The organism is Cronobacter sakazakii (genome assembly GCF_000982825.1).
Lineage (GTDB): Bacteria > Pseudomonadota > Gammaproteobacteria > Enterobacterales > Enterobacteriaceae > Cronobacter > Cronobacter sakazakii.
On the sequence record NZ_CP011047.1, the window covers coordinates 3,244,575 to 3,699,563 of the forward strand.

Annotated in this window: 433 protein-coding genes, 3 tRNA genes, 1 other RNA gene, 9 pseudogenes and 1 other annotated feature (1 of these 447 cut by a window edge); of the genes and pseudogenes, 189 read left to right on the plus strand and 257 right to left on the minus strand. The window is 56.6% G+C overall.

Annotated features, from left to right (window positions below):
• Positions 1–325: 325 nt before the first annotated feature.
• Positions 326–1,090, plus strand: a complete 765-nt coding sequence (gene budC / locus CSK29544_RS15485; RefSeq protein ID WP_014728900.1) for a meso-2,3-butanediol dehydrogenase — start codon at positions 326–328, stop codon at positions 1,088–1,090.
• Positions 1,091–1,143: 53 nt separating this feature from the next.
• Here budC and CSK29544_RS15490 read toward each other — a convergent pair whose 3' ends face one another.
• Entirely contained in the window at positions 1,144–2,229 is a 1,086-nt protein-coding gene (locus CSK29544_RS15490; protein WP_007888745.1) for an NAD(P)-dependent alcohol dehydrogenase, read from the minus strand.
• Between the two features lie 161 nt (positions 2,230–2,390).
• Positions 2,391–2,927 (minus strand): carboxymuconolactone decarboxylase family protein, encoded by a 537-nt coding sequence (locus CSK29544_RS15495; RefSeq protein WP_007888747.1) that lies wholly within the window; start codon positions 2,925–2,927, stop codon positions 2,391–2,393.
• A gap of 115 nt (positions 2,928–3,042) precedes the next feature.
• Here CSK29544_RS15495 and CSK29544_RS15500 point away from each other — a divergent pair.
• Positions 3,043–3,956 (plus strand): annotated as a pseudogene (locus CSK29544_RS15500) (AraC family transcriptional regulator).
• On the opposite strand, the gene CSK29544_RS15505 reads toward CSK29544_RS15500, so the two are convergent.
• Positions 3,953–4,774 carry an arylamine N-acetyltransferase family protein gene (locus CSK29544_RS15505; protein WP_007888756.1) on the minus strand — a complete coding sequence of 274 codons (822 nt, stop codon included), beginning with the start codon at positions 4,772–4,774 and terminating at the stop codon, positions 3,953–3,955. The pseudogene CSK29544_RS15500 and the gene CSK29544_RS15505 sit on opposite strands and share 4 nt — an antisense overlap.
• Before the next feature lie 474 nt (positions 4,775–5,248).
• Between CSK29544_RS15505 and CSK29544_RS15510 the strand changes: the two genes are divergently transcribed.
• Both CSK29544_RS15510 and CSK29544_RS15515 read left to right on the plus strand, forming a co-directional pair.
• A complete protein-coding gene (locus tag CSK29544_RS15510) occupies positions 5,249–5,758 on the plus strand; it encodes a ferritin-like domain-containing protein (RefSeq protein ID WP_004384953.1) in 510 nt (169 codons plus the stop codon).
• Positions 5,759–5,831: 73 nt separating this feature from the next.
• Positions 5,832–6,737, plus strand: a complete 906-nt coding sequence (locus CSK29544_RS15515; protein ID WP_004384954.1) for a manganese catalase family protein — start codon at positions 5,832–5,834, stop codon at positions 6,735–6,737.
• A gap of 45 nt (positions 6,738–6,782) precedes the next feature.
• On the opposite strand, the gene pptA is transcribed toward CSK29544_RS15515, so the two are convergent.
• Entirely contained in the window at positions 6,783–7,013 is a 231-nt protein-coding gene (gene pptA, locus CSK29544_RS15520; protein ID WP_007888759.1) for a tautomerase PptA, read from the minus strand.
• Positions 7,014–7,275: 262 nt separating this feature from the next.
• Between pptA and nfsB the strand changes: the two genes are divergently transcribed.
• Complete coding sequence (nfsB, locus tag CSK29544_RS15525) at positions 7,276–7,920, plus strand: oxygen-insensitive NAD(P)H nitroreductase (RefSeq protein ID WP_004384956.1); 645 nt, start codon at positions 7,276–7,278, stop codon at positions 7,918–7,920.
• 52 nt (positions 7,921–7,972) lie between these two features.
• Here nfsB and CSK29544_RS15530 read toward each other — a convergent pair whose 3' ends face one another.
• Positions 7,973–9,100: a class C beta-lactamase CSA-1 gene (locus tag CSK29544_RS15530; RefSeq protein ID WP_007888761.1), complete on the minus strand. Its 1,128-nt coding sequence runs from the start codon at positions 9,098–9,100 to the stop codon at positions 7,973–7,975.
• 361 nt (positions 9,101–9,461) lie between these two features.
• Between CSK29544_RS15530 and ansP the strand changes: the two genes are divergently transcribed.
• The 6 genes from ansP (at position 9,462) to CSK29544_RS15560 (ending at position 15,851) form a co-directional block, all read left to right on the plus strand.
• Positions 9,462–10,919, plus strand: coding sequence for an L-asparagine permease (ansP, locus tag CSK29544_RS15535; RefSeq protein ID WP_007848558.1), 1,458 nt, complete (start codon positions 9,462–9,464; stop codon positions 10,917–10,919).
• Positions 10,920–11,041: 122 nt separating this feature from the next.
• Complete coding sequence (locus CSK29544_RS15540) at positions 11,042–12,088, plus strand: DUF1176 domain-containing protein (protein ID WP_007888768.1); 1,047 nt, start codon at positions 11,042–11,044, stop codon at positions 12,086–12,088.
• 174 nt (positions 12,089–12,262) lie between these two features.
• A complete protein-coding gene (locus CSK29544_RS15545) occupies positions 12,263–13,261 on the plus strand; it encodes an ABC transporter substrate-binding protein (protein WP_029039108.1) in 999 nt (332 codons plus the stop codon).
• A gap of 28 nt (positions 13,262–13,289) precedes the next feature.
• On the plus strand, positions 13,290–14,174 hold the full coding sequence (locus CSK29544_RS15550; protein ID WP_029039107.1) for a TauD/TfdA dioxygenase family protein: 885 nt from the start codon (positions 13,290–13,292) through the stop codon (positions 14,172–14,174).
• Positions 14,175–14,185: 11 nt separating this feature from the next.
• On the plus strand, positions 14,186–15,025 hold the full coding sequence (locus CSK29544_RS15555; RefSeq protein ID WP_007888775.1) for an ABC transporter ATP-binding protein: 840 nt from the start codon (positions 14,186–14,188) through the stop codon (positions 15,023–15,025).
• Positions 14,985–15,851, plus strand: coding sequence for an ABC transporter permease (locus CSK29544_RS15560; RefSeq protein ID WP_007888776.1), 867 nt, complete (start codon positions 14,985–14,987; stop codon positions 15,849–15,851). Before CSK29544_RS15555 ends, CSK29544_RS15560 begins: the two co-directional genes overlap by 41 nt.
• Before the next feature lie 29 nt (positions 15,852–15,880).
• Here CSK29544_RS15560 and yncE read toward each other — a convergent pair whose 3' ends face one another.
• Positions 15,881–16,939 (minus strand): 7-bladed beta-propeller protein YncE, encoded by a 1,059-nt coding sequence (gene yncE / locus CSK29544_RS15565; protein ID WP_007888777.1) that lies wholly within the window; start codon positions 16,937–16,939, stop codon positions 15,881–15,883.
• 277 nt (positions 16,940–17,216) lie between these two features.
• Here yncE and pqqU point away from each other — a divergent pair, with 277 nt between their 5' ends.
• Positions 17,217–19,334 (plus strand): TonB-dependent receptor PqqU, encoded by a 2,118-nt coding sequence (gene pqqU, locus CSK29544_RS15570; RefSeq protein ID WP_029039106.1) that lies wholly within the window; start codon positions 17,217–17,219, stop codon positions 19,332–19,334.
• 54 nt (positions 19,335–19,388) lie between these two features.
• On the opposite strand, the gene CSK29544_RS15575 is transcribed toward pqqU, so the two are convergent.
• A complete protein-coding gene (locus CSK29544_RS15575) occupies positions 19,389–19,676 on the minus strand; it encodes a HigA family addiction module antitoxin (protein WP_004388462.1) in 288 nt (95 codons plus the stop codon).
• A complete protein-coding gene (locus CSK29544_RS15580; RefSeq protein ID WP_029039105.1) occupies positions 19,676–19,954 on the minus strand; it encodes a type II toxin-antitoxin system RelE/ParE family toxin in 279 nt (92 codons plus the stop codon). The genes CSK29544_RS15575 and CSK29544_RS15580 overlap by 1 nt, the downstream gene beginning before the upstream one ends.
• 299 nt (positions 19,955–20,253) lie before the next feature.
• On the opposite strand from CSK29544_RS15580, the gene CSK29544_RS15585 reads away from it, so the two are divergent.
• Complete coding sequence (locus tag CSK29544_RS15585; RefSeq protein WP_007888783.1) at positions 20,254–21,858, plus strand: alpha-amylase family protein; 1,605 nt, start codon at positions 20,254–20,256, stop codon at positions 21,856–21,858.
• Position 21,859: 1 nt separating this feature from the next.
• Here CSK29544_RS15585 and CSK29544_RS15590 read toward each other — a convergent pair whose 3' ends face one another.
• From CSK29544_RS15590 to CSK29544_RS15605, 4 genes are all read right to left on the minus strand, one after another.
• Positions 21,860–22,846, minus strand: coding sequence for an SDR family oxidoreductase (locus CSK29544_RS15590; protein ID WP_007888785.1), 987 nt, complete (start codon positions 22,844–22,846; stop codon positions 21,860–21,862).
• Between the two features lie 107 nt (positions 22,847–22,953).
• Positions 22,954–24,891, minus strand: a complete 1,938-nt coding sequence (locus CSK29544_RS15595; RefSeq protein WP_007888791.1) for a methyl-accepting chemotaxis protein — start codon at positions 24,889–24,891, stop codon at positions 22,954–22,956.
• A gap of 213 nt (positions 24,892–25,104) precedes the next feature.
• Positions 25,105–25,284 (minus strand): hypothetical protein, encoded by a 180-nt coding sequence (locus CSK29544_RS15600; protein ID WP_004387071.1) that lies wholly within the window; start codon positions 25,282–25,284, stop codon positions 25,105–25,107.
• Positions 25,285–25,393: 109 nt separating this feature from the next.
• Positions 25,394–26,053, minus strand: coding sequence for a GntR family transcriptional regulator (locus tag CSK29544_RS15605; protein ID WP_007888792.1), 660 nt, complete (start codon positions 26,051–26,053; stop codon positions 25,394–25,396).
• Between the two features lie 177 nt (positions 26,054–26,230).
• Between CSK29544_RS15605 and CSK29544_RS15610 the strand changes: the two genes are divergently transcribed.
• Genes CSK29544_RS15610 through CSK29544_RS15630 form a run of 5 tightly spaced genes read left to right on the plus strand, consistent with a single transcriptional unit; the run spans position 26,231 to position 31,819 of the window.
• Positions 26,231–27,724, plus strand: coding sequence for an ABC transporter substrate-binding protein (locus CSK29544_RS15610; RefSeq protein ID WP_007888794.1), 1,494 nt, complete (start codon positions 26,231–26,233; stop codon positions 27,722–27,724).
• Positions 27,721–28,566 (plus strand): ABC transporter permease, encoded by an 846-nt coding sequence (locus CSK29544_RS15615; protein ID WP_007888795.1) that lies wholly within the window; start codon positions 27,721–27,723, stop codon positions 28,564–28,566. Before CSK29544_RS15610 ends, CSK29544_RS15615 begins: the two co-directional genes overlap by 4 nt.
• The gene (locus tag CSK29544_RS15620; protein ID WP_007888796.1) at positions 28,566–29,480 is read left to right on the plus strand and encodes an ABC transporter permease; all 915 of its coding nucleotides are present in this window, start codon (positions 28,566–28,568) and stop codon (positions 29,478–29,480) included. Before CSK29544_RS15615 ends, CSK29544_RS15620 begins: the two co-directional genes overlap by 1 nt.
• A complete protein-coding gene (locus CSK29544_RS15625) occupies positions 29,477–30,823 on the plus strand; it encodes a M20 family metallopeptidase (protein ID WP_007888797.1) in 1,347 nt (448 codons plus the stop codon). The genes CSK29544_RS15620 and CSK29544_RS15625 overlap by 4 nt, the downstream gene beginning before the upstream one ends.
• 18 nt (positions 30,824–30,841) lie before the next feature.
• Entirely contained in the window at positions 30,842–31,819 is a 978-nt protein-coding gene (locus CSK29544_RS15630; protein WP_007888798.1) for an ornithine cyclodeaminase family protein, read from the plus strand.
• Here CSK29544_RS15630 and CSK29544_RS23180 read toward each other — a convergent pair.
• From CSK29544_RS23180 to CSK29544_RS15645, 3 genes are all read right to left on the minus strand, one after another.
• Positions 31,816–33,429, minus strand: a complete 1,614-nt coding sequence (locus CSK29544_RS23180) for a dipeptide ABC transporter ATP-binding protein (protein WP_007888802.1) — start codon at positions 33,427–33,429, stop codon at positions 31,816–31,818. The two genes, CSK29544_RS15630 and CSK29544_RS23180, sit on opposite strands and share 4 nt — an antisense overlap.
• Before the next feature lie 75 nt (positions 33,430–33,504).
• A complete protein-coding gene (gene curA, locus CSK29544_RS15640) occupies positions 33,505–34,545 on the minus strand; it encodes an NADPH-dependent curcumin/dihydrocurcumin reductase (RefSeq protein WP_004387850.1) in 1,041 nt (346 codons plus the stop codon).
• A 48-nt stretch (positions 34,546–34,593) separates the two neighbouring features.
• On the minus strand, positions 34,594–35,169 hold the full coding sequence (locus tag CSK29544_RS15645; RefSeq protein ID WP_007888803.1) for a helix-turn-helix domain-containing protein: 576 nt from the start codon (positions 35,167–35,169) through the stop codon (positions 34,594–34,596).
• A 38-nt stretch (positions 35,170–35,207) separates the two neighbouring features.
• Here CSK29544_RS15645 and CSK29544_RS15650 point away from each other — a divergent pair, with 38 nt between their 5' ends.
• Positions 35,208–35,726 (plus strand): GNAT family N-acetyltransferase, encoded by a 519-nt coding sequence (locus tag CSK29544_RS15650; RefSeq protein ID WP_007888804.1) that lies wholly within the window; start codon positions 35,208–35,210, stop codon positions 35,724–35,726.
• Positions 35,723–36,172, plus strand: a complete 450-nt coding sequence (locus CSK29544_RS15655) for a DMT family transporter (protein WP_007888805.1) — start codon at positions 35,723–35,725, stop codon at positions 36,170–36,172. The genes CSK29544_RS15650 and CSK29544_RS15655 overlap by 4 nt, the downstream gene beginning before the upstream one ends.
• A gap of 3 nt (positions 36,173–36,175) precedes the next feature.
• On the opposite strand, the gene CSK29544_RS15660 is transcribed toward CSK29544_RS15655, so the two are convergent.
• The 3 genes from CSK29544_RS15660 to CSK29544_RS15670 are packed head-to-tail and all read right to left on the minus strand — an operon-like array spanning position 36,176 to position 38,965.
• The gene (locus CSK29544_RS15660) at positions 36,176–37,060 is read right to left on the minus strand and encodes an NAD(P)-dependent oxidoreductase (RefSeq protein WP_007888806.1); all 885 of its coding nucleotides are present in this window, start codon (positions 37,058–37,060) and stop codon (positions 36,176–36,178) included.
• A gap of 16 nt (positions 37,061–37,076) precedes the next feature.
• On the minus strand, positions 37,077–37,322 hold the full coding sequence (locus CSK29544_RS15665) for a DUF2526 family protein (RefSeq protein WP_007888808.1): 246 nt from the start codon (positions 37,320–37,322) through the stop codon (positions 37,077–37,079).
• Positions 37,323–37,369: 47 nt separating this feature from the next.
• Positions 37,370–38,965 carry an ABC transporter substrate-binding protein gene (locus tag CSK29544_RS15670; RefSeq protein ID WP_029039104.1) on the minus strand — a complete coding sequence of 532 codons (1,596 nt, stop codon included), beginning with the start codon at positions 38,963–38,965 and terminating at the stop codon, positions 37,370–37,372.
• A gap of 313 nt (positions 38,966–39,278) precedes the next feature.
• Between CSK29544_RS15670 and CSK29544_RS15675 the strand changes: the two genes are divergently transcribed.
• The 4 genes from CSK29544_RS15675 (at position 39,279) to CSK29544_RS15690 (ending at position 46,670) form a co-directional block, all read left to right on the plus strand.
• A complete protein-coding gene (locus CSK29544_RS15675; protein WP_029039103.1) occupies positions 39,279–40,691 on the plus strand; it encodes an SrfA family protein in 1,413 nt (470 codons plus the stop codon).
• Positions 40,692–40,694: 3 nt separating this feature from the next.
• Positions 40,695–43,682, plus strand: coding sequence for a virulence factor SrfB (locus CSK29544_RS15680; RefSeq protein WP_007888816.1), 2,988 nt, complete (start codon positions 40,695–40,697; stop codon positions 43,680–43,682).
• Entirely contained in the window at positions 43,679–45,877 is a 2,199-nt protein-coding gene (locus CSK29544_RS15685) for a virulence factor SrfC family protein (RefSeq protein WP_007888817.1), read from the plus strand. The genes CSK29544_RS15680 and CSK29544_RS15685 overlap by 4 nt, the downstream gene beginning before the upstream one ends.
• Before the next feature lie 301 nt (positions 45,878–46,178).
• Positions 46,179–46,670: an anti-virulence regulator CigR family protein gene (locus CSK29544_RS15690; RefSeq protein WP_007888819.1), complete on the plus strand. Its 492-nt coding sequence runs from the start codon at positions 46,179–46,181 to the stop codon at positions 46,668–46,670.
• Between the two features lie 46 nt (positions 46,671–46,716).
• Here CSK29544_RS15690 and CSK29544_RS15695 read toward each other — a convergent pair whose 3' ends face one another.
• Positions 46,717–47,778: a sugar phosphate isomerase/epimerase family protein gene (locus CSK29544_RS15695; protein ID WP_029039102.1), complete on the minus strand. Its 1,062-nt coding sequence runs from the start codon at positions 47,776–47,778 to the stop codon at positions 46,717–46,719.
• Positions 47,779–48,005: 227 nt separating this feature from the next.
• Here CSK29544_RS15695 and CSK29544_RS15700 point away from each other — a divergent pair, with 227 nt between their 5' ends.
• Positions 48,006–49,544 carry a methyl-accepting chemotaxis protein gene (locus CSK29544_RS15700; RefSeq protein ID WP_007888828.1) on the plus strand — a complete coding sequence of 513 codons (1,539 nt, stop codon included), beginning with the start codon at positions 48,006–48,008 and terminating at the stop codon, positions 49,542–49,544.
• 51 nt (positions 49,545–49,595) lie between these two features.
• On the opposite strand, the gene CSK29544_RS15705 is transcribed toward CSK29544_RS15700, so the two are convergent.
• The 11 genes from CSK29544_RS15705 to CSK29544_RS15755 all read right to left on the minus strand — a co-directional run bounded on the left by CSK29544_RS15705 (position 49,596) and on the right by CSK29544_RS15755 (position 60,626).
• Positions 49,596–50,951, minus strand: coding sequence for an esterase-like activity of phytase family protein (locus CSK29544_RS15705; RefSeq protein ID WP_007888831.1), 1,356 nt, complete (start codon positions 50,949–50,951; stop codon positions 49,596–49,598).
• A 100-nt stretch (positions 50,952–51,051) separates the two neighbouring features.
• A complete protein-coding gene (locus CSK29544_RS15710; protein WP_007888832.1) occupies positions 51,052–51,906 on the minus strand; it encodes a 4Fe-4S binding protein in 855 nt (284 codons plus the stop codon).
• Positions 51,906–52,742, minus strand: a complete 837-nt coding sequence (locus CSK29544_RS15715) for a dimethyl sulfoxide reductase anchor subunit family protein (RefSeq protein WP_029039101.1) — start codon at positions 52,740–52,742, stop codon at positions 51,906–51,908. Before CSK29544_RS15715 ends, CSK29544_RS15710 begins: the two co-directional genes overlap by 1 nt.
• A complete protein-coding gene (locus CSK29544_RS15720; protein WP_007888834.1) occupies positions 52,735–53,364 on the minus strand; it encodes a DMSO/selenate family reductase complex B subunit in 630 nt (209 codons plus the stop codon). Before CSK29544_RS15720 ends, CSK29544_RS15715 begins: the two co-directional genes overlap by 8 nt.
• Positions 53,351–55,735, minus strand: a complete 2,385-nt coding sequence (locus tag CSK29544_RS15725; protein WP_029039100.1) for a DMSO/selenate family reductase complex A subunit — start codon at positions 55,733–55,735, stop codon at positions 53,351–53,353. The genes CSK29544_RS15720 and CSK29544_RS15725 overlap by 14 nt, the downstream gene beginning before the upstream one ends.
• A 172-nt stretch (positions 55,736–55,907) precedes the next feature.
• Positions 55,908–57,104 carry a c-type cytochrome gene (locus CSK29544_RS15730; RefSeq protein WP_007888837.1) on the minus strand — a complete coding sequence of 399 codons (1,197 nt, stop codon included), beginning with the start codon at positions 57,102–57,104 and terminating at the stop codon, positions 55,908–55,910.
• On the minus strand, positions 57,101–58,999 hold the full coding sequence (locus CSK29544_RS15735; RefSeq protein ID WP_007888838.1) for an NAD(P)-binding protein: 1,899 nt from the start codon (positions 58,997–58,999) through the stop codon (positions 57,101–57,103). Before CSK29544_RS15735 ends, CSK29544_RS15730 begins: the two co-directional genes overlap by 4 nt.
• A 102-nt stretch (positions 59,000–59,101) precedes the next feature.
• A complete protein-coding gene (locus tag CSK29544_RS15740; protein WP_004388074.1) occupies positions 59,102–59,302 on the minus strand; it encodes a hypothetical protein in 201 nt (66 codons plus the stop codon).
• A gap of 55 nt (positions 59,303–59,357) precedes the next feature.
• Complete coding sequence (locus tag CSK29544_RS15745) at positions 59,358–59,696, minus strand: FxLYD domain-containing protein (protein WP_007888839.1); 339 nt, start codon at positions 59,694–59,696, stop codon at positions 59,358–59,360.
• Positions 59,697–59,847: 151 nt separating this feature from the next.
• Positions 59,848–60,174, minus strand: coding sequence for a GNAT family N-acetyltransferase (locus CSK29544_RS15750; protein ID WP_007888840.1), 327 nt, complete (start codon positions 60,172–60,174; stop codon positions 59,848–59,850).
• Entirely contained in the window at positions 60,171–60,626 is a 456-nt protein-coding gene (locus CSK29544_RS15755; RefSeq protein ID WP_007888841.1) for a GNAT family N-acetyltransferase, read from the minus strand. The genes CSK29544_RS15750 and CSK29544_RS15755 overlap by 4 nt, the downstream gene beginning before the upstream one ends.
• 433 nt (positions 60,627–61,059) lie before the next feature.
• On the opposite strand from CSK29544_RS15755, the gene CSK29544_RS15760 reads away from it, so the two are divergent.
• The 4 genes from CSK29544_RS15760 (at position 61,060) to CSK29544_RS15775 (ending at position 64,500) form a co-directional block, all read left to right on the plus strand.
• Positions 61,060–62,238: an acyltransferase family protein gene (locus CSK29544_RS15760; protein ID WP_007888842.1), complete on the plus strand. Its 1,179-nt coding sequence runs from the start codon at positions 61,060–61,062 to the stop codon at positions 62,236–62,238.
• Between the two features lie 492 nt (positions 62,239–62,730).
• A complete protein-coding gene (locus tag CSK29544_RS15765; protein ID WP_050555647.1) occupies positions 62,731–63,285 on the plus strand; it encodes an acyltransferase family protein in 555 nt (184 codons plus the stop codon).
• 28 nt (positions 63,286–63,313) lie between these two features.
• Positions 63,314–64,011 (plus strand): IS1-like element IS1B family transposase gene (locus CSK29544_RS15770; protein ID WP_095033700.1). Its coding sequence is split into 2 segments (ribosomal slippage): positions 63,314–63,563 and positions 63,563–64,011, totalling 699 coding nucleotides; the frame shifts between segments, so codons are not numbered across the junction.
• Between the two features lie 36 nt (positions 64,012–64,047).
• Positions 64,048–64,500: an acyltransferase family protein gene (locus CSK29544_RS15775; protein WP_046623063.1), complete on the plus strand. Its 453-nt coding sequence runs from the start codon at positions 64,048–64,050 to the stop codon at positions 64,498–64,500.
• Positions 64,501–64,591: 91 nt separating this feature from the next.
• Here the strand turns inward: CSK29544_RS15775 and patD are convergent, their stop codons facing one another.
• The 5 genes from patD to ydcS are packed head-to-tail and all read right to left on the minus strand — an operon-like array spanning position 64,592 to position 69,948.
• Positions 64,592–66,016 carry an aminobutyraldehyde dehydrogenase gene (gene patD / locus CSK29544_RS15780; protein ID WP_007893553.1) on the minus strand — a complete coding sequence of 475 codons (1,425 nt, stop codon included), beginning with the start codon at positions 66,014–66,016 and terminating at the stop codon, positions 64,592–64,594.
• A 17-nt stretch (positions 66,017–66,033) separates the two neighbouring features.
• Positions 66,034–66,840 carry an ABC transporter permease gene (locus tag CSK29544_RS15785; protein ID WP_007893551.1) on the minus strand — a complete coding sequence of 269 codons (807 nt, stop codon included), beginning with the start codon at positions 66,838–66,840 and terminating at the stop codon, positions 66,034–66,036.
• Entirely contained in the window at positions 66,830–67,774 is a 945-nt protein-coding gene (locus CSK29544_RS15790) for an ABC transporter permease (protein ID WP_029039732.1), read from the minus strand. The genes CSK29544_RS15785 and CSK29544_RS15790 overlap by 11 nt, the downstream gene beginning before the upstream one ends.
• Before the next feature lies 1 nt (position 67,775).
• A complete protein-coding gene (locus CSK29544_RS15795) occupies positions 67,776–68,789 on the minus strand; it encodes an ABC transporter ATP-binding protein (protein ID WP_029039733.1) in 1,014 nt (337 codons plus the stop codon).
• 13 nt (positions 68,790–68,802) lie between these two features.
• Positions 68,803–69,948, minus strand: coding sequence for a putative ABC transporter substrate-binding protein YdcS (ydcS, locus tag CSK29544_RS15800; RefSeq protein ID WP_007893545.1), 1,146 nt, complete (start codon positions 69,946–69,948; stop codon positions 68,803–68,805).
• Between the two features lie 441 nt (positions 69,949–70,389).
• Here ydcS and CSK29544_RS15805 point away from each other — a divergent pair.
• A protein-coding gene (locus tag CSK29544_RS15805) for an IS1-like element IS1B family transposase (RefSeq protein ID WP_095033700.1) occupies positions 70,390–71,087 on the plus strand; the annotation gives its coding sequence in 2 pieces (ribosomal slippage) (positions 70,390–70,639 and positions 70,639–71,087; 699 coding nt in all).
• A gap of 26 nt (positions 71,088–71,113) precedes the next feature.
• Here CSK29544_RS15805 and CSK29544_RS15810 read toward each other — a convergent pair.
• Positions 71,114–72,535 carry an aminotransferase-like domain-containing protein gene (locus CSK29544_RS15810; protein WP_029039407.1) on the minus strand — a complete coding sequence of 474 codons (1,422 nt, stop codon included), beginning with the start codon at positions 72,533–72,535 and terminating at the stop codon, positions 71,114–71,116.
• A gap of 197 nt (positions 72,536–72,732) precedes the next feature.
• On the opposite strand from CSK29544_RS15810, the gene CSK29544_RS15815 reads away from it, so the two are divergent.
• From CSK29544_RS15815 to CSK29544_RS15875, 14 genes and pseudogenes are all read left to right on the plus strand, one after another.
• Positions 72,733–74,142, plus strand: a complete 1,410-nt coding sequence (locus CSK29544_RS15815; RefSeq protein ID WP_004387119.1) for a cytochrome ubiquinol oxidase subunit I — start codon at positions 72,733–72,735, stop codon at positions 74,140–74,142.
• Positions 74,142–75,152 carry a cytochrome d ubiquinol oxidase subunit II gene (gene cydB / locus CSK29544_RS15820; RefSeq protein ID WP_007891513.1) on the plus strand — a complete coding sequence of 337 codons (1,011 nt, stop codon included), beginning with the start codon at positions 74,142–74,144 and terminating at the stop codon, positions 75,150–75,152. The genes CSK29544_RS15815 and cydB overlap by 1 nt, the downstream gene beginning before the upstream one ends.
• Positions 75,152–75,289 (plus strand): DUF2474 domain-containing protein, encoded by a 138-nt coding sequence (locus CSK29544_RS23200; protein ID WP_004387121.1) that lies wholly within the window; start codon positions 75,152–75,154, stop codon positions 75,287–75,289. Before cydB ends, CSK29544_RS23200 begins: the two co-directional genes overlap by 1 nt.
• A gap of 122 nt (positions 75,290–75,411) precedes the next feature.
• Entirely contained in the window at positions 75,412–75,981 is a 570-nt protein-coding gene (locus CSK29544_RS15825) for a TetR/AcrR family transcriptional regulator (RefSeq protein WP_007891516.1), read from the plus strand.
• 1 nt (position 75,982) lies between these two features.
• Positions 75,983–76,315, plus strand: a complete 333-nt coding sequence (locus CSK29544_RS15830) for an SMR family transporter (RefSeq protein WP_171965389.1) — start codon at positions 75,983–75,985, stop codon at positions 76,313–76,315.
• A gap of 407 nt (positions 76,316–76,722) precedes the next feature.
• A complete protein-coding gene (locus tag CSK29544_RS15835) occupies positions 76,723–78,126 on the plus strand; it encodes a glycoside-pentoside-hexuronide (GPH):cation symporter (RefSeq protein WP_007891520.1) in 1,404 nt (467 codons plus the stop codon).
• Between the two features lie 12 nt (positions 78,127–78,138).
• A complete protein-coding gene (gene arfA, locus CSK29544_RS15840; RefSeq protein ID WP_007891521.1) occupies positions 78,139–79,659 on the plus strand; it encodes an arabinosylfuranosidase ArfA in 1,521 nt (506 codons plus the stop codon).
• Positions 79,660–79,772: 113 nt separating this feature from the next.
• Positions 79,773–80,960 (plus strand): annotated as a pseudogene (locus tag CSK29544_RS15845) (carbohydrate porin).
• 146 nt (positions 80,961–81,106) lie between these two features.
• A complete protein-coding gene (locus tag CSK29544_RS15850; protein WP_029039406.1) occupies positions 81,107–82,723 on the plus strand; it encodes a TIGR04028 family ABC transporter substrate-binding protein in 1,617 nt (538 codons plus the stop codon).
• The gene (locus CSK29544_RS15855) at positions 82,723–83,667 is read left to right on the plus strand and encodes an ABC transporter permease (RefSeq protein WP_029039405.1); all 945 of its coding nucleotides are present in this window, start codon (positions 82,723–82,725) and stop codon (positions 83,665–83,667) included. The genes CSK29544_RS15850 and CSK29544_RS15855 overlap by 1 nt, the downstream gene beginning before the upstream one ends.
• The gene (locus CSK29544_RS15860) at positions 83,667–84,515 is read left to right on the plus strand and encodes an ABC transporter permease (RefSeq protein WP_007891528.1); all 849 of its coding nucleotides are present in this window, start codon (positions 83,667–83,669) and stop codon (positions 84,513–84,515) included. The genes CSK29544_RS15855 and CSK29544_RS15860 overlap by 1 nt, the downstream gene beginning before the upstream one ends.
• On the plus strand, positions 84,515–86,125 hold the full coding sequence (locus CSK29544_RS15865; RefSeq protein WP_029039404.1) for a dipeptide ABC transporter ATP-binding protein: 1,611 nt from the start codon (positions 84,515–84,517) through the stop codon (positions 86,123–86,125). The genes CSK29544_RS15860 and CSK29544_RS15865 overlap by 1 nt, the downstream gene beginning before the upstream one ends.
• A complete protein-coding gene (locus tag CSK29544_RS15870; RefSeq protein WP_007890919.1) occupies positions 86,122–87,171 on the plus strand; it encodes a putative FMN-dependent luciferase-like monooxygenase in 1,050 nt (349 codons plus the stop codon). Before CSK29544_RS15865 ends, CSK29544_RS15870 begins: the two co-directional genes overlap by 4 nt.
• Entirely contained in the window at positions 87,168–88,262 is a 1,095-nt protein-coding gene (locus CSK29544_RS15875) for an alkylhydroperoxidase domain protein (RefSeq protein ID WP_007890917.1), read from the plus strand. The genes CSK29544_RS15870 and CSK29544_RS15875 overlap by 4 nt, the downstream gene beginning before the upstream one ends.
• 27 nt (positions 88,263–88,289) lie before the next feature.
• On the opposite strand, the gene CSK29544_RS15880 is transcribed toward CSK29544_RS15875, so the two are convergent.
• Both CSK29544_RS15880 and smrA read right to left on the minus strand, forming a co-directional pair.
• The gene (locus tag CSK29544_RS15880; protein WP_004385861.1) at positions 88,290–89,108 is read right to left on the minus strand and encodes a Cof-type HAD-IIB family hydrolase; all 819 of its coding nucleotides are present in this window, start codon (positions 89,106–89,108) and stop codon (positions 88,290–88,292) included.
• A 200-nt stretch (positions 89,109–89,308) separates the two neighbouring features.
• Positions 89,309–89,872, minus strand: coding sequence for a DNA endonuclease SmrA (gene smrA / locus CSK29544_RS15885; RefSeq protein WP_004385862.1), 564 nt, complete (start codon positions 89,870–89,872; stop codon positions 89,309–89,311).
• Positions 89,873–90,471: 599 nt separating this feature from the next.
• Here smrA and ogt point away from each other — a divergent pair.
• The 3 genes from ogt (at position 90,472) to uspE (ending at position 93,010) form a co-directional block, all read left to right on the plus strand.
• The gene (gene ogt, locus CSK29544_RS15890) at positions 90,472–90,987 is read left to right on the plus strand and encodes a methylated-DNA--[protein]-cysteine S-methyltransferase (protein ID WP_007890909.1); all 516 of its coding nucleotides are present in this window, start codon (positions 90,472–90,474) and stop codon (positions 90,985–90,987) included.
• 177 nt (positions 90,988–91,164) lie between these two features.
• The gene (gene fnr / locus CSK29544_RS15895; protein WP_004385865.1) at positions 91,165–91,917 is read left to right on the plus strand and encodes a fumarate/nitrate reduction transcriptional regulator Fnr; all 753 of its coding nucleotides are present in this window, start codon (positions 91,165–91,167) and stop codon (positions 91,915–91,917) included.
• 136 nt (positions 91,918–92,053) lie between these two features.
• On the plus strand, positions 92,054–93,010 hold the full coding sequence (uspE, locus tag CSK29544_RS15900; RefSeq protein ID WP_007793150.1) for a universal stress protein UspE: 957 nt from the start codon (positions 92,054–92,056) through the stop codon (positions 93,008–93,010).
• A 115-nt stretch (positions 93,011–93,125) separates the two neighbouring features.
• On the opposite strand, the gene pntB is transcribed toward uspE, so the two are convergent.
• Positions 93,126–94,514, minus strand: coding sequence for a Re/Si-specific NAD(P)(+) transhydrogenase subunit beta (pntB, locus tag CSK29544_RS15905; RefSeq protein WP_004385867.1), 1,389 nt, complete (start codon positions 94,512–94,514; stop codon positions 93,126–93,128).
• A 10-nt stretch (positions 94,515–94,524) separates the two neighbouring features.
• On the minus strand, positions 94,525–96,060 hold the full coding sequence (gene pntA / locus CSK29544_RS15910; protein WP_007890902.1) for a Re/Si-specific NAD(P)(+) transhydrogenase subunit alpha: 1,536 nt from the start codon (positions 96,058–96,060) through the stop codon (positions 94,525–94,527).
• Between the two features lie 525 nt (positions 96,061–96,585).
• On the opposite strand from pntA, the gene ydgH reads away from it, so the two are divergent.
• The 4 genes from ydgH (at position 96,586) to rstA (ending at position 100,656) form a co-directional block, all read left to right on the plus strand.
• A complete protein-coding gene (gene ydgH, locus CSK29544_RS15915) occupies positions 96,586–97,530 on the plus strand; it encodes a DUF1471 family protein YdgH (RefSeq protein WP_029039403.1) in 945 nt (314 codons plus the stop codon).
• 184 nt (positions 97,531–97,714) lie between these two features.
• On the plus strand, positions 97,715–99,097 hold the full coding sequence (locus tag CSK29544_RS15920) for an amino acid permease (RefSeq protein WP_007890896.1): 1,383 nt from the start codon (positions 97,715–97,717) through the stop codon (positions 99,095–99,097).
• 29 nt (positions 99,098–99,126) lie between these two features.
• Positions 99,127–99,849 (plus strand): dihydromonapterin reductase, encoded by a 723-nt coding sequence (gene folM / locus CSK29544_RS15925; protein ID WP_007890893.1) that lies wholly within the window; start codon positions 99,127–99,129, stop codon positions 99,847–99,849.
• Positions 99,850–99,924: 75 nt separating this feature from the next.
• Entirely contained in the window at positions 99,925–100,656 is a 732-nt protein-coding gene (rstA, locus tag CSK29544_RS15930; RefSeq protein WP_007867540.1) for a two-component system response regulator RstA, read from the plus strand.
• A gap of 35 nt (positions 100,657–100,691) precedes the next feature.
• On the opposite strand, the gene CSK29544_RS15935 is transcribed toward rstA, so the two are convergent.
• Positions 100,692–101,444 carry an SDR family NAD(P)-dependent oxidoreductase gene (locus CSK29544_RS15935; protein ID WP_007890890.1) on the minus strand — a complete coding sequence of 251 codons (753 nt, stop codon included), beginning with the start codon at positions 101,442–101,444 and terminating at the stop codon, positions 100,692–100,694.
• Between the two features lie 110 nt (positions 101,445–101,554).
• Between CSK29544_RS15935 and CSK29544_RS15940 the strand changes: the two genes are divergently transcribed.
• The 3 genes from CSK29544_RS15940 to tus all read left to right on the plus strand — a co-directional run bounded on the left by CSK29544_RS15940 (position 101,555) and on the right by tus (position 105,208).
• Positions 101,555–102,460, plus strand: coding sequence for a LysR family transcriptional regulator (locus tag CSK29544_RS15940; protein WP_007890888.1), 906 nt, complete (start codon positions 101,555–101,557; stop codon positions 102,458–102,460).
• A gap of 26 nt (positions 102,461–102,486) precedes the next feature.
• Positions 102,487–103,779: a two-component system sensor histidine kinase RstB gene (gene rstB / locus CSK29544_RS15945; RefSeq protein WP_007890884.1), complete on the plus strand. Its 1,293-nt coding sequence runs from the start codon at positions 102,487–102,489 to the stop codon at positions 103,777–103,779.
• A gap of 499 nt (positions 103,780–104,278) precedes the next feature.
• Entirely contained in the window at positions 104,279–105,208 is a 930-nt protein-coding gene (gene tus / locus CSK29544_RS15955) for a DNA replication terminus site-binding protein (RefSeq protein WP_014728968.1), read from the plus strand.
• Here tus and fumC read toward each other — a convergent pair whose 3' ends face one another.
• Entirely contained in the window at positions 105,209–106,606 is a 1,398-nt protein-coding gene (gene fumC, locus CSK29544_RS15960) for a class II fumarate hydratase (RefSeq protein ID WP_007890877.1), read from the minus strand. It abuts the gene before it with no gap.
• Between the two features lie 155 nt (positions 106,607–106,761).
• Entirely contained in the window at positions 106,762–108,408 is a 1,647-nt protein-coding gene (gene fumA / locus CSK29544_RS15965; protein ID WP_004388284.1) for a class I fumarate hydratase FumA, read from the minus strand.
• Between the two features lie 205 nt (positions 108,409–108,613).
• On the opposite strand from fumA, the gene manA reads away from it, so the two are divergent.
• Together manA and CSK29544_RS15975 are read left to right on the plus strand one after the other, a co-directional pair.
• Positions 108,614–109,792, plus strand: coding sequence for a mannose-6-phosphate isomerase (gene manA, locus CSK29544_RS15970; RefSeq protein ID WP_007890874.1), 1,179 nt, complete (start codon positions 108,614–108,616; stop codon positions 109,790–109,792).
• Between the two features lie 99 nt (positions 109,793–109,891).
• Positions 109,892–111,445 (plus strand): YdgA family protein, encoded by a 1,554-nt coding sequence (locus tag CSK29544_RS15975; protein ID WP_007890872.1) that lies wholly within the window; start codon positions 109,892–109,894, stop codon positions 111,443–111,445.
• 42 nt (positions 111,446–111,487) lie between these two features.
• On the opposite strand, the gene CSK29544_RS15980 is transcribed toward CSK29544_RS15975, so the two are convergent.
• Positions 111,488–112,516 (minus strand): Mal regulon transcriptional regulator MalI, encoded by a 1,029-nt coding sequence (locus tag CSK29544_RS15980; protein WP_007890869.1) that lies wholly within the window; start codon positions 112,514–112,516, stop codon positions 111,488–111,490.
• Positions 112,517–112,690: 174 nt separating this feature from the next.
• Between CSK29544_RS15980 and malX the strand changes: the two are divergent.
• The 5 genes and pseudogenes from malX to CSK29544_RS16005 all read left to right on the plus strand — a co-directional run.
• Positions 112,691–113,821: pseudogene (malX, locus tag CSK29544_RS15985) on the plus strand (PTS maltose transporter subunit IICB); the annotation flags it as partial.
• Between the two features lie 85 nt (positions 113,822–113,906).
• Complete coding sequence (locus tag CSK29544_RS15990; RefSeq protein ID WP_013096884.1) at positions 113,907–115,676, plus strand: recombinase family protein; 1,770 nt, start codon at positions 113,907–113,909, stop codon at positions 115,674–115,676.
• 558 nt (positions 115,677–116,234) lie between these two features.
• Positions 116,235–116,996: a lysozyme inhibitor LprI family protein gene (locus CSK29544_RS15995; RefSeq protein WP_023280005.1), complete on the plus strand. Its 762-nt coding sequence runs from the start codon at positions 116,235–116,237 to the stop codon at positions 116,994–116,996.
• Positions 116,986–117,354, plus strand: coding sequence for a hypothetical protein (locus CSK29544_RS16000; protein WP_023280004.1), 369 nt, complete (start codon positions 116,986–116,988; stop codon positions 117,352–117,354). Before CSK29544_RS15995 ends, CSK29544_RS16000 begins: the two co-directional genes overlap by 11 nt.
• Positions 117,338–117,934, plus strand: a complete 597-nt coding sequence (locus CSK29544_RS16005) for a hypothetical protein (protein WP_016537359.1) — start codon at positions 117,338–117,340, stop codon at positions 117,932–117,934. The genes CSK29544_RS16000 and CSK29544_RS16005 overlap by 17 nt, the downstream gene beginning before the upstream one ends.
• A gap of 157 nt (positions 117,935–118,091) precedes the next feature.
• On the opposite strand, the gene CSK29544_RS16010 is transcribed toward CSK29544_RS16005, so the two are convergent.
• The 5 genes and pseudogenes from CSK29544_RS16010 to CSK29544_RS16025 form a co-directional block, all read right to left on the minus strand.
• A complete protein-coding gene (locus CSK29544_RS16010; protein ID WP_000549951.1) occupies positions 118,092–118,781 on the minus strand; it encodes a VIT1/CCC1 transporter family protein in 690 nt (229 codons plus the stop codon).
• A 134-nt stretch (positions 118,782–118,915) separates the two neighbouring features.
• Complete coding sequence (locus tag CSK29544_RS16015) at positions 118,916–119,497, minus strand: cytochrome b/b6 domain-containing protein (RefSeq protein WP_001004932.1); 582 nt, start codon at positions 119,495–119,497, stop codon at positions 118,916–118,918.
• Between the two features lie 93 nt (positions 119,498–119,590).
• A pseudogene (locus tag CSK29544_RS23940) lies at positions 119,591–119,821 on the minus strand (IS3 family transposase); the annotation flags it as partial.
• A gap of 463 nt (positions 119,822–120,284) precedes the next feature.
• On the minus strand, positions 120,285–120,659 hold the full coding sequence (locus tag CSK29544_RS16020) for a cytochrome b562 (RefSeq protein WP_013096889.1): 375 nt from the start codon (positions 120,657–120,659) through the stop codon (positions 120,285–120,287).
• A gap of 117 nt (positions 120,660–120,776) precedes the next feature.
• On the minus strand, positions 120,777–121,715 hold the full coding sequence (locus tag CSK29544_RS16025) for a cation diffusion facilitator family transporter (RefSeq protein ID WP_001198019.1): 939 nt from the start codon (positions 121,713–121,715) through the stop codon (positions 120,777–120,779).
• Between the two features lie 695 nt (positions 121,716–122,410).
• Here CSK29544_RS16025 and CSK29544_RS16030 point away from each other — a divergent pair.
• Together CSK29544_RS16030 and CSK29544_RS24355 are read left to right on the plus strand one after the other, a co-directional pair.
• The gene (locus tag CSK29544_RS16030; RefSeq protein ID WP_007890845.1) at positions 122,411–123,025 is read left to right on the plus strand and encodes a recombinase family protein; all 615 of its coding nucleotides are present in this window, start codon (positions 122,411–122,413) and stop codon (positions 123,023–123,025) included.
• A 76-nt stretch (positions 123,026–123,101) separates the two neighbouring features.
• On the plus strand, positions 123,102–123,548 hold the full coding sequence (locus CSK29544_RS24355) for a hypothetical protein (RefSeq protein ID WP_049027946.1): 447 nt from the start codon (positions 123,102–123,104) through the stop codon (positions 123,546–123,548).
• Between the two features lie 221 nt (positions 123,549–123,769).
• Here CSK29544_RS24355 and CSK29544_RS16035 read toward each other — a convergent pair whose 3' ends face one another.
• The 3 genes from CSK29544_RS16035 to CSK29544_RS23210 all read right to left on the minus strand — a co-directional run bounded on the left by CSK29544_RS16035 (position 123,770) and on the right by CSK29544_RS23210 (position 127,241).
• Positions 123,770–124,357 (minus strand): SLATT domain-containing protein, encoded by a 588-nt coding sequence (locus CSK29544_RS16035; protein ID WP_007890843.1) that lies wholly within the window; start codon positions 124,355–124,357, stop codon positions 123,770–123,772.
• A gap of 5 nt (positions 124,358–124,362) precedes the next feature.
• The gene (locus CSK29544_RS16040) at positions 124,363–125,721 is read right to left on the minus strand and encodes a nucleotide-binding domain-containing protein (protein ID WP_016537366.1); all 1,359 of its coding nucleotides are present in this window, start codon (positions 125,719–125,721) and stop codon (positions 124,363–124,365) included.
• Between the two features lie 797 nt (positions 125,722–126,518).
• Entirely contained in the window at positions 126,519–127,241 is a 723-nt protein-coding gene (locus CSK29544_RS23210) for a YagK/YfjJ domain-containing protein (protein ID WP_023280002.1), read from the minus strand.
• Positions 127,242–127,658: 417 nt separating this feature from the next.
• Here CSK29544_RS23210 and CSK29544_RS16045 point away from each other — a divergent pair.
• The 3 genes and pseudogenes from CSK29544_RS16045 to add form a co-directional block, all read left to right on the plus strand.
• A pseudogene (locus tag CSK29544_RS16045) lies at positions 127,659–128,123 on the plus strand (glucose PTS transporter subunit EIIB); the annotation flags it as partial.
• Positions 128,124–128,136: 13 nt separating this feature from the next.
• On the plus strand, positions 128,137–129,306 hold the full coding sequence (locus CSK29544_RS16050; protein WP_007891776.1) for a MalY/PatB family protein: 1,170 nt from the start codon (positions 128,137–128,139) through the stop codon (positions 129,304–129,306).
• Positions 129,307–129,411: 105 nt separating this feature from the next.
• The gene (gene add, locus CSK29544_RS16055) at positions 129,412–130,413 is read left to right on the plus strand and encodes an adenosine deaminase (RefSeq protein WP_004384907.1); all 1,002 of its coding nucleotides are present in this window, start codon (positions 129,412–129,414) and stop codon (positions 130,411–130,413) included.
• 14 nt (positions 130,414–130,427) lie between these two features.
• Here add and CSK29544_RS16060 read toward each other — a convergent pair whose 3' ends face one another.
• From CSK29544_RS16060 to CSK29544_RS24610, 3 genes are all read right to left on the minus strand, one after another.
• On the minus strand, positions 130,428–131,426 hold the full coding sequence (locus tag CSK29544_RS16060; protein ID WP_007891779.1) for a bile acid:sodium symporter family protein: 999 nt from the start codon (positions 131,424–131,426) through the stop codon (positions 130,428–130,430).
• Positions 131,427–131,576: 150 nt separating this feature from the next.
• Positions 131,577–132,620 (minus strand): oxidoreductase, encoded by a 1,044-nt coding sequence (locus tag CSK29544_RS16065; RefSeq protein ID WP_007891783.1) that lies wholly within the window; start codon positions 132,618–132,620, stop codon positions 131,577–131,579.
• A gap of 2 nt (positions 132,621–132,622) precedes the next feature.
• A complete protein-coding gene (locus CSK29544_RS24610; RefSeq protein ID WP_007891784.1) occupies positions 132,623–132,793 on the minus strand; it encodes a hypothetical protein in 171 nt (56 codons plus the stop codon).
• Positions 132,794–133,253: 460 nt separating this feature from the next.
• Here CSK29544_RS24610 and ydgT point away from each other — a divergent pair, with 460 nt between their 5' ends.
• The 11 genes from ydgT (at position 133,254) to gstA (ending at position 143,484) form a co-directional block, all read left to right on the plus strand.
• Entirely contained in the window at positions 133,254–133,469 is a 216-nt protein-coding gene (gene ydgT, locus CSK29544_RS16070) for a transcription modulator YdgT (RefSeq protein ID WP_004384910.1), read from the plus strand.
• Positions 133,470–133,563: 94 nt separating this feature from the next.
• On the plus strand, positions 133,564–134,007 hold the full coding sequence (locus CSK29544_RS16075) for a DUF2569 domain-containing protein (RefSeq protein WP_004384911.1): 444 nt from the start codon (positions 133,564–133,566) through the stop codon (positions 134,005–134,007).
• A gap of 74 nt (positions 134,008–134,081) precedes the next feature.
• Positions 134,082–134,663 carry an electron transport complex subunit RsxA gene (gene rsxA, locus CSK29544_RS16080; RefSeq protein ID WP_004384912.1) on the plus strand — a complete coding sequence of 194 codons (582 nt, stop codon included), beginning with the start codon at positions 134,082–134,084 and terminating at the stop codon, positions 134,661–134,663.
• Entirely contained in the window at positions 134,663–135,241 is a 579-nt protein-coding gene (gene rsxB / locus CSK29544_RS16085; RefSeq protein ID WP_004384913.1) for an electron transport complex subunit RsxB, read from the plus strand. Before rsxA ends, rsxB begins: the two co-directional genes overlap by 1 nt.
• A complete protein-coding gene (gene rsxC / locus CSK29544_RS16090) occupies positions 135,234–137,672 on the plus strand; it encodes an electron transport complex subunit RsxC (RefSeq protein WP_046623076.1) in 2,439 nt (812 codons plus the stop codon). Before rsxB ends, rsxC begins: the two co-directional genes overlap by 8 nt.
• The gene (rsxD, locus tag CSK29544_RS16095; protein ID WP_007891790.1) at positions 137,673–138,725 is read left to right on the plus strand and encodes an electron transport complex subunit RsxD; all 1,053 of its coding nucleotides are present in this window, start codon (positions 137,673–137,675) and stop codon (positions 138,723–138,725) included.
• A 9-nt stretch (positions 138,726–138,734) separates the two neighbouring features.
• Complete coding sequence (rsxG, locus tag CSK29544_RS16100) at positions 138,735–139,361, plus strand: electron transport complex subunit RsxG (RefSeq protein ID WP_007849689.1); 627 nt, start codon at positions 138,735–138,737, stop codon at positions 139,359–139,361.
• Entirely contained in the window at positions 139,358–140,044 is a 687-nt protein-coding gene (locus tag CSK29544_RS16105; RefSeq protein ID WP_004386086.1) for an electron transport complex subunit E, read from the plus strand. The genes rsxG and CSK29544_RS16105 overlap by 4 nt, the downstream gene beginning before the upstream one ends.
• Positions 140,041–140,676: an endonuclease III gene (nth, locus tag CSK29544_RS16110; RefSeq protein ID WP_007867501.1), complete on the plus strand. Its 636-nt coding sequence runs from the start codon at positions 140,041–140,043 to the stop codon at positions 140,674–140,676. Before CSK29544_RS16105 ends, nth begins: the two co-directional genes overlap by 4 nt.
• A gap of 591 nt (positions 140,677–141,267) precedes the next feature.
• Entirely contained in the window at positions 141,268–142,767 is a 1,500-nt protein-coding gene (gene dtpA, locus CSK29544_RS16115) for a dipeptide/tripeptide permease DtpA (protein ID WP_029038937.1), read from the plus strand.
• Positions 142,768–142,875: 108 nt separating this feature from the next.
• On the plus strand, positions 142,876–143,484 hold the full coding sequence (gene gstA, locus CSK29544_RS16120) for a glutathione transferase GstA (RefSeq protein ID WP_004386089.1): 609 nt from the start codon (positions 142,876–142,878) through the stop codon (positions 143,482–143,484).
• A 40-nt stretch (positions 143,485–143,524) separates the two neighbouring features.
• On the opposite strand, the gene pdxY is transcribed toward gstA, so the two are convergent.
• From pdxY to anmK, 5 genes are all read right to left on the minus strand, one after another.
• Entirely contained in the window at positions 143,525–144,385 is an 861-nt protein-coding gene (pdxY, locus tag CSK29544_RS16125) for a pyridoxal kinase PdxY (protein WP_007891793.1), read from the minus strand.
• A 74-nt stretch (positions 144,386–144,459) separates the two neighbouring features.
• On the minus strand, positions 144,460–145,734 hold the full coding sequence (gene tyrS / locus CSK29544_RS16130) for a tyrosine--tRNA ligase (protein ID WP_004386091.1): 1,275 nt from the start codon (positions 145,732–145,734) through the stop codon (positions 144,460–144,462).
• Positions 145,735–145,872: 138 nt separating this feature from the next.
• A complete protein-coding gene (gene pdxH / locus CSK29544_RS16135; protein ID WP_004386092.1) occupies positions 145,873–146,529 on the minus strand; it encodes a pyridoxamine 5'-phosphate oxidase in 657 nt (218 codons plus the stop codon).
• A 56-nt stretch (positions 146,530–146,585) separates the two neighbouring features.
• Entirely contained in the window at positions 146,586–146,909 is a 324-nt protein-coding gene (gene mliC, locus CSK29544_RS16140) for a C-type lysozyme inhibitor (protein ID WP_004386093.1), read from the minus strand.
• A 58-nt stretch (positions 146,910–146,967) separates the two neighbouring features.
• Positions 146,968–148,122: an anhydro-N-acetylmuramic acid kinase gene (gene anmK, locus CSK29544_RS16145; protein WP_007891805.1), complete on the minus strand. Its 1,155-nt coding sequence runs from the start codon at positions 148,120–148,122 to the stop codon at positions 146,968–146,970.
• Between the two features lie 258 nt (positions 148,123–148,380).
• On the opposite strand from anmK, the gene slyB reads away from it, so the two are divergent.
• Positions 148,381–148,848, plus strand: coding sequence for an outer membrane lipoprotein SlyB (slyB, locus tag CSK29544_RS16150; RefSeq protein WP_004386095.1), 468 nt, complete (start codon positions 148,381–148,383; stop codon positions 148,846–148,848).
• 118 nt (positions 148,849–148,966) lie between these two features.
• Here slyB and slyA read toward each other — a convergent pair whose 3' ends face one another.
• On the minus strand, positions 148,967–149,407 hold the full coding sequence (gene slyA / locus CSK29544_RS16155; RefSeq protein WP_029038938.1) for a transcriptional regulator SlyA: 441 nt from the start codon (positions 149,405–149,407) through the stop codon (positions 148,967–148,969).
• A 174-nt stretch (positions 149,408–149,581) separates the two neighbouring features.
• On the opposite strand from slyA, the gene CSK29544_RS16160 reads away from it, so the two are divergent.
• The 3 genes from CSK29544_RS16160 to CSK29544_RS16170 are packed head-to-tail and all read left to right on the plus strand — an operon-like array spanning position 149,582 to position 152,723.
• Positions 149,582–149,818 carry a DUF1656 domain-containing protein gene (locus CSK29544_RS16160; protein WP_007867474.1) on the plus strand — a complete coding sequence of 79 codons (237 nt, stop codon included), beginning with the start codon at positions 149,582–149,584 and terminating at the stop codon, positions 149,816–149,818.
• A 4-nt stretch (positions 149,819–149,822) separates the two neighbouring features.
• Entirely contained in the window at positions 149,823–150,680 is an 858-nt protein-coding gene (locus CSK29544_RS16165) for an efflux RND transporter periplasmic adaptor subunit (RefSeq protein ID WP_007891808.1), read from the plus strand.
• 9 nt (positions 150,681–150,689) lie between these two features.
• Entirely contained in the window at positions 150,690–152,723 is a 2,034-nt protein-coding gene (locus CSK29544_RS16170; protein WP_007891810.1) for an FUSC family protein, read from the plus strand.
• On the opposite strand, the gene sodC is transcribed toward CSK29544_RS16170, so the two are convergent.
• From sodC to CSK29544_RS16185, 3 genes are all read right to left on the minus strand, one after another.
• Positions 152,716–153,234 (minus strand): superoxide dismutase [Cu-Zn] SodC, encoded by a 519-nt coding sequence (gene sodC / locus CSK29544_RS16175; RefSeq protein ID WP_004386100.1) that lies wholly within the window; start codon positions 153,232–153,234, stop codon positions 152,716–152,718. The genes CSK29544_RS16170 and sodC overlap by 8 nt on opposite strands.
• A 79-nt stretch (positions 153,235–153,313) precedes the next feature.
• The gene (locus CSK29544_RS16180) at positions 153,314–154,210 is read right to left on the minus strand and encodes an aldo/keto reductase (protein WP_007891813.1); all 897 of its coding nucleotides are present in this window, start codon (positions 154,208–154,210) and stop codon (positions 153,314–153,316) included.
• A 52-nt stretch (positions 154,211–154,262) separates the two neighbouring features.
• A complete protein-coding gene (locus tag CSK29544_RS16185) occupies positions 154,263–154,502 on the minus strand; it encodes a DUF1289 domain-containing protein (RefSeq protein ID WP_007891815.1) in 240 nt (79 codons plus the stop codon).
• A 204-nt stretch (positions 154,503–154,706) separates the two neighbouring features.
• Here CSK29544_RS16185 and eptA point away from each other — a divergent pair, with 204 nt between their 5' ends.
• From eptA to rnt, 5 genes are all read left to right on the plus strand, one after another.
• Entirely contained in the window at positions 154,707–156,335 is a 1,629-nt protein-coding gene (gene eptA, locus CSK29544_RS16190) for a phosphoethanolamine transferase EptA (RefSeq protein ID WP_007891817.1), read from the plus strand.
• A 64-nt stretch (positions 156,336–156,399) separates the two neighbouring features.
• Positions 156,400–156,981, plus strand: coding sequence for a TetR/AcrR family transcriptional regulator (locus CSK29544_RS16195; RefSeq protein ID WP_007891818.1), 582 nt, complete (start codon positions 156,400–156,402; stop codon positions 156,979–156,981).
• A 74-nt stretch (positions 156,982–157,055) separates the two neighbouring features.
• The gene (locus CSK29544_RS16200) at positions 157,056–158,153 is read left to right on the plus strand and encodes an alkene reductase (RefSeq protein WP_029038939.1); all 1,098 of its coding nucleotides are present in this window, start codon (positions 157,056–157,058) and stop codon (positions 158,151–158,153) included.
• Between the two features lie 92 nt (positions 158,154–158,245).
• Complete coding sequence (gene gloA / locus CSK29544_RS16205; protein WP_004385022.1) at positions 158,246–158,653, plus strand: lactoylglutathione lyase; 408 nt, start codon at positions 158,246–158,248, stop codon at positions 158,651–158,653.
• Between the two features lie 95 nt (positions 158,654–158,748).
• Positions 158,749–159,420, plus strand: a complete 672-nt coding sequence (rnt, locus tag CSK29544_RS16210) for a ribonuclease T (protein ID WP_007891820.1) — start codon at positions 158,749–158,751, stop codon at positions 159,418–159,420.
• Positions 159,421–159,490: 70 nt separating this feature from the next.
• Here rnt and grxD read toward each other — a convergent pair whose 3' ends face one another.
• Positions 159,491–159,838 (minus strand): monothiol glutaredoxin 4, encoded by a 348-nt coding sequence (grxD, locus tag CSK29544_RS16215; RefSeq protein WP_004385024.1) that lies wholly within the window; start codon positions 159,836–159,838, stop codon positions 159,491–159,493.
• Between the two features lie 345 nt (positions 159,839–160,183).
• Here grxD and CSK29544_RS16220 point away from each other — a divergent pair, with 345 nt between their 5' ends.
• Positions 160,184–161,002: a C40 family peptidase gene (locus CSK29544_RS16220; protein ID WP_029038940.1), complete on the plus strand. Its 819-nt coding sequence runs from the start codon at positions 160,184–160,186 to the stop codon at positions 161,000–161,002.
• Between the two features lie 68 nt (positions 161,003–161,070).
• Here the strand turns inward: CSK29544_RS16220 and CSK29544_RS16225 are convergent, their stop codons facing one another.
• Together CSK29544_RS16225 and cydH are read right to left on the minus strand one after the other, a co-directional pair.
• Positions 161,071–162,237, minus strand: coding sequence for an MFS transporter (locus CSK29544_RS16225; protein ID WP_012124921.1), 1,167 nt, complete (start codon positions 162,235–162,237; stop codon positions 161,071–161,073).
• 262 nt (positions 162,238–162,499) lie between these two features.
• Positions 162,500–162,589 carry a cytochrome bd-I oxidase subunit CydH gene (cydH, locus tag CSK29544_RS24360; RefSeq protein ID WP_015386754.1) on the minus strand — a complete coding sequence of 30 codons (90 nt, stop codon included), beginning with the start codon at positions 162,587–162,589 and terminating at the stop codon, positions 162,500–162,502.
• Positions 162,590–162,880: 291 nt separating this feature from the next.
• Between cydH and purR the strand changes: the two genes are divergently transcribed.
• A complete protein-coding gene (gene purR, locus CSK29544_RS16235; protein ID WP_007891823.1) occupies positions 162,881–163,906 on the plus strand; it encodes an HTH-type transcriptional repressor PurR in 1,026 nt (341 codons plus the stop codon).
• 17 nt (positions 163,907–163,923) lie between these two features.
• Here purR and punR read toward each other — a convergent pair whose 3' ends face one another.
• Positions 163,924–164,835: a DNA-binding transcriptional activator PunR gene (punR, locus tag CSK29544_RS16240; protein WP_007849630.1), complete on the minus strand. Its 912-nt coding sequence runs from the start codon at positions 164,833–164,835 to the stop codon at positions 163,924–163,926.
• 111 nt (positions 164,836–164,946) lie between these two features.
• Between punR and punC the strand changes: the two genes are divergently transcribed.
• The 5 genes from punC to CSK29544_RS16265 all read left to right on the plus strand — a co-directional run bounded on the left by punC (position 164,947) and on the right by CSK29544_RS16265 (position 171,477).
• Positions 164,947–166,122, plus strand: coding sequence for a purine nucleoside transporter PunC (gene punC, locus CSK29544_RS16245; protein ID WP_012124924.1), 1,176 nt, complete (start codon positions 164,947–164,949; stop codon positions 166,120–166,122).
• 288 nt (positions 166,123–166,410) lie between these two features.
• Positions 166,411–167,559, plus strand: a complete 1,149-nt coding sequence (gene cfa / locus CSK29544_RS16250; RefSeq protein WP_007891825.1) for a cyclopropane fatty acyl phospholipid synthase — start codon at positions 166,411–166,413, stop codon at positions 167,557–167,559.
• 194 nt (positions 167,560–167,753) lie between these two features.
• Entirely contained in the window at positions 167,754–169,073 is a 1,320-nt protein-coding gene (locus tag CSK29544_RS16255) for a PTS sugar transporter subunit IIC (RefSeq protein ID WP_007891828.1), read from the plus strand.
• Positions 169,074–169,126: 53 nt separating this feature from the next.
• On the plus strand, positions 169,127–170,512 hold the full coding sequence (gmuD, locus tag CSK29544_RS16260; protein WP_007891831.1) for a 6-phospho-beta-glucosidase GmuD: 1,386 nt from the start codon (positions 169,127–169,129) through the stop codon (positions 170,510–170,512).
• Between the two features lie 44 nt (positions 170,513–170,556).
• Entirely contained in the window at positions 170,557–171,477 is a 921-nt protein-coding gene (locus tag CSK29544_RS16265) for a LacI family DNA-binding transcriptional regulator (RefSeq protein ID WP_029038941.1), read from the plus strand.
• Between the two features lie 16 nt (positions 171,478–171,493).
• Here the strand turns inward: CSK29544_RS16265 and CSK29544_RS16270 are convergent, their stop codons facing one another.
• The gene (locus CSK29544_RS16270) at positions 171,494–172,144 is read right to left on the minus strand and encodes a riboflavin synthase (RefSeq protein WP_007891842.1); all 651 of its coding nucleotides are present in this window, start codon (positions 172,142–172,144) and stop codon (positions 171,494–171,496) included.
• A 236-nt stretch (positions 172,145–172,380) separates the two neighbouring features.
• Between CSK29544_RS16270 and mdtK the strand changes: the two genes are divergently transcribed.
• The 4 genes from mdtK (at position 172,381) to CSK29544_RS16290 (ending at position 174,469) form a co-directional block, all read left to right on the plus strand.
• Complete coding sequence (mdtK, locus tag CSK29544_RS16275; protein WP_014729006.1) at positions 172,381–173,754, plus strand: MdtK family multidrug efflux MATE transporter; 1,374 nt, start codon at positions 172,381–172,383, stop codon at positions 173,752–173,754.
• A gap of 189 nt (positions 173,755–173,943) precedes the next feature.
• A tRNA-Val gene (locus tag CSK29544_RS16280) sits at positions 173,944–174,020 on the plus strand.
• A gap of 9 nt (positions 174,021–174,029) precedes the next feature.
• Positions 174,030–174,106 (plus strand) — tRNA-Val (locus tag CSK29544_RS16285).
• A 138-nt stretch (positions 174,107–174,244) separates the two neighbouring features.
• On the plus strand, positions 174,245–174,469 hold the full coding sequence (locus tag CSK29544_RS16290) for a hypothetical protein (protein WP_007891844.1): 225 nt from the start codon (positions 174,245–174,247) through the stop codon (positions 174,467–174,469).
• 63 nt (positions 174,470–174,532) lie between these two features.
• Here CSK29544_RS16290 and CSK29544_RS16295 read toward each other — a convergent pair whose 3' ends face one another.
• The 25 genes and pseudogenes from CSK29544_RS16295 to CSK29544_RS16400 form a co-directional block, all read right to left on the minus strand.
• Complete coding sequence (locus CSK29544_RS16295; protein ID WP_029038942.1) at positions 174,533–175,252, minus strand: Imm52 family immunity protein; 720 nt, start codon at positions 175,250–175,252, stop codon at positions 174,533–174,535.
• The gene (locus CSK29544_RS16300; protein WP_029038943.1) at positions 175,249–176,001 is read right to left on the minus strand and encodes a Tox-REase-5 domain-containing protein; all 753 of its coding nucleotides are present in this window, start codon (positions 175,999–176,001) and stop codon (positions 175,249–175,251) included. The genes CSK29544_RS16295 and CSK29544_RS16300 overlap by 4 nt, the downstream gene beginning before the upstream one ends.
• Positions 176,002–176,343, minus strand: coding sequence for a hypothetical protein (locus tag CSK29544_RS16305; protein ID WP_029038944.1), 342 nt, complete (start codon positions 176,341–176,343; stop codon positions 176,002–176,004). It abuts the gene before it with no gap.
• Positions 176,340–176,837 carry a DUF4123 domain-containing protein gene (locus CSK29544_RS16310; protein WP_042390100.1) on the minus strand — a complete coding sequence of 166 codons (498 nt, stop codon included), beginning with the start codon at positions 176,835–176,837 and terminating at the stop codon, positions 176,340–176,342. Before CSK29544_RS16310 ends, CSK29544_RS16305 begins: the two co-directional genes overlap by 4 nt.
• A 2-nt stretch (positions 176,838–176,839) precedes the next feature.
• Positions 176,840–179,167: a type VI secretion system Vgr family protein gene (locus CSK29544_RS16315; protein WP_029038945.1), complete on the minus strand. Its 2,328-nt coding sequence runs from the start codon at positions 179,165–179,167 to the stop codon at positions 176,840–176,842.
• A gap of 3 nt (positions 179,168–179,170) precedes the next feature.
• Positions 179,171–179,692: a type VI secretion system lipoprotein TssJ gene (gene tssJ / locus CSK29544_RS16320; protein ID WP_007891847.1), complete on the minus strand. Its 522-nt coding sequence runs from the start codon at positions 179,690–179,692 to the stop codon at positions 179,171–179,173.
• A 25-nt stretch (positions 179,693–179,717) separates the two neighbouring features.
• Positions 179,718–180,800: a type VI secretion system baseplate subunit TssG gene (gene tssG, locus CSK29544_RS16325; RefSeq protein WP_029038946.1), complete on the minus strand. Its 1,083-nt coding sequence runs from the start codon at positions 180,798–180,800 to the stop codon at positions 179,718–179,720.
• Positions 180,764–182,533 carry a type VI secretion system baseplate subunit TssF gene (gene tssF / locus CSK29544_RS16330; RefSeq protein ID WP_029038947.1) on the minus strand — a complete coding sequence of 590 codons (1,770 nt, stop codon included), beginning with the start codon at positions 182,531–182,533 and terminating at the stop codon, positions 180,764–180,766. The genes tssG and tssF overlap by 37 nt, the downstream gene beginning before the upstream one ends.
• Positions 182,534–182,714: 181 nt before the next feature.
• Positions 182,715–186,112 (minus strand): annotated as a pseudogene (locus CSK29544_RS16335) (ImcF-related family protein).
• Positions 186,105–187,313 (minus strand): KPHS_23130 family T6SS system protein, encoded by a 1,209-nt coding sequence (locus CSK29544_RS16340; protein ID WP_007891852.1) that lies wholly within the window; start codon positions 187,311–187,313, stop codon positions 186,105–186,107. Before CSK29544_RS16340 ends, CSK29544_RS16335 begins: the two are co-directional and overlap by 8 nt.
• A 2-nt stretch (positions 187,314–187,315) precedes the next feature.
• On the minus strand, positions 187,316–187,579 hold the full coding sequence (locus CSK29544_RS23215) for a PAAR domain-containing protein (RefSeq protein WP_071844254.1): 264 nt from the start codon (positions 187,577–187,579) through the stop codon (positions 187,316–187,318).
• 243 nt (positions 187,580–187,822) lie between these two features.
• Positions 187,823–188,446 (minus strand): annotated as a pseudogene (gene vgrG, locus CSK29544_RS16345) (type VI secretion system tip protein VgrG); the annotation flags it as partial.
• Between the two features lie 105 nt (positions 188,447–188,551).
• A complete protein-coding gene (locus CSK29544_RS16350) occupies positions 188,552–188,917 on the minus strand; it encodes a hypothetical protein (protein ID WP_050555656.1) in 366 nt (121 codons plus the stop codon).
• A complete protein-coding gene (locus CSK29544_RS25175; RefSeq protein ID WP_080602525.1) occupies positions 188,917–189,210 on the minus strand; it encodes a glycoside hydrolase family 73 protein in 294 nt (97 codons plus the stop codon). Before CSK29544_RS25175 ends, CSK29544_RS16350 begins: the two co-directional genes overlap by 1 nt.
• 429 nt (positions 189,211–189,639) lie before the next feature.
• Complete coding sequence (locus CSK29544_RS22100) at positions 189,640–189,900, minus strand: hypothetical protein (RefSeq protein WP_029038949.1); 261 nt, start codon at positions 189,898–189,900, stop codon at positions 189,640–189,642.
• Between the two features lie 6 nt (positions 189,901–189,906).
• Positions 189,907–190,086 carry a hypothetical protein gene (locus CSK29544_RS24370; protein WP_131824823.1) on the minus strand — a complete coding sequence of 60 codons (180 nt, stop codon included), beginning with the start codon at positions 190,084–190,086 and terminating at the stop codon, positions 189,907–189,909.
• 123 nt (positions 190,087–190,209) lie between these two features.
• Complete coding sequence (locus tag CSK29544_RS16360) at positions 190,210–192,285, minus strand: hypothetical protein (protein WP_234006881.1); 2,076 nt, start codon at positions 192,283–192,285, stop codon at positions 190,210–190,212.
• A 13-nt stretch (positions 192,286–192,298) separates the two neighbouring features.
• Positions 192,299–194,659: a type VI secretion system Vgr family protein gene (locus CSK29544_RS16365; RefSeq protein ID WP_029038950.1), complete on the minus strand. Its 2,361-nt coding sequence runs from the start codon at positions 194,657–194,659 to the stop codon at positions 192,299–192,301.
• Between the two features lie 226 nt (positions 194,660–194,885).
• Complete coding sequence (locus CSK29544_RS16370) at positions 194,886–195,377, minus strand: Hcp family type VI secretion system effector (protein WP_007796459.1); 492 nt, start codon at positions 195,375–195,377, stop codon at positions 194,886–194,888.
• 14 nt (positions 195,378–195,391) lie between these two features.
• Positions 195,392–197,053 carry an OmpA family protein gene (locus CSK29544_RS16375; protein WP_007891863.1) on the minus strand — a complete coding sequence of 554 codons (1,662 nt, stop codon included), beginning with the start codon at positions 197,051–197,053 and terminating at the stop codon, positions 195,392–195,394.
• Between the two features lies 1 nt (position 197,054).
• Complete coding sequence (gene tssL, locus CSK29544_RS16380) at positions 197,055–197,741, minus strand: type VI secretion system protein TssL, short form (protein WP_007891865.1); 687 nt, start codon at positions 197,739–197,741, stop codon at positions 197,055–197,057.
• Positions 197,738–199,087: a type VI secretion system baseplate subunit TssK gene (tssK, locus tag CSK29544_RS16385; RefSeq protein ID WP_007891866.1), complete on the minus strand. Its 1,350-nt coding sequence runs from the start codon at positions 199,085–199,087 to the stop codon at positions 197,738–197,740. The genes tssL and tssK overlap by 4 nt, the downstream gene beginning before the upstream one ends.
• Positions 199,088–199,101: 14 nt before the next feature.
• Positions 199,102–200,643 carry a type VI secretion system contractile sheath large subunit gene (gene tssC / locus CSK29544_RS16390; protein ID WP_007891867.1) on the minus strand — a complete coding sequence of 514 codons (1,542 nt, stop codon included), beginning with the start codon at positions 200,641–200,643 and terminating at the stop codon, positions 199,102–199,104.
• Positions 200,644–200,677: 34 nt separating this feature from the next.
• Complete coding sequence (gene tssB / locus CSK29544_RS16395; protein WP_007849582.1) at positions 200,678–201,175, minus strand: type VI secretion system contractile sheath small subunit; 498 nt, start codon at positions 201,173–201,175, stop codon at positions 200,678–200,680.
• Between the two features lie 541 nt (positions 201,176–201,716).
• Positions 201,717–202,010 (minus strand): hypothetical protein, encoded by a 294-nt coding sequence (locus CSK29544_RS16400; protein ID WP_007891868.1) that lies wholly within the window; start codon positions 202,008–202,010, stop codon positions 201,717–201,719.
• A gap of 88 nt (positions 202,011–202,098) precedes the next feature.
• Here CSK29544_RS16400 and CSK29544_RS16405 point away from each other — a divergent pair, with 88 nt between their 5' ends.
• A complete protein-coding gene (locus CSK29544_RS16405; protein ID WP_007891869.1) occupies positions 202,099–202,659 on the plus strand; it encodes an AAA family ATPase in 561 nt (186 codons plus the stop codon).
• Between the two features lie 93 nt (positions 202,660–202,752).
• Here CSK29544_RS16405 and CSK29544_RS16410 read toward each other — a convergent pair whose 3' ends face one another.
• Positions 202,753–204,783 (minus strand): choline transporter, encoded by a 2,031-nt coding sequence (locus tag CSK29544_RS16410; protein WP_029038951.1) that lies wholly within the window; start codon positions 204,781–204,783, stop codon positions 202,753–202,755.
• Between the two features lie 252 nt (positions 204,784–205,035).
• Between CSK29544_RS16410 and betI the strand changes: the two genes are divergently transcribed.
• Genes betI through betA form a run of 3 tightly spaced genes read left to right on the plus strand, consistent with a single transcriptional unit; the run spans position 205,036 to position 208,823 of the window.
• Positions 205,036–205,644 (plus strand): transcriptional regulator BetI, encoded by a 609-nt coding sequence (gene betI / locus CSK29544_RS16415; protein WP_007894242.1) that lies wholly within the window; start codon positions 205,036–205,038, stop codon positions 205,642–205,644.
• Positions 205,644–207,116: a betaine-aldehyde dehydrogenase gene (gene betB / locus CSK29544_RS16420; RefSeq protein ID WP_029038952.1), complete on the plus strand. Its 1,473-nt coding sequence runs from the start codon at positions 205,644–205,646 to the stop codon at positions 207,114–207,116. The genes betI and betB overlap by 1 nt, the downstream gene beginning before the upstream one ends.
• 27 nt (positions 207,117–207,143) lie before the next feature.
• Complete coding sequence (gene betA, locus CSK29544_RS16425; protein ID WP_007894239.1) at positions 207,144–208,823, plus strand: choline dehydrogenase; 1,680 nt, start codon at positions 207,144–207,146, stop codon at positions 208,821–208,823.
• A 169-nt stretch (positions 208,824–208,992) separates the two neighbouring features.
• On the opposite strand, the gene CSK29544_RS16430 is transcribed toward betA, so the two are convergent.
• Positions 208,993–209,394, minus strand: a complete 402-nt coding sequence (locus CSK29544_RS16430; protein WP_198248867.1) for a GFA family protein — start codon at positions 209,392–209,394, stop codon at positions 208,993–208,995.
• A 322-nt stretch (positions 209,395–209,716) separates the two neighbouring features.
• On the opposite strand from CSK29544_RS16430, the gene iraP reads away from it, so the two are divergent.
• Positions 209,717–210,061: an anti-adapter protein IraP gene (gene iraP, locus CSK29544_RS16435; RefSeq protein WP_004385463.1), complete on the plus strand. Its 345-nt coding sequence runs from the start codon at positions 209,717–209,719 to the stop codon at positions 210,059–210,061.
• A 45-nt stretch (positions 210,062–210,106) separates the two neighbouring features.
• Here iraP and CSK29544_RS16440 read toward each other — a convergent pair whose 3' ends face one another.
• Both CSK29544_RS16440 and CSK29544_RS16445 read right to left on the minus strand, forming a co-directional pair.
• Entirely contained in the window at positions 210,107–210,325 is a 219-nt protein-coding gene (locus CSK29544_RS16440) for a hypothetical protein (protein ID WP_007849565.1), read from the minus strand.
• A 114-nt stretch (positions 210,326–210,439) separates the two neighbouring features.
• Complete coding sequence (locus CSK29544_RS16445) at positions 210,440–211,822, minus strand: MFS transporter (RefSeq protein WP_029038954.1); 1,383 nt, start codon at positions 211,820–211,822, stop codon at positions 210,440–210,442.
• A gap of 125 nt (positions 211,823–211,947) precedes the next feature.
• On the opposite strand from CSK29544_RS16445, the gene CSK29544_RS16450 reads away from it, so the two are divergent.
• On the plus strand, positions 211,948–212,859 hold the full coding sequence (locus CSK29544_RS16450; protein ID WP_029038955.1) for a LysR family transcriptional regulator: 912 nt from the start codon (positions 211,948–211,950) through the stop codon (positions 212,857–212,859).
• 40 nt (positions 212,860–212,899) lie between these two features.
• On the opposite strand, the gene fdhF (CSK29544_RS16455) is transcribed toward CSK29544_RS16450, so the two are convergent.
• The 5 genes from fdhF (CSK29544_RS16455) to hydN form a co-directional block, all read right to left on the minus strand.
• The gene (fdhF, locus tag CSK29544_RS16455) at positions 212,900–215,047 is read right to left on the minus strand and encodes a formate dehydrogenase subunit alpha (RefSeq protein ID WP_080602532.1); all 2,148 of its coding nucleotides are present in this window, start codon (positions 215,045–215,047) and stop codon (positions 212,900–212,902) included.
• Between the two features lie 158 nt (positions 215,048–215,205).
• Positions 215,206–216,228: a HoxN/HupN/NixA family nickel/cobalt transporter gene (locus CSK29544_RS16465; protein WP_007894231.1), complete on the minus strand. Its 1,023-nt coding sequence runs from the start codon at positions 216,226–216,228 to the stop codon at positions 215,206–215,208.
• Positions 216,222–218,468, minus strand: a complete 2,247-nt coding sequence (gene hypF / locus CSK29544_RS16470) for a carbamoyltransferase HypF (protein WP_029038956.1) — start codon at positions 218,466–218,468, stop codon at positions 216,222–216,224. Before hypF ends, CSK29544_RS16465 begins: the two co-directional genes overlap by 7 nt.
• Positions 218,469–218,512: 44 nt before the next feature.
• Positions 218,513–220,663, minus strand: a complete 2,151-nt coding sequence (gene fdhF, locus CSK29544_RS16475) for a formate dehydrogenase subunit alpha (RefSeq protein WP_032975724.1) — start codon at positions 220,661–220,663, stop codon at positions 218,513–218,515.
• Between the two features lie 34 nt (positions 220,664–220,697).
• Positions 220,698–221,243, minus strand: coding sequence for an electron transport protein HydN (gene hydN / locus CSK29544_RS16480; RefSeq protein ID WP_007894228.1), 546 nt, complete (start codon positions 221,241–221,243; stop codon positions 220,698–220,700).
• On the opposite strand from hydN, the gene CSK29544_RS24615 reads away from it, so the two are divergent.
• Positions 221,227–221,412, plus strand: coding sequence for a hypothetical protein (locus CSK29544_RS24615; RefSeq protein ID WP_029038958.1), 186 nt, complete (start codon positions 221,227–221,229; stop codon positions 221,410–221,412). The two genes, hydN and CSK29544_RS24615, sit on opposite strands and share 17 nt — an antisense overlap.
• Before the next feature lie 33 nt (positions 221,413–221,445).
• Here the strand turns inward: CSK29544_RS24615 and glgS are convergent, their stop codons facing one another.
• From glgS to hycA, 10 genes are all read right to left on the minus strand, one after another.
• Positions 221,446–221,667: a cell surface composition regulator GlgS gene (gene glgS, locus CSK29544_RS16490; protein ID WP_007894222.1), complete on the minus strand. Its 222-nt coding sequence runs from the start codon at positions 221,665–221,667 to the stop codon at positions 221,446–221,448.
• Between the two features lie 703 nt (positions 221,668–222,370).
• Positions 222,371–222,844: a hydrogenase maturation peptidase HycI gene (hycI, locus tag CSK29544_RS16495; protein ID WP_007867342.1), complete on the minus strand. Its 474-nt coding sequence runs from the start codon at positions 222,842–222,844 to the stop codon at positions 222,371–222,373.
• Positions 222,837–223,244, minus strand: coding sequence for a formate hydrogenlyase maturation HycH family protein (locus CSK29544_RS16500; protein WP_007867339.1), 408 nt, complete (start codon positions 223,242–223,244; stop codon positions 222,837–222,839). The genes hycI and CSK29544_RS16500 overlap by 8 nt, the downstream gene beginning before the upstream one ends.
• Positions 223,241–224,008, minus strand: a complete 768-nt coding sequence (locus CSK29544_RS16505) for an NADH-quinone oxidoreductase subunit B family protein (RefSeq protein WP_029038959.1) — start codon at positions 224,006–224,008, stop codon at positions 223,241–223,243. The genes CSK29544_RS16500 and CSK29544_RS16505 overlap by 4 nt, the downstream gene beginning before the upstream one ends.
• Positions 224,005–224,547 carry a formate hydrogenlyase complex iron-sulfur subunit gene (locus tag CSK29544_RS16510; protein ID WP_007899472.1) on the minus strand — a complete coding sequence of 181 codons (543 nt, stop codon included), beginning with the start codon at positions 224,545–224,547 and terminating at the stop codon, positions 224,005–224,007. Before CSK29544_RS16510 ends, CSK29544_RS16505 begins: the two co-directional genes overlap by 4 nt.
• 337 nt (positions 224,548–224,884) lie before the next feature.
• Positions 224,885–226,594 (minus strand): formate hydrogenlyase subunit HycE, encoded by a 1,710-nt coding sequence (gene hycE / locus CSK29544_RS16515; protein WP_007899480.1) that lies wholly within the window; start codon positions 226,592–226,594, stop codon positions 224,885–224,887.
• A gap of 15 nt (positions 226,595–226,609) precedes the next feature.
• Complete coding sequence (locus tag CSK29544_RS16520; RefSeq protein ID WP_007899481.1) at positions 226,610–227,536, minus strand: respiratory chain complex I subunit 1 family protein; 927 nt, start codon at positions 227,534–227,536, stop codon at positions 226,610–226,612.
• A 1-nt stretch (position 227,537) separates the two neighbouring features.
• Positions 227,538–229,364 carry a formate hydrogenlyase subunit 3 gene (hycC, locus tag CSK29544_RS16525; RefSeq protein WP_007899482.1) on the minus strand — a complete coding sequence of 609 codons (1,827 nt, stop codon included), beginning with the start codon at positions 229,362–229,364 and terminating at the stop codon, positions 227,538–227,540.
• Positions 229,364–229,969 (minus strand): 4Fe-4S dicluster domain-containing protein, encoded by a 606-nt coding sequence (locus tag CSK29544_RS16530; protein WP_007899483.1) that lies wholly within the window; start codon positions 229,967–229,969, stop codon positions 229,364–229,366. The genes hycC and CSK29544_RS16530 overlap by 1 nt, the downstream gene beginning before the upstream one ends.
• Positions 229,970–230,051: 82 nt before the next feature.
• Complete coding sequence (gene hycA, locus CSK29544_RS16535; protein ID WP_004385378.1) at positions 230,052–230,516, minus strand: formate hydrogenlyase regulator HycA; 465 nt, start codon at positions 230,514–230,516, stop codon at positions 230,052–230,054.
• A gap of 233 nt (positions 230,517–230,749) precedes the next feature.
• Here hycA and hypA point away from each other — a divergent pair, with 233 nt between their 5' ends.
• The 6 genes from hypA to flhA all read left to right on the plus strand — a co-directional run bounded on the left by hypA (position 230,750) and on the right by flhA (position 236,541).
• Positions 230,750–231,100, plus strand: coding sequence for a hydrogenase maturation nickel metallochaperone HypA (gene hypA / locus CSK29544_RS16540; RefSeq protein WP_007899484.1), 351 nt, complete (start codon positions 230,750–230,752; stop codon positions 231,098–231,100).
• 3 nt (positions 231,101–231,103) lie between these two features.
• Positions 231,104–231,976 (plus strand): hydrogenase nickel incorporation protein HypB, encoded by an 873-nt coding sequence (gene hypB, locus CSK29544_RS16545; protein ID WP_007899487.1) that lies wholly within the window; start codon positions 231,104–231,106, stop codon positions 231,974–231,976.
• Complete coding sequence (locus tag CSK29544_RS16550; RefSeq protein ID WP_007899489.1) at positions 231,967–232,245, plus strand: HypC/HybG/HupF family hydrogenase formation chaperone; 279 nt, start codon at positions 231,967–231,969, stop codon at positions 232,243–232,245. The genes hypB and CSK29544_RS16550 overlap by 10 nt, the downstream gene beginning before the upstream one ends.
• Positions 232,245–233,366, plus strand: coding sequence for a hydrogenase formation protein HypD (gene hypD / locus CSK29544_RS16555; protein ID WP_007899493.1), 1,122 nt, complete (start codon positions 232,245–232,247; stop codon positions 233,364–233,366). Before CSK29544_RS16550 ends, hypD begins: the two co-directional genes overlap by 1 nt.
• The gene (hypE, locus tag CSK29544_RS16560; protein ID WP_007899496.1) at positions 233,363–234,373 is read left to right on the plus strand and encodes a hydrogenase expression/formation protein HypE; all 1,011 of its coding nucleotides are present in this window, start codon (positions 233,363–233,365) and stop codon (positions 234,371–234,373) included. The genes hypD and hypE overlap by 4 nt, the downstream gene beginning before the upstream one ends.
• A gap of 92 nt (positions 234,374–234,465) precedes the next feature.
• A complete protein-coding gene (flhA, locus tag CSK29544_RS16565) occupies positions 234,466–236,541 on the plus strand; it encodes a formate hydrogenlyase transcriptional activator FlhA (RefSeq protein ID WP_029038960.1) in 2,076 nt (691 codons plus the stop codon).
• A gap of 501 nt (positions 236,542–237,042) precedes the next feature.
• Here the strand turns inward: flhA and CSK29544_RS16570 are convergent.
• Together CSK29544_RS16570 and CSK29544_RS16575 are read right to left on the minus strand one after the other, a co-directional pair.
• Positions 237,043–238,404 carry an APC family permease gene (locus CSK29544_RS16570; RefSeq protein WP_004386883.1) on the minus strand — a complete coding sequence of 454 codons (1,362 nt, stop codon included), beginning with the start codon at positions 238,402–238,404 and terminating at the stop codon, positions 237,043–237,045.
• Positions 238,405–238,796: 392 nt separating this feature from the next.
• Complete coding sequence (locus tag CSK29544_RS16575; RefSeq protein ID WP_012124971.1) at positions 238,797–240,215, minus strand: glutamine synthetase family protein; 1,419 nt, start codon at positions 240,213–240,215, stop codon at positions 238,797–238,799.
• A 211-nt stretch (positions 240,216–240,426) separates the two neighbouring features.
• Here CSK29544_RS16575 and puuD point away from each other — a divergent pair, with 211 nt between their 5' ends.
• The 4 genes from puuD to CSK29544_RS16595 all read left to right on the plus strand — a co-directional run bounded on the left by puuD (position 240,427) and on the right by CSK29544_RS16595 (position 244,715).
• Positions 240,427–241,194 carry a gamma-glutamyl-gamma-aminobutyrate hydrolase gene (gene puuD / locus CSK29544_RS16580; protein ID WP_007902563.1) on the plus strand — a complete coding sequence of 256 codons (768 nt, stop codon included), beginning with the start codon at positions 240,427–240,429 and terminating at the stop codon, positions 241,192–241,194.
• 24 nt (positions 241,195–241,218) lie between these two features.
• On the plus strand, positions 241,219–241,776 hold the full coding sequence (gene puuR, locus CSK29544_RS16585) for an HTH-type transcriptional regulator PuuR (protein WP_004386885.1): 558 nt from the start codon (positions 241,219–241,221) through the stop codon (positions 241,774–241,776).
• 166 nt (positions 241,777–241,942) lie between these two features.
• A complete protein-coding gene (gene puuC / locus CSK29544_RS16590; RefSeq protein WP_007902561.1) occupies positions 241,943–243,442 on the plus strand; it encodes an aldehyde dehydrogenase PuuC in 1,500 nt (499 codons plus the stop codon).
• Positions 243,435–244,715, plus strand: a complete 1,281-nt coding sequence (locus tag CSK29544_RS16595; RefSeq protein ID WP_007902557.1) for an NAD(P)/FAD-dependent oxidoreductase — start codon at positions 243,435–243,437, stop codon at positions 244,713–244,715. Before puuC ends, CSK29544_RS16595 begins: the two co-directional genes overlap by 8 nt.
• Positions 244,716–245,298: 583 nt before the next feature.
• Here the strand turns inward: CSK29544_RS16595 and CSK29544_RS16600 are convergent.
• Positions 245,299–252,369, minus strand: a complete 7,071-nt coding sequence (locus CSK29544_RS16600; RefSeq protein ID WP_029038961.1) for an AIDA repeat-containing protein — start codon at positions 252,367–252,369, stop codon at positions 245,299–245,301.
• 31 nt (positions 252,370–252,400) lie between these two features.
• Entirely contained in the window at positions 252,401–253,663 is a 1,263-nt protein-coding gene (locus CSK29544_RS16605) for an autotransporter strand-loop-strand O-heptosyltransferase (protein ID WP_007894118.1), read from the minus strand.
• An 805-nt stretch (positions 253,664–254,468) separates the two neighbouring features.
• Here CSK29544_RS16605 and ynhH point away from each other — a divergent pair.
• The 3 genes from ynhH to lpp all read left to right on the plus strand — a co-directional run bounded on the left by ynhH (position 254,469) and on the right by lpp (position 256,630).
• Complete coding sequence (gene ynhH / locus CSK29544_RS25230; protein WP_272891165.1) at positions 254,469–254,654, plus strand: protein YnhH; 186 nt, start codon at positions 254,469–254,471, stop codon at positions 254,652–254,654.
• A 14-nt stretch (positions 254,655–254,668) separates the two neighbouring features.
• Positions 254,669–256,081: a pyruvate kinase PykF gene (gene pykF, locus CSK29544_RS16610; RefSeq protein ID WP_007696856.1), complete on the plus strand. Its 1,413-nt coding sequence runs from the start codon at positions 254,669–254,671 to the stop codon at positions 256,079–256,081.
• A 312-nt stretch (positions 256,082–256,393) separates the two neighbouring features.
• Positions 256,394–256,630 carry a murein lipoprotein Lpp gene (lpp, locus tag CSK29544_RS16615; RefSeq protein WP_002443218.1) on the plus strand — a complete coding sequence of 79 codons (237 nt, stop codon included), beginning with the start codon at positions 256,394–256,396 and terminating at the stop codon, positions 256,628–256,630.
• Positions 256,631–256,781: 151 nt separating this feature from the next.
• Here the strand turns inward: lpp and ldtE are convergent, their stop codons facing one another.
• The 10 genes from ldtE to ydiJ all read right to left on the minus strand — a co-directional run bounded on the left by ldtE (position 256,782) and on the right by ydiJ (position 269,167).
• Positions 256,782–257,816, minus strand: a complete 1,035-nt coding sequence (gene ldtE, locus CSK29544_RS16620) for a L,D-transpeptidase LdtE (protein WP_007894112.1) — start codon at positions 257,814–257,816, stop codon at positions 256,782–256,784.
• A gap of 93 nt (positions 257,817–257,909) precedes the next feature.
• Entirely contained in the window at positions 257,910–258,326 is a 417-nt protein-coding gene (gene sufE, locus CSK29544_RS16625; RefSeq protein WP_007783745.1) for a cysteine desulfuration protein SufE, read from the minus strand.
• Positions 258,327–258,337: 11 nt separating this feature from the next.
• Positions 258,338–259,558 (minus strand): cysteine desulfurase SufS, encoded by a 1,221-nt coding sequence (sufS, locus tag CSK29544_RS16630; RefSeq protein WP_004386230.1) that lies wholly within the window; start codon positions 259,556–259,558, stop codon positions 258,338–258,340.
• Positions 259,555–260,829, minus strand: a complete 1,275-nt coding sequence (gene sufD, locus CSK29544_RS16635; protein ID WP_029038962.1) for a Fe-S cluster assembly protein SufD — start codon at positions 260,827–260,829, stop codon at positions 259,555–259,557. Before sufD ends, sufS begins: the two co-directional genes overlap by 4 nt.
• Positions 260,804–261,550, minus strand: coding sequence for a Fe-S cluster assembly ATPase SufC (gene sufC, locus CSK29544_RS16640; RefSeq protein WP_004386232.1), 747 nt, complete (start codon positions 261,548–261,550; stop codon positions 260,804–260,806). The genes sufD and sufC overlap by 26 nt, the downstream gene beginning before the upstream one ends.
• A 20-nt stretch (positions 261,551–261,570) precedes the next feature.
• Positions 261,571–263,061, minus strand: coding sequence for a Fe-S cluster assembly protein SufB (sufB, locus tag CSK29544_RS16645; RefSeq protein ID WP_004386233.1), 1,491 nt, complete (start codon positions 263,059–263,061; stop codon positions 261,571–261,573).
• Between the two features lie 2 nt (positions 263,062–263,063).
• Positions 263,064–263,441 carry a Fe-S cluster assembly scaffold SufA gene (sufA, locus tag CSK29544_RS16650; protein WP_004386234.1) on the minus strand — a complete coding sequence of 126 codons (378 nt, stop codon included), beginning with the start codon at positions 263,439–263,441 and terminating at the stop codon, positions 263,064–263,066.
• 510 nt (positions 263,442–263,951) lie between these two features.
• Positions 263,952–265,268 (minus strand): AppA family phytase/histidine-type acid phosphatase, encoded by a 1,317-nt coding sequence (locus CSK29544_RS16655; protein WP_029038963.1) that lies wholly within the window; start codon positions 265,266–265,268, stop codon positions 263,952–263,954.
• Between the two features lie 435 nt (positions 265,269–265,703).
• Positions 265,704–266,114: a 1,4-dihydroxy-2-naphthoyl-CoA hydrolase gene (gene menI / locus CSK29544_RS16660; RefSeq protein ID WP_007894097.1), complete on the minus strand. Its 411-nt coding sequence runs from the start codon at positions 266,112–266,114 to the stop codon at positions 265,704–265,706.
• Complete coding sequence (gene ydiJ, locus CSK29544_RS16665) at positions 266,111–269,167, minus strand: D-2-hydroxyglutarate dehydrogenase YdiJ (protein ID WP_007894095.1); 3,057 nt, start codon at positions 269,165–269,167, stop codon at positions 266,111–266,113. The genes menI and ydiJ overlap by 4 nt, the downstream gene beginning before the upstream one ends.
• Positions 269,168–269,381: 214 nt before the next feature.
• Between ydiJ and ydiK the strand changes: the two genes are divergently transcribed.
• Complete coding sequence (ydiK, locus tag CSK29544_RS16670; protein ID WP_032975707.1) at positions 269,382–270,500, plus strand: AI-2E family transporter YdiK; 1,119 nt, start codon at positions 269,382–269,384, stop codon at positions 270,498–270,500.
• Positions 270,501–270,683: 183 nt separating this feature from the next.
• Positions 270,684–270,791: antisense sRNA RprA (gene rprA, locus CSK29544_RS23225), an RNA gene on the plus strand.
• 15 nt (positions 270,792–270,806) lie between these two features.
• On the opposite strand, the gene CSK29544_RS16675 is transcribed toward rprA, so the two are convergent.
• The 3 genes from CSK29544_RS16675 to ppsA all read right to left on the minus strand — a co-directional run bounded on the left by CSK29544_RS16675 (position 270,807) and on the right by ppsA (position 277,165).
• Positions 270,807–273,176, minus strand: coding sequence for a glycoside hydrolase family 3 N-terminal domain-containing protein (locus CSK29544_RS16675; RefSeq protein ID WP_029038964.1), 2,370 nt, complete (start codon positions 273,174–273,176; stop codon positions 270,807–270,809).
• Positions 273,177–273,179: 3 nt separating this feature from the next.
• Positions 273,180–274,568, minus strand: coding sequence for an MFS transporter (locus CSK29544_RS16680; RefSeq protein ID WP_004387808.1), 1,389 nt, complete (start codon positions 274,566–274,568; stop codon positions 273,180–273,182).
• A 218-nt stretch (positions 274,569–274,786) separates the two neighbouring features.
• Positions 274,787–277,165 carry a phosphoenolpyruvate synthase gene (ppsA, locus tag CSK29544_RS16685; RefSeq protein ID WP_029038965.1) on the minus strand — a complete coding sequence of 793 codons (2,379 nt, stop codon included), beginning with the start codon at positions 277,163–277,165 and terminating at the stop codon, positions 274,787–274,789.
• Positions 277,166–277,497: 332 nt separating this feature from the next.
• On the opposite strand from ppsA, the gene ppsR reads away from it, so the two are divergent.
• Together ppsR and CSK29544_RS16695 are read left to right on the plus strand one after the other, a co-directional pair.
• Positions 277,498–278,331: a posphoenolpyruvate synthetase regulatory kinase/phosphorylase PpsR gene (gene ppsR / locus CSK29544_RS16690; protein WP_004387810.1), complete on the plus strand. Its 834-nt coding sequence runs from the start codon at positions 277,498–277,500 to the stop codon at positions 278,329–278,331.
• Between the two features lie 154 nt (positions 278,332–278,485).
• A complete protein-coding gene (locus tag CSK29544_RS16695) occupies positions 278,486–279,532 on the plus strand; it encodes a 3-deoxy-7-phosphoheptulonate synthase (protein ID WP_029038966.1) in 1,047 nt (348 codons plus the stop codon).
• A gap of 71 nt (positions 279,533–279,603) precedes the next feature.
• On the opposite strand, the gene selO is transcribed toward CSK29544_RS16695, so the two are convergent.
• From selO to CSK29544_RS16780, 18 genes are all read right to left on the minus strand, one after another.
• Positions 279,604–281,052, minus strand: coding sequence for a protein adenylyltransferase SelO (gene selO, locus CSK29544_RS16700; RefSeq protein WP_007894069.1), 1,449 nt, complete (start codon positions 281,050–281,052; stop codon positions 279,604–279,606).
• Positions 281,053–281,113: 61 nt separating this feature from the next.
• Complete coding sequence (locus CSK29544_RS16705; protein ID WP_007894065.1) at positions 281,114–281,833, minus strand: EAL domain-containing protein; 720 nt, start codon at positions 281,831–281,833, stop codon at positions 281,114–281,116.
• 151 nt (positions 281,834–281,984) lie between these two features.
• Positions 281,985–282,977: a LacI family DNA-binding transcriptional regulator gene (locus CSK29544_RS16710; protein ID WP_255212327.1), complete on the minus strand. Its 993-nt coding sequence runs from the start codon at positions 282,975–282,977 to the stop codon at positions 281,985–281,987.
• A gap of 60 nt (positions 282,978–283,037) precedes the next feature.
• Positions 283,038–284,354: a 6-phospho-beta-glucosidase gene (locus CSK29544_RS16715; RefSeq protein ID WP_007894061.1), complete on the minus strand. Its 1,317-nt coding sequence runs from the start codon at positions 284,352–284,354 to the stop codon at positions 283,038–283,040.
• Positions 284,351–285,688 (minus strand): PTS sugar transporter subunit IIC, encoded by a 1,338-nt coding sequence (locus CSK29544_RS16720; protein WP_007894059.1) that lies wholly within the window; start codon positions 285,686–285,688, stop codon positions 284,351–284,353. Before CSK29544_RS16720 ends, CSK29544_RS16715 begins: the two co-directional genes overlap by 4 nt.
• A 192-nt stretch (positions 285,689–285,880) precedes the next feature.
• Positions 285,881–286,345 (minus strand): NlpC/P60 family protein, encoded by a 465-nt coding sequence (locus tag CSK29544_RS16725; RefSeq protein WP_004387814.1) that lies wholly within the window; start codon positions 286,343–286,345, stop codon positions 285,881–285,883.
• 77 nt (positions 286,346–286,422) lie between these two features.
• Positions 286,423–287,166 carry a vitamin B12 ABC transporter ATP-binding protein BtuD gene (btuD, locus tag CSK29544_RS16730; RefSeq protein ID WP_007894056.1) on the minus strand — a complete coding sequence of 248 codons (744 nt, stop codon included), beginning with the start codon at positions 287,164–287,166 and terminating at the stop codon, positions 286,423–286,425.
• Positions 287,167–287,168: 2 nt separating this feature from the next.
• Positions 287,169–287,720: a glutathione peroxidase gene (locus CSK29544_RS16735; RefSeq protein WP_007894053.1), complete on the minus strand. Its 552-nt coding sequence runs from the start codon at positions 287,718–287,720 to the stop codon at positions 287,169–287,171.
• Positions 287,721–287,749: 29 nt separating this feature from the next.
• Positions 287,750–288,751: a vitamin B12 ABC transporter permease BtuC gene (btuC, locus tag CSK29544_RS16740; protein WP_029038968.1), complete on the minus strand. Its 1,002-nt coding sequence runs from the start codon at positions 288,749–288,751 to the stop codon at positions 287,750–287,752.
• Positions 288,752–288,828: 77 nt separating this feature from the next.
• On the minus strand, positions 288,829–289,128 hold the full coding sequence (ihfA, locus tag CSK29544_RS16745; RefSeq protein ID WP_004387086.1) for an integration host factor subunit alpha: 300 nt from the start codon (positions 289,126–289,128) through the stop codon (positions 288,829–288,831).
• A gap of 4 nt (positions 289,129–289,132) precedes the next feature.
• Positions 289,133–291,520 (minus strand): phenylalanine--tRNA ligase subunit beta, encoded by a 2,388-nt coding sequence (gene pheT, locus CSK29544_RS16750; protein ID WP_007894049.1) that lies wholly within the window; start codon positions 291,518–291,520, stop codon positions 289,133–289,135.
• 15 nt (positions 291,521–291,535) lie between these two features.
• Positions 291,536–292,519 (minus strand): phenylalanine--tRNA ligase subunit alpha, encoded by a 984-nt coding sequence (pheS, locus tag CSK29544_RS16755; RefSeq protein WP_007867262.1) that lies wholly within the window; start codon positions 292,517–292,519, stop codon positions 291,536–291,538.
• 144 nt (positions 292,520–292,663) lie between these two features.
• Positions 292,664–292,788 (minus strand) — a sequence feature (Phe leader region).
• Positions 292,739–292,783 carry a pheST operon leader peptide PheM gene (pheM, locus tag CSK29544_RS24770; RefSeq protein WP_106120997.1) on the minus strand — a complete coding sequence of 15 codons (45 nt, stop codon included), beginning with the start codon at positions 292,781–292,783 and terminating at the stop codon, positions 292,739–292,741. (Overlaps the previous feature by 45 nt.)
• A gap of 116 nt (positions 292,789–292,904) precedes the next feature.
• Positions 292,905–293,261 carry a 50S ribosomal protein L20 gene (rplT, locus tag CSK29544_RS16760; protein WP_000124849.1) on the minus strand — a complete coding sequence of 119 codons (357 nt, stop codon included), beginning with the start codon at positions 293,259–293,261 and terminating at the stop codon, positions 292,905–292,907.
• A gap of 47 nt (positions 293,262–293,308) precedes the next feature.
• The gene (gene rpmI, locus CSK29544_RS16765) at positions 293,309–293,506 is read right to left on the minus strand and encodes a 50S ribosomal protein L35 (RefSeq protein ID WP_001124225.1); all 198 of its coding nucleotides are present in this window, start codon (positions 293,504–293,506) and stop codon (positions 293,309–293,311) included.
• Between the two features lie 97 nt (positions 293,507–293,603).
• Positions 293,604–294,146, minus strand: coding sequence for a translation initiation factor IF-3 (infC, locus tag CSK29544_RS16770; protein WP_012905609.1), 543 nt, complete (start codon positions 294,144–294,146; stop codon positions 293,604–293,606).
• A 3-nt stretch (positions 294,147–294,149) separates the two neighbouring features.
• Positions 294,150–296,078, minus strand: a complete 1,929-nt coding sequence (thrS, locus tag CSK29544_RS16775) for a threonine--tRNA ligase (RefSeq protein WP_004387090.1) — start codon at positions 296,076–296,078, stop codon at positions 294,150–294,152.
• A 328-nt stretch (positions 296,079–296,406) separates the two neighbouring features.
• The gene (locus CSK29544_RS16780) at positions 296,407–296,883 is read right to left on the minus strand and encodes a GNAT family N-acetyltransferase (RefSeq protein WP_007894044.1); all 477 of its coding nucleotides are present in this window, start codon (positions 296,881–296,883) and stop codon (positions 296,407–296,409) included.
• A gap of 91 nt (positions 296,884–296,974) precedes the next feature.
• Here CSK29544_RS16780 and CSK29544_RS16785 point away from each other — a divergent pair.
• Positions 296,975–297,906, plus strand: a pseudogene (locus tag CSK29544_RS16785) (LysR family transcriptional regulator).
• A 221-nt stretch (positions 297,907–298,127) separates the two neighbouring features.
• Positions 298,128–299,048: an alpha/beta hydrolase gene (locus CSK29544_RS16790; protein WP_007894036.1), complete on the plus strand. Its 921-nt coding sequence runs from the start codon at positions 298,128–298,130 to the stop codon at positions 299,046–299,048.
• A 10-nt stretch (positions 299,049–299,058) separates the two neighbouring features.
• Here the strand turns inward: CSK29544_RS16790 and CSK29544_RS16795 are convergent, their stop codons facing one another.
• The 6 genes from CSK29544_RS16795 to CSK29544_RS16820 form a co-directional block, all read right to left on the minus strand.
• Entirely contained in the window at positions 299,059–299,505 is a 447-nt protein-coding gene (locus tag CSK29544_RS16795) for a GNAT family N-acetyltransferase (protein ID WP_004386554.1), read from the minus strand.
• Between the two features lie 171 nt (positions 299,506–299,676).
• Positions 299,677–300,186, minus strand: a complete 510-nt coding sequence (gene eco / locus CSK29544_RS16800) for a serine protease inhibitor ecotin (protein WP_007894034.1) — start codon at positions 300,184–300,186, stop codon at positions 299,677–299,679.
• A 206-nt stretch (positions 300,187–300,392) separates the two neighbouring features.
• Entirely contained in the window at positions 300,393–300,842 is a 450-nt protein-coding gene (locus tag CSK29544_RS16805) for a hypothetical protein (RefSeq protein WP_029038969.1), read from the minus strand.
• 158 nt (positions 300,843–301,000) lie between these two features.
• Positions 301,001–302,506 carry a glycine betaine/L-proline transporter ProP gene (gene proP, locus CSK29544_RS16810; RefSeq protein WP_007894028.1) on the minus strand — a complete coding sequence of 502 codons (1,506 nt, stop codon included), beginning with the start codon at positions 302,504–302,506 and terminating at the stop codon, positions 301,001–301,003.
• 523 nt (positions 302,507–303,029) lie between these two features.
• The gene (locus tag CSK29544_RS16815; protein WP_029038970.1) at positions 303,030–303,257 is read right to left on the minus strand and encodes a hypothetical protein; all 228 of its coding nucleotides are present in this window, start codon (positions 303,255–303,257) and stop codon (positions 303,030–303,032) included.
• 270 nt (positions 303,258–303,527) lie between these two features.
• Positions 303,528–304,286 carry a DUF481 domain-containing protein gene (locus tag CSK29544_RS16820; RefSeq protein ID WP_004386559.1) on the minus strand — a complete coding sequence of 253 codons (759 nt, stop codon included), beginning with the start codon at positions 304,284–304,286 and terminating at the stop codon, positions 303,528–303,530.
• Positions 304,287–304,579: 293 nt separating this feature from the next.
• Between CSK29544_RS16820 and pfkB the strand changes: the two genes are divergently transcribed.
• The 3 genes from pfkB (at position 304,580) to CSK29544_RS16835 (ending at position 306,812) form a co-directional block, all read left to right on the plus strand.
• The gene (pfkB, locus tag CSK29544_RS16825) at positions 304,580–305,509 is read left to right on the plus strand and encodes a 6-phosphofructokinase II (RefSeq protein WP_007894023.1); all 930 of its coding nucleotides are present in this window, start codon (positions 304,580–304,582) and stop codon (positions 305,507–305,509) included.
• A gap of 54 nt (positions 305,510–305,563) precedes the next feature.
• Entirely contained in the window at positions 305,564–305,854 is a 291-nt protein-coding gene (gene ghoS / locus CSK29544_RS16830) for a type V toxin-antitoxin system endoribonuclease antitoxin GhoS (RefSeq protein WP_007894019.1), read from the plus strand.
• Positions 305,855–305,951: 97 nt separating this feature from the next.
• The gene (locus CSK29544_RS16835; protein WP_007894017.1) at positions 305,952–306,812 is read left to right on the plus strand and encodes a fructosamine kinase family protein; all 861 of its coding nucleotides are present in this window, start codon (positions 305,952–305,954) and stop codon (positions 306,810–306,812) included.
• A gap of 25 nt (positions 306,813–306,837) precedes the next feature.
• On the opposite strand, the gene CSK29544_RS16840 is transcribed toward CSK29544_RS16835, so the two are convergent.
• The gene (locus tag CSK29544_RS16840) at positions 306,838–307,374 is read right to left on the minus strand and encodes a YniB family protein (RefSeq protein WP_007894014.1); all 537 of its coding nucleotides are present in this window, start codon (positions 307,372–307,374) and stop codon (positions 306,838–306,840) included.
• 158 nt (positions 307,375–307,532) lie between these two features.
• Here CSK29544_RS16840 and hxpB point away from each other — a divergent pair, with 158 nt between their 5' ends.
• The 4 genes from hxpB to CSK29544_RS16860 all read left to right on the plus strand — a co-directional run bounded on the left by hxpB (position 307,533) and on the right by CSK29544_RS16860 (position 311,375).
• Positions 307,533–308,201: a hexitol phosphatase HxpB gene (gene hxpB, locus CSK29544_RS16845; RefSeq protein WP_029038971.1), complete on the plus strand. Its 669-nt coding sequence runs from the start codon at positions 307,533–307,535 to the stop codon at positions 308,199–308,201.
• A 187-nt stretch (positions 308,202–308,388) separates the two neighbouring features.
• Positions 308,389–309,144: a 2-dehydro-3-deoxy-D-gluconate 5-dehydrogenase KduD gene (gene kduD / locus CSK29544_RS16850; RefSeq protein WP_029038972.1), complete on the plus strand. Its 756-nt coding sequence runs from the start codon at positions 308,389–308,391 to the stop codon at positions 309,142–309,144.
• A gap of 113 nt (positions 309,145–309,257) precedes the next feature.
• Entirely contained in the window at positions 309,258–309,848 is a 591-nt protein-coding gene (locus CSK29544_RS16855) for a metal-dependent hydrolase (protein WP_007696709.1), read from the plus strand.
• A gap of 135 nt (positions 309,849–309,983) precedes the next feature.
• Positions 309,984–311,375: an L-cystine transporter gene (locus tag CSK29544_RS16860; protein ID WP_007894003.1), complete on the plus strand. Its 1,392-nt coding sequence runs from the start codon at positions 309,984–309,986 to the stop codon at positions 311,373–311,375.
• A 111-nt stretch (positions 311,376–311,486) separates the two neighbouring features.
• On the opposite strand, the gene CSK29544_RS16865 is transcribed toward CSK29544_RS16860, so the two are convergent.
• The 3 genes from CSK29544_RS16865 to cedA form a co-directional block, all read right to left on the minus strand.
• On the minus strand, positions 311,487–311,828 hold the full coding sequence (locus CSK29544_RS16865; protein WP_007894000.1) for a HigA family addiction module antitoxin: 342 nt from the start codon (positions 311,826–311,828) through the stop codon (positions 311,487–311,489).
• Between the two features lie 26 nt (positions 311,829–311,854).
• On the minus strand, positions 311,855–312,157 hold the full coding sequence (locus tag CSK29544_RS16870) for a type II toxin-antitoxin system RelE/ParE family toxin (RefSeq protein WP_007893996.1): 303 nt from the start codon (positions 312,155–312,157) through the stop codon (positions 311,855–311,857).
• A gap of 162 nt (positions 312,158–312,319) precedes the next feature.
• The gene (cedA, locus tag CSK29544_RS16875) at positions 312,320–312,565 is read right to left on the minus strand and encodes a cell division activator CedA (protein ID WP_255212326.1); all 246 of its coding nucleotides are present in this window, start codon (positions 312,563–312,565) and stop codon (positions 312,320–312,322) included.
• A gap of 196 nt (positions 312,566–312,761) precedes the next feature.
• On the opposite strand from cedA, the gene katE reads away from it, so the two are divergent.
• A complete protein-coding gene (gene katE, locus CSK29544_RS16880) occupies positions 312,762–315,017 on the plus strand; it encodes a catalase HPII (protein ID WP_007893990.1) in 2,256 nt (751 codons plus the stop codon).
• 118 nt (positions 315,018–315,135) lie between these two features.
• Here the strand turns inward: katE and osmE are convergent, their stop codons facing one another.
• Positions 315,136–315,477 carry an osmotically-inducible lipoprotein OsmE gene (osmE, locus tag CSK29544_RS16885; protein WP_004387341.1) on the minus strand — a complete coding sequence of 114 codons (342 nt, stop codon included), beginning with the start codon at positions 315,475–315,477 and terminating at the stop codon, positions 315,136–315,138.
• 231 nt (positions 315,478–315,708) lie between these two features.
• Between osmE and nadE the strand changes: the two genes are divergently transcribed.
• From nadE to cho, 3 genes are all read left to right on the plus strand, one after another.
• The gene (gene nadE / locus CSK29544_RS16890) at positions 315,709–316,536 is read left to right on the plus strand and encodes an NAD(+) synthase (RefSeq protein ID WP_004387342.1); all 828 of its coding nucleotides are present in this window, start codon (positions 315,709–315,711) and stop codon (positions 316,534–316,536) included.
• Between the two features lie 92 nt (positions 316,537–316,628).
• Positions 316,629–317,519 carry an aromatic amino acid DMT transporter YddG gene (gene yddG / locus CSK29544_RS16895; RefSeq protein WP_007893987.1) on the plus strand — a complete coding sequence of 297 codons (891 nt, stop codon included), beginning with the start codon at positions 316,629–316,631 and terminating at the stop codon, positions 317,517–317,519.
• Between the two features lie 67 nt (positions 317,520–317,586).
• A complete protein-coding gene (gene cho, locus CSK29544_RS16900) occupies positions 317,587–318,468 on the plus strand; it encodes an excinuclease Cho (protein WP_004388214.1) in 882 nt (293 codons plus the stop codon).
• On the opposite strand, the gene ves is transcribed toward cho, so the two are convergent.
• From ves to astC, 7 genes are all read right to left on the minus strand, one after another.
• Positions 318,459–319,004, minus strand: a complete 546-nt coding sequence (gene ves, locus CSK29544_RS16905) for an environmental stress-induced protein Ves (protein WP_015386779.1) — start codon at positions 319,002–319,004, stop codon at positions 318,459–318,461. The two genes, cho and ves, sit on opposite strands and share 10 nt — an antisense overlap.
• 276 nt (positions 319,005–319,280) lie before the next feature.
• A complete protein-coding gene (gene spy, locus CSK29544_RS16910) occupies positions 319,281–319,763 on the minus strand; it encodes an ATP-independent periplasmic protein-refolding chaperone Spy (RefSeq protein WP_007893980.1) in 483 nt (160 codons plus the stop codon).
• A 294-nt stretch (positions 319,764–320,057) separates the two neighbouring features.
• Entirely contained in the window at positions 320,058–321,023 is a 966-nt protein-coding gene (gene astE, locus CSK29544_RS16915) for a succinylglutamate desuccinylase (protein ID WP_007893978.1), read from the minus strand.
• Between the two features lie 9 nt (positions 321,024–321,032).
• Positions 321,033–322,358 carry an N-succinylarginine dihydrolase gene (gene astB, locus CSK29544_RS16920; protein WP_007893971.1) on the minus strand — a complete coding sequence of 442 codons (1,326 nt, stop codon included), beginning with the start codon at positions 322,356–322,358 and terminating at the stop codon, positions 321,033–321,035.
• Entirely contained in the window at positions 322,355–323,833 is a 1,479-nt protein-coding gene (astD, locus tag CSK29544_RS16925) for a succinylglutamate-semialdehyde dehydrogenase (RefSeq protein ID WP_007893968.1), read from the minus strand. Before astD ends, astB begins: the two co-directional genes overlap by 4 nt.
• Positions 323,830–324,867, minus strand: a complete 1,038-nt coding sequence (gene astA, locus CSK29544_RS16930; protein WP_007893966.1) for an arginine N-succinyltransferase — start codon at positions 324,865–324,867, stop codon at positions 323,830–323,832. Before astA ends, astD begins: the two co-directional genes overlap by 4 nt.
• The gene (gene astC, locus CSK29544_RS16935) at positions 324,864–326,084 is read right to left on the minus strand and encodes a succinylornithine/acetylornithine transaminase (RefSeq protein WP_007893964.1); all 1,221 of its coding nucleotides are present in this window, start codon (positions 326,082–326,084) and stop codon (positions 324,864–324,866) included. Before astC ends, astA begins: the two co-directional genes overlap by 4 nt.
• A 441-nt stretch (positions 326,085–326,525) precedes the next feature.
• On the opposite strand from astC, the gene xthA reads away from it, so the two are divergent.
• Positions 326,526–327,332 carry an exodeoxyribonuclease III gene (gene xthA / locus CSK29544_RS16940; RefSeq protein WP_007893961.1) on the plus strand — a complete coding sequence of 269 codons (807 nt, stop codon included), beginning with the start codon at positions 326,526–326,528 and terminating at the stop codon, positions 327,330–327,332.
• A gap of 48 nt (positions 327,333–327,380) precedes the next feature.
• On the plus strand, positions 327,381–327,794 hold the full coding sequence (locus CSK29544_RS16945; RefSeq protein WP_007893957.1) for a pyrimidine (deoxy)nucleoside triphosphate diphosphatase: 414 nt from the start codon (positions 327,381–327,383) through the stop codon (positions 327,792–327,794).
• On the opposite strand, the gene CSK29544_RS16950 is transcribed toward CSK29544_RS16945, so the two are convergent.
• From CSK29544_RS16950 to CSK29544_RS16965, 4 genes are all read right to left on the minus strand, one after another.
• Complete coding sequence (locus CSK29544_RS16950; RefSeq protein WP_007893954.1) at positions 327,754–328,035, minus strand: DUF1496 domain-containing protein; 282 nt, start codon at positions 328,033–328,035, stop codon at positions 327,754–327,756. The genes CSK29544_RS16945 and CSK29544_RS16950 overlap by 41 nt on opposite strands.
• Before the next feature lie 101 nt (positions 328,036–328,136).
• Positions 328,137–330,083: a DNA topoisomerase III gene (locus tag CSK29544_RS16955; protein ID WP_007893951.1), complete on the minus strand. Its 1,947-nt coding sequence runs from the start codon at positions 330,081–330,083 to the stop codon at positions 328,137–328,139.
• 3 nt (positions 330,084–330,086) lie between these two features.
• Entirely contained in the window at positions 330,087–331,130 is a 1,044-nt protein-coding gene (gene selD, locus CSK29544_RS16960; protein ID WP_007893948.1) for a selenide, water dikinase SelD, read from the minus strand.
• Positions 331,131–331,277: 147 nt separating this feature from the next.
• The gene (locus tag CSK29544_RS16965) at positions 331,278–331,829 is read right to left on the minus strand and encodes an NAD(P)H nitroreductase (protein WP_004386619.1); all 552 of its coding nucleotides are present in this window, start codon (positions 331,827–331,829) and stop codon (positions 331,278–331,280) included.
• Positions 331,830–332,003: 174 nt separating this feature from the next.
• Between CSK29544_RS16965 and sppA the strand changes: the two genes are divergently transcribed.
• The 3 genes from sppA (at position 332,004) to pncA (ending at position 335,626) form a co-directional block, all read left to right on the plus strand.
• A complete protein-coding gene (gene sppA, locus CSK29544_RS16970; RefSeq protein WP_007893945.1) occupies positions 332,004–333,854 on the plus strand; it encodes a signal peptide peptidase SppA in 1,851 nt (616 codons plus the stop codon).
• A 101-nt stretch (positions 333,855–333,955) separates the two neighbouring features.
• Positions 333,956–334,972: an asparaginase gene (gene ansA / locus CSK29544_RS16975; protein ID WP_007866971.1), complete on the plus strand. Its 1,017-nt coding sequence runs from the start codon at positions 333,956–333,958 to the stop codon at positions 334,970–334,972.
• A 12-nt stretch (positions 334,973–334,984) separates the two neighbouring features.
• The gene (gene pncA / locus CSK29544_RS16980) at positions 334,985–335,626 is read left to right on the plus strand and encodes a bifunctional nicotinamidase/pyrazinamidase (RefSeq protein WP_007893943.1); all 642 of its coding nucleotides are present in this window, start codon (positions 334,985–334,987) and stop codon (positions 335,624–335,626) included.
• Positions 335,627–335,707: 81 nt separating this feature from the next.
• On the opposite strand, the gene CSK29544_RS16985 is transcribed toward pncA, so the two are convergent.
• Entirely contained in the window at positions 335,708–335,986 is a 279-nt protein-coding gene (locus CSK29544_RS16985; protein WP_004386623.1) for a YeaC family protein, read from the minus strand.
• A gap of 40 nt (positions 335,987–336,026) precedes the next feature.
• Entirely contained in the window at positions 336,027–336,440 is a 414-nt protein-coding gene (gene msrB, locus CSK29544_RS16990) for a peptide-methionine (R)-S-oxide reductase MsrB (protein ID WP_004386624.1), read from the minus strand.
• A 345-nt stretch (positions 336,441–336,785) separates the two neighbouring features.
• Here msrB and gapA point away from each other — a divergent pair, with 345 nt between their 5' ends.
• Positions 336,786–337,781, plus strand: coding sequence for a glyceraldehyde-3-phosphate dehydrogenase (gene gapA / locus CSK29544_RS16995; RefSeq protein WP_004386625.1), 996 nt, complete (start codon positions 336,786–336,788; stop codon positions 337,779–337,781).
• 76 nt (positions 337,782–337,857) lie between these two features.
• Positions 337,858–338,745 carry a D-hexose-6-phosphate mutarotase gene (locus tag CSK29544_RS17000; protein ID WP_007893940.1) on the plus strand — a complete coding sequence of 296 codons (888 nt, stop codon included), beginning with the start codon at positions 337,858–337,860 and terminating at the stop codon, positions 338,743–338,745.
• A gap of 112 nt (positions 338,746–338,857) precedes the next feature.
• Here CSK29544_RS17000 and CSK29544_RS17005 read toward each other — a convergent pair whose 3' ends face one another.
• On the minus strand, positions 338,858–339,568 hold the full coding sequence (locus tag CSK29544_RS17005) for a MipA/OmpV family protein (protein WP_216668559.1): 711 nt from the start codon (positions 339,566–339,568) through the stop codon (positions 338,858–338,860).
• 470 nt (positions 339,569–340,038) lie between these two features.
• Here CSK29544_RS17005 and yeaG point away from each other — a divergent pair, with 470 nt between their 5' ends.
• The 3 genes from yeaG (at position 340,039) to CSK29544_RS17025 (ending at position 345,185) form a co-directional block, all read left to right on the plus strand.
• Positions 340,039–341,973, plus strand: a complete 1,935-nt coding sequence (gene yeaG / locus CSK29544_RS17010; protein ID WP_004386628.1) for a protein kinase YeaG — start codon at positions 340,039–340,041, stop codon at positions 341,971–341,973.
• Between the two features lie 122 nt (positions 341,974–342,095).
• Entirely contained in the window at positions 342,096–343,379 is a 1,284-nt protein-coding gene (locus tag CSK29544_RS17015; protein ID WP_007893937.1) for a YeaH/YhbH family protein, read from the plus strand.
• Positions 343,380–343,664: 285 nt separating this feature from the next.
• Positions 343,665–345,185: an EAL domain-containing protein gene (locus tag CSK29544_RS17025; protein WP_029038975.1), complete on the plus strand. Its 1,521-nt coding sequence runs from the start codon at positions 343,665–343,667 to the stop codon at positions 345,183–345,185.
• A 50-nt stretch (positions 345,186–345,235) separates the two neighbouring features.
• Here the strand turns inward: CSK29544_RS17025 and CSK29544_RS17030 are convergent, their stop codons facing one another.
• Entirely contained in the window at positions 345,236–345,409 is a 174-nt protein-coding gene (locus tag CSK29544_RS17030; RefSeq protein ID WP_004386632.1) for a con-10 family general stress protein, read from the minus strand.
• A 436-nt stretch (positions 345,410–345,845) separates the two neighbouring features.
• Here CSK29544_RS17030 and CSK29544_RS17035 point away from each other — a divergent pair, with 436 nt between their 5' ends.
• Positions 345,846–346,370 carry a YbaK/prolyl-tRNA synthetase associated domain-containing protein gene (locus CSK29544_RS17035; RefSeq protein WP_007893931.1) on the plus strand — a complete coding sequence of 175 codons (525 nt, stop codon included), beginning with the start codon at positions 345,846–345,848 and terminating at the stop codon, positions 346,368–346,370.
• Here the strand turns inward: CSK29544_RS17035 and CSK29544_RS25265 are convergent.
• Positions 346,336–346,440, minus strand: a complete 105-nt coding sequence (locus CSK29544_RS25265) for a hypothetical protein (protein ID WP_487277357.1) — start codon at positions 346,438–346,440, stop codon at positions 346,336–346,338. The genes CSK29544_RS17035 and CSK29544_RS25265 overlap by 35 nt on opposite strands.
• Before the next feature lie 117 nt (positions 346,441–346,557).
• Between CSK29544_RS25265 and CSK29544_RS17045 the strand changes: the two genes are divergently transcribed.
• Complete coding sequence (locus CSK29544_RS17045; protein WP_007866964.1) at positions 346,558–347,004, plus strand: DUF441 domain-containing protein; 447 nt, start codon at positions 346,558–346,560, stop codon at positions 347,002–347,004.
• Between the two features lie 72 nt (positions 347,005–347,076).
• The gene (locus CSK29544_RS17050) at positions 347,077–348,261 is read left to right on the plus strand and encodes a CynX/NimT family MFS transporter (RefSeq protein ID WP_029038976.1); all 1,185 of its coding nucleotides are present in this window, start codon (positions 347,077–347,079) and stop codon (positions 348,259–348,261) included.
• 1 nt (position 348,262) lies between these two features.
• Here the strand turns inward: CSK29544_RS17050 and CSK29544_RS17055 are convergent, their stop codons facing one another.
• Positions 348,263–348,970 carry a CTP synthase C-terminal region-related (seleno)protein gene (locus tag CSK29544_RS17055; protein WP_004386635.1) on the minus strand — a complete coding sequence of 236 codons (708 nt, stop codon included), beginning with the start codon at positions 348,968–348,970 and terminating at the stop codon, positions 348,263–348,265.
• A gap of 203 nt (positions 348,971–349,173) precedes the next feature.
• Between CSK29544_RS17055 and CSK29544_RS17060 the strand changes: the two genes are divergently transcribed.
• Entirely contained in the window at positions 349,174–349,530 is a 357-nt protein-coding gene (locus CSK29544_RS17060) for a DUF488 domain-containing protein (RefSeq protein WP_007893923.1), read from the plus strand.
• Here CSK29544_RS17060 and CSK29544_RS17065 read toward each other — a convergent pair.
• The gene (locus CSK29544_RS17065; protein WP_004386637.1) at positions 349,527–349,832 is read right to left on the minus strand and encodes a hypothetical protein; all 306 of its coding nucleotides are present in this window, start codon (positions 349,830–349,832) and stop codon (positions 349,527–349,529) included. The two genes, CSK29544_RS17060 and CSK29544_RS17065, sit on opposite strands and share 4 nt — an antisense overlap.
• A 436-nt stretch (positions 349,833–350,268) precedes the next feature.
• Here CSK29544_RS17065 and CSK29544_RS17075 point away from each other — a divergent pair, with 436 nt between their 5' ends.
• Entirely contained in the window at positions 350,269–351,210 is a 942-nt protein-coding gene (locus CSK29544_RS17075; RefSeq protein ID WP_029038977.1) for a VirK/YbjX family protein, read from the plus strand.
• Positions 351,211–351,344: 134 nt separating this feature from the next.
• Here the strand turns inward: CSK29544_RS17075 and CSK29544_RS24620 are convergent, their stop codons facing one another.
• From CSK29544_RS24620 to CSK29544_RS24625, 3 genes are all read right to left on the minus strand, one after another.
• Positions 351,345–351,518 carry a hypothetical protein gene (locus CSK29544_RS24620; RefSeq protein ID WP_007670864.1) on the minus strand — a complete coding sequence of 58 codons (174 nt, stop codon included), beginning with the start codon at positions 351,516–351,518 and terminating at the stop codon, positions 351,345–351,347.
• A 124-nt stretch (positions 351,519–351,642) separates the two neighbouring features.
• Positions 351,643–352,611 carry a chemotaxis protein gene (locus CSK29544_RS17080; protein ID WP_007893919.1) on the minus strand — a complete coding sequence of 323 codons (969 nt, stop codon included), beginning with the start codon at positions 352,609–352,611 and terminating at the stop codon, positions 351,643–351,645.
• A 226-nt stretch (positions 352,612–352,837) separates the two neighbouring features.
• Positions 352,838–353,008: a hypothetical protein gene (locus CSK29544_RS24625; protein WP_004385762.1), complete on the minus strand. Its 171-nt coding sequence runs from the start codon at positions 353,006–353,008 to the stop codon at positions 352,838–352,840.
• A 147-nt stretch (positions 353,009–353,155) separates the two neighbouring features.
• Between CSK29544_RS24625 and CSK29544_RS17085 the strand changes: the two genes are divergently transcribed.
• Positions 353,156–353,392, plus strand: coding sequence for a hypothetical protein (locus tag CSK29544_RS17085; RefSeq protein ID WP_004385763.1), 237 nt, complete (start codon positions 353,156–353,158; stop codon positions 353,390–353,392).
• Between the two features lie 116 nt (positions 353,393–353,508).
• Here CSK29544_RS17085 and ymcF read toward each other — a convergent pair whose 3' ends face one another.
• Together ymcF and cspE are read right to left on the minus strand one after the other, a co-directional pair.
• Positions 353,509–353,733 (minus strand): cold shock small protein YmcF, encoded by a 225-nt coding sequence (gene ymcF, locus CSK29544_RS17090; protein WP_004385764.1) that lies wholly within the window; start codon positions 353,731–353,733, stop codon positions 353,509–353,511.
• Complete coding sequence (gene cspE, locus CSK29544_RS17095; RefSeq protein ID WP_004385765.1) at positions 353,717–353,929, minus strand: transcription antiterminator/RNA stability regulator CspE; 213 nt, start codon at positions 353,927–353,929, stop codon at positions 353,717–353,719. The genes ymcF and cspE overlap by 17 nt, the downstream gene beginning before the upstream one ends.
• Before the next feature lie 533 nt (positions 353,930–354,462).
• On the opposite strand from cspE, the gene CSK29544_RS17100 reads away from it, so the two are divergent.
• Entirely contained in the window at positions 354,463–355,116 is a 654-nt protein-coding gene (locus CSK29544_RS17100) for an epoxyqueuosine reductase QueH (RefSeq protein ID WP_004385766.1), read from the plus strand.
• A 66-nt stretch (positions 355,117–355,182) separates the two neighbouring features.
• Here CSK29544_RS17100 and CSK29544_RS17105 read toward each other — a convergent pair whose 3' ends face one another.
• Positions 355,183–355,644: a hypothetical protein gene (locus tag CSK29544_RS17105; RefSeq protein ID WP_007866942.1), complete on the minus strand. Its 462-nt coding sequence runs from the start codon at positions 355,642–355,644 to the stop codon at positions 355,183–355,185.
• Positions 355,645–355,821: 177 nt separating this feature from the next.
• On the opposite strand from CSK29544_RS17105, the gene CSK29544_RS24630 reads away from it, so the two are divergent.
• From CSK29544_RS24630 to CSK29544_RS17125, 5 genes are all read left to right on the plus strand, one after another.
• On the plus strand, positions 355,822–355,995 hold the full coding sequence (locus CSK29544_RS24630) for a YnfU family zinc-binding protein (protein ID WP_004385768.1): 174 nt from the start codon (positions 355,822–355,824) through the stop codon (positions 355,993–355,995).
• A 547-nt stretch (positions 355,996–356,542) separates the two neighbouring features.
• Positions 356,543–357,240, plus strand: a protein-coding gene (locus CSK29544_RS17110; protein WP_095033700.1) for an IS1-like element IS1B family transposase whose coding sequence is annotated in 2 segments (ribosomal slippage) — positions 356,543–356,792 and positions 356,792–357,240 — 699 coding nt in all. Because the reading frame shifts where the segments join, the coding sequence is not laid out codon by codon here.
• Complete coding sequence (locus CSK29544_RS17115) at positions 357,233–358,699, plus strand: methyl-accepting chemotaxis protein (RefSeq protein ID WP_085959011.1); 1,467 nt, start codon at positions 357,233–357,235, stop codon at positions 358,697–358,699. The genes CSK29544_RS17110 and CSK29544_RS17115 overlap by 8 nt, the downstream gene beginning before the upstream one ends.
• A 203-nt stretch (positions 358,700–358,902) precedes the next feature.
• On the plus strand, positions 358,903–359,709 hold the full coding sequence (locus tag CSK29544_RS17120; protein ID WP_007900322.1) for a phosphotransferase family protein: 807 nt from the start codon (positions 358,903–358,905) through the stop codon (positions 359,707–359,709).
• 318 nt (positions 359,710–360,027) lie between these two features.
• On the plus strand, positions 360,028–360,630 hold the full coding sequence (locus CSK29544_RS17125) for a hypothetical protein (RefSeq protein WP_007900325.1): 603 nt from the start codon (positions 360,028–360,030) through the stop codon (positions 360,628–360,630).
• 163 nt (positions 360,631–360,793) lie between these two features.
• Here CSK29544_RS17125 and CSK29544_RS17130 read toward each other — a convergent pair whose 3' ends face one another.
• Entirely contained in the window at positions 360,794–361,732 is a 939-nt protein-coding gene (locus CSK29544_RS17130) for an alpha/beta hydrolase (RefSeq protein WP_029039687.1), read from the minus strand.
• A 70-nt stretch (positions 361,733–361,802) separates the two neighbouring features.
• On the opposite strand from CSK29544_RS17130, the gene CSK29544_RS17135 reads away from it, so the two are divergent.
• Positions 361,803–362,738, plus strand: a complete 936-nt coding sequence (locus CSK29544_RS17135) for a LysR family transcriptional regulator (protein ID WP_007900330.1) — start codon at positions 361,803–361,805, stop codon at positions 362,736–362,738.
• A gap of 123 nt (positions 362,739–362,861) precedes the next feature.
• On the opposite strand, the gene CSK29544_RS17140 is transcribed toward CSK29544_RS17135, so the two are convergent.
• The 4 genes and pseudogenes from CSK29544_RS17140 to CSK29544_RS23235 form a co-directional block, all read right to left on the minus strand.
• A complete protein-coding gene (locus tag CSK29544_RS17140; protein WP_029039688.1) occupies positions 362,862–363,278 on the minus strand; it encodes a VOC family protein in 417 nt (138 codons plus the stop codon).
• 338 nt (positions 363,279–363,616) lie between these two features.
• Positions 363,617–363,964, minus strand: a complete 348-nt coding sequence (bamE, locus tag CSK29544_RS17145; RefSeq protein ID WP_007900334.1) for an outer membrane protein assembly factor BamE domain-containing protein — start codon at positions 363,962–363,964, stop codon at positions 363,617–363,619.
• Complete coding sequence (locus CSK29544_RS17150) at positions 363,961–364,482, minus strand: hypothetical protein (protein WP_225805783.1); 522 nt, start codon at positions 364,480–364,482, stop codon at positions 363,961–363,963. Before CSK29544_RS17150 ends, bamE begins: the two co-directional genes overlap by 4 nt.
• A 220-nt stretch (positions 364,483–364,702) precedes the next feature.
• Positions 364,703–364,873, minus strand: a pseudogene (locus CSK29544_RS23235) (isocitrate/isopropylmalate family dehydrogenase); the annotation flags it as partial.
• A 569-nt stretch (positions 364,874–365,442) separates the two neighbouring features.
• Here CSK29544_RS23235 and CSK29544_RS17155 point away from each other — a divergent pair.
• From CSK29544_RS17155 to CSK29544_RS17165, 3 genes are all read left to right on the plus strand, one after another.
• Positions 365,443–365,793, plus strand: coding sequence for a helix-turn-helix transcriptional regulator (locus tag CSK29544_RS17155; protein WP_024558003.1), 351 nt, complete (start codon positions 365,443–365,445; stop codon positions 365,791–365,793).
• A 3-nt stretch (positions 365,794–365,796) separates the two neighbouring features.
• Entirely contained in the window at positions 365,797–366,333 is a 537-nt protein-coding gene (locus CSK29544_RS17160) for an ImmA/IrrE family metallo-endopeptidase (protein ID WP_029039689.1), read from the plus strand.
• A 353-nt stretch (positions 366,334–366,686) separates the two neighbouring features.
• Positions 366,687–366,763, plus strand: a tRNA-Pro gene (locus CSK29544_RS17165).
• Positions 366,764–367,123: 360 nt separating this feature from the next.
• Here CSK29544_RS17165 and CSK29544_RS17170 read toward each other — a convergent pair.
• From CSK29544_RS17170 to CSK29544_RS17285, 26 genes are all read right to left on the minus strand, one after another.
• Positions 367,124–367,705 (minus strand): tail fiber assembly protein, encoded by a 582-nt coding sequence (locus tag CSK29544_RS17170; protein ID WP_046623083.1) that lies wholly within the window; start codon positions 367,703–367,705, stop codon positions 367,124–367,126.
• The gene (locus CSK29544_RS25180; RefSeq protein ID WP_129088559.1) at positions 367,705–368,595 is read right to left on the minus strand and encodes a tail fiber protein; all 891 of its coding nucleotides are present in this window, start codon (positions 368,593–368,595) and stop codon (positions 367,705–367,707) included. The genes CSK29544_RS17170 and CSK29544_RS25180 overlap by 1 nt, the downstream gene beginning before the upstream one ends.
• A 36-nt stretch (positions 368,596–368,631) precedes the next feature.
• Positions 368,632–369,588 (minus strand): DUF6453 family protein, encoded by a 957-nt coding sequence (locus CSK29544_RS17180; RefSeq protein ID WP_007898651.1) that lies wholly within the window; start codon positions 369,586–369,588, stop codon positions 368,632–368,634.
• A 2-nt stretch (positions 369,589–369,590) separates the two neighbouring features.
• Positions 369,591–372,797 (minus strand): TipJ family phage tail tip protein, encoded by a 3,207-nt coding sequence (locus CSK29544_RS17185; RefSeq protein ID WP_046623084.1) that lies wholly within the window; start codon positions 372,795–372,797, stop codon positions 369,591–369,593.
• A 49-nt stretch (positions 372,798–372,846) separates the two neighbouring features.
• Entirely contained in the window at positions 372,847–373,443 is a 597-nt protein-coding gene (locus CSK29544_RS17190; protein ID WP_007895145.1) for a tail assembly protein, read from the minus strand.
• Positions 373,440–374,144 (minus strand): C40 family peptidase, encoded by a 705-nt coding sequence (locus CSK29544_RS17195; RefSeq protein ID WP_029039764.1) that lies wholly within the window; start codon positions 374,142–374,144, stop codon positions 373,440–373,442. The genes CSK29544_RS17190 and CSK29544_RS17195 overlap by 4 nt, the downstream gene beginning before the upstream one ends.
• Before the next feature lie 2 nt (positions 374,145–374,146).
• Complete coding sequence (locus CSK29544_RS17200; RefSeq protein ID WP_046623085.1) at positions 374,147–374,899, minus strand: phage minor tail protein L; 753 nt, start codon at positions 374,897–374,899, stop codon at positions 374,147–374,149.
• A gap of 6 nt (positions 374,900–374,905) precedes the next feature.
• Complete coding sequence (locus CSK29544_RS17205; protein ID WP_007898321.1) at positions 374,906–375,244, minus strand: phage tail protein; 339 nt, start codon at positions 375,242–375,244, stop codon at positions 374,906–374,908.
• Between the two features lie 46 nt (positions 375,245–375,290).
• On the minus strand, positions 375,291–377,717 hold the full coding sequence (locus tag CSK29544_RS17210) for a phage tail tape measure protein (RefSeq protein ID WP_046623086.1): 2,427 nt from the start codon (positions 377,715–377,717) through the stop codon (positions 375,291–375,293).
• Positions 377,718–377,785: 68 nt separating this feature from the next.
• Positions 377,786–378,133, minus strand: a complete 348-nt coding sequence (locus tag CSK29544_RS17215; RefSeq protein ID WP_151451219.1) for a hypothetical protein — start codon at positions 378,131–378,133, stop codon at positions 377,786–377,788.
• A 275-nt stretch (positions 378,134–378,408) separates the two neighbouring features.
• A complete protein-coding gene (locus CSK29544_RS24635) occupies positions 378,409–378,564 on the minus strand; it encodes a phage tail assembly protein T (protein WP_007898331.1) in 156 nt (51 codons plus the stop codon).
• Between the two features lie 5 nt (positions 378,565–378,569).
• Positions 378,570–379,052, minus strand: a complete 483-nt coding sequence (locus CSK29544_RS17220; protein ID WP_007898335.1) for a phage tail assembly chaperone family protein, TAC — start codon at positions 379,050–379,052, stop codon at positions 378,570–378,572.
• Between the two features lie 48 nt (positions 379,053–379,100).
• On the minus strand, positions 379,101–379,604 hold the full coding sequence (locus tag CSK29544_RS17225; RefSeq protein WP_007898337.1) for a phage tail tube protein: 504 nt from the start codon (positions 379,602–379,604) through the stop codon (positions 379,101–379,103).
• A gap of 51 nt (positions 379,605–379,655) precedes the next feature.
• Entirely contained in the window at positions 379,656–380,021 is a 366-nt protein-coding gene (gp17, locus tag CSK29544_RS17230; RefSeq protein ID WP_007898339.1) for a tail completion protein gp17, read from the minus strand.
• Positions 380,018–380,503, minus strand: coding sequence for an HK97-gp10 family putative phage morphogenesis protein (locus tag CSK29544_RS17235; protein WP_007898348.1), 486 nt, complete (start codon positions 380,501–380,503; stop codon positions 380,018–380,020). Before CSK29544_RS17235 ends, gp17 begins: the two co-directional genes overlap by 4 nt.
• Positions 380,496–380,828, minus strand: coding sequence for a phage head closure protein (locus CSK29544_RS17240; protein WP_007898351.1), 333 nt, complete (start codon positions 380,826–380,828; stop codon positions 380,496–380,498). The genes CSK29544_RS17235 and CSK29544_RS17240 overlap by 8 nt, the downstream gene beginning before the upstream one ends.
• Before the next feature lie 2 nt (positions 380,829–380,830).
• On the minus strand, positions 380,831–381,010 hold the full coding sequence (locus CSK29544_RS17245) for a hypothetical protein (RefSeq protein ID WP_007898353.1): 180 nt from the start codon (positions 381,008–381,010) through the stop codon (positions 380,831–380,833).
• Between the two features lie 70 nt (positions 381,011–381,080).
• Positions 381,081–381,407: a head-tail connector protein gene (locus tag CSK29544_RS17250; RefSeq protein WP_007898361.1), complete on the minus strand. Its 327-nt coding sequence runs from the start codon at positions 381,405–381,407 to the stop codon at positions 381,081–381,083.
• Entirely contained in the window at positions 381,404–382,447 is a 1,044-nt protein-coding gene (locus CSK29544_RS24390; protein WP_007898363.1) for a hypothetical protein, read from the minus strand. The genes CSK29544_RS17250 and CSK29544_RS24390 overlap by 4 nt, the downstream gene beginning before the upstream one ends.
• Positions 382,444–383,784, minus strand: a complete 1,341-nt coding sequence (locus CSK29544_RS24395) for a phage portal protein (protein ID WP_046623087.1) — start codon at positions 383,782–383,784, stop codon at positions 382,444–382,446. Before CSK29544_RS24395 ends, CSK29544_RS24390 begins: the two co-directional genes overlap by 4 nt.
• The gene (locus CSK29544_RS24640) at positions 383,784–383,951 is read right to left on the minus strand and encodes a hypothetical protein (protein ID WP_007889812.1); all 168 of its coding nucleotides are present in this window, start codon (positions 383,949–383,951) and stop codon (positions 383,784–383,786) included. The genes CSK29544_RS24395 and CSK29544_RS24640 overlap by 1 nt, the downstream gene beginning before the upstream one ends.
• Before the next feature lie 37 nt (positions 383,952–383,988).
• A complete protein-coding gene (locus CSK29544_RS17265) occupies positions 383,989–385,929 on the minus strand; it encodes a phage major capsid protein (protein ID WP_029039747.1) in 1,941 nt (646 codons plus the stop codon).
• Between the two features lie 58 nt (positions 385,930–385,987).
• Positions 385,988–387,646, minus strand: coding sequence for a terminase large subunit (locus CSK29544_RS17270; protein ID WP_029039748.1), 1,659 nt, complete (start codon positions 387,644–387,646; stop codon positions 385,988–385,990).
• A gap of 3 nt (positions 387,647–387,649) precedes the next feature.
• Positions 387,650–388,147, minus strand: coding sequence for a terminase small subunit (locus CSK29544_RS17275; RefSeq protein WP_032988378.1), 498 nt, complete (start codon positions 388,145–388,147; stop codon positions 387,650–387,652).
• 397 nt (positions 388,148–388,544) lie between these two features.
• Complete coding sequence (locus CSK29544_RS17280; protein WP_029039468.1) at positions 388,545–388,910, minus strand: HNH endonuclease; 366 nt, start codon at positions 388,908–388,910, stop codon at positions 388,545–388,547.
• Positions 388,903–389,496: a hypothetical protein gene (locus CSK29544_RS17285; protein ID WP_029039467.1), complete on the minus strand. Its 594-nt coding sequence runs from the start codon at positions 389,494–389,496 to the stop codon at positions 388,903–388,905. Before CSK29544_RS17285 ends, CSK29544_RS17280 begins: the two co-directional genes overlap by 8 nt.
• 88 nt (positions 389,497–389,584) lie before the next feature.
• Here CSK29544_RS17285 and CSK29544_RS17290 point away from each other — a divergent pair, with 88 nt between their 5' ends.
• Positions 389,585–389,755 carry a hypothetical protein gene (locus CSK29544_RS17290; RefSeq protein WP_029039466.1) on the plus strand — a complete coding sequence of 57 codons (171 nt, stop codon included), beginning with the start codon at positions 389,585–389,587 and terminating at the stop codon, positions 389,753–389,755.
• 137 nt (positions 389,756–389,892) lie between these two features.
• Here CSK29544_RS17290 and CSK29544_RS17295 read toward each other — a convergent pair whose 3' ends face one another.
• The 20 genes from CSK29544_RS17295 to CSK29544_RS17390 all read right to left on the minus strand — a co-directional run bounded on the left by CSK29544_RS17295 (position 389,893) and on the right by CSK29544_RS17390 (position 403,337).
• Positions 389,893–391,350, minus strand: a complete 1,458-nt coding sequence (locus CSK29544_RS17295; RefSeq protein WP_029039465.1) for a glycosyltransferase family 2 protein — start codon at positions 391,348–391,350, stop codon at positions 389,893–389,895.
• Positions 391,351–391,456: 106 nt separating this feature from the next.
• Positions 391,457–391,945: a hypothetical protein gene (locus CSK29544_RS17300; protein ID WP_133051736.1), complete on the minus strand. Its 489-nt coding sequence runs from the start codon at positions 391,943–391,945 to the stop codon at positions 391,457–391,459.
• 243 nt (positions 391,946–392,188) lie between these two features.
• The gene (locus tag CSK29544_RS17305) at positions 392,189–393,034 is read right to left on the minus strand and encodes an SDH family Clp fold serine proteinase (protein WP_231692272.1); all 846 of its coding nucleotides are present in this window, start codon (positions 393,032–393,034) and stop codon (positions 392,189–392,191) included.
• Positions 393,035–393,789: 755 nt separating this feature from the next.
• Positions 393,790–394,254, minus strand: coding sequence for a lysis protein (locus tag CSK29544_RS17315; protein WP_029039461.1), 465 nt, complete (start codon positions 394,252–394,254; stop codon positions 393,790–393,792).
• Positions 394,254–394,877: a glycoside hydrolase family 19 protein gene (locus CSK29544_RS17320; protein ID WP_007900994.1), complete on the minus strand. Its 624-nt coding sequence runs from the start codon at positions 394,875–394,877 to the stop codon at positions 394,254–394,256. The genes CSK29544_RS17315 and CSK29544_RS17320 overlap by 1 nt, the downstream gene beginning before the upstream one ends.
• Positions 394,874–395,158, minus strand: coding sequence for a phage holin family protein (locus CSK29544_RS17325; RefSeq protein ID WP_007900995.1), 285 nt, complete (start codon positions 395,156–395,158; stop codon positions 394,874–394,876). The genes CSK29544_RS17320 and CSK29544_RS17325 overlap by 4 nt, the downstream gene beginning before the upstream one ends.
• Positions 395,145–395,522: a phage holin family protein gene (locus tag CSK29544_RS17330; RefSeq protein WP_007900996.1), complete on the minus strand. Its 378-nt coding sequence runs from the start codon at positions 395,520–395,522 to the stop codon at positions 395,145–395,147. The genes CSK29544_RS17325 and CSK29544_RS17330 overlap by 14 nt, the downstream gene beginning before the upstream one ends.
• 111 nt (positions 395,523–395,633) lie before the next feature.
• Complete coding sequence (locus CSK29544_RS23960; RefSeq protein ID WP_007900997.1) at positions 395,634–395,789, minus strand: DUF3927 family protein; 156 nt, start codon at positions 395,787–395,789, stop codon at positions 395,634–395,636.
• Positions 395,786–396,211 carry a tellurite resistance TerB family protein gene (locus CSK29544_RS17340; RefSeq protein WP_007901009.1) on the minus strand — a complete coding sequence of 142 codons (426 nt, stop codon included), beginning with the start codon at positions 396,209–396,211 and terminating at the stop codon, positions 395,786–395,788. Before CSK29544_RS17340 ends, CSK29544_RS23960 begins: the two co-directional genes overlap by 4 nt.
• 322 nt (positions 396,212–396,533) lie before the next feature.
• On the minus strand, positions 396,534–397,364 hold the full coding sequence (locus CSK29544_RS17345) for an antitermination protein Q (protein WP_007901011.1): 831 nt from the start codon (positions 397,362–397,364) through the stop codon (positions 396,534–396,536).
• A gap of 18 nt (positions 397,365–397,382) precedes the next feature.
• Positions 397,383–398,432 (minus strand): DUF968 domain-containing protein, encoded by a 1,050-nt coding sequence (locus CSK29544_RS17350; RefSeq protein WP_007901015.1) that lies wholly within the window; start codon positions 398,430–398,432, stop codon positions 397,383–397,385.
• Positions 398,429–399,154, minus strand: a complete 726-nt coding sequence (locus tag CSK29544_RS17355) for a phage antirepressor KilAC domain-containing protein (protein WP_042391472.1) — start codon at positions 399,152–399,154, stop codon at positions 398,429–398,431. Before CSK29544_RS17355 ends, CSK29544_RS17350 begins: the two co-directional genes overlap by 4 nt.
• 15 nt (positions 399,155–399,169) lie before the next feature.
• The gene (locus CSK29544_RS17360) at positions 399,170–399,553 is read right to left on the minus strand and encodes a RusA family crossover junction endodeoxyribonuclease (RefSeq protein ID WP_004388343.1); all 384 of its coding nucleotides are present in this window, start codon (positions 399,551–399,553) and stop codon (positions 399,170–399,172) included.
• Positions 399,550–399,879: a LexA family protein gene (locus tag CSK29544_RS17365; protein ID WP_007901019.1), complete on the minus strand. Its 330-nt coding sequence runs from the start codon at positions 399,877–399,879 to the stop codon at positions 399,550–399,552. Before CSK29544_RS17365 ends, CSK29544_RS17360 begins: the two co-directional genes overlap by 4 nt.
• Positions 399,876–401,054, minus strand: coding sequence for a phage N-6-adenine-methyltransferase (locus CSK29544_RS17370; RefSeq protein WP_007901027.1), 1,179 nt, complete (start codon positions 401,052–401,054; stop codon positions 399,876–399,878). Before CSK29544_RS17370 ends, CSK29544_RS17365 begins: the two co-directional genes overlap by 4 nt.
• Positions 401,054–401,290 carry a PerC family transcriptional regulator gene (locus CSK29544_RS17375; protein ID WP_007725982.1) on the minus strand — a complete coding sequence of 79 codons (237 nt, stop codon included), beginning with the start codon at positions 401,288–401,290 and terminating at the stop codon, positions 401,054–401,056. The genes CSK29544_RS17370 and CSK29544_RS17375 overlap by 1 nt, the downstream gene beginning before the upstream one ends.
• On the minus strand, positions 401,287–402,183 hold the full coding sequence (locus tag CSK29544_RS17380; RefSeq protein WP_029039460.1) for a conserved phage C-terminal domain-containing protein: 897 nt from the start codon (positions 402,181–402,183) through the stop codon (positions 401,287–401,289). The genes CSK29544_RS17375 and CSK29544_RS17380 overlap by 4 nt, the downstream gene beginning before the upstream one ends.
• On the minus strand, positions 402,180–402,347 hold the full coding sequence (locus CSK29544_RS23265; RefSeq protein WP_012124209.1) for a DUF4222 domain-containing protein: 168 nt from the start codon (positions 402,345–402,347) through the stop codon (positions 402,180–402,182). Before CSK29544_RS23265 ends, CSK29544_RS17380 begins: the two co-directional genes overlap by 4 nt.
• A 166-nt stretch (positions 402,348–402,513) precedes the next feature.
• On the minus strand, positions 402,514–403,065 hold the full coding sequence (locus tag CSK29544_RS17385) for a YmfL family putative regulatory protein (protein WP_007901034.1): 552 nt from the start codon (positions 403,063–403,065) through the stop codon (positions 402,514–402,516).
• Positions 403,066–403,115: 50 nt separating this feature from the next.
• A complete protein-coding gene (locus CSK29544_RS17390; RefSeq protein WP_012124208.1) occupies positions 403,116–403,337 on the minus strand; it encodes a transcriptional regulator in 222 nt (73 codons plus the stop codon).
• A gap of 135 nt (positions 403,338–403,472) precedes the next feature.
• Here CSK29544_RS17390 and CSK29544_RS17395 point away from each other — a divergent pair, with 135 nt between their 5' ends.
• Positions 403,473–404,162 (plus strand): XRE family transcriptional regulator, encoded by a 690-nt coding sequence (locus tag CSK29544_RS17395; protein ID WP_012124207.1) that lies wholly within the window; start codon positions 403,473–403,475, stop codon positions 404,160–404,162.
• On the opposite strand, the gene CSK29544_RS17400 is transcribed toward CSK29544_RS17395, so the two are convergent.
• Positions 404,154–405,032, minus strand: coding sequence for a BRCT domain-containing protein (locus CSK29544_RS17400; RefSeq protein WP_007901036.1), 879 nt, complete (start codon positions 405,030–405,032; stop codon positions 404,154–404,156). The genes CSK29544_RS17395 and CSK29544_RS17400 overlap by 9 nt on opposite strands.
• A gap of 161 nt (positions 405,033–405,193) precedes the next feature.
• On the opposite strand from CSK29544_RS17400, the gene CSK29544_RS17405 reads away from it, so the two are divergent.
• From CSK29544_RS17405 to CSK29544_RS17455, 9 genes are all read left to right on the plus strand, one after another.
• Positions 405,194–405,520, plus strand: a complete 327-nt coding sequence (locus tag CSK29544_RS17405) for a hypothetical protein (RefSeq protein WP_029590694.1) — start codon at positions 405,194–405,196, stop codon at positions 405,518–405,520.
• Between the two features lie 799 nt (positions 405,521–406,319).
• Positions 406,320–407,249, plus strand: a complete 930-nt coding sequence (rdgC, locus tag CSK29544_RS17420; RefSeq protein ID WP_007901038.1) for a recombination-associated protein RdgC — start codon at positions 406,320–406,322, stop codon at positions 407,247–407,249.
• A gap of 96 nt (positions 407,250–407,345) precedes the next feature.
• Positions 407,346–407,636 (plus strand): hypothetical protein, encoded by a 291-nt coding sequence (locus CSK29544_RS17425; RefSeq protein ID WP_007901050.1) that lies wholly within the window; start codon positions 407,346–407,348, stop codon positions 407,634–407,636.
• Positions 407,633–407,989 carry a hypothetical protein gene (locus CSK29544_RS17430; RefSeq protein WP_007901052.1) on the plus strand — a complete coding sequence of 119 codons (357 nt, stop codon included), beginning with the start codon at positions 407,633–407,635 and terminating at the stop codon, positions 407,987–407,989. The genes CSK29544_RS17425 and CSK29544_RS17430 overlap by 4 nt, the downstream gene beginning before the upstream one ends.
• The gene (locus tag CSK29544_RS17435) at positions 407,982–408,713 is read left to right on the plus strand and encodes a hypothetical protein (RefSeq protein WP_029039458.1); all 732 of its coding nucleotides are present in this window, start codon (positions 407,982–407,984) and stop codon (positions 408,711–408,713) included. Before CSK29544_RS17430 ends, CSK29544_RS17435 begins: the two co-directional genes overlap by 8 nt.
• A complete protein-coding gene (locus CSK29544_RS17440) occupies positions 408,710–408,949 on the plus strand; it encodes a hypothetical protein (protein ID WP_007901056.1) in 240 nt (79 codons plus the stop codon). Before CSK29544_RS17435 ends, CSK29544_RS17440 begins: the two co-directional genes overlap by 4 nt.
• Complete coding sequence (locus CSK29544_RS17445; protein ID WP_029039457.1) at positions 408,949–409,230, plus strand: hypothetical protein; 282 nt, start codon at positions 408,949–408,951, stop codon at positions 409,228–409,230. Before CSK29544_RS17440 ends, CSK29544_RS17445 begins: the two co-directional genes overlap by 1 nt.
• Before the next feature lie 33 nt (positions 409,231–409,263).
• Positions 409,264–409,509, plus strand: a complete 246-nt coding sequence (locus CSK29544_RS17450; RefSeq protein ID WP_029039456.1) for an excisionase — start codon at positions 409,264–409,266, stop codon at positions 409,507–409,509.
• Positions 409,490–410,617, plus strand: coding sequence for a site-specific integrase (locus CSK29544_RS17455; protein ID WP_007901058.1), 1,128 nt, complete (start codon positions 409,490–409,492; stop codon positions 410,615–410,617). Before CSK29544_RS17450 ends, CSK29544_RS17455 begins: the two co-directional genes overlap by 20 nt.
• 116 nt (positions 410,618–410,733) lie before the next feature.
• Here CSK29544_RS17455 and icd read toward each other — a convergent pair whose 3' ends face one another.
• Positions 410,734–411,984 carry an NADP-dependent isocitrate dehydrogenase gene (icd, locus tag CSK29544_RS17460; protein ID WP_007849342.1) on the minus strand — a complete coding sequence of 417 codons (1,251 nt, stop codon included), beginning with the start codon at positions 411,982–411,984 and terminating at the stop codon, positions 410,734–410,736.
• Between the two features lie 145 nt (positions 411,985–412,129).
• On the opposite strand from icd, the gene rluE reads away from it, so the two are divergent.
• From rluE to CSK29544_RS17505, 9 genes are all read left to right on the plus strand, one after another.
• Positions 412,130–412,756 (plus strand): 23S rRNA pseudouridine(2457) synthase RluE, encoded by a 627-nt coding sequence (rluE, locus tag CSK29544_RS17465; RefSeq protein ID WP_029039455.1) that lies wholly within the window; start codon positions 412,130–412,132, stop codon positions 412,754–412,756.
• A 10-nt stretch (positions 412,757–412,766) separates the two neighbouring features.
• The gene (locus tag CSK29544_RS17470; RefSeq protein WP_004387964.1) at positions 412,767–413,216 is read left to right on the plus strand and encodes an NUDIX hydrolase; all 450 of its coding nucleotides are present in this window, start codon (positions 412,767–412,769) and stop codon (positions 413,214–413,216) included.
• A gap of 268 nt (positions 413,217–413,484) precedes the next feature.
• On the plus strand, positions 413,485–415,434 hold the full coding sequence (locus CSK29544_RS17475; RefSeq protein ID WP_007901065.1) for a methyl-accepting chemotaxis protein: 1,950 nt from the start codon (positions 413,485–413,487) through the stop codon (positions 415,432–415,434).
• Between the two features lie 189 nt (positions 415,435–415,623).
• Positions 415,624–416,733: a tRNA 2-thiouridine(34) synthase MnmA gene (gene mnmA, locus CSK29544_RS17480; protein WP_007849335.1), complete on the plus strand. Its 1,110-nt coding sequence runs from the start codon at positions 415,624–415,626 to the stop codon at positions 416,731–416,733.
• A gap of 55 nt (positions 416,734–416,788) precedes the next feature.
• A complete protein-coding gene (hflD, locus tag CSK29544_RS17485; RefSeq protein WP_004387966.1) occupies positions 416,789–417,418 on the plus strand; it encodes a high frequency lysogenization protein HflD in 630 nt (209 codons plus the stop codon).
• A 17-nt stretch (positions 417,419–417,435) separates the two neighbouring features.
• The gene (gene purB / locus CSK29544_RS17490) at positions 417,436–418,806 is read left to right on the plus strand and encodes an adenylosuccinate lyase (RefSeq protein WP_007901069.1); all 1,371 of its coding nucleotides are present in this window, start codon (positions 417,436–417,438) and stop codon (positions 418,804–418,806) included.
• A gap of 154 nt (positions 418,807–418,960) precedes the next feature.
• The gene (gene phoP / locus CSK29544_RS17495; RefSeq protein ID WP_004387968.1) at positions 418,961–419,632 is read left to right on the plus strand and encodes a two-component system response regulator PhoP; all 672 of its coding nucleotides are present in this window, start codon (positions 418,961–418,963) and stop codon (positions 419,630–419,632) included.
• Positions 419,633–421,138 (plus strand): two-component system sensor histidine kinase PhoQ, encoded by a 1,506-nt coding sequence (gene phoQ / locus CSK29544_RS17500; RefSeq protein ID WP_029039454.1) that lies wholly within the window; start codon positions 419,633–419,635, stop codon positions 421,136–421,138.
• Positions 421,139–421,187: 49 nt separating this feature from the next.
• Complete coding sequence (locus CSK29544_RS17505; RefSeq protein ID WP_007889845.1) at positions 421,188–422,309, plus strand: ribosomal protein uL16 3-hydroxylase; 1,122 nt, start codon at positions 421,188–421,190, stop codon at positions 422,307–422,309.
• Positions 422,310–422,602: 293 nt separating this feature from the next.
• On the opposite strand, the gene pepT is transcribed toward CSK29544_RS17505, so the two are convergent.
• Positions 422,603–423,832, minus strand: a complete 1,230-nt coding sequence (gene pepT, locus CSK29544_RS17510; RefSeq protein ID WP_029039453.1) for a peptidase T — start codon at positions 423,830–423,832, stop codon at positions 422,603–422,605.
• 287 nt (positions 423,833–424,119) lie between these two features.
• Here pepT and potA point away from each other — a divergent pair, with 287 nt between their 5' ends.
• The 4 genes from potA to potD are packed head-to-tail and all read left to right on the plus strand — an operon-like array spanning position 424,120 to position 427,961.
• A complete protein-coding gene (gene potA, locus CSK29544_RS17515) occupies positions 424,120–425,268 on the plus strand; it encodes a spermidine/putrescine ABC transporter ATP-binding protein PotA (protein WP_029039452.1) in 1,149 nt (382 codons plus the stop codon).
• Positions 425,252–426,109, plus strand: a complete 858-nt coding sequence (potB, locus tag CSK29544_RS17520) for a spermidine/putrescine ABC transporter permease PotB (protein WP_007889853.1) — start codon at positions 425,252–425,254, stop codon at positions 426,107–426,109. The genes potA and potB overlap by 17 nt, the downstream gene beginning before the upstream one ends.
• Positions 426,106–426,918, plus strand: a complete 813-nt coding sequence (gene potC, locus CSK29544_RS17525) for a spermidine/putrescine ABC transporter permease PotC (RefSeq protein WP_007866860.1) — start codon at positions 426,106–426,108, stop codon at positions 426,916–426,918. Before potB ends, potC begins: the two co-directional genes overlap by 4 nt.
• Positions 426,915–427,961, plus strand: a complete 1,047-nt coding sequence (gene potD / locus CSK29544_RS17530; RefSeq protein WP_007889855.1) for a spermidine/putrescine ABC transporter substrate-binding protein PotD — start codon at positions 426,915–426,917, stop codon at positions 427,959–427,961. Before potC ends, potD begins: the two co-directional genes overlap by 4 nt.
• 120 nt (positions 427,962–428,081) lie before the next feature.
• Here the strand turns inward: potD and cobB are convergent, their stop codons facing one another.
• The 5 genes from cobB to lolC are packed head-to-tail and all read right to left on the minus strand — an operon-like array spanning position 428,082 to position 432,984.
• Complete coding sequence (cobB, locus tag CSK29544_RS17535) at positions 428,082–428,906, minus strand: Sir2 family NAD+-dependent deacetylase (protein ID WP_007866857.1); 825 nt, start codon at positions 428,904–428,906, stop codon at positions 428,082–428,084.
• 1 nt (position 428,907) lies between these two features.
• A complete protein-coding gene (gene nagK / locus CSK29544_RS17540) occupies positions 428,908–429,828 on the minus strand; it encodes an N-acetylglucosamine kinase (protein ID WP_007898421.1) in 921 nt (306 codons plus the stop codon).
• 15 nt (positions 429,829–429,843) lie between these two features.
• Positions 429,844–431,088 carry a lipoprotein-releasing ABC transporter permease subunit LolE gene (lolE, locus tag CSK29544_RS17545; protein ID WP_007898419.1) on the minus strand — a complete coding sequence of 415 codons (1,245 nt, stop codon included), beginning with the start codon at positions 431,086–431,088 and terminating at the stop codon, positions 429,844–429,846.
• Positions 431,088–431,792 (minus strand): lipoprotein-releasing ABC transporter ATP-binding protein LolD, encoded by a 705-nt coding sequence (lolD, locus tag CSK29544_RS17550; RefSeq protein ID WP_004385171.1) that lies wholly within the window; start codon positions 431,790–431,792, stop codon positions 431,088–431,090. The genes lolE and lolD overlap by 1 nt, the downstream gene beginning before the upstream one ends.
• On the minus strand, positions 431,785–432,984 hold the full coding sequence (gene lolC, locus CSK29544_RS17555; RefSeq protein WP_007898417.1) for a lipoprotein-releasing ABC transporter permease subunit LolC: 1,200 nt from the start codon (positions 432,982–432,984) through the stop codon (positions 431,785–431,787). The genes lolD and lolC overlap by 8 nt, the downstream gene beginning before the upstream one ends.
• Positions 432,985–433,124: 140 nt before the next feature.
• On the opposite strand from lolC, the gene mfd reads away from it, so the two are divergent.
• Complete coding sequence (gene mfd, locus CSK29544_RS17560) at positions 433,125–436,571, plus strand: transcription-repair coupling factor (protein ID WP_007898414.1); 3,447 nt, start codon at positions 433,125–433,127, stop codon at positions 436,569–436,571.
• Between the two features lie 135 nt (positions 436,572–436,706).
• Positions 436,707–437,681, plus strand: a complete 975-nt coding sequence (gene ldtC / locus CSK29544_RS17565) for a L,D-transpeptidase LdtC (RefSeq protein ID WP_007898410.1) — start codon at positions 436,707–436,709, stop codon at positions 437,679–437,681.
• Between the two features lie 54 nt (positions 437,682–437,735).
• Here ldtC and bhsA read toward each other — a convergent pair whose 3' ends face one another.
• Positions 437,736–437,993, minus strand: a complete 258-nt coding sequence (gene bhsA, locus CSK29544_RS17570; protein ID WP_007866836.1) for a multiple stress resistance protein BhsA — start codon at positions 437,991–437,993, stop codon at positions 437,736–437,738.
• A gap of 251 nt (positions 437,994–438,244) precedes the next feature.
• Between bhsA and CSK29544_RS17575 the strand changes: the two genes are divergently transcribed.
• Complete coding sequence (locus tag CSK29544_RS17575; RefSeq protein ID WP_029039451.1) at positions 438,245–438,874, plus strand: TetR/AcrR family transcriptional regulator; 630 nt, start codon at positions 438,245–438,247, stop codon at positions 438,872–438,874.
• Positions 438,875–439,260: 386 nt separating this feature from the next.
• A protein-coding gene (locus tag CSK29544_RS17580) for an IS1-like element IS1B family transposase (RefSeq protein ID WP_095033700.1) occupies positions 439,261–439,958 on the plus strand; the annotation gives its coding sequence in 2 pieces (ribosomal slippage) (positions 439,261–439,510 and positions 439,510–439,958; 699 coding nt in all).
• A 336-nt stretch (positions 439,959–440,294) separates the two neighbouring features.
• On the opposite strand, the gene CSK29544_RS17585 is transcribed toward CSK29544_RS17580, so the two are convergent.
• From CSK29544_RS17585 to hinT, 8 genes are all read right to left on the minus strand, one after another.
• A complete protein-coding gene (locus tag CSK29544_RS17585) occupies positions 440,295–440,834 on the minus strand; it encodes a glycine zipper 2TM domain-containing protein (protein ID WP_007866833.1) in 540 nt (179 codons plus the stop codon).
• Between the two features lie 184 nt (positions 440,835–441,018).
• The gene (locus tag CSK29544_RS17590) at positions 441,019–442,323 is read right to left on the minus strand and encodes an NAD(P)/FAD-dependent oxidoreductase (RefSeq protein ID WP_007888909.1); all 1,305 of its coding nucleotides are present in this window, start codon (positions 442,321–442,323) and stop codon (positions 441,019–441,021) included.
• 236 nt (positions 442,324–442,559) lie between these two features.
• Positions 442,560–443,102 carry an alpha/beta hydrolase YcfP gene (gene ycfP, locus CSK29544_RS17595; RefSeq protein WP_004385179.1) on the minus strand — a complete coding sequence of 181 codons (543 nt, stop codon included), beginning with the start codon at positions 443,100–443,102 and terminating at the stop codon, positions 442,560–442,562.
• A 37-nt stretch (positions 443,103–443,139) separates the two neighbouring features.
• Positions 443,140–444,165: a beta-N-acetylhexosaminidase gene (nagZ, locus tag CSK29544_RS17600; protein WP_007888910.1), complete on the minus strand. Its 1,026-nt coding sequence runs from the start codon at positions 444,163–444,165 to the stop codon at positions 443,140–443,142.
• A gap of 17 nt (positions 444,166–444,182) precedes the next feature.
• Positions 444,183–445,001, minus strand: a complete 819-nt coding sequence (gene thiK / locus CSK29544_RS17605) for a thiamine kinase (RefSeq protein ID WP_007888911.1) — start codon at positions 444,999–445,001, stop codon at positions 444,183–444,185.
• Positions 444,979–445,644: a penicillin-binding protein activator LpoB gene (lpoB, locus tag CSK29544_RS17610; RefSeq protein WP_007888915.1), complete on the minus strand. Its 666-nt coding sequence runs from the start codon at positions 445,642–445,644 to the stop codon at positions 444,979–444,981. The genes thiK and lpoB overlap by 23 nt, the downstream gene beginning before the upstream one ends.
• Before the next feature lie 8 nt (positions 445,645–445,652).
• Positions 445,653–446,027 carry a YcfL family putative periplasmic lipoprotein gene (locus tag CSK29544_RS17615; protein ID WP_007866820.1) on the minus strand — a complete coding sequence of 125 codons (375 nt, stop codon included), beginning with the start codon at positions 446,025–446,027 and terminating at the stop codon, positions 445,653–445,655.
• A gap of 1 nt (position 446,028) precedes the next feature.
• Positions 446,029–446,388 (minus strand): purine nucleoside phosphoramidase, encoded by a 360-nt coding sequence (gene hinT, locus CSK29544_RS17620; RefSeq protein ID WP_007888917.1) that lies wholly within the window; start codon positions 446,386–446,388, stop codon positions 446,029–446,031.
• A 346-nt stretch (positions 446,389–446,734) separates the two neighbouring features.
• Here hinT and fhuE point away from each other — a divergent pair, with 346 nt between their 5' ends.
• Entirely contained in the window at positions 446,735–448,936 is a 2,202-nt protein-coding gene (fhuE, locus tag CSK29544_RS17625) for a ferric-rhodotorulic acid/ferric-coprogen receptor FhuE (protein WP_029039370.1), read from the plus strand.
• Between the two features lie 177 nt (positions 448,937–449,113).
• Here the strand turns inward: fhuE and ptsG are convergent, their stop codons facing one another.
• The 6 genes from ptsG to pabC all read right to left on the minus strand — a co-directional run.
• Positions 449,114–450,547, minus strand: coding sequence for a PTS glucose transporter subunit IIBC (ptsG, locus tag CSK29544_RS17630; protein ID WP_004385186.1), 1,434 nt, complete (start codon positions 450,545–450,547; stop codon positions 449,114–449,116).
• A 298-nt stretch (positions 450,548–450,845) separates the two neighbouring features.
• Positions 450,846–451,640, minus strand: coding sequence for a metal-dependent hydrolase (locus CSK29544_RS17635; RefSeq protein WP_007866811.1), 795 nt, complete (start codon positions 451,638–451,640; stop codon positions 450,846–450,848).
• A gap of 10 nt (positions 451,641–451,650) precedes the next feature.
• Positions 451,651–452,658, minus strand: coding sequence for a DNA polymerase III subunit delta' (gene holB, locus CSK29544_RS17640; RefSeq protein ID WP_007888921.1), 1,008 nt, complete (start codon positions 452,656–452,658; stop codon positions 451,651–451,653).
• On the minus strand, positions 452,658–453,296 hold the full coding sequence (gene tmk / locus CSK29544_RS17645; RefSeq protein ID WP_007888922.1) for a dTMP kinase: 639 nt from the start codon (positions 453,294–453,296) through the stop codon (positions 452,658–452,660). Before tmk ends, holB begins: the two co-directional genes overlap by 1 nt.
• Positions 453,286–454,308: a cell division protein YceG gene (gene yceG, locus CSK29544_RS17650; RefSeq protein WP_007888924.1), complete on the minus strand. Its 1,023-nt coding sequence runs from the start codon at positions 454,306–454,308 to the stop codon at positions 453,286–453,288. The genes tmk and yceG overlap by 11 nt, the downstream gene beginning before the upstream one ends.
• 10 nt (positions 454,309–454,318) lie before the next feature.
• Positions 454,319–454,989: the 3' portion of an aminodeoxychorismate lyase gene (gene pabC, locus CSK29544_RS17655; protein WP_007888933.1), read on the minus strand. It continues 130 nt past the right edge of the window; 671 of the gene's 801 nt are visible here — the last part of the coding sequence; its start codon lies off the right edge, out of view; its stop codon occupies positions 454,319–454,321.

Consider the following 454,989-nt stretch of genomic DNA (forward strand, 5'->3'; position numbering starts at 1 on the left):
TCAAATGCGATCGTCTATCAGGATATTTTTTGTTCACTTTGCACATGTTATCCACAAGAAAGCGAACCCGCGCAAGAATATCTTTATGATAAATCACTAACCCGTTGATAAGCAAAGTTAAACCCACCCTCTCTGCGGCCCCCTTTATTTGCGGCGCGAAATTTTGGTTTGCGTCACATTTTTTAATGACTTTTTATTCGAACGAAAACAGAGGCTTATAAGGAATAGTCAACCTGAGACTTGCGAAGCGTGCAATGAATGCCAGAGTTAACAAGGACTTGATGATTGAGCACAGCATTGTGTCAGACACTGGAAAGGAGGATGTATGAACCGTTTTCAAGAGAAAGTCGTGGTCGTGACGGGTGCAGGATCAGGCATTGGTGCCGCCGCGGCGCGTCGTTTTGCGCATGAAGGCGCAAGCGTTGTGCTGGTTGGGCGCACAAAAGAAAAACTCGATAAAGTGGCCGCGACGCTTACGCAAGGCAAGCACCTGGTCGTGCCCTGCGACGTTTCTGACGCGCAACAGGTACAGGCGCTCGCGCAGCGCGTTGCGGATGAATTTGGTCGCGTCGATGTGTTAGTGAATAACGCTGGCGTGATTGTACAGGGCAAAATTCATGAGATTACGCTTGAGGACTGGGAAACGCTGATGGGCACCGATCTCAACGGCGTTTTCTACTGCCTGCACGCGTTTATGCCGGGCCTGCTGAAAACCAAAGGCAACGTGATTAATATTTCATCGGTCTCCGGGCTGGGTGGCGACTGGGGCATGAGCGTTTATAACGCGGCAAAAGGCGCGGTCACGAACTTTACCCGATCGCTTGCGATGGATTACGGTGCCGATGGCGTACGCGTGAATGCTATCTGCCCGGGCTTTACGTTTACCGATCTCACAGAAGATATGAAGCAGGATGAAGCGCTGCTGCAAAAATTCTATGAGCGAATCCCGCTGCAACGTGCGGGTGAGCCGGAAGATATCGCCGATGCGATTGCGTTTCTCGCGAGCGACGACGCGCGGTATATCACAGGCGCGAACTTGCCGGTGGATGGCGGCCTGACGGCCTCAAATGGTCAGCCGAAACAGGCGTAAAAAAAGCGGGCTTCATGCCCGCTTTTGCTTTTTGCATCAAAAATAAGAGCGTTTTAAGCCGCCGTCACGGGTTCCAGACGCGCGCCCTGCTGCAGTGACGCCATATCGATTACGAAGCGATATTTCACATCGCTTTTCAGCATCCTTTCCCACGCCTCATTGATTTCCTGAATGTTGATCACTTCCACGTCGGCAGAGATGTTGTGCTTCGCACAGAAGTCGAGCATCTCTTGCGTCTCGGCGATCCCGCCAATACACGAGCCCGCCACGCTACGCCGCCCCATAATCATGGGGACCGTATTGACCGCAGGCTGAACCTCTCCAAGGAGGCCGACAAAAACCAGCGTGCCGTCAATTTTGAGCGTCGACAGATACGGGTTGATGTCATGCGCGTAAGGCACGGTGTCGATAATTAAATCGAAATGTCCGGCGACCTGCTGCATCTGGCCTGGCTCTTCAGAGAGCACTACGTGATGCGCGCCAAGGCGGCGGGCGTCTTCCTCTTTCCCTGGCGAGCGGGTGAACAGCGTCACGTCGGCACCGAGCGCATGGGCAAGCTTGATAGCCATATGCCCGAGACCGCCAAGCCCAACCACCGCGACACGGCTGCCTTTGCCGACGTTCCAGTGGCGCAGCGGCGACCAGGTAGTAATCCCGGCGCAGAGCAGCGGCGCGGCGCCTTTGAGATCTAACCCTTCGGGGATGCGCAGCACGAAGTCCTGCGAGGCGAGAATAATCTGTGAGTAGCCGCCAAACGTCAGTTCGCAATCGTGACGATCGATACCGTTATAGGTCTGAATGCAGCCTTCAAGACAGTATTGTTCCAGCCCCTCGCGACACGGAGGACAACTGCGACACGAATCGACCATACAGCCGATGCCCGCGAGATCGCCCGGTTTGAATTTTTTCACGTCGCTGCCGACCGCCGTGACGCGGCCAATGATTTCATGGCCCGGCACAATGGGATACTGACTGAAACCCCAGTCGTCACGAGCCTGATGAAGATCGGAATGGCAGACGCCGCAGTAGAGAATTTCGAGGACGACATCGTCGGGGCGCGGCGCGCGGCGGGTAAACTCAAAAGGCGCGAGCGGCGCTTCGGGGCTCTGCGCGGCATAGCCCAGCACTTTCATGGTCATTATTGTCTCCGGTTACGCGTATCAGCGGTGTTTACTTCTTATACTGCGCATCGGTGACTTTTGCCAGGCACCGGGCGGTGCCGGTTATGGTGGGTTGTAAGGAGCGGAGCGCTAACGTCTTGATATCGTTAGTACCGCTCCCCTCCCCCGCCAGGTGCGGATTATTCTGCTTTAGGAAAATCCACCACGGTGTCGTTCACCCGATTCACCATGTTGGTAAACAGAATGGCGCTGATGGCGCTTAAGATCTCAATAACCTGACGGTCATCGAAACCGGCGGCGCGCAGCGCGGTCACGTCGCTTTCCGGCAGCGTGCCGCGCGTCGTTATCATGGTTTTCACAAAGCGCAGCAGCGCGTCGATATGGGCATCCTGCGCAAACCGCCCGGCACGCAGCGCGCGGGTATCGTCGGCGCTGTATCCCGCCTTTTTCGCCATCAGGGTATGGGCGGCGAGGCAGTAATCACAGCCGGTCGTCTCGCTCACCACCAGATTGATGGCTTCCAGCTCGCGGGCGCTCAGCGCGCCTTTTTTCAGGGTCATATTGTGTTGCAGCGCCTGGGAGAGAATATCCGGCGCGTTGCTGCCGATGGTGGCATTCGCGTTAGGGACTTTACCCATCGCGCTTTTCAGCGTATCAAACAGCTGGGCGGTTTTACCGGTGGCGGTTTCTGTCGCAATGGTCTGTAAACGGCTCATGATGCACTCCTTCGTCAATGAATGCCCGTCTGCGGGCGTTGTGTGCATACTACGCGTGACGCTTTAAGCCATCTGCCGCCGGGCGTCGCGGATGTCTTATCGTCTCAGGAGCTTTATGGACAGCCTAAGTCAGCTCATCGCCCTTCTCGCGCCGGAAAGTTCTGTCGATTTACACTGCCGCTTCGCCGGACGCTGGCAGTCGGATCATGCGCAAAGCCCGGTCGGCCATATTCCCTGGCATGCCATCCTCTCTGGCAGCGCGCGACTGGTGCTCAATGGTGAAGTCATTCATGCACGGGCGGGCGATATCTTTCTGCTGCCTCACGGCGCGGCGCACCGTCTGGAAAGCCATAAGCAGGACGGTGCCGCCGCCCGCGTGCAGCGGCACGACAATGCGGTGGTTACGGAAGTCGTGACGGAAGGCGACGATACGCCGCTGGTGATGCTGTGCGGTGAGTTTCGCACCGGCGTCAGCGGCGCACTGCTTTTTAGCGGTCAGCCTGCGTTGCAGCGTATCGCCACAGGCGCGCGGGAAGACTGCCGCTCGCTCGCGGCGCTTTTGACCATGCTGTCGGATGAGAGCCTGAGCGGGCGACCGGGTGCCGCGGCGATTGTACGCGAGCTTTCTTCTACCCTACTCACGCTGGTCTTACGCGCCCTGCTGGCCGATGAGAACGGCGCGCCAGGCATGTTGCCATTGCTGGCGGATAAACGCCTGGCACCGGCTGTCAGCGCGGTGCTGACGAATCCGGAACAGCCGTGGACGCTGGAAAGCATGGCGGCGCGCTGTTTTCTCTCCCGCGCTACCTTTGCAAGACACTTTGCCAGCCGTTACCCGCTACCCCACAGGCCTGGCTGAATCAGGTGCGGATGGCGCGCGCGGCAAGGCTCCTTGAGCGCGAACAGGACGCTATCGGCCGCGTGGCGGAGGCGTGTGGCTATCTGACCCAGGCCGCGTTCAGCAAAGCGTTCAAAAACGCCTGGGGCGTTACGCCGGGCCAGTTCCGCCAGGAGCACGCCCGCCCTTAGGGGTTATCGCGAGCAAGCTGCGCCATCATCGCGCAAAACGTCTCGCGTGAAACGCCATGTACCGGATGAGTAAAGCGCATCCCGAAATCCTTTTGCAGGCAGTCATAGACCGCGCCGTCGTCGGCAAGCGTGCGGCGCTCGCCATTCATGGTGAGATGGCGGTTAAGCAGTTTTAAGGGCGTTTGTCCGGGAGGGTGCAGCGCCGACAGCAGGTGATGGCGGAAATGAGAATCCGGCCAGTGGGCAATAAAATGGTTGGCCATCAGGTAATCTGCCGGATACTGACGCGCCTGGTCAAAGCGGTAAAGTGCGTGCCAGTCGTCGCCCTCTTCTTTTAAGAGCAAAAACTCGCTTTGTCGGCTCTCAATACGAAAGCGCCCTTCCGGGCCGGTTATCTCCGCGCCATGTGCAAGCGGGATCGGCGCACACAGCGTCGCCCCGCCAAAACCGACATCGGCTATCCACGGCGCATCGTCAATCATCACCTGCACCAGGCGGTGCGTGCGCGGCGGCATAGCGTCAGGATCGGCGATTAATACTCTTGCGGCGAGCGCTTCCACGGCAAAGCCGCATTCCGCGAGCGCGCGGGAGAACAACGCGTTTTGCTCAAAGCAGTAGCCGCCGCGCCCGGCTTCCACCAGCTTGACGAAAATCGCGTCATCATCAAGCAGGATCTCGCGCCCTAACAGCACATCGAGATTTTCAAAAGGAATGGTCGCGGTGTGGCACTTGTGCAGCGCGGTAAGCGTCTCAAGCGTTGGGCGCGGTTCACCGGTGTAGCCAATTCGGGAGAAGTAATCCTGTCGTTTGAATGCCATGCGAAGTCCTTAATCTGCGTCCTTTGTCTGTCTGATGATAGCGCTTTTCCCGTAAAGCATGTGGCAGGGCGTGTTCAGGCTATTGAATTGTCACCGCATAACGAAAAAGCGCCATGCATCAGGCGATATATTAATGAAAATCGTAGTCGCTCCTTTTTACCGCTTCGCTTAAAACTGCTCTCTGCATTTATTTCCTTTTATGTAAAGCGAATGTAAAAATAAAATTCACATGCAATTATTTGCTTCCTGAAGTTATACAGAAAAGGAGTTTTCGTACATATTTCGCCGCAAGCGGATAATAATCATCCAGTTAATTTGAGTTAAGATTGCTCTCAAAAACCAGAATATCCGCGATTCCGTCTCCCGTTTAAAAATATCTGCTACGCTTTTTAGGGCGTATCAAATTTATAAATTCTGTAGAGGACGCATAAATATTTCTTTACAGGTAACTGTATATTTCGGAAGAGGTGATTTATGACGACATACGAAGAAAATTATCATGACTGGCTGCGTGACGCTCATGCGATGGAGAAACAAGCGGAACAGATGCTGGAGTCAATGGCCTCCCGTATTGAGCACTATCCTGACCTCAAATCCCGTCTTGAGCAGCATCTGGAAGAGACGCGCCACCAGCAGCAGCTGATTAATTCCGTTATTGAAAGAAATAACGTTTCAACCTCTGTTGTCAAAGACACCATGAGCAAAATGACGGCGATGGGCCAGGCCGTGGGCGGTATGTTTGCTTCTGATGAAGTGGTGAAAGGCGCTATCAGCGGCTATGTCTTCGAACAGTTTGAAATTGCCTGCTACACCTCGCTGATTGCGGCGGCAAAAGCCGTGGGCGATGAACAGGGTGTGGTGATTTTTAAACAGATCCTGGAACAGGAAATTGCGATGGCGGAGTGGTGTCTGAACCATTTACCGGATGTTACTCAGCAATTCCTTAATCGCGCAGCCGCGCCAGGCGTTGAAGCGAAAAAATAATTTCTGAATAAATTCGCCTGTCATTTATATGGCAGGCAAAAAATGAGTGTTGTCGTGTAAACAGGAGAACCTGATGTTCCGACATGTAAAACAATTGCAATATACGGTCCGCGTCGCGGAACCGAACCCGGGGCTGGCAAATTTACTGCTGGAACAATTTGGCGGCCCGCAGGGCGAACTCGCCGCGGCTACCCGCTATTTCACCCAGGGGCTGGGTGATGAAGATCCGGCGCGTAAAGAGATGCTGATGGACATCGCCACAGAAGAACTGAGCCATCTGGAAATTATCGGTTCCCTTGTGGGGATGCTCAACAAAGGTGCTAAAGGCGATTTGGCGGAAGCCACTGAAACCGAAGGCGAGCTTTACCGCTCCATTACGGGTGCGGGTAACGACAGCCATCTGACCCAGGTGCTTTACGGAGGCGGGCCGCCGCTGACTAACTCCGCAGGCGTACCGTGGACGGCGGCGTACATCGATACCATCGGTGAAATCACCGCGGATCTGCGCTCGAACATCGCGGCGGAAGCGCGCGCCAAAATTATCTATGAGCGACTGATCAACCTGACGGACGATCCGGGCGTTAAAGATGCCCTCGGCTTCCTGATGACCCGTGAAGTCGCGCATATGCTCTCGTTTGAGAAAGCGCTCTACTCTATTCGTAATAACTTCCCGCCGGGCAAACTGCCGCCGGTGGAACAGTACACGAATGTTTACTACAACATGTCCAAAGGTGACGACCTGCGCGGCAGCTGGAACAGCGACGAAAACTTCGAGTACGTCGCCGATCCGCAGCCGGCAGTTAATGGAGGCGACGGTATGATTGATATCCAGCTTTCGCCGGAACAGCAGGCGAGCGTACTGACCATGGCGCAGCGTCTGCAGTCCGATCCGGGCATCAACCCGGTGACCGGCGCGGAAATGGGCGCATCAGTGCCCCCGGTAGAGCGTCAGTCGAAAAAGCCGGTTGAGAAAAAATAACCGGCATGAAAAGAAAACCCTGCTCCGGCAGGGTTTTTTTATGGCTTACATCTCATAGCCTGGCTTGCGGGCCAGCGTATCGAGCTGCGGCGCTATCTCGGTATCCCACACCTCGCTTTTCCACTGCTCCGGCTGGACTTCTTTGAGCGCCACTGAAACGGAACTCTCTTTGCTTTGCAGATGTTTAACGATGACCTCAGTGAGTTCATCGGCCAGCGCCTGCTGTTGCGCGTCGCTCAGATCGCGCGGGAAGAATTTCACATCGATATGCGGCATAACGGTTCCTTGAAACGTGAACGGTTCATCATCATGCCTCAGACCAGACTGTTCATTCACGCTTTTTTACGTGCAACACCATCCCTCCTTAGTGACGTTGTCACGCATTTTGGCATTTTTTGCCGTCAAGCGGGCTTACCCGTGGCGACAGGTGTTGCTGCCGTCAGGTTTAGGCTACTATCGTTTCCCTTAACGAAGATAATAATGGTGTAACCTGCTCGCGGCCTTTGATAAAGGCGCGGCATTCAACCGGGAAACATTTATGAACCTTAATGAGATCATTCGCACTCGCCATACCAGCAAAGCCTACGATAACAGCCGTAAACTGACGGCCGAACAGCAGCAGGAGCTGCTGGATCTGCTGCGTTTTAGCCCCTCTTCCGTCAACTCACAGCCGTGGCACTTTTTTGCCGTGACTACTGAAGAAGGCAAAGCGCAGATCCTGCCAGCGCTGATGGACGCTAATCAGGTAAAAGCGAAAAACGCCGCCATGACCGTCGTGTTCACCATTAAAGAAGAGCTGAACGAAGCGCACCTGCTGCAACTGCTGGAAAAAGAGCAGCAGGATGGTCGCTACGACAGCGAGGAAGCGCGCGCCGCGAACGATAAAGGCCGCCGCTTTTTTGTGGGTCTGAACAGCGAAACGCCGGAGCAGCAGCGCGAATGGATGACCCGTCAGGCCTATCTGGCGCTCGGTTTCCTGCTGCTGGGCGCAGCCGCGATGGGCCTCGACGCGACGCCTATCGAAGGTTTCCATCCGGAGAAAATGGATGAAGTGCTGGGCCTGAAAGAAAAAGGTCTACGCAGCGTGGTGGTAGCGACCATCGGTTATCGCAGCGATGCCGACTTCAACGCCACACTGCCGAAATCCCGTCTGGATCAGGATGTGGTGATAACGCAGCTCTGAGCGCGTTAATTCACAACAAGGCCGCCCCACGGGCGGCCTTTTTTATGACGGGTTACTTATCAAGCTCCTGAATAATCGTATACGCCGCTTTAACACGGTCGTCATTCGGGAACCACTTGTTGGCGAGCATAATCAGCGCGATACGCTTCTCAGGGATAAACACTGCGTAAGTGGAAAAGCCGTTGGTCGAGCCGGTTTTGTTATACCACGCGGCCTGCGGCGCAGGCTGCGGCGGAACGATCGCGGTGGCCGCAAGCCCTTTCATGATGCGCTGGCTGCTGTTGCCTTCAACAAGGCGCGAGAGCGGCGACGGCCACGGATAGTATTCCCACATCAACCCCTGTGTGAACTCACCGCTGCGGTAGTAGCCGTTGTGCGTGGCGTTAATCGCCTGACGCCAGCCTGGCGCGACCTCCTGCTCGCCAAGCTGGATTTGCAGATAACGCAGCAGATCCGCGCTGCCGGATTTCAGCCCATACGATTCGGCGTCAAGCGGGCCGGGCGTCACCCGCACCGGTTTGTCGTCCTTGTTATAGCCCTGGGCGTAGTTGTCCATCGCGGCCTCCGGCACGTTGATAAAGGTGTGCGTCATGCCGAAATCCCTGAGAAGCCCCTGCTCCATCGCCTCGCTGAACGGCTTATCGAGCGCCTTCGCGGTAATCATCCCGAGCAGCCCGATCCCGAGATTCGAGTAAACGCGCTCGGTGCCGACCGGCTTTTCAGGCTGCCAGGCGCGATACCAGTCCATCAGCTGTGTGGTGTTTTTCACCGCATCCGGCACAAAGAGCGGCGTTCCCGCGGTGTGCGTGGCGAGGTTCAGCAGCGTCACGTTATCGAATGCGCTGCCTTTCAGTGCAGGAAGATACTGGCTGGCGGGCGCGCTGAAATCCAGTTTGCCGTCTTGCTGCGCCTTGCTTGCGAGCGTCGCGGTAAAGGTTTTACTGAGCGAGCCGATTTCGAAAAGCGTGTTTTCATCCACCGGCTTACGGGTCGCTTTTGACGCCACGCCGTAATGCCAGAAATGCGTTTCGCCGTTAACCGACACCGCCACCGCCATGCCCGGGATCTGGTAGCGCGCCATCAATGGCTTAACGACCGCATCCGGCGGCGCAACGGGCGCGGCCTGCGCATGGCCCGCAAGAACTATCATCATTAACAGCGCACTGACTTTGCTTTTCATCGGCTCTCCTCGCCTCTTTCACCGCACACAAACCGCCATTATCTCCGCTTACTGTGACAAAACTCCATTATTTTCCCTAACAAAGGACGTTTTCTCGCCGGATTTGGGTTATCGCGCATACAACAACCCTGACACTTTTACGGGCTAATCCGTTCTGGCTCACACCCTTACTGGTAGGCTTTGCGAAGCCCCCGGTTTGCGGTTAGGATGCTGCGCCATGTTTTGTCTTATCCGCACAACATAATCACAGGAAAGACGAACATTTGCCGTACAAAAAACCAGCACAGGCAAACGTTTGGTTGGTATACGGCGGTCGGTTATTTTGGCTCGTTCAGGTTCAGACAGGACTACAGGAAAACCAATGAAAACAACGAAGCAAAACGCGGCTGAGCATCGCGCCGCGAAACGACGCTGGTTGAACTCTCATGAAGAGGGTTATCACAAAGCGATGGGCAACCGTCAGGTGCAGATGATAGCCATCGGCGGCGCTATCGGTACCGGTCTGTTTTTAGGTGCGGGCGCGCGTCTCCAGGCGGCCGGACCGTCGCTGGCGCTGGTCTATCTGGTGTGCGGCATCTTCTCTTTCTTCATTCTTCGCGCACTGGGCGAGCTGGTGCTCCACCGCCCGTCCAGCGGCAGTTTTGTCTCTTACGCCCGTGAGTTTCTCGGCGAGAAAGCCTCTTACGTGGCGGGCTGGATGTATTTCGTTAACTGGGCGATGACCGGTATCGTCGATATCACCGCCGTGGCGCTCTATATGCACTACTGGGGCGCATTCGGCGATGTGCCGCAGTGGGTGTTTGCACTCGGCGCGCTGGCGATTGTCGGCACCATGAACCTGATTGGCGTGAAATGGTTCGCCGAAATGGAGTTCTGGTTCGCGCTCATTAAAGTGCTGGCTATCGTCGTGTTCCTGATTGTCGGCGTGGTGTTTCTCGGCACCGGTAAACCGCTCGACGGCAACGCTACCGGCTTCCATCTGATAACCGACAACGGCGGCCTCTTCCCGCACGGCCTGCTGCCTGCGCTGGTGCTGATTCAGGGCGTGGTATTCGCCTTCGCGTCTATCGAGCTGGTCGGTACCGCCGCGGGCGAATGTAAAGATCCGCAGACCATGGTGCCGAAGGCGATTAACAGCGTTATCTGGCGTATCGGCCTGTTCTACGTCGGCTCCGTCGTCCTGCTGGTGCTGCTGCTGCCGTGGAACGCCTACCAGGCGGGTCAGAGCCCGTTCGTCACCTTCTTCTCGAAGCTTGGCGTGCCTTATATCGGCGATATCATGAATATGGTGGTACTGACCGCGGCGCTCTCCAGCCTCAACTCCGGGCTCTATTCCACTGGCCGTATCCTGCGCTCGATGTCGATGGGCGGCTCCGCGCCGAAGTTTATGTCGAAGATGAGCAAATCCCAGGTGCCGTTCGCGGGCATTCTGGTGACGGTTTGCGTCTATATCGTCGGCGTCTTCCTGAACTATCTCGTGCCGTCGCAGGTGTTTGAGATCGTCCTGAACGTGGCATCCATCGGCATCATCTCCTCCTGGGCGTTTATCATGGTTTGCCAGATGCGTCTGCGCAAAGCCATCAAAGAAGGCAAAGCGGACGATGTCTCCTTCAAGCTGCCGGGCGCGCCGTTCACCTCCTGGCTGACGCTGCTGTTCCTGGCCGCCGTCGTCGTGCTGATGGCGTTTGACTACCCGAACGGCACCTTTACCGTGGCCTCCATTCCGGTTCTCGCTATTCTGCTGATTGCGGGCTGGTTTGGCGTGCGTAAGCGCGTGGCGGAGATCCACAGCACCGCGCCGCAACCGCATCAGGATTAAATAGCATGTTGTGAAAAGGAGCCGTAAGGCTCCTTTTTTTATGCGTACTATTACTGGTAGCTTGTCCGAAACTCTGCAGCGCTTCACGCTATGGCGCTGCACTACGTCTACAAGGAACCGTTATGAAACCTGCAATCCTTCGCGCACTGGCCCTGACGCCGCTCTGTGTGGCGCTCAGCGCCGCCGCCGTCACGCCGAAGCCGCCTTACTTCAACCATAAAGACTGGAGCATGGTCTGCGATAACACCGGCACCTGCCGTGTGGATGCCTACGAGGCCGATGAAGGCACCGGCGGCTCACTGCTGCTGACCCGCAAAGCCGGGCCTGACGCGCCGGTTACCGCCATGATCCGCCTGGGCGAAATGGATGACGACGCAAAACCCTCAAAGGGGCCGATGCGCCTTGAGATCGACGGTAAAGACACCGGCATGCTGAAAGAAAATAAGCAGGACGAAACCTGGGAATTGAACGACGCGCAGACCGCCGCCGTGATTAACGCCGTGAAAGGCCGCGGCAACGTGGTGTTTGCCTCAGATAACCGCCGTTTCACGCTCTCCGCGGCCGGTGCCAGCGCCGTGCTGCTGAAGATGGATGACGTGCAGGGCCGCATCGGCACGCCCGGCGCGCTCATGAAAAAAGGCAACAAGCCGGAAAGCGCGGTGCCTGCGCCAATGGCCGCCCCGGTGATCCACGCCGCCGCCGTGAGCGACGCCAAACCCTCTACGCTTACCGGCGCGGCGCTCGCCACGCTGCTGCCGCGTCTTGAAGCCACCAAACTCGACGGCGACAGCTGCGACGGGCTCACCGATGAAACGCTGCGTAACGAGCCGGTGACCGTCACGCCATTAAGCAATGGCAAAGCGCTGGTCTCGGCGACCTGCTGGCGCGCGGCCTATAACGAAGGCGAAGGCTACTGGGTCATTGACGAGGCGCTGAAAGGCAAGCCAACGCTGATAACGCTTATCGGCAACGATTATCACAATGGCGTTATCACGTCCGTACAGCGCGGGCGCGGCATCGGCGACTGTATGGGCGGCGCGAACTGGACGTGGAATGGTGAAACGTTCATTCAGAGCGAAGACTACTCCACCGGCGAATGCCGTCTCATCCGCGCAGGCGGTACCTGGGAGATGCCGACGCTGGTCACACAGGTCATTCCGGCGAAATAATCACAGCGGGCGATGGCCCGCTTTTTTTATTTCCGGCAAAGCTTCGCTAAAAAAAGCATTTATTTATTCGCGCTAAGTTATTCCAATAAACACTTTTCATTTTTATTCCCGCCCCTGCACGATAAAAGCCAGAACGATATATCACCCTTCACTTTTATTATTAGCGGGATAGCCATGAAAAAATTCACGGGGCGCGCCTGGCTCGGGCTGGCGTTAATGTCGGCGGCCGGACTGGCGCAGGCGGAAGGTAATATCAGCATCGCGCAACAGTTCGGCATTGGTTATTTACTGCTGGATGTAGTGCGCGACCAACAGCTTATCGAAAAAGAAGGCAAAAAAGAGGGGCTCGATATTAAGGTGGAGTGGCGCACGCTCTCCGGTGCCACCGCCATGAACGAGGCGCTGCTCTCCGGCGCGCTGGACGTCGCCTCGGCGGGCGTGCCGCCGCTCCTCACGCTCTGGGATCGCACCAAAGGCCGCCAGAACGTTAAAGCCATCGCGTCGCTTGGCTCGATGCCCAATTATCTGCTGAGCAACAATCCGGCGGTCAAAAGCGTTCGCGATTTAACTGATAAAGACCGCATCGCCGTACCGGCAGCGGGCGTGGGCTTTCAGTCCCGCACGCTGCAAATCGAAACCGCCCGGCTTTATGGCAACGGCGACTATAAACGCTTTGATAAGATCAGCGTGAGCCTGCCGCACCCGGACGCCAGCGCGGCGCTTGTCGCCGGGAAGTCAGAAATCACCGCGCACTTTTCCAGCCCGCCGTTTCAGTATCAGGCGCTGGAGCACAGCAACGTGCATAAGATCTTAAGCTCCTACGACGTGCTGGGCGGCCCGGCCACTTTCAACGTGCTTTACACCACCCAGAAATTCCACGATGACAACCAGAAAACGTACCGCGCGTTTTACCGGGCTTTAAGCGAAGCGGCGAAAATTATTAACGCCGATAAAAAGGCGGCGGCTGCGGCGTATATCCGCACAGAGAAATCGCGCCTGCCGCAAGCGTTAGTCGAAAAAATTGTGAATGACCCGGAAATTGATTTTACCGTCTCACCGCAACGCACTTTTGTTTATGCCGAAAAGCTGCATGAGCTTGGCGTATTAAAAAATAAAGCCGACAGCTGGAAAGATTATTTCTTTAACGAAGCCTGGGAAAACCCCGGCAGTTAATTCACCTGCGACGATAAAGGAAAAACCGATGACCACAACGCTCAACGCCACGCCGGTTGCCGCGCAGCCGTTTACCATTACGCCCTTTGCGCGCCTCGGCGCGGAAATTACCGGGCTGGATCTGCGCCTGCCGGTCAATAACGCCGACTTTGCGCGCATTCATCAGGCGCATCTCGACCATCACGTGGTGGTGTTCCGCGACCAGAAAATCACGCCGCGTCAGCAGATCGATTTCAGCCGCCGCTTCGGGCCGCTGCAAATCCATGTGCTGAAGCAGTTTCTGTTGCCTGACCACCCGGAAATCCTGATCGTCTCGAACATTATTGAGAACGGTCAGCCGATTGGTCTTGGCGACGCCGGTAAATTCTGGCACTCGGATCTGTCGTATAAAACGCTGCCAAGCCTGGGCTCCATGCTCTATGCGCAGGAGTTGCCGGAAGAAGGCGGCGACACGCTGTTTGCCGATATGGAGCTGGCGTATGAAACGCTGCCCGCCGACCTGAAACGCGCGATAGAAGGCAAAAAGGCGGTGCACTCCTATACCGCGACTTACAGCCGCCCGAAATTCGGCAGCCACTGGCGACCGCAACTGACGGAACAGCAGCTTGCCGAAGTACAGGCGGTGTCGCATCCGGTGGTGCGCACCCACCCGGAAACCGGGCGCAAGGCGCTGTTTGTCAGCGAAGGGTTCACCACGCATATCGAAGGGCTGCCGGAGGCGGAGAGCCGCGACATTCTGGAGGCGCTTTGGGCGCATAGCGTGCGCCCGGAGCATCTCTACCGTCACCAGTGGCAACCGGGCGATATGGTGTTCTGGGATAACCGCTCGCTGATCCATCTCGCGACCGGCTGCCCGGCGCACCTGCGCCGCAAACTCTATCGCACCACTATCGAAGGCGACGCGCCATTTTAACGGAGGCAGCCATGCAGACACAGACCCACGGCCCGCTGCTGCGTCTCGACGCGCTGAGCCTGGAATACCGCACCCGGGAAAGCCGCGTACGCGCGGCGCATGAGGTCTCTTTTGACGTCTGGCCCGGCGACCGGTTTATCCTGCTCGGCCCGTCCGGCTGCGGCAAGTCGAGCCTGCTCAAGGCCATCGGCGGGTTTCTTGCGCCCGTGAGCGGCACCATTCGCCTTGACGGTGACGTTGTCACAAAACCCGGCCCGGAGCGCATGATGGTATTTCAGGAATTTGACCAGCTTCCGCCCTGGAAAACGGTGCTGGAGAACGTCATGTTCCCGCTGGTGGCGAGCCGTCAGGCCAGCAAAGCCGAGGCGCGCGAGCGCGCGCTGCACTTTCTGAATAAAGTGGGGCTAGCCGCCTTTGCCGACGCGCTGCCGCATATGCTTTCCGGCGGCATGAAGCAGCGCGTGGCCATCGCCCGCGCGCTGGCAATGAAGCCGAAAATCCTGCTGATGGATGAGCCGTTCGCCGCGCTGGATGCCCTGACGCGCCGCCATATGCAGGAGGAGCTGCTGGAACTCTGGGAGGATGCCGGGTTTACGCTGCTGTTCGTGACCCACTCCATTGAAGAAGCGTTGATGGTTGGCAGCCGTATTCTGGTGCTCTCACCGCATCCGGGCCAGGTGCGCGCCGAGATCAACTGCCACCAGTTTGGCATGAATGACACCGCAAGCCCGGCCTTTGCGCAGGCTGCTAGCCACATTCACGACCTGCTGTTCCCTGTTAATGCCACGCAACCGGCGAAGGAGACCCGCTATGGCGCAACTGCCCCCCGTCCGTCCCGAGTATCAGCGTGAAACCGCGCTGCCCGGCGCACTGCCGCTGGACACGCCATTGCCGCTCACCACCCGGCTGTGGAACCAGGCATGGGTACGCAAAACGCTGCTGGTCATTGTGCTCCTTGCCCTCTGGGAAGGCGTGGCGCGTATTCAGAATAACGATCTGATGCTGCCGGGGTTCTGGCAAACGCTGCGCGCCTTTAGCGAAGACATGCACAGCGGCGAGCTGCCAGCGAAAATCCTCAACTCGCTCGGCACGCTATTAAAAGGCTATGCCATTGGCAGCGTGCTGGCGCTGGTGTTCAGCGCGCTGGCGATTTCCACACGGCTGGGGCGCGACTTGCTCAGTACGCTGACCGCCATGCTTAACCCGCTGCCCGCGATTGCCCTGCTGCCGCTGGCGCTGCTCTGGTTCGGGCTTGGTCAGGGGAGCCTGATTTTTGTGCTGGTCCACTCGGTGATGTGGCCGATTGCGCTCAACACGTGGTCGGGCTTTCAGAGTGTGCCGGAAACACTACGGATGGCCGGGCGAAACTACGGGCTGAACGGCCCGCGGCTGGTGCTCAACATTTTGATCCCGGCGGCGCTGCCGTCGATTATCTCCGGGCTGAAAATTGGCTGGGCGTTCGCCTGGCGCACGCTTATCGCCGCCGAACTGGTGTTTGGCGCCTCAAGCGGCGACGGCGGGCTCGGCTGGTATATTTTCCAGAACCGCAACGAGCTGTTTACCGACCGGGTCTTCGCCGGGCTGGCGACCGTCATCATCATCGGGCTGCTGGTGGAAGGACTGGTGTTCGCCACGCTCGAAAAAGCGACCGTGCGGCGCTGGGGCATGCAGCGTTAAAAAAAGCCCCGCCAGTGCGGGGCTTTTTTTTACAGCGCGATGCGGATAACGTCATCCGGGCTGGTGGCTTCCTGCTGACGGCTGGAGGCCTGCTTCACCGTAACATACAGCGTTTTACCATCCGGCGAGAGCGCCAGGCTGTTCGGGTGTACCGGCGTTTTAAAGGTTTTGGTGACAGTGTAACCTTTAGCGTCAATCACGCTGACGCTGCCCGCCTCGCGGTGCGTCAGATAAACCTCGTTACGCGCCGGGTTGAACAGCACCGCCAGCGCGTTCGGTGCCTCGACGGTTTTGATGAAGTTGCCGGTGCGGGTATCCACCACGAGCAGTTGCGGCTGCTTCGAATCCGCCACAAACGCGCGGTGGTTAGCGGTATCCAGGCTCAGGTTGATAAAGAAGTGCTCTTTACCGTCTTCGGCGAGCTTTTTGCGCGACAGGATTTTATTGGTCGCGGTGTCGATGGTAATAAATTCGCCATCGGCGTTGGTGGTATACAGGCGCTTCGCCGCGGCGTCGAGCGCGAGCCCGGCGCTGTATTTACCAAGGCCCGTAATGCTTGCGCGGTGTTTTACCGTCTCGCCATCCACCACCCAGATCTCGCTCTCGTTACCGATGCCGCCGATATAAACGGTATTGGTAGTCTCATCGACCACCAGCTCGCGCGGCTGCAATGGCTTCACGCTTTCTGAACGCGCGCGCCCGTCAAGCACCAGACGCCCTTTCACGTCGCCGGTTTTCGCATCCACCGCCGTTACCGCGCCATTGACCGTATTGCCGAACCACAGCGTATTGGTTTTGGTGTTAATCGCGGCACCGAACGGTTTGAGATCGTTATGAATGGTCTGGGTAATATCCAGCGTCGTCGGGTCGAGACGGTAAATCACGCCGCCTTTATCGAGCTTACGGCTCTGGGACGTGGCGACGAACAGCGCCTGCTCCGCCGGGCTGTAGGCCATTTCATACGCGCCTTTGCCGACCGGCTTGCGCAGCAGCTCGTCGGCCGCCTGCGAGGTGAACGACGCGAACGTACCGGCGATAAATAGCGCGCCAAGCAGCGCGCGCGGCGTGGAGAGGTGACGTAACGGCATAAGAACTCCCTTTTAAACAAACAGAATGGGTTGCATCACACTGGAACCAAAAGGAAAAACATGGCCCGGTCTGGCCGGAACCTTTTATTATGGATGAGAATAATAATCATTATTCACGTGAAAGGAAGCCTTTTTATGGCTCGCGAAATGACAAAAGGCCGCTACACTTGCCTGAGTTAACGCAACGTGCCGTTAAGTTTTTCAAAAATTTACATAACGTTTAAGATTACGTCACAGATTTTATTGATTTTGTTACTTCCGGGACTCCGTAAACCGCATGAAAATCTCCCGCGCTGTCTATGCGCCCTTCGCTTTTCTGCTGCCTGTCGCTCTCACCCACGCGCAGGCCGCCGCTACAGATGAACAAACCATGATCGTGACCGCCGCGCCCGGCGGGATCTCCGAGCTTGATACGCCCGCGTCCGTCAGCGTCGTCAACGGCGACGATCTGCGCCACGCCGCGCCGCAGGTGAACCTCTCTGAAAACCTGGGCAGCGTGCCGGGCCTGCAAATTCAGAACCGGCAAAACTTCGCCCAGGATTTACAGCTCTCGATGCGCGGTTTCGGTTCCCGCTCCACCTACGGCGTGCGCGGCATTCGCATGTATGTCGACGGTATTCCGGCAACGATGCCGGACGGCCAGGGTTATACGTCGAATTTCGATCTCAACAGCATTGAGAGCGTGGATGTGCTGCGCGGGCCGTTTTCGGCGCTTTACGGCAACGCCTCCGGCGGCGTGATCAATGTGAAAACCGAAACCGGCGAGCAGCCGCCGAAAATCGAAGCGGGCACCTGGTACGGCAGCTACGGCAGCGTGCGTTACGGCCTGAAAGCGTCCGGCGCGACCGGCGACGGCACTCAGGCGGGCGATGTCGATTACACGGTTTCCACGACCCGTTTCACCACCCACGGCTATCGCGACCACAGCGGCGCGCGTAAAAACCTCGCGAACGCGAAGCTCGGCGTGCGGCTTGACGAGGCCAGTAAGCTGACGTTGCTCTTTAACAGCGTCGATATCAAAGCCAACGATCCGGGCGGCCTGACTCGCAACGAGTGGCGTGAAAACCCGCGCCAGTCGCCACGCGGCGATGAATTCAACACCCGTAAAACCACGAAACAGACCCAGGCGGGCCTGCGCTACGAGCGCGCGCTGACAGAGAATGACGATATCAGCGTAATGGCGTACGCAGGTGAGCGCGAAACCACGCAGTTTCAGTCGTTCAACCAGGGCTTCCAGGCGGAGCCCTCCAACCCCGGCGGCGTTATCGACCTCACCCGCCACTATCAGGGCATCGACAGCCGCTGGACGCACCGCGACGCGCTGCTCAGCCTGCCGGTGAGCTTCACGCTCGGTCTCGATTACGAAAATATGAGCGAAGACCGCAAAGGCTATAAAAACTTCCGCCTGGTCAACGGCGCGCCGCAATTTGGTGAGAAAGGTGAGCTACGCCGCAACGAGCGCAACCTGATGTGGAACGTCGATCCGTATCTGCAAACCACCTGGCAGCTGACCGACAAACTGAGCCTCGACGCGGGCGTGCGCTACAGCAATATCTGGTTCGACTCGAACGATTTTTACGTGGTGCCGCGCAACAGCGACGACAGCGGCGAGGCCAATTATCACAAGTGGCTGCCGGCGGGCTCGCTGAAATATGCCCTGACCGACGCCTGGAACGTCTATGCCTCTTATGGCCGCGGGTTTGAAACGCCGACCATCAACGAACTTTCTTATCGCTCAAATGGCCAGAGCGGCCTGAACTTCGCGCTTAAGCCGTCAACCAGCGATACGGTGGAGATCGGCAGCAAAACGCGCATCAACAATGGCCTGTTGACCGCCGCGCTGTTCCGGACCGATACGGACAACGAAATCGTCGTGGATGAGAGTGTGGGCAGCGGGCGCAGCAGCTATAAAAACGCCGGGAAAACCCGCCGTCAGGGCGTTGAGCTGGCGCTTGACCAGCAGTTCGGCGATGCGTGGAAGCTGAAAGCGGCATGGACCTACCTTGACGCCACCTACCGCACCTATGTCTGCCAGAAAGGCGACTGTAACGGCAACCGCATGCCGGGCATCGCGCGCAATATGCTCTACACCTCGTTCGGTTACGAGCCGGAAACCGGCTGGTACGCGGGCGGCAACGTGCGCTATATGAGCAGCATCATGGCTAATGACGCCAATACCGACAAAGCGTCGTCTTACACCACGGTTGGCCTCAACACCGGCTATAAATTCCAGCGCGGCAACTGGCTGCTGGATGTGTTTGGTCGTGTCGATAACCTGTTTGATAAATCGTATGTCGGCTCGGTTATCGTTAACGAATCCAAAGGCCGCTACTACGAGCCTGCGCCGGGCCGCAATTATGGCGTTGGCGCAAGCGTCAGCTACCGCTTCGAGTAACGCTTTCGCGAGCTTTTAGCGGCACACAAAAAACGGGCTTCACCGCCCGTTTTTTTATGCCCTCTGCAACCGTTGCAGGTGCGAGAAATCAACAGACTGGCGCGCCTGAAAGAGATCGTATTCATTCTGCATACCCAGCCAGACATGCGGCGAGCTGCCAAGGACTGCCGAGAGACGCAGCGCCATTTCCGGGGAGACGTCAGATTTGCCGACCAGCAGACGCTGCACCGTCGACGGCGCGACGTCCAGCGCTTTGGCCAGCGCACGGGCGCTGAGGCCGAGCGCTTCCATTGACTCCTGCACCAGCCTGCCCGGGTGCGGTGGGTTAAACATCGTTGCCATCAGTGGTAATCCTCATAGTTGACGATAAAGACATCGCCATCCCGAAACTCAAACGTGATGCGCCAGTTTCCGCTGACGGTCACAGCCCATAGACCTTTACGATCCCCCGTCAGGGGATGCAGGAAAAATCCCGGTAAGTCGACGTCAGCGGGTCTTATCGCCTGATTCAGCACCGCCAGCCGCAGAGAAATCTTTCTGGCATGGCGGGCATGAATGCCTGCGGTGGAACCCGTTTCGAAATAGCGTTGCAGGCCTTTATGCCTGAAGCTTCTGATCATCCCTGCCACCTCGCTCCTGATGAAGATCGTAAATCAGTGTTGCGCAATGCGCAACACTTTTAATAAGCGTTAAGTTACGGCTTACGCTTTCCACTGCGCAGCACCTTATCAGCGATGCGCATACGCCAGAAGCCTGATGCTGAACGACGGTTAAACCGTTCGGCACGGCTCGCATTTGTGATGAAACCTCTCTGTGCGTTTTACGACACAGAGACACGTCGTTCCCCATGCAGGCCGTGCCGTCGGGCCTATACTTAACATTCGTCGAATTCCGTTTAACCGCCAAAAGGAATCCGCTTATGAGCCGTCTGTGGCACCAGAACGCCGTCATTTACCAGATAGATCCCACCCGCTTTTTTGACAGCAACGCCGACGGCTGGGGAGACCTGCGCGGCATTGTCGAAAAGCTCGACTATGTTGAATCGCTTGGCGCAACCGCCATCTGGCTGACCCCGTTTTATCTCTCGCCGCGTCGGGATAACGGCTATGACGTGGAAAACCACACCGAGCCAGACCCGCGTATCGGCTCGCTGGACGATGTCGAGTGGCTGATAGCCGAGGCGGAGAAGCGGGGAATTCGTGTGATTATCGAACTGGTGGCGCAGCACACCTCAGATGCCCACGACTGGTTTCAGGAGGCGCGCAAAGGCCGCGACAACCCGTTTCATGACTACTATCTGTGGCGCGACACGCCAGGCCCGGATGAACCCGCGCCGATGTTTCCGACAATCGAGCCGCATATCTGGCGCTGGGATGAGCAGGCACAGCGCTACTACCGCCATCTCTTTTACCATCATGAGCCGGATCTCAACCTGCGCCACCCGGACGTGATTCAGGCTGTCGATCACGTGCTGCGCTTCTGGGCCGAAAAAGGCGTGGCGGGCTTTCGCGTCGATGCCGCTTCGCACATGGTGGAACAGGCCAGCCTGCCGGGTGATAAAGAGAGCGGCTACCGGCTGTTTAACCACTTCTACGACCTGCTGACGGAAGAACATCCGGATATGATCCTGCTTGGCGAAGTGGACGTGAACGTCTCGGAATTTGAAGATTTCTTCGGCGGCGGCGAACGCCTGACCACGCTGCTTAATTTCTGGATCAACAAAAACACCATTCTGGCGCTGGCCCGCGAAGAGGCGGCACCGCTGGTCAAAGCGCTTAACGAGCTGCCGATGCCGCCCGCCAACGGCGGTTATTGCTTCTGGCTGCGCAACCATGACGAGCTGGATCTTGAAGATCTGGAGCCGGAAGATTACGACTTCGTAATGGAGAAATACGCCCCCGATCCTGACATGCGCATTTACGGGCGCGGCATTCGCCGCCGTCTGGCCCCGATGCTTGACGGCAACGAACGCCAGCAGGCGATGGCGAATGCCCTGCTCTTTTCGCTGCCCGGCACGCCGGTGGTGCGCTATGGCGCGGAAATCGGCATGGGCGATCTGCTTTCACAGCCGGAGCGTGAATCGGTGCGCACGCCGATGCAGTGGAATGCGGGGCCGGGTGCCGGGTTTTCCGCCTGCGATCCGGCGCGCTTTGTGGAGCCGTTAATTACCGACGGCCCCTTTCGCTATCAGGCGATAAATGTGGAAGAGCAAGAAGCGCGCGACGGCTCGCTGCTGCACCGTATCCGGCAGATTATCGCCGTCTGGCGCACGCTGCCTGAGATCTGCTATCAGCATTTCCACCCGTTCACGGTGCAAGAAAAGAGCGTGTTTGCGGTGCGCTATCAAAACCATAACGTCGCCACGCTGATGCTGACGAACCTGAGCCATGAGGCGGTGACGGTGGATTTGGGCGAGTTAAATCTGGAAGGCGCTGGCGAGATACTGGCGGATGATGAGTATCCGCCAGTCGCCTGCTCACTTCGCATCAACGGCTATGGCTACCGCTGGCTGCGGGTAAAGTAAATTAACGGCGGCGGAACAGGGCTTTAACCAGCAGCCCTGCTACCGCTACGGCTGCCACGCCCATCACGCGGGAATCCACGGCAATGGCCTTGTTCTTTGCGTGGCTGTCAAAGCGTCCGTGCGCCTGATGACCGTTCTCCAGCGGCTGAAACAGGTAATCAGGGCGCTGCGTCGGTTCGGCTTCGTCGGTGAGTTGCCCTTCCCAGGTTTTCGCCACATAACGGTCGAGTAATCCCGGAAAGAACATATTGCCGACAATCGACATTACCGTGTTTTTCCCGAGCCACACTTCGCGCGGCGGACGGCGCGCCACGGCGGCGTCGTAAATCGCCTTGGCGGCCACTTCCGGCTGGTAAATGGGCTCTATCGGCTGCATCCGGTGATGAAACTTATTGCGCGCCCAGTTGAACTGCGTGGTGTTAATGGCAGGCAACTGCACCATCGAGACCCGCACCCCGCTTTTCTGATGCAGCAGTTCACAGCGCAGGGAATCGGTAAACGCGCGGATCGCCGCTTTCGCGCCGCAATAGGCGGACTGCAACGGAATCGAGCGCCACGCGAGCGCCGAACCCACCTGAATGATGGTGCCGCTGTCACGCAACTGCATATAGCGCAGCGCGCTACGGGTGCCGTTCACCGCGCCGAGGTAAGTCACCTCGGTGACGCGCCGGAACTCGTCAAAGCTGATATCCTCCACTGGTGCGAGCACGGTTGTCATCGCGCAGTTCACCCACACCGCCATTGGCCCCAGTTCTTCTTCGATTCGCTGTGCCGCGTTGCTTACCTGCTGCGGGTCCGCCACGTCAGCGCAGATGCCAAGCACCCGGCCGCCGTAACGCTTTAAGTCTTCTGTGGCCTCCGCCACGCCCTGCTCTCCACGGGCAATGATCGCCACATCATAGCCAGAGGCCGCAAAGTAACTGGCTGTCGCGCGCCCGACTCCTGAACTGCCGCCGGTCACGACAGCAACAAAGGCGTTTTTTGTCATGTCGTTATCCTGATTTGCGTTAAGGGTAACGAAAGCTTAGTACAGCGCGAGAAAAGTGGGCGCCCGGCGAACCGGGCGCGAGAGAAGAAAGTGCGGGAAACGCGGCGTCAGAACGTAGTCCAGCCCTCTTCTGTGACGGGTTTGCGCGCGGTCACGGTGACAGGCGCTGCCGAACGGATGGGCGCGGTGGCTTCCGGTCGCGGCGAAGCCGGTTGCATATTCAGGCGGAACGCGCCCGCAAGCTGGCGCAGACGCGCCGCCTCGGTGCCGAGCTCGCCTGCGGCCGCCGAGGACGCGCTGACAAGCGTCGCGTTCTGCTGCGTGGTGGCGTCCAGCTCGCCAACCGCGCGGGCGATCTGCTCAATACCGCGGCTCTGCTCCTGCGAGGCTGACGAAATCTCTTCCATAATATCGTTCACCCGGGTGACGGAACTCACCACCTCATTCATCGTTTCACCGGCGCGGGTCGCCAGCGTGCTGCCGGTTTTGATGCGGTTGACCGATTCATCAATCAGTAGCGCGATATCTTTCGCCGCCTGCGCGCTGCGCTGGGAGAGACTGCGCACTTCAGACGCCACCACCGCGAAGCCGCGACCATGTTCTCCCGCACGCGCGGCTTCCACCGCGGCGTTGAGCGCCAGAATATTGGTCTGGAAAGAAATACTGTTGATGACCTCGGTAATGTCGGCGATTTTGCGCGAACTGGCGGAGATATCCTGCATCGTCTGCACCACATCACGCACCACGTCACCGCCGCGACCAGCGGTCTGTGATGCCTGCGACGCTATCTGGCTGGCATGGCGGGCGTTGTCGGCATTATTTTTCACGGTCGCCGTGAGCTGCTCCATGCTGGCGGCCGTCTGCACCACTGCCGTAGTTTGCTGTTCGGTACGCGCCGCGAGCGCATGGTTGCCAGAGGCAATCTCCTGCGCCGTGTGAGTGAGACGCCCGACGCTTGCGCGCAGCTCGCCAGTCATACTGCGAAGCCTCTCGTTCACGCGAGCCATCGCGCCGGTGAGTTTGCCAAATTCGTCATGGCGATCGATCTCAATCTGCGCGCTCAAATCCCCCCCGGCGATGCGCTCGGCCAGCGCCAGGTTCAGCTTCAGCGGGCGAATTATCTGGCGGCTGATGGCCCACGCGACGATAACGCCGAGCAGAATCACAAACGCGCCCAGGATCAGGGCTAGCGTTGAGGAGCCGGACGACAGTTCGTCATTCTCAGCTTTAGTGAGCGCCACCATCTGTTTAATCGCGCCACTACTTTGATCCCCTGCCGTTTTCACCGCGCTTTCCGCGCCTTTCAGCGATTCCCGGGCGGCGTAATAATCACGACTCAGCGTCTGATAGCGCACTGTGTCCTGCCAGAGCCCTGCGAACGGCGGCAGCAGTTCCGGCGAGAGACGGCTCACGAGCGCCTGATACTGGCTTTCTACCGCGCTGAAACGGCGCTGGAGTGCCTCGCTTGCCTCCTCTGTGCCGGTAAAGCGCAGCGCGTAAGCGTAATCCCGCAGGTTACTGATGGCGAACAGGAGATCGTAAATCGCGTAAGAGAGTTCGGGGTCGGCCACCGGCGTGCGGATAAGCTGGGTATACCGCGCGGTTTCATCCTGGCCTGCCAGCGCGTCAAGCGCGCTTCGGATCTGGCTGAGCTTCGCCGTGGCGTCGCTCATGTTGGTGACGCTGCCCTGAAAGCTTTCCAGATAACGCCTGATATCGGCGACGATGGCGCGCTCGTTTGCGGGCCAGTCGAGGGCGCTGGCCTCAGCGGTTTTCGCGAGCGCCTCGTCAACATAGCGACTCATCAACGCGCGGGCGTCGTCATCGCCGGTATAGAAATAGTTAAGACGGTTAATTTTGGCCTGTAAGACGTCGATATTAATGTCGTCGATAAGATTACTTTTGAGGTTAGCGTCGCGGATGGCCATAAAACGCGCCACAGAGAGCGCTGTCGCCAGCGCCACCAGCAGCAGCACCACGCCAAAGCCGGCGGCGAGCTTGCGGGTTATGCGAACGTTGCGTAATCGGTTTACCAGTACAGCCATCCTGCCTCCTGTTTTACGATAGTCGGGCCTCGTCAGAGCGCCACAGGAGGTTATCGGCTAAGCCGCCGATTTTTTTAGCAAAATGTGGAAAAAAGCGGCAATAAAAATGGCCTTTTACCCGACAGCCTCGCGGGAAGCTGTCGTGACAAAGGCCATCTGAAGCGCGTGCACAGTTCATTCCAGTAACGCAGCCGGATACCGCGGCGATACCGGTTAGCGCGGGCGGTGCAGGCCCGGATCGATATTGCCGAAATCAAGACCATAGAGATGTCCGTAAGGGATAAAGGATTCCAGCATCAGCGCACGCGTTTCGGGCGGGTGCGGCGTGAGCCAGGCGCGGAGAATGCGACGAATACGTGAGCGCGACGCGTGACGACGTACGGAGATATGCATGATGATCGCCTCCTCGGCGGTGCGCAGGCGTTGTGCTGCCCTGTCAGTAAAGCGCCGCGGAGACGAAAAGGGAAATACGCATTCCGGCAATGTTTTGCCGGTGTGCGGATTAGCCGAAATACTGTTTTTTCAGGATAAGCGCGCCGTCGTTAATCGCTTTATGCACCGCGCGTGCCGCCGCTTCGCCATCGCCCGCCTCAAGCGCTTCCAGCAAATCATCATAATTATGATGACCGCGCACAAAATCGTCGGACTGCGGATAGAGATAGTTAAAGCACGGGCCGATGCGCATCCAGAGCTGCTCAATCAGCGACACCAGCGTTGGCATTTCAGCCCAATTGTAGAGCTGAAAACGAAACGCGCGGTTGGCCTGCAAAGCCTGCTCGACACTGTCGGACATTTTGGCTTCGCGAAACGCGTCACAGAGTTCACGCAGGTGAGCCATACGCGCTGGCGTCATATTTTTCGCCGCCGCTTCCGCCGCCATTCCTTCAAGGTTTTTACGGATCTTCGTCACTTCGTCGTAACGCGCCTGGCTGATTTCCGGCACCAGAAACGCCTGCGCCGGGGTCGCGTTGAGCGCGCCGGAGGAGACCAGTCGCAGCAGCGCTTCGCGTACCGGCGTGATGCTGATCCCCAGTTGATCGGCGATTTCTTTCGTGACCAGACGGGCACCCGGACGCAGGCTGCCAACGATAAGGGCGTTTTTCAATCTCACTTCCACTTGCATGGTTAAACTCAGGCGTTGCGCTTTTTCCAGATCCAACATGTTTATTTCCTGTCGTAAAAAATTTACTTTGTATTAGCAGGCGCTTAACTAACGTCTCGTCATCCTGACCAGAGGATATATTCTATATCTTTGATAACACGGTTTTTATGGTCAGGAAAACCAAAAATAACCAAAACGTTCACTGACCAGTACGACAACCATTAAGGTATTGACCTAATGAAACGACTGTCCCGTAAGCTTCTCTCACTTTCTGTGGCGCTTTCTTTATTCGCTCCGCTCAGTCAGGCCAGTTCGCTGACGATTGCGCAGCCTACTTCCGCTACTGCCATGGATCCCGGCTTCCTGAAAGAAGCCGCGACCTTGGTGGATAACGTTTTCGATACTCTGGTGCTGCGCGATGCGCAGATGCAACTGAAACCCGGCCTCGCCACCCAGTGGGAAGCCATCAACGACACCACATGGCAGTTCGATTTACGTAAGGATGTCAAATTTACCAACGGCGAGCCAGTCAATGCCGCGGCGGTGAAATTCTCCATCGACCGTATTCTCGACCCGGCCAACCACGCCCCCACCATTTCTTATATTCGTACGATTAAATCGGTAGAGGTCACCGGCGACTATCAGGTGCGTATTCACACCAACGGCCCCGATCCGCTCCTGCCCACGCGCATGAGTCGTTATCCGGCCTATATCGTGCCGCCTGGTTATGTAAGTAAAGCCGGTGCTGCGGAATTTGCACGAAAACCTGTCGGAAGTGGCGCTTATATCGTCAAAACGTTCATTCCCGATGAGCGTGTTGTGATGGAGGCCAACCCGAACTACTGGCGCGGCAAGCCGTCAATCGATGAAGTGACCTGGCGCCCTATCCCGGAAGCAACCGCGCGCATTACGGCGCTGCTGACCGGCGAGGCGCAGCTGGTGGAAGGCGTTCCGGCGGATCTCGCACCGCTGGTGAAAAGCAAACCCGGCGTGAAGCTTGAGCAGGTCAAAGGCGGCGGGCTGACGATTTATCTCGGCATTAAAAACAGTGAGCCGCCGCTGAACGACGTGCGCGTGCGCCAGGCGCTGTCGCTGGCGCTGAACCGCGACGCCTATACGCAGTCGCTGCTGCACGGCTTCGGCACGCCGACCGGCACGCTGGCAGGCCCGAAAGACTATGGCTATAAAGCCATTGCCGCGCCGAAACAGGACAGGGAAAAAGCCAAAGCGCTGCTGAAAGAGGCAGGCTACCCGCAGGGCTTTACCGTTAAATTCCAGGCACCGCGCCGTTATATCGCCAGCGCTGACGTAGGCCAGGCCATTGTGGCCGATCTCGCCGCTATCGGCGTAAAAGCGCAGCTCGAAGTGCCGGAGTGGTCGGTCTACACCCAGCAGGTGGCGTCCGGCAAACAGGCACCGCTCTATATGCTGGGCTGGGGCTCCACCCAGACGCTGGACGCCGACGCCGCGCTCTACCCGGTGCTGCACGGGGGCGAGCCGTACTCAACGGTGAGCGATCCGGCACTGGATAAGCTCCTGAACGACAGTCGTGCCACGGTGGATGCCGCGAAGCGTAAAGCTCTGCTGGAGCAGATTCAGGAGCGCGTCGCGACCGAACAGCCGCTGATCCCGCTCTACCGCGAAGACGCGATTTACGCCTCCAGTGACAACGTCACGTTTAAAGGCCGTGAAGACGCCCGCGTGTCGTTGTTCGATATGAGGGTGAAATGATCTTCCCTGGCCGTTACGCATCCCGTTCACGTCGCCGTCCCCTGCCGGGGGACGGCCTTCTCGGCGGCGCGCTGCTGGCTGTCCTTATCCTAGCAGCGCTGCTCTCTCCCTGGCTGCCGTTACCCGATCCGCTGCAAAGCGATCTCGCGGCGGTCTTTCAGGCTCCCGGCCCGCAGCACTGGCTGGGTGCCGATCAACTGGGCCGCGACGTGCTCTCGCGCATTCTCGCCGGTGCCCGTCTTTCGCTGTTCGTGGTGATTATCGCCGCCCTCATCGCCGCCACCATGGGCACGCTGATGGGCATGGTGGCCGGTTACTTCGGCGGCTGGGTCGATGCGCTCATCATGCGGCTTATCGACATTCAGCTGGCGGTGCCGTTTATTCTGCTGATCCTGCTGGTGATGGCGCTGTTTGGCACCTCGCTTGCTAACATTATTGTGATTATGGGCGTGACCAGCTGGGCGATTTACGCCCGCGTGGCGCGCGCCAGAACGCTGGAAATCCGCGAGCTGGAGTACATTGAAGCCGCGAGAACCATGGGTTTTTCGCACCTGCGTATTATGCTGCGCCATATTTTACCGGCGCTCGCGACGCCGCTGCTGGTACTGCTGACGCTCGATATTCCGCGCCTGATTGTGCTGGAAGCCTCCGTCGGCTTTCTCGGCATGGGCATCCAGCCGCCGACGCCGACGCTTGGCAATCTTATCGGCGAAGGCCGGGCCTATATGCTGCTCGCGCCGTGGCTGGTGGTCTGGCCCGGCTGCGCCATCGCGATGCTGGTGGTGGGCTGTAACCTGCTCGGCGACTACTGGCTACGCACTACCCAGGCGAGGGTCGAATAATGGCGCGCTATCTGATTTCCCGTTTTTTCCAGGCGCTGCTGGTGATGTTCGGCGTCTCGCTGCTGATATTTTTCAGCCTGCATCTGACAGGCGATCCGGCGGCCGTGATGATGCCGCCGGGTGCCACCACGCAGGAGATTGCCGATTTTCGTCACGCGATGGGCTTTGACAGGCCGCTGCTCACCCAATACGCCGATTACGCGGGACACCTTCTGCGCGGCGATCTGGGGGATTCCCTGCGCTTTGGCCAGCCGGTCTCCGCGCTCATTGCCGAGCGTCTGCCCGCCACCGCGCTGCTGGCACTGACGGCGCTCGCCTGGAGCACGCTCGCGGGGCTGGCGCTGGGGCTGGTGAGCGCGCTGTGGCGCGACACTATCTGGGACCTGCTGGCGCGTCTGGTGGCCTTCAGCGGCCAGGCGGTGCCGGTTTTCTGGCTGGGGCTGCTGATGATTTTGTTCTTCAGCCTGCAGCTGCGCCTGCTGCCCTCCGGCGGCTACGGCGAGCCGTTACAGCTCGTCATGCCTGCTGTCTGTCTTGGCGCATACTATATGAGCGCGATGGCGCGTCTGGTGCGTGCCAGCCTGATTGACGTGCTGGACCAGGATTACATCCGCACCGCGCGCGCCAAAGGGCTCAGCGCCTGGCGGGTGCTGGTGCGTCACGGGCTTCGCAACGCGCTAATCCCAGTTGTGACCGTACAGGGCATTTCGCTCGCCGCGCTGCTTGGCGGCGCGCTGGTGACAGAGATTATTTTCGCCTGGCCGGGCATTGGCCGCCTGGCGGTGCAGGCTATCCAGAACCGCGATTTTCCGCTGGTGCAGGGCGTGGTATTGCTCGCCGCACTGACGTTCGTGGTGGTGAACCTGCTGATTGATTTGCTTTACCTGGTACTGAATCCAAGGATACGTTTATGACCGTTCAGCCGCATGCCAGCCTGGATGCGACCCTGGAGCTGCTCTCTTCTCTTACCGCCTGGCAAAGCGTGGCGGACCAGCCGGATGAGCAGCGATCTCTCGCCGCCTGGCTCGAAGCCTGGCTTATCGACGCACTGGACGCCGAGGTGATATTGCCGGTGGCGCAACAGCCCACCGGCAGCCCGCCGCTGGTGCATGTCCGCGTGGACATCGGCGCGCCCGACACGCTGGTGCTCTACAACATGTATGACGTCATGCCCGCCGATGCAGAGGGCTGGCAGGTTGATCCGTTCTCCGGCGGCATTCGCCACTGGGCCGATAAAGGCGATGTGTTTATTTCGCGCGGCGCGGAGAACAACAAAGGCCCGCTCGCCGGCATGCTCACCGTCGTGCGCGATTTGTGGGAGAGCGGCAGGCTCACCACCAATCTGGAGATCCTGCTGGAGGGCGAAGAAGAATGTGGCAGCGGTACGCTCCGGCGCTATCTCGCCCGCACACCCTGCCCGGTTTCGCCCGCGCTCGCCGTGCTATTTCCGTCGCTGTGCGAATATGGCGGCGGCGCGCCGCGGCTCTATCTTGGCTTTACCGGCATGACCGCAGGCCGTCTGCGCGTCGCGGGCGGCGACTGGGGCGGCCCGCAGGCCGCCATTCATGCGAGCAACGCGGCGTGGATAGCCAACCCCGCGTGGCGGCTGGTGCAGGCGCTCGCCGCCATCGCGCCCGCCGGGCGCAACGGCGTGCTGGAAACGCTGCCGCTGGATGACGCCGCGCTGAGTATCCTGGACGAGCTGGCCCCGCAGTTCAGCATTGCCGATGAACTGACGATGCGCAAAAGCCAGCGGCTGACGATTTCAGGCGACACCCGCGAGGCGCTGGCGTTTTTACTTGGCAGCGCGGTGCTGAACTTAAGCGAGATCCGCACTACGCCCCTGCCGGGCCGCGGCATTATCCCCCCGCTCGCCTGCGCCGAATTCGCGCTGCGCACGCCGCCGGGCAGTTCACCGGATATATTGCTCGACGCCATGCGCGCGTCGCTCTCTCATCTGGAGATAACAGGCGTGGAGCTGGTTGTTGATGACAGCTACCCCGGCAGGCGCTTTTCGGCTGACGACGCAGGCGTGATGGAACTTATCAATAGCTATCACCAGCAGCAGACGCGCCCGCAGATCTGGCCCTGGGCGCCCGGTTGCGCGCCAGCTTACGCCTTTGCGCCCGTCGCGCCCGCGTTTCTTATCGGCGGGCTCGGCTATGGCGGCAACGCGCACGGCGTGAATGAGTTTGTCACCCTGCGCGGGCTTACGCGCTATACCCGGTCGCTGCGCGACTGGCTGCTCTCATTCTGACGGATTCAGGAGATAACCATGCGATTTCTCACCGGCCAGCAGGTGGCGGCGCTCGGCGGGCTTGACCCGCACGCCGCACTCAGTGACGTCACCGACGCGACGCTGCTGATGGCGGCAGGCGATGCCGTGATGCCCGCCGAAACGCACGTGCCGCTCGATACCGCGCCGGGTAAGGTTTACGCCCTGCCCGCGCGCGTGGGCGGGCGGTTTAACGCCACCGGCGTGAAGTGGACGGCGCACCGCCCGCAGCCGCAGGACGCGCTTCCGATGGCGCTGACGGTGACGCTCATCAATCGCGCGGACACCGGCGTGCCGGTGGGGCTGGTGGAGAGCGGCGGCCTGACGGCGGTGCGTACCGCCGCGGTCTCGGCGCTCGCCCTGCGCCACGCCGCGCCGCGCGAGGTGAAACGCGTCCTGCTGCTCGGCGCGGGCGTACAGGCGCGCGCGCACCTGGAGATGTTACGCGCGCACTTTCCGGCGCTCTCATGTTTAGGGTTGTGGAACCGCACGCCCGCGCGGCTGGAAAGTATGCCCGTCGCGGCGTTGCCGTTCCCGTGTGAAATCTACGGCGATCTTCGTGAGGCGCAGAAACAGCCGTGGGACGCCGTTATCACCTGCACCGGCGCGCAAAAGCCGTTTCTCGGCCCGGAATGGTGCCAGCCGGGGCGGCTTATCATGCAGATTGGCTATCACGAAGTGCGTTTTGCGGCGATTAAACGCGCCACCCAGGTGGTGGTGGACGCCTGGGGGGAGTTTCGCCACACCAGCGCCAAAAGCCTGTTCCAGATGTACCGCGCGGGCGAATTTGCCGATGACGGCTGGTCAGCGGATCTCGCGGCACTGTTAACGGGCGCATGGCGCGCAGCGCCGGACGACTGCGTTTACTTTTCGTCGTTCGGGCTGAACGTGTTTGATATCGCGCTCGCCGCCCGCGTGTTGCAGCGCGCGGCGCAGGAGAATGTCGGCACCGCGTTGCCGCTCTTTGGCGTCGCTTAAGCGCTTTCGCGCAGGCGCAACGCCTGGTGAATATCCGGCGCGCTGTCGATAAGCCGCCGGGTATACGCATGGGCAGGCGTTTGCAGTACCTGACGCGTCGGCCCTTCCTCCACCACGTTCCCGAGATAGAGCACTAAAACGCGATCGCAGAGCTGACGCACCGCCTGGAGATCGTGGCTGATAAAGAGCACCGACAGCCCAAGCTTATCGCGAAGCTCCGCCAGCAGGCGCAGGATCTGGCCTCTCACCGGCAAATCGAGCGCCGCCACCGCTTCATCCGCCACCAGCAGTTCCGGCTCCAGCGCCAGTGCGCGGGCAATGGCGATTCGCTGGCGCTGTCCGCCGGAGAACGCCGCCGGACGCCGCTGCGCCCATTCAGGCTTAAGCCCGACCAGCGTCATCAGTTCGCTCACCCGTTCGGCAATCGCCGCGCCGTGGCGCAGGCCGTGCACCCGCAGCGGCTCGGCGAGCTGATCGCCGACACTCATGCGCGGATCGAGGCTCGCGTAAGGATCCTGAAAAATCATCTGCGCGCGGCGGCGCACGCGTTTTTGCTCCGTTCGGCTCGCCTGCGCCATATCGACGCCGTCAAAAAGGATCTGGCCGCTGTCGGCCTCGATAAGCCCGATAGCCGCGCGCCCGAGCGTCGTTTTGCCGGAGCCGGATTCGCCAATAAGCCCAACGATTTCGCCTCGCGCCACGCTAAAGGTAGTCGGGTGCAGTACACGCTGGCGCTCTGAGGGCATAAACGGCAGCCGTGCGCGGCGTGCAAAGCTTTTCACGATACCCGTCACCTGCAACAGCGGCGTGTCATTATGCGCCACCACACGTGCAGGCGGCTCCTGCGGTGTTGAAGCCGCAATCAGCCGCCGCGTCCAGTCGGCCTGTGGCGAAGTAAAGAGCGGCTCCACCGGCCCCTGCTCGACAATTTCGCCGCCGTTCATCACGCAGGCGCGATCGGCATAGCGCGCCACCACGCTAAGATCGTGTGTCACCAGCAGCACGCCCATGCCCATCTCCTGCTGGAGATCTTTCAGCAGGCCGAGGATTTGCGCCTGAAGCGTGACGTCCAGCGCGGTGGTCGGCTCATCGGCAATCAGCAGATCCGGTTTGCCGCTGATGGCGCTGGCTATCATCACCCGCTGGCGCATCCCGCCGGAGAGCTGGTGAATATACTGGCGCGCCCGTTTTTCCGGCTCGCCGATGCCGACATGGCCCAGCAGCGCCACCGCCTCGCGGGAGGCCGCTTTCCAGCCCAGCCCGCGATGGCGCACCAGCACTTCGGCAATCTGCTCGCCCACTTTCAGCACCGGGTTCATGCTGCTCATCGGCTCCTGGAAAATCATGGCGATGTGGCGACCGCGCAGGCCCGCCGGGTATGGCGCATCAGGGAGAATGGGCGTGGTATCGTCAAAGCAAATCTCGCCGCCGCTCTGCCAGACGCCACGTGGCAAAAGGCCGGTGACGGCAAGGGAAGTGAGCGTTTTGCCACAGCCGGATTCGCCGACCAGCGCCACCATTTCGCGGCGTTCGACGGTCAGACTGACATCACGCAACAGGGTGGCCTGGCGACTTTGCAGGCTAAGATGAGAGAGGGTTAACAGCGGCACAGGCGGCTCCCGACAACAGGCTTTGGTCGAGCATATCGGCAGCCGCCGTGGTTAACAAGTTGTTATTCAGCTGGTTTATGCATCGTCCTGGCCGACGCGGATAACTAGCTTGCCGAAGTTTTTCCCTTCCAGCAGGCCGATGAACGCCTCCGGCGCGTTCTCAAGGCCATCCACAATGTGCTCGCGGTAGTGAATGCGCCCTTCGGAAACCCACTGGCCCATTTCGCGCTGGAACTCTTCGATGCGGTGACCATAATCCTGGTTGATGATAAAGCCCTGCATACGGATGCGTTTTTTCAAAAGCGTGCCCATGAGCAGCGGCAGGCGATCCGGGCCAGGCGGCAGGTCGGTAGCGTTATAGCCTGAGACCAGACCGCATAGCGGCACGCGCGCGCCGGTGTTGAGCAGCGGCATCACGGCATCGAAAACTTTCCCGCCGACGTTCTCGTAGTAAACGTCAATGCCCTGCGGGCAGGCAGCGGCGAGTTTATCGGCGAAATCCGCCGCGCGGTGATCGATACACTCGTCAAAGCCCAGGTGTTCCACCGCGTAACGGCACTTCTCTTCACCGCCCGCCACGCCGACCACGCGACAGCCTTTGATTTTGCCTATTTGCCCGACGCTTGCGCCGACCGGGCCGGTCGCAGCGGCGACCACCAGCGTTTCACCCGCTTTCGGCGCGCCGATATCCAGCAGGCCCATATAGGCGGTAAATCCTGGCATGCCCAGCACGCCGAGGAACCACGACGGATGCTCAGGCGATTTTCCAAGCGGCGTCAGTTGTTTTGGATCGCAGATGGCGTAATCCTGCCAGCCGCTGTAGCCGACCACCCAGTCGCCGGGGTGGAAATCCGGATGACTCGATTTTTCCACCACGCCAACGGTGCCGCCGACCATCACTTCACCGATTTGCACCGGCGGCGAATAGGACGGCTCATCGCTCATGCGCCCGCGCATATACGGGTCGAGCGACAAATACACTGTGCGCACCAGCACCTGGCCTTCGCCCGGCTCGGCGATGGAATCTTCCTCAAGGCGAAAATTCTCCGCCACCGGTTTGCCATGCGGACGCGAAGCCAGCACCCAGCGGCGATTACGGGACGATGATTGAGTCATGTTGTTCTCCTTGTTTTCAGGGCGTCCAAAAAGCGTAGTGCATTCACGTCAACTGGCGACGTTATTCAGACGCACAATCAGATAGATGCACGGCGCGTCGCTCTGGTTGATGAAATGGCATTCATTCGGCGGGCCGAGTTCGAGGCAGTCGCCCTCATGCATCTGGTGGCGGATATTGCCTTCCTGAAACACCAGTTCACCCTGCTGAACCCAGATGAGCTGGCGGGCAAAGGCATAGGCCGAGGCTGGCATCGGGATGTCGCTGCCGGCGGGCAGTTCCACCTGAACCATATCCAGCGGCAGATCAGATTTCGGCGAGACGTGGCGGCGCAGATAGTGGCTCTGCGGATCGTGCCAGACCGGCTGATCGGCAAAGCGCAGCAGACGCCCTTCGTTCATCTCCGCGCGGGCGATAAGCGTGGACATGCTCAGCCCCAGCGCGCCGGAGAGCCGCCCTAACAGCGTCGCCGTCGGGCTACTTTCGCCGCGCTCAATTTTGTGGATCATGGCGCGGGAAACCCCGGCGCGCTCAGCGAGTTCGCTCAGCGACCAGCCGCGGGTTTCGCGCTCAACGCGAATGCGCTCACCAATCCGTTGATTTAATGTGTCGATTATATTATTCATAACGTAACATTATAGTGAACGACTGCCGGGGTTCAACCATGCTGATTCGCCATGCCACTGCGGACGACTGCGCCGCTATCGCTGAGATTTATAACTATGCGGTGTTACATACCGCCGCCATCTGGAATGACGCCACGGTCGATACTGAAAACCGCCTCGCCTGGTTTTATCAGCGCGGCAACGCGGGGTATCCGGTACTGGTGGCGGTTGAAGGCGAACTGGTCGTCGGTTACGCCTCGTTCGGCGACTGGCGCGCCTTTGACGGCTTTCGCCATACCGTTGAGCACTCGGTCTATGTGCACCCGGAGCACCACGGCAAAGGCATCGGCAAAGCGCTGATGACGCGGCTGATCGTCGAGGCGCGGGCTATCGGCAAGCATGTCATGGTGGCGGGCATTGAATCGCGCAACGCCGCCTCTATCGCGCTGCATGAAAAGCTCGGCTTTACCCTCACCGCGCAGATGCCGCAGGTAGGCACCAAATTTGGTCGCTGGCTGGATCTGACGTTTATGCAATTGCAGCTTGATAATCGCACCGAACCGGACGCCATTGGATGAACTCGTCATTAAGCCTGCTGTTCCTGACCGCCGCCGGTGTGGGGCTGGTGGTACAGAATATGCTGATGGTGCGGATCACGCAGTCGGCCTCCACGATCCTCATCGCCATGCTGCTCAATTCACTGGTAGGGATTGTGCTGTTCTGCGCCATTCTACTGCTGCGTAACGGCACGGCAGGGTTCAGCGAGCTTATCGCCACCGTACGCTGGTGGACGCTGCTGCCGGGGCTGCTCGGGTCGTTTTTCGTCTTCGCGAGCATTAACGGCTATCAGCATCTTGGTGCGGCCACGACGATTGCCGTGCTGGTCGCAAGCCAGCTGATTGGCGGGTTACTGTTTGATATTGCGCGCACCAGCGGCCTGACGCTGCGTATGCTCGCCGGGCCGGTGGCGGGCGCGGTGCTGCTGGTGATTGGCGCCTGGCTGGTCGCCAGGCGCACGTTCTGAAGGTTACGCTTTCGGTTTCTGCCCGCTGCGGCGCGCGCTGACGGTCGCCAGCGCCGCCCAGTCGAGTTGCTCATCACCGTGCGCCAGCGCGTCAAGGTAGTTATCGCGAAGCACCCCTGCAATTCCCATCGGTACGTTTTTACTCTCGGCCGCCTGCTGCGCGAGACGCACATCTTTAAGCCCCAGCTTCATGGTGAACCCTGCGGGCGTATAACGGTCTTCGGCAATCATCGCGCCATAGTTTTTATACGCAGGCGCGGAAAACAGCGTGCTGGTCAGCATACCGAGAAAATCGCCTTTGCCAACGTTATAGGCCTCGACCAGCGCCGACGCCTCGCCCATGGTCTCAATGGCGCTCGCCAGCATAAAGTTTGCCGCCAGTTTCACCGCCGCGGCCTGCGCCGGGTTGTCGCCGAAGGTCCAGGTTTTCTGGCCCAGCACGTCGAAAATCGGCTGCGCTTTCGCAAGCCACTGCGGCTCGCCCGCCGCGAGAATATTCAGATTGCCTGCGGCGGCAACATCCACGCGCCCGAGCACCGGAGCGGCGAGATAGCCGATGTTCCGCTGACGGGTCAGCGCGTCCATCGCTTCAGTCAGCGCCACGGAAACCGTCGCCATGTTGATCCACAGCGCCCCCGGCGCGAGCGACGCCAGCGCGCCCTGCTCCACCACGACGTTTTCAGTAACCGCGTCATCCGCCAGAATGGTGATGAGCACATCAGCGCCGTGAATATCTTTCGGGCTTGCCGCTACCTGCGCGCCGGATGCGCGCAATGCCTCTGCGGGCGCTGGCGAGCGGTTCCAGACCGTCACCGTAAAGCCCGCTTTAACCAGATTTTCCGCCATCGGCTGGCCCATGCCGCCAAGACCGAGAAAAGCAATATGCATAAAAATTCCTTAAAGTTTATAAAATGGTGCCGCCGCGGGTCAGCTCCGCCAGGCGTTCCTCCGCCTCGCGCTCGCGATCTTCTTTATGCTGACGGCCATGATGGGCAATCGCGGTGCGCAACTGCTGCTGCAGGTCGTAACGCTCCTCGCGGCTGAGCTGCACGTCATCGCTGAGCGCAATCAGCAGTTCATTCATCGGCGCTATCACGTGTTGTGCAATCACCGCGTCAACGCGGCGCTGCATGTCATCACGATGTGACATAAAACCTCCTTAAACGCATCGCCGCGGCAGGGGCCGCGGCGCAGTGCTTAATTGATTTTCGCTTTCGAGAAGTCGCTGCCCATCAGGCTTACGCTGTACCCCGTCACGTTACTGCGGGTCGCGTAGAAGGTGCGGCCATTGGCGAGCGGCACCCACGGTGCCTGCTGGTAGAAGATCTCCTGCGCCTGTACATACAGTTTAGCGCGTTCCGCAGGCGTGCTGACGCGCTTCGCCTGATCGATAAGCGCAGTGTATTTCTTATCGCACCAGCGCGCGGCGTTCGAGCCGCTCTGGATGCTGTCGCAGCTCAGCAGGACATCGGCAAAGTTATCCGGGTCGCCGTTGTCTGACATCCAGCCATATAGCGCGGTGTCGTGCTCACCTTTACGAATGCCGGAGAGGTATTCACCCCACTCATAGCTGACGATTTTCGCCTTCACGCCCACTTTCGCCCAGTCGCTCTGGATCATCTCGGCGATGCGGCGGGAGTTCGGGTTATACGGACGCTGCACCGGCATCGACCACAGCGTCGCTTCAAAGCCCTTCTCCAGCCCCGCCTGCTTCAGCAGCGCTTTCGCTTTTTCGGGATCGTAATCGTAGGTTTTCAGGTCTTTATCGTAACCGAGCATATTCGGCGGGATCGGCGATTTCGCCACCGTGCCGCTGCCCATAAAGACCGCGTTGATGATCGATTTTTTATCAACGGCGTAATTCAGCGCCTGGCGCACCAGCACGTTATCGAACGGTTTTTTCTCGGTGTTAAACGCGAGATAACCGACGTTCAGCGCCTCAACGCTGTGCAGCGTCAGGTTTTTATCGGCTTTAATCGCTTCGAACTGTACCGGGCTGGGGGCCGGGATAATCTGGCACTCGTTCGTTTTAAGCTTCGCGAGGCGCGTCTCGACGTTCGGAGTAATGGAGAAAATTAAATGCTTAGTCGGCACTTCGCCATCCCAGTAGTTCGGGTTGGCGATGTAGCGGATAAGCGAATCGACTTTGTACTGTTGCAGCGCGTAGGGGCCGGTGCCGATGGGCCAGTTATCGACGTTCTCCGGCGTGCCTTTTTTCATCATCGCATCAGCGTATTCCGCTGAGAGAATAGACGCGAAATCCATCCCCCAGTCGGCCAGGAACGCGGCGTTCGGCTCGCTCAGCGTGAACTGGACGTGGTAATCGTCGAGCTTTTTCACCTCCGTGATGAGCTTATCAAGACCCACATCCTGGAAATATTCGTAGTTGCCCTGTGACACCTTGTGGTACGGATGATTCGGGTCTTTCTGGCGCATCACCGAGAAGATAACGTCGTCGGCGTTGAAATCGCGCGTCGGTTTGAAGAATTTATTGCTGTTAAATTTCACGCCCTGACGCAGCGTGAACGTCCAGGTTTTGCCGTCCGGGCTCACCTTCCACTCGGTCGCCAGCGACGGCACCGGCGTATTGGTTTTCGGATCGAAATTCACCAGACGGTTATAAAGCACCTGAGAGCTTGCCACAAAGCTCGGCCCTGAACTCGCGATCTGCGGGTTGAAGGACTCGGGTGATGCCTCAGAGCAGTAAATCAGGGTATCGCTGTTCGCCGCGATCGCGCTTGCCGGTAACAGGGCGCTTAACAGCAGCCCGATCAATGTTTTTCCTGTCTTCATCTTGCGCCTTTTATTTTACTTTTCAGGAGGAAAGCCATCTCATCACAGCACGCTCTGAGTGGCAAATAACAAAAAACTGTAGCTTTATGCCTTTCCGGCATTTTTCGCCTGAATATCAGTCAATTTCAGATAAAAATGATTTACGCTCCGGTTAAGTCGCGTTAACACCGCGAATTTTTGCTTAAGTCAAGAAAATTCCTAAGATTCAATGACCCGAGAATTTACGCTTTTTCGCGTTTCTTTCGCCCTTTGCTTGACCGGTCTATCGTTCAAAGTAGAGTCGTGAAAAAGTTTTCCCAGCAGAGAGAATGACGTGGCAAAAATTTTATTGCGCAGTGGCGACCTTGACGACTTCCAGTCGGTAGGCGAAAACGGTCAGGCGGTTTTCGAGTCGGCACTGCAAATCCGTGAAACGCTTCGCCTGCGCAAACAGCCGCTGGTGGAGTTGCTTGCTATCCCTCAGCTTAATGAAGAAGGTGACCGCGTGGACTGGTATTCGCCGGTCAGCGGCAAAGTCATGGGCTGGGCGTCCGCCAGCCGCGAGGAGCGCGAGCGCGCCCTGCGCTTTCTGGAAAGCGCGCTCTCCAGCGCCCGCGCGCTGAGCAAGCGCTGCCTGGAATCGGAAAAGACCGCCCAGCAACTTTTTGGCGCGCTGCTCGCCAAAGCCGTGCAGTTCCCCGGCGCGAATTTCCTCTATCTGGTGGACGGCAAACCGGTTATCACCTTCTGGGGCTTCGTGAATTTGAACCAGGGCGCGCGCGATGACGTGCTGGAATGTCTGCGTGAAGCCGAGCCCATTGAGCCGGAAATCATCATGACGCCGCAGGAAGAGCCGGAGCCGGAACCCACGCCGTTGATGATGACCGAGCCGGACGCGCCGCTGCTGGCAACGCCGCCTGTCACGCCTGCGCCCGTAGCGCCAGCGCCTGCCGCCCCCGTACACGCGTCTGCCGCCGCGCTGGCGGCCTATGCCGCGGAAGCCGAGGCGACCGCACCCCCTGAAGAGACCGCGCCAGCCCCGGTAAAAGCGCCAACGCCAGCCCGCCGCTCGCGCGTACCGCTCTGGACATGGCCGCTTGCCGCCGCCGTCGTGATGGGGGCCGTGGCCGCATCTGTGACCTGGTATCTGTTGCAGCAGAAAGAAACCGCCGCGCCAACCGTTTCGGTCGCGCAGATCAAAGCGCAGGAAATCGCGCCCGCGCCGGTGAAATCGGTCGACGCGCCTGCTGCTCCTGTCGTCCCGGTGGCACCGACAACCTCTCTGCCGCTGGCTGAAGCGAAAGTCACTCCGCCTGCGCCGGTTGTGGAAGAGAAGCCTGTCGCTGCCCCCGCACCGGTTGATAAAAACGCACTGGTCATGGACGCCAACCAGGTAAAAGCCGGGACCACTCGCTTCCTGAACGGCACCTGGCGGCTCAGCATCGGCAGCCCGGACCCGATCACCGGTAAAGCCACCTCGATGCGTGTTGAGATGAAAAACAACAAAGGCACCGCCCGCGTGACGCTTGGCGATAACGTCGTCTGCAAAGCCGAGCTGTTCTCGGGCCTGCACCAGACTGGCGAGCTGATGATCAAGACGCGCGGTAAAGCCCGCTGCAGCGACGGCTCCCGCTACCCGATGCCGGAAATCGCCTGTAAAGCTGGCCCGAACGATGTTGCCGAATGTACCGGTCGCTATGATGAAAAGACCGTGCTGCCCCTGACCATGAAGAAAGTGAGCGCCTGATTTATGCTGGCAAACCTGTGTGATTACAAACAGAGCGTCACCCTGATTGAAAACAGCGGGGTGCAATTTCTTGATTTTGGCCTGACGCCCGTTGAAGCGCCTCACGACGGGCGCTTTGTGCGCAAAACGGCCAACGGGCCGCTGCTGCGCCTCGATTACGATATCACCTCCGGCAAATTCACCCTGCCCGCCCGCCACGGCGGCCAGCCTGAAGTGGTGAAACCGGAAAGCAGCGTCGCGCTGAGCCAGTCGCTCGCCATTCTGGATGGCGTCTGGCTGCCGCTGCCGGTGCTGCGTTTTAACCCACCGCGTACCTTTGTGCAGGGCCCGGACAACTGGGCGCGCGTGCAGATCCGCAAACTCAGCGAGCCGGACGGCGCGGGCAACACCCACCGCGTGACGCTGGCGTTCGACACGCAAATTCAGGCCGATGAAGGCGCGACCTCCCAGCTCGCGCCCGTCGAGAATGACGTGCGCAACGGCACGCGTTTCGCACTTGCCTGGCGCGACGACGAAGTGGCTGATTTCCTTGACCAGACCTGGGTTGACGGCTGGCTGCGTGAAGCCTTCACCCAGTTTGTCGGCGCGAATGAGGGCCGCAGCGAGCAGGAGATCCAGCGCGCGCTGAAAGTGTTTGAATATCAGGCTCACTGGCTCAACCTGATGTCGCTCCTCGGCAACCAGCTCAATGTACCTGAGCTGAAAATCGTGACCGGCACGCTGAGCTCGCAGCCGGTGGCGGTGGATCTCATCCTGGATGTCGGCAACACCCACACCTGCGGCGTGATTATTGAAGATCACGGTGAAGCGAATGACGGCCTGCGCCAGACGATGGAGTTGCAGGTACGATCGCTTAGCGAGCCGCAGTTTATGAATGCGCTGATGTTCACCAGCCGTCTGGCCTTCGCCGAGGCGCGCTTTGGCAAACAGCATTTTTCGGTGGAGAGCGGGCGCGACGAGGCGTTTGTCTGGCCTTCTATCGTGCGTGTCGGTGACGAAGCGCGCAAACTCGCGATGCAGCGTCTTGGCACCGAGGGCAACAGCGGTATTTCCAGCCCACGCCGCTATCTGTGGGATGAAACCCCGGCGGCCCAGGAGTGGCGCTTTAACCTGATGACCCCGAAAACCCAGCGCGAGCCGCTGGCGACCGCGGGCCCGCTGATGAACCTGATGAATGACGACGGCGAGCCGCTCTGGCAGCTGCCGCCGGAAGAGCGCCTGCCGGTTTTTTCGCCGCAATACAGCCGCAGCTCTCTGATGACGCACATGTTGTGCGAGCTGCTCGCCCAGGCGGTCTGCCAGATTAACAGCGTTGCCAGCCGTCTGCGCATGGGCAACGCCAGTTCGCCGCGCCAGTTGCGCCAGCTTATTCTGACGCTCCCGTCGGCGATGCCGAAACAGGAGCGCGAGATTTTTCGCCGCCGCATGCAGGAGGCTATCGCGCTGGTCTGGAAAGCGCTGGGCTGGCACCCGCACGATGACGATTTCAGCGCCGAAAAAGGCCAGCGCAAGAGCCGCGTGCCGGTGCCAGAGATCCAGATGGAGTGGGATGAAGCGAGCTGCGGCCAGCTGGTGTGGCTTTATAACGAAGCGATGGTGCATTTCGCCGGGCAGACCGAGCGATTTTTCGCAAGCCTCGCCCGCCCGGACCGCGAAACGCCGCCAGGCGCGACACCGGGCCGTCAGCTGCGCGTCGCCTCGATTGATATCGGCGGCGGCACGACGGATATGGCGATCGCCGAATATCAGCTTGATGACGGCGTTGGCAGCAATGTGAAAATCAGCCCCACGCTGCTGTTCCGCGAAGGCTTTAAAGTGGCGGGCGATGACATTCTGCTGGATGTCATTCAGCGCTGCGTACTGCCTGCGCTTCAGGAACATCTGCAAAAAGCGGGCGTGGCTGACGCTGCGACGCTGATGTCCACGTTGTTCGGCGATTCCGGGCGTATGGACACCCAGGCGATTCTGCGCCAGCAGACTGCGCTGCAGCTCTTTATGCCACTCGGCCACGCCATTCTCTCGGCGTGGGAAAATAGCGACCCGACTGACTCCCAAAGCGGCCTTTACACCACGTTCGGTGAAATGCTGAAACAGCCGCCGACCCGCAACGTGCATAACTATCTCCACCAGGCGATTGAACATGCGCTGCCCGCCGGCAGCCCGGCGTTTAACGTGCTGGACGTACCGCTGCAGGTGAGCTTCAGCGAGCTTGAAGAAGCGCTGCATAGCGGGAAGTTCAGCATCTGCGCGCCCATTCAGGCGCTGTGCGAAGCTATCTCTTACTACTGCTGTGACGTGCTGCTTATCACTGGTCGTCCGGGCTGCCTGCCGGGCCTGCAGTCGCTGATCCGTCTGCTGCAGCCGGTGCCGGTCAGCCGTATGGTCTGGCTCGATAACTATGAAGTGCATGAATGGTATCCTTTCAGTCAGCACCGCCGCGTGGGCAATCCAAAATCCACCGCCGCCGTTGGCGCGATGCTCTGCAGCCTGGCGCTGGATCTGCGCCTGCCGCGCTTTAACTTTAAAGCGGCGGATATTGGCGCGTATTCCACCGTGCGTTACCTGGGCGTGCTGGATAATGTCGTCAACACGCTGCGCGACGAAAACGTCTGGTATCGCGATATCGATCTTGACGCGCCGGGTGCGAAGCTCGACGCCCGCTTACACTTCCCGCTGCGCGGCAATGTGACGCTCGGCTTCCGCCAGCTCGATAACGCCCGCTGGCCCGCCACGCCGCTCTATACGCTCTCGGTCAACTCACCAGAGCTCGCGAAAGCCATTGCCGGCGACGGCGTACTGAACGTGCGCCTGCAGCTGACCGGTGGCAGCAAGCATGAAGCACCGGAAGGCTTTACGCTCAGCGAAGCCTGGCTCTCAGACGGCACCCGCGTGCCGCCGGAGCAGGTCACTTTTAAACTGAATACGCTGGCTGACCGTCGCAGTTCCGGCAGCCATTACTGGATCGACAGCGGGAGCGTTTATCTGAAATGACAGTCTCTACCCTCATTAACCAGACACTCACTACGCCTGTCGCCCTGACCCGGTGGGTCGAAACCACCCGCGCGCACGCGCCGCTGCTGGATGAGGACGCAGGCCCGTTGCTGGCGCGTCTGAACGCGCTGCGCGCCAGCGCACAGACGCTTAACGCGCTCGCCAGTGAGCCGCGCACGCTCGGCCTTTATGGTCATTCCCAGGCGGGCAAAGCGCACCTGCTGGCGACGCTTGCCAACGGTTCGCAGGGCCAGGTGTCCGTGGCACCTGGCGATAAGCACCTCGACTGGCTGACCCATATCAACCCCGGTCACAGCGCGACCGCGATGGCGGTGCGCTTTACCCGCACGCCGCCAACGCTTCCGGAGGAGTTTCCGCTGCGCCTGCGCCTTTTCAGCGAAGCGGAACTGGTGCAGATTTTCCTCGCGCACTACCAGACCAGCGGTCAGTCGCGCGCCGTCAGCGAAGAAGAGCTGCGCCAGCGTTTAGCCCAGTTGCAAAGCCTCGGCCAGCCACAGAGCCACCCGGCCATTAGCGCGCCGGATATCATGACGCTTGCCGCCCGCTGGCGTGAACTGACGCCCGCGCGCCAGCGCACGCTGAGCGACGACGCCTGGTATCAGCTCGCAGAGCTGCTGCCAGCGCTGAATCTCCCAGAACGCGTGCGGCTGTACGCGCTGCTGTGGGGCGATATCGCAGAGCTGACGCAGCAGTTTATGACGCTCGCCGAAGGCCTGTTGCTGCTCGGCCATGCCCGTGAAGTGGCCGCGCCGTTGAGCCTGCTCGTCGATAACTTCTCGCTCCCGGTGGAAGGCTTTCTGCTCCCTGCTGGCTCCGGTGAAGACGCGCTGCCGGATGAAGTCCTGGTGCGCGCCCTCGAACAACAACAGTTGCAGGGTATGGTCAGCCTGCCGCTCACGACGCTGACGCTGCTGTGTGCCGAGCTGACGCTGCCGCTCGCCACACCTTCTGTACCGGAAGGCGTCGATCTGCTGGATATTCCCGGCGCGACGTTTGACCAGAATGACAGCCTGAACGCCAGTAAAATCGCGTTTCTGCTCGACTATTATCGTCAGCACCAGCAGCCGGACGTGCTGATGGTGTGTAACGCCGTACAGCGCCGCGCCGATATCGCGCCAGTCGCGCGCGCGCTGCTGCGCTGGGTGAACGCCACGCAACCGGCCTCTCCGGACGCGCTGCCGGGGCTCGTGTGGGCCATTACGCCGCACGACGCCCGCTTCCTTGACGGCCAGCATCTGGACGAAGGCGTTCAGCGCTTACTCGGCAAGCCGGGCCACACCTGGGGCACATTGCAGGCGCTCGACGGGCGTAATCTGCAACGTCTGACCGAATGGCTCTCGCAGGCGCTGAGCCAGAGCAGCCGCGAGCATCGCCTTGCGTTACTCATCGAGCAGGCACAGGCGCAGCCCGCGCTGCTGTTCAGCCGTTATCTGGCCCCGCTGACCACTGACGCGGCGACGCTGCGGTCCACGGCGGAAAACGGCGTGCGCACATTGCAGCGCCAGGCCGCGCGCCACGGCGATCTGCTCCAGGCGCTGCTGCCTGACCCGGCCGCATTGCAGGCGCTCTGTGAAACCGAAGAGCGCCACGAAGAGACGCCACAGGGGCTATTCAGCGCCGAGATCGATCTTTTCGGCGAATCCACTTCCGTGCGTCCTGTTGATACCGCCTCCGGCGCGTCGCTCGCCCGTCGCGCACATCGCCTGTGGGTGAACCACGTTCGCCAGTGGATGCAGAGCGAAGAACATGCCGCGCAGCTCGGCATTGACCCCGCCACGCTGCACTGGCTCGGCGACACGCTGATTATCGCGAGCTATAGGCTGGATCTCGCGGCGCGTCTGGAAACGCTGGCAGCGCATGAAGGGCTTTCCGGCGCACAATTACGCGCTGAGCTTGGCAACTTCGTAAGCTGGCTGGGCTTTGAGCGTGTGCCCCAGGCCGAGCGCCCGGCGAGCCGCGTTAATCCGAACGAGCGCCTGTTCGCCTCTGCCGTTGCGCAGGATAAGCGTCTGACGCGCCTTGGCGAAAAACCGGTGCATGCCGCCACGCGTTATGTCTACGACTGGCTGGTCGCGCTTTACACCCGCGCGATTGAAAATATCGGCTACGAACATCCGCTCGATATCAAACCCGCCGACCGTCAGGCGCTGGCGAAAATCATCGGCTTGCGTTAACGCCTCCCGCCGGTGCGCCCGCACCGGCGTTTCTATCCTGCGATTCTCTGTTGCGGTGTGTTAAACGCGCTGCCCACTTTTAATAAGCTGTTCCCGAAACGCTGTTCGTTTCTGCGGCGCTTTTGCGCCCTGCTTTACTGTTTATTTGTACAGCCATATTGCCGCTACGAACGGGCGCAGGCAAACTGACGTTACGTTTTAGCGAGGCAGATTCCGAAGTGTGAAATCCAGGAAAAAGCGCCATCGATTTTTGTTGCCGTTGTGCTGAAATAACGCTGCACCACCTGAATGAGGAAGGGTTATGAAAACGAAACGTTTGAGTGCGCTGGCGCTTCTGCTGGCAGCGTTTACCGTATGCGCCACGCCTGCGCTGGCGAATCCCGGCAACGGGAACGGCCACGGAAATGGTAACGGTCATGGTAACAGCGGCAATCACGGCAACAATGGTCATCATGGCGCCCACGACCAGAATGACAGCGGCAACGCGTCGGGCCGTAAAAACTACGGCAAACCCGACCACGTTGAGGCGGATATCAGTTACAGCCGCGCGCGCAGCCTCGCTGTGAACTACGGCCTCACCGGGTATGAGTCGCTGCCGCCAGGTATCGCGAAAAATCTCGCACGCGGTAAGCCGCTGCCGCCAGGCATCGCGAAAAAATCGGTACCGGCCAGCATGCTGAACGAACTGCCCTATTATCCGGGTTATGAGTGGAAAATGGTGGGTGACGATCTGGTGCTGATTGCGCTCAGCACGGCGCTGGTGACGGCCGTTATCAACAACGTATTTGACTGATCAACGCTTTCTCAGAGAGTAATGCCGGGCGCTGCGCCCGGCGTTTTTATTGAGGTTCCAAACCGAGCATCCCGCGCACCGCCTCGCGCTCATGGCTTCCGGGCGCGTAATTCTCAAAGTTTTGCGAAGATACTTTGATGATATGTTCGGCGATAAATTTGGCCCCTTCCCGCGCGCCGGTTTCGCCGTCTTTAAGGCAGCACTCCCACTCAAGCGTCGCCCAGCCGGGATAGTCATAGCGCGCAAGCTTACTGAAAATAGCCCTGAAATCTATCTGCCCGTCGCCCGGCGAGCGGAAACGGCCTGGCCGGTCTATCCAGGGCTGATAACCGCCATAGACGCCGCTGTCGGCTGACTGCCTGAACTCGGCGTCTTTCACGTGAAACGCCCGGATGCGCGAATGCCAGCGATCGATAAACCCGAGATAATCCATGTGCTGAAGCAGCATATGGCTCGGATCGTAGAGGATATGGCAACGCGGATGGTGGCCGGTGAGTTCCAGAAAACGCCCGAACGTCACGCCATCATGCAAATCTTCACCGGGGTGCAGCTCAAAGCAGAGATCCACGCCTGCCTCGTCAAAACGGTTAAGAATCGGCAGCCAGCGGCTGGCCAGCTCGTTAAACGCCTCTTCCACCAGCAGCGGATTGTGCGGCGGCCACGGATAGAAAAACGGCCAGGCGAGGGAGCCTGAAAAGGTGGCGTGCGCCGTGAGATTGAGGTTTTGCGAGGCGCGCGCCGCAAGCTTCAGCGTGCTGACCGCCCACTGCTGGCGCGCAACCGGATCGTGGCGCAGCGCCTCGGGTGCGAAACCGGCAAACGCCTGGTCATACGCCGGGTGTACCGCCACCAGTTGTCCCTGAAAATGCGTCGAGAGCTCGCTGATTTGCAGGCCCATATTGCCGAGCGTCTCGCGCACCTGCGCGCAGTAATCCAGGCTTTCCGCCGCTTTGGCCAGATCAAAAATATGCGGCAAATGGGTCGGCAGCTGCACCGCTTTATAGCCGAGCCCGGCAGCCCAGGCCGCCAGCGTATCGAGCTGGTTAAACGGCGGACGGTCGCTGATAAATTGCGAAAGAAAAAGAGATGGCCCCTGTAGCGTTTTCAATCTCACTCCTATGGCGCACGTGCGCGGATCGCTGATGCCAGCGTTAAGCATAGCCTGGCGAAACATAAGCCTCGCTTATTGTACCTGATATAGATATAACCCTTTGTTTTGTTGGGAAAAACCCATTTAACCTAAATTTTTTGGCTGACATTCCGATAACCGTCTGGTGGCACTCCTCTTTTTGAGTGGCCGGGTCGCTGTGTTACAACCTCACGCAAGGGAACAACATGTCAGTAAGGCGTTTTTCATTTCTCGTTTTCAGTCTTTTACTTTTCATCTTTCTCGTCAGTACCGTCTCTAACCTCTGGTCGCTCACGCGCAGTAACCAGTCGCTGGATAACGTGAATAAAGAAATTCGCGTGGTGCTTTCGGTAATTGATCCGATTAACCACAGCCGTACGCTGCGCGTGCGCCTGATGGAGGCGATGATTAACGCCTCTCTTGGCGATACCCAGAAAACGCAGGCGTCGCTTGAAACCGCCAACAAGGTGATGCAAAAAGCCATCGCGGCGTTCAATAACTACAAAGCAGCCCCTGCGGTTGAAGGCGAAGAAGCGCTGGCGGCCCCGTACCGTCAGGCCTGGCAGGCGTATGTTGATGACGGCCTGCGTCCGCTGATGGATGCGGCGAGTCGCAACGATACCGCGCGGTTTAACCAGCTCGTAAGCACCACAATTCCGCAACTGGATCGTCAGTTTGAAATTACGCTCGATCAGCTGCTGGCGTTTCGTGAGAAATATGCCCAGCGTCTGAACCAGGAGGCGCAGGCGCGTTTTGTAAACAGCATCGTTACCATCGCGGTGTTCGCCCTGCTGTTTACGCTGCTGATTGGCGCGATGTTTATTCTGCTGAAACGCCGCGTACTGTCGCCGCTGGATGCCGCGCGTCGCCACTGCCAGCAGATGGCGGAAGGCGAGCTGCACACGCCGGTGCTCTCCGGCTCGAAAGATGAGATTGGCGATATGCTTGGCTCGCTTGAGCAGATGCGTCTGTCGCTGGTCAATATCATTGCCCAGGTGCGCGACTCCAGCCAGAGCGTGGCCCACGCCGCGGAAGAGATCGCCGCCGGTAACGTCGATCTCTCGGCGCGTACCGAAGAGCAGGCCGCGTCGCTTGGCGAAACCGCCGCCAGCATGGAACAGCTGACCTCGACCGTGAAGCACACCTCGGAGAACACCGCCGAGGCGAATAAGCTCGCGGGCAATATGCGCAGCGCCGCCCAGGAAGGCAACGCGATTGTCGAAGAAGTTGTCGTCTCCATGCAGGAGATCGAATCAAGCTCTAGCAAAATCGACAACATTATCGGCATTATCGAAGATATCGCCTTCCAGACTAACATCCTGGCGCTCAACGCCGCGGTGGAAGCCGCCCGTGCGGGTGAGCAGGGTCGAGGTTTTGCGGTGGTGGCAAGCGAAGTGCGTAATCTGGCGCAGCGCTCGTCGGTGGCCGCGAAGGAGATCAAAGAGCTTATCGAGCAGTCCGGCGAGCAGGTGGTGCTGGGCAGTGACCGCGTGGCGCGTGCGGGCGAGAGCATGAAGCGCATCATCGGCTCGATTAAACAGGTTTCTGAGTTGATGTCAGAAATCACGCTCTCCACCGGCGAGCAGAGCCGTGGAATTGAGCAGATTAACCAGGCCGTCGCGCAGATGGATTCCGTTACCCAGCAGAACGCCGCGCTGGTGGAAGAAGCCTCTGCCGCCGCCCACTCGCTGAAAGAGCAGTCACAGCTGCTCAATCAGGCGGTCGCGGTGTTTAAATTGAGCTAACGGTTGTAAAACGAGTCAGGGCAGGTGTCGGCCTGCCCTTTTTTATTGCCTTTACAGCGGTTTATCGAGCTTTATCACCCACAGTTCATTCTGCGAGGCGGGTTTTCCCAGCGGCTTAATGCCGATTTTGCTGGCAACCGGCTTGCCGTCCAGCGTCAGATGCCCCTGCCCGTCGACGTTGTAGTCATCCATCTCTTTTTTATCGCCCTGCGGCTCCAGCAGCTCTGACTGTAAACCGAAGTCGTTATCATTGATGACCGCGAGGGTTTGCGGGTCGATAAGCGCCAGCCCTTCCGCTTTCTCCTGCTGCCAGCCCAGTTCCCGCAAATCCACCGCCAGCTGCTTTGTGGCGAGCTTCACGCCGCGCGCGTTGAGTTTTTCCGCATCGTCGAATTCCGGCGGCTCGGTCTTATCCAGCGTGCTCAGATCGGTGGCGTTACTGAGATCGACCACATAGACGCGGTTACGCATGGTTTTGTTCTTATCGCCACCCTGTTCGATAAGCAAAATGCGGTGGTCGTCCAGCGCCACGATATCGCCGATTTTGGCATCTTTGGCTTTTTTATAGACGTCGATGTCGATCGGATAACCGTACATCGCGGTTTTGCCGGTCGCCGGGTCAAAACTCACCAGCCGCGTAAAGCGCGCGGTGTTTTTGGTTTTGCCGTCGATATCCAGCGTGCTCTGCACCGCCGCGATAATGCGCCCGTCCGGCATCCGGGTCAGCCCTTCGAAGCCGCGGTTAGGCTGACGCCACTTAATGATATTCGGCAGACCGCCGGCCACGCCCTCTTCGCCCTTGCCCGCCTGCGGGCCATGTTTAGCAAGGATTGCGCCGCTGGCATCCACATGAATAATAAACGGGCCATATTCGTCACACAGCCAGTAGCCGCCCTTGCCGTCCGGCGTGATCCCTTCGGTATCCAGCCCGCGTTTATCACCGGTGAGCGTTTGCAGCGCGTCGTTAAGCGCCAGCTCGTTGGTGGCGCCGATGAGCCCGGCGGGCAGCGGCAGACCGCTGATATTGCCTTTATCGTCATGCAGCGGCATCGGATCGCTCGCCTGCGCCTGGTCTTTACTGACGCGAATGGTCATCATCAGCGGCGTGTACTCCGGGCTTGCGAAGATTTTCGACTCCTGCTTGCCCATTTTCGGCGAGTCGGCGTTGGGGCCGCGGTCGGTGACGGTCGCGAAAATCAGGTCATCGCCCTCTTTGCGTAAAAAAAGCAGGCCGGAGCCCACACCCACCGGCAGGCCGTCGGGAAATGCGCTGGCATAATTGCCGGAATAGACCACATGATCTTCCTGCGGAAACGTCACGATATAGCGTTCCACCTGCGGCGCGGCGGCAAGGGAACAGAGCGGGAAAAGCGCCGCGAAAGCGAGCGTAAGCGGTTTGAATTTCATGGTTCTCAGATCCAGAGTCGGGGTGACACTGTTATAAGACGCAGGCGTGACAGATTAATGACAGCGCCCTTTTCTCCTGTGGATTCAGCGAGTCACCGCGTTAACCGCTGCGCATGCTGAAGCCGTGACGCTGACAAACCGGGCACACTTTCTCGCCCGGATGCCAGGCGCGCCACGGCTCGCCGCAGAGCTCGCAGCGGGCGTGATGCAACGCCCGGCGAATCAACGGCCCGGCGTCGCCCTCCGTTATCGTTATAGCATCAACCGGGCACACCGCCGCGCAGTCGCCACAGCCATCGCAACGTCCTGTATTGAGCGTGAAATCCTGTTCACCAAAGCGAATCGCGCCGCTGGCGCATGCCCGGCCACAGGCACCGCATAACAGGCAGCGCGTGGTATCCAGCATGACGGCGTATGCGCATAAAAATGCCCCTGCCGCGTGCCGGGTGGCAACGTCGTGCGCTACGCGTGCGCGTTCACCGTCCGGGCGCAGCAGACGGCGCTTCGCCTCACCTGCCGCCGGTGAAACTGCAACACACTGCCAGCCCGGCTCGCCGCGCTTTTTCAGCCACAGGTTAAGTTCAGCCAGTGGCCGCAGCCAGAGCGGGTAACGCGTGAGATCCACCGCGACCGCGCGAATGCGGTAAAGCGTGTGCCAGAGCATCAACTCCTCTGCCGCGACAGGCTGGGTAAACGGCCCGAGCAGCACGCCCTCGCGGTGAATTCGCGCCAGCGGTACGAGATCCTCCAGCGCGTCCGCCGGGCAGACAAACAGGCAGATCCCGCAGCCGGTACAGCGCTCCGACGTGAGAATAACCTCATGATGGTGGATAGCCAGCGCGCCTGACGGGCAACGTGTCACGCAATAATCGCAGCGGCTGCGGGCCAGCCGTTTCCTGGCGCAGCGCGCGCCCACACAGGGCTGTGCGGGCGCGAAGGTGTCAAAGAGATCCATCAGCCATCAATGGAGAAAAACGCCAGACGCAGCAGCAGTTCGCCGATGAGTATCAGCGCGCTGCCGGTCATTTGCGACGAGCGCGAGCCATAAGGGCGCGTCAGCCCCGTCATCAGCAGCATCGCGCCCGCGGCTGAGCAGCACCAGCCGGTAAGACGCAGCCCGGCGCAGGCGTTGAAGGCCGACAGCGGTTGCAGCGGAAACGTCACCGGTACGATAGCCTGCGCTAAAAAGTGATAGTACGCAGGCTGAATGAGAAGCCGGATCAATACTACCGCCAGCGCCAGCAGCGAGAGACGCCGGCTGGCGGCGAGCTCTGCCTGCGCGTTGAAGGCCGGACGCAACGCGAGGCGCAGTTGTAACAACGACGCGCCGATGAGCACGACTGAACCCAGGAACATGGCCCAGGTGTTGACGTGCTGCCAGGTGACGACAGACGCGTGGCAGTAAATGGACGCCATGGCCACCATATCCGCAAGCCCCGCCAGCACCGTCAGCCACAGCAGCGGCCACGGCACGGTGCGTTTCATTATCAGCAGCAAAATACTGATAGCCAGCAGCGCCATAAACACGCCCGCGAGCGCAATCTCCCGGCTGAGCCAGGAGCTGGAGAGATGGCGCAGCGCATTAAAGGCGTTGAGCGGATAACCCAGATGCAGCGTAGAGGCGAGCAAACCGATCGCCGCCGCAACGCCCACACAAACCAGCGCAGGCAGCGTCGCGAGCGTGTGTCGCCCCGCGCGCGGCATCTGCCCGGCGGTGAAGCAGAGCATCAGCGTAAAGCCCACTGCGCCCTGCATGAACAGCGTAAAAATCACTAACGGAAACTCATGCATCGTGCTGTTCCTCCTGCTGCGCGCCCTGATGCGACTTAATGACCAGATTGGGTCTGGTGACAGATGACGGCGGCAGCCCTTTTACGTCACAGAGCGCGCCGAAGCGTTCGCGCAGCGCGCTAATCGGGCCGAACTGAATCGCCCCGAGCGGGCACGTGGCGACGCACATCGGCGGCTCGCCCTGCGCCAGGCGATCGACGCAGAAATCGCATTTCGACATCTGCCCGGTCTGCGTATTACGCTGCGGCGCGCCGTAAGGGCACGACCAGGCGCAGTAACCGCAGCCGACGCATTTGTCGGTGTTTACACGCACGATGCCGTCGCCGTCGCGCTTGTGCATGGCGGTCGTCGGACAGTTGCGCGTGCAGATGGGATCGGCGCAGTGGTTGCACGAAATCGATAAGGTATAAGCGAAGACGTTTTGCATTAGTCCGCCTGCGCCGGTCGGCGTGAAGCCGCCGCCGTGAACTTCATAGACGCGCCGAAAGCGCCGCCCCGGTTCGAGATTATTTTTGTCTTTGCACGCCACCTGGCACGCTTTACAGCCGGAGCAGCGCGACGAATCGATAAAAAAGCCCAGCTGCTCGCCGCTGACCGGGGGATAATCCTTAAACTGGCTCATGTCTGGTTACCTCAACGAGCAGGGTTTGATGGGCGTTGCCTTTGGCAAGCGGAGTGATGCGCGCGCTGGTGAGCACATTCGGACAGCCGCCGTTATCGACGCCTTCCGCGTCCGGCTGCCACCAGGCGCCTGCCTGCATCGCCACCACGCCGGGAATAATGCGCGGCGTCACGTCGGCGGGAATGCGTACCACGCCACGATCGTTATAAATCCGCACCAGATCGCCCTGCTGAATGCCGCGCGCGTCGGCGTCCTGCGGGTTGATCCAGAGCTGCTGGCGCTGTACCTCCTGAAGCCACGGATTGGCGTATTGCGTCGAATTGGCGCGGTTTTTCCCCTTCCACGTGATGAGCTGTAGCGGGTATTTGTCGCGCAGCGCGTCTTGTGGCCCTTCTTTCGCGGGCACATAGTGCGACAGCGCCGGGATCTCCGGGTGGTTCATCTCCCACAGCCGTTTTGAGAAGATTTCGATTTTGCCGGAGGGCGTCGGGAACGGATGGTTATCGGGGTCAAGAATGTTCTCTTCAAACGCGACATACGGCGGCGATTTCAGGTAGACGTGCGGTTTTTTGCAAAGCCCGGCAAAATCCGGCAGGTCGTGATCCGCCAGCGCCTCGCGGGTTTTCTCCCAGATATGTTCCACCCACTGTTTTTCACTGCGCCCTTCGCTAAAACGCGCCTCGATGCCGAGCTTGCGCGCGACCTCGCGCAGCCAGTCGTAGTCCGAGCGGCGCTCAAACTCCGGCTCCACCAGCTTTTGCGACAGCAGCAGATAGTTGCCAGTGCCCCAGGTTTCGCCGATGTTCCAGCGCTCCATAAAGCTGGTTTCTGGCAGCAGCAGATCGGCGTAGCGGGCACTTGGAGTGAGGAAGAGATCGCTTACCACGATAAACTCAACCTTGCTTTCATCTTCCAGCACTTTCACAGTCTGGTTGATGTCCGGGTTCTGGTTCGCCAGATAATTGCCCGCGAGATTAAAGATGAATTTGATGTTGCTGGTGAGCGTTTCAGCGCCTTTTAAGCCGTTTGCCGGCGTGACTTTCGCCGCGTCGTCACAGGCCTGCACCCAGTTCATGATGGAGATTTTTTCCGCCACCGGGTTCGGCACGCTGTAGGGATCGGCACAGAACAATCGGTTGCCGATGCCGCCGTAGCCGGCGGCCCAGCCGCCCTTCACGCCGACATTGCCGGTGATGGTGGCAAGCAGCGTGGAGCCGCGCGCGGTGCGCTCGCCGCAGATATGGCGCTGCGGTCCCCAGCCCTGGATCAGCGCCGCCGGTCTGGTGGTGGCGTAGTCGCGGGCAAGCTGGCGGATGGTTTGCGCGGGTACATGGGTGATGCGCTCCGCCCACTCCGGCGTTTTTTTCACGCCATCTTTTTCTCCAGAGAGATACGCCATCAGCGATTCGCCCGCCGGTACGCCTTCCGGCATCGTATTTTCATCAAAACCAATGGCGTGACGCACGATAAACGCGCTGTCGTGCAGGTTCTCGCTGATGATGACGTACATCATCGCGTCCATCAGCGCGTTATCGGTGGTGGGCAGCAGCGGCACCCACTGATCGGCGAGCGACGCCACGGTGTCGGAGTAGCGCGGATCGACCACGATAAACCGCGTACCGTTGCGCTTCATCTGCTGAAAGTAGTGGTTAGTGTGACCAAAAACGGTTTCGTTCGGGTTATGGCCCCAGAGGATCACAAGCTTTGTGTCTTTGAGCGTATCGAGCGTGCTGCCGCTGGCGGCGGTGCCATAGGTATAGGGCGTGGCTGCGGCGGTGTTTCCCATACTCACTGAGTGATAGGACTCCAGATAACCGCCGGTCAGGTTCAGTAAACGCCGCGCCATTTTATCGCCGGAGAACGCGCCGCCGGAGACCGCCGTGTCGGTGTGCATAAAGCGCGATGCCGGGCCATATTTCGCGGTAATACGCCGCAGGTTATCGGCGATAAGGGTGGTCGCCTCATCCCAGCTGATGCGCTCGAACTTCCCTTCGCCGCGCTTGCCGACGCGCTTCATCGGGTATTTCAGCCGGTCCGGGTGGTAGACAAACTGACGATACCCGCGCCCGCGCACGCAGGCGCGCATCAGCGGCATATCAGGATCCACCTCGTTATCCGGGCAGGTGGAGATACGCGTCACTACGCCTTCTTTAACGTGCGCGCGGATATCGCATTTGCCGCCGCAGTCAAAGGTGCTGCACGTCGGCACGATGTTTTCAGCGGCCTCTGCCTCTGCTACAGGCGCATCAGCGTTAGCCTTGCCGGCCTTCACAAAAAGCGGCGCGGCCGCCAGCGCCGAGGTGGCGCGCAGAAAGTCGCGGCGCGACAGCCCGCCCTCGTCTGGCCCATCCTTTTGGGTTAGTGGTTTCATTCTGTTCCCTCATCAAAAGGGCGTATTCTGCAAAGCCCCGAAACGGGAAAGCTTGATGGTTATCAATGGGAAAAAATTGAATGTCGCGTAGCGGAAAGTTTCAGAAAAACGGGCGGGAAGAAAGACGAAAAGGAGAAAAATGGCGCCGCCTGAGCCAGCGGCGCCGTGTGACTTACTCGTTGTGCTGTTGCTCGCGGGCCTCTTTCACCTGCGCGGGCGAGACGGGTGCGGCATGGTTGCCGAAACTGCCGCGAATGTAGTTGGTGACATCCGCCGCGTCCTGATCGCTGAGCGCCCAGCCGTAACCCGGCATACTGTACGGCAGATGATTTTGCGTCACCGCCGTTTTACCGCCCTCCAGCACCACGCGCAGTAGCGTCAGCGGGTTCCCGGCGTTCACGGTGAGATTGTCCTTCAGCGCCGGAATCGCGTACTCCGCGCCCTCGCCGTTGCTGGCGTGACAGGTGGCGCAGTAGCGGGCATAGAGCTGATGACCGTTCTCCATTTCCGCTTTCGCCACCTTCGGCGCGTCGCCTTTCACCGGCTCGCTGCCCGGCAGGCTTAACAGATAATTCGCGATGGCGCGGTTATCGTCATCCGTCAGGTACTGCGTGCTGTTGGTGACGACCTCATCCATAGGCCCGCTCAGCGCCGCGTGCTTGCTGCGCCCGTCGCGCAGCAGCACGGCGAGATCCTCTTCGGACATTTTCAGCCCGCGCAGCGACGGCGCGTACCAGCCGTTAAGTTCCTCGCCCGCGAGGAACTGCTCATCACGCTCGTCGAAAGCTTTCTCCTGCATCCCCACGCCGCGCGGCGTATGGCATGCGCCGCAGTGGCCCGGCCCCTGCACCAGATACGCGCCGCGGTTCCAGGCCGCGCTTTTATCCGCGCGCGGCGTAAACGGTTTATCGTCCACAAACAGGCTATTCCAGATGCCAAGCGGCCAGCGTATCGAGAGCGGCCACGGAATGTCGCTCTCGCGGTTGGCTGTGGCCTGCGGTTTGACCTCTTTCATCAGATAGTCATAGAGCGCGCGCAGGTCGTCATCGCTCATTTTCGCATAGGACGGATACGGCATCGCCGGGTAGAGATGATGGCCATCTTTCGCGATACCTTCGCGCATGGCGCGAGCGAACTCGTCGTAGCTGTAGCTGCCGATTCCGTGGGTTTTATCCGGCGTGATGTTGGTGGAGTAAATATCGCCAAGCGGTGTGGCGAATTTCAGCCCGCCCGCGAGCGGCGCGCCGTCCGCGGCCGTATGGCAGGCCATGCAGTCGCCCGCGCGCGCCACATATTCGCCGCGTGACATCGCCTGCGCGCCCGCGTGCGCCGCCCACAGGCTTAACGCCAGTAACGTGATACGTTTCATGCGCCCTCCTTCGCCATCTCGTGCAGCTCTTTCACCGCGCGGTAGCCCTGATCGATGGCCGAGTTGGCATACGGGCTCCAGTCGGCGTCTGAGTTGGCGATGGTGATGCGCCCGACCGGCTGGCGGGCTTTTTCGATGATTTTCTGCGAGCCCTCTTCGTCGTCAAACAGGCCGCTGAAGAAATAGGAGTAGCCGTGGGACCAGCGGTTAACCGTGATCGCCGCGATATCCCGCTCGTGATCGAACCCGGCCGCGCCAAACATGCCCTGGAGCTGGTCGCGGATCATCTTCTCATGCACCTCGAACGGCGTACCGAGCAGAAACGCGCGCCCTTTGCGGAACTGCTCGCGGGCGCTGAGCCCGCTGCCGGGAAACGTCGGCACATAAACCATGTGCAGACCGATGGGCGCGTTCGGATCGCGTGGGTGCTGGTAGCCGCCCATATCCACCGGGTAGTCGAGCTTGACCCGGCTGTAGGGTGCTGCGGGCGAGTAGATCTCATGTACGCCGAGCTTCATAAACGGCTGCCAGTTGCGAATAACCACTTTGCTGTAGACCAGCGGCGCTTTGACGTTCTGCTTCAGCGCCTCCTGCTGGTCATGCGGAATTTCCGGCACCAGATACGGGATCATCATGTTGTAGCCCGCCATTACGGTCTGCCCGGCTTTTACCTTGTGCAGTTTCCCGTCGCGCAGGTACGTCACTTCTACACCGCCCGCCACATTGGCGGCATGTACGCCAGTGCTGTTGAGGCGCAGACGCACCGGATGCTCGGGTTTATCCAGCTGGCTGTAGTCGAAGGTCGCCAGCACGATATCATCCATGCTGTTGCCCGGCGCCACGGCCGGAATAAGATGCCGCACCATCAGGCGCGCCAGCCCGGCGTTGCCGTCCGGGAAATGATAAATGTACGGCTCTTCGAGATCCGCCAGCGATTCAGCGTCAAGCGGCGGCAGATCCATGCCATCAAGCCCCGGCAGCGCGCAGTTACGCGCATCGCTCGCCGACGTGCCGTCGATGCCAATCGCCTGAAAATCGTTGGTGCGCTGCTGGAAATAGCGGATGGCGCTGTCACTGAGCCCCACCTTGTCGCGCAGGAACTGGCTGTAGCTGTGGGAATCGAGCCACGCGACTTTTTCCTCAACACGCATCCCGGCGAGATAATCTTTTTTCTCAGTGTGCAGCGCGATGAGCGCGTCGCGGTCCGCCTGCGGCAGCGGGAAATCGTTAATAAAGGCGCGAATGTCGCGGGCGTTCATGCGATCGGGCGGAATATCGTCCGCCACCGCGCGCCCCGGATCGCCGCTCACGATTTTATCGACGCCAAAGTTGGTTTTATCGAAATAGACGCCGCGGCTTAAGTTGAGATCCGGGTAGAAGGTTTGATCGAAGCTTTTCGCCATACGCTCAATGCTGACGTTCAGCGTTTTCAGCAGCCCCATCGCGGTTTCGCTGAAGTTATTCGCAGGCGACTGGAAAGATTCGCTGCCGCCGTAGCCGAGCACGGTATTCCCGTCGACGTGAAATTCGTTGCGCTTGGCATGTCCGCCGAAGTCGTCATGGTTATCGAGCAGCAGAATGCGCTGCTGCTTGCCGCGCAGCTCCTGCCAGAAACAGGCGGCGGCAAGGCCACTAATGCCCGCGCCGACAATCACCAGATCGTACTCCTCCTCCACCGGGACGCTGGCCGGGTCGAAGTGCTTACCATCACGCCCCAGCGCGTGCGCCTGTTCGAACGAGCCCGGATGGTTACCGCGAAGCCCCGTAAGGGTCGGCGGATAATAGAGCGACTGCGCTGCCGTCTGTGGCGAGGCGCGCAGAATTTGCCACGGCGTCATTCCGGCGGCCACGGTGATGGCGACGCCATTAAGAAAATCACGTCGGGTGATTGCCATAGAACTTCCTTAAAGGACAAAAATTATTGTTTTCAGTTTGTTATATAATGGTACAGAATTTTTGCCTGCCAGACACCCCGGCAGGCGTGGATTGCGGAAGGTTTATGCAGAAAGTTTGCCGGTTTGCGCGACTTCATCGAGCCGCTGCTGCATCTCTTTCAGGTTATCAAGCAGATTGGTATCTGCCTCGGTCGCCGTTTCGCCTTTGCCGGTAATGACAAAGTGGTAATTTTCCTCGCGACAGGTGGCGGTATATTCATACGCCCCGCCCGGCTGCTGTTTTTTGTCGATAGACAGTGACATACATCCTCCTTTCAGTCGTTATCTCTTAAAAGGTAGAGTATTTTCGCGCACTGCGTCAGGGGATCGCCGAAAGCTCAGCCAGCCGAAAGTGATCGGGTTTGAATATGCGCGTGCGGCATGGCGCTTCAAAATGCCAGGTATCATCCGGCGCGAGGTTGAAGGTGATGGCGGTGGTATAACCCACCACCATGCCGTTGCGCAGGAGATTAAAGGCCACGTAAACCTGCCGTAAGGAACGGTCGGTAAGGTTTTTGACCATCCCTTCAAGGCGCAGTTTCCCCGCCTCGGTTTTTACAAAATGGACATCAGTGAGCGCCACCGTCGCGATATCCGCCCGCGCGCACTGGATAAACAGCGCGCACGCGAGCGCAAACAGGGTTAACAGTCGTTTCATGGGTTCTCTGGGTTATGCGGGTGTAATGCTTGTTCAGAATGTTAACCGATTCATAACGTCGATTTAACCAACAAAACCGCTAAAGGGTAAAGGGATGTGAATGTTAAGAGGTAGCGGAATTGGTGTTTATACCGGGCGCTTCACAAACCGCTTACGGACTTCGCGATAACCCTGCGCGCGCCTCGTCGTGAGCGGCTTCAGGCAGCCTCGCGCCAGTTCCCGCGCCGCGTAATGTTTCATCAACTATCAGCGCGGAAATGAGCCCACATTTTCCGGTTTCATGCAGCGGCTGAATAACGTGCAGCACTATTGCGCCACAAGGCTTCCCGGCGGTCTCGGCCACCAGCACACGTGAACCATTAGCCTCGCTGTGCGCAAGCATTGCGGTCACATCTGACAAGGCAATCATATAGCCGAGCTGTTCAAACAGCCGGCAAAGCGCGGGCACATCGTCAATGGTTGCATGGCGAATTATCACTGCTCGCCTCCTTCGCGCCCGGCAGCAGCCAGCGATTTACACAGATATTTCGGCGATTCGGTGTAGCCCTGACGGTAATAGAAGCGGTGCGCGTCGCTGCGACGGCTGTGGCAGTGAACCTCAATGCGATCGCAACCACGCGTGCGGGCGAGCGCCTCGCCTTCGCTTTCCAGCAGCCTGCCGATCCCTTTGCTGCGGGCGTTGCTGCTCACGCAGAAATAGCTGATACGGCAGAAATCCCCTTTAAGCGCCAGCTGGGGAATAAAATGCAGTGACAGAACGCCCAGCAGCACGCCATCCTCTTCCGCCACCAGCACTCTTTCATCCGGGTGCGCCAGCAGCTCAGCGAGGCGTTGGTCGATAAAGTGCGCCGTATCCAGGTAATCCAGTTCGGTTAATAAAGCGCTGATGGCCGTTGCATCAGCAGGCGTCGCGGTTCGGGTCGTTATCATCGTTATCTGTCTCTTTACGCTGGCAAGGTACGAGTGGTGATGGAGTGACATTAGCCTGTGCCGCGATAAGTGGCTGTGTCAACTGCGGTTTCTGGGGGGAGAGATATTAAACCTATCTTGCAACATACGAATCGCTACGTTGGGATATAGAGGACGGTTTTTGTGAATTTTATCTTGTGCGTAACCTTTAAGGCGTGTTAAACAAAGCGCCGAAAAAGGGCTATTTAACAACGGTATTCTGGACTTTACAGTATTTGAATTTTGGTAGGTTGTTCTGAGGCTCATAGTTTTACCCTGATTAGACTTTACACACTACATATCATAAAAAGGCAATGAAATTGATGTATTAACTTTCCAAAAAAACTATAAATATCAATAATTTATTGAAATTCAAATCTTCATTATTGATGACAATGGTTGTCATGGAGAAACAATGAGTTCTATGAACAAGATATCCTCAGTTGAGGGCATTCGTGGGCTAGCATGCCTGATGGTGTTAATATCCCATTTAACGCTTATATTTTTTCCTTATCTTCACGGACAGCAAGATCATCTGATCAAAACGCATTTAGACAAAGTAATATTCCAGTTACCGTTTGGATTTTTATATTCAGGTTCTACTGCGGTATACATATTTTTTGCATTAAGCGGATTTATCCTGACTTATGCTTGTGCAAACAAGGGAAACGAATTAATAAATGCGGGGAAAATGTTTTCTGCGAGATTTTTCAGGCTCGCTATACCGGCTTCGATTTCTATTGTACTGAGCGCGCTGGTATTAAAACTGCTCCCAAATAATGCAAATGGTCTCGATTGGATATCCGGATGGGGTAACTCACTTGATTTAAGCTTTTCAGCCATACTCTATAATGCATTTTTTTCTTCAATTCTGTTGGGGGACGCCACGTATAACTGGGTAGTATGGACGATGAAGATTGAGCTCTATGGTTCATTTCTTATATTTTTCTCAGTCCCTGTCATAAACCAGCTTCGCTTCAGGCCCTTGATTTATGTAATCATGGCTCTCCTTTTCTGCTGTAACTTACCTGAAAAGCATGGTTTTGGATATGCTGCTTTTTTCCTGGGGGCGAGTATTTACTATACTCCACCAATTAAAAGTAAAATACTAATCTCTTTTTTATTATTGTTAGGTTTATACCTTACAGGATATCACTATAAACAAGATATTTATTCATTCTTATCACATATTGAAACGCATGAGATGAGAAGCATGGGAGTGGATGGCTCGTTCTTCTACTCTATGATTGGAGGTTGTCTCATTGTTCTGATAGGGATAAAGTCAAACATTCTCTCTAAATTAACGGATAATATAATATCGGTCTGGCTGGGAAAGGTTTCCTTTTCCGCTTACCTTGTGCAAATGCCAATATTTTATCTAATCACCCCATTTTCATTCAGGTTAAGAGAGATTGGCCTTGGATACATTTCATCTTCTGTTTTTACATCGGTATTATGCTTAATAGCTATATATGGAGTTGCTATTTTTTACCAAAAATATATCGACTCCATGAGTATAAAGTTCTCAAGAAACTGGACAACTATCTTCGGATCCAGAGCCATTTCCTTCTCTGAGATTTCCCTGAAAAAATAAAGCATGGAGAGAGCTCCTTTTTATAAGGTAACAGAATAATTATCCAGAACGAAACATAACCGTTACTACGATTGATCGGTCTATAGGTTAACAATATCATTACTGACCATATAGCATCTTGTTTTACCTGTTGATCGATATTATCGTATGACAATAATCCAGAGCTTTTTTGTGAACGATTTGTCACCGGGGCTGATATTTCTTAGCTATTAGCCTCTTCACCAAACTCAGTGATTTTTCGTTGAGCGAATTTTACTTCAGAACTGCGTTGATGTGGTAGAAAACCATGCTTCAGACAATAAATCAAGCAATTAAAACAATGAATTAAAGGGTACCAGTTATTTTGCGCTACTTTCTTATCCAGTTCCGTCCCCTTGGTGAAATCGTGTTCAACATTGCCTCCATAGCAACTTAAGATGATGATGACGCCGATTTTTTGTTAATCAGGATTTTGATAAGATGTGGTAAAAATCTAAAACATGGACTACTTACATGAAAAATGAACTGCATACCCTCCAGATTGTAAGAGGTGTTGCTGCAATGATGGTTGTGACCAATCATCTTCTGGGCGGAGCCTTCCCCACTCTGTGGGGAAGTTTTTTTAGATCAAATGGAGGTTTCGGTGTTGATATATTCTTCGTTCTGAGCGGTTTTCTGATGGTTTACACTCAGCATGAAGGCAAAGGACCATGGTTATTCTTAAAAGGAAGAATCGTAAGAATTTATCCTTTATACATCCTTCTTTCCACTCCTCTTATATTGATGTATGTGCCAATAAATAATTACTTTACCCTGTTCGGGAATTTTCTTCTCTTACCCGGATTCAATATGCCAAATTACCATCTTGCAAACCACCCGTCATGGACACTGGTTTATGAGATGGTTTTTTATGTTTTATTTAGCATCTCACTTCTTGTGAGTAGAAAGAAGACCTGCTCAGCCATTATAGTTGTTTTGTTTATAATTGCAGTGCTGGTTATAACAAGGATAATAGGGCAGCAACCAAGGGTGGGAAGCGTAGGTGATGCTGCCAACTTACTGATTTAGTGTATGATGGTGTTTTTGAGGTGCTCCAGTGGCTTCTGTTTCTATCAGCTGTCCCTCCTGTTCAGCTACTGACGGGGTGGTGCGTAACGGCAAAAGCACCGCCGGACATCAGCGCTATCTCTGCTCTCACTGCCGTAAAACATGGCAACTGCAGTTCACTTACACCGCTTCTCAACCCGGTACGCACCAGAAAATCATTGATATGGCCATGAATGGCGTTGGATGCCGGGCAACCGCCCGCATTATGGGCGTTGGCCTCAACACGATTTTCCGCCATTTAAAAAACTCAGGCCGCAGTCGGTAACCTCGCGCATACAGCCGGGCAGTGACGTCATCGTCTGCGCGGAAATGGACGAACAGTGGGGATACGTCGGGGCTAAATCGCGCCAGCGCTGGCTGTTTTACGCGTATGACAGGCTCCGGAAGACGGTTGTTGCGCACGTATTCGGTGAACGCACTATGGCGACGCTGGGGCGTCTTATGAGCCTGCTGTCACCCTTTGACGTGGTGATATGGATGACGGATGGCTGGCCGCTGTATGAATCCCGCCTGAAGGGAAAGCTGCACGTAATCAGCAAGCGATATACGCAGCGAATTGAGCGGCATAACCTGAATCTGAGGCAGCACCTGGCACGGCTGGGACGGAAGTCGCTGTCGTTCTCAAAATCGGTGGAGCTGCATGACAAAGTCATCGGGCATTATCTGAACATAAAACACTATCAATAAGTTGGAGTCATTACCGGAAGCGTAAATGCCGGCTACATGCTTGGTGACAAGTTGATGTTAAATTTTGCGGCTGGATGTATTTTGGCATTGATGCATAACAGGTTAAAAAATGTTAACTTGATACCTTTCTGGTTTTTTTCGCTTATCGTAATATCGATATTTATCGTAGTTTTCAACTTTATAAAAGCAGAAAGGATATTTTTGTTCGGTGTTCCAGCAATGCTTATTATTGCTGTCGCATCAGTTACACAAAACTCTGATAGCTTTATATTCAAGCTTCTTCACAAAATAGGTGATGCTTCATATATCATCTATCTTTTTCATATCTACTTTGCCCTTGCATTACAGCAAAGCGTGAGAGCTAATTACGGAAATATTGAAGCTGTACAGTTAATAGCCATTACCTGTGTTGTTCTTGCTATTGTATCCGGTGTTTTTTTAAATAAAACACTCGAAAAACCGATATTACAGTATTATAAAAATAAATAGCCATACTGAACCAGAACTTGGGCATAAATACCCCACTAATTCCCAAGGGCAAAGTGGCTGATACCTGAAATATCAGCCACTTCACTACTTCCTAGTGTTTTATCATTACATGCCGCACGACGGTGTAATCCTCAAGCCCGTACATCGACATATCCTTTCCGTAGCCGGAGAGTTTCTGGCCGCCGTGGGGCATTTCGCTCACCAGCATGAAGTGCGTATTCACCCAGGTGCAGCCATATTGCAGGCGGGCGCTGAGGCGGTGCGCGCGGCCCACGTCGCGGGTCCATACGGATGACGCCAGGCCATATTGCGAATCGTTGGCGTAGGTCAGCGCCTGGGCTTCATCCTCAAACGGCGTCACGCTGATAACCGGGCCAAACACCTCGCGCTGCACGATAGCGTCCTCCTGCTTCGCGCCGGCGAGAACGGTCGGCTGAAAGTAATAGCCCGGCCCGTCGATTTTCGCGCCGCCAGTCACCACGCGAATATGCGGCAGCGCTTTCGCCGCCTCCACCGCCTGGCTCACGCGCTCCAGGTGCGCTTGTGAACTGAGCGGCCCGAGTTCGGTGGTTTCATCCTCCGGCGCGCCTGTTTTCAGGCTGCCGACTGCGGTGCCGAGTTTTTCAACGAGCGTGTCGTACATCCCTTTTTGGGCGTAGATGCGGCACGCCGCCGTACAGTCCTGGCCCGCGTTATAGAACCCAAAGGTGCGGATGCCTTCGACGACGGCGTCGAGATCGGCGTCGTCAAACACCAGCACCGGCGCTTTGCCGCCAAGCTCCATATGGGTGCGCTTGATGGACGACGCGGTGCGGCTGATGATGTGCTCGCCGGTGGCGATAGAGCCGGTGAGCGACACCATGCGCACTTTCTCATGGCTGGTGAGCGGGTCGCCCACCGTCTGGCCACGGCCAAACAGCACATTAAGCACACCCGCCGGGAAGATATCTTTGGCAAGCTCCGCGAGCTTAAGCGCGGTCAGCGGCGTAATTTCAGAGGGCTTAAGCACCACGCAGTTGCCCGCCGCCAGCGCGGGGGCCAGCTTCCAGGCGGCCATCATCAGCGGGTAGTTCCACGGCGCGATGGACGCGACCACGCCCACCGGGTCACGGCGGATCATCGAGGTGTGATCCGCCAGGTATTCCCCGGCGGCAAGCCCGTTTAAGCAGCGCGCGGCGCCGGCAAAGAAGCGGAACACATCCGCCACCGCCGGGATTTCGTCACCCGCCACGCAGTGCAGCGGCTTGCCGCAGTTTTTAGATTCAAGCTGCGCAAAGGTCTGCGCGTTGGCCTCAATCACATCTGCAAGCTTGAGCAGCGCCTCGGCGCGCTCTTTAGGCGTGGTGAGACGCCACTGTTCAAACGCCGCGTCGGCACTCTTCACCGCCGCATCCACCTGTTCCGGGCTGGCTTCGGCAATCTCCAGCAGCACCTCGCCCGTCGCGGGGTTATAGACTGGCAGGCGCTCGCCCTTGCCTTCCACCAGCGCGCCGTTAATCAGTAATTGACTCTGCATAGCGTGTTCCTTTGAGGTTATTTGCCGCTACCGGCGACAGTTTCATCATCGCGCGTCAGCCACCATGCGCCCAGAATGGGGATCATGGTGAGGAGCATGACGCACAGCGCCACCACGTTGGTCACCGGCACGTCGCGCGGACGGCCAAGCTGGTTCAGCAGCCACAGCGGCAGCGTGCGCTCGTGGCCTGCGGTAAACGTGGTGACAATAATTTCATCAAACGAGAGCGCGAAGGCGAGCATGCCGCCCGCCAGCAGCGCGGTGCCAAGGTTCGGCATCACGATATAGCGAAAGGTCTGCCAGCCATCGGCACCGAGATCCATCGACGCCTCAATCTGGCTGTATGCGGTGCGCCGAAGTCTCGCAATCACATTATTAAAGACCACCACCACGCAAAAGGTGGCGTGGCCCACTACCATCGTGAGAAAGCCCGGTTCGATGTCGAGCTGTTTAAAGGCGGTGAGCAGCGCGATACCGGTGATAATCCCCGGCAGCGCGATGGGCAGCAGCAACAGCAGCGACACCGCGCTTTTGCCGAAAAACTCGCGTCGCCAGAGCGCGGCGGCGGCCAGCGTGCCAAGCACGAGCGCCAGCACTGTTGCAAGCGTCGCCACTTTAAGTGACAACGTCACGGATTCGAGAATATCCGCACGCTGCGCCGCCACCTCAAACCAGCGCAGCGTGAAGCCCTGCGGCGGAAAGCTGAAGGCGGATTCTTCAGTGTTAAACGCGTAAAGCGCGATAATCGCCAGCGGGAAGTGCAGGAAAATCACCCCACCCCAGGCGGCGATTTTGAGCGGCCACGGCGCGCGGTCAGAGTGCATCGAACGCTCCCAGGCGCTTCACGAACGCCAGATAAACGGCAATCAGAACAATCGGCACCAGCGTAAACGCCGCCGCCATCGGCATATTGCCAATCGCCCCCTGCTGGGAATAGACCATATTGCCGATGAAAAAGCCCGGCGGGCCGACGAGCTGCGGCACGATGAAATCGCCGAGCGTTAATGAAAACGTGAAAATCGAACCGGCGGCAATGCCCGGCACCGCCAGCGGCAGCACCACGTGGCGAAACGTCTGAGAAGGTTTCGCGCCGAGATCGGCGGACGCCTGCAACAGCGACGGCGGCAGACGCTCCAGCGCCGCCTGCACCGGCAGGATCATAAACGGCAGCCAGATATAGACGAAGACCAGAAACCGCCCGAGCCCCGAGGTAGAGAGCGTGTTGCCGCCAATGCCCGGCAGCGTCAGCAGCGCGTTAAGCGCCCCTTCCAGCTCCAGATGTTGCAGGAACCACTGCGCCACGCCGTCGCGCGCCAGCAGAAGCGTCCAGGCGTAGGCTTTCACGATATAGCTCACCCACATCGGCAGCATGACGGCGATATAGAAAAACGCCTTCAGCGAGCCGCGCGTGTAGCGCGCCATATACCACGCCATCGGAAACGCGAGAATGGCGCAGGCGATGGAAACAGCAACCGCCATCACCAGCGTGCGCACAATGATGTCGTAATTGGCGGGATTAAACAGCGCGCTCAGGTTGGCGAGCGTGAAATCCGGCGTCACCGACATCGTAAAGTCATCGAAGGTATAAAACCCCTGCCAGAGCAGCGTCAGCAGCGAGCCGAGATAGATAATGCCGAACCACATCAGCGGCGGCAGCAACAGCAAAAACAGCCAGAGCGTCGGACGCCGCCACAGCAGCGCCGCCGCGCGTCGCAACGGGCCGCTGGCGCGTGAGGGAGGTGAAAGCGTCATGTCCATCTCACCCCTCTCCCTGCAGCCGAATCATGGCGGCGCGCGCCCAGGAGGCGGTGACCGCCTGCCCCGCGCGCGGCAGCGACGCATCGGCCACTGGCGACGGGTTCGCCTGGCTTACCAGCAGCTTTTCGCCGCCCTCAAGCGCCAGCTCCACGCGCGTGGCCGCGCCCTGAAACTGCACCGTCTGCACCGTGCCGCGCACCTGGATGTCGCCAGGCTCGTTAAGCCGGATATGCTCAGGACGCAGCGAAAAGGTGCCCGGCTCGCCGCCGAGGTGTCGCATCATGGATTCGCTCAGCACATTGGCGGTGCCGACAAAGCCCGCGACAAACGGCGTGCGCGGGCGCATGTAGAGTTCGCGCGGCGCGTCAATCTGCTCAATACGCCCGTTGTTAAACACCGCCACCCGGTCGGACATCGACAGCGCTTCGCCCTGATCGTGCGTAACGAACACAAACGTAATGCCGAGCGAGCGTTGCAGATTTTTCAGCTCCACCTGCATCTGTTCGCGCAGTTTGAGATCGAGCGCGCCGAGCGGTTCGTCGAGCAGCAGCACGCGCGGCTGGTTGACCAGCGCGCGGGCGATGGCGACGCGCTGGCGCTGCCCGCCGGAGAGCTGCGAGGGCTTGCGCGCATGGGTAAAGCCGAGCGCCACCCGCTCCAGCGCCTCGCGTGCGCGGGCCAGCCGCGTTTTTTTATCGACGCCTTTGACCATCAGCCCGTAGGCGACATTCTCCAGCACCGACATATGCGGAAACAGCGCGTAATCCTGAAACACCGTGTTAACGTCGCGCTCCCACGGCGGCAGCTCGCTGGCTTCTCGCCCGAACAGGCGAATCGCGCCGTCGCTCAGTTGCTCAAAGCCCGCAATCATCCGCAGGCAGGTGGTTTTGCCGGAGCCGGACGGCCCCAGCATCGAGAAAAACTCCCCGTCTTCAATCGTCATGCTGACGTTATCAACCGCGCGCACGTCGCTGTAGCGCCTGGAAACCTGCTGAAACTCCACTGCGTAAGCCATACGTCCCCCGCGCTTAGCGCCCGCCCATGATGGCGATGTAATCCTGCGTCCAGCGGCTGTAGGGCACATATTTCCCGCCCTGCGACACCGGGGTTTTCCAGAAAGCGATTTTGTCGAAGAAGGTAAAGCCGTTGGTTTCGCAGCCTTTCTCGCCAAGCAGCGTGCTGGCCTTACAGCCTTCCGGCACCGCCGGGAGCGAGCCGAACCAGGCGGCAACATCGCCCTGCACTTTCGGCGTCAGCGACCAGTTCATCCATTGATAGGCGCAGTTAGGGTGTTTCGCGTCGGCGTGCAGCATGGTGGTATCGGCCCAGCCGGTCACGCCCTCTTTCGGGAAAACGGTGGCGATGGGCTGGCCTTCGTTTTTCAGCGCGTTCGCCTGGTATGGCCAGGCGCTGGCGGCCACGACGCCCTCGTTTTTGAAATCGCTCATCTGCACCGTGGTGTCGTGCCAGTAACGATGGATCAGCTGATGCTGATCGCGCAGCACTTTCAGTACCGCGCCATACTGCGCCTCGGTCAGCTGATAAGGATCGGTGATGCTGAGCTCAGGCTGAGTGGCTTTAACGTAGAGCGCCGCATCGGCGATATAAATCGGCCCGTCGTAGGCCTGCACGCGGCCCTGATTCGATTTGCCATCCGCCAGCGTTTGTTTCACAAACAGCACCGCCCAGCTGTCCGGCGGCGTCGGGAACGCTTTGGTGTTATACATCAGCAGGTTTGGCCCCCACTGGTACGGCGTGCCGTAGACTTTACCGTCGAGGTTGAACCATTCGCCTTTGACGAGGCGCGGGTCGACATTTTTCCAGTTCGGGATGAGCGCAGTGTTAATCGGCTGTACGCGTTTGCCCATGATGAGGCGCAGCGAGGCGTCGCCGGAGGCCGTGACCAAATCGTAACCGCCTTTCGCCATCAGACTGACCATTTCATCGGACGTGGCGGCGGTTTTGACATTCACCGCGCAGCCGGTCGATTTTTCAAACTCCGTCACCCAGTCATAAGCTTTGTCGGTCTGGCCGCGTTCGATATAGCCCGGCCACGCGATGATATCGAGGCGGCCTTCCCCCTGGCCGAGTTGGGAAGGCGGCTCGGCGGCGCTGGCGATACTGGTCGTCAGGCACAGCGCGGCGGCCGCGCTAAGCGCGAAGGATTTGGTCATGGTCGTTGCTCCTGTCTGAATGATGAGTCGGCCGCCGTGCCGTAAAAATATCTCCCAAAATAACCATATACAGGCACAGATAAACGCGCCTGCGGGCGCTGGCGGAATTTATTCAGGTTGTGACAAACCGCGCACTCTTTATTGTTTCAGCGCTGTCGTTGCATAAATCAGGTGGTGGTTTTTCACAGTGTAGACAGGCGCTTAGCGATGTGAAGCCTTTTCCGTTAACTATTATGATTTCATATGCCCGAGCGGAAAGACGATTAACAGAAATAATCGCTGTGGAATAAGCCTGAATCAGGCATGGTTTTTTATTTCGGCAATAACCTTTTCTTTATTTGAGAATATAAACGCGCATTACCGAAAGGTTATTTCGCGCGTTTATCGGTGATGCTGCCAACTTACTGATTTAGTGTATGATGGTGTTTTTGAGGTGCTCCAGTGGCTTCTGTTTCTATCAGCTGTCCCTCCTGTTCAGCTACTGACGGGGTGGTGCGTAACGGCAAAAGCACCGCCGGACATCAGCGCTATCTCTGCTCTCACTGCCGTAAAACATGGCAACTGCAGTTCACTTACACCGCTTCTCAACCCGGTACGCACCAGAAAATCATTGATATGGCCATGAATGGCGTTGGATGCCGGGCAACCGCCCGCATTATGGGCGTTGGCCTCAACACGATTTTCCGCCATTTAAAAAACTCAGGCCGCAGTCGGTAACCTCGCGCATACAGCCGGGCAGTGACGTCATCGTCTGCGCGGAAATGGACGAACAGTGGGGATACGTCGGGGCTAAATCGCGCCAGCGCTGGCTGTTTTACGCGTATGACAGGCTCCGGAAGACGGTTGTTGCGCACGTATTCGGTGAACGCACTATGGCGACGCTGGGGCGTCTTATGAGCCTGCTGTCACCCTTTGACGTGGTGATATGGATGACGGATGGCTGGCCGCTGTATGAATCCCGCCTGAAGGGAAAGCTGCACGTAATCAGCAAGCGATATACGCAGCGAATTGAGCGGCATAACCTGAATCTGAGGCAGCACCTGGCACGGCTGGGACGGAAGTCGCTGTCGTTCTCAAAATCGGTGGAGCTGCATGACAAAGTCATCGGGCATTATCTGAACATAAAACACTATCAATAAGTTGGAGTCATTACCCGTTTATCGCTTCATTGCGGCGCTTTCGCCATTGCTTCGCGGATGAGCCGCGCGAGCGTCTTCACCGCCTGCTCTTCGCGCTCGCCCCACGCCCAGGAGGCGTTGAAGCGAAAATAGTTATGCCAGCGCGCGCTGGTGGTGAACATTTTGCCGGGCGCAATGCTTATCTGGTGCGCCAGCGCCTGCTCGTGAAGCCTTCCTGCATCAAGCGCCGCGGGCAATTCTACCCAGAGGAAATAGCCGCTCTCGCTGCGGTGAATTTTAACCGCCTGCGGAAAGTGGCGGCGCAGCGACTGCCACGCCGCCTGTTTACGCTCCGCCAGCACGCGGCGCAGACGCCGCAGGTGGGTGTCGTAGCGCCGCGTGGCGAGATAATCCACCAGCGCCATCTGCATCGGCGAGCTGGTAGAGAGCGTGCTCATCAACTGAAGCTGCTGGATGCGCTGCGCATGGCGCCCCGCCGCCACCCAGCCGATGCGAAACCCGGCCACCAGACATTTGGAAAATGACGAACAGTGCAGCGTCAGCCCCTGGTCATCCCAGGCTTTCACCGGCAACGGTTTCTCGCGCCCGTAGTAAAGCTCGCTGTAGACATCATCTTCAATCAGCACCACGTTGTAGCGCGAAAGCAGCGCCATCAGCTGCTGCTTTTTCTGCGCGCTCAGCGTAAAGCCGAGCGGGTTCTGGGCGTTGCTCATCAGCCAGCAGGCTTTCACCGGGTACTCCTGCAGCGCCTTTTCGAGCGCCGCGAGATCGATGCCGTTGACCGCGTCGGTCGCCACAGAGAGCGCCTTCAGCCGTAAACGCTCCAGCGCCTGAAGCGCGCCGTAAAAACAGGGGTTTTCGACAATCACCCAGTCGCCGGGCTCGGTCACCGCCTGGAGGCTCAGATTTAAGGCTTCGAGCGCCCCTGCGGTAATGACAATTTCATCGGGCGAGACGTTCATGCCTTGCATCGCGTATCGCCGGGCGATAGCGTGGCGCAGCGCCTCGTTGCCCGGCGGCAGGTTCTCAATCACGCTCATGGCGTTGGCCGAGCGGCTGACGCTTGAGAGCGAGCGGTTAAGCTGCGCCAGTGGAAAGAGGCGCGGATCGGGAAACGCCGAGCCGAACGGCACCACGGCGGCGTCGGTGCTCGCCTGGAGCACGTCAAAAATATAGGTGTTGATGTCGACCTGCTCGTCGCGGGTCACCTGTTCGAGCGCCTGCGGCGCGCGGGGCGTGGGTTTCGGGGCGACGTAGTAACCGGACTGCGGGCGCGCCACGATGATCCCCTGACTTTCCAGCGTCTGATAGGCGTGGCTCACGGTCATAAAGCTCATGCCGCTGCTGACCACCTGCTCGCGCAGGGACGGCAGCCGGTCGCCAGGGTGCCACACCCCGAGGGCAATCTGATCGGTTATCTGCTGAGCCAGCCGCTGGTATTTTTTCATCGCACCTCGCGGCATCCGGCCGCATTCACAAGGGGTTAACGCAGAGCGCGTATCATCGTGCCGTCTGGTTAGATCAGGCAAGCAAAATCGCAACTTTTTATTTAACTGTTATAGTCAAATAACGTTTTTCTGTTTCTGCACGTTCGTGCTGCCCCGGATTACCATGATCGCGGACAACATTATGTCATGAGGTTTGCATGTTTGGTTTAGATGCGTTTCATCTGGCAAGGATTCAGTTCGCCTTTACTGTTTCTTTCCACATTATTTTCCCCGCTATAACTATCGGTCTCGCCAGCTATCTGGCGGTGCTGGAAGGGCTGTGGGTGAAAACAAAAAATCCGGTATGGCGCTCGCTGTACCATTTCTGGTCGAAAATTTTCGCCGTTAACTTCGGGATGGGCGTGGTCTCAGGCCTGGTGATGGCCTATCAGTTCGGTACGAACTGGAGCGGCTTTTCACAGTTTGCGGGCAGTATTACCGGCCCGCTGCTGACCTACGAAGTGCTGACCGCCTTCTTCCTGGAAGCCGGTTTCCTCGGCGTGATGCTGTTTGGCTGGAATAAAGTCGGCCCCGGCCTGCACTTTTTCTCCACCTGCATGGTGGCGCTCGGCACGCTGATTTCGACCTTCTGGATCCTCGCCTCCAACAGCTGGATGCACACGCCGCAGGGCTTTGAGATCCACAACGGCCAGGTGGTGCCGGTGGACTGGGTGGCGGTAATTTTCAACCCCTCCTTCCCGTACCGCCTGCTGCATATGTCGATAGCGGCGTTTTTAAGCAGCGCGTTTTTTGTTGGCGCGTCTGCCGCCTGGCATCTGCTGCGCGGCAACGATACGCCCGCGATTCGCCGTATGTTCTCTATGGCGCTGTGGATGGCGCTGATAGTCGCCCCCATTCAGGCAATGATTGGCGATATGCACGGGCTGAATACGCTTAAGCATCAGCCCGCCAAAATCGCGGCCATTGAAGGCCACTGGGAGAACCCGCCGGGCGAGGCGACGCCGCTGACGCTCTTTGGCATCCCGGATATGGACGAAGAACGTACCAAATACGCGCTGGAAGTACCAAAACTCGGCAGCATTATCCTGACCCACAGCCTTGATAAACAGGTGCCGGCGCTTAAGGAGTTCCCGAAAGAAGATCGGCCGAACTCCACCATCGTGTTCTGGTCGTTTCGCATTATGGTGGCGATGGGGCTTTTAATGATCCTGCTTGGCGTAATCAGCGTCTGGCTGCGCTACAAGAACCGCCTCTACACGTCTCGCCCCTTCCACCACTTCGCGCTCTGGATGGGCCCGGCCGGGCTGATTGCCATTCTCGCAGGTTGGGTAACGACCGAAGTGGGCCGCCAGCCGTGGGTCGTGTACGGGCTGCAACGCACCCGCGACGCGGTCTCCGGCCACGGCGACCTGCAGATGAGCCTGAGCCTTATCGCCTTTATCGTGGTTTATACCTCCGTCTTCGGCGTCGGCTACAGCTACATGGTACGACTGATTAAAAAAGGGCCGCAGCCGCTGGATGATATCCCTTCCAGCACCGACGGCAGACCCGCGCGTCCGCTGTCGGCGGCAGGCGAATCTCTGGATAGCGCAGAGGAGAAAGCGTAATGGGTATCGATCTCTCCATTATCTGGTTCGTGATTATCGTCTTCGCCACGCTGATGTATATCGTGATGGACGGCTTTGATCTCGGCATCGGCATTCTGTTCCCGTTTGTGCGTGACGGTCACGACCGCGATGTGATGGTTAACAGCGTGGCCCCGGTGTGGGACGGCAACGAAACCTGGCTGGTGCTGGGCGGCGCGGGCCTGTTCGGCGCGTTTCCGCTGGCCTATGCCGTTATCATCGACGCGCTGACCATTCCGCTGACGCTGATGCTGATTGGCCTTATCTTTCGCGGCGTGGCGTTTGAGTTCCGCTTTAAAGCGACGCCCGCCCACCGGCCCTTCTGGGATAAGGCGTTTCTGAGCGGCTCGATCCTGGCGACCTTCTGCCAGGGCGTGGTGGTGGGCGCGGTGATTAACGGCTTTAAAGTCACAGGCCGCACCTTCAGCGGTTCCGCGCTCGACTGGCTGACGCCGTTTAACCTCTTCTGCGGCGTGGGGCTGGTGGTCGCCTATGCGCTGCTCGGCGCAAGCTGGATAGTCATGAAGAGTGAAAACCAGCTGCACCACAATATGCGTCGCCTCGCGCGTTCGCTACTGCTGGCGCTGCTGGCGGTGATCGTTATTATCAGCGCCTGGACGCCGCTCGCCCATCAGGCGGTTTCCGATCGCTGGTTCACGCTGCCTAATCTCTGGTTCCTGCTGCCGGTGCCGGTACTGGTGGCGCTGTTCAGCCTCTGGCTGTGGCGCAAGCTTGCGGACTCTGAGAGCCACACGCTGCCGTTCGTGCTGACGCTGGGGCTGATTTTCTTAGGCTTCAGCGGGCTTGGCATCAGCATCTGGCCTCACATCATTCCGCCTGATATCACGCTTTGGGAGGCCGCCGCGCCGCCGGCAAGCCAGGGCTTTATGCTGGTGGGCGCGCTGCTGATTATCCCGATAATTCTGGTCTACACCTTCTGGAGCTACTACGTGTTCCGCGGCAAAGTTCAGCATGGGGAGGGCTATCACTGATGGAACATCACGATTCGCCGCGCTGGAAAAAGCTGCTGTGGCTGGTGGTCATCTGGTCCGCGAGCGTTCTGGCGCTCGGCGCGGTCAGCATGGTGTTGCGCTTGCTGATGAGCGCCGCCGGGTTAAAAACCCACTAATCTTCTTTCAGGCCAGCCTTCGCGCTGGCCTTTCTTTCCCCCGTCGCGTTTAACTCCCGTTTATTGAAAGTTGTCTGCACGGGCGATACGATTAAACAATCCATCCAGACGGATTGTTTATTATGAGCAAAGCACATCATCGTTCAAAATCACCCGAGGCGCTGCGCCAGACGCTGCTGGAATGCGCCGCCGGGGTTATCGCCGAGCAAGGTCTGACGGGCCTTACGCAGGAAAAAGTCATTCGCCGCGCCGGGATCAGCAAAGGCGGTTTACAGCACCACTTCCCGACCCGCCAGGCGCTGGTGGACGGCGTGATGCACCACCTTGAACAGGCGCTGTTGGAAGAGATCCAGACGCTGATGGCTCAGGATCCGAACCCGAACGGTCGCGCCACACGCGCTTATATTCATGCCTGTGTCAGAAAAATGCCGGACAGTGAACAGGCCATGCAACGCGCGCTGATGACGGCGATTTTCGCCGACCCGGCCCTTCAGCAGCGCTGGGGCGTCTTTCTGCGGGACGCCCTGCCGCGCGACGACGACGAACACGCCTCGCCTGAGAAAACACGGCGTCGGCTGCTCTGCCGCATGACGGCAGATGGATTCTGGTTTGCCGCGCTCTGCGGCGACCACACGGTGCCGCCTGACGATCGGGCGGCGTTAATCGAAACTCTACTGGCAATGACGGAGTAACATCATGACCTGGCTGCTGCTCTCTGTGGCGATTGTGTGTGAAGTAATTGGCACGACGTTTTTAAAGCTCTCTGAAGGCTTTACCCGTCTGCTGCCGACGCTGGTGACAGCGCTGTGTTACGGTATCGCGTTCTGGTGTTTAAGCATCACCATGCGCACCATTCCGACCGGCATTATTTACGCTATCTGGTCTGGCGTCGGTGTTGTGCTGATTGGCGTGGTGGGCTGGATTTTTCTCGGCCAGAAGCTCGATCTGCCCGCCATGCTCGGCATGGGGCTGATTATCGCGGGCGTACTCGTGATAAACCTGTTCTCCCACGCCGTCGCGCATTGATTTTCCGCCGGGCACAGTTGCCCGGCCATCGCGTTTTCTTATTATTACCCCCTGCCTGACCTGAATTTATCGCCCTTTCAACCTAAGGATAATCCTAAGCCGGGGAATAGTTATTTATTACGCATAAAAATAAAGGCTCAGTATTATTAAGCCTATAAGCGCAGCGGCAAATAAATATATCATTTGAAATTTCCGCGACTATTCCGTGAAATGATAATCACCATAAGAAACCAATTATCTCGCCGCGCTTATTTTCATTCGAAATAGCGGTATGTATTTTTTTGTCATTTATATGGATGGGAAGCGGTATTTATAAAATATAAAAAGCGCGCCACATCGCACCGGGTATTCCTCCGCTACCTTATGCTCACCCTGGCTTTCAGGTATTTCATTCAACGAGGTTTATCATGGTGCAGCAATCAGCAGTGCTGGATAAAGTGACGCCTGCCCAGGACCGACTGACGGTCCGGGAGAAATTAGGTTTCGGATTTGGTGATGCGGCCTGCAATATGAGCTGGGGGCCGGTAACCATGTTTTTAACCTGGTTTTATACCGATATATTTGGCTTGAACGCCGCCCTTATCGCCACAATGTTTTTAGTGGTGCGGCTGCTCGATGCGTTTATTGATCCGGTCATTGGCGCGCTGGCGGACCGTTACCCGACCCGCCACGGCCGTTTTCGCCCGTGGATCCTCTACGGCTGCGTGCCTTTTTGCGCCATCTGTATTTTTGCGTTTTATACGCCGGATTTAAGCACTGGCGCGAAAGAGATATACGCTTTCGTCACCTATTTGCTGCTCTCCATTCTCTACAGCACCGTGAATATTCCTTACTGCTCGCTTGGCAGCGTGATCACCGCGAACCCGGTAGACCGCGTGGCCTGCCAGTCCTATCGCTTCACCATGGCTAACAGCGCCGTGCTGCTCTGCTCTCTGACGCTGCTGCCGCTGGTGGATTATCTTGGCGGCGGCAACCAGCAAAAAGGCTTTTTTATTACCAACGCGATGTTCTCGGTTATCGGCCTGTGCCTGTTTTTACTCTGCTTTTTTAATACCCGCGAACGCATTATGCCGCAGCGCGAAAAGCAGGAAAATATCGTGCGTAATTTCCGCTCGGCCTTTAAAAATGACCAGTGGCTGATGGTCGTCGCCGGGATGTTTATTGGCTGTATTCCGGCGTTCGTCTGTGGCGGCGCGACTATCTATTTCACCAAATATTTAATGCATCTCGATAACACCATGACGACGCTGTTTATCAGTATTGGCGTGGTCGCCTGCGTGCTCGGTAATCTCGCGACGAGTTTCGTCACCCGTTATATTTGCAAAGTGAAACTGTATATCGCGGTGGGTTTTATTACGGCCGCCATTTCCGTCGTGATTTATTTTATCGACCCGCAAAATGTGATGCTGATCTTTATTCTGAATACGCTGCGCGCGTGGATTGGCGCGATTACCGTTCCGGTATTCTGGTCGTTTATCGCCGATGCCGACGATTATGGCGAATGGAAACTCAAAAAACGCATGTCCGGTATTTATGCCTCCGGCAACCTGTTTGCGCTGAAAGTGAGCCTCGCCATCGGCGGTGCCATTACCGCGCTGGTGCTTTCCGCCACGCATTATGTTCCTGAAGCCGCCGTGCAGGCACCCGCGACACAGCAGGCCATTATGATGCTGATTACTTTTATTCCGGCCATCGGCGGCGTACTGACCTCCACCATTTTCCTGTTTTATAAGCTCGACAAAAAGACGATGCAGAAAATTCAGGATGACCTGAGCGTCGGCAAATATGCCAGCGATGCCGCCCTTCGTTAATAAGGAGACGTTATGACCACGCTTTCATTTACGCTCGACCCGCAGAACGTGATTTCCGCCATCGACCCGCGCCTGTTTGGCTCGTTCATTGAACATCTGGGCCGCGCGGTCTATACCGGCGTCTATGAGCCTGAGCATCCGCTCGCGGATGAGGACGGGTTTCGTAAGGACGTGATTGATCTCGTCAAAGGGCTGCACGTCACCACGGTGCGCTACCCCGGCGGCAATTATGTCTCCGGCTTTAACTGGCGCGACAGCATCGGCCCGAAAGCAGAGCGCCCGGTGCGCCTCGATTACGCCTGGATAAGTAAAGAGACCAACCAGTTTGGCATTGATGAGTTTGCCCGCTGGTGCGAAAAAACCGGCGTCGAGCCGATGATCGCCGTGAACCTTGGCACCGGCACGCCGCAGGAGGCGGGCTATTTCGCCGAGTACTGCAACCACCCCGGCGGCACCACGCTCAGCGATTTGCGCATTCAGCACGGACGCCGCGAACCGTATAACTTCCGCCTGTGGTGTCTTGGCAATGAGATGGACGGGCCGTGGCAGACCGGGCAAATGAACGCCCGCGAGTATGCGCATAAGGCGCGCGAAACCGCGAAAATCCTGCGCTGTATCGACCCTAAGGCGCAGCTGGTGGCGTGCGGCAGCTCCAGCTCGGCGATGACGACCTTCCCGGAGTGGGACCGCATCGTGCTGGAGGAGCTGTACGATTACGTCGATTTTATCTCCTGTCACCAGTATTACGAGAACGAAGGCAGCGAGACCGATTTTCTCGCCTCGTTCGTCAATATGGATAATTTCATCGAAACCATCGTCAGCACCGCCAATTATGCCAAAGCGGTGCGGCGCAGTAATAAAGAGATGATGATTTCCTTTGACGAGTGGAACGTCTGGTATCTGCGCGGCGATCCGTGGGACGCGCCGATGAAAGATCCGGCGAACCGCTTCCGTGAGGCCCCACCGCTGCTGGAAGACCGCTACTCGTTCCTCGACGCGCTGGTGATGGGCGGCCTGCTCTGCTCGCTGCTGAACCACGCCGACCGGGTGAAAATGGCGAGCCTGGCGCAGCTGGTGAACGTCATCGCGCCGATTTTCACCGAGCCTGGCAAAGGCGCGCTCTGCCAGACGCTTTACTGGCCGTTTGAGATGGTCGCGAGCGTCAGCGAGGGCGTGGTGCTGCGCCACCAGCTGCCGGTGCCAACGTTTGCGAGCAAATATGGCGACGCCCGCAGCGTTCAGTCGTCAGTGGTGTATAACGAGGCGCGCGGCGAAATTTATATTTTCGCCGTGAACTGCGATTTCACTACCGCTTATGAGCTTGATATCAACCTGCCCGCCTTCAGCGACTGCCGTCTGAAAGAGCACAGCGTGCTGCGCAGCGACGATCTGTACGCGAAAAACACTTTCGACGATCCGAACCGCGTGCGCCCGGAGATTATCGATTACCCGCACGGCAGCCTGCGTGAGAACACGCTCACGCTCGCGCCGCTGACCTGGAACCGTATCACGCTGTCGGTCCCCCGCGCGTAAAGGAGAACGCCCCGCGCGTACGGAATAAAACCTCTGACAGGCCCACACCGCCGTTTACGAACGGCGGTAAGGCCGCCTTATGCCCAAAAACTGACAACAATAAGAGAGACACGATGAAAAAGATGATGGTACTGCCCTGTGTGTTCAGCCTGCTTGCGCCCTGCGCGATGGCGGAAATGAAAGTGAATACGCCGCAGGGCGATCTGAAATTCTAAGGCGACGTGGAGTTTAACGTCGATGCGGCGAGCCGCACCGGGCAGCTTACGTCGCTGCGCACCTCTGACGATAAAGACTGGAAACCGGGCGACCATGAAAAATGGGATGTCAACGGCCGTATTCTTTTGGGCGTGGATGGTTACCGCGAGAAAAACGGCAATTTCGCAGGCTTCACGGTGCAGCCGCTCGCGGATCTGTCGGGGCATACCAATCTTGATGACGCGGCGTTTTACTTCGGTCAGCCGCAGGCCTGGAAAATCAAGGTCGGTCGTTTTGAAGCTTACGATATGTTCCCGCTCAATCAGGACACCTTTATTCAGTATTCCGGCAACACCGCGAACGATATTTACGGCGACGGCTTCGGCTACGTCTACATGATGAAAGAGGGCCGCGGGCGCAGCAGCAACGGCGGCGCGGTGCAGTTCAGCGGCGAATACGGCAACTGGTATTTCGAGCTGAACAATATGGTGAAAGACGGCACCACGCTGTTTGCCGACGACACCTATCACGGCAACGCGCTGGAGAATAAAAAGAACGTTATCTATATGCGCCCGGTGGTTGCGTGGCGCGACGACCACTTCTCCGCCGCCGTGGCGATGGAAACCAACGTGGTGAGCAACGCTTACGGCTATAACGACGCCCAGGGGCGTTTTCAGGATCAGTCAGACCGCACCGGCTATGGCGCGACCTTCACCTGGAACAGCCTGAAGAACGATCCGGACGACGGTACGGTGATTAACATCAATACCGCGTATATGGACGCCGATGACGAAACCGACTTCAGCGCCGGGGCCAACGTGCTGTGGCGTCATCTGGAGCTTGGTTATATCTACGCGCACAACAATATTGATGACTTCAATATGTCGAGCGTCGGTGAAGAAGACGGCCAGCTGAAATACCCCGGCAAATATGACATTCACACCGTGCATCTCTCCTACGGCTTCACCAACGTGATGGATATGGACAACTTCAATATCTACCTCGGCGCTTACTGGTCGCAGCTGTCTCTCAAAGAGAGCGACTACGATAACGAGGGCGATAAAGACCGCTACGGCGCACGCGTGCGCTTTAAATATTTCTTCTGACGCCCTCGCCCCTTCGCGCCCGCGGAGGGGCCAAATATATTTTCCGCATTTAGATAGCGATTTTTGTTGGTTCTCATCCCCGACGCCCTGCGTTTTTATAACGTCGACAGACAGTTAATAACAACGGACGATAAGGGACATTCACCATGCACTTTTCCATTACCGCGCGCGGCGTGGCGCTCGGCCTCGCGTTTGGTCTGATCAATACGGCAAGCGCCGCGCCGGTGAAAGGCGGCACGCTGATTTATCTGGAGCAGCAGGCGCACACCACGCTCTACCCGCCCGCAGGGGGTTTTTACCCCAACGGCGGCATCCTGAACCAGATAACCGATAAGCTCACCTGGCAGAACCCGAAAACGCTGGAAATAGAGCCGTGGATAGCGCAGTCCTGGAGCAGCAACGCGGATAAAACCGAATACACCTTTAAAATCCGCCCCGGCGTGACGTTTTCTGACGGCACGCCGCTTGACGCCACTGCCGTGGCCAAAAACTTTGATACTTACGGGCTTGGCAATAAGGCACAGCGCCTGCCGGTTTCCGAGGTGATTAACAACTATCAGCGCAGCGAAGTCGTCGATCCGCTGACCGTGAAGTTTTATTTCAGCAAACCCTCGCCCGGTTTTTTACAGGGCACCTCGGCGATTGGCTCCGGGCTGGTGTCGCTCAGTACGCTCGCGCGCAATCTTGATGAGCTTGGCGACGCGCGCCATATCATCGGCTCCGGCCCGTTTGTAGTACAGAGCGAGACGCTGGGCCGCGAGGTGAATCTTATCGCGCGTAAGGATTACCGGTGGGGGCCGCAGAACAGCGCGCAGCAAGGCCCGGCGAATCTCGACGGCATTAAGATCGTGGTGACGCCCGAAGACAGCGTGCGCATCGGCGCGCTGCTGGCAGGCCAGGCAGACGCCATTCGCCAGGTGCAGGCGTATGATGAAAAACAGGCGGCGGATCAGCAGTTCCCCATCTATGCCGCGCCGACCCGCGGCGTCAATGACAGCATCGCCTTTCGCCCCGCCAACCCGCTGGTGGCTGACCTGAAAGTGCGCCAGGCGTTGCTTCACGCGACCAACGCGCGCCAGATTGTCGATACTCTCTTTTCACCGAACTATCCGGTCGCTACTTCTGTGGTGGCGAAAAGCGCGCCTGGCTATCGCGATTTAAGCGCCAGACTGACCTTTGACCCGGCGCTTGCGAACCGTCTGCTGGACGAAGCGGGCTGGCAAAAAGGCGCGAACGGGATTCGAACCAAAGCGGGACAGCCGCTGAGCCTGACCGTCTATGAATCGCTGCCGCAGCCGCAGAATAAAGAGGTGCTGCAACTGGTGGCGCAGCAGTGGAAACAAGTGGGCGTGCAGCTCAACGTGCGCGCGGGCGACGCGGGCACCAAAGCGCAGGACAGCCTCGATCCGGCCAAAACGCCGGTTAACGTGGTGGAAGTGGGCCGCGCCGATCCGGACGTCATCAAAAGCCAGTTTCACCCGTTAAACCGCGACGCGCTGCTGCAAAAAGGCGGCCTGAGCCAGAAAACCGATTTTATTGACGACAAGCTTAATACGCTTCTCACCACCATCGCCTCGGAGGTTGACCCGCAAAAACGTCTCGCGGCAGCGGGCGACGCGCAGGCGTATCTCATTGATAACGCCTACATCATTCCGATTTTCGAAGAGCCGCAGGTCTACGCCGCCGCGCCGTGGGTAAAAAACCTCACGTTTGAAGCGGTGGGCCGTCCGAGCTTTTACGGCGTCTGGCTGGAGAAACACTGATGGACGGGCGTTATCTCGGCGCGCGCGTCGGTCAGGCGCTGCTGGTGCTGTGGGCGAGCTTTACCGTCTCGTTTGTGCTGCTGCAACTGCTGCCGGGCGATGCGATCGCCATTAAGTTTCAGAACCCGGAACTGGGGTTAAACGCCGCCCAGATAGCGCAGATGCGCACCGCCTACGGCGCGGACGCGCCGCTGTGGCGGCAATATCTGGAAAGCCTCGGCGGCGCGCTGCGCGGCGATTTCGGCTTTTCCCTTCAGGCGGGCGTCCCGGTGAGCGCCCTGCTCGCCGCCAGCCTCCCCGCCACGCTGCGCCTTGCCGCGCTCGGGTTTACGCTGGCGCTGGTGATCGCCGTCCTGCTCGCCGCGCTCTCCACGCTGAGTTACGGGCGCGCGCTGCGCCGGACGTTCGCAGCGCTGCCGTCGCTGTTTGTCGCGGTGCCGACGTTCTGGCTTGGGATCACGCTTATTCAGCTTTTTTCTTTCCAGTGGCGGCTGATCCCGGTGATTAATCCGGGCTTCTGGGAGGGGCTGATACTGCCGGTGATGACGCTTGCAGTACCCATCAGCGCCCCGCTGGCGCAACTGTTGATTCGCAATATTGACGTGGTGATGCACCAGCCGTTTGTCACCGTCGCGCGCGCCAAAGGCACCAGCCACCGCGGCGTGCTGTGGCGTCACGTGGCGCGCAACGCCCTGCTGCCGGTGCTGACCGTCGCGGGCCTGCTGCTGGGTGAACTTATTGCCGGCGCGCTGGTGACTGAAACCGTGTTTGGCTTAAACGGGCTCGGACAACTGACCCGCGACGCGGTGAATAATCAGGATCTGGCGGTGTTACAGGCTATTGTGCTGGTGGCGGCGCTCGGGTTTGTACTCATCAATCTGCTGGTGGATCTGCTCTATCCGCTGCTCGATCCCCGGCTGTCACTGTCGCGGAGGGCCGCCTGATGACCACACTTGATCTCTCGCATGTCCGGGCGCGCCGCACGCGCTTTCTGCGTCGCCCGCCTCTGCCGCCAGGGCTGGCGCTCGCCTGGCTTACGCTGTTGCTGGCCGCGCTGTGGGCGCTCTTTCCGTCCCTTTTCACCGCGTATGATCCACTTACCGGCACGCCGGGCGCGCAGCGTCTGCCGCCAGGGGCCGAACACTGGCTCGGCACCGATCAACTGGGGCGCGATCTTTACGCCCGGCTGGTCTGGGGCGCGTCGCATACGCTCAGCGGCGCGCTGGTGGCTGTCGCGCTGGGGCTTGGCGCCGGCACGCTCTATGGCGTCGTCGCCGGTGCCGCGGGCGGGCGCACCGAGCAATGGCTGATGCGACTGGTGGATGTGCTGCTCGCGATCCCCGGCCTGCTGCTGGCGCTGTGCGTCATTATCCTGCTCGGTTTTGGCACGGTCAACGCCGCGCTGGCGGTGGGCGTCACCTCGGTGGCGAGCTTTGCGCGTCTTGCCCGCGCCGAAGTCGTCCGCGTGCGGCATACCGATTATGTCGAGGCGGCGATCGCCTGCGGCGGCACGTTCTTCAGCACGCTGTGGCGACATATCCTGCCCAATTCGCTGACCTCGGTGCTGGCCTACGCCGCGCTCCAGTTCGGCAACGCCATTCTTGCGCTTTCCACGCTGAGCTTTCTCGGTTACGGCACGCCGCCGCCCACGCCGGAATGGGGGCTGCTCATTGCCGAAGGGCGCAACTATCTCTCAACCGCCTGGTGGCTCACCACCTTCCCCGGCCTTGCGGCGATCGCCGTGGTGCTGGCCGCCAATACCCTCAGCCACTATTACACCCGGAGAGCATGATGAGCGAACCTGTACTGGACGTGCGCAATCTGAGCCTCGGCTGGCGTCACGGGCGCGACGTGCGCCGCGTGGTTCATAACGTCTCTTTTTCCGTCGCTCCCGGCGAAGTGCTGGCGATTGTCGGTGAATCCGGCTCCGGCAAGACCACGCTCGCGCAGACGATTATCGGGCTTGCGGGCGAAAACGGCGTCTGGCTGGGCGGGGATATTCACCTGAACGGCGAAACGATAACCCACGCGAGCGAGCGGCGGATGAACGCGCTGCGCGGCAAAGTTATCAGCCTGGTGCCGCAGGACCCCGGCAGTTCGCTGAACCCAGTGAAAACCATCGGCGATCAGGTCGCGGAGGTGTTAGCGCTTCACACCGGGCTTAGCCGTCGCGCGCGTGACGCGGAAGTGGTGGCGCTGCTTGCGCGTGTCGGGCTGAGCGAACCGGCGCTGCGGGCGAGGCAGTATCCGCACCAGCTCTCCGGCGGTATGAAACAGCGGGTGCTGATCGCCATTGCGCTGGCGCTGAAGCCTGCGCTTATCATCGCCGATGAGCCCACCAGCGCTCTGGATGTGACGGTGCAGGCGCGCATTCTCGATCTGCTGGATGAACTGCGTCGCGACGCCGGTACCGCCGTGCTGTTTATCACGCACGATCTGGCGCTCGCCGCCTCGCGTGCCGACCGGCTGCTGGTGTTTCGTCATGGCGAGATCCAGGAAATTGGGAGTGCGGCGCAAATCACCCACGCGCCGCGCGCGGCCTATACCCGGCAGCTCTTTGCCGACGCCCCGGCGTTCGCCGACGGTTTTCGGACGCGCCCGGCGCGAAATGGCCCGCCGGCTGCGGAGATCCGCGCGCTGACACAGCGTTTTACGCTCGGCGGCGGCCATACGCTGACCGCGCTGGATGCGGTAAACCTGACGCTGGAGCGCGGCATGACCCATGCGCTGGTAGGCGAATCCGGCAGCGGCAAAACCACGCTGGCGCGCATTTTGCTCGGCTTTCAGACGCCTGTCAGCGGCACGGTGACGGTTAATGGCAACGATTACGCCACGCTCAGCCGCGAGGCGCGCCGCCCGCTGCGCCAGACGATTCAGATGGTGTGGCAGAACCCGTTCTCGTCCCTCGACCCGCGCCAGAGTCTGTTTTCCATTATTGAGGAGCCGCTTCGCAACTTTACCCGCCTCTCCCGCGCCGAGCGGCGCGAGAAGGTGTATGACATGGCCGCGCGCGTGGCGCTGCCTACTGCGCTGCTGGCGCATAAGCCGCATCAGCTCTCCGGCGGCCAGCGTCAGCGCGTCGCGATTGCGCGGGCGCTCATCCCTGGCCCGCAAATCGTCATTCTTGATGAGGCGACGTCAGCGCTGGATGTCACCGTACAGGCGCAGATCCTGTCGCTGCTTGAAACCCTGCAGGATGAGCTCGGCCTCACCTATCTATTTATCTCCCACGATCTGGCGACCGTGCGCCGCTTCGCGCATCAGGTCTCGGTGCTGCGCGCCGGAAAGCTTGTGGAGCATGGCGATGTCGCCACGGTCTTCCGCGCGCCGCAAAACGACTACACGCGCCAGTTGCTTAACGCCATTCCGGCGCCCCGCCCGTTGAATAAGGATGTCGCATGACCCAAAAACGCTTAGGTTTTTTCACCCGCCTGCTGGACCGCGTCAGCGCGGCCGAGCGCTACCGCCTCGCCACCGAGCAGATCCTGCACGCCGAGCGCAGCGGTTTTGACACCGCCTGGGTGGCGCAGCATCACTTTCATGAAGCGGAAGGCGGGCTGCCCTCGCCGCTGCTGTTTTTAGCGCACGTGGCGGCGCAGACCCGGCGCATCCGGCTCGGTACGGGGATCATTACGCTGCCGATGGAATCGCCGCTGCGCGTGGCGGAAGACGCCGCCGTGCTGGATCTGCTTAGCGGCGGGCGCGTGGAGCTGGGGCTGGGCTCCGGCGGCACGCCCTCCTCGTTTCCGCCGTTCGGGCTGCAAAGCGAAGAACGTGGCGAGGCGTATGGGCGTCATCTGGCGTTGTTGCGCGCGGCGCTGAACGATGAGCCGCTGGCGGGCACCGATAATCATCTCTACCCGGCGGCGCGCGGGTTGCGCCTGCGGCTCTGGCAGGCGACGTTTTCAGTGGACGGCGGCGCGCGTGCCGGACGCGCCGGTGACGGCCTGATGCTGTCACGCACCCAGCCACGCCCGGCGGGCGAGCCGGATATGCCGCTGGACGCGCTGCAAAACCCGATTATCGACGCTTATCTCGATGCGCTGCCCGCAGGCGTTGCGCCGCGCATTATGGCCTCGCGCACCGCGTTTGTGACGGATAACAGTGACGACGCCCGCCGCTTCGCGCAAACCGGGCTGGCGGCCCAGGCCGCCCAGTTCCGCGCGCAGGGCCACCGGCTTACGGGCGAGACGCTGGAAGATTATATCGCCGCGTTCGATGTGCATCTCGGCACGCCGCGGGAAACGCTCGCCACGCTGTCGCACGATACGGCGCTCGCACGCGCCACCGATCTGTCGTTCCAGGTGCATTCCATCGATCCGCCGCACCCGTTTATCTTGCGCTCCATCTCACTGCTGGCGCAGCAGGTGGCCCCCGCGCTTGGCTGGAAACAGGCCGCACCTGGCGCTGATGTCTCCACCCTTAACCCGATCAAGGAAACCTTATGACCCGCTCGTCCGATCTTCTCGATACCCTCGCGGATATCACGCCCGGCTCCCCGCTGGCGCTGGCGCGCGCCACCCGCGACGCCGCGACGCTAAATATTGCCCGCAGCCGCGAGGCGCTGTTTAACGGCGCAAGCGATCTCACCCGTGCCGAGCGCCTGCATCTCGCCCGCGAGGTGGCGCGCTGGCATGAGGATGAGGCGCTGTCTGCGCATTATTCGGCGGCACTGCAAGACGAACCGGCACCGCCCGCGCGTCTCTCCGTCGCGCTCGGCCATGCGGAGATCCTCACGTTTCATCCGGTGCAGGCGACCGCGCAGGAAATCGCGGCGCTGACGGAAGCCGGATTCAGCGAAGAAGCCATTGTGACGCTCGCGCAGGTGGTGGCGTTTGTGAGCTTCGAGAGCCGACTGCTGCGCGGCTACCGGCTGATTAACGGCGGGCGCGTGGCGGGCGAAACCGCCATTCCGCCCGCAGGCCGCTGGCATACCGCGCCCACCACGCAGAGCGGACAATCTGCACCCACCGCCTTCACGCAGGATGAACTGGGCTGGGAGCCGTGGCTTGCACCGAAACCGTTCGCCGCCTTCAGCCCGGATGAGCAGGAGACGCTGCGCCGATTCGGGCATCAGGATTCCGGGTATTTCCGCCTGCTGGCACGTAACCTGCCCGCACTGGAGGCACGGACGCTCACGGACAAAGGCATTTTCTACACCCCAGGCGGGCTGGCGCGGGCGGAGCGCGAGCTGGCGGCGGCGGTCGCGAGCAAAGTGAATGGCTGCATTTACTGCGCCTCGGTCCATGCCCGTAAGGCGAGTCAGCTGTCGAAAGATAACGACGCGGTGCAGCGTTTGCTGGAGGTGGCGCCGGGCGGGAGCCTGAGCGCGGGGCAATCGGCGCGCTGGCAGGCGATTATCGATTTCAGCGCGGCGCTGTCGGCCACCCCCGCCACGGCAGGTGCTGCGCACGTGGCCGCGCTGCGTGAGCAGGCGTTGACCGACCTGGAACTGCTGGATCTGGTGCAGGCCACGGCGTTTTTCGCCTGGGCCAACCGGCTGATGCTGACGCTCGGCGAGCCTTTTATTCCGGCCTGATCTGCCGCCGGGCGCGTGTGTGCCCAGCTACGGCGCGTTAAACGGGCTGTGGTGGTTCAGCACAGCGTCAATCACCTGCAGCGCGCCGCTCTGGTTGTTGGAGCCGGTCGCATAACGCGCGGTCTCTTTCACTTCGGCCGCCGCGTTATCCATCGCAAAGGAATACTTCACCAGACGCAGCATTTCGAGGTCGTTGGCGCTGTCGCCCACCGCCACGCAGGCGTCTGGCGTAATATTCCAGCGCGCCATCAGACGCTCAAGGCCGCTCGCTTTGTGCGATCCGGGGATAATCAGATCCACAAAACCGTAGCCGCTGGTGACCGGCTTAACGACACCTTCCAGCTCGTTATGCAGGTTTTCAATCAGCGCCGGGATCTGGTCATCCGGCAGGTTAAGCGAGAATTTGAAAATGACGTCGTCGATATCGAGCAGGTTCTCCACCGGCTTCAGGCGGTGATAGTGCTTTGACATCAGGCTGATGAACGCCTCCGGCGCGCCCGCCTGGTAATACGCGCTCGCAAGCCCGCAGACCACATAGTTGAAATCGCCCTGTTCCGAGAGCGTTTTCACCACCTGGTGATACTGCTCGCGGGTCAGCTCGCCGTGATGAATGCGTTCGCCGTGGTCATAGACCAGCGCGCCGTTTTCGGCCACAAACGCTATCTCGTCTTTGATCTCCGGGAAGAATGAGATGAGCTGGTAATACTGGTTACCGCTCGCCACCACGAATTTAATGCCTTGCTGCTTCAGCGCCGCATACTGCGTTGTAAATCTTTCTTTATCGTACTGTTTGTTATCGTTAAGAAAGGTGCCGTCCATATCTACTGCGATGAGCTGAATTTTCATACTGCCTCATTGAGTCATTACCACATAAGCGGCTCATGCTATCACTGTTTCATGCAGATTCCATATGAGTAAAGGCCTAATCATTTTCATATGAAACCTTCAGGGTACAGCGATGCGTCTCTGTTTAAAGATAGCGGAACCGCAGCGCGGCAGGTGGAAGGTGTGATGAAGAGCAACCGGGCGACTTCGCCCGGTGCGGATTAGCGGCTGCGTTTGGCGTGGCGCTCCCAGTTCTCCTGCTTCGCCTCAGCGGATTTTTTCAGCGCCACATAGCAGGCTCCACCGCCGCCGTGGTGGGCGAGCGCGGTGCAAAACGCCTGCACGTCATCAAGCTCGGTCAGCCAGCGCGCCAGATAGCTGCGAATGACATTGGCGTGGGAGTTATCTTCACGGCCCTTGCCGTGGATGATAAGCAGATTACGCAACCCGTCGCGTTTCGCCTGGTGGATGAACGCAAAGAGCCTCTGGCGGCACTGCTCCACCGGCTGGCGAAGGAGGTTGAGGCTCGCCTGCTGGGGATATTTACCGAGCCGCAGTTTGTCCAGCACGCCCTGCTGGAGCCCCTCGCGGCGAAACTCCAGCGGCTCATCGCGCGGAATGAGATCCAGAAAACCGGTGGTTAGCGGGTTGTCGAGTTGTAAGGTGTCGACTCGCGGCACGAGACGTGGCGCTTTCGGTTTCAGGCACGGCGCGACGTTGGCGTTTTTCAGGGGTTTGACATCTTCCATGGCGTCAAGAAAGAGTGATTTGTCGTCAGGGTTCACGGTCAATCCTCCGGGACTTCGTCAGGGCGCACACTATAGCCTCCCTTTCAGAATGGCTCAATGTGTGGCGCTGTGCGCACTATTTTCTGTCGTGATTTTTCATCCAGAGATAGCGAAACGATAAACGACAAAGAATACGGCAGGCTTTTCGCGCTGCGGTGATGAACATTGCCTGGCGGGATCACATTATTCAGTTTCGCTAATCGTTGGTGTTAAACATATGTGAATGAAATCACCCCTTCGCTGTGACAATATGCGTTTCAATTGCTATAAATTCTTTATCCGCATGTTAAGGAATAATAATCGCGGTAACAAAGCCTGGACGCGCTGCTGTGTGTACTGTGGGGCCTGAATATGATGTCTTCAGGCTCTATTTTTTTATTTTCCAGAAAAAAGAGAGGCCGCTTTCTTTTTTCCGGAAATGTGGCGGCTTAGCGAAAAGGTTTTTTACTTTCCGGTCCAGAATGACATCAGCACGCCGTTTACCGGCTGCTTCGGGCAAGGGAATGCCCGCTATTCCCCCTTCTCCGCTCCCCCTGTGGCGGTATGGCGAGCCGCTGAGCGCCATGCTATGTTGACGCCTCAAAAGGAGACCGCGAATGCTGACATTACTGGAAGATAAAATCGAGACGCCGTTAGGCCCGCTGTGGGTTATCGCTGATGAACAGTCGCGCCTGCGCGCGGTGGAATGGGAAGAACACAGCGATCGTATGGAGCAATTGCTTGCCATTCATTACCGTCAGGAAGGCTTTCGCCGCGTGGGTTGCCTCAACCCCGGCGGGCTTTCAGACGCGCTTCGCGCGTGGTTTGCAGGCGATCTCGCGGTGATTGATTCACTGCCGACCGCCACGGCTGGCACGCCGTTTCAGCGTGAAGTCTGGCAGATGCTGCGCACCATTCCATGCGGCCAGGTGATGCATTATGGCGAGATGGCAGAGCGCTTAGGACGTCCGGGCGCGGCACGCGCGGTGGGTGCCGCGAACGGCTCGAACCCCATTAGCATTGTGGTGCCATGCCATCGCGTTATCGGCCGTAACGGCACATTAACCGGCTATGCGGGTGGCGTGGCGCGCAAGGAGTGGTTATTGCGTCATGAAGGTTATTTGCTGATTTAATTCACACTGTAAAATAATATTTTCTGGAATTTATTAAATACGCCGTAATTCAGATGGATGGCAGTAAACGTCAGATTTAGACCAAGATCTTTTCTTTGTTTGCGCATTAGCCGGATTTACCTGTACGGTCAAAATATGTTAAAATTGACTAATATCAATTAAGGCTTGAGCGAACTTATGATCCCGGAAAAGCGAATTATACGACGCATTCAGTCTGGCGGTTGTGCCATCCATTGCCAGGATTGCAGTATCAGCCAGTTGTGTATCCCTTTTACCCTGAATGAGCATGAGCTTGATCAGCTCGATAATATTATCGAGCGCAAAAAGCCCATCCAGAAAGGGCAAACGCTCTTTAAAGCGGGCGATGAATTAAAATCGCTGTACGCTATCCGCTCCGGCACGATCAAGAGCTACACCATCACCGAACAGGGCGACGAGCAGATCACCGGCTTTCACCTGGCAGGCGATCTGGTGGGTTTTGATGCTATCGGCACCGCGCATCACCCAAGCTTCGCTCAGGCGCTGGAAACCTCTATGGTCTGCGAAATCCCGTTCGAGACGTTAGACGATCTCTCCGGCAAAATGCCGAGCCTGCGCCAGCAGATGATGCGCCTGATGAGCGGCGAGATCAAAGGCGACCAGGATATGATCCTGTTGCTGTCGAAAAAGAACGCCGAGGAGCGCCTCGCGGCCTTTATCTATAACCTGTCGCGCCGTTTCGCCGAACGTGGTTTCTCCCCGCGCGAATTCCGTCTGACGATGACCCGTGGCGATATCGGCAACTATCTCGGTCTGACCGTGGAAACCATTAGTCGTCTGCTCGGTCGTTTCCAGAAGAGCGGCATGCTGGCGGTAAAAGGCAAATATATCACTATCGAAAACCATGAAATCCTGGCAGAACTGGCCGGACAATCCCGCAACGTGGCATAAGTTTTTCCTCTCCCGCCGGATCGTTAAATTTTCGTGATTTATTGATCCGGCTGGGAATTCTCTCCTGTTTCATTCACACCATATGGGTTACTCTTAAATGACAAACTGTGGGTAAGCAGTTGTAAGGAGACCCTGTATGGCAAGGTATCAAAACATGCTGGTGGCCATCGACCCCAATCAGGATGACCAACCGGCTTTACGGCGAGCAGTTTATCTACATCAGCGAATCGGCGGGCGCATTAAAGCCTTTCTCCCGATTTATGACTTTTCCTACGAAATGACCACTCTGCTCTCTCCTGATGAGCGCACCGCCATGCGTCAGGGCGTTATCAGCCAGCGCACCGCGTGGATACGCGAGCAGGCTAAATATTATTTAGAAGCGGGCGTGCCCATTGATATTAAAGTGGTCTGGCATAACCGCCCCTTCGAAGCCATCATTCAGGAAGTGATCAGCGGCGGTCACGATCTGCTGCTGAAAATGGCGCACCAGCACGACCGTCTGGAATCGGTGATTTTCACGCCGACCGACTGGCACCTGCTGCGTAAATGCCCCTGCCCGGTCTGGATGGTGAAAGACCAGCCATGGCCGGAAGGCGGTAAAGCCGTGGTGGCGGTCAATCTCGCGAGCGAAGAACCTTACCACACGGGCCTGAACGAAAAGCTGGTGCGTGAAACGCTGCACCTGGCCGAACAGGTTAACCATACCGAAGTGCATCTGGTGGGCGCTTATCCGGCAACGCCGATTAACATCGCCATTGAACTCCCCGATTTTGACCCGAGCGTTTACAACGACGCCATTCGCGGCCAGCATCTGCTGGCGATGAAAGCTCTGCGCCAGAAATTCGGCATCGGCGAGCGCGTCACGCATGTTGAAAAAGGGCTGCCGGAAGAAGTGATCCCGGATTTGGCTGAGCATTTACAGGCCGGGATTGTGGTGCTGGGCACCATCGGGCGCACCGGGATTTCTGCGGCGTTTCTCGGCAACACTGCCGAGCAGGTGATTGATCATCTGCGCTGCGATCTGCTGGTGATTAAGCCGGACGATTTCCAGAGCACCGTGGAGCTCGATGATGAAGAGGACGATGACGACTGAGGTCTCATCTTGCCAGAAGAAAACCCGCCGCCCGGCGGGTTTTTTATTGCCACAACGCACCCAACAGGCGAAAAAAAACCGCCAGCGGGCTGGCGGCTTTAGAGATACACGCGAATTACAGCGCTTTCAGAATGGCGTCGACGCTCGCTTTGGCATCGCCAAACAGCATCTGCGTGTTCTCTTTAAAGAACAGCGGATTCTGCACGCCGGCATAACCGGTGTTCATGGAGCGTTTGAAGACCACCACGTTCTGCGCCTTCCACACTTCCAGCACCGGCATACCCGCGATGGGGCTTTTTGGATCGTCCTGCGCCGCCGGGTTGACGGTGTCGTTCGCGCCAATCACCAGCACCGTGTCCGTATCGCTGAAATCATCGTTGATCTCATCCATCTCCAGCACGATGTCATAAGGCACTTTCGCCTCGGCCAGCAGCACGTTCATATGACCTGGCAGACGCCCCGCCACCGGGTGAATACCGAAACGCACCTTGATGCCGCGCGCGCGCAGTTTCTCGGTGATTTCCGCCACCGGATACTGCGCCTGCGCTACCGCCATACCGTAGCCCGGCGTGATAATGACGGACGTCGAGTTTTTCAGCATTTCTGCCGTCTCTTCCGCCGTGATTTCGCGGTGCTCGCCCACTTCGTCGCTCTCACCGGTCGAGGAGCCGTCGGTGCCGAAGCCTCCGGCAATCACGCTGATAAACGAACGGTTCATCGCCTTACACATAATGTACGAGAGAATCGCACCCGAAGAACCCACCAGCGCGCCGGTAACGATCAGCAGATCGTTACTTAGCATAAAACCCGCCGCGGCCGCCGCCCAGCCGGAGTAGGAGTTCAGCATGGAAACCACCACCGGCATATCCGCGCCGCCGATAGACGCCACAAGATGCCAGCCAAACGCCAGCGCGATAATCGTCATGACAAACAGCGCAAAGCCCTGCGTGCCGGCGCTCTCTGTCTGCACGAAAATCAGCAGCAGAATGAAGGAGACCACCAGCGCCGCCAGGTTCAGCTTGTGGCGGTTCGGCAGCATCAGCGGTTTAGAGGAGATCTTGCCGCGCAGCTTGCCAAACGCCACCACCGAGCCGGTGAACGTTACCGCACCGATGAAAATGCCGAGAAACACTTCGGTCAGATGAATATTGACCAGCACCGGCGCGAGGCCCGGCTCGTGGTGCAGGTAGCTGTTAAAGCCCACCAGCACCGCCGCGAGGCCGACAAAGCTGTGCAGAATAGCGACCAGCTCCGGCATTTCGGTCATTTCGACACGTTTAGCAAGGCGAATACCGATAGCCCCACCGATCGCCATCGCGATGATTATCCAGCCCACGTTACTGGCGTATGGCCCAAAAATGGTGGCGATCAGCGCAATCGCCATCCCCGCGATGCCGAACAGGTTGCCCTGCCGTGACGTCTCGTGCTTTGAAAGCCCCGCCAGGCTGAAAATAAAGAGAATTGCGGCGACGATGTACGCAGCCGTAACTAATCCTCCAGACATAACTTACCCCTTAGTTCTTCCGGAACATTTTCAGCATGCGCTGAGTGACGGTGAAACCACCAAAAATATTGATGCTGGCGATGAGGATAGCGATAAAGCTGAAGAAGCTAATCCAGCCGCCATCGCCAATCTGCAACAGCGCGCCGACGACGATAATTCCTGAAATTGCATTCGTTACCGACATCAGTGGCGTATGCAGCGCATGGGAGACGTTCCAGACGACGTAATAGCCGACCACGCAGGCGAGTGCGAAGACGGTGAAGTGGCCGAGGAACTCTTTCGGGGCGACATTCGCCAGCCAGCCGAACAGAATAATGGCGAGCGCAATCAGCGCATATTTACGCCACGGCGAGGCAGGCGCAGGCGGTTCGACCGGCGCGGCCTGCGGTTTTGCGCTGGCAGCGGCCTGCGGCTGTGCGGAAACCTGAATCGGCGGTGCAGGCCATGTGACTTCCCCTTCGCGGATCACCGTCACGCCGCGCACCACAACATCGTCAAAATCAACGGTCACCGCGCCGTCTTTCTCCTTGCACAGCAACTTCAGGAGGTTAACCAGGTTGGTGCCGTAGAGCTGTGACGACTGCGTCGGCAGGCGGCCCGGCAGATCGGTATAACCAATCACTTTCACGCCGTTGGCGGTGACGAAAATCTCATTCGGCACGGTGTATTCACAGTTGCCGCCGTTTTGCGCCGCGAGATCGACAATCACGCTGCCCGGCTGCATGGAATCGACCATTTCACGGGTAATGAGCTTTGGTGCCGGTTTGCCCGGGATCAGCGCCGTGGTGACGATGATATCCACCTCTTTCGCCTGCGCGGCGAATAGCGCCATTTCGGCTTTGATAAAAGCGTCAGACATCACTTTGGCGTAGCCGTCGCCGCTGCCCGCTTCTTCTTTGAAATCGAGCTCCAGGAATTCGGCGCCCATGCTCTGCACCTGCTCTTTCACTTCCGGGCGGGTGTCGAACGCACGCACGATAGCGCCGAGGCTGTTGGCGGCACCGATAGCGGCGAGGCCCGCGACGCCTGCGCCAATCACCATCACTTTCGCAGGCGGCACTTTACCGGCGGCGGTGATCTGCCCGGTAAAGAAGCGGCCAAACTCATGGGCGGCTTCGACAATCGCGCGGTAACCGGCGATGTTCGCCATCGAGCTTAAGGCATCCAGAGACTGCGCGCGGGAGATACGCGGCACGGAATCCATCGCCATGACAGTGACATTTTTCGCAGCCAGTTTTTCCAGCAGTTGCGGATTCTGGGCAGGCCAGATAAAGCTAATCAGCGTCGTGCCGGGACGCAGCCGCTCGATTTCATCGTCCTGCGGCGCGTTGACCTTAAGAATAACCTCTGATTCCCAGACCCCGGCGGTATCCACCACGCTTGCGCCTGCGGCGATAAACGCCTCGTCATCGAAACTCGCCAGTTTGCCGGCATCGCGCTCCACCGCGACGCTGAAACCGAGCTTCAGCAGCTGTTCCACCGTTTTTGGGGTCGCCGCGACGCGGGTTTCCAGCGCGACCCGCTCTTTTGGTACACCAATACGCATAGTATTCCCTTCCATCGATTTTTAAGATGGTCTGTCACTCGCTTAGCAGACGAAAACGCCCGGCGAAAAAGCGCGGTGCCGTGGTGTTCGCCATCCATATCGTTGTCACAAACTTTCTATAACCTACTGAATTACACGTCTTCGATCCACCGTCCGGGACAACTATTTAACGGTTAATGGGTGAAAGTGTAGCGTCGTTGCGGTCTGACAGGGATTTTTGCTTAAAAACCGCGTTCAGCCGCTACGTTTACGCGCTTTAAGAGGCAGAAAAAACGATTCTGCGCCACAGAAGCAGGCCGGTTTAACAAGGATTTAACTTAAAAAGTCATAAGCTTTATCAATTTTAATGGTCAGAGGAGGATTTTCACCATTCATAACCTGAAGTTATTTTTAATCCGCAAGCGGTAGCATAAGGTGTGAAAAATGGCGCAGACATCCGGCACCTTTCAATGCAATAATCAACGACTAACCATTTCACACAGGCTGTATCAGTACCTGTTTTGCGCAAGGCGAAGGACTATTTTTATGAAGCTCAAGCATACCCTTCTGGCGACCGCCCTGTTTTCCGCGGCCTCGCTGTCAGCTCAGGCGGCGACAGAGTTAACGCCGGAACAAGCCGCGGCGCTGAAACCATTTGACCGTATTGTGATTACGGGTCGTTTCAATGCCATTAACGAAGCGGCCACCGCCGTTTCCCGTCGCGCAGACGCTATGGGCGCGGCGTCATATTACATTCAGGACACCAGCGACACCGGTAACAGCGGCAACTGGCGTGTGGTGGCCGATGTCTACCGTGAAAACGCGCCGAAAGCCGATGCGCCGAAAAACCGCGTTATTAACGGTGTGGTTGAGCTGCCAAAAGATCAGGCTATCGCGCTTGAGCCTTATGACACCGTGACCGTGCAGGGCTTCTATCGCAGCCAGCCGGAAGTGAACGACGCCATCACCAAAGCGGCGAAAGCCAAAGGCGCGGCCTCTTTCTGGATTGTGCGCCAGGTCGACACCAACCAGGGCGGCAACCAGCGTATTACCGCGTTTATCTATAAAGAAGATGCTAAAAAACGCGTACTGCAAAGCCCTGACGCTATCCCGGCAGATTCCGAAGCAGGCCGCGCGGCGCTCGCCAAAGGCGGCGAAGAAGCCAAAAAAGTGGAAATTCCGGGTGTCGCCACGACCGCCTCACCAAGCAGTGATGTTGGCCGTTTCTTTGAAACCCAGGAATCGAAAGGCGGACGTTACACTGTCACCCTGCCGGACGGAACTAAAGTGGAAGAAGTAAACAAAATCACCGCCGCTCAGATGGTGCCTTTCGACAGCGTGAAGTTTACCGGCCACTACAGCAGTATGACCGATATCTCTTACAACGTGGCGAAACGTGCCGCGAAGAAAGGGGCTAAGTACTATCACATCACCCGTCAGTGGGAAGAGCGCGGCGGCAACATGACCATCAGCGCCGACCTCTACAAGTAAGACAGATTCTCAAAACCAAGCGGCTACGGCCGCTTTTTTTGTTTTTCCGCTACATTTTGTGTACGCCGCATTGCAAGCGAGCTTCGCACTCCGTAAAATCCCGCGCCTTAGTGCGATCCACCATTTTTATGCGCTCTGGCACAATAATTATTCTGGATCTTTCCTTTTGCTAAACAGGTTGTCTATGGAAAAGAAGCTGGGCCTCGCCGCGTTAACCGCGCTTGTTTTAAGTTCCATGCTGGGTGCCGGGGTTTTTAGTCTGCCGCAGAATATGGCCGAGGTGGCGAGTCCCGCGGCGTTGCTGATTGGCTGGGGAATTACCGGTGCCGGGATCCTGCTTTTAGCGCTGGCGATGCTGTTTTTAACGCGGCTGCGCCCTGACCTCGACGGCGGCATCTTCACTTACGCCCGCGAAGGGTTCGGTGAACTGATTGGCTTCTGCTCCGCCTGGGGTTACTGGCTGTGCGCCGTGATCGCCAACGTCTCGTATCTCGTTATCGTCTTCTCCGCGCTGAGCTTCTTTACCGACACGCCGCAGCTGCGCCTGTTTGGCGACGGCAACACCTGGCAGGCGATCGTCGGCGCGTCGGTGCTGCTGTGGGTGGTGCATTTTCTGGTGCTGCGCGGCGTGCAGACCGCCGCGAGCATTAATCTCGCCGCGACGCTCGCCAAACTCCTGCCGCTCGGCCTGTTTGTGGTGCTGGCGATTATCGCGTTCCGCCTGCCGACCTTTACGCTGGATTTCACCGGCGTCGATCTCGGCGTACCCGTCTGGGAGCAGGTGAAAAACACCATGCTGATTACGCTGTGGGTGTTTATCGGCGTTGAAGGCGCGGTGGTCGTCTCGGCCCGCGCGCGGCAGAAAAAAGATGTCGGCCTGGCTACGCTTCTCGCCGTGCTCGCGGCGCTCGCGGTCTATCTGCTGGTCACACTACTGTCGCTCGGCGTGCTGGCACGCCCGGAACTGGCGCAGATGCGTAACCCATCAATGGCGGGCCTGATGGTGCAAATGATGGGGCCATGGGGCGAAGTGATCATCGCCGCCGGGCTGATTGTCTCGGTGTGCGGCGCGTACCTGAGCTGGACCATTATGGCGGCCGAAGTGCCGCTGCTGGCCGCGCAGTATAAAGCGTTCCCGCGCCTCTTCGCCCGCCAGAATGCGCGTAACGCGCCGTCGGCCTCGCTGTGGCTGACAAACGCCAGCGTGCAAATCTGTCTGGTGCTTATTTGGGCGACCGGCTCGGATTACAACACCCTGCTGACCATCGCCTCAGAGATGATTCTGGTGCCCTATTTCCTGGTCGGCGCTTACCTGCTCAAAATCGCAAAGCGTCCTTTACATCAGGCGATTGCTGTCGGGGCGTGCATTTATGGCCTATGGTTGCTGTATGCCTCAGGCCCGATGCATCTGCTGTTGTCCGTTGTCCTGTACGCGCCTGGGGTGGTGTTTTTCCTCTATGCGCGCCGTACCCATGTGGATAACGTTGCGCTGAAAGGTCAGGAGAAAATCGTCATCGGCCTGTTGCTGATTGCCGCCCTGCCGGCGACCTGGATGCTGGTGCGCTAATCTCCTGCCGCTAACGCTTAAGGAGAGTTGTGGTGAAAAAACTGGATAAACCCATTGTTATCACCGGCGCGGGCCGCCGTATCGGCCTTGCGCTGGCGCACCATTTCCTGGCGCAGCATCATGATGTGATTGTCAGTTACCGCACCCGTTACCCGGCGATTGACGTGCTGGAAGAGGCAGGCGCGGTGTGCATCGAAGCCGATTTCTGCCATGACGAGGGCATTCTGGCGTTTGCCGACGCCGTAAAATCGCGCACCACGCATATTCGCGCGCTGTTACATAACGCCAGCACCTGGCAGGATGAAAGCCCGCCTGTGCCGCCCGCTGATGTGCTGAACGCCATGCTGCAAATTCACGTTCACGCGCCCTATCTCCTGAACTTTGCCCTGGAGCCGTTGATGCGCGGCCAGGGCCACGCCGCCTGCGATATTATTCACTTTACCGATTATGTCGTGGAGCGCGGCAGCGCGAAGTATATCGCCTATGCCGCCAGCAAAGCGGCGCTCGATAATCTCACCCGTTCGTTTGCCCGTAAGCTTGCGCCGGAGGTGAAAGTTAACGCCATTGCCCCGTCGCAAATCCTCTTTAACGAACATGACGACCCGGAATACCGGCAGAAGGCGCTGAACAAATCGCTGATGAAAATCGCGCCCGGCGAAAAAGAGATTATCGACCTGGTGGATTATCTCCTCACCAGCCGCTATGTGACGGGCCACAGCTATCCGGTGAACGGCGGCCGCCCGTTGCGTTAATCGGTTGAGCTGCCGTTGCTGGCGCGTTGCGTCTGCCCGGTGTATCTTGGTGTTTTTACCGCAACGCAGAAGCCTATGAGCAAGATCGTTTTTGTTGAAGATGACCCGGAAGTCGGCGAGCTTATCGCCGCCTATCTGGGCCGCCATGATATTGATGTGATTGTCGAAAGCCGCGGCGATCGCGCTGAGGCGGTCATTGAGCGCGAGAACCCGGATCTGGTGCTGCTGGATATTATGCTGCCAGGCAAAGACGGCATGACGCTGTGCCGCGATTTGCGCGCCCGCTGGCAGGGGCCGGTGGTGCTGTTGACCTCACTCGACAGCGATATGAACCATATTCTGTCGCTTGAAATGGGTGCCAGCGATTACATTCTCAAAACCACGCCGCCTGCGGTGCTGCTGGCGCGTCTGCGTCTGCACCTGCGCCAGCATATGGCTGCCGCGCCCGTGACCGCAGCGGATAACACGCCAACGCGGCAACCGCACAAGGCGCTGCGTTTCGGTACGCTATGCATCGACCCGCTCAACCGCCAGGTCACGCTGCTGGGTGAGCAGATAGCGCTCTCAACCGCGGATTTTGACTTACTCTGGGAGCTTGCGACCCACGCCGGGCAGATTATGGATCGCGACGCGCTGTTAAAAAACCTGCGCGGCGTAACCTACGACGGGCTGGATCGCAGCGTAGACGTGGCAATTTCAAGACTGCGCAAAAAGCTCAACGACAGCGCGACCGAGCCTTATCGCATCAAGACGGTGCGCAACAAAGGGTATCTGTTTGCGCCGCACGCCTGGGAAAGCGAGGCGTAATGTATCGCGCCGCGCAATACGCGCGGCGCTGCCCCTTATATCTGCACCATCCCTCCATCAACAAACAGCTCGACGCCATTCACAAAACTCGCCTCGTCAGACGCCAGGAACAGCACCGCGCGGGCGATCTCCTCCGGTTTGCCGACGCGCCCGAGCGGGATCTGCGCGGTGAGTTCGTTTTTAACGTCTTCCGCCTGCTCGCCTCCGCCAAAGAGTTCATTGAGCCCTGCCGTGTTGACCGGCCCGGGGCTGATGGCGTTCACGCGAATATGACGGTCTTTTAAATCGAGGATCCAGTTGCGCGCAAAACTGCGCACCGCCGCTTTGCTTGCCGCGTAAACGCTGAACGCTGGCGTGCCGCTGGAGCCAGCGGTAGAGGCGTTCAGCACCACGGCGGCACCGTCACGCAGCAGCGGCAGCGCCTTCTGCACCGTAAACAGTACGCCTTTCACGTTAGTGTCGAAGGTATCGTGATAATGCGCTTCGGAAATCGCGCCGAGAGGGGCAAGCTCCCCGCCGCCTGCGTTGGCGAAGAGCACATCGATATGGCTGTGGCGCTGCTGCACCGCTTCATACAGACGATCGATATCCGCAAGCTGGCTTATGTCGCCACGCACACCAGTGACGTTGTCACCTATTTGTTGTAATGCCGCATCCAGCGCCGCCTGCCGACGCCCGGTAATAAACACATGCGCGCCTTCGTCGGCAAACGCTTTAGCGGTAGCAAGGCCAATGCCGCTGGTGCCGCCGGTCACGATAACCACTTTATTGCTGAAACGTGCGTTCATAGTTTTATCCTCATGAATGTGACTGTTTGTCATGGGCTGAGAATAAGCGCTTCCCATCGGGCTGTGGACCAGGACAAAATGGCACCCTGCGTTCTGTCTGAGGAACGATAATGCAACACGATCTAAACGACTATTTTTACTATGCCGAAGTGGTGAGCCACGGCGGTTTCGCTGCCGCCAGCCGGGCGCTGAAACAGCCAAAATCGAAGCTCAGCCGCCGCGTGGCCGGGCTTGAGGCGCAGCTCGGCGTGCGGCTCATTGAGCGCTCCAGCCGCCGTTTTCGCGTCACCGATATCGGCCAGGCGTTTTATGACCAGTGCCGCGCGATGCTGCTGGAGGCGGAAAAAGCGCAGGCGGTGATTGCCCAGGCGCGCAAGGAGCCGCAGGGCATGGTGCGTTTTAGTTGTCCGACGGGTATGGTCGAAATTATCCAGGCCATGCTGCCTGCGTTTATGCACCGCTACCCGCAGGTGAATTTGCAAATTATCGCCATTGACCGCCCTGTCGATTTAATCGAAGAGCGCGTGGATGTGGCGCTGCGGGTGCGTACCGAGCTTACCAGCGACGCCGAGTTGATTATGCGCACACTGGGCACGTCAAACCGCATCCTGGTCGCGAGCCCGCAGCTTGCCAGTAAACTTAACGGGGCTATTGATACCCTCGCCTGCCATCCGACGCTTGGCACCAGCGACGAGCCCGGCGAAATCAGCTGGGCACTGGAACATGAACAGGGAAAGCGCTGTCTTATCCGCCATCAGCCGCGGTTCAGCTGTAGCGATTTTACGGCTGTCCGCATGGCCGCTATCGCGGGGCTGGGGATTGCGCTGCTGCCGGATCATGTCTGCGCGAAAGCGCTGAAAACCGGCGATCTGGTGCATGTTTATCGCGGCTGGCAGGGCCAGCGCGGAATTGTGCATCTGGTGTTTACCACGCGTCGCGGTCTGCCGCCCGCGGTCAGAGCGTTTATCGATCATCTGGCCGCGCACTTTCCGCGTACCACTTCGGCTATCCAGTAACCGCGCCGCGGGCGTGAGAGATTTTCATGAAAAAACTCTTTATACAGTTCTATTTGCTGCTGTTTGTCTGCTTTCTGGTGATGACGATGCTGGTCGGGCTGGTCTATAAGTTCACCGCCGAGCGCGCCGGTCGGCAGTCGCTCGATGATCTGATGAAAAGCTCGCTCTATCTTATGCGTAGCGAACTGCGTGAAATCCCACCGCATGAGTGGAATAAAACCATCAAAGAGCTGGATTTAAATCTGTCGTTTAAGCTGCGTATTCAGCCGATGAATCAGTATCACCTTAACGACATCAACAGCCGCCGCCTGCGCGAAGGTGAAATTGTGGCGCTCGACGATGAATATACGTTTATCCAGCGTATTCCGCGCAGCCACTATGTGCTGGCGGTCGGCCCGGTGCCCTATCTCTATTTCCTGCATCAGATGCGGCTGCTGGATATCGCGCTGATTGCGCTGATCGCGATTTCGCTGGCGCTGCCGGTGTTTATCTGGATACGTCCCCACTGGCAGGAGATGCTGCGGCTGGAAACCGCGGCGCAGCGCCTGGGCGAAGGCCATCTCGATGAGCGCATCCATTTTGATAAGGCGTCGAGTTTCTCGCGCCTCGGCGTGGCGTTTAACCAGATGGCAAATAACATTAACACCCTGATTGCCAGTAAAAAGCAGCTGATTGACGGCATCGCCCACGAGCTTCGAACGCCGCTGGTGCGCCTGCGTTACCGGCTGGAGATGAGCGATAACCTGAGTACCGCAGAATCGCAGGCGCTGAACCGCGATATCGGCCAGCTGGAAGCGCTTATCGAGGAGTTGCTGACTTACGCGCGGCTGGACCGCCCGCAAACCGAGCTGCATCTGACGCACCCGGAACTGCCGCGCTGGCTGCATGACTATGTGGACGACGCGTGCCTGCTGCACCCGGAGCGAGAGTTGATTCTCGCGCGCATTGACGAAGGCGATTACGGCGCGCTGGATATGCGTCTTATGGAGCGCGTGCTGGATAATCTGGTGAATAACGCGCTGCGTTACAGCGAGCAGCGGCTGCGAATCGGGCTGTCGCTTGAGGGCGCGCAGGCGACGCTTGAAGTGGAAGATGACGGTTCAGGTATTCCCGAAGAGGAGCGCAGCCGGGTGTTTGAGCCGTTCGTGCGTCTCGACCCGAGCCGCGACCGCGCCACCGGCGGGTGCGGGCTGGGGCTTGCGATTGTGCATTCGATTGCGACCGCCATGAGCGGTGAAGTGAGCGTGACGCAAAGCGAACTCGGCGGCGCGCATTTTCGTTTTCGCTGGCCGGTGGTGTTGCCATCAGAAGGCGTGTAGTGGTTATGGCGCATGGCGGGTGCGCGAAGCTTACCCGCCCTACGGTTAACTGTATTAGCGTTGTCTTCTGTTTTGTGGCGGGTGCGCTGCGCTTACCCGCCCTACGGTGAGCTGCATTGGCATTGTCTTCTGTTCTGTGGCGGGTGCGCTGCGCTTACCCGCCCTACGGTTAACTGCATTGGCGCTGTCTTCTGTTCTGTGGCGGGTGCGCTGCGCTTACCCGCCCTACGGTGAGCTGCATTGGCGTTATCTTCTGTTCCGCGACGGGTGCGCTTTGCTTACCCGCCCTACAAAACACTACGCATAAGACTCGTAGGGTGGGTAAGCGCAGCGCACCCGCCATTTCCTTCATATGAACCTCTTCCTGCCACACTATTTTCATCTCACCATCATGCCCGTCTCGCCCGCCAATTTTCCTGCCAGACATTAAACTCCCTATGGTCAAACCCGGCGAAACTGTGCTAAACATAAAGTATGTTGTAACTAATGCGAGAACATCATGGCCCGTTACGATCTGGTTGAACGCCTTAACGTCACTTTTCGCGAATTAGAACATGCATTAATGGAGATGCGAGATGGCCTCGCGGCCTGTCGTCTGCTGGCGGCGCGGGTGTTCAGCCTGCCTGAAGTGGAAAAAGGCAAAGAGCACGATCCGCTGCTCACCATTTCGGTGACGCAAAAAATCGGCAAAGAGGCGCAGGAGGCGGCGCTGCGTCACTTTACGCATCTGTTCATCCAGCAGCAGTCGGAAAAGCGCAGCAGCAAGGCGGCGGTACGTCTGCCTGGCGCGGTCTGTTTCAGCGTCGATGATGCACAGCACGAGGCGCTGCACGCGCTGGCCGATAAAATCAACGCGTTGAAAACGCAGCTGGAAGAGATTATCACTGTAGAATCGGGCCTGCCCTCCACCCAGCGTTTTGAATGGGTGCACCGCTACCTGCCTGGGCTGATTACGCTCAACGCGTACCGTCGTCTCACGGTGCTGGATAACCCCGCCACGCTGCGTTTCGGCTGGGCGAATAAACATATTATTAAAAATCTGACGCGCGACGACGTGCTGGCGATGCTGGAGCGCGGGCTGAAAGCGCCTCGCGCGGTGGGCGGGTTAACTAAAGAGCAGTGGCACGCGCGCCTCACGCAGGAGTACAACGATATCGCCGCCCTCCCGCAGAAGGCGCGGCTGAAGATTAAACGCCCGGTGAAAGTGCAGCCGGTGGCGCGCGTCTGGTACGCGCAAAACCAGCGGCAGGTGCAGTATGCGTGCCCGTCGCCGCTGATTGTGTTGTGTCACGAAACGCGCGGCGGCGCGGTGCCAGATATTGGCGAACTGCTGAACTATGACGCCGAAAACGTGCAGCACCGCTATAAGCCGCAGGCGGAAGAACTGGTGATGATGATCCCCCGCCTGCATCTTTACCTCGCGCCCTGATCAGGGCTTCATGCTGCCCACCATCTCTTCCGGGCGTACCCAGGCGTCAAACTCCTCCTCGCTGAGATACCCAAGTTTCAGCGCGGAGGCTTTCAGCGTCAGCCCCTCTTTATGCGCTTTCTTGGCGATCTCGGCGGCTTTGTCGTAGCCGATATGCGTATTGAGCGCCGTTACCAGCATCAGCGATTCGTTAAGCAACTGGCTGATGCGGTCGCGATTCGGCTCAATACCGATAGCGCAGTGATGGTTAAAGCTCTCCATGCCGTCCGCCAGCAGGCGCACCGATTGCAGGAAGTTATGAATGACCATCGGGCGGAACACGTTGAGTTCAAAGTTGCCCATCGCCCCGCCCATATTGACGGCGACGTCATTACCCATCACCTGACAGCACAGCATGGTCAGCGCTTCGCACTGCGTCGGGTTCACTTTGCCCGGCATGATGGATGAGCCCGGCTCGTTTTCAGGAATCGAGATTTCGCCAATGCCGCAACGCGGGCCGCTCGCGAGCCATCGCACGTCGTTGGCGATTTTCATCAGCGAGGCCGCCAGCCCTTTCAGCGCGCCGTGGGCATGCACCAGCGCGTCGCAGGTGGCGAGCGCCTCAAATTTGTTGGGCGCGGTGACGAACGGCTGGCCGGTAAACGCGGCGAGCTCTTTCGCCACGCGCTCCGCGTACTCGGGGTGCGTATTCAGCCCGGTGCCAACCGCCGTACCGCCAAGCGCCAGCTCCGCCAGATGCGGCAGGCTGTTATCAATATGCTTAAGGTTATGCTCAAGCATCGCCACCCAGCCGGAGATCTCCTGGCCGAGCGTCAGCGGCGTGGCGTCCTGCAGATGGGTACGGCCAATTTTCACGATATCGCTGAACGCGCTCGACTTATCGCTGAGGGTTTTATGCAGCACTTTTAGCTGCGGGATCAGCTGTTCGCGCAGCGCGATCACCGCCGCGACATGCATCGCCGTCGGGAAGACATCGTTTGAGCTCTGGCTCTTGTTCACGTCATCGTTCGGGTGCACCTTGCGCGCCATGCCGCGTTCGCCGCCGAGGATTTCGCTCGCGCGGTTCGCAAGCACCTCATTCATGTTCATGTTGGTCTGGGTGCCGGATCCGGTTTGCCAGATAGCAAGCGGGAACTCCTGCGGATGCGCGCCTTCCAGCACTTCATCGGCGGCTTTAATGATGGCCTCGCCGCGCTCTGCGGGCAGTAAGCCGAGATCCATATTGACCTTCGCGGCGGCGCGTTTGGTCAGCGCCAGCGCCGCAATCAGCGCGGTCGGCATTTTCTCGGTGGAGATGCGGAAGTGCTCCAGCGAACGCTGCGTCTGCGCGCCCCAGAGTTTATCGGCCGGCACGTCGATTGCGCCCATGGAATCTTTTTCACTGCGGTAGGCGGTCATTACTTTCTCCTTGATAACAAAGATGGGATTGCTCGCATGCTTCAGGAATAAGTATTGATGGCTTCAGCGAATCTGTATGGCGCTTTGTGCGCTCTTTTTGGTGTTGAAAGGCCGGGCGGCTGCGCCTTACCCGGCCTGCATCAGGGTCTGTTACGTTACTTCAGGCACGCCGAGCACTGTCCGGCCTGGATTTGCTGGAAGAAGTCGTTGCCTTTGTCATCCACCAGGATAAACGCCGGGAAATCTTCAACTTCGATTTTCCAGATAGCTTCCATGCCGAGCTCCGGGTACTCAACGCACTCCAGATGCCGGATGCTGTTCTGCGCCAGCACCGCCGCCGGGCCGCCGATACTCCCGAGATAAAAACCGCCATGTTTCTTACAGGCGTCCGTCACCTGCTGGCTGCGGTTGCCTTTGGCGAGCATGATCATGCTGCCGCCATTGGCCTGAAGCAGATCCACGTAGGAGTCCATGCGTCCGGCCGTCGTCGGGCCGAGCGAGCCGGAGGCGTACCCTTCCGGGGTTTTGGCCGGGCCTGCGTAGTAGATCGGGTGATCTTTCACGTACTGCGGCAGCCCTGCGCCGCTGTCGATGCGCTCTTTCAGTTTCGCATGGGCGATATCGCGCGCCACAATGATAGTGCCGGAGAGCGACAGCCGCGTGGAGACCGGATACTGCGACAGTTGCGCGAGGATTTCGCTCATCGGACGGTTGAGATCGACGCGCACCGCTTCGCCCTCGCCTGCGCGACGCAGCGCTTCGGGAATGTATTTGCCGGGGTTGCTTTCGAGCTTCTCGATCCAGATACCGTCGCGGTTGATTTTGGCTTTGATATTGCGGTCTGCCGAACAGGAGACGCCCATCCCCACCGGACAGGACGCGCCGTGGCGCGGCAGGCGGATAACACGGATATCGTGCGCGAAATATTTACCGCCGAACTGCGCGCCAAGGCCTAAATTGCGCGCCTCCTGCAGCAGCTCTTCTTCCAGCTGAACATCGCGGAACGCCTGGCCGTGTTCGTTACCTTCGGTCGGCAGGCCGTCGTAATATTTGGTCGAGGCGAGTTTAACGGTTTTCAGCGTCGCTTCCGCCGACGTGCCGCCAATCACAAACGCCACGTGGTATGGCGGGCAGGCCGCGGTGCCGAGCGTGCGCATTTTCTCCACCAGGTACGCTTTGAGCTTGCCGGGCGTGAGCAGCGCTTTGGTTTCCTGGTACAAGTAGGTTTTGTTCGCGGAGCCGCCGCCTTTGGCGATACACAGGAACTTATACTCATCGCCATCAACGCTGTAGAGATCGATCTGCGCCGGCAGGTTGGTGCCGGTGTTAACCTCTTTGTACATATCGAGCGCCGCGTTTTGCGAATAGCGCAGGTTATCCTGAGTATAGGTCTCGTAGACGCCCTGCGCCAGCGCGGCTTCATCGCCGCCGCCGGTCCAGACGCGCTGGCCTTTTTTGCCCATGATGATGGCGGTGCCGGTGTCCTGGCAGGTCGGCAGAATGCCTTTGGCGGCAATCTCCGAGTTGCGAAGGAATTGCAGCGCGACATATTTGTCGTTTTCGCTGGCTTCCGGGTCGCTCAGGATATCCGCCACCTGCTGCTGATGCGCCGGGCGCAGCATAAACGAGGCGTCATGGAAGGCGTGGCGGGCCAGCAGGGTCAGCGCCTGCGGCTCGACTTTCAGGATTTCCTGACCTTCAAATTCGGAAACGGAGACGTGATCGCGGGTTAACAGGTAATACTCGGTCTCGTCCTTTTTCAGTGGAAAAGGCTCTTGCCAGAAGAAGGGTTTGCCAGACATTGCACTCTCACTTACAGCTACAGTTAAGAAATTTGTCGTTCCGCCACTGAGTCCGTGTGCGGCATGAAAAAGCGAGTCGCTACATCGTACACAATTTTTTAACAAAAACTGAGACTAAACCGACTTTTTACCCAGCCGGGTTACTTCGGGGCACTTTATTGGTTTAATACCGAAAAATGTTTTCCTTCGAATACAGGGACTGATCATGCAGAAACTCATTAACTCGGTGCAAAACTACGCCTGGGGCAGCAAAACGGCGTTAACGGAACTTTATGGCGTGGCGAACCCGGAAGGCCTGCCGATGGCGGAGCTGTGGATGGGCGCTCACCCGAAAAGCAGCTCGAAAATTCAGGATGCGCAGGGCCAGACCCGCGCCCTTCGCGAGGTGATCGACGTGGATAAAACCGCCCTGCTCGGCGCGCCGGTGGCGGAGCGCTTCGGAGAACTGCCGTTCCTGTTTAAAGTGCTGTGTGCCGACCAGCCGCTCTCCATTCAGGTACACCCGCACAAGCAGGCGTCTGAAGAAGGCTTTGCACGCGAAAACGCGGCGGGCATTCCGCTCAGCGCCGCCGAGCGTAACTACAAAGATCCGAACCACAAGCCGGAGCTGGTTTTTGCACTGACCCCGTTCCTCGCCATGAACGCGTTTCGTGAGTTCTCAGAGATTGTCTCGCTGCTGCAACCGGTCGCGGGCGCGCATACCGCTATCGCGCATTTCCTAGCGGAGCCAAATGCCGACCGCCTGCGTGAGCTTTTCGCCGGGCTGCTGAATATGCAGGGCGAGGAGAAATCCCGCGCGCTGGCGGTGCTGAAAACGACCGTCGCAAGCCAGCAGGGCGAGCCGTGGGAGACTATTCGGTTTATCGCGCAGTTCTACCCGGACGACAGCGGCCTCTTCTCCCCGCTGCTGCTGAACGTGGTAAAACTGAACCCTGGCGAGGCGATGTTCCTGTTTGCCGAAACGCCGCACGCCTATTTGCAGGGCGTGGCGCTGGAGGTCATGGCCAACTCCGACAACGTGCTGCGCGCGGGTCTCACCCCAAAATATATCGATATTCCTGAGCTGGTCGCCAACGTGAAGTTTGTCGCCAAACCGGCGGGCGAACTGCTGACGCAGCCGGTGAAGCAGGAAAACGCGCTGGAGTTCCCGATTCCGGTCGAGGATTTCGCCTTCTCGCTGCACGATCTCCATTCACAGCCGCAAAGCCTCGCGCAGGAGAGCGCCGCGATCCTGTTCTGCGTTGAGGGCGAAGCGGTGCTCAGCAAAGGGGACGAGCGCTTGGCCTTAAAACCGGGCGAATCAGCTTTCGTCGCGGCCAGTGAATCGCCGGTCAGCGCAAGCGGCGTGGGCCGTCTCGCGCGCGTCTATAATAAGCTCAACTAAGTTACTGATCTTTTAAGCAAGGATTGCTAAGCTTGGTAACATCTTTACCAGTCATGCCAGACGGACCGCCGTCTGGCTTCGTTTTAAGGGAACTGAACTATGAAAAAATCACTGGTTGCCGTGGGCGTGATTGTCGCTCTCGGGGTCGTCTGGACAGGTGGTGCGTGGTACACCGGTAAGCAATTTGAAAAACATGTCGGCGAAATGGTGGCAGAAGCCAACGCGCAATTTAAGCGTAGCGCGCCGCAGGCGGGGCTTGAGCTGAGCTACCAGGATTACCAGCGCGGCCTGTTCAGCAGCCATCTGCAACTGGTGGTGAAACCGGCGGCGGGTCAGCAGGAAGCGCTGCTGAAGCCGGGCCAGAGCGTCGTACTGGAGCAGGTCGTAAGCCACGGTCCGTTCCCGCTCGCCGATCTGAAAAAACTGAATATTCTGCCGGCAATGGCGTCTGTGCACACTACGCTTGTGAACAATGACACCACCAAAGCGCTGTTCGATATGGCGAAAGGCAAATCGTTTGCCGATGTGCAGACCCGCATCGGCTATGGTGGCGCGACCTCCAGCGATATTCAGCTCCAGCCGCTCAATTACGAAGCCGCGGACGAAAAAGTTTCCTTTAGCGGCGGCGAATTCCAGCTTGATGCGGACAAAGACGGCAACGACGTGAGCCTGAAAGGCGAAGCGTCCAGCGGCCTGGTGAGCGCGGTAAATGAGTATGGTCAGCATGTGCAGTTGACTTTCAACGGCCTGAAAGCTGACGGCAACACCAAAATGACCCGCTTTAACGAGCGCGTCGGCGAGCAAAAACTGGATCTTGAAAAACTGGCGATTGCCATTGAAGGTCAGGAAATGGCGCTGCTGGAAGGCATTAGCCTGAACGGCAAATCCGACGTGGCGAAAGATGGCAAGAGCATCGACAGCCAGATGGATTACGTCATGAACAGCCTGAAAGTGCAGAATCAGGATCTGGGCAGCGGCAAGATGACGCTGAAAATCGGCAACATCGACGGCCAGGCGTGGCATCAGTTCAGCCAGCAGTATAACGAGCGCAGCCGCGCGCTGATGGCGCAGCCGGGCATTATGGATAATCCGGAGCAGTACCAGCAGCAGGCGACCGAAATCCTGCTCTCTTCCCTGCCGCTGCTGCTGAAAGGCAACCCGGTTATCACTATCGCGCCGCTGAGCTGGAAAAACGCTAAAGGCGAAAGCACCTTTAACCTGTCGCTGTTCCTGAAAGATCCGGGCCAGGCACCGGTGAGCGCGACCCAGGCCGCGCCTGCCGAACAGCTCGATCGCGTGGTGAAAAGCCTCGACAGCAAGCTGGTTATCCCGGTGGATATGGCGACCGAGATGATGACGCAGGTGGCGAAACTGGAAGGCTACCAGCAGGCCGATGCCGAGAAGCTGGCGAGCCAGCAGGTGAAAGGCCTTGCGGCGATGGGCCAGATGTTCCGTATCACCACGATGCAGGACAACAGCATCGTTACCAGCCTGCAGTACGCTAACGGCCAGGTGAATCTGAACGGGCAGAAAATGCCGCTCGCGGAATTTGTCGGCATGTTCGGCCTGCCGGGCATCACCGCGCCAGAGCCACAGACGATGCCAGCGCCCGCTGCGCCGGGTGTGACGCCGCCAGTCGCGCCGCAGCAGTAAAAAGAAAACGGCCTCTCAGGAGGCCGTTTTTTATTGCACGTTTCATCGCCGCGCCACCAGCCGCGGGCCGAGGATCAGGCTGCCGGTGGACTCATCGCCGTGCTGAATACGCTGCATCATGCGCTCGGCCACGCAGTGCCCCATTTCACGCGCGGGCGTCGTGACCCAGGTCAGGGGCACGTCATCGAGTCTCGCCTCCGGCACTTCCGCGAATGCCGCCAGCGTCACGCTGTTCTCAAAATAGCTCTCATAACCCCCTTCGCCACTCTGCCGCCCGGCACGCATCAGGCCGAACCATGCGCCCATCGCCACGGTACTGTTATGGCACAACACGGCGGTAATGGTCGGGTTAACGCGCAGCAGTTCGTTAATGGCCTCCGCCGCCTGTTTCTGCCCGGCCGGACACTCAACAATCCACTCGCTGTGAAACGGCAGGCCGTACTGTAAAAGCGTGGCGCAGTAGCCGCCGAGCCGTTCGGCGCGGGTCAGCGACGAGCTCGCCCCGCCAAGCCAGGCGATACGCTGATGGCCGCGATGAATGAGATGCTCGGTCACCAGCCGCGCCGCCTGCTGGTTGTCCGGGCGAACCGTGTCCACTTCATCGTGATGGCTGGCGCGTGAGGCGAAAAGCAGCGGTATATTGCGCGCGCGGGCCTGCGCCTGCCACGCGGTGACCTGCCCCGTGCCGCCAGCCACCACCACGCCGTCAACGCCCTGGTCGAGCAGCGTATCGAAACAGCGCTGCATTTGGGCTTCATCACGCCCGCCCTGGAGCAGAAAAAGCATTCGCCCCTGCGCTTCCAGCGCCTCGGAGAGGCCCGCGGTGAGCTCGGCGTAAAACGGCGTGGTGAGATCGCGCACGATAAGCCCAATCACCCCGCTTGGCCCGCCGCGCAGCGCCGACGCCTGCCGGTTACGCACAAATCCTAACTGCTCAATGGCCTCGTTCACCCGCTGGCCGGTGGCGCTGGAGATCCGTCCCTTACCGCTCAGCACCAACGAAACGGTAGCGACCGACACCCCCGCCGCCTGTGCGACATCATTAATAGTGATTCTTTTCGCCTGACTCATTGGCTACGCTTTTTGCTCCACAAGTGGCAGATAAAACCTTTTACCTGTCCTTCTATTATAACTGCGAGGCCTGGGTAATGTTCTGTGATTCACCGCGCATTAAACTTTGATAAAACGTTTTATCTTGCAATCCTTCGTTCAGGGGCTGGGATCATTTAATGCGAGGTGTCGTTTATGACGGCGAATACAGGTCAAAAAAATACGCTTTGGGGATTTATGCAGCAGCTCGGCAAGACGTTTATGTTGCCGGTGGCGCTGCTGTCGTTTTGCGGCATTCTGATGGGCATTGGCAGTTCGCTCAGCAGTCATGACGTCATCACGCTGATGCCGTTACTCGGTAATAGCGTGTTACAGCTCATCTTTACGTGGATGAGCAAAATGGGCTCTTTCGCCTTCAGTTTTCTGCCGGTGATGTTCTGTATCGCGATTCCGCTGGGGCTGGCGCGTGAAAACAAAGGTGTTGCGGCGTTTGCCGGTTTCGTCGGCTACGCGGTAATGAACCTGGCGGTTAACTTCTGGCTCACCGCCAAAGGCATTCTGCCAACGCAGGACGCGGCGCTGCTGAAAGCCAACAACGTCCAGTCGGTGCTCGGCATTCAGTCTATCGATACCGGCATTCTGGGCGCGGTGATTGCAGGCGTGATCATCTGGCTTTTGCATGAGCGTTTTCATAAAGTGCGGCTGCCGGACGCGCTGGCGTTTTTCGGTGGTACCCGTTTTGTGCCTATCGTTACCACCGTGGTGATGGGCCTGGTCGGGCTGACGATTCCGCTCATCTGGCCGTTCTTCGCCAAAGGCATTAATGCGCTGGGCTGGCTGATTAACAGCACCGGCAGCTTCGCACCGATGATTTTCGGCACCGGCGAGCGCCTGCTGCTACCGTTTGGCCTGCAACATATTCTGGTGGCGCTGATCCGCTTTACCGAGGCGGGCGGCACGATGGATGTCTGCGGGCACAGCGTCTCCGGCGCGCTGACCATCTTCCAGGCGCAGCTTAACTGCCCTACCTCGCACGGCTTCGCCGAAAGCGCCACTCGCTTCCTGTCGCAGGGGAAAATGCCGGCGTTTCTGGGCGGCTTGCCGGGTGCTGCGCTTGCCATGTACCACTGCGCAAAACCAGAGAATCGTCATAAGATCAAAGGGCTGCTGATTTCCGGCGTGATCGCCTGCGTGGTGGGCGGCACCACCGAACCGCTGGAGTTTCTGTTCCTGTTTGTGGCCCCTGCGCTCTATCTCATCCACGCGCTGCTGACCGGGCTCGGCTTTACCATGATGGCGCTGCTTGGCGTGACCATTGGCAACACTAAAGTAAAATACACCTCATTAAGAATTGAGGCGTAAAAACAGCTATACCTGTCGCCCCAATGGATTACCAAGGAGGTGATGACCAATGTCTGCACATGTTACAATCTTAAGAAATACAGTACTTCCAGTGAAATTCAATACCATGAATCGTCCACGCTTATATTCATATATCCGTTACTCCAGCGAACGACAAGGTAAAGGTAGTTCGATTGAGCGTCAGAAGAGCTACATTGCTGAAATGGCAAAACAGATTGCTACTGAGTACGATCTGGAGATTTTCGAGGAATACCAAGATTTAGGGGTATCCGCGTACAAGGGTAAAAACGTTCAGGAAGGAGCTTTATCGGATTTCATAGACCAAGTTGAATCCGGTTTGATCCCAAAGGGGTCTTTCCTCTTGATTGAATCCCTTGATCGCTTCTCACGCCAGAACGCCATGCAAGCGGTTAACCTTTTCACCAGCTTATTACTTAATGGCATCACGGTAATTACCGGGATTGATAAACAGGTTTACAGACAGACTGAAGTAAACACCGAGACATTGCAGCAACTGATGTTTAGCGTGATGTTGTTCAGCCGTGCAAACGAAGAAAGTTCAACCAAATCACACCGCACCATTGCAAGTGCTCTGTCCAAGATCAGACGTCACCAGGAACGGAAACCAGGTGATCCTGTAGTCGCAATTAAAGAGTTAGGCTCGGATAAATGGTGGACAGATTCAAGTACTGGATATGTCAATCCGCATCCAGTCCTGTTCCCCATAGCAAAAAAAATTATCCAGTTAAAACAAGACGGTTGGTCAAATCGGATGATCCTTCAACATCTGAAAAACAACTACGATGGACCGGTTATTGGCAACAAAAAATCAAAAGGTATATGGAATATGCAGCATTGTTCCAGAATCCTTGAACCTGCCATTTATGGACGAAAAGTAATCACTGTAAACAATGCAGAATACGTTCTGGATGATTATTACCCTGCGATCATCAGCAAAGATGAATATGAAGCGTTAAAGCTCCAAGTTGGAAACAAAGGATTTGCCCCGAATCGCGAGAGTAATCCAGAAATACCATTACTTTCCGGTATTGGTATTTTGCACTGTGCGCACTGCTCATGTTACATGGTTAAGGCTAAATCAACCCTTAAAAACCATCCACATGCTTACCGTTACCAATGTGCATCCAGAGATTTACATCAAGATTGTAATAAGTGGGGATTCAGGGCAAGCACCCTTGAAAGGACGATTTTACAACTAATAGCCGATAGAATATTCTTACAGACGAAATATCAACCATCTGGTTTAGAAGGGAAAATAGCGGACATACAATCGCAAATTGAGAACTATGTATTGGCTATAGGTTCAGCTAAAAGCCCTGAGATCATTAATAGCCTCACTTCGCAAATTGATCAACTAGAACAAGAAAAACAAAGTCTGATAGTGGAAAAAAGACTATACGATGAATCAATCGTGCAAATGAACACTGAAGGTTGGGACAAGTTCAGGAAGTTTGACATTGATGACGCACTTAACCCTTTACGCACAAAAATAAGAGCAAACATTAAGACCGTTATTATGCGCGTAGATTGCTCCAGAATAGATAAGAAACACAACTTGTTTACCATCACATACCGCGATCAGCATAAACAGCGTATCGTTATCGAAAACAACTCAGGCTGGAAGAAGGGTAAGATTTATGTTGAAGCGCAGACTATCAACGATATTCAAATTCTTGAATCTGAAGGTTTGATACTGCATGACCATATTGACATATTGATCAACCGAGACAAGTTCATGACGGAAGCGAAAAAACGACTAGATCATCCCCGAACACTGATCGATGAACTGACGGAATAAAGGTAAGTGTTAGTGCCATTGTAAAATTGCCCCACAGAAATGTTAGCGTAATCCATCGCTATATAGCCATGAATCGCTCTGTATCTTGTCAGAGCGATTAAAGCAGACTTCAGGCATCGTTCAATATAAAACCCCCGTAAAACTTGATACAGAGCGTTGTAGAGCAAGGGTTCAAAATTACATCGTATTCATTCTGTCTACGAACTGTACTTATTGCACCGCTCCTTATCGAAACACCTCTATGGTTGCCGGAAACCCGGCACAAAGTAGATTGTTATGTCTTTCAATCGCAGTATTCAAGACTAACCGCTGCCCGCCGCCCGACGTTAACACCAAGCATATGAACCATTTTAAAACCCTTTAAAAACAATACCCTTCGCATCTTCCCCCTCTTCTCCCCATGTTAATAGATCGTTTTTACAGATCAATTATACGATATTGATAGATTTAATAGATCAATGTAAGATCATGATTCTTCGGTTAGTGTTTCTCGTAAACAAGACTCACGGAATGAATACTCTGTCCACGATGGAGTGCGAAAGAAAGAAGGTATCCAGAATGACAATTCTTATTAAAACTTTAAAAATCATGGCGTCAGGTGTTGTTTTCGTTTCAGGTTTAACCACCGCCTCCAGTACCGTGTATTTCTTGCCAGAGGCAAAATCAATGGGTGTCGCCAGCAGCGACAAAAACGCACTGATGTTTCTCGGGATGGACAGGGATGTAAATCTGAAGGGAATATGCTTCGCGATGACAAAGCAATCATCATCAATCGTTCCGCTGGTAGATATCACTGCTACAACTGATAACGGCAGATTCACGATGCACGGGTTACGCCCTAATGTCAGTGATTCTAAAGAAGTCGCTTGTTCCTTCGGGTCCGAAGCTGGTGATTTCTTGACTGCCATTTCGAAGTCAACAACCGTTAACGTGAAGCTGGACTTCAATGGCGAGATCCGCAATTACAGTTTCGACACTACAGAGTTCGGAAAGGTATTGACTGCGAATGGGCAAGCCGTGGGGGAAAAAGCAGCTAAAGACTACGCTCAGGGAGTACGTGCACCCGTTTTCTATAGCAGCGGTAGCGAAGCTCCCAAAAACAATGCAGTAACCTCAAACGTCGATACACACAGTTATAAAGCAAGCGATGAGAAACTTAATTCGGTCTGGAAAAGCCTTAGCCCTGAAACCCGAAAACGATTGCTTCCTTCTCAAAGAGAATGGATAAAGCACAAATCCGGCTGCAATAATGAACAGAAATGTCTTACCGACATGACGAACAATCGCATTCGTGAACTGGAGTCTGAATATGGAAAATAATGCGCTGACTTTGGTTTTAAAAAACGATTGGGTAGCATCGTCTTCTGGTAATACCTATACCGGAAAATACACAGTTGGACGGTTTCACCTGACAGATGCGTTCATCGTTGTGTATATGAAGCTGATACATGGAATTGAAATACCCGATTTATGGGTCAGTAGCAGTTTCACTAACATACCAGATACCGATACCCGTAGGGTTATGTATATGGAAGGCTGTGATATGTTATCGAAAGATACAATGAACGAAATCCGTAATGCAGTGAAGTCCCCGCCTGACAAGCTGAAAATATATCGTAATGGAGAGCGTATTGTTAAGATAGAAGTTATGGAAGAACGAAATGAAATCACCCTATGAACGTTATATTAAAATAGCAGTCATAACCGTCGCAATAGCCTACGGCATCAATCTCCTTTACGGGCTGACGCCCCCCCCATATCAGCCTAAAACCCCCGAAGTGAAGGCCAAGGTAAATGCTGATACCGTAACTCAGCAACAACCTGAGCAACCATCCAAACCATCGATAATCGATATACTTCCGCGAATGTATACAACAGGGGAAGTTTATGCGCGGTTTGAACAACATGAATTCAGGGCAACAAATGACTTCAAAAAATGTCAGTTAATGGTAACAGGAAAAATAACTGGTATCGGTACTGTTACTTTCAGAAAAAATCCTGTAGTAACATTGGGTATTCCCGGTTCAGATGAAGGCCTGAAGTTCATATTTGAAGATACGAATTACAATAACGATAAAGTTGCTGCATTGAATATTGGGGATCTGATTATAATCGCCGGGAAGAATGCACGACCTGGAACCTTTGGTGGTATCTTTCTTGATGACTCGAAGATAATGACTGATATGATTTCAAAGAAGAAACGACAAATTTTGGTTGTCAATGGTGGCGTTTACGACCGGGAAATTTGCCAGAAGTAGCGTTGTCCTTGCCCTTGAAATGGAGGGGGAGAATCCCCTCCATCACCCCTTCAACAGGTATTGGCGCAAGCAGGAATCGAGTTTGAAGGGAGCTGCATTGCAAATTGTTTTGCGAAGCATCGCCAGTAAGATGGTACTCGAATTGTGCTTCATAACATTAAAGCAGGGCCTGCCCTGCAAAATGACCAATCCCCATAGACAAAAGCATAGCCATGGTACTCCAGAACGTAATTCTTATGATCGCCCTGACAGGAGAGGCTTTACTCAAAACCGAAGATATATAGCCAAGGACCGCCAGTGAAAAAAGGGTGGAAAGGATTATCAACAAAAAAGCCAGTTTCAGAGGGGAGAGCCATGCCACGATTAAGGGTAACACCGCACCAGCGGAAAAACTCAGGGCAGAAAAGACAGCTGCCTGTAGGGGCTGTGCAGAATTTATATCCGTCAACCCCAGTTCTTCACGGGCATGAGCATCCAGGGCATCTTTGACCATAAGTTGCTCCGCAACCTGCCGGGCAAGCTCTGGCTCCAGTCCACGTTGCATATAAAGTGAAGTCAGTTCCCGCACCTCTCCCTGATAATCAGTTTCCAGCTCCCTTTTTTCCTGGGCAAGTGCTGCGTTTTCGGTATCCGCCTGAGATGAGACGGAAACATATTCCCCTGTAGCCATTGACATAGCTCCGGCAACCAGTCCTGCAACACCTGCAAGTAAAACACCGGAAGGACTGCTATTTGCAGATGCAACCCCAAGAACAAGGCTCGCTGTCGAAACAATTCCGTCATTTGCCCCCAGTACAGCTGCCCTCAGCCATCCCACTTTTTCGATACTATGTCGTTCAAGATGCATATATTTTTTCCTTCAAATACGCATACTCATCGGAATTACGGATAAATAGAAAATGCATTGACGGATAAATGCGCGGTTATAGTCTGTTTTAGCCAACCATTACAGGGCATCTTATCCATCATAAACCTACAGCACTATTCGGTAACGGGATTTTTCCTTTGGCTACGAACGGTGAGGAAGATATGCAGCAACCCCATCGCACCATGTGCCCAGAAATAGGTTTCAATAAATACAGTCAGAAACTTATGCACATGCAGGACGGTTTCTGTCAGCACAGGTGACGTGCCAAGAGCAGTATTGAGAGCAAACCAGAATCCACCACATAATGCAACGCCCAATAGTGCAAGTACACCAAGCCCCTGAACCAGAGCAGCAATCCCACCAGCATGAGCTTCAGGAAGACGGAATGATATCAGCATTTTGATATCTTCAACCACACCTCGAAAATCAAGGACCACCCAGGCAAAATAGTAACGAAATCCTCGTTGTGTCAGCATCCATGCAAGCATGACAAACCCAAGGACAATCAGTGATAACCCAGTGATAACATGGAACCATGTTACGAACCCAGTGAGAGTATAGTCACTAAGCGCATCGCTTTCGGTAAGGTTTGAATTAATAATCTGCAATAAAATCAATACAGCTACGATGATATGCAGCACACGTAGAAATGGTGTGTTTTTGTGAGGAAGAGCATTACGTAAATTTTCGTTCATAATTTAGCCACTTTTTTAAGGTTGGTTGACCACTCAATATTATGCCTTTTTATTAAGATAACCTTAACTTCTCAAAACCAAGATGCACTCAGTAATATCCAAACCATGTTCAAAGGCCCAGTACTCGACAGGTAAATTCAGGTTCCTGAGTGGTTCTTATCGTCGCCAGATAGCCACGAAACAACGCAATGCTGTACAGAATGCTTATATCTGAACGCTTGAAATTCCAAAAGCGACGTGGATCGTACGGCACTTAATCCGACGACCGATGAAGAGTGCAGCCATGACAAAATCCATTCACCAAGCCACATTAGGTGACGTCGGAAATGATCTTCTTACGGCAAAGCACATGGCTTAGAATCCCTGTTCCAGCCTCGAAGAGGATACTGATGATTTATTTGCCGGAAAAAAGCATCTTAATGAGGGTCTCATACCGATGATGAAGACATTACGGGCATCAGTGTGTTAATCAACGGGGAGCAGGTCATCATGACCAACAAACAAAACACAGACTGACGCGTGACCACCAAATATAATTTGGCCCCCTGAATCCACCCCGCGCAACACCAATAGGTACTTAACTTATGTTGAGGCAACAAACTAAAATATGTAGCATTGATAATGCATGTTTGTTACCCCAACATTTTTATATGTATTTTGCAGATAAGATAACGTTGTGAAATTTCCTCACCAGTGCATAGCTATCTGCTTGATTACAGGCACGTGTATCATGTCAGTTCAGGGATATCTTTCCAGCATATCTACCTTCACCGAATAATTCCCGGTCTCAGTCAACACCTAGTTTATTGTGGTATTTTCTCATCAGACTGCCTAGTTTCTGTGCTGCAATTTTCCCGGCGTCAAGACCTTCCTTCTCAGCGGTACTTTCAACGGCAGTTACCTCATCAATTAGAAGTGACATGCCTGCAACATACGTTTCCCTGTCATACCCTTCTACAGGGCTGTTCAGGATGGACTCTGCTGTTGCTTTCAGTTCCCGCATATCTTTCCTGAAGGATGTAACGTCCTCCTCCTTAAGTGCTGCGCGGTAGCTTTTATTCATCATCTTCATGGCATGTTCAACACCGTCAGAACCAGCCATTACACAGGGGGATAAAAGAAGGGTGGCTCCTATCACAACAGTACGCATAATTTTTCTCATAATAGCCTCCATATTGTTTACTCTCGTTTTCACAGTCAGAAGGGGTAATATTGCGCAAAAAAATAATCCCTTCCCAATCTTCTCAAAAAACAGCAGCATTCATATTATTTTTCAGGATTATTTGCCCCCGCAACCAGGACTATTATCACCTTTAAAATAAGGGTCAACATGTGTCATAACATTTAAAACATGATGATTATCTAAAACTGATTTCCTGGCCAAAACAGCAATGTCATGTCCTACTTTCACTGATAAATCACCATCAATTTCCAGATGAACATCAACCACAACAAGGTCCCCCATTTTTCTGGTCTTGAGGTCATGGATGCCTTCGACCCCAGGCGTGGACAATAATGTTGTTTTTATACTATTTTCAGTTTCAATATCCACGGCCCTGTCCATCAAGTCATGAAGCGAATCTGACATAAATGAATATCCCATTCTGGTCACAATCAGTCCCACAACCAGTGCAGCTACCGGATCAAGCAATTTAAACCCTGATAAACTACCAATAATACCAATAGCCACCACCAAAGATGAGGCGGCATCAGAGCGGGCATGCCAGGCATTGGCAACCAGCATAGTGGATTTTACTCGGGTTGCTACTGCCAGCATATAGCGAAAAAGAAGCTCTTTGATAACCAGTGCGGCTAAGGCCACCCACAGAGCAACAATATGTACCTGAGGAATATCATCTGGTTGTTGCATTTTATTTGCTGCTGACCATAACATCCCGATGCCAACAATGAATAAAATTGTCCCCAGAATTAATGATGCACCATTTTCATAACGATGATGCCCGTAGTGATGGTCATCATCGGGATTTTTTTTACTTTTATGATTAGCAATAAGCACCACAAAGTCTGAAACTAAATCAGACAGAGAATGGATACCATCCGCAATAAGCCCCTGAGATCCGGAAAATACGCCAGTAATCACTTGCCCGGATGTCAGAAAACAATTAACAAGCACACTAACCCATGTGCTTTTACGGGCCGCGAGGAAACGCTCATGAGAACTAATATCAATATCATCCGTAAGTTTGTTTACCTGCACCTGAAACTCCTAATAACAGCATCTACAGTTAATACTAAGCAGCCAATACTACCCGGCCAAGTTCAGTTTTGGTATATGAAATTTTGAGGTACTGTGGTGAAAATATAAAAATGGTGAGATTTATTCCTGTAAAGACCGCGCCATGGTGGCGATAACATCTATTTATCATAACGCCTGAACATTAATTTATTCTGAACAGAAGAGAGAAGAAAAGTTGACAGTTATCACAACTATACACTTACGCCCAGTGTGGATGGGTTCAACAAACTAAAATTGCAAACCCGATTAACTGAGGAATTGAGCGCTCTCGAAGAGGAGTTGCTTTCGGGTAGCTGTCAACCATTGCAAAATGGTAAACAACATCCTTTGGGTCCCCAACTGTGTGGCCACTGTAGTGACTGTGGTGGGTGATAGAACTGGTCACATTGATGCCAGACTTTTTCGTGCCGCATGTATGGCACACTGAATTTGATTAAGACCTGCTGAAATGAAACCGGAGTGCTTCAGCTACAGAAACTGACCAAATCGTATACCCCAAGCAAGATCTGAATACCATCCGAACAATATCTCTTTTAGGTATACCTGATAAAGACCATGACACACAGTATCAATAGGGTTAAATTTGACTCTATTGACAATAAAAACACGCACTGTATCATATGGGTATCAATTTAATACTCAAAAGAGAATGCATAATGAATGTCCGTATCTATTGCCGTGCATCTACCGAAGGCCAACATGCTGATCGTGCATTAGTTAGCCTGCGCGAATTTGCGCAAAGCAAAAACTGGCAAGTAGCCGGAGAATACATTGAGAATGCCAGCGGTGCGAAGCTGGAACGTGTGGAACTGATGCACCTACTTGCCGAAGCACGGCCTGGCGATTTGCTTCTAATTGAAGCGATTGACCGTCTCAGTCGTCTTCAACATGAAGAATGGGCTGAACTCAAAGCTACGCTGAACAGTAAAGGACTGGTTATTGTTTCGATGGATTTGCCAACAAGCTGGCAGATGGTTGAAATGTCTGGTAACGACCTTACTAGCGGCATTCTTCGGGCAGTCAATGCTATGCTGATCGATATCCTTGCGACAATGGCACGACAAGATTATGAAACCCGCCGTAAACGCCAGGCACAGGGGATCGAGAGAGCAAAACTGGCAGGTTTGTATACGGGGAAAGAAAAAGATATGGAAGCCCGTGAAACTGTTCGCGAAATGCTGGCGCAGAATGTTAAACCAGCCCACATCATGAAAGCGGCAGGTATCAGCCGCGCCACCTTTTACCGAATCAAGAAAGAGCTTTTGTGTTAAAAACGGACTTGATAACAGTATTTGCTGCCCATATGTCCTGACTTTGAAACGCTCATATTATAATTAAGGATATCCCATGGTAGGTAACTCATTCTTCAAAGGTGTTGATGAAAAAATAGGCAGACAAAAACAAGAGCAGATTGAAGAAAAAGAAACGTTAGCCCAGGAACGAGAACGCTTATCGGAAATTATTGAATCTCTCGTACCAGAAGTTGAAACGTACAAAAATGGTTTACTTGAAAGAGGAATCCACGCTGAAATTTCTACATCTGCACGGCATATAAGCTTCAATATGAAGTATAAAGACGGCGGGAAGCATGAACTTTTATTATCAGAAACTGAGCGATTTGATGGCCGCTATTCGATAACGACATTTTCTACAAACGATAATGGTCGTACTTTTAGTTCTACAAACGGTGCATCTTATAGTTCAACTACTTGGTCGAATGATGATTTCTTTAAAGCTTTAGAACGGCATATCAATTATTTCTTGTTCTATGCGAATCGTCATGGTGGTCTTTAAACAACGAGCGTTGTATAACAAGCCTCGCTGAAGTGCGAGGCTTTATTTTATCCATACCGATGCTCGATTTCGATAACACCAACACATTCATCAAACCAGCAACAGTCAAATACTTTCATATATTCAGTCTAAACTGTTGTAAAATTTATCAATAGTCTGACTTTGACAAATTCATTTAATCTAATTCGTAATTTTACTTTTCAAATTAGGTTATGAATGCATCAAATCCAATTCAACCTGTGGCAGATCAAAAAAACAACCATACCTAAAATTATAATCAAAAATATTTTTAATGTATTTGGAAATTTATCTTTCCAAAAAGTTAAGGATAACTGTTCCTCAATCCATCGCTTCTCCAATTCACTGTAAAATTTATAGTGAGCATACCAATTACTACCACAAATTTGTTTAGTAATTGTGCTATTATCAAAATCTTGCATCAGAACTTCAAGTTCCTGAATATACTTAGCTGAATCTGGCTGGCTCTCTGATTTTGCATCGTAATACAGTCGTTCAATCTTTCTGAAGATGTCAGTTTGCCTTTTCCCCGCCTCTTCATATTTACTTTTATCACCATCATAGAAATTAATGTATAGGCTACCAATGCTCAGAATAATAAAAATTGCAGAAATATTCTTAGAACTCATTTCATCCATATAAAGACCAAGAACAGATACTGCGAGTGATATTATGCCAATCCAGCCAGGAAGCTTACTTACAATGTCAAATGTTGCAAAGGTTTTCTTTGCTCCGAACCCAACGTTGTATCCAGCAGAAGCAATATGATTCAGCAAGTCATTTTTTAGCATGTTTTTCACTCAATTGGAATGTCGATAGTAGCCTGGGCAATTACTATATGATTCTTAACGATATAACACCACACCTTATGACTACCTCTGAACTTTGTATGTTCAGTATGGGTAGTTTGACCTAAAATTATTTGACCTCGAATTTCATCACGTTCTTCAGCCTCTTTACCTCTATTCAATACTTTCCAGTATATGTCATAAGGTTCAGGAATCAGATCTAAACTTGCTTGATTGATCGAGAATGATAAAGTCTTATTAGGAGGTAACCAAGGTCGAGCTATATCCGAAAGGTAAGCTCTAATCGAGCGTTCCCTATACCCACTTTCTTTGACAATACAGTTTACTTCAAGTGGATATCTAATATCGACATCATCAAATTTTTCATCCGTAAATTCTTCCGTATTACGCCATGTGCGGGCAAAATATGATTCATTAACGAAATTATCTGACCCCAGCCCCAGAGAGTCTTGCATTTCCGTTGCTGCTTTAGGAAAAGTAAGTCCGAAAACTTCCCGCCAAAGTTCATGACATTTCTTTGTATAGCCATTCTCGTACGCGTCAATCGCTTGCGTGCATAGTTTGAAGGCACGTTTTGATTGTCGCTGGAAATTTTTGTAGACCTTAACCCTTTGTCCACTGCCTATTGCAGCATAGTGTTCATGAACGTCTTCTTTTTGCAAAAAATCAAAAAAGTCACGGCACATGAAACCATAACTAACCATTCCAGTTTCATCATAATCATCGGTTTGTTTAAGGAACCTCCATGCTAACGTGTCAATAAGAAGTCCTCCCATGTCTACTGTATTTCTGTTTTTCCAAGCTCGCAACATGCGACAAAGATTATGGAGATTACGACTTTTGTTATTTCGGAAATTCCTCATTTCGGTAATTTCCATACGAGGTTTAGTTACCCGCCACCCACCATTACCATTGTCAGCTTTCGTATCAGGGTATTTAAAATGATCTCCGTCAGCAAAGACTGGTTGCACCTCTATATGGAAAGAGTCAAAAACAATCTGCACTACTAATCGATCAACCTTGACTTCTTGCTGCGAAAAGGTTTGTTTTAAAGCATCTTTTACATCACGAAGTAAACGTCGTTGAGGATTCAAACCTACTTGATAAGCCTCCCACAACCCTGAAGGCATAATGTACAGCATATCTAAATCTGACGTTTTGCTGACCGCCGTACGACGACCTGCTGAACCAACCTTCAGTCGATTATTGAAACCGTTTTCAGTTTCCCGAAACCTTATGTTAAGCCTCCTTGTGGCATTTTTATAATGTGTTGCAATTGCCGTCATTCGTTCATTAGGTATTTTCAAATTGTCCAGGAAAATACGAAACATCTCTGCTGTTTGCATCTAATTATCCTTAACTGTCCAGAGGTTACACAATGTGCTGGTACTAACGCTAGTAATCACACCTTTTCATTACTTTCGTAAAATCAAGCACTTTTGAAGCCTGCATTTTAGAAAGCTTTAGAAGGCATACGGAGGCTAATGCTAATACAAAAAGTGTGTTTTTCATCCTTTTTCACACAATTACATAATCTCGAATAAAATACTAATTATATCAATAGACTACACATTGCATAGAGAACTAAAGAAGGTCTTGACCGAGCAAGGAAGGTAGGTAAAAGTTAGGCGGTTGCAACAGATATTCGTAAGCGACTTCTGGAAGCCAATATGAAGAGGTCTCAGCCAAGCAAAAAGTGGGATTAAGTCTTCCTACGATCAAAGGGAACTGGAACATGCATCAAGAATGACGGGCACGTTCCAACAACCCAAAAACAAGACCGCGAGCGAAGCGAGTTCCGTCAAGCGAAGCGAAGACGGATAGTTAGCGTTGATTAAAAAACATACGGAAATGTACTGTTTTTTCTATATATAAAATATAAATATTATAAACAGTACATAGTACACAGACACTCACTACGTTCGTGTCCCTCGCTGCGCTCGGAATTTTGAAGTAATGTATGAATGTATCAGCATAGCAACTATAGTTGAACTATCATGCATCTGACCGAAGCATAAAGTTAACCAGGAACAAATCATGCCTTAAAACGCTCTGAGCGAGGCTGTAAGCGATTTTCATGATATGGGTAATGCGATTGCATACCTTGGAAAGAAAAACGCGCTACGGGCTTCCTGTGCGATATTTACGAATTCAGTACTTTGCTACTCAATTTTGATGTTGAGTACATGCGCGTTCCCTTCCCTGTTTGCGCTTTACCGCGTTCTTTTGCCAGGTAAGAAAGCCAGAATACCGGACCTTCGAGTGATGAAGGATGTTCACGATGAATGACGTAGTGATCGGGATAGTCTTTAGTGGCTTTAGCCAAGTTTACCAGCGTTGCTTTACCACCTGTCAGTTTCATCCAGATTTCCGTAATAATACCAGCGATCCCTCTTTCTGGCGTTCCAAACCATCTTACCGAACGATGTGGAAGTGCAATCCAGCAATGGTAATGGGGTTGTGATGCCTTTTCCTGTTCGCAAACCCAACCGTAAGCAAAATCGATAATAGGTTCCGATAAACCGTTATTCCCAGACCCTAGGCGGTCACGTAATCGTTTGAACAAGTTGCGTATGTATTTGTTACCTGCTTCAACAGAAGTGAACTCAGGGAGGTGGAGATCAAAACGGGTAAGGAACACTCGACTGTAGAGCTTCAGGATTGCGTTCAGTTCGTTGATTGTTGAAATAAGTATGTCATGACGAACACCAGAGCCGATTCTTGTGTTAATCCGGTATGCATGACCATCATGAACAAAGGAGTTGCCATTAATTGTTTTGTAACGTCCGTGTTCATGGTAGACGGTACGAAAACTTGTTGCCGATAAAACCGACGATTCGAATAGGGTTTGTGATTGTTGCATCATTGTTAAATTAACCTTTTTGTACTCAGAAAGAGATCACACCCCTACATAGTTACTACCTAAAACCACGGTAAAACGATGGCATTTGCGATAGCGCAAAGCCGCCTTGCATCTGACGTTGGGGATGTTTTCGAGGAGAGAAATACTACGGAACAAAGTTTACGGAAATATTTATAATAACTCATTATCATATCAGAAGGAGTGAAAGGGGGCAACGGAAATCATGCCTTGATAAAAGAGGGATGATGATTGTGTGGGGTGTTGGTAACAACGGAGAAATTCAAAGGGATTTACAATCTTGTCTTTGGCTTCCTTCCGGCATACACAGTTGAGTGGGAGCTGTAATTTTCAACATTGCAGTAACCTGATTGTTCACAGTGTACATCGGCAAATATCAATTATACCCATTACACTTCAGTGAACACCGACGGCAATATTATCGATTTTGTGGTTTTCGGCGTACTGCACGGGCTTTCCACCAAATGGTACTGGGTGCCGGTCGTGGCAGGCGTCTGGTTCGTGGTCTATTACGCTATTTTCCGCTTCGCTATCGCCCGCTTTAACCTGAAAACGCCGGGCCGTGAGGCTGATACCGCGGCCGTGAATGTCGCGCCGTCAGGCCACACGGGGAAATCCGGCTATGACGTCCCGGCCATTTTGCAGGCGCTCGGCGGCGCGGAGAATATTACGTCGCTCGATAACTGCATTACCCGCCTGCGTCTTTCGGTAAAAGATATGTCTCGGGTTGACAGCGCCGCGCTCAAGGCGAACCGCGCCATCGGCGTGGTGCAACTGAACCAGCACAATTTGCAGGTGGTGATTGGTCCCCAGGTGCAGTCGGTCAAAGATGAAATGGACAGCCTGATGCAGACCGTGCAGGCGTAAACCGGGAGGCGACATGTTCGATTTTTCACAGGCCGTGGATCGCCGCGGCACCTGGTGCACCCAGTGGGATTACGTGGCCGACCGGTTTGGCGTGGACGATCTTCTGCCCTTTACCATTTCCGATATGGACTTCCCGACCGCGCCCTGCGTGCTGGAAGCCATATCGACGCGGCTGGCTCACGGCGTGCTCGGCTACAGCCGCTGGCAGAACCCGGCGTTTACCGGCGCGATTGCCCACTGGTACGCCACGCGTTTCGGCTGTGACATTCCGCGCGAGGCGCTGGTCTACGGGCCATCGGTGATTCACATGGTGTCGCAACTCATCCGCCAGTGGTCAGCGCCCGGTGACGAGGTACTGATCCACACGCCCGCCTATGACGCGTTCTGGAAAACCATTGAAGGTAACGGGCGCCGGGTGCTCGGCGCTCCACTGACGCAAACCACGAACGGCTGGCAGTGTGACATGACCGCGCTGGAGGCGCTTCTGGCACGCCCTGAATGCAAAATCATGCTGCTGTGCAGCCCGCATAACCCGACCGGCAAAGTATGGCAACGAGACGAGCTGGAAACCATGGCGGCGCTGTGCGCGCGTCACGGCGTGCGGGTGGTGAGTGATGAAATCCATATGGATATGGTCTGGAGCGATCATCCACATATTCCGTGGTGCGAGGTCGGCCAGGGGCGCTGGGCGCTGTTCTCGTCGGCTTCAAAGAGCTTCAACATTCCGGCGCTGACCGGGGCCTGGGGGCTTATCACACAGGCTGAAGACCGTGAGGCTTATCTTCAGGCGCTGAAAGGCCGCGACGGTCTCTCGTCACCTGCCGTGTTATCGCTGGTCGCGCATATCGCGGCTTACCGCGACGGCGCGCCCTGGCTTGATGCGCTGCGCGGTTACTTACAGGAGAACCTGCGTTTTGTGGCGGAGCAGCTCAATGGCGCGTTTGCGCAACTTAACTGGCAACCGCCCGAGGCGACGTATCTGGCCTGGATCGATTTACGGCCTCTGGGGCTTGATGACGAGGCGCTACAAAAGGCGCTGATTGAGCGCGGGAAAGTCGCGATTATGCCCGGATACACCTACGGAGAAGAAGGTCGCGGCTTCCTGCGGCTGAACGTTGGCTGCCCTCGCAGCAAACTGGAGCAAGGTGTGGAGCGGCTAATTTGCGCAATTCGTTCACTTTAAGTGCAAAAGGGGCCGTTGTGGCCCCTCTTTTGTTGCGCAACGTAGCATTCTTGCGGCAATTATTTTTATAATGGTATGCACTTTATTCTAAAAAAGAGTGCCATCATGATTGATACCCGCCTTCCCCTTACCGACCTTCATCGCCATCTTGACGGCAACATCCGCGCGCAAACTATTCTCGACCTGGGCCGCCAGTTTAATCTCGCCCTGCCCGCCGATACGCTGGAAACGCTGCGCCCGCACGTGCAGATAACCAAAAATGAACCGGATCTGGTGAGCTTTCTCGCCAAACTCGACTGGGGCGTAAAGGTGCTCGGCTCGCTGGAAGCCTGCCGCCGCGTGGCGTATGAAAATATGGAAGATGCCGCGCGCAACGGCCTGCATTATGTGGAACTGCGTTTCTCGCCGGGCTATATGGCGATGACCCACAACCTGCCGATAGCCGGCGTGGTGGAAGCCGTGATTGACGGCGTGCGTCAGGGCAGCCGTGACTACGGCGTTGACGCTCGTCTTATCGGCATTCTGAGCCGCACCTTCGGTGAAGAGGCGTGCGTGGCGGAGCTGGACGGCCTGCTGGCGCATCGCGACCATATCACCGCGCTGGATCTGGCGGGCGACGAACTGGGCTTCCCCGGCAGCCTGTTCCTGAACCACTTCAACCGTGGACGTGACGCGGGCTGGCATATCACCGTTCACGCCGGTGAAGCCGCAGGCCCGGAGAGCATCTGGCAGGCGATTCGCGAACTCGGTGCCGAGCGTATCGGTCACGGTGTAAAAGCGGTGGAAGATCCGGCGCTGATGGATTTCCTGGCCGAACAGGGTATCGGGATTGAATCGTGCCTGACCTCTAATATCCAGACCAGCACAGTGGCCTCACTGGCGCATCACCCGCTGAAGACATTCCTGGAGCACAATATTCTCGCCACTATTAATACCGACGATCCTGGCGTGCAGGGCGTCGATATTCGTCATGAGTATGAGGTTGCGGCACCGGCTGCCGGGCTGAGTGCGGCGCAGATCCGCACCGCACAAGAAAACGGCCTGAAAATTGCGTTCCTGACGGACGCCGAAAAACAGGCGCTGGTAGCGAAAGTCAGCGCGGCGTAAGCCGCGCCGCCAGGTCAGGAGGCAGAGGCCTTCTGACCTGTTTTCTGCTCGTTACGGCGCGCATAGCGCTGCGCCATCACCGCACAGACCATCAGCTGGATCTGATGGAAAATCATCAGCGGCAGAACCATGATCCCCACCTGGCTTGCCGGAAACAGCACGTTCGCCATCGGCACGCCGTTTGCGAGGCTTTTCTTGGAGCCGCAGAAAACGATGGTTATCTCATCCTCTTTATTAAAACCGAGCAGGCGCGACATCCAGACGTTAATCACCAGCACAATCGCCAGCAGCACCAGCGACACGACAACAACCGCCAGCAGCGCCAGACCCGTCACCTGATGCCAGATGCCTTCCACCACGGCCTCGCTGAAGGCGACATAAACCACCAGCAGAATCGATGAACGGTCCGTCATATTGATGAGCTTTTTATGCCTGTCGACCCAGCGGCCAATGAGCGGACGCGACAGATGCCCCACCACAAACGGCACCATCAGTTGCAGAATGATTTTCCCGATAGCTTCAAGCGTATCGGTCTCGCCCTGCTGGGCCTGCATCATGACGCCCACCAGTACCGGTGAGAGGAAAATCCCAAGAATGCTTGACGCCGACGCGCTGCACACCGCCGCCGCGACGTTGCCGCGCGCAACGGAGGTAAACGCAATGGCGGACTGTACCGTCGCAGGCAGCGCGCAAAGATAGAGGAAACCCATATAGAGCGATGGCGGCAGCACGCTGTGCGGGATGAACTTCATCGCCAGGCCAATGAGTGGAAAGAGTACGAACGTACTGAGAAAGACCATCAAATGCAGCCGCCAGTGCCCCATCCCGGCCAGAATCGCCTCGCGGGAAAGCTTCGCGCCATGCATAAAAAACAGCAGCGCGATGGCCGCCGTAGTGAGGTATTCAAATACCGTTTTGACACGCCCCTCGCAGGGAAACAGCGAGGCGACAATCACGACGCCAATCATAATCAGTAAAAATGTGTCAATTTTCAGGCGCTTCAGCCAGTTCATTGTCAGTTCCTTGTCATGTTGCAGGTTAATCTACTTTGCAACAAAAAGCCGATCCTGGCGAGTTATGCGGGTGAAACCGCGCGCCTGAGTGACGCGCCGTTTAAAATGGAAGAAGAATTGCCCCGGCGACGGTACGCCGGAGCGTAAGGCTTAACTGCGCAGGCAGACCGCGGCGCGGCGTTTCGCGGATTCAATCCCCGCTTCAATCAACTCCATCACGACGATGGCCTGACTTGCCGGAACCGGGTTTTCACCTTCGCCACGGATAGCGCTGCGCACGGCAGCGTAATAAGCCGGATAGTTACCCGGCACCGTCAGCAGCGTCTGTTCATCCAGCATCTCGCCGCGAGCCACCGTTAATACGCCGTCGCGCATGTCGTAACCCCAGTTTTCCTGCGGCGGACGCGTACCCGATTTCAGGCTTTCCTCCTGAGGATCAAGGCCAAACTTGACGTAGCTGCCGCGAGTGCCGTGTACGATATAACGCGCGGACTCCGCTGCCGCCAGCATCGTACCGTGCAGCACAACGCGCCGCTCCGGGTACGCCAGCACGGCGTGGAAATAGTCCGTCGCCTGCGCGCTCGGGCGCAACTCCGCGAGATCGACGTTGATACTGACTGGCAGCCCGAAAAGCTGCACCGCCTGATCCAGCAGATGCGGTGCCAGATCGTACCAGATGCCGCTGCCTGGCCCGGCCTGTTCGCGCCAGCGGTCACGCACCTGAGGGCGGAAGCGGTCAAAATGGGATTCGAAATAAGCGACCTCGCCAATTTGCCCTTCGGCGATAATCTGTTTGAGCGTCAGAAAATCGCTGTCCCAGCGGCGGTTATGAAACACCGACAGCACCAGCCCGGCGCTTTTTGCCAGCGTTTCCAGCTCACGTGCCTGCGACAGCGTGACCGTGAAAGGTTTATCCACCACCACATGTTTCCCGGCTTCCAGCGCCGCTTTCGCGAGCGGGAAGTGGGTATCATTCGGCGTGGGAATGACAATCAGATCAAGATGCGGATCGTTGAACAGATGTTTTGGGTCCGACACGACCCGCATTCCCGGCCAGTCGGCGTGGACTTTCCCCGCGTCGCTGCTGGAGATGACGGCAAGCTCCATCCCCGGCGTACCTGAGATAAGCGGCGCGTGAAAGGTTTTACTGGCGTAGCCGTAGCCGATTAATCCCACCCGGACGTTATCGTTCATGTTCATTCCTCTGCTGAGTTAACCCCTGTATTTGACACCATTCGCAACGCCGCCTCAACGCTTTCATAACCAAACGAAAATAAACGGCTTATTTCAGAATTTTCATCATTTTCTGCCTCGCGCCAGAATCTTTCTGGCGAAACCGCGCAGGCATTTCCTTCTTTGCTGTTCAATAGCGTCCGACTCACGATGCATCGTGAGCAATTTATTGTTTTGATGAAATAAGCAACACGACTTAAAAGAAATAGCGTGGTGTTTATCGCGTCAATAATGCTACGGCCTGAAGGAAGAATAAAACCGGAACGCGCAAGAGAACGTAGATAAAACACCTGGAAATAGCAGGTGTACCGCCAGGAAACGCGCGGTAACTCGAGTGACAGTGCCTGAATCCGGTTTACATATTGTCGTAAAAAGGCCGCCCGGAGGCACAAACAGGATATTGCCAGCTTCCATGAAGCGCGTTACTCTTTCTCTCCCGAAAGCCGGGCGTGCGTTAATTCTCAAGGAAAACTCTTAAATGTTATTCAGGCTTTTATTAAACCTGCATAATGCCATTTTTGCGTTTATTCTTTACCCGGCCCGCCTCTTCTGGCGAAATCTCATTATTATTTTATTGCGCGGATAACGATTAACATGACCGTTCAGGACTATTTATTAAAGTTTCGTAAAATCAGCACGCTTGAAAGTCTGGAAAAATTGTTCGATCACCTTAATTACACCCTTACGGATAATCAGGAAATTATCAATATGTATCGCGCCGCGGATCACCGCCGTGCCGAACTGGTGTCCGGTGGACGTCTGTTCGATCTGGGTCAGGTGCCGAAAACCGTCTGGCGTTACGTGCAGTAAGGCGTAAAGGTAGCAATCAGACAGAAAATCTTTATAATCTTTGCGCTGTAATTATTCTTTAGCCATTTGTTGAATTTATATCCCGGGAGGTTATATGACCGACGCGTCCCCGATGCGTATCGGAGGCTGGTTGCTCGCCCCTCTCGCCTGGTTATTGATGTCGTTACTCAGCACCACGCTTGCCGTCGCGCTCTATGTGATGGGGCTTGCCTCCCCGCAAGTCCATCAGGCGCTCAGCGCGCAAGGCACTACGCAAGTGCTTTTCTGGTATGGCTCGATGCTGTGCGCCATGGCGATGTGGGGCTATACGCTCTGGCTGACCGTCGCCTTTTTCAAATGCCGTCAGGGTGTGCCGCGCCACTATATTATCTGGCTGCTGCTGACCGTCCTGCTGGCGATAAAATCTTTTGCGTTCTCGCCGGTGAGCGACGCGCTGGCGGTACGTCAGTTGCTGTTCCCGCTACTGGCCGCCGCACTGCTGGTGCCCTATTTCAAGCGCTCTGCGCGCGTGAAGCAGACGTTTGTCCGGGCAAAATAACCTTACAGATTCTCCGTTGTCGCCCTTTGTCGTATGTCCGATAATGAGCGGCTTTTTTCGTTTCAGGTCGAATAATGACTGATTATTTACTGTTGTTTGTTGGAACGGTGCTGGTCAACAACTTCGTGCTGGTGAAGTTTCTCGGCCTGTGTCCGTTTATGGGTGTTTCCAAAAAACTGGAATCCGCGATTGGCATGGGAATGGCGACCACGTTCGTGATGACCCTTGCGACCATTTTTTCATGGATTATCGATCATCTGATTCTGGTGCCGCTTGAGCTGGTCTACCTGCGTACGATGGCGTTTATTCTGGTTATCGCGGTCGTGGTGCAGTTCACCGAAATGGTGGTGCGCAAAACCAGCCCGGCGCTTTATCGCCTGCTCGGTATTTATCTGCCGCTGATTACCACAAACTGCGCCGTGCTGGGTGTTGCGCTGCTTAGCATCAATCTTAACCATACCTTTATGCAGTCGGCGCTGTACGGTTTCTCCGCCGCGGTCGGCTTCTCGCTGGTGATGGTGCTGTTCGCCGCCATTCGCGAGCGTCTGGTTGTGGCCGACGTGCCGCTGCCGTTTCGCGGCAACGCCATCGCGCTGGTCACCGCGGGCCTGATGTCTCTGGCCTTTATGGGCTTTAGCGGGCTGGTGAAGTTCTGATGGAAATGATTGTTATCGCGGTTGTCGCGCTGACGCTGCTGGCCCTGCTTTTCGGCATGCTGCTGGGCTATGCCTCGCGCCGTTTCGCCGCAGAAGAAGATCCGGTGGTCGATCAGGTCGATGAACTGCTGCCGCAGAGCCAGTGTGGCCAGTGCGGCTATCCGGGTTGCCGCCCGTATGCCGAGGCGGTCGCCAACAACGGCGAGCAGATCAACCGCTGCGTGCCCGGCGGCGAGCCGGTGATGCAGAAAATCGCCACGCTGCTTAACGTCGAGCCGCAGCCGCTGGACGGGGACGCCGCCATGGCCGAGCCGGTGCGGATGCTGGCCGTGATCGACGAGCCGAACTGCATCGGCTGCACCAAATGTATTCAGGCCTGTCCGGTGGACGCTATCGTCGGTGCCACCCGCGCCATGCACACCGTGATGAGCGACCTCTGCACCGGTTGTAATCTCTGTGTAGACCCCTGCCCGACGCAATGCATTGAGCTGCGCCCGGCCGCCACCACGACGGATAACTGGAAATGGGATCTCAACACCATTCCGGTGCGTAACATTCCTGTGGAACAACATGCTTAAGTTATTTTCTGCGTTCAGAAAAGAGAAAGTCTGGGATTTCAACGGCGGCATTCATCCGCCGGAGATGAAAACCCAGTCTAACGGCACCCCGCTGCGCCAGTTGCCGCTGCCGGGCCGTTTTATTATTCCGCTCAAACAGCATATCGGCAGCGAAGGCGAGATCTGCGTAGCGCCAGGCGATAAAGTCCTGCGCGGTCAGCCGCTCACCGTTGGCCGTGGCCGGATGCTGCCAGTGCATGCGCCCACCTCAGGCACCGTAACGGCGATTATGCCGCACCCGACGGCGCACCCTTCCGCCCTGCCGGAGCTCTCCGTGATTATCGACGCCGATGGCGAAGACAGGTGGATTGCTCGCGACGGCTGGAGCGACTACCAGTGCCGCAGCCGCGAAGCGCTGATTGAACGTATTCATCAGTTTGGCGTGGCGGGCCTCGGCGGCGCCGGGTTCCCGACCGGCACCAAGCTTCAGGGCGGCGGCGATAAAATCGAAACGCTGATTATCAACGCCGCGGAGTGCGAGCCCTATATCACCGCTGACGATCGCCTGATGCAGGATTGCGCCGCGCAGATTATCGACGGTGTGCGCATCCTTGCCCATATTCTTCAGCCGCGCGAAGTGCTGATCGGCATCGAAGATAACAAACCGCAGGCAATCTCAATGATGCGCGCCGTGCTGCACGGCGAGCATAAAATTCGCCTGCGCGTTATCCCGACTAAATACCCGTCGGGCGGCGCTAAGCAGCTCACCCAAATCCTGACCGGCAAACAGGTGCCGCATGGGGGGCGTTCTTCTGACATCGGCGTGCTGATGCAGAACGTCGGTACCGCGTTTGCCGTCAAGCGCGCGATTATCGATGGCGAGCCGCTGACCGAACGCGTAGTGACGCTGACAGGCGAAGCCGTCGGCCGTCCGGGTAACGTCTGGGCTCGTATCGGTACGCCGGTGCGCCACCTGCTGGAACACGCCGGGTTTATCCCGACCAGCGAACAGCTGGTTATCATGGGCGGCCCGCTGATGGGCTTCACCCTGCCCGGCCTCGACGTGCCGGTGGTGAAAATCACTAACTGCCTGCTGGCACCTTCCGCCACTGAAATGGGCGCGCCGCAGGAAGAGCAGCACTGCATCCGTTGCAGCGCCTGCGCCGACGCCTGCCCGGCCGACCTGCTGCCGCAGCAGCTTTACTGGTTCAGCGTCGGCCAGCAGCATGATAAAGCCACCGCCCACAATCTGGCGGACTGTATCGAATGCGGCGCGTGTGCGTATGTCTGCCCGAGCAATATTCCGCTGGTGCAATATTTCCGTCAGGAAAAAGCGGAAATTCGCGCTATCGCCGAAGAAGAAAAACGCGCCGCGGAAGCTAAAGCGCGCTTTGAAGCGCGCCAGGCCCGTCTCGAACGTGAAAAAACCGCGCGCCTTGAACGCCATAAAAAATCTTCCGTACAGCCTTCAGGCCAGGATCAGGACGCCATTCAGGCGGCGCTGGCACGTGTTCGCGAGAAGAAAGGCGATGATCAGCCGATCATAGTGGCCGCCGGGGCGACACCGGATAACAGCGCGGTAATTGCCGCCCGTGAAGCCCGTAAAGCGGAAGCCCGCGCACGTCAGGCGGAGAAAGTGCAGCAGGAAATGGCCGCGAACAGCTCCGTACCTGCACACGAAGCAACGGAACCGGAAATTGACGCCAGCGCGGAATCCGTCGACCCGCGTAAAGCCGCCGTCGAAGCCGCCATTGCCCGCGCCAAAGCCCGTAAAGCGGCGCAGGCCGGGGAAAACGCGACCGCAGACGAAAAACCTGCCGAACCGGTCGACCCGCGCAAAGCCGCCGTCGAAGCCGCTATCGCCCGCGCCAAAGCGCGTAAAGCGGCGCAGGCCGGGGAAAACGCGACCGCAGACGAAAAAACTGCCGAGCAGCTCGACCCGCGCAAAGCTGCCGTCGAAGCCGCCATTGCCCGCGCCAAAGCGCGTAAAGCGGCGCAGGCCGGGGAAAACGCGACCGCAGACGAAAAACCTGCCGAACCGGTCGACCCGCGCAAAGCCGCCGTTGAAGCCGCTATCGCCCGCGCCAAAGCCCGTAAAGCGGCGCAGGCGGCTGAAAGCGCCCCAGCGGATGAAACGCATGCCGAACCGGTCGACCCGCGCAAAGCCGCCGTCGAAGCCGCTATTGCCCGCGCTAAAGCCCGTAAAGCGGCGCAGGCCGGGGAAAACGCGACCGCAGACGAAAAACCTGCCGAGCCGGTCGACCCGCGCAAAGCCGCCGTCGAAGCCGCCATTGCCCGCGCCAAAGCGCGTAAAGCGGCGCAGGCCGGTGAGCGCGCGCAGGCGGCGAATGAAGAAAATGAAGCGGACGATCCGCGCAAGGCTGCCGTTGCCGCCGCGATTGCCCGCGTGCAGGCGCGCAAGGCTGCCGAAAAGGTTGTTAACGAGGATTAAATGGTTTTCAGAATCGCGAGTTCCCCTTATACCCATAACCAGCGCCAGACGTCGCGTATCATGATGCTGGTGACGCTGGCCACCGTGCCGGGCATCGCCGTGCAGTGGTACTTTTTCGGCTACGGCAGCCTGGTGCAGATTCTGTTAGCCATCGTCAGCGCGCTTGCCAGTGAAGCGCTGGTCATACGCCTGCGCAAACTGCCGCTTAAAAGCCATCTTGGCGACAATTCCGCCCTGCTGACCGGCCTGCTGCTCGGCGTAAGCATTCCCCCGCTGGCCCCGTGGTGGATGGTCGTGCTCGGCACCGCTTTTGCGGTCATCATCGCCAAACAGCTTTATGGCGGGCTGGGTCACAACCCGTTTAACCCGGCGATGATTGGCTACGTGGTGTTGCTTATCTCATTCCCGGTACAGATGACCAACTGGCTGCCGCCTCAGCAGATCGCCGCTACCGCGCCAGATTTTCTCGACGCTTTACAGGTCATTTTCCACGGCGTCACTGCCAGTGGCGATACGATGTCGCAACTGCGTCTCGGCATTGATGGCGTGAGTCAGGCGACACCGCTTGATACCTTTAAGACCGGCCTGCATGCAGGTCATCCTGCCGGTGAACTGCTGGCACAGCCGATTTATGGCGGCGCGCTGGCGGGCCTCGGCTGGCAGTGGGTGAATATCGCTTATCTGGCAGGCGGCCTGTTCCTGCTCGCGCGTGGCACCATCCGCTGGCATATCCCGGTGAGTTTTCTGGTAACGCTCGCGGTGTGCTCGACGCTCGGCTGGCTTATCGCGCCGGAGAAATTCCTGTCGCCGCTGATGCATCTGCTCTCGGGCGCAACGATGCTTGGCGCGTTCTTTATTCTTACCGACCCGGTCACGGCCTCTACCACGAACAAAGGACGTCTGGTCTTCGGCGCGCTGGCGGGCCTGCTGGTGTGGCTGATTCGAAGCTTTGGCGGCTACCCGGACGGCGTGGCGTTCGCCGTGCTGCTGGCCAACATCACCGTGCCGCTCATCGATTACTACACCCGCCCGCGGGTTTATGGTCACCGGTAAGGAGAGCCCATGCTTAAGACGATTCAGAAACATGGCGTGACGCTCGCCGTTTTCGCGGCCCTGACAACCGGGCTGACCGCGATGGTTAATGCGCTGACGAAGACCACCATCGAAGGCCAGGCGGCGCTACAGCAGAAACAGCTGTTCGATCAGGTGCTGCCGCCAGAGATGTATGACAATGATATTCAGCAAAGCTGCTATCTTGTCAGTGCGCCCGCGCTGGGGCGTGGCGAAAAACAGCTATGGGTGGCGCGTAAAGGCGATACGCCGGTGGCGGTCGTGATGCAGGCAACCGCGCCGGATGGCTATTCCGGTGCGATACAGTTGCTCGTTGGTGCGGATTTCAAAGGCACCGTGCTCGGCACCCGCGTGACGGAGCATCACGAGACGCCAGGGCTTGGCGATAAAATAGAAACCCGCATCAGCGACTGGATAACCGGTTTTGCCGGCCAGGTTATCCATGGGCCGAATGATACTCGCTGGGCGGTGAAAAAAGATGGCGGCCAGTTCGATCAGTTTACTGGCGCGACGATTACGCCGCGTGCGGTCGTCAATGCGGTTAAACGCGCGGGGCTGTACGCGCAGACGCTGGAGCCGCAGCTTTCCACCCTGCCTTCCTGTGGAGAAAACCCATGAATGACGTGAAATCGATTCTGGTTAACGGGTTATGGAAAAATAACTCGGCGCTGGTGCAGTTGCTCGGCATGTGTCCGCTGCTGGCTGTGACGTCCACGGCGACGAACGCGCTCGGCCTTGGCCTTGCGACCACGCTGGTACTGACGCTCACCAACGCCTCTATTTCCGCGTTTCGGCGCTGGATGCCGGGCGAGATCCGTATCCCCATTTACGTGATGATTATCGCGGCGGTAGTGAGCATCGTGCAGATGTTGATAAATGCTTACGCGTTCGGTCTGTATCAGTCGCTCGGCATTTTCATCCCGCTTATCGTGACGAACTGTATTGTGGTTGGCCGCGCGGAAGCGTTCGCCGCCAAAAACGGCCCGCTGCTCTCGGCGCTTGACGGTTTTGCGATTGGCCTGGGTGCCACCGGTGCGATGTTCGTGCTGGGCTCGCTGCGTGAAATCCTCGGCAACGGCACGCTGTTTGACGGCGCTGACGGCCTGCTCGGCAGCTGGGCGCGCGTGCTGCGCATCGAGGTGTTCCACACCGATACCCCCTTCCTGCTGGCGATGCTGCCGCCTGGCGCGTTTATCGGCCTCGGTATGATGCTGGCGGTGAAATACCTGATTGACGAGCGTATGAAACGCCGCGCCGCGAAGCCGGTTGTCGTGGAGGCCGCGGCGGAAAAAGCGTCATGAATCAGGCAAAACGCATCGAAATCCTTACCCGGCTTCGCGCTAACAATCCGCATCCGACAACCGAACTGCATTTCACCAGTCCGTTTGAGCTACTGATAGCCGTTCTGCTCTCGGCGCAGGCTACCGACGTGAGCGTGAATAAAGCCACAGCCAAGCTCTACCCCGTCGCCAATACGCCCGAAGCGATGCTGGCGCTCGGGGTGGACGGCGTAAAGGAGTACATCAAAACTATCGGGCTGTTTAACAGCAAAGCGGAAAATGTGATCAAAACCTGCCGTATTCTTCTTGAGAAACACGGCGGCGAAGTGCCTGAAGACCGCGCAGCGCTGGAAGCACTGCCCGGCGTCGGGCGTAAAACAGCCAATGTGGTGCTGAACACCGCGTTCGGCTGGCCGACTATCGCGGTTGACACCCATATTTTTCGCGTCAGCAATCGCACAAAATTCGCGCCCGGTAAGAATGTCGACGCGGTGGAAGAGAAGCTGTTAAAAGTGGTGCCAGCCGAGTTTAAAGTGGATTGCCATCACTGGCTTATTCTCCATGGGCGCTATACCTGCATCGCGCGTAAGCCGCGCTGCGGCTCCTGCATTATTGAAGATCTCTGCGAATACGCTGAAAAAATGTACGATTAATTCACAACGCGGCGGATGTCACCTTTGTCACATCCGCCGCCCGATTAAGCTCCTGCAATCCGTCTCGTTAGCGTTTTTAGCCGTCCAAAATCCCGTCTTAAATCAGTTCGCCAGGTTGATCGTTTTTTTTCGACAGGAATTTTCTATAGATTTGTGAGAATTATCACACTCGCAACATTCTGTTAAATTTCCGTTGCATTATTGGGCTCAAAGCCTTGTGGCACCTCGGTTATCACCGTCACCAATAATATATATATCGGACATTCTCTGATAATCAGGTCTATATGACTACCTGACCGGCATTTCAGCAGAACATATAACCAAATACCGCTTCAGCGCCCGTTTCAGCAGTTAAAAAATCTACAATAGTCATTATCATGAAATTTAACGCTGAGCCTTAGCGGAACGACTGGCGGATTATCCCGCCCGGCTTATATGTAACAGATTATTACAAAAGCCTTGTGCCAGCGGTCAGGATAGTGAACATTACCCGCCGTTTCTCACTTCATATAACAATAAAAGCGCATGCCGCCAGGCACCACGCGCATACCACCCCCGCGGTTAATGCGGGCTGTAAAAAAAGAGGTATATGTGTCGACTGCAAACAAAAAACCAGCAGAAAGCGTGAGTATGAACGCTTTCAAACAACCGAAATCGTTTTATCTGATTTTCTCGATCGAGTTATGGGAGCGTTTCGGTTACTACGGCCTGCAAGGGATCATGGCCGTTTACCTGGTCAAACAGCTGGGTATGTCGGAAGCGGATTCCATTACGTTGTTCTCCTCCTTCAGCGCGCTGGTGTATGGCCTGGTGGCTATCGGCGGCTGGCTGGGCGATAAAGTGCTCGGCACCAAACGCGTCATTATGCTCGGCACCATTGTGCTGGCTATCGGCTATGCGCTGGTGGCGTGGTCTGGTCACGATGCCGGTATCGTTTACTTCGGTATGGCGACCATCGCGGTAGGTAATGGCCTGTTTAAAGCTAACCCGTCGTCCCTGCTCTCAACCTGCTATGAGAAAGATGACCCGCGTCTCGACGGCGCATTCACCATGTATTACATGGCGATTAACATCGGTTCGTTCTTCTCCATGCTGGCGACCCCGTGGCTCGCTGATAAATTCGGCTGGAGCGTGGCGTTCTCGCTGAGCTTTGTCGGTATGCTCATCACCCTCGTGAACTTCATCTTCTGCAAGAAGTGGGTGAAAGATTACGGCTCAAAACCCGACTTCGCGCCGCTGCACGTGGGCAAACTGCTGGCGACTATCGCAGGTATCGTGGTGCTGGTCGCTATCGCCACCTGGCTGCTGCACAACCAGGGCATCGCACGTATGGTGCTTGGCGTGGTCGCTCTCGGTATCGTGATTATTTTTGCGAAAGAGGCCTTTGCCATGCAGGGTGCCGCGCGCCGCAAAATGATCGTCGCGTTTATTCTCATGCTGGAGGCGATTGTGTTCTTCGTGCTGTACCAGCAGATGCCGACGTCTCTGAACTTCTTCGCTATCCGTAACGTGGAACACTCAATTCTGGGTATCGCGTTCCAGCCGGAGCAGTTCCAGGCGCTTAACCCGTTCTGGATCATGATTGGTAGCCCGATTCTGGCCGCTATCTATAACAAGCTGGGCGACCGCCTGCCGATGCCGTTTAAATTCACCATCGGTATGCTGCTGTGCTCTGGCGCGTTCCTGGTGCTGCCGCTGGGCGCGAAATTCGCCTCGGATGCCGGTATCGTCTTCGTAAACTGGCTTATTCTGAGCTACGCGCTGCAGAGTATCGGCGAACTGATGATTTCCGGCCTCGGCCTTGCGATGGTTGCGCAGCTGGTGCCTCAGCGCCTGATGGGCTTCATCATGGGTAGCTGGTTCCTGACCACGGCTGGCGCGGCGATGATCGCCGGTAAAGTGGCTAACCTGATGGCCGTGCCGGAAAACGTGACCGACCCGCTGCAGTCGCTGGACGTTTACGGCCGCGTCTTCATGCAGATTGGTATCGCCACCGGCGTAATCGCCGTGCTGATGCTGCTCACGGCTCCCCTGCTGAACCGCATGACGCAGGATGATAACGCGACAGAAACGGATACCGCACACGCGTAACCGTTCGGGAAACGTTGTTCAGGCCGTCAGATTTCATGCTGGCGGCTTTTTTTTTACCCGTTCGCGCTCTACCATAATTTGGTTTATTCATGAGAAGGGAGCATTGCCATGAAACTGTTTTACAAAGCCGGCGCGTGTTCGCTTTCGCCGCACATCATTCTGCGCGAAGCCAATATCGATTTTACGCTGGTGGCGGTGGATCTGGCCGCCAAACGCACGGAAACTGGCGAAGACTATCTGACTATCAACCCGAAAGGTCAGGTGCCGGCGCTGCTGCTGGATGACAATACGCTGCTGACAGAAGGCGTGGCTATTGTGCAGTACATCGCAGATCTTGTCCCGGACCGTCAGTTGCTCGCGCCGGTTGGCAGTATGACCCGTTACCATACGCTGGAGTGGCTGAACTATATCGCCACCGAGCTGCACAAAGGCTTTACGCCCCTGTTCCGCCCGGATACGCCGGATGAGTACAAGACCATCGCACGCGCGCAGCTGCAGAAGAAATTCGCGTACGTGAATGAGGCGCTGGCGCAGAAACAGTGGCTGATGGGGCTGCGCTTCAGCGTGGCGGATGCATATCTGTTTACCGTGCTGAACTGGGCGAAAGCGGTCGGACTTGAGATGCAGGCGTTTGACAATATCGCTGACTACCATGCCCGCGTGAAAGCGCGCCCTGCCGTGGCAGCCGCGCTCAAAGCGGAAGGTCTGAGCGCGTAACACCTGTCAGCGCCGCGTCTGTTGCAGACGCGGCGTTTTTTTACAGTTTCACTGCCGTGAAGTAGTGCTCAGGCTGCGCGATGCCGTCCTGCGCCGCCACGACCTGCAATTCATACTCTTCCATGCGTTTGGTGGTCACCATGATGTCGTAGACCGCCGCCGTCACATGTTCCAGCGCCTCACGAAGCGTCGCGCCCTGTAACAGTTTCACCAGTAGCAGACCACTCGTCACGTCACCCACGCCAACCGGCTGACGCGCGCCGAAATCCACCAGCGGGCGGCTGATATGCCAGGCCTCGTCGGATGTCACCAGCAGCATTTCGAAACGATCCTGATGATATCCTGCACGCGCCAGATGTTTTACCAGCACAATTTGCGGGCCGCGGGCGATAAGCTCACGCGCGGTCGCGACCGCCTCATCAACGCTTGCTACCGCATGGCCGCTGAGCATTTCGAGCTCCAGCAGATTCGGCGCGATGATATCACTTGCCGGCAGCGCGAAACGCGCGTGAAACTCCGCCACACCCGGTGCCACGATGCAGCCCTTTTCCGGGTGGCCCATCACCGGATCGCAGAAATATTTCGCCTGCGGATTGGCCGCCTTCACCTGACGGACAATCTCCAGAATATGCTCGCCCTGCTCCGCCGACCCCAGATAGCCGCTCAGCACCGCGTCACAGCGCGACAGCTGGCCGATAGCCGCGATGCCCTGCACGATTTCCGTCAGATGCGACGGCGGCATCACCGTGCCCGTCCACTGGCCATACTGCGTGTGGTTGGAAAACTGCACCGTATTAAGCGGCCAGACATTGGCGCCCAGACGGCGCATCGGGAATTCAGCCGCGCTGTTGCCGGCGTGACCAAACACCACGTGAGACTGAATGGCGAGAATATTCTTCATGATTTTCCGGGTGAAACGAGAGGTCGGGTTAAAAATAAAGGGCGTGGTTTCCCACGCCCTTGACTGGCTGAGTGTTATTTCCAGCAGACGAGGCAGTAATTTTTCTTACCGCGACGCAGCAGCGTATAGCGGCCAAACAGGCGGTCGCTGTCGCTGAAGGTGTATTCCGGGTCAGACTGCTTCTCACCGTTGATGGTAATAGCGTTAGACGCGATGGTTTTACGCGCCTGGCCGCGGGACGGCTGCAGCTCGGAATCGACCAGCGCCTGCATCAGATCCGCGCCTTTTTCCATCTCGATCATCGGCACGCCGTCCTGCGCGAGCTGCTCGAAATCCGCTTCGCTCAGCGCGTTGAGGTTGCCGTTAAATAGGCTTTCGGTGATGCGTTTTGCGGCAGCAAGGCCCTCTTCGCCATGCACCAGGCGCGTCACCTGTTCAGCCAGCACGTACTGGGCGCGCGGCGCTTTACCGCTGTTTTTGTCTTCTTCTTCCAGCGCGTTGATTTCATCAATGCTCATAAAGGTGAAGAATTTCAGGAAGCGGTAGACATCCGCGTCCGCGGTGTTGATCCAGAACTGATAGAACTTGTACGGGCTGGTTTTCTTCGGATCCAGCCATACCGCGCCGCCTTCGGTTTTACCGAATTTGGTGCCGTCAGACTTAGTGATAAGCGGTACGGTCAGGCCAAACACCTGGTTCTGATGCAGACGACGGGTCAGGTCGATACCCGACGTAATATTACCCCACTGATCGGAGCCGCCGATTTGCAGCGCCACGCCGTGCAGTTTATTCAGGCAGGCGAAGTCATAACCCTGCAACAGGTTGTAGGAGAATTCAGTGAAGGAGATGCCCACGTCATCGCGGTTCAGGCGCTGCTTCACCGCTTCTTTGTTGATCATCTGGTTGACCGAGAAGTGCTTGCCGATATCGCGCAGGAAGGTCAGCACGTTCATGTTGCCGAACCAGTCATAGTTGTTCGCCGCGATAGCGGAGTTCTCGCCGCAATCAAAATCAAGGAACGGCGCGACCTGGCGGCGGATTTTATCCACCCACTCCTGGACGGTATCTTCGGTATTAAGTTTACGTTCGGTCGCTTTGAAGCTTGGATCGCCAATCAGACCGGTGGCGCCGCCAACCAGTGCAACCGGCTTGTGCCCCGCCATCTGAAAGCGTTTCAGGCACAACAAGGGAACCAGATGGCCCAAGTGCAGGCTGTCGGCGGTGGGATCGAAGCCGCAATAAAGGGCGATCGGCCCCTGCGCCAGTCGCTGCGCTAACGCTTCTTCATCCGTCACCTGAGCCACAAGGCCCCGCTCCTGCAATTGTTTAATCAAATTGCTGCTTGCCATCGATTTCTCCATGTATTTACGACTGCACCTTTGCCGGTACACGGCTTTTCGCCCACTGGCGAAGAATAAAATTCAGGGAGGCATAGAATAAAGCGCAAGCCCTGGGAGCGCCAGCGCTTGCATAAGAAAATCGCTCACTTACGGGGCGAGACGGTCGATTTTCCAGCCATCGCCGTCGCGCTGGTATAAAAAGCGGTCGTGCAGACGGTGTTCACCGCCCTGCCAGAATTCCACCTGCTCAAACGAGACGCGAAAACCGCCCCAGAAACTTGGCAGCGGCACTTCGCCCTGCTGGAATTTCTGTTTCAGTTCGAGGAATTTGCTCTCCAGCACGCCGCGCGCGGAAATACGGCTCGACTGCTTCGACACCCAGGCGCCGATCTGGCTGTCACGCGGGCGGCTGTGGAAATATTTCACCACTTCCAGCGTCGAGAGACGCTCTGCTTTGCCGGTGACCATCACCTGGCGCTCCAGCATGTGCCACGGGAACAGCAAACTGATACGCGGATTGTTTTCAAGATGATGCGCCTTGCGGCTGCCGAGGTTGGTATAGAACACCATACCGCGCTCATCGAAATGTTTAAGCAGCACAATACGCTGGTACGGCTGGCCGTGTTCATCAACGGTGGCGACCACCATAGCGGTAGGATCGGCGAGTTTTGCGTCACACGCCTGGGCGAGCCAGCGCTCAAACAGCGGTAACGGCGTCTCGGTGAGGTCGCGGCGGCGTAGCCCGCCTTTGGTATATTCGCGGCGCAGATGCGCGATCTGTTGCAGATGGTCAATATCAGACATAGCGTTGAACCAGTGAGGATCGGGTGGCGCTATTGTGCGCCCCACCCGCTAAAATCTCAACGCTTCGGATTTTGTAACTGACAGTGATTTAACACAATATTGTCGCGATGGTAGACCGTCGCCTCATCGCCTTTCGACCAGAACGCATAGATGCCGTCAGTGTAGCGCGTACCGGACGCGGCGCGGCCCTGATTCAGGTGTAGCATCTTATCATCCAGCACAAAACTGACCTGCTCGCGCTGTTTATTGAGAGAGACCGTCAGCGGTTTTTCATCGCAGCGATATTCGAGGGTATCGGTGTTCATGCGCTCAACCATAGCGTCATAGTAGCTACAGCCAGCCAGCAGCGTGGGGAGCAAAACGACAAGCAGTTTCTTCATGGCATATCCTGAATGCGTATTTCTGAAGGGGGCCGGACGCCCCCGTAACGCATCCAGTCTAACGTCCTGGCGGAGCAGGAAAAGTCGGCAAACTCCGATTATTTAAGGGGTTGGCGGGAAAGACTGCACCGATCACGCTCGCTTCGCGCGCGCCGGTCACGGAGGGAAGATTTCCTGGTTTGCCGCTGAGCGTGCGGTACGCAAGCCAGGCGAAGGCCAGCGCTTCCATATCATCGCCGCGAATGCCCATCTCATCGGTTGACGAGACTTCGGTGCCCGGCAACAGCGCGGCAAGACGCGCCACCAGCCGCGGGTTGCGCCCGCCGCCGCCGCAAATCATCAGCCGTTCCGCGCCGCCGCTCAGCTGCACGTCCCGCGCGATAGTGCTGGCAGTCAGCTCCAGCAGCGTCGCCTGCACATCCTGGGCGGGCAGCCCGGCGAAGGACGAGAGCTGGCGCTCTATCCAGCCGTAGTTGAAATATTCACGTCCGGTGCTCTTCGGCGCAGGCGTTGAGAAATACGGATCGCGGAGCATCTTTTGCAGCAGCGGCTGCACCACATTGCCGCTGGCGGCCCACTCGCCGTCTTTATCAAACGGTTTGCCTTTCTGACGCCAAATCCAGGCGTCCATCAGCATATTGCCAGGGCCGGTGTCGAAGCCTTTTACCGGCTGGCCTGGGAACAACAGCGAAAGATTCGCGATGCCACCGATATTCAGCACCATGCGCCGCTCCGTCGGGTGCGCCAGCAGCGCCTGATGGAACGCGGGCACCAGCGGCGCGCCCTGCCCGCCGAGCGCCATATCGCGACGGCGGAAATCGCCCACGACGCTCACGCCGGTGCGTGCCACAATCTGATTGTTATCGCCTATCTGCATGGTGTGCGGCGCGCTGCCGGTCGGCTCATGCCAGACGGTCTGCCCGTGGCAGCCAATCGCCATGACGTCTTCGGGCTTAAGTTTTTGCTGCTCCATCAGCGCGTTGACCGCATCAGCAAACAGGCAACCGAGCTGATGATCGAGCCTGCCGAGCTGAGAGAGCGTCAGCGGCTGCCCCTGACAGATATCCAGGATCGCCTTTTTAATCTCAGGCGGCATCGGCCAGCTCAGGCTCGCCTGCTGCGCCACCATGTGTTCGTCGATGGCCGCCAGCACCACATCCACCCCGTCGAGGCTGGTGCCGGACATCACTCCAATGTAGCGACCTGATTTCATACGCAATCCTTAAGCCCTGTTTGAAAACGTGCAACGCGACCCACAATCATAAACATTCACCCTGATTGAGCAACGGAATAATCCCGTGCGGTGCAAAAAGCCGGTTTTCCAGTCGCTGTTGATTTACCGTTCAGGCAGAATATTTTAGGATTTTTATCATCGGCTCCGTGAAGAATGTGAAATATCGCGGTCTTATGCCATATAATTTGAATATGATGGATGCTCAGGTGAGCATTTGTTGGTGAACAGGAGATTTACATGATTTCACGTGTACTGGTTGTTGCACTGGCAGGGGTAACGCTGGCGGGCTGCGTCAACAATGATAGCCTTTCCGGGGACGTTTACACCGCCTCTGAGGCCAAGCAGGTACAGAACGTCACGTACGGTACTGTCGTGAACGTGCGTCCGGTGAAAATCCAGGGCGGGGATGATACCAACGTTATCGGCGCACTCGGCGGTGCGGTGCTGGGCGGTTTTCTTGGCAACACTGTCGGCGGCGGCACGGGTCGTTCGCTGGCAACGGCGGCAGGCGCTATCGCAGGCGGCGTGGCAGGTCAGGGCGTTCAGGGCGCAATGAACAAAACGCAGGGCGTAGAGCTGGAAATCCGTAAGGACGACGGCAACACCATCATGGTAGTACAGAAACAGGGCAATACCCGTTTCTCTGCCGGTCAGCGTGTTGTACTGGCCAGCAACGGCAGCCAGGTCACCGTTTCTCCGCGCTAAAACGCACGATTTTACCGGTGTAAATACAAGAACGGAGGAGCATCAGGCTCCTCCGTTTTTTTATGCGCGCGATTTTGATTGTGATGGTGTTGCTTCACACGGTCGTCATACAGACCGTTTACTCTTTCGCCGACAGCGCCTGAATGTTCTTCTCAAGACGCGCCACGATGTGCAGCATCTGGTCGTGCTCTTCCTGCGAAATGCCCGAGAGGATTTCACCGCGCGTTTTCAGAATCACTTCTTCGAGTTGCGCGATGATAGGCGCCGCTTTCTCGGTCAGCTTAATGCGCTTGGCGCGCCGGTCGCTGGCGCAGGTGTGGCGGGCGATAAGCCCCTTCTCTTCGAGCTGGTCGAGCGTACGCACCAGTGACGGCTGCTCGATACCGATGGCCTTGGCCAGTTGAATTTGCGACTGATCGGGCGGCAGCGAGTGGATATGATGAAGTGTCACCCAGTGGGTCTGCGTTAATTCCAGAGGCTTCAGGCGATGGTCAATCAGAGCACGCCAGATGCGCACCAGTCTTGTCAGGTCAGAGCCTAATGGCGATTCCAATTTCATCTCCTTATAATTAGCTTGCTAAGTTATTATGCTGATTTTAGACTAGTGTGCAGTATTTAGATAGCTAAAACAAATGGCCACACTGGCGATGAATACCGCGACGTCTATAATTTTAGACCACAACGGCGTATCTGAAACGGGTGCCATCTCTCCGATTTTCAAGGATTATCTTTCGTGATATCGCGCTTCTTCACATCAGGGTTCGCGCTTTCGGATCTCGTCGCCGGTGCGTCGGTCTATTTCCCTCCCCTTTTTAAGGCCGTTATTCTCGGTTTTTTTATCTGGCTGATGGTGCACCGTCTGCTGCGTGACTGGATTTACGCGGGCGACATCTGGCACCCGACATTAATGGATCTTTCCCTGTTCGTTTTGTCAGTCAGCCTCGGGCTGCTGATGCTGATTGTGTGGTAATCTCATGCGTCTGAAAACTCTGAAATATTTCTCCACGCTCTTTGTGGTTGCAGCCGCTCTGCTGGCAGGCTGGCTGGTCTGGAATTACTACATGCAGTCGCCCTGGACGCGTGATGGAAAAGTACGCGCCGAGCAGGTGAATATCACGCCGCAGGTCTCCGGCACCATTACGCGCCTGCTGGTGCGCGACAACCAGAAAGTCAAAGCGGGCGAATTGCTGTTCACGATAGACGACACGCCCTACCGCATCGCGGTGCTGAACGCCGAAGCGCAAATCGCCCGTGCGCAGACCGATCTTGCCAAAGCCAATAACGAAGCGAACCGCCGCCGCCATCTGCCACAAAACTATATTTCCGCCGAAGATCTCGACACCGCGAATATCAGCGTAAAAGCCGCGCAGGCCGCGCTGAAAATGGCCGAAGCGTCGCTTGAGCAGTCTCGCTGGCAGCTTGAGCAGACGCGTGTGGTAGCCCCCGTCGATGGCTGGGTGACTAATCTCTCAAGCCGCGTGGGTAACTACGCAAGCCAGGGTCAGCCGGTCTTCGCGCTGGTAGACAGCCATTCCTTCTATGTGGTGGGCTATTTTGAAGAGACCAAACTGCGCCATATCCGCGAAGGCGCTCCCGCCAGAATCCTGCTCTACAGCACTCATACGCCGCTGTATGGCAAAGTAGAGAGTATAGGTCGCGCCATTTACGATCAGAGCGTCGAGAGCGACAGCAGTCTCGTTGCCGATATCAAGCCTAACGTGCCGTGGGTGCGGCTCGCGCAGCGCGTGCCGGTGCGTATCGCGCTCGACAGCCTGCCCGACGGCGTGACGCTGGTGTCCGGCACCACTTGCACCGTTTCGCTCACCGACTAAGCGCCGCTCATGAATCTCGAATGGCTCACCTGGCAGCGATCCCCGTGGGGCAAAGCGACGCCCGCGCAGTGGCGCTACGCGCTGCGCAACGGCATCGCGATGTCGCTTGCGTTGACTATCGCCTACGTGCTGGAACTTGACGAGCCCTACTGGGCGATGACCTCGGCCGCCGTGGTGAGTTTCCCGACGGTGGGCGGCGTTATCAGCAAAAGTCTCGGACGCATCGCTGGCAGCCTGATTGGAGCCAGCGCCGCGCTCATTATCGCCGGGCATACACTTAACGATCCGTGGTTATTCACCTGGGCAATGGCGCTGTGGCTCGCGCTCTGCACCTGGGTTTCGGGCTATTTTCATAACAACGCCGCCTACGCCTTTCAGCTTGCCGGATATACCGCCGCCATCATCGCTTTTCCGCTGGTCAACACGGTTGAAACCACAGAGCTCTGGAATATCGCCCAGTCGCGCGTCTGCGAAGTGATCGTCGGCATTTTGTGCGGTGGCCTGATGATGATGGTGATGCCGGGCCAGCCTGACAGCGTGACGTTTCTCGGCGCGCTGCGCAAAATGCAGGCGCGTCTGCTGGAGCACGCCAGCCTGCTGTGGAAACCGCAAACCACCGACGCCATCCGCACCGCCCATGAGGGCGTGATTACGCAGGTGCTGACGCTCAACGTGCTGCGCATTCAGGCGTTCTGGAGCCATTACCGTATCCGCCAGCAGAACCAGTTGCTGAATTATCTGCTGCACCAGCAACTGCGACTGACCAGCTATATCTCCGGACTGCGCCGCCTGTTGATGAACTGGCCACAGCCGCCGCAAAGCCTGTGGGCCGGGCTTGATGCATTGCTTGAAGAGCTCGGCCATCCGAAGCCCTGCCCGCTGCGGGTGGCGCGCCTTCTGGTCGCACTCGCTCCTGATGAAAACAGTGATTTTCGCCATCAGGCATTCTGGCTGCGGCTGCGCGATTTCTGCCGCGTCTGGATGAACTGTCAGCGCTGGATTGCCAGGCTTGATACCCCCATTCCCGACGACACGATAAGCGTGCCAGCCGCCCCGCCGCTGGCGCGCCATACCGATAACACCGAGGCGCTGTGGAGTGCGCTTCGTACCTTTTGCGTGATCGCCCTGATTGGTGCCTGGGCAATTAACACCCGCTGGGAGTCGGGCAGCGGCGCGCTGACGCTGGCGGCGATAAGCTGCGTGCTCTATTCCGCCTCACCATCGCCGCATAATTCGCTCAACCTGCTGCTGCGCACGCTGTTACTGCTGACGCTGTTCAGCTTTGTGGTGAAGTTCGGCCTGATGGTACAAGTGACCGATCTCTGGCAGTTTCTGTTGTTTCTCTTCCCGCTACTGACCACGATGCAGCTCCTGAAGCTACAACAGCCGCGCTTTGCGGGGCTGTGGGGACAGCTGATTGTCTTTATGGGCTCGTTTATCGCGGTGACGAACCCGCCGGTTTACGATCTGGCGGATTTTCTGAATGATAATCTGGCGAAGATTTGCGGCGTGGCATTCTGCTGGGTGGCATTCGCCGTACTTCGGCCCGGCTCTGACCGGCGTAAGGGGCTGCGCCATATCCGCGCTCTTCGTCGCGGATTTATCGATCAGCTCAGCCGCGTTCCGCAGCGCGGTGAAGCGGCGTTTGAATCGCTGGTTTATCATCACATCAGTCAGCTTAGCAACAGTAAAGACGACGCCACCCGTCGCTGGCTGCTGCGGTGGGGCGTAGTGCTGCTCAACTGTTCGCACGTGGTCTGGCAACTGCGCGAATGGGAAACCCGCGCTGACCCGCTCTCGCAGGTGCGTGATATCTGCATCGAAACGCTGCGGGATGTGATGAGCGTTAAAGGGGTTCGCCAGCGGCCGCTGGCCGCGGCGCTCGGCGAGCTTGAACGCATCAGCTTTACGCTTGCGCGCCATCATCAGCCAGACGCGCGGCGGCTGGCGGGCATTATCTGGCGCCTGTGGTGTTCGCTGTCACAGCTGGAACAGGCGTCGCCCTCACCGCAGGAGGACAACGCCCGGCAAGTGATTAAATAACGCCGCAGGCGTAACGGGCACCGCCGCCGCCCAGCGGTTTCGGATGATCGGACAGGTTATCGCCGCCGACATGTACCATCAGCGCTTTGCCCTTTACTTCGTCCAGCTTTTTGATGCGCGGTGCGGTCACCGGGTCGGTGGCTTTGCCGTCGTTGTTCACCGCCAGCACCGGCAGGTCACCTAAATGTCCGTCGCCTTCCGGCCCGGCATGTTTACCGGTATTTTGCGGGTCGAAGTGACCGCCAGCGGCTTCTGCCGCGACCATTTTGCCGTCTTTCATGGCGGGTTCGCAGCTGCCTTTGGCATGAATATGAAACCCGTGATCGCCTGGCGGGAGACCGTTAAGATCGGGCGCAAACTCCAGACCTTTATCGGTTTCAGTGATTTTGACCATCCCGACGGACTGACCTACGCCTTTGTCAGTCACCAGGTGTAGTTCCACTTCTTCGCTGGCGGCCTGCGCGGCACCGCATACGAGCAGCGCCATCGCCGCCAGTGTTAATCGCTTCATATTCCCTCCAGTTTCAGGTGATTCCCGTTAAGTCTATAACAAGGTAATGAATTTCACCGGAATGGAGGGAATCTGGCTGTCAGGGCACGTCGTAACCGAGCGCGGCCTTGCGAATGCGGAACCACTGCTGGCGAGACATTTCAAGCGACAGCGCGCCCACCGCGCTTTTCACGCGGTCGATTTTCCCCGAGCCGATAATCGGCAGCGGGCGCGATGGCAGACGCATCACCCATGCATAAACGACCTGCTCGATAGTCTGCGCGCCCGTCTCTTCTGCGACCTGATGCAGCTCGGCACGCAGCGGCGCAAAACTTTCATCACTGAACAGCCGCCCGCCGCCCAGGCATGACCAGGCCATCGGGCGAATGCGCAGTTGCTGAAGCAGATCCAGTGTTCCGTCCAGCAGCAGCGGCTGATGTACTGGCGAAATCTCAACCTGATTGGTGGCGAGCGTAAACGGCAGACGCGACTGCACCAGTGAGAACTGCGCAGGCGTGAAGTTAGAAACGCCAAAGTGACGCACTTTGCCGCTTTTATGCAGCTCAAGAAATGCTTCGGCAATCTCATCGGCATCCATCAACGGATCGGGACGATGGATCAGAAGCAGATCCAGCACATCAGTATGCAGATGCCGCAGGGAGTTTTCGGCGCTCTGCACAATATGCGCACGCTCGGTGATGTAATGACCAATCACGTTTTCCGGCTTCGCGGTCGTGGCGATACCGCATTTGGTGACGATTTCCATCTTGTCGCGCAGATGCGGTGCCAGACGCAGCGCCTCACCAAACGCCGCTTCGCACTGATAATTACCATAAATATCCGCGTGATCGACGGTCGTGATCCCAAGCTCCAGATGCTGCTCAATAAACCCGACCAGCTCGCGGGCGGAGTAGTTCCACTCCATTAAACGCCAGTACCCCATCACCAGACGTGAAAATGTCGGCCCCTGGGGTGCCATAAGAATACGCTCAACCATAAGTACTTACCTCAGAAAGGAAAATTGTGGCGATTATACGCAAGCGACGCGGTTAAAACAGTGAAGGCTGCTGTGGTTCTACGTCTGGATCGGGGCGAGTGGCGCGCAGCTTACGGAGCATACGCTGGCGGCAGAGGCGCAACACCTCCTGCTTTTGCGAATCGCTCATCTTCTGCCAGTTGAAACGCTCGTCGCGGCTGCGCATACAGCCACGGCAGTAGCCACGTTCATCGGACTGGCAGATCCCACGGCACGGACTGGGAACGGGGAAAAACTCAAGCTGCTCGGCCACAACGATTCCTCGTTAACATGATAGTTACAATTGAAGCCTGAACGGCGTCGGGTTGCAAGTCGACCTGTTATCACGCCGATTTATCATCCTCATTCCTTTATTGTTGACCTGCCGTTTACTCTCCAGCTCCCACTCTTAAAAACGGATTAAGGTTTAACTAATCTTTACGTCTTACACTGATGTCATCATTAATGGAGCTTACTGATGGCAATGATTAAAAAATGGCGCTGGAGCGATTTACGTTTTAACCTTTTTAGCGCCCTGCTTTTCACCCTGATAAATGCGCTGTTTATCGCCCGCTGCTGGACGATTATCGCACCGCATCATTTTCACGATATCCTCTTCGCTGCAAGCGTACCGCTGGTGCTGTTCTGCGCCTGGCTGGTCATTTTCAGCATTATCAATGTGCCCTGGCTGCGTAAACCCGTACTGGTTATCTTGCTGTTTGGCTCTGCCGCCAGCAGTTATTTTATGTATACATACGGTGCCGTGATTGACCAGAACATGATGGTCAATATCTTCGAGACCAATCCCCAGGAGGCCGGAGCGCTGATTACGCCCCAGCTAATCGGCTGGTTGCTTATCGCGGGTGTGGTGCCTGCATTACTGTTTAGCCGCATTGAAGTGATTTCAGGCAGTCTGCTGTGGACTGCACTGCGCCGTCTGGTCAGCATTCTCGCGAGCCTGCTGATTATCATTTTGGTGGCGTCCCTCTTCTATAAAGACTACGCCTCGCTGTTTCGCAACAATAAAAACATCGCCAAAATGGTGACGCCGCCCAATTACATCAGCGGCATCGTAAAATATACCCATTCACGGTATTTTGCGGGCGACCAGACGCTGGTGCGCATCGGCGAAGACGCCAAAAAAGGCCCGGTGATCCGCCAGCAGGCGAAAAAAACCGTGCTGGTGGTGGTGATTGGCGAAGCCTCCCGCGAACAGAACTATTCGCTTGGCGGTTATGAGCGCGAGACCAATCCGCAGCTTAAAAAACAGGGCGTGGTGTTCTATCCACACGCCACTTCCTGCGGCACGGAAACGGCGGTGTCCGTGCCCTGCATGTTATCCGGGATGCCGCGGGCGCATTATGATGCCGGGCTTGCGCATCATCAGGAGGGGCTGATGGACGTGCTGGCGCATGCGGGCGTCAATGTGCTGTGGCGTGATAACGACGGCGGCTGTAAAGGGGCCTGTAACCGCATTCCACATACAGACATGACTGAATGGAAGCTTAACGATTTGTGTAAAGAGGGCTCCTGCCTCGACGACGCGCTGCTGTGGCGTTTCGATAATATCCTGGATGGCGTGAAACAGGACTCTGTGATTGTTCTGCATCTGATGGGCAGCCACGGCCCGGCTTATTACCGCCGCTACCCGGATAATTTTCGCCGTTTTACGCCGACCTGCGACACCAATGAAATCCAGAATTGCGACCGCCAGGCGCTGATTAACACGTATGACAACACCATTCTGTATACCGACGATGTCCTGAGCCGCACCATAGATGCGCTGCGTAAGCGTCAGGACACCATGAACACCGCGCTGGTCTATCTTTCAGACCACGGCGAATCGCTCGGCGAGAATGGCATCTATCTGCACGGCGCGCCGTATATGCTGGCCCCTGAGCAGCAGACACACATTCCGATGCTGTTCTGGCTCTCCGGCGATTACGCGCGTCAGTATGGCGTCGATACAGCCTGTCTCGGCAAACGCGCGGCGACGGATGAGGTGTCTCAGGATAATCTCTTCTCAACGGTGCTGGGCATCATGAATATCCAGACTTCGCTTTATCAGCCGCAGGAGGATATGCTTAGCGCCTGCCGGAAAAATTAACGTTTCTGGCGGTTTTCATTAAGGCGACTTGCATTAGACCGACCGGTCTATTAGATTGGATTGTATGAACCGAACACCTGAACACGACACGCGCGAACATCTTCTTGCCACCGGCGAGCAGCTCTGCCTGCAACGCGGCTTTACCGGCATGGGATTAAGCGAGCTGTTAAAAACCGCGGGCGTACCGAAAGGCTCCTTCTACCACTACTTTCGCTCGAAAGAGGCGTTTGGCGTGGCGATGCTGGAGCGTCACTACGCCCGGTATCAGGCATGCCTTGAGCAACACTTCGACCCGGCGGGCCCGGCGCGCGAGCAGCTAATCGACTGGTTTGAACAGACGCTTCACCATTACTGCCAGACGGGCAAAATGATGGGCTGCCTGACCGTGAAGCTCTCTGCGGAAGTGTGCGATCTGTCGGAAGATATGCGCGGCGCGCTTGATAAAGGTGCGGCGCAGGTCATCGCCCTGCTGGCAGAGGCGCTTGAGCGCGGCCGCGATGCAGAGGCGCTGACCTTCAGCGGTAGCGCGCAACAGCGGGCGCAGGTGTTATACGTGCTCTGGCTTGGCGCAAGCCTGCAGGCCAAAGTGTCGCGCAGCGGCGCGCCGCTCGAAAACGCGCTGGCGCACGTTAAAGAAATCCTTTGAAGAGAGCGCCTGCCGCAAGGCAGCGCTTTTTTATTTCGCTCATTACAAGACGACCGGTCTACTCAGGAGTGACTATGCAAGACGAAAAGCTGTTTACCCCGCTGAAAGTGGGCGCTGTTACCGCCCCTAACCGCGTATTCATGGCCCCGCTGACCCGCCTGCGCAGCATCGAACCGGGCGATATTCCAACCGCGATGATGGCGGAGTATTACCGCCAGCGCGCCAGCGCCGGGCTTATCATCAGCGAAGCCACCCAGATTTCCGCGCAGGCCAAAGGCTACGCGGGCGCGCCGGGCCTGCACAGCGAGGAACAGATCGCCGCGTGGAAGAAAATCACGGCTGCGGTGCACGGGGCCGATGGCCGCATCGCCGTTCAGCTGTGGCACACCGGCCGTATCTCGCACAGCAGCATTCAGCCGGGCGGCGAAGCGCCGGTCGCGCCTTCTGCGATTAACTCCGGTACCCGTACGTCGCTGCGTGATGAAAACGGCAAAGCTATCCGTGTCGACACCACCACGCCGCGCGCGCTGGAAACGCACGAAATCCCGGGCATCGTAGATGATTTTCGCAAGGCGGTCGGCAATGCGCGCGACGCCGGTTTCGATATGGCAGAGCTGCACTCCGCCCACGGTTATTTGCTGCACCAGTTCCTGTCGCCGTCCTCTAACCACCGCACCGACCAGTATGGCGGCAGCGTGGAAAACCGCGCGCGTCTGGTACTGGAAGTGGTCGATGCGGTGTGTAAAGAGTGGAGTGCCGATCGCATCGGTATTCGCGTGTCGCCGATTGGCTCTTTCCAGAACGTGGATAACGGCCCGAACGAAGAAGCTGACGCGCTGTACCTCATCGAAGAGCTGAACAAGCGCGGCATTGCGTACCTGCATATGTCCGAGCCGGACTGGGCGGGCGGCGTGCCTTACACTGACGAATTCCGCCAGAAAGTGCGTGAGCGTTTCGATGGCGCCATCATCGGCGCAGGCGCGTACACCCGTGAGAAAGCGGAAGCGCTGATCCAGAAAGGGCTTATCGATGCCGTGGCGTTTGGCCGCGACTATATCGCTAACCCGGATCTCGTTGAGCGTCTGCGTAAAAAAGCGGAGCTTAACCCGCAGCGCCCGGAATCGTTCTACGGCGGCGCCGCGGAAGGCTACATCGATTACCCCACCCTGTGATCCAAATTGATAGCGGCGGCCTTCCGCCGCTATACTAAAATCCTGTTTCACCCAAAAGCATTATCACAAGCCGTTTTATTTAAGAGGATCTTATGCGCTTACTTCACACCATGCTGCGCGTTGGCGACCTGCAACGCTCTATCGATTTCTACACCAACGTACTCGGCATGAAACTGCTGCGCACCAGTGAAAACCCGGAATACAAATATTCCCTGGCGTTTGTTGGTTACGGCCCGGAGAGCGAAGAAGCGGTGATCGAGCTGACTTACAACTGGGGCGTGGAGAGCTATGAGCTCGGCACGGCTTACGGTCATATCGCCATCAGCGTTGATAACGCCGCAGAAGCCTGCGAGCGCATCCGCAACAACGGCGGCAACGTCACCCGTGAAGCGGGCCCGGTCAAAGGCGGCACCACCGTTATCGCGTTTGTTGAAGATCCGGATGGTTACAAAATCGAACTTATCGAAGAGAAAGACGCGGGTCGCGGCCTCGGCAATTGATCCCTCCGGCGGGCGTTCTGCCCGCCTTGCTGCATCCCGTCGTGAAATTTGCCATAATGCGCGCTGCTTTAATTCCCCAAACTTAAGAGACGCTGATGTCCGATAACGCTCAACTGACCGGTCTGTCCGACCGTTTTCGTGGCTTTTACCCTGTTGTCATCGATGTGGAAACCGCCGGTTTTAACGCCAAAACCGACGCGCTGCTGGAAATCGCCGCCGTGACGCTGAAAATGGATGCTGACGGCTGGCTCACCCCCGATGAAACACTGCATTTTCACGTTGAGCCTTTTGAAGGCGCGATTCTTCAGCCGGAAGCGCTGGCCTTTAACGGTATCGATCCGCACAATCCGCTGCGCGGCGCCGTCAGCGAATATGACGCGCTGCATGCCATTTTTAAAATGGTGCGCAAGGGCATGAAAGAGAGTAACTGCAACCGCGCGATTATGGTGGCGCACAACGCCACGTTCGATCACAGCTTTATGATGGCGGCCGCCGAGCGCGCGTCGCTCAAACGTAATCCGTTCCACCCGTTTGTGACGTTCGACACCGCGGCATTAAGCGGGCTGGCGCTTGGCCAGACGGTGCTCGCAAAAGCGTGTATCGCGGCGGGCATGCCGTTTGACAGCACCCAGGCGCATTCGGCACTTTACGACACCGAGCAAACCGCCCTGCTGTTTTGCGAAATCGTTAACCGCTGGAAGCGTCTGGGCGGCTGGCCGGTGCCGCCGCTCGCCGCAGAAGACACGACGCCGCAGGACGGCGAATAAGCTAACGCAGCGCAAAAAAAAGCGGCCTCTCAGGGCCGCTTTTTTGTCTGCGCGATAACGCGCGACGGGATTACTCTGCGTCCGGCGTTGCCGAATTATATTTCGCCGCCGTCTCTTTGATAAGCGTCTGCAGTTCGCCACGCTGATACATTTCGATAACGATATCGCAGCCACCGACCAGTTCGCCATCCACCCACAGCTGCGGGAAGGTCGGCCAGTTAGCGTATTTCGGCAGTTCTGCACGGATATCCGGGTTTTGCAGGATATCGACATACGCAAAACGCTCGCCGCAGGCAGAGAGCGCCTGTACGGCCTGTGCGGAGAAGCCGCAGCTCGGCAGTTTCGGGGAGCCTTTCATGTACAGCAGAATCGGGTTTTCAGCGATCTGGCGTTGAATTTTTTCAAGCGTAGTGCTCATTGTCTTACTTCCTCAAGCGTCATTACGGCGTTAGCTTTACATTGTAGCGGCTCCGGAGCGTCCCGAAAATGCATAATCTTGCGCTTAAGCCCGGTGCCGTGCCGTGGTGAAAGAGAAGCAAATAATAACACTTTTCTGTAAGCTGCCGATATTCTCCTCTGAGAAGGCGCGCTAAAATGCGCGTCGGCGCAGCGGCAACTGGCGAAAAAGAGTGCGCCGGTTAACGAAACTACGTTCAGAAGACGATTTGCTGCTTAACTTTGGTCATTTTTTTAGATTAGAATCAGCAAGCTCTTAAAATTCATCCGTTGGCATGATTGCCGGCTTTATGCAGGGGAATGCTCAGTGGCGCGCAAAACAAAAATTGCTCTCACGCTCTGTGCTTTATTAATGACTTCATCACTGGCTTTTGCACCGTTCGCGCAGGCGTCGGAGCAGACGCGCGCCTCGAAGGTGCAAAAAGCGCACTCCAGTACGGTGAAAAAGAAAACCAGCACAAAAACCGCCAAGAAAAGTAACAACGCAACGAAAACCAAAACGGCGAAAACCGCCAGCGAGAAGCGAAACAGCACCGCAAAACGCACCAGCAAAACCACCTCTTCCGTCAGTAAAACCGCTTCCCGCAGCCCTTCCACCACTTCTGGCAAACAGGCCAGCAACCGCCTGAGCGCGCAGACCTGTGCCAAAACACGAAAAAATCGCAAAACCAAATGCGTGAACGGGCCGCTCACGATTGCCGACGCACACAAAGCGCGCGTGAAGAAAGCCCAGACCACCGCCATGAACAAGCTGATGAACCAGATAGGCAAGCCGTACCACTGGGGCGGCACGTCGCCGCGTACCGGTTTCGACTGCAGCGGCCTCGTCTGGTATGCCTATAAAGATCTGGTGAAATTCCGCATTCCGCGCACCGCCAACGAAATGTATCACCTGCGCGACGCCGCGCCGGTTAACCGTGGCGAGCTGGAAAGCGGCGACCTGGTGTTCTTCCGCACTCAGGGCCGTGGCACCGCCGATCACGTCGGCGTCTATGTCGGCAACGGCAAATTTATTCAGTCACCGCGCAGCGGCCAGGAAATCCAGATAACCTCGCTGAGCGAAGATTACTGGCAGCGTCACTATGTCGGCGCGCGCCGGGTGATGACGCCGCGCACTATTCGTTAATCGATTTATCCTCACAAAAAAACGGAGAAGGTCACCCTTCTCCGTTTTCTTTTATATGGCAGCATGGATTATTCAGCGCTGCACGCCATTTGCGCTTCGCGACGGCTGGAGATCAGCACCAGCAGCAGGCCGAGTGCGGCAATCAGCGCGCCCATCACTGGCACTACGCTATAGCCGAAGCCCGCATGGATAACGGCCCCGCCCGCCGCCGCGCCAAGCGCGTTACCGAGATTAAACGCCCCGATATTCACCGATGACGACAGGCCCGGCGCTTCGCTGGCGACACGCATCACGCGCATCTGCAGAGGCGGCACTACCGCGAAAGTCGCAGCCCCCCATACCACCATGCTCACCGCCGCGCCGATTTCCGTTTTCGCAAGCCACGGAATAGCCGCCATAATGACGATAAGCAGCATCAGGAAGCCTTTCAGCGTGCCGCTCACCGAGCGGTCCGCCAGGCGGCCGCCCAGATAGTTGCCGATGGAAAACCCGACGCCAATCAGCACCAGCATGGCGGTGACGAACGCCGCGCTGGCGTCAGTGATGTGGTGCAACACAGGCGCGATATAGGTATAGAGCGTAAACATCGCGCCCGCGCCGAGCACCGTCGTCAGCAGCGCGCTCACCACCTGCGGGCGCATCAACACGGCCAGTTCGCTTTTCACATCCGGGCGCTCGCCGCTGCCGCCTTTTGGCAGGGAAAACCAGAGGCTCGCCATCGCCACCAGGCCAAGACCGGCCGTCGCCAGAAACGACATTCGCCAGCCGATGGTTTCACCAAGCCAGGTGGCCGCCGGCACGCCGCCGATATTGGCGATGGTCAGGCCCATAAACATCGTCGCGACGGCGCTCGCCTGTTTATGCTTTGGCACCACGCTTGCCGCCACCACCGAGCCGAGCCCGAAGAACGCGCCGTGGTTAAGGCTGGTGAGGATACGCGAGGCCATCAGCGTCATATAATCCGGTGCCAGTGCTGACAGCACGTTACCGAGCGTAAAAATCGCCATCAGAAAAATCAACGCGCTACGCCGTGCGCGGTGCGACAGTAAAAGCGTCATCAGCGGTGCGCCTACCATCACGCCGACCGCGTAGGCGCTAATCAGCATACCGGCGGCCGGAATGGAGACGTTGACGCCGTTCGCTATTACCGGCAACAACCCCATCGGGGAAAACTCGGTCGTGCCAATGCCAAAAGCACCGATAGCCAGTGCCAGTAACGGAAAATTGACTTTCATTCATTGCTCCAGAAATTGTACAACAGCGCCGGGAACGCCCGACGTTACAGCAGGATGCAGAAAAGGATGACACTCGCAATCAGAAAAGATAAGGGACAAAAACAGCAAAATATTATTGCGCAGCTGTTAAGAACACGCGCTCATTGTTATTAGCGAATCTAAAGGGAATAACGGGAAAAAGAAAGAAAACAGCGGGGAATCGGCGCTTAAACGCAAGAAAAGTTTAAGAAAGCGGGAGAACAGGTGCGCTCCCGCCTGTCGCTTAATGCAGAATGGCGGTAAATGCGCCCGCCACAATCAGGCCCAGTACAACCAGCGTCGTGACCAGCGAAAATTTCAGATCGGTACTCATGGTATTCTCCTTAAAGACCCCATAAAAATCAGGTAGTGCGCATTTTTGCATAAACGGGCCGAAAAATCCTGCGACATTTAACCAGATATGCGTTTTCCCTCTTCCCCTTTCGATAAAGATAAGCCAAAATTCGTCGCTACTTTATTCGGTACCGGCCATCGACCCCTCCTCACGAAAAATGTCGCGTTTCCCGGCATGCCGCACTCTCCTCGCGGCAGTCAGGGGTGTGTACAGGCAAACGATTAACCCGTGATTTTACACGGCTCAGCCAGGGGTCTGGAGTGATTATTAATGGCAACAATTAAAGACGTCGCGAAGCGAGCCAACGTTTCCACAACAACAGTCTCACATGTGATTAACAAAACCCGTTTTGTGGCGGAAGAGACGCGCAATGCGGTTTGGGCGGCTATCAAAGAATTACACTATTCGCCAAGCGCCGTGGCGCGCAGCCTGAAGGTGAATCACACCAAATCTATCGGGCTGCTGGCGACCAGTAGCGAAGCGCCCTATTTCGCCGAAATCATTGAAGCCGTTGAAAACAGCTGCTTCGCCAAAGGCTATACGCTGATTTTGGGCAACGCGCATAACAACCTGGAAAAGCAGCGCGCGTATCTGTCGATGATGGCGCAAAAGCGCGTCGACGGCCTGCTGGTGATGTGTTCGGAATACCCGCAGCCGCTGCTTTCCACGCTTGAAGAGTACCGTCATATCCCGATGGTGGTGATGGACTGGGGTGAAGCGAAAGCCGATTTTACGGACTCGGTTATAGATAACGCGTTCCAGGGCGGTTATCTCGCCGGGCGTTATCTGATTGAGCGCGGCCATCGTGATATTGGCGTGATTCCGGGGCAGCTTGAGCGTAACACCGGCGTCGGGCGTTTCTCAGGCTTTATGAAAGCGCTGGAAGAAGCGGTCATTAAAGTGCCGGAAAACTGGATCGTGCAGGGCGATTTCGAGCCGGAATCCGGTTACCGCGCGATGCAGCAGATCCTCTCGCAGCCGCAGCGCCCGACTGCCGTGTTCTGCGGCGGCGATATTATGGCGATGGGCGCTATCTGCGCCGCCGATGAGATGGGCCTGCGCGTACCGCAGGATATTTCGATCATCGGCTACGACAACGTACGCAACGCGCGTTTCTTTAGCCCGGCACTGACGACTATCCATCAGCCAAAAGAAACGCTCGGCCAGACCGCGTTCAATATGCTGCTCGACCGCATCGTGAATAAGCGCGAAGAGTCGCAGACGATTGAGGTGCATCCGCGCCTGATCGAACGCCGCTCGGTGGCGGACGGCCCGTTCCGCGACTATCGCCGTTAATCCTTCCGGGAGCCGTATCACTGCGGCTCCCGCAGCCACTCCTTGTTCAGCGTTTCACTGTCCCCCAGATAATCGAGCAGCCAGCGCAGCGCGGGCGAGGCGTCGCTTTGCCGCCACGTCAGACAGCAGGCGGCGTCCGGGAACGGGTTTTCCAGCGTCAACGCGCGCCACTCCCCGCTATCGAGCCATGGCTTCGCGAAATGTGTCGGCACCATGCCGATACAGAGCCCTTCGCTCAGCGCATCGGCGGCGCAGTGCCAGTCCGGCACTACCACGCGCCGCTGGTTATCCAGAAGCCAGGTAATGCGCTTGGGCAGCGATCGCGATGTATCTTCCAGCACCAGCGACGGGTAATCGCGCAGCCTGTCGTCGCTGAGCGCGCCCGCGTGCTGTGCCAGCGGATGATGGTGCGCCACTACGCAACGCCAGCTCAGCATGCCCATATCACGAAACGCGAAGCGCCCACCGACCGGTATCGCCTGTGTGGCACCAATCGCAAGCTCCACGCGCCCGTCCGCCAGCGCGTCCCAGACGCCGTTAAAGACTTCCTGCGACACCTGCAACTCCACATCAGAGAAGTGCCGGTAGAAATCGAGCACCAGCCGCCGGACGCGTTCCGGGCGCACGATATTATCCACCGCGATGGAGAGCTGTCCGCGCCATCCGTTGGCGATTTGCTGGCACTGCTGACGGGTGATCATCATTTTTTTGATAACAGAACGCCCTTCCCGCAAAAACCAGGCTCCGGCGGGTGTCAGAACCACATCGCGATGGCGGCGCTCAAAGAGCGATACCGCAAGCCACTCCTCAAGCTGGCGCACCGTATAACTGACGGCAGAAGGCACGCGGTGCAGTTCTGCGGCGGCTGCAGTAAAGCTGCCGGTGCGCGCCACGGCGTCCACCACTTCCAGGGAATATTCAGACCACATTATCTGCCTGCAAATTTTTTGAATGGAATGGGCAAATATTAGCGTTTCACAAGCGGGATTGCACTCCGTACACTCCTGGCTCTTTCGCGTAATAAGAAGTGAGTTAATGTGATGCGACCTGATAAAGGATTTCTTTGCTGGCTGGCCGGGCTGAGCGTGCTCGGTTTTCTGGCGACCGACATGTACCTGCCCGCGTTCGCCGTTATTGAAGCGGATCTGCACACAGCCCCTTCGGCTATCAGCGCCTCGCTAAGCCTTTTCCTGGCCGGTTTCGCGCTGGCGCAGCTCGTCTGGGGCCCGCTTTCTGACCGTTTTGGCCGTCGTCCGGTTTTGCTGGCGGGGCTTGGGATTTTCGCGCTTGGCTGCCTTGGCACCGTCTGGGTTGAGAGCGCGGGCGCGCTGCTGGCCCTGCGCTTTATTCAGGCCGTGGGCGTTTGTTCCGCCGCAGTAAGCTGGCAGGCGCTGGTGACCGACCGCTACCCGGCGCAGCAGGCGCGTCGTATCTTCGCGACCATTATGCCGCTGGTGGGGCTTTCTCCGGCCCTGGCACCGCTGCTCGGCAGCTGGATCCTGAATCACTTTTCCTGGCAGGCGATTTTTGTGGTGCTGTTTGCCATTACGGTGGCGCTGATGATTCCGGCCCTGCGTCTGCCCTCCGGCGCGCCTCAGGGCAATAAAGGCGGCGAGCCGCTGAGCTTTATGATGCTGCTGCGCTCGCGCGTCTACAGCGGCAATGTGCTGATTTATGCCGCCTGCTCCGCCAGTTTCTTCGCCTGGCTCACCGGTTCGCCGTTTATTCTGCATGAGATGGGTTACAGCCCGGCGGTAATCGGACTGAGCTACGTGCCGCAAACTATCGCGTTTTTGATTGGCGGCTATGGCTGTCGCAGCGCGCTGCAAAAATGGAATGGCGAAACGCTGCTGCCGTGGCTGCTGGCAGGCTTCGCGCTGAGCGTGCTCGCCACCTGGCTTGTGGGGTTAAGCGACGCCGTTACGCTCACCACACTGCTTATTCCCTTCTGCCTGATGGCGATGGCGAACGGGGCGATTTACCCTATCGTGGTCGCCGCCGCGCTGCTGCCGTTCCCGCAGGCCACCGGACGCGCCGCCGCGCTGCAAAACACGCTCCAGCTGGGGCTCTGTTTTGTGGCAAGCCTGGTGGTGTCGTGGCTGGTCGCGACCCCGCTGCTGTCAACCACCAGCGTTATGCTGGCAACAGTGGTGCTGGCGGGCCTCGGCTTTCGGTTGCGTGGCCGTCAACGGTTTACGCAATCATCAGCCGCGTGAAAATATGAAATTTTTGTGATTAGCCTGCTAACGGTCAACAGTTGAATCATCGTAAAGCGAGGCCTATACTGGTTCGCGGCTCTACGATAATTAGCATAAATATTATGTAGTAACGGGAGCTGCTGGCTCCCGTTTTTATTTGGAATGACATTTCTGGCAAGGGTCATCTCCCTTCCTCTGTTCTACGTCGGATATCAGGCTCGCGGACCTTTCCGTGATATTTCTCACATACCGAAAATTGCGACTACGCTGTTTGAAGGTTCTGATCACATCAGTGATGGAGAAGCTATGAGTTCATCGTGTATAGAAGAAGTCAGCATACCGGATAACCACTGGTATCGCATCGCAACTGAACTGCTCAGCCGGGCCGGGATCGCCGTTAACGGCGCTGCTCCTTCCGACATTCAGGTGAAAAATCCTGACTTTTTTAAACGGGTGTTACAGGAAGGTTCCCTCGGTCTTGGCGAAAGCTATATGGATGGCTGGTGGGAGTGCGAGCGGCTCGATCTCTTTTTCACTAAAGTGCTGCGCGCGGGGCTGGAAGAGCAACTGCCACGTCACCTGAAAGATACGCTGCGTATTCTCGGCGCTCGTTTGTTCAATCTGCAAACCAAAAAACGCGCCTGGATTGTCGGCAAAGAGCATTACGATCTTGGTAACGATCTGTTCAGCCGCATGCTCGACCCATACATGCAGTACTCCTGCGGCTACTGGAAAGAGGCGGACAACCTGGAAGACGCCCAGCAGGCGAAGTTAAAACTTATCTGCGAAAAACTTCAGCTTAAGCCTGGCATGACGCTGCTGGATATCGGCTGCGGCTGGGGCGGATTGGCAGCGTTTGCCGCGCGCCATTATGGCGTATCGGTCACCGGCGTGACCATCTCCGCCGAGCAGCAAAAAATGGCGCAGGAACGCTGCCAGGGGCTGGATGTCACCATTCTGTTGCAGGATTACCGCGATCTCGATTCACAGTTTGACCGCATCGTCTCGGTAGGCATGTTTGAGCATGTTGGCCCGAAAAACTACGCCACCTATTTTGAGGTTGCCGACCGCAACCTCAAGCCCGACGGGCTTTTCCTGCTGCATACCATCGGCTCACGGAAAACGGATAACAACGTAGACCCGTGGATTGATAAGTACATCTTTCCGAATGGCTGCCTGCCTTCGGCGCGCCAGATAGCCGCCGCCAGCGAGCCGCACTTCGTGATGGAAGACTGGCATAACTTCGGGGCGGACTACGATAAAACGCTGATGGCCTGGTATGCGCGCTTCCTGGCCGCCTGGCCGGAAATTGCGGATAACTATTCCGAGCGTTTTAAACGCATGTTTACCTATTATCTCAACGCCTGTGCGGGTGCCTTCCGCGCGCGGGACATTCAGCTGTGGCAGGTGGTCTTCAGCCGCGGCGTGGAAAACGGCCTGCGCGTCGCCCGTTAAGCGTCCACCCCGGCGCATGCCGGGGGCTTTTTGCCACTCTCTCTTCCTCGCTTTGTGATATTTCTCACGCTTTCGCGACGTTTCCTTCGATAAAAGTGATCCCGGCAGCAATCAGGTGACAGACACGTGGAAACCGGTTTCCGTTTTGTTTCAAACTGAGCGCTATTCCCTCTGCCTGATTAAGGAAACGTGTCATGAGTCTGTACCAGAGTATGGTCCATGTTATTGAAAATAAAATTACACCGCTGGCGGGTGCGATGGGGTCGCAGCGTCACGTGGTGGCTATCAGGGATGGTTTCCTTGCCGCCCTGCCGTTTATGATTATCGGTTCGTTTCTGCTGGTTTTTATCTTCCCGCCTTTCTCGCCGGATACGCAAATTGGCTTTTGTCGCGCATGGCTCGATCTCTCGCTGAAATATCGCGAGCAGCTGATGCTGCCGTTTAATCTCAGCATGGGCGTCATGACGTTTTTTATCTCGGTCGGTATTGGCGCGAGTCTTGGCAAGCACTATAAGCTTGACCCTATCATGACCGGCCTGCTGGCGTTTATGGCCTTTCTGCTGGTGGCGGCGCCCTATAAAGACGGGCAAATTTCCACGCAGTATTTCTCAGGTCAGGGCATTTTCACCGCGCTTATTACCGCGATTTACGCGAGCGAAATGTATGCCTTTCTGAAGCGCCACAACATTACTATCCGCCTGCCAAAAGAGGTGCCGACCGGCGTCGCGCGCTCGTTTGAAATTTTGATCCCGGTGGTGGTCATTGTCCTTACGCTTCATCCGCTTAACCTTATCATTGAATCCACTACCGGCATGATCCTGCCGGAAGCGATCATGCACCTGCTTTCACCGCTGGTCGCGGCGTCTGACTCTCTCCCGGCCATTCTGATTTCCGTTTTGATCTGCCAGATCCTGTGGTTTGCCGGTATTCACGGCGCGCTGATCGTCACCGGCATTATGAACCCGTTCTGGATGGCGAACCTCTCCGCCAACCAGGCCGCACTGGCGGCGGGCCAGGCGCTGCCGCATATCTATCTGCAAGGGTTCTGGGATCACTACCTGCTGATTGGCGGCGTTGGCTCTACTCTCCCGCTGGCGTTCCTGCTGCTGCGCAGCCGCGCGGTGCATCTGCGTACCATCGGTAAAATGGGCGTCGTGCCGAGTATGTTTAACATCAACGAACCGATTCTGTTTGGCGCGCCGGTCATTATGAACCCGGTCTTTTTCCTGCCGTTTATTCTGGTGCCGATGGTGAACGCCGTTCTTGCCTGGACCGCGACCAAACTCGGCTGGCTGGCGCAGGTCGTCTCGCTGACGCCGTGGACCACGCCCGCGCCCATCGGCGCGTCGTGGGCTGCGAACTGGGCTTTCAGTCCGGTCATCATGTGCCTGATTTGTATGGTGATGTCGGCATTAATGTACTACCCGTTTGTGAAAGCCTACGAGCGCACCCTGCAAAAGCAGGAAGCGGCGCAGGACAACACCGAAGGTGACACTGTCACGAATAATGCCTGATTTTATCGCGCCTGCCCTGTTGGCAGGCGCCTGACTACGCTATGAGGATGGATATGCACTACTCATTTCCTGAAGGATTCTGGTGGGGCAGCGCCAGCTCGGCGCCGCAAACTGAGGGTGAAAGCCTGAGCCACGGCAAAACGCCAACAACATGGGATCACTGGTTCCGCCTGCAGCCAGAGCGTTTCCACCACGGCGTTGGCCCGGCGCAGACCTCCACGTTTTATCAGCACTGGAAAGAAGACATCGCGCTACTCAAGGCGCTTAACCATAATACCTTCCGCACGTCCATCTCCTGGGCGCGCCTGATCCCCGATGGCACCGGCGCGGTGAATCAGGAAGCCGTCGCCTTCTACAATCAGGTAATTGATGAGCTTCTGCGCCAGGGCATTACGCCATTCATAAACCTGTTCCACTTCGATATGCCGTTAGCGCTGCAGGAACAGGGCGGCTTTGAGAACCGTAAAGTTATCGACGCGTTTGAAGCCTACGCCCGCACCTGCTTTGAACTGTTTGGCGACAGAGTGACGCACTGGTTTACCTTCAACGAGCCGATTGTGCCGGTGGAAGGCGGTTACCTCTATGACTTCCACTACCCGAACGTGGTCGATTTCCGCCGCGCCGCGACCGTCGCCTACCACACGATGCTGGCCCATGCCCGTGCGGTGAAGGCCTACCACGAGCGTAACGACGGCGGCGAAATCGGTATTATTCTGAACCTCACCCCTTCTTACCCGCGTTCACAAAACCCGGCAGACGTGAAAGCGGCGCACATCGCCGATCTGATGTTTAACCGCAGCTTCCTTGATCCGGCGCTGCGCGGCAGTTACCCGGAAGATTTAGTCGCGCTGCTGGCGCAATACGATCAACTCCCTGCGTGCCAGCCCGGCGATAAAGAGCTGCTGGCGGCGGGTGTGGTGGATCTGCTCGGCATCAACTACTATCAGCCGCGTCGCATTCAGTGTCGTGATTCGCAGGTCAATCCGGAGAGCCCGTTCATGCCGGAGTGGTTCTTCAGCGCTTATGAAATGCCGGGCCGCAAAATGAACCCGTATCGCGGCTGGGAAATTTATGAGAAGGGCGTCTACGACATCCTCACCCGCCTGCGTGTAGATTATGGCAACCCGCGCTGCTATATCTCAGAAAACGGCATGGGCGTTGAGAATGAACAGCGCTTCGAGCGCGACGGGCAGATTCAGGATGATTATCGCATTGCGTTTGTGCGCGATCACCTGAAATGGCTGCATAAGGGCATCAGCGAAGGCAGCCGCTGTCTGGGCTACCACATGTGGACCTTCATTGATAACTGGTCCTGGTGCAACGCTTACAAGAACCGCTACGGCTTTGTATCGCTCGATCTGGAAAGCCAGAAACGCACGATCAAAAAGAGCGGTGAATGGTACCGCCAGGTAGCGGCCAGGAACGGGTTTGATGAGTAACCGAGTGGCGGCCTTCGCGCCGCCACGCTTTGCAGGAAAACACGATGTCCACCATTAATGATGTCGCGCGCCTGGCGCGCGTCTCGAAAGCCACTGTTTCCCGCGTACTTAGCGGCAATCGCGGCGTCAAGGAAGAGAGCCGTCTCGCGGTGCTGCGTGCCGCCGAGATGCTGAACTATCAGCCGAACGCCATTGCGCAGTCGCTCTCAAGCCAGATGACCCACTGCATCGGCGTGATTTGCGCCAGCGAACATATTCAGCAGGCTACCTGCTGGCTACAGGCGCTGGAAAAAGAGCTCAGCCGGCAGGGTAAACACCTTCTGCTGCGTTTTGCGAGTACGCCGCAAGAGGTGACACGCGCCCGCGCCGAGCTGGATTCCGGCCTCTGCGACGCGCTGATGATTGTCGGGGCCCGCTTTCCTCTGCCCCCGCTTGATAACGACGTGATTCTGGTTGACTGTCTGAGTGCCGCAACCGCACAGGGAATTTTGTTCGACTGGTTGTTTGCCGCGCAGACGGCGGTGCAGTATTTATGCAGCCACCAGCGGCGCGATATCGCGCTGATTAACTTCCCGGCGGGCGATGCGGCAGCAGAGATCTTACAGGGCTATCGCCAGGCGGCGGAAAACCACCTGATCCCGTTTCATCGCCAGCGCGTCATTGAAGATGAGCCGGTGCTGCGTATCGCCCTGCAAAAGCTTATCAACAGCGGCGTGAAATTTAATGCGCTGCTGGTGACCGATGACAGTCAGGCGCGCGAAGCGGTGGCGATGCTGCGCGAATACCGTTTCGCGGTGCCGGAGCAGGTGCTGGTGTTCAGTCTTGAGAGCTCAGGGCGCGGTGTGGGGCTTGAGAGCGTTCCGGCCATCGGGTATTCGCTGGAGAGTATCGCCCGGCAGGCGGTGGCGCTGCTTTCAGGCGGCGCGCCGGGCGAACGGGTACGCGGAACGCTGGTGAGCGCCTGAGCGTACCCGCGATAGATTATTCGGCGGGGTGAAGCTGGGCGGTAATGGCTGCGGCGGCTTCGCGAGACGCCAGTACACGCTCAACTGTATCTACTACGGCCTGGGTCTGCGGATCGATTTCAATATTCACCCGCTGGCCCAGTTTTTTCGTGCCAAGCGTGGTGCGCTGGAGCGTTTCCGGGATCAGGAAAACGCAGAACCGCGTCGCCGTCACTTCCCCTACCGTCAGGCTGATACCGTCAATGCCGATATAGCCTTTGTGCAGGATATACTTCATCAGCGTCGGGTCCTGAATTTTAAACCAGATCTGCCGGTTATTTTCCGATGTCAGGATCTTCGCAACCTCCGCCGTGGTCATAATATGCCCGGACATTAAATGCCCGCCAATTTCATCGCTGAATTTCGCGGCGCGTTCAATGTTGACCACATCGCCGGTCTGTAAATCCCCAAGGTTAGTAATGCGTAGCGTTTCTTTCATTAAATCGAAGCTGACACGGTTGCCGTTAATTTCCGTTACCGTCAGGCAGCAGCCGTTGTGCGCCACCGATGCGCCCGTCTCAAGCCCCGGCAGCAGCTCATCTGGCAGCTCCACCACATGGGTGCGGAAATTCGGTTTTTCATCGATAGCCACGATTTTCGCGGTGCCCTGAACAATACCGGTAAACATATTTTGCCACTCCTGGATTCGCTAACATGGCGGCGCGCGGCCGCGAGATTCATAACCAGAACAATAACAGGTGGAATATGCCCTTGCCAGCCTGAGCGGTCTTAAGCGCATTATTTCACTGGCTTAATAGTGAACTCTCGCTACAATAGTCTGACTAATTCCCCTGCATTTTCTTCTTGCTGCCCTTTGCGGCGGCTTTTTTGTCTCTCAAATAACAACAATATACAGGTGTTCACGTGCAGAAGTATTTTGTCGAAGCGCGTCAGTTATTAGCTCTGGCAATCCCGGTGATTTTCGCGCAAATCGCCCAGACCTCGATGGGGGTTGTCGATACCGTTATGGCTGGTGGCTACAGCGCCACCGATATGGCAGCGGTCGCCATCGGGACCTCTATCTGGCTCCCCGCCATCCTCTTTGGTCACGGCCTGCTGCTGGCGCTTACGCCAGTCATCGCTCAGCTTAACGGCTCCGGTCGCCGCGACCGCATCGCGCATCAGGTGCAGCAAGGCTTTGTGCTGGCCGGGCTGGTGTCTGTGCTTATCATGCTGGTGTTATGGAACGCCGGTTATATCATCCACGCGATGCACAATATCGACCCGGTTCTCGCCGACAAAGCGGTGAATTACCTGCGTGCGCTGCTGTGGGGCGCGCCGGGTTATCTTTTCTTTCAGGTAATGCGTAACCAGTGTGAAGGGCTCGCCAAAACCACGCCGGGCATGGCAATGGGCTTTATCGGCCTGCTGGTGAATATTCCGGTGAACTATATCTTCATTTACGGTCATTTTGGTATGCCGGAACTGGGCGGCGTCGGTTGCGGCGTGGCGACTGCGTCGGTGTACTGGGTGATGTTTTTCTGCATGCGCTTCTGGGTTAAACGCGCAGGCTCGATGCGTGATATTCGGCCTGAGCCCGCAAGCCGCCGCTTTGACTGGCCGGTTATCCGTCGTCTCGCGCAGATTGGTATGCCAGTGGCGCTGGCGCTGTTTTTTGAGGTCACGTTGTTTGCGGTCGTGGCGCTGTTAGTGTCGCCGCTCGGGATTGTCGATGTCGCGGGCCACCAGATTGCGCTCAACTTTAGCTCGCTCATGTTTGTACTGCCGATGTCGATGAGCGCTGCGGTGACCATTCGCGTCGGTTTCCGTCTCGGGCAGGGTTCGACGCTTGAGGCACAAACCTCGGCACGAACAGGCATTATCGTCGGCATCTGCCTTGCCGTGCTGACGGCCCTCTTTACTGTGGTATTCCGCGAGCCTATCGCCCTGCTCTATAACGACAACCCGGAAGTGGTCACTCTCGCCTCGCATCTGATGCTGCTGGCGGCGATTTATCAGATTTCGGATTCGATTCAGGTGATCGGCAGTGGCGTCCTGCGTGGCTATAAAGACACGCGATCGATTTTCTTTATCACCTTCATCGCCTACTGGGTGCTGGGTCTGCCGAGCGGCTACATTCTGGGTCTGACCGACTGGGTCGTGGAACCCATGGGCCCGGCGGGCTTCTGGTTTGGCTTTATACTCGGCCTGACCTCTGCCGCTATCATGATGATGTGGCGTATGCGTTACCTGCAACGTCAGCCCTCGGAAACCATACTGGCGCGTGCCGCGCGCTAATCCAGACGCCGCCCCGAGGGCGGCGTTTTTTTATCCGTCTGACGCCTGCCTGCCCAACACACCGATCACTTTGTCAGCATTCTGCGCAAATACGCGGCAATCGCGTGAAATATGAAAGAAAATTGACGTTTGCCCCTTGTCATGCGCCGGGGCTGCCGTTAATATTCGTCCCCGCTGTCACACAGCAATGCGTTCATAGCTCAGTTGGTTAGAGCACCACCTTGACATGGTGGGGGTCGTTGGTTCGAGTCCAATTGAACGCACCATCCTAATGTGCGTCCGTAGCTCAGTTGGTTAGAGCACCACCTTGACATGGTGGGGGTCGGTGGTTCGAGTCCACTCGGACGCACCATTCAGTAGTCTTCAGGTTTCCTCTTTTTGTTTCGTCCTAAACCTTCTGATACACGTCATCTCACTTAATCTTTCAGACTGGGCCTGCACATGATTTCGTATTATGCGGATTCTGTGGTAGTTACCAGTGGCCAATCTAATGGAGGTCATCATTACGCCCCTGTACCCTGCCGATGACGGCGTTATGCCTGGTGCGCACGCCCCAGACCGCTTCCTGTGCGCCGTCATACAGGCCGGACGGCTCGCGGTACGGCAGGCGGACGTCAAAATGAGAGTTAAGCTGGCCGTCGGCAAGGATTTATATATTCATTTTCCGGATGCCATCTACCAGCGTGCAGCAGTCAAAATCCGCTCAAGACAGTAAACGCCAGGCGAACTGTAAGTCCGCTTCTCATAACTGGTTCATGAGGTCATATTTTAGGCTGTATTAGAGCTCTGTCATCAACGGTAACAAACCAAGATCCAGAAGCCTTATTTCTATATCGTTAGCTTTACGGATGTGTTCTATGTTGTTTCCGTCAAATATTTCGTCGGTTGAAATCACTATGGTTCCTTTTTGCTTTTCACCGTCGGAAACCGGTACCACTTTAGCTGCCTCGGGTACTATTTCAGGTAAAACCACGTGGGGTAAATATAACATCCAGCCGACATATATCCTGTCAGGAGAAATATTACGATCATGGTACCAATAACCTTTTGAGTCTACTGATATCCATGTTTTCTTTTTTCCTTCAGCTAACAGGAGCAAGGAATCAATCATGTCCGAAGTATTCATAACCATCTGATCAATATCTATTATAAGATTTGATTTTTTGGGGTTATCTATAAACTTCATAAAATGAGATATTGAGCAAGCCAGTCCATCGGGTTGACCATTCCATATAGACTCGTTGACTAAAGGATGGTTCTTTTTATAATGGCATTGAAAAATATCCATTATATTTTTATTAGGTTCATCACCATTAAAAACAACATATTTTAATGCATCTTTCCTTGAGTAGCCAGTTAAATACCATGTTTGATTTTTTTTCGTAAGATTTCTGATGACCAATGCGCTTCTGTATAGTTCATTCACACAATCAGCTACTGTAATGTCGTATGCATTCAAAGAATGTATATTTATTGACGTATTAAACAGTTCATTCATGGTTGCCACCTCGTAATAATATCCTTATAATCTTTAAACAACTTTCTGAAATATTCATAACTTAAAGGTTGCATAAATATCCAAACCACTTTTAATGGCTGATTTACTGTTGCAACCGCCTGATGACGGGATGCTTGATTAATAGCACTATGGTTACCTGTCCACCACGGTTTCTTCGAACCATCATCCCTGAAAAACTGATCATACCGTGCCTTTGCTTCCCAGAACTGGCACAGCTTATCTTTCCACCCATCAAACGATACGCCGCAATATTTAGACTCCTCTATCTGTTTCGTTTCAGGATTATAGAACGTCCCGCAGATACGTGTCTGGTAACTGATTGTCACCATGCTCCAGCGCGAACAACGCCTCACCATCGGCATCACTTTTCCCTCTGGCGGACAGCTTTTGCACTTCCTTTCATCTGTTTGCGTCTTAGCGGATGTCTGGGTTTTTGTATTTTCCGTACTTACCGTTTCTGAATAATCCATGTCGTCTTCCCAGAAATCCGCATGGGTTTCTGAACTGACGACCATCGGCTCATTAAGTATCATATCATTTGCTTTGCCCTGATAAATGAATCCGGAAATTGTTTTCTCACTGTTCTCAGCGATACTCTCTTCCACAGGAATGTTTTCTTCTTCATCCATTATCCCTGCTGCTATTAACACACCGGTACAGGCACTGACAAGATAGGCTCCCGCTTCCTCCAGTCCCACAACCACGGCCTCTAAAACCAGTCCTGTCATTTACGGCATCCTTCTGATTTTATTCTTCGCAACATAAAGCAGATCTCGGTATTGCTGTTCAGGAATACACCCCGGCCTTTCTAAGAGGGATCTAATTTTGGGGTTAAGATAAAAATTATCATTAAAGGCCGTCAGGCAAAGAAAAGAACGAATAGCTTTTTTATCGGTGAACCCCAGCTTCTTTATATAAGAAAACGCGTCCATAAGCCGGTGTAAGAGATCTTCTTCAGATTTCACTAAATCCTTATACTCCCCCAAGATTCCAGAGGCTGTTTTTTCAATATAATCCCTCTCCTCAGAATGTATTATTTCTTTATACTGTATGGCCGTCAGCTTTATCATATGAATTCCTTTTCCCTGAGCGAATAAACCTGATTATTTACAAGACTGACCCACCCTGTTGTTATTCCGGTTAATTCACTGTGCTGTTCTTCGTCCAGTATGGTACCCAGACGCGGCTGAACCCTCGGATCCTGAAAGCGAAGCAAGGCTGTTTCACCTTCGGGAAGGATAATGTTCATAAATTGCTGTAAATGTTTTACAAGCTGGTCCAGGTTAACTGAGGTTGTAATCCATGATACCGAAGGACAGAAAATCTCGAGCGCAACCAGTTGTTCGCTGAAATTCATACGTCTTTGCATATCAACCAGCCAGGGACCAGCAAAAGCAATACGCGAGTCAGGATAGCGATCAAATAATGGCACTACTGCATTCTTTTCCTTTATCAGCTCTTTGCCGGTAAAACGTTCATACTGAAGTCCATCAACCAGCCCATACAGCGAGATATTTGTTGATGAAAGTAACTGTTGTACTGCAATACGAAAGCTTTGGCTCATGACTATCCCCTGATCACAAAGCTGTCACCCTTCATTGCCGCCTTCATCAGGCAACTCACGCAGATGCCACCACCTGCAATTTCATGAAATGACATGGTGGCTGCGGCTTTAGAAGCATTAAACGTCCTCTCCACCTTCCTCAGATACACCTGCGGTGTGCCGTACTCTATTTTCCCGGCTTCCAGCTTCAGATAACTTCCGCCGCCGATTAAGGTGATGCGCTTTTTGCCTGCAAAGGAAATATCGCTCACCGATGTGAGGGTGACTTTCTTCTCTGCCGCGAGCTGCATGCCGCCGTTCTGTGCCTGCACCTCCAGCGGGCCCTCGCCTGATTTCAGGCTCAGCGGCCCGCTGTGGGCAAACAGCCCCAGTTTTTCACCCGCCAGTGCAGTCATGTTGCCCATAACGCCCACGCTGATATCGCCACCCGCACTCACCGCCACGTTTTTTGTGGCCGTAAGCTGCATGTGCTTCCCGCTGGTGAACGCCACCCCGTCCGGGGCGGACACGTGTATCATTTCGTTCAGCGGTTTCAGCCGCTCGCTGAACATCGCGCTCTGGCTGGCGATGTCTGCCTGCAGCGCGTTCGCCGCGTCTGCTGAAGCGGAGAGCTGCGCTATCTGCTGCAGGCACAGGTCGATTTCCTTCAGCGCCGTTTCCCGGTCCAGCACCTCGCCCGCCGCCTTCTGCTGCCCGTCGGCGCTGATGAACAGCCCCTTCGCCACGCGAATGACACCATATTCATCGCTGCGCAACTCAAAGCCCGCACCGCGCGGTTTATCCTGCCCGTCCACCAGCCGCCCTTCGCCGAGCTGCGTTTTGCCGTATTCGGTGGTCAGGTGAATGTGCTCTTCGCCCCGTTTATCTTCCATGCGCAGTTCGTTCTGCGCGGGTGTGCGCAGGATATTCCGGCTGCGGTTGTCACGGTTGACCACATCCGGGTGCGCCGAATCATGAAAGGCGTGCGCGATATACGGCCGGTCCGGGTCACCGCCGTCAAAGGCGACGGACACCTCCGTGCCGGCCAGTAGCGGCGTGTGCCAGCCGTATGTCTCGCCCGCATACGGCTTCGCCAGGCGTACCCACAGATAGCTGTAGCCGCTCTCGCTGCCCTCGCGGTCCATGTCCAGCTTCACCCGGTAGCGGCCTGCTTCGTCCAGCCAGGCGTACGTGTCCTTCGGGTCCCGGCTTTCCACCCGCGCCGGCACCGTGCCGTGTATTTCCGGGCGCGGGATTTCTGGCGGGCGGTAGCAGTAGCTTTCACTGTAGGGCATCCCCCACACCGACACATGCAGCCGCGAATCGCGCGAGGCGCGAAAAGTGGTGAGCGTGATAATCACCCCTTCTTTCAGCGCGCGGATGACGTCGCCCTGCGGCTCCAGCACCACCCCCGGCGTGAGCGCGCCGGCGTTGCTGAAGAGATGCACCCGCAGCGAGTTATTGAGCTCACGCTCATGGTGAATCCGGGCGTAAAACGCCCCGCTTTCGCATTCCGGTTCTGGATCGGTGTCATCGCCCTGCTCCCGGTACGGCTCCGCGTAACGATAATGTTCGCCGGTGGTCACTGCCGTGCTGCGCACCCTGACAGTGGTGCCCAGCGGCGTGGTGGCGGCCGGGTAATAATAGTCGCGCGTCTGTACCCTGCCGGTGACGGCATTATGCCAGGTGCGCACGCCCCATACCGCTTCCTGCGCGCCGTCATGCAGGCCGGACGGCTCGCGATACGGCAGGCGGACGTCAAAATGATAATTGAGCTGGCTGTCAGCAAAAATCGTCACATCCAGACCGCGCAGGCTGTCCATTTCCGTGCGCCACCAGATCCCCACTTCTGACAGCAGCCGCTGAATAAATTCAAGGTCAGTCTCGCGCCACTGGGTGATAAGCTCACGCTCCGGGTATTCCCGCTCCAGCCGGAAATTAAAATCCGCCCCTTCCAGGCCATGCTCGCGCAGTACCTGCTCTACCACTTCGGGCACCGACTGGTTGAGAAATACGCGACACTGACGCGTGTGAGACAGCAGCGCCAGCCGGGAGGAGAGCGTCACGCTGTAGTGCGACTGATCCGCCGTTGTAGAGAGCCACTCCAGCCGGGTAAGGATGCCGTAAATCGTTCTGCCGCCCCGCATCCTGAGGCTTGCATATTTCATCAGTACTTGTTGGGGCAGGAGGCCTGCCTGCGGGGTGGTAAACTCGATATTCCAGAAAAACGGCTCGCTTAAGGCCTCGCGCCCACGAAAACGCAGCACGTCCGGTGTGATATCACTCTTGTGGATCACCAGCCCATACCGTGACAGACTCTCTTCTGGCTGGCCCCCATTATCCGTGTTCATAGATCACTCCTTTGTCTCCACCAGATTGAGCCAGCCGTCACCCAGCTCCACCACTCCTGGTTTATCCGGGTCAAGATCCTCCCGGGAAAGCACCAGTCGCCAGCGGTTGTCTTTGACGTCAGGATGGTTAAACAGCCCCACTACCGCTACAAACTGTGCGTTTTCTTCCATCGGCATATCAAGCGTGACATTACCCTTCGGGATGATAAGCAACTCGCGGGAAGCCAGCAGATCGTCTTTCAGTACGGTGTCCGCATTCTGCAATAACGAGCCGTAATCAGCCGCATCGAGAGTTTTACGATCTTTTAGCTGATAGACCCTGACCATGGTCGCAAGCGGCGTCTGGTCACCATCCACGTTAAGCGCCGCTCGGGCAGAAAAATCGAGATGTAGCGTTTTGATCTTTTTATAAAACACCGATTTCGCCATGCTGACCGTCCCGTCTTTCACCGCCTGGGTAAGACCACAGCCTGTTATAACGCAGCACAACGCGAGGGTGAGCGCATGCCATCCTTTGTTTGGCATAAATGTATTCCTTTCTGAAAAATGGTTAGTCGAAGCGGTAACTGCCCTCAGCGGCAAGCGGCAATACCGTGCAACTCAGGCTTTCATAACATCCCAGGCTAACCGTGATGCACTGGCGGTTGTCACTGAGTTTGCCGTCTTTCAACCCCAGCAGGCCTGTGCGGCCAAGCTGAATGCGCCGATGTTTCGCAAGCTTTGGTTCAGGGAGTAAATGTACCGGCACTGTCAGGCGAAGCCGTGCGTCACTGCGATAGCCGAGATAAACCCGCATCAGCGCCAGCAAATCAGTATGCAATTGCCCGCCCGGTAGCCAGCCTGCAGCCTCCTGCGGATTGCGGGTGAATAATGTAATGAGCACCCGGCTGTTTGCATCACGCGCCATTTTTCCGAGTGTCGCACGCTGCGCTAAACGTACTCGTTCGCCTGCCCCCAGCCCGCTGCGGTTTGTCACCCGCACTTTTACAGGATCGCGCTCTTGGATGTCTGCCCGAGTGTCTGGCGCCAGCAGAGTCACCAGCGCGCGTATTCCCTCAGCATTTCGCGTCGGTAAGCGCATGGCGCCGAGCAGCGCGAGAAAACGCGAAACGGGGGTAGCGATATGTTCTGCCGTGCCGGGAATGCCAAGTCCGACCAGCCCAAGCAGGCATTGAGAAGTGGCATCTGTCCCGCCGGGCTCAAACGTGGCCGGGTACGCATATTTCCGCCAGATGCGGTAATACTGTGTGGCGATACGGTGGCCGAAGATATCCAGAAACGAGGAGACGGCTTCCTGCCCTTCGCGCCGCTGGGCGATATCATCCAGATAATTGCCCGGTAGCGGCGAGTCGACGCCGTACATGCCGAGAAACGTGGTGCGTACCGCGGGCGGGGAACCGGGGTGTTCGTCATCCATTTCCACGCGGCGTAATTCACTGGCCGGAAATCCCATGCCCGGCCAGGAGCGAAACCGCACCGGATCATTTTCAGGGTGGCTGGTGCTTCCCAGGAGCGGATGGTCAGGATGTTCCTGCTCAAGCAACTGGCAGAAGCGATAGAAATTAACGCGCCAGATCTCATCGCCTAATTGCTGCGTCAGCCCGGTATGTGCTGGCTGTGGCTCTCGCGCCATCTCAGTCTCTTCCCTGTCGGTTGCAATACCAGCGTGAGCTGATTAAAAAGATGAATATCCGCGTAAAGTGCAAAGAAGCGATGCAGCATTTCACCAAACAGATTCACATCGCCCTCACCGGCAAAATGCTGCGTGTCCAGAGTCACTTCGATATCCACCCCTCTTTGCATAAACCCCTGTTCAAAGCGACGTATAAGGGTGTGTTTCACCGCGACGATCGCGTCAAGACGTCGGCGATTCATCTCATCGTCGGTCCAGTCGTAGAGCGCCAGCGTGCCGCGCAGCACCTCGGGGTTGTCCATCATGCTGAGAAAGTTCGAACCCAGATGACTCATCACGCGCCAGTGAAAACGATCGCTCGCAGGGGGATACAACGACATCGTGGGTGCCGTGAGGTTAATCACGCTGACCGGCACTTTGCCAATTTTCACTACCCGATCAATCAGCGTGCTTTGCAACGCTTTGCGGGGAAGCTGGCCGTTGGTGCCGGTGATACGCATTGAGAGCGATTCCGGTTTTTCCGCCAGTTGTTCTATTTCAAACGAGCGGCCACCAAGAATCAGCCAGGTATCGTGCAGGCCAGACGGGCCGCGCTTCACGCGGGTATGGAAGTAGCGCTCTGGTGCATCGAACCGCATCATGCCGCCCCGGTGGCGAAAACTGGTAAAGGGCACATAAGGATGCTTACCGTTTTTCACAGCACCGTGAATGTCATCGACGCTGTAAATTTCCGTATGGCCGTCCTGAAGACGCAGCGGCCGCAACAGGTACTCGTTTTCCAGAGGATTGAGCGTCAGCGGGTCAGCTTCCAGCGTGAAAAGGTTGATTACCGGCGCGCAGTGCAGACGAAAGTTTTCGGTTTCAAACGGCAGATCGGCAGGCCATCCTTCTGTGAGGACAATATCGATTTCAAACCAGTCACTTTCGGCAGTGAGTCCAATGGATTCCAGCCCACGCAACTCGACAAACATAAACTTCTGCCGGAAGCTGAAATACTCCAGCAGTAACTGATAGCCACTGAACGCGGAGTCGCCTTTCGGCCACAGCCGGTCCGTATCATCAAAACCCATCGGGCGAAACCAGCCGTCAAAGCGCAGGCGTTCAGCATGGGTTGTGCTGTGGCGCGCATACATGGCATGCACACGGCGAGTTAATGCCAGATGAAGCGCAGAACTCACCGGGCTTTCCGCGTTAAGAAAAATGGTGACCTTATCGATGCCGGATTTCGTCCAGTCCACTTTCTGGCTGCATGCAAAACGCAGACGAATGGCGGAACGCCCGTCAGGTTCAGTGTGAAGGCGAGCCTCAGTGAGACTAATCGGTTGCAGCGTTATCTTGCGGGTAGTGCGATACTGGCAGGCCGTTTTCTGGGGGCCGACCGGACGAGATAAAACGGAAAAGCCTTCCGGTAAGGATTCCGACTGCCTGAGCCCGCGCCAGTCGGGCAAAAACTCCACGATCGACAGCGACGGAATGGTACGCATATAGTGCGGCCACAACAGGCTGACCAGCCCTTCCGTGAGTTCGGGGAGATCGTCATCAAGCTTTTCACGAAGCCGCCCCATCAAAAACGCAAACCCTTCAAACAGGCGTTCGACGTAAGGATCGCGGGCGCCGGGCTTGTCCAGATTGAGCATCGCTGCACGGTCAGGGTGCGCGCGGGAAAACTCCTTTCCGGCTTCGCGCAGATAGCGCATTTCTGCCTCGTAGTAGCGCAGTGTTAAATCATCCATGCACAAGGTTCCTGATGGTCATTAGAAGTCACCATAAACTGCATGCCGCGATGGGGCCGGAAGAAAAGAGCTGTGTTAAGCCTGTCGTGGCCTGAACGGTCATAAACGTTATGATTGCTGTCTGGCTGTTGACTTTCACGACAACGGAAAGCCATCGGGCCTGCGTGAGATGGGGACATATTTATTCAACTCCTTGTTCTGGCTCATCATCCGTGGGCACTATTTCTTGCTGGCTGAAAATGGTTTCAGGCAGCGTAAATCCTTGCAGCCTCAGTAACGCAAGCGGGCCGTCGCTAAGCTCAGTACGCATAATAAATTTAAGCGGGCTGCCGTCTGGCGCGACCCACACGAGCTGTATCCGGCTGCTGTCGACTGGCGTTATTTGCGCTTTGCCTAACAGACGAATGAACCCCCATTTACCGGCGTTATTACTGTAAAGCTGCATACCGCTGGTGACGGTACGCCAGCTGAGATCGACGCCCGGATACCATGTCTCTCCAGGCCAGCTAAAGCTTCGCCAGCTTTCCATTTGGTTGAAGTAATCGAGCTTTTGCCCATCCAGGGTCAACTGCATTCGGGCAACATCGCGAGACGGACGGGCCATCAGCTCAAAGCGTACCCCGGCATCACCCTGCGCGAAGACCGTATCTGCGATAGTCGCCAGTTGATTAATCGCCGCCAGAAACGCCGGATTCACCGTCATTCCCTGGCTGGCTGAAGGGTCAACTACCCAGCGGTTGCCTTCCTGATGCAAAATTCCGCCGAGATTATTTTTCAGAAACGTGGCGATACGCCCGGAGTCAGCGCGTAAAAACTGCGCCAGTATGGGCAGTGAGGCATCGCTGCCGGTGGCTTTAAAGGGATAACGTCCAGCAAATGCGGTGTTCCATTGTTCAACAATGGTGGTCTTCCAGCGCTCGTTCAGCCCACTGGCCGCCGGGGCAAGAACCTGCCGCCAGGCCAGATCCAATGGCTGAACAAACAATGCCTGGCCGAAACCGCTCCACTCCTGCCCGAGGCTCGCTGCCACCAGGCTGCCGTAATCTCGGGTATCCGTCAGATCGATGGCCTTACCTTCGAAAACCGTCTGCGCCAGCATTTGCGCCATCGCCTGCGGGTCCGGAGCGCTTGTTATCTGCTGAAGCTTGAGGCGCACCTGCGTCACGCGCGAAAGCCAGGACTGGAAGCTGAGATTACCGCTCGCGCCTGCCCCATCCTTACCTTCCATCAGCCCGGTTAACGGGCCGAAGACGTTATCCAGCGGTCCTTCCGGCCCCTGCGCCTGTTTAAGAATGGCTTTGGTGTTTTTCTTTTTACCTATCAGATTTTTTGCGGATTCCACCAGAGAATCCGCCAGCGCCTCACGCTGCTGACCGGTTTTTCCCTGATAGTTTAAGGTGTTCATTAGCGCTACCAGCGGAGACTGGCGCACATCGGCCAGCAGGTTCAGCTGGGCAATTGAATCTGATAGTGAGTCAGCTTCAATCCACTGGATGCTGTTGACCATATTGAGCCAGGCATTACCGAAATCAGTGAAGTAACGCGCGGTCAACCGGGCTTTCAGGGCTTCAGGAGAAAGGTCAGCGTCCGGCTGATGATGTTTATCCGCCAACACCCAGTCAATGGCGTCGTTACGGGATTTCACCACTTCATCAATTGCGCCCTGAACCTGTTCTTCCCACGCCTGGCGAGTAAACATGCCTGGCACCACTTCGTCTGTGGTAAAAAGTGTGGAGGCATCGGTGTCACCCGTCATATCCGCAAGCTGTAGATCCGGCCAGTTACTGGCCACGCGTTTCAGCATTTCCTGATATAAACCCGTTTCGGCGTTACGCTGGCCAATTTGTTTCAGCAGGATTTGGCGAACGGTGTTGATGAGCTCAGCGTCAGGTTTGACTTTCCATTCCGGGTGGGTCGGAAGGTTTTGTGCATAGAATGCCAGTAACTTCGGCGAGAGATCCTGCCAGAGGCCATCTGGCACGCCCTGACGCGTCGGCCAGAGGCTCGACAGCGTTCTGGAAAGCCATACTGCCTCCGCTTTCTCCGGTTGCGCGAGCATCAGATACGCTTTTAGCAAATCATATGCCCTCTGCGTTCCTTCAACCCTTGCCTTGCTGAGCGGCGGCAGACGAATGAACGCATCAAGCTGCTGGTGGAGTTGCGCGGCCGCGGCATCACGCATCAGGAAGGTATTATTCTGAGCATAGCGGGGCCACAGCGACGATAACATGTCACGGTCCTGATTCAGCCCAAAACGAGTATACCAGGGCGCACCGGTAGCCTCGCGGTGCTGCAGGCGCGCCATTGTCTGCTGCAGAGCGAGCTGATTTTTCAGGCGGTCTGCCAATGGCAGTTTGCTGTCAGCCGCCTGGCGGGTCGTCTCCTGCGCCAGATAAATATCAGTACGGTTGACCCCGAGCGAGAGCAGAGTGCCGGTGCTCCAGAATACGGCGAAAACTAACAGAAACCGTTGTAGTACCTTGATTCCATCAAAGCCGATTTTTTTGCGCGCACCTCAGCGCAGTCGTCAACGACAGCCTGCCAGGTTGAGGTATTCAGCCGTGTGCGAGGAATCAGGGCGTGGTCTGCACCTGCCAGTGCAGGGCTGAACATCATGCCGCGTAACCGGTACGCCGAAGGCCCGTTCATTAAGCCCTGAAGCAACGCGTGGATCTGCGATTTCAGCTCGCCCTGTAACCGTGACGCCAGATACAAGAGACCATCATGGCGCGGGTTTTTAAGCATTTGCGCAATACCTGCCCGACGTAGACGGGGCGTCAGCGCATTCAGTGTTTTCATCGCGTCTTCTGGCGCGGCATCCGGGCCAAACAGGATCCCCGAGGCGAACTCCTCAGGTGTTTCCTGTAACCAGCGCGCGTCATCCGTTAGCCATAACCAGACTGGTACCTGCCAGCCCAGCATCTGTGCCGCCTTTTGACGACAGCGGGCAAACGCATCACATTCGATGTCGGTCGGAAGTTTTTGGCTGTTCAGCACCTGAACGATGCCATCCAGCGGGCGACGTGAGCGCAGACGTTTCAGTGCGTTCAAAAATGCTTCATCCTGCGGCGACTGCCCGTCGCCACCATAGATAAGCACATTGCCATCGCCCTCTTGCCACAGTTCACGGCAAAGGCCCGGTGCCGCCTTTTCCACTTCATTTTCCTCGCCAATAACGAGCAAGAGGCAAACCTTACGCTGCCAGAACCGGCCATAGCGCAGCCGAAGATGTTCTGTAACAGGCGTTTCGCTGAATACGGCCTGTGTGTTGTCATCAGGGCCGGGTAAAATTTCCGGCTCGTGCTGTGCTTTCAGCGACTTATTTTTGCCCCACTCGAAATAGAGGCCCGATTTGCCGGAATAATCAAAGGCCTTATCAATAAGCCAGCCGATAAGAAGTAACGTGGCGGCGAGCATTGAACAAACGGTGAGGATCCGCGGTCCATCAAAAGGGCCAATTCCCATATTCGTTGCCACCCATTGCGGGCAGGCATACAGCAAAAATACGACTATCGCTTCAAGACAAAGCAACGCTGCCACCGTCGATCCAATCAGCGATCTCTTCTTTACCTTAAACATTCCCTGGCGTTTCCTTTAATCCATGTTGACGGGAAAGAACCACAACCCAAATTTCATCTTTATTGGCCACAGGCTGCGCCGCGATAACCTGAACGCCACGCACATCAAACGCTGCTTGCGCGATCGTAATCGCAAGCCAAACGGACGCTATACCGGCGTAACCCAGCACCGGATCCAGACTCTGATTATCGACAGTCAGGCTGAACGTAACGCCATTCTGCTCACAGGCAGTGTTCCATTCAGAGCCTGAAACTAATGAAGGCCCGGTAACCCAGGCGGCGCGGAGTTGTTGCGCAGAAAGCTGTGACCATTGCAACGCTCTGGCGAGCGTTGCGCTAAGCGCTGCGGCGTGGCCCTTTTCGGGGCGATGAAGCCTGATGGCATTCGGGAATTCGGCGGCCCGGCGATTACAGAGAATCACGGCAGTAAGTGCGTCTGCCCCTCCTTCCTGAGGCACAGACGGCAACGACAGCGTAACGGCAACCAGTAACGAAGGCGTATCCCAGTGCCTGTCGAGCCAGCTATCGAACGCCGCCATACCAGAACCCGACAGCATGCGAAAACTCAGGCCCGTTATCGCACTTAGGCTTTGTTTTATAGATTCTGTGGCCTGTAAAGCCTTTTCGGCATCACACTCAATCGATAACCAGCAAGGGATCCCTCGTGGTAATTTCTCTGCGACACGGGTGATGCAGTCTGAGATTCTGGAACTGGCGCTATCCAGCGCCCCGGCAATGTTCTCCTCAAAACCGGAAAGCTCAGCGTAACGAATCATCCCGCCACCGCCACGTACCATTTTAAGCTCTGGAACGGGTGTGGCTTGGTCTATGACATCAAGCAAACGGGTGGCTTGCCTTCCCGCCGGGGTTTGTATTGTACTCCCGAGAATCCAGGCACACCGCTGCCCACGACGTATTTCGTTAGCCAGCAGAATGTCACGCTCGGCGTTTCTGGACTCCGTTGCCCGCTGTTCAGCTTTATAACCGACTCGACGCAGGCTAAAGATAAACCCCCAGATACAGAAAGGCAGACCCAACGCGGTAAACCAGAATACAAAACCGCTGCGCGCTGTCGGCCAGTTCCAGAACGTCACCCCCGCGCACGTCATAATAAAAAGGACCAGCACCAGTAACCATCGCCTCACTCGCGGACGTTTCACTGCAGGCGCTTTCTCAGGTACAGCATCCAGCCAGACCGGCATAATCAGGCAACCTTCGCAGGAATAAATGAGCTAATCAGACTGCATCCGCAGGCACATTTATGGCCGTGAAAAGCAACCGGAATACCGTTATCCAGATAATCAGGATTGCCTTCAATAATTATGGTTACTCCGTGACCAGGAATTGGGCAGGAGACTTTATCGCCTTTTCTGGCAACGCCAATTCCTCCGAATATCATGGTTGAAGAACACGTCATAACCGATCCACCGTGGGTGGTTTTATCACCTTTACGAATGATGGGTAGCATTGCGTTAATGACCTCAGTTGGAGTGCACAAGTTTTGCGAGGGAGAAAACTTATGATATTGGTTTATTTTTTCATTCCTGTAAGAGGTAAGCACCTTTAATTCGGAAATTATTTACAAAAAGTACTGCGGCGAATATGGATAATTGCAAACCTATTTCTATTAATAATTAACTGGAGCGAGCATATCTTTTAAATAATTAAGATAAAACTGCTGCTCGATAACTCTTTATGCTTAAGCTTTCTCATTCACTATATGCCCCCAGGCGTAATTTATGGCGAGCTTGATGTGTTCCTGCCGCCGCTGGTCTTCCATCCGTAATTTGCTATTCGCGGGCGTGCGCAGCACGCTGCGGGTGTGGTTGGTACGCGTCACGTGATCCGGGTGTACCAAGTTATGCTGCACGTGGGCGATGTACGGACGGTCCGGGTCGCCACTGTCGAACGCCACCGACACTTCCGTGCCGTCCAGCAGCGGCGCGTGCCAGCCGTAATTATCCCCCGCGTAGGGTTTTGCCAGCCGCAGCCACAGGTACGCATAGCCCTGCTCGCGCCCGGCGCGGTCAACATCCAGCTTCACCCGGTAGCGCCCGGTCTCATCCAGCCAGGCGTAGATATCCCCCTTCTGTGTGCTCTCGACACGGGCGGGCAGCGTGCCCGAAATCACCGGCCGCCTGCGCAGCAGCGGGCGAAAACAGACCGTTTCTCTGTAGGGAATGCCCTCAAAATCCAGCAGAAAACTGGCCTGGCGCGAACCGCGGCTGCGGACACGGGTAATGACGGTGCCTGCGGTCAGCGTCTGCGGCACGCTGCCGTCCACCTCGAGCACCTGACCGGGTAACAGATGCGGACTGGTACTGCGCCCGGTCATCAATGTTCAGCGGCAGTGCATCTGAATGCCATTGATGACAAGATTAATACACTTGCTATTTTTACGTAAAAACCTCTCATTACGAACCTATACAACATACTATTATTACTCACCTTTGTTTTCTTCTGATGGGCCAATACCTGTACCTGTTTCCACTAAACGGTCGCTTCTCACCCAACCTTCAACATCTTTCCCATCTTTAGTAAAATACATAATATATGTGTAATCACCGAAATCAGCGTAAGCACTTATTAAGTCACCAGGAACGATGAACGTATTTTTTATGCAGTACCTTTCACTCGGTGCGCTATAAAAATAAACACGCCCTTTCCCCGACGCTTTATATCCTGACTCGGAACTTTGAATTATCGCTCTTTCATCATCCGCCTTTTTAGACAATTTTGAACAAAAGTCATTAGCCTGGCAGGTGAATGAAAACAAAGCAATTAGAAGTAAAAATAAAATTTTCATTATATAAGCCCTTGCCTTCTCATGACAGAAATTAATGAATTCGCAAAATTTGGATCAGTTGCATATCCGGCTCTTTGCAAACCTCTGGCCCATTCTATGGGGTCGTTACTGTTAAATAAAAAATGGTATCTTGGATTTTTTTGGAAAAATTCCGCTCGTCCATTAATACTCGTCTCATAAGAGTCGTACGCTTGAAATTTATCAACAATCCTAACTCTTACTCCATTTTCAACTTCATGGGTATAATCTTCAACATAATCAGGATTTCCATGTGCTTTTATTCCAAAATATATTGTGGCTGTATTTTTTTGAAATTATGTCAGTGGTACAGACTTTCCATATCCCGCTTCTAATATAGCCTGCGCAGTCGTAATACGCGCCGGTCTCCGGGCTGTCGGGGTCACCTTCTGATACCACTGAATTTTATTGTTTCAGAATTAAACAGTATCGAATCGCCGAGGGTGGGTTCATAACTCATGAAGGATTTTAAGCAAAAATTAACCTTTTATCTGTGTGTTTCCTGGAAATATATCTAAGACATACCTTTGCAATAACCGTTTTTTACCAATTATTTTTAAAATCTATTTGTCTCAGTGATGCCAATTCAACCCAACCAGTGACTTTATCACCTGACTTTGTTTGATAAATAACTTTGGTATAAGTGCCCTGCGTTTCTAACCGCTGCACATAATCCCCATTCACAATGAATGCCTTTGTTTTTTTCATTCCAGAGTTAGATTTATCAAAAAATACACACGCTTTTTGCTACGAACCTGATAAACAACCTCACCTGAAAGACAGTATGTTTGAGCTTTATTATATTCATTATCGTAGGACAGCTTTATTGGCTTTTTGGGATCGAGAGTTATATCAAACAATTCTGCTTTGCTTTTTTTAAACAAAACCCACCCTATCGTTCCCGTGCCATTAGTATCAATAACCAGCTTTGCTCTAATAATAGAATCGTCATCATCATCAATCATCAATCATCAATCATCAATCATCAAATTTACTTCTTTGGGTTTAACATTCCATTCATTAAAAGGATAACTACTACTCCTCACTAATTCAGTAAAATATGAGTAACATTGCTCTGGGGTTGCAGCAAATGACATAGGTAACGGCAACACATAAAATAACAGAATCATTATTCTTTTATGAGCTTTCATTTGCTCTCCCCTTTGATTTCATCAACAAAAGTATGCCTCATTTTCGAAATAGCAGATCTATAATGCTCTTGTACTGTGGGGTTTCGTGAGTGCCAATTCGCCCAATTACCCCCCAATTTCTTTTTATGTAGTCAACCTTATATTCCATTGCAGCCAAGACAGATGGAAATATAATATATCATTTTTTCTGCTTGTGATTTGCTGATTACCCCCTTGGCCACTTAACCCTTTATTTTCGAAGGCCCACCAAACTCCAATAGGTGAATATTCAGGGTGGCGTAAAAATAGAGACTCATTCCAACCATACCCTGGCGGTTGAGGATTTTTCCCAGATACCTCCATGCCACCTGCACCACACCGTTTGTACTGCGTTGATAGAAAATGATCTGTTTCATCCCTATATAGCTGCTCAATTGTTTTAGCCATATCGTAGCCGTATTCTTCATAAATAGTTTTTAATGCTTCTTTAGCATCTGAGGGGGTATAATGTCTATATATAGAAACTGATTGAACTTTCAAAGAGCCAAGAAAAAATATCGGATGCATATGCCACAGCGATGGCCCCAGTTTTTCTGTGGTCACATCCTGCATCCAGACCATTTTGTCGAGGAAATCTTCACTGTATTGCTTCCATTCCGGTGCTTCTTTCTCCAGCGCGTTCAGGAACGGTTGCCAGATGGCGTCATCTTTTTTGAAATACCAGTCGCTGGGATGTCTGACGATTGTTTTCTGAATGACGTCCCGGTAGTCGGGATTATGCAGCGCTCTCCTGTATTCCATCGGAGAATAACTATCACTTCCGCTGTCAATTTTATCCAGCAGCCGCTGATAATTATGCCTCACCAGCGCATGGCTTGTGCGGGTATCACCGGTCGCCGTCTCGCAGAGTGCATTGATAAGACTGCGGAAAAACCCGACAGGCTGGTTTTCTCCATCCAGGTAATCAAAACTGGCTGGCTGGACAATTTCCGTTCTGAAACCCAGCTTTGCCAGATCATACTGTGATAAAAGCTGCGGCTCCGCCTGCCCTTTGGGTACGTAGGCATTTTCTGGCAAAAGTTGCCAGTATTCCTGCTTTGTGGATTTATCCGTTTCAGTAGTGACCTTACTCAGTGGCAGAATGCCTGTCCGCGTTGCCGACGTCGTCCCTTTTGCAAAGGTGCCTTTCGCGACATCTTTTGTGTACAGCGCAAGCCCCGGTGAATACTTCAGCCAGAGCGGATTTTTCTCTCCCACTTTTTCTGGGTTGGTCAGGAATTTTTCCAGATTATCATCCATGCTCGTGCATTCGATATGTACCTGATAACGTGCCTCATAGCCGCCCTCTGTGGGGGCCTGGAAATACCCCATATGCCCGACGGGGTCGCCAGCCTTTATGGCAAACGGTTTACTGAGGCTGACCGTTTTATCAAATACCATGATCTCTTTCGCGGGAGGAAGCAGATGCGCCCACCACCCGGGGCCACTGCCCGGCGCGGGTTTTATGTTGTTATTATCGACCAGCATCCATACCCGTTGCCCGGCTTTCAGCTTTCCGCTGTCAGCATTCAGAGTTGCCAGCCCGTAAGTGCGCCCCCCGTGGGTGGAAGTCAGTGACTGATCGGAGGGATCCCAGGTCACAGGGATCCCCTTTTTGACCGTACCTGCATTCGCGGGTTTCTGGTCACTGCGGCTCAGGTCCATGATTAACCAGTCAGCTTCAGAATAACCGGACAGAGTGTCATGAGTGATCCAGTGGACATTGTTAGCGCTTTCATAGGCCGAGTACGGCGCCAGATGCATATACAGGGTATAAAAATGCAGCCCGCTTGTTTCTTTCTCACCCGGCTGGATATAGTGTTTTACCAGTACAAATGAACCCGAAAAATACAGCGGACCGGATTCCCACCCCAGCGTCAGGTAATCCCTGCAGACTCGATAAGCAACCACGTCCCCGTCTGCCATACAGCGAACCGGCTGCTCACCTTTATAAGCGACCGGGAAATCAATGCGTTCTGATGCCGCTTTGCCACTCAGTGCGCACCAGGGCGTGGTGACGTGAGTGATATGAATCCCGCCATGCCACATCCCGTTGCGGCCAATCGTATACTGGCCGGTTGATTCGCCCGCGAGATGCGAAAGAATATCGTCCAGACTGGCAAATTCATTCCCGCTCTTACCGGAGGGAACAGGCCAGGCAATTTTGGGTAATACAGGCACTATTCAGCCTCCCTCAGTCGTTAAAAGCTTTGCTGCTCATGGTGTTTTCCTGAGTAATATCTTTCATGCTGGATTCAGGCGCTTCATGGGGAAGCGTTGCCCCCGTCCCCGTCACCAGATACGTCGCCACCTTCATCAGCATGTCACCCTGCGAGCCGTGCTCAATGCCGCTTTTGCTCAGCTTCAGGTACGACCCGCCGCCGTTCAGCGTCAGCGTCTCCGGCGTGCTGATGACAATTTCATCCTCATTACTTGTGATGGTGAAACGGTCACGCGCGAACAGTGACATCGTGTTGTGCTGCGCCTGTATCTCCACCTCACCCTGGTTTGCCACCACCTTCGCGCCGTCCTTATGCACAAACAGCCCCAGCGCCTTCTCCACCGTCACCGACAGGTTTTTCATCGCCCCCACATCCAGATGCTGACCGGCGTTTATCATCGTGTTTTTTGTGCTGGTCAGCTGCAGATGTTCCCCGGAGCTGAGCGCCACGCCCTGTGGCGCGCTCGCCAGCACCACTGCCGAGTGCAGCTGGGCCAGCCGGTCCTGCACCAGGTTCAGCTGCGTGCCGATATCGCAGGTCAGCGCCTCTGCCACCTTCGCCGCGTTGTTCAGCGCCTGCATCTCACTGTTCGCCTGATTTATCTGGCTCAGCGTCTCTGTCATCGCCAGCACCGGGCCCTGCGCCTTCAGTTGCTCATGCGCCGACAGGTATATCCCCTTCGCCGCCCGCACCGCGCCGTACTCATCCGTACGCAGCTCAAAACCCGTACCGCGCGCCTGCCGCTGCGCGTCCACCAGATGCCCCAGGTTCAGCTGCGTTTTGCCGTACTCCGTGGCGAGCTTGATGTGCTCCTGCCGCCGCTGGTCTTCCATCCGTAATTTGTTGTTCGCGGGCGTGCGCAGCACGTTGCGGGTGTGGTTGTCGCGCGTCACGTGGTCCGGGTGTGCCGAGTCATGCTGCGCGTGGGCGATGTACGGACGGTCCGGGTCGCCGCTGTCGAACGCCACCGATACTTCCGTACCGTCCAGCAGCGGCGCGTGCCAGCCGTAATTATCGCCCGCGTAGGGTTTTGCCAGCCGCAGCCACAGGTACGCGTAGCCCTGCTCGCGCCCGGTACGGTCAACATCCAGCTTCACCCGGTAACGCCCGGTCTCATCCAGCCAGGCGTAGATATCCCCCTTCTGCGTGCTCTCGACACGGGCGGGCAGCGTGCCCGAAATCACCGGCCGCCTGCGCAGCGGCGGGCGAAAACAGACCGTTTCGCTGTAGGGAATGCCCTCAAAATCCAGCAGAAAACTGGCACGGCGCGAACCGCGGCAGCGGATATGGGTAATGACGATGCCTGCGGTCAGCGCCTCTGGCACGCTGCCGTCCACCTCCAGCATCTGACCGGGTAACAGATGCAGACTGGTGCTGCGCCCGGTCATCAGCGACTGTTCGTTGAGGAGACGCTCGTGGCGAAGCCTGGCGTAATACGCGCCGGTCTCCGGGCTGTTGGGGTCGCCTTCGGTCAGAAAAGGTTCGGCATAGTGATACACCTCACCCGTGGTGATGCCGTCCGTGCTGCTGACGGACTGCGTGCTGTCCTGTGGCGTCAGCGCCTCGCGGTAGTTATAGTCGCGGGTGGCAACGCTGCCGCTCACCACCTGATACGCGGTCCGTAGATCCCAGACGCTTTCCTGCCCGCTGTCGCTCATGCCTGACGGATGGCGCAGCGGCAGCGTCACGCCAAACTGGTACTGTTCTGGCGAATCCATAAAGATCACGACATCCTGACCCAGACGGCTGTCCATTTCGAAACGCCAGAAAATACCCACTTCTGCCAGCAGGCGCTGAACGAACTCCAGATCGGTTTCTCGCCACTGGGTGATCAGTTCACGCTCAGGGTATTCGCGCAACAGCCGAAATTCGAAATCAGCGCCTTCCAGCTCATGCTCGCGCAGCACGTTTTCCACCACCTCAATCACCGACTGATTAAGGTAGATTTCACTGTGCCGGGTGTGGTGCATCAGGGCGATTCGCGGCACCAGCCGCAGCGTGTAATGCGTTTCGTCTGCTGAAGTCGAAACACGCCGGAACGACTGCACGACACCATAGACACTGCGCACCCCTGTAGCGGGCGCGCCGGTAAAAAGGGGTGTCTGAAAGGTAAATGAACCAGGTTTGAGCAACAGCGTGTCGCAGGCGATATCCGGGTTTTCACATGTAAGCGCAATGTCGTAGTACCAGGGCTTGCTGAGTGCCTCTTCAGCGCTGAAGCTCAACACATCAAGAAAATCATTACAGCCATGAATATCAACCCGATACCGCGACTGGCCCAGAAGCTGCGCCGCCTTTTGGCCGTTTTTTTCCATGATAGCGTCACTCATCATCCCTCTCCTTTATCGTCTCAACAATTCCATGACGGCCTCTTGTCATAAAAGGAGCGGCGGTCGCTGTCGTCGTTGCAGCATGTTTCGCTCCCTGATATGCCCTTAAATATGCTACCGCCCGTCGCTATGGCCCTTAGCGCACCGGGCGATTGATTCAGACTTTTTTGCGCAGCGCCCCGCAGGACGCTGTGCAAAAAAGCAGACGGTCTCCCGTCTGCTGGCAGGGTCAGGCAGTGGTACGTTCGTTCCACGAATCGGAATGGATGATGTTGCCGTCCTTGTAGGTCCAGGTGATTTTTTCGTAGCGCAGCTCAATGCGCTCAAGATGGTTGTGCTTCTCCTTCGAGGGCTCCTTGATGTCGTGCATCAGCGGTGCCACTTTCACCAGCTTCACGTTCTCAAGCTTCGTGTTGAAATACTCCACCTCCTGGCCCGCGTCGTTGATGCGGTACCATTTAAACTCCGCCGACTTCAGGGTCTGGCCGGTGGTCACCGCCTTGTACAGATACGGGCTGGAGGCGTCGATTTCCTTGGTGAACAGGAACGGCGTGTGGATACGGGTGCCGGTCAGCTTGCCGGTGTTGTTGTCGGTCGGGATGTACAGCGAGTGCTCCTGCGCCACCACCTCGATGCTGCCCTCGCGGTCCTTCACATCAACGGAACCCTTGATGTCCGCGCCACCGTCGTCCTTCAGCCAGAGATAAACAGGAATTGCCATGGGATTGTCTCCATTTAAGGTTGAGTACCGCTCTCATCCTGTGAGGGCGGCAGGGGAATGTCCGGCAGCCGGCAGGCGTCCGCCTGCGGCACCAGACTGATTTCAACGCGACGGTTCAGCGCCCGCCCTTCTGCCGTGGTGTTGGGCACCGCCGGGCGGCTTTCGCCGTAGCCCTGCACCGCAAAGCAGCTCTCCGGCACATCGCCGGTGTCGCGCATCCAGTTGCGCACCGCTTCGGCGCGCTTAAGCGACAACTGCTGGTTAGCGCGTTCGTCGCCCACATCGTCGGTATGCCCGGCGACCACAATCAGCCAGCCCGGCCTGGCCTTAATGCCCACCAGCGCGTTCACCAGCACTTTCGTGGAGCCGGATTTCAGCCGCCACTGACCGGTACCGAACAGCGAAAGCGCGTCCAGGCGGATCGTCTGTGGCGCTGGGCTGGTTGGTGCAGAAGGAGGAACATAACCATCAATCGCCTGCTGTAACGCCAGCCAAAGCCGCTGCCCGGTGTACAGGCCCAGTCCGTAACGCTGAGGTTCTCCCTGGCGCTGCCAGCGCTCAAGAAGCAAAGCGTCACGTTTAAGTACGCTCAGCGATTGCGCTTTAGGCGCAGTGTGGCCCATAGGGATCGCGTGCCAGCGCGCCAGATCGCCGCCGATTTGCTGAATCAGCCGTTGATTGTTGGCAACAGAAAAGGCCAGGGCGGCCAGGGCGCAGCACAAAAGAAGCGCGGTAGCGCGACGGCCCGTTTTCCCGCCTGGCATCGGCGCCGTGTAGGGCGTAAGAAGTGCCAGCAGCGGATCGGCAAATAAAGAGGCAGGCACTGCGCTGCCTTCGCTGACAGAGAGCTGCAAACAGGTACGTTGATATAGCCATTTTGACCATAGTGCCTGGCTATCCGAATCCATAGCACCTATACGGAACGCCACCGCAAAAGGGAGTACAGGAGGAAAAACGCGGTCAGCTTTGCTTAGTTCATTGATGACAACCTGCCTGATAAAAGCAAAAGCTTCTTTGAGCACTGGAAACGCCATAAGACGATTTTCTGTCTGCAGCCATTCATCAAGCGATGCCTGCGGCGCGTTTTCAGGACAAACAAAAGGCTTATCGCCGCGCACGATAGTCCAGGGCGTTTCAGGGCCGGAGAGACGGCAATTAAGCAGTACCGGTAGCGGAAAACCAGTCAGCAAAGTGACTTGCCGGATTGCCTGGCGTACCGTTTTAAGCCCGGCGCGTAAAACAGCCTCATCTTGATGCTTATCCGCAAGGCAGCAATACATCACCGCCAGTTGCCCCACCAGCGCGGGTTGGTGAGCCTGCAACATGCGAACCACCGTTTGTAGTTCGCTGACATTGTCGACACGCAGCCAGCAGCCTTGTGCGGTATGGCGAATCGGCTGGGTAGAAAACAGCTGCTCTAGTCCATCCCCGCACACCAGTACAAGCGGTCCCAACAGGGAATCAGGAAGTGAGTTAATGACCGGGGAAGCTTGCGATGAGGGAATATCACGCGGGCGTGCCACCCACATAATCCGACTGGCAGCAGCCACCAGCAGCAGACTTAGTAGTCCTTTAATGGCAACCGACAGCGGAATGAAACACCACAGCAGCCACAGCAATGCCGCAAGGCAAATCAGTAAAGGCGGGAGCATGGAGAGAATGAGCGGCTTGCGCATGTCAATGCAGCTCCGGAAGTTCAGCAGACAGGAGCGCCTGAAGCCAGAGATGCCCGCACCACCAGGCGATAACGGTGATGATGACCGAAACCAGGATCCAGAATCCGACAGAACGCAGCAGGTTATAACGCCGTTTTTTTGTTTCGCGAACAACCAGAGAAATATCGCTCTTCACCGGCGGCACCCGCGCACTCAGGGCATTTAACGTTTCCTCTCGCTGAGTTTGGCTGACGGTTTTCACACCGTAAAGCCCCTGAAAACCCAGCGAAAGAACACGGTGGTAGCAGGTTAAGACGGCCTGTAATGGCGCGGGCTGGCGTAATACTTCTGCAATGCGATCCCAGAGCGCCTCGCCTGCACGTAAGGATCCAAAGTATTTAGCTTGCAGGGGGGCCATTCGCCATTCTCGCTGGCCTTCATCGGTTATCACCAGTTCCCCGTCCTCCCTCAGCGCTGGTTTGCGGCTCATCACCGTTTCATCCAGTAGCGCGCACTGAGCATATGAAATGTGTTCTATGCTGGCATCGTCATAGCCCGCCTGTTTAAGCGCTTCGCGTACGCTTTCCACCTGGGCGCAGCAGGTCTTGTACAGCGATTTTCCATCAGGGACAGAAGCGCCATAGCGCAACATCGTGACTGTTAGCCACGTATCGGCCATCAATTGATCAATGTCGATTTCTTCTCTCATGAGCGCAGCACCGCAAACAGTTCAATTTCAAGCGCGCCCAGCAGAGACGGTACATAAAACATGCATACGCCCTGCTCCAGCATGTCGCGCGCGGCCGCGCTTTCCATATCCAGCGCAAAATAGTGATTTTCCAGGCGCACCGGCAGCGCAGCAGGCATGCGCATCACCGGAATCAGCGGTATGCCATTCAGCGCGTTGATGGAAACTGCGTTTACTTCATCCGGGGAGCCGGCTTTACAGAGTTCAGGAAAACGTTCGGCAATTTGCCAGGCAGGGATATCAGATCGTACAGAAAGATAGAAATCAGCCTCTTCCCGCAAGCGCATGTCATGCAGCGAGGTTTTCCAGGTCAGTTCATCCATCCGTGTCATTGGCAGCGCGATAACCCGTGACGGCAGGCTCGCTTCCAGCAATTCGGTTATCAGATCAAATAAACGGGGAAAAGTGTGCTCCGGCTCGGCGTGGTCGTATCCGGGAATAATGTCCAGATCGTGTTCGAGTGAAAACGTCAGCATGCTGCCTGCGAGCCGTGCCAGTTCAGCCCAGACCTGTTCAGGATGACGAGCCGGAAAGCGTTCATATTCGCTCAGCACGCGCGCATGGGAATTGAGGGCATTAAGCAACCAGAACAACGACACATCCGCGACAGCAAAATCAGCAAGCCGCTCGTTGCTTTCACGACGCATAGACATTAATCGCTGGCGGCGGGAGCGCAACTGGCGATTCAGCAACACCAGACGCTCCTGTAACATCGCGCTTGCGGAAAATAACGCCATTGGAGGAATAAAACTCGCGTCCTGTCGCCAGCCGCCTTGCCCGTCACGAACCAGTCGACTGACAGGACAGGTTTGCCAGGATTCATTACTTTCATGCCCAAAGCGTAAAGAGAGATTAAAGTGCGCCACGGCAACAGACTCTTCTTCGGGTCCAAATGCATCGGGCAGTGAAACCCACTCCTCGCGGTAGCGTAACGGACGCTCAGAGACGAAAGAGGCTTTCTGCACGTTTATAATGCCGGGCTGCATCAGTGGCAGAGCCAGCAGTAAAGTAATGCTATCTTGCCCTGCCAGCTCATGCGGGTTGAGTTCGCGGGGTTGCGGCGGAAGGTCGCTGTTCAGCGTATCTACCAGCGTGCCATCGGGGAGCCATAAACGCAGAGCGCGCACCTGAATACGTCCGGAAGCAAGCAGCTCGTCATCCAGTTCAACGCGCTCTACGCCCCACGGAAACGGTGATGACAGCCCCAACACCCCGGCATTGGTGAACGCCTCCCAGGCAGACTGTTGCTGAAATTGCTGAGGGGACAGCAGCGCCCCCTCGTTCCACAGTGGTCGAAATATCTTCATTCCATCTCCGCCCGTCACGCCTTCGCTTTCGGCATCTGCGACACCAGCGACAGGCTGACGTCCATGCCTTCCACCTGGAAATGCGGCACGGCGTACAACCTGACGCGGAAAAAGCCCGGGTTGTCTTCGATATCTTCCACCACCACTTTCGCATCACGCAGCGGGTGTGACGCCTGCAGCTCGTCGCCCGGGTCAGTCATCTCCGTCACCAGACCGCGCACCCAGTTGTTCAGCTCCAGCTCCAGCAGACGGCGGTCTTTGGTCGTGCCGATGTTCTCGCGCTGAATCAGCTTCAGGTAGTGCGCGATGCGTGACAGCAGGAAGATATACGGCAGGCGCGCGTTGATGCGGCTGTTGGCCGTCGCGTCCGGCGTGTCGTACAGCGCCGGTTTCTGCGCCGAGTTCGCCGAGAAGAAGCAGGCGTAGTCGCGGTTTTTGTAGTAGGAGAGCGGGATAAAACCGAGGTTCGCGAACTCAAATTCACGCGTCTCCGGGATCATCACTTCCGACGGGATTTTCACCTGATTGCCGGTGCCGAGGTCATAGAGATGAATCGGCAGGTCCTGCACCGCACCGCCCGCCTGCGGGCCGCGGATCTGCACGCACCAGCCGTTATTAATGAAGCTCTTCACCATATTGGCCGCGAAGGCAAACGACGCGCTGGTCCACAGGTATTTTTCGTGGTCCGGCCCTTTCACCTCTTCCACATAGTTAAAGCTGCGCACCGGCACGGTGTCCGGGCCGTACGGCAGGCGGCCCAGCACGCGCGGCAGGGTCAGGCCGATATAGCGGGCATCGTCGGTGTCGCGGAAGGATTTCCACTTGATGTATTCGGCGCGGTCAAAGTAGTTGCCGATGTCCTTAATCGCCGCCACCTCTTCCATGGAATCTTTGAGGAAGAATTTCGGGCCGACGGCACCGATAAACGGCATGTGCGCCGCGGCGGAGACTTTAGAGATGTTACGCAGCAGCGCCATATCCTGCGCACTGGCGTCAAACTCATACGAGGAAATCACCGCGCCCACCGGCTCACCGCCGGGCGTGTCATATTCCGCCGTGTAGGTGTGCCAGTAGAGGCCGCTCTGGATGATTTCCGGCGCGTCCTCGAAGTCCTGGCGCAAATCCTCTTTGGCGATATCGAGAATTTCCGTGCGCACGTTCTGGCGGTAGTCGGTGCGGTTCACCAGATGCTTCAGGCCGCGCCACAGCGATTCCACCTGCTGAAACTCCGGATGGTGCATGACCGTATCCAGCTGGCGGCTGATTTGCCGGTCCAGCTCAGCGATATGGTGGTCAAGCAGCGTTTTGTCGAGCTTTTCAACCTGCTGGCCGGACTGTTTCAGGCGCTCCAGGAAAACCCGGACCGCGGCGGTCACGCGCTCATCGGCAGAGGCGTCCGCCAGGCGCTGGCTGTCCTGCCAGGCGTCGATATCATCAAGCGCGTCGACCGGGTGAAGGTTAATTTTTTCAAACAGCGAGGCGTAAACGCCGCCGGTGGTTTCCGGTACCTGCGTGGCGCCGGCAGCAGTGGGGGTGTTCTGAACAGACATCAGCATTTCTCTCGTTAATCCGTAATAAACCCGGTGCGCCTCAGGCGTGTTTCGGGGCCAGCGACGCCAGTTCCGCGCGTAAGCCATCGCTCAGCGCCGGATCCTTCAGGATGGTTTCCAGCTCCCTGCGGAAGGTGGCGTTATCAAGGAGATTGGATTTCAGGTCGCGCAGTAAATTGCGCATCGCGAGCATGGCTTTCAGCTGGGGAATTTGCCGCGCCACCTGCTCCGGCTCGAAATCTTTCATCTGGCGGAAGGTCAGGCGCACGTTTTCTTCGCGCCCGTCACCGGCCAGGGTATTTTCCACGGCGAGATTCAGCGCCGGTGAAAATTCCGAAAGCACGCTGTCGAAATTATTTTTGTTTATGTCGATTTTTTTGCGCTCAGACAGCGGCCGGTGCTCCTGGCCGTGACTGAAATCGCCGGTGACCAGTAATTTCAGCGGCAGCTCAACTTTTTTCTGCGCGCCGCCGGTGTGCAGATTTAACTTCAGATTAATACGGGCTTTAGGAATTTCTTCCTGAAATGAACCAGACATGACGTGTTCCTTCATTAAGGCAATTTGACGTTGACGGAAAGAACAGGGAGCGTCAGCGACAATCCCTGCCGCATTCTCTGCCGCATCCTTTACGGCAGATAAAATCAAACACTTTAAATATGTTACGCCCGAAGCCAGCGTATACAAGAGGCCCGATTCTTATATCTGTTACACTGCATTTCAAAAAACAATAAAGCTTACAGACAGCCTTTGATATAATACAAAACGACTCCTGCTTCGTGTATTTATACACAAATAAAGAAACCTGGAGGTGAAAATGACGTCCGGATCTGGACCACGAAGAAATAAACGGAAAAATCCGCACTGCGCAAAGGCGAATCCACCACAAAAATTTCAGCCTCAAAAAAAACTCACCATAAAAATACATATCAGGGAATAACATTCATCCGCAGGCAATTCATCCCAAAAATACATTTGACGCACTAATAATAATCAGGGCGCCAATCCTAAATTATCGATTAATAAATAACACTACTGCTCGTTTAAATGTCGGCGTTAATAGCACGACACGTGTTCCCTTTCACCACGTATATTCGCTGACAAACGCTTTCTTTTTTGCTTTGTCATACAGACAAATCAGGCTAACCTTGTGTTTCATCTTGCCAGTGTTGCCTTTCATCATTAGCCCTGCCATACCCGTTTCATCCGGGAATAATACCGGTTTCGAAACTTGCACCTCGTCTATTCCGGCCGCGCTGACACAAGCCTTGTTCATCGCGGAGAACAGCGCCTGCCAGCTGTCATCGCTTGAGGCTAACGCAGGGAGACTGCACATCGCGCTCCCGAAAAACATCATCATCACGATTAATTTCATCACTTTACTCCGCATAAAAGTTCGCGCGAGGCGCGTCCCAGAAAGCATAGCGTGCGAACAGACTTCTGACCGCAAAGAGGCCGTTATTATGATTTCAACAACCCGTAAAATCGTCATCACCGGCGGGCCCGGCGCAGGCAAAAGTACGCTACTGGCGAGCCTTGCCCGCGCGGGATTGAACACGTCGCCAGAAACCGGCAGAGCAATTATTCAGGAACAGGTAAGCGCGGGCGGCGTTGCGCTGCCGTGGCTCGACAGAGAAGCATTCGCGGCGATGATGCTCAACCGGGAAAAGCAGGCATGGTATGCAGCCGACGCGATGAATGATGTGGTGTTCTTCGACCGGGGCATTCCGGATATCATTGGTTACCTGAATCTGTGTGAGTTGCCTGTACCACAAACGCTTCACGACGCCGCACTTCGATTGCGCTACGACGCCACCGTTTTCATCGCGCCGCCCTGGAAAGCTATCTTCACGCAGGACGCCGAACGCAGGCAAACATTTGAAGAAGCGGTACGCACCTGGGAAGCAATGAAGCAAGTCTACACGCGCTACGGCTATGAACTGGCTGAAATTCCTTTCGCCACGCCGCAGGCACGAGCCGACTGGATACGGGCACAAAGCGCGTTAATCCCGCCATGCCAGTGATCAACACAAACTGTCCTGATGGCCTGGCCTGTTTCTCATTCCGCCTCTCCCGTGCCGGGATCAAAAAAGGCCACTGGCGTGGCCTCACTCGTTTTACACTTCCGGGAACACCAGGTTATTGCCCGGCGCTTCGCGATGAAGATGAATAAAGTTCAGGTGACGCTCGTACTGGTCGAGAATATCGATGATCACCTGCTCTTTGTTGTAATCCATCAGGTCATTGCCCTGGCTGCCCTCCAGCAGGAAGGTTTCCAGACGGAAATAGTGCGATTTCCCGCGGCGGGCGCGGTAGGTAAAGCCCGGCACTGAATACTGCTGCGGCCACACCTGATAAATAAAATCCTGCTCCTCACCAAGATGCACGCGCAGATCCAGATACCCCAGCGGCGTCTCGTCGTCCGGCGCCACTTTTCTCAGCGTCACGCGGCCACCGCGCAGCTCCAGCTCTTTCGCCACGTCTTCCATTGCCGGGTAAATCACGGTTTCCATCATCTGCTGGGTATAGCGCGTCCCCGGATAGTTCATCAGCCGTGACAGGCGTTTTTTCCAGCTCAGACGATCATTGCCCGATGGAATATACGGCGCCGTATCGCGGCTGGCGCTGACGCGACGGTGATCTTCCACCTTCAGCGATTTATAGAGGCCTGCCATGATGAAGAAAATGACGAAGCTGAACGGCAGGCCCATGATAACCGTCGTGTTTTGCAGCGCCGAGATGCCGTTGGTCATCAGCATCCCCATCGTCAGCACGCCGATGGCGACCGACCAGAAAATACGCAGCCAGTTCGAGGCGTCGCTATTAATGTCTTTCAGCTTCGAGGTGAAGTTCGCGAGCACCAGCGAGCCGGAATCGGCGGACGTCACATAAAACAGCATGCCGGTGATGGTCGCAACCGACGCGCTCAGTTTAAACGCCGGATACTCCGCCAGCAGACTGTAGAAGCCGCGTTCGGCGTGAGCGATAACCTCCTGCGCAAAGCCTGCGTCGCCGTGAATGATCTCATACAGCGCCGCATTGCCGAACACTGAGAGCCACAGCAGCGTAAAGGTAAACGGGATAATAAGCGTGCCGAGCACGAACTGACGAATGGTGCGCCCGCGCGAAATGCGCGCCAGGAACAGCCCGACAAACGGCGACCACGCCACCCACCAGGCCCAAAAGAAGAGCGTCCAGCTGTTCATCCACTGGCGCGGCATATCAAAGGCGAAGGTATTGAGCGTCATCCCCATAAAACGGTTGATGTAATCGCCAATATTGAGCACCAGCGCGTTCAGCAGGAAATCCGTTTTACCCATAAACAGCACAAACAGGATAAGCCCCAGCGCCAGAATAACGTTCAGCTCCGAAAGAAAACGGATGCCTTTATCGACGCCCGATGTCACCGAAATGGTGGCGATAATCACCGACAGCACAATCAGCGCCATCTGCGCTGTCAGCCCTTCCGGGATATCGAACAGCACTTTCAGGCCGTAGTTAAGCTGCACCACGCCGATGCCAAGCGTCGTCGCGATGCCAAAAATGGTGCCGATCACCGCCGCGATATCAACGGTGTGGCCGATAGGTCCGTTAATGCGTTTACCGAAAATCGGGTACAGCGCGGAGCGAATGGTCAGCGGCAGGTTATAGCGATAGCTGAAGTAGCCAAGCGCAATACCCATCAGCGCGTACATTGACCAGCCCGTCAGACCATAGTGAAACAGCGTCCAGACCATCGCCTGACGCGCGGCTTCGATGGTTTCCCCTGCCCCTGTCGGCGGCTGCATATACTGCGTGACCGGCTCAGCCACGGAGAAAAACATCAGATCGATACCGATGCCTGCGGCAAACAGCATCGCCGACCAGCTCAGCAGGCTGAATTCGGGTTTTGACTGCTCAGGCCCGAGTTTAATATCGCCATAGCGCGAACAGGCCATGAAAATAACGAAAACGATGTAGAGCGTGGCGGCTAGCATGTAATACCAGCCAAACGTCGCCGAGACCCAGTTGACCGCCGTCTGGATCCAGGCCGCAGACAGCTCACTGAAGAAGATAGTGACCAGTGAAAAAGTCAGAATCAGCGCGGCTGAGGTGTAAAACACCACGGGGTTAATTCTGTTTTTTTCACTGGCAGGTGGATTAGTCATCGGTTACCTCTGGTTAATATCCTGTCAAAAATGAAAGCGTTAGCGTGTTTATTGTTCTCCGCCCCTAAGGCGCGTCTCTTCTCTCCTTTCCAATAATTCATGACGGTGATTAATCGCCTTTTAGCGTAGCGTACCGTTTCGCTTTTGCGACAAAACAATCACAGCATCTTAACAATTTCTTTTTTATATTGAACGTCCAATAAAAAAAAGTTCTAATAGATATTAACAACGTGGTGAAGCGGAGTCCGGGTCATGCCCAAAGTAGGAATGCAGCCGATACGGCGCAGGCAGTTAATTGATGCAACGTTAAGCACCATTAATGATGTTGGGATCAACGACGCCACTATCGCGCAGATCGCGCGCCGGGCGGGCGTGTCAGCGGGCATTATCAGCCACTACTTTAAGGACAAAAACGGCCTGCTCGAAGCGACCATGCGCGACATTACTCGCCAGCTTCGCGATGCCGTCGCCGCCCGCCTGAGGCCGCTGGCGCAGGCCAGTACTGAGGCGCGCCTGCTGGCGATCGTCGAAGGCAACTTTGATGACACCCAGGTGCACAGTGCGGCGATGAAAGCCTGGCTCGATTTCTGGGCCAGCAGTATGCATCAGCCGCAGCTCGGGCGGCTTGAGCGCGTCAGTAGCCGCCGCCTGTTTTCGACGCTCGCCGCCGAGTTTCGCCGCGAGCTGCCGCGCGAACAGGCGCGGCTGGCGGCGCATGGGCTGGCCTCGCTTATCGACGGCCTGTGGCTGCGCGCGGCGTTGAGCGGCCAACCGTTTAATCTGGAGACTGCCCGCACGCTCACCACCCGATTCATCCGCCAGCAACTGGCTGGCGCAGCACCCCATGAGAAGGAGGAATGATGTCCCGATTCGCAGAACAGCCGCTTTATATTGACGGCAAATATGTACCCTCCGCCACGGGTAACACTTTCCAGACCATCAACCCGGCAAACGGCGAAGTCCTCGCCGAGGTGCATGAAGCAGGCAAGGCCGATGTCGATAGTGCCGTGGAAGCGGCCCGCAAAGGCCAGAAAATCTGGGCGGCCATGACCGCGATGGAGCGCTCGCGCATCCTGCGTCGTGCGGTCGATATCCTGCGCGAGCGCAACGATGAACTGGCCGCGCTGGAAACGCTCGATACCGGTAAACCACTGAGCGAAACCCAGGCGGTCGATATCGTCACCGGCGCCGACGTGCTGGAGTACTACGCCGGGCTTATCCCCTCGCTTGAAGGGCAGCAGATCCCGCTGCGCGACACCGCTTTCGTTTACACGCGTCGCGAGCCGCTTGGCGTGGTGGCGGGCATCGGCGCGTGGAACTACCCGATCCAGATTGCGCTGTGGAAATCCGCTCCGGCGCTTGCCGCCGGCAACGCCATGATTTTTAAGCCAAGCGAAGTGACGCCGCTTACCGCGCTTAAGCTTGCAGAAATTTACACCGAAGCGGGCGTGCCGGACGGCGTCTTTAACGTGCTTAACGGCAGCGGTGCCGTCACCGGACAACTGCTGACCGAACATCCGGGCATCGATAAAGTCTCGTTCACCGGCGGCGTCGCCAGCGGCAAAAAAGTCATGGCGAACGCGGCGGGATCGACGCTGAAAGAGGTGACGATGGAGCTGGGTGGTAAATCCCCGCTCATCATTTTTGACGATGCGGATCTCGATCTCGCCGCCGACATCGCCATGATGGCCAACTTCTACAGCTCGGGCCAGGTCTGCACCAACGGCACGCGCGTGTTTATCCCGGCGAAATGGCAGGCGGCCTTTGAAGAGAAAATCGCCGCGCGCGTGGCGCGTATTAAAGCGGGCGACGTGAACGATCCCGCCACGAACTTCGGCCCGCTGGTGAGCTTCGCGCACCGCGATAACGTCATGCGCTACATCGACACGGGCATCCGTGAAGGCGCGCGCGTCCTGTGCGGCGGTAAACGTCTGACCGGCGACGGGTTCGATAACGGTGCCTGGGTTGAGCCCACCGTCTTTACCGACTGCCGCGATGACATGACCATCGTGCGCGAAGAGATCTTCGGGCCGGTGATGTCGATTCTGACTTACGAGCGCGAAGATGAAGTCATACAGCGCGCCAACGCCACCGATTACGGCCTCGCCGCAGGCGTCGTCACGCAGGATCTCAACCGCGCGCACCGCGTGATTCACCAGATTGAAGCCGGGATTTGCTGGATCAACACCTGGGGCGAATCCGCAGCCGAGATGCCGGTCGGCGGCTACAAACACTCCGGCATTGGCCGTGAAAACGGGCTGATGACCCTGCAAAACTACACGCAGGTGAAATCCGTGCAGGTCGAGATGACCCGCTTTCAGTCCGTATTTTGATCCACCTTTTAACCTGAGGAACGACTAATGGAATTTGATTACATCATTATCGGAGCCGGATCCGCAGGGAATGTTTTGGCAACAAGACTGACCGAAGACAGCGATGTCACTGTATTACTGCTGGAGGCGGGTGGTCCTGACTATCGTTTTGATTTCCGCACCCAGATGCCGGCGGCGCTGGCATACCCGTTACAGGGCAAACGCTATAACTGGGCTTATGAAACCGAGCCTGAGCCGTACATGAATAATCGCCGCATGGAGTGCGGGCGCGGCAAGGGCCTCGGTGGCTCGTCGCTGATTAACGGCATGTGTTATATCCGCGGCAACGCGATGGATCTCGACAACTGGGCGCAGCAGCCCGGCCTAGAGCGCTGGACCTATCTCGACTGCCTGCCCTATTACCGTAAATCGGAAACGCGCGATATCGGCGCGAACGACTACCACGGCGGCGACGGCCCGGTCAGCATCACCACCTGCAAGCCAGGCAACAACCCGCTGTTCGCAGCGATGATAGAAGCAGGCGTGCAGGCGGGTTATCCGCGTACCGACGATCTGAACGGCTATCAGCAGGAAGGCTTCGGCCCGATGGATCGCTTCGTCACGCCGAAGGGCCGCCGCTCCAGCACCGCGCGCGGCTATCTGGATACCGCGAAACAGCGCCCGAACCTGAAAATCATCACCCATGCCACAACCGACCGCATTCTTTTTGAGAACAAACGCGCGGTGGGTGTGGCGTATCTTCACGGTGCCAGCAACACGCCGCAGGAGGTTCATGCGCGCCGTGAAGTGCTGCTCTGCGCGGGTGCTATCGCCTCGCCGCAGATCCTCCAGCGTTCCGGCGTCGGTAATGCGGAACTGCTGAAAGAATTTGATATTCCGGTGGTGCATGATCTGCCAGGTGTCGGCGAAAATCTGCAGGATCACCTGGAGATGTATCTGCAGTACGAATGTAAAGAGCCGGTTTCGCTCTACCCGGCGCTCAAATGGTGGAACCAGCCGAAAATCGGCGCCGAGTGGCTGTTTAACGGCACCGGCATTGGTGCCAGCAACCACTTTGAAGGCGGCGGGTTTATCCGCAGCCGCGAAGAGTTCGCCTGGCCGAACATTCAGTACCACTTCCTGCCAGTGGCGATTAACTACAACGGCTCGAACGCCGTCGAAGCGCACGGATTCCAGTGTCACGTCGGCTCTATGCGCTCGCCGAGCCGCGGCCACGTGCGCATTAAATCGCGCGACCCGCGCCAACATCCGGCGATCCTGTTTAACTACATGTCGCACGAGCAGGACTGGCAGGAGTTCCGCGACGCCATTCGCATCACGCGCCAGATAATCAACCAGCCCGCACTGGATAAATTCCGCGGCCGTGAAATCAGCCCGGGCATCGACTGCCAGACTGACGAACAGCTTGACGAATTTGTCCGTAACCACGCAGAGACCGCCTATCACCCGTGCGGCACCTGCAAAATGGGCAGCGATGAGATGGCCGTTGTGGATGGCGAGGGCCGCGTGCACGGGCTGGAAGGCCTGCGCGTGGTGGATGCGTCCATCATGCCGCTGATTATCACCGGCAACCTGAACGCGACCACCATCATGATCGGCGAGAAAATCGCGGATAACATCCGTGGCCGCACGCCGCTGCCGCGCAGCACCGCCCGCTATTTTGTGGCGGGCGACCGCCCGGTGCGCGGCGAACCCCTGCGTCCATAACCCTTCCCTTGCCGGTAAGCTCGCCGCTTACCGGCTTTTCGCCCGCCAGCGCGGCGGCAAACGCCATCTCGTGTATATAACCTCGCCCCGGCGTGATCGCACATCTTGTTTTGGCGCGGGCCTTTATCTTGTCACGTTTCTGCTAACGCGGTTCTTCAGGCGCAGGCCGTCATTTTTCAACCGGCGTGTAACGTAAATAACCGGCGACCCCGCCCCCACCGTCGTTCGGGTGGTGAATACCTTCTGTCACTTTGATTTTAGGAAAATCAAAGGGCGAAACGCCTTCAAGGCAAGCCACATTCACGCCATATTGATCCGGGTTTGAACGTCGCTGGTGAAAGGTATAAATGCCGCATACCGAACAGAAATAGTGCGCGGCCTGGCGGGTATTAAAACGATACTCCGTCAGTTTTTCCTTACCCTCCAGCACCGTAATACCATTGAGCGGTGCCGACACCGTAATAGCGCCACGCATCCGGCAATAAGAGCAGTTGCAGCGGCGGGCGGTATTCAGCCCGTCCGTTAATTCCACGGTAAATTTCACCGTACCGCAGTGACACTGGCCATTCATTTTTTCCACGCTATATATCTCCTTGCCAATAAATTATTTTCAGCGGCGCTCGCCCGCGCGAGGCGGTACGTGGGGATTATGCGATTACGCCCGCGCTTTTACGTGTGAATATGCAGACAGACGGGCCTGTTATCGTATATATAATAGGTACCCTCTCTCTTTTAATGACATCTTTTAACGACTTTCTCTGAACCACACCTGCGCGCAAGGCACAGGCCGTTGCGTTCAGCATTCTTGCGGCGCGCTGCGCTGATTTAAGACTACACAACATTGCCCGTGCTCGCCTCCCTGATATGCTGGTCGAGCAAAAGGAGGAAGTGCCATGAATAATGTGATTTACAGCATGATTGCTAAAATCTCGAAAATGGATGCGGAAGCGAAAATTCTGACGGCTCAGGTAGAAGCGCAGGCACTGCTGTTAAGCGCCATGCTAATGACTATCGGGAAAAACGGCGGAATGGATGAGATGATTGAGGGCGTGAAAAAAGCCATCAATGCGGCGCTGGATGCAGAAGATAACGCGTTTAAATCGGACACTGAAATATTACTCAACCAGTTTAACGAGCTGTTATCCATTGCCTGCGTACTGGATAAAGAGAAGCCGGAACTGGATATTGACGCCTTGCGTAAACTCTCATCCTCTCTCACCAGCGATAAGCAATTCTGACCGCAAATAAACGTTACAGGGGCTCTGTGCCCCTGTAACCCAACATTAATAGAACTGTCGGATCGCGTTTTCGGTTTCCTGATCGCTCACCAGCCCGGAAAACCGCGCCACCAGATACGTTTCTCCGTCGAGCTTATAACTTTCGATCGGCAGCTCAAGCGTGGCTCCCTTTTCTCCGCTGATCCGCATGACCTGCAGCTCATCATCAACAGCCACATGCTCAACCTGACCGCCTGGCATAATTGTCACGACATTCTTTGGCATTTATCAGCCCTCTGGTTCGATTAAAAATCGACCTTAACACAGGCTACACGGGCGCGCCTGATTTTATAACCCGCCCGGTAACGCGGGAATAGCACAGGTGACCGCCCTTTGGCCTTAACGTTTGCGTAAACGACTGACGCTGAAGGCCAGCGCCAGCAGCGAGGCCGCAGCGGCGATCCACAGCGCGAGACGCACGCCTGCGACCTCGGCGATACCACTGGCAGACGTTGCCCCTACAGTGAGGAGCACACCCACCAGCGCCGCGCCCAGACATTGCCCGAAGGTGCGCATAATCGCCAGCACGCCGGAGGCGTAACCGCTATATTCACGCGGCGCGCCCGCCAGCATCTCGCGGTTATTCGGGCTCTGAAAGCAGCCGAACCCAATGCCGCACAGCAATCCGCGCAGGCTGATGTCCCAGGCAGCGGCGTGCGCAGGCAGCAGCGCCAGCGCCACCAGGCCCGCCACGAAAAGCCCCAGACCTACGGTTGCGATAACCGACGGCGCGTAGCGGTCGGCCAACCGCCCGGCGTGCGGTGCCACCAGAATGATCCCGACAGGCCAGGCGGTGAAAAGCAGCGCGGCGTGCAGCGCGCTGTAACCGTAGACGCTCTGGAACAGAAACGGCAGCGCCACGAAGGTCATCCCCTGGCTCACAAACGACGCCAGCGAGGTCAGCGCCGCGAGCGAAAACCGCGCGTTGGCAAAGAGCTGCGGCGGCAGCAGCGGCGCTGGCGCGCGTTTTAAACGCCAGGCCAGCAGCAGGCCCGCCACCAGCGCCAGTGCGCCGAAGCCGAGTAGCGCCTCAAGCGACAGCGCGTCTGACGCCATCACCGCCGCGCCGAGCATCAGCGCCGAAAGCAGCGCGCCTGGCACATCAAACGGCCCGCGCGACGGGTGTGTATCATTGGGTAGCGTGCGCAGCGTCAGCAGCAGCGCCAGCACGCCCGGTGCAATGTTGATCGCGAACAGCCAGGGCCAGCCGAGCGTGGCGAGCAGCGCGCCGCCCAGCACCGGCGCGATGGCCGTGCTGGTGGCGATAAGCAGCGCGTTCATGCCGAGAATGCGCCCGAGCAGCCGGTTCGGGAAAATGGTGCGCAGAATAGCGGGCGCGATGCTGAGCGTCGCCGCGCCGCCCACGCCCTGTAAAATTCGCATCGCCACAAGCCAGGGGAGCGACGGTGAAAGCGCGCAGCCGAGTGAAGCGAGCGTAAACAGCCCGACGCCTGCGGCAAATAACGTGCGAAAGCCGAGCCGCCCGGCCAGCGCGGCGAAAATCGCGAGCGTCATCGCCGCCGAGAGCAGATAACCGTTCGCCACCCAGACAGTCTGCGCCGCCGTCGCATTCAGGGCATGGGCCATTTCCGGCAGCGCGATATTCACCATCGCGCCATCAAAAACCGCCATCGTGGTACTCGTCATCACCGCGAGCATCGCCAGCGCGCGCTCGCGCCCCGGCAGCCCTTCATCGCCGGGCAGGTCAGTAAATAACGTCATGGTCACTCCGAAAATGTGTGCTTGCGTTCACTCTACTTTCCGGCGATACATAGCGGAAGACGCAACGATTGCACTTTACCCCTGCATGAAACGCCATCTGTCATGATGACGCCCGGAGCCTGACGATGAATGACCCGGATTTAAATTTGCTGTTCGCCCTTGATGTCCTGCTCGCCGAGAAAAGCGTGGCGGCGGCGGCGCGTCGCCTGAATTTAAGCGCGTCGGCGATGAGCCGCACGCTGAGTCGCCTGCGCGAGGCCACCGGCGATCCACTGCTGGTACGCGCCGGACGCCAGATGGTGCTCACGCCCTACGCCGACTCCCTTCGCGAGCGCACCCAGGGCGCGGTCTTTGCCGCGCGCGCCGTGCTGCGCCCTGCGCCGCAGGAATTTGATATCACACGTCACCAGCAGACGTTTTCGCTGCGCGCCAACGACGGTTTTGTGGAGGCGTTCGGCCCGGCGCTGATTGCGGCGGCTGCACGATGTGCGCCCGGCATACGCCTGCGTTTTGCGCCCAAGCCGGTGAAAAGCGACCGGCCCTTGCGTGAAGGAGAGGCGGATCTGGAAATCGGTGTGCCGGGCGAGATGGGGCCGGAAATCAAACAGCAGCGGCTGTTTAGTGACCGCTTCGTGGGCGTGGTGAGAAGCGATCACCCGCTCGCCGGGCGTGACATCACGCCTGAGGATTACACCGCGTGGAACCATGTGGCGGCGTCGCGGCGCGGCGTATTGACCGGGCCGGTCGATGACGCGCTCGCGCAACTGGGGCTGTCACGCAATATTGCCGCGGTGGTGCCGGGGTTTCCGGCAGCGCTCGCCGTCGCGCGCGGTACCGATCTGGTGGCGCTGGTGCCCGCCTCGTTTCTGATTAATCTGCCGGGCGATACCGGGCTTACGTGGTTTGAATTACCTGTGGCGACCCGGCCGATTACCGTGTCGCAGATGTGGCATCCGCGTCTGGATGCCGATCCGGCGCACCGCTGGCTGCGCCAGTTTGTCCTGGCGGAGTGCCGCGCGCGGATGCCGGAAGGCTGAATGCCGGGCAAAAAAATCCCCCTGGCGGGGGATTCGTTATTTAACCCTGCGCGGACTCCCGCAGCCGGGTTTTCAGGGCGTTGTACTCGTCAATCACATACTGCTCGGCGGCTCGCTGATCCGCTATCGGCTCGACGCGCACGGCGCAGTACTTATACTCCGGCGTTTTTGTGATCGGGCTTAGATTCTCCGCCACCAGCTCGTTACAGGCACCAATCCACCACTGGTACGTCATGTAGACCGCGCCTCTGTTCGGCCTGTCGCTCACTTGCGCGCGGGTAATGACTTTACCTTTGCGCGACACCACCCACACCAGCGCCTCGTCTTCAATGCCGAGGCGTTTTGCGTCGGCGCTGTTGATTTGCGCGTAACCCGGCTCATCCGCCAGCGCCGCCAGCGCGGCGCAGTTGCCGGTCATCGAGCGGCAGGAGTAGTGCCCCACTTCGCGCACCGTGGAGAGCACCAGCGGATACTCCTCGTTGACCCGGTCAAGCGGCGGTGCCCAGTCGCAGGTGAAGAACTGCCCGAGCCCGTTCGGCGTGGAGAATTCCTTTTCAAAGAGGTAATCGGTGCCCTGATCGGCATCAGATTCATCACGGCACGGCCACTGGATGTAGCCCAGCTCCCCCATTTTCTCGTATGTGGCACCATAAAAATCGGGGCACAGCGCGCGCAGCTCATCCCAGATCTGTTTAGTGTTGTCGTAATGCATCGGGTAGCCCATCCGGGTGGCGATCTCGCTGATTATCTGCCAGTCGGTTTTCAGATCCCACTTCGGCTCCACCGCTTTAAAGAAACGTTGGAAGCCGCGATCCGCCGCCGTGTAGACCCCTTCATGCTCGCCCCATGAGGTGGAAGGCAAAATCACGTCCGCCGCCGCGGCGGTTTTGGTCATGAAAATGTCCTGTACAATCACCAGTTCCAGCGTCTCGAACGCCTGGCGCACTGCCGAGAGCTCGGCATCGGTTTGCAGCGGATCTTCCCCCATGATGTAAGCGGCGCGCACTTCGCCATGCGCCGCGCGGTGCGGCAGTTCGCTGATGCGATAACCAGTATGCGCCGGCAGCGACGCCACGCCCCAGGCTTTGGCGAATTTCTCACGGTGCTCGGGGAATTTCACATACTGATAGCCCGGATAAGTATCCGGCAGCGCGCCCATGTCGCACGCGCCCTGTACGTTATTCTGCCCGCGTACCGGGTTAACGCCCGCGCTCGGTTTGCCGAGGTTACCCGTCAGCAGCGCGAGGCTGGTCAGTGAACGCACGGTCTCGACGCCCTGGTAAAACTGCGTCACGCCCATGCCCCAGAGGATCGCCGCACGTTCCGCGCGGGCGTACATCCGCGCTGCTTCGCGGATCTCCTCAGCGCTGACGCCTGTGATGGTTTCCACCGACTCCGGCGTATAGCCTTCAACGATTTTGCGATACTCTTCAAAGCCTTCAGTACGCGCCGATACAAAGGCGTGATCCCAGAGATCTTCTTCGATAATCACGTGCCCCATCGCGTTCAGCAGCGCGATGTTGGAGCCGTTTTTCAGCGCCAGATGTCTATCCGCAATCCGCGCGGTTTCGATTTTCCGCGGATCGCAGACGATAATTTTCGCCCCGTTTTTCTTCGCTTTGATCACGCGATTAGCGACGATCGGATGCGAATCCGCCGGGTTATACCCAAATACAAAGACTAAATCGGTATTTTCAATGCCAGTGATGGAGTTGCTCATGGTGCCGTTACCGACCGACTGGTGCAGACCTGCAACCGAGGGGCCGTGTCAGACGCGCGCGCAGCAATCGACGTTATTGGTGCCGATTACCGCGCGGGCAAATTTTTGCATCACATAGTTGGTTTCGTTGCCGGTGCCGCGTGACGATCCGGTGGTCATGATGGCATCCGGGCCATATTTGGCTTTAATGTCGCCAAGGCGCTGCGCCACATAATTGAGCGCCTCCTCCCAGGAGACCGCTTCCAGCCTGCCGCCGCGCTCACGGCGGATCATCGGCGTTTTCAGGCGCGGAGTGAGGATTTGGGTATCATTGATAAAATCCCAGCCGTAATAGCCCTTCAGGCATAAATCGCCCTGATTGGTTTTCCCAATTGCTGCTTCCGCCTTAACGACCTTGCCGTTATCGACGATCAGGTTAATTTTGCAACCCGACGCGCAATAGGGGCAAACCGTAACGACTTTTTTCATCGGTTATGCTCCAGAGTTAACTGCGTAAAGAGTGGAGCGGATAATGCAGAAAGCGTGCCAGCTGCCGGAAAGCGCGCCGCACGCGGGTTGAAAAGGAAAAATCACTGTCGAGGGCGCGCCTTTCGTCAAAAGTGACGTGACGAAAGGCGCGTGGCGGCTTAGCGCGCAGACAGCGCGTCGTAGCCTTTCAGGCGGTAGTTGAGAATAGACAGCGCCCAGCAGGCGATGAACAAACCGACCACAATAAACCCGGCGTCGCCAAGATTATCGTTCACGCCCGCCACCCAGCTCCAGAAACCGCCGGAAAGACCGAATTTATCCATCAGCAGCCCCAGCGCCTCCAGCCCGCCGATAAACAGCGCCACCACCACCGACGTGCCGGTAATGGTCATGTTGTAGTAGAGCTTGCGCTGCGGCTTGCTGAAAGCCCAGCCATACGCGCCGACCATCACCAGATTGTCGAGCGTGTCGACAAGCGCCATACCGCTGGTAAAGAGCGCCGGGAAGACCAGAATCGACCAGACCGACATGCCGTGTGACGCGCCCGCCGCCGAGATGCCCAGCACGCCAATCTCGGTGGCGGTGTCAAAGCCGAGCCCGAAGAGAAAACCGACCAGATACATATGCCAGCTTTTATTGACCAGCCGGAAGGTGGCGCGAAACAACCAGCTCATCGGCCCGCCTGTGGTCATGGCATCCGCGGGCATATTCAGCGGCTCGCCACGTTTTAAGCGGCTGAAGCTCTGCCAGATACCGCGCAGGATAACCAGATTCACCAGCGCCATCGCCAGCAGAAATACCGCCGAGACGGTGGTGCCAATCACGCCGCCCACCTCATGAAACCAGGCCATGTCTTCTTTTACCGCCGCGGCAGTTGCGGCAATGGCGACCGACGCCAGCACCACAATGCTGGAGTGGCCGAGCGAAAACCACGCCCCGACGCCACACGGGCGTTTACCCTGCTGCATCATTTTACGCGTGACGTTATCAATGGCGGCGATATGGTCTGCATCCACCGCGTGGCGCAGCCCGTAACCCCAGGCCAGCATGCTCGCGGCCATCAGCGCGGGAGTGTCGTGAAAGGCATAAAACGCCCAGATCCAGGCGGCCAGGTTGGCAAGACCAAGCACGGCCACCAGGGCCAGCGCACGGGGTGGAAGATTACGCAATTGAGTCAGCATGACGTCGTTCCTGTAAGTGATGAAAACGCGGCGGCGGCAATCGCCGCCTGGCCGAACGCCACCGCGCCGTCGCCTGCAGGTAACGCGTGCGGCAGCAGTAGCCGGAAATCGTGAAGGTAAAACGCGAGCCTTTCGCGCAGAAGCTGGTTATGCAGCACCCCGCCACCACAGGCGATGGTGTTGATGCCGCGCGCGCTGGCGTGACAGCGCGCAAGCGCAGCCAGCCCGCTTGCGAGTGCGTCGTGAAACGCCCAGGCGCGGGCACCCGCTGGCGCGTCAAATGCCAGCAGACTCGCCCAGAAGGCGGGTATATCAAACTCGCCCTCGATAGGTGACAACGTCACAGAATGCGCTACCGGACCGTGACGCAGCGCCAGCGCTTCCAGGCGGCAGGCCGCCTCGCCTTCATAGCTTTGCGCGTCAGGCGCCACGCCAAGCATCGCCGACACGGCGTCAAATAAACGCCCGGTTGATGACGCAAGCGGCGCATTGATACCCCGCGCCATCGCGCGCATAAGCGGTGCCCAGGGTTTAGCGAGAAGCCCGGCGGCCTGCGGGAGCGTTTGCCACTGCGGCACAAACGCCTGCCACTGCGCGAGCCAGTTACGCCACGGCTGACGCGCCGCGAGGTCACCGCCCGGCAGCGGCAGCGCAGGCAGGCCGCCGAGCCGCTCGCACCGTGCGTAATCCACCAGCAAACACTCGCCGCCCCACAGCGCGCCGCCCTCTCCCATGCCGATGCCGTCCAGCGCCAGCGCAATGACGGGGCCGCCGTCGCGCGGCCAGCGGTGCTCGGCCAGGCAGGCGGCAATATGCGCATGGTGATGCAGAACGCGTTTCACCGGCAGCCCCGTCGCCTCGCCGAGCGCGCTGCTGCGATACCCCGTATGCGCATCCACCACCACCTGCTGCGGGTGAAAATCGTAAATGTCGCGAAACAGCGCCAGCGCCGTGCGCCACTGCGCTTCGGTCTGCGGATTGCTGAGATCGCCCAGATGCTGGCTCAGCACCGCCTCGCCGCCGCGCGCGAGACAAAAGGTGTTTTTGAGATCGGCTCCGAGGCAGAGCGTGGCGGGTATATCGGCAAAGCCCGGCGGCAGCGGGATGGCGTCCGGCACAAAGCCGCGCGCCCGGCGCAGCATCTCGCCGCCGGGGCGCATCACCGAATCATCCATCCGTTGCAGGATGTCGCGGTTATGCAGCAAAAAACCGTCGGCAATCTCACTAAGCTGCGAGAGCGCCTGCGCACTGGTGAGCGCGGGCGGCTCGCCGCTGCGGTTGCCGGAGGTCATTACCAGCGGACGCCCGACGCCCTGCATCAGCAGGTGTTGCAGCGGGTTCGCAGGCAGCATCACGCCAGTTTCGTTAAGCCCTGGCGCGATGGCCTCGCACAGCGGCGGCAGGTGCGCGTTATTCACCAGCACAATCGGGGCGGCGGGCGTGAGCAATTGCGCCCGGGCGTCATCCGGCAGCCCTTCGGCGTTCGCAAGCATCACCGCCAGCGGTTTGGTCGGGCGATGCTTACGCACGCGCAGGCGCGCCACGGCGTCAGCGTTTTGCGCATCGCAGGCGAGATGAAACCCGCCGATGCCTTTAATGGCAACAATCTGGCCTGCAATGAGCGCAGCGATGGCGGCCTCAAGCGCCGCCTCTTTTTGTGCCGTCTGTTCACCACTTACCCAACTCAGCTGCGGGCCACATGTCGGGCAGGCCACGGGCTGCGCGTGAAAGCGCCGGTCGGCCGGGTCACGGTATTGCGCCTCGCACGGCGCGCAGAGCGGAAAGCCCGCCATCGCGGTATTGGGACGGTCATAGGGCATCGCGCGAATAATGGTAAAGCGCGGGCCGCAATGGGTGCAGTTAATAAACGGATAGCGCCAGCGCGGGTCTGCGGGATCGTTGAGTTCGCGCAGGCATTGCGGGCAGGTGGCGGCGTCCGGGGTGATTTGCGTGCGCATCGCCCCGCCGCCGCTCTCGCGAATGGAAAACGAGTCAGGCTGCAGCGGCCAGCGAAACGGCGCGGCGCTGACGCTGTCGATACGCGCGAGCGGCGGGCAGTGCTGCCACAACGCGGCGATAAACGCCCCTTCACCGCCGGTCAGGCGCACTTTCACCCCCGCGCCGTCGTTGCAGACGTCGCCAGTGAGCGCCAGCCGCTGCGCCAGTTGCCAGACGAAGGGGCGAAAACCCACCCCCTGCACCCGGCCCTGAATGCGTAAAATCGTACCGTTAAGGTTCATCGTCTCGTCGAAAACGCGCGGGCACGAGGCCCGCGCAGGCTGAGCTATACCGCAGCGGCGTCGCGCAGGCGCGTCTTCATGCTGGTATAGGTGGTCTGGACATACGCTTCGGCCTCGCGCTGATCGGCGATAGCCTCGACATTCACCGCGCAATATTTGGTTTCCGGTGTTTTGGAAACCGGATCGAGATTGTCCTGGGTGAGCTCGTTGCACGCGCCGATCCACCACTGATAGGTCATGTAGACCGCGCCGGGATTGATGCGCTCGCTGACGTCAGCGCGGCTGATGACCCGCCCGCGACGCGAGTTTACCCACACCAACTGGCCGTCCCGCACGCCGAGGCGTTCCGCGTCCTGCGGGTGCATCTGCACGCGGCCCGGCTCGTCGGCGAGCGTTTGCAGCGCCGCGCAGTTGCCGGTCATCGAGCGGCAGGAGTAGTGCCCCACTTCGCGCACGGTACACAGCACCAGCGGGTAGTCGGCGTCCGGCTGTTCCGCCGGCGCGCGCCACGGTGCCGCGAAAAGCTGGCCTTTGCCGGTCGGCGTATCGAAGTGATTCCCGGCGTAGAGGTACGGCGTGCCGGGGTGTTCCAGCGTCGGGCATGGCCACTGCACGTGCCCCATATCGCCCATTTTCTGGTACGTCACACCGTAAAAGAGCGGGCAGAGCTCGCGCATTTCGTCCCAGATCTGCTGGTTGTTGTCGTAATGCATCGGGTAGCCCATCGCGGTGGCGATAAGGCTGATGATTTCCCAGTCGCGTTTGACGTTATATTTAGGTTCCACCGCCGCCTCAAAGCGCTGGAAACCGCGGTCGGCGCAGGTAAAGACGCCGCCATGTTCGCCCCAGGAGGTGGCGGGCAGCAGAACGTCCGCCACTTCGGCGGTTTTGGTCATAAAGATGTCCTGCACCACCACAAAATCGAGCGCGTCGAAGCCCTGACGGACCAGGCCGAGATCGGCTTCGGTCTGGAGCGGATCTTCGCCCATGATGTAGTAGGCTTTGACTTTGCCTTCGAGCGCCAGGTGCGGCACCTCGGTGATGCGCACGCCGATTTTGTCATCCATTACGGCCGGATCGATGCCCCAGGCGCGCGCGAATTTTTCCCGCACCACCGCGTCTTCGACATCCTGATAGCCAGGGAACTGGTTTGGCAGCACGCCCATATCGCACGCGCCCTGCACGTTGTTCTGGCCGCGCACCGGGCCGACGCCGACATGCTCGCGCCCGAGATTACCGGTAAGCAGCGCCAGGCTTGAGAGCCCCTTAACGACATCCACCGCCTGGCCGAACTGCGTGACGCCCATGCCCCACATAATGGTGGCGGATGGCGCGGCGGCGAACGTGCGCATCGCCTGGCGGATCTGCTGCGCGCTGACGCCGGTGAGATGCTCGACGGCTTCCGGCGCGTAATCTTTTACGGTCTCGCGGTAGGCGTCGAGCCCTTCGGTGTAGCGCGCCACATACTCTTTGTCATACAGCGCTTCTTCAAGCAGCACATAGCCAAAGGCATTGACCAGCGCCATATTGCAGCCGTTATTGATTTGCAGATGCTGATCGGCGATACGCGCGGTTTCGATTTTGCGCGGGTCGCAGACAATTACCTTCGCGCCGTTTTCTTTGGCTTTCAGCACGCGACGCGCCACGATCGGGTGCGAATCGGCACAGTTGTAGCCAAACACCAGCAAACATTTGGAGTTTTCAATATCGCCAATGGAGTTGCTCATCGCGCCGTTGCCGAGCGTCTGCTGCAGCCCCGCCACCGACGGCCCGTGACAGACGCGCGCGCAGCAGTCGACATTATTGGTGTTGAGCACTGCGCGGGCGAATTTCTGCATCACGTAGTTGGTTTCGTTGCCGGTGCCGCGGGAAGAGCCGGTGGTCATGATGGCGCGCGGGCCATACTGCTTTTTGATGGCCGAGAGGCGCTCTGCGGTATAGCGAATGGCCTCATCCCAGGAGACCGCCTGGAATGCGCCGCCTTTCTGGTAGCGGATCATCGGCTGGGTGAGGCGCGGCGTCAGAAGCTGGGTATCGTTTAAGAAATCCCAGCCGTAATAGCCTTTCAGGCAGAGCTGGTTCTGGTTGGTGACGCCTTCGGCGGCCTCGGCGCGAACGATTTTGTTGTTATCCACGACGAGTTTGAGTTTGCAACCCGCACCGCAGTACGGACAGACGCTGGTGATTTTTTTCATCAGTAACAGACCTGTTAAAAGTGAAATCAGTGGCTTAAAAAGCCAGGGATGAGAGGCCATCGAGCGCGGCACGGCGGCGGCGTTCGGCGCTGAGCGCTTCCAGGCGGTTGCGATCGATGCAGACGATGGCGTTAGTCGGGCATGCCTCGATGCAGGCCGGGCCTTCGGCGCGGTGATGGCAGAGATCGCATTTGTTAGCTTCGGCTTTCTCGGCCAGTACGTTGAGGCCCGCGCCGCTGTTGCGTACCACCGGGCGCACCACGACTTCCATCGCGCCGTAAGGGCACGCCACGACGCAGGTTTTGCAGCCGATGCAGCGCTGCTGGTGGACGTGGACAAAATCATTGTCGCGGGTGATCGCACCATTCGGGCAGACGCTGGCGCACGGCGCGTCTTCACACTGGCGGCACATGGTGGCGGTTGAGACATTCACGCCCTTGACGACGTGAATGCGCGGCAGAAAGGTTTGCGCGGTGAGCGCGGCGCAGTCCTGGTTTTCCTGGTGCGATACCACGCACGCCACCTCGCAGGTGCGGCATCCTATACATTTACTTGAATCAGCAATGATGAAGCGGTTCATCATGATCTCCGGCTGTGGGTTGAACCCACTCGCTAATACACGATCCGTGCCAGATTTTAATATGATGATTTTAAATGATTTTATTTTCGAGGGAGGCTGGAGCGAAGGTGTCATCGACATTTATGACGATGAAATTGACGGATTTCAGGCAACAAAAAAGCGGGTCTGATAACCCGCTTCATCGGTAGTACCTTTTATGCGGTTACGCGCACAGATTCGTTTCATTACGGGCGGCACTGATGGTCAGTTGCAGCCCTTGTTTACGGTAGTGGTTGTAACGTTCACGAAACCAGGCGGACTGCGCCTCGCTCATATTGCCGGTGACGGCATCGATATCGATACGACGTCCTTCTCCGTTCATACGGGCAAAACTGCTCGCCAGAAAATCAAAGTTCTTGAACGAATAAATATCTTGTCTGTTCATCAGTTTCTCCCTCCAGTTCAACAACTGTATACGATGCTGCACCGCGCTTTTTTTATTCAGAGGATTCCTGGTAGGCAACGGGCGGTTTCGGAACGTTCCGGTAAGCGGGAGGCGTTGATTTTTAAAGATTGAGTTGGTGAGCGAGCAAGATATGTACAATGAAAATAAAGGTGGGTGCGCGATGCTTACCCTTCTTAAAAGAGAAGCAGCGCTAATGTGAATGGTTTTGCTCCGGCTTAAAAAAATCGGTTTCGCCGTTTCGCCGCAGGCCGGGGCGCACCGGAGGGACAAAAATGCCGGGAGCATTTTTGAACAACGCGAAGCGTTGGCCCCGAAGGGGCGAGGCCCCAGGGATGGGCCGAGTAACCGGTGCGAGGGCATGACAATACAGGGAGGTATTGTCTTGCCCGACCCGTGGCCGGAGGGAATAAGGCGAGGCTTCCCCGCAGGGGCGATTTTCCGCCGGGAGCCGGGATTGCAAAGGGGGCGGCGGCGAGCCCCCTTTGCACGTTCGCGTGAAATGAGCGCCCATATTAAGACGGCGTTATGGCGAACGGAACGTATTCACCAACTTGGAATTTCCCTCTCCCCGGTATTTTCCCAAAACGTAAACGGTGGGTGCGCTACGCTTACCCACCCTACAATTTTGGGGTAACACATGACGTAGGGCGGGTAAGCATCGCGCACCCGCCATCCCACCTGACTACACGCCCTCCTCCACCGCCAGCGCCGCAAACCCGCCGTTGTCGGTCCACTGCGCCAGACGGTCATACACGGTATCAACGGCGCGTTTCACCGCATCGGTCATCGGGTAATAAAACCCCACAATGTCGGGCTGGATGCCGAGAAAAATCACCTCGCCCACATCCTCTCGCAGCTGATCCACCAGATAATTCAGCGGCATATTGTGGGTCGTCATCATAAACATCTCTGAAATATCGTCCGGATCAATAATGCGGATCTCGCCTGGGTTCAACCCCATCTCGGTGGCATCCACCAGCAACAACCGCCGCGGGCGCAGTTCGCGGATGGCACCGATGTCATTCTCCGGCGCGCTGCCGCCATCCACCAGCACCCACTCGCCCTGGGGCGCGGCGCGGAATTTTTCGGCGAGCAGCGGCCCTGCGCCGTCGTCGCCCATCATGCTGTTCCCGACACACAATAAAACGTCAGACACGATCCCTCCTCACCATCACATAGACCGCCGGCTCACGCTGGATGGCCTGAAGCAGCCCTAAAAGCTCGCAGCTCCACGCCTGCTGCTGCGCGTTCTGGCGCGGCAACGCCTCGTCAAACGCCCGCGCCAGCAGCGAGACATGATTCTGGTCGATAATGATCTCCCCGTAGCGCGGCACGCCCTGCATTTTGCGCTGCGCCTCGCCGGGCGCGAGGGTGGCGATCCACGCCTGATAGGCCTCAAACGGGCAGACCAGCGACGCCTTAAGACAGTCGATCACGCCCAGATGATGGCCTATCGCCAGGCTGTAGTAGATAACCTGCTGCGCCTGCGGCGGCGTCGCATCATTTTCATCAACGAACTTGCGCGACAGGCGGCTGAACACGACGGTTTCGCTCATCCGATGCGCTCCTGCGCCACCACCGCCTCAAGCTGCGCGACGATTTCGCTAAGACGCGGGTCGTTTTCCTGCGACAGCCACCCCGCCACGCTCTGCTCGCCTGCCGTCAGATGGCGCAGATAGTCATCGGCAATCTGACGACCGTAGCGATACCCCGCCAGACGACGCGCGGCGCGGTCAACGCGCACGCGCAGCGGCTGCACCATCTCCGGGTGCAGAATGGCGGCAGCCTGATTGTCCTCATCACCAGGCGCGCGGGCGTGGATTTTCTGCTCCAGCAGGCCGAGCGCCATCGCAAAGCCGTAGAGCGTCGCGGCGGGCGTCGGCGGGCAGCCCGGGATGTAAACATCCACCGGAACGATTTTGTCGGTGCCGCCCCACACGCAGTAGAGATCGTGGAAAATGCCGCCGCTGTTGCCGCACGCGCCGTAAGAAATACAGATTTTCGGATCGGGTGCCGATTCCCAGGCGCGCAGTGCGGGCGAGCGCATGGCGCGCGTCACCGCGCCGGTAAACAGCAGAATGTCGGCGTGCCGCGGCGACGGCACCACTTTGATGCCGAAGCGCTCGGCGTCAAAGAGCGGCGAAAGCGTGGCGAAAATTTCGATTTCGCAGCCGTTGCAGCCGCCGCAGTCGACGCGGTAGACATACGCCGAGCGCTTGATGTTTTTCAGAAGCGACGTTTTCATGCGCGCGATGGATTCTTCCACCGTCACGGGCACCGGAATGTTGTTGTCATCGCGAGGGCCGAGCAGGTTCATCACAGCGCCTCCTTCATTTCGCGGGTCAGGTCGATAAGCTCCGAGGGCGCAAGGCCCTGCTGGCGTTTGCAGTCAGGACAGGTTTCAAAACTCGCGCGATGGCGCTCGGCGCGTTCATCGCCATTGTGCGCCAGCAACGCTATCGCGTAATCCACCTCTTTTTGCACCGCAAACGGCTGCTGGCAGACGCGGCAGCGACAGAACGCGAAGCTTGCCTGCTGGAGAAAATCCTCTTTGCGCCAGACCGCCAGTTCATATTCGGGCGTCAGGCGAATGGCCGCCGTCGGGCAGACCTCTTCGCAGCGGCCGCAGAAGATGCAGCGGCCGAGATTGAACTGCCAGTCGAGGCGGTCGTGTTGAAGGTCGGCTTCGACCGTTAAGGCATTGGACGGGCAGGCGTTTATGCAGGCCGCGCAGCCAATACACTGCTGCGGGTTGTGCTGCGGCTTGCCGCGGAAATTTTTGTCGACCGGCATCGGTTGCAGCGGATAAGGCTGCGTCGCCACGCCGGTTTTTAAGGCTTTTTTGATAAAGGTAAACATGTTGTCTCCTGTCGCCTGCGCGACGGTTTTACCTGGCGGGTGCGCTGTCGCTTACCCGCCCTACGATCATTTTCGACGGTTTTACCCGGCGGGTGCGCTGCCGCTTACCCGCCCTACGATCGTTTTGTGACGGTTCTACCCGGCGGGTGCGCTGTCACTTACCCGCCCTGGGAACACTTTGCGACGGTTTTAACCGGCGGGTGCGCTGTCGCTTATCCGCCCTGGGAACACTTTGCGACGGTTTTACCCGGCGGGTGCGCTGTCGCTTACCCGCCAGGATTAACAGGCGAGCCATTCCCCGTAGGGTGGGTAAGCGCAGCGCACCCACCGTGGCCGCCTATTTCAGCGGCGAGTTTTTGCGCTCAATGCTGTAGCGCTCCAGCTCTTTGTACGGCACCACCTGGCTTTTCTTCTTGCGCACGTCCACCACCGTCATACGGTCGGTGCAGGAGTAGCACGGGTCGAGGCTGCCGATGATCAGTGGCGCGTCCGACACCGTATTGCCGCGCAGCATATAGCGCAGCGTCGGCCAGTTGGCATAGGTCGCCGCCCGGCAGCGCCAGCGGTAAAGCTTCTGGTTGTCGCCGGTCATGCTCCAGTGAATATCATCGCCGCGCGGCGCTTCGGAAAAACCAAGCGCAAAGCGATTCGGAATATAGGTAAACCCTTCCACCAGCAGCGGCCCGCCTGGCAGGTTATCCAGCCCGAAATCGATCATATTGAGCGCAGTAAACACCTCGTTGATGCGCACTTTCAGGCGGGAAATCACGTCGCAACCTTGCTCGCTGTGCACTTCCATCGGCAGCAGGCCGTACCCCACAAACGGATGATCGGCGCGGGTGTCGCGGACGTGGCCGCTCGCGCGCACCATCGGCCCGACGTTACTGAAATCACGCGCGATCTGCGGGTCGAGACGGCCAATGCCCGCCGTACGCTGTTCGATATTCGGCGTGCTGAGCAGAATGCTCACCAGATCCTGCACCTCGCGGCGCATCTGCTGGGCCAGTTGACGGGTCTGCGTCATATCGTCTTTCAGCAGATCGCGGCGAATACCGCCAATCAGGTTCATGCCGTAGGTTTTACGCGCGCCGGTGAGGATTTCCGCCATCTTCATGGAGGTTTCACGCACGCGGAAAAACTGCATAAAGCCGGAGTCGAACCCGACAAAATGGCACGCCAGACCGAGATTCAGCAGGTGGCTGTGCAGCCGCTCGACTTCAAGCAGAATGGCGCGGATCGCCTGCGCGCGCTCCGGCACCTGAATACCCATCGCGTTTTCCACCGACGTGGTGTAGGCCGTGCTGTGGGCAAAGCCGCAGATACCGCAGACGCGGTCGGAGAGAAACGTCACTTCGTTGTAGCCCATGCGGGTTTCGGCGAGTTTCTCCATGCCGCGGTGGACGTAAAAGAGCCGGTAGTCGGCATCGATGATGTTTTCGCCATCCACGAACAGCCGGAAGTGGCCCGGCTCGTCGGAAGTGACATGCAGCGGGCCGATGGGCACCACGTTATTTTTGGCATCACCCAGCTCATTGATGAACTCATAGGTCTCTTTATCACTGGTCGGCGCCGGGCGCTGGCGGTAATCCATGCTGTCTTTGCGCAGCGGATAGAGGTCGTCCGGCCAGTCATCCGGCAGCACCAGGCGACGCTCATCCGGCAGACCGACCGGGATCAGGCCATACATATCGCGCACTTCGCGCTCGCCCCAGACGGCGGCGGGCACGCGCGGCGTCACAGACGGAAACTCCGGTTTATTCGCGTCCACCTCGACACGCACCGTTATCCAGCACTTCACGCCCTGCTCCATCGAGAGCACGTAATAGACCGCGTAGCTGCCGCAGAGCTTGCGCTCGTCGTTGCCAAACAGCACCGACAGCCAGCCGCCCTGCTGGTAGTAAAGAAACTCCACCACTTCCGGCAGATAATTGATTTTCACCGTGACCGTCAGTTGGTCTTTGGTTTGCCAGGCTTCATCGAGCACCACGCCTGGAAACGCCTCGTGCAGTGCGCGCAGATAGTGTTGCCCTGTTTTTTCTTCAGACATCGTTCAGTTCTCTTATCACGCCGCCAGCAAGGAGACGAAAGCTAAAAAGGCCAGGCCGAAACCGGTCCAGGTAACGCGTGAAACGGCGTTAAAGCGCAGCCGCGCCATGCTGTTTTCAAAGAGCGCGATAATCAGCACGCCCACCAGCAGTTTGACGACGGCCTGCGCCACGGCTATTACCAGGCCGCTCAGGCTGAAAGTCAGCATCTGGCCCCAGGGCACAAACACGCCGACAAACATCTGTAACACCACCAGTTGCTTGAGGCTGACGCCCCATTTCAGCAGCGCAAAGCCTGAACCGCTGTACTCCGACAGCGGGCCTTCCTGTAACTCCTGCTCCGCTTCGGCGAGATCGAACGGCAGCTTGCCCATTTCGATGAACGTGGCGAAGGCGCAGGCCGCGAGCGCCAGCACCAGCGTCAGGCTGTGCGCGACGGGCCAGTCATAGACGCGTGCGGCTATCTGGCTGATATGTGTTGAACCCGCCACCGTTGCCGCGACCCACAGGCCGAGCAGCAGAATCGGCTCCACCAGCACGCCCAGCATCGCCTCGCGGCTTGCGCCGATCCCGGTGAACGGGCTGCCGGTATCCAGCCCGGCAATGGCGAAAAAGAAGCGCGCGATGGCGAAGAGATAGATAAGCGTAATGAGATCGCCCGCTCCCGGCAGCGGCGAGTGAACGGTCACGACTGGCAGCGCGGCGGCGATGGTAAACATCACCGCCAGCATGGCGTACGGCGTGAACCGGAACACCCAGCCGGATGCCGCAGGTGCCACGCTCTGGCGGCCCAGCAGTTTGATGAGATCGCGATATTCCTGCAGCACGCCAGGCCCGCGACGGTTATGCAGGCGGGCGCGCGCCACGCGGGTGACGCCCGAAAGCAGCGGCGCGCAGGCAAACAGCACCAGCGCCTGTAAAAGAGGGAAAATTACGTTTTGCATCTCAGACTCCCCGTGAAATCACGACGACCAGCAACACGGCCAGTTCGACCGCCGCCAGACGACGACACAGCACCGGCAGGCCAGCGCTCTGCCAGCCCGGCAGCAGACGCGCCGGATTAAGGATGTGGCGTAACTGAATCAGCGGCGCGAAGGCGGCCTTGACGGGCCGTGCGAACCCATGCGCGGTAATGACCATCTCCGGCTCGTGGTCGTAACCACAGACCCAGGCGCTGCCGCGCGTGCGCGCCGGCAGGCGGTCGCCTTTAAAGAGCGTCATCAGCAGGAACGGCAGCAGCAGCGAGCCTGCCAGCAGCAGCGTAATCACCGGCTGCGAGACGGCAGTGCCTGCGGTGACGATCGGCAGCGGAACGGCGCGGCCCAGCAGCGGCAGCAGCCACGGCGCGGCAACGCCGCCTGCCACACAGCAAATCGCCAGCATCGCGACACAGAAGCGCATGAGCCAGGGCGCGTCAGTCGCCTGCGCAGCGGCCTGCGTGCGCGCCGCGCCGAGGAACGTCACACCGTAGACTTTCGCCATACACATCACCGCCAGCGCGCCGGTGATAGCGAGCCCCACCGCCAGCAGCGGCCCGAGCAGACGCGTGATAAACAGCGGCTGCGCGCCCAGGTTAAAGAACGCCTGATAAATCACCCATTCGCCCGCGAAGCCGTTAAGCGGCGGCAGCGCAGCCATCGCCATCAGGCCCACCAGCATGGAGATCGAAATAAGCGGCATGGTTTTGCCGATACCGCCGAGCTTTTCGATATCGCGCAGGCCGGTGCGGTGAAAGACCGCGCCCGCGCCGAGGAACAGCGTGGTTTTAAAGAGGCTGTGGTTGAAGAGGTGATAGAGCCCACCCACCAGACCGAGCGCCACCAGCGCAGGCTCACCAAGCGAAATCCCCGCAAGCCCCGCGCCGAGCCCCAGCAGGATAATGCCGATGTTTTCAAGCGTGTGGTACGCCAGCAGCCGGTGGATATTGTGCTCAAGCAGCGCGTAAAGCCCGCCGATAAACGCGGTCATCATGCCGAGCAGCAGCACCAGCACGCCGCACCAGAGCGGCAGCGCAGCGTTCATCAGCGAAAAGACCAGGATGCCGTACAGCCCCACTTTAAGCATCACGGCGGAAAAGAGCGCGGCGGCGGGCGCGGTGGCCTGCGCATGCCCCTGCACCACACCGCCGTGCAGCGGAATAACGCCTGCGAGCAGCCCGAAGCCTGCCAGCCCCGAGAGCCAGATGGTCGCGCTAAACGGCTGCCCGGCGGTAAGGGAACTTAACGCCAGCATGTCCAGCGTGCCGTACTGCCGCCACAACAGCCAGCAGGCGAGCGCCAGCAGCAGCGTGCCGAGACGCCCCAGCGCAAACCAGAGCTTTCCGCCCGCGCTGTCGCCGGTCAGGAATACCGCGGCGAGCGCCATAATTTCCGCCATCACCACCAGCGCGGCGAGGCTCTGCGCCGTGACCGCGAGCGTCGCGGCGCCAAGCAGCAGGTTAATCAGCGCCCCGCTGGCGCGCGCCTGCCCGTCGCGCGGAGGAATAAGCGTAAACAGGCAGATAAAAAATCCCGGCAGGCCGAGTGTCGCAAGCCATATGGCGTTAAAGGCGGTGAGGTGTACCGCGAGCGCGCCGATATGCGTGGCGAGCGGCCCGTCACTCACATGGAGCAACAACCAGCCGCCCGCCGCCAGTGCGCACAGGCAACCGAGCGCGCCACCAAGGCCACCAAGCAGCGCGCTGAGCGGCTTATGCCAGGCGCACAGCAGTGCGAGCACAAGCCCCGCGCCAAAGGCCGCCAGCGCGCCCTGATATAAGTAAATCGCGTTCATTATTCTCCTCCGCGCGGTTGCAGCAGCAGCGATAAATCGCCGAGGTCGGCGTTAATGGTCAGCTCGCGTTTACGGCGGCTGGCGCGGGCGATGTCGTGGTTATCGACAAGCTTCAGCGCGCCGGTCGGACAGGTACGTATGCAGGCCGGGCCGTCCGCGTCGAACTGGCAGAGATCGCACTTCACCGCCACAGCGCGCACGCCGGGGGTCCAGTCGAGAAACGCGCCGACGCGCGCAGGCGCAGGCGGCGCGGGGGGCGCTTTCGGGCTGTTGACGTTGGCCGGGATATGCAGCGGGCGGCTGCCGGAGAATTCAATCGCGCCGAACGGACAGGCGATGCCGCAGAGTTTGCAGCTCACGCACAGGCTTTCATTGAGCTGAATCGCCCCCGCCTCGCGGGTGATGGCGTTCGCCGGACAGACCTGCGCGCACGGCGCGTCTTCGCAGTGGTGGCACAGCTGCGGGGCGGAATCTTTTTGGTTACGCATAACCGTCAGGCGCGGCCTGGATTGCAGTCCATGCAGGCGGTGCGTCTCCGAACAGGCGGCCTCACAGGTGTGGCAGCCGATGCAGAGCGTGGAGTCGGCAATGATAAAACGGTTCACCAGGTGTTCCTCAGGTGATGGACATTTTTGACGAAAAGTGACGACGACGGACGATTTCGACAGTCAGCGACACCTCGCCCGGTTAATGTGACGACGCGTCGCGGGCCGCCAGGATCTCGCTGATGCGCAGCGGCGTATCCTGCTGCACGGCGTCATAGAGTCCGTCGACCAGCGCGCCGATTTTGTCGAGATAGTGCGCCAGCACCCGCTCGCGGTCGCGGATATCCACAACGCCATCCAGCAGGCCTTTTGCGTCGAGCTGCGCGGTGGCGAGCAGCGTCTCTTCGCTGCCGTCGCGGCGGGCTATCAGATAGTTAATGGTGCGGCAGTGAAAGCCTTCGGCCTGCTCCACGCGGATGGCGAAATGCTCAAAGAGAAAGAAGCACAGCCCGTTTTGCGGCTCGCAGCCGAGCGAGTGATGCAGCTTCTGGCGCGACAGCGTAATGGCCTGGACCAGCGTGTTGCAGTAGGTGTGCCAGTGCGTCTGTAACGCGCGGTGACGATCGGCGATAAATTCCGCCTTCTGGCTTAATTCGGAAAGGATCATGGTTATTGGCTCATTTAACAGAGATACCCGTCTTTAGCAGGAACCATGCCATTTTTTAATTTGCTGTTTTTTAATGATTTATTCTTAAACGTCACGTTTTAACGTCTGTCATGACGTGTCATTTCGACAGCCTCGACACCCGCCGCGACAGCCTCCCGCAGCGCCTCTCATGCGCTGGCACCGTTATTGCATTGCCTGTGGCATTCGCAAACGCAAAGCGTACCGGAGGCGTTATGCATGAACTTACCCTCTGCCAGCGGGCAGTAGAAATCATTGAACAACAGGCGCAGCAGCGTGGCGCACGAAAAGTCACTGGCGTGTGGCTGGAAATCGGCGCGTTCTCCTGCGTTGAGCGCGGCGCGCTGGAGTTTTGCTTTGATCTGGCGTGCCGCGACACCCGCGCCGAAGGCTGTACGCTGCATTTAAGCCAGCAGGAGGCGCAGTGCTGGTGCCCGCAGTGCCAACGCAATGTCGAGTTACTCACGATGCTGGTACGCCGCTGTCCGCATTGTCACAGCGCGGATCTGCGCATCGATGCCGATGACAGCGTGCAAATCAAGCGTCTCGAAATAGAACAGGAGTAGAAGATGTGTACGACCTGCGGTTGCCAGCACGGCAACCTTTATATAGAAGGCGATGAGCACAACCCGCATTCGCCGTTTCGCGCCGCCCCCTTTGCCGCCGCGCCGCGTGTCACGGCCCCCATCTCCAGCATAAACGTGAACGCGTTTACCCCTGACGAGGCACCGGATGGTTCTCTCAATTACGGCCTCGGCGAGGCGGGCACCCATGAGCCCGGCTTAAGCCAGCGCAAAATGGTGGAGATTGAAATCAATGTGCTCGATAAAAATAACCAGATTGCGCAGCGCAACCGCCAGCGTCTCGCCGCGCGCGGCCAGCTGGCGCTGAACCTGGTCTCCAGCCCCGGCTCCGGCAAAACAACGCTGCTCACCGAAACGCTTAAACGCCTGCGCGACACCACGCCCTGCGCCGTTATCGAAGGCGATCAGCAGACGGTAAACGACGCCGAGCGTATTCGCGCCACCGGTACGCCGGCGATTCAGGTCAATACCGGCAAAGGGTGTCATCTCGACGCGCAGATGGTCGAGGACGCGATGGCGCGGCTGCCGCTTGCCGATAACGGCGTGCTGTTTATTGAAAACGTCGGCAATCTGGTCTGCCCGGCGGGATTTGATCTCGGCGAGCGCCACAAAGTGGCGGTGCTCTCGGTAACCGAAGGCGAAGATAAGCCGCTCAAATACCCGCATATGTTCGCCGCCGCCTCGCTGATGCTGCTTAATAAAATCGACCTGCTGCCGTACCTGAACTTCGACGTTGAGAAATGCATGGCGTACGCGCGCGAGGTCAACCCGAACATCACTATCCTGCTGGTCTCCGCCACGCGCGGCGACGGCATGAGCGCGTGGCTCGCCTGGCTGGAGGAACAGCGATGTGCATAGGCATTCCGGGGCAAATCTGTGAACTGCTCACCGGCAATCTCGCGCGCGTCGAGGTGTGCGGCGTGCGGCGCGACGTTGACTTAACGCTGGTAGGCACGCAGGACGAGAACGGCCAGCCGCGCCTCGGCCAGTGGGTGCTGGTGCATGTCGGTTTCGCCATGAGCCTGATTAACGAGCGCGAGGCGCGCGAGACGCTGGAGGCGCTGCAAACCATGTTTGAAGTAGAGCCGGATGTCGGCGCGCTGCTGTATGGCGAGGAGAACCGCTGATGCGTTATGTCGATGAATACCGCAACCCGGAACGCGTGATGCGCCTGATTGACCGGCTGTGCGAACGCGCGCCGCGCTTAAGCCACACGGCGCAGAAACCGCTGCGCATTATGGAAGTGTGCGGTGGCCACACCCACGCTATTTTTAAATTTGGCCTCGACCGCCTGCTGCCGGAAAATGTTGAGTTTATCCACGGCCCCGGCTGCCCGGTCTGCGTGCTGCCGATGGGACGCATCGACAACGCGACCGAAATCGCCCGCCGCCCCGGCGTTATCTTCTGCACCTTCGGCGACGCCATGCGTGTGCCCGGTAAAAACGGCTCGCTGCTCCAGGCCAAAGCCGAAGGCGCGGACGTGCGTATCGTCTATTCGCCGATGGACGCGCTGAAGATCGCCGGGCAGAACCCGGCGCGCGAGGTGGTGTTTTTCGGCTTAGGCTTTGAAACCACCATGCCCGCCACAGCGCTGACGCTTATCCAGGCGAAAGCGCGCGGCGTACGCAATTTTTACTTTTTCTGCCAACACATTACGCTTATCCCGACGCTGCAAAGCCTGCTGGAGCAGCCGGATAACCAGATCGACGCGTTCCTGGCGCCGGGGCACGTCAGCATGGTGATCGGCACGCATCCGTATGATTTCATTGCCGGGCGTTTCGCGCGCCCGCTGGTGGTGGCCGGTTTTGAGCCGCTGGATCTGCTACAGGGCGTGCTGATGCTGGTTGAACAGCGCATCGCCGGAGAAAGCCGCGTGGAAAACCAGTACCGCCGCGTGGTGCCGGACGCGGGCAACCCGGCGGCGCAGCAGGCGATCGACACGGTGTTTTGTGTCGAGGGCGACAGCGAATGGCGCGGACTGGGCGTGATAAACCACTCCGGCGTGCGGCTTCGCGCGCCGTTTCAGTCCTTTGACGCCGAGGCGCATTTCGCGCCCGCACCACAGCAAGTCAACGATTCCCCCGACGCCCGCTGCGGCGAGGTGCTGACCGGTCGCTGTAAACCCGCCCAGTGCCCGCTCTTTGGCGCTCACTGTAACCCGCAAAACGCCTTCGGCGCGCTGATGGTCTCCTCGGAAGGAGCCTGCGCCGCCTGGTATCAGTATCGTTCAGAGGAGTGCGACGCATGAACACCATTACCCTCGCCCACGGCAGCGGCGGCCAGGCGATGCAGCAGTTGATCGACCGCCTGTTTATGCAGGCGTTTGCAAACCCGTGGCTGGCGGAGCAGGAAGATCAGGCGCGTCTGCCGCTCGCCGAACTGACGGCAGCTGGCGACCGGCTGGCGTTTTCCACCGACAGCTATGTTATCGACCCGCTGTTTTTCCCCGGCGGCGACATCGGCAAGCTCGCAGTTTGCGGCACGGCCAATGATGTCGCGGTGAGCGGTGCCGTTCCGCGCTGGCTCTCCTGCGGGTTTATTCTTGAAGAGGGGCTGGCAATGGCGACGCTTGAGAAAGTCGCCCACAGTATGGCCGCGACGGCGCGCGCGGCGGGCATCCAGATAGTCACCGGCGACACCAAAGTGGTGCCTCGCGGCGCGGCGGATAAGCTTTTTATCAATACCGCCGGGCTTGGGGCTATCCCTGCGGATATTCACTGGGGCGCGCAGCAGCTTGCGCCCGGCGACGTGCTGCTGGTCTCCGGCACGCTTGGCGATCACGGCGCGACGATTCTCAACCTGCGAGAACAACTGGGGCTTGAAGGAGAGCTTGCAAGCGACTGCGCCCTGCTCTCGCCGCTGATTCAGCAATTACGCGCCGTGCCTGGCGTGAAAGCCCTGCGCGACGCCACCCGCGGCGGCGTTAACGCCGTGGTACACGAGTTCGCGGCAAGCGCGGGCTGTGGGATCGAATTACAGGAGCGCGCGCTGCCGCTGAAACCCGCCGTGCGCGGCGTTTGCGAGCTGCTCGGGCTGGATGCGCTGAATTTCGCCAACGAAGGCAAACTGGTGATAGGCGTGGCGCGCGAGGCGGCGCAACACGTGCTGGAAGCACTGCGTGCGCATCCGCTGGGGCAGGATGCGGCCATTATCGGTGAGGTCGTGGCGCAAAAAGGCGTGCGGCTCGCCGGGATTTACGGCGTGAAGCGCACGCTTGATCTGCCGCATAGCGAACCTTTACCCCGGATCTGCTAAACCCTGTTTTTGCGCAAGAACCTGATAAACAGGCTGTGCCTACAATATTGATTTACGTTTCTGCACGTTGCGAACGCATTCTGGATGAGCCAATGTCATACACACCCATGAGCGATCTCGGCCAGCAAGGGCTGTTCGACATCACTCGCACTCTGATGCGCCAGCCCGATCTCTGCGCGCTGGCGGAGGCGCTGAAATCGCTGCTTAACGCCTCCGGCATGGCGGATCGGGTTAACATTCTGCTGTATCACCCGAAACATCAGCGTACCTGTTTTTACAGCGTCGACAGCGTCGGCAATGCTGTGACGTATGAAGACGAAACGGTGCTCTCTCACGGCCCGGTGCGTCGGCTGCTCTCGCGCCCCGAAGTGCTGCACTGCCAGTATGACGAATTCGCCGAGACCTGGCCGCAGCTTGCGGCACTCCCGCTCTACCCGGCCTTTGGCTACTACTGCCTGGCCCCGCTCGCCGCCGAAGGCCATATTTTCGGCGGCTGCGAGTTTATTCGCGACACGCCCGAAAGCTTTAGCGAAAAAGAGTTTTCCCGGCTGCAGACGCTGACGCAAATCGTGAGCGTCGCGGCGGAGCAAATCCAGACGCGGCTTGGCAACAGCCAGGATTACGCGCTGCTGTGCCGGGAGCGCGACGACTTTCGCATTCTGGTCGCCATCACTAACGCGGTGCTCTCCAAACTGCATCTCGACGAGCTGGTGACCGAGATTTCGCATGAGATCCACCGCTATTTCAGCATCGACTCCATCAGTATCGTCCTGCCGGCGGCGCGCAAAGGCAAACTGACGATTTACTCCACGCACTATGTCGATGAAGCCGCGCCGCTGCACGATCAGAGCGAAGTGCAGGAGAAAGGCACCCTCTCGGCGCGCGTGTTCAGCTCGCGCGAAATGCTGCTGGTGAATCTGCACCAGCGCGACGATCTCGCGCCTTACGAACAGATGCTGTTTGAGATGTGGGATAACCAGATCCAGACCATCTGCCTGCTGCCGCTGATGTTTGGCGAGAAGATGCTGGGCGTGCTGAAGCTCGCACAGTGCGAGGAGCATATTTTCACCGCCGCTAATTTAAAACTGCTGCGCCAGATTGCCGAGCGCATCGCGATTGCGGTGGATAACGCGCTGGCGTACCAGGAGATCCACCGCCTTAAAGAGCGGCTGGTGGATGAGAACCTGGCGCTGACCGAGCAGATTAACAATGTTCCGGCGGATTTCGGCGAAATCATCGGGCGATCGGATGCGATGATGGCCGTGATGAAGCAGGTGGAAATGGTCGCCAAAAGCGACAGTACGGTGCTAATTCTTGGCGAAACCGGCACCGGCAAAGAGCTTATCGCGCGCGCGATTCATAACCTGAGCGACCGCAACGGGCGGCGCATGGTGAAGATGAACTGCGCGGCGATGCCCGCAGGGCTTCTGGAAAGCGATCTCTTCGGCCATGAGCGCGGCGCGTTTACCGGCGCCAGCGCCCAGCGCATCGGGCGTTTTGAGCTTGCCGATAAAAGCAGCCTGTTTCTGGATGAAGTGGGCGATATGCCGCTGGATTTGCAGCCGAAACTGCTGCGCGTGTTGCAGGAGCAGGAGTTTGAGCGGCTCGGCAGCAACAAAGTTATCCAGACCGACGTGCGGCTGATTGCCGCCACCAACCGCGATTTACGCCAGATGGTGGCGGACCGCGAGTTCAGAAGCGATCTTTACTACCGCCTGAACGTTTTCCCGATCCATCTGCCGCCGCTGCGCGAGCGCCCGGAGGATATTCCGCTGCTGGTGAAGGCGTTCACCTTTAAAATCGCGCGCCGTCTGGGGCGCAGCATCGACAGTATTCCCGCCGAAACTCTGCATGCTCTGAGCGAGATGGAGTGGCAGGGTAACGTGCGCGAGCTGGAGAACGTGATTGAGCGCGCGGTGCTGTTGACGCGCGGCAATGTGTTGCAGCTCTCGTTGCCGGAGCTGACGCCGCGTCCGGCGAAAAAACCGGTCGCGCCGCCCGTTGATGTGCGCGACGGTGAAGATGAGGTGGCGCGGATAACGCGGGTTTTGAAGGAAACCAACGGGGTGATCGCCGGGCCAAAAGGCGCCGCCGCGCGCCTGGGCGTGAAGCGCACAACGCTGCTTTCACGAATGAAGCGGCTGGGAATCGATAAGGAAGCGCTGTAAGCGTTGCGGTTTTGGGGAGTGATTTTTGGCGGGGGATTTTTGGCGGGGGATTTTTGGCGGGTGCGCTGCGCTTACCCGCCCTACGATGACGGTGGGGCTCCTCTTGTAGGGTGGGTAAGCGGAGCGCACCCACCGTTTTTTTCACCCGGCCACAAAACGAACGGTAAGGTAATGGTTTTACTCCGGCTAAAAAAAAAGCGGCCCATCAGGGCCGATTTTCCGCCAGGAGCCGGGATTGCAAAGGGGGCGGCGGCGAGCCCCCTTTGCACGTTCGCGTGATACGTACATCCATATAAAGGGAACATTATGGCGAACGGAACGTGTTCACCGCCCTGGTATATATCATCTGAACACCTGCCTGATGGCGGGTGCGCTGCGCTTACCCGCCCTACGGCAATGGTGGTTTTCGTTTACTGGCGGGTGCGCTACGCTTACCCGCCCTACGCTAACGGCGGCTTTCGTTTGCTGGCGGGTGCGCTGCGCTTACCCGCCCTACACGAATCACTCACCCTTAAACATCGGCGGCGGGCGGCGGAAACGGCGCGTCAGCCACGTCAGATACATCAGCCCCAGCGCGGCCCAGATAAGCCCCATCGTCAGCGAACTCTTCTCCAGATTCAGCCACAGCACCGCAACCGTCAGCGCGCCCACCAGCGGAAGGATCAGATAATTAATCCGGTCCTTCCAGCCTTTATTGCGCCCTTCCCGCAGGAAAAAGTGATTCACCACCGAAAGGTTCACAAACGTAAACGCCACCAGCGCGCCGAAGTTAATCAGCGCCGTCGCAGTCACCAGGTCAAAAGAAAGCGCGCTCAGCGCCACGACGCCCACCAGAATCACGTTCAGCGCGGGCGTGCGCCATTTCGGGTGCACATAGCCAAAGACCTTTTCCGGGAAGACGTTATCGCGGCCCATCACATACAGCAGGCGCGACACGCTGGCGTGCGACGCAAGACCAGACGCCAGCGTGTTCACAAACGTACAGCACAGGAAAACCGACTGGAACAGCTTGCCGCCCACGTAAAGCGCGATTTCCGGCAGCGCCGCGTCCGGCTCTTTAAAGCGTCCCATCGTCGGGAAAAAGAGCTGAATAAAAAACGAGGCCGCGATGAAAATCACGCCGCCGTAAAGTGCTGTCAGAAAAATCGCCCGCGGAATGGTTTTGCCCGCATCCGGCGTCTCTTCTGAAAGCGTCGTTACCGCGTCGAATCCGAGAAACGAAAAACAGACGATGGTCGCTCCGGTGATAATCGGCAACAGCTGCGCGTTTTCACTGACAAACGGCTGTACCGACCAGATGGTGCCCGTCCCCTCGCCCTTATGCAGACCGTGGATCACCAGGAAAATAAACACCACGATGATCGCCACCTGCACCGTCACAAACAGCGTGTTGAAATTCGCCACCAGATTGACGCTTTTCAGGTTCGCGAGCGTCATGATGCCCACGTAAAGCACCACCCAGATCCACTGCGGCACGTCGGGGAACATCGCGGAGAGATAGAGCTTCGCCAGCAGCACGTTGATCATCGGCAGGAACAGATAATCGAGCAGCGACGACCAGCCCACCAGAAACCCGACGTGCGGGTTAATCGCCTGCTGGGCGTAGGTATAGGCGGAGCCTGCCGTCGGAAAGCGCTTGACCAGTTTGCCGTAACTGATGGCGGTAAACAGCACGCCCGCCAGCGCCAGCAAATAAGAGGCCGGCACGTGGCCGTTACTGATACCGGATACAATGCCGAAGGTGTCGAACACGGTCATAGGGGTCAGATAGGCCAGGCCCATCATCACCACCTGCCAGAGTTTGAGCGATTTGCGCAGCTGCGGACGCGCCGCGGCAACGTTGAGATCGTAGTTAATCGCCATCGCGCGTCCCCCCTTTCGTCTCTGTGATTCGTCGCGAAACAGAGGCCGGAGGGAGTCGTCGTGACGCGCGCTGAAAACGCGGATGAAGCAATGCCTCGGGCGCGGGCCCGTAGTTACTGCGGCTCAGGCGGGTGCCCGCGCGCAGCGGACAGACATAAAGTGGCACCATCTCAATATCCTCGTAACGTATCCTGAACGTCGTCTGTAAACCGCTGTCGCGCGCTAATCCTTCACGCGACACCGGAAAAGCCGGCGCAACAGGCCCGGCGAGCTTTTGCCGCGGCCTTCTGTGGCGCGGCATGGTGCGTACTGAATCCGCTTTGGGTATTAACAACCTGTAGCCTGGATAACGCCCGCCTGCCATAAAAGCGGGGAAAGTTTCAGGCCAGCCGTCAGGCGTTTTTCAGCATCCACTCAATTTCCGTTTCGGTGATGAGCCGCTCAAACTGGATAAGCTCGTCGTTCTTGCAGGCGTGAAACACCTCGCAAAAACGCGCGCCCAGCCGCTCGCGCATCGCCGGATGAACCTGGAATTCATACAGGGCGTCGCTCTGGCGGATAGGAAACGGCGCTCCTTCCTGCTCCAGACCGTTGCCTTCCACCGCCTCTGGCAGCGGCAAGTCGTTTTCCAGGCCGTGCACTATACCTGCAAGTACCGCAGACATCACGAGATAAGGGTTCGCATCCGCGCCCGCCACGCGATATTCCACGCGGTGGCTGTCGCGATCGCCGCAGGGAATGCGCAGCGCGACGGTGCGGTTGTTGTGGCCCCACGAGGCCTGAGTCGGGACATACATTCCCGGCTGGAAACGGCGGTAGGAGTTAACGTTTGGCGCAAGCAGCGCCATTGAGGCGGGCATCATGTCGATCATCCCGGCGAGCGCCTGCTTAAGCAGCGCGGAATCGTCACCGTCGGGGAGCGCCAGCACATTCTGCCCATTATCATCAACGATGCTGATATGAATGTGCATTCCGCTACCGGCGTGCTCTTCATAGGGTTTAGCCATAAAGGTGGCCTGCATGCCGTGTTTTTCGGCCACCAGCCGCACGAGGCGCTTGAGCGCCAGCGCGTGATCGCACGCCTGTAAGACGTTATCGGTGTGATGCAGGTTAATTTCAAACTGGCCCGGCGAGGCTTCCGCCACCGCGCCGTCGGCAGGGATCTGCTGCATACGCGCCAGCTCGTCGATATCGCTTAACACATCAGCGAAGCGATCAAGATTATCGACTGAATAGACCTGGCTTTGCGTGTTGCGATCCTGAGTGCCGGGCGCGCACGGCGGCTGGAGATAGCCTTCGGCGTCACGCTGGCGGTCAATGAGATAGAACTCCAGCTCTACCGCTACCACGGGGTGCAGACCGCGCTGGCGCAGCTGCTGCCAGAGCCGGTTCAGCACGTTGCGCGGCTCAACGTCAAAGGGAGTACCATCTTCATCCTGCATGGTGAGCAGGAGCTGCCCGAGATACTCCGGGTCAGTGGCCGACGGCACCAGGCTTCCCAGTACCGGCACGCAGCGGCGGTCCGGCTCGCCGAGATCCTGCCCTAACCCCGCCTCTTCCACCACATTGCCCAGAATATCCATCGCAAAAACCGAAGCCGGGAAATAACAGCCTTTCTCGACTTTTAAAAGACCCGCCACAGGGATGCGTTTGCCGCGAAAACAGCCGTTGAGATCCGTCAGCATTACGTCGACATACTCGGTCAACGGGTAACGCTCAAGATAGGCATTCACTTCGCGGGCAAACGCACTGGTTCGCCTCTCTTCACTGTGATGCACAAAGTTTTCTACTTCCACGATATTGGTTTCCATGATTCACCGCCGTTGTTGCAGATGCCGGTCCCGCAATCAGACCGTTCGATATAATTTCCACTTTTAGAATCTAGATGCAACAGAAATGTTTTTCAAATGTTAAATCTCGTTTGAATTTTGGTTACAACGCTGCTAGATTGAGAAAATATTGAACAGAAGGCGGTGCAAACGTAGCGTTTGTGCAGAATTTAGACCAGCGCGAGAGGACAGCATGGGCATTATATTTAACAGGCCGATGATAGGCGTCGTGATGTGCAGAAACAGTATCAAGGGGCACCCAAGCCAGACGTTACAAGAGAAGTACATTAACGCCGTGCTGAACGCTGGCGGCTTGCCGGTGCCCCTGCCTCATATCGTCGCTGAGTCTGTTCTTCTCGATCAGCTACTCGCTGAACTTGACGGCATTATGCTGCCGGGCAGCCCCAGCAACGTTCAGCCGCACCTGTATGGTGAAAACGGCGATGAGCCTGCCGCCGATCCCGGGCGGGACACTCTGAGCATCGCGCTGATAGAGCGCGCGCTGGAAAGGCGCATTCCCCTTTTCGCCATCTGTCGCGGGCTTCAGGAACTGGTTGTCGCCACCGGGGGGACGCTGTATCGTCGGCTGTTTGACGAGCCGGAACTGCTGGAACACCGCGAAGATCCTGAACTGCCGCTGGACCAGCAGTACGCGCCCTCTCACGAGGTGCAGGTAGTGCCGGGAGGGCTTCTTGGCAAACTGATACCGGGCTGCAACACGTTTTGGGTAAATTCGCTGCATGGCCAGGGCGCCCGCACGCTGGGCGCGCGGCTGCGTGTGGAAGCGCGCTCGCCGGATGGCCTTGTGGAAGCCGCAAGCGTTATCGATCACCCGTTTGCACTGGGGGTGCAGTGGCACCCGGAATGGAACAGCAGCGAGTACGCACTCTCGCGGCTGTTGTTTGAAGGTTTTATTACCGCCTGTCGGGGGTTTCGGGCCGAGAAGCCCCGACCCGCCTGACGTTACTATGAAGGAAGAGACTCTATGAGCGATGTCACCCTGGCGCCGGGGAAGCGTTTAGCGCAGATCCGCCAGCAACTGGGTTTGTCGCAGCGCCGCGTCGCTGAACTTTCCGGGCTTACGCACAGCGCTATCAGCACCATTGAACAGGACAAAGTGAGTCCGGCCATCAGCACGCTGCAAAAGCTGCTGAAGGTGTACGGGCTCTCGCTGTCGGAATTTTTTGCCGAACCAGAAAAACCGGACGAACCGCAGGTGGTCATCAATCAGGAAGATTTGATTGAGATAGGCAGCCAGGGCGTCTCGATGAAGCTGATTCATAACGGGAATCCGCATCGCACGCTGGCGATGCTGTTTGAAACGTACCAGCCCGGCACCACGACCGGGGAGAGGATCAAACACCAGGGTGAAGAGATTGGCACCCTGCTGGAAGGGGAAATCGTGCTGACCGTTAACGGCCAGACGTTCCACCTGACCGCAGGCCAGAGCTATGCCATCAATACCGGCATACCTCACAGCTTCAGCAATACCTCGGCCGGGATCTGTCGCATCATCAGCGCGCACACGCCCACTACCTTCTGATAACCGTTCAGCGCGTTCGGTTGGAAGAAGACGCCGGGCGCGCCTGACACGGGCCGCATCTGACCTGAGCTAAACGGGCTTTTTTCGCCTGCGGGCTTCTGCGTCAAAAATTCAGGCGGAACCGCCGCCTTACACGCGCTAACCCTTTGTAATCACAGGAGAGGCTATGGAATTTCACGATTTAACCTACTGGCAGAATAAGGCGGCGCGGCTGACTATCGAAGGCCGGCTATTTTATCAGGGCGACTACCGGGCGGCTGCCAGCGGCGACACTTTTAGCGTACTCAACCCGGCCACCGGCGAGCCACTTGCCGAAGTGGCGCGCGGGGCGAAGCGCGACGTGGACGCCGCGGTGGCGAGCGCCCGTGCGGTGTTCGAGCGCGGCGACTGGTCGCAGGCGGCACCCGCTGCGCGCAAAGCGGTGCTCATGCGCCTGGCCGCGCTAATGGAGCAGCATCACGAGGAGCTGGCGCTGCTGGAGTCGCTCGACACCGGCAAACCGATTCGCCATAGCCTGCGTGATGATATTCCAGGTGCGGCCCGCGCGCTGCGCTGGTACGCCGAAGCGGTCGATAAACTCTATGGCGAGGTGGCGCCCACCGATAACGCGTCGCTTGCGATGATCGTGCGCGAGCCGGTCGGCGTGGTGGCGGCCGTGGTGCCCTGGAATTTCCCGCTGCTGCTCGCCTGCTGGAAGCTTGGCCCGGCGCTTGCCGCCGGTAACAGCGTGGTGCTCAAACCCTCTGAGAAATCGCCGCTCTCGGCGCTGCGCCTTGCGGGGCTGGCGCGTGAAGCGGGGCTGCCGGATGGCGTGCTGAACGTAATACCGGGCTTCGGCCACGAGGCGGGCCAGGCGCTCTCGCTGCACCCGGATGTGGACGTGATGACCTTTACCGGCTCCACCCGCACCGGCAAACAGCTCCTTAAAGACGCGGGCGAATCGAACATGAAGCGCGTCTGGCTCGAAGCGGGCGGCAAGAGCGCCAATATCGTTTTCGCCGATTGCCCGGATCTCGACCAGGCCGCGGCGTCGGCTGCCGCCGGGATTTTCTATAACCAGGGCCAGGTCTGCATCGCCGGTACGCGCCTGCTGGTGGAAGCCTCCATTAAAGACGCGTTTCTGGCGCGCGTGAAAGCGCATGCGCAGAGCTTTACGCCAGGCGATCCGCTCGACCCGCAGACCACCATGGGCACGCTGATCGATGACGATCACGCCGCCAGCGTGCGCCGCTATATTGAGCTTGGCCAGGCGCAGGGCGCGACGCTGTGGCTCGATGGCCGCGCGCAGACGCACCCGGCCTGCATTGGCCCGACGATTTTTACCGACGTGGATAACCAGATGCGCGTCGCCCGCGAGGAGATTTTCGGCCCGGTGCTGGCGGTCACGACCTTTACCGGCGAAGAGGAAGCGCTGCGGCTCGCCAACGACAGCGACTACGGGCTCGGTGCCGCCGTCTGGACCCGCTCGCTCTCACGCGCCCATCGTATGGCCCGACGTTTGAAGGCGGGTTCCGTCTTTATCAATAACTATAACGACGGCGATATGACCGTACCGTTCGGCGGCTATAAGCAGAGCGGCAACGGGAGCGATAAATCGCTGCACGCGCTGGAAAAATTCACCGAACTGAAAACCATCTGGATGAGCCTGGAGCACAATCATGACTGAACATGTAAACAGCTACTACGCCGCAAGCGCCAATCCGCATGCGCCCTTCCCGACGCTTACAGAATCGCTCCAGTGCGATGTCTGTATTGTCGGCGGCGGCTATACCGGGCTTTCGTCGGCGCTGCATCTGGTGGAGCAAGGCTATGACGTGGTGCTGCTGGAGGCCGCGCGGATTGGGTTTGGCGCGAGCGGGCGCAACGGCGGCCAGGTGGTGAACTCGTATAGCCGCGATATTGACGTTATCGAGGCGCGCTACGGCGCAGAAACGGCGCGGATGCTCGGCAGCATGATGTTTGAAGGCGGCGAGATAATCCGCGAGCGCATTACGCGTTATGACATTCAGTGCGACTACCGCCCCGGCGGGATGTTTGTGGCGCTGAACCGCAAGCAGTATCTCGGGCTGATGGAGCAAAAGGCCAGTTGGGAGCGCTACGGCAATAACGGTCTTGAGCTGCTGGACGCCGACGCGGTGCGCAGCGAAATCGCGAGCCAGCGTTATACCGGCGCGCTGCTCGACCACAATGGCGGCCATATTCATCCGTTAAACCTGGCGCTCGGCGAGGCGGAGGCGATTCGCTCGCTCGGCGGTAAGATTTTCGAGCAGTCGGCGGCGGTGAGCATTACGCACGGCCAGCCTGCCGTGGTCAAAACCGCGCAGGGCCAGGTGACGGCGCGCTACGTGATTGTGGCGGGCAACGCCTATCTCGGCACGCGTCTTGAGCCTGCGCTCGCGCGACGCAGTATGCCGTGCGGCACGCAGGTGGTCACGACCGAGCCGCTGACCCCGGACGTGGCGGCGTCGCTGCTGCCGAACAATTATTGCGTCGAGGACTGCAACTATCTGCTCGATTATTACCGGCTGACGGCGGATAACCGCCTGCTCTACGGCGGCGGCGTGGTCTACGGCGCGCGCGACCCGGATGACATCGACCGGCTGATTATGCCGAAACTTTTGAAGACGTTCCCGCAGCTGAAAGGCGTGAAGATCGATTATCGCTGGACGGGGAATTTCCTGCTGACGCTCTCGCGGATGCCGCAGTTCGGGCGGCTTGAGAACAACATTTATTATATGCAGGGCGACAGCGGCCACGGGGTGACCTGTACGCACCTTGCCGGCAAGCTTATCTCCGAGGCGCTGCTCGGCGACGCCGAGCGTTTCGACGCGTTCGCGACGCTGCCGCATTATCCGTTCCCCGGCGGGCGCTCGTTTCAGATCCCGTTTACCGCGATGGGTGCCGCATATTACAGCCTGCGGGACCGGCTGGGCGTGTGATTGGTACGCTGGGTGCGTGATTGAAACGGTGGGTGCGCTTCGCTTACCCACCCTACAAACCACGCGGCGCCGATGTTGGTGGTTTTGCTCCGGCTTAAAAAAATCGGCTTCGCCGTTTCGCCGCAAACACGGTGGGTGCGCTTCGCTTACCCACCTTACATCTAACGTGCGGCCCAATATCGTAGGGCGGGTAAGCAACGCGCACCCGCCATCCAGCATTATGGAGAACGCCTGGGCCGGGTGATATATACAAGGACGGTGAACACGTTCCGTTCGCCATAATGCTGCCTTTATATGGATGCTCGTTTCACGCGAACGTGCAAAGGGAGCTCGCCGCCGCCCCCTTTGCAATCCCGGCTCCCGGCGGAAAATCGGCCCTGATGGGCCGATTTTTTTTGAGCCGGAATAAAACCATCACCTTACCGTTTGTTTTGTGGCGGGTTAAAAAAACGGTGGGTGCGCTTCGCTTACCCACCCTACGAACCACGTGACGCTGATGCCGCCATCACATCCATTCCTCTTCCTTTATTACACGCAAAAAAAAAGCCGCCCCGTGTGGGGCGGCTGTCCTGATTGCCTGTTATCAGAAGCTGACTTTCAGCGTCACCTGGCCACCGTAGCCGCCGGTACCGGCGTCGTCGATGGTTTTGGTGTAACCGGCGCGAACGCCCAGCGTCACGTTGTCGCGGATCTGGCCGTCGATACCCACATCCAGCGCGGCGGCGGTGCCGTCCTGATCCGGATTGAAGGAGACCTCGCTGCCTGCCACACCCGGCGCGCTCACGTTCACATCGCCTTTGGAGTCAAACGTCTGGATAAAGGACGGACGCACCCACCAGCTTACCGGCGGCGGGTTGCCGCTCTCTTTCAGCGTCGCGTTGTTGCCAAAGCGCAGACCGGCACGCACCTGCTGGCTGTGACCGTCGCCGAACTGCACATCAGCAGCATCGTCGTTGCCATCTTTCAGGTTCACGCCGCGGTACTGGTATTGCACCTGCGGTTCGAGCACCAGGCCACTGCCGATATCAAACGGCAGACCGGTTTCGAAGGAGCCCACATAGCCCCAGCCGTGCGTTTTCATGCCGTCGCCGTCGCGCGGGTTGGTATCGAAGTTATGACGCGTACCCTGCGCCACCACATCAACCCACCAGCCGCTCTCATGCACGCCGTTGACATACAGACCGGCGCTGTACGCGTCGTCACGCACCGTACCCGCTTTCGATTTCTCGCTGCGCTGAACGTCGATAGCCGACAGACCTGCCGCACCGTAGATGCCGACACCCCATTCCATCGAGGGTGCCTGGCCTCTCCACAGATCGCTACCGATCTGCAGGAAGGTGTAGCCGCCTTTGCTTTCCGGCGTGTTGCCGTTACGCAGATCCGCACCGCCATGATCGTGGCTCAGTTGGCCTGCCTGGAAGCGCGCCCACAGGTTGCTGCCATCTTCAGACGGGCTGCGTGCCGCGTAGCGACGGCTGTCGAGCGAACCAAGCAGCGCGCTGTCGTAGTCCATCGCCTGCGCATACAGCGAGGTGTAGAGATACATGGCTGAACGGTAGTTCTGCGGGCCGTTTTCATCGCCGCTACCGGACGCGGTCGTCAGATACCAGCTTTCGTTGCCAGCGCCCTGACGCAGGCTGTAGTTATACGCCCCCGCCTGCAGGTTGTTGGCAAGGCTGAACGCATCGTCGGTGGTGGTCGCACCGTTGATGGCATTCACAACCTGGATGCCGTCGCCGGTGGTGCGCGCACCGAGGCCACCCTGATTACGGATAGCGATGCGGGTGTTGCCGGTCGCGGTGCCGCCGTCAAGGATCAGGCTGTCGGTGGTCGCCGTACCGCCCTGGAACAGGGTGTTCAGCGTGATGGTGCCGCCGTTACCCGTCAGACTAGTGACCGTCAGGGTTTTCGGAACGAACGCGCCCGTCGGTGCCTGGTAATCGATAGAGCCGCCGAGCGTCAGGTTGTCCAGCAACGAGTTGCCGGTCATCAGCCAGGTGGAGCCAGCGTCAACGGTCAGATCGGTCGGGTCAATCATACCGGTGAGCGAGGTGCCGTTGGTCAGTTGCAGCGAGGTGCCAAGCTGCGCGATAACGTCCGTCACCGCTTCGAGGCCGCTGAAGACCAGCGTACCGCTCTGCAGCCAGGTGCCGCCGGTCTGCTTAAGAATACCGCTGACGGTCAGTTTGCCGTCGCCGTCTTTGTACAGGCTGCCGGTGCCGTTGATATTCGCGGCAATGGTGTTGTCGCTCTTATCGGTGGTCACGCTCAGCTTGCCGGTATTGGTGACGTTGCCCGCGATGGCCGAGCCATCTTTCAGCGCGGTGGTGCCGGTCAGGATACCGCCATCCGCCACGTTGAGTTTACCGCCATCCTGCACCACGGTGTTGTTGGCGATACCGTCTGCTGCAACGGTCAGCACGCCGCCGCCTTCCAGCAGCACGCTGTTCGCCAGTTTATTGGCGATAGAGAACTGACCCAGCGCGTTGGTGCCGTTAACCGTTGTGTCGGTGCCGGCGATAATACCCGCGCCGCTGTTAAGATCGATGTTGGTCGCTTCGGCCGCATCCGCCACCGCCAGCATACCGCCCTGGTGAATGATGGTCTGGTCGGCGACACCGCCTTTACGGATGTACTGTACGCCGCCTTTGGTCACGGTGGTCGCGATAGCCGTACCGCCCAGCGTCACGCTCTGGCTGCCGTTTTCGCTGACGGTGGAAGACGCCACCGTACCGCCGTTATTGACGACCTGATCGCCCACCACGGTGTTGTCGATGACAATACCGCCTTCATTGACGTTCTGGATCCCGCCCGCCTTGATGATGGTCGAAATCACCGTACCGCCGCTGTTGACGTTCTGCGTACCGCCCAGATTGATGGTGGTGCTGGTCGCCGTACCGCCGGTCAGCACGTTCTGAACGCCGCCGTATTCAATATTGGTATTGAAAGCCTGGCCGCCGTTGTAGATATTCTGCGCAGTGCGGCCATACAGGCTGGTGTTTTTCGCCACACCGCCGCGGTAGACGTTCTGTACCGCGTCAGCCGCGAGTTCAGCGCCGTCAGCGGTACCGCGCACGTTCTGTACAGAGCCGTTAATCAGCACGGTATTCTCAGCCGTAGCGCCCGCGCCGATGTTCTGGACAGCGCCGGTATCCATACTGGTGTTCACGGCGCGACCGCCGCTCAGCAGGTTTTGCTCGCCGCCGCGGTTATTGGTTTCGGTAACCACCGCGCCGTTGTAGACGGTCTGTTTCGCATCGTCGTTCAGCCAGGTTGAGGTGACGTTCGCGCCTGCATACACGCGCTGTTCGCCATTCTCATACAGTTCGGAGCCGATAGAAGTCCCGTAAACATCCATTACGCCGTTGTCGAAGACCATCGTCACGTCCGCCAGAGCGTCTTTGTTTACGCGCTGGTAGCCGTTGTTTTGCAGAATGGTCACGATGGAGTGGCCGTCCACAATCTGCGTGCCTTCCACCGTTGTCATATCGGTGGTGCCGCCGGTAAAGACGTTTTCTCTGCCGCCCGTGGCGATGGTGCCGCCGTAGGTGTAGCCGCCGGAATTAACATTCTGAACGCCGCCTTTCTCGACGCGGGTGTCGTAGGCTTTACCGCCGCTGCCGATGTTCTGCGTGCCGCCCAGCAGACGGGTCGCCAGCGCCTGCGCGCCGTTGTTGACGTGCTGCTCGCCGCCGTTCATCACGGTAGAGATAGCGACCGCCGAGTTAGCCAAAATCTGGGTGCCGCCGGCGTTAATCACGGTGCTGCGCGACCAGCCGTACGGGTCGACAATCTGCTGCCCGCCGTTGTTAACAACCGCGTCAAACGACTGACCATCGACGCGCTGGACGCCGCCGCTGTTGACCAGCGTGCCTTTCGCGTGACCGCTCGCCATGATGAGCTGCACGCCGCCGTCGCTGATGCTGGTGCCGGACGCGGTGCCTTCAACCAGCTGCGTGCCGCCGCCAAAGACGGTGCCGTCAGACGCCGCGCCGCCCAGTTTCACGTGCTGGACGCCGCCGCTGTGAACGATAGAGCCCGCCGCCAGACCGCCCACATTCACGATTTGCAGGCCGCCGTCGTTGATGACCGCAGAGATAGCCGTGCCGTCAACCGCCTGGGTGCCGCCCTGGTTGATTTGCGCGTCCACCGCTTTCCCGGTTTCCTGCACGAGCTGCGTGCCACGGTCGCCAATGCTGGTGCCGGACGCTGTACCCGCTACCACCTGGGTGCCGCCTGCGAAGATTTTCGCAGTTGAGGACGCGCCGCCTTTGTTGATGTGTTGCAGGCCGCCGCTGGTGACGATAGATCCGCGCGCCAGGCCGCCGTTGTTGATAATCTGCGTACCGCCATCTTTCACGACCGCGGACGTCACGGTACCGTCGACGCTCTGTACGCCGCCGCGGTTCACGTGAGTATCGTTCGCCATCCCGGTTTTGGTGACGAGCTGAACACCGCCGTCGCTGATGCTGGTGCCGGACGCCATGCCCGCAACCACCTGAGCGCCGCCGCCAAAGATAACGCCGTCGGACGACGCGCCGCCGAAGTTAATATGCTCCAGACCGCCACTGTTGACCGTGGTGGCACGCGCCAGACCGCCGCTGTTGACGAGCTGAATGCCGTCTTTATTCACGACCGCCGAGGTGGCCGTGCCGTCAACGCGTTGCAGACCGCCCGCGTTCACCAGCGATGCGAAAGCCAGACCGCCGGTTTTCACATGCTGAATAGCGCCCTGACCGATAACGGTACGACCCGCCGTACCGGAGACCGACTGAATGCCGCCGAGCAGTACGGAATCTGACGCCGCGCCGCCCAGTTTCACATCCTGAACGCCGCCGCTGCGCACCACGGTGCTGTTGGCGTGGCCGCCGTTCTGCACCAGCTGTACGCCGCCGTCGTTGATGGTCGCGTAGTTGGCGGTACCATCGACATTCTGCAGACCGCCGCTGTTAACGGTCGCGCTAACCGATTTACCAGTCGCTTCGATATGCTGCTCCGCACCGGCATCGATCTGGGTATTAGACGCGGTGCCCGCAAGCTGCTGCACGCCGCCAAACAGATGCGCGTCGGCAGAGGCGCCGCCCACGGAGACGTGTTGCAGACCGCCGCTGTTGACCTGGGTGTTTTTCGCCAGGCCGCCGCTGTTAACAATCTGGGTGCCGCCGTCTTTGACAATGGCGGAAATCGCCGTGCCGTCAACGGCCTGAGTACCGCGATTGTTGATTTGCGTGCCGGTCGCCTGGCCTGTCACCTGCACCTGCTGTGAGCCGCCGTCGTTCACGCTGGTGCCGGATGCGTTGCCGGAAACCTGCTGGATGCCGCCGCCAAAGACGACGCTGTCAGAGGCGGAGCCGCCTTCTGCCACATACTGCAGGCCGCCGCTGTTGATCGCCGTGCTGTCCGCTTTGCCGCCGCGGTTAACGAGCTGGATGCCTTTATCGTTGATGGTGGTGGTTTTTGCAGTACCGTCGACGCGCTGCAGACCACCTGCGTTAATGAGCGTGCCGGAGGCATTCGCGCCCACCTGCACATGCTGTACGCCGCCGTCGCCGATGATGGTGTCGCCCGCCGTACCCGCCAGTTGCTGGGTGCCGCCAAGCAGGATGGAGCCCGAGGCCGCGCCGCCGAGTTTCACATCCTGCACGCCGCCGCTGCGCACCACGGTGCTGTTGGCGTGGCCGCCGGTCTGAATCAGCTGGGTGCCGCCGTCGTTCACGGTGGCGAAATTCGCGGTGCCGTCCACGTTTTGCAGGCCGCCGCTGTTGACCGTCGCGCTGACAGAAAGGCCCGTCGCTTCGATATGCTGTTCGCCGCCAGCGTCAATCTGCGTGTTAGACGCGGTGCCCGCGAGCTGCTGCGTGCCGCCAAAGAGATGCGCATCGGCAGACGCACCGCCGAGCGACACATGCTGCAGGCCGCCGCTGTTGACCTGGGTATCTTTCGCGAGACCGCCCTTGTTGACGATCTGGGTACCGCCCTCTTTCACCACGGCGGAGATTGCCGTGCCGTCAACGGCCTGGGTACCGCGATTGTTGATCTGGGTGCCGATCGCTTTACCGGTCACCTGCACCTGCTGGGAACCGCCGTCGTTCACGCTGGTGCCGGACGCCATGCCGGAAACCTGCTGAATACCGCCGCCAAAAACGGTGCCTTCAGACGCCGCACCGCCCTGGGCGATGTATTGCAGACCGCCGCTGTGAACCGCGGTGTTGTCCGCAAGGCCGCCGCTGTTGACCAGCTGGATGCCTTTGTCGTTGATGGTCGTGTCTTTCGCGGTCCCGTCGACGCGCTGCAGGCCGCCTGCGTTAATCAGCGAGCCGGACGCCGAACCGCCGGTTTTCACATGCTGTACGCCGCCATCGCCAATGATGGTGCCGCCCGCGTTGCCCGCGAGCTGCTGCGTGCCGCCGAGAAGAATGGAGTCAGACGCCGAACCGCCGAGGGCCACGTCCTGAATGCCGCCGTCGCGCACCACGGTGCTGTTGGCATGACCGCCGGTCTGCACCAGTTGCACACCGCCGTCTTTGATAGTGGCATAGTTGGCCGTGCCGTCGACATTCTGCAGACCGCCGCTGTTGACCGTCGCGCTCACGGAAAGCCCGGTCGCTTCGATATGCTGCTGTGCACCGGCATCGATCTGGGTGTTTGACGCCGTACCCGCCAGCTGTTGCGTGCCGCCGAAAAGATGGGCATCGGCAGACGCGCCGCCGAGCGATACATGCTGCAGGCCACCGCTGTTCACCTGGGTGTTTTTCGCAAGGCCGCCACGGTTAACGAGCTGGGTGCCGCCGTCTTTGACGATGGCGGAAATTGCCGTGCCGTCAACGGCCTGGGTACCGCGGGCGTTGATTTGCGCATCGCGGGACTGGCCGCCGACCTGAACCTGCTGGCTGCCGCCGTCGTTGATGCTGGTGCCGGACGCAGTGCCGGAGACTTGCTGGATGCCGCCGCCAAAGATCACGCCATCAGAGGACGAACCGCCCGCGCTGACATACTGCACGCCGCCATTATTGACGGTGGTGTTACGGGCGTAACCGCCGCGCTCCACCAGCTGATGGCCCCCGTCGTTGACCACGGCGGAGATGGACGTGCCGTCAACCGACTGCGTACCGCCATTATTGATAATGGTGGTGGTTGCCGTGCCGCTCGCCTGTACGTGTTGCTCGCCGCCATTGCCGACGACGGTATGCACCGCTGAACCGGCTACCTGCTGTACGCCACCCTCGAGAACAACCGTTCTCTGCGCCTGGCCGTCTTTTTCCACGAACTGCAAACCGTCATTGATGACAGTGCCGTTCGCCACGCCCTGCTGGCGAACAATCTGAACGCCGCCATCATTCAGCGTGGTTTTCTGTGTCAGCCCGCCTGCAACAATCTGATTGCCCTGCGCGCCGATAATATGATTTGTCGTCGTCCCGCCGACCAGAACCTGCTGGGTGCCGTTCTGCACCAGCTCATCCTGTACCGACGAGGTGACATCGGGCGTGAACGCGAACGCGCCGCCGCTGGCAAGCGAACTCCCTACCGCTGCCGTCAACAACACCGCCCCGCTGGCGCGTTTGCCCTTCGCTCGCGTGAGCTCGGAGACCACAATAAACGCGCGCTGGACTTCACTCCACACCAGCCGGTAACTGCAATTAAGACTTCTCTTCATATTGATGCCCTCGAAACCCGCTCAGACGCCGTTATGCGGCATGCTGATTTGGGTCTGCCAATGCTGTTGTTTTGATGTCGAATGGGTTGCTTTTCAGGGAGATCAGCCGACGTAAGTGGCCAATCACCTGTTTACCCGTGATAAAACGCGTGCACTCGTACTGCCGGTCCGTGCCTTTGTGGCGCGGACACCAGAAATAGTCCTGATGATCAAAATTAAGCCGCACGTCATCCCAGCAGCCGTTGCAGACGTGGGTATTGATGACGCGCCAGGGGGTATAAAACTCGCTGGCCGGCAGGCTGAAACCGCTAATCAGCACCACCGGAATGCGACAGCCCCAGGCAAGCCAGGAAAGACCGCTGCCGAGGCCGATGAAAAACTCTGCGTGTTCGAGCAGCGCCACGCGGTCGCGCAGCGGCAGGTTGCCGGTAAAATCTTCCGCACCGTGGGGGATTTTGTTCCAGACATAGCCGCGTCCGACAACACGCTCTTTGTCGATGCACAGCACGCGGTAGCCCTGCGCTTTCAGAAATTCGATCACCTCATGCCAGCCGGTGCCGTTATTCCAGAATTTGGCCTGGCTGGTGGATTGCGTGGCGATGCAGACATAGGGTTCGGGTATCTGGCGCGGCGAATGGACGCGCAGATCGGGGACGATTTCGCTCGGGTCGACGCCCAGAATATGGCCTGCCGTGCGGTGTAACCCGACCGCGCGAAAATCAAACGGCTGCTTGTCGAGATCGCCCTGAAAGAACAGCCCGACGCGCCAGGTCGCGTAAGGCGGCTCGCGGTGCGTCCGCTGGCTTGCCCAATTCTCCGGTGCGTAAAACTGCAACTGTGTGTAGACGGGCGCGAAAAGATCGATAATCGGCTGCGCCATCGTGCATTCCACCTGGCAGCCGTAAGTCTGACGAAAGCGTTCGGCATAGGGCACCCATCCCACAAGATCGCCCAGCGTGCCGGTGGGAAAGGAGATCAGCACCGGTTTGTCGCGCATATCGAGCGCGTGGTCGAGCAGCGGTTCGCTCTGCCCTTTTTTCCAGACCTGTAACCGAAACGGGACATAGTATTTCTTGGTACTAATTACCCAGCCTTCGGCGATATCACTCGCAAAAAGTATATTTCCCGTTTCGTCATCGCTTATTTCGACGCGCCAGTCACCTGCGGGAAGCAGCAGTCTGGCACCGTCATTGAAATCGTACAAAATGCCTTCCGGACCCTGCTGTGTGGGTATTTCCGGGGGTAAAATAAAGGCGTAGCCATTACTGGCAGATGAAGAAAGCGTCATCGCCATACCTACCTTAATTATCAGTATCAGGGTTATGCTGCTATTAAATAATTAACCCAACGTGTTTCAGACACACGTCAACTCTCGGCGCGCTGTTGCCCGAGACAGTTATTTATCCGACATCTTTCCGTTCCTTGAGCCATCTTAAAGCTGGTTTTAGTGTAGCTACATCGTTACTTATTGCAAATTTTTACCAAATATAAAAGTCCTTTTAAATCATAGAGATGAAGAAATGTCACCCTGAGTGACTTTTCACTAAAGCTAAACTTTACAAGCATTTAGCTCTGCTATAGAGACACTCTTTTAGGATTATCCTTACCTTGCAATACGCAGATCAGGCTATTTTCGGGTAGGGAGAATATATTAACCGGGCGACAAGCCAGGCGCTAAAAACATATTCTTTGAAGGATTTCAATAGGACAAACGGAAGCTATAGGCTTTTTCTTAAGACAGATATTAGTAGGGATTGGTTACTGACAGCAATTAATTAATGAATAAAAAATAAACACCCGCGACTGAAACCTTATGTGAATAATGATTTTTAGGACTAATACATAAACGATAATAGATATTCCGAAACGTTTTGGGCTGATGAATATATTTTGAGCGTGTTGTTTTATTATTGCGAGCGCATTCACAAGACAGTTGTACAATAACGACGCGCCTATAACGTTTTGTCATCCTTCCTTAACGGGTAAGTAACAGAAACGAAGCGGTGGCAGCTTTTCCATTATGAAACAGCGTTTTTAATTCCTTTCTGTCCTGGTGGAAGCTATAATGCGGGCATTCTAACTTGAATGGTTTCAGCACATTGGATATCGCCTTTACCGTCGAACAATCGCTCACTCGCCGCCTGGCTGAACCACAAGCACACTTTCTCCTGCACGCTTTTTTGATGTCACCTATCCTTAGGCTGTGGCATCACAACTTTCGCAACACAAGTTTACCCAAACGGCAGAGTACGCCGCAGGGCATGATTTCCATATCCTTCAACTAAAGATTAAGACTGTCATGAAAAAGACGAAAATTGTTTGCACCATCGGCCCGAAAACCGAATCCGAAGAAATGCTGACCAAAATGCTCGACGCGGGCATGAACGTGATGCGCCTTAACTTCTCCCACGGCGATTACGAAGAACACGGTCAGCGCATCAAAAACCTGCGCAATGTTCTTGCGAAAACCGGCAAGCAAGCCGCCATTCTGCTGGACACGAAAGGCCCGGAAATCCGCACCATCAAACTGGAAGGCGGCAATGACGTCTCCCTGAAAGCGGGCCAGACCTTTACCTTTACCACCGACAAATCCGTTGTCGGCAACAGCGAAATTGTTGCGGTGACCTACGAAGGCTTCACCAAAGACCTTTCCGTCGGCAACACCGTGCTGGTGGATGACGGCCTGATCGGCATGGAAGTGACGGCCATCGAAGGTAACAAAGTCATCTGTAAAGTGCTGAACAACGGCGATCTGGGTGAAAACAAAGGCGTTAACCTGCCGGGCGTTTCCATCGCGCTGCCAGCGCTTGCTGAGAAAGACAAGAAAGATCTGATTTTCGGTTGCGAGCAGGGCGTCGACTTTGTCGCAGCCTCCTTTATTCGTAAACGCTCTGACGTCGAAGAAATTCGCCAGCACCTGAAAGCGCACGGCGGCGAGCACATCCAGATCATCTCCAAAATCGAAAACCAGGAAGGCCTGAACAACTTCGACGACATCCTCGAAGCGTCTGACGGCATCATGGTCGCGCGTGGCGACCTGGGCGTGGAAATCCCGGTAGAAGAAGTGATCTTCGCGCAGAAGATGATGATCGAAAAATGTATCCGCGCGCGTAAAGTCGTTATCACCGCAACGCAGATGCTGGATTCCATGATTAAGAACCCGCGTCCGACCCGCGCTGAAGCAGGCGACGTGGCGAACGCCATTCTCGACGGCACCGATGCCGTGATGCTGTCTGGCGAATCCGCAAAAGGCAAATATCCGCTGGAAGCAGTAACCATCATGGCGACCATCTGCGAGCGCACCGACCGCGTGATGACCAGCCGTCTGGAGTTCAACAACGACAGCCGTAAACTGCGTATCACCGAAGCCGTCTGCCGCGGTGCGGTGGAAACTGCCGAGAAACTGGAAGCGCCGCTGATCGTGGTGGCGACCGAAGGCGGTAAATCCGCGAAATCCGTTCGTAAATACTTCCCGGACGCGACTATCCTTGCGCTGACCACCAACGAACTGACCGCGCGTCAGCTGGTGCTGAGCAAAGGCGTGGTGCCGCAGCTGGTGAAAGAGATCTCTTCTACGGATGATTTCTATCGTCTGGGTAAAGATGCCGCACTGGAAAGTGGTCTCGCGAAGAAAGGCGATGTGGTGGTAATGGTCTCTGGCGCACTGGTACCGAGCGGTACGACCAATACCGCGTCTGTACACGTCCTGTAATAATATCCACCTATTTTTATGTATGATTAAAAAGGCGCCGCGAGGCGCCTTTTAATTTGGCTTAAATAGACGCTGTGAATAAAAAAGCAAATCGGATTTCACTATTTAAGATTGTTTTTTTCTAAGATGAATCCGATGAAAGTTAGCTGTTTTCCCTCAATTTTTTTAATGATCCGCGTAAGGTCGATGCTTCTTTGAGCGAACGATCAAAATTAAGCGTATTCCCATCAAAAAAATATTCTCAACCTAAAAAACTTTGTGTAATACTTGTAACGCTACATGGAGATTAACTCAATCTAGAGGGTATTAATAATGAATCGTACTAAACTGGTACTGGGCGCGGTAATCCTGGGTTCTACTCTGCTGGCTGGTTGCTCCAGCAACGCTAAAATCGATCAGCTGTCTTCTGACGTTCAGACTCTGAACGCTAAAGTTGACCAGCTGAGCAACGACGTGAACGCAATGCGTTCCGACGTTCAGGCTGCTAAAGACGACGCAGCTCGCGCTAACCAGCGTCTGGACAACATGGCTACTAAATACCGTAAGTAATAGTACCGTGTGATAGAAAAATGGCGCACATTGTGCGCCATTTTTTTTGCCTGTCTCCTGCCCTCTCGCCTCTTCTGTTTTTACGCTTTGCACTGATAACCAAAACCCGACGCCATAAACTTCCGTATCACCGGGATGCAGCCAGACACGATCACTGAATCGTGACGCGCCCTGCTGTGGGCTCTGCCGCGTCAGAGAGTGTCTCACCGCCTGACGGCATCACAGCCGCTTTCACGCTCTGTATCGTCGTCACGGGCGCAGGCGTCGTGCTGTGTGCATCCACCTGAACGGGATAGCCCGCCCTGCGCGTCAGCGCGTTATCCACCGCCACCGCGTCGGTGCCCGCGTCGTCAATAAACTGTCCGAAAGCGGCGTTAATCGCCACGGGCATCGTCTGCGGATTGTCGGCATCACTGCGCGAGAGCGGCTGGTGCACTTCCACATAGCGTCTGCCGTCCGGCTCCGTGGAATATTTCACCGGTTCATTGATGATTTGCACCCGCGTGCCCCACGCCACCTGGGTAAACAGCGATTTGATATCGGCGGCGCGCATACGGATACAACCTGAACTTGCGCGCAGCCCGATACTGCTGCGGGCATTGGTGCCGTGAATAAGATATTCGCCGCCACCCTGCTGTAAACGCAGCGCAAAGCGCCCCAGCGGGTTATTCGGCCCGGCGGGTATCACAGCAGGCAGCGTGATGCCCTGCGCCTGTGAGCGCGCGCGCATGGCGGCGATTGGCGTCCAGGTCGGGTTGGGGATTTTCTGGATGATGCGGGTGGTCATGACCGGCGTTTCGCGCCCCGTCAGGCCGATGCCTATCGGATAGACCTCCACGCGGTTCTCGCCTGGCGGATAGTAGTAAAGGCGCAGCTCAGCGAGATTAACCACTATGCCCTCGCGCGGCGTGTCGGGCAGCAGCATCTGCGAGGGGATCGTCAGCTCGCTGCCGGGCATCGGCAGATAAGGGTCAACGGTGTTATTGGCCTCCAGCAGTAACAGCACGCCGGTCTGATACCGCTCGGCGATTTTCTCAAGGCTTTGACTGTTTGCAGGAACAAGCCAGGTCTGATTCTGGCCAATCAGGCGGCTGCCGGGCGGCGGGAGCGGATAATCCACCGCCGACGCCTGCGTCGCGCCCATCAGCAGCAGCGCGAACAGCGGGAAGGAAAAAATCGGTTTCATAAGCACGACCTGTTTTCACCGGCGAGGCCGGAATGCTGAACATCCGCGAGGCCGCAGAGGCCACGCGTGACGAGGAAAAGTCGTGCTTTAAGATTAGCTCAGGTCGGCGGCTTTCGCGCGGATAGCGCGGATCATCGCCTCTAAGCCCTGAGAGCGGGACGGGGTGAGGTGCTGGGTCAGCGACATCTCTTCAAACCACGGACGCACGTCGAAGTTCACGATATCCTGCGCCGTCATCTGCTGGTAGAGCGCGAACACCACGGCGATAAGCCCTTTGACGATGGCGGCATCGCTGTCGCCGCGCATCTCAATCACGCCGTTCTCGCCAGGGTTCATCACAATCCAGACCTGGCTCTGGCAGCCCTGGATGCGGTGCGCGGGCGTGCGTTCGGCGTCGTCGAGCGGTGCCAGGCGCTGCCCCAGCTCAATGATATAGAGATATTTTTCTTCCCAGTTGGCGCAGCGGTTGAAGTTACGCAGCAGTTTTTCTTTTTCCGGCAAACCAGCCATTCTCGCTCCTTTTAGCCTAACAAACGATGAATGCGGATAAGCCCGGCCACCAGCCGGTCCACTTCATCTTCGGTATTGTACATCGCGAGCGACGCGCGGCACATCGCAGGCACGCCGTAGAACTCCATTAGCGGCATCGCGCAGTGGTGGCCGGTACGTACCGCAATACCGTAATTATCGAGAAAACTGCCCACGTCATAGGCGTGGTGCTTGCCAAGATTAAACGCGATAACGCCAAGGCGTTCCTGAGGGCCATAAATCTGTAAGTCCGGCACCGCCTGCAACTCGCGCAGCGCATACGCCATCAGCGTGCGCTCGTAATCGTGAATATTCTCAAGGCCAATGGCATCGACATAATCCATCGCCGCGCCAAGGGCGATAATGCCGCCCGTGTTCGGCGTTCCGGCTTCAAACCGCCACGGCGCTGCCGCCCAGGTGGTGCCTTCGGTCAGGCTGACGGTCGCTATCATCGCCCCGCCCCCTTCCCACGGCGGCATCGCCTGGAGAATCTCTTCTTTGGCGTAGAGAATGCCGATCCCGGTCGGCCCGTAAAGCTTATGGCCGGAGAAGAGATAGAAATCGCAGTCCAGCGCCTGTACGTCTACTTTGTGGTGCATCACCGCCTGCGCGCCGTCCACCAGCACTTTGACGCCCGCCTGATGCGCCGTCGCGATAATGTCCGCGATCGGGTTTTCGGTGCCGAGCACGTTAGAGACGTGCGTCACCGCCAGCAGGCGGGTGCGCTCATCCATCAGCGACGGCAGTTTATCGAGCTGTAGCGTGCCGTCCTGGTTAATCGGCAACACGCGAAGCTCAGCGCCGGTACGTGCGCAGAGCATCTGCCAGGGCACGATATTGGCATGATGCTCCATCGCCGTGACGATCAGGTTATCGCCCGCGCGCAGCTGGCTATTGCCCCAGCTGTTCGCCACCAGGTTGATCCCCTCGGTGGTGCCGCGCACGAATACAATCTCTTCCGGCAGGCGCGCGTTAATGAACTGCGCGGCGCGAGTGCGCACAGCTTCCATACGCTGGGTCGCGTCCGCGCTCAGGGTATGGATACCGCGATGCACCGCCGCGTAACCGTGGCGGTAGAACTCCGCCTCAGCCTCAATCACCGCTGTCGGCTTCTGCGCGCTGGCGGCGCTGTCGAGATAGGCCAGCGGCTGGCCGTTGACCTCACGTGCCAGAACCGGGAAATCGCTGCGGATCTGCTGTAGAGAAAAACTCATGCCTCTCCCCCTGCAAAGCGCTGACCGATACGCGCCAGCACCTGCTGTTTCAGCGCTTCGTCGTGGATGCTTTCGGTCAGCTCCGCGGCAAAGGCGTAAATGATCATCTGCTGCGCCGCCTGTTCGTTGATACCGCGCGAGCGCAGATAGAACATCTGTTCGTCGTCGATGCGACCCACGGTAGCGCCGTGGCTGCATTTCACGTCATCGGCGTAAATTTCCAGCTGCGGTTTGGTGTCCACTTCCGCCAGCCTGCCAAGCAGCAGGTTGTTGTTGGTCATCTGCCCGTCGGTCTTAATGGCATGCTGCGCCACTTTAATCAGCCCGTTAAAGACCGCGCGGCCTTTATCACGCACGATGGTTTTATGCAGCTGACGGCTGTTGCAGTAGCCTTTGTTGTGCTCAAGCCAGGTGCGGGTGTCGCACACCTCGTTATTCACCGGCAGCGCCAGACTGTTCACGCGAAGCGTAATGTTCTCGCCGTTGAGCTGCGTGCTGGTGTTGTGGCGCAATACGCCCGCGCCCAGCAGATAGCTGCTGCTGGCGGCATGGGCATCCTGCGACACGATTAAATCGTTATGCGCGAAGTGCCAGCTCACCGGGTTTTCAAACGCGAGCTTATAGTGATTAAGCTGCGCGTTAGCGCCCACCTGCATGGTCAGGCGCGCGCCGGTGAAGTGCGGTTTTTCGTCACGGCTGACGTAATGCTCGATAACCGTCGCCTGCGCGCCTTCGGCAAGCTCCAGATGATGACGATAATGTACGGTGTTGATTTCATCGCCCGCACGGCCCGCGCTGATGTGCATCAACAGAAGCGCTTTTGACGGCTTCTGGTTACGCGCCACGTGGATATGCGTTACGCTCTGCGCCAGGCTTTCGGTCAGGTGTAAAAACGCCTCCGGCTGCACCGGCGTGGTCAGCCCGCGGCGGCTGTCGTTCACGCTTATCTCAAAGCCGCTGTTGTCCGTCGCGTCGCTCAGTTCCGGCGCGAAGCGGCCATCAATAAACACCAGGCGCAGCGCGTCAACGGGCAGCGCCAGCGCGCTCAGTGCTTCCTGGCTTAGCGCCTCGGCAGCGGGTGCCACGAAATCGTGCTTCAGCAGGCCGTCGAGCGGCGTGTATTTCCAGTCTTCATGTTTACGGGTCGGAAGGCCGAGGCGCAGCAGCTGTTGCAGATGCTCGCGCGCCTCTTCTGAGCGCTCACCGCCCTGCGCTTCAAACAGGCGATGCCACTGTTGCAGCGCGTTACTGCTGTTCGGTAAGCCAGCCATAGCCCTGCTCCTCCAGCTGTTTGACCAGAGAGAAGTCGCCAGACTTCACAATGCGCCCCTGGTAGAGCACATGGACGAAGTCGGGCTTGATGTAGTCCAGAATGCGCTGATAGTGGGTGACGATGATGAATGAACGCTTACCGTCGCGCAGCGCGTTCACGCCTTCGGAGACGATTTTCAGGGCGTCGATGTCCAGGCCCGAGTCGGTTTCATCGAGAATACACAGGTCTGGCTCCAGCACCGCCATTTGCAGAATGTCGTTACGCTTTTTCTCACCGCCGGAGAAACCCACGTTAACGGAACGGGTCAGCAAGTCTTCCGGCATTTGCAGCAGCTTGATTTTCTCTTCCATCAGATCCTGGAAATCGAAACGATCAAGCTCTTCCTGGCCGCGGTATTCGCGCACCGCATTCAGCGCGGTTTGCAGGAAGAACTGGTTGCTGACGCCCGGAATTTCTACCGGATACTGAAACGCCATAAAGATGCCTTCGCCTGCGCGCTCTTCCGGCGACAGCTCCAGCAGATCTTTGCCTTTGAAACGCACTTCGCCGCCGGTGATTTCATAATCTTCGCGCCCGGCGAGCGTTGCGGAAAGCGTACTTTTGCCGGAGCCGTTCGGCCCCATGATGGCGTGTACTTCCCCTGGTTTTATTTCAAGGTTCAAACCGCGCAGGATCGCCTTCTCTTCCACGCTGACCTGTAAATCTTTGATGCTTAACATGTCTTATCCTTTTTCTTACCTTAGCCGACGCTGTGCTCAAGGCTAATGGCTAATAATTTTTGCGCTTCGACCGCGAATTCCAGCGGCAGCTCTGAGAAGACATCCTTACAGAAGCCGTTAACGATCATGGAGATAGCGTCTTCTTCGCTGATCCCGCGCTGCAGGCAGTAGAACAGCTGGTCTTCGCCGATACGCGACGTAGTTGCCTCGTGCTCAAGCTGGGCGCTGTTGTTGCGGCACTCGACATACGGGAAGGTATGCGCGCCGCAGTCCGGGCCAATCAGCATCGAGTCGCACTGCGTGAAGTTACGGGCGTTGGTGGCGGTCGGCATAATTTTTACCAGGCCGCGATAACTGTTCTGGCTTTTGCCGGCGGAGATGCCTTTAGAGATGATCGTCGATTTGGTGTTTTTACCGATGTGGATCATCTTGGTGCCGGTATCCGCCTGCTGATGGCCGCTGGTCAGCGCCACCGAGTAGAACTCGCCGATGGAGTTGTCGCCGCGCAGGATGACGCTCGGGTATTTCCAGGTGATGGCCGAACCGGTTTCCGATTGCGTCCAGGACATCTTGCTGTTTTCGCCTTCGCACAGCGCGCGCTTGGTCACGAAGTTCAGGATGCCGCCGGTGTTGTTATCGCCGGGGAACCAGTTCTGCACCGTCGAATATTTCACTTCAGCGTCTTTATGGATGATGACTTCCACCACCGCCGCGTGAAGCTGGTAGCTGTCGCGCACCGGCGCGGAACAGCCTTCGATATAGCTCACGTAGCTGCCTTCATCCGCCACCAGAATGGTGCGTTCGAACTGGCCGGTTTTCTCGGCGTTGATACGAAAATAGGTGGAGAGCTCCATCGGGCAGCGCACGCCTTTCGGCACGTAGATAAAGGTGCCGTCGGAGGCGACTGCCGCGTTCAGCGCGGCGAAGAAGTTATCGTTCGACGGCACGACGGTGCCGATGTATTTCTTCACCAGCTCCGGGTGATCGTGAATCGCTTCGCCGAACGAGCAGAAGATAATGCCCTGCTCTGCCAGCTTGTCGCGGTAGGTGGTGGCGACGGAAACGGAGTCAAAAATGGCGTCCACCGCCACTTCCCGGCCTTCACGCACCGGTACGCCGAGCTGGTTAAACGCCTCTTCCACTTCCTGCGTCAGGTAGCTGTTATTGTTGCCGCCCGGCTGCTGCACCGCGCCCGGCTGTGAGGCACAGGCGTCGTCGCAATGGCCGCAGGAGGGGGCAGAATAGTAGCTGTAGTCCTGATAATTCAGTTTGTCGTAATGCGCGTGCAGCCAGTGCGGCTCTTCCATCTCAAGCCAGGCGCGGTACGCGCTCAGGCGAAATTCGAGCATCCACTCAGGCTCGTTGCGTTTGGCTGAAATGGCGCGCACCACCTCTTCGCTGATGCCGTGCGCCAGTTCATCGGTCTGAAGCCGGGTAAAGAAGCCCTCTTTATAGTTCAGGGGGCCGCTCCAGGTGTTCACATCGTCAGTTGCTTCACTGTTACGGGACATAATTACTCCGCCTGGACCCCAAAACTTTCACCGCAGCCGCACGCGTGCTGCGCTTTAGGGTTATTGAATTTGAAAATCTGATTTAAGCCTTCGCGCACGTAATCCACTTCGGTGCCGTCGATAAACGGCATCGCCTGAAGCGGAACATAAAGCCGCGCGCCATCGGTCTCGAACACGAGGTCTTCGTCTTTCGGCTCGCTGACGGTGTCCAGCACATAGCCAAACCCGGCGCAGCCACTCTGTTTAACGCTAAGACGCACCCCCAGCAGACCCGGCTTCTGCGCCATTAAGTCGCGAATATGTCTGGCCGCGTCTGGGGTCATCGTCAGGCCCTGCCAGTTAAACTCAGCGGGGTTGAACGTACCGGTTTGTGATTCCATAGGTCTGCCTCCTGGAGTGAGTGCCTTTCGGGCGATAACGCTATGTTAGTGGTAATAATTCTCACTTCAACCTCTGCGCATCAGGGGTATTACCCTAAACGGCACTTTTTGAACACTTTCATTAAGCATAGACCCTCTCTGCGAGCGTGCAGCGGGCAAAAATGGCGAGAAAATATTTTTATTTATCAATAAATTAACAAGAGAGACGAAGAGATTAAGCGGCAGCGTGAGCGTCTGAGGAAAAGATGTATCGTTTATACCTATTTATGCTATAGATTCCTTGGGCAACGGTAAATCAAACACTTATTTTACTGTGGACTGAAAGAGTGTTGAGGACGAGCATGAGCTTATGCGGGCACTATTTCGCCTCAAACGTTCGCCTCAAAACACGCCCTGGGACGATTTTTGCCCGCAAATTTACTCCAAAGGCATGTCTGCCCCAAAATTCGCTTTTAAGCGTACATCTGCCTGTCACGCGCTTTTATCTCCTCAACACCCCGTGAAAGATATTTATCGGTTTATCTCAGCCATGACTGCACATTCTGGAACACGTATTGTCTGCACAATGTCATTAAAGCGTTTTAACGAGCACATTCCCTCAGCATTTTTATCCTGACAGGAGGGCAACGGAAGCACAATTTTGTATGGTAAAGAGGATGATGAAGAAGACTTAAACTCTCGCATCTGTTGAAAGGTCTGATAAAAAAAAGAAATTTGGATCCAGTCAGTATTATCACTTACTCGCTTCCATCTTTCGAAAACCAGCTCCCCGCCTGGAGGCGTATTATCAGGCTGACCGGGTAAAGACCAGTTAAGATCGAATACCCCACTGAGATTGGCAATATTAGTGTCATGCCCCGCAATAAATAATAAAGAGACGGGCAATTTAATACCGTAAGGATTTTCTGTTGCCCCATTGCTGATTAATGCCCGGCTTATCAAATCGAGCAGTGGAGTTGCTCTGGTACGTGCAACTTCAGGCGTTCTTTGCAAAAGATCGAACTGAGCATTATGCAGACGTAATAATTCTGTCCATTGTTTCTCGCCGTGAATCCGCCCCCATGCGACCTCTGGCATTCCCTGCGCCTCTTGCAACAGAAATATTTCGGTCAGCGTGGAAGACAGGCTCCATGCGCCGGATAATGAGACGTTATCTGGAGAAACGCTGAGTTCTGAAGGTAACACTCCCGTGAGCGTGCAGCCAGGCTGACGTGGTGATTTGCATGCTGCTGACTGTGAGAAATTGAGCACCTGTTCCAGAGTACGGAATGCAGAGTCATAACGCTGCGTGTACCGTTCAATATTTCCTTCCGCCCGTGCCAGAATCGCTTCCCTGGTCTTTGATACATTAAACGAGCACACACCCGTTTTTACTGGATTGAACAGGGGATCTTTTTTATCAAGCTCTTTTTGATAATGAACTTTATTTTGACATCCCGGCGCAAATCCAGCCAGAAATGCCTCACCGGTTTTACGCGTGCGCTGATCGGTATCTGCAATAACGGCCACCTGCTCAGGTGAAGGACATCCGTGACTTTCCAGAATCCTTTTATCGAGGAGTACTCTCTTTTGGTATCGTCCCAGTTCGGTGACAAGCTCACCGCCCCGGGCCGTCAACCAGCCCAGCGGAACATCCCATTGAGGCCAGGGGTAAGGTGTGACCTCCTGCATTAACGGCGTAAACTTTGTTGGCGCTCTGACTCCGTGGCGACTGACTATCACTACGCGTTCAAGCTTCATTTTATCAGCCCCTTGCGCATGTAACGGGAAAACACCAGGCATGAAAATAAAAATGAAGAGGAATAAATGAAGAAATAGCGTTTTCATTGTCAGCCAACCTTATAGTTAAGGAACCATAAATCGCTAAAACAGGCATTCTTTGCTTGTTATTTTATCACAGCAGAACACCTGACACGCCACTTTTCCAGTGGTTCTCCTTGTATAAGAGGGTGAGCTCATTACCTGTCCCGCTATTATTCACCACTTAAAACAATCGCAAGCATGGATTATTTCAGATTAAATACTTACCTGTGCCTCTGATAAAATCGGCGTGTGTGATTTAACTGATGAGGTGATGACTTTTTATAGAAATAAAAAGGTGAAATAAGATGTTTAATAGAGTTTCACTATAAAAATGAAATCTACAGACCACAATCAAAAGTAATAACAGTGAAAGCGCTGGGCAAATCAGAAAAATCGACAGACTGGTCAGGAAATACTAAAAAAGCGCCATCTCTGGCGCTTTTTATGCCGGAGCGAAATCTACACCACCGCCGTCGTCAGCCGTGATGAACAGCAGAGGCGCTCCTGCTCGTCGAAGATCTCTATCTGCCACACCTGATGACGCCGCCCGACATGCACCGCGCGGCAGACGCCGCGCACGCGGCCACTGCGCACGCTGCGCAGGTGATTGGCGTTAACTTCAAGCCCGACGACCTTCTGCTCGCCCTCGGTGCAGAGATAACCCGCCACCGAGCCGAGCGTTTCCGCCAGCACCACCGACGCGCCGCCGTGCAGCAGCCCAAACGGTTGATGCGTGCGGTTGTCCACCGGCATGGTGGCTTCAATCTCACGCTCATCGAGCCGGGTAAAACGGATATCGAGCAGCCCGACCATATTATTCGCGCCCATGGCGTTGAGCGCCTCAAGCGTCGCGGTACGTCGCCAGATCATACAATCATCCCCAGTAGCGCCTGTAATGGATGGCGCACGCCGCTGCCCTCGATACGTTTCACCTGGCTGCGGCACGAATAGCCCGTGGCGAGACACCGCGTGCGCGGCAGCCGCTGCATCGCCTGGTGCCACGACAGCTCATAGATACCGAGCGAGTTGGCGTGGTTTTTCACCTCATGGCCGTAGGTGCCCGCCATGCCGCAGCAGCCGACGTTCACGCCTTCAAGCTTCGCGCCGAATTTGGCGAAAATCGCGGCCCACTGCCCGGCGGTGCCCGGCAGCGCGGTCACTTCCGTACAGTGGCCAAAGAGATACCACGGCTCACCACCCACGGGCGAAGCCGGGCGCTCCGCCAGCGCGGTGGTAAGCCACTCATGCACCAGCTGCACGTGGAATTCGCCGCGCGTCTCGCCAAGCGTCTGCTTATATTCATCGCGATAGCACAGCACCAGCGCCGGATCGACGCCCACCATCGGCATGCCGAGCGCCGCGACGCGGTTTAAGAAATCAGCCGTTTTCCGCGCGGTGCGGGCGAAACGCTGGAGAAAGCCTTTGATGTGCTGCGCTTTGCCGTTCGGCGAGAACGGCAAGACCACCGGCTGGAAGCCGAGCTTTTCGCACAGCCGCACGAAATCGGCCACCACCTGCGCGTCGTAATAGCTGGTGAACGGATCCTGCACCACCAGCACGGTGCGCGCTTTTTCGGCTTCGGTGAGGCGTTCCAGCTCTTCAAGCGTCATGCCCGCGCTGCGATGCCCCACCAGTTGCTGTTGCAGCGTCGGCGTAGAGAGCAGCGGCAGGTCGACCATGCCGATATGCCGTTCCGAAAGTGAACGCACCCACGGCTGGCTCATAAAGAAGTTAAAGGTTTTCGGCGCGCGGGCCATCAGCGGCGCGTAGCTTTCCACCGTGGCAATCAGGTGGTCGCGCACCGGGCGTAGATAGCGCGTGTGGTAAAGCTGCAAAAAGCGCGACCGGAACTCCGGCACGTCGATTTTAATCGGGCACTGGGTGGAGCAGGCTTTACAGGCGAGACAGCCGCTCATCGCCTCTTTCACCTCGTGCGAGAAGTCATATTCACCGCGTTCGGCGTGCCAGCTATTGCGGGTGCGCTCAATGAGCGAGCGCAGACTGGCGCGCTTTTGCGGCAGCGCTTTTTCGAGCGCCAGCGGGTCAACGCCACGGTCGGAGAGCAGCCGCAGCCACTCGCGCACCAGCGTCGCGCGCCCTTTCGGCGAGTGAATGCGATTGCTGGTGATTTTCATCGACGGGCACATCGGGCTTTTCACATCAAAATTGAAACACAGGCCATTACCGTTGCACTCCATCGCGCCGCGCCAGGAGGTGCGCACCGCGAGCGGGATCTGGCGATCAAACGTGCCGCGTTTCACCGCATCCACCTTCATCATCGGCGCGTCGAGGCCATATGGCGCACAGATTTTACCAGGGTTCAGGCGGTTATCCGGGTCGAATGCCGCCTTGATGCGCCGCAGTTCGTCATACAGCGTTTCGCCGAAAAACGCCGGGCTATATTCCGCACGAAAGCCTTTGCCGTGCTCGCCCCACAACAGGCCACCGTAGCGGGCGGTGAGCGCCACAACCTCATCAGAGATGCGCTTCATCAGGACTTCCTGCTGCGGATCGCACATATCCAGCGCCGGACGCACATGCAGCACACCCGCGTCCACATGGCCAAACATGCCGTAGCTCAGCCCGTGACCGTCCAGCAGCGCGCGGAACTCGGCGATGTAATCGGCCAGATGCTCCGGCGGAACGCAGGTATCTTCAGCAAACGGGATCGGCTTGGCGAGCCCTTTGGCGTTACCCAGCAGCCCGACCGCTTTTTTACGCATCGCGTAGATACGCTCGACGCCCGAGAGATCCCGGCAGACCTGCCAGCCAATGATGCCGCCCTGCTCCTGCGCCATAAACTCATCGAGCCGCGCGCACAGCGCTTCAACGCGCTGGTCAATCAGCGCTTCGTCATCGCCGGCGAATTCCACGATATTAAGACCGAGCATCGTTTTGTCCGGCACGTCGGTAATCAGCTCGCGCACCGAATGCCAGACGATATCTTCACGCGCCAGGTTCAGCACGCGGGAATCGACGGTTTCCACCGACAGCGCCTGCGCCTCGACCATAAACGGCGCGCTGCGCAGTGCGGAATCGAAAGAGTCATATTTAACGTTGACCAGACGGCGCACTTTCGGCAGCGGCGTGATATCGAGCCGCGCTTCGGTGATAAACGCCAGCGTACCTTCCGATCCGCACAGAATACGGGTCAGGTCAAATTCTGAAAGTGAGTCGTTAAAGACGTGACGCAGGTCGTAGCCGGTGAGGAAGCGGTTGAGCTTCGGAAACTTCTCCAGGATCAGCGCGCGCTGCTCGCGGCAGCGCTCCAGTACGGTGTGGTAAACGCGCCCGAGCGTGGTCTGCGCGCGGCCCAGCTCTTCGGCAAGCGCGGTTGGCATCGCCTGGGTATCCAGAATATCGCCGCCCAGCAGCACCGCACGCACGCCAAGTACGTGATCGGACGTTTTTCCGTATACCAGCGAGCCTTGCCCTGAGGCATCGGTATTGATCATCCCGCCAAGCGTGGCGCGGTTGCTGGTGGAAAGCTCCGGCGAGAAGAAATAGCCGAAGGGCTTCAGGTATTCGTTAAGCTGATCTTTGATAACGCCCGCTTCGACGCGCACCCAACCCTGTTCCGGGTTGATTTCAATAATGCGGTTCATGTAGCGCGACATATCGACCACGATCCCCTGATTCAGGGACTGGCCGTTGGTGCCGGTGCCGCCGCCGCGCGGGGTGAAAATCAGCGATTTAAAGCGCGGTTCGGCGGCGAGACGCGCCATCAGCGCCACATCGGCGGTGGAGCGGGGGAAAATCACCGCGTCGGGAAGGAGCTGGTAGATACTGTTGTCGGTCGCCATCGTGAGGCGATCGGCGTAGTTCGTGGCGGTATCGCCGGTAAAACCCTGTTGCTCCAGTGCCTGCAAAAAATTCAGCACCACCTGTACCAGCCCGGGTGCCTGAGAAATTTGTGGGATCATGGATCCTGAACCTGCCTGACAATGAGATGTTGGAAGTTATCGTTTGCGTTGTGCCTTCAAGGTTGTATCACATTTTTACATGTCATGCCTGCCAGAAATGCGCCAGGCGTGCGGCTATCCAAATGCGCGGAAATCACTCATCATAAGAGCGCCCCACATGGGGCGGGAGCGCCTGTTCGGGCGTAACGCGAATGACAAAAGGTGAATGTGGTTTATGGTAAAACTTCGACAGCCCATGGACGTGCCGCAAATTCTGCTGTCCGTGTTGTTTCTCTCGGTCATGATCATCGCCTGCCTGTGGATTGTGCAGCCCTTTATTCTGGGCTTCGCCTGGGCAGGAACGGTGGTCATCGCCACCTGGCCGCTGTTGCTGCGGCTGCAGAAGATGCTGTGGGGCAGACGCTCACTCGCCGTCCTGGTGATGGTGCTTATCCTTATCATGCTGTTTGTGATCCCGGTGGCGCTGCTGGTTAACAGTCTTGTGGACAGCAGCGGGCCGTTTATCCACTGGCTGACGTCCGGGAAGATGACGATCCCGGATCTGGCCTGGCTTAACAGCATCCCCTATATCGGCAATAAACTTTATCTTGGCTGGCATAACCTTGTGGAGAGCGGCGGCTCGGCCATTATGGCGAAAGTGCGCCCGTATCTTGGCACGACGACCGGCTGGTTTATCGGCCAGGCGGCGCATCTGGGCAGACTGCTGATGCATTGCGGCCTGATGCTGCTGTTCAGCGCCCTGCTCTACTGGCGGGGCGAACAGGTGGCGTATGGCATTCGGCATTTCGCCATTCGTCTTGCCTCGAAGCGCGGCGACGCGGCCGTGCTGCTGGCAGGCCAGGCGATCCGCGCCGTGGCGCTCGGTGTCGTCGTCACGGCGCTGGTGCAGGGCGTGCTGGGTGGTATCGGGCTGGCGATTTCCGGCATCCCTTATGCCACGCTGCTGACGGTCGTGATGATCTTAAGCTGCCTGGTACAGCTTGGGCCGCTGCCGGTACTGGTTCCGGCGATTATCTGGCTCTACTGGAGCGGCGACGCCACCTGGGGCACCGTACTGCTTATCTGGAGCGCCGTCGTCGGCACGCTCGATAACATTATCCGCCCGATGCTGATTCGTATGGGTGCCGATCTGCCGATGGTGCTGATCCTCTCAGGGGTTATCGGCGGGCTGATTGCATTTGGCATGATTGGCCTGTTTATCGGCCCGGTATTGCTGGCGGTATCCTGGCGTTTGTTCTCCGTCTGGGTGCGTGAAGCGCCGCTGCCGGAGGATGATTCAGAAACGGTTATCGAAGCGCTCGAAGAGAGCGACAAAGAGAAAACCGCACAGTAAAAAACGCAGGCGGGGAAACCCGCCTTTTACTTAAGTATTGCTTATTAATTATTTCACTTCCCTACTGGTCAGACCCGTGATTTATCGTAAATCCCGTGGTTTGAGTCTTTAATAATTCATTAACGCTGAACTATTGAGACGAATCTGATCGACGCTAAAAATGGATAAGCCTACTATTAATCCACGGTTATAAATCAACGTCTTGATTTATAAACATGGAAATCCCCTGAGTGAAACAACGAATTGCTGTGTGTAGTCTTTGCCCATCTCCCACGATGGGCTTTTTTTTATTCTGTGACTGGTTAATTATTGCTCAACACAACACTCACTCAGCATACGCCAGTTATTTCCGAGCACGTGTGTTTCCCCTTCCACCGTCACGGTGCCACGGCTGCGGATATCGCCACTGTTAGCGCCAACGCGAATTTCAAACTCGCCAGGCTCGACAATGCGAACACCATCGCGGCTCGTGAAATTAAGCATATCGACAGGGATGCGGAACGTAACGCGCGCGCTCTCGCCAGGCGCAAGCGAGACCCGCCCGAAGGCTTTCAGCTCCTGCACCGGCCGTACCAGCGACGCCACGTTATCGCGCACATAGAGCTGCACCACCTCGCTGCCCGGCTGCGTACCGCTGTTAGTGACGGTGACAGATGCCTCAACATCGCCATTCATCGGCACGCGCGACTGCGCGATTTCCAGCTCGCCGTAGCGGAACATTGTCCAGGTTTTGCCGTAGCCGAACGGGTAGCGCGAGCCGAAGTGAAACGCGTAAGGCGTGCCGCCGCTTTTGAGCTTGTGATTGTAATAGTAAGGCATCGCGCCCGCGCTTTTCGGCACCGATACGACCAGCCGCCCCTGCGGCTCGCGCTTCCCGGTCAGCAGATCCGCAATCGCGTGGCCGCCCTCCTGCCCCGGCGCCCAGGCCATCACCCACGCCGCAACGCGCGACTCCAGCCCGCCCAGGTGATAAGGCCGCCCGCCGGTCATCACGACCACCACCGGTTTGCCGGTCTCCACCAGCGCTTCCAGCAGCTGTTGCTGCACGCCCGGCAGTTGCAGGCTGTCGGTGTCAGAGCCTTCGCCCACGGTGCCGCTCTGGAAAAGCCCGGAGAGATCGCCTACAAACGCCAGCACCACATCGCTTTCGGTGGCGAGCCGCACCGCCTCGGGGATCAGCGACACATCGTCTGAGACCGGCGACTGCTGCATCGGTTTTTCGCTGCTGTCGCCGGGGAAAACCGGCGCGCCCGCCATGCGTTTTTCAATGATATGGCACCCTTTCGCGTAACCCGTCAGCGCGATGCTTGGCTGTTCGCGCAGCGCAGCCAGCGGCGTCGTCACCTGACTGGTCTGCTCCAGCATATCGCTGATAATGAGATGCACCGGAAAGCTGTAGCCGCTCAGCAGCGCCAGCGGATCGTCCGCCGTCGGCCCGACAACCGCCACGCGCGGCGTGCCTTTAAGCGGCAACACGCCATTATTTTCAAGCAACGTCAGGGAACGCGCCGCTACCTCACGGGCGATGCGGCGCGTGTCGTCGCTTTGCAGCACGATGTCATTCTCATCGGCGTAAGGATGCTCAAACAGCCCAAGACGGAATTTCTCTGCCAGCACGCGCGCGACAATTTCATCGACTTTTTCCATCGTTATCAGCCCGCGTTCCAGCGCCTGCGCCAGATGGCGCGCGCAGTCATCTTTCGGCAGCTCGATATCCAGACCGGCGTTGAAGGCGAGCGCCGCCGAGTGCGCCGCGTCCTGCGCCACGCCGTGATGCTGATGCAGCAGACTCACGCCGCCGTAGTCGGCAACAATAATGCCGTCGAAGCCCCACTGTTCACGCAGCACTTTGGTGAGGAGGAAATCGTCGGCGTGCGTCGGCACGTTGTCGATATCGTGGTAAGCGGGCATCACTGAACCGGCGTGTGCCAGCTTCACCGCCATCTCAAACGGCAGCAGGAAGGTATCACTCAGTTCGCAATACCCGAGATGTACCGGCGCATGGTTGCGCGCGCCCTCGCTGAAGGAGTGGCCAACATAGTGTTTGAGCGTCGCCAGCAGGTCGCGCTTTGGCCCCTGTAACCCTTTCACATAGTGCGTCGCCATCAGCCCCACCAGCCACGGATCTTCGCCGAAAGTCTCTTCCGTGCGGCCCCAGCGCACATCGCGCGAGACATCCAGCACCGGTGCCAGCCCCTGATGGCAGCCGACAGCCCGCGCCTCCTGGCCAATCGCCTGCGCGGCCTGTTCCACCAGTTCCGGGTCCCAGGTCGAGCCGTAGTTGAGCGAGGACGGAAACAGCGTCGCGTCTTTACACAACAGCCCCACCAGACACTCTTCGTGGAACATGGCCGGGATGCCAAGCCGCGTTTCTTCCACCAGCATCCGCTGTAGCCGGTTGGCGGCGCGCACGCCTTCGCGCGGTGCGACGATATGCGTGCCGAGCGGGCGCGTTATCTGCCCTGCGCCGCGTTTAAGCCGCTCCGCCAGCGCCGCCTGTTGGGTAGCCCCGGAAAACTCATCGCTCAGGTCGGTACGCTCCCGGTGATCGCCATCCGGCGACAACACCAGCCAGTAAGCGTGCATCTGGGCGAATTTCTCCTCCGGCGTCATGCGGGCGAGCAAATCGGCGACGCGTTCAGCCACCGGACGGGTTGGGTCCTTATAGATTGTCATCGGTTACTCCTGAATAGCAGGCTTGAGAGAAGGGGTGTCTTCACGCAACTGGCGTTTTTGCACCAGCTCCGCGGCGATAGCCGCCACGCGACGGCTGCTGAGCTGATAGAAGCAGAGCAGCAGCGCCATCAGTAAAAAGAGCGCACACGGAATGAGTGTGAACAGCGCGTTAATGGTGGTCAGCACGCTGGCGCTCTGGGTCGCCTGGTTTGGCAGATAATCGACCATGCCGAGGATCCACCCCACCACGGCCCCGCCGAGCGCGAGACCCAGCTTGATGGCGAACAGCGCGGTAGAGAAGACCAGGCCGTCGAGGCGACGCCCGCTGCGGTGCTCTTCGTAATCCACCACGTCGGAAAACATGGTCCACTGCAGCGGCGTGGTCAGGTTCTGAATAAAGCTAAAGACGATATTAATGGCGAAAATTAACCAGACGGCGGTTGGGGGAATAAAGAATATCAGCGCGGCAAGAACCACGAAGCTAATAATCGTCCACTGGTAGGAACGCACGCGGTCATATTTCCCGAGCAGGCGCTCAGATAATAACGCACCGGTAAGATTCGCCACCATGCCGGAGACAATAAATACAAACACTAAATCCGGGCGCAGAAGAACATATTTCACGTAATACATGGTCGCGGAGCCGCGCGTCACCACTGCGGTTAATAATAAAATATTGAACAGGAATATGATGCGCCACTGGCTGTTGGCCGCCAGCAGTTTTAAATCCTTGAGCATTGAACTACTGGCGTCATTTACGGGCAGATAGCGCTCGCGGGTCATGAAAAAACAGCAGAAAAAGAGCACCACGCCCAGTAATCCCATCAGCCCCATCGCGTAGAAATAGCCTTTCTGCGCATCGCCGCTGCCAAGCCAGTCGACCATCGGCAGCGCGATGACGGTGACGATAAGCCCGCCGATAAACGACAGCCCAAAGCGCCAGGATTGCAGGGAATGGCGCTCGCGCGGGTCCATCGTCAGCGAGCCGGGCATGGCGCAGTACGGGACGTTAATCGCCGAATAGACGAGGCTCAGCAGGCTGTAAGTGACGCAGGCGTAAACAATTTTGGTGGTTTCGCTCGCCTGCGGCACATAGAAGGTAATCAGACAGCAGACGCCAAATGGAATGGCGAACCAGAGCAGCCACGGACGAAAACGTCCATAGCGGGTGCGGGTGCGGTCCACCAGCGCGCCGATGCACGGATCGACAAACGCATCCACCGCCCTGACCAGTAAAAACATGGTGCCCATGATCGCGGCAGGCAGGCCGAAAACATCGGTATAGAAATAGGCGAGAAATAGCGTGGCGGTTTGCCAGACGAGCGCGCTCGCCATATCGCCTAAGCCGTATCCTATTTTATCTTTTGTCGTAAGAGCAGAGGTGAGGTTCATTATTATTGGCCTTATCAACGTTAGAAAGCGTGTTTCTCGCACGCAAACTACGGGTGCGATATCAGGCCTAAGTATTGTGAACGTGCCGCCCCCCAACAATTGCAGAAATCCACAGCCAGTTTATGATTTTTTGCTTTTTCCCGTATTTGTGATGTGGTGCAAATTACCCGTTGCAAATAAAAAACCCGCCATCAGGCGGGTTTGAAAATATATCGCAATTATTTTTTTAGCTCGGCCAGACTCAGCCAGGTTTGCACCACGGTATCCGGGTTAAGCGAGAGCGAATCGATCCCCTCTTGCATTAACCAGGCGGCGAAATCCTCGTGGTCCGACGGGCCCTGACCGCAAATACCGACATATTTGCCCTGCTTTTTCGCGGCGCGGATCGCCATCGACAACAGCGCTTTCACGGCGTCGTTACGCTCGTCGAAAAGCTCCGAGACCACGCCGGAATCGCGGTCGAGGCCGAGCGCGAGCTGCGTCATGTCGTTAGAGCCAATCGAGAAGCCATCGAAGTGCTCAAGGAACTGCTCGGCCAGCAGGGCGTTGGACGGAATTTCGCACATCATAATGACTTTCAGGCCGTTCTCGCCGCGCTTCAGCCCCTGGCGCGCCAGTTCGTCCACCACCGCTTTCGCCTGATCCACAGTACGCACGAACGGGATCATGATCTCCACGTTAGTGAGGCCCATCTCGTTGCGCACGCGTTTAACCGCCTCACACTCCAGCGCGAAGCAGTCGCGGAAGCTGTCGGCCACATAACGCCCCGCCCCACGGAAGCCGAGCATCGGGTTTTCTTCATGCGGCTCGTAACGCTCGCCGCCCACCAGGTTGGCGTATTCGTTGGATTTAAAGTCAGACAGACGCACAATCACGCGCTTCGGCCAGAACGCCGCGCCGAGTGTCGCGATGCCTTCCGTCAGACGGCCCACGTAGAACTCCACGGGGCTGTCGAAGCCTTTCATCATCTCGCGGATCTGGTTTTGCAGCGCCGGCTCCTGCTGGTCGAACTCCAGCAGCGCGCGCGGGTGCACGCCAATCATACGGTTGATGATAAATTCGAGACGCGCGAGGCCCACGCCTTCATTCGGCAGGCAGGCGAAATCAAACGCGCGGTCCGGGTTGCCGACGTTCATCATCACTTTCAGCGGCAGATCCGGCATGGTATCGACGCTGGAGCTTTTGACGCTGAAATCGAGAAGATCGGCATAGACGTAGCCGGTATCCCCTTCGGCGCAGGAAACCGTCACTTTTTCGTCATCTTTAATGCGCTCGGTGGCGTCGCCGCAGCCGACCACCGCCGGAATGCCCAGCTCACGGGCGATAATCGCCGCGTGACAGGTGCGCCCGCCGCGGTTGGTGACAATCGCCGCCGCTTTTTTCATGATAGGTTCCCAGTCCGGGTCGGTCATGTCGGTGACCAGCACATCGCCCGGCTGAATGCGGTTCATCTCGCTGATGTCGTGGATCACCTTCACGGTTCCCGCGCCGATGCGGTGGCCGATGGCGCGGCCTTCCGCTACCACTTTCCCCTGGGAATGCAGCGTGTAGCGCTCCATCACCTGGCCGCGCGAACGCACGGTTTCCGGGCGCGCCTGCACGATAAACAGCTTGCCGGTATGGCCGTCTTTAGCCCACTCGATATCCATCGGGCGGCCATAGTGTTTCTCAATCTGTACGGCCTGTTTCGCCAGCTCCTGCACCTCTTCCGGCGTGATGCAGAAACGGTCGCGTTCGGCCTGCGGCACATCTTCGATGCGCACCTGCTTGCCGTGCTCCTGGGTATCGGCATACACCATACGGATTTTTTTCGAGCCCATGGTGCGGCGCACAATCGCCGGACGGCCTTCCGCCAGCCCCGGTTTATGCACGTAGAATTCGTCAGGGTTGACCGCGCCCTGCACTACCATTTCACCAAGACCATACGCGGCGGTGATAAACACTACCTGGTCGAAGCCCGATTCGGTATCAATGGAGAACATCACGCCAGAGGCGGCGAGATCGGAGCGCACCATGCGCTGCACGCCCGCCGAGAGCGCGACGCCGCGGTGATCGTATCCCTGATGCACGCGGTAAGAGATGGCGCGGTCGTTAAACAGCGAGGCGAACACATGTTTCACCGCCACCATCACCGCATCGATGCCCTGTACGTTAAGGAAAGTTTCCTGCTGGCCTGCGAAGGAGGCGTCCGGCATATCTTCGGCGGTGGCGGACGAGCGCACCGCAAAGGAGGCGTCGGCGTCATCGGCGGAGAGCTGCTCATAAGCTTCGCGGATCGCCTGCTCCAGCTCCGGCTGGAAGGGGGTATCGATAATCCACTGACGGATCTGCGCGCCCGCTTTCGCGAGCTCAGTGACGTCGTCGATATCGGTTTTATCCAGCAGTTCATAGATACGCTGGTTAACGCCACGGCTTTCGAGGAACTGATTAAACGCCACGGCAGTGGTCGCAAACCCGTTAGGCACAGAAACGCCCATGCCGGACAGGTTAGTAATCATTTCACCGAGGGAGGCGTTTTTGCCCCCAACTCTGTCTACATCATTCATGCCGAGCTGGTTATACCAAAGTATGAGCGATGACGAGCCATTGTTGGACATCGAAGCAATCCTTTTATGATATGAACGGAATTAAGAAACACCTGACAGCCGTTTTAGCCTGGCATAGAAAACGCTGCGGGAAAAACGGTGAATCGTTCAAGCAAATTGAAAATTTCAAATTTTCAGATAAATTCTGGATTTGGTAACTGCTTGATTAGGCTGGCTTACTGGTTTGGACTATGATTTACAGTGATATTTTAAAAATGAAACGCGGCGTTCACTTAAAATAAAAACAGCGTTTCAATGTTAAAAATAAGAGAAGTGCCATGCCCCCGGAATAAGCATTATTTTATGCTTAAGATGATACTCAACCTGAATTAAGGACGGATACAATGGATAATGTTGTCGATCGCCAGGTCTTTTATATTTCTGATGGAACCGCTATCACCGCAGAAGTATTAGGCCATGCGGTGATGTCGCAATTCCCGGTCAGCATCAACAGCATTACCCTGCCGTTTGTGGAAAACGAGAGCCGCGCCAGAGCGGTGAAAGAGCAGATTGACGCCATCTACCAGCAGACCGGCGTGCGCCCGCTGGTCTTCTACTCCATCGTGCTGCCCGAGGTGCGCGAGATTATTCTGCAAAGCCAGGGATTTTGTCAGGACATCGTTCAGGCGCTGGTCGCCCCGCTTCAGGAAGAGCTTCGTCTCGATCCGTCGCCCGTCGCCCACCGCACCCACGGTCTCAACCCCGCCAACCTGAATAAATATGATGCGCGCATCGCGGCGATTGATTACACGCTCGCCCATGACGACGGTATTTCGATGCGCAATCTCGATCAGGCGCAGGTGATCCTGCTTGGCGTCTCACGCTGCGGCAAAACGCCCACCAGCCTCTATCTGGCGATGCAATTCGGCATCCGGGCCGCCAACTACCCCTTTATCGCCGACGATATGGATAACCTCAATCTTCCGGCGGCGCTGCGCCCGTTCCAGCATAAGCTGTTTGGGCTGACGATTAACCCGGAGCGGCTGGCGGCCATTCGCGAAGAACGGCGCGAGAACAGCCGCTACGCCTCGATGCGTCAGTGCCGGATGGAAGTGGCCGAAGTGGAAGCGCTCTACCGCAAACATCAGATCCGCTACATCAACAGTACCAACTATTCGGTGGAAGAGATCGCCACCAAAATCCTCGACATCATGGGGCTTAATCGCCGCATGTACTGACAAACTAGTACAAAGGTGCGAGAGTCTGTGTTAGGGTAACGTCACGTGGCCCGGTGAATCTTTTAATAGCCTTGTATTCAGGGCGGATTGGTTTATCGTGATGCCCATCACTTCCGGCACTGATGCCGATGAAGCAACAGATTCTGAGACACCCATGATTAAAACCGATGAACTTCGTACTGCGCGCATCGACAGCCTGATTACCCCGGCGGAACTCGCAGAACGCTACCCCGTGACGCCGGCGGTCGCAGGCCATGTGCTTGACGCCCGTCGTCGCATTGAAAAAATCCTTAACGGTGAAGACCCGCGCCTGCTGGTGATTATTGGCCCCTGCTCGATTCACGATCCACACGCGGCCATTGATTACGCCCACCGTCTGGCGCGAGCGCGCGAGAAATACGATTCCCGTCTGGAAATCGTCATGCGTACCTACTTTGAGAAGCCGCGCACCGTGGTGGGCTGGAAAGGCCTGATCTCCGACCCGGATCTGAACGGCAGCTACCGCGTGAATCACGGTATCGAACAGGCGCGCCGTCTGCTGCTCGAGGTGAACGCACTGGGCGTGCCGACCGCCACCGAGTTTCTCGATATGGTGGTCGGCCAGTATATTTCTGATCTCATTAGCTGGGGCGCTATCGGCGCGCGCACCACCGAGAGCCAGATCCACCGCGAAATGGCCTCGGCGCTCTCGTGCCCGGTAGGCTTTAAAAACGGCACCGACGGCAACACGCGTATCGCGGTGGATGCCATTCGCGCCGCGCGCACCAGCCATATGTTCCTCTCGCCGGATAAACATGGCCGGATGACGATTTACCAGACCAGCGGCAACCCGTACGGGCATATCATTATGCGCGGCGGGAAAACGCCGAATTATCATGCCGAAGCCATTAGCGACGCCTGTGAAGCGCTGCGGGAATTTGATTTACCGCAGCGGCTGGTGGTGGATTTCAGCCACGGCAACTGTCAGAAACAGCATCGCCGTCAGCTCGATGTCTGTGATGATATCTGCCAGCAGATCCGCGCGGGCTCAACCGGTATCGCAGGCGTGATGGTGGAAAGCTTTCTGGTTGAAGGCACCCAGAAAATCACACCGGGCACGCCGCTCACCTACGGCCAGTCGATTACCGACCCGTGCCTTGGCTGGGATGACAGCGAAACGCTGCTGGAACGGCTCGCCAGGGCGGTGGAAAGCCGTCTCTGAAAAGTGCTTTCTGCGTGGATATTAAAAGGGAAACCCAGGGTTTCCCTTTTTTATGCGCCGACGTTAAAGCATCAGCTTGAACAGCTCACTTCCAGATGCTTACCCCAGTCCGGCGGGCGATGGGTGTAGTCATCATCGCGGTCGGCGAAAGGGTTACGCAGCGCCTCCAGCAGTCGTGACAGCTCGCTGGCGTCGTCACGCTCCGCGGCTTCGATGGCGCGCTGGGCCAGCCAGTTGCGCAGCACCAGCGCCGGGTTGACGGATTTCATCAGCCGCTGACGCGCATCATCCTCCACGCCCTCTTCTTCCAGCCGCGCGCGGTAGCGGGCAAACCAGGCGTCAAAGGTGGCGCGGTCAATAAACTCATCGCGCAGTGGCGAGGCGGACGAGTGCTGTTCCGTCTCACTCAGCATTCGGAAGGTGCGCGTGTAGTCGCTCCCTTCGCACGCCATCAGGGTAAGCAGCTCGCGCAGATAGTCGTTGTCGCCCTCTTTTTCGACGGTAAAGCCGAGTTTAGCGCGCATCTGGCGGCCCCACTCGCGCAGCAGCGCGGGCTGATAATCGTCCAGCAGCGCATTGAGCCGCTCCGCCGGAATAATCGGCGAAAGCGCCTGCGCCAGACGTTGCAGGTTCCACAGGCCAACGCCCGGCTGGTTGTCAAAGGCGTAACGCCCCTGGTAATCCGTATGGTTGCAGATAAAGCCCGGCTGGTAGTCATCGAGAAAACCGTAAGGGCCGTAATCCATCGTCAGCCCGAGGATCGACATGTTGTCGGTGTTCATTACACCGTGTGCGAAACCGACGCACTGCCAGCTCGCCATCAGTTGTGCGGTGCGCGTGACGACCTCACCAAACCAGAGCGCGAAACGATCTTCCTCCTGCACCAGGTGTGCGAAGTGGTGTTCAATCACATACTGCGCCAGTTCACGGACGCGCTCCGGTTCACGGCGGTAGTAAAAATGCTCGAAATGGCCGAAGCGCACATGGCTTTCGGCGATGCGCATCAGCATCGCGCCGCGCTCGGTGGTTTCACGACGCACCGGCGTGTCGCTGGTGACGATACTGAGCGCGCGGGTGGTGGGAATACCAAGCCCGTGCATCGCTTCTGAGGCGAGAAATTCGCGCACCGTCGAGCGCAGCACCGCGCGGCCATCGCCCATCCGTGAATAGGGTGTGAGGCCCGCGCCTTTCAGATGCCAGTCCAGTTTGCGGCCATCGCTGAGCTGCTGTTCGCCGAGCAAAATGCCGCGACCATCGCCGAGCTGGCCTGCCCAGACGCCGAACTGATGGCCGCTGTAAACCTGTGCCAGCGGCGCCATGCCCGGCAGCAGCGTTTCGCCGCCCCAGACACCCGCCGGGCCCTGATAGTCAAACAGCGTTTCCGGGAGTTCCAGCGCCTGCGCCAGCGGCGCGTTATGACAGAGCAGACGGCTGTTGTTGAGTGGCGTGGGCGTTAATTCTGTATAAAAACCTGGCAGTTCATCGCGCCAGGTGGCGGTAAAACGGGGATGTTGGCTCATGGCTCCTCCTGCACTAAGTGTAGTGCGTTATGGAGGCGTTAAACACGGTAGAGGTTTAAGGTTATTGCGCCATAGCGAGTGTCAGAACGAGAGTTTCACCATCCATTGCGGGCCACAGTGTGCCCTGAGCGCCACTAAAACCGAGACGGCGCGCTTCTTCTAATGTTTCATCGTTATCGACACCAGGCAGGATCAGCGTCTGGCAACTGGGGCCGACCTGATTGGCGATCGCATACATAAACGGCTCAAACATCCCGCCCGCGCGGCGTTTCTGCACGAACGTTTTATCGAGTGCGACCCGGCGGAACAGACCGTCGAAGATCGCGCGCCCCGTGGCAGCACCAGCACCAAAGTTGCTCAGCATTAATGGAAAATAACGCGAAAGTGAAAACATCGTTTTATTTTCTTTACCCTTATTAAGTTCAGGAAAATTCTCATTAATACCTAACTCAAGAAACGGTAATTGCGCGAGGCGCGCCCGTAATGTCGGGCTGGATAAAATGGCGCTGGCTATCTTCTGATCAATGTTTACAACGGCGAACAGCGAATTTTTTATAAATGCTTCACGCCACTTTTCAAGCAAACTTATTTTTTCGTAAAAAAGCATTAATCTTTCTTCAGAATTAATTCGTGGGATAATGAATTCCGTCGGAAAGCGAATCTGCGCATTCAGGCTGGTAAAATGGGCAATAACTTCCATGCCCAGCAGCCCCCCGGAAGTGTAGGCGATCGGGGCGAACAGCAGATGAGACTGATACCGTGTATCGAGCGAAACAATCATATTGTCTGCCCTGCGCGTTATTAATGGGAGCCCGCTATACTGTATTAAGTCGCTACCACGTGCAACCAGGTTGATTCTGTTAGACTATTTATCCTGCCGTTTCGGCATCAATTTCAGATTACTCCTTACAGAATGAGCTTATCCTGGTATTTCATTTTTCACCAGCGCCAGTCAGATCCTTTACAGAATCACGCTCCATCATTTTTGGCGTGAATATTTGCTGCTCAGTTTCTTCTTCCAGTAATTTTTTCGCGCCGTAACGTGCCATTTCCGTAATTGGGAAGTGAACGCTGGTCAGACGTGGACGAACAAAATCGGCGCGCTCGCCGCTGTCATAACAGATACAGGAAATATCGTGCGGGATCCTTAAGCCTTTTTCATTAATCGCGAGCATGGCCCCCACGGCCATCTCTTCGTTACAGCAGTAAACCGCCGTTGGCTGGTGACGCTCAAGCAGCGCCTGCATGTTCAGATAGCCGCCCTGGAGCGAGTAATCCGCCTCCAGACAGGCCACCGGCGTCAGGCCTGCCGTTTCCATGACATCAAGAAAGCCCTGCAGACGCAAACGGCTGGAGGCGCGTGAAAGTGGGCCGTGGAGACAGGCAATGGCCGTGTGGCCACGCGTGAGAAAATAGCGGGTGGCAAGCGCGCTGGCCCCCCGATGATCAAACGTGACGCAGCGGGATTCCAGCCCCGGCACGTCGCGATCGAGGATGACAAAGCGTCGCCCCGCCGCCGCCATCGCGCGCAGCGCGTCGTCTTCCAGCATACGCACATGCAGCAACAGGCCGTCGCAGCGCAGGTTATAGAGCTGGCTGATGGCGTCACGTTCGTTTTGCGCGCTGTCACGCCCCTGCGTCACCAGCAGCTGTTTGCCGTGGCGCTGCGCCTCGCTCTGTACGGTATCCATCAGCGCGCCGAAAAAGCCGCCGCGGTAAGAGGTGGTGACGAGCCCAATGGTATGGCTCTGGCTGGAAGCGAGCGCGCGCGCCGCCGGATTAGGCGAATAGCCGAGCGCCTGAATCGCCGCTTCGACGCGCGCTCGGGTTTGTGATTTGACGTTGGTGTCGCCGTTGACCACGCGCGACACCGTGGCACGTGACACGCCCGCATGGGCGGCGACATCTTCCAGAGTAACCATCAGGCGATCCCTTTCATCTGTGAGGCCACCTGATAGTACCCGAAATTTTCGCGCCGGGTGAGCTTATCCCCGGAATTGCGGCAGGTAGTCGCGGTTCAGCGTCAGCACTTCTTCGAGCAGTGATTGGGCAAGTACCGCGTCGCCCACCAGCGGGTTGGTCACGAGTGCCAGCAGTCCGCTGTCGCGACAGCCTTCCACCGCCGCCTTAATGGTGAGCCGTTCATACGTTTTCACCTGCACCGTTAAGGCGTGCATCGCAGGTGGCAACGCGCCGAACACCAGCGGGTGCGCGCCCTGCGCGTCCACCACGCAGTTGGTTTCGACCACGGCGTCATCCGGCAGCCCGTGAATAGCCCCGCGGTTAGCGGCGTTGACCACAAGCGTGGTGCCGCGGTCGTTATGAATGGCATCGATAAGCTCCAGCGCTACCTGCGAATAGAACGCGCCGCCGCGAAAGCTGAGCTGCTCCGGTTTTTGCGCCAGGTGCGGATCGCTGTACAGCTCGAAGAGTTCGCGCTCTACCGCCATCACCTGTTCGGCGCGGGTGCCACGACCGCGCGCCGCCTCAATCTCTTCTTCCAGCATCTGGCGGCTTAAGTAGAAATAGCGGTGGTACGGGCACGGAATAGCGCCGAGCGCGCGCAGCAGCGGCGCGGGCCACGGGGCTTCCTGGATGTTGTTCATGGTGAGCGTCGCCCCGTTACACAGTTTGTCGAGCACCTCCTGCGTGCGGTCCTCGCCGCGCACCGTCACCTGATGCACCCACACCATATGATTCAGCCCCGCAAACCGCAGCGCCACCTCCTGCGATGGCGCGCCCAGCATCGCGGCTATCATATGGTGCATGGTGACGGGCATATTACACAGCCCGATGATTTTCGCCCGGCTGTGGCGCTGCACCGCCTCGGTGACAATCGCCGCCGGATTGGTGAAGTTGATTATCCAGGCGTCCGGCGCCAGCGCTTCCACTTTGCGGGCGATATCCAGCAATACCGGAATGGTGCGTAGCGCTTTGGCAAAACCGCCAACGCCGGTAGTCTCCTGGCCAATCAGCCCATATTTCAGACCGAGCCGCTCGTCGGCGGCGCGCGCCGGGAGCTGGCCCACGCGCAGTTGCGTCAGCACAAAACGCGCGCCGCGGATCGCTTCATCGGGCGTGAAATGCACCGTCACGCGCACGTGCGCCAGCCCGTTTTTATCAAGCATACGGCGCGTCAGCCCCGCGATGATCTCTACTTTCTCGCGCCCCGGCTCGACATCCACCAGCGCAAGTTCATGCAGCCTGATGCTCGCTTTGCGGGCGATAAGCCCTTCCACCAGCTCCGGCGTATAGCTGCTGCCGCCGCCGATAATGGCGATTTTAATAGTCTGTTCGGTCATGAGGTTCTCCCTGTGGTGTGGGCCGAAGCGGCGACGGCATCGCTTTCCTGCGCCTGCGCGCGCTCCTGGCTGATAAGCTGTTTTTCGTACACTTTAAAGAAGGGGTACCAGAGCAGGCCGTCCACGACCAGCAGAACGACCACCAGCAGCGCGGCACGCATATCCCAGGCAGCGGAAATCATCGCCCCTAGCGGCGCGGGCGCGGTCCAGGGCGCCATCGCCACCATTTTCTGCACCAGATCCATCTCCAGCGCCACATACGCCAGCACGGCGTTAACCAGCGGTACCAGCAGCAGCGGCACAAACAGCGTCGGGTTCATCACTACAGGCGACCCGAACAGCAGCGGCTCGTTAATGTTAAAGACTGCCGGCACAATACTCAGCCGCCCGATGGTTTTCAGATGCGCTGAGCGGCTTCGCAGATACAGCAGCGCCAGCACCAGCGTTGAACCGGATCCGCCGATACACACATAGAACGCCCAGAACGGCGCCGTGAGAACCTGCGTGGTCTGCGCGCCCTGAGAGAGCAGCGCCGCATTGGCGGCGATATTCGCCATGAACAGCGGGTTCAGTAACCCCTGCACCAGATTGTCGCCGTGGATACCCGCAAACCAGAGCAGATTCGCCAGCAGCACACAGAGTAAAATCGCAGGCAGGCTGTCGCCTGCGGCAATCACCGGCTGGAAAAGCTGCATCACCGCCGCCGGGATAAGCATCTGGAATTCACTCTGCATGACCAGGCTTAACGGGTAGAGAGTGAGCAGAATGCCGGTCATCGGCAACAGCAGATCAAACGAGCGCGCGATAGCGGGCGGTACCTGCTCCGGCAGGCGCAGCGTAATGCCATATTTTTTAAGCAGCCGCGTCAGCTCAACCGACCAGACAGCGCACAGCAGCGCGGTAAACACACCCTGCCCGCCGAGGAAATCGAGCGACAGTTTATTATCAGCCTGCGGCGCGGCCACGAGCAGAAAGGCGGTCAGTGAGAGCAACCCGGCGGTAAGACCGTCCAGATGGTACGATTTTGCGAGGCTATAGGCCGTCCCGACAGAAACAAACACGCTCATTAACCCCATCGTCATAAAAAACGGCATGGTGATGGTGTTCCAGTGCGCTTTGGCAAAGCCGAGCCAGAGCCTGCCGAAGGCAGACGTCGTCGACTCATCAAACGGCGGATTGGCGATGATAAGCATCATGCTGCCAATAATGAGAAACGGCATGGCGCAGATAAAACCATCGCGAATAGCGATGATATGCCGCTGGGTGCCGATACGTCCGGCGAGCGGCGCGACATGGCGCTCGACCAGCGCCATCACTCCGGTATAAAGACTCATAGCGCACCCCGTGTTGCGTGATACATGCGATTTCCCCCGTTGCGTGACGTTAAAATGAGAGCGCTCTCAATACATAATCACTGTAACTCAGTCGGCAAAGCGCCATTGTGAGAGCGCTCTCATTATGGTTATAAAAAAGACAGCACAGATAAAAGTCGGGAGAAATCCCACCGCGGACGCGGTGGGCGAGCACTAGATGCGGCGCGCCTGCCAGAACTTTTTGCGCCAGTAGACATTATCAAGAGAAGAGCGCATCACGCCGCGGCTGGTGGAGGCGTGGATAAACTGGTTATCGGTGTCATAGATGCCGACATGAAGGCCGTTTTGTCCGGAGCCGGTTTTAAAGAAGACTAAATCGCCAGGCAGCAGCTCGTCCTTGTCAATTTCAGTCCCGATCTCCGCCTGCTGACGGGTTTCGCGTGGCAGCATCAGCGAGAAACGATCGCGGAAGGTCATCATCACAAAGCCGGAACAGTCCACGCCACCGCGGCTCATGCCGCCGTAGCGGTAAGGCGTGCCGTACCAGTGGTTCAGCTGGTCGTTGAGTTCAGCAATCACGGTGATGGAGTCGGAAAGTCGTGCGTTTGGCGGCGGCGCGCGGTGGGAGCTACATCCCGCCAGCAGCAGCGTCGCAACAAGAAAGATCCATAGCCGCATTTTTCAGGCAAATCCTCTGGCCTTGTGATTTTTCGCTAATGTAGCCGCCAGCGCGTCGGCTGGCAAGATGGTCGCGCTCAGAGCGCATTGATAAGCATACTGTGGCCGTCAATCTGTAAACGGCGAAACGGCAAGCCGTAAGCCTCACCGAGCCGGGAGGGCGTCATTACCTCATCACGCGCGCCCTGGGCGAGCATTTTCCCGTCGCGTAGCAGCCAGACGCGCTGCGCATGACGCAGCGTATGGTTCAAATCGTGACTGCTCATCACCACCGCGATCCCCGCCTGCGACAACAGAGCCAGAAGCCTGTCGAGCGCGGCCTGCTGCGCGACGTCCAGACTGTTCATCGGCTCGTCGAGGATCAGCAGCCTGCCGTGGGGATGATTGCGCGGGTGGATTTGTAAGATAACGCCGGCGAGACGCACGCGCTGCCATTCGCCGCCGGAGAGCGCATTAACCGGACGCGTCAGCTTGTCATCAAGCATCAGGCTGCGCGTCACCTCTTCCAGCGCGGCGGCGCACTGCGCGCCACCGTGCAGCGTCAAATAGTGCCAGACCGGCATGGCGAATGGCGGCGTCTGCTGCTGCGTCAGATACGCCCGCTGACGCGACAGCGTGGCCGCGCTCAGCGACGTAAGCGGTTGGCCGTCCAAGAAGATTTCGCCTGCGCCATCAGACAGGCCCGCCATACGATGCAGCAGCGTGCTTTTGCCCGCCCCGTTAGGGCCGACCAGATGGACAATATCGCCCGCCTCAAGCGTCGCGCAAAGCGGCCCAAGCCGGGTGCCCACCGCAACATCACGCAACTGCATCAAAGGCATCGTTACTTCGCCAGCGCCAGCTTAATGGCTTCCATTACGATGGGATCTTCCGGCGTCATATCCGGCGAGAAGCGCTGGATCACCTGACCGTCGCGGCCCACGAGGAATTTTTCAAAGTTCCAGAGGATGTCGTCCGGGTAAAGCGGCGCGCGGCCTTTACTCGCCATCCGCTCATAGAAACCGCTCTGCTCCGGCGCGACAGCCTTCGGCGCGGCGGCGATGAGCTTCTGATACAGTGGATGGCGGTTTTCGCCGTTGACGTCGATTTTGCTGAACATCGGGAACGTCACGCCGTAAGTGGTGCTGCAGAACGTTTTAATTTCGTCTTCGCTGCCCGGCTCCTGACCCAGAAACTGGTTGCACGGGAAGCCCAGTACGCGAAAGCCGGACGGCTCCCAGGCTTTGTGAATATTTTCCAGCTGCTCATACTGCGGCGTCAGCCCGCACTTTGAGGCGACGTTAACGATCAACAGCACTTTGCCTTTGTACTGCTCAAGCGAAATGGTTTCACCGTCAATGGTGGTCACTTCGGTATTCAAAATGTCGTGTTGCATAGCTTCCCCTTAAGAAGAGTGAGATAGAACTAGCGTCCAGCCTTTAATAATAGCCAGATAAATACCGGCGCGCCCAGGGTGGCGGTGACTACGCCAATCGGTAGCTCTGCGGCCGCGAGCGTCAGACGCGCGATGATATCGGCCGCGAGCAGCACCCCGCCGCCTGCCAGCATCGCGGCAGGCAGTAATGCCCGGTGGTCGGTAATGCCGCACAGGCGCAACATATGCGGCACCACAAGGCCGACAAAACCAATCGCGCCGGCCAGCGCCACGCTGACGCCCGCAAGCCAGCCGGTGACGATGACCAGCGCGTTGCGCCACAGCCAGACCGGCAGGCCAAGCTGACGCGCGGACGTTTCGCCAAGAGAAAGCATATTCAGCGCCCTCGCCTGCATCCCGCCCCAGACGAGCGGCGGAATCAGCGCGAGCATCAGCCAGCCCTGCTGCCAGTCGATGCCGCTGAAACCGCCCATCATCCAGTACATGAGCTGGCGCAGATCAAGACTGGTGGAAAAATAGACGGCCCAGGTCATGAGCGCACTACAGACGATGCCGAGCGCGACGCCTGCCAGCAACAGACGGCTGGTGGAGAGATGGCGCCGCGCGAAATGCAGCAAAATAAGCGTGGCGATAAGCGCGCCCGCGATGGCGCAGAGCCCGAGCGACCAGCCTGGCAGCACGCCGCCGCCAAGCATGACCGCCGCGACCAGCCCCACGCCCGCGCCATTAGAGACGCCAAGAAGCCCGGGTTCTGCGAGCGGGTTTTCAAACAGCGCCTGCATCATCGTGCCGCAGAGCGCAAGCGCTGCGCCCACCAGCACAACGGCAAGCGTTCGCGGTAGCCTGATTTGCCAGACGAAGAGTTTCCCTGCATCGCCTGCCCATGCCGCAGGCCAGAGCCAGACGTCGCCCGCGCAGAGGCTCACCATCACCGCCAGTACGAGCGCCAGCGCAAGGCCCATGAGCACGCGTCGCTCGCGGCGGCGTTGGGTATGAATACACAGGGAAAGTGAGGCGAGTTGAGATTTCATGCCTTTGATTTTACGGCTCGCTTTACGCACGACAAAGAAAAAAGGCCGCGGGATGCGGCCTTTTTGGTCAGGTCAGATTAATTTTCTTTCGGCGAAGCGTTCTCTACGCGACTTTTCAACTTCTGCCCCGGGCGGAAGGTAACCACACGGCGAGCCGTAATGGGAATATCTTCACCGGTTTTCGGGTTGCGTCCGGGACGTTGGTTCTTATCACGCAGGTCAAAATTACCGAAACCGGAGAGTTTTACCTGCTCGCCATTTTCCAGAGCGCGACGGATCTCTTCGAAAAACAGCTCTACCAGTTCTTTGGCATCCCGCTTGCTAAGCCCAAGCTTATCAAACAGATATTCTGACATTTCAGCTTTTGTAAGCGCCATAGGTTCAATCCCTCAATGATGCCTGGAATCGCTCTTTTAGTGCCGTTACACATTTCGCAACAGTAGCGGCAATCTCGTCTTCTTCGAGTGTACGGCCGGTATCCTGAAGGATCAGGCTGATGGCAAGGCTCTTATAACCCTCCGCAACACCCTTACCGCGGTACACGTCAAATAAGTTTACGCCAACTACCTGATTTGCGCCAACTTTCTTACACTCGGCCAAAATATCTGCTGCCGGTACGTTTTCAGCGACCACAACGGCGATGTCGCGGCGGTTCGCCGGGAAGCGGGAAACCTCCTGCGCCTGCGGTATGGCACGCTCGGAAATCTTGCTCCAGAGCAGCTCAAACACCAGTGTGCGGCCATTGAGGTCAAGCTTACGCTCAAGCTCAGGATGCACAACGCCAATAAAACCAATGCGTTCGCCTTTTAAATAAATGGCAGCACTTTGGCCGGGATGCAAGGCCGGATTGGCTTCTGCACGGAACTCAATTTCAGATAATTTACCCGTAAGTTCCAGAACTGATTCCAGCGTCCCTTTCAAATCGTAGAAGTCAACGCTGGCTTTCGCCAGATCCCAGTGCTCCTCATAACGGTTGCCGCACAGCGCGCCTGCCAGCATAAGATCCTGGCGAATGCCGAGGTCTGCCTGTGTATCAGGCACAAAGCGCAGGCCCGTTTCAAAGATACGAACGCGGCTCTGCTGACGGTTCTGGTTATAAACGACCGTGGTAAGCAGACCGCTCAGCAGCGACAGGCGCATCGCCGACATTTCGCTGGAGATCGGGCTTGGCAGGATCAGCGCTTCTTCACCCGGATGCAGCAGCTGCTGCACTTTTGGATCGACGAAGCTGTAGGTGATCACTTCCTGGAAGCCGTGATCGTTTAGCAGCGTTTTCACACGTTTGAGCGAGAGATCCGCTTCACGATGGTTGCCCATTACCAGCGAGGCCTGTACCGGCTCGTTCGGAATGTTGTCGTAGCCGTAAACGCGGGCCACTTCTTCCACCAGATCTTCTTCAATCGCGATGTCAAAACGCCATGACGGCGCGACCGCCTGCCACTCGTCCTGCCCTTCCGTCACCTCACAACCGAGCCGCTTAAGGATATCGGTGACCTGTGCATCGGCAATGTGATGGCCGATCAGGCGATCGAGTTTACTGCGGCGCAGCGTGATGGTCGCGCGCGTCGGCAGATGAGTTTCGCTTGTGATATCGATAACCGGGCCTGCTTCGCCACCGCAGATATCAAGCAGCAGACGCGTGGCGCGCTCCATCGCTTTGAACTGCAGCTGCGGGTCAACGCCGCGCTCGTAACGGTGAGAAGCGTCGGTGTGCAGGCCATGACGGCGTGCGCGGCCGGTGATGGCGAGCGGCGCGAAGAAGGCGCATTCCAGCAGGACGTTGCGGGTTTCGCCGTTAACGCCAGAGTGCTCGCCGCCGAAAATACCGCCCATCGCCAGCGCTTTTTGATGGTCAGCAATCACCAGAGTGTCAGCGTTCAGGGTCGCTTCGTTGCCATCCAGCAGCGTCAGCGTTTCGCCCTCTTTCGCCATGCGCACTACGATGCCGCCGTCGATACGGTCGAGATCGAACGCGTGCATCGGCTGGCCCAGCTCAAGCAGCACGTAGTTAGTTACGTCAACCACGGCATCGATTGAACGAATGCCACAGCGACGCAGTTTTTCACGCATCCACAGCGGCGTCGGCGCGGTCACATCGATGCCTTTCACAACGCGGCCCAGATAGCGCGGGCAGGCGTCTGCGGCGTCGACCTGAATCGGCAGCGTATCATTGATGGTCGCCGAAACCGGCGCGATGTCCGGTACATTCAGCGGCTCGGCATTAAGCACGGCGACATCGCGCGCTACACCGATAATACCCAGGCAGTCGGCGCGGTTCGGCGTCACGCTGATTTCGATGGTGTTGTCATCAAGCTTCAGGTATTCGCGAATATCCGTACCAATCGGCGCGTCGGCCGGCAGTTCGATAATGCCGCTGTGATCGTCGGAAATCCCAAGCTCAGAGAACGAGCACAGCATCCCTTCGGACGGCTCGCCGCGCAGTTTCGCCGCTTTGATTTTAAAATCGCCCGGCAGGACCGCGCCGACGGTCGCTACCGCCACTTTAAGCCCCTGACGGCAGTTCGGCGCGCCGCAGACGATATCGAGCAGGCGTTCGCCGCCCACGTTAACTTTCGTGACGCGCAGTTTGTCGGCATTCGGATGCTGGCCGCATTCGACGACTTCGCCCACGACCACGCCGTGAAACGCGCCCGCGACCGGCTCCACGCCATCCACTTCGAGACCCGCCATCGTGATTTGATTCGCCAGCGCCTCGCTGTCGAGGGCCGGATTAACCCACTCGCGTAACCACAGTTCGCTAAATTTCATTGTTCTGTCCTGCCCTTATTTAAACTGTTTGAGGAAACGCAGATCGTTTTCGAAGAAAGCGCGCAGATCGGTCACGCCATAGCGCAGCATGGTGAGACGTTCCATGCCCATGCCGAACGCGAAGCCGGAGTAAACTTCCGGATCGATGCCGACATTACGCAGCACGTTCGGATGCACCATGCCGCAGCCCAGCACCTCCAGCCACTTGCCGTTTTTCCCCATAACGTCCACTTCTGCGGAAGGCTCGGTAAATGGGAAGTAAGACGGACGGAAACGAATCTGCAGATCTTCTTCAAAGAAGTTACGCAGGAAGTCGTGCAGCGTGCCTTTCAGATTGGTGAAACTGATGTTTTTATCGACGATCAGCCCTTCCATCTGATGGAACATCGGCGTGTGGGTCTGATCGTAGTCGTTACGATAAACACGGCCCGGCGCGATGATGCGAATTGGTGGCTGCTGATTTTTCATGGTGCGGATCTGCACGCCAGAGGTCTGGGTACGCAGCAGGCGCGTTGCGTCGAACCAGAAAGTATCGTGATCCGCACGTGCCGGGTGGTGTCCCGGAATGTTCAGCGCGTCGAAGTTGTGATAGTCATCTTCAATCTCCGGGCCGGTCGCTACCGTAAAACCGAGTTCACCGAAAAAGCTTTCGATACGATCAATAGTACGAGTGACCGGATGCAGACCGCCATTCTCCACGCGGCGGCCCGGGAGCGAAACATCGATAGTTTCTGCCGCCAGACGGGCATTCAGCGCGGCGCTTTCCAGCTCATTTTTACGCGCGTTCAGCGCCTGCTGAACCTGCTCTTTGGCTTCGTTGATAACCGCGCCTGCGGCCGGACGCTCTTCCGGCGGCAGTTCGCGCAGGGTGGTCATCTGAAGGGTCAGATGCCCTTTTTTCCCTAAATATTCGACGCGTACGTTATCTAACGCGGCAACATCCTGGGCGCTGGTTATGGCCGCCTTTGCACTGGCAACCAGATCTGCGAGATGTGGCATGGTTTTCCTCGTTATTCGGCGCTTGCGCCGGTTTGTTGAACTCTGTCTTGTTATTCTTCTGTTTCAGGTGACACGCCTTGCGGCCAAATAAATCTGCGGCGCGTGTGTCGCCTGCCACTTGAAACAGACCCAAAAACGGCAGATATAAAAAAAGCCTCCTGATGGAGGCTTCTGGCGTTGATTTTCCGTTTCTTTTCTTACGCGCAAAGCCCCTCTGATTCAGGCGCTAAAGTAAAAAAAGAAGCGGAAAATGGCAGCGTTCATGCTTGCGTTACCCTGAGGCTTAATGGCGAATTCTCTTATTGAAAGGCGCGCCAGTAAAAATGTCAACAGATTGATATGGCAGAAATTAAAAGAGGGAGCGTGGCTCCCTCTTTCAACTGGCTTACGCCAGAGCTGCTTTCGCTTTTTCAACCAGGGCAGAGAATGCCACTTTGTCGAATACGGCGATGTCAGCCAGGATCTTACGGTCGATTTCAACAGAGGCTTTTTTCAGGCCGTTGATGAATTTGCTGTAAGAAATACCGTTCTGACGTGCTGCTGCGTTGATACGTGCAATCCACAGCTGACGGAACTGACGCTTACGTTGACGACGGTCACGGTAAGCGTACTGACCTGCTTTGATAACAGCCTGGAAGGCAACGCGGTATACGCGAGAACGCGCACCGTAGTAGCCTTTAGCTTGTTTCAAAATTTTCTTATGACGTGCACGTGCAATCACACCACGTTTTACGCGAGCCATAGTGCTCTCCTGTTTCTATTCTGTAAAAAAGTTAAAAGTTAAACGGCTTATGCGTACGGCAGGCACGCGATTACCAGACCCAGATCGCCTTTGGAAACCATGGCTTTCGGGCGCAGGTGACGTTTACGCTTGGTCGCTTTTTTGGTCAGAATATGACGCAGGTTAGCGTGCTTGTGCTTAAAACCACCTTTACCGGTTTTTTTGAAGCGCTTAGCAGCACCGCGTACGGTCTTAATTTTTGGCATCTTAATTACATCCACTTCGCATTGTTAATTAAACGAAACGTAGGCGAACAAAATCTGTGAAGCCCAAAGGCTCCACAGAAACTGTTACTTGAAGGCCTTACTGTTTCTTCTTAGGAGCGAGCACCATGATCATCTGGCGGCCTTCGATCTTCGTTGGGAAGGATTCGACCACTGCCAGTTCTTGCAAATCGTCTTTCACGCGGTTAAGCACTTCCATACCGATCTGCTGGTGGGCCATCTCACGACCGCGGAAGCGGAGCGTGATTTTGGCCTTATCGCCTTCTTCGAGAAAGCGAATCAGGCTGCGGAGTTTTACCTGATAGTCGCCTTCATCTGTACCAGGACGGAATTTAATTTCCTTAACCTGGATAACTTTTTGCTTCTTCTTCTGTTCCTTAGAAGACTTACTCTTTTCATAAAGGAACTTGCCGTAGTCCATGATACGACAAACTGGCGGCTCGGCGTTAGGGCTGATTTCAACTAAATCTACTCCAGCTTCTTCAGCCTTTTCGATAGCTTCTCTCAGACTCACAATTCCCAGCTGCTCGCCTTCCAGACCTGTTAAGCGAACTTCCTGGGCGCGAATCTCGCCATTGATACGATTCGGACGTGCCGTTTGAACTCGTTTTCCGCCTTTAATACCTTATTCCTCCAGTTGTTGAAGACTGCGGCTGCGAATCTCTTGCTGCAGCTTTTCAATTACGTCGTTAACGTCCAGGCTACCGAGGTCTTTACCACGGCGGGTACGAACGGCCACTTTGCCTGCTTCGACCTCTTTATCGCCACAAACTAACATGTATGGAACACGACGTAATGTATGCTCGCGGATTTTAAAGCCAATCTTCTCGTTTCTCAAGTCTGCTTTTACACGAATGCCTGCATTTTGTAGTTTACGGGTCAATTCGTTAACGTATTCAGACTGCGAATCGGTGATATTCATCACCACGACCTGTACCGGAGCAAGCCATGTCGGGAAGAACCCGGCGAACTCCTCGGTCAGGATACCGATAAAACGTTCCATCGAGCCCAGAATCGCGCGGTGAATCATCACCGGCACTTGGCGCTCGTTGTTTTCGCCCACATAAGACGCGCTCAGACGCGACGGCAGGGAGAAGTCGAGCTGTACGGTGCCACACTGCCAGGCGCGATCGAGGCAGTCATAGAGCGTAAACTCGATTTTCGGGCCGTAGAACGCGCCCTCACCCGGCTGATATTCAAACGGGATATTGTTCTCTTCCAGCGCAACCGCCAGGTCGGCTTCCGCACGGTCCCACATTTCGTCGGTACCAATACGTTTTTCCGGACGCGTGGAGAGCTTCACCACGATCTTTTCAAAGCCGAAGGTGCTGTACATGTCATAAACCATGCGAATACAGCTGTTCACTTCGTCGCGCACCTGTTCTTCCGTACAGAAGATATGGGCATCATCCTGCGTGAAACCACGTACACGCATCAGGCCATGCAGCGCGCCCGAAGGCTCGTTACGGTGGCAGCTACCGAACTCCGCCATACGCAATGGCAGGTCGCGGTATGATTTTAGACCCTGATTAAAGATTTGCACGTGGCCCGGGCAGTTCATCGGCTTGATGCAGTATTCACGGTTCTCGGAAGAGGTCGTGAACATCGCGTCTTTATAGTTATCCCAGTGGCCGGTTTTTTCCCACAGTACACGGTCCATCATGAACGGACCTTTAACTTCCTGATACTGATACTCTTTAAGCTTAGAGCGAACAAACGTTTCCAGCTCGCGGAAGATAGTCCAGCCGTCGTTATGCCAGAACACCATACCCGGCGCTTCTTCCTGCATATGATACAGGTCGAGCTGTTTACCGATTTTACGGTGATCGCGCTTCGCGGCTTCTTCCAGACGCTGCAGATAGGCATTCAACGCTTTCTTATCCGCCCATGCGGTACCATAGATACGCTGCAGCATTTTGTTGCTGCTGTCGCCACGCCAGTAAGCGCCTGCGGTTTTCATCAGCTTAAAGTGATGGCAGAAGCGCATATTCGGCACGTGCGGACCGCGGCACATATCCACATATTCTTCGTGGTGATACAGGCCCGGTTTATCGTCACGGGAAATATTTTCATCAAGAATAGCGACTTTGTAGTTCTCGCCACGCTTCACAAACGTTTCGCGGGCTTCCTGCCAGCTCACTTTTTTCTTGATGACGTCGTAATTAGTTTCCGCCAGCTCGTGCATACGCTTTTCGAGGGCGTCGATATCTTCCTGAGTCAGGGTATGGTCGAGATCGACATCGTAATAAAAGCCGTTGTCGATAACCGGGCCAATCGCCATTTTGGTATGGGGCCACAGCTGTTTGATGGCATGACCCAGCAGGTGCGCACAGGAGTGACGGATAATTTCCAGACCGTCTTCATCTTTCGCGGTAATAATCGCGAGCTGAGCGTCCTGTTCGATACTGTCGTGAGCGTCCACCAGCTCGCCATTCACGCGGCCTGCGATACAGGCTTTCGCGAGGCCCGGACCGATATCCAGGGCAACATCCATGGGGCTGACAGCATGGTCGTAATGGCGTTGGCTGCCATCAGGAAGCGTAATAACAGGCATTATAAATCCTTATTCACAGTGGTGACCCACACGCAAGATCACATATGATTTGAAAAATGGTTTTGATTCAGTAAGTTATGTAGCCATCTGACCAACATTCGCCAAATTGGTACACACTTTTGGTACGCAACGCCTATTCCATATGGCTTTCAGGCTTTGCTTCTATACCCATGGTAACACTAATAAAATGGATAAAGCTATCCATGCTCAGACGGCAGGTACTCATGCCCGGAATAAGCGATAAGCGTCAGTTAGAGCGCAAAGTCTCTGTTTCCCACTTCCTGGACTTAGCGCCCATCGCTTATTACGCCAGCAATAAAAGGCGCATTTATTCGGCAAACTTCAATAGCGCTTCGCCATCAAGGCGATAGCGTACCCATTCAGATTGCGCCGCCGCGCCAATGCTGAGATAAAAATCGATGGCAGGCTGGTTCCAGTCCAGCACGCTCCACTCAAGGCGACCACATTGCCTTTGCACCGCGCACCGGGCGATATGTTTTAACAGGCTTCTTCCCGCCCCTTTACCGCGATATTCAGGCGAAACATATAAATCTTCCATATAAATGCCGTTACGCCCGAGCCATGTGGAATAGCTGGTAAAGAAAACGGCATATCCTACGGCTTTATCGTCAATCTCGCATATCAGCGCTTCCGTTTTGCTGCCTGCGCCAAAAAGCGTTTCCCGAATCTCCTCTGGCGTCGTGACCACTTCATGTGGGGCTTTTTCATAGACCGCCAGTTCATAAATCATTTCATAAATTGCCGTTGCATCTTCCGGACGGGCTGCGCGAATGGTGTAGCTCATTGGTTTTCCTGTTATCTCATCATGGGCAGACATTGATGGCGTTAAGCATACGGGGTAATGTCAGGAGAATTAAGTGCAATGAAATCACTACATGATGAATATTATGCATCCCTCCTTAAGGCGTCTTGATTTAAATCTTTTACCGGTTTTTGACGCTATCTATCGGCACCGCTCCGTTCGCAAGGCTGCCGATGAACTGGCGATGAACTGGCGATGAGCACTTCGGCCCTGAGCCACGCGCTGTCGCGGCTGCGCACCACGCTTAACGACCCGTTATTTTACCGGGAAGGCCACCGCATGTGCCCCAGCGTATACGCCACACAGCTTGCGCCTTCCATCGCTTCGGCACTGAAATTTCTCAATCAGGAGCTGACGCCGCAGCCGGAGTTTGACCCGGCTTGCAGCACAGAGTGCTTACAGATTGCCATCACCGATTTCACCGCATTTTGCATTTTCCCTGCCCTCATGCACCGGCTGCAACACGACGCGCCCGGCCTGCGTTTTGAGTTACGCTATTTACCCCACAGCCCGGCGCTGAATGAACTGCTGGCGGGCGAAATGGATCTGGCGCTTGGATTCAGCGCACCGGAGGATATCCGACACGCGGAGCTGGACGAAATCAACTGGCTGGAAGATGACTATGTTGTTATCAGCAGCGCACGCAGAGCACAGCTGACGTTTGAGGATTATCTTGCAGCCAGACACGTGGTGGTAACGCCCTGGAATGAAAAGCAAGGCGTGCTTGATTCTCAGCTGGAAAAGATGGGCTATACGCGCCACATCGCGCTCAAAACCCCTTCTATGCTTGGCGCGCCGTTTATCGTTGCAGAAAGCGACTTACTCATGGCGCTTCCCCGCTTTGCCGCGCAGAAACTGCTGCCGGCAACCGATCTCAGAATATTTGAATTACCTTTCGAAATACCGTCGTTTGAAGTGAAAATTTATTCACATCAACGCAGTGGTAAACGCGGCGCAACCGACTGGCTTAAGAGCGTCCTGCAAGCGCTGGCAAGAGATAGGTAGCACGTGAAAATCACGTTCTCGTTAATTAAGCACTGCCGTTCCAGGCCTTCATTGAACAGGATTCCGGGGCATCAAGCCCAGGCACGGCGGCGTAACGCTCTTTTGCCCTGATGCTTGCATCAGAGACCGCCTGGTTCTGGGGGGTGAACTTTTCCTGACAATCGCAACACTCTACACTGCGGGATTCATTTGCTGGCATCGTTAACAAAGGAAAAAAACGTATGGCTCTGGAACCTGAAATTGCACGTCTTGTTGATGACTTTATCACAGCGGGCCGCCCCTCCCCGCGCACGCAGACATTTGAAGAGCGTCGCGCAGGTTATATCGCCAGTACGGCGCTCGCCGGTGTTCCTGAGAGCCGCGTGAATATTGAAGATACGACGATTGACGCTATTCCTTTACGTATTTTCTCGCCTCTGAATAGAGAGAACGCGCTCCCGGCGATTATCTATTATCACGGCGGCTGTTTTGTGAGCGGCGGGTTTGCTACACATGATAATCAACTGCGCCAGTTGGCCTTTTTAAGTGGTTGTCGGGTGATTGCGGTGCAATACCGTTTAGCGCCAGAGCATACTTATCCCGCCGCACATGATGATGCCGAACGCGCCGCGCAGCTTATCTGGCGGAACGCGGAAACACTGGGTATAGAGCGCCGCCACATAACATTTATGGGCGACAGCGCGGGCGGTCATCTGGCGCTGATAACCGCTCTGCGATTAAAAAATAGCGGCGCGTGGCTGCCCCGCCAGCTGGTGTTGATTTATCCGATGCTGGACGCCACGGCATCCTCTGAGAGTTATCTGTCAAACGGTCGCGATTATGTCCTGACAAGCGACGCGTTTCTGAGCGGTTTCGAGGCTTATCTTGCTGATACTGATGTTTTGCACCCTGAAGCCAGCCCGTTATTTCGTAATGATTTCGCAGGATTACCGCCGGTACATATCATTAACGCGGAATATGATGCGTTACGTGATGAAGGCGAAGCGCTGTTTGCGCGAATGACGCAGCAAGGGGTGAACTGCACGGCACAGCGTTATCTCGGCGTTATTCACGGTTTCTTTCAGCTTGGCTGCATCAGCCAGGCCGCGCGCAATGTAATGCAGGATATTTGTGCCTTAATACGTTCAGGAAATACGCATTAGGGCGCTGCATTTACCCAAGCGGTCTGGAGAGAATAATGAGCCCCTGATGCTCGTCGAACCCATGTTTGCGGTAGAAGAAATCGGAGGGGTAAGCTTTATGGGTGTTGAGAATGATCGCATTCAGACCTTCGTTTAAAGAACGATCGGCGATGAAATTCATCAGCGCGCTACCAACACCCTTTCCCTGACAATCGGGATCGACGAAAAATTCATCGATATAATACTCAACGCCCCCCGGCCACGGTTTCTTAAAACCGATGCTCACTGCGACTATTTTCTCGTCATATCTGGCAATGTAACCTCTGAAATAATTATTTTTCAGATGTTGCTGGATAAAAGCGATGACCGGCGCCAGCTCGCTCTTTTCAAACCAGGGCGCTTCTTTATAGACCTTACAGTAGAGATGGGCGCATTCGGTGATATGGGTATCGTTAAGCGCTGAAAAATCAATTTTCATTTAAGTCCCTGCGTCAGCCGGTTTACGGATCAGGCAAATCTACTTCACCGCACAGAAAAGTGTCAAAAAGAAGGCGTCAGAAAGGAGCAATGAAAGCGAGTTTTAGCAGCTAAAAATGACAGCGTCAGGCGGCCTGATCAAGTGCCTGACGCTGCGAATCATCGAGAGGCGTTATTTCTTGTTAGCGCTAACGAGGGTCTCGTTCGCTTTCCAGAGGCGATATTTCACGTCGATATTTTCGGGCGCATACACCACCACCGGCAGCTTGCTGTTGTAATTCAGCATGCCATTTTCACCAAGGTTTGCGGTGACGAATTTTTTCTCTTTTTTACCGTCCGGGCAGGCCATCATGGTTGAGGTATACATGACCGAGCCGTCTGCATTTTTGGCGGACTCAAACGTGTAATAGTCATATCCCCAGCCTTCGAGTGTTTTACGCTCAAATTTTCCGGCCAGCTGATGCTTATTACAATCAACGTCAAGGGTCTGGCCTATAACCAGTTCGACTTTGTAGGATGCTTCATCCTGGCGCTCAGGCAAGTCGATCACCTGACGAACCATGCCTTTTTCCGCCTTTGGGAAAGGCGCGGTATTTTTAGACGTTTTTTCGGCGGCGAATACGCTACCGGAAATGCAACCGGCAGCAGCCAGGCTTAACATGAGCGCTGAAATTTTATTCATTATGAAAGTTCTCCACAGGTTTTAGCTCCACGGTAAAAACTGAATTCAATTTCAAAAACCGTGACAATCACTGCCATATTATTCATAAGCAGTTTTTTATGTCACCCTCACGCAAACCATAGCTAATTTTTCTCTGTATCATTTATTTTACATCGCGTAAAAATCAACGGTTACTCACGTTAATAATCGTTAACCGGCTTAGCGCTTCAGAACCGCGGTGCGATACCATGCTTCGGCGATTTAATATTGGCTGCCCAGACTTTGATCTCCTTCTGGCTCATTAAAGTAAAATCTGAACGCAGCTTTTCGACGAGCGCGTTGACTTTATCGGCGTCACGTACCAGATAGTGCTCAATCTTTTCTGAGCCCTGCTGGGTACAAAAATAGTCAGCGGGAATGATGTCACTGTTGATTTCCAGTGCTCTTGGCTGCTCCGGGCATTTTCCTGGCGTCAGAGAAGAGATCACCATATTCGCTGAACGGAAACCCGCCTGCGAAATACTCAGCATGACCGGACTGCCCCCGGCGGTCTGGGTCATATCATATAAAACCGCGTCTTTTTCATACCACGTATTATATTCGCGGCCCTGAACCACAGCGCTGGCAGGGCCAGTGCTGCCAAGAAAAAGGCAGCACATCAGAAAGGATTTTTTCATTGTTATTCATTGCCGGTGTGTGTGCAGCGATCATTCACAATCTGATTTTAAGAATCAAGCTATTAAGTTTTTACTGAGTACAACGGAATGCGGGGATTCAGGAATAACTAAAGGCAGGTAAAGCAGGAAAAAGAAAAGCCCCCGCAGGGGCTTTAGTCTTACTCGTTAATGCGAGGATGCTGATCAACCAGACGGGTGCGTTTCTCCTGCAACTCGGCGATCTCTTTATCAATATCTTCAATTTTCTGTTCGATATTGTCATGGTGCTCACGCAGAATTTCGCGCGCCTCCTGGATATCCGATGCCGCAGGCGTCGCGCCCTTCAGCGGACGGTTTGCCGTCTCTTTCATCGTCAGGCCAGTAATCAGACCAATGACCGCGATAACCATCAGGTAATAAGCTGGCATCATCAGGTTTTCTGTACCTTCCACAAGCCATGCTGTCACGGTCGGCGTCAGACCGGCAATCAATACCGAGATATTGAACGCGCTTGCCAGTGCGCTGTAGCGGATGTGCGTCGGGAACATCGCCGGGAGCGAAGATGCCATCACACCGGTAAAGCAGTTCAGGATCACCGCCAGCATCAGCAGACCAGAGAAAATCAGGCCGATAACGTTACTGTTAATCAGGACGAACGCAGGGATGGCGAGCACCATCAGCGCCACGCTCCCAAAAATCACGAACGGGCGACGACCAAAACGGTCGCTCAGCAGGCCCATCACCGGCTGGACAAACAGCATACCGATCATAATCGCGATAATAATCAGCACGCCATGCTCTTCCGAGTAGTGCAGATTATGCGACAGATAGCTCGGCATATAAGTAAGCAGCATGTAATAGGTCACGTTGGTGGAAATCACCAGACCGATACACGCCAGCAGGCTGCGCCAGTGTTTAGTCGCAATCTCTTTAAAGGAGACTTTCGGGCCGTGCTGCAAACCTTCGCGATCGCCCTGCTCCAGCTTATCAACATGCTGCTGGAACGCCGGCGTTTCTTCCAGCGCATGGCGCAGGTAGAGACCAATCAGGCCAAGCGGCAGCGCCAGGAAGAACGGCAGTCGCCAGCCCCAGCTCAGGAAATTCTCTTCGCCAAGGATAGCAGAGATAAGCACCACCACGCCTGCGCCCAGTACGAAGCCCGCAATAGAGCCGAAATCCAGCCAGCTGCCCATAAACCCACGTTTACGGTCCGGGGAATATTCCGCGACAAATATTGACGCGCCCGTATATTCGCCGCCTACCGAGAACCCCTGCGCCATTTTACAGAGTAACAGCAGGACAGGCGCCCAGATACCTATCGACGCATACGAGGGAATAAGCCCGATACAGAATGTACTGACGGACATAATCACAATGGTTATGGCGAGGATTTTCTGACGACCATATTTATCGCCGAGCATCCCGAAGAACAGACCGCCCAACGGACGAATAAGAAAGGGAACCGAAAACGTCGCCAGCGCGGCGATCATCTGCACGCTTGGGTTGGCATCCGGGAAAAACACTTTGCCGAGCGCGTAAGCCACAAAGCCATACACACCAAAATCAAACCACTCCATCGCGTTACCGAGAGAGGCTGCGGTAATCGCCTTACGAAGTTTCGCATCATCAATAATCGTGACGTCACTCAGAGAGATCGGTTCTACTTTTTTTCTTTTAAGCTTCATATCCATCCTCATTGAATTCGCTCTTTGACTTGGGTGGCGGTCAGCCGCTTCCCTCAGTCCGCTTCCTTAGCGATAAAGAAGCCTTATCTTTCCAGGACTTCCTTTAAGAGCGTAGCAGGATCTCGTCCCGCTGTTAGTAATGACACATCCGAATGTGCTTACCTGCGTTTTCAGATGCCTGACCCTTCTTTACCCTAACAGCGAACAAATTTGCGATCAACTTCACAGTTTATTTTATCGCGTTTAAGCGCCTTGATTTGGCATATTTCATTAGTGCGCTAAGGGATGTCAGGCGAAATACCTGGTTCTGTCAGGGATAATTTTATCAGGGCATTGAGACTGGCTGAGAAGCAGGGAAATAGCGTTGTCAAATCATTATTCTGATAAGAATGAACTTACCGGTGCGCACGAGGGTGCATAAAAAATGTAAGAAACATTAAGTAAAATTATGGCGAATAGCAGTAATAAAAAAGCCGAATCAGAGGATCCGGCTTTTACTACGATAAAGCATCACTGACCTTCATCAGGACCAGTCGCCTGCAACCAGCGTTTGCGTGTTAAACGCATTATTGATTGACTGGCCTGTCGAGGCTGCACCTGGCTGAAGACTGGTGCCTGCTTCGATGTCGCTTACGCGCCATCCGGCATACGGGGCTTTATTCTGTGAAGGCTGAGTCGTCGGGGTCGCGAAAGCGCTGAAGGAAAGCACGCTCAGCGCCAGGGCGGCGGCCGCGGTTTTGAGGGTATTCATTTTGTTATCTCTTCTTTGCAGCGTATAAATGGGTGACGTGTTATTCACCACCTGTGTATAAATGGTAGATCCACATCACACTTTCGAATAGTCAAATTATTTGGTGTGCGACCTCAAAGAAACTGAACCCGGCTACAGCACACTGATAAAAAAGGCTTTTCATTAAACACGCTGCAAAGGCAATAGACACACAATGCTAAAAGAAGCTGAAAGTAACGCATTAAAAAAGGCTGGCAATGCCAGCCTTTCAGAGCCGCGCTAAAAGCGACTTTACATACGATAACCCAGCGTAACCGAGGTGCGCGTATCGGTATGATCCGGCGCGCTCGCAGGCGGGTTAGAGTTCCAGGTCACGTTATAGGCGACTTTCAGGCCAAAATGTTCGTTGATAGCCACGTCCAGCGCCGTTTCGGAGTTGACGTTGGTATCTTCAGAGCCGAACACGGAAACGCCCTGTGTGAACTTAGCGTTATCGGTAAGCTGCCAGGTATAGATGCCAGACGCGTAACCCAGGCCCTGCGTTTTGGTATCGCCGTTGGTGTATTCGTCGTAACGCACACCCGGACCGAATTCAAAACGCAGGCTGTGCACCGGGCCATTCAGGAACTGACGACCATAACCGAGCGTCAGCACGTCGCGCTCGCGATAGCCGTTATAACGGTCTGTCAGCCAGCTCGCCTGACCAAACAGGTAATCATAATCGGTTACGTTTACGCGGCTACGTCCGCCCACCGCATATTTTTCGGAGGAGCGTTCGTCATTAGAAGAGGTATTGCTGGCATTGCCCCAGAGCGACCAGGCGGTGGTTTCACCATACCAGGTCAGGTTGCTGTCAGCCGTTAAAGAAGAACTTTTGGTATTGCCGGTTTGTGCCAGGTAACCCGCGTTTAAATCACCTTCAAACGGTTTTTTCGCGGTGGAAGGATCGTCCATGACAGTAAAAACGGTATTATCAGCCATCGCGTGCTGGCTCAGCAGCGCGCCACCCGCCAGCAGCATAGCCAGGGGCACTGTCTTAAAAAGCTTCATGTTGATTTTCAGGTCCATACAACAAAAAAAAGGACCATTACGGTCCCGTAACTTTTTCTCTGGATCAATAAAATCCGCCCACAGAAAGGTAACGAATTATAAAAAGGCACCTGTGGTTTAGCAATGAATTCCTTTCGCTATTTAAGAATAAGCGGACTCTTAAAAATAAACTTTTATTTATATAGAACGGTCATCCGATTAATATCGGGCACAAGGTAAAATCAGCACGTTATTCACCCACCGTCTGGCTGTCGGGTGCTACGCTTAGGGCAGTCTAAAAAAACGGAGGCGATATGGTACGTATTTATACGCTCACGCTGGCGCCCTCGCTCGACAGCGCCACAATCACGCCGCAAATCTATCCGGAAGGGAAACTACGCTGCAGCGCGCCGGTTTTTGAACCCGGCGGCGGCGGTATTAACGTCGCACGCGCCATCGTCCATCTGGGCGGCAGCGCCACGGCCCTCTTCCCGGCGGGTGGCGCGACGGGCGAGCATCTGGTCTCGCTGCTTAATGATGAAAAGGTCGCGGTCGAGACGGTTTCCGCCCGCGACTGGACCCGCCAGAATCTTCACGTGCATGTCGAATCGAGCGGCGAGCAATACCGCTTCGTTATGCCAGGCGCCACGATTACCGACGATGAATTCCGCCAGCTGGAAGAAAAAGTGCTGACGATTGAATCGGGCGCAATCCTGGTCATCAGCGGCAGCCTGCCGCCCGGTGTCAGCGTGGAGAAACTCCAGCAACTGATTAAAGCGGCACGTGCGCAGGGGATTCGCCTGATTGTCGATAGCTCCGGTGACGCGCTGGCCGCCGCGCTGGAAGTTGGCGATATTGAACTGGTTAAACCCAATCAGAAAGAGCTGGCGGCGCTGGTGAAACGCGATCTGACCGCGCCGGACGATGTCCGTAAAGCCGCAGAAGAACTGGTGCAAAAAGGGAAAGCCCGCCGCGTTGTGGTTTCACTGGGGCCGCAGGGGGCGCTCGGCGTTGACGGTAAAGACTGCGTGCAGGTCGTGCCGCCGCCGATGAAAAGCCAGAGTACGGTCGGCGCGGGCGACAGCATGGTCGGCGCCATGACGCTGCGCTTATCCCAGGATGCCCCGCTGCTGGATATGGTGCGTTATGGTGTGGCTGCCGGCAGCGCCGCTACTATCAATCAGGGTACGCGCCTCTGCTCGCTGGAGAATACCGAGAGTATTTACCACTGGCTGACACGCTAACATTCCGGCCAGCCCCGGCGGGCTGGTATTTTATCGCTGACAATGAGGTTCGCCATGAGTGAAGTGACCCGCTATGTCGTCACCGTGAAGTTTCATGAGAAAAGCCTGACCGATATTAACGAACTGAATAACCATCTGACCCGCGGTGGTTTCCAGCTCACGCTTGCCGACGATGACGGCAAAATTCACGAGCTGGGCACCAATACCTTCGGGCTGGTCAGCGCGCTCAGTGAGCAAGAGGTGGCTGAGCTGGTCGAAGGGCTTGGTGAGGCGGCGCTCGATCAGAAGCCGCAAGTCACCGTCACCACGTTCGAAAACTGGCTGCGCGACAACGATACCGTCTGACGTCGCCCGTGCGCGGCAGGTTGTGCGCCCGCGCAGATTTTCGTCTGCACGGGCGCGTTAAGCTGATGTTCTTTACGGGAAACCTGGGAGAGTAATCATGTGGCATGCCATTACGCGTTTGTTAAACGAACAGCTGGGCGCCGGTGAAATCAGCCAGCGAACCGAACTGCCGGGCGGTGAAATTCACGCCGCATGGCGAATCGACTGGGCCGGGCGCGCGATCTTCGTGAAATGCGACGATTCGACGCTGCTGCCCTGCTTTACCGCCGAAGCCGATCAGCTCAACCTGCTGGCGCGCAGTAAAACGGTCACAGTGCCGGAAGTGCTTGGCGTCGGCAGCGACCGCGAATATAGCTTTCTTCTGCTGGAATATCTGCCGCCAAAACCGCTTGATGCGCACAATGCCTTTCTGCTCGGTCAGCAACTGGCGCGCCTGCACCAGTGGAGCGAGCAACCACAATACGGGCTCGATTACGACAACCACCTCTCTACCACGCCACAGCCGAACGCCTGGCAGCGCCGCTGGGCGAGTTTTTTCGCCGAGCAGCGCATCGGCTGGCAGCTGGAGCTGGCCGCGGAAAAAGGTATGGAGTTCGGCGATATCGACAGGATCGTGGATGCGGTCCATCAGCAACTGGTTTCGCACCAGCCCGCGCCTTCACTGCTGCACGGCGATTTGTGGTCCGGCAACTGCGCGCTGGGGCCGGACGGGCCCTATATTTTCGACCCGGCCTGCTACTGGGGCGATCGCGAATGCGATCTGGCGATGCTGCCGCTGCACCCGGAACAGCCGCCGCAGATTTATGACGGCTATCAGTCGGTGCTACCGCTGCCCGCCGGCTTTCTTGAGCGCCAGCCGCTTTATCAACTCTATACCCTGCTAAACCGCGCCACGCTCTTTGGCGGTCAGCATCTGGTTGCCGCACAGCAGGCGTTAACCCGCGTTCTGGGCATATGATAAAAGCGCGCCGCAGCGCGCGCGTTTACAGGAACCCGAGCAGGGAGAAGAACACGTAGCCCAGCACCAGCACAATCACCGGCAGGATATAAAGCGGGAAGATTTGCAGGAAAATGGTATGCCGCGGCACCACGATGCGTGATTCCAGCGCCTCGCGGCTCAGCCCTTCTTCGCCTTTGGCGCTCTCCAGAATCAGGCTGTCTTCAACATGCTCACGCAGAAAACGCGCCTGGCGACACATCCGCGCGCCCGACGCCTGTAACGCCAGACCAACAAAAATCAAAATATAGATTATCCAGAAGCTGATATTCGCGTGACGCGTGAAATCGGGTTGCGGAGAGTTGTACCAGAAGACATTCAGGAACGGCGTATTAAAGCGCACCATTTCAATCATCACATGGGCGAAATCCATCATCACGGCGTTAATGCCCGGCTGCTTTTCGCTGTGCTGATACATAAATTTCAGCACGGAGATAATGGTGGAGAGCGTGGCAGGAATGAAAATCACCCATCCGGCGATGCGTTTTAAGACACCAATGCGTCCAGCTTGTTGATACGTCATGCTTTCCCCTTGATAGCGACGCGACAGATTGGCCTAAGTTTACCCTGTGAAGCGCCTTTTCGCCTGAACTTTCCGGCACATGGCCTGAAAGCGGTAGCCATAATGCGTTTTTCCGGCTATTGATTAACCTTTCCCGCGTAAAAAGAAGGAGTGACATGATGTCTTCGCCGCGACAGATCCTCGCCGCTATTTTTGATATGGATGGTTTACTGATTGACTCTGAACCGCTCTGGGACCAGGCGGAGCTCGAAGTCATGGCGACGCTCGGGGTCGATACCTCCCGCCGCCACGAGCTGCCCGATACGCTGGGCCTGCGCATCGATCTGGTGGTAGCGCTGTGGTTCGCGCAGCAGCCGTGGAACGGGCCGTCACTGGATGAAGTGACGCAGCGCATTATTACTCGCGCCATGACGCTGGTGGAAGAAAAACGCCCGCTGCTGCCGGGCGTGGCTGACGTGATTGCGCTCTGTAAAGCGCAGGGGCTGAAGGTCGGCCTCGCCTCCGCCTCGCCGCTGCGGATGCTGGAGCGCGTACTGACGCTGTTTGATCTGCGCGAGCAGTTTGACGCGCTCGCTTCCGCTGAACACCTGCCTTACAGCAAACCGCACCCGCAGGTCTACCTGGATGCGGCGGCAAAGCTTGGCGTCGATCCGCTCTGCTGCGTGACGCTTGAGGATTCCGTTAACGGCATGGTCGCCACCAAAGCGGCGCGTATGCGCTCCATTGTGGTTCCGGCTGAAGAGAACCGCAGCGACGCGCGCTGGGCGCTCGCCAACGTGCGTCTGAACTCGCTGACCGAGCTTGAGCCCTGGCATCTGAAAGGCTAAGCCCCTTATCGCCGCTGCCGCCCGGCAGCGGTTTTCAGCTTTTGTTCCAAAAAATACCACCCGCCGTCATATTTTTAAAACGCAGTTTCATTTAGCTTTGTTTTTTCTGCTGGCGACTCCTATCATTGCTCTGAATGCGAAAGGGACTTTCCCTGCGCCGCAATGATGAGTCAAAGAGGAACGGAACATGCTGGAGACATTCTCGCTTGCCGGAAAAGTGGCGATGGTAACCGGTTGCAATACCGGGCTTGGGCAAGGCATGGCGCTTGGGCTCGCCGCCGCCGGATGCGATATCGCAGGCATCAGCCGCCGTCCTGCGCGGGAGACCGCCGCGAAAGTCCACGCGCTGGGCCGCCGTTTTGTCGCGATTGACGCGGATTTAGCCACGGCACCGGTACAGCCGCTCGTCACCGAGGCCGTCGACGCGCTGGGGCGTATCGATATTCTGGTCAACAACGCCGGGATCATCCGGCGGGACGACGCGCTCGATTTCAGCGAAAAAGACTGGGACGACGTGATGGATCTCAACCTGAAGGCGCTGTTCTTCCTCTCTCAGGCCATTGCCAGGCAGTTCATTGCTCAGGGCAGCGGCGGCAAAATCATTAACGTCGCCTCCATGCTCTCTTTTCAGGGCGGCATTCGTGTGCCTTCCTACACCGCGTCGAAAAGCGGCGTGCTCGGCCTGACACGGCTGCTCGCCAACGAATGGGCACCGTATGGCATCAATGTTAACGGCATCGCACCGGGCTATATGGCGACCAACAATACGCAGGCGCTGCGCGAGGATGCCGAACGCAATGAGGAAATTCTGGCGCGTATTCCGGCAGGCCGCTGGGGAACGCCGGAAGATTTACAGGGGCCGGTGATTTTTCTCGCCTCAAAGGCATCGGATTATGTGAACGGTTATACCCTGGCGGTGGACGGCGGCTGGCTCGCCCGCTGAGCGCAACGCGAGGCGTCATGCGGGCTGCGGTGACAAAGTGTTACACCGTCACCACTTTTTTCTACTGTATAAAAACCCTATACTGGATAGATTGACAGTTACAGGGTTTTATCATGACGGCGGAAGGCCACCTGCTTTTTTCGATTGCCTGCGCGGTATTTGCCAAAAATGCCGAGCTGACCCCTGTGCTGGCGCAGGGCGACTGGTGGCATATTGTTCCCTCCGCCATTCTCACCTGCCTGTTGCCGGATATCGATCACCCGAAGTCGTTCCTGGGGCAGCGGCTAAAGTGGATATCAAAACCCGTGGCACGGATGTTCGGCCACCGGGGGTTTACGCACAGCCTGCTGGCGGTCTTCGGCGGGCTGACGCTGTTTCTTCTGAAAGTGCCGGAAACCTGGATACTGCCTGCCGATGCCCTGCAAGGGCTGGTGCTTGGCTATCTCAGCCATATTCTCGCCGATATGATAACGCCCGCCGGCGTGCCGCTATTGTGGCCCTGCCGCTGGCGCTTTCGCCTGCCGTTACTCTACCCGCAAAAAGGCAATCAGCTTGAGCGCGTGTTATGCATGGCGCTCTTTGTCTGGGCGGTGTGGATGCCGCAAAGCATGACCGATAGCAGCGCAATGAAATGGTCGTCGGCCGCCATTAATTCTCTGCAAAACACCTTTAATCGCTTTATTCATCACCAGATGGAACAGTAAATAAACTGAAATTGCGTTTTGATATAAACCATTCCATTTGGATATAAGGCTCCCTGTTTTGATTCTGATACCCTTTGCGGCATAAAGGCATGCCATTTCGGCCGTGCCGGTTATAAAAAAATCAGGAGAACGGGGATGAATCTTCCACTGATAGCGAACGTTGTCGCGTTCGTGGTTCTGCTGCTGTTGCTGGCGCGCACGCGCCATACGCAGTGGAGCCTGGCAAAAAAAGTATTACTCGGTCTCGCGATGGGCGTGGTATTTGGCCTGGCGCTGCACACCATCTATGGTTCTGATAGCGAGACGCTGAAAACCTCCATTCAGTGGTTCAACATTGTCGGCAACGGCTATGTGCAGCTGCTGCAGATGATCGTGATGCCGCTGGTGTTCGCGATGATCCTGAGCGCCGTGGCGCGTCTGCATAACGCTTCGTCGCTGGGTAAAATCAGCGTGCTGACCATCGGTACGCTGCTGTTTACCACGCTTATCGCGGCGCTGGTCGGCGTGCTGGTGACGAATCTCTTCGGCCTGACGGCGGAAGGTCTGGTGCAGGGCAGCGCGGAAACCGCGCGTCTGAATGCCATTCAGACTAACTACGCCGGTAAAGTCGCCGATCTGACCGTACCGCAGCTGATCCTCTCTTTCATTCCGAAAAACCCGTTCGCCGACCTCACCGGCGCGAGCCCGACCTCCATAATCAGCGTGGTGATTTTCGCGGCGTTCCTGGGTGTGGCGGCGCTGAAACTGCTGAAAGATGACGCGCCGAAAGGCGAGCGCGTACTGGCCGCTATCGACATCCTGCAAAGCTGGGTGATGAAGCTGGTGCGTCTGGTGATGCAGCTGACGCCATACGGCGTGCTGGCGCTGATGACCAAAGTCGTTGCAGGCTCTAACCTGCAGGACATCATCAAGCTTGGCAGCTTTGTGGTCGCCTCTTATCTGGGTCTCGGCATTATGTTTGTGGTGCACGGTATCCTGCTGGCCGTGAATGGCGTGAGCCCGCTGCGTTACTTCCGTAAAGTGTGGCCGGTGCTGACGTTTGCCTTCACCAGCCGCTCCAGCGCGGCGAGCATTCCGCTGAATGTGGAAGCGCAGACGCGTCGTCTGGGCGTGCCGGATTCCATCGCCTCTTTCGCGGCGTCTTTTGGCGCGACGATTGGTCAGAACGGCTGCGCGGGTCTCTACCCGACCATGCTCGCGGTGATGGTCGCGCCGACGGTCGGTATTAACCCGCTCGATCCGGTGTGGATAGCAACGCTCGTCGGCATCGTGACCTTAAGCTCCGCCGGTGTGGCAGGCGTGGGCGGCGGTGCGACTTTCGCTGCGCTGATTGTACTGCCAGCGATGGGCCTGCCGGTTACGCTCGTGGCACTGCTGATTTCCGTTGAACCTCTGATCGACATGGGCCGTACCGCGCTCAACGTCAGCGGCTCCATGACCGCAGGCACGCTGACCAGCCAGTGGCTGAAGCAGACGGATAAAGCCATCCTGAACAGCGATGACGAAGCCGAACTGGCGCACCGTTAATCACGTAAAATGATGTTCTTATCAACCCCGGCCAGCGCGCCGGGGTTTTCTTTTATGGGCATTCAGCGCTGATAAAAACGAAAAAGCCCGCTCTCTGGCGGGCTTTGTTTTTCAGGCGACATCTTTCTTCTGCGCGTCGCGCCGGGCGATAAACTCGGCGGCGGGCAGGATACGGCTGAACTCTTCCTGAATGCGCATATCATTTTCCACTTCCCACAGGTCGACAGCCGCCTGCAGGTTAAGCCAGAAGTCGACAGAGGTGCCGAATGCTTTCGCCAGGCGAAACGCCATATCGGTAGTGAGCTTGCGGTTATTGTTTACCAGTGCGCTTACCGTATTGCGATGGACGCGGAGCATCTCGGCCACTTCGTTAATTCTGAGACCGAGCGGTTCCAGGTATTCATAAGCGAGGATCTCGCCGGGCGTGGTGGGCTTTCTGGTTGCCTGTTTCATATGTATTTCCTTAACGTTGCGGCGCGTCACATTCGGTAATCATGGGGATCTAAATACAGGTCTTCCGCTTTGCCTTCGACCCACCTGAAAATCAGCCGGTAGTGATGGTTGACCCGAATCGATGAATACCCCTGCAATTTACCGCTCAGCGCCTCAAACCGGTTGCCAGGCGGCGAGCGGAGATCGAGGTATGAGGTTGCTGCGTTGATGATGTCGAGCTTACGCGCCAGTGTGTTATGAATCTCTGCCGGAATGTTGCGGTGTGGCGTCGAATACACGAAAAAAGCCGCCAGCCAGGCGTCACGAAAACTGCCGATATGCTTCTGCATTCCATTGATACCTCCCTGTTTCTTTCTCGATCATAGTAATGCACTCCCGCACAGTGCGCAAGTGCAGGCGTGAGGCAAATTAAAACCCGCATGAGCGGGTTTCATGGGGAGCAGTCGGCGAGCGGTACGACAGCGGCTGCCTGAACGGGCGATAAACTCGCCCTATACCTCATCCTGTTTGAGCTGGTTCGCCCAGCGCTGGGCGGCTTCGGGGCTGCTGAAGGCGGGCGAGCGGCGAAAACGATCCCCGGACATCACAAACGCCACATATTTGCCCTTCAGCACCCAGACATCCTCAAAACCCTCCATGCGATCCGCATGATCCGGCGGAGCCGGCTCCACACGTGGAACATAGCTGATAACGGGACGATTCTGATGACGAAGTGGTTTCATAAGCGTCGGATTCACTGGCTGAAAACAAAAGATAAACCACTATGATAGCGGATCGGACGGCTCTGCGTCGCATCCTGCGTGCGCTGTACCGTTCATTTGCCGCTTTTTGCGCCGTCGCCTTTTCCGCAAGAACTTCAGTGCTGTTCTATAGTTACCTTACATTTCATGCAGCCATCCGGTTGCTTAAGAAAAAGGAAAGGAGATGAGTTCAATGTCGAATGATGAGAAACGCCCTAACCATGAAGCCCCGTTCCACGACGCGCGCTCATCTGAGCCAGGGATGGGGTCGCTGGCGCCTGCCGATGGCTCCCACCGCCCTTCTCCGGCACCCACCCCGCCAGGCGAGCAGCCGACCGCGCCAGGCAGCCTGAAGGCGCCGGATGTCACGAACGATAAGCTCGGCGCGCTGGAGACCTTTCGCAAAGGCGGTGAGAACGAGGCGCTGACAACCAACCAGGGCGTGCGCATCGCCAACGATCAGAACTCGCTGCGCGCCGGCACCCGCGGCCCGACGCTGCTGGAAGATTTCATCCTGCGGGAAAAAATCACGCACTTCGACCACGAGCGTATTCCTGAGCGCATCGTCCACGCGCGCGGCTCGGCCGCCCACGGCTACTTTCAGCCGTATAAAAGCCTGAGCGATATCACCAAAGCCGCGTTCTTAAGCGATCCAGAAAAAATCACGCCGGTATTTGTGCGCTTCTCTACGGTACAGGGCGGCGCGGGCTCCGCGGATACGGTGCGCGATATCCGCGGCTTCGCCACCAAGTTTTATACCGAAGAAGGGATTTTCGATCTGGTCGGCAACAATACACCCGTGTTTTTTATTCAGGACGCCCATAAGTTCCCGGATTTCGTTCATGCCGTGAAGCCGGAGCCGCACTGGGCTATTCCGCAGGGCCAGAGCGCGCATGACACCTTCTGGGATTACGTGTCGCTCCAGCCGGAAACGCTGCATAACGTCATGTGGGCGATGTCTGACCGCGGCATTCCGCGTAGCTACCGCACTATGGAAGGCTTTGGCATTCACACCTTCCGCTTCATTAACGCCGAAGGCAAAGGCACCTTTGTGCGCTTCCACTGGAAGCCGGTGGCGGGTAAAGCGTCGCTTATCTGGGATGAATCGCAGAAGCTCACCGGGCGAGATCCAGATTTCCACCGTCGCGATCTCTGGGAGGCCATCGAAGCGGGCGACTACCCGGAATATGAACTCGGCGTGCAGCTGATCCCGGAAGAGGACGAATTTAAGTTTGATTTTGACCTGCTCGATGCCACCAAGCTTATCCCGGAAGAGCTGGTGCCGGTGCAGCTGGTCGGCAAAATGGTGCTGAACCGCAACCCGGATAACTTCTTCGCCGAAAACGAACAGGCCGCGTTCCATCCGGGCCATATCGTGCCGGGGCTGGATTTCAGCAACGATCCGCTGCTGCAGGGCCGTCTGTTCTCTTATACCGACACCCAGATAAGCCGTCTCGGCGGGCCGAACTTCCACGAAATCCCGATTAACCGCCCGACCTGCCCGTACCATAATTTCCAGCGCGACGGCATGCACCGGATGGATATCGACACCAACCCGGCCAACTACGAGCCAAACTCGATCAACGACAACTGGCCGCGCGAGACGCCGCCTGCGCCAAAAGCGGGCGGGTTTGAAAGCCATCAGGAACGTATTGAGGGGCATAAGATCCGCGAGCGCAGCCCGTCGTTTGGCGAATATTACTCCCAGCCGCGCCTCTTCTGGCAGAGCCAGACGCCGGTCGAGCAGCGCCATATCATCGACGCCTTCAGCTTTGAGCTGAGCAAAGTCGTGCGCAGCTATATTCGCGAGCGCGTGGTGGATCACCTCTGCCATATCGATATTTCGCTGGCGCATCCGGTGGCGAATAATCTTGGTATTACGCTTACCGACGAGCAGATGCACGTCGCGCCGCCGAAGGACGTCAATGGGCTGAAGAAAGATCCGTCGCTGAGCCTGTACGCAGTGCCGGGCGGCTCCGTGAAAGGCCGCGTGGTTGCGGTGCTGCTTAACGACCATGTGAAATCGGCCGATCTGCTCGCCATGCTGCAGGCGCTGAAATCGCACGGCGTGCATGCCAAACTCCTGTACAGCCGCATGGGTAGCGTGACGGCGGATGATGGCTCGCAACTGGAAATCGCTGGTACGTTTGCCGGATCGCCATCCGTGACGGTCGATGCCGTACTGGTGCCGGGTGGTGCGGCGAGCGCCCTTACCGATAATGGCGATGCGGTTTACTACCTGCTGGAGGCGTATAAACACCTGAAAGCGATCGGCCTGATGGGCGACGCGCGCGGTCTGAAGCGCCATCTGGCGGTGCCAGACACCGGCGAAGAAGGCATTGTCGAAGCCGACGACGCCTCCGGCAGCTTTATGGATGATTTCATCCACCAGCTCGCCTGCCACCGCGTCTGGGCGCGCACGCCGAAAGTGGCATCAATTCCGGCTTAACCGTGAATACGCCATACAAAAACGCCGCCCTTGCGGCGTTTTTTATTTGCCGGTGCACATCCCACAACATGCAGACGTAAAAAAACCGGCCGGAGCCGGTTTTTCTGTCACAGCGCGATTATTTCTTCGGCGCCTGCGGGTCGGTGTCGTACTCGGCACAGGTCTGGTAGCCGGAGTTCATTACGTGGCCCGTATCGTCCAGCGCGACGAAATAGGTTTCGGTTTTGCCGTTACGGCTGCCCAGAATATAGGTCTGGCAGGTACCGCGAGCATGGATCATGGTCACTTCAGAAGACGGTTTACCGGCAATCTGCATCACCTGCTGACGGCTCATGCCTTTTTTCACGTCTTTAACTACCGGCTGGGTAAACTGATCGGCGGTGCGATCGTAAGCGGTACACCCTGCCAGCATCGTCATAACAGCCGCTGCACCCAAAAACCCTGCAAACTTCTTGTTCATTGTGTCATCCTCTTTTTTTCAGCGTGTGCAGATAAGCCTGGAATATAAAATAACATTTTTCAACTTGTTACCCAAAACAGCGCCAAATTAAGAGTATTCCCTCAGGCGATGCTGATAGCGCAAAACCACGCAGGGCGGCGACAACTTGTCGTTTTGCCCACAACGGGTTAGCTTTAACAAATCACTGTTTCATGGCCTGCGCGTTGCAGGCGAACAAGACTGGAGGGGTACATGGCATTACAACAAGAAATTATTCAGGCACTTGGTGTGAAACCGCAGATTGACGCTCACGAAGAGATCCGCCGCAGCGTCGATTTTCTCAAATCCTATCTGAAAACGTATCCGTTCCTGAAAACCCTGGTGCTCGGCATCAGCGGCGGTCAGGATTCCACGCTCGCAGGCAAACTGAGCCAGCTTGCCATCAGCGAACTGCGCGATGAAACCGGCGATCAGAGCTATCAGTTTATCGCGGTGCGCCTGCCTTTCGGTGTGCAGTTCGACGAAAAAGATTGTCAGGATGCGCTGGCGTTTATCCAGCCGGATAAAGTGCTGACGGTCAACATTAAAGAAGCGGTGCTGGCAAGCGAGAAAGCGCTGCGCGAAGCAGGCATTGAGCTGAGCGATTTTGTGCGCGGCAACGAAAAAGCGCGTGAGCGTATGAAAGCGCAGTACAGCATCGCCGGGATGACCAAAGGCGTGGTCGTGGGCACCGATCATGCGGCCGAAGCCGTCACCGGCTTTTTCACTAAATATGGCGATGGCGGCACCGACATCAACCCGCTGTTCCGTCTTAATAAACGCCAGGGCAAACTACTGCTGAAAACTCTGGGCTGCCCGGAGCATCTCTACCTCAAAGTGCCGACCGCCGATCTCGAAGACGACCGCCCGTCCCTGCCGGATGAAGTGGCGCTCGGCGTGACGTACGACAACATCGACGATTACCTGGAAGGCAAACAGATTGATGAGAAAATCAGCCAGATCATCGACGGCTGGTATGTGAAAACCGAGCACAAACGTCGCCCGCCGATCACGATTTTCGACGATTTCTGGAAACAGTAATCGCGTTGCGGCAACCTCCCCGGCCGGGCCGGGGAGTGGCGCCTCGCTCATCTTTACGTTTTGTACCGCCGCACTTTTTTCACGGATGACGTATGTCAGTTTCCCCGCAGCGCGCCACGCTGCCTGGCCTTCTGGCCATTCTGCTCTGGAGCACCTCCGTCGGTTTATTGCGCAGCATCAGCGAGGCGTTCGGCCCGGTGGGCGGCGCAGCGCTGATTTATACCGTCAGTTCGCTGTGTCTGATGGTGTCGCCTGGCCTCATTCACCCTGGCCGCTTACCGCGCCGCTATTTAATCATCGGCGGTGCGCTCTTCGTTGGCTATGAAATCTGCCTCGCGCTGGCGATTGGGCTTGCGCATACCCGCGCGCAGTCGCTGGAGCTTGGGATGATTAACTATCTCTGGCCGAGCCTGACGGTGCTGCTGGCGGTGCTCATCAACGGCCAGCGCTGCCGCGCCTGGCTCTGGCCTGGGCTGCTGCTCGCGATCGCGGGCGTGTTTCAGGTGCTGAAAGGCGACGGCGACTGGTCGCCCGCGCAGCTCTGGCTCAACATGCAGGATAATCCGGTTGCTTACGCGCTCGCGTTCAGCGCCGCGCTGGTCTGGGCGCTCTACTGCAATCTGACGCGCCGCTGGAGCAACGGGCAGAACGGCGTGGCGCTCTTTTTCTGCGCCACCGCCGCCGTGCTGTGGCTACAATTTTGCCTCGCGCCGCAGCCGCCGATGCAGCTTTCGCTTCCTGCCGTCGCGCAACTGCTCTTTATGGGGCTTTCCACCGCAGCCGCCTACGCCGCCTGGAACTACAGTATTCAGCACGGCAATATGACGCTGCTCGCCACCGCCTCTTACTTCACGCCGGTGCTCTCGGCGCTGCTGGCAAGCCTGTGGCTCGGCCTCGCGCCGGGCATCGCGTTCTGGCAGGGCGTGGCGATGGTGGTGGCGGGCTCCCTGCTCTGCTGGCTCGCCACGCGCAATCTCAGCTAAGATGACGCTTTTTCAACCACACATTCCCTGATAGACTGGATAAGTAAACAGTATTCAGGAGAGTGATGTGGTAAGGCGTACTGGCGCGCCGCGGCTGGAGTTTGAAAAAGCGGCAATTTATGAATATCCCGAGCATCTGCGTCCGTGGCTTGACGATCTGCCAAAGCACCCCGGCGTCTATGTTTTTCATGGCGAAAGCGAAACCATGCCGCTTTATATCGGCAAGAGCGTCAATATTCGCAGCCGGGTGCTGTCGCACCTGCGCACGCCGGATGAAGCCTCCATGCTGCGTCAGTCGCGGCGTATCACGTTTATCCGCACCGCAGGCGAAATCGGCGCGCTGCTGCTAGAGGCGCAGATGATCAAAGAGCAGCAGCCGCTGTTTAATAAACGGTTGCGCCGTAACCGGCAGCTCTGCTCCTTGCAGTTCAAGGGCGAAAAGCCGGACGTGGTCTACGCGCGCGATGTCGATTTCTCGCACCAGCCGGGCCTGTATGGTCTTTTTTCGAGCCGCCGCGCGGCGCTCGGCACGTTGCAGTCAATCGCAGACGAACAACAGCTCTGCTACGGCCTGCTGGGGCTGGAATCCGTACGCCCCGGGCGCGCCTGTTTCCGCTCGGCGCTGAAACGCTGCGCGGGGGCCTGCTGCGGCAAAGAGCCGCTGGAGGCGCACAACGCGCGTCTGATGGAGGCGCTGGAGCGCATGCGCGTTATCTGCTGGCCGTGGGACGGCCCGGTCGGGCTGCGGGAGAGTTTCGGTGACATGACGCAGTACCATATCATCCATAACTGGTACTGGCTGGGATCGGTCGCCTCGTTAAGCGACGCGGCGAGCATCTCGCGCGCGCCGCAGGGCTTTGATAACGACGGCTATCGCATTCTGTGCAAGCCGCTTATCAGCGGCGAGCATGAGATAGTGGAAATCGGCGCGCACGCGCCTCAGAGATAAGTAATTTCGCTAAACAGCACCTGCCCTTCGGCTTTTAATAGCCGGAGGGTATGGCTTCCCTCCTGCCACCAGGCACCCTGCTCCGGCGTCAGCAATTTATCGTTTAGCTGCCAGGCGCCGCTTAAAACATACACAATCCCGCCGCGCGCGCGGCCAGTGGTAAACGTGCGATCGGCGACGCGCACCTGCGCGCGACAGCGATCGCGCCGGGTCATCAGATTAAAGTCGAGTGACATGCGCCCGTCGGTCAGCTCAGCGCGTACCGGTTGCTCGCCCGCGAAGGTAAACGGCTGGTGGCGCTTTAACGTATGACGAAACGCGCCGCCGCCAAGCAATGTGACTTCACCGCCATCGAGCAGCGTAACCACGCGGTCAACCTGCGGCACAACGTTAAATTCGCCATTGCTGGCAAGAGAAGCAATGCTGGCGCGCCAGTTAAAATCCCGGCTCGGCGGGTAACAACAGATCTCGCGGGTTTCGCCTGCGCCATTACGCCACAGGTTCACCGGCATCTTTTTGACGTCGAAAAATTCCATCCCCACTCCTGGAACGCGCATCATGCGCCAGTCGCCACAGGCGTACTGCGGCAAAAATTATTGTTATACATTTACAGGCCTGATTATCGGCACGTCAGAGGATGGCGAACGCAGATCCTTAACATACGCAGGCAAACTACGCCGCACGGCGGCAGCGATGAATGATAACCAACAGAAATTACGTGGCAAGAGGCGTGGGAAAAGAAAAACCGCCGGCCCTGGCCAGCGCCATCAAAGGACGCTTGCCAAAACCGGCGGTCTTAAACCAGTCAGAAATTATTCTGCATCTGCGGGCATTTTACCTTCCGGAGCCGGACGTTCTGTCAGACGCTTCTCAAAATTGGCATTAAATTGTTTTTTCTGCTCCGGCGTCAGCACGTTATAAATTTTGTTCTGGGTTTCCATGTGCGCCAGCATACGGGCTTTATGCTGCGCTTCCATTTTATCGATCTGGGCCTGCGCTTTGTCTTTATCAAAGCTGTCGCTGGCGATCAGATTGTGCATCGCGCGGCGTTCTTCCAGCGACGGACGCTCGAATTTTTCACGCTGGGCTTTACGGATGTCGCGAATTTGCTGCTTCTGCGCATCGGTCAGGTTCAGCCCCTGGAACATCATATCGTGATGCGGGCCGCGCGGACCTTTATGGTGCATCATCGGTGCGTTATTCGCATCAGGTGCCGGGGTCTCCGCCGCCTGTGCCAGATTAGCCGCGCCAAGCGCCAGGGTGGAAGCAACGAAGATAGCCGTTAATTTACGCATAATGTTGTCCTTACTTTCAGTTAATTCAGCAACAGGTTGTCGCCTTGACGAGATTAATTCTACGGGCAGATTCGTCAATCAGTCAGAGTCTGAGTAAAACAGTGAAAGCATAAAAAACAATTATTGTTCGATTATGGAGAAAATAAGGAAAAACGGAGGAGAAGATTCTTTAAATATCACAACCGATTGATTGTGAAGAGAGTGTGAGCGCAGTATATAAGCGCACCGCTGTAAAATAAAGCGCCGCGCTCAGAATTATCCGCATTATTTTCACGGCCCACAGGGGGCCGCATATTATTTTATTTCCCGCAGCATTAATCCCGCGCGTAAACCGAGCGCGACAGAGGGATTCGGAAACAGCACCCGTTCATTTTCCTGCGCGTAATAGCGCTCATCGCCATCTTCCGCAAGCAGCGTGCCTGCGTCGAATACCGTGAAATTTTCGGTCTCAGCGGACATATGCAGCACAAAGCGATCGCTTCGCCGGGTGATTTGCTGCGCCACCTCAAAGCGGCGCGGCGCATCCATAGCGGCAGGCGCGGGCGAGCCGTCCAGCAGCGCTGACAGCGCCCGCTGCGTTGGGGCGAACTGGCTGAGATCGTTCTGGCCGAACGGCAGCGCCTTCCCGAGTTCCAGCGTACAGCTGAGTGCTGCGAAGCGCTCGCAGGAAAAGTGCGTGAAGGTGCCGCCCGGCGCGCAATGAAATACCAGCGCCTGTAGCCCGGCGTCGCCAAGCCAGGCGAGAAAATCCTCCGGCCACGCCGTCGTGCGCGCGGGCAGTACGCCAAAGCGCGGGAAGCGCGACGCGCGAATGGCGGTATGCAGATCCAGATGCCAGCGCACCGTTTCATCGCCCGCCCCAAAAAACGTCTCCAGCGCCTGCTCAAGACGTTCCGCGCGGGCGGTTTCCACACCCGGCGTGGCGGTTTGCCAGCGCCCGCCGAAAAGACGGTTAAGATCGTAATCGACAAACCGGCGTCCGGCCCGCAGCGCCGCCGGGCTGCCGAGCACCACCAGCAGTCGCCAGACGAGCGGCCGCTCGCCGCGCACCAGCGGCGCGAGGAGTTGCTCCAGTATCTCGACCGGCGCGGTTTCATTACCGTGAATGCCCGCGCTCACCACCAGCGCGCCGCGCACCTCGCCCGCGGGCGTCAGTTGCAGAATGCCTTCATCCAGCCACTCGACTGTCACACCGCCGCGTTGCAGCGTTTTCCTGGCGGGCGTCTCGCCGCGCAGCGTCTTCGCAATAAAATCGTCCACGGCGTCTCCTTACTGCTGAAACGGATAGACATTGCCGAGCGAAAGCAGGCGCGACAGTTCATCCAGCGCCTCGCGCCCTTCGCGCAGCAACTGTGGATCCACCAGATCTTCCTGCGTCAGCCGGTCGCGGTAATATTTATCCACCCACGCGTTAAGCCGCGTAAAAAGCGTGTCGTTCATCATCACCGCCGGGTTCACCGCCTGGCGCTCGTCGTCGGTCAGCACCACGCGCAGGCGCAGACAGGCGGGGCCACCGCCGTTGGCCATGCTTTCGCGCAGGTCAAAAACTTTCAGCTCGCTAATCGGGTTATCCGCCGCCACAAGCGTGTTCAGATAACGCCAGACGCCTTCGTGGCGGCGCGACTCCTCAGGGAGCACCAGCATCATTGAGCCGTCGTCGCGGCTCAGCAGCTGGCTGTTGAAAAGGTAGGTTTCTACCGCGTCCTGCACCGACACCGCGCCTGCGGGCACCACCAGCGGCGTAAAGTCCGGTACTTTTTCAGCCAGCGCGTCGAACAGCGCCTGCTGATGCAAAAACGCGTGCTCGTGGCAGAACAGTACCTGGCGGTTGGAGACCGCAATGACATCGTTATGGAACACGCCCTGGTCAATCACCGCCGGGTTTTGCTGCGCGAACATAACGCGCTGCGGATCCACCTGGTTAAGCCGCGCCACGGCCTGCGAGGCTTCCAGCGTCTGGCGCGCCGGGTAACGGGCAGGCACCAGTGCCCCGCTCTCTTCGCGCCCGTAGATGAAAAGCTGAAGCCCCGGCTCGCCGTAGTCGCCGCCGAGCCGGTTATGGTTGGCCGCGCCTTCGTCGCCGAACATCGCCACCTGCGGCAGCGCGCCGTGTACGGCAAAGCGGGACTCGTCGCGGAAAATCGCCCGCAGCAGCCGTTCGGTGCCGGGCGCTTCGCTGGCGCGGTGGAATTTATTGTTAAGGTTCGCCACGGTCAGGTGCACTTTGCCATCCAGCGCGTCGGCAGACGGACAAACCGTTGCGGCGTTCGCCACCCACATCGACGATGCGGAGCTGGCGGCCGATAGCAGATACGGCGCGGCGCGCCAGGCTTTCTCCAGCACCTGTTGATCGCTGCCGGTAAAGCCAATCTGGCGCAGCGCCGCAAGGTTCGGACGCTCCTGCGGCGGGATCACCGCCTGCGGGAAACCGGCGTCCGCCAGCGCTTTCATCTTCGCGAGCCCCTGTTTGGCGGCAAGCTTCGGATTAGAGACCTGAAAACGATGTTTCGTCGAGGCCTCATTACCGAAAGAGAGCCCGGCGTAGTGGTGCGTCAGCCCCACCAGTCCGTCAAAATTGACTTCACGTGCTTTCATGCCTGCTCCTTCCCGCTGAAATCGAGGCCGGGGTTTAACGTCTGCGGCAGCGCGAAGGTCGGGCTTTCCAGCGAGGCCATCGGCCAGGCGCAGTAATCCGCCGCATACCAGGCGCTCGGACGGTGATTGCCGGATGCCCCGACGCCGCCGAACGGCGCTGTGCTGGCCGCCCCCGTCAGCGGTTTGTTCCAGTTCACGATACCGGCGCGCGCTTCCAGCAGCAACTGGTCGAATTTCTCGCGAACCGGCGAAATCAGCCCGCAGGAAAGTCCATAGCGGGTGGCGTTGGCAAGCGTAATCGCCTCGTCGAAATCGTCGTAACGCCAGACGCCCAGCAGCGGCCCGAAGACTTCTTCATCCGGCACGTCGCGCACGCCGGTTAGCTCAATAATACCGGGCGTGAGCAGCGAGCTGCCCGCCTGCACCAGGGCTGGCGTTAACAGCGGCTTGCCGCCGCGCGACAGATGCCCCTGCCAGGCTTCCAGCACCCGCTCCGCCGCCTGCGCGCTGATAAGCCCGCCCATAAACGGCTGCGGCTCGGCGTCCCAGCGGCCGGGGCGCAAACGCCCGGCGATTTCAACGAGGCGCGCCAGGAAGGCGTCGCCCGCAGCACCGCGTTTCACCAGCAGGCGGCGCGCGCAGGTGCAGCGCTGCCCGGCGGTGATAAACGCCGACTGGATCGCCAGATGCACCGCGCCGTCGATATCGTCAGGATCTTCGACAATCAGCGGGTTATTACCGCCCATCTCCAGCGCCAGAATTTTTTCGGGCTGCCCCGCCAGCTGGCGATGCAGTTGATAACCGGTGCCGGCGCTGCCGGTAAAGAGCAGGCCGTCGAGTTCCGGCTGCGCGGAGAGCGCCTGGCCGGTCGCGCGCGCGCCCTGCACCAGATTCAGCACGCCCGCAGGCAGGCCCGCCTGCTCCCAGAGTTTCATCACGGCTTCGCCGGTGTGCGGCGTCAGTTCGCTCGGTTTAAACACCAGCGTGTTGCCCGCGAGCAGCGCCGGAACGATATGGCCGTTCGGCAGGTGACCGGGGAAGTTATACGGCCCGAAAACCGCCAGCACGCCGTGGGGACGGTGGCGCAGCGTGGCCGCGCCGTCCGGCATCGGCGAGTGCTGTTCGCCGGTGCGGGTCTGGTACGCTTTGAGCGAAATGCCTACTTTATTGATCATTGCGGTCACTTCGGTGGCCGCCTCCCAGCGCGGTTTGCTGGTCTCCAGCGCGATGATGCGCGTCAGTTCTGTTTTGTTCGCCTCAAGCAACGCCGCGAATTTCTCAGCGATAGCCTGACGGTCGGCGAAGGGCCGTTTCGCCCAGGCCGGGAACGCCGCGCGGGCGGCGGCGCAGGCCGCTTGCACCTGCGCGTCGTCCGCCGCATGTCCCTGCCAGAGCAGGCCGCCGCCCACCGGATCGCGTTTTTCCAGCGCCTCGCCCTGCCCTGTTATCCACTCACCGTTGATCCATAAACTCATACTTTTTTCTCCTCAGGGCACAGGCGCACCAGGCGTACACGATCGCCGTGGCGGCATTGCAGGGCATCCAGCGTGGCGGCGTCCAGAATCAGCCTGTCGGCGTCCGGTCTGGCGCGGATTAACATCACGCGGAAGCTATCGTAATTTTCGTTGGCGACCATGCAGGCCGGCAGTTCGTCGTCGGTAACCGGCTGGCCTTCCGCCACTTCCACGAGGCGGCTCTTACGAATAGCCCGCACCCGGTCGATATCACACTCCAGCGTCGGCCCGCCGTCAAAGATGTCCACATAGTTGCGATAGCGGAAGCCTTCGGCCTCCAGCACGGCGCGCGCGGGCGCGGTGTCTTTATGGACCTGGCCGATAACCGACTGCGCCTCTTCAGAAAGAAACTGGGTGTAGATGGGGTGTTTTGGCATCAGCTCAGCGATAAACGCCTTCTGGCCGGTACCGCAGAGATAATCGGCGCGGCTGAATTCCATCGAGAAGAAGCGCTGCCCGAGGCTTTCCCAGAACGGCGAGTAGCCGTGCTCGTCAATGACCCCACGCATTTCCGCCACCACTTTTTCATTAAAGCGTTCGCGAAACGCGGCCATAAACATAAAGCGCGATTTGGAGAGCAGATAGCCGTTGCCGTTTTTGCGCCACTCCGGGTCGAGAAACAGCGTGCAGAGCTCGCTGCTGCCGGTATGATCGTTGCTGAGAAACAGCGTCGGCAGCGCGTTGTAGACATTCAGCTCTTTCGAGGCGTGTACCAGCGTGCCCACACGGTAGTTATACCAGGGCTCGCTGAGTCCGACGGCCACTTCAATGGCGCAAATGCCGGCAACCGTGCGGCTTTGCGTATCTTCCAGCACAAAGACATAGCCCTGATCGCCTGGCGGCAGTTCGCCGCGCCAGGTTTGCAGGGAGCGCTCGACGCGCGCGCTGAGCGTTTTTTCATCCACCGGCAGCGAGGTCAACCCGCCGCCGGTTTTTGCAGCGAGGCGCAGCAGCGCCGGAACGTCGTGGTGTGCGACGGGGCGAATCACCATCATGATGCGCCCTCCTTCAGCCAGTTTTCGCAGGCGCGCGCCATGCGGGCAAGCCCGGTTTCAATCTCCTGATGACTGATGTTGAGCGCAGGCGCGAAGCGCAGCACGTTAGCGCCCGCGATCAGCACCATCGCGCCTTCTTTCGCGGCGGCGAGCGAAATCGCCTTCGCCTTGCCCGCATACTCGTCTTTCAGTACGCAGCCGATGAGCAGCCCCAGGCCACGGATCTCTTTAAACAGCCCGAGGCGCTGGTTGATGGCGTTCAATTGCTCGACAAACGCGTCGTGACGCGCTTTCACGCCATCGAGCATCTCCGGCGTGTTCACCAGATCCAGCACCTGGCCTGCGACCGCACCCGCCAGCGGGTTGCCGCCATACGTGGTGCCGTGCGTACCGACGCCCATCACGGCGGCGCAGCGTTCGGTGGTGAGCATCGCGCCAATCGGGAAACCGCCGCCAAGCGCTTTGGCGGTAGAGAGCACATCCGGCGTCACGCCGTAATGCATATAAGCGTAGAGGTGGCCGGTGCGGCCCACGCCGGTCTGCACTTCATCAAAAATCAGCAGCGCGTTATGGCGATCGCACAGCTCGCGCAGACCCTGCAGGAAGGCTTTAGTGGCAGGCACCACGCCGCCCTCGCCCTGCACCGGCTCGACAATCACCGCGCAGGTGTCGTCATTAATTAACGCGGCGGCGGAATCGAGATCGTTAAACACGGCATGGCTGATTTGCGGTGGCAGCGGCGCGAAATCCTGGGAATACGCAGGCTGGCCGCCAGCGGAGACGGTAAACAGCGTGCGGCCGTGGAACGCGTTTTTAAACGCCACAATGCCGCTTTTCTGCGCGCCGTAGTGGTCGTGGGCATATTTGCGGGCGAGCTTCAGCGCCGCCTCGTTGGCTTCCGCGCCGGAGTTACAGAAGAAAACGCGATCGGCGAAGGTGGCGTCAATCAAACGTTTGGCGAGGCGCAGCACCGGCTCGTTGGTATACCCGTTGCCGGTATGCCAGATTTTCGCCGCCTGGGTCTCCAGCGCTTCGCGCAGTTTCGGGTGTGCGTGCCCGAGCGCATTTACCGCGATGCCGCCCGCGAAATCGATATACTCTTTGCCTTCCTGATCCCAGAGCGTGGAACCCTCAGCCCGCACCGGAATAAACGCGGCAGGAGCATAAACGGGGATCATCCACTCATCAAAGTTCTGGCGGGTAATTGACTGCGACATAGCGACCTCGTCCGGTAAATAAAAGGTTGTTTAGTTGTTAATTAAATGTGCATTTGCGCTCTTACTGTAGATTGCACGCTTCGTGCCAGCCAGAGGAGAAACTGCATACCGGAGAGTCAGTAACGTTAAATCAATAGGTTACGAATCTGTGTTATTCACTTTTATTGCATAAAAAGTGAATACTTTTATGACAAAGCGGCCTTCGCCATAAAAAAACCCGCACTTTTATGCATTGATAAAATATTGTTCTGGATTTGTGATCGTGACCGGGATTTGCCATATCAACGCGCCCCATTTCAGAGCGCTCGCGCCGTCCTGGTGCAAAAGCACAGGGTTTGCGCCGCTTTTAACAATCGTCACAACCTTGCCGGGCCGGGAGACGCGCGGGCGGTTTTTCTGTTACCATCGCGCCACTCTTGTTCATCCAGTGTGTTCGCGACTATGAAATTCATCTCTTTTAACATCAATGGCCTGCGCGCCCGCCCTCATCAGCTTGCCGCGCTGGTGGAACAGCATCAGCCGGACGTTATCGGCCTGCAGGAAACTAAAGTCCATGACGATATGTTCCCTCTCGAAGAGGTGGCGAAACTGGGCTACAACGTTTTTTATCACGGTCAGAAAGGCCATTACGGCGTGGCGCTGCTGACTAAAGCCACACCGGTTTCTGTGCGCCGCGGCTTTCCGGGCGACGGCGAAGAAGCGCAGCGCCGTATCATCATGGCCGAAATCCCTTCTTCTATTGGCGATATCACGGTCATCAACGGCTATTTCCCGCAGGGCGAGAGCCGCGATCACGAGGTGAAATTCCCGGCCAAAGCGAAGTTTTATCAGGATTTGCAGGACTATCTTGAGACGGCGCTGAGCAACAATAAGCCAGTGCTGATTATGGGTGATATGAATATCAGCCCCGGCGATCTGGATATCGGCATCGGCGAAGAGAACCGCAAGCGCTGGCTGCGTACCGGCAAATGCTCGTTCCTGCCGGAAGAGCGTGAATGGATGGGCCGCCTGCTGAACTGGGGGCTTAAAGATACGTTCCGTCACGCCAACCCCGAAACCAGCGACCGCTACTCCTGGTTCGACTACCGCTCGAAAGGCTTTGACGATAACCGCGGCCTGCGCATCGACCTGCTGCTGGCGAGCGATCCGCTGATGGCGCGCCTGGCTGAGACCGGCATCGATTACGATATCCGCGCGATGGAAAAACCCTCCGATCACGCGCCGGTCTGGGCGACCTTCTCGCTGTAATCTGTTCCGCTCCTCCTGCTCGGGGAGGAGCCTTTACGGAAAATCACCATGCAAATCATTGATGTCGTGGCGGCAATCATCGTGCGCGACGGCCAGGTGCTGCTGGCGCAGCGCTCGCCTGATTGCGATCAGCCGGGGCTGTGGGAATTTCCCGGCGGCAAAGTGGAGCCGGGCGAAAGCCAGCCTGCGGCGCTGGCGCGTGAACTTGCCAAAGAGCTGGCGTTAAGCGCGCGTATCGGCGCGTATGTGGCAAGCCACACGCGTGAGGTTTCCGGGCGGGTTATTCGGTTACATGCGTGGCAGGTGAACGATTTTGACGGCGAGCCGCAGGCGCTCTGCCACACCGCGCTCGTCTGGTGTGAGCCGCGCGAGGCGTTCGGCTATGCGCTCGCCCCGGCGGATATTCCCCTGCTTGAGGCGTTTATGTCCGCACGCGACGCCACACCAGCGGGTTCGTGCTAAGGGTTTTCTCGTCGCGCTGGCACTGCAACAGCACGCCGTCGGCTTTGATCACCGCCCCTTCGGAGTAGTTTTGATCCTGATAGACGCAGCACTGAATACACTGCTGCTGCGAACGCTGGCCGCCGGTACTGAACACCGCTTCCGGTATGTTGACCTGCACATCCGGGCGCAGCCTGTCGGCACCCGCCGGCAGTGTCGCCAGCAGCGCCAGCGCCGCCAGTAAGCATTTTTTCACTGACACCCCGTTTCCCCTCTTGTGATGTGATGCTGATTTCACTATAGCGCGCCGCGCTCTCCTTAAGACGTTATCGGCGAAACGGGCGCGGAGTTTAGCGCGGCGGGTTACTCCGCCGCAGGCTGGGCGCTGCCGCGCTTGCGGGACGCCGGCTTTTTGCCGCCCTTGCCCGCTCGGCGTTTTTGAGCCTGCTGGGGCGCCACCAGACCGCGGAACTGGCGCACCGGGGCGCTGCGCGCCTGGTCAATCAGCGTGTAGAGCGTCTGCACCAGCGGCTGCATGAAATCCTGATAGCGGCACTGTTTCTCGCTGATTTGCGTCAGCGTCGATTCCCACTGCGCGGTCATGTCCGGGCGTGCGGCAAGCTCCGGCAGCGCGTGGATCAGCGCTTTCCCGGCGGGCGTCGAATGAATATAGCGCCCCTGCTTTTCAAGAAAACCGCGCTTAAATAAAAGCTCGATAATGCCCGCGCGGGTCGCTTCGGTGCCAAGTCCGTCGGTGGCGCGCAGGATCTTCTTCAGATCTTTATCCTGCACGAAACGCGCGATGCCGGTCATGGCCGAGAGCAGCGTGGCGTCGGTAAAGTGGCGCGGCGGCTGGGTCTGGCGTTCAACCACTTCACCATGCTCGCAGTGCAGCTCGTCGCCTTTAGCCACCACCGGCAGCGGCGTACCGTCGTTCTCTTCGTCGCGCTCTTTAGCGCCAAGCAGCGCGCGCCAGCCCGTCTCCGCCAGAAAACGCGCTTTGGCGATGAATTTGCCGCCCGCGATTTCAAGTTCAATCACGCATTTGCGGAACTGCGCGTCCTGGCAGAATTGCATCAGGTACTGACGGGCAATAAGCCCGTAGATTTTCGCCTCGCCGTCAGAGAGCGACGCGGGCGCGCTGCGGGCGGTCGGGATAATGGCGTGGTGGGCGTCCACTTTTTTGTCATCCCAGCAGCGATTACGGCGCTCCGGATCGACCGCGGGCTGCGGCAGGAGATCCGGCGCGTGAACGCCAATCGCCTTCAGCACCGCATGACGGCCCGCGAAATGTTCTTCCGGCAGATAGCGGCAGTCGGAGCGCGGATACGTAATGAGTTTGTGGGTTTCGTATAGCTTCTGGCAGATATCCAGCACCGTCTGCGCGCTCAGGTTGAAGCGTCTGGCGGCCTCGATTTGCAGCGTCGAGAGGGAGAACGGCAGCGGCGCGGCTTCGCTTTCGCGCTTGTCGTTATAGCTGGTGACAACCGCTGGCTGCCCTTCTATACGCTTAACGACATGCTCCGCCAGCGCGCGGTTGAGGAGCCGCCCCTCTTCATCCTGGTACGGCTCGCAGGCCTCGCTCGGCTGCCAGAGCGCGGTAAAGCGCTCCTGCGCGGGCGTGACGATGTGCGCTTTGACCTCAAAGAAATCTTTGGCGACAAAGTTTTCTATCTCTTCGTCGCGCCGCACCACCAGCCCCAGCACGGGCGTCTGGACGCGGCCTACCGAGAGCACGCCCTGGTAGCCCGCGTTCTGCCCGAGCAGCGTATAAGCGCGCGTCATGTTAATGCCGTAAAGCCAGTCCGCGCGGGCGCGGGCGAGCGCCGAGGTGCTGAGCGGCACAAACTCGCGGTTCTCGCGCAGTTTATCGATAGCGCGCTCCACCGCCTGCGGGTTGAGATCGTTAATCAGGCAGCGGCGCACCTGCTGGCGCTTTTCCGCGGGCAGTTGCAGGTAGTCGAGCACTTCATCCACCAGCAGTTGCCCTTCGCGGTCCGGGTCGCCTGCGTGAACAATCTCCTGCGCCTCGCGCAGCAGCTTTTTAATCACATTAAGCTGCTTTGCAACCGACGGTTTCGGCTGGAGCTGCCACTTTTCCGGCACGATGGGTAAGTCGGCGAGATTCCAGCGGCCATAGCGGCTGTCATAGGCGTCCGGCTGCGCCTGCTCCAGCAGGTGTCCGACGCACCAGGTGACCACCTGGCCGTTCCCGCACTCAATAAACCCGTCGCCCCGGCGGTGCGGTTTCGGCAACACGTCGGCGATGGCGCGCCCCAGACTGGGCTTTTCGGCAATAAACAACCGCATCGATTAGCGAATCTCCACCATCGGACGGCCGCCGCGCGCGGTTTTCAACTCGCCGATGGCGCTAAGCGTGATGCCATGCTCCGCCGCCACGGCCTGCACCTGCGCTTCTGCGGCGGGCTCCACCGCCAGCAGCAGGCCGCCGGAGGTTTGCGGATCGCACAGCAGGCTGCGCCAGGCGTCCGGCATATCGCCCATCAGGTGGCCGTAGCTCGCAAAGTTACGGCTGGTGCCGCCCGGCACCGCGCCCTGCGCGATGTATTCTTCAACGCCTGGCAATTTCGGCACGGCCTCATACCAGAGCTCCGCCTGCAGGCCCGCGCCCTGGCATACTTCGCTGAGGTGCCCCAGCAGCCCGAAGCCGGTGACATCCGTCATCGCTCTCACGCCGTCGATCTCTGCGAAATCAGCGCCCGTTTTATTCATGGTGCACATCACTTCTGTCGCAAGATTTTGATGTTCCGGGCGCAGCAGCGATTTTTTCTCAGCGGTGGTCAGCACGCCGATACCCAGCGGCTTGGTGAGAAAGAGTTTGCAGCCCGCCTCGGCGGTGCTGTTTTTCTTCACGCGTTCGGTCGGCACGACGCCTGTGACCGCCAGGCCGAAAATCGGCTCCGGCGCGTCGATGGAGTGGCCGCCCGCGAGCGCAATGCCCGCCTGCTGACACGCAAAGCGCCCGCCTTCCACGACCTCGCGCGCGATTTCCGGCGCGAGCGTGTTAACCGGCCAGCCGAGGATCGCAATCGCCATGATCGGTTTGCCGCCCATCGCGTAGATGTCGCTGATGGCGTTGGTCGCAGCGATACGGCCAAAATCGAACGGGTTGTCCACGATGGGCATGAAGAAATCCGTGGTGCTGATAACGCTCGTGCCGTTGCCGAGATCGTACACCGCCGCGTCGTCGCGCGTTTCGTTGCCGACAAGCAAGTTGGGGTCGATAAACTTCGCCTGATCGCTGTGCAGGATGGTTTCCAGCACTTTCGGGGAAATTTTACAACCGCAACCTGCTCCGTGGCTGTACTGGGTCAGACGAATCGCTTGCTCACTCATGGACCGCTCCTTGTTTGGTCAGAATCAGGTGATCGTTATCGTTCGATAAAGCGCGCTTATGGTAGCGCCAGAAAGACGGGGTGGTAAGTATGACTGTCTGAATTGCGCCGCTTTTGCTCACAATCCAGACAGTTTTGCGCGCGGGCTTCAGAAATGACGCACGAAGGGGGCGGTGTCCGGCAGGTTAATCGTGGTGGAGGCCTTCAGCTGCGGGGTGCCGAGGTAGAGAAAACCGACAATCTGATCCTGTTCGCGGCACGCAAAAGCCTCACGCACCAGAGCGTTATCGGTGAACGGCCCGCTGCGCCAGATGCCGTTAAAGCCCTGGGCGAGCGCCGCCATCTGCATCGCCATCACCGCGCAACCGGCACTGACCACCTGCTCCCAGCGCGGCACTTTGTGGTGCTCTTCGCAATGCGCCACCACAGTGATGATAAGCGGCGCGCGAAACGGCGCGTTGCGGGCTTTGTCGATGGCTTTTTCATCCTGGCCGTCAGCGATGGCGGCTTTTTCCAGCAGCGCGCTGAAGCGCTCGCGCCCTTCGCCTTCGATAACAAAGAAACGCCACGGCTGCAGTGTGCCGTGATCCGGCGCGCGCATGCCCGCCCGCAGAATGTTTTCCAGCGCGTCGCCCGTTGGCGCAGGCTCAGCGAGACGTGAGGCGCTGCGGCGGTTGACCAGCATATCTAATGCATCCATCTCAACTCTCCTTTGATGATTTTTACTCATAAAATTAACACAGCGGTATGTTTTGTTACACCCTGCCCGCGTTTCCTGCTGACAAGCCCGCCTGTGGTATTTACACTTTGTCGGCGTCCCGCCTGTAGCGGGAGGTTACGGGGTTCCCCGTTATTCACGGATTAGGGAGAGTAAATGCGTACCCTTTGGCGAATTATTGCCGGATTCTTTAAGTGGACCTGGCGCCTGCTCAATATCATCAGAGAGCTGGTGATGAATCTGCTGTTTCTCCTGCTGGTGCTGGTGTGCGTCGGCGTCTGGATGCAGTTTAACAGCGGCCCGTCTGAGCCTGGACGCGGCGCGCTGCTGCTTAATATCAGCGGCGTGGTGGTGGATAAACCGTCGGTCAATAATAAGCTTGGCGCGCTGGGCCGTCAGCTCTTTGGCGCAAGCTCCGACCGCTTACAGGAAAATTCGCTGTTTGATATCGTCAACGCGATCCGCCAGGCGAAAGACGACCGCAATATCACCGGCATCGTGCTGGATCTGAAAGATTTCGCCAGGGCCGATCAGCCATCGATGCAGTATATCGGTAAGGCGCTGCGCGAATTCCGCGACGCCGGTAAGCCGGTGTATGCGATTGGCGATAGCTACAGTCAGGGCCAGTATTACCTCGCGAGCTTCGCCAATAAGATTTGGCTCTCGCCGCAGGGCACCGTCGATCTGCACGGCTTCGCCACCAATGGCCTCTACTACAAATCGCTGCTCGATAAGCTCAAAGTGACTACGCATGTGTTCCGCGTCGGCACCTATAAATCCGCCGTCGAGCCGTTTATCCGCGACGATATGTCACCCGCCGCTCGTGAGGCGGACAGCCGCTGGATTGGCGAGCTGTGGCAGAACTATCTCGGCACGATCGCGGCTAACCGTCAGGTACCGGCAAGCCAGATCTTCCCTGGCGCGCAGGCGATGATCGCGGGCCTTGAAGCCGCTGGCGGCGATACCGCGAAATATGCGCTCGACAATAAGCTGGTGGATGAGCTCGCAAGCAGCGCGACTGTCGACAAAGCGCTGGTGAAACAGTTTGGCTGGAGCGACAAGGATAAAGATTTCCGCGCCGTCAGCATTTACGACTACCCGCTGAACAAGCCGTCCGAACAGGGCGAGAGCATCGCCGTGGTGTTCGCTAACGGCGCCATCATGGATGGCGAAGAAACGCCGGGGAATGTCGGCGGCGATACCACCGCCGCGCAGATCCGCGACGCGCGTCTTGACCCGAAAGTAAAAGCCATTGTGCTGCGGGTGAACAGCCCTGGCGGAAGCGTGACCGCCTCTGAAACCATCCGCCAGGAGCTGGCGGCGGCGAAAGAAGCCGGTAAACCGGTGGTGGTGTCGATGGGCGGCATGGCGGCGTCCGGCGGTTACTGGATCTCCACACCCGCTAACTATATCGTTGCGAACCCCAGTACGCTCACCGGCTCTATCGGCATCTTTGGTGTTATCAACACCGTGGAAAACAGCCTGGATGCGATTGGCGTGCATACCGACGGCGTGGCGACCTCACCGCTGGCAGATGTGTCGGTGACCAAAGCGCTGCCACCGGAAGTGCAGAAGCTGATGCAGTTGACTATCGAAAACGGTTATCAGCGCTTTATCGGCCTGGTGGCGCAGTCGCGTAACAAAACCCCGCAGCAGATTGACCAGATAGCGCAGGGCCACGTCTGGACGGGTGAAGACGCGAAGCAAAACGGTCTGGTGGACAGTCTCGGCGATTTCGACGACGCCGTGAAGAAAGCCGCCGAGCTTGCGAAGCTGAAATCCTGGCATCTCGATTTCTACCAGGATGAGCCGGGCTTTATCGATATGGTGATTGCCAACCTGACCGGCTCGGTGCACGCGATGCTGCCGCAGGCGCTTCAGGCCTGGCTGCCTGCGCCAGTGGCCGATGCGGCGCTGGCGGCGAAGAAGGAAGGCGATAAGCTCGCGGCCTTTAACGATCCGCAGAACCGTTACGCCTTCTGCCTTACCTGCGGCGACGTGCGCTAACGCGTCAGCGTCGACCCTGTCACAGCCCGGCCAGCGCCGGGCTGATTTTTTTGCGCAGCACCTCTATACTGCGCGGGTTTATGCACAACGAAAGCTGACCTATGCAAAAGAAATCGATTTACGTTGCCTATACCGGCGGCACCATCGGTATGCAACGCTCCGAACACGGCTACATTCCCGTCTCCGGCCATCTCCAGCAGCAGCTCGCCCAGATGCCGGAGTTCCACCGCCCCGAAATGCCGGATTTCACCATTCACGAATATGCGCCCCTGATGGACTCGTCCGATATGACGCCGCAGGACTGGCAGCATATCGCCGAAGATATCAAAGCCCATTACGATGAATATGACGGCTTCGTTATCCTGCATGGCACCGATACGATGGCGTTCACGGCGTCGGCGCTCTCGTTTATGCTGGAAAATCTGAGCAAGCCGGTTATCGTTACAGGCTCGCAGATCCCGCTCGCGGAGCTGCGCTCCGACGGGCAGATCAACCTGCTTAACTCACTCTATGTGGCGGCGAACTACCCGATTAGCGAAGTGACGCTGTTCTTCAACAACCGGCTCTATCGTGGCAACCGTACCACCAAAGCCCACGCTGACGGTTTCGACGCGTTCGCTTCTCCTAATCTGCCGCCGCTGCTGGAAGCGGGCATTCATATTCGTCGCCTGAATACGCCGCCCGCGCCTCACGGCCACGGCGAGTTATGCGTGCATACCATTACGCCGCAGCCTATCGGCGTAGTGACTATCTATCCGGGGATCTCCGCTGACGTGGTGCGTAACTTTTTACGCCAGCCGGTGCGGGCGCTGATCCTGCGCTCTTATGGCGTCGGTAACGCGCCCCAGCACGGCGATTTCCTGAAAGAGTTGCAGGAAGCGTGCTCGCGCGGGATTGTGGTGGTTAACCTGACGCAGTGTATGTCCGGTAAAGTCAACATGGGCGGCTACGCCACCGGCAACGCGCTGGCCCATGCGGGCGTTATCAGCGGTTTCGACATGACCGTCGAGGCGACGCTTACCAAACTGCACTATCTGTTAAGCCAGGGGCTGGAGCCGCAGGCGATTCGCGAAGCGATGATGCGCAACCTGCGCGGCGAGCTGACCCCGGACGACTAAAAGGAGCACGGTATGAATTCACGCGCCCTGCTGCTGGTGGATCTGCAAAATGATTTTTGCGCCGGCGGCGCGCTGGCGGTCGCGGAAGGCGACAGCACGGTGGATATCGCGAACGCGATGATTGAATGGTGCCAGAGCCGCGGCGAGCCGGTGGTGGCAAGCCAGGACTGGCACCCGGCGAATCACGGCAGCTTTGCTTCTGTCCAGCACGCCGAGCCGTTCACGCAAGGCACGCTGGACGGCCTGCCGCAGACCTGGTGGCCCGATCACTGCATTCAGGAGAGCGACGGCGCGGCGCTCCATCCGCTGCTGAACCAGAAGGCCATTGAGCAGCGCTTTTACAAAGGCGAAAACCCGGCGATTGACAGCTACAGCGCGTTTTTCGATAACGGGCACCGCCAGAAAACCGCGCTCGACGCCTGGCTTCGCGAGCATGGCGTAAGCGAGTTGATCGTCATGGGGCTTGCCACCGACTACTGCGTCAAATACACGGTGCTCGACGCGCTGAGCCTGGGGTATACGGTGAACGTGATTACCGACGGCTGCCGCGGCGTTAACCTGACGCCGCAGGCCAGTATGCTGGCGTTTCAGGAGATGGCGGCGAGTGGCGCCACGCTCTATACGCTTGACGACTGGCGCGAAACGCAGGCATAAACCGCTTCAGTCATCCGTTGCTTTATAAAAAAAGGCCGCTTTGCAATCCGCGGCCTTTTTTTTACTTCAGCACCCTTCAGCTCATTCAGGCTTGAGCGTGGCGATAGGCTGCTGATTGATACCGAACTCCGCCTTCAGCTGCTGCTTGCTTTTCATCACCAGCTGGCCGTCCGTGCCGATCGTCATATGCTGCGGATTGGTGTTGTGGCGCATCTGCCAGAGCATCACCAGTTGCAGGCTGTTTTCTTTCTGCTCGGGCGTCAGCGCCACGCCGTCGGGCCATTTTCCGAGTTCTACGGCGGTCGCGAGACGCTCGTAAACCTCCGGCGTCATGCTGCTAATCAGGTCTTCCAGGTTCATAAAATCACGCTCCAGTGGAATAATTTGCTGAATCGATTCTTCAACCTTTGATTTGCTCGCCGTTATCGTCATCGGTGAAGCTCAGCGACGCCGAATTGACGCAGTAGCGTTCGCCGGTCGGTTGCGGGCCATCCGGGAACACGTGTCCCAGGTGCGCATCACAGTTGCCGCAGCGGATTTCAATGCGCTGCATGCCGTGCGAATAATCGTTAAGGTAACGAATCGAGTCCTCGCTTACCGGCTCGTAAAAACTCGGCCAGCCGCAGCCCGAATCATACTTAGTTTCAGAGTTAAACAGCGGCGCATCGCACACCAGACAGTGGTAGACGCCATCACGCTTGTTATGCAGCAGACGCCCGGTATACGGCGGTTCCGTGCCGTGATTCTGGGTGACGTAAAACTGCATTTCCGTCAGGGTGTTTTTCAGGTCGTCCTGGGAGTTTTGATTGGCCATAAGGTGACATCTCGGGGAGGTTTAAGCAGTTACATTACCTGCATTATTCTAACAAAACATTAACAGTAACGCGTACACTTTTGGTCTAAACTTAGCACTGAAAATGCAGCTGACAAGCAAACGTGATTAACATCACACTTTTGTTTTCGACGCCCTTTTAAATTCCTCTCGGTGTCCCCATATGGACCTGAGCCCAAAAGGAAGAGTGAGGTGAGTCAGTCGTGCAAAGCTTGTCCACAGGATTGATTTGTCGCAATGATTGACACGATTCCGCTTGACGCTGCGTAAGGTTTTTGTAATTTTACAGCCAACCTTTTATTCACTAACAAATAGCTGGTGGAATATATGACTATCAAAGTAGGTATCAACGGTTTTGGCCGTATCGGTCGCATTGTTTTCCGTGCTGCTCAGAAACGTTCTGACATCGAGATCGTTGCAATCAACGACCTGTTAGACGCTGACTACATGGCCTACATGCTGAAGTATGACTCTACTCACGGTCGTTTCGACGGTACCGTTGAAGTTAAAGACGGTCATCTGATCGTTAACGGTAAAAAAATCCGCGTTACCGCTGAAAAAGACCCGGCTAACCTGAAGTGGGACGAAGTGGGCGTGGACGTGGTTGCTGAAGCAACCGGTATCTTCCTGACCGACGAAACCGCACGTAAACACATCACCGCTGGCGCGAAAAAAGTTGTTCTGACTGGCCCGTCCAAAGACAACACCCCGATGTTCGTTCGTGGCGCTAACTTTGATAAATATGCAGGCCAGGACATCGTGTCCAACGCTTCCTGCACCACCAACTGCCTGGCACCGCTGGCGAAAGTTATCAACGACAACTTCGGCATCATCGAAGGTCTGATGACCACCGTTCACGCGACCACCGCAACTCAGAAAACCGTTGACGGCCCGTCTCACAAAGACTGGCGCGGCGGCCGTGGCGCAGCTCAGAACATCATCCCGTCCTCTACCGGCGCTGCTAAAGCTGTAGGTAAAGTGCTGCCGGAACTGAACGGCAAACTGACTGGTATGGCGTTCCGCGTTCCGACCCCGAACGTATCCGTTGTTGACCTGACCGTTCGTCTGGAAAAAGCAGCAACCTACGAGCAGATCAAAGACGCTATCAAGAAAGCCGCTGAAGGCGAAATGAAAGGCGTTCTGGGTTACACCGAAGATGACGTGGTTTCCACCGACTTCAACGGCGAAGTATGCACTTCCGTGTTCGATGCTAAAGCAGGTATCGCACTGAACGACAACTTCGTGAAACTGGTTTCCTGGTACGACAACGAAACCGGCTACTCCAACAAAGTACTGGACCTGATCGCTCACATCTCCAAATAAGTGAGATGAGATTCTGATCTTAAGGGCGACTTCGGTCGCCCTTTTTATTTGGATTTAAGACAGAGGATTGCCAGAAATGATCAATACGCTTTTTGCCCTGCCGGTGTCTGAGCAGTTAACGCCTTACCTCTCCCGTCGTCAGCATGACGAGCTGGATATCATCGTTATCGACCACCCGCAGGTTCGCGCCGCCGTGGCGCTGCAGGGCGCGCACCTGCTGTGCTGGAAACCGGCTGGCGAAGAAGAGGTGTTATGGCTGAGCGCCAACACGCCGTTTAAAAAAGGCGTCGCGCTGCGCGGCGGCGTGCCGATCTGCTGGCCGTGGTTTGGCCCGTCGGCGCAAAAAGATCTGCCCTCGCATGGTTTCGCCCGTAATCTTCCGTGGAACTTAAGCGCCCATAATGAAGACGATAACGGCGTGGTGCTGACGTTTGAACTGCACGCAAGCGACGCAAGCCGTAAACTCTGGCCGCACGATTTCACGCTCTATGCGCGCTATAAGCTCGGCAAAACCTGCGAAATGGAGCTGGAAGCGCACGGCGAATTCGAAACCACCTCCGCGCTGCACTCCTATTTCAACGTCGGCGACATCGCGGAAGTCAAAGTGAGCGGGCTTGGCGAGGCCTATCTCGACAAAGTGAATGGCGGTGAGGAAGGCAAACTCAACGGCGGCGTGCAGACCTTCCCGGACCGTACCGATCGCGTTTACCTGAACCCGGAAGGGTGCAGCCTGATCCATGACGGTGCGCTTAACCGCACCATTGAAGTGGTGCATCACCACAACAGCAACGTGGTGGGCTGGAACCCGGGCCCGGCGCTCTCGGTCAGCATGGGCGACATGCCGGATGACGGTTATAAGACGTTCGTTTGCGTGGAAACCGCCTGCGTAACCACGCCGCAGCAGACGCGTGAAGATAAACCTTCGCGCCTCTCCCAGACGCTGCGCGTTATCAAAAAAGCCTGATAACCCATGGCCTCGCGATGAGCGGGGCCATTTTTACGCCCTTCCCTGTTTCCCATCAACCTGCGCCATAAAAAAGGGCACCCGAAGGTGCCCCAGTAGATAGCATTACGAATCAGAACGTGTAAGTCACGCCGGTAGACAGCAGCGCAGACCAGGAACGGTCTACCATCGGGCTGTCTTTCGCTTCGTCGCTAAGATGGGTGTAACGGCCGCTGCCGTAAACGCTCCAGCTGTCAGATAGACGATAAGTGGCGGTCAGCTCGGCATACGGCGCCCAGCCATCGTCAGCGTCATAGCGGTTAAGCCCGCTGTGGCGCGACTCTTTGCCGCTCACGCCATAGTAGTAGTCGTTCTGGTTTTCACTGCTCCACTCAACACCGATGCCCGGCGTCAGGGTCAGACCGCCGTTGGTGTAGCGATAGAGCCACGCGAGATCCCACACGATACCGTTGCTGTTATCCAGCGTATCAGCGGCAAGCGACGTGCGCAGGAAACCATACTGCGTGTTATGCACGTAAGAGAGGCCCGCCATCAGCGTTGCTTTGCGCTCATCCAGACGGCGCAGCGCGCGGCTGTCGCTGTCGCCTGGCTTAAAGTGCAGCGGCGAATAGTACGCCATAATGGAAAGCTTATCGGCGGTGTCATTCCACAGGTAGTATCCGGCACCCAGACCGCGCACCCAGAAATTATCGCCTTCATAGTTGATAACCGGCAGCGGGTAAACATCGCGGTCGTACTGTTTATAAGGATTGACTACCCATCCTGCACCCGCGCCAACTGACAGTTTTCCTTCTGCATGCGCAAAGGTAGCGGCTGAAGCCATAACGGCACCCAGTGCCAGAAATTTGAATGTGCTCACAATCCATCAAGTCCTTTAGTCAAATGATCGGCTCGCGAAGTTTAACCGCCCCTGCGCTTCACCCCAAATTTTTTCGCACTTCTTTACATCATTGGATCGCGCAGCCTCGCATTTTCGCGTGACAGGCGGCTTGCAATTTTATGACCTGACGGTGAATTCACGCCATAAATGTAAATCCGCCAGCAGAAACAACGGGATGAGTGCTTGATAAATCACTGAATCCCTCAAACGGCGGCATGCAAGATTTTCAAATGCCATCTACGCTTAAAATTAAGAAGGTGCATTACCCTGACCGCAGTAGCACAGTGCAACGCGCAAAAAAATGCTTAAGTTGGCATTAGGGTTGCTGTACTCAGAATACGTCTTCCGGGAGCCTCCACTATTCATATGAACGGCTCTTAAACCTGTGCTAAAAAACGAAAGGACGGCATGCCATGAATATATTCGATCACTATCGCCAGCGCTATGAAGCTGCCAAGGACGAAGAGTTCACACTGCAGGAATTTCTTACCGTTTGCCGGCAGGATCGCAGTGCATATGCAAATGCGGCGGAACGGCTATTGATGGCCATCGGTGAGCCAGTGATGGTGGATACTGCCCAGGAGCCACGGCTCTCCCGTCTCTTTTCGAACCGGGTGGTCGCCCGGTATCCGGCGTTTGAAGAGTTTTATGGCATGGAAGAGGCCATTGAGCAGATTGTGTCGTACCTGAAACACGCGGCGCAGGGTCTGGAAGAGAAAAAACAGATCCTCTATCTGCTGGGCCCGGTGGGCGGCGGTAAATCGTCGCTTGCCGAGCGTCTGAAATCGCTGATGCAGCGCGTACCCATTTATGTGCTGAGCGCCAACGGCGAGCGCAGCCCGGTCAACGATCACCCGCTGTGCCTCTTCAACCCGCAGGAAGACGCGCAAATTCTGGAAAAAGAGTACAACGTTCCGCGCCGCTATCTCGGTACCATCATGTCGCCGTGGGCCGCGAAGCGCCTGCATGAGTTTGGCGGTGACATCACCAAATTCCGCGTCGTCAAAGTCTGGCCGTCGATTCTTGAGCAAATCGCTATCGCGAAAACCGAGCCGGGCGATGAAAACAACCAGGATATCTCCGCGCTGGTGGGTAAAGTGGATATCCGTAAGCTTGAGCATCACGCGCAAAACGATCCGGACGCCTACGGCTACTCCGGCGCGCTCTGTCGCGCTAACCAGGGCGTGATGGAATTCGTCGAGATGTTTAAAGCGCCGATTAAAGTGCTGCACCCGCTGCTGACGGCGACCCAGGAAGGCAACTACAACGGGACGGAAGGCATCTCCGCCCTGCCCTTTAACGGCATCATTCTGGCGCACTCCAACGAATCGGAATGGGTCACTTTCAGAAATAACAAAAACAACGAGGCGTTCCTGGACCGTGTCTATATCGTCAAGGTGCCTTACTGCCTGCGTATTTCGGAAGAGATCAAAATCTACGAAAAACTGCTTAACCACAGCGAGCTGTCGCATGCCCCCTGCGCGCCCGGTACGCTCGAAACGCTGGCCCGTTTCTCGATCCTTTCGCGTCTGAAAGAGCCGGAAAACTCCAGTATTTACTCAAAAATGCGTGTTTACGACGGCGAAAGCCTCAAAGACACCGACCCGAAAGCGAAGTCTTATCAGGAGTATCGCGACTACGCGGGCGTAGATGAAGGCATGAACGGGCTCTCCACCCGCTTCGCGTTCAAAATCCTCTCGCGCGTCTTTAACTTCGACCATACCGAAGTGGCGGCGAACCCGGTGCATCTCTTCTATGTGCTGGAGCAGCAGATTGAACGCGAACAGTTCCCGCAGGAGCAGGCCGAGCGCTATCTCGAATTCCTGAAAGGCTATCTGATCCCGAAATACGCTGAATTTATCGGTAAAGAGATCCAGACGGCGTATCTGGAGTCCTACTCCGAATATGGCCAGAACATCTTTGACCGCTACGTCACCTATGCGGATTTCTGGATCCAGGATCAGGAGTACCGCGACCCGGATACCGGTCAGCTGTTTGATCGCGAATCGCTCAACGCGGAACTGGAGAAAATCGAGAAACCGGCGGGCATCAGCAACCCGAAAGATTTCCGCAATGAAATCGTCAACTTCGTGCTGCGCGCCCGAGCCAACAATAATGGCCGCAATCCGAACTGGACCAGCTATGAGAAGCTGCGCACGGTTATCGAGAAGAAAATGTTCTCGAACACCGAGGAGCTGCTGCCGGTTATCTCCTTTAACGCCAAAACGTCTACTGATGAGCAGAAGAAACACGACGATTTTGTCGATCGCATGATGGAAAAAGGCTATACCCGTAAACAGGTGCGTCTGCTTTGCGAATGGTATCTGCGCGTGCGTAAATCGTCCTGATAAATCGCCCGGCGGTGCTCGCGCCGCCCGGGCCTACAACGAAGCGAACCGTACGCCGGAGCGCACCGCGCATCCGGCGATACGAGTTCGGCATAAAGTTGGCAATGCAGTACGGGGGGCATATGACCTGGTTCATAGACCGACGTCTCAACGGCAAAAACAAGAGCACGGTAAACCGCCAGCGCTTCTTGCGTCGTTATAAAGCACAGATTAAGCAGTCGCTCTCCGAGGCGATTAACAAGCGTTCGGTGACCGATGTCCAGAGTGGTGAATCCGTCTCCATTCCGAATGACGATATCAGCGAACCGATGTTCCATCAGGGGCGCGGCGGCCTGCGCCATCGCGTGCATCCGGGTAACGATCATTTTGTTCAGAACGACCGCATTGAGCGCCCACAGGGCGGCGGAGGTGGCGGTGGTAGCGGCCAGGGTCAGGCGAGCGCCGACGGCGAGGGCCAGGATGAGTTCGTTTTCCAGATCTCCAAAGATGAATATCTCGATCTCTTGTTTGAAGATCTCGCCCTGCCGAATCTGAAAAAGAATCAGCACCGCCAGTTAAACGAGTATAAAACGCATCGCTCCGGCTACACCTCTAACGGCGTGCCGGCCAATATCAGCGTGGTGCGCTCGCTGCAAAATTCCCTGGCGCGCCGTACGGCGATGACCGCGGGCAAGCGCCGGGCGCTACGCGAGCTGGAAGCGAATCTCGAAGAAGCCCTGAGAAGCGAACCGGCACAACTGCTCGAAGAGGAGCGGTTACGTAAGGAGATTGCCGAACTGCGCGCCAAAATCGAACGCGTGCCGTTTATTGATACTTTCGACCTGCGCTACAAGAACTTCGAAAAGCGCCCGGAGCCTTCAAGCCAGGCGGTCATGTTCTGCCTGATGGATGTCTCCGGCTCGATGGATCAGGCGACAAAAGATATGGCCAAACGCTTTTATATTCTGCTCTATCTGTTCCTGAGCCGAACCTATAAAAACGTCGATGTGGTCTATATCCGCCACCATACGCAGGCGAAAGAAGTGGATGAACATGAGTTTTTCTACTCGCAAGAGACAGGCGGGACCATTGTTTCCAGCGCGCTTAAGCTGATGGATGAGGTGGTGAAAGCGCGCTACGATCCGGCGCAGTGGAATATTTACGCCGCGCAAGCCTCTGATGGCGATAACTGGGCCGATGACTCGCCGCTCTGTCATGAAATTCTGGCTAAGAAAATCCTGCCAGTGGTGCGATATTACAGTTATATCGAAATCACCCGCCGCGCGCACCAGACGCTGTGGCGTGAATATGAAGATTTACAGGCGAAATATGAGAATTTCGCTATGCAGCATATCCGCGATCAGGATGATATCTACCCGGTATTTCGCGAGCTCTTTCATAAGCAGGCCAGTGAAAACTGGAATTAATCCACAGGGTCGACGTTCGTCGGCCCTGCGTTTTTCTTATTAAATAACCCGCAATTAAAGTGCCGCTAAACTTTTATGTCAGCGTCACTTAATCAAGTGAAACTATTGAGCCATAATATGTAGTAAAGCTGAGGCTGCTTATTAATAACCCTACAGATTTTACTTACAGCCGGTTCGCTATCAGTTATAGTGAGCGGCATTATAAAATAACGACGCGGCGCCGTCGCAGGACCACCGTGAATCATGTTTAACAGGGTCTCATTGGGCTTGAATAAAACGTCCGGGATGGTGGGGATAATCATCGCCAGCCTGTTGTCCGTCCTGGCCGTTGCGCAAATAATATACTGGCGAACAGAAGCAAACCGAATAGAAAACTATACTCAGGCAGTGCTTGAACGCAGCGTCACGCTATTACAGCAGGCAAACTCACTTGCCGCGCGCGAGATGAAAATGGCGCATTATCCCCCCTGCAGCGAGGCCGATCTTAATTCATTGCGCACGATGTTGTGGGAATACCAGATGATCAAAGATGTGGGCCGCACCGGCGCGCGTGGGATTATCTGTTCCGCGCTCTGGGGACATCTTCCTGTTCCACAGCCGCTCACCGCAACGCAAAATATCGTCAGTCGTGACGGTGCCCGCTGGTTATTAAATTTGCCCCTGACAGACACCATTAACGTCAGCGCCTGGTGGCGCAACGATCTGCTGGTAATATTTTCTCCTTTCGTGTTTACCCGCTTTGAAAATGACGCAAAAACGACGCACTACAGCGCGATGATTACCAACTCACAGCGCGACCGCCGCTGGTTTACGCTCGGCCCCACCCAGGCCTTATTATCGGCAACTGATACTTCCTCACATTATGCCTGGTATTTCATCACCAAAGAACGCTGCAATGCGCAATACGATATTTGTGTCATTGCCGGTACGCACCCTTATGGCCTGCTCCAGGCGCGCTGGTATACCCTCGTATTGCTCATCGCGCTCGGCCTGGCGCTCGGATTATTACTCTGCACATGCCTGGCGCTTTATCGCAAAAAACAGACGTCACTTACGGTGCGCCTGGAAAACGCGTTAAAAAACGGCGACCTGCGTGTGGCTTATCAGCACATCTACGAAATTGAAACCGGCCGGATGAAAGGCATGGAGGCGCTGCTGCGCTGGCATGACAGTAATGGCGATGCCGTGTCGCCGGATGTGTTTATCCCGCTTGCGGAAAAAGAAGGGATGATGAGCAAAGTCACCGAATTTGTGACGACGCAAGCCATCGCAGAAACGGTGGAATTGCTGGAACCTTATGATCTGACGCTCAGCATCAATATTAGCCTCAACGATCTCTTCTCCCGTCATTATCTTAATTTTCTCACCCAACTGACGCATAACACCGGCCTTGCGTCGAATCGCATTATGCTGGAAATAACGGAGCGGGAAAACGCAACGCTTGCACATATGGAAGCGGCCATTTCGTTATTTAAACAACACGGATTTTTAATCGCGCTGGATGATTTCGGCACCGGCTATTCGACCATTTCATGGCTTTCACGCCTGCCGATTGATGAAGTCAAGGTCGATAAAAGCATTACCGATGCGATAGGCACGCCAACGCTTAATAAAACGCTGCTGGTCAATTTAATTGAAATGCTGAAAGCGATGCCGCAGCAGGTGGTATTTGAAGGGCTTGAACAGCGACTGCAGGTGGATTATTTGCAGGATAATTTCCCAGGCTGCTACGGCCAAGGCTGGTGGTTCTCGCGCCCCATCGACAACCAGGCGTTGCGCTTATTACTGACGATGCAGGCAAAATAAAACAGCAGCCCTGAGGCTGCTGTGATAACAGATAAAATCAACAAGCCAGATTATTTACGACCACCGCTGTGGCTGTTCTGGCCGCCTTTTTTGCCTGCTTCAGACGCGCGTTCCGGGTCATTTTTAAAATTCCCGCCGCTCTGCTGTCCGCCTTTTTTACCTGCTTCTGATGCTTTTTCACGATTTTCGGCGAAATTGCCGGAACCACCACGATGTTCTGCCATAACAACCTCCGGGATTGGTTTAGTGTTACCAGAAAACGTCAATACTGAAAAAGAGATCATCTGCCGAAAGTATCCTTACACTTGCCAGCAAGAGCGCGCTTCCGTGCATTTTTTCGCAAACGTCGCTTCGTTCCGATATTTCCGACAAAGCCCCGATTGCGAATCGTCTCGCCCTGTTTCGGCGCTGCGCTTATTACGACGCATCACTACGCAGATAATATTCTCTGAATAATGACTGCCGTCGTTTTCATAAGACACTCTTATAACTGTAATACAGCTTCGTAAAGTAAGCCAAACGACAACCTTTATTTTCCGTGCAGAATCATCGTAGCTTGTTTATTTTATTTTCTTTTATTTTTTGAAATTGTGCAGGCGTTGCAAAATAAGCGAACCGCCAGTAAGGTGGAAAACCTTATCCAGTTAACGAGGCGACAAAATGAAAGGGATGGATATTCACCAACAACTCGTGGATTTACTGACGCACGGCCAGGCGCGGTTTCGGGTGATGGAGCATGAGGCGATGGGCAAATGCGAAGCGGTATCGGAAATTCGCGGTACTCATTTAAGTCAGGGCGCGAAAGCGCTGGTATGCAAAATTAAAGGCAACGGGATAAAACAGGTTGTGCTCGCCGTACTCGGTGCCGATCTCCAGGCGGATCTTGCCCTGCTCGCGCAGCACCTGGGCGGTACGAAGGCGTCGCTGGCAAGCCAGGCGGAAGTGGATGCACTCACCCGCTGCGTTTTTGGCGCGATCCCCCCGTTCAGTTTTCACCCGGAGCTTAAACTGGTGGCCGATCCGCTGTTATTTGAGCGCCACGACGAAATCGCCTTTAATGCCGGCCTGCTTGAGAAATCGATTATCATGGACACCGCCGACTATCTGCGGCTCGCCAAACCCGCACTGGTGGCCTTTCATCGCGCGCCGTCTACCAGCGCCGCTCCAGATAGCGCACCGCAATAATCAGCGTGGCGGCAGTCACGAAAAAAAACGTGGTTATCCAGAGCGCGTCGGGCGAGAGTAGATCGTTCATCGTTTCTCCGGGAATCTCGCGTTAACATCGGGGGATGCTGCTCTCAGTGATAGCCCCTTTTGATGACAAAACAATGACGACGGGCGGCGCGTTTTCTTTTCTGGCAAGGAGCTAAGAATGTTTGATATCACGCTGCTTATCCTGCTGGCGCTTGCCGGTCTTGGATTTGTCAGCCACAACATGGCCGTAACGGTCTCCGTGCTGGTGCTGATTGTTATCCGCATGACGCCGCTCAGCGCCTGGTTTCCATGGGTGGAAAAACAGGGTGTCACCGTCGGGATTATTATTCTGACTATCAGCGTGATGGCGCCCATCGCCAGCGGCACTCTGCCCACCTCCGCGTTGTTTCACGCCTTTCTGAACTGGAAATCGCTGGTAGCTATCGCCGTGGGCGTTTTCGTCTCGTGGCTTGGCGGTAAGGGCGTTGCCCTCATGGGCAGCCAGCCGTCGATTGTCGCCGGGCTGCTGGTCGGCACCGTTCTTGGCGTGGCGCTTTTTCGCGGCGTGCCGGTTGGGCCGCTTATCGCCGCAGGGCTGGTTTCCTTGCTGATTGGCCGCCAGTAGAATTGCATCCACCACTCTTTTACCTGCTGTACTCACGCAGCGCCATGGCGGTTGCGTGTAGATGAGGAACGAATGACAAACCTGACTTCCGGGCGTCGCGCCGGCTGGCTTTTGCTGGCGGGGCTGCTTACCATCGCGACCACCCTTCGTGTAACCTTTACCGGGGCAGCGCCGCTGCTGGACGCTATTCGCGTCGATTTCTCGCTCTCCACCGCCGCTACCGGCCTTCTGACCACGTTGCCGCTGCTGGCTTTCGCGCTGGTGTCACCGCTGGCCGCTGGCAGCGCGCGGCGCTTCGGGATGGAGCGCAGCCTTTGCGGCGCGCTGCTGCTTATCAGTGCGGGCATTCTTCTGCGCTCGTCCGGCAGTGCGGCGGCGCTCTTCGCCGGCACCGCGCTTATCGGCTGTGGGATAGCCATCGGCAACGTACTGCTGCCCGGCATGATCAAGCGGGATTTTCCTGGCAAGGTAGCGAAACTGACCGGCGCGTACTCGCTGACGATGGGCCTTGCGGCCGCCGCTGGCTCAGCGCTGGTGGTGCCGGTCGCAGCCCTTAGCGGCGGCTGGCGCGGCGCACTGCTGGCGCTGATTGTCTTTCCGCTGCTCGCCCTTCTGCTCTGGCTGCCGCAGCTGCGCGCCCGTCGCCACGATGCCGTTGGCAGCAACGCGGCGATACACAGCCGTAGTATCTGGCGCTCGGCGCTCGCCTGGCAGGTGACGTTCTTTCTGGGCGTTAACTCGCTTATCTATTACATCGTTATCGGCTGGCTGCCGTCGATTCTGATAAGCACAGGGTTTAGCGAAGCGCAGGCCGGTTCACTGCATGGGCTCATGCAACTTGCCACCGCCATACCGGGCATTGCGGTGCCGCTGCTGCTCGCACGGCTTCGCGATCAGCGCGGTATCGCCATTCTGACCGCCCTGCTCTGCGCCGTAAGCCCCGTCGGGCTGTGGTTCTTCCCTCATCTTGCCGCCTGGTGGGTGGTGATTTTCGGTTTTGGATCAGGTGCGACTATGATCCTTGGGCTGACGTTTATCGGCCTGCGCGCAAGCTCAGCGCATCAGGCGGCGGCGCTCTCCGGGATGGCGCAGTCGGTGGGGTATCTGCTGGCGGCATGCGGGCCGCCAGCTATCGGCAGACTCCACGATCTGCTGCATAGCTGGAGCCTGCCGTTAATGGTCTGCGCCGCCCTTGCCGTCGTGATGGCCATTGCGGGCGGTTTTGCGGGGCGCGCACGGGAAATCGGCGCGCCGTAACTCAGCGCCGGGCGGCGCGTAAAAATTCGCGTACCAGCGGCACCGGACGCCCGGCAAGCGCGCCGCGCTCGTGCTGGAACAGCGTCGCCACAAAAAACGGATGCGTCGTCAGTTCGACGGCGCGCACGTCGCCCTCGTTATCCCAGCCGGTGATTTTCAGCGCTTCCTTGCTGATCGCCTCGACAAACTCCGGCGCCACGCCAAAATTGCAGTGATAGGCCTCTGCAATTTCCTCACGCCCGTAGGCGCGTGCGATAAGCGTATGCGGGCGCAGTTCAACCTCCCCGGTCTGCTCCACCAGCGAACAACTCAGCGGTGCAATGACCAGTCTGCCGCCCTGTGCGGTTTCGCCGTGGTTCGCGTCACTCCAGCCCAGAACGTTACGGGCATACTCAATGACCGCATGCTGAAAACCGCCGCAGGTGCCAAGAAACGGAATCGCATTTTCACGCGCATACCGAATGGCGATAAATGCGCCGTCTTCGTTTTCATACGGGCTGCCAGGCACAACCCAGATAGCGTCATAGCCCACCAGATCTTCCGGGCTTTTAATATCTTTGGTCGGGAGCCAGTCGTAATCGGCGGTGAGTTCCAGCACGGCGGCGGCGTCGTCAATCGCGAGCGGGATCGCCTGATGCGCGACTGTCGCGCTGTTGTAGTCGCCGACCAGCGCAATACGCAGGGTGGAAGTGAGCGGTGAGGTTTCCATAGGGTTTTCCTTATGCCTGAATGAATTACATACAACATAAGGAGCATCAGCATACCGATCTGCGCGCTGGCTAACAACACCCAAAATCAGCAGTAATAACGCCATTTTGCGAGGCGTCTCGGGCAATCGCGCGCTGTGGTTTGCCTCGCGCCTTTACGCGGCAGATAATTCGATCACAGAGAACGACAAGCCAGGAGGCAAAGATGATTACGCTTAAACGCGTTTACGACGAGCCGGACGCGCAGGACGGCTACCGGGTGCTGGTGGACAGGCTCTGGCCACGCGGCATTAAAAAGGAGAATTTGCCGTTAGATGAATGGAATAAAACGCTGGCCCCTTCGACGGCACTGCGTAAGGCGCTGCATGGCGAGGTCATCGATTTTGCCCACTTTAGCGAGCGCTACCGTGAAGAGCTGGCCGCACAGCAGCAAGAAGGCGAGCGTCTGGCAGCGATCTCACGCAAAGGAACGCTCACACTCTTGTTTGGCGCGAAAGACAGAAGCCAGAACCACGCGCAGATCCTGGCGGCGTGGCTCAGGGAGCTTGCAGAACACGCTTAATCGAGAAGCAGCGCCGTCTCTTCAAGCGGCAACAGCTGGCCGTCAAGCGGCATCAGGTGTTCGGCGCGGACAAACGCAAAGCCAGCCTGGCCGTCGGCGGCCACGACATCGCCCGTCACCAGCCACAGCGGGCGGGCGCAACTTTTGGGCAGTTCCGTCATAAAACCGGTCACCGGATTGATAAAGCGCTCACCCGGCTGGCAGAGGCTGAAGAGTTCTACAGATTTACCGATATTTTCCCGACCGGCAGCGGTACGGGCGCCGATGATAATGGCGAGAGCGCCTGGCTTGAGTTGTTGCATGGTCTTTCCGCGTTCGCAATAAGCAATAAATGAAACGTGTAGATCAGAACATTCTTATGTTGTGATGTAAAGATTTCTGAATCAAAAAACCGTGCGTTTCCGCGCGAAATCTCCATTTTTTCTTCATCCTCTCGCCCCGCGTTTTCGCTAAGCTTGCCGTTATCGCTGTGATGACTGACCACACGGCACTCTTTTGCCTCACCTTACCCCGTTGCAGGAGCGGCTTGCGGCTCAATGAAAACGCGATACAGGCAATTGCCCTGCCTGTAAGGCGCATAACGACAGCCCTTCATGCTCTCCTTCTCATGTGCGGGGTGTTTTTTTATATACACATCACATCAAATTTGCCTGATTAAAAGACATTGAGCTGTCGTTTAAAAAGCCGTGATCCCGGATCGATATACTGTGGCGATTCGCGTTCTTTCAGGTTTTTCTCATGTCAGTCATCATTTCTCACGCTGAGCCTACCCCCAGTAGCGGCCTGGATCTTATTAAAGCCCTCACGACAGGCACACTGATGCCTGGCGGCTTATGGCAGAAAAAAAGCTATCGTCTTAAATTCGCGCTGCGAAGCTGTCTTTATCTGCCTGCCACGCTGCGCTTTATGGATGCCATGGCGAAAAATCCACGCTTTGAACAACTGCTGAGCGTGCAGAAAACGCTGCCGGGCAAAATTCATCGCCACTATCTGCGTCTGGGGTTAAGCGCGGGCGAGCGGGCGAGCGCCATCATTCATCACTACGATTTTATCCGCGAACGTGCGGCAGCGCGCCTTGCCGATGCGCTCTGCGCCACCAGTCCGCAGCCGCTGTTTACGCTTGCGGCGAAAGAGAAAACGGTCGTCATTAGCGCGTCATCGGCCCATAAAGCCGAGCGCGAAGGCGAAAGCACGCTGTGGCTGCACTGTGATGACGTGCTGCTCGCCAGCCTGACGTTCAGCGTAGTGCGCGACGCCACCGGCTACGGCATCGTCATCGGCGGTCTTCAGGGGCCACGCAGAAACGTGCCACATGAAGCTATTCGCGATGCGACAAAAGCCTGTTACGGCGTTTTCCCGAAACGTCTGCTGATGGAAGTCCTGTGGCTGATGATTCAGCAGCATGACATGACCCATTTCGAGGCGGTGAGCAACAACGGCCATGTGTTCCGCGGCCTGCGTTATCGCTTCAGTAAAGGGCGTCACTTTTTTGCAAGCTACGACGAATTCTGGGAGTCCGTAGGCGGCGAGCGTCGTGGCGCGCGCTATTTCACGCTGCCGCTTACTGCCGCGCGCAAACCGCTGGAAGATGTCGCCAGCAAGAAACGTTCTGAGTACCGTAAACGCTACGAGCTGCTCGATTCGCTGGCAGCGCAGTGGCGCGAGCTGAACGCGCAGTAATGCTCAGGCGGCCTTCTGGCCGCCTTTTTTATGGCGCTCCCCCCGAGTTTGCGCAGCTTACCCGCTCGTGCCGGGATGGCCTCACACGTTGCGCTGATCCGCGCCCATAAAAAAACCGCCTGCTGGCGGTTTTTTTATTTTGCGTCGTCTTCTGAGCGATACGGCCCTTTCTCGTCGTCATCGCTGTCGTCACGCTTGCGCGTCACTTCCCCTTCCGGGCCCGGCGTGCCGCCACCCTGCTCTTCTGCCTGTAAGCGAAAAGCCTGCTCTTTTTGCGATTCACCGAAGTATCCGAAACCAAAAAACATGATGACCTCCTGTATCCATCAGAGTTAACACATTAAGTGTAGCTGACCAGAAAGCCTTCGCAGGCGCGGTACGCTTACCGTCTGTCTGAAAAGCGCGGGCTCCGGGCCGGCCGGAGCCTGGCCGTCAGCTCGCCACTTTATCGAGTACGCGCTGAATCGCCGCGGAGAGTTCGTTGATTTCGAACTTCGCCACGTAGCCATCCGCACCCACTTTTCGCACATGATCTTCGTTAGCGCTGCCGGAGAGCGACGAGTGGATCACCACCGGAATCTTCTTCAGGGTCGCGTCCATTTTGATGTTACGCGTCAGGGTAAAGCCGTCCATTTCAGGCATTTCAAGGTCAGTCAGCACCATCGCGATTTTATCGGTGATCGACTGCCCTTCCGCCTGCGCCTCTTTTGCCATGAGCTTAATTTTTTCCCAGGCTTCGAGGCCTGTGGTATGCATGAGCGCCGGAATGCCCATGTTCTTAAGTCCGTGCTCAAGCATAGAGCGCGCCACTTTGGAGTCTTCCGCCACGATAGCCACCGCGCCCGGTTTCAGTTTGAAGCTGCGCTCCTGCATCACAGTGTTCGGCTGGCCGTCACGTACAGACGGAATGATGTCATACAGAATCTGTTCAACATCCAGTACCAGCGCCAGTTCATTACTTTGATTATCGCTGTCGAGGCGCGCGATGCTGGTGATGTTGCGTGAGCTGACGCCCGATTCCGCCGTATGCACCTGGCTCCAGTCGAGGCGGATAATGTTTTCAACCGATTCCACGGCGAACGCCTGGGTGCTGCGCGCATATTCGGTCACCAGCAGCAGGTTCAGGCCAGTGGTCGGTTTGCAGCCTGTCACCGCCGGCAGATCCACAACCGGGATTATCTGGCCGCGGATGTTTGCCATACCAAGCAGCGGCGCCTGCATGCCTGCGGCTTTGGTAATCGTCGGCATCGGCACGATTTCGCGCAGTTTGAAAACGTTAATACCGTACAGCTCAAGTTTCTCCTCTTCATTCGCAGATCCCAGCCGGAAGAGAAGCAGTTCGAATTTGTTCGATAAAGCGAGATTCGCCCTCTCATCGATATCTTTCTGGAAGTTATCCATATTGACCTCAAAGGTACGCTTGTGGGTGGTGGCTCATGCGGCGAAAGGGATAACGCGCTGGTGCCTGGTTTCAGGCACTCCTTGCGCCTGAATTTGGTTTAAATCGTTATCGGCAGGTTTTGCAAAAAGTAGAGGGGGAAGATAAGAACAAATTTCGGTGAGTAACAAAAAGGCGAGCGAGCGCAAAAAACGAAGCCGCCCGCAGGCGGCTGACAGGCGCGAGGATTCAGGGGGCCTTATGCCACGCGTCGCGCAGCGATTCGCGCCCGTGTGGCTCCTCTTTTTCCGGCAGGTCGTCCTCTTCCCACGGATTTATCGTATTCGGCGCATCTTCGGGTAAGCCGTGATGCTCATTATCATCTGCAAGCGGTCTGTCGGGATGGCGATTGTCAGGCATGGCGCTTTTTCCTCATATCCTCGGGACAAAGGAAAAGTGTAGCCTGGCTTGCGGGTGCCGACGCTTTTCTCACATCCCGCTCGCCAATGCCCGGTCAAGCGGCTAAAGTGAAACGTAGCGCCGACGCACTCACCAGAAGAGGTAAAAATGACGGGATCGATTGACGAAATTATTGAAAAACTCCAGACGCGCATCCTGGCGTATGAAATTCTGTTCCAGTCATTGCTGGAAGAAGTGCCTGCTGTGCTGAAAGAACGTGTGGTCGATAATGCGCGCCACCACTTTGCAGGCCTTGAGGCTGGCGTTAACAGCGATCCGGAACGGGCGCAGAAAATTACGGCCGCACGCGCTGTAGTGGAGCAACTGCTGGCCCGCAAACATTAATTCATTAAGAAGCATTATCGCAGCGCGAAAGTGCGACGTATTTATTTCCGACCCTGAATGGAAATAAAAAAGAAAAAGCCCGCAAGCGGGCTTTTTTTACTGAATGAGGCGTATTTTTAGCGATGCGTATTCGTTTCGGAATGCATCATCGCGTAGCTGTCGTAACGTTCAGCCGCTGCAAAACCCACCAGCATGGCGGATTTGCAGAATATACATTTTGCGCCGTGCGGATTTTTATCGGTCACGTCGAAACGGGAAGTACGATACTGCGAGCCATGACACGCAGGGCATCTGAAATGCAAGCCTGCTGCAATCATGTTGTCTTTAGAGCGCCACCACATTCACGGCTGACGGGCCTTTCGCGCCGTTTTCAACCGAGAATTCAACCTGCTGACCTTCGGTCAGTGTGCGAAAATTATCGCTCTGGATAGCGGAGAAATGGACGAATACGTCTTTGCTGCCGTCTGCCGGTGCGATAAAACCAAAGCCTTTATCCGCGTTAAACCATTTCACTGAACCATTCATTCTGTTAGCCATATTTTAATACCTTTATACTTGAGCCTTGCGGCGAAAATGGTTTGAATGACAGAAATATTCAGTGCTTAAGAGGGAACTCAAAAGAAGAGATATCGAAGGATAACGTCTGGAGATGAGTACTACTGAAGTGGAGGACTCGTACCAACCACTGCACAACGGGTTCTGCGTATCAAACCGAGGAGTTCATTAACGCATGCCCCACTCTTTTAAGCAAGCAGTAATGTGCCTTTTACAAAACTATATATTTACACCCGCACGGCATTGTGCCGCTAGTCGATTTTTTCATTTATTGCCACTCAGACGAAAAATAAATTCTCCGGTTCGTTAAAAAAGCGGCCACGGTTATTTTAGACAATATATTTTGTAACCATTGATAAAGCGTGACGCTATTTCTCTGACAGCGCCACGCCATTATTTTCAGCCCCATTCGACTCTTGCGTGACTCTCGATTGCCGTTAAAACCCCACGTCGACGTGCGTCATGCGTGAATTATTGTTAAGGTTTGTCTGATGACAACACTGGACGAGGTAATGATGAACACGTTTGTCAGACCCACGCTGACGCTGCCGAATCAGGAAGAGAAACTGCTGCTGCACTCCTGCTGTGCGCCGTGCTCGGGCGAGGTCATGGAGGCGCTGCAGGCTTCCGGTATCGACTACACCATCTTTTTCTATAACCCCAATATTCATCCCCAGAAGGAATACCTGCTGCGTAAAGAGGAAAATATCCGCTTTGCTGAACAGCACGGTATCCCTTTTGTGGACGCCGATTACGATACCGATAACTGGTTCGAGCGCGCCAGAGGAATGGAGTGGGAGCCTGAGCGCGGCGTGCGCTGCACCATGTGCTTCGATATGCGATTTGAACGCACCGCGCTTTATGCGCATGAAAACGGCTTTAAGGTGATAAGCAGCTCGCTTGGTATTTCACGCTGGAAAAATATGCAGCAGATTAACGACTGTGGTCACCGCGCCGCGGCCCCGTATGAAGGCATGGTGTACTGGGACTATAACTGGCGTAAACAGGGCGGCTCGGCGCGCATGATTGAAATCAGCAAGCGCGAGCGCTTTTATCAGCAGGAATATTGCGGTTGCGTCTATTCGCTGCGTGACTCCAACCTGCACCGTAAAGCGCAGGGCAGACCGTTAATTAAAATCGGCACGCTCTATTATGGCGATGAGTCATAACGGTAACGGGCATCGTTAAGATTGACCTCATTACGAAAAAGCCAGGTCTCAGACCTGGCTTTTTATTTAATCACTGCTGCTACTGTCGCAGTCGCCCCCTGAGCCGCTGTCCGAACTGCAGCTGTCATGATGCAAGACGTGCGACTGTGTGGATGTCGAATTAGATGAATCGTGGTTCGTCCCCGGGTGATGCGAGGTATCGGTGTAATAACCGGTGTCGCCGCATTGACCATGCGGCGCAGTCGTAAAAAGCCAGATGACGGTTTTTACCGCGTGCAGCATGACAGGAATTCCCACCAGCGCCTGTGCGACACGTGTAACCCAGATCGAGGAATTTATCACCCTATCCGCCGTGAGGTATTCCATCAGCGGCGTAAATGCGACGACCTGAAACAGCGCCAGCCAGAACCCCAGCAAAAAACTGTAAGCGATAACGCTGTACCCCATAAATGCCAGCAGCTGTTTTATGCTTAAACGATAACCCCAGCGTAAGGTATTTCGCCAGTATGTGAAGTAGCGGTGTCGCATCCCTGATTCCTCTTATTATTGGTAAACAGGTTACCGCACCGGCACGTAGCCTGAAACTACCAGAATCGTGATCGCGCGGTATAAAAAAAGCGCAGCCGTAAATTAAAAAAAGAAAAATCGGGCTATTGCGACTCAATGTGTGTAAGGTGCCCCCTCCACAATTCAAAGAAGATACTTATGGCTATTCATAAAAGAAAATCGCAAGACAGTTACTTAAGCCGCGTCACCTGCCCGAAATGCAACGAAAAATCTGAACACAGCGCCGCCCGCGTCAACAAGCAAAAAACGCTCATCTGCCCCGCCTGCAATCATTTATTTGTCTTCGCGCAGACTCCAGCGCATCCACTCTAAAACCTGTTTGACTATCCGGTTAAAAGCGCCGGTATTCCTGGTGCTTTTAATCAATTACCGCTATTTTATTAGCATGCTAATGCTTCGCCGCCTTATTTAATCCAACACTCCCGCGCCATAAATATCGTGTCACATTCCAATAAAATAAAATTAACGAAAAGTAAATCAGAACACATCCTTTTAAAATGAGCATTACGCTTTTAATATTATTACATTTATGCCACCTGTTTCATTAACATTATCACACGTCCATCTGCATTTCTTTGCGTTTATTTACTTTAACCCTGTCTAAAAGCCGATCCTCTGCCGCCGATAAACGCCATGAACCGTTTATATCGCGTGATGGAGAAATATCGTTGAGTATGAAAGTGAATATAAAAAGGATGGCAATGACAGTAAGGTTGTTTTCATTTATAACCCTTGGCGCGTTAATCGTTATTTTTCTCGCCAGTTCCGCCTCTAACCTGTGGTCGTTAACACGCAGTAATCAGGGGTGATGCTGCCAACTTACTGATTTAGTGTATGATGGTGTTTTTGAGGTGCTCCAGTGGCTTCTGTTTCTATCAGCTGTCCCTCCTGTTCAGCTACTGACGGGGTGGTGCGTAACGGCAAAAGCACCGCCGGACATCAGCGCTATCTCTGCTCTCACTGCCGTAAAACATGGCAACTGCAGTTCACTTACACCGCTTCTCAACCCGGTACGCACCAGAAAATCATTGATATGGCCATGAATGGCGTTGGATGCCGGGCAACCGCCCGCATTATGGGCGTTGGCCTCAACACGATTTTCCGCCATTTAAAAAACTCAGGCCGCAGTCGGTAACCTCGCGCATACAGCCGGGCAGTGACGTCATCGTCTGCGCGGAAATGGACGAACAGTGGGGATACGTCGGGGCTAAATCGCGCCAGCGCTGGCTGTTTTACGCGTATGACAGGCTCCGGAAGACGGTTGTTGCGCACGTATTCGGTGAACGCACTATGGCGACGCTGGGGCGTCTTATGAGCCTGCTGTCACCCTTTGACGTGGTGATATGGATGACGGATGGCTGGCCGCTGTATGAATCCCGCCTGAAGGGAAAGCTGCACGTAATCAGCAAGCGATATACGCAGCGAATTGAGCGGCATAACCTGAATCTGAGGCAGCACCTGGCACGGCTGGGACGGAAGTCGCTGTCGTTCTCAAAATCGGTGGAGCTGCATGACAAAGTCATCGGGCATTATCTGAACATAAAACACTATCAATAAGTTGGAGTCATTACCTAATCAGGCGCTGGATGATGTGAATAAAGAAATCCGCGTCGTGCTTTCCGTGGTAGACCCGATTAACCATAGCCGGACCGTTCGCGTGCGCCTGATGGAAGCGATGATTAATCAGTCATTAGGCAAAACCTCACAGGCGGAAACCTCACTGGAGGGCGCGAATGAATTCCTACAGCACGCGGTGGAAACTTTTGATTCCTATATGGCTTCGCCTCGTACGCCGGGAGAAGAGGAAATTTTAGCGCCCTATCGACAGACCTGGCAGAATTATCTCGACAATGGTTTACGGCCCATGATCGAGGCCGCAACCAATAATGACGTAGAGCGCTTTAACCAGCTTGCAAGCTTTACCGTACCGGCGCTGGATTATCAGTTCGAAAATGAATTGCTGAAACTCCTCTCTTTCCGGGAAGATTATGCGCATAACCTTAATCTGGATGCGCAGGAACAATTTAAATATAGCCTTACGTTGCTGGGTGGGTTTACGATTATTTTCATTCTGATTCTGCTTGCGGTATTTATTCTTATCCAGCGTCGCATCCTTAAACCACTGGATATCGCGCACGCCCAGTGCAAGAAAATCGCTGAAGGTGATTTACAGAATCCGATTATTTCGCATTCCGGTGATGAAATTGGCAGGATGCTTACCGCGCTTGAACAAATGCGCCAGTCCCTGCGCAATATTATTATTCAGGTCCGCGATTCCAGCGACAGCGTGGCGCATGCCGCTGATGAAATCGCCGCCGGGAATATCGATCTCTCCGCCCGCACTGAAGAGCAGGCGGCGTCTCTTGGCGAAACCGCGGCCAGCATGGAGCAGTTGACCTCCACCGTGAAGCATACGTCTGACAATACGCATAATGCAGACCTGCTGGCGGGTTCAATGCGTGAATCGGCGCAGGAGGGCAATCAGATTATGGAAGAAGCCGTGGAATCCATGATGGAGCTTGAATCGAGCGCCAGACGTATCGACTCCATTACCGGCATCATCGAAGGCATCGCCTTCCAGACCAATATTCTGGCGCTCAACGCCGCCGTTGAAGCGGCACGCGCGGGCGAACAGGGCCGCGGATTCGCGGTAGTGGCAAGCGAGGTGCGCAACCTGGCGCAGCGCTCTTCCGCGGCCGCCAAAGAGATTAAAGAGCTGATTGAACAGTCCGGCACGCATATTACCTCCGGCAGCGAGAAAGTCAGCCGCGCGGGCGAAAGCATGAAGGCAATCATCAATTCTGTTAATCAGGTGTCGGTGCTTATGTCCGAGCTGGCGTTGTCCACCGGCGAACAGAGCCGCGGCATTGAACAAATTAACCTTGCGGTCAACCAGATGGACGCGGTCACGCAGCAGAACGCGGCGCTCGTGGAAGAAGCCTCTTCCGCCGCAATGTCGCTGAAAGAGCAGTCTCACCTGCTCAAGCAAACCGTCGATATCTTTAAAGTTAGCTGACAAAAAAATAGGGTTTAGGTCTCAGGGAACACGACGCCATCAGGCAGTCTCATTCATGTGTTCCTGAATAAAGCGCCGGGCGACAGGATGCGCCCGGCGCTTTATTCACTACGCCGCGCCGCGCTCGGTTTCAGGACTGCATAAGACGCATCTCATCCCACTGGCACTATTTTCATGTTAAAAAAGAGATTATTTACGGGCATATGCTTCAGGAAAAACGCATGTCTGCCGACGATCTCTCCCAAATGGGCGGTGCCCGCGTGACGCTCACGGCGGATAAAACAGGCCGCGCGGTAATTGAAAAATGCCCGGTGGGAGCCGTTGAATACGCTTTCTATCAGGATGCGGCACAAGAACTTACTGATGCCGGTATCCTGACCCCAACGTTGTTCGCTGCCGATGCTGAGCGGCGCAAGCTGACGCTTGAGTATATACCGCACGCCATTGACCAGGACGACGTGGCGGACGACCGTATTCTTGCGATACTGGCGCGCCTGCACGGTTATCCGGCTCATCCCGGCTGGCATTATCACCCTCATGGCTGGTCAGGTGCTGCGCTTGAAAACGCGCTCAGCCTCCTGGCACTCCCTGTACAAGCCGCCAGGCAGTTACGCACTTTTCACCGCCACAGCGCTGTGCTGTTTGATAAACCCGGCCTGATTTCCGGCGACAGCAATGCGGGCAACTGGGGCAGAAGAGAAAATGGTGAACCGGTGCTGTTCGACTGGGAAAGATTCGGGCGTGGAAGCCCGGCGATTGACCTCGCACCGCTGATTAAAGGCATGGGCACGGCGCAGGTATTTGTGCAGATGGCCGGGCGTTACTGCCGCTTCTCATCTCATTACCCGGTGAGTGAACTCGCGCGCGAAATCGCCATCGCTAAAGCCTGGATTGTTACCGAGGTGGTCATACTGCTCCATGAGCGACAAAAAGCGTCGCTCCCCTTATATCTCAACTGGTACCGGCAAAATTTGCCCGACTGGCTGAATAAGTCGGTCAGGCTGCTGTAAAAAATACGCTGTTATAAATAGTCAAACCACGGCTTAAAGGCCGTCATCGCGAATAAAATAAAAATGCAGGTTAATTAGTGGAGCGGGCTAAAAGTTGCAGACGCCCTGCTGCTGGATCTTTCATTTCTGGGCGCGCGGTATTGTAAAATTCATCATCAGGCGCCTCCAGTTGTAATATCGCCGCCCCCCCAAATTAAGGGGGGCGTTCCGGCATGGAATATTTTCATCTTATTAATAGTTCGCGTAAGGTTCGTCATTCCGCCGTTATCCCTGCGTCAGTAAATACGCAGGGATTCTTTTAAAGAACAGGAGTTCGCCATGCTAAAACGCTGCTCATCCCTTATTGTATTTTCAATGCTGGCCGCCCCGCTTGCACAGGCCGACACTCTTCGCGCGGTGGATGTGACCACCTTTGATGTCGCCGGTGTCAAAACGGGGATGGATTACGACCAGGCCGTGAAAGCGATCACGGAACATTTCCATGTGCCAGCCTCCGCGCTGAACGTCGATAAATTCCCGATGATGAATGCCGTCACCGGTAATAAGCAGCCACAGTATGTCGGCTATGAGAAAGATGGCGTGGAGCTTTCGGTTCACTTTGAAGGCCGCGTACCGGTAGATCCGGCGCACCCTCTCGCGGTATCCATGATTACCTATAAACTGCCGTGGTCAACGGATAATAAAACGGCCATGGAAAAGGCAGCCCTGGAAAAATATGGGCCTCAGTCTAACGGCACTTACACCACGCCCATGGTGTGGTGTAAGAATCCAGGGAAAATGGCGAGCGATGCCTGTAGCAATGACAGGAATCAGGCCACGCTGGAACTGTCGAATACCTCGCTCGAACTCTCCGACCCTTCCTGGAGCCAGGCGCGCATCACGTTTATGGAGAGCAAACAGACCCGCACGCCTGGGTTCTGAAACCGCTTAACGCGTAACCATGAACACAAAGGGCTGACGCTTCAGCCCTTTTTGCTTTCAGGCGCTCGCTCCGCTTTGTCTGGCCTTACACCACGGTTTTCAAGGCTCGTACGGCCTGGAGGCGCATACTCAGCGCACTTTTGACATATCCGTATTATTCATCTTATTTCGCCGCGTCCTTCGCATTAATAAAAGCATCCTCAAGAAAACGAAGCGCATTTCGCAGCGCCTGATCGGCTTGCGGCAGGTTACCCGCCAGAAGATGCCAGACATGAAACATCCCGGGCCAGACTTCGAGCGTGGTGCGCACGCGCGCCTCCCCCAGATTTGAAGCAAGCGTTAAGGCACCACTCAGCATGACCTCGTTCTCTCCGATCTGGATGAGGATCGGCGCAAGCCCGTGAACATTCGCGTAAACCGGGGAAGCATCAGGATGGGTGGGGAGCTCGCCTGCGAGAAAGCATCGTGCCAGTGCATTGAGAAAATCGACGCGACAGAGCGGATCAATCCCGTCACGCGTGGTTGCTGATGAACCGCGATGGGTAAGATCGGCCCAGGGTGAGATGGCCACCCCGCCTGCCGGCAGCGGAAGCCCCGCGTCACGCGCCTTGCGCATTATCGTCACCACCATCGCGCCTCCAGCTGAATCGCCCACCAGTACGAGGTTTTCAGGCGGGATGCCGCTATCAAGCAAGGCGCAATACGCGCGAAAGGCATCGTCAATGGGCGTCGGAAAGGGAAATTCAGGCGCCTGGCGGTAGTCCGGCGTATAAACCCGCGCGTGCAGCGCCGCAGCGATGCGGCCCGTAAGCCCTCGGTAGGCGGTAACGCCGCCATGGACATAACCGCCGCCGTGAAGGTAAAGCACCACGCGGTTCTCTGTCTGTTTCTGCGGCTCACTGAGCATCGCCGGTATGTTGCCTAACGTAACGGTGCGGTAAGACACCTCTTTAATAGCAGGAAAAATTTTTTCAAGTCCCTGCATATAGTGAGCGCGCACCTCAGGCCAGCCCGCTTCTGACTGGCCATACAGTTTCTCTACCACGGGACCGGCGACATGGTTCCATTTATCCAGGATCTCCTGGGCATTGTTCGGGAGCATCATTGAAACCTCTGTTGTTTAATTTCTACAATGGGATTGTATTTACTCTATTGATGAAAAAGGCTCCCCAATGACAGGCAGAAAAATCGCTTCGGGAAACGCAACCGGGACCGGGCTGGACATTCATACGCTGCGTATCTTTGTTGCGGTGGCGGAAGCCGGGAGTTTCGTGGCGGGCGGTAAGGCAATGGGCCTAACGCGTTCTGCGGCGGGTAAAGCGCTGGCACGTTTAGAAGCCTACCTGGAGACACGGCTTTTTCAGCGGACCACCCGCAGTTTGTCTCTCACGGCGGAGGGCCACGCGTTTTATCATCGCTGCTGTCAGATTCTGGAAGATTTAGCAGACGCCGAATCCAGCATCCGCCAGAACCCGCCGCTGGCAAAAGGCATCCTCCGACTGACCGTCTCAGAAGGTTACGGCAAAATGATCGTGCTGCCGTTTATCCGTGAATTTTTACACCGTTCGCCAGACGTAAGTATTGAGGTTAGCTTTAGCGATCGGGTCGTGGATCTTGTCGAAGAAGGTTTCGATCTTGCGCTTCGTGTCGGCAGCGGCGTCACGAGTTACCAATACATTACGCAGGTGATAGACCGGACAAGGCCACTACTTCTGGCGTCGCCGGATTATCTGCGTCAGTGTGGAGAGCCTGTATCGCTTGAGGAACTGAAAAACCATCGCCGCCTGGTTTATGGGCTGGGAGCGGCATCCACGGCATGGACTCTGGTTGATGCGCAGCAGGAGCAAATCACGCTGAACGGCCGCCATCACGTCAGGTTTGACAGTGGCGATGCCATTCGCACAGCCGCGCTAATGGGGCTGGGTATTGGTTTTCTACCGTCGTTCATGGTGCAAAACGATATCCAGCAAGGCCGACTTATTCACGTGCTGCCCGAAGCACAGGGCGAAGACGTTGCCATCCATGCCATTTACCCTAACCGAAGACATCTTCCTGTTCGGGTACGGGCTTTTATTGATGGTCTTAAACATTTTCTGAGTAATACATAACCCCCCTCTGTTGCCTGGCAACGGTAATGTTAAGACCGGGCATACCGCTGACAAAGTTTGCGGCTCAGGCTGGTTGAGGGAAAAGACAATTTGCCGCCCGCTATTCTTGCCGTAGCGCCACATTCACTGTTGCGCGGGTTTATCCTTTTCCGGGTGGAAAGGATAACAAACGCACGCCAGCTTATGTCCATCAGGGTCACGAAGATAGGCCACGTAAAAATCCGGCCCATACATCTCTCTGATGCCGGGCTTTCCTTCATCACTTCCGCCATGACGCAGACCTGCCGCATGGAATTCTCTCACCGCTTCCGCGCTGCTGGCTTTGAAGGAAAACATGGTGCCATTTCCCGCCGTTGCCGGTTTCTTGTTAAACGGCGGGCAAATGCAAAAACTGAATCCCTCACCTAATGGCTCTCCCCACGTCGCCCAGCCTTCGGTCCATGAGGGGATCCGTGGGACTCCCAGTACGTCAAAGATGGCATCATAAAACGCCGTCATACGATCCAGGTGGTTTGTCCCTATCGTTGTGTACATCAGCATGTTGCACCTCCGGTAACGGTTTTCAGACAGCGGTAAGAATCAGGCAAACTTTCGGCAAGCTATCATTCTACTTTGAAGCGGCTCGCCTCAGCGGCAAAAACCTGGCGTCGTTTATGCCATCGTTGCAAGACGAATAGCCTTTCTGAAGCGTCCTTTAAACGTAAGCTGCCAGACCCCAGGCATATGTCATGACGGTAGACGGGTGTGAGACGTTTTTAAAGGGAACAGATGAATGCGCGGGCTTACTTACTGGAGCGTTACGCTATTGCTGAGCAAGCGCAGTGGAAGGTGACATACTCCGTCAAGAAGATATGGCAGGCCTTACGCCTGCCTGTGAATTACTTCTCGGTGTATTGAAATTTACTCACTACACCGTTGTTATTGAATTCCAACAGCAGAAACTGATCTCTGTCCCTGAATATGGGGATAAAGAAATAGAGACGGCGATCCACGACTTTTGAGGCATAAATCCAGTGGCTGGCGGTTTTAAACTCTTTTGGAATAGCAGGTGTACCAAGTAAAAGCAGGACATCTTTTTTAGTGGATTTACCCACGACGATACTCTTACGGATGTCTTTCTCGGAATAATTAGCTAAATCGGAGGCACGTGTTCTATCCACATTGGCAGCACAGCCAGTCAGCACGATTGTAGTGATTATCAGCAAAAGAAAATATTTCACTTTCACTCTACGTCATCCTCGTAATAAATGCCCATATCAGCGTCGTATTTTATTTCTTTAGCATAAATGACGCAGTAACCTGTTTTATCTCCATAGCTGTAACGAATCTCATATAATGCCTTTTTCTTTGGCGTGATATTCAGAACAACCGAGCATCCCCCGTATAAAGAGTGATGGATCGTTGTTTCACGATCCGGAAGCAGGTACGTTTCGAAATAAGTATCGCTATAATCTTTATTCTTCAGTTTGGGGAATCCCAGATCCCGGGTATTTCCAAGAAGGATATTGACGTAAGCGCTATGCTCCTGAACCCAGCCTCCGGTTGTTTTACCCTCGCTATCTGTCTGATACAGGGCATAGCTCATAGGCGCGCCCATCAAGCGAATTCTCGCAACATCGGATGTATTCGCCGGGGGAACATACAGGGCAGGTTTAGGAAATAAATTACTACAGCCAGCTAATAGTAACGTTGTAGAGAGTACCGCAGCTTTAATAGTGCCTGTACCAATAACAGAATAATTCATGATAGTAAAATCCTTATTACGCTACATTAAATTGTGTGTTTTATGAACAGCGGGCGGGGGGCCGTATAATTAATATTTAACGGCAGCACTCTCTTTTTCTTTAGAAGAAATACACGCGATTATTCGATCATGCTAAATGAGGAAATTTTGAGGAAGCATTTGCAGACATAAAAAAACGGGAACCAACCGGCTCCCGTTCTTACCTAACCCAGAATCTGGATTACATATTCGCGATAATAGCGTCGCCAAACTCTGAGCATTTCAGCAGCTTAGCGCCTTCCATCAGGCGTTCGAAGTCATAGGTCACGGTCTTGTTGTTGATAGCGCCTTCCATACCTTTAACGATAAGGTCAGCGGCTTCGAACCATCCCATATGACGCAGCAGTAGTTCTTAGGAAACTGTATTGCTCATTGATATAAAAAGATATTCTTTAAAAAATTTAACTTTAGCTCACCCTTTCATCGATATCTTAACGCACTGATTTCTCGTAACCTCTTCTGTGTTTTGATAACCGTTTTTCGGCTCTTTCCAGACGTAGCAAGGATTTTTAACATGACTAAAGGAGAAACCAAAAACAGATTTAGGGACCTATAACTCCAATGGGATGGGCGGCATGAAAACAACCCAGCATAAGGTATTCTTTTCAAGGCATATATGCGTCAGCAACCAGACTTTGCTTCTTTCACATACGGCCGCGCCAGCATGCACTAAGTGGTTCAAGGTTGGTTTGACGAATGGGAGGGATTCTTTCATCAATCACTTCAGGCTTGGCAAGAGAGCGGCAAATGCCTTAACTCGCCGAAATATACAACATATAGTGTTTTTTTTCATGCTCTTGCACTAGTATGAAAGCTGATGTAGATTATCTACACACGTTGAGCTTGATTAATTCTACATTTTTTGTTGATTTTGATTTCATGTAGTTGTATAAAGTACTCAGGATATGTAGGAGGCGCAACATGGTAACTAGCTTTGGTAAAACTCTCAGAAAACTGAGGATAGACCGGGGTATGGTACTTAAAAACATGGCAGACCTGCTGGGAGTAAGCTCAGCATACTTATCTGCCATTGAATTAGGTAAACGGGCTATCCCGGACACTTTAGTAAACACAGTAGAAGCTGTTTTCGGGCTAACTGGGGAAGATGCTCAGGAACTTAAACGACAGGCTGCAATTTCTCAGCCGACCATTAAGGTCGATATGTCCGATGCAGAGGATCAGAACAAAGAGTTAATGCTTGTATTTGCTCGAAAGTTTAAAGATCTGAGTCCTGAACAGCTTGATAAACTTAACAAAATGCTGAAGGACTAGACAATGACCGTAATGAAACGAGAACTTGGCCATCGAGTTTCACCTTTAAGTCACGACAAAATCAAGTCGTATGCACACCGGCTTAGGGAAGCTCTGCAAGTTTCAAATCAAGAATACTTGAGACTTGAAGTGCTTCTTGAGGCCTTAATGGCATCCGAAACTATCGATCTTGAAATCGTCGAGGATCAAGAACTTCCGAAACGATATGCAGTGACCTATCCGGATCGGAATAAAATTGTTCTTCAGCAATCTGTCTACGACGCCCTATGTGATGGTGATAACCACGCACGCTTTACAGTGGCACACGAACTTGGTCATTTAGTCATGCATCGTAATCAAGTTGCATACGCAAGGAGCAAGGTGCCTGGTGGGCATAAAATCTATGAGGACAGTGAATGGCAGGCGGATGTATTTGCTAGCCATTTCTTAATAGATGATAAGCTTGTCAAGCAAGGGATGACGCCAGACGAAATTAGTTTTACCTTCGGCGTTAGCTTGCAAGCCGCTGAAACATGGTTCAGAAAAAATGGAAAAAGATAACGAAAAAGCCAGCGTACTGCTGTCGCTGGCTTCTCCTATCGTAAGTGAATACGAAAACTTGGCGGTTATGAGTATACGCTTACCTTAGGTTTTGTCAACAGCAAAACTAAGAGGTAGTCAATCATGGGTATTACCAATACGAACGAAGAGTACATCACCATCTATCGCCCTTTCATTACTGTTAAGGGTAAAAGGATTTTTGCACATCAGAAAGGCCTTTCCGCTTTCCCGATCAAAATCCCCGTCTCTAAGTATCGTGGTTAAGACCGAAGTAACTAAAGCCTTGGGTTACACCAAGGCTTTTCTCTTTGTCCTGACTTATAGTTGATTTCTCCCAGTTGCGTATCACAAATCGGCACATAACGCAGCTTGGTAGCGCACTGTCATGGGGTGTCAGGGGTCGGAGGTTCAAATCCTCTCGTGCCGACCAAAAAATCCCAAGAAAACCAACCCGTTGCGGTTGGTTTTTTTATGCCTGCAATTTGGCTATGGTAAAATGATGGCAAAATGATGGTAAAAACCCTGTCATTTCGCCCTCCAAACGACGCGCGTGAGACCCACGGCTTAGAAGTTCCTATAACTACCTTTTAACACAATAACTTACCGCGTCATACCTGCGCTCACACGTCCCATGACGCTAAAACATGCAAAGCTGTGCAAACCGGTGCAAAGCCTTGCGTGTCTCACTTCTGTCCCACCTGTAGCTAAGCGCAAGACGAATCGACACCTTCCGAGGTGTTGAGTTGTTTTGCGCTAATTTTTTGCCCCATGCATGCCACATAGATTGCTTTCAAGGCGCTATGGGCCATGAGATATCAGGAGCGGAAGTCGTGTCTATACGACTTAATAACACTCTGAATTTTTTCAAGGCTAAAAGTCTTGTTGTCTCATCTTCTGTTGCCATGTCAAGATCAACAGCATCCTGAAGGAGTGATATCTCGTTGCTTGCTTCATTCATCAGCATCGTTTTCCTTTCTACTGCCTCTTTCTGCTGAATATCTTTGAGTGCTTTATCGTCGGGTAGCCACTTTTCTCCATCCCAAAACTCCCATGCCCGAGGAGGACCAGACAAAGTAAACCCATCAGGAATGTCTCCAGGCTCATTAATAATCATGGTCTTGCTTTTGTCAGTAGAATAGGCCGTCTTGCCCCGATAATCTGAGGTAATCATCCATGAAGATCCATTCGCATTTCTGATTATCGCCTTGCCCTCTTGCAGAGGCGGCGGCGCGTCAAGGTATGCGCCAGCAGGAAGTCCCGTTCCTCTACTAATCATGACTTCGGAAGTGCCTATGTACTCCCCGCTGATGTCTGCAATATAAACTTTTTGGATGAAATCTTGTTCAGCAAAACCATCTGAATTGAATACCATTACGAAGCCCTCACTATCATATTCCAGACTATGTTTCTCATTCTGACTTCTGCTGAGTTTCCACGACCATAAGAAGGACTTGATTTTGATGCATCAATGGTTGCAGTCACGCTACGAAGGAAAGTTGTGTCACTCGTTATTGTGTACGCAGCTGCAACGCCTCCTGCGCACGTTATCGCGCCTGTGCCAAATCCTCTGGAATCAACCGATGGCGCAAAAGACCCTACAATATTAGGAGCTGCGTCCAGTTGTTCCGAAAGCATTGCCCTCCCCTGATCTACTCCCCTGCCATCATCAAATCCCCTGACTACGTTAGCACGCATATCGGGAAGAACGCCTGTCGTATAAATAGAAGCTAATTTTGGGTATAGCGTTTTATCGAATGATGCCCCATTCAACCTGAGGTATTTAATTCCAAGAGTTGAGTTGTCAGGAAGATTTAAAGAAGGCCACACTAACATCGACCCCACAGGTGAAAGAGCGTCAACCATATCTTTAATGCTATTCAATGATGGGCCAGTCCATGAGCTACCGTCTGATAGAGTGACAGTAATATTACCTGCGCCTGAAAACATTTGCTGCCAGTTTGTTTTGTCCAGGTTAAGTCCACGTAAGGCTTCGGCGGTCTGTGAGGCAAGTGACGCGGTAATTAAACTCTGTGCTTCCTGAGGAACGGCAAACCAGGCGACTCCACTTTGAGTTGGCCCCGTGTAATTACTGACAAGCGTCAGCTGAGTATTGCTTGTAATTGTTTTAACAGGCAGGGTGTAAGGAGTCCCACCAATTTTAACAACAATGAAGTCTCCCGCCTTCAGTTCCGTTGTGAATGACGTTCCTGTGCCTGAAACGGCAGCAGATTTATTTGTAAGCGTAAGAGTGCCTGCCGACATGGTATTCTCCTGAAAAAACCGCCATAGCGATGCTGCTTAATACATGCTTTCAAGCAGTAAGATATTTGTAGAGCTGACAATATCGAACATCACCGGATATTCACTTGTCCAGAAAGTAGCGACGTAGCCACGGCCGATCCGCACCGCGTTTCCGCTTCTGACGATCCCGCAATATTTCGCGTAACACCAGCCGCCCTGAATATCAGACTTCGCGCCATAGCGACCCAGCATAATGAAACGGTTGCCAATGTCCGTTGACGTTTTCGATGCACGGAAATACGCATTGCTGTATAAAAAAGGGCGGCGCGTTGTAGAGAATGTGCACTGACCCGCTGCATTAAAAAAGTTAAGGCCGGGTCCCGCAACGGGTGCCGCACCCGCCGCAAATATCACGATGTCCATGGTGACTGTAGCGTTCACATTTGCGCCGTTACGCTCCAGTGTGGCGATGACTCTGGTGCCATCATATTCAACCGTCACACCATCGGCGCTCCATTTACCAAACACCAGATATGTTCCACGAGTAAAGCCGGTATTCGGCGGTGTCCACGAGCCGGTAAAGGTGACTCGCCCGCGCCATGCGCATTGACCCACAATGCTGCCATTCGTAATAGTTGTAAAATCAGTACTGTCAGAGATAAATAACCCGGTACGCCCGGACTGAGAGGCTGGCATTATCTGCCACATCGTTCCGGGCCAGAGGATGTCGTTGTAGCCTTTGACGCTGTACCATGATGATATAATCATGCTGCCGCCATTCTGAGTGGCTCCGCTAAGGCAACCTACGGTCGGAACAAGACTGGTTCCGCCGTCATAAATTCTGGCAGTTTCGTACGGGGCATAAACCAGGGTCGCGCCAGCCACATAACCCGGCGCGTTATATATATTCCCAGATCCGCCAACTATCCCGCACCAGGAGGGACAACGAAGTCCCGCTGTGATTTCCATCACCGGACCGCCGTCGTTTAAGTCAATCAGTAATCCACTGGGCATAATTACCAGCTCCCCAGAACAATGCGGCCACCATTCGCCAGATTTACGGTAACGCCAGCTCCGTCAATAACCACGTTGTTTCCGGGACCTGACATAGAGAAACGCCCTTCGGTTGCAATAATGGTTCCGCGCACTGTAACGGCATTGAACTCAGCATTACCTGCCTTATTGATGAGCCAACCTGATGCTCCTGCCACATAATTATTTGACTGAATGTAATTACCGATTTTAGCATTATCTATGCTCCCATCCTGGATAAAGGCAGAGTTCATAAACACCTGCCCGCCCACCACAGCAAATGGCGAGAACTGGCTGGCACCGCTGCCGGTGGTCAGCACAAACTGATCGGCATTAAACGCAACACGCGTTACGACTGGCTGCCCGGCCTGTGCCAGCACCGCAATGCTCATGCCGGCGCTGTAGTAGTTGCCGTTAATCCGTACGCCTGCTTTCAGCGTATGAATGGCCGTGGCGCCACTGGTGTCCACCACGGCGGTCAGCTTGTCTTCCAGCGCGGCCGTGACATTGCCTATCTGCGCCTGGACCTGAGTGCTCATTTCCGCCAGAGCCTTATCAACGTCGGCGATAGTGGTTTTCACCATCAGAATATCGGCGCGCACTTCGCCATACTGCTTCCACTGATGATCGACCGTGGCGTTGTTCGCCAGTGCGTTCTGCATCACCGCCTCGATGTTAGTGTCGATTTGCTGCTGCAGCGCCTGACCGTCGGCACTGGTGAGAAAATCCCCGGTAATATCACCCAGGTAATCCTCCGCGTTGTCGTTCGCCATACCCCGCACCCAGCCAGTCCAGGCTGACTGGTTCCCGATGCGGTCCACCAGCCGCGCGCGGTACCAGAAGATCTGCCCGGCACGCAGGCCAAGCTGCGTGAAACTGTGCGCAGGATACGGCACATCCGAAAGCAGCAGCGCGTCGCTGCCGTCGGTCGCGGCGGCATACTGAATTTCGGTCATCAGCGTGTCGTCAGCACCGTCAGGGAAGTTCCAGTCGAGCTGGATCCCCCAGTTAATCGGCGTCGTGCGGAAATTCAGCGGCACCGGCGGCTGCCCCACCTTGCCGGTCAGTGTCACTTCCACGCTGGTCTGCCAGACCGAGGCGACATCGCTGGCGTTTACGGCGCTGACGCGCGCCATGTACCGCCCGGCATAGATACCCTGCACCTCAAAGCCGAGCAAGCTTGTGCGCGGCACATTCACCCAGTCGCCGTTATCCTTGCGCCACTGGCATTCATACGCCACGGCGCCGGGTGCCGCGGGCCAGGCGACACGCAGGGTTTCCACGCTGAGGTTCTGCACCACGCGGCTGTAACTGCTGAGGGTCACGGAGGCTGGCGGTGCCTGCACGCCCGGCGGAATGGCTGATACCGGACGCTCATCGAGCCGCGCGCCGGAATCGATGGCGGCATATTTATCCGGGTTGTGCTGCACGGCGCTGATGGTCCAGGTGCCGTCGTTATTGTCTTCAACGGACGTGACGCGGTACTGCTGGATCGCGACATCCTGCGCATCCACCGACCAGACCGCCTCGCGCTCCGGCGTTTCGCTGAATACCGCAGATACCGTGACGTTGCGGCCACTGACCGCCTGAAGGGTACGGGCCTGTGATTTACCGGACGGCAGGTTGACGATAAGCCTGTCGCCTGCTTTTGCATCCGGCACCCGGTCGAGCGTCAGCGCGCGACCGTTCACCTGACTGATACGCCCGCCCATCACCCGCCCGGACAGATACTGATCCGCCACGCCGATGATATGGCCCGGCAACGGGATCATGCCTTCCAGCCCGGTGGCGAAACTCACCATCCGGTCTTTAGCATTTGTCAGCAGTGCCCAGCGGCCGCGGCGGTTGGCCTCGGTGCGCCGCGTGCAGCCAATGGCGGAGATCTGCGTCTGGCGCACGCCGTAGCGCCGCACCAGATCAGGCTCCATCACCGCTTCCACTTCATCGGTGTAATGGTTCTCCGGGTTTGACCAGCTCACCATCGCCGTTGAATAACGGTTCTTCTCGCTGCCGCTGGCGTAGGAGAATTTGCCGTCAATAACGTTGGCGCGGGTGTAGACATACGTCATATCGCGCGGCATATCCGCCAAAGCGGCCAGCTGATTACCGGCCCAGTAGGTCATGCCGCGGAAGATGCTCGCCAGGTCGCGCAGCACCGTAAACGCCTCGTTCTGGCTCTGGATATACACGTCGCAGAGAAAACGCGGCTCGGTACCGCTGCCGCCGGTACCGTCCGGCACGGGCTGATCGCAGTACTGCGCGATACGGTAGAGTTCCCACTTGTCCACCTGCGTCGCGTCCAGCCGGTCTCCGATCCCGAAACGGTCACTCAGCACCAGGTCGTAAAACACCCATGCGGGGTTGTTGCTCCAGGCCCATTTAAACGAGCCGTCCCAGGTGCCGGAATAGGTGCGCGCCACCGGATCGTATGTCGTGGGCACGCGGATTTGCCGCCCGCGGGCGCGCACGCTGATTTGCGGAATATTGCTGAACTGCTTCGCGTTGAACGACACAAAGAGCAGCGCGGTGTTCGGATAGCGCAGCTTTGCATCGATGATTTCGGAATAGGCCTCGATGTTCGTCGTATCCACGATGCGGCTGGAGGTGCTGTCCGCCGTCGTCCGGCTCACACGAAGCTGCCAGCCGGTCCGGGCAGGCGGAAGGTCAATGCGATGGCTGCGCTCATAAAGCGAGGTGGTTTTACCGTCGAACGCGCTGTTCAGCACTGTGACATACCCGCCGCCGTCTGTGGACAGCTCAATTTTGTATTCGACGCGGTAGCCCACCACATCCCCGTTGTCCTTCATGCGCTGCAGTGAAGGCACACCGAGACGTACCCGGACCGCAGAGAGCTGCGTGTTGCTGATGGCACGCGTCCACGGCTGTGTGGCTTTAAGCTGAGTGTTAATGGTGATTTCATTTTCCACCGACGGTATGCCGGGAATGTAATCCTGCGTCTGGGTACCCGGACGAAATTCCCATTTCACATCGGGAAAATTAAGCGTGCCGTCGGCGCTGCGGATCGGGGTACCGTCGAGGAAAATATCTTTATCCGTCAGGCCGCCGGCGAACTCCCCCTCGCCCAGGGCCAGCAGTATTTTGGCCGTCGCGATCGACTGTAATGAATCAGGAGACTCCCGCGGTGTGCGTGAATTACCACCGCCACCCTTTTTACCGGTTATTTTTTCCATACTGCGCCCATAAAAAAAGCGCCCGCAGGCGCCATTATCAGACCGGTTTTCACTGGTCGTTGGTGTAGATGCCGGCAGAGACAATCGCGCCGCCGATTTCGCGCTCGCCATACAGGAGCCCAACGGGGTTACCCATTGCAGTGGTATTCACGGGACCGCCGAACGCATAGCTCGGCGCGTTATCGGGGTCCTGACGCGATGCCAGCCCGCCGGGCTGCGGTGACAGCATCTGCACCACGCCGCCAATCATCATCGAACCGCCCATAAGGCCAATACTCATCGCCGTGCTGCCTGCGATGGCACCGATACCCACGGGGCCAAGAGCAATCGCCCCCACCACCAGCACGGCACCGAGAATGGTCTGCAGCACACCGCCACGTTTGCTTCCGGCAATCACCGGCGCGATGCGGATATCCTCTTCGCCGCTGTTATGTTTCAGCTCGTCCTGACCGATGTTCTTTTTCCCCCGGAACACGGCAAAGTGCAGGCCGCGCAGGTGCGCTGTCTGCATGTACTGCTCAAAACCCGGAAGAATGACCGACAGCGCGCGACAGGCTTCTGCAGGGCTGGCAATCACCAGCCGGTGCTCGCGACCGAACCGCGCGCCAAGCGCGCCGTACAGCCGCACCGTTTTCAGTTCGTTCATGGCAGATCCTTGTGTCTGACTATTTTAATCGTGCGCTCGCGCAGATAGCCGCCGTAAGGCGTTGCGCAGGAGAGCTGGCCGTACAGATGATGCAGCAGCTGGTTACCTTCCAGCAGAATACCGGCATGATTCACCACCGGCGCGGATACCTGCATCAGCACCATGTCGCCGGGGCGCGGCTCTGTGACCTCGCGGAACCCCTCGGCATACCAGTTATCCATATAGAGATTTTCGCCCCGCTCCCACCACGGATAATCCACGCTGTAGTTGCGAAGCGTTACGCCATGCTGTCGGTGCCAGTCCATCACCAGCGACCAGCAGTCGGCATAACCCAGCTCAAAGGCGCGTCCTTCCAGTGGCCGTTCGCCGCGGGGCTCGATGGTGCGCAGGTCGCCTTCCGGCCACGACACGATTACCCAGGGGATGCCGTGAGCATCGCACTGCAGCTGGTCAAGCTCGCTCGGCTGGGTGGTGGCACCGTCGCCAGGGTGGGAATGCACAATGGCAGTAACGGTGCCCCAGTCTTCCGCGGCCGCGTAATCTTCCGGCGACAGCTCAAACTGTTCTTCCGGCGCGCCGGTGATATTCCGGCACGGGAAATACCGCTCGACGCGGCTTTTTTGTGCCACCACGCCACAGCACTCGCGCGGGTATTCTGCCGCAGCATGGGCCAGGATACCGGCAATGGTTTTATCGCGCATGGTTACCTCCGGATCAGGCTGGCACCCGGAAAGCCGCCGAAATCGAGCCGGGCATCCGAACCAAAGCGTTTTTTACAGTCGGTCAGCAGGCCCGAGCATTTATCCTGTGCCGGGTCGGTCACCGGGTTACCTTTCAGATCAAACATGCGCGGGCCGTTGTAGGTACAACCGTCACCGCTGCGGTATTTGTTGCGGCAGGCCCAGGTGCAGACCGCTGTGATTTGCCGCGTCGGGATCAGCAGTCCCTGCAGGTCCATCGGGCTGGAGAGGCGGAACTCCACCACTTCATTGTCTTCAGCCGCCTTGCTGTCGATGTAAAACACCTGGCGGAAATACTGCCCCGGATCGGCAGACGGGTTGCCGTCGGGAAAGGTGCGCGCATCGAGATACTGGCCGAACGTATCCAGAACAGTAACCTTCGCCTGTACCATGTCATCAAAGCGCAGGCAGAGCGCGGTCACCACGCCATCAAGGTTAGCGACGCGCAGCACCGGCTCCGCGCTCTGTCCGTCACTCGACGACGCCAGCCCGGTAATTTCAAATGGCCAGGCGCCGTACTCCTCGCCATCAAACCAGATGGATTTAGCGGCAAGCTTTGAGGTGTCGCCGCCGCTCGCCGCGATTTCTTCCGGCGTATGAGGAATGGTGCAGGCGTGAAAGCGCAGCACGCCCGCGCCGAACGCCGAGCCGTCGACGGTCACCAGGCGGACGCTGTCGCCGGGCTCAAGCTTCTGAACGTCATTGCTGATTGCCATAAGTACCTACGGAGCGAATGCCTGTGTGAAGGTTGCCGTGAGAGAGAAAATGCCACCGCCCGGGGCCGACGGGCGGTAGGCGTCACAGCGGTAAAGCCCCGCGCCTTTCAGCGGTGCCTGCCAGATGAATGAACGGCTGCCGCCATGCCTGTCGAGGAAGTCCATAATCGCGGTGATGTAGCTTTCATCACCGACAAATTCCAGATCCCATTTCTGGCTGCGGGCGTTGATGCCGTCGCCCGACGCCTGGGCGTACCCGTCGCCGAACTGCGCGCGGCGGACGCGGTGAGTGACCTCACCGCCGGCATTAATGCGCGGGCACCAGGTAAAGGTTTCGGTTGCCATGTTTCACCCATAAAAAAACCCGCCGTAGCGGGTGGTAAATTGATTTTTAGCGCTTGCCCTGCGTGGCGTTCCATAACGGGGTGCCGGGCTTGCGCAGCTGCGAGTTGATGGTATCGAGGATGGCGCCGGTGAGCTGGTTAGCCACCGCGCCGGCGGCGTTAGGGTTGCCCTGCGCAGCACCTGTGCCGCCTGTGAAATTAATGGTCCCGATGCTGACGCTGACGCCCGCGCCGCCCTGCGTGCCGCTACCCAGCGCTTTTACGCCCAGCCTGCCGGTGGCGTCGCGGGTCAGCGGCATAATGGCTTCCGGTCCGGCCTCGCCCATCAGCCCGGCACCTTTGGCAAAGGCAAACATAGTGGGGCTACTGACTATGCTGCTGCTGAATTTACTCAGATCTGCCGATTCATAAACGCCGCCTTTGGCGTTAAGCTGAATGCCCGCAGCCGCAGAGTTATATGCACCAGAAGGCGTTGAGCCGACTGCCGCAGACGCGCCGAAACTGAACAGCGAACCGATAGCACTGACGCCGTTTACCAACGCCATATTTAGTGCAACCTTTTCGATCGTCTTCAGAACGCTGACACCCCAGTCTTTCCAGCTGGCTTTATTATCGTTCAGCATATCGACAAGGTTATTTGTGATACCGGACAGAGCACTCTGAACACCACTGGCCGCCTGCTGCGAATAATTCGAAGCATCATCAACCCAGTTTGCCAGTCCGTCCCGCGCACCGCTCACCCAGTCGGCGTTCAATTGGTCAATTTGCTGATAATAATTTTGGTAATCTTCGAGGCGTTGCGACAGTGCCTTATCAAGCTCAGCATTATAACGGTCATAATCCGCCTCGTTTTTAATGTCTCCGCGCTGGTACCTTTGCTGTAAATCAGAGCGCTTTTCATTGAACTCGCGCTCAATATCGAGCTGTTCGCGCATTCGCTCACGAACTTTGTCACCCTGTCCAGCGCCGATGATATCAGCATTAAGAGAGGCTGAGGCGTTAGCATTTTCGCGCTGCAGGTTTGCGACATACTCAGCCAATTTTAGATTTTCCTCGTTAGCCTTTTTGACAGCATTTAGGCGGTCAACTTCAGTAGCTAACTGCTCGAGCCGCTGTCGCTGCGTCTCATTAAGTCCTGAAAGTTTGCCATCAGCAATATCAAACTGAAGTTTCTGCTGTTCGGTCACTTCAAAAGATTTTTTACCGGTTGTATCAATAAGCGCTATTTGGCGCAGATAATTCTGCTCCGTCGCCTTGAAGGTATTTTCAAGTTTCTTGCCAGAATTGTCGGTTACAGGCTTGCCGTTGACTTCCCCTGAACCAAGCTTAAAGCCAGAACTGGCTGTACCTACCACACCAGCAGTGTTGACAGGTAGGGTTGTCTGAAAATCCTTCATATCGCCGAGCCGTTTACGTAATTCATCAAGCTCTTTGCGACGTGAGTCTGTATCCATTCCGATCCGGTTTATATCTGCAAGAACACCCTTATCGTTCAGGTCCGCTTCAAGGTTCTTTATACGCCGGGATATTTCAACACGGGAGGCATTGGCCGCAAGCTGCTGCCCGCCCTGGAAATTCTCTACCAACCGGCCAAGTTCTGATGCTGCTTTGCCAAGCCAGCCCACAAGAGAAGCAACACCGCCAACCAGATCTGATAACGCCTGCAGGACTGCCGGATCGGTAAAGGTTTTTTTAAGATCATCAAGACCATTCTGGAGAGGTGATAGGTCAACCTTCGCAAGACCTGAAGCAATCTCAACCTTCAGTCCATTTGCCTGAGCCTCCATGTCCTGAAATATTTGGCTCACTTTCAGTAAGTCATCAATGGATTTCGAATCTGGTGCAATCCCATAATCTTTAGCGAGCTGAATAAATTGAGTTAATTTTTGGTTGTTATTATCAAAAAGAGGTAATAACTTTGATAAATCATTACCTAGACTTTCAAGAATATTAGTCTTCTCAGCGTTTGTATTTATTTTCCCGAGTGCTTCACCAATAGCTAACAGCTGCTTATCGGGAGTAACTTTTGAGAGCTTTTCCGCAGAAAGACCTAATGCATTAAGAGCATCGACGGCTTCACCTGATTTATTCAGAACAGCATCGCCAATTTTGTCACCGATATCTTTGAAAATATCTGCTATCTGATCTCCGGAAACACCGGCTTTTTCTGCCGCGAATTGCCAGGCTATCAATTCCTGAGTGGATAAACGAAGAGACTTTGCCCAACGATCTGTTTCTGTAATTTGCTCAGATGTGGACTTTAGCAAAGCAATGCCCGCAGAAGAAGCGGCAACTGCAGCGCCGGTCGCCGCTGCGACCATAGCAGCAATGGCAGAACCAGCGGCTTTAACATCCGACTCAACCTGTTTGCGCCATTTTGTTGAAGCGCGCTCGGCTTTGTCCATGCCTGAAACAAAACCGCCCACCTTAGCGATGAGGTCAATTGTCAATGTGCCGAGTGATTTACCTGCCATCTTATTCTCCACGCATAAAAAAAACCCCGCCGAAGCGAGGTTTGCAGTTTGTATCTGATAAGACTCCTCTACAGGCAGGTTTTAGTGAGCTCAACCCAGCCATTTCTGAGATTTATCAAATGAAGCTGTACTTGTGTTGTGTTTTCATTTTTCTTTGTAACGTCAGCTATAAAAATATTTCCATCGACATAAATGGTATTACCACCGGGTAGCGGCTGGATTGTGGCTCCAAAAACCCCACCAAAAATATCCTTTTTATTTTGCCACTTATAAAGTATGCACTGAGATACTTCATCTACGCTCCGCGTTGACTCAAGCGTTACATGCTCACCTGTGTTCCTCACGTCATTAATAGATGTAGACACGCACCCTGGCAGAGCTAATGTAGCCATCAACACAGCTAAAATCTTCTTCATATCCATACCCATTGAATTGATAAATCTCCTGGATAACCCGCCGATGACAGGTTGGTTTTATGATTAATTAGTTACTTATATGAAGCGTGCATAAAGTCTAGGACTTCAATGGCCGCCAGGTAAGATTTCAGATTAAACTTTTCATCGGCGGATACTTCTTTACTAAGTAACAATTAGTCACATCGTATCAGGAAGTGATCAGTTATCAACCAGTGCGGTGGGAAATTGCGTAGGGTTGCCGTTCCGTGGCTCATTTTTTTCATGGAAAGCGTAAATTAGATCCAAATCTTCATGGCTTCTTCCAGCGAAACAGGCTTCTCATGAATATGGGGGGCGAAATCGCTGAGCCTGAAGGCCGGGTCATCTTTGCCACGGTTGATGTTCGCCAGTACCGACGCCACCAGCGCGGCGCCCCACTCCGTGCGCATCATCGGGTTCAGGCTTCCGTACTGGTTGCGGTATTTGACCCAGAGCTGGAACTCGCGGAAGCTGAGCGCTTCTTGCGCTTCGGCGATGGTCCTGCCACCGATGCCGTTGAGGACGAGCTCACACCAGATTTCGTCTTCTCCGGTAAGCTCGTCTTTCCCAGGTCGTTAACCTCCTGGATTGCCAGCAGCAGCGCGATAGTGAGCTGCCCGTCCAGCGCGCCGCGCTCTGGATCTGCTTCACCCGTAATATCGGCGGGGGTGAATACCGGCTTTCCTTCTTCGTCACAGATGGAAGCGGCAATTCGGCCAGCAACCCCGTCAATATGCCCCTGCGCCGCCATTACATCTGTCATGGCAGTGTAATAACCCATCGGCCTAATATAGACTGTTGCGGTAAGCTCCTGGCCGCCCTGTTTCCAGGTAATTTCTTTTTCAACCGGGCGCCCGGTAAACGCGCCAGCCTGTTTCAGTGAATCAAGGGTGAGTTTCATTGCTGCTCCTGATCAAAGTGAATCGGCGTAGGGCCATAGTCCTGCCCATTAACTGCCTGCCTGCGCTTTTGGGATCCAGACGGCTGAGCCGGAACGCTGGATGGAAGCTGAAGTGGAAACGACAGTGTTAGCTGCGAAGTCGAAAGGGAAATCGGCTACGTACCCCTTAAATACGAACCAGGTACGGTCATCCGGCAGTGCCAGACCGTCTACCGCTCCCGTTGCACCAGCGGCGGCCGCTGTGGGTACTGAGTCACCGTCAGACCAACCAATGGCGAAAGTCAGCGCCTGATCTTCTTCATCGTCAGAAATTGACAGGTTATAAAGCATGATGTGACTGGCGTTTTTGGGGTCAGCGTTCAGTGTCGCCGTTGCCTGGCCGGGCGTGCGTAAGCCGCGTTTGTAGGTGCGGTCAAACTTTTCAGAAAGACAGGTATCTTCGATCTGGTCGGCAGGGTTACTCCCCGGGGTAAAACTGGTGATGCATTCAATTTCGCTCACCGCGCCTTTAGCCAGCACGAAGAGCTGAGTGCCTTGTGTCAATACAGACATGGGAATCTCCGGATATAAAAAAACCGGCTCAGGGCCGGGGTGTTAAGGGGATTAACGTTTGACTATCCAGTCAACGTCGAAGGAGTAGCGGTAGCGCCTGGTTTCGGGGTCTTTTTCCTGTCCGCCCCAGCGCGTGATATAGGCATGCGGTTCAATGGCATCCCGCAGCGCGGCGGCCACGGCGATCACTTCGTCCACCGTGTCGGCGTAGGCGTCAATCTGTAAAGAGAACGAATCGACATCCGGTCGCTGTGCGAGGTAGTTCTCCGGTGAACCGCTGACGTTCTGCCAGACCACGTAGGGATAAACAACATCATCATCCTGGAGGCCAAAGGGATAAAGGCGCACCGGGTCCGTTCCCAGTAACACCGTTACCGCCGGGCTGGCAGCGCAGACGGAAAAGATGGGCGCTATCATGGCGGCACTCCTTTCTTCTGTGCGCGCTTAATGGCGCGGTCGATGGCCTTTTCATATTCGGTGGCGAAAGTATTTACCACCTCGTTAATACTGCTTTCCGCCGCCGGGCGCATGAAAGGCTGGGCGCGCATTTTCTCGGTACCGAACTCAATCAGGCGCCAGTGTGGGGTCGGCGCGTTCTCGCTGAGGTCAGGATGATTTTTCAGCACGGCGCCGTGCAGTACCCCGATGCGAAAGCCCAGGTTACCGGTTGTTTTGAAAAGCCTGCCGTTCCAGCGCATCGCCACGTTCGCGGCAATGCTGCGCCCGGTTTCCGGGTCGTCGATGCGGCTGGCGTTCTCTTTTGCCTTATCGACAATCACGTTGCCGGCGCGCCGGAGCGCCGCCCGCCCGCCGCGCCGCCGCAGGTCATTGCTGATACTGTCCAGCTTACCCAGCAGCGAATCGAGCCCGGTAATGCTGAAATCAATGCCATCAGCCATCGTTAACCCCCCGGGAGCATGGCAGCGTCAGATATTCGCGCCCGCTTTTGTCGTCCTCAAGCACGCCCTGAATATCGTAAACACGATCACGGTAAAGAATGCGGTGCTTATCCGTGACATCATCACGCCAGCGGATGGTGATCCGCGTCGTTACCTCATTCTGACCTGCCTTTGCGGCCACAAAATCCCGCGCGGAAAGATCAGTAACGTTAGCCCACAGTTCGGCCACATCAGCCCAGCCATTAACAACGGCGCCGGTGGCCGGGCTCTGCGTCTTAACCGGCTTCTGTAACGTGATGCGCTTGTTGAGCTTTCCGGCCTGCATACTCACCCCCCGGGCTTGCCGCTAAGGTAAGTGTGCTGTGGAAGTTCAGCTTCACTCTCTTCCACTACCATTGACTGGTAGATCACCGCCGTCAGAGCCTCGTTTGACTCCGCCAGTCGGTTCATCGCTGCTGTCTGGGCTGCCATTGCTTCCAGCAGCTGGTTTACCTGTTGCTCGTTCATAGGCAATTCTCATCCAGTTTTTCAGCCATTCTCTTCTGCGTTCACATCCGGAACACGCCATAACAACCCCTTAAATAATGGTTGGACGGCGGAGATCGTAGATAAGCATCGTTACGGAGAACGGCAGTTCTCCCTGCTTCAGCTTTTCTTCCTCTTCGCCGCCCCGGTTGCGGTCCAGCCAGCCCAAAAGCATAAGCAGCGCTGTCTGCGTTCGCCGCAACGGCTCACCATCAATCAGCGCGCCATCACTGCTGACAATACGGTCACGGCTTCCCTGGACATAAGCGAGAATGGCGGCGCTGCCAGCCTGGATTTTCAGTGTCAGATCAGCATCACCTGCATCATCATCAATCCTGAGATGGTCTTTTGCCTGCTCAATCGTGACAAGCTCAATCACGTTTTATCCCTCCCGTCACGCCCGCGCTTGGTCGCAAGCGTCCAGCCTTTAGAGCCCGTTTCGCCCGGTTTGTCCTGCGTCTGTTCGTCGCAGTGCCAGAGGGATCCGCCCCACGTTACTGTGTCGCCTGGCAGGTATTCCTGACCGGATTTGAACACGCCTTTATAAATCATGACCGGAACGTCAAACGATTTGGTTTCGCTGCTGCCGCTGGCTCGGTTAACCGTCAGGGTGAAGCGCCGCTGCTCTGAACGCTCAATCTCCACGCCCGCCACACCGTCAACCACACATTCCCAGCCGCGCATGCCGTGCGTTTTCTCATAGGCACGCCACAAGCCGCCGTTATGTGTTGCATAAGCGCCGCGAGGATAGCTTTTCTCTTCATCAATGAATGGCAGAATTTCCAGCGCCAGCGCATCGCGGCCATCTTCGCCATCCCTGCCCGGCGCAGCAGTCGGCAAAGCAGCCACGGCCTCGCTGACCAGCATTTTGACATCCGGCAGAACAGGCATTGAAGCTGCGACGAGTTGCTGCAGCATGGGCTGCACATCGTCGGGCGTCAGGCTTTTGCCGTCCTGCGGTACCGGAATGGCAGCGACCGCATCACTCACAGCCTCTTCCACCGCCTGCTTCAGTACCGCCGGATCGTAATCCTTGCCGTCTTTTGGTGTCGGCATAGCACTGAAAGCTTTGTCCACCATCTCCTGCAGCATCGGCTGCACGTCGTCGGGTGTCAGGCTTTTGCCGTCCTCCGGAAGCGGAATAGCGGCTACTGCCTCAGTGACCATGGAGGCAATGTCAGGCAGCTGGGGAAGTTCAGGCGCTGGCAGGGCGGCCACAGCCTCTTCCACCATGGCGGCGAGGTCGGGCGCCGGGACGCTTTTGATTTCTTCCAGTTGACGGGAAAGCAGGTTCAGTTTTTCATCGTATGCCTGGCGCTGCTCATCGAGGCTTTTAGTGAACCCTTCGCGCATTTCGGCGAGAGCCTGCCCGAACTCCTCACCGAGCACCTTTATCAGCGTTAATTCACGATCATTCATTTGGTAAGCAATCCTCTGAGCATGGCTTTTGCCGCCGATTGTTCAGCGTCAGACAGAGCCTTTCCTTCATCACTGGCGGGTTGCGATGGTGCAGACGAACTGCTTTTGCCGAATGGATCATCCGAGGCATCGCGGCGGGCCAGCGCGCCAAGGCTGAAGTTCTGCTGCTGCAGGTAAAGCTCATCACCGCCAGCAACGGGCGGCAGATTTTCGCTACGGCGTGCCTCATTTGGCGTGAGGATAGTGTTCTTCACGCCTTCGCCCAGCGTTTTTATACGCCGTTCGCTGTCCATTCGCAGCAGCGCGTTAACATCAAATTCGGTGCCGGTATCACCCTCCAGAACAAACGCTTCATCCAGCAACAGCTCAATCGACTCGATAAGCGTCTGCAGGCACTGCGAGTAATACTGCTGCTCCAGCGCCTCGATGTTGTCGTAAGAGGGCAGCTCACCTATACCGGCTTTGTAAGCGGGAACGTGAAACACCGAACAGACGATTTTCGCGGTCATCTGAAGCTGTTCAACCATCTGAGCATCTGCGGCCGTCATAGCCGTTGGGTTGTACTTGGCGCCATTACTCAGAATTGCAGTTTTACCGGCGTTTTCCCCCGTATATCCCGTATCCCAGTTGTTTTTCAGGATGCGGGCATTTTCCTCGCTGATGCTACCCGGCACTTCAATAACCCCGCTGGGCTTGCCGCCGTTGCGGAAGAAGAAGGCCGCATTTTCCTGAATATGGTGCCCCTGCATCGCTGCCAGGCCGGCAGCATAAATCGGTGAAAGACCGATAAGCGGATGAAATAGGCAGTTAAACCGGTCGTGGATAACCTCGCGTGCCGGCACCGTCACTGATGATTCAACACCCGTCATGTTATCGGGGTTAATCTGGTAAAAAACGGAACCGTCATCCGCAACCAGCGGCGTAACCTTGTTCCAGTCCAGAATGCGCAGCTCTGTGATTTCTCCCCGGCTATTACGGATCTTCAGGACAACCGTATTCCCGTAGCAAAGCTTGGAGTTAAGCCAGCATTCGAAAAACTGCATCCGGTTCTGGAACGCATTCGGGCGCCTGTAAATCCTGGAGGTGCTGCCGTTATTGTTTTCTTTCCAGATGCCGTTTGAGTCGCGGCGCATCAACCGCACGGGCATTTTGGCGATATCACTCGCAATCAGCGATATACAGGCAAACACCGCGTGAAAGGAAAGCACTGTCGTCTGGTTAATCTCCAGATTGCGCTGCCAGGCACCGGCGAAAGGCTCATGGATAAGAGACATCCAGCCGCCGCGGCTGGTTGGCTGCTGAAGCGCTTTTTCTTTTCTCCGGAAAGGATTCCACATCAGCCATTCCCCGCATTATTTTTCTTTTTCCCGCCACCAGCACGCTTTGCGCCGGTGTACTCAGCCTTGCCCAGCAGCACCAGCACCCTCGCGCACTGGTCATCCACGGTTTTTTCATCGCCGGGCTTAGAGTCGTGGGTGCGCTGGAGATATCGGATTTTTGCCATGCAAAATGGCGGGGTCGCCCCCGCCCTCCTGAGTTGGTTAGCTGGTCTGGGTGGTGCCGTAGTTCACACCGGAAATCACGGCGACGGCAGCGGTACGGCGGCGCTTCCAGTTAATCCAGCGTTCGGCGCGGATAGCCACGCTGTTGGTCTGGAACATGGAAACCAGCTCGGTGCCCGTACCATTAACGCTGTCGCCGGTTGGTTCGCTCTGCATTTCGAGCGAGGCCTCGCGGGACATATCCACGGCAACGCCGCCGTCGTCAGCCAGATAGATATCCGGCGCGTTAACCAGCACCAGCTGGCTGCCCACATACTGGGAGACGATAACCGGCAGACCCTGGAAGGTACCGCCCAGCAGCGTCATTTCCGGATACTCTTTCTGACCCAGCGCGTTTTTACGCATGGACAGCGCCAGCGCGGTGGTGCTGGACATCAGCCAGACTGCACCGTTCGGTTGCAGGTTAGCAGCGACAAACACGCCAAAAGCCGCCGCTGCGTCGTCGTCCGGATTACCGGTGGACGGGATAGCGGTAATGCCGTTGGTAACGGAAGCCGGCGACACGTTGGCGACTTCCGCCTTGGACGGGTTGATAAAGTCAGTATCGAGACGGGCAATAACCGCTTCGGCCAGAGCATTGCGCACCAGCGCATCGGCTGCCGGGTTGGAGAAGCGGATAAGTTCGTCGGTCAGCACCGCGATTGCGGCCACTTTGGCAAAGCTGAAGGTGATCGACTCAAAGTCAAACTTGGTCAGCGGCTTCGCCTTGCCCTGCCCTACCCAGTTCGCTGAACCGCCGGAGGTCTGCGCCGGGATGCGGATGTTAAACGGCACCTGGCGCAGCGCCGGGATGTTACCCTGCCCGAAGCGGCCAATAATGGTCTGCGGTCGCAGGAACTCCACGAAATCCTGTGCGTATTCCTGGTATTCAACCAGCGCGCCAGCCCATTTCGGATCGGTAGTGGTGCCAGCGCCGACGGCCGCCTTCAGGACATGATGCAGTTTCGCATCGTCCGGATATTGCTTACGCGCAATCTCCAGCGCCTCGGAGCGGCTGCCGTTCGCGGCGGCCAGCGCCTTGGCGAAGCGGGCAAAGGCGATGCCTTTTTCCAGCTTCTGCTCTACGCGGATGATGCCCGGCGCGTTGGTCGTTACGACATTTACATCGCCGCCCGCCGCTTTGCTTACCGGTTTGGCAGTCGCAGCAAGGTTACTTTCCATGTCACGAAGGCGCTTCAGGTGCGCATCCACGGATTTGATTTCGGCTGAGGTGTTGTCGTAGCTTTCTTCTTCTTCCGAATCAAGCGTACGCCCGGCTTCAGCGGCTTTAGCCATGATGTCGGAGAGAGACGCCGCCAGCGCCGAACGCTTCGCTTCAAAGCTTTTGATTTGTTCTGCGATATTCATCGAACTGTTTCCTTTATTGGTAATGGTTTTGGGTGCTGTAGCGCCAGCGGACTGTGTTGCTTTAACCACCGGTTTCTCTTTGCCTGCCGCGGCGAGTAACTGGCGGTCGAATGATTTAACGGAGTTAATGGAGCATTCGGCGTTTGCCGGAATGGTCACTGCCGAGACTTCAAGAAGGTCCCAGGAAAGAAAGCGGATCCCGCCTTCATCCAGGAAGGAATATTCAATCGGCCGGAAGCCGATAGAGAGACCGCGCACCAGCCCAGCCTTAATGGATGCCCAGGCCTCATCGAGGCGGGCAACAAGCTGGGACGGCATATCCGGGGTGGGTTTCACCAGTCTTGCTGTGATCTCCAGCCCGCCCTTCACCATTTTCGGGGTGCAGGTGCCGATGGGTTGCGAGCGGTCATGCTGCCAGAGGAACGGCGTGTCGCTGCGGAACTTGGCGCCCTCCGGCTCCATAATGTCCCCGTCACGGTCGGGAGATGGTGTGGAAGCGATGCCGGTAATGATCCGCTCGTCCTCGTTCACCGCCTTTACCGTCATGAGGGTGCATGCGCGATTAAGCGTCATTTAGCTGCCTCCTGAAACGAAAAAACCCGCCGGAGCGGGTTATTAACTGACGTAACTGTCATATGAAATGCACCTGGTAATCCTGCTTTTTCGCTTCAGGGTTCAGCGCCATGAGCGAAACGCTGTTGAACAGCGCCATCAGCGGGTCAATCTTCCCCTTGCCGCTGGCCTGCTTGGTAATGAGGATGGCGTTACCTTTCGGCTCCACCCGGGCATTACCCACACACCAGGCCATCATCGGTTGCCCGCCATGGATAAGCACGCCCTCGGCAAGCTTGCGTTCGGTGGTTTTAATCGCACCGCCAAGACGCCAGCCCTGGCTTACGCCAACCACCGCATCGGCGGGTATTTCAGCCTCAATCAGCGCATCGAGGATTTGGCCGACGCCTGACGGGTCAATGCCTATCTTGTCGAGCAGTTCAGCAATGTGGATGCGCCGGACGTATTCCGCCACCTCTTCCGTGTCCTGGCCGACGCGTTTCACGATGGTCAGGTCGCCTGCCCTCACGAAGTCATTGAACCTGGATTCTTCGCTCTTACGCCGCCGGATGGCTATCTCATGCGCCCAGGCATGGCACCAGCAGAGCCACTCCCGCGTTTCAGCGTCACGTCCGACAGCAGCGAAGCCCAGCAGGTCATCAAGACCGCCGCCGTCAATGCCGACGGTGATCACCTCGGCGCGCCGCAGCAAATCATCAAAGCTGACATGCTGCGCCTGCTGCTCCCAGAAATCGACGCCCGCCCAGCGATCGCTACGCAGGTTAAGGCCAATTTCAATATTGAGATGCTTCGCCAGGAACTGCTGCAACGTGCCGTCCGTTTTCGCCTGGTTCTTGCGAAGTTGGTCGGCTATCCACTCCGCGCTGACCGAGCGGCCGATGTTCGGGTTGGTGATGTAGAAGTTTTCCGGATCGAGATAAGCCTTTCTTTGCACCATCCGTTCCGGGAACTCGTAAAGGATACCCAGCGTTTTAGGGTCGTTTATCCTGCCATCACGGACATTACGCCAGTAATCGAGGCGCTCTTTGAAAACGCCTGCCGGCGGCTCGTCGCTCTGCGTGGTGAGAAATATCACCCATCCTTCATTACGCGACACCTGCCCGCCGAGCGCTTCCATAAACATCGCCTCTGCGTTGGCGCGCTTGCCAAACAGCCAGAGCTCGTCAACCAGAATGCGCCCAGACTTTTTACCGGAAACGGTATCCGTATCCGCGGCTACCACTTTCAGCGTGTTTCGCGTCACCCGGTGCGTAATCGTGCGGATATGGTCCTGGATCTGGAACATATCGGACAGCTCGTCGTCGGCGCGTATCATGCCGGCGGCGGGCTTGAAGCTGTTATCGGCCACCTCTTTGGTGGGCGCGAGAATCAGATGCTCTTCATCCTCGCGCCAGCAGAGGATCAGCGCAGTCAGCATGATGCCCGCTGCGATGGTCGATTTTGTGTTTTTCTTCGATATCAGCAGGCCGTATTCGCGGATGAGCTGGTTTCCCGTCTCGGCGTCGTATCCGCCGAAGATGGCTTTCACGAAGTCGAACACCCATTCTTCAGAGCACTCGCCGAAAGTAGGCTTGCCCGGCAGGTCAGAAACCCGCAATTCACGGAAGATACCCAGCGCCTGCTCCGCCTGGTGGGGAAAGATAGGCGGCGGAATGATGGATTCACCTGCAACCAGGCGCGATTCCCAGTCTGTACAGGCTGTAGACCACTGCGCCATAAATTACCCCTTGTTGTTCACGACCAGTTTCGGCGGCGCCATCGCACCGAACTTGCTGGCACCGGATGCAGCTTTTGCCGCGGCGTTGCGCGCCTCTTTCTTCCCTGTCTCCCCTTTTTTGGGGTGAATATAGGGAAGCATGGCCTTCGCCGCGTCCTTCCTGACGTCAATTTCTTCGTTGGCATCGTTCATTACAGCCATCAGAAACTTGAGCGGGTCGTCGTAAGCACCAGCTACGGCGGGCGCCAGTGGCGCATCGTTTTTTTCGGTGTTGTTTACCGCTGGGGTATAAACATCCTGCCGGCAGGCCGGAACATCATCCGTCTCGATGACTTCCTTCTTTTTACGCTCAATAAACGCGATGACTTCCGGGTCTTTTGCAAGCTGCGACCCCTTGGAGCGTGCGGATTTCTCAGAATACCCCGCCTTTACTGCCGCATCTTTTTGAGACATACCGGACATCAGCGCGACAGCGAATTTCCGCTTTTGCGCTGTTAACATGTTTACACCCTCCAGAGGGGAATTTTTTCTGTGCGTGAGAGGGGGGGCGGTGTCCAGCGCGATCGATGTTTACTTCGGGACCCACCCCCCCCCGCCTTGATGATAATTGATATCATTCACATTGAAATGATTGCATTGACAACCATTCAGAAGAGAATCCGATAATCGTTCTCATTAGTGCTTCAGTGGAGGCAGAGGATCACTGCTTTCCCTGCTCTCCGCTACAGGCTGATAACCACCGACGGGGCGCTTGCTGTCGTGCGGCTTTGGAGTTCCATATCGGTTTCTCATTTCCCGACAGTGCATCCATGTTGGCTGTGCGCCAGCGCTTGCATCCATCAAAAAAATTACGAATGCTACCAGTAAGATCAGCAGTAACCACTCCATCTTCATCACCTCAGATAATCGTTACCGAATGACTGGCACTGTCTGGCACGGCATGCTCTAGGGCTTCTTCATCAGGCTGACCGGCTGCCGCTTCGCGTGCCGACTTCCCGGCGTGGCAGTCAGTGCATAATGTCCACAGGTTTCGCTCTGAGTTATCGCCGCCGAACTGCAACGCGATGCGGTGGTCGAGCTCGCTCTCATGCAGGTCAACCGCACGTGAACACATGCAGCAGTGACCACCGTCACGCACCCAGATGCGGCGCTTAAGACCAACGCGGGCGCTGCCGCTGATGCGCCGTTGCTCGCCGTATACGGGCTTTATGCGGCGCGTATCGATAACCTTCAGCCGTGGCTTTAACGTGGTCAGCTTAGCCATGTAACCTCCATGCGCGGCGACGTTCGCGGCGCGGCTGTCTGTCGGGATGCTTCTCTACAGGCAGGCCATCAGCATGGTCCACCAGCGAGTTACACGGGTAAATTACCGGGCCGCCGCAGGCATCACCCACCGCATAATCAGCAGGCTTGCTCGCATCCCAGCGCGCCAGCACCTTCGGGATTAACTTCGGGGGTACGCTGTAGCACACGGCATGCACGAGACGCTGCATGGTGATGTAGTCTGCCCTTTCGCGGTCAGCGGCGATAAGCTTTGTGGCTATCTCCAGCTGATACTGTGGCGGACGACCGGTACCGAGATAAAAGCTGATGAGGGAATCCGGGAAGCGGATTAGCCATTCGCTAACAAGAATTTCAAAGCCATCTACTGGCAGGGCGTCATCCTCCAATACCACTACCGGGCGGTTCTGTCCTGCAGCCCACCCTAGAGCCCTACGATGGTTCCAGTTTGCACCGTTATCACATTCATCAATGATTAGATAGGCATTTAAGGATGCAGCGAGCTGGTGTGCAGTATTCATACGCGAATGATGGGCCACAACCGCATACAAAATTGTTTCTTCTGTCATGCTGGTTCCTTGAACACTGTGCTTTTATCAGGATACCCATGCCTATGTTATGGGTTTAGGCTGGAGGTTCTCTAACCAAGGAGGTCTTATGTCCGGGCTTATAAATCCCAAAGAAAAACCTGAAGAATCTGCATATGCGTTATTAATTGAATTGGTCAGGGCAGAGAGAGTGCCGGTTTGCAGCGCTGGCAATATTTATTCTCTTTTAGATATTTATGATCAAGCTGTTCAACATTTTAAAAAAGAAGAGTCGCAATAAAACAGTATCTTTATTGAATTTTACGAGCGGAACAGCGATAAACGATGCGCTTTCCGCTCTTATTTTCAGCACGTTTGATTTTTTGTACTTCTATTCAAACGACTTTCAAAGGCTTCATCCCCCATACTTTTATGGCATCATTTATGTTTCCACCAGGCACACTCCCTACCGACGCCTTCGCTTTTGAATACCGTGTGAACGAGCGGGCCAGTTACTACCCGATCGCCAAATGACCTGGCCACAATGCCGAACGCCAGCATGTCACCCACCGCAGCGCCAGTTTGCTCTTTCTTCCAGAAGCGATAACTCTCGATGCGGTAATAAAGGCGAATGATGCCATGCGCGAACGCCATTACATCAGCACGAGTGCCACCCAGCAGACCAGCGTTAAGCATCACATCGTTGCGGTGTGCTTCAATGAATTCCTGATAGATACGCTCCGGATGATTCTGCTTTGCCCAGGCGTCAGCGTACGTCTTAGGCTCAGAACCGACATAAAGCTTACCGGGCTGCATCTCTTCCCACGGCGCGCGAAGCATCTCGACATCGGTGCCATCGGTACACCAGACGAAACGATATTCAGGATGGTCACGGAGGTGCTGCCAGATATGGAGCCAGCGCCGGAAGTAGATATTCATTTTCACGTCAGGAACGCGGCACAGCTCAACGTCTGCCGGAGCTATCGGCAACTCATCTACCAGCGCGATACGTCCGCACTCCCGAAGCGAGGCTGCCCATTTTGCCAGCATGTCAGGCGAGGCAGCCATTTTGGTGCCTCGCTGCGGATCTGGCAGACTGGTAAGCAGAGTAGTGATGACCACGTCACGCTGTCGCCGGTATTCAACGTAACCCGTAAAACCGTTATCACGGCGCTCGTTGTGGATCTTCACGTTACGTTCCACCAGCGCTACCCGGTCCGGTTTAGGTACCGAACGCTCAATGGCTTCATGTTCATCGAGGGAATGAATCAGCTTTTCAGAACCAACAACATCGGCATATGCCCATGATGTTAGCCCCGCATTATGAATGCGCAGGGCTAAATCGCTGTGCTCGTACATCCCGCGACCGTAAATCGGGTCGAACCCGCCAACCTTTTCAATAGCGCTGCGGTGGTAGTAGAGCATCACGCCGCGCTGCCCGGTGTAGGCGATGTGGTTATCATCGCGGTACAGGACGGAGAGGTCATTCAGCTTGCGCGGGCCCGCCAGGTCGAGAAATTGATAAGCCAGATGCGGCTCCGGTGATTCGATGTAAGGTAGATGCCAGTTGTCGGCGGTCGGCCATGCGTCATCGTCCCACAGGAAAAGGTGCTCGCACCCGGCATCCATCAGCGCTGTCAGGCTGGCGTTCTTTGATGCGACGATGCCGAGGGATGATTCATGCCGAAGCAACTGCACGCCGTCAGGAACTACTGCTGCAGGTATAGAACCATCGTCGATAACAACCACCAGCGCGCCAGCAGGGAAAAACTGCAGATGTTGATTAACGGCGCGATTTAGAACGGCAGCGCGGTTGTGCGTCGTTATGGCAATGCCGATCCGAGACGACGAAGCGTTGGCGGGTGCATATGGGACACCGTCAATAGTGACCTGCATATTCGCTCCAATAAAAAAAGCCACAAGCATTTGCTGGTGGCTGTAGTTGATTGTGTTAAAAGTCTGCCTGGAGAAGGCCTTAATTAATTCCCCCAATTTATCGCTTTTAATAATCTAATCTTGGATCAGCAAAAAGTTCGATTACTGCTTCTTTAATCGCGTTGTTCACATTGTTGAAAGCATCTGCTGCAGTTACCGTCACCACTCTGAAAGAACTTTTCTTATCGCCAACAAGTATATAATAAGAACCGGCTTGTTTATAGATTGAGATAGCTACCTCAGCAGATGCGACGTTATCACATTTTATTTCGTCTATAACGGTTGAAATGATGAAGCTAAAAACAAAATCTTTATCAATATCAATAGATGATATAGATGCAGGCTGAAAGAGTCCTTTCCCGTTTCTAATTCCCGTCGATACGTAGTTTCTTGGATAGCCATTGGCGTCTTCCCACAAGTCTGAGGGAGTGGAAAGAGATTCTTTATATTTTTTAATGAGTATTTCACTCACATCCTGTAACTCAACCTTCCTTTTCTGGCGTTTTTCAATTTGTTCATGAAACTTTTGCTTAATGATTGCGTGGGTAATTATCATTTTGTGTCTCCGTTCTAAAAGAGACTTAATGCTAACACTTTTGCTCCATCCAATATTCAGCCTATATTTCACTATTTGATCGGCGTCGCAACACTTCACAGTGTGGCTAACCGTATTGTTGTGCAGAGTGGAGAATATCATCACGCGCTCCGCTCGAAAGCGCCTCGGGCTTGACACTGATTATTTCGCACGCAAAAAAAGCCCCGTATGAGCGAGGCTGGAATCAGGCAGCGGGAATGGAAATTAAGACTGGATATTCCAAATCATTGCATTACCGTTATGATTTTCAATGATTTTTGCCAGTGGTGCCCCACCAAAAGAATGCATGTAGCTGTGATGTATGGTTAAGACCAAATCTTGAAGTACTTGATCACTTTCAAGTTCGGTAACATTCAATCCAATCTTCTGCGCCTTATCAAAGTGAATATGGCGTGAGTGGGTATAGGTTGTGTGGTGGTTATTTAATTCTGAACAAACATGTGCTGCTTTTGATTCTGCCTCAGGATCATTATCGAACATGCCTGTCATGAGCCAATGCTTAACAATCTCATTTGCCCATTTGATAGCTTTCTCACACTCGCCGATGATCGTCGGGTTTAGCTTTTGAAGAATGAACTGCCACATCTGAACAGCAGAGGGATTTTTAAAAATTTCCGTCTGCGCACGATTCCATTCTTCAATGATGGCATGGGTTGAGAAACCGTTAAACTGGGGATCAATTGGGCCAATGTTGGACTGTTTACCCATGACGATTTCATTGGCACAACATGCAAGCATAGTTCCGCAGGACATTGAAATCATAGGAACAATTGCTCTGATGTTAGTTCCAAACTTCGATCTTAAGTAATGCCCGATTGATTCCAAAGCGGCAATATCACCACCTGGAGTATGGAGTATCAAATCCAACCCTTTTGATGCATCCAAACCATTGATGGCTGTCATTAACCCGTTCTTATCATCATCAGTCATCTGAGTAAGGTGGCGTACTTCTGCACCACCGTGCTGTAACCACCCAGAGTAATATGTGATTACGTTTCTTCCAGTGTGATTTGAAAGTTGCGATAAGTATTTACGGCGAACCTCATCCATTGGACTCTTATGGGCGAGAGCCGTAATCTCGCCCAGTACGTCGCTCCAATTAGGCATAGGTTAGTACGTGTAAAGTTGATGACTTGTAGTTTGGTTCTGCTTCGGTTGTGTAGCTGTACCTTGTGAGTACCAAACACCTGTGTTTCCACTTGTACTAGTTTGCTGTGCCATTACACGAGAAGCGAAGTTGTTAACAGTTTCACCAGCCAACATTTCTGCTGGCTTGATATTGTAAAGATCGTAGAACTCAGCTGGGGTCATAATGATAGCTCCTATATAGCGCTACATATAGTGCCCGCACCAAGGGGGGTATACCATATGTGCCATTGTTGTCATATTTTAATGTGCAAAAAGCCTCAAAAGAGGCTTGAAAAAAATGCAAAATTAATATCTATGACGTGACTATAGCTACTTACCCACAGTTTATACAAGCCAAAAATGCTAAATCCGCATAATCCTATTCGCTGAAAAACTACACAAAAGCTACGCTCTTCATATCATTGGATATCGTCATTTACTTTAGAGTAATCGAGGCTATCGGTGCGCCGGGATGCCCATCATCTTCACCAGCAATAATGTCATCTTCGTTGAACCACGATTCGACAGCGCGACCGTCAGCCGCCTTGTAATGAACCAGATACTAATCGCAATAGTTGCAACTCTCTGTGCGGGACTTGATGTGGCCCATCTCGTCACTGATGCTGATCGCTATAAACTGGTTAAGGTCAAACTTAAAGGTCATGGCTTCCTCTCTGCTATTTAAGGCACTGTTCGCGAACATAAGCCTGCAATCCGCTCAACTGCCTGGTCACGGTCTCGATGCGCTCCCTGAGGGTGAAATAATCCCGTTCAGCGGCGTCAGTAAGTCGGGGGCTGGCCCCATCATCCACGCGGGTGGTGCCGGTCGATCCGTTCGCGGTGCAGGTTGCGTTGAGCTGCAGCCGACGCTTGCCAGTAGCAACATCGCGCTCAAGCTGATTGATAGTGCTCTGAGCATCTGCAAGCTCCTGTGTGTACTTGGCGTCGAGCGCTGCGACATCGCGCTGGCGAGTCTGCATGTCTTTGATAGTATCTTTAGCCAGATTTAATTCACGATTAACTTTGGTTAAAGATGCCTCTGCTTTTGTGAGTGAGGCCCGGTAATAAAGCGCAAATCCCACAGCGGCAAGGAAGAGTAGCGGCTTCCACCATGCACGGATAAAGCCCCATACTGTAGCCATCAGAGCACCCGGCGCGCTGCCGCATAGCGGGCCCGTCTGTCTTCCAGCCCGTTCTGCCCACCGTTAATAATCTGCGTGACGCGCAGCAAATCTCCCGGATATTTCAGGCAGCCTTTGCTGGCATAGAACCATGCCGCAGAGCGCGCTGCGGTGACGTCTTCGGAAAGCAGCTCTGGGGTGCTGACAAGGTCGAGTTTCAGCGCGGCGCCGCAGTCTCGGTAATTTTCGAGGCCGGTAATATGGATTAAGCCGCGTCCGCGATATTTCCAGCCATCACCAGAGGCGTTATTACCGAGTCGCTTGCTGTAAACCAGATTGGCGATCGCGCGCTGACGCTCAAGGGGCAGCACCTTTTCATACGTGCGGCGGCCCAGCATGTTGGCCTGCTGTTGGGTTAGCCGGCCAGCCCGGACAAAACCGTTCAGCCCTGCGATGCTGTAGTTGAAACTCTCCACCAGCCTGGTAAAGCCGGTGCTTTCATGGCCGACCTGCGCAATGAACATTGCCTGATCGACAGGCGCAGTGATGCCGTACTCGCACATCGCCGCATCAATGTGCGGGAACCAGCGCGCAGCTAAGCCGGCGCTTAAACCAGCCGCCTGCTGAAATTGTTGTTGGTTCATTCGGGCCTCAGTACCTGAAACAGGCGCGCCACGTTTCCCCGGGCACGGAACACGGCGGCGCAGATGATTAAATTGATGATGACCGACGCCCAGTGTGTGTGGACGTAAAAGTCGAAGAAGTAGCGGAACGGCACCGAGGCATATGCCAGAATAATCAGGTATGCCAGCCACGATGCCCACCAGCGGTGACGGGCACCAGGCTTACGGAACAGCATCAGCCTCAGCACAATGGCCGAGCACGTCGTCACGTTGGTCAGCACCAGCGGATCACTTATTACCATTGGCTCCCCCTCTCCACCGCTGGAACCACTGCGCGGGGTCTTGCTGGCTGGCGAACGTCAGGATTTTGATCGTCAGCGCAGAGAGGATTACAGCCCCAAGTGCATCGAGCGGCTCGCTGTAATGAGTCAGGCTGGCAAGCTTGGAACCCACCAGCCCGGAACCATATACACCAGCGATGTAAGAAACAAAGAAATAGGCTGCGCGCCGTATCAGGGGTAAATCTGCGGCGGAGGCGACGTAAAAAACCGCTCCGGCAAAAGCGCCAAAAATGACACCGTAATCCGTGCCGGTAAGCAAGCCGTAGATACTGACACCCGTAAGCGCAGCACCCGCCGAGATAGTTCCTGAAACAGGTTCGGACATGTAGCCCCCTCTATTGCTGTGCATCCTCTCCAGAGAGGGGAAATAAAAAAGGCCATGGGCCTGCAAACGGTCTCTTTGTCAAAGGCGCCCGCAGACGCCTTTTGCAGAGAGTTATTTGGTTGTTTTAAGCAGCGGCAGGAGCAGAAGAACTGCCCCTGCCACCAGCACACCATCCGCCAGGACAGACATCACTTTGCTGGTGAAGTCGATAGCGACTACCAGAAAGAGCAGCACCCCGGCGGCGGCCCAGCGAAGCTTGCTAATCACAGGTACTGATCCAGAGGGAGCTGAAGCGCCTGCGCGATTTTCTTCAGAGCGACTTCCTCTTCTTCACCGATGCCATCGTGATCAGCAATATCCAGGCAAAGGCACAGGACATCCACCGCGTCGCTGGTGCCCGCGACGTCTGCCAGCTCGCGAAGCGCCTGAGCATTTGCAGAGCGCGGAGATGCTTCATAACGAGCGCGAATATTGCTACTCATCTGAGCGATTTCACCAGCGAACGACGCAAACGCCGGAAGTGCCGAAATTGTCTTTTCAAGCACCGCAATTTCTTTCGCATCACAGGTGCCGTCCGCATATGCAATGGAATAAGCGCCCCATACCGTTGCTTCCACAGCGTCGCGGTTTTCCATCTTTTTAACTTCGGTGACAACTTTGCGGGTTTTCTTTTTGAACATGCCAAACATAGTGACTTTCCTTTTAGGGGGTGAGCCAGCGCTCAGGATGGTCAGCCCACAGAGACGGTCACACCGACCATCACTCTGGCTCACCTCTGAAAGGCTCTGTGGTTGAATGCGCCGAGCGTGGCGCGGGAAATAAAAAAGGCCGCCATGTGGCGACCTGATGTGAGCCGAATAGCTCTGACATTCGGCTCATGAAGCGAGCCAAATAAAAAACCCGCTACGGGCGGCGGGTTTTGAAACGGTGGATATACAATGCCCATCGTTAATGTCAAATCTAAGCAAAAACGGCAAACATTGCAAGCATCGCGATGCTAAATGTTGTGATTTATATCAAAATACCATTAACACCATTATTAGTTACGCGTTTAAGTTGAGCGTCGCTGTAGCTTTCCTCTTCAAAGCATTTGGTAACAAGACGCTCATAGAACGGCTTCCAGTTATAGCGCCATGTGCGCTCTGGCAGCGCAGGCAACTGACCAAGGATGCCACGATAAGCAACTGAGGATTTAGGCCTGCTGTACCCCCTGCCTTCGCAGCGTTTGCATTCCTTATAAACCGGCACGCCCTGAAATTCGGTCTCTTTCCTGTCGAGTGTTTTCCCGGTACCGCCGCACTGGCAGCGCTTGCTGATTTTCCCGCTGCCCTTGCACTTGCTACATAGCTGGTGGTCAACGTCTGTTACCTGGCGGAATTTTTCGAAGTCCGACGGTGATTGCCGCAGATCTTTAGCCCACCGCGGCAGGCGCATCGTGTAATGGCTTTTCGTAACGGCGGTCATTTTGGTTACCAGCCCCTTGCCGCTGCACTTTGGACACTCGTAAGAATCCGCAGCAGATGAGGCGTAATCGTTATAGGCGAACGTCGCGAGGATCCGCATACAGAGAGGGAATTTCTTCCCGGCGGCGCGGCGTAGCGCCAGCGGGGCTTTTTCTTTGGCATACTCGGCGAGCCAGGCGATTGCCGCTTCCCGGTCCTGCTGGCTTACAGCGGCTTTACCGAGGAACATAGCCAGGCCAATGCCCGCCTCGGCCTGAGTCATACCCAGCGCGGCCATAACATCCGTGACGGTTAACTGCTCGCTTGCTGTAGCGCGCGGGCTGTCGGAAATGTGCATTCCTTTCGGGGCGAAAAATTTAACGATGCTATCTAAGTTCATGCGGTGGTCTCCACTCCACTACGCCAGAACGCCGATTGCCAGCGCCCTGTCTAAAAAACGAAAAATCAGCTCAAGCTGAGAGCCGTATTTTTCTTCGAATGCCACGGTGTCACGATGGAGCTCGTCGTGATGCCTTCTGCACAAAGGCAATACGAAAAGGTCATGGGCTTTGGTACCCATCCCGCCCTGCCCGTGGCCGATCAGGTGATGGGGGTCGTCTGCCCGCTGGTTGCAGCATGCGCAGGACTGCTGCTTAACCCAGCGGGTGTATTTCTCGTTTTCCCAGCGGCGGCGCTTTGGCCGGAGCATGTAACTTTCAGGCGACTCAGGGTCGATTGTCAGCGCAACCACCCGCGGCTGTTGATCCTGCGGCTTGTCGCAGTTCATCCGCGTCTTCACAGCGCAAGCACGCTGCGCTTTCGTCTGCACCATTTCAGCCGCCGATGGCCCCGGCACAATATCGCTTTCCCGCGACACGCCTTCTACTGGTAAAGGTTGAAGGCGCAGCGCGCGGCGCGCCACACTGTCCGGCAGCGCATCAGTGATATCCATCCTGACAGCCCACCAGCATAACTCCGGCAGAGTCAGCTCGTGGGTATCGTCAAAGGCAAGGGAACCGCGCGCGACGCTGATAATCCAGGCTATCACATTGGAACGGGCAATTGCTGACAGGCGCTCAGTAAAATGTCCGGCCAGCTGATTATCACAGTGCCAGCACAGACGCAGCGCGCCGGGCTCATGCCGCATCGTGGTCAGCTCATGGTGATGGTACTCACTGTGCGGCCACTGGCAGCCGCCCTGCTGCTTCATCAGCCAGTGCTCCAATGCATTGATGCCACCAGCAGTCCGGATCACCCGCTCATCAGTAAAGAAGACCTGCAGTCCTTCGTCATCAGCCAGCGGCTGGTGTGCCGGCGGCACCGCGCCGCTCGGGAACCGTGCCATGCTTTCTGGCTGCACCTCCACCAGCACGCGCCCGTTTGCAAATATGGGCATCAGTTCAGGGCCAGGGCGCAGCAGCACGATACCCATTCCGCGCGCGATTTCCGGTGTTAACAGAGCTCTCACGCTGCGTTCCCCTTCGCCACATGCTCAGCCCACAGCCCACCTATCCACTTAATACCCTTCGCTGTGAAACGCGCCTGGCTGAACGCGTGGTTGGATGTCGCGGATGTGCCCGTTTTCACCTCGAACCGTCCGGCATCAATATGCTGGTGGCGCGGCGTCAGCACCCCGCCGAGGCGGTACATAATCTCGTTGTCGATCAGGAACAGGCGGAAATCCGTCTCTTTGGCTTTTAACAGCTTTGCCACCTGACGGAATGAGAGCGAACCGCTGGCGGAGCAGTAGCGATCCACAAACTCCACCTTTGGCGCCGCGGCGGCGAGTTCCTGTGCCAGCCTTTCCTTTTGTTCGGCCAGATCCGCAGCAAGGCGCAGTGCCTCCGGCATCGACCGCGGCACGCCCGGCTGCTGGCTGCTTTCCAGTTCCTGCCAGCGATCAACCAGGCGCGCGGTAAACTCCGGACATAACTGCGCCACAATGACATAGCTGTCACGCTTGTTAACCAGGTAGTGGTGGTATTCCTGCCTGTTCTGCGGGTGGGTGTACGGCAATGCCGTATACCCTTCAATAACGCTTTTCTTCATTAACCGCTCAATGGCGGTGCACACGTCGGTATGACGTGAACCTACAAGCGAGGCTATTTCCCGGCTGGACATAAAAATCTCCTGACCTACCAGCGCCACATGATGCCTGGGGCAAAATGAAATCGGGTTTGTCTGGTTCATACGTTTCTCCATCTGTCAGGCGGCTGCACCCGCCACAAAGTTACTGATCGTGATTTCCACCTTCCCTTTGCTGGTTACCGGGCCCCATTCCACTAGCATCTTTTTCACCTGGCTGTCGTCCTCCCAGACATGGGCCAGCGTCAGCGCATCGAAAAGTGCCTTCAGATAGTTATCCAGATCGCGGCGTTTCCGGTCAGGCGGGTAAAGCACCACCTCCACCGCCAGCAGGCTGGTGACCGGCCTGGGTATGCGCCGCAGTTGCTCAACAACGGCCGCTGCGGCATTGCTCTGATATTTGCGCCCGTCGGCGCTGACGAGATGACGGCCTTTTAGCGGCCCCTTAGTCGGGGCGCGCCAGTAGCTGTTAACGCTGGGGGGAAAAGGCAGGGTCAGCTTCATGCAATGGCACCCCGCGCTTTCAGGAACGCCACCGCGCGATCGCGCGATTTGGCCTCACCTTCTACCATCGCACGCAGCAGAGAAACCGCTTCATCTTCTTTGGCAATACCGTTGATGGTGATGCCGCGGGCGACGCCCCTTGATACCGATATAGCTCCCTTCTTTTCCAGCTTACGCAGCATATCGGTCGCTGCGTTGGGTGAAGCGGCCCCCATAAGCTGGGCCACTTCTTTCTGTGTCGGCGGGTAACCGTTTCGTCGCTGGAAATCAGCCAGCATATCCAGTACCTCCTGCTGGCGGACGGTTAAAGCAGAGGTGAAATTCATGCCGCTTTCTCCCGCGCGCCAGCCATTTCGCGAATGGAGGCTCTAAGCTGCCGAATGTTCCGCCAGTGCGTGGTGTCAATTGCCCCGACAACCAGCAGAAACTCATCCATCGCCAGGCCATGCTGCTCTTCAGCTTCGCGAGCGACCGTCGCAAGCCGTTCGTGCATGTCTTTCCGCTCCGCATCGTCCTGAAAGACAAAATCATTGAGGTCCATGAACGCCCGCAGTTTCACACCGTTGATGTGCTCTTTAATCAGCGACTGCGCGCGCGAAATGACGTCTGCGGTCACCGTCACCAGCATCGGGTTTTCTACAGAATCGGCAGCCCAGCTGTGAGCAAAGCGGGATTCATGGAAGGCATACGCCTCTTTGCTGCCGAACGCCGCGCATGCACAGGCCCATACCTCAACGCCGCTTCGTTCCAGGATGTCGGCTGCTGTCAGTGGCAACTCTGTTTCAGCAGCCTGCAGTTGCTGCTCAGTTTCTGAATGCAGATCTGTTTCATCCTCATCGGATTCCTGGCGGTTACTCATCAGCAGGCGTTCAGCCTGACGGCGTATCTGTGCAATAAACGCGTCGCCGCGCGCTTCCAGCTCGTTGCGGCTGATGTAACTCATTGCCGGGCCGCGCCAGGTCTTATCGAATACCACAATGGCACCCGCAAAAAACGCGCCGGACGGGATCTGCTTTTCATCTTTAGGGACGAACCATGACGGAAGATCGAAACCGATACGGCCACGGATAAAGGCGACGTGATCTGCATCCTCCGGCCACCAGACCTCGCTGGTGGCCGCCTTAATCAAAAAGACGTACCGCCCGCCTTTTTCCCGCATCGCACTGGCGTGCTGCATGATGTAGCGCATGCCGGTGATGTAATCTCCGTCATGCCGGGACGCGCGGCTATACGGCGGGTTGCCGAACGCGGCGCCGTTAAGTTCGGCCAGACGCGCCGACCAGTCCTGCGTCAGCGCGTTATCTTCCGCGGTGTAATAAGCCTCACATTTGGCGTTCTCACCATCAGAGAACAGGTCCAGTACGAGCGGGCCGAACATGGCGTTGATGCCCCAGAAAATATTGTCCGGAGTGCGCCACTGATCCCCGACTTCTTTAAGTTCGTGAGCCGGTTTGCTGCGCAGCGCTGCCAGCGCCTGGCTGTAAGCATTCAACGGGTGCATCACAGTTCCCCCACATAATTACCGGCCAGATAGCAACGGCCTTCCACGTAACCAACGCGGTTGCTCATCTTCAGGCACTGGGTGCGCTTCTTAGCCAGCCGTTCGCGGTCCCGGTTACTCTTCGAGGCATCGAATGCAGCCAGGTAAACATGCGCGGCGCGGCGCCACAGATTCTGTCTTTCCAGCTGGCAGGCCAGCTCTTCAAAAACTTCGTGTTTGAGCTTCTCGTTTGTCATGATCTGAACCCCTCCGGAACCTGGCTGTAATCAACACCGGCATAGCTGGCTTTAAATGCGCTGTCGTCGCGCTGCACACTGCGCTGCTTCCACTGCTGGCGGGACGGGCGTCCGCGCTCTTTCCAGCGGGTGGCGCTCAGCAGATAGCCTTCAAGCTTGCCCGGGACGAACAGCGTCTGCGGGCGCATGTAGTCGTACATTTCCGTGTCGTGCCAGTGCTCGTGCTTGTAGTCGACCACGAGCTGCAGGTCGTCCACCGAATGACCTTCGCGCAGCCGGGCCCGGATGTTCTCCAGTGAGGATTTCGAGTTCTGGTAACGCGCGCCGGTGACCAGATTCAGGTGCTTCAGCACAGCAATCGCTTTATCGGTGATCAGCTGCTCAGCGTCGGGTTGCCCGACAACCTGACGAGAAGGTTTTTTATCTGATGGTTCTTGTTTTGAAGTTACTGACGGATCGTGTCCAGATTCTGGACCCTGAGAAGCGCCGTTTTTACGGTTTTCCGGACGTTCAGATTCTGGACGTCCAGCTTCTGAACCTTCGGATTCTGAACGTCCAGATTCTGAATGTTCAGAAACTGGACCCTGAGAATAAGCACCGGCAGCCGCCTGGCGCAGGCGCGGCACGTTCAGCGTGTAGATGTTGGTACCACTGCGCTGGCCCTGACGGCGTTCTTTACGGGTCAGCCATCCGTCACGCTCAAGCTCACCAACTGCGGTAATTACGGTGCTGCGACCGGCGCCAATCTGGCGCGCGATGGTGTCGACGCTGGGCCAGCTGATACCTTCATCGCTGGAGAAATCAGCCAGGCGCGCCAGGATCAGCAGCTTCGTGCCCTTGATTCCGGCACTCGCGCAGCCATCCCACACGTACGCTGATAACTTAACGCTCATGTATCCACCCTTTTGAACTTCTCGCGGAACCGCTCAACAGGCTGCATGCAGTCGTGCGGGTAACCCGCGCGCCGGAAGATAACCTGTCGCTTTTCGGGGTCGTAACCGGTGACATGGACTTCAGTTCCCCGCCAGTCGCGGTATCGTCTGTTGAGCTCCTGCATACGAGGTTCTTCGCTTTGCGGTTGAATGCCCCCACGATGAGGCGTACTCGACTGTGGTTACACGGAACCCATCGGCCTGATACCATGCGCTCATACCGAAACGACGAGGTACCCTGCACAGGAATGGCCCGTAGTTGCGGTAAGCGGTTATTTACCGTTAAACTGTTCATGCGTTAGTTTCTCCACTGATACGACACGCCACGGCGCCCGGAGCTGCACACTCGCGGGCGTCACTCTTTTCCGGCGAACAGAAAACGCGATACAGCAGCGTTAAGTGCTCCTGCCACTTCTGCATTACCTGGTAACTGTTCTCTTCAATCTGTGCGCGTTCTGCCTGGTCAATTACCCCATCAGCTGTTGCTTTGCGGATGTATGTCGAATGCTTGCCAATCCACTCGATGGACTCCATCAGTCGCTGATTGATGTCGGCGTTGTCGACATCCTCGATATCCACTAGCGGTACGTTAACGCTGTTCGAATGGCGAGATACCGCATCAGCGATGTGCTTAGTACCACTGGCCTGCTGCAGAACCATCGCCCATCCCATCGGGAAAATCTGGTCGCCACCGGTACGCAGGCGGTTAAACAGTGCATCTTCGGTAACACCCAGCCAGTCAGCGGCTTCCGCATATCCACCATGAAGGCCTGAAATGGTTTTCTTTATTGCTGCCACCAGCCAGGCTGGTTGCTTCTCTACTTGCCAGTGCTCATTACCCACGGTTAACTCCTTGAATCTGTGGTTTAACTCTTCACCGTCTCGCTATTTAATTAACGAAACACATCAGGACGGAGCTTTTCTTTAGGAACCCCAGTTAACTTCTCGATAGATACGGTGTGCTTAATGGGTGCTTTCTTTTCACGGTGTAGCCAGTTCCATACTTGCTGTTGCTTAACTAGGCCGCCGGCCTCTAAAGAAATTTTTCTGGCTAACTCAGACTGACCACCAGCAATCTCAATAGCCTCAGTTAACGCGCTTTGTTCAGGCGTCATAACGGTCCCCTTTACCTATGGTTGAAAGTTGTGAGATAGGATGATTGTACAACTACCACAACTTTTATCACAACTTTTAGGTGTTGGAAAGTCAAAACATAAAGTTGTAGTCTCGCCATAACAAAAGGGGGAGTTGTGGGTACACTTGCTGAACGGCTAAAAAAAGCGCGGGAAAAGGCAGGGCTCAGCCAGCTTCAGTTAGCTGAACAGGTTGGCCTGACTCAACAGTCCATAGCCAAAATTGAAAATGGCGTGACGGAGCAGCCGAGAAAAATTAAACAGTTGGCTCTTGCACTGGGAGTCACTGCTAATTGGTTGCAATATGGCGATATTGACGCTAATGGTTCCTATTCAGAAATGATTGTTAAGGAATGGGAAAGTACTTCAGCTGATCCTGATCTTTTTACGGAAATTCCTATTTTGGATATTGAATTATCGGCAGGGAATGGCTGCGAAGCCGAAATCGTTGAATCTGAACTTTCTACATATCCTCTCAGAAGAGATGAGCTTAGGCGAGCAGGTGTTAGCGCTTCGAGTGCAAGAATCGTGAATATTCTTGGAAGCAGCTTGTATCCCGTGCTGACTAATGGAGATAAGGTCGCTGTAGACCTGAGCCAGACGAGTCCAATTAGAGACGGTGATTTATATGCTTTAAGGGATGGCGTATTATTAAGAGTAAAAATACTTATTAATCGGCCAGATGGTGGTTTAATTTTAAGAAGTTTTAATAAAGATGAGTACCCTGATGAAGTACTCACCTATGAAGAGAAACTGGCACGGATTCATGTTATCGGCCGTGTGTTTTGGTCCTCTCGCTCATGGTAAAGCTTCAATAAGCATTTCTTCCGTGATGATTTTTATCTGAGCACCATCATCTCGGTATGTAACTGCTTTTTCAATTTTCCTTCCGTGACTGGAGAAACGCCAGTCACGTGAAGACAGCGTCCCTATGACAAGGTAATCTATTTTTTTAGTAACTCCACTACTGATAGTTCCGCCTTGTTTTTGGATTAAATCTTCTATTGCTGATCTTTTTCCTGCTAAGAATATGCCTGTAAGGCAAAATGCTTTCCCGCTAACTTTCACATCAGCAATATCATCTACGGGAAGTCTTGTTGCCAAACCATCAACAGTTCCGCTATCAAGATCGCAACCGGTAAAATCAATAAGCGCTTTATGCAGAACTTCGCTTTCCTGGATAGTAATTTCGCCATCACTTAAAATATCCTTTACTAAGCGATAAAGCTCCTTTCCTGGATAGTTTGCTTTGAGTGCCCCATTCTGCGTTAACCACCAGTCAAGGTATTTGATCTCTTCCTGGCTTAAAACTCTGTCAGAAATTAACCCCTTACATAATCCATTCAAAAGATGCAGATCTGACTCTGTAGAATAAAAATCTATCTCTGGAATATCTAAAATTTCAGATTGTACTTCATGAAGGTATTGTTTGAGTTCTTCTCTTTCTTCTGCGGTAATTACTCCATCGTCTAGGATGCTCGCAATTCTTATTCGCAGGCTCTTAATTATTCCATTCCCGATAAGTTGGTCGGCCTCTAACAACCAAGTATCAAGGTAGATAATCTCTTGATCCGTCAAGTTTCCATCCGAAAGAATACCATCGATGATGGATATAAGGTTTGCAAATAGCTTATCTCTGTTGCGCGTGTAGTTAAAAACTTGCTGCTTCTCTTCCATAAAACCTCCTTCTTCTTTTTTGCTCATCCTTGCATCAACCACAACGTCAATCAAACCACATAAAGTTGTTGACAAGCGTAGCCCTCACAACTAAATTACACCTTAAAGTTGTTATTAACGAACAGGCAGGACGCCCACGAAGTAGCCACTCGAGGTTCAGTATGCAATTTGACAAAGAAAAGGTTTTCAAGACGTTCAACCTACCGCGTGAGGAATTTAGCGCGTTAGAGGCCAGGCCTAATGCTCACGCAGGAAACAGGATTGAGCTTTTTGTTAACGGGGCTCTGACGCAGACCTTAAACACAGAATCAGCGGTAACAGCCGATTACCTGATGTTTATGGGTGGTGTGGTTGAGGCGATGGAGAAAGATAAAACTTCGCTGGAGTCTGAAGCCAACAAAAGTGGTCGCACTCTGGCTACCGGATTTAGAGGGATTGGCTCTGTCCCTTTGGAATCAGTAGGCGTCCCAGAGGTCCTGGATAAATAGATCGACCTTTATCCACATGGCTCGACCTACGGTTTTAATGATGTGATTTGCGGTCTGATCGCTGATTTCAATGTCCCAGGAATCGTAATTTTTATCTGGGTACTCTTCGGCGAAGGTAGTCCGAATGCCGTGTCGGATATCAGCTTCTGAAAGTCCGCAGCCGGTATTAATCAGGCACTGGGTTAAAACATCTGAGCGCTTCATGAGTTATCACTATCAATGTGTTGGGGATTTCAGATTAACCGAATCCTTGTTGTTGGGGAATAGCAGGATCCACCGAGCCTGATGTGGTGAAAAGACAGGCGCACAACGGAAAGAGCACTGCCGAGCAAGGCATAAGAGCTGGTTCGATTCCAGACAGTCCCATTCAGTTGGGAGGGTTGGGCAGGGAAAAGGTCCGTTCGATTCGGACACCGGCAGTGCTCTCTCCGTTGTGATGTGTTCAAGCGAACTGCAGCGCCGGCCGACGCAAAGACCTGTAAATCGGCTGAGCCGCAACTACTGGCGGCCAAGACCAAAACAGAGCGGCAGGAAATAAGCAGGGGTAGCGCCCTGGTGTCACAACCAAAAAAAGCAGCAAGCGTGGTAGTAGGCAGTAGTTGGCGGCGTCTGAGCCTTTCTTATTTTCCGCGAGGACGCCGCAATTTTTTACGCAACACACAAGAGCATCGCCGGGCGACGGGTTCATAACCCAATCCACCCGGGCGGGATTCCTAACCGCAGGTGCTCTTCTGTGTTGTGTGGAGAAACTACCAGGCGGCCCGTGCAGGTGGCCGCCTCCCCTCTTAAGGAGAGAACAATGTTTAACCCGTTCTTCAAAAACCTCATCATCTACCGTCTTAGCCGCGACGTGGTGATCATCCGTGACGGCAATACAGATGAGCTGGCACGCCAGCTTGAGGCTTTCCGCTTTAAGCCGTGTGGCAGCCAGGATATGGCTCGTTCCGGGTGGGTATCGCCTCTGGGCCAATTCTCAGATCAGCTCTTCCACCTGGTGAATGACCAACTTCTATTGGTTATTCGTCGCGAAGAAAAAATTCTTCCTAATGCGGTCATCGCTGAGGAACTCAATAAGAAGGTTTCGAAGCTGGAAGCGGATCAGGGCCGTCGCCTCAAGAAAACTGAGAAAGACTCCCTGCGCGATGAGGTCCTTCACTCCCTACTTCCGCGCGCTTTTACCCGCAGCAGCGCGATCCGCATCTGGTTAAACCTCAGCGCCGCCCTGGTAATGGTTGACACATCCAGCGCCCGCCGCGCAGAAGACTCGCTTGCGCTGCTGCGTAAAACACTGGGCTCCCTGCCGGTGGTACCGCTGACTATGGAAACACCTGTAGAGCTTACCCTCACCGAGTGGGTGCGCGGAGCCGGGGCACCATCAGGTTTTGCGCTGGGCAATGAAGCAGAGCTGAAAGCCATTCTGGAAGATGGCGGAATCGGCCGGTTCAAAAAGCAAGAGCTCTCCAGCGATGAAATACTGAACCACCTGGACGCCGGAAAGGTAGTTACTCAGCTGGCGCTGAACTGGCAGAGCCGCATCGACTTCACGCTGAATGATTCTGGCGTCCTTAAACGCCTCAAGTTCGCTGATGAGCTTACACAGCAAAACGATGATATAGACCGCGAAGAGGTGGCTCAGCGGTACGACGCTGATTTCGTTCTCATGACAGGTGAACTTAGCAATCTTACCGAAAACCTTATTTCAGGTCTGGGCGGCGAAGCCAAACGATAACCATTTTTAAGCAGCCCTACCCCATCTCGCATGGGTTGGGTTGCTGCAAACCAAATTCGGCGCGGTGCAGCGCAAAGTCAAGTGGAGGAACACGCATTGAACTACGAGAAAACGAAGGAGCTCGCGAAATCAGGCCACCAGCTGGTGGTGCTTTTGGGCACGCAGAACGGCATGCATGAATCCGCCTCTCTTGTTCAGCGTATGGCCGGGCAGCTCGATCTCTTAGCAGTAGTGTTAAAAGAAAAGACGAACATCAGCGACGAGTTGCTGGCGGCGCTGGTTTCCCTGGCTGCTGTCGCTCGCCGCTATCTGCCGGATTATGACGAGCACCCGGAGGTTCAGAAGGCTGATGACGCCATTACACGCGCCAAAGGCGGTGTCGCATGAGCAAATCACTCGAAGCACGTTGCATACGGCGCTGGAAAGTGCAGGTGCGCGGCTGGTGCGATTCCAAAGTCTCGCCCTATTGGCGGCGCCACCATCTGCGCAGCTTTTTCCGAAGCGTTGCGCTAACCACCGCTGACTGCATGGTGGAAAGCCTGGCTTACAACAATGCGATGCATGATTTCTTTTCTGAAGTTGGAGACCAGCACGGTTGGTCCCCAGAGTTTTCCGCTTGGTACAACGAACGACGCCGCGAGATGTACCGCAAAGAGGCGCAGGATTATCTCAACGAAGAAGCAACCAACGATGAGATAGACGAGGCAATCATTGCCGAGCTGGAGGCCTGGAATGACTGAGCGTCCACTCATTTTTAACGCCGAGATGGTGCGCGCCATTCTCGATGGCCGGAAGACGCAGACGCGGCGGATTATGAAGCCACAGCCGGAGGACTGCCCGCGCGGCGGACACTGGTGGCCCTGCGATAAGCATCGCACGATGTTGCACGTCGAAGAGGCACTACAAAATAGCGAGGTTATTTGGGCGGGGATTGTAGGTGATGCCTGCCCCTTCGGTGACGTCGGTGACCGCTTGTGGGTTCGTGAGACGTGGTCTGATGTTAACTCTGAAGGTTGTCCTGCTGTGGCTTATCGGGCTGATAGCGATACCCGACTTCTCGCAGAAATAGAGACTTTCCGCGATGAGGATGGCGTACTGAATACAGCCGATCCCCGCTTAGATAAGTATTGGTTTGCTGCTTGGTCAGGAGACCTCTTTTCGGGCACTGAAGGTTCCTGGCGTCCACCAATACACATGCCGCGCTGGGCAAGCCGCATAACGCTTGAGATTACCGGCGTGCGCGTAGAGCGGTTGCAGGACATTAGCAGGGTGGATGCGATGGCCGAAGGTGCACCGCCGAGCCATCCGTCAATAGACGCAGTTTCGCGCGACTATGGTTTCCCGGATTTCTCCCGTTCCTGGTTCGGTCAGACGTGGCAACACATCTACGGCGCGGAAAGCTGGCAGGCTAACCCATGGGTCTGGGTAGTTGAGTTTAAGCGCATCGGGGGAGGTGTAGCGTGAAGGATAAGCAAGCTATTTACCAGAAACTTGAGGAACTGGTCAGCGAAGCGCATAAGTTCGCCTGCTCTCTCGAAATCGGCGATGAGCGTACAGAGGCTTTCGAGTTTTATGAAGCCCTGCGCCGACTTCAGCGTCGCGGCGCCCCAAGCCAGATGCTGGCCGCAACTAGCCCCTTTGCTCCCTATTTTGAAGAGGATTGGGATAACGACGATGACTGGGACGAGGACGACGATTGATGCCCAGCAAACTTAAACAGCGGCGCTGGCGCCGCATTAAATCTGATGCGGCTTGGTGGCGCGCTGAAGCGGGCGACCTACACGCCAGAGTAATGGAGCAGGCCGACATTATGGCGGAGCAGGCAAACGAACTGGCGGACCTGCGACGGCAGCTGGCAATTGAGCGCGGCGCCTCCGCAGCGACTAAGACCACCAGCCAGTGGCGTCCAGCAAATAAATGCGAGGTGTGTGTGGAAGGTGCCCGCGGCGGGTGCTCCACCTGCGCTTTTAACAGGCAATAAACCGGGTGCAGCCGGTAAAGTGGAGAATAAGTCATGAAGCAAATGCTCACGCTTGAGGAATGGGCAGCAGAGAAATACCGGAGCAGTCCACCAGCTTTGAATACTCTGCGCCGATACGCTAAGCAAAATCTGTTTTCCCCACCAGCGATGAAACAGGGTCGCAAGTGGCGAGTAAGGGAAGATGCAGAACTTGTAGGCGAATTGGCTAAGCCGAATATCCGAAAGACTGACTCGCCAATACTTCAGAGGATTCTTGCTGATGGCAGCTCGACCACGTAAAAACAATGTTTCTGTTCCGAACCTTTACCCTCTCTACAGTAGAAAGGTGAACAAAGTTTACTGGCGCTATAAACATCCCGTCACAGGTAAGTTCCATGCGCTGGGTACTAATGAGGCAGAAGCTATAGCGATTGCTACAGAAGCTAACATGCGCCTGGCGGAACAAAGAACCCGGCAAATTCTGGCGATCAGCGACAGGATCGCCACCAGCAAAGGCAAAGCAATCACGGTTTCTACATGGCTGGATAGATACTGGAAGATTCAGGAAGAACGGCTGGCGACGGGCGACATCAAACTGAACACATTCAAACAGAAATCCAAACCGGTTTCGTTATTGCGAGAGCGAGTCGGTATGAAGCTGCTGCCATCAGTGGATGTTCGCGATATTGCTCAGTTGCTTGATGAGTACGTCACTGCCGGTCAGCCGAGAATGGCTCAGGTCGTAAGAACTGTGCTGGTAGATATTTTTAAAGAAGCGCAGCATGCGGGTGAAGTTCCTCCGGGTTACGATCCAGCTTCAGCAACTAAAAAGCCCCGCCGAAAAATTACCCGCCAGCGCCTCAGCCTGGAGGAATGGCAGCGGATATTCGAGATTGCAGACGCCAACCACCAATATATGGGTAACGCTATGTTGCTGGCTTTGGTAACCGGCCAGCGCCTGGGTGATATTTCGAGGATGAAGTTTAGCGATGTCTGGGATGATCAGTTGCACATTATTCAGGAGAAAACAGGAAGTAAAATAGCGATCCCATTATCGCTCCGCCTGAATGCCATTAACTGGAGTTTGCGGGATGTTATAGCGCGCTGTCGGGATTACGCGGTTAGCCCTTACCTCGTCCATTTTTTCAGGGCCACGTCGCAAGCAGAACGTGGCGCCCAAGTTAAAGCGAACACGCTAACCATGAATTTTAGTAAGGCTCGGGATAAGGCAGAAATTGACTGGAGGGAAGGAACGCCTGCGACATTCCACGAGCAGCGCTCGCTATCTGAACGTCTTTATAAGGAGCAGGGAATTGACACTAAAAAGTTGCTCGGCCACAAGTCGCAGCAACAGACCGATCGTTATAACGACGACCGAGGGAAGGACTGGACGACGATTGCAATTTAGGTTTTTGGGTTGGGGTTTTGATAACTTGTTTTGATAAAATTTTGATAACCGTTCGAAAGCTAATAATAAAAACGGGAACCATCAGGCTCCCGTTCTTCTTTAACCCGCCAGGCGGATTACATGTTCGCGATGATCGCGTCGCCAAACTCTGAACATTTCAGCAGTTTAGCGCCTTCCATCAGACGCTCGAAGTCATAGGTCACGGTCTTATTGTTGATCGCGCCTTCCATGCCTTTAACAATCAGGTCAGCCGCTTCGAACCATCCCATATGACGCAGCATCATCTCAGCTGAGAGAATGATAGAGCCCGGGTTCACTTTGTCCTGGCCTGCGTATTTCGGCGCGGTGCCGTGGGTCGCTTCAAACAGCGCGCACTCGTCACCGATGTTCGCGCCCGGCGCGATGCCGATGCCGCCAACCTGCGCCGCCAGGGCGTCAGAGATGTAGTCGCCGTTCAGGTTCATACAGGCGATGACGTCATATTCCGCCGGACGCAGCAGGATCTGCTGTAGGAAGGCGTCGGCGATAACGTCTTTCACAACGATCTCTTTGCCGTTGTTCGGGTTCTTGATTTTCACCCACGGGCCGCCGTCGATAAGCTCGCCGCCGAACTCTTCACGCGCCAGCTGGTAGCCCCAGTCTTTAAACGCGCCTTCGGTGAATTTCATGATGTTGCCTTTATGCACCAGGGTCACGGATTCGCGATCGTTGGTGATGGCGTATTCAATCGCCGCGCGCACCAGGCGTTTGGTACCTTCTTCAGAACACGGCTTGATGCCGATGCCGCAATGTTCCGGGAAGCGGATTTTCTTCACGCCCATCTCTTCGCGCAGGAATTTGATCACTTTCTCAGCGTCAGCGGAGTCGGCTTTCCACTCGATACCCGCGTAGATGTCTTCAGAGTTTTCACGGAAGATAACCATGTCGGTCAGTTCCGGGTGTTTAACCGGGCTTGGGGTGCCCTGGTAGTAACGTACCGGACGCAGGCAGACGTAAAGGTCCAGCTCCTGGCGCAGGGCGACGTTGAGAGAGCGAATACCGCCGCCAACCGGGGTAGTCAGCGGGCCTTTGATGGCAACGCGATATTCACGAATCAGATCCAGGGTTTCCTGGGGCAGCCAGACATCCTGACCGTAAAGCTGGGTAGATTTCTCACCGGTGTAAATTTCCATCCAGGAAATTTTACGCTCGCCTTTGTAGGCTTTCTCAACCGCGGCGTCGACCACTTTCAGCATCGCCGGCGTCACGTCCACGCCGATCCCGTCGCCTTCAATGAACGGGATGATCGGGTTGTGGGGGACATTCAGCTTGCCGTTTTGCGCTGTGATCTTTGCACCTTCCGCCGGAACTACTACTTTGCTTTCCATTCACCTCTCCTTCGAGCGCTTCTGGTTGTGACTCATTATGTTAATGATTTGTAATAGGCGTGATAATACTACCTGAATGTTCTGCCCCATGCCACGCCCTTATGAATAGGGTATAATGCGGTAATTGATAAAGCCTGAAAATAGTATGCAGAAAACTTCTTATAGAAATCACCGGCTTGAGCGATTCAGCTCACAACATTCCGCTAAGCGCCGCAAACCCGAAGGCCCGAAACGGCTGATCCTCTTCAATAAACCTTATGATGTACTGCCGCAGTTTACCGACGAGGCTGGCCGCCAGACGCTGAAGGATTTTATCCCGGTGGCGGGCGTCTATGCCGCGGGCCGTCTCGATCGCGACAGCGAAGGCTTACTGGTGCTGACCAACGACGGCGCGTTACAGGCTAAACTAACCCAGCCCGGCAAACGCACCGGCAAAATCTATTTTGTGCAGGTAGAAGGCGAGCCGACGGAAGCGGCGCTGGCGCAGCTGCGCACCGGCGTGACGCTGAACGACGGCCCAACGCTCCCGGCGGGCGTTGAGCGCGTTGAAGAGCCCGCCTGGCTCTGGCCGCGTATTCCACCGATTCGCGAGCGTAAATCGATTCCCACCAGCTGGCTTAAAATCACGCTCTATGAAGGGCGTAACCGGCAGGTGCGGCGCATGACGGCACACGTGGGCTTCCCGACGCTCCGGCTGATTCGTTACGCGATGGGCGACTATACTCTTGATTCTCTGGCCTGCGGCCAGTGGCGAGACGTTCCGCTCAAATAAGGAGAACCGGATGTTCAAACCCCATGTCACCGTCGCCTGTGTGGTACACGCGCAGGGCAAATTCCTCGTCGTGGAAGAGACCATTAACGGCAAAGCGCTCTGGAACCAGCCTGCCGGCCATCTCGAAGCCGACGAAACGCTGGTGGAAGCCGCGCGCCGCGAACTGTGGGAAGAGACCGGTATCCGCGCCGAACCGCAGCATTTTCTGCGTCTGCACCAGTGGCTGGCACCCGACAACACGCCGTTTTTGCGCTTTCTGTTCAGTATTGAACTCGACGCGCCGCTGCCGACCGAACCGCACGACAGTGATATCGATCTCTGCCGCTGGGTGAGCGCTGAGGAAATTCTTTCGGCGACCAACCTGCGCTCTCCGCTGGTGGCCGAAAGCATTCGCACCTGGCAGCGCGGCGAGCGTTATCCGCTCTCGCTGATTGGCGCGTTTAACTGGCCGCAGCGTTAACTTCACCGCACTATTTGTTTCGCACCGAAACTTTTAACGGCAGCTTAACCTGCTGCCGCCATCCGCTACACTCAGCACTATCTGCCATTCAGGCTACTGCCCCGCCCTTACCTCTGCCAGACAAACGCTAAATCGCCCGTTTTTCCACCAGTCATTTCGCTTTTTATGCCATTAAAGAACAAAAAATCGACGCCGATAAGAGATTGACCAGGAGGCTCGTAGCGAAGGGAAAGTAATGATTTTTCGTGGTTGATCCTGAGGAGCCGTGATGGCCAGACAATCCGTTCATAAAAAGATGAGTACCCGCGCACAAATGCTGCTGACGGGCGCATTAACCATCACGCTGGGGTTTGTCGTCACCATCGGCGTGCTGAGCTGGCAATCCAGCAACGAACAAAAATCCCTGGCCGAGAGCTATTTACGCCAGATTGCCCAGAGCGAAGCGCTGAAAATCCAGCAGGAGCTCAACTACGCGCGCGATGTGGCGCATAATCTTGGCCACAGCATGGCGTCCCTGCCCCGCGCCGGCATCACCGACCGTAAAGTCGCCGATCAACTGCTCGAAGGCGCGCTGCGCGATAACCCAAATTACCTCTCGATTTCCGTCATCTTTGAAGAAAACGCTTTTGACGGTCGCGACGCCGAGTTTGACGGCAAACCCGGCCAGGCGCCGAAAGGCCGTTACGCCTTTTTCGTCGACCACGGTCAGTCGGGTAATTACCAGTTTCACCCCCTGCTCTCCTACCTGACGCCGGGCCAGGGCGACTACTACCTGATCCCGCAGAAAACCCAGAAAGATACGCTGATTGAACCCTACAGCTACGCCTATAACGGCGTGCCGACGCTGCTGACCTCGGTGGCGGCCCCGATTGTCTCCGACGGTCAGCTTAAGGGCGTGGTGACATCCGATATTTCGCTGGCGTCGCTTCAGCAAAAAGTGAATCAGATTAAACCCTGGGAAGGCGGCGGTTATGCCATGCTGCTTTCAACGGCAGGCAAAATCGTCTCCTACCCGGATAAAAAGCTGACCAGCAAACCGTTCCCTGGCGATACCGCCGGTTTCACCAGCAATGTGGTTGAGCAGGACGATCCGATCCTTGGCGAAAAAGCGCTGGTCACCTGGCAGCCTGTCACCATCGGTAATAGCACGGATAAATGGTATCTCGGCATTGTGGCGCCGGTAAGCCAGGTGATGGCCGCCGCGAACCGCCAGTTAATGAACGCCATTATTCTTATGGTGGTGAGCATTCTGCTGGTGAGCGCACTGCTCGGTATCGTCTTTAGCCGCAAAGTGCTCCGGCCTCTCGGCGGTGAGCCGCTGGAAGCCGCGACCATTGCGCTGGCCGTGGCCGACGGCAAGCTCGATAACGCGATTGACGTTAAACCGGGCGATCGCGGCAGCCTGTTCTACGCCCTTCACACCATGCAGGCGCAGCTGCGCGGCATTGTCGGGCAGATTAAAGAGGCAAGCGACTCCGTGCGTCAGGGCGCGGGCGAAATCGTCAGCGGCAACATTAACCTTTCGTCGCGCACCGAAGAACAGGCAGCCGCGCTGGAGCAGACCGCCGCCAGCATGGAGCAGATCAGCGCGACCGTGAAACACAACGCCGCCAACGCCCATCACGCGACGGAACTGACCGCCAACGCCACGCAAATCGCCAGCCGCGGCGAAACGCTGGTCGGCCAGGTGGTACAGACGATGGCGCAGATCGACGACAGCTCGAAGAAAATCAGCGATATCACCACGATGATTAACAGTATCGCGTTCCAGACCAATATCCTGGCGCTCAACGCGGCAGTAGAGGCGGCGCGCGCGGGTGAACAGGGCCGCGGCTTCGCGGTGGTGGCAAGCGAAGTCCGAAGCCTGGCGCAGCGCAGCGCCAACGCGGTGAAAGAGATTGCGGCGCTGATTGAAGAGTCGGGCCAGCGCGTGGCCAACGGGGTGCAACTGGTGAACGACGCCGGCAAAACCATGCAGGAGATGACCCAGGCGGTGCATTCCGTGCAGACCATTATCGGGGAGATTGTCAGCGCTTCGGATGAGCAGTCGAAAGGCATCAGTCAGGTGACGATCGCCGTGAACGAAATGGACGGCGTGACGCAGCAGAACGCCGCGCTGGTGCAGCAGATGGCGGCAGCGGCCAGCTCGCTCGAAGAGCAGGCGCAACAGCTGGCGCAGACCGTCGAGCAGTTTAGTCTTCAGGAAAGTTACGCCTGATCCCACTCGCGGGGGCCGATGCGCCCCCGCCTCTTTTCCCCCTCTTTTTATACGCGCCCGCGCGTCGCAATTCTTGCCGTTAAGCCCTTTTCTTCACGCCCGTAGGCAAACCCGGCGCGCTCAGGGGGTGTTTGCGCCGCCAGCGCGTGCTAGAATACGCCGCCTTTGTTTTAAGTCGTGAGTGGTGCAATGTCTGATAACAGCCAGAAAAAAGTCATCGTCGGCATGTCCGGCGGCGTCGATTCCTCCGTTTCCGCGTGGTTACTGCAACAGCAGGGCTATCAGGTGGAAGGTCTCTTTATGAAGAACTGGGAAGAGGATGACGGCGAGGATTATTGCACGGCCGCATCCGACCTCGCAGACGCCCAGGCGGTGTGCGATAAGCTCGGCATTGAGCTGCATACCGTGAACTTCGCTGCTGAATACTGGGATAACGTGTTTGAGCATTTCCTGGCGGAATATAAAGCCGGACGCACGCCAAACCCGGATATCCTCTGCAACAAAGAGATCAAATTTAAAGCCTTTCTCGAATTCGCGGCCGAAGATCTCGGCGCGGATTATATCGCGACCGGCCACTATGTGCGTCGCGCCGATGTGGACGGCAAAAGCCGCCTGCTGCGCGGGCTTGATGGCAATAAAGACCAGAGCTACTTCCTCTATACGCTCGGCCACGATCAGGTCGCCCAAAGCCTGTTCCCGGTTGGCGAGCTGGAAAAACCGGAAGTGCGCCGCATTGCCGAAGAGTTAGATCTGGTGACGGCAAAGAAAAAAGATTCCACCGGCATCTGCTTTATCGGCGAGCGTAAATTCCGCGAATTTCTGGGCCGCTATCTGCCTGCCCAGCCGGGTAAAATCGTCACCGTTGACGGCGATACTATCGGCGAGCATCAGGGTCTGATGTATCACACGCTCGGCCAGCGCAAAGGGCTTGGCATCGGCGGCACCAAAGACGGCGGCGAAGAGCCGTGGTACGTGGTGGATAAAGACGTCGAAAACAATATTCTGATTGTCGCTCAGGGCCACGATCATCCGCGCCTGATGTCGGTCGGTCTTATCGCACAGCAACTGCACTGGGTCGATCGCGAGCCCGTCACCGCGCCGTTTACCTGCACCGTGAAAACGCGCTACCGTCAGGCCGATATTCCCTGCACCGTCCGTCCGCTGGATGACGATCGCATCGAAGTGGTGTTTGACGAGCCGGTCGCCGCGGTCACGCCGGGACAATCCGCCGTGTTTTATCTCGGCGAAGTGTGCCTCGGCGGCGGTATTATCGAACAGCGCCTGCCGCTGCCGGTCTAAGCCTGATGCCGCCTGCGCGGCCATGAATGAACAGCCGCGATAAAAAGGAGTCTGTGTGGCAAAGAACTTCTACGACATCACCCTTGCGCTGGCGGGCATTTGCCAGTCGGCACGTCTGGTTCAGTCGCTCGCGCATGAGGGCACGTGTGACAGCGAGGCCCTGCGCGTCTCGCTTAAAAGCGTGATTGATCAGAACCCGGCGTCGACGCTTGACGTTTTCGGCGGCCGCGAAGCCGGGCTGAAAATCGGCCTGGAGACGCTGCTTGGCATGCTGAACACCAGCAGCCGTCAGGGCCTGGGCGCAGAACTGACGCGCTATACGTTAAGCCTGATGGTGCTGGAGCGTAAACTTGCCGCCAGCAAAGGCGCGATGAATACGCTTGGCAATCGCATCGCGGATTTAAGCCGCCAGCTTGAGCATTTCGAGCTGGAATCCGATACGCTGATGAACGCGATGGCCGGCATTTATGTGGATGTGATTAGCCCGCTCGGCCCGCGTATTCAGGTCAACGGCTCGCCCAACGTGCTGCAAAGCCCGCAGATCCAGGCGAAAGTTCGCGCCACGCTGCTCGCCGGTATCCGCGCCGCGGTGCTCTGGCAGCAGGTCGGCGGCGGACGCCTGCAACTGATGTTTTCCCGTAATCGTCTGACCACCCAGGCGAAACAAATTCTTGCTCAATGTTAACCTCTCAGGAGTGACTGATGGAATTATCCTCACTGACCGCCGTTTCCCCCGTTGATGGACGCTACGGCGACAAAGTCAGCGCGCTGCGCGCCATTTTCAGCGAATTTGGCCTGCTGAAATTCCGCGTACAGGTTGAAGTACGCTGGCTGCAAAAGCTGGCCGCACACGCAGCGATCAAGGAAGTTCCTGCTTTTGACAAAAACGCAAACGATTTCCTCGATGCGATTGTCGCAGGCTTTAGCGAAGAAGACGCGGCGCGCATTAAGACCATCGAGCGCACCACCAACCACGACGTCAAAGCGGTTGAGTATTTCCTGAAGGAAAAGGTGGCTGACGTTCCGGCGCTGCACGCGGTGTCTGAGTTTATCCACTTCGCCTGTACCTCAGAGGACATCAACAACCTCTCCCACGCGCTGATGCTCTCCACCGCGCGCGAAGAGGTGATCCTGCCGTTCTGGCGCAACATTATTGACGCAGTGAAAGATCTGGCGCACCAGTACCGTGATATCCCGCTGCTCTCCCGCACGCACGGCCAGCCAGCCACGCCGTCCACCATGGGCAAAGAGATGGCGAACGTCGCGTACCGGATGGAGCGTCAGTACCGTCAGCTCCAGCAGGTCGAGATCCTCGGTAAAATCAACGGCGCGGTCGGCAACTATAACGCCCACATCGCGGCGTACCCGGAAGTGGACTGGCACCAGTTCAGCGAGGAGTTTGTGACCTCGCTCGGCATCCAGTGGAACCCGTACACCACCCAGATTGAGCCGCACGACTATATCGCTGAGCTGTTCGACTGCATGGCGCGCTTTAATACCATCCTTATCGACTTCGACCGTGACGTCTGGGGTTACATTGCGCTGAACCATTTCAAACAGAAAACCATCGCTGGCGAAATCGGCTCTTCCACCATGCCGCACAAGGTCAACCCGATCGACTTCGAAAACTCCGAAGGCAACCTGGGGCTTGCGAACGCCGTGCTGCAACATCTGGCGAGCAAACTGCCGGTCTCCCGCTGGCAGCGCGACCTCACCGACTCCACCGTTCTGCGTAACCTGGGCGTCGGCGTCGGTTATTCGCTCATCGCGTATCAGTCGACGCTGAAAGGCGTGAGCAAGCTGGAAGTGAACCGCGATCGCCTGCTGGCTGAGCTCGACAACAACTGGGAAGTGCTGGCCGAGCCGATTCAGACCGTGATGCGCCGCTACGGCATTGAGAAGCCGTATGAGAAGCTCAAAGAGCTGACCCGCGGTAAACGCGTTGACGCCGAAGGCATGAAGCAGTTCATCGACAGCCTTGAACTGCCGGAAGACGAAAAAACCCGTCTGAAAGCGATGACGCCGGCCAATTACATCGGCCGCGCCATCCAGATGGTTGATGACCTGAAATAAGCCTCTGCGCGCCACCTGCGGGTGGCGCGCTGCCTTCTCCCCTCGCCTTTTCCGCCCGCCTGTTGATGCCTCGCTGGTTTATCCAATGTTTATGCCCTTTCAGTAATAATTGGCGTTAAACTATTTATATATTTGATGGATAAGGGGACCCCGGATGCGCGTGCTGGTCGTCGAGGATAACGCCTTACTGCGGCATCACCTGAAAGTGCAGCTCTCGGAGCTTGGCCATCAGGTGGATGCGGCGGAAGATGCCAAAGAAGCGGATTATTACCTGAATGAACACCTGCCGGACGTGGCGATTGTCGATCTGGGTCTGCCGGATGAAGACGGTCTGAGCCTGATCCGTCGCTGGCGCGCCAGTGAGATCACGCTGCCTGTTCTTGTACTCACCGCCCGTGAGGGCTGGCAGGATAAAGTCGAAGTGCTGGGCGCCGGTGCCGATGATTACGTCACCAAGCCGTTTCACATCGAAGAAGTGGTGGCGAGAATGCAGGCGCTTTTGCGCCGCAACAGCGGGCTCGCTTCGCAGGTGATCTCTATGCCGCCGTTCGTGGTGGATCTCTCGCGCCGGGAAGTGACCATCAACGACAATCTGATCCGCCTGACCGCCTTCGAATACACCATTATGGAAACGCTTATCCGTAACGCGGGCAAGGTTGTCAGCAAAGACTCGCTGATGCTCCAGCTCTACCCGGATGCGGAGCTTCGCGAAAGCCACACCATTGACGTGCTGATGGGCCGTCTGCGTAAAAAAATCCAGGCGGAATACCCGGGCGAAGCGATCACGACAGTGCGCGGCCAGGGTTACCGGTTCGATCTACGCTAAATGAAAAAAAACGTCCTGCGCCACTTTCTCCCGCTCTCGTTGCGGGTACGCTTTTTACTCGCGACCGCGGCGGTGGTGCTGGTGCTCTCGCTCGCCTACGGCGTGGTGGCGCTGGTGGGTTACAGCGTCAGTTTCGATAAAACCACCTTCAGACTGCTGCGCGGTGAGAGCAATCTCTTCTATACCCTTGCCCGTTTCGAAAACGGCAAACTGACCGTTGAGATCCCCGACCATATCGACAGGCAGAGCCCGACGCTGACCTTTATCTATAACGAAAAAGGCAAACTGCTCTGGTCGCAGCGCGATGTGCCGCGCCTGATGAAGGCGATTCGCCCTGAGTGGCTCAACGCGAACGGTTTTCACGAGCTGGAGACGCGCTTTAGCGATTCGCGCCTGCTGCTTGGCGCAAACCGGGCGCTGCAAAAGCGGCTTAATGATTACGACCCGGATAAAAACGACGAAACCACGCACTCGGTCGCGGTCAATGTCTATCCGGCAACCACCAATATGCCCGCGCTGACGGTCGTGGTGGTAGACACCATTCCTGACGAGCTGAAAAGCTCGTGGAGCGTCTGGAACTGGTTTATCTATGTGCTGGCGGCGAATCTGCTGCTGGTGATCCCGCTCCTGTGGCTCGCCGCCTGGTGGAGCCTGCGCCCCATAGAAGCGCTGGCGCGCGAAGTGCGCGAGCTGGAAGAGCACCATCGTGAACAGCTGAACCCTTACACCACCCGCGAACTGACGAGCCTCGTCCATAACCTCAACCGCCTGCTGAAAAGCGAGCGCGAGCGCTACGAGAAATACCGCACAACGCTCACCGATCTCACCCACAGTTTGAAAACGCCGCTGTCGGTGCTCCAGAGCACGCTGCGATCGTTGCGCACCGGCAAAACGGATGTGGAACAGGCCGAGCCGGTGATGCTTGAGCAGATAAGCCGTATTTCACAGCAGATAGGCTACTATTTGCATCGCGCCAGTATGCGCAGCGGCAATATGCTGCTGAGCCGCGAGCTGCACCCGGTGGCGTCTCTCCTGGATAACCTCACCTCGGCGCTGAATAAGGTCTACCAGCGCAAAGGCGTCAGCATTACGCTCGATATTTCGCCGGAAATTGTCTTTATCGGCGAGAAAAACGATTTTCTCGAAGTGATGGGCAACGTGCTGGATAACGCCTGTAAATATTGCCTGGAGTTTGTCGAAGTGACCGCGCGGGTGGCGGATGACACGCTGCACCTGGTGGTGGAAGATGATGGCCCCGGTATTCCTGAAAGCAAACGCGCGCTGGTGTTTGATCGCGGTCAGCGGGCCGATACGCTGCGCCCGGGCCAGGGCGTTGGGCTGTCGGTCGCCCGTGAAGTGGTGGAGCAATATAGCGGGCAGATCCTCACCAGCACCAGCGCGCTTGGCGGCGCACGCATGGAAGTGATTTTCGCCCGTCAGCAGCCGCCGGTGGGCGAATCTTCCGCAACGCTTCGAAAAAACCTGTCAGACAACCACGCAGAGTGACGCGCGTCCGTTATAATCCGACTCATCTTCAGAGCCTGCGGAATACAATATGGACTACCACGTAGAGATAAACTGGCCCGATTTCATTGAACGCTACTGGCAAAAACGCCCGGTGGTGTTAAAGCGCGGCATTAAGAATTTTGTCGACCCGCTCTCCCCGGACGAACTGGCCGGTCTTGCGATGGAGAACGAGGTGGACAGCCGCCTGGTCAGTCATCAGGACGGCAAATGGGACGTGAGCCACGGCCCGTTCCAGAGCTACGATCATTTAGGCGAAACCAACTGGTCGCTGCTGGTGCAGGCGGTGAATAACTGGCACGAGCCGAGCGCCGCGCTGATGCGCCCGTTCCGCGCCCTGCCGGACTGGCGTATTGACGATCTGATGATCTCCTTTTCGGTGCCAGGCGGCGGCGTTGGCCCGCATCTTGATCAATACGATGTGTTTATTATCCAGGGCGTTGGCCGTCGCCGCTGGCGCGTCGGCGAAAAAGTGCCGATGAAACAGCACTGCCCGCACCCGGATCTGCTGCAGGTCGCGCCGTTTGAAGCGCTGATCGACGAAGAGCTGGAGCCCGGCGATATCCTCTATATTCCGCCGGGATTCCCGCACGAAGGCTATTCGCTGGAAAACTCGATGAACTATTCCGTGGGCTTTCGCGCACCGAGCGGTCGCGAGCTTATCAGCGGGTTCGCCGATTATGTGTTGCAGCGTGAGCTCGGCAGCCATCGTTACAGCGATCCGGATGTGCCCGCACGCGAATGTCCTGCAGACATTGTGCCTGCGGAAGTCGAAAAGCTGCGCGACATGATGCTGGATCTCATCCGCGACCCGGATAATTTCAACGAATGGTTTGGTGAGTTTATCACCCAGTCGCGTCACGAGCTGGATGTGTCGCCGCCGGAGCCGCCGTACCAGCCGGATGAAATTTACGATGCGCTGAAACAGGGTGATACGCTGGTACGTCTCGGCGGTTTGCGCGTGTTGCGTATTGGCGATGAGGTGTTCGTAAACGGCGAGAAGATTGACTCACCGCACCGCCCGGCGCTGCATCAGTTGGCCAATGAAGTGGTGCTGAATGAGGCGATGTTCGGCGAGGCGCTGGAAGACCCGTCATTCCTGGCAATGCTGGCCGCGCTGGTAAACAGCGGGTACTGGTATTTTGCGGAGTAAGGCGTCGGTTATCGCGGGTATCGCGGTGGGTGCGCTTCGCTTACCCACCCTACGACATAACTCGAAGGGTTTGATGTCAATGGTGGGTGCGCTTCGCTTACCCACCCTACGACATAACGCGATGGGTTTGATGTCAATGGTGGGTGCGCTCCGCTTACCCACCCTACGACATAACGTGAACGGTTTGATGTGAATGGTGGGTGCGCTCCGCTTACCCACCCTACATAAATGATCCCTGAATTTGTAGGGCGGGTAAGCGCAGCGCACCCGCCTCTTTTACGCCTTTTGCGCCTTTACGCCTTCCGCTGCGCGGTTAATTCGGCGATACGCACAATCACCTGCACCGCTTTTTCCATTCCTTCCAGCGTCGCAAACTCATGTTTGCCGTGATAATTGTACCCGCCGGTGAAAATGTTCGGGCACGGCAGCCCCATAAACGACAGCTGCGCACCGTCGGTGCCGCCGCGAATCGGCTTTAACTGCGGCTCCATGCCGCAATCGACAATCGCCTGGCGCGCAATCTCGATGATATGCGGATGCTCCGCCACCTTCTCGCTCATATTGTAATAGCTGTCCTCGATGGCCAGCTCAATATAACAATCCGGGTGCAGCCCCTTACCGACCTGTTTCGCGATATCCATCATACGGCGTTTGCGCGCTTCGAAATTCTCGCGGTCGAAATCGCGGATGATGTAATGCATCTCGGCACGATCCACCGAGCCTTTCATGGTGTGCAGATGGTAAAACCCCTCGTAGCCTTCGGTGCACTCCGGGCTTTCGTCGGCGGGCACCAGCGCGTGAATGCGCGCGGCGAGCGACAGCGCGTTCACCATCACGCCTTTGGCGCTGCCGGGGTGCACGTTGTTGCCAACAATTTTGATGGTCACCGAGGCCGCGTTAAAATTCTCATACTCCAGCTCGCCGATACCGCTGCCGTCCATGGTGTACGCCCAGCGCGCATCAAACGCTTCAACGTCAAAATACTTCGCCCCCTTGCCCACCTCTTCATCCGGCGTAAAGGCCACGCGAATATCGCCGTGGGGAATGTTTTTCTGCGAAAGCGTCGCCATGGCGGTCATGATCTCTGCGACACCCGCTTTATCATCCGCGCCTAACAGCGTTTTGCCGTCGGTGGTGATAAGCGTGTGGCCGAGCAACTGATGGAGCACCGGAAACATCACCGGTGAGAGGATCTCTTCGCCGGTGCCGAGCGCGATATCCCCGCCGCGGTAGTTTTCAACGATTTGCGGGTTCACGTTTTTGGCGGTGAAATCTGGCGAGGTATCGACATGAGAAATGAATCCGATGGGCGGGACGGGTTTATCTACGTTGGCGGGCAGCGTGCCCATCAACGTGCCGTGTTCGCTTAGCGACACGTTAACCATGCCCAGTTCTTCCATCTGGTTCTTAAGCAGGTTTAACAGCTTCCACTGGCTTTCGGTGCTGGGAACATGCTTCACCCCGGCCCGTGACTGGGTATCCATAGTGACATATTGCAGGAAACGTTCGAGTAATTTATCCATGTTCTCACCCCTGTTATTTTGTGACGTTATTATCATTAAGCATTAAAAGACAAATATTGTTTCAGGTCACCTTTCGCCCGGCGAAGAGGAATAATCCTGCGGGGAAAAAGGGGGTATCTCCTTCTTCATGCGCCTGACGTGACAGAAAACGTGGAAAACCACGCGAAACCGGCAAGAAAGCGTCTGTGGCATTGGCGATTTCAATGGTTTGCCGTAGAATGCCTGCCCTTATCACGTGCCAGACCCAAAGGTGGTTCATCACAAACCCCGCATCCGGTTTCGTCTTGATGCGTTTTTTACGGGACAGAGTCAAAAAATTGAATACACAGCCGCGCTCGCTTTCCCCGCTTCTGCAACTGGCGGATATCGGGAAAAGCTTTGATGGTAAAACCGTCATTTCTGATTTCTCACTGACCATCAATCATGGTGAATTCCTCACGCTCCTCGGCCCCTCCGGCTGCGGTAAAACCACCGTGCTGCGCCTTATCGCAGGCCTTGAGAACGCCGACGCCGGGCGGATCACGCTCGATGCACAGGACATCACCGACGTTCCCGCCGAGCATCGCCACGTCAATACCGTTTTCCAGAGCTACGCCCTGTTTCCGCATATGACGGTGTTTGAGAACGTCGCGTTTGGCCTGCGGATGCAAAAAACACCCACCGCTGAGATAACGCCGCGCGTGATGGATGCTTTAAAGATGGTGCAGCTTGAGGAATTTGCCCAGCGCAAACCGCATCAACTTTCCGGCGGCCAGCAGCAACGCGTGGCGATCGCCCGCGCCGTGGTCAATAAACCCCGCCTGCTGCTGCTTGATGAATCGCTCTCAGCGCTCGACTATAAACTGCGCAAACAGATGCAGAACGAGCTGAAAGCGCTGCAGCGCAAGCTGGGGATTACGTTTGTGTTCGTGACGCACGATCAGGAAGAAGCGCTGACGATGTCTGACCGCATCGTGGTGATGCGCGACGGGCGCATCGAGCAGGACGGCACGCCGCGCGAAATCTACGAAGAACCCAAAAACCTGTTTGTGGCGAGCTTTATCGGCGAGATCAATATCTTTGACGCCACCGTCCTTGAGCGTATCGACGCGCAGCGCGTGCGCGCAAATGTGGAAGGCCGCGAATGCGTGCTGTATGTCGCCTTTCCGGTGACGGCAGGCCAAAAACTCAACGTCCTGCTGCGCCCGGAAGATCTGCGCGTTGAAGAGATTAACGGCGACGGCGAGGCCGACGGCCTGATAGGCTTTGTGCGCGAGCGCAACTATAAAGGCATGACGCTGGAGTCGGTCGTTGAGCTGGAAAACGGCAAAATCGTGCTGGTCAGCGAATTCTTTAACGAAGATGACCCGGATTTTGACCACTCGCTCGATCAGAAAATGGCCGTGACCTGGGTGGAGAGCTGGGAGGTGGTGCTGGCCGATGAAGAGCTCGCGTAAATTCCAGAATGTGGTGATAGCCACCATCGTCGGCTGGCTGGTGCTGTTTGTTTTTCTGCCCAACCTGATGATCATCGCCACCAGCTTTCTCACCCGCGACGACGCGCATTTCGTAAGCCTGGTCTTTACGCTGGATAACTACGCGCGCCTGCTCGACCCGCTCTATTTTCAGGTGCTGCTGCACTCGTTGAATATGGCGCTGCAGGCGACTCTGGCGTGTCTGGTGCTGGGTTACCCGTTTGCGTGGTTTCTGGCGAAACTGCCCGCGAAAGTGCGCCCGCTGCTGCTGTTTTTACTGATAGTCCCGTTCTGGACGAACTCGCTTATCCGCATCTACGGGCTGAAGCTGTTTCTCAGCACGCGCGGCTATCTGAACGAGTTTCTGCTGTGGCTTGGCGTCATCGACACCCCGATGCGCATTATGTACACGCCATCGGCGGTGATTATCGGCTTGGTCTATATTCTGCTGCCGTTTATGGTGATGCCGCTCTACTCCAGCATCGAGAAGCTCGATAAGCCGCTGCTCGAAGCCGCGAAAGATCTCGGGGCCAGCAAACTGCAAACCTTTGTGCGCATCATTCTGCCGCTGACGATGTCGGGGATTATCGCCGGATGTCTGCTGGTAATGCTGCCCGCGATGGGGCTGTTTTATGTCTCCGATCTGATGGGTGGCGCGAAAAACCTGCTTATCGGCAACGTTATCAAGAGCCAGTTCCTGAATATCCGCGACTGGCCGTTTGGCGCGGCCACCAGCATTACGCTGACGCTGGTAATGGGGCTGATGCTGCTGGTGTACTGGCGCGCCGCGCGCCTGCTTAACAAGAAGGTGGAACTGGAATGATCGGTCGCCTGCTGCGCGGCGGTTTTATGACCGCCATTTACGCTTATCTTTATATTCCGATCGTGATCCTGATTGTGAATTCGTTCAACAGCTCGCGTTTCGGCATTAACTGGCAGGGCTTTACCACTAACTGGTACAGCCTGCTGATGAACAACGACAGCCTGTTACAGGCCGCGCAACACTCGCTGACGATGGCGGTGTTCTCCGCCACGTTCGCGACTATGATCGGCGCGCTGACGGCGGTCGCGCTCTACCGCTACCGTTTTCGCGGCAAACCGTTTGTCAGCGGCATGCTGTTTGTGGTGATGATGTCGCCCGATATCGTGATGGCGATTTCCCTGCTGGTGCTCTTTATGCTGGTGGGCATTCAGCTTGGCTTCTGGTCGCTGCTGTTTTCGCACATCACCTTCTGCCTGCCGTTTGTGGTCGTAACCGTCTATTCACGGCTGAAAGGCTTTGACGTGCGAATGCTTGAAGCGGCGCGCGATCTGGGCGCCAGTGAAATCACGATTCTGCGCAAAATCATTCTGCCGCTGGCGATGCCGGCGGTGGCGGCGGGCTGGCTGCTGAGCTTTACGCTGTCGATGGATGACGTGGTGGTGTCGTCGTTCGTGACGGGGCCGGGCTATGAAATCCTGCCGCTGAAAATTTACTCGATGGTCAAAGTGGGCGTGTCGCCGGAAGTGAACGCGCTCGCCACCATTCTGCTGATGCTGTCGCTGGTTCTCGTACTGGCAAGCCAGCTGATGCTTCGCGATAAAACGAAAAGCCTGCCTCGCCAGGCCTTAAACCCAGGGGACGTAAAATGAAAAAATGGTCACGCCACCTGCTTGCTGCGGGTGCTCTGGCGTTCGGCATGAGCGCCGCGCATGCTGATGATAAAAACACGCTCTATTTCTACAACTGGACCGAGTATGTGCCGCCGGGCCTGCTTGAACAGTTCACGAAGGAGACGGGCATTAAGGTTATCTATTCGACCTATGAATCGAATGAAACCATGTACGCCAAGCTGAAGACCTACCAGCAGGGCGCCTACGATCTCGTGGTGCCGTCCACCTACTTTGTCGACAAGATGCGCAAAGAAGGGATGATCCAGAAGATCGACAAGAGCAAGCTGTCGAATTTTCACAATCTGGATCCGGCGATGCTGAATAAGCCTTTCGATCCGAATAACGACTACTCCATTCCCTACATCTGGGGCGCGACGGCGATAGGCGTGAACAGCGACGCCATCGATCCGAAAAGCGTGACCTCCTGGGCCGATCTCTGGAAGCCGGAATACAAAGGTAGCCTGCTGTTGACCGACGATGCGCGCGAAGTGTTCCAGATGGCGCTGCGTAAGCTCGGGCTTTCCGGCAATACCACCGATCCGAAAGAGATTGAAGCGGCCTATAACGAGCTGAAAAAACTGATGCCAAACGTGGCGGCGTTTAACTCCGACAACCCGGCGAACCCGTATCTGGAAGGCGAAGTGAATCTCGGTATGGTGTGGAACGGCTCCGCGTGGGTCGCTCGTCAGGCGGGCACGCCGCTGGATGTCGTCTGGCCGAAAGAAGGCGGGATCTTCTGGATGGACAGCCTCGCTATCCCGGCGAATGCGAAGAATGTGGAAGGCGCGCATAAGCTGATTAACTTCCTGCTGCGCCCGGATGTGGCAAAACAGGTGGCAGAGACCATCGGTTACCCGACGCCAAACCTGGCGGCCCGTAAGCTTCTGAAGAAAGAGGTAGCCGAGGATAAATCGCTCTATCCGGACGAAGCCACCATCAAGAAAGGCGAATGGCAGAACGACGTCGGCGACGCCAGCGCGATCTACGAGTCGTATTATCAGAAGTTAAAGGCGGGACGGTAAGTTTCGTTGTGGTGAAAAGGTGGGTGCGCTTCGCTTACCCACCCTACGAAAATCGGTTAATGTTCTGTGTAGGGCGGGTAAGCGAAGCGCACCCGCCGTTTCCCTCTGACACCCCTGCCGTCAAAGCCCTTTCAACAGCTTCTCGACATACTCCGGCACCACCTGGCTTGCCAGCCCGTAATGCTTCTCTTCAAACTCGCTGCCGACCTGGCTTGGCTCCAGGTTAAGCTCCACGGTATGCGCGCCCTGAAGCTTCGCTTCATGCACGAATCCGGCGGCCGGATAAACGTGCCCGGAGGTGCCGATGGCGATAAACACATCGGCGCGCGCGAGTGCCTCATAAATACGATCCATCCCGAGCGGCATCTCGCCGAACCACACTACGTGCGGGCGCAGCGGCGCGGGGAACTGGCAACAGTGGCACTTATCGCCAGGCGTCACGTCGCCCGTCCACTCCAGCACCTGCCCGCTCTGCGAACAGCGCACTTTCAGCAATTCGCCATGCATATGCACCACATTTTTGCTGCCCGCGCGCTCGTGCAGGTTATCGATATTCTGGGTGACCAGTAAAAAGCGGTCGCCGAGCGCCTCTTCCAGCCGCGCCAGCGCCAGATGCGCCGCGTTAGGCTTGATCTCCGGCTGCTGTAGCTGGCGGCGCCGGGCGTTATAAAACTCCTGCACCAGCTGCGGATTGCGCGCGAACCCTTCCGGCGTTGCCACATCCTCCACGCGATGCTCTTCCCACAGGCCGTCAGCGGCGCGGAACGTGCGAATGCCCGATTCCGCCGAGATCCCCGCCCCGGTTAAGACCACTACCACAGGTTTATTCATCACTTCAGGTGTCATAATTCTGTCCCGGAAAAAAATACGCTGGCGCAAGCGCTCGCGCAGCCGACGTTTATTCCTTCGAAACCGGCCCAGCCGGTGCAGACGACGCGATTGCATTTCAACTCCGTGAGCGTGTGAGATGGAGAAAAGCCGCGCCGCGCATACCGCCCGCGTCGCCGTGGCGCGCCTGCTCAATACGCGGCACTTTCGCCACGGGCAGCAGATACGCAGGCAGCTTCGCGCTAAGCGTCGTTGTCAGATGCGAAAACCCCGACAGCCCGCCGCCGAGCACCACCAGATGCGGGTCCAGCACGGTCAACAGACTCGCGACACAGGCCGCCAGCAGGTCGGTATAACGCTCAACATGCGCCTGCGCCTGCGTGTCACCCTGCTGCCAGCGGCCAATGATTTGCGGCGCGTCCAGTGATTCATGGTAGAAGTGATGCCAAAGCCATGCAAAGCCCCGACCGGAAAGATAATTCTCAATACAGCCGTGTTGCCCGCAGCCGCAGCGGATGAGTGGGATATCGCGCCCGAGGATCGCAAGCGCGTCCACCGGCAGCCGGATATGCCCGAATTCGCCCGTGATAAAGCTGCGTCCGGTCACCGGTTTGCCATCAACAACCACGCCGCCGCCGACACCAGTGCCGAGAATAAGCCCCATCACAACAGGATACGCGCTGAACTCATCGTCCCAGGCCTCGGAGAGCGCAAAACAGTTGGCGTCGTTATCGATACGCACGTCGCGCCCGAGCCGCACGCTGAGATCGCGCCTCACCGCCCTGCCGCTGGCGGCGGGCAGATTGGCGGCATACAGCAGGCCGTCGTCCGTTTCCGGGATGCCGGGAATGCCAACGCCGACATGCCCCGCGCCGCCAAAGCGGCGGTCGGCCTCTGTCACCAGCGCGCTGATGGCGTCGAGAAAGTTCTCGTAGCGGTCATGCGGCGTCGCGACGCGGGTTTGCCATTGCAGACGCCGCGCGTCATCGTATACCCCGAGGGCGATTTTGCTGCCGCCAATGTCAAACCCGTAATACATCCGCCGCTCCCTGAATTATTGTCCGCTCAGTACCCGCGCCGGATCGATGCGGCTCGCGCGCCGTGCCGGATACCAGCTCGCCAGCAGGCTCAGCACCAGCGCCGTCAGCAGCACATAAACCACATCCAGCGCGTGCAGCTCCGATGGCAGGAAGTCGATAAAGTAGATATCACCGGAGAGGAAATGATGGCCGATCAGTTTTTCAATCCCGTGAATGATGGCCGTGAGCTGCCACGAGGCCAGCACACCCACCACCACGCCGCTGACCGAGCCGAGCAGCCCGGCGAGCAGTCCGTACCAGACGAAAATCGCACGGATAAGCCCGTCTTTCGCACCGAGCGTACGCAGCACCGCGATGTCGCTGCTTTTATCTTTCACCGCCATCACCAGCGTCGAGACGATGTTAAAGCAGGCGACGCCAATCACCAGCACCATCGCCAGATACATAATCGCGCGGATCATCTGGATATCGCGGTACATGTAGCCATAGGTGTTGATCCAGCTTTTGATATAGACATAGGCGTCCGTCACCTGGCCCGCGTCGCGCACCAGTTGATTCGCGTTAAAGACGTCATTCACCTTGATGGCGATGCCCGTGACACTGTCACCGAGGTTCAGATAGCCCTGCGCATCGGCCAGCGGCACCATCGCAAAGCTGTGATCGAGCTGGCCGCTCAGTTGCAGAATACCTGCTACCTGCAAACGTACGCGTTTGGGCTGCAACAGCTTATGGTCAGCGTCAGAATTCGGGATCATGATAGAGAGCCAGTCGCCCTGCTTCACTTTCAGCGCATCAGCAACACCTTTACCGATAATGATTTGCTGTTTGCCCGCCTGAAAACTCTGCCAGGCGTTGTTCTGCACATAATGCGGCAGCGCGCTTAAACGCTGCTCCTGCGCCGGGTCAACGCCTTTCACCTGAATGGCGCGCAGGTTCGCCCCGCTCTCCACCAGGCCGGTAAAATTGACGTATGGTGCCGCCGCGACGATGCCGTTGACCTTCTCAACGCGCGTCACAACATCCTTCCAGCCGCGCCACGGCTGCTCCACCGGCTCGATTTCACCATGCGGCACGACCGCCAGAATGCGATTGTTCAGCTCGCGCTCAAAGCCGTTCATGGCGCTTAAGCCCACAATCAGCACCGCCACGCCAAGCGCGATGCCAATCGTTGAAATAACGGAGATAAGCGACACCATGCCGCTGCGTCTGCGTCCCCGGCTAAAGCGCAGACCAATCAGTAATGATAACGGGGAAGCCATTACGCCCTCCCCATCAGGGTCAGCTCAGGGTTCAGGTGCCCGTCGCGCATCTCCAGCTGGCGCGACAGCCGTTTCGCCAGTAGCAGATCGTGCGTCACCACCAGAAAGGCGGTGCCCTGGGTTTTATTCAGCTCGCCGAGCAGGTCGAAAATGCTGTCGGCGTTGCGGGCATCAAGGTTACCGGTCGGTTCATCCGCCAGCACCAGACGCGGATTATTCACCAGCGCGCGAGCAATCGCGACGCGCTGGCGCTCGCCGCCGGAAAGCTCAGACGGACGGTGGCTGCTGCGGTGTGCGAGCCCCACGGCGTCCAGCATCGCGAGCGCCCGGCGCTCGGTCTCGGCCTTCGGCGCTTTGCCGATTAATAACGGCATCGCCACGTTTTCCATCGCGGTGAAATCGGGAAGCAGATGGTGGAACTGGTAAATAAAACCGAGCTCGCGGTTACGCAGCTCCGCTTTGGCGGAAGAAGAGAGCGTACTTAGCGCCCGGCCGCTGAAAATTACGTCGCCGGAGGTAGGCGTATCCAGCCCGCCCAGCAGGTGCAAGAGCGTACTTTTGCCGGAGCCGGAGCTGCCGACAATCGCCATCATTTCGCCCGCGTCGATGCTGAAGCTGACGTTGTGCAACACATCCGTTTGCACTTTGCCTTCCTGGTAGCGTTTGCACAGGTTGTCGCACTGTAACAGCACAGAATTACTCATAACGTAAAGCCTCAGCGGGTTCGGTGGCGGCGGCGCGCCAGGAAGGATAAAGCGTGGACAACAGCGCGACGGCCATCGCCGAGAGCGCAATACCGATGACCTGCCACGGTTCGATAACGACTGGCAGCGCAGCGCCATCAAGGAACGCGCCAATCACCGGCATCAGATTATTCAACTGGCTGGCAAGGAGCGCGCCGAGCAGCGCGCCAAACAGCGCGCCGATAACGCCCGCGCTTGCCCCCTGCACCATAAACACCGCCATGATCTGACGGCGCGTCAGGCCCTGGGTTTGCAGGATAGCCACCTCGCCCTGCTTCTCCATCACCATCAGCCCGAGCGACGTAATGATGTTAAACGCGGCGACGGCGACAATCAGGCTCAGCAGCAGGCCCATCATGTTTTTCTCCATGCGCACGGCCTGGAACAGCTCGCCTTTACGCTCGCGCCAGTCCTGCCACTGCGTGCCGGGCGGTAACGTCTGCTGGCTCAGCGTATCCACTTTCAGCGGCTCATTCAGCCACAGTCGCCAGCCGGTGATATTTCCTGCCGGGTAGCGCATCAGGCGTGAAGCGTCCTGAATATTGACCAGCATCTGATAGCCATCCACTTCGCTGTTGGCGGCGAAAGTGCCGATAACGGTGAAGAGACGCTGGCTCGGCAGGCGGCCCATTGGCGTGAACTGACTGGCGGACGGCACCATCAGGCGCAGCTGGTCGCCGCGTTTCACGCCAAGCTGGCCCGCAAGCTGCTCGCCGAGAATGATGTTGTATTTCCCGGCGGCCAGATCCTGCTGGTTGACGTTGACCAGATACGGCGTCAGCGGGTCGCGCTGCGCCGGGTCAATCCCCAGCATCACCCCGACCGCCACGCTGCGGACGCTTTGCAGCACCACATCGCCGGTGGTCAGCGGCGCGATGCGGTTAACGCCCTGCAGGTGGAGGCTGTCGGCAGGCAGTTGCTGCGGGTTGACAGAGCCTTTGGATGAACTGATAAGCGCCTGCGGCATCAGCCCGAGAATGTTGTTTTGCAGTTCTCGCTCGAAACCATTCATCACCGAGAGCACGGTCACTAGCGCCAGCACGCCGAGCGTGATGCCGATAGTGGAGAGCCAGGAGACGAAACGGCCGAAGCGGTCTGCTGCACGCCCGCGCATATAGCGCAGGCCGATAAATAACGCGACAGGTTGATACATGAAATCCGTCTTGTACGGTTGCTAATGCAAAGTGATCAACGATAATAAAGCCCAGATCTGATTTATGGAACCACTAACCCACTCTGTCGCCGGGTTTTTATCCCGGACAAGCGGCACAACCGGAGCACGCTTCGCCTTCTATGCCTGAACAATATCGTTACTCTCTGCCCGTCAAAGCGGGCGATCAGCGTCAACTGGGTGAACTGACCGGCGCGGCCTGCGCCGTTGAGGTGGCGGAAATGGCGGAACGCCATGCCGGCCCGCTGGTGCTTATCGCGCCGGATATGCAAACCGCCCTGCGTCTGCACGATGAAATTCAACAATTTACCGAAAGCCTGGTGATGAACCTGGCTGACTGGGAGACGCTGCCGTATGACAGCTTCTCGCCGCATCAGGAGATTATCTCCTCGCGCCTGTCGACGCTCTATCAGCTGCCTGGCATGCAGCGCGGCGTGCTTATCCTGCCGGTGAATACGCTGATGCAGCGCGTCTGTCCGCACAGCTTCCTGCACGGTCACGCGCTGGTGATGCAAAAAGGCCAGCAGCTCTGGCGCGACACCCTGCGCGCGCAGCTGGACCAGGCGGGCTATCGCCATGTGGATCAGGTGATGGCGCATGGCGAATACGCCACCCGCGGCGCGCTGCTCGATCTCTACCCTATGGGTAGCGAGCAGCCCTACCGCATCGACTTTTTCGACGACGAAATCGACAGCCTGCGGCTGTTTGACGTCGATACCCAGCGCACGCTGGAAGAGGTTGAGGCGATAAACCTGCTGCCCGCGCACGAATTCCCGACCGACAAAGCGGCCATTGAGCTGTTCCGCAGCCAGTGGCGTGACCGTTTCGAGGTCAAGCGTGACCCGGAGCATATCTACCAGCAGGTGAGCAAAGGCACCCTGCCCGCGGGTATTGAATACTGGCAGCCGCTGTTCTTTAGCGAGCCGCTGCCGCCGCTGTTCAGCTATTTCCCGAAAAATACGCTGGTGGTGAGCACGGGCGATCTGGAAGCGAGCGCCGACCGCTTCTGGGCCGATGCCGTGGCGCGCTTTGAGAACCGCGGCGTCGACCCGATGCGCCCGCTGCTGCCGCCAGAAGAGCTCTGGCTGCGCACCGATGAACTTCATGCGCAATTAAAAGCCTGGCCGCGCGTGCAGCTGAAAACCGAGGCGCTGGCCGACAAAGCCGCCAATACCAATCTGGGGTATCAGCCGCTGCCGGATATCGCGGTGCAGGCGCAGCAGAAATCGCCGCTCGACAGCCTGCGCCGTTTTCTGGAGTCCTTCACCGGCCCGGTGATTTTCTCGGTGGAAAGCGAGGGCCGCCGCGAGGCGCTCTCGGAACTCCTTTCGCGCATTAAAGTCATGCCGAAGCGCATTCTGCGGCTTGAAGAGGCGCAGGCGGGCGAGCGCTACCTGAGCATCGGCGCGTCCGAGCGCGGGTTTATCGACACCCTGCGCCAGCGCGCGTTTATCTGCGAAAGCGATCTGCTGGGCGAGCGCGTCACGCGCCGTCGCCAGGAGAGCCGCCGCACCATTAACCCGGATACGCTCATCCGCAACCTGGCGGAGTTGCGCCCCGGCCAGCCGGTGGTGCATCTGGAGCATGGCGTGGGCCGCTACGCCGGGCTGACGACGCTTGAGGCAGGCGGCATCACGGCGGAATACCTGATGCTCACCTATGCCAACGACGCGAAGCTCTATGTGCCGGTGTCATCGCTGCATCTCATCAGCCGCTACGCGGGCGGAGCCGAAGAGAACGCGCCGTTGCATAAGCTTGGCGGCGACGCGTGGTCGAAAGCGCGCCAGAAAGCGGCGGAAAAAGTGCGCGACGTGGCGGCGGAGCTGCTGGATATCTACGCCCAGCGCGCCGCGAAATCCGGTTTCGCCTTTAAGCATGACAAAGAGCAGTATCAGCTCTTCTGCGAGGGGTTCCCGTTTGAGACTACGCCCGATCAGGCGCAGGCGATTAACGCGGTGCTGAGCGATATGTGTCAGCCGCTGGCGATGGATCGTCTGGTGTGTGGCGACGTGGGCTTTGGCAAAACCGAAGTGGCGATGCGCGCGGCGTTCCTGGCGGTCGAGAATAATAAGCAGGTGGCGGTGCTGGTGCCGACCACCCTTCTGGCGCAGCAGCATTACGACAACTTCCGCGATCGCTTCGCCAACTGGCCGGTGCGCATTGAACTGCTGTCGCGCTTTCGCAGCGCCAAAGAGCAGGCGCAGGTGCTGGAGCAGGCCGCTGAAGGCAAAGTCGATATTCTTATCGGCACCCATAAACTGTTGCAGAGCGACGTCAAAATGAAAGATCTCGGTCTTTTGATCGTCGATGAAGAACACCGCTTCGGGGTGCGTCACAAAGAGCGTATTAAAGCGATGCGCGCCGATGTGGATATTCTGACGCTCACCGCGACGCCTATTCCGCGCACGCTGAACATGGCGATGAGCGGCATGCGTGACCTGTCGATTATCGCCACGCCGCCCGCGCGTCGTCTGGCGGTGAAAACCTTCGTGCGCGAGTATGACAATCTGGTCGTGCGCGAGGCCATCCTGCGTGAAGTGCTGCGCGGCGGTCAGGTCTATTACCTCTACAATGATGTCGAGAATATCCAGAAGGCCGCCGAGCGGCTGGCGAATCTGGTGCCGGAGGCGCGCATCGCCATCGGTCACGGCCAGATGCGCGAGCGCGAGCTTGAGCGGGTGATGAACGATTTCCATCATCAGCGCTTTAACGTGCTGGTGTGCACTACGATCATCGAAACCGGTATCGATATTCCGACCGCCAATACCATTATCATCGAGCGCGCCGATCATTTTGGTCTCGCCCAGCTGCACCAGCTGCGTGGCCGCGTCGGGCGTTCGCATCATCAGGCGTATGCGTGGCTGCTGACGCCGCCGCCGAAGGCGATGACCACCGACGCGCAGAAGCGTCTTGAGGCGATCGCGTCGCTGGAAGATCTCGGCGCGGGCTTTGCGCTCGCGACGCACGATCTGGAGATTCGCGGCGCGGGCGAGCTGCTGGGCGAAGATCAGAGCGGTCAGATGGAAACCATCGGCTTCTCACTCTATATGGAGCTTCTGGAAAACGCGGTTGACGCGCTGAAAGCCGGGCGCGAGCCGTCGCTTGAAGATCTCACCAGTCAGCAGACGGAAGTGGAACTGCGGATGCCATCGCTACTGCCGGAGGCGTTTATCCCGGATGTGAACACGCGCCTGTCGTTCTATAAGCGCATCGCCAGCGCCAAAAAAGAGCAGGAGCTTGAAGAGATCAAAGTGGAGCTTATCGACCGCTTTGGCCTGCTGCCGGACCCGGCGCGCAATCTGCTGGATATCGCGGCCCTGCGCCAGCAGGCGCAGAAGCTTGGCGTGCGTAAAATTGAGGCTAACGAGAAAGGCGGCACCATTGAGTTTGCCGAGAAAAATCATGTCGATCCGGGCTGGCTTATCGGCCTGCTGCAAAAAGAGCCACAGCATTACCGCCTCGACGGGCCGACGCGCCTGAAATTCTTCCGCGAGCTGGAAGAGCGGAAAACCCGAATGGAATGGGTGCGTCAGTTTATGGCCCAACTCGCCGAACACTCGCTGCCTTAAATCCTTCATGCCCCCGCACGGGGGCGTAACTTTACAATCCTTTGCAATCGTCCAGGGTTTCCCTGGACGAAGCCCCGCCATACTTCTCTCTTTATCTATGTATTACAAAAACTTCTCCGCCTTTGGGATCTGTAAATGAAAAGAGAACATGCGCGTTTTTCTCGCTGGCTGTCATGGCTGGCGCTTGTCGCTGGCATGACGTTTGGCGCAAGCCAGGCGCTGGCGAATACTTACCCTCTCCCCGCACCAGGCAGCCGGTTGATTGGCGAAACCCTCTACCACACGGTGGCGGACGACGGCGGCTCGCTGGAGGCGATCGCCAAACGCTATAACGTCGGGTTTCTGGCGCTGTTGCAGGCAAATCCAGGCGTTGATCCGTATGTGCCGCGCGCGGGTAGCGTGCTGACCATTCCGCGCCAGATGCTGCTGCCGGATGCCCCGCGCGAAGGCATTCTGATCAATCTTGCCGAGCTGCGGCTCTACTATTTTGCGCCGGGCGAGAACACAGTGACCGTCTACCCGATTGGCATCGGCCAGCTTGACGGCGACACGCTCACGCCAACCATGCAGACCACGGTATCGCAAAAGCGCGCCAACCCGACCTGGACGCCGACGGCCAATATACGCGCACGTTATAAAGCACAAGGGATCGATTTACCGGCCGTGATGCCTGCCGGGCCGGACAACCCGATGGGCCACCACGCCATACGCCTTGCAGCTTACGGCGGCGTCTATCTGCTGCACGGCACGAATGCGGATTTCGGTATCGGTATGCGCGTCAGCTCGGGCTGTATCCGTCTGCGCGATGACGACATCAAACACCTGTTCAGCGCAGTGCCGGTCGGTACGCGCGTCAATATCATCAACGCGCCGGTGAAAGCGTCTGTCGAGCCGGACGGGCGTCGGTTTGTTGAAGTCCATCAGCCGCTCTCAAAGCGCATCGAGGATGACCCGAAAACGCTGCCGATTACTCTCAACGCGACGCTCAAAACTTTTGAAGCCGCAGAGCAAACCGACCGAGAGGTGATGGAACAGGCGCTGCGATTGCGCTCCGGCATACCGGTTAACGTCACTGCTCACCCGCCAGCGCCTGCCAGCGACGCCATCTGAAACAAAAAAGGCCCTGTCCGGAGACAGGGCCTTTTAACAGGTGATCTTGACGGCTTATTTATAGATGACGGCGGTGCCGTGCAGATTATTCGGGCCGTTAACAGAGGTGATACGGAACGATTTTGCGCCCATATCGTCAGCTTTCTGCGCAAGCTCGGCTTCCAGCGAAGACAGGTTAGTCCCTGCGGTCGCAGAGATGGTGCCCGCTTTTTGTTGGCCTGCCGGGGTGGACTGCACCTCAACGGCAGCGACGCTTGCAAACGACAACGAACTCAGTACAGCGGCGGCGAACAGTGCTTTAACGGTTTTCATGTGGGTACCCTTTCGTTTGTAATGCGGATTTAGTTACGTGGTCGTTAATATTTATTTAATTAACGATCGATAGATAAATGATAGTTGTGATCTGCATCACGTGTCAATATAATTTTTAATGATCGTTATTTTAATTACTTAAACGCCTGTCACGTCCCCTGTGGCGCACCTGCAGCGCGGTTTTGCTGGTACTGCGGGGGCAAAAAGGGGTATTTTGAGGGCAGGTTTACATAAAGAGGTTAAACGGCACTATGACTACAGAAGCCCACAGTGGCGCTAAAAAAAGCCGTGGCCGACCAAAAGTGTTCGACAGGGAAGCGGCGCTTGATAAGGCCATGGCACTATTCTGGCAACACGGATACGAAGCGACGTCACTTGCGCACCTGGTCGAAGCGACTGGCGCCAAGGCACCCACGCTGTATGCGGAGTTCACCAATAAAGAGGGCTTGTTCCGGGCTGTGCTCGACCGCTATATCGCGCGTTTCGCACAGCAGCAGGAAAACCTGCTTTTTCACGCCGAAAAACGCGTCGACGAAGCGCTGCACGATTATCTGTGCGCGGTGGCACGCTGCTTCGCCAGCAAAGAGACGCCCGCTGGCTGTTTTATGGTCACCACCTCCGCTGCGCTGGCCGCCTCGTCAGAGGAGATCGCCGCCACGCTGAAAGCGCGTAATACGCAACGTGAGGCCATTTTGCTGCGGTTCTTCAGTGAACGTCAGGCGCAAAAGGAAATCCCGGAAAACTGCAATTTGCCTGCGCTGGTGCGCTTTATCAGTTGCCTGGTCCACGGCATGTCCGTCAGTGCCCGTGAAGGCGCGACGCAGGAAGAATTAATTGAGATCGTGAATATGACTATGCGGTTGTGGCCGCATCTGCTGTAAAGCAATTCTCTCCCTTCGTGAGCGGTACCCGCCGCTCACCCTTCACATATAACCGCAATGAATACCATATTTCTTCTGGATCTCTTTTTCTGACGATCATTAATAGGTAAAAACTGGCAAATATATCCTCCAGAATAGCTACTCTTTTACCGTTAAAGAAATGATTATTCGTGTGCTAATTAATTAGCACCACCAATTATTAGAACAGGAGCGATTTACGTCATGAAGACGGGGCCGTGCAGGGACGAGGACGTTTTTCCACACAGTATCCGTGGTGTATCGAGTTTCACAGATGGACGACACGAGACGCTTTTTGGCTATACACCTACAGGGTGATGCTGCCAACTTACTGATTTAGTGTATGATGGTGTTTTTGAGGTGCTCCAGTGGCTTCTGTTTCTATCAGCTGTCCCTCCTGTTCAGCTACTGACGGGGTGGTGCGTAACGGCAAAAGCACCGCCGGACATCAGCGCTATCTCTGCTCTCACTGCCGTAAAACATGGCAACTGCAGTTCACTTACACCGCTTCTCAACCCGGTACGCACCAGAAAATCATTGATATGGCCATGAATGGCGTTGGATGCCGGGCAACCGCCCGCATTATGGGCGTTGGCCTCAACACGATTTTCCGCCATTTAAAAAACTCAGGCCGCAGTCGGTAACCTCGCGCATACAGCCGGGCAGTGACGTCATCGTCTGCGCGGAAATGGACGAACAGTGGGGATACGTCGGGGCTAAATCGCGCCAGCGCTGGCTGTTTTACGCGTATGACAGGCTCCGGAAGACGGTTGTTGCGCACGTATTCGGTGAACGCACTATGGCGACGCTGGGGCGTCTTATGAGCCTGCTGTCACCCTTTGACGTGGTGATATGGATGACGGATGGCTGGCCGCTGTATGAATCCCGCCTGAAGGGAAAGCTGCACGTAATCAGCAAGCGATATACGCAGCGAATTGAGCGGCATAACCTGAATCTGAGGCAGCACCTGGCACGGCTGGGACGGAAGTCGCTGTCGTTCTCAAAATCGGTGGAGCTGCATGACAAAGTCATCGGGCATTATCTGAACATAAAACACTATCAATAAGTTGGAGTCATTACCCACCTACAGAAGGAAGATGAACATGGCTTTGCTATTACCATTATTTAAGGTGTTAATAGTAATAACATTGTTATTTGGCCTTTGGTTGTTCTGCGGTGGTTCTATTCTTTTTGCGTTTCTCTCAGTGCTGATCACTGGTTTTATCTTATTCAGACAACACAATGCTATGTAATGGTTTTCCGACGCTCATGCCTGCATTTTGTCAGGCATGAGCGTTTTCCTGTCAGATTTTCTGGTTGTTACTCACCTGCAAAAAAGCAAAAAAAAAACCCCTCCGCCTGAGTGCAAGAGGGGCAATAATGATGTGAAGCTATTTTATTTTCAGGTTTTCTGATTCAGAACCAGCTGTCCGTTGCTGTCCAGCGGGATACGGCTACCCGGGTCGTTATCCATACGGATTTTGCCCTGCTCTTCCCCGATGCGGTATGTCACATCGTAACCCAGCATTTTCTCTGATTTGTCATACACCGTTTTGCAGCGCTGCTGCGTTGTGGTGTAGGTATCGCCTTCCTGCAAGTGGCCCTGGATCTGGTTACCCGCATAACCACCGCCGAGCGCCCCCACGACCGTCGCGACGTCTCTGCCGCGTCCGCCGCCAAACTGATGGCCGATAACGCCGCCTGCGACCGCACCCAGTACCGAGCCGGTCAGGCGATTTTCATCCTGAACCGGACGGCGATGCGTGACAGTGACGTTACGGCACTCCTGACGCGGCGTTTTCACCGTCTCTTTGATAGGGGTGGCAGAAACCACCTGGGCATATTTTGGCGAAGTGCTGAAAACATTCAGACTGGCCACCGCCGCTACGCCCAGCGCAGCTGCTACCCCGATACCAATACCCGCTAACATTGATTTATTCACAGGAATTCCTCCCGGCTGTGCAATTAGTAACAATTTTGCAATTAAGGCCACAGAGTGGATATCGGAAAACGACTCAAAAAACAGGATAACGTGGGGTGGATCAGCGGATTGAGAGTTGTCTGAGGGGAAATATGACGGAAACAAAATGACATCCGCCCCTGTATGACAGAGGCGGAGGCTGAACTTAGTGCAGCTTGAGGCGCGGTCGGATCACGCGGTTAATGCTGCCTACCAGCATCATCAGCCCGGTTTTAAAGTAACCGTGCAGCGCAATCTGGTGCATGCGGTACAGCGAGATGTAGACAAAGCGCGCGATGCGCCCTTCGATCATCATCGAGCCACGCATCAGGTTACCCATCAGGCTGCCGACGGTCGAGAATTTCGACAGTGACACCAGCGAGCCTTTGTCTTTGTAGACATACGGCTTAAGCGGCTTGCCTTTGATCTGCGCCAGGATGTTATCCAGCGCGCAGGAAGCCATCTGGTGCGCGGCCTGGGCGCGCGGCGGGACGAAACCGCCTTCCGGGCGCGGGCAGGAGGCGCAATCGCCAATGGCGAAGATATCCGGGTCGCGCGTGGTTTGCAGCGTCTGCTCGACTACCAGCTGATTGATACGGTTGGTTTCCAGGCCGCCAATCTCTTTCATGAAATCCGGCGCTTTGATGCCCGCCGCCCAGACCATCAGGTCAGCCTGAATAAATTCGCCGTCTTTGGTGTTAAGCCCATCTTCCTGCGCGCTGGTCACCATGGTATTGGTGAGCACGCGCACGCCGAGTTTGGTCAGCTCATTATGCGCCGCACTGGAGATGCGCGGCGGCAGCGCAGGCAGAATACGTTCGCCCGCTTCCACCAGCGTCACGTTCAGCGCTTCGTTGGTCAGCCCTTTGTAACCGTAGCTGTGCAGCTGTTTCACCGCGTTATGCAGCTCAGCGGAAAGCTCAACGCCCGTCGCGCCGCCACCGACAATCGCGATGTTGACTTTGCCGTTAGCGTTCAGGTTAGCGGAATATTTCAGGAACAGGTTGAGCATTTCCTGATGGAAACGGCGCGCCTGATGCGGGTTGTCGAGGAAGATGCAGTGATCTTTCACGCCCGGCGTGTTGAAGTCGTTGGAAGTACTGCCGAGCGCCATGACCAGCGTGTCATACGGCACTTTACGCTCGGCCACCAGCAGCTCGCCTTTTTCATCACGCAGTTCAGCAAGCGTAATGGTTTTGGCTTCGCGGTTGATATCCACCACCGAACCGAGCTGGAACTGGAAACCGTGGTTGCGCGCGTGCGCCAGATAGCTCAGCGCGTCGACGCCTTCATCCAGCGAACCGGTTGCCACTTCATGCAGCAGCGGCTTCCACAGGTGACTATGGTTGCGATCCACCAGCGTGACTTTCGCTTTTTTGCCACGGCCCAGTTTGTGACCGAGCTGCGTTGCGAGCTCCAGTCCGCCGGCGCCGCCGCCCACGATAACGATCTTTCTTAATGGCGTAGTCAACGTGACCCCCTTAAAGTGTTTAACTAATTGTTAATTCAAAGTTATTAAAAATAGCTTTTAATTAACAATAGTTTAGCAACCCGGCTCACAACAGATATGAGCATAACATGAACGGTGCATTGGTCATACCAAATTTGATGTGCATCAATTTTTATGCATTAAAGTTAAACAAAAACGGGCCAGCGTTTGACTGACCCGTTTGTTCGGTGATGCAAAATGTTGGCACGACGGCGGGATTACCCCAGCGCTTTGAATGCCTTAATGCGCTGAAGGTGCGGCGAGATATTTTTGAACTTGTGCGTCTGCTCTTCATCCCAGACGATTTCATAATACTGATGCAGCAGCTCGGCGGAGCGCTGGCTGTCGAGCGCTTCATCCTCGCGCGAGAGAATCACAAGGCAGCGATCGCGGTTTTTCTCACGGAAGTTCTCAACGCATTTGGTAGCGATATCGAGATACTCCTCCGGCCGGTCGATTTTCCCTTCCATGTTTTCATACGGAAACAGGTTCGGGTTGAAAATCACCTGCCGGATGTCGCACAAAAAGCCGATGCGCTCAGCCCAGAATCCGCCGAGCCCCACACCGCAGATGAGCGGGCGGTCATCGACATTCAGTTGCAGCATTTTGTCCACTTCACGCAGCAGATGCTGCATGTCATGTTTCGGGTGACGCGTGCTGTAGCTGATAAGCCGCACATCCGGATCGATAAACTGCAGTTGCAGCACTTTCTCATGGTTACCCGGACTGTTTGAATCGAAACCGTGTAAGTAGATTATCATCGCATTCTCATCCCAGCGTAGCAGCTTCAGGGCAGCGTTATTGCCCCGCCTTGTGCGTCTGCCAGCGCTCATGCAGCGCGGTAAGCTCCCCGCTTACCTGCTTCCAGCGCGCCGACGCCATCAGTTCCTGACGCGTAATTACACCTTTATGATACAAACGTGTAACACGCTCTGCTTTGATCGGTGACAGGTTATCAAGAACGCTTACGGCACCCTTACGATTATTACAGACAAGGATCATATCGCAACCGGCATCCAGCGCCGCCTGGCCGCGCTCCGCATAGCTTCCGAGGATTGCCGCGCCTTCCATCGACAGATCGTCTGAGAAAATCACGCCGTCAAAACCGAGCTCCTTGCGCAGCACCTGTTTAAGCCAGTAAGGCGAACCGCTCGCCGGCAGCGGATCGACGTCGCTATAGACGACGTGCGCCGGCATTACCGCATCAAGCATGTTGTAACTAATTAGCTCGCGAAACGGCAGCATATCGTGGCGGCGAATTTCTGCGGCCGGACGCGGGTCGCGCGGCGTCTCTTTATGGGAATCGGCGCTGACGGCACCGTGGCCGGGGAAGTGTTTGCCCGTCGCTTTCATTCCCGCGCTCTGCATGCCGGTAATGAAACGCTTCGCCATTGCCAGCACGTTTTCAGGCTCTTCGTGGAAGGAACGCTCGCCAATCGCGGCGCTGAGATGCCCGACATCCAGCACCGGCGCAAAGCTGATATCGATATCCATCGCGATCATTTCACACGCCATCAGCCAGCCAGCTTCTTCCGCCAGTTTGCCGCCGGCGTCCATTCCCAGAAGCGCGGCGAAACTTTGTGCCGCTGGCAGACGGGTAAAGCCCTCGCGGAAACGCTGTACGCGTCCGCCCTCCTGGTCTACGGCAATCACCAGATGATTGCGGGCGCTCGCGCGGATCTGGCGTACCAGCTCACGCAACTGCTCTGGATCGTGATAGTTGCGGGTAAAGAGGATAAGCCCTCCCACCAGCGGATGCGCGAGGATTTCACGCTCTTCGGCATCAAGCTCAAAGCCTTCCACATCCAGCATGACCGGACCCATGTTTTTCTCCCTTCGTGTTAACGCGTTTGCAGCTGGCGCCAGGCCTCGTCTGCAAGTGTGATAAATGTACGATCGCCGGTTTCCTGATAGCGGCGCTCGTACCAGCCCGCCATCAGCAACCCGCTCCACGGCATCCAGCGCGCCACCTGACGGCGCAGTTGCGTCTCGTTGATAGCCGCGCGATGCGCATAATCGGTAATCAGCGCCTGACGCGTCTCGTCATTGAGCCAGACGCACGCGAGCTCCAGCGCCACGTCGCCGTCACCGGCGTATTCCCAGTCAATAAGCATGAGTCTGTTTGACTGCCAGACCAGATTGCCGGGATGCACGTCCATATGCAGCGGCGCGAGGCGCAGCGGACGGGGCTCGCCCGTGCGACGTAACCGGTGCAACAGTCGCAGCCAGAAGCGCGTGCGGCGCGACGGCGCGCTTTGCTGCCAGTCGCGCAGCAGCAGCGGCAGCAGCTCGATGCGCCAGCCAAAACGCGGCTGCTGGTGCAGATAATATAGCAGCGCACCCAGTTGCGGCACCGGCGGCAGCACATCCCGGATCTCACCGGGTAAAAACGTGACCGCCAGCCAGCCGTTAACGCAACAGCGCGGACGCGGCGCGAGCGTTGCCGGCAGCCGTTTCAGCGCGCGGTACTGACGCGGGCTACGGGCACGGCTTTGGCGTAGATCCCGGCGCGCCACCAGCGTTTCATCATCAACAACCACCTGCCAGGCACCGTCGCTGAGACCGGGTAGCGCGCAAACGACACCGGCGGCCGAAGCCGCCGGGAAACTCTGCGCTAAGAACCCTTCCAGGTTCAGATTATTGGGTTTGCTGAACGGCACCTTTACCTGACCAGATAATTTCGCCGGTCTGTACCAGCATCAGCTGCATTTGCAGCGTAGGCGCATTCACATTACCGCTGGCGTTGGCATACAGCACATACTGCGCGCCCACGTTGCGGGCGATACCGATGGCTTTGCTGCGTGAACCCAGGCTGTCCTGCGGCGAAAGCCCCAGTTGCTGTTTCGCCATGGAGAGCTGCTGTGCGGAGACCAGCGTGAATTTACCGTTATTCGCCAGCGCGCCGCGCAGGGCTTCGGTGGCCGGGCCGGTTTGCAGCGAACCGTTGGTGCGGTTGTTTACGCTATCGACCAGCAGCACGCTGCCTGCGTTCACCCCGTCAGCCTGCAACATTTTGCCGACCATCGGTGCCATCGCGCTGTTCCAGTCATAGGTACGCGCTTTTGGCTCAGGCGTCGCGTTTTCAGGCTGATGTTCAATCGGGCCAGGCTGCGCCGGAATCGACGGCACGGACGGCACGGTCGGTACCGGCTGCGTCGGCTGCGGCACCGGCTGCGTGGGTTGCTGCGTGCCTGGCTGCGCTTCTTCGACCGGTGCCGGTTTTTGCTCGCCGGGTAAAATACAGCCCGACAGCGCCAGGGCGACGGTCGCCAGCAGCGCATAGCGATACATTCTGTTCAACATTTCCCCCTTCAGAGATAGAGATAAAGACGGGCTTTCCGTGCCGCCAGATAATCAGTCTGACTGGTCACCGTTACGCGTCCCTGGGCCGGGATAACGACTGTCTGCGGGACTTCCAGCGGCTGTCCTTCCAGCCCACGGGCGTCATACCAGTAAAAGCGGTAGTGCACGGTAACGGGCGCGTCTTTGTTATTGTAAATGGTCGCAGCGGCGACAGGCTTGCCGTTTTGCAAAGAAAAGTCTGGTTTTTCAGCGGTGATGCCCGCTGCCAGCACGCTGGATTCCATGACAATGGCCTGCTCATCGCCGACGGGAATGGTCGGCGTGGAACGGCACCCCGCCATCAGCAGAGCGGCCAGCAACCAGCCTGTGCGTACGCGTGCCATCTCAGAGGCCTTTATGCGCAAGCATTGGCCCCAGCGCACGGCCGCCGACCAGATGCATATGGATGTGGTAGACCTCCTGCCCGCCATGACGATTGCAGTTCATGATAAGGCGATAGCCATCTTCGGCGATGCCTTCCTGCTGTGCGATTTTCGCCGCGACAGTAAAAAGACGCCCCAGCGCCTGTTCGTGTTCCGCCGTGACGTCATTGACCGTCGGCACCAGCACATTCGGGACGATTAAAATATGGGTCGGGGTCTGGGGAGAAATATCGCGAAACGCGGTGACAAGCTCATCCTGATAGACGATGTCGGCGGGGATCTCGCGACAAATAATTTTGCTGAAAATGGTTTCTTCGGCCATGGTTTTTTTCCTTCTTGGATAAACGTTAAGAGTATGAGCGAGATAATCGCATCCTTTCAACCTTTGCCCCGGTTTTTCTTTATAAAGCGGATATTTATAGCGCGCTACACGCGACTCCTGATGCCGCTGCGCCTGACAGTTATTCCGCCCTGCTTACGCATGAGTTTGTAACGCCTCTTACATTTGTTTACAGCGCAAAGACAAATGATTATATTTCTCATTCTTATTGACAGCGGAACGTTGTTTTAGTCTGCGAACATTTTCCATCAGGACGGGAAGCCTGGGGAGAGCGTCGTATGACAACAGCCTGATGCACAGCATCATTTTCTTATTCTAAGGGCAACACATGGCTAAGCATGCACTCCGTCAGGGCGCCGTTCCGGCGTCTTCCCTTCCCTCTTTGCTCGCGCTCAGTATCGCCAGCGCGCTGGCAGCGCCCGCGGCTTACGCAGCGCCTGCCGCCAGCGACACGATAGTGGTCGATGCCGCCGCCGACAGCGGCACGCCTGACGAATCACAGGATTACAGCGTCAAAACCACCACGTCCGGCACCAAAATGCTCCTGGTGCCGCGTGATATTCCGCAGTCGGTCAGCGTCATTAGCCAGCAGCGCATGCAGGATCAGCAGTTAACGACTATTGAAGATGTGCTGGAAAACACCACGGGCGTGACCGCCTCGCGCATCGATACCAGCCGGACCAACTTTTTCGCACGCGGTTTTTACATCAGCAATTTCGCCTATGAAGATATGCCGACGTTTCTTGATAACCGCTGGAACTTTGGCGACACCGCGGGCGACACGGCGATATACGATAAAATCGAGATCGTGCGCGGCGCGGCCGGGCTTATGAGCGGCACCGGCAACCCGTCGGCGTATGTGAATATGGTGCGTAAACACGCTGACAGCCAGACGTTTAAAGGCAACGTCTCTGCCACTTATGGCAGCTGGGACAAACAACGCTACGTGATGGATGTGCAGTCGCCGCTGGTGGAGTCCGGTAAAGTTCGCGGGCGCGTGGTCGCCGGTTATCAGGATAACGAAAGCTTCGTTGAGCGTAACCATTACCGCAAAAAATTCATTTATGGCGTCGTGGATGCCGACATCACCGAGTCAACGCTGCTGTCACTCGGCTATGACTATCAGAAAAGCGAAGAAGACAGCCCGACCTGGGGCGGATTCCCTTCGCTTTACAGCGACGGCAGCCGGACGCATTTCCGCCGCGGTTTTAATACCGCCGCCGACTGGGCCTACTCCGATCTCGATTCCACCAAAATTTTCGCCAACCTGACGCAGCGCTTTAATAACGGCTGGGAGGCGAAAGTGAACGCGATGCACGCCGAAACCAATTTCGACAACCGCATGATGTATATCGACGGTTTCCCGGATAAAACCACCGGTCGCTACAATGCCGCGCTCTGGCAGGGCGCGTGGGGCGGCTGGAACGTGGGCGAGCGTAAGCAGGATTCGGTCGACGCCTTCGTGCGCGGCGGCTACGAGCTGGCGGGACGTCAGCATGAAATGATGTTTGGCGGCAGCTACAGCCGCCAGCGCAACAACTATGACAATTCATATCCGGTGAATGATAATTCCGGCCTGATGGATGTCGGAAATATTCACGATTATGACGGCAACACGGTGGCGAACCCGACGTGGTCCAGCTTTGCGCTTTACCAGCGCGACGTGATTCGTCAGAAATCCATTTACGCCGCCACGCGCCTCTCGCTTGCCGATCCGCTGCATCTGATTCTGGGCGCGCGCTACACCGAGTGGAACGCAAAATACAATCTGGAGCGCAAGCCGGATGAAATTCGTCGCAGCAAAGCGGATGACGTGACGCCTTACGCGGGCCTGATTTACGATATCGACGATACCTGGTCGGCGTATGCCAGCTATACCTCTATCTTCCAGCCGAGCGGTCAGCGTGATGTAAACAGCGAGTTCCTCGATCCGACCACCGGTAAAGCCTATGAAGCCGGGCTCAAAGCCGACTGGTTTAACACCCGTCTGACGGCCTCGCTCGCGGTGTTCCGCATCGAGCAGGATAACGTGGCGTTGAACACCGGTGTGATCATCCCTGGCTCCGGCGGGCAGACGGCGTATAAATCCGTTGATGGCACCGTCAGTAAAGGGGTTGAGCTTGAGCTGAACGGCGCGCTGACCGATAACTGGCAGCTGACCTTCGGTGCGAGCCGCTATGTGGCCGAAGCGGGCGATGGCGTGGCCGTCAACCCGGACCAGCCGCGCACCACCATGAAATTGTTTACCCGTTATCAGTTGCCGACGCTGCCCGCATTGACCGTGGGCGGCGGCGCGCGCTGGCAGACCAAAACCTGGCAGGATATCGCAGGGCCGAATGGCGACACGCGCATTTCCCAGAACGGCTATACCGTGGTGGATCTGTTCACGCGCTACCAGGCGACCAAAAATCTTGCGGTACAGGCGAACCTGAACAACGTCTTCGATAAAGTGTATTACGATTATCTGGGCACGTATGGCGTCTACGGCGCGCCGCGCAACTTCTCCGTGACGGCGAGCTACAGCTTCTGACATTTATTACTACGAACAAAAGGGAGCCTGATGGCTCCCTTTTTTATTCCCTGATTAACGTCTGCCGCGATCCAGGTTTATCGATGCTATCCCTGTGCGCTCTCATCTTTACCCTTATGACAGACGTAAAAAAGGGAGGCTTACGCCTCCCTCTTTTTATCTCCCCGTCAGCCAGGATTAGCTGTTACGGATGTACTCATCCATTTCGGTTTTCAGGTTATCGGATTTAGTCCCGAAAATCGCCTGAACGCCGGAGCCTGCGACAACCACGCCCGCAGCACCCAGTTTCTTCAGGCCAGCCTGATCCACTTTCGCCACGTCAGCCACGCTTACGCGCAGACGAGTGATACAGGCGTCGAGGTTAGTGATGTTCTCTTTACCACCAAACGCGGCCACCAGAGCCGGTGCCATTTCGCTGGTGCCAGCGGCTTTGGCGTCTTCGGTCGCGTCTTCACGGCCCGGGGTTTTCAGATCCAGCGCTTTGATAAGCACACGGAAGATGGTGTAGTAAACCACCGCGTAGCCCGCGCCCACAATCGGGAACAGCCACAGTTTGCTGCTGTTACCGGACAGAACGATGAAGTCGATCAGGCCGTGGGAGAAGGACGTACCGTCACGCATACCCAGAAGGATACAGATCGGGAAAGCCAGACCTGCCAGAATCGCGTGGATAACGTACAGGATCGGCGCCACGAACATGAAGGAGAACTCGATCGGCTCGGTGATACCGGTCAGGAACGAGGTCAGCGCCGCGGAGATCATGATACCGCCCACTTTGGCGCGGTTTTCCGGTTTAGCCGAATGCCAGATAGCGATGGCAGCAGCCGGCAGACCGTACATTTTGAACAGGAAGCCGCCAGAGAGTTTGCCCGCGGTCGGGTCACCCGCCATGTAGCGCGGGATATCGCCGTGGAACACCTGACCTGCCGCGTTGGTGAATTCGCCGATCTGCATCTGGAAAGGTACGTTCCAGATATGGTGCAGACCAAACGGCACCAGGCAGCGTTCGATGAAGCCGTAGATACCAAACGCGACAACCGGGTTCTGGTAAGCCGCCCACTGAGAGAACGTCTGGATAGCGGAACCAATCGGCGGCCAAATGAAGGACAGGATAACGCCGGTGAAGATCGCCGCCAGACCAGAGATGATCGGCACGAAGCGTTTACCGGCGAAGAAGCCCAGATACTCAGGAAGCTTAATGCGGTAGAAACGGTTGAACATATAGGCTGCAATCGCACCCGAGATGATCCCGCCAAGCACACCGGTATCTGCCAGGTGTTTCGCCGCGATTTCGTCCGGTGGGAGATGCAGAACCAGTGGTGCAACGACTGCCATGGTTTTCACCATGATGCCGTAAGCCACCACAGCGGCCAGCGCAGAAACGCCGTCGTTATTGGTGAAGCCCAGCGCAACACCGATAGCGAAAATAAGCGGCATGTTGGCGAAAACCGATCCGCCCGCTTCCGCCATAACGTGGGAAACCACGGCTGGCAGCCAGCTGAAGTTTGCAGAACCGACGCCCAGCAGGATACCTGCGATAGGCAGTACGGAGACTGGCAGCATCAGCGATTTACCCACCTTCTGCAGGTTAGCAAATGCATTCTTAAACATAATTGAGAGTGCTCCTGAGTATTTGTGCTTTTTTTACGCGTTTCACGCATCAGCCCGGGGGAGAAACGGGCCATAAACAGGGCATCTGAGCGCCCTTTATTTATTACGCAGAGTAAAATAAATCACGCGATCTTTGTTTGACGGCTATCACGTTTCAAACAAGCCCTGGGCAAAAACTTGCGATTCTTTACATTAAGTGTTTCAGGATGTTTATAAAACGCCGTTCACCGCCCGAATTTCGGCGGTGAACTTTACTCGCTTTGTCCATTAATTACGAGCTTTAAAATAACTCAGATTTTCAGGCAGATTGCAGCGTGGCGAGGTCGATATGAAACAGCGTGGAGAAGTTGCGGGTAGTGGTTTCAGCAAGCGTTTCCAGGCTCACGCCCTTAAGTACCGCCATATATTCCGCCACATCGCGCACCATCGCTGGCTGATTCTCTTTACCGCGATGCGGAACCGGCGCCAGGTACGGCGAGTCGGTTTCCACCAGTATCCGGTCGAGCGGAACATAGCGCGCGGCCTCGCGGATCTGCTCCGCATTGCGGAAGGTCACAATGCCGGAAAAGGAGATGTAAAAACCCAGATCCAGAAGTTTACCCGCCGTCTCTTTGTCTTCCGTAAAACAGTGTAGTACGCCTGAACAGTCCGTCACTTTTTCTTCGCGCAGGATAGCGAGCGTATCTTCGCGGGCATCGCGCGTATGAACGATAACGGGCTTGTTCAGCTCGCGGCCGATGCGAATGTGATGGCGGAAGGATTCCTGCTGGCGGGCTTTAGTTTCCGGCGTGTAGTAGTAATCAAGGCCCGTTTCGCCCATCGCAACCACGCGCGGATCGGCGGCCAGACGACGAAGCTCCTCCACATCGTACGCTTCGTCCTGATTGAGCGGATGCACGCCGCAGGAGTAAGCCACATTGTCACGCTCGCCGATAAGCTCGCGCATCGTTTTATAGCCCGGCAGCGTCGTGGCGACTGCCAGCAAATATTTCACGTCGCGTGCGGCGGCTTTCGCCAGCACGTCATCCACATCTTTATGCAGAGACTGATAATCCAGGCCATCAAGATGGCAGTGTGAGTCGACTAAAAACATAACGTCTCTCTCAGAGGTGATAAGAAGGAAGCACCGCGTCAGGGCGCATATAGCGCTCCCAGGTGAGTAACAGTTCGGTGAGCAGCAGTTCGCGATTGACGGCTGCGACATTGAGCAGCCTGTCGCGACAGCGGAACAGAGAATCGAGCATCGCCTGAATGACGGCAGGTGAAAACCGTTGCGCCAGTTGCGACACCAGCACCGGGTAATCGGTATTGACCAGCGCGCTCTGCGCTCCGTGTCGCCACTTCAGCGCGTCCATCAGAAACGCGGCCAGCCAGTGCAGACGAAATGGTGCCTGTTCATGATTAAGTGCAGGCAACAGAGAGAGCCAGTCGCCGCTCGTCAGCGCCGCTGTCATTTTATCGCCAAGCGCCACGCGCTGCTGCCATTGCTCCGGCTGGAGCAGCTCAAGCGCGGCGGCGGGCGCACCGCCGGTAAGACGCAGCGCGGCGTTGATACGCGACGGCTCCGCCTGCGTCTCGCGCACAAGCCAGGCCTCAGCGTAGCGCGTGTCGGGCGGTGCGAGATGCCAGCTAAAACAGCGGCTGCGAAGCGTTGCGGGCAGCTGCTCCGGCACGCGGCAGCCCAGCAAAAACCAGGTGTTTTCCGGCGGCTCTTCCAGCGTTTTCAAAAGCGCATTCGCCGCCGCTTCGGTCAGCTGCGCCGCCTCTTTGATCCAGACCACTTTGGCGCCGCCGAGCCGCGCGCGATCGTAGAGCTTTTCGCTGATGTCGCGGATAGCGTCGATGCCGAGCGTCGATTTGCCCTTCTCCGGCTCCGCCAGATAATAATCCGGGTGCGTGCCCGCCTGCATCAGCTGGCAGGCGCGGCACTCGCCGCAGCTTTTCTGGCCCTGCGGCTGCTGACACATGCGCCAGCGGCTCAGCGCGTAAATCAGCGCGTCGTCGCCCATGCCGGGCAGCGCGTGGATCAATACCGCATGGTGTCCCCTGCCGGCCTGCCAGTTGCCGACCAGATGTTCAAACGAGGGGCGCAGCCACGGATACCATTTCATTATTGCTGCTCCTGCACCCAGCGCGTCACCGTCGCACGAATATCGTGACTGACTGCCTCCAGCGGCTGGCAGGCGTCAATCGTGATGATGCGCGGATCGGCGGCGGCCAGTTCAAGATAGCGGGCGCGAGTGCGATTAAAGAAGTCGAGCGACTCCTGTTCGATACGATCGAGCTCACCGCGCGCGCGCGCGCGTTCAAGCCCGATGCGCGGATCGACATCCAGATAAAGCGTCAGATCGGGGGCGAAATCGCCGAGCACCGCCTGACGCAGTGTCGCCAGCAGCTGTCGGTCGATACCGCGCCCGCCGCCCTGATAGGCCTGCGTTGAGAGGTCATGACGATCGCCGATCACCCATTCGCCACGCGCAAGCGCAGGCTTAATGACCGTTTCCACCAGTTGTACGCGCGCCGCGTAAAACAGCAGCACTTCCGCGTTATCGGTAATCACTTCATCGCCGACCGATTTAATATCCAGCACCAGGCTGCGTAGTTTTTCCGCCAGCACCGTGCCGCCCGGCTCGCGGGTAAACGTCATGTCGGTCACGCCAAGCGATTTCAGCGTCTCCACCACCAGATTGCGCGCTGTGGTTTTCCCCGCGCCCTCCAGGCCTTCAATAACAATATATTTACTGCTCATTTTTATCCTTAAGCGCCTTGAGATAATCCTGCACCGCACGATTATGGCTGGCGAGATTCGTGGTAAACGTGTGGCCACCCTTGCCGTCCGCCACGAAATAGAGATACGGCGTTTTCGCCGGATGCGCTGCCGCCTTCAGCGACGCCTCGCCCGGTATGGCAATAGGGCCTGGCGGCAAGCCGCTAATGACGTAGGTATTATACGGCGTCGGCGTTTCCAGATCTTTACGCGACAGCTTACCGTTGTAATCCTTACCCATGCCGTAAATGACCGTTGGGTCCGTTTGCAGGCGCATGCCGATACGCAGGCGGTTGATAAAGACAGAGGCGACGCGATCGCGTTCAGCAGCCACCGCCGTCTCTTTCTCAATAATCGAGGCCATCGTCACCAGTTGGTTCGGATCCTGATACGGCAGTCCGTCCATACGCTCTTTCCAGACGTTATCGACCGCTTTTACCATCTTGTCGTGAGCGCGTTTCAGCAGTGTCACGTCAGACGTATTCGCCGTATAGAGCCAGGTATCTGGCCAGAACCAGCCTTCCACCCACTCCGGATGCTCAAACTTGAGCGCCTGCGCGACCGTCGCGTAGTCGTCATCTTTAAGCGTATGTTTGATATGCGGCGCGTCGCGCAGCTGTTTCAGCCAGTCGCTCAGCTTCATCCCTTCGACGAAGCGGATCGGGAACTGCGCCTCTTTGCCGCTCGCCAGCAAACGCAGGGCGTCACGAACGGTCATTTGTGGCGTGAATCGATAAGTGCCCGCTTTAAAATGTGAAAGCTCCGGCTCCAGGCGCAACAGCCATTGAAACACGCGCGGGCGCGTGATGAGCTTTTCGTCGTAGAGCTGCTGACCAAGCGCCAGACGCCCGGTGCCGGGCTTCAGCGTGAAAATCGTTTCTGCCGTAATCGGCAGAGGGCTTTGCGCCAGCTGGCGCACTTTCCAGTAACCGACGCCGGCCGCGATGGCAAGCACAAGAACCAGCAGAAGCGCGACGCGCAACATTTTCTTCATGGGAACCCGGTTATTCGCAGTGGGGAATGAGGTAGTGATACAGTTCGCGCGAGGCGTAAGCGTGGCCGTCAATGCTGCGCACCGGCACCAGCGGCATCAGCGCGTTACAGATGAAGACTTCATCCGCCTCTTCAAGCGCACTGGCGGGCGCGTTAATTTCAGACAATCGCCAGACTGACTGATTCAGCAAACCAATAATATGACGCCGCATAAGGCCGTCAACGCCAGCCTGATCGAGACGGGGAGTGAACACCGCTTTTCCTTTACGCCAGAACAAATTAGCCGCACAGCATTCCGTAACCCACCCTTCGCTGTCAAGCACCAGCGCCTCATCGGCGGATGTCTGCTCAAGATGCGTACGGATCAACACCTGTTCGAGCCGGTTAAGATGTTTAATGCCTGCAAGGTGGGGGTTGCGCCCGAGGCGCACGGGGCTTGTTGCGAGGCTCACGCCGCGCTCGCGCCATTCGCAATAAAAGTCAGGGTACGCGCTGCGCGAGACAATACGCGTGGGCGCGCTGCAACCGGCAATACTGTAGCCGCGCTTGCCTGCGCCGCGGGAAATAATAACTTTCACGACTGCGCTACCCTGTCCCTGCGCCGCCTGGCGCATTTCGTTACGCAACGTGTCGATATCCGGCACGGGGATCATGAGCCGCTCACAGCCTTCGTGCAGGCGCG

What these genes read in the sequence shown, in the direction of transcription:
- budC (WP_014728900.1), top strand. Translation starts at nt 326, where the DNA reads ATGAACCGTTTTCAAGAGAAAGTCGTGGTCGTGACGGGTGCAGGATCA.
- CSK29544_RS15490 (WP_007888745.1), bottom strand. Translation starts at nt 2,229, where the DNA reads ATGACCATGAAAGTGCTGGGCTATGCCGCGCAGAGCCCCGAAGCGCCG.
- CSK29544_RS15495 (WP_007888747.1), bottom strand. Translation starts at nt 2,927, where the DNA reads ATGAGCCGTTTACAGACCATTGCGACAGAAACCGCCACCGGTAAAACC.
- CSK29544_RS15505 (WP_007888756.1), bottom strand. Translation starts at nt 4,774, where the DNA reads ATGGCATTCAAACGACAGGATTACTTCTCCCGAATTGGCTACACCGGT.
- CSK29544_RS15510 (WP_004384953.1), top strand. Translation starts at nt 5,249, where the DNA reads ATGACGACATACGAAGAAAATTATCATGACTGGCTGCGTGACGCTCAT.
- CSK29544_RS15515 (WP_004384954.1), top strand. Translation starts at nt 5,832, where the DNA reads ATGTTCCGACATGTAAAACAATTGCAATATACGGTCCGCGTCGCGGAA.
- pptA (WP_007888759.1), bottom strand. Translation starts at nt 7,013, where the DNA reads ATGCCGCATATCGATGTGAAATTCTTCCCGCGCGATCTGAGCGACGCG.
- nfsB (WP_004384956.1), top strand. Translation starts at nt 7,276, where the DNA reads ATGAACCTTAATGAGATCATTCGCACTCGCCATACCAGCAAAGCCTAC.
- CSK29544_RS15530 (WP_007888761.1), bottom strand. Translation starts at nt 9,100, where the DNA reads ATGAAAAGCAAAGTCAGTGCGCTGTTAATGATGATAGTTCTTGCGGGC.
- ansP (WP_007848558.1), top strand. Translation starts at nt 9,462, where the DNA reads ATGAAAACAACGAAGCAAAACGCGGCTGAGCATCGCGCCGCGAAACGA.
- CSK29544_RS15540 (WP_007888768.1), top strand. Translation starts at nt 11,042, where the DNA reads ATGAAACCTGCAATCCTTCGCGCACTGGCCCTGACGCCGCTCTGTGTG.
- CSK29544_RS15545 (WP_029039108.1), top strand. Translation starts at nt 12,263, where the DNA reads ATGAAAAAATTCACGGGGCGCGCCTGGCTCGGGCTGGCGTTAATGTCG.
- CSK29544_RS15550 (WP_029039107.1), top strand. Translation starts at nt 13,290, where the DNA reads ATGACCACAACGCTCAACGCCACGCCGGTTGCCGCGCAGCCGTTTACC.
- CSK29544_RS15555 (WP_007888775.1), top strand. Translation starts at nt 14,186, where the DNA reads ATGCAGACACAGACCCACGGCCCGCTGCTGCGTCTCGACGCGCTGAGC.
- CSK29544_RS15560 (WP_007888776.1), top strand. Translation starts at nt 14,985, where the DNA reads ATGGCGCAACTGCCCCCCGTCCGTCCCGAGTATCAGCGTGAAACCGCG.
- yncE (WP_007888777.1), bottom strand. Translation starts at nt 16,939, where the DNA reads ATGCCGTTACGTCACCTCTCCACGCCGCGCGCGCTGCTTGGCGCGCTA.
- pqqU (WP_029039106.1), top strand. Translation starts at nt 17,217, where the DNA reads ATGAAAATCTCCCGCGCTGTCTATGCGCCCTTCGCTTTTCTGCTGCCT.
- CSK29544_RS15575 (WP_004388462.1), bottom strand. Translation starts at nt 19,676, where the DNA reads ATGGCAACGATGTTTAACCCACCGCACCCGGGCAGGCTGGTGCAGGAG.
- CSK29544_RS15580 (WP_029039105.1), bottom strand. Translation starts at nt 19,954, where the DNA reads ATGATCAGAAGCTTCAGGCATAAAGGCCTGCAACGCTATTTCGAAACG.
- CSK29544_RS15585 (WP_007888783.1), top strand. Translation starts at nt 20,254, where the DNA reads ATGAGCCGTCTGTGGCACCAGAACGCCGTCATTTACCAGATAGATCCC.
- CSK29544_RS15590 (WP_007888785.1), bottom strand. Translation starts at nt 22,846, where the DNA reads ATGACAAAAAACGCCTTTGTTGCTGTCGTGACCGGCGGCAGTTCAGGA.
- CSK29544_RS15595 (WP_007888791.1), bottom strand. Translation starts at nt 24,891, where the DNA reads ATGGCTGTACTGGTAAACCGATTACGCAACGTTCGCATAACCCGCAAG.
- CSK29544_RS15600 (WP_004387071.1), bottom strand. Translation starts at nt 25,284, where the DNA reads ATGCATATCTCCGTACGTCGTCACGCGTCGCGCTCACGTATTCGTCGC.
- CSK29544_RS15605 (WP_007888792.1), bottom strand. Translation starts at nt 26,053, where the DNA reads ATGTTGGATCTGGAAAAAGCGCAACGCCTGAGTTTAACCATGCAAGTG.
- CSK29544_RS15610 (WP_007888794.1), top strand. Translation starts at nt 26,231, where the DNA reads ATGAAACGACTGTCCCGTAAGCTTCTCTCACTTTCTGTGGCGCTTTCT.
- CSK29544_RS15615 (WP_007888795.1), top strand. Translation starts at nt 27,721, where the DNA reads ATGATCTTCCCTGGCCGTTACGCATCCCGTTCACGTCGCCGTCCCCTG.
- CSK29544_RS15620 (WP_007888796.1), top strand. Translation starts at nt 28,566, where the DNA reads ATGGCGCGCTATCTGATTTCCCGTTTTTTCCAGGCGCTGCTGGTGATG.
- CSK29544_RS15625 (WP_007888797.1), top strand. Translation starts at nt 29,477, where the DNA reads ATGACCGTTCAGCCGCATGCCAGCCTGGATGCGACCCTGGAGCTGCTC.
- CSK29544_RS15630 (WP_007888798.1), top strand. Translation starts at nt 30,842, where the DNA reads ATGCGATTTCTCACCGGCCAGCAGGTGGCGGCGCTCGGCGGGCTTGAC.
- curA (WP_004387850.1), bottom strand. Translation starts at nt 34,545, where the DNA reads ATGACTCAATCATCGTCCCGTAATCGCCGCTGGGTGCTGGCTTCGCGT.
- CSK29544_RS15645 (WP_007888803.1), bottom strand. Translation starts at nt 35,169, where the DNA reads ATGAATAATATAATCGACACATTAAATCAACGGATTGGTGAGCGCATT.
- CSK29544_RS15650 (WP_007888804.1), top strand. Translation starts at nt 35,208, where the DNA reads ATGCTGATTCGCCATGCCACTGCGGACGACTGCGCCGCTATCGCTGAG.
- CSK29544_RS15655 (WP_007888805.1), top strand. Translation starts at nt 35,723, where the DNA reads ATGAACTCGTCATTAAGCCTGCTGTTCCTGACCGCCGCCGGTGTGGGG.
- CSK29544_RS15660 (WP_007888806.1), bottom strand. Translation starts at nt 37,060, where the DNA reads ATGCATATTGCTTTTCTCGGTCTTGGCGGCATGGGCCAGCCGATGGCG.
- CSK29544_RS15665 (WP_007888808.1), bottom strand. Translation starts at nt 37,322, where the DNA reads ATGTCACATCGTGATGACATGCAGCGCCGCGTTGACGCGGTGATTGCA.
- CSK29544_RS15670 (WP_029039104.1), bottom strand. Translation starts at nt 38,965, where the DNA reads ATGAAGACAGGAAAAACATTGATCGGGCTGCTGTTAAGCGCCCTGTTA.
- CSK29544_RS15680 (WP_007888816.1), top strand. Translation starts at nt 40,695, where the DNA reads ATGCTGGCAAACCTGTGTGATTACAAACAGAGCGTCACCCTGATTGAA.
- CSK29544_RS15685 (WP_007888817.1), top strand. Translation starts at nt 43,679, where the DNA reads ATGACAGTCTCTACCCTCATTAACCAGACACTCACTACGCCTGTCGCC.
- CSK29544_RS15690 (WP_007888819.1), top strand. Translation starts at nt 46,179, where the DNA reads ATGAAAACGAAACGTTTGAGTGCGCTGGCGCTTCTGCTGGCAGCGTTT.
- CSK29544_RS15700 (WP_007888828.1), top strand. Translation starts at nt 48,006, where the DNA reads ATGTCAGTAAGGCGTTTTTCATTTCTCGTTTTCAGTCTTTTACTTTTC.
- CSK29544_RS15705 (WP_007888831.1), bottom strand. Translation starts at nt 50,951, where the DNA reads ATGAAATTCAAACCGCTTACGCTCGCTTTCGCGGCGCTTTTCCCGCTC.
- CSK29544_RS15710 (WP_007888832.1), bottom strand. Translation starts at nt 51,906, where the DNA reads ATGGATCTCTTTGACACCTTCGCGCCCGCACAGCCCTGTGTGGGCGCG.
- CSK29544_RS15715 (WP_029039101.1), bottom strand. Translation starts at nt 52,742, where the DNA reads ATGCATGAGTTTCCGTTAGTGATTTTTACGCTGTTCATGCAGGGCGCA.
- CSK29544_RS15720 (WP_007888834.1), bottom strand. Translation starts at nt 53,364, where the DNA reads ATGAGCCAGTTTAAGGATTATCCCCCGGTCAGCGGCGAGCAGCTGGGC.
- CSK29544_RS15725 (WP_029039100.1), bottom strand. Translation starts at nt 55,735, where the DNA reads ATGAAACCACTAACCCAAAAGGATGGGCCAGACGAGGGCGGGCTGTCG.
- CSK29544_RS15730 (WP_007888837.1), bottom strand. Translation starts at nt 57,104, where the DNA reads ATGAAACGTATCACGTTACTGGCGTTAAGCCTGTGGGCGGCGCACGCG.
- CSK29544_RS15735 (WP_007888838.1), bottom strand. Translation starts at nt 58,999, where the DNA reads ATGGCAATCACCCGACGTGATTTTCTTAATGGCGTCGCCATCACCGTG.
- CSK29544_RS15740 (WP_004388074.1), bottom strand. Translation starts at nt 59,302, where the DNA reads ATGTCACTGTCTATCGACAAAAAACAGCAGCCGGGCGGGGCGTATGAA.
- CSK29544_RS15745 (WP_007888839.1), bottom strand. Translation starts at nt 59,696, where the DNA reads ATGAAACGACTGTTAACCCTGTTTGCGCTCGCGTGCGCGCTGTTTATC.
- CSK29544_RS15755 (WP_007888841.1), bottom strand. Translation starts at nt 60,626, where the DNA reads ATGATAACGACCCGAACCGCGACGCCTGCTGATGCAACGGCCATCAGC.
- CSK29544_RS15760 (WP_007888842.1), top strand. Translation starts at nt 61,060, where the DNA reads ATGAGTTCTATGAACAAGATATCCTCAGTTGAGGGCATTCGTGGGCTA.
- CSK29544_RS15765 (WP_050555647.1), top strand. Translation starts at nt 62,731, where the DNA reads ATGAAAAATGAACTGCATACCCTCCAGATTGTAAGAGGTGTTGCTGCA.
- CSK29544_RS15775 (WP_046623063.1), top strand. Translation starts at nt 64,048, where the DNA reads ATGCTTGGTGACAAGTTGATGTTAAATTTTGCGGCTGGATGTATTTTG.
- patD (WP_007893553.1), bottom strand. Translation starts at nt 66,016, where the DNA reads ATGCAGAGTCAATTACTGATTAACGGCGCGCTGGTGGAAGGCAAGGGC.
- CSK29544_RS15785 (WP_007893551.1), bottom strand. Translation starts at nt 66,840, where the DNA reads ATGCACTCTGACCGCGCGCCGTGGCCGCTCAAAATCGCCGCCTGGGGT.
- CSK29544_RS15790 (WP_029039732.1), bottom strand. Translation starts at nt 67,774, where the DNA reads ATGGACATGACGCTTTCACCTCCCTCACGCGCCAGCGGCCCGTTGCGA.
- CSK29544_RS15795 (WP_029039733.1), bottom strand. Translation starts at nt 68,789, where the DNA reads ATGGCTTACGCAGTGGAGTTTCAGCAGGTTTCCAGGCGCTACAGCGAC.
- ydcS (WP_007893545.1), bottom strand. Translation starts at nt 69,948, where the DNA reads ATGACCAAATCCTTCGCGCTTAGCGCGGCCGCCGCGCTGTGCCTGACG.
- CSK29544_RS15810 (WP_029039407.1), bottom strand. Translation starts at nt 72,535, where the DNA reads ATGAAAAAATACCAGCGGCTGGCTCAGCAGATAACCGATCAGATTGCC.
- CSK29544_RS15815 (WP_004387119.1), top strand. Translation starts at nt 72,733, where the DNA reads ATGTTTGGTTTAGATGCGTTTCATCTGGCAAGGATTCAGTTCGCCTTT.
- cydB (WP_007891513.1), top strand. Translation starts at nt 74,142, where the DNA reads ATGGGTATCGATCTCTCCATTATCTGGTTCGTGATTATCGTCTTCGCC.
- CSK29544_RS23200 (WP_004387121.1), top strand. Translation starts at nt 75,152, where the DNA reads ATGGAACATCACGATTCGCCGCGCTGGAAAAAGCTGCTGTGGCTGGTG.
- CSK29544_RS15825 (WP_007891516.1), top strand. Translation starts at nt 75,412, where the DNA reads ATGAGCAAAGCACATCATCGTTCAAAATCACCCGAGGCGCTGCGCCAG.
- CSK29544_RS15835 (WP_007891520.1), top strand. Translation starts at nt 76,723, where the DNA reads ATGGTGCAGCAATCAGCAGTGCTGGATAAAGTGACGCCTGCCCAGGAC.
- arfA (WP_007891521.1), top strand. Translation starts at nt 78,139, where the DNA reads ATGACCACGCTTTCATTTACGCTCGACCCGCAGAACGTGATTTCCGCC.
- CSK29544_RS15850 (WP_029039406.1), top strand. Translation starts at nt 81,107, where the DNA reads ATGCACTTTTCCATTACCGCGCGCGGCGTGGCGCTCGGCCTCGCGTTT.
- CSK29544_RS15855 (WP_029039405.1), top strand. Translation starts at nt 82,723, where the DNA reads ATGGACGGGCGTTATCTCGGCGCGCGCGTCGGTCAGGCGCTGCTGGTG.
- CSK29544_RS15860 (WP_007891528.1), top strand. Translation starts at nt 83,667, where the DNA reads ATGACCACACTTGATCTCTCGCATGTCCGGGCGCGCCGCACGCGCTTT.
- CSK29544_RS15865 (WP_029039404.1), top strand. Translation starts at nt 84,515, where the DNA reads ATGAGCGAACCTGTACTGGACGTGCGCAATCTGAGCCTCGGCTGGCGT.
- CSK29544_RS15870 (WP_007890919.1), top strand. Translation starts at nt 86,122, where the DNA reads ATGACCCAAAAACGCTTAGGTTTTTTCACCCGCCTGCTGGACCGCGTC.
- CSK29544_RS15875 (WP_007890917.1), top strand. Translation starts at nt 87,168, where the DNA reads ATGACCCGCTCGTCCGATCTTCTCGATACCCTCGCGGATATCACGCCC.
- CSK29544_RS15880 (WP_004385861.1), bottom strand. Translation starts at nt 89,108, where the DNA reads ATGAAAATTCAGCTCATCGCAGTAGATATGGACGGCACCTTTCTTAAC.
- ogt (WP_007890909.1), top strand. Translation starts at nt 90,472, where the DNA reads ATGCTGACATTACTGGAAGATAAAATCGAGACGCCGTTAGGCCCGCTG.
- fnr (WP_004385865.1), top strand. Translation starts at nt 91,165, where the DNA reads ATGATCCCGGAAAAGCGAATTATACGACGCATTCAGTCTGGCGGTTGT.
- uspE (WP_007793150.1), top strand. Translation starts at nt 92,054, where the DNA reads ATGGCAAGGTATCAAAACATGCTGGTGGCCATCGACCCCAATCAGGAT.
- pntB (WP_004385867.1), bottom strand. Translation starts at nt 94,514, where the DNA reads ATGTCTGGAGGATTAGTTACGGCTGCGTACATCGTCGCCGCAATTCTC.
- pntA (WP_007890902.1), bottom strand. Translation starts at nt 96,060, where the DNA reads ATGCGTATTGGTGTACCAAAAGAGCGGGTCGCGCTGGAAACCCGCGTC.
- ydgH (WP_029039403.1), top strand. Translation starts at nt 96,586, where the DNA reads ATGAAGCTCAAGCATACCCTTCTGGCGACCGCCCTGTTTTCCGCGGCC.
- CSK29544_RS15920 (WP_007890896.1), top strand. Translation starts at nt 97,715, where the DNA reads ATGGAAAAGAAGCTGGGCCTCGCCGCGTTAACCGCGCTTGTTTTAAGT.
- rstA (WP_007867540.1), top strand. Translation starts at nt 99,925, where the DNA reads ATGAGCAAGATCGTTTTTGTTGAAGATGACCCGGAAGTCGGCGAGCTT.
- CSK29544_RS15935 (WP_007890890.1), bottom strand. Translation starts at nt 101,444, where the DNA reads ATGAACGCACGTTTCAGCAATAAAGTGGTTATCGTGACCGGCGGCACC.
- CSK29544_RS15940 (WP_007890888.1), top strand. Translation starts at nt 101,555, where the DNA reads ATGCAACACGATCTAAACGACTATTTTTACTATGCCGAAGTGGTGAGC.
- rstB (WP_007890884.1), top strand. Translation starts at nt 102,487, where the DNA reads ATGAAAAAACTCTTTATACAGTTCTATTTGCTGCTGTTTGTCTGCTTT.
- tus (WP_014728968.1), top strand. Translation starts at nt 104,279, where the DNA reads ATGGCCCGTTACGATCTGGTTGAACGCCTTAACGTCACTTTTCGCGAA.
- fumC (WP_007890877.1), bottom strand. Translation starts at nt 106,606, where the DNA reads ATGACCGCCTACCGCAGTGAAAAAGATTCCATGGGCGCAATCGACGTG.
- fumA (WP_004388284.1), bottom strand. Translation starts at nt 108,408, where the DNA reads ATGTCTGGCAAACCCTTCTTCTGGCAAGAGCCTTTTCCACTGAAAAAG.
- manA (WP_007890874.1), top strand. Translation starts at nt 108,614, where the DNA reads ATGCAGAAACTCATTAACTCGGTGCAAAACTACGCCTGGGGCAGCAAA.
- CSK29544_RS15975 (WP_007890872.1), top strand. Translation starts at nt 109,892, where the DNA reads ATGAAAAAATCACTGGTTGCCGTGGGCGTGATTGTCGCTCTCGGGGTC.
- CSK29544_RS15980 (WP_007890869.1), bottom strand. Translation starts at nt 112,516, where the DNA reads ATGAGTCAGGCGAAAAGAATCACTATTAATGATGTCGCACAGGCGGCG.
- CSK29544_RS15990 (WP_013096884.1), top strand. Translation starts at nt 113,907, where the DNA reads ATGTCTGCACATGTTACAATCTTAAGAAATACAGTACTTCCAGTGAAA.
- CSK29544_RS15995 (WP_023280005.1), top strand. Translation starts at nt 116,235, where the DNA reads ATGACAATTCTTATTAAAACTTTAAAAATCATGGCGTCAGGTGTTGTT.
- CSK29544_RS16000 (WP_023280004.1), top strand. Translation starts at nt 116,986, where the DNA reads ATGGAAAATAATGCGCTGACTTTGGTTTTAAAAAACGATTGGGTAGCA.
- CSK29544_RS16005 (WP_016537359.1), top strand. Translation starts at nt 117,338, where the DNA reads ATGAAATCACCCTATGAACGTTATATTAAAATAGCAGTCATAACCGTC.
- CSK29544_RS16010 (WP_000549951.1), bottom strand. Translation starts at nt 118,781, where the DNA reads ATGCATCTTGAACGACATAGTATCGAAAAAGTGGGATGGCTGAGGGCA.
- CSK29544_RS16015 (WP_001004932.1), bottom strand. Translation starts at nt 119,497, where the DNA reads ATGAACGAAAATTTACGTAATGCTCTTCCTCACAAAAACACACCATTT.
- CSK29544_RS16020 (WP_013096889.1), bottom strand. Translation starts at nt 120,659, where the DNA reads ATGAGAAAAATTATGCGTACTGTTGTGATAGGAGCCACCCTTCTTTTA.
- CSK29544_RS16030 (WP_007890845.1), top strand. Translation starts at nt 122,411, where the DNA reads ATGAATGTCCGTATCTATTGCCGTGCATCTACCGAAGGCCAACATGCT.
- CSK29544_RS24355 (WP_049027946.1), top strand. Translation starts at nt 123,102, where the DNA reads ATGGTAGGTAACTCATTCTTCAAAGGTGTTGATGAAAAAATAGGCAGA.
- CSK29544_RS16035 (WP_007890843.1), bottom strand. Translation starts at nt 124,357, where the DNA reads ATGCTAAAAAATGACTTGCTGAATCATATTGCTTCTGCTGGATACAAC.
- CSK29544_RS16040 (WP_016537366.1), bottom strand. Translation starts at nt 125,721, where the DNA reads ATGCAAACAGCAGAGATGTTTCGTATTTTCCTGGACAATTTGAAAATA.
- CSK29544_RS23210 (WP_023280002.1), bottom strand. Translation starts at nt 127,241, where the DNA reads ATGATGCAACAATCACAAACCCTATTCGAATCGTCGGTTTTATCGGCA.
- CSK29544_RS16050 (WP_007891776.1), top strand. Translation starts at nt 128,137, where the DNA reads ATGTTCGATTTTTCACAGGCCGTGGATCGCCGCGGCACCTGGTGCACC.
- add (WP_004384907.1), top strand. Translation starts at nt 129,412, where the DNA reads ATGATTGATACCCGCCTTCCCCTTACCGACCTTCATCGCCATCTTGAC.
- CSK29544_RS16060 (WP_007891779.1), bottom strand. Translation starts at nt 131,426, where the DNA reads ATGAACTGGCTGAAGCGCCTGAAAATTGACACATTTTTACTGATTATG.
- CSK29544_RS16065 (WP_007891783.1), bottom strand. Translation starts at nt 132,620, where the DNA reads ATGAACGATAACGTCCGGGTGGGATTAATCGGCTACGGCTACGCCAGT.
- ydgT (WP_004384910.1), top strand. Translation starts at nt 133,254, where the DNA reads ATGACCGTTCAGGACTATTTATTAAAGTTTCGTAAAATCAGCACGCTT.
- CSK29544_RS16075 (WP_004384911.1), top strand. Translation starts at nt 133,564, where the DNA reads ATGACCGACGCGTCCCCGATGCGTATCGGAGGCTGGTTGCTCGCCCCT.
- rsxA (WP_004384912.1), top strand. Translation starts at nt 134,082, where the DNA reads ATGACTGATTATTTACTGTTGTTTGTTGGAACGGTGCTGGTCAACAAC.
- rsxB (WP_004384913.1), top strand. Translation starts at nt 134,663, where the DNA reads ATGGAAATGATTGTTATCGCGGTTGTCGCGCTGACGCTGCTGGCCCTG.
- rsxC (WP_046623076.1), top strand. Translation starts at nt 135,234, where the DNA reads ATGCTTAAGTTATTTTCTGCGTTCAGAAAAGAGAAAGTCTGGGATTTC.
- rsxD (WP_007891790.1), top strand. Translation starts at nt 137,673, where the DNA reads ATGGTTTTCAGAATCGCGAGTTCCCCTTATACCCATAACCAGCGCCAG.
- rsxG (WP_007849689.1), top strand. Translation starts at nt 138,735, where the DNA reads ATGCTTAAGACGATTCAGAAACATGGCGTGACGCTCGCCGTTTTCGCG.
- CSK29544_RS16105 (WP_004386086.1), top strand. Translation starts at nt 139,358, where the DNA reads ATGAATGACGTGAAATCGATTCTGGTTAACGGGTTATGGAAAAATAAC.
- nth (WP_007867501.1), top strand. Translation starts at nt 140,041, where the DNA reads ATGAATCAGGCAAAACGCATCGAAATCCTTACCCGGCTTCGCGCTAAC.
- gstA (WP_004386089.1), top strand. Translation starts at nt 142,876, where the DNA reads ATGAAACTGTTTTACAAAGCCGGCGCGTGTTCGCTTTCGCCGCACATC.
- pdxY (WP_007891793.1), bottom strand. Translation starts at nt 144,385, where the DNA reads ATGAAGAATATTCTCGCCATTCAGTCTCACGTGGTGTTTGGTCACGCC.
- tyrS (WP_004386091.1), bottom strand. Translation starts at nt 145,734, where the DNA reads ATGGCAAGCAGCAATTTGATTAAACAATTGCAGGAGCGGGGCCTTGTG.
- pdxH (WP_004386092.1), bottom strand. Translation starts at nt 146,529, where the DNA reads ATGTCTGATATTGACCATCTGCAACAGATCGCGCATCTGCGCCGCGAA.
- mliC (WP_004386093.1), bottom strand. Translation starts at nt 146,909, where the DNA reads ATGAAGAAACTGCTTGTCGTTTTGCTCCCCACGCTGCTGGCTGGCTGT.
- anmK (WP_007891805.1), bottom strand. Translation starts at nt 148,122, where the DNA reads ATGAAATCAGGTCGCTACATTGGAGTGATGTCCGGCACCAGCCTCGAC.
- slyB (WP_004386095.1), top strand. Translation starts at nt 148,381, where the DNA reads ATGATTTCACGTGTACTGGTTGTTGCACTGGCAGGGGTAACGCTGGCG.
- slyA (WP_029038938.1), bottom strand. Translation starts at nt 149,407, where the DNA reads ATGAAATTGGAATCGCCATTAGGCTCTGACCTGACAAGACTGGTGCGC.
- CSK29544_RS16165 (WP_007891808.1), top strand. Translation starts at nt 149,823, where the DNA reads ATGCGTCTGAAAACTCTGAAATATTTCTCCACGCTCTTTGTGGTTGCA.
- CSK29544_RS16170 (WP_007891810.1), top strand. Translation starts at nt 150,690, where the DNA reads ATGAATCTCGAATGGCTCACCTGGCAGCGATCCCCGTGGGGCAAAGCG.
- sodC (WP_004386100.1), bottom strand. Translation starts at nt 153,234, where the DNA reads ATGAAGCGATTAACACTGGCGGCGATGGCGCTGCTCGTATGCGGTGCC.
- CSK29544_RS16180 (WP_007891813.1), bottom strand. Translation starts at nt 154,210, where the DNA reads ATGGTTGAGCGTATTCTTATGGCACCCCAGGGGCCGACATTTTCACGT.
- eptA (WP_007891817.1), top strand. Translation starts at nt 154,707, where the DNA reads ATGGCAATGATTAAAAAATGGCGCTGGAGCGATTTACGTTTTAACCTT.
- CSK29544_RS16195 (WP_007891818.1), top strand. Translation starts at nt 156,400, where the DNA reads ATGAACCGAACACCTGAACACGACACGCGCGAACATCTTCTTGCCACC.
- CSK29544_RS16200 (WP_029038939.1), top strand. Translation starts at nt 157,056, where the DNA reads ATGCAAGACGAAAAGCTGTTTACCCCGCTGAAAGTGGGCGCTGTTACC.
- gloA (WP_004385022.1), top strand. Translation starts at nt 158,246, where the DNA reads ATGCGCTTACTTCACACCATGCTGCGCGTTGGCGACCTGCAACGCTCT.
- rnt (WP_007891820.1), top strand. Translation starts at nt 158,749, where the DNA reads ATGTCCGATAACGCTCAACTGACCGGTCTGTCCGACCGTTTTCGTGGC.
- grxD (WP_004385024.1), bottom strand. Translation starts at nt 159,838, where the DNA reads ATGAGCACTACGCTTGAAAAAATTCAACGCCAGATCGCTGAAAACCCG.
- CSK29544_RS16225 (WP_012124921.1), bottom strand. Translation starts at nt 162,237, where the DNA reads ATGAAAGTCAATTTTCCGTTACTGGCACTGGCTATCGGTGCTTTTGGC.
- cydH (WP_015386754.1), bottom strand. Translation starts at nt 162,589, where the DNA reads ATGAGTACCGATCTGAAATTTTCGCTGGTCACGACGCTGGTTGTACTG.
- purR (WP_007891823.1), top strand. Translation starts at nt 162,881, where the DNA reads ATGGCAACAATTAAAGACGTCGCGAAGCGAGCCAACGTTTCCACAACA.
- punR (WP_007849630.1), bottom strand. Translation starts at nt 164,835, where the DNA reads ATGTGGTCTGAATATTCCCTGGAAGTGGTGGACGCCGTGGCGCGCACC.
- punC (WP_012124924.1), top strand. Translation starts at nt 164,947, where the DNA reads ATGCGACCTGATAAAGGATTTCTTTGCTGGCTGGCCGGGCTGAGCGTG.
- cfa (WP_007891825.1), top strand. Translation starts at nt 166,411, where the DNA reads ATGAGTTCATCGTGTATAGAAGAAGTCAGCATACCGGATAACCACTGG.
- CSK29544_RS16255 (WP_007891828.1), top strand. Translation starts at nt 167,754, where the DNA reads ATGAGTCTGTACCAGAGTATGGTCCATGTTATTGAAAATAAAATTACA.
- gmuD (WP_007891831.1), top strand. Translation starts at nt 169,127, where the DNA reads ATGCACTACTCATTTCCTGAAGGATTCTGGTGGGGCAGCGCCAGCTCG.
- CSK29544_RS16265 (WP_029038941.1), top strand. Translation starts at nt 170,557, where the DNA reads ATGTCCACCATTAATGATGTCGCGCGCCTGGCGCGCGTCTCGAAAGCC.
- CSK29544_RS16270 (WP_007891842.1), bottom strand. Translation starts at nt 172,144, where the DNA reads ATGTTTACCGGTATTGTTCAGGGCACCGCGAAAATCGTGGCTATCGAT.
- CSK29544_RS16290 (WP_007891844.1), top strand. Translation starts at nt 174,245, where the DNA reads ATGGAGGTCATCATTACGCCCCTGTACCCTGCCGATGACGGCGTTATG.
- CSK29544_RS16295 (WP_029038942.1), bottom strand. Translation starts at nt 175,252, where the DNA reads ATGAATGAACTGTTTAATACGTCAATAAATATACATTCTTTGAATGCA.
- CSK29544_RS16300 (WP_029038943.1), bottom strand. Translation starts at nt 176,001, where the DNA reads ATGACAGGACTGGTTTTAGAGGCCGTGGTTGTGGGACTGGAGGAAGCG.
- CSK29544_RS16305 (WP_029038944.1), bottom strand. Translation starts at nt 176,343, where the DNA reads ATGATAAAGCTGACGGCCATACAGTATAAAGAAATAATACATTCTGAG.
- CSK29544_RS16310 (WP_042390100.1), bottom strand. Translation starts at nt 176,837, where the DNA reads ATGAGCCAAAGCTTTCGTATTGCAGTACAACAGTTACTTTCATCAACA.
- CSK29544_RS16315 (WP_029038945.1), bottom strand. Translation starts at nt 179,167, where the DNA reads ATGAACACGGATAATGGGGGCCAGCCAGAAGAGAGTCTGTCACGGTAT.
- tssJ (WP_007891847.1), bottom strand. Translation starts at nt 179,692, where the DNA reads ATGCCAAACAAAGGATGGCATGCGCTCACCCTCGCGTTGTGCTGCGTT.
- tssG (WP_029038946.1), bottom strand. Translation starts at nt 180,800, where the DNA reads ATGGCGCGAGAGCCACAGCCAGCACATACCGGGCTGACGCAGCAATTA.
- tssF (WP_029038947.1), bottom strand. Translation starts at nt 182,533, where the DNA reads ATGGATGATTTAACACTGCGCTACTACGAGGCAGAAATGCGCTATCTG.
- CSK29544_RS16340 (WP_007891852.1), bottom strand. Translation starts at nt 187,313, where the DNA reads ATGCCGGTCTGGCTGGATGCTGTACCTGAGAAAGCGCCTGCAGTGAAA.
- CSK29544_RS23215 (WP_071844254.1), bottom strand. Translation starts at nt 187,579, where the DNA reads ATGCTACCCATCATTCGTAAAGGTGATAAAACCACCCACGGTGGATCG.
- CSK29544_RS16350 (WP_050555656.1), bottom strand. Translation starts at nt 188,917, where the DNA reads ATGAAAATTTTATTTTTACTTCTAATTGCTTTGTTTTCATTCACCTGC.
- CSK29544_RS22100 (WP_029038949.1), bottom strand. Translation starts at nt 189,900, where the DNA reads ATGATTGATGATGATGACGATTCTATTATTAGAGCAAAGCTGGTTATT.
- CSK29544_RS24370 (WP_131824823.1), bottom strand. Translation starts at nt 190,086, where the DNA reads ATGAAAGCTCATAAAAGAATAATGATTCTGTTATTTTATGTGTTGCCG.
- CSK29544_RS16365 (WP_029038950.1), bottom strand. Translation starts at nt 194,659, where the DNA reads ATGATGAGTGACGCTATCATGGAAAAAAACGGCCAAAAGGCGGCGCAG.
- CSK29544_RS16370 (WP_007796459.1), bottom strand. Translation starts at nt 195,377, where the DNA reads ATGGCAATTCCTGTTTATCTCTGGCTGAAGGACGACGGTGGCGCGGAC.
- CSK29544_RS16375 (WP_007891863.1), bottom strand. Translation starts at nt 197,053, where the DNA reads ATGCGCAAGCCGCTCATTCTCTCCATGCTCCCGCCTTTACTGATTTGC.
- tssL (WP_007891865.1), bottom strand. Translation starts at nt 197,741, where the DNA reads ATGAGAGAAGAAATCGACATTGATCAATTGATGGCCGATACGTGGCTA.
- tssK (WP_007891866.1), bottom strand. Translation starts at nt 199,087, where the DNA reads ATGAAGATATTTCGACCACTGTGGAACGAGGGGGCGCTGCTGTCCCCT.
- tssC (WP_007891867.1), bottom strand. Translation starts at nt 200,643, where the DNA reads ATGCTGATGTCTGTTCAGAACACCCCCACTGCTGCCGGCGCCACGCAG.
- tssB (WP_007849582.1), bottom strand. Translation starts at nt 201,175, where the DNA reads ATGTCTGGTTCATTTCAGGAAGAAATTCCTAAAGCCCGTATTAATCTG.
- CSK29544_RS16400 (WP_007891868.1), bottom strand. Translation starts at nt 202,010, where the DNA reads ATGAAATTAATCGTGATGATGATGTTTTTCGGGAGCGCGATGTGCAGT.
- CSK29544_RS16405 (WP_007891869.1), top strand. Translation starts at nt 202,099, where the DNA reads ATGATTTCAACAACCCGTAAAATCGTCATCACCGGCGGGCCCGGCGCA.
- CSK29544_RS16410 (WP_029038951.1), bottom strand. Translation starts at nt 204,783, where the DNA reads ATGACTAATCCACCTGCCAGTGAAAAAAACAGAATTAACCCCGTGGTG.
- betI (WP_007894242.1), top strand. Translation starts at nt 205,036, where the DNA reads ATGCCCAAAGTAGGAATGCAGCCGATACGGCGCAGGCAGTTAATTGAT.
- betB (WP_029038952.1), top strand. Translation starts at nt 205,644, where the DNA reads ATGTCCCGATTCGCAGAACAGCCGCTTTATATTGACGGCAAATATGTA.
- betA (WP_007894239.1), top strand. Translation starts at nt 207,144, where the DNA reads ATGGAATTTGATTACATCATTATCGGAGCCGGATCCGCAGGGAATGTT.
- CSK29544_RS16430 (WP_198248867.1), bottom strand. Translation starts at nt 209,394, where the DNA reads ATGAATGGCCAGTGTCACTGCGGTACGGTGAAATTTACCGTGGAATTA.
- iraP (WP_004385463.1), top strand. Translation starts at nt 209,717, where the DNA reads ATGAATAATGTGATTTACAGCATGATTGCTAAAATCTCGAAAATGGAT.
- CSK29544_RS16440 (WP_007849565.1), bottom strand. Translation starts at nt 210,325, where the DNA reads ATGCCAAAGAATGTCGTGACAATTATGCCAGGCGGTCAGGTTGAGCAT.
- CSK29544_RS16445 (WP_029038954.1), bottom strand. Translation starts at nt 211,822, where the DNA reads ATGACGTTATTTACTGACCTGCCCGGCGATGAAGGGCTGCCGGGGCGC.
- CSK29544_RS16450 (WP_029038955.1), top strand. Translation starts at nt 211,948, where the DNA reads ATGAATGACCCGGATTTAAATTTGCTGTTCGCCCTTGATGTCCTGCTC.
- CSK29544_RS16465 (WP_007894231.1), bottom strand. Translation starts at nt 216,228, where the DNA reads ATGCTGACTCAATTGCGTAATCTTCCACCCCGTGCGCTGGCCCTGGTG.
- hypF (WP_029038956.1), bottom strand. Translation starts at nt 218,468, where the DNA reads ATGAACCTTAACGGTACGATTTTACGCATTCAGGGCCGGGTGCAGGGG.
- fdhF (WP_032975724.1), bottom strand. Translation starts at nt 220,663, where the DNA reads ATGAAAAAAATCACCAGCGTCTGTCCGTACTGCGGTGCGGGTTGCAAA.
- CSK29544_RS24615 (WP_029038958.1), top strand. Translation starts at nt 221,227, where the DNA reads ATGATGAAGCGGTTCATCATGATCTCCGGCTGTGGGTTGAACCCACTC.
- hydN (WP_007894228.1), bottom strand. Translation starts at nt 221,243, where the DNA reads ATGAACCGCTTCATCATTGCTGATTCAAGTAAATGTATAGGATGCCGC.
- glgS (WP_007894222.1), bottom strand. Translation starts at nt 221,667, where the DNA reads ATGAACAGACAAGATATTTATTCGTTCAAGAACTTTGATTTTCTGGCG.
- CSK29544_RS16500 (WP_007867339.1), bottom strand. Translation starts at nt 223,244, where the DNA reads ATGAGCGAAACCGTCGTGTTCAGCCGCCTGTCGCGCAAGTTCGTTGAT.
- CSK29544_RS16510 (WP_007899472.1), bottom strand. Translation starts at nt 224,547, where the DNA reads ATGTTTACCTTTATCAAAAAAGCCTTAAAAACCGGCGTGGCGACGCAG.
- hycE (WP_007899480.1), bottom strand. Translation starts at nt 226,594, where the DNA reads ATGTCTGAAGAAAAAACAGGGCAACACTATCTGCGCGCACTGCACGAG.
- CSK29544_RS16520 (WP_007899481.1), bottom strand. Translation starts at nt 227,536, where the DNA reads ATGCAAAACGTAATTTTCCCTCTTTTACAGGCGCTGGTGCTGTTTGCC.
- hycC (WP_007899482.1), bottom strand. Translation starts at nt 229,364, where the DNA reads ATGAACGCGATTTACTTATATCAGGGCGCGCTGGCGGCCTTTGGCGCG.
- hycA (WP_004385378.1), bottom strand. Translation starts at nt 230,516, where the DNA reads ATGATCCTTTCCGAATTAAGCCAGAAGGCGGAATTTATCGCCGATCGT.
- hypA (WP_007899484.1), top strand. Translation starts at nt 230,750, where the DNA reads ATGCATGAACTTACCCTCTGCCAGCGGGCAGTAGAAATCATTGAACAA.
- hypB (WP_007899487.1), top strand. Translation starts at nt 231,104, where the DNA reads ATGTGTACGACCTGCGGTTGCCAGCACGGCAACCTTTATATAGAAGGC.
- CSK29544_RS16550 (WP_007899489.1), top strand. Translation starts at nt 231,967, where the DNA reads ATGTGCATAGGCATTCCGGGGCAAATCTGTGAACTGCTCACCGGCAAT.
- hypD (WP_007899493.1), top strand. Translation starts at nt 232,245, where the DNA reads ATGCGTTATGTCGATGAATACCGCAACCCGGAACGCGTGATGCGCCTG.
- hypE (WP_007899496.1), top strand. Translation starts at nt 233,363, where the DNA reads ATGAACACCATTACCCTCGCCCACGGCAGCGGCGGCCAGGCGATGCAG.
- flhA (WP_029038960.1), top strand. Translation starts at nt 234,466, where the DNA reads ATGTCATACACACCCATGAGCGATCTCGGCCAGCAAGGGCTGTTCGAC.
- CSK29544_RS16570 (WP_004386883.1), bottom strand. Translation starts at nt 238,404, where the DNA reads ATGGCGATTAACTACGATCTCAACGTTGCCGCGGCGCGTCCGCAGCTG.
- CSK29544_RS16575 (WP_012124971.1), bottom strand. Translation starts at nt 240,215, where the DNA reads ATGGAAACCAATATCGTGGAAGTAGAAAACTTTGTGCATCACAGTGAA.
- puuD (WP_007902563.1), top strand. Translation starts at nt 240,427, where the DNA reads ATGGGCATTATATTTAACAGGCCGATGATAGGCGTCGTGATGTGCAGA.
- puuR (WP_004386885.1), top strand. Translation starts at nt 241,219, where the DNA reads ATGAGCGATGTCACCCTGGCGCCGGGGAAGCGTTTAGCGCAGATCCGC.
- puuC (WP_007902561.1), top strand. Translation starts at nt 241,943, where the DNA reads ATGGAATTTCACGATTTAACCTACTGGCAGAATAAGGCGGCGCGGCTG.
- CSK29544_RS16595 (WP_007902557.1), top strand. Translation starts at nt 243,435, where the DNA reads ATGACTGAACATGTAAACAGCTACTACGCCGCAAGCGCCAATCCGCAT.
- CSK29544_RS16600 (WP_029038961.1), bottom strand. Translation starts at nt 252,369, where the DNA reads ATGAAGAGAAGTCTTAATTGCAGTTACCGGCTGGTGTGGAGTGAAGTC.
- CSK29544_RS16605 (WP_007894118.1), bottom strand. Translation starts at nt 253,663, where the DNA reads ATGGCGATGACGCTTTCTTCATCTGCCAGTAATGGCTACGCCTTTATT.
- pykF (WP_007696856.1), top strand. Translation starts at nt 254,669, where the DNA reads ATGAAAAAGACGAAAATTGTTTGCACCATCGGCCCGAAAACCGAATCC.
- lpp (WP_002443218.1), top strand. Translation starts at nt 256,394, where the DNA reads ATGAATCGTACTAAACTGGTACTGGGCGCGGTAATCCTGGGTTCTACT.
- ldtE (WP_007894112.1), bottom strand. Translation starts at nt 257,816, where the DNA reads ATGAAACCGATTTTTTCCTTCCCGCTGTTCGCGCTGCTGCTGATGGGC.
- sufE (WP_007783745.1), bottom strand. Translation starts at nt 258,326, where the DNA reads ATGGCTGGTTTGCCGGAAAAAGAAAAACTGCTGCGTAACTTCAACCGC.
- sufS (WP_004386230.1), bottom strand. Translation starts at nt 259,558, where the DNA reads ATGAGTTTTTCTCTACAGCAGATCCGCAGCGATTTCCCGGTTCTGGCA.
- sufD (WP_029038962.1), bottom strand. Translation starts at nt 260,829, where the DNA reads ATGGCTGGCTTACCGAACAGCAGTAACGCGCTGCAACAGTGGCATCGC.
- sufC (WP_004386232.1), bottom strand. Translation starts at nt 261,550, where the DNA reads ATGTTAAGCATCAAAGATTTACAGGTCAGCGTGGAAGAGAAGGCGATC.
- sufB (WP_004386233.1), bottom strand. Translation starts at nt 263,061, where the DNA reads ATGTCCCGTAACAGTGAAGCAACTGACGATGTGAACACCTGGAGCGGC.
- sufA (WP_004386234.1), bottom strand. Translation starts at nt 263,441, where the DNA reads ATGGAATCACAAACCGGTACGTTCAACCCCGCTGAGTTTAACTGGCAG.
- CSK29544_RS16655 (WP_029038963.1), bottom strand. Translation starts at nt 265,268, where the DNA reads ATGAAAACGCTATTTCTTCATTTATTCCTCTTCATTTTTATTTTCATG.
- menI (WP_007894097.1), bottom strand. Translation starts at nt 266,114, where the DNA reads ATGATCTGGCGACGTACCGCGACGCTTGAGGCGCTCAACGCCATGGGC.
- ydiJ (WP_007894095.1), bottom strand. Translation starts at nt 269,167, where the DNA reads ATGATCCCACAAATTTCTCAGGCACCCGGGCTGGTACAGGTGGTGCTG.
- ydiK (WP_032975707.1), top strand. Translation starts at nt 269,382, where the DNA reads ATGGTAAAACTTCGACAGCCCATGGACGTGCCGCAAATTCTGCTGTCC.
- CSK29544_RS16675 (WP_029038964.1), bottom strand. Translation starts at nt 273,176, where the DNA reads ATGACAATCTATAAGGACCCAACCCGTCCGGTGGCTGAACGCGTCGCC.
- CSK29544_RS16680 (WP_004387808.1), bottom strand. Translation starts at nt 274,568, where the DNA reads ATGAACCTCACCTCTGCTCTTACGACAAAAGATAAAATAGGATACGGC.
- ppsA (WP_029038965.1), bottom strand. Translation starts at nt 277,165, where the DNA reads ATGTCCAACAATGGCTCGTCATCGCTCATACTTTGGTATAACCAGCTC.
- ppsR (WP_004387810.1), top strand. Translation starts at nt 277,498, where the DNA reads ATGGATAATGTTGTCGATCGCCAGGTCTTTTATATTTCTGATGGAACC.
- CSK29544_RS16695 (WP_029038966.1), top strand. Translation starts at nt 278,486, where the DNA reads ATGATTAAAACCGATGAACTTCGTACTGCGCGCATCGACAGCCTGATT.
- selO (WP_007894069.1), bottom strand. Translation starts at nt 281,052, where the DNA reads ATGAGCCAACATCCCCGTTTTACCGCCACCTGGCGCGATGAACTGCCA.
- CSK29544_RS16705 (WP_007894065.1), bottom strand. Translation starts at nt 281,833, where the DNA reads ATGATTGTTTCGCTCGATACACGGTATCAGTCTCATCTGCTGTTCGCC.
- CSK29544_RS16715 (WP_007894061.1), bottom strand. Translation starts at nt 284,354, where the DNA reads ATGACCGAACAGACTATTAAAATCGCCATTATCGGCGGCGGCAGCAGC.
- CSK29544_RS16720 (WP_007894059.1), bottom strand. Translation starts at nt 285,688, where the DNA reads ATGAGTCTTTATACCGGAGTGATGGCGCTGGTCGAGCGCCATGTCGCG.
- CSK29544_RS16725 (WP_004387814.1), bottom strand. Translation starts at nt 286,345, where the DNA reads ATGCGGCTATGGATCTTTCTTGTTGCGACGCTGCTGCTGGCGGGATGT.
- btuD (WP_007894056.1), bottom strand. Translation starts at nt 287,166, where the DNA reads ATGCCTTTGATGCAGTTGCGTGATGTTGCGGTGGGCACCCGGCTTGGG.
- CSK29544_RS16735 (WP_007894053.1), bottom strand. Translation starts at nt 287,720, where the DNA reads ATGCAACACGACATTTTGAATACCGAAGTGACCACCATTGACGGTGAA.
- btuC (WP_029038968.1), bottom strand. Translation starts at nt 288,751, where the DNA reads ATGAAATCTCAACTCGCCTCACTTTCCCTGTGTATTCATACCCAACGC.
- ihfA (WP_004387086.1), bottom strand. Translation starts at nt 289,128, where the DNA reads ATGGCGCTTACAAAAGCTGAAATGTCAGAATATCTGTTTGATAAGCTT.
- pheT (WP_007894049.1), bottom strand. Translation starts at nt 291,520, where the DNA reads ATGAAATTTAGCGAACTGTGGTTACGCGAGTGGGTTAATCCGGCCCTC.
- pheS (WP_007867262.1), bottom strand. Translation starts at nt 292,519, where the DNA reads ATGCCACATCTCGCAGATCTGGTTGCCAGTGCAAAGGCGGCCATAACC.
- rplT (WP_000124849.1), bottom strand. Translation starts at nt 293,261, where the DNA reads ATGGCTCGCGTAAAACGTGGTGTGATTGCACGTGCACGTCATAAGAAA.
- rpmI (WP_001124225.1), bottom strand. Translation starts at nt 293,506, where the DNA reads ATGCCAAAAATTAAGACCGTACGCGGTGCTGCTAAGCGCTTCAAAAAA.
- thrS (WP_004387090.1), bottom strand. Translation starts at nt 296,078, where the DNA reads ATGCCTGTTATTACGCTTCCTGATGGCAGCCAACGCCATTACGACCAT.
- CSK29544_RS16780 (WP_007894044.1), bottom strand. Translation starts at nt 296,883, where the DNA reads ATGAGCTACACCATTCGCGCAGCCCGTCCGGAAGATGCAACGGCAATT.
- CSK29544_RS16790 (WP_007894036.1), top strand. Translation starts at nt 298,128, where the DNA reads ATGGCTCTGGAACCTGAAATTGCACGTCTTGTTGATGACTTTATCACA.
- CSK29544_RS16795 (WP_004386554.1), bottom strand. Translation starts at nt 299,505, where the DNA reads ATGAAAATTGATTTTTCAGCGCTTAACGATACCCATATCACCGAATGC.
- eco (WP_007894034.1), bottom strand. Translation starts at nt 300,186, where the DNA reads ATGAATAAAATTTCAGCGCTCATGTTAAGCCTGGCTGCTGCCGGTTGC.
- CSK29544_RS16805 (WP_029038969.1), bottom strand. Translation starts at nt 300,842, where the DNA reads ATGAAAAAATCCTTTCTGATGTGCTGCCTTTTTCTTGGCAGCACTGGC.
- proP (WP_007894028.1), bottom strand. Translation starts at nt 302,506, where the DNA reads ATGAAGCTTAAAAGAAAAAAAGTAGAACCGATCTCTCTGAGTGACGTC.
- CSK29544_RS16815 (WP_029038970.1), bottom strand. Translation starts at nt 303,257, where the DNA reads ATGAATACCCTCAAAACCGCGGCCGCCGCCCTGGCGCTGAGCGTGCTT.
- CSK29544_RS16820 (WP_004386559.1), bottom strand. Translation starts at nt 304,286, where the DNA reads ATGAAGCTTTTTAAGACAGTGCCCCTGGCTATGCTGCTGGCGGGTGGC.
- pfkB (WP_007894023.1), top strand. Translation starts at nt 304,580, where the DNA reads ATGGTACGTATTTATACGCTCACGCTGGCGCCCTCGCTCGACAGCGCC.
- ghoS (WP_007894019.1), top strand. Translation starts at nt 305,564, where the DNA reads ATGAGTGAAGTGACCCGCTATGTCGTCACCGTGAAGTTTCATGAGAAA.
- CSK29544_RS16835 (WP_007894017.1), top strand. Translation starts at nt 305,952, where the DNA reads ATGTGGCATGCCATTACGCGTTTGTTAAACGAACAGCTGGGCGCCGGT.
- CSK29544_RS16840 (WP_007894014.1), bottom strand. Translation starts at nt 307,374, where the DNA reads ATGACGTATCAACAAGCTGGACGCATTGGTGTCTTAAAACGCATCGCC.
- hxpB (WP_029038971.1), top strand. Translation starts at nt 307,533, where the DNA reads ATGTCTTCGCCGCGACAGATCCTCGCCGCTATTTTTGATATGGATGGT.
- kduD (WP_029038972.1), top strand. Translation starts at nt 308,389, where the DNA reads ATGCTGGAGACATTCTCGCTTGCCGGAAAAGTGGCGATGGTAACCGGT.
- CSK29544_RS16855 (WP_007696709.1), top strand. Translation starts at nt 309,258, where the DNA reads ATGACGGCGGAAGGCCACCTGCTTTTTTCGATTGCCTGCGCGGTATTT.
- CSK29544_RS16860 (WP_007894003.1), top strand. Translation starts at nt 309,984, where the DNA reads ATGAATCTTCCACTGATAGCGAACGTTGTCGCGTTCGTGGTTCTGCTG.
- CSK29544_RS16865 (WP_007894000.1), bottom strand. Translation starts at nt 311,828, where the DNA reads ATGAAACAGGCAACCAGAAAGCCCACCACGCCCGGCGAGATCCTCGCT.
- CSK29544_RS16870 (WP_007893996.1), bottom strand. Translation starts at nt 312,157, where the DNA reads ATGCAGAAGCATATCGGCAGTTTTCGTGACGCCTGGCTGGCGGCTTTT.
- katE (WP_007893990.1), top strand. Translation starts at nt 312,762, where the DNA reads ATGTCGAATGATGAGAAACGCCCTAACCATGAAGCCCCGTTCCACGAC.
- osmE (WP_004387341.1), bottom strand. Translation starts at nt 315,477, where the DNA reads ATGAACAAGAAGTTTGCAGGGTTTTTGGGTGCAGCGGCTGTTATGACG.
- nadE (WP_004387342.1), top strand. Translation starts at nt 315,709, where the DNA reads ATGGCATTACAACAAGAAATTATTCAGGCACTTGGTGTGAAACCGCAG.
- yddG (WP_007893987.1), top strand. Translation starts at nt 316,629, where the DNA reads ATGTCAGTTTCCCCGCAGCGCGCCACGCTGCCTGGCCTTCTGGCCATT.
- ves (WP_015386779.1), bottom strand. Translation starts at nt 319,004, where the DNA reads ATGGAATTTTTCGACGTCAAAAAGATGCCGGTGAACCTGTGGCGTAAT.
- spy (WP_007893980.1), bottom strand. Translation starts at nt 319,763, where the DNA reads ATGCGTAAATTAACGGCTATCTTCGTTGCTTCCACCCTGGCGCTTGGC.
- astB (WP_007893971.1), bottom strand. Translation starts at nt 322,358, where the DNA reads ATGAAAGCACGTGAAGTCAATTTTGACGGACTGGTGGGGCTGACGCAC.
- astD (WP_007893968.1), bottom strand. Translation starts at nt 323,833, where the DNA reads ATGAGTTTATGGATCAACGGTGAGTGGATAACAGGGCAGGGCGAGGCG.
- astA (WP_007893966.1), bottom strand. Translation starts at nt 324,867, where the DNA reads ATGATGGTGATTCGCCCCGTCGCACACCACGACGTTCCGGCGCTGCTG.
- astC (WP_007893964.1), bottom strand. Translation starts at nt 326,084, where the DNA reads ATGTCGCAGTCAATTACCCGCCAGAACTTTGATGAGTGGATGATCCCC.
- xthA (WP_007893961.1), top strand. Translation starts at nt 326,526, where the DNA reads ATGAAATTCATCTCTTTTAACATCAATGGCCTGCGCGCCCGCCCTCAT.
- CSK29544_RS16945 (WP_007893957.1), top strand. Translation starts at nt 327,381, where the DNA reads ATGCAAATCATTGATGTCGTGGCGGCAATCATCGTGCGCGACGGCCAG.
- CSK29544_RS16955 (WP_007893951.1), bottom strand. Translation starts at nt 330,083, where the DNA reads ATGCGGTTGTTTATTGCCGAAAAGCCCAGTCTGGGGCGCGCCATCGCC.
- selD (WP_007893948.1), bottom strand. Translation starts at nt 331,130, where the DNA reads ATGAGTGAGCAAGCGATTCGTCTGACCCAGTACAGCCACGGAGCAGGT.
- CSK29544_RS16965 (WP_004386619.1), bottom strand. Translation starts at nt 331,829, where the DNA reads ATGGATGCATTAGATATGCTGGTCAACCGCCGCAGCGCCTCACGTCTC.
- sppA (WP_007893945.1), top strand. Translation starts at nt 332,004, where the DNA reads ATGCGTACCCTTTGGCGAATTATTGCCGGATTCTTTAAGTGGACCTGG.
- ansA (WP_007866971.1), top strand. Translation starts at nt 333,956, where the DNA reads ATGCAAAAGAAATCGATTTACGTTGCCTATACCGGCGGCACCATCGGT.
- pncA (WP_007893943.1), top strand. Translation starts at nt 334,985, where the DNA reads ATGAATTCACGCGCCCTGCTGCTGGTGGATCTGCAAAATGATTTTTGC.
- CSK29544_RS16985 (WP_004386623.1), bottom strand. Translation starts at nt 335,986, where the DNA reads ATGAACCTGGAAGACCTGATTAGCAGCATGACGCCGGAGGTTTACGAG.
- msrB (WP_004386624.1), bottom strand. Translation starts at nt 336,440, where the DNA reads ATGGCCAATCAAAACTCCCAGGACGACCTGAAAAACACCCTGACGGAA.
- gapA (WP_004386625.1), top strand. Translation starts at nt 336,786, where the DNA reads ATGACTATCAAAGTAGGTATCAACGGTTTTGGCCGTATCGGTCGCATT.
- CSK29544_RS17000 (WP_007893940.1), top strand. Translation starts at nt 337,858, where the DNA reads ATGATCAATACGCTTTTTGCCCTGCCGGTGTCTGAGCAGTTAACGCCT.
- CSK29544_RS17005 (WP_216668559.1), bottom strand. Translation starts at nt 339,568, where the DNA reads ATGGCTTCAGCCGCTACCTTTGCGCATGCAGAAGGAAAACTGTCAGTT.
- yeaG (WP_004386628.1), top strand. Translation starts at nt 340,039, where the DNA reads ATGAATATATTCGATCACTATCGCCAGCGCTATGAAGCTGCCAAGGAC.
- CSK29544_RS17015 (WP_007893937.1), top strand. Translation starts at nt 342,096, where the DNA reads ATGACCTGGTTCATAGACCGACGTCTCAACGGCAAAAACAAGAGCACG.
- CSK29544_RS17025 (WP_029038975.1), top strand. Translation starts at nt 343,665, where the DNA reads ATGGTGGGGATAATCATCGCCAGCCTGTTGTCCGTCCTGGCCGTTGCG.
- CSK29544_RS17030 (WP_004386632.1), bottom strand. Translation starts at nt 345,409, where the DNA reads ATGGCAGAACATCGTGGTGGTTCCGGCAATTTCGCCGAAAATCGTGAA.
- CSK29544_RS17035 (WP_007893931.1), top strand. Translation starts at nt 345,846, where the DNA reads ATGAAAGGGATGGATATTCACCAACAACTCGTGGATTTACTGACGCAC.
- CSK29544_RS25265 (WP_487277357.1), bottom strand. Translation starts at nt 346,440, where the DNA reads ATGAACGATCTACTCTCGCCCGACGCGCTCTGGATAACCACGTTTTTT.
- CSK29544_RS17045 (WP_007866964.1), top strand. Translation starts at nt 346,558, where the DNA reads ATGTTTGATATCACGCTGCTTATCCTGCTGGCGCTTGCCGGTCTTGGA.
- CSK29544_RS17050 (WP_029038976.1), top strand. Translation starts at nt 347,077, where the DNA reads ATGACAAACCTGACTTCCGGGCGTCGCGCCGGCTGGCTTTTGCTGGCG.
- CSK29544_RS17055 (WP_004386635.1), bottom strand. Translation starts at nt 348,970, where the DNA reads ATGGAAACCTCACCGCTCACTTCCACCCTGCGTATTGCGCTGGTCGGC.
- CSK29544_RS17060 (WP_007893923.1), top strand. Translation starts at nt 349,174, where the DNA reads ATGATTACGCTTAAACGCGTTTACGACGAGCCGGACGCGCAGGACGGC.
- CSK29544_RS17065 (WP_004386637.1), bottom strand. Translation starts at nt 349,832, where the DNA reads ATGCAACAACTCAAGCCAGGCGCTCTCGCCATTATCATCGGCGCCCGT.
- CSK29544_RS17075 (WP_029038977.1), top strand. Translation starts at nt 350,269, where the DNA reads ATGTCAGTCATCATTTCTCACGCTGAGCCTACCCCCAGTAGCGGCCTG.
- CSK29544_RS24620 (WP_007670864.1), bottom strand. Translation starts at nt 351,518, where the DNA reads ATGTTTTTTGGTTTCGGATACTTCGGTGAATCGCAAAAAGAGCAGGCT.
- CSK29544_RS17080 (WP_007893919.1), bottom strand. Translation starts at nt 352,611, where the DNA reads ATGGATAACTTCCAGAAAGATATCGATGAGAGGGCGAATCTCGCTTTA.
- CSK29544_RS24625 (WP_004385762.1), bottom strand. Translation starts at nt 353,008, where the DNA reads ATGCCTGACAATCGCCATCCCGACAGACCGCTTGCAGATGATAATGAG.
- CSK29544_RS17085 (WP_004385763.1), top strand. Translation starts at nt 353,156, where the DNA reads ATGACGGGATCGATTGACGAAATTATTGAAAAACTCCAGACGCGCATC.
- ymcF (WP_004385764.1), bottom strand. Translation starts at nt 353,733, where the DNA reads ATGTGGTGGCGCTCTAAAGACAACATGATTGCAGCAGGCTTGCATTTC.
- cspE (WP_004385765.1), bottom strand. Translation starts at nt 353,929, where the DNA reads ATGGCTAACAGAATGAATGGTTCAGTGAAATGGTTTAACGCGGATAAA.
- CSK29544_RS17100 (WP_004385766.1), top strand. Translation starts at nt 354,463, where the DNA reads ATGAACACGTTTGTCAGACCCACGCTGACGCTGCCGAATCAGGAAGAG.
- CSK29544_RS17105 (WP_007866942.1), bottom strand. Translation starts at nt 355,644, where the DNA reads ATGCGACACCGCTACTTCACATACTGGCGAAATACCTTACGCTGGGGT.
- CSK29544_RS24630 (WP_004385768.1), top strand. Translation starts at nt 355,822, where the DNA reads ATGGCTATTCATAAAAGAAAATCGCAAGACAGTTACTTAAGCCGCGTC.
- CSK29544_RS17120 (WP_007900322.1), top strand. Translation starts at nt 358,903, where the DNA reads ATGCTTCAGGAAAAACGCATGTCTGCCGACGATCTCTCCCAAATGGGC.
- CSK29544_RS17125 (WP_007900325.1), top strand. Translation starts at nt 360,028, where the DNA reads ATGCTAAAACGCTGCTCATCCCTTATTGTATTTTCAATGCTGGCCGCC.
- CSK29544_RS17130 (WP_029039687.1), bottom strand. Translation starts at nt 361,732, where the DNA reads ATGCTCCCGAACAATGCCCAGGAGATCCTGGATAAATGGAACCATGTC.
- CSK29544_RS17135 (WP_007900330.1), top strand. Translation starts at nt 361,803, where the DNA reads ATGACAGGCAGAAAAATCGCTTCGGGAAACGCAACCGGGACCGGGCTG.
- CSK29544_RS17140 (WP_029039688.1), bottom strand. Translation starts at nt 363,278, where the DNA reads ATGCTGATGTACACAACGATAGGGACAAACCACCTGGATCGTATGACG.
- CSK29544_RS17150 (WP_225805783.1), bottom strand. Translation starts at nt 364,482, where the DNA reads ATGAATTATTCTGTTATTGGTACAGGCACTATTAAAGCTGCGGTACTC.
- CSK29544_RS17155 (WP_024558003.1), top strand. Translation starts at nt 365,443, where the DNA reads ATGGTAACTAGCTTTGGTAAAACTCTCAGAAAACTGAGGATAGACCGG.
- CSK29544_RS17160 (WP_029039689.1), top strand. Translation starts at nt 365,797, where the DNA reads ATGACCGTAATGAAACGAGAACTTGGCCATCGAGTTTCACCTTTAAGT.
- CSK29544_RS17170 (WP_046623083.1), bottom strand. Translation starts at nt 367,705, where the DNA reads ATGGTATTCAATTCAGATGGTTTTGCTGAACAAGATTTCATCCAAAAA.
- CSK29544_RS25180 (WP_129088559.1), bottom strand. Translation starts at nt 368,595, where the DNA reads ATGTCGGCAGGCACTCTTACGCTTACAAATAAATCTGCTGCCGTTTCA.
- CSK29544_RS17180 (WP_007898651.1), bottom strand. Translation starts at nt 369,588, where the DNA reads ATGCCCAGTGGATTACTGATTGACTTAAACGACGGCGGTCCGGTGATG.
- CSK29544_RS17185 (WP_046623084.1), bottom strand. Translation starts at nt 372,797, where the DNA reads ATGGAAAAAATAACCGGTAAAAAGGGTGGCGGTGGTAATTCACGCACA.
- CSK29544_RS17190 (WP_007895145.1), bottom strand. Translation starts at nt 373,443, where the DNA reads ATGAACGAACTGAAAACGGTGCGGCTGTACGGCGCGCTTGGCGCGCGG.
- CSK29544_RS17195 (WP_029039764.1), bottom strand. Translation starts at nt 374,144, where the DNA reads ATGCGCGATAAAACCATTGCCGGTATCCTGGCCCATGCTGCGGCAGAA.
- CSK29544_RS17200 (WP_046623085.1), bottom strand. Translation starts at nt 374,899, where the DNA reads ATGGCAATCAGCAATGACGTTCAGAAGCTTGAGCCCGGCGACAGCGTC.
- CSK29544_RS17205 (WP_007898321.1), bottom strand. Translation starts at nt 375,244, where the DNA reads ATGGCAACCGAAACCTTTACCTGGTGCCCGCGCATTAATGCCGGCGGT.
- CSK29544_RS17210 (WP_046623086.1), bottom strand. Translation starts at nt 377,717, where the DNA reads ATGGCAGGTAAATCACTCGGCACATTGACAATTGACCTCATCGCTAAG.
- CSK29544_RS17215 (WP_151451219.1), bottom strand. Translation starts at nt 378,133, where the DNA reads ATGAAGAAGATTTTAGCTGTGTTGATGGCTACATTAGCTCTGCCAGGG.
- CSK29544_RS24635 (WP_007898331.1), bottom strand. Translation starts at nt 378,564, where the DNA reads ATGATGCGCACGGAGTGGGGCGCCGCGCTGGTGGCGTCGGTACTGGCG.
- CSK29544_RS17220 (WP_007898335.1), bottom strand. Translation starts at nt 379,052, where the DNA reads ATGAAACTCACCCTTGATTCACTGAAACAGGCTGGCGCGTTTACCGGG.
- CSK29544_RS17225 (WP_007898337.1), bottom strand. Translation starts at nt 379,604, where the DNA reads ATGTCTGTATTGACACAAGGCACTCAGCTCTTCGTGCTGGCTAAAGGC.
- gp17 (WP_007898339.1), bottom strand. Translation starts at nt 380,021, where the DNA reads ATGATAGCGCCCATCTTTTCCGTCTGCGCTGCCAGCCCGGCGGTAACG.
- CSK29544_RS17235 (WP_007898348.1), bottom strand. Translation starts at nt 380,503, where the DNA reads ATGGCTGATGGCATTGATTTCAGCATTACCGGGCTCGATTCGCTGCTG.
- CSK29544_RS17240 (WP_007898351.1), bottom strand. Translation starts at nt 380,828, where the DNA reads ATGCAGGCCGGAAAGCTCAACAAGCGCATCACGTTACAGAAGCCGGTT.
- CSK29544_RS17245 (WP_007898353.1), bottom strand. Translation starts at nt 381,010, where the DNA reads ATGAACGAGCAACAGGTAAACCAGCTGCTGGAAGCAATGGCAGCCCAG.
- CSK29544_RS24390 (WP_007898363.1), bottom strand. Translation starts at nt 382,447, where the DNA reads ATGAATGATCGTGAATTAACGCTGATAAAGGTGCTCGGTGAGGAGTTC.
- CSK29544_RS24395 (WP_046623087.1), bottom strand. Translation starts at nt 383,784, where the DNA reads ATGTGGAATCCTTTCCGGAGAAAAGAAAAAGCGCTTCAGCAGCCAACC.
- CSK29544_RS24640 (WP_007889812.1), bottom strand. Translation starts at nt 383,951, where the DNA reads ATGGCAAAAATCCGATATCTCCAGCGCACCCACGACTCTAAGCCCGGC.
- CSK29544_RS17265 (WP_029039747.1), bottom strand. Translation starts at nt 385,929, where the DNA reads ATGACGCTTAATCGCGCATGCACCCTCATGACGGTAAAGGCGGTGAAC.
- CSK29544_RS17270 (WP_029039748.1), bottom strand. Translation starts at nt 387,646, where the DNA reads ATGGCGCAGTGGTCTACAGCCTGTACAGACTGGGAATCGCGCCTGGTT.
- CSK29544_RS17275 (WP_032988378.1), bottom strand. Translation starts at nt 388,147, where the DNA reads ATGTTAACAGCGCAAAAGCGGAAATTCGCTGTCGCGCTGATGTCCGGT.
- CSK29544_RS17280 (WP_029039468.1), bottom strand. Translation starts at nt 388,910, where the DNA reads ATGGCTAAGCTGACCACGTTAAAGCCACGGCTGAAGGTTATCGATACG.
- CSK29544_RS17285 (WP_029039467.1), bottom strand. Translation starts at nt 389,496, where the DNA reads ATGACAGAAGAAACAATTTTGTATGCGGTTGTGGCCCATCATTCGCGT.
- CSK29544_RS17290 (WP_029039466.1), top strand. Translation starts at nt 389,585, where the DNA reads ATGTCCGGGCTTATAAATCCCAAAGAAAAACCTGAAGAATCTGCATAT.
- CSK29544_RS17295 (WP_029039465.1), bottom strand. Translation starts at nt 391,350, where the DNA reads ATGCAGGTCACTATTGACGGTGTCCCATATGCACCCGCCAACGCTTCG.
- CSK29544_RS17300 (WP_133051736.1), bottom strand. Translation starts at nt 391,945, where the DNA reads ATGATAATTACCCACGCAATCATTAAGCAAAAGTTTCATGAACAAATT.
- CSK29544_RS17305 (WP_231692272.1), bottom strand. Translation starts at nt 393,034, where the DNA reads ATGGATGAGGTTCGCCGTAAATACTTATCGCAACTTTCAAATCACACT.
- CSK29544_RS17315 (WP_029039461.1), bottom strand. Translation starts at nt 394,254, where the DNA reads ATGGCTACAGTATGGGGCTTTATCCGTGCATGGTGGAAGCCGCTACTC.
- CSK29544_RS17320 (WP_007900994.1), bottom strand. Translation starts at nt 394,877, where the DNA reads ATGAACCAACAACAATTTCAGCAGGCGGCTGGTTTAAGCGCCGGCTTA.
- CSK29544_RS17325 (WP_007900995.1), bottom strand. Translation starts at nt 395,158, where the DNA reads ATGGTAATAAGTGATCCGCTGGTGCTGACCAACGTGACGACGTGCTCG.
- CSK29544_RS17330 (WP_007900996.1), bottom strand. Translation starts at nt 395,522, where the DNA reads ATGTCCGAACCTGTTTCAGGAACTATCTCGGCGGGTGCTGCGCTTACG.
- CSK29544_RS17340 (WP_007901009.1), bottom strand. Translation starts at nt 396,211, where the DNA reads ATGTTTGGCATGTTCAAAAAGAAAACCCGCAAAGTTGTCACCGAAGTT.
- CSK29544_RS17345 (WP_007901011.1), bottom strand. Translation starts at nt 397,364, where the DNA reads ATGAACTTAGATAGCATCGTTAAATTTTTCGCCCCGAAAGGAATGCAC.
- CSK29544_RS17355 (WP_042391472.1), bottom strand. Translation starts at nt 399,154, where the DNA reads ATGAACCAGACAAACCCGATTTCATTTTGCCCCAGGCATCATGTGGCG.
- CSK29544_RS17360 (WP_004388343.1), bottom strand. Translation starts at nt 399,553, where the DNA reads ATGAAGCTGACCCTGCCTTTTCCCCCCAGCGTTAACAGCTACTGGCGC.
- CSK29544_RS17365 (WP_007901019.1), bottom strand. Translation starts at nt 399,879, where the DNA reads ATGAATTTCACCTCTGCTTTAACCGTCCGCCAGCAGGAGGTACTGGAT.
- CSK29544_RS17370 (WP_007901027.1), bottom strand. Translation starts at nt 401,054, where the DNA reads ATGCACCCGTTGAATGCTTACAGCCAGGCGCTGGCAGCGCTGCGCAGC.
- CSK29544_RS17375 (WP_007725982.1), bottom strand. Translation starts at nt 401,290, where the DNA reads ATGACAAACGAGAAGCTCAAACACGAAGTTTTTGAAGAGCTGGCCTGC.
- CSK29544_RS17380 (WP_029039460.1), bottom strand. Translation starts at nt 402,183, where the DNA reads ATGAGCGTTAAGTTATCAGCGTACGTGTGGGATGGCTGCGCGAGTGCC.
- CSK29544_RS23265 (WP_012124209.1), bottom strand. Translation starts at nt 402,347, where the DNA reads ATGCAGGAGCTCAACAGACGATACCGCGACTGGCGGGGAACTGAAGTC.
- CSK29544_RS17390 (WP_012124208.1), bottom strand. Translation starts at nt 403,337, where the DNA reads ATGACGCCTGAACAAAGCGCGTTAACTGAGGCTATTGAGATTGCTGGT.
- CSK29544_RS17400 (WP_007901036.1), bottom strand. Translation starts at nt 405,032, where the DNA reads ATGGAAGAGAAGCAGCAAGTTTTTAACTACACGCGCAACAGAGATAAG.
- CSK29544_RS17405 (WP_029590694.1), top strand. Translation starts at nt 405,194, where the DNA reads ATGCAATTTGACAAAGAAAAGGTTTTCAAGACGTTCAACCTACCGCGT.
- rdgC (WP_007901038.1), top strand. Translation starts at nt 406,320, where the DNA reads ATGTTTAACCCGTTCTTCAAAAACCTCATCATCTACCGTCTTAGCCGC.
- CSK29544_RS17430 (WP_007901052.1), top strand. Translation starts at nt 407,633, where the DNA reads ATGAGCAAATCACTCGAAGCACGTTGCATACGGCGCTGGAAAGTGCAG.
- CSK29544_RS17435 (WP_029039458.1), top strand. Translation starts at nt 407,982, where the DNA reads ATGACTGAGCGTCCACTCATTTTTAACGCCGAGATGGTGCGCGCCATT.
- CSK29544_RS17445 (WP_029039457.1), top strand. Translation starts at nt 408,949, where the DNA reads ATGCCCAGCAAACTTAAACAGCGGCGCTGGCGCCGCATTAAATCTGAT.
- CSK29544_RS17450 (WP_029039456.1), top strand. Translation starts at nt 409,264, where the DNA reads ATGAAGCAAATGCTCACGCTTGAGGAATGGGCAGCAGAGAAATACCGG.
- CSK29544_RS17455 (WP_007901058.1), top strand. Translation starts at nt 409,490, where the DNA reads ATGGCAGCTCGACCACGTAAAAACAATGTTTCTGTTCCGAACCTTTAC.
- icd (WP_007849342.1), bottom strand. Translation starts at nt 411,984, where the DNA reads ATGGAAAGCAAAGTAGTAGTTCCGGCGGAAGGTGCAAAGATCACAGCG.
- rluE (WP_029039455.1), top strand. Translation starts at nt 412,130, where the DNA reads ATGCAGAAAACTTCTTATAGAAATCACCGGCTTGAGCGATTCAGCTCA.
- CSK29544_RS17470 (WP_004387964.1), top strand. Translation starts at nt 412,767, where the DNA reads ATGTTCAAACCCCATGTCACCGTCGCCTGTGTGGTACACGCGCAGGGC.
- CSK29544_RS17475 (WP_007901065.1), top strand. Translation starts at nt 413,485, where the DNA reads ATGGCCAGACAATCCGTTCATAAAAAGATGAGTACCCGCGCACAAATG.
- mnmA (WP_007849335.1), top strand. Translation starts at nt 415,624, where the DNA reads ATGTCTGATAACAGCCAGAAAAAAGTCATCGTCGGCATGTCCGGCGGC.
- purB (WP_007901069.1), top strand. Translation starts at nt 417,436, where the DNA reads ATGGAATTATCCTCACTGACCGCCGTTTCCCCCGTTGATGGACGCTAC.
- phoP (WP_004387968.1), top strand. Translation starts at nt 418,961, where the DNA reads ATGCGCGTGCTGGTCGTCGAGGATAACGCCTTACTGCGGCATCACCTG.
- phoQ (WP_029039454.1), top strand. Translation starts at nt 419,633, where the DNA reads ATGAAAAAAAACGTCCTGCGCCACTTTCTCCCGCTCTCGTTGCGGGTA.
- CSK29544_RS17505 (WP_007889845.1), top strand. Translation starts at nt 421,188, where the DNA reads ATGGACTACCACGTAGAGATAAACTGGCCCGATTTCATTGAACGCTAC.
- pepT (WP_029039453.1), bottom strand. Translation starts at nt 423,832, where the DNA reads ATGGATAAATTACTCGAACGTTTCCTGCAATATGTCACTATGGATACC.
- potA (WP_029039452.1), top strand. Translation starts at nt 424,120, where the DNA reads ATGCGTTTTTTACGGGACAGAGTCAAAAAATTGAATACACAGCCGCGC.
- potB (WP_007889853.1), top strand. Translation starts at nt 425,252, where the DNA reads ATGAAGAGCTCGCGTAAATTCCAGAATGTGGTGATAGCCACCATCGTC.
- potC (WP_007866860.1), top strand. Translation starts at nt 426,106, where the DNA reads ATGATCGGTCGCCTGCTGCGCGGCGGTTTTATGACCGCCATTTACGCT.
- potD (WP_007889855.1), top strand. Translation starts at nt 426,915, where the DNA reads ATGAAAAAATGGTCACGCCACCTGCTTGCTGCGGGTGCTCTGGCGTTC.
- cobB (WP_007866857.1), bottom strand. Translation starts at nt 428,906, where the DNA reads ATGCAATCGCGTCGTCTGCACCGGCTGGGCCGGTTTCGAAGGAATAAA.
- nagK (WP_007898421.1), bottom strand. Translation starts at nt 429,828, where the DNA reads ATGTATTACGGGTTTGACATTGGCGGCAGCAAAATCGCCCTCGGGGTA.
- lolE (WP_007898419.1), bottom strand. Translation starts at nt 431,088, where the DNA reads ATGGCTTCCCCGTTATCATTACTGATTGGTCTGCGCTTTAGCCGGGGA.
- lolD (WP_004385171.1), bottom strand. Translation starts at nt 431,792, where the DNA reads ATGAGTAATTCTGTGCTGTTACAGTGCGACAACCTGTGCAAACGCTAC.
- lolC (WP_007898417.1), bottom strand. Translation starts at nt 432,984, where the DNA reads ATGTATCAACCTGTCGCGTTATTTATCGGCCTGCGCTATATGCGCGGG.
- mfd (WP_007898414.1), top strand. Translation starts at nt 433,125, where the DNA reads ATGCCTGAACAATATCGTTACTCTCTGCCCGTCAAAGCGGGCGATCAG.
- ldtC (WP_007898410.1), top strand. Translation starts at nt 436,707, where the DNA reads ATGAAAAGAGAACATGCGCGTTTTTCTCGCTGGCTGTCATGGCTGGCG.
- bhsA (WP_007866836.1), bottom strand. Translation starts at nt 437,993, where the DNA reads ATGAAAACCGTTAAAGCACTGTTCGCCGCCGCTGTACTGAGTTCGTTG.
- CSK29544_RS17575 (WP_029039451.1), top strand. Translation starts at nt 438,245, where the DNA reads ATGACTACAGAAGCCCACAGTGGCGCTAAAAAAAGCCGTGGCCGACCA.
- ycfP (WP_004385179.1), bottom strand. Translation starts at nt 443,102, where the DNA reads ATGATAATCTACTTACACGGTTTCGATTCAAACAGTCCGGGTAACCAT.
- nagZ (WP_007888910.1), bottom strand. Translation starts at nt 444,165, where the DNA reads ATGGGTCCGGTCATGCTGGATGTGGAAGGCTTTGAGCTTGATGCCGAA.
- lpoB (WP_007888915.1), bottom strand. Translation starts at nt 445,644, where the DNA reads ATGTTGAACAGAATGTATCGCTATGCGCTGCTGGCGACCGTCGCCCTG.
- CSK29544_RS17615 (WP_007866820.1), bottom strand. Translation starts at nt 446,027, where the DNA reads ATGGCACGCGTACGCACAGGCTGGTTGCTGGCCGCTCTGCTGATGGCG.
- hinT (WP_007888917.1), bottom strand. Translation starts at nt 446,388, where the DNA reads ATGGCCGAAGAAACCATTTTCAGCAAAATTATTTGTCGCGAGATCCCC.
- fhuE (WP_029039370.1), top strand. Translation starts at nt 446,735, where the DNA reads ATGGCTAAGCATGCACTCCGTCAGGGCGCCGTTCCGGCGTCTTCCCTT.
- ptsG (WP_004385186.1), bottom strand. Translation starts at nt 450,547, where the DNA reads ATGTTTAAGAATGCATTTGCTAACCTGCAGAAGGTGGGTAAATCGCTG.
- CSK29544_RS17635 (WP_007866811.1), bottom strand. Translation starts at nt 451,640, where the DNA reads ATGTTTTTAGTCGACTCACACTGCCATCTTGATGGCCTGGATTATCAG.
- holB (WP_007888921.1), bottom strand. Translation starts at nt 452,658, where the DNA reads ATGAAATGGTATCCGTGGCTGCGCCCCTCGTTTGAACATCTGGTCGGC.
- tmk (WP_007888922.1), bottom strand. Translation starts at nt 453,296, where the DNA reads ATGAGCAGTAAATATATTGTTATTGAAGGCCTGGAGGGCGCGGGGAAA.
- yceG (WP_007888924.1), bottom strand. Translation starts at nt 454,308, where the DNA reads ATGAAGAAAATGTTGCGCGTCGCGCTTCTGCTGGTTCTTGTGCTTGCC.